Source organism: Staphylococcus caseorum, assembly GCF_049943195.1.
In the GTDB taxonomy this organism is placed as follows: Bacteria; Bacillota; Bacilli; order Staphylococcales; family Staphylococcaceae; genus Staphylococcus; species Staphylococcus equorum_A.
The window spans coordinates 1,326,447-1,787,819 of the sequence record NZ_JBNFUA010000001.1 but is presented as its reverse complement, the minus strand read 5'-3'; the positions used below and the strand labels follow the sequence as shown (position 1 = coordinate 1,787,819).

Here is a 461,373-nt window from a genome sequence, read left to right as displayed (position 1 = left end):
GAAAAGCAAAAATTGCTGAAAAGTATTAGACAATATGAAGGACTCATATTGGAGGTGGCAGAATGATAGAATCCCTTATTGATTTTTTCATTACAAGTGCACTGATTTTGTTTGGAATTGCATTATTATTAACTTTATTTAGATTGATTAAAGGACCAACGACTGCTGATAGGGTAGTTGCTTTTGATACCGCAAGTGCGATACTTATGTCTATGGTAGGTATGCTCAGCATCGTCTTTGGTACATTCTCATTCCTTGATTCAATTCTACTGATCGCTATCATTTCATTTGTAAGTACCGTTTCCATTTCTAGATTTATAGAAGGGGGGCACGTCTTCAATGCAAATAACAAGCGAAATCGTTAATTTAATAGCAGCATTTATGATGTTTTTAGGAAGTATTATCGCATTAATAAGTGCAATAGGTTTAATTAAATTTCAAGATGTATTTTTACGAAGTCATGCATCGACTAAAAGTTCTACACTTTCAGTATTACTGACGCTTGTAGGCGTTATTATTTATTTTATTTCTTCACAAGGTTATTTAAGCGTGCGACTTATTTTGGCATTGGTGTTTATTAATTTAACGTCACCAGTCGGAGGTCACTTAATATCACGTGCCGCCTATCGCACAGGGGCTTACATGTATCGTAAAAGTGATGCGCCAAGACAAACAAATATATTGTTGAGTTCTAAAGAAAATAATACATTTGATATGTTGAAAAAACGTGCAGAAAATCGTGAAGAACGTAGACGTAATGCGTATGAAAAAGACCAGGATTACTAAAATATATAAATGCTTAAAATGATAAGGGTGAGACATAAATAGCTCATTCTCAACTTTGAAACACCAATCTATTATTTTCTAATGGATTGGTGTTTTGTTTTTATAATCGGTATAAGCTGCTTTCATCATTTTTTTAATTATCTAGAGTACGTATGTATCATACTCATTTTATATATGCATTTTAGTGTCATTTTAAGATTAAATTATGTAACACTATTTAATCGCTTATTAGACTGTATATTAGAAGATAAAAAAGAAAATTTAACTTTTCAAGTGTAATACGTTTAAGCAAAGGGTAAAAAAATGATAAAATAATATATATTTGTAATTGTGTTAATTTAAAAAATATTAATCAAATAGGTGATAGGGATTATACTATTTGTTATTAGTGTGTAAGAGTTTGAGACACAGTATGTTCATTTAAAAAACGATATTATTTATTGTTTCAACCTCAACAATGATGAAAAATAATTAAATTGAAAAGAGGTGAAACCTTGCAAATATTTGAAACGATACTCATTTTTTTAGCACTGGTTATCGTTAGCTCACTTGTGCACATTTTTATACCGAAAGTGCCTTTAGCCTTCATTCAAATTATACTCGGTATGTTGGTGTATGTGATACCTGTACCTGTTGAACTTCATTTCGATTCAGAATTGTTTATGGTTGCATTAATTGCACCATTACTTTTTGTAGAAGGGGTTAAGGTTTCGCGTGTCCACTTAAGGCGCTATATTAAACCGGTGCTAATGATGGCATTAGGTTTAGTTATTACTACTGTGATTGTAGTAGGGCTTTTTGTTCATTGGATTTGGCCCGAATTACCAATGGCTGCAGCTTTTGCGCTTGCTGCTATATTATGTCCTACAGATGCCGTTGCAGTTCAAGCTATTACAAATGGAAAAGTGCTACCGAAAGGATCTATGACAATTTTAGAGGGTGAATCACTTTTAAATGATGCTGCGGGTATCATATCTTTTAAAATTGCTGTAGCAGCACTTGTGACAGGTGCGTTTTCAGTGACGCATGCTGTTGAACAATTTCTTATTTCTTCAATAGGTGGTTTTATTGTTGGACTTCTTATTGGGGTAGCTTTAGTAAGATTTAGAGTGGCGTTATCTAGACGTGGTATTGAAAATATTAATATGTTCACATTTATACAGCTTGTTACGCCGTTTGTGACATATATAGTGGCAGAAATGTTTCATTCATCAGGAATCATCGCTGCTGTAGTTGCAGGTTTAGTACATGGTTTTGAACGAGACCGTATTGCACAAGCACGTACGAGATTGCAAATGAGTTATAACCATACTTGGAATATATTAGGCTATGCATTAAATGGTTTTGTATTTTCTATTTTGGGATATTTAATACCTGAAGTAGTAGGAAGAATTATAGAAAATGAACCACATAATTTAATCTTCTTAATTGTCGTTACTTGTTTAATTGCACTTGCGATATATTTATTTAGATTTTTGTGGGTGTTCATACTATATCCTTACTTTTACTTACCAGTCAGTCCATTCCAAAAGATGATTTCTTATAATGAAGATAATAAGAAACCGACAGAAGCACCTCCAAAACGTGGCATGTATGCGTTTATTATGACGGTGTGCGGCGTTCATGGCACAATTTCGTTAGCAATCGCCTTAACTTTACCGTATGTGTTAGCGGATCATCATTCTTTTGTTTTTAGGGATGATTTACTTTTTATAGCATCTGGAATGGTAATTATTAGTTTGATTGTTGCGCAATTTATCTTACCATTAGTTACACCAAATGCTGAAAAACCGAAACAAAAAGGAATGAGTTTCAAGCAGGCACGTGTTTTAATATTAGAAAAAGTCATTGATAGTTTAAATCAAATGTCATCTGTAGAATCTAGTTTTCAATATGGTAATGTAATCAAGGATTATCATGAGAAATTAGCATTTTTAAAAACTGTGGAAAATGAAGATGAAAATACGAAAGAACTTCAAAGACTACAAAATATTGCATTTGCTGTTGAAAATAGTACGTTGAATAGTTTAGTAGAAAATGGAGATATAACTTCTAACGTTCTAGAAAACTATATGCGTTATTCCGAACGTACGCAAGTCTATAAGCAAGCTTCTTTACTTCAACGTATAAAGGTTGAATTTAGAGCTTTGATTTTAAAACGAAGAATTAAACGTAAAGTTAAAACCAATGCAGCTACTTCATTATCAATCATCGACAACTTGCGAGAAATCTCTAATGTTGTACGTACAGTACATTACCGTGTTGTAAGTCGTTTAGGTAAAGAAACAACTGAAGATAATAAGTTAGAAGTAGGAATGATTTGTGATAGTTATCTTATACGTATAGATAACTTAACACCATCTAATTTCTTTAATGCAAAAAACGAGAATTCAATAACAAAAATTAAATTAACGGCACTTAAAGAGCAACGCCGTGTGTTGAATCAACTTGTCGAAGACGAAGAGGTAAGTGAAGTTACTGCTTTGAAAATACGTGAAGCAATAAATTATGATGAAATGATTATTGTAGATAGTTTAACGGACTAATGAATGAATTTTAAATAGCAAAAAAGTGACAGAATATATATTCTGTCACTTTAGAGTGTCGACAAAGTCTAAGATTTTGTCGGCACTTTTTTGTGCATGAATTCCGCGGAATAGACTCAGCATGAAGTCTTCGGTTAGTGCTTTTCTCGCAGGAGTCGACCCAAATTAATGCCATTTTTAAACAGTAATAATATATGTAAATTAAATAGTGGAAGACCATCAATAGACCCTGTAATTCTAGTGAATATATTACTTATTCAAAGGTTATTTGGAATAAAGTCAATGAGATAAACGATTGAGTAATACATTTGTAAAGGGAACACATAAGCGAAACTAACTTCCTTTTAGAGGATTAAAGGAACGCCTGAGCTACAGCTCATGCATAAAAACACCTAAACACTAAAGTGTGAAGGTGTTTTAAAAAAGCTCCATCAATGGGGGAGGAATCTACCATTGATGGAGCTAAGGAGATGATTTTAAGGCTTGAATACCACCATGCCGTACGTTATAAGGAGGGTAACGAACGACATGGGGCTATTCACCTATAAAAGGTTAAATAGCCTATCGATTTATTCCATGCTGCCATGTACTGTTTCGATATTTTCTTTCATCATATTGTAATAAGAGTCACCTTTAGATCCTTTTTCACCAATTGAATCAGTAAATACTTCGCCAAAGATGTCTTTTTTCGTTTCTTCACTTAAACTTTGCATACTCTTCTTATCAACGCTCGTTTCAACAAGTAAATGTTTCAGATTATTATCTTTTACGAATTGAACAGCTTGTTTCATTTGCTCAGGTGTACCTTGCTTTTCAGTGTTAATTTCCCAAATATAGCCAGGTTTAATGTCATATTGTTTAGAGAAATATTTAAAAGCACCTTCACTTGTAATCATTGCGCGTTGCTCTTTAGGAATATCATTGAATTTATCATGACTTTCTTCATTAAGTTGTTCTAGTTCTCCAAGATACTTTTCACTTTGAGCTTTGATTTCGTCATTATGTTTTTTATCGTGTTTTAATATTGTATCTTTGATTGTTTCAACATATTTAATACCATTGTCTAAACTTAACCAAGCGTGTGGATCTTGTTTTGATTTGTCACCTTCGCCACCTTCTAAATACAGTGGTTTTACATTTTCAGAAGGTTTTACTACTGAATCATCTTTAGTTGATTTATTGGCTTGACTTAATGCTTTTTCAAACCAACCATTTCCTGTTTCTAAGTTTAAACCGTTATAAAAAATTATATCTGCATCAGTTAACGCTTTTATGTCTTTTGGCTTAACTTCATATTCATGAGGGTCTTGGCCAATTGGTACAATACTATGTATTTCAACATTATCACCGGCAGTGTTTTTGACCATATCGTATAATATTGAATTTGTCGTAACAATTTTTAATTTATCGTTTGAAGCTGAATCATTTTTCTCATTTTTTTCATTGCTCCCATTGCTACATGCACTTAAAAAAAGGATGAAAACAAGTGCAATTGCTATTATTTTTTTCATATAGTTTGTCCTCTCTTATTAAAAATTTGAAATTTACTTAATATAAAAGTAACGACGTAAATCAAGAATGCGCATAATACAATTGTTGCGCCACTTGGTAAATTATAAAGATAGCTAAAGTAGAGACCAACAATCGCACTGATTGTACTAAACAGACTTGATATAATCATCATTGTATGTAATTTTTTGGCAATTAAGAATGCTGCTGAGGCTGGCGTAATTAATAACGCGACAACTAAAATAATACCGACAGTTTGAATACTGGCTACAGTTACAAGAGACAGTAACAGCATTACAAAATAATGAGCTATTGTAGTGTTTAGACCACTCATTCGGCTAAATACAGGATCAAATGTTGAGACCATTAACGGTCTGTAAAATAGTATGATTAATATCATAACAAGCACACCAACAACAATTGTTGACCAAAATGTTGATTGAGTTACAGCGAGCAAGTTACCAAATAATATGTGGTATAAGTCAGTGGTACTGTTAATCAAACTGATTAAAATAATACCCATTGCTAAAAATGCTGTAAAACTGATACCGATTGCAGCGTCTGGTTTGGTTTTACTGTTTTTCGTAATAAATCCAATGAATATGCTGGCAATCATACCTGTAATGAGTGCCCCGATAAACATCGGTATACCGAATAAGAAAGATAGAGCTACACCAGGTAACACAGCATGGCTCATCGCGTCACCCATTAGCGAAAGCCCTCTAAGGACGATAAGACAGCCAACTGTACCACATACAATTCCAACTACGCTTGAAATAATTAAGGCATTGCTTAAGAATTTATAATCGAGTAAATGTTGAATGAATTCCATAATAAATTTATCTCCTTTCTGTTGTTTTAAGTCGCTTCATTTTTTGTGGTTGAATTTAAAAATGTATTATTTAAATTCTCCGGTAGCATTGCAGTACTACTGTCACCAAAATAACGAATTGTTTTGTTTAGAAGTATGACACGATCAAAATACTCTTCAGTTTTTGATAAATCGTGATGGACAATTAAGAGTAATTTACCTTCACTTTTCAATTTTTGTAGTTGTGTCATAATGATTTGTTCACTATGGAAATCAATACCAACAAAGGGCTCATCTAACAAATAAAGCGTACTTTCCGTCATTAGCGCACGTGCGACAAGTACACGTTGTAACTGGCCACCACTTAATTGTGAAATTTGACGATGACGTAAATTTTCTAATTCCAAGGTTTCCATCAATTGATTTAACCGTTTTTTAGTTTCTGACGTCACCCATTTAATCCAACCAATATCTTTGTATGCACCTGATATAACAACATGTTCGACATCAATTGGAAAATCTAAGTCAATATGTGCTTTTTGTGGAATATAGGTGATAGATTTTAATGAATTATGTACATCATCATCGTTTAAGCGTGCAGTCCCAGTAGATTTAAACTCCCCAATAAAAGATTTGAGTAAAGATGATTTCCCAGCACCATTTGGCCCCATTATGCCAATAATCTCGCCTTTTATAGGTATGTTTAAATCAATGTCTTCTAAGACATGTTTATTCCCTAAAGTTAGATTTAGATTTTCTACCTTTAACATATTAGACCTCCTTAATAATATTTTTAGGCTAACCTAATTTATTTTATAATATACCATGAAGATTTAGCGTGTCAAGTCGATTCGTGATACAATGAAGTGAATGAGTTGAGAGGTGAGATAATGCTAACTGAAGAAAAAGAAGACTATTTAAAGGCGATTTTAACGCACAATGGTGATCATTTTTTTGTTTCAAATAAGACACTATCCCAATATTTAAACATCAAACCACCTTCAGTCAGTGAAATGGTTCACCGTTTAGAAAAAACTGGGTATGTTGAAACAAAACCATACAAAGGTGTGCAGCTTTCAGATAAAGGTTTAACATACACGCTGGATATTATTAAGCGTCATCGTTTAATTGAATTGTTTTTAATAAAAATATTGAAATATAATTGGGAAGAAGTACATCAAGAAGCAGAAGTTTTAGAGCACAAAGTATCCAATTTGTTTGTAGAACGATTGGATAAATTATTAGATTATCCAATCACTTGTCCTCACGGCGGCGTGATACCACGTGATAGTAAGTACAAAGAACTTTATACCACGAATTTACTTACATTTGAGGCTGATGATAAGGTAACGATTAAACGTGTTCGTGATCGTACTGAATTACTGATATATTTATCGAGCAAAGATATATTAATTGATGAGGAAATTAAAATCATTAATAAAGATGATACAAATAAAGTGATTATTGTCCAAAAAGACGAAAACGTGACAATTTTAAGCTATGATAATGCAGCGCATATTTACGCTGAAAAATAAATAATATTTCTGGAGTGGATTGCTTTTAGCAACCACTTTTTTTGTTTTTTTAAAGCTTGAAATAAGCGCATTTTCAATTCAGTCAGCCCCTGCTAATATAAAAATAAGACTGAGACATGTGATATGTCCCAGTCTCAAGCTAAGTTATTAAGTAAAAAAGTACCCATGAAATAATTGATAAATGGTGAAGATATTAATCGCTATCCATATTAAGCTGTAAATAAAAGTAGGGACATGTGTTAATTCTTTTAAAGTACTACCATCCCAAGACACAGGTTGTTGTGAGAAGGTCAGTTTAAAAATAGTGACTGAAGATTGCAAGACTTCGCCTAATAAGACACCTAATATAAAGTGAGATGTAAGACTTACAATGTAAAACATCATCAATTGATTATCACTTTGGAACAAAAAATAGAGTAATGCAATAAGTAAAATAACCATGAAGATTGGCAGTATCTTTCTTGAAGTCAGTATTAAAAAATAAATAAATATAATTAAGTACGCACTTATAAATAAACTGGGGTATTGAAATTCAATAGCTAAAAAACCTAAAAATAACATGAGTGGTGGCATGATATAACCACCGAATGTAGTGATAGATTGACCGAAGCGACTTTTTGATTGTGTCACAGCGAATCCTTGTTGCGACGTAGCAACACGTTCAGTAGGAGATGCAACGATAACTAAATCTTTGGCTTTCCCACCACTTATTTTATTGAATAAAATGTGTCCAAATTCATGTGTTAATACAGGGATGTAATTTAAATATATATCTAAAATTCGGTTTATCGGTTTATTACGATAATTATGAATAATTATATAAAGCAGAGCTATAATCATAACCCAATATAAATTGAGTTGAATAGCTGAACTGAAAAATTCATGTATTTTTGTCATATGATTACCTCGATTTAATATTTCAACAACCTCATATTTATTAAAGAAGTAAGGTTGTCATAGCATAATCTATAGTATAAAGTAATTTAGACAAGAAAGCATTTAGACTTTTGATGTATATTATAAGAATGAAAGTAAGAACAGTTTTAAAATTTCTGTAAATCGCGTAATGTGTTAATATTACAATAATAATTAAACGTTAAATTACATTTGATGTATTTTGAGTTAGGAGATCACCAACCATGACGGAAAGCAACAAATTAAATAAAGTAAACGTCTTATCAGTATATTTTGATAATGTTACTTTAGAGGACATGCAAGAGAATGTTAAGCAGTTTTTCTTATCCAATAGTCCAGAAAATTTATTTATTGTTACTGCAAATCCAGAAATAGTGGATTACGCTACGGACAATGTTACATACCGTAATTTAATTAATAGTGCGAATTATGTCATCCCGGACGGCACAGGCGTTGTAAAAGCTTCTAAGTTACTTAGAACCCCCTTGAAAGAACGAGTGCCTGGCATTGAACTAATGGAAGAATGCTTGAAAATCGCTAATGCCAATCATCAAAAAGTGTTTTTACTAGGTGCAAAGAATGAAATTGTTATCAAAGCACAACAAAATTTAGCGCAAAAGTATTCAAACATTCACTTTGACTTTCATCATGGTTTTTTTGATTTAACAGATGAAATGGTATTAAGACAAATCACCTCATTTAATCCTGATTATGTTTTTGTGGGAATGGGATATCCTAGACAAGAACACTGGATTGAACGACACATGAATACATTTACTCAAACAGTATTGATGGGCGTAGGTGGCTCGATAGAAGTGTTTAGTGGCACGAAGAAAAGAGCGCCCGAATTATTTAGACGCTTGAATTTAGAGTGGGTTTACCGTGTGATTATAGATTGGAAACGCTTAGGAAGAATGAAATCAATACCTCGATTTATATTTAAAGTAATTAAAGAAACGCGCAAGAAGTAAAAAAGCGTAAACTGCAGTTTAAATTCACTGCAATTTACGCTTTCATTATTTACATGAAACCAGTAGTAATTCTAGTGTTATTTAACTACAAACCTAGAATTATCTAAATCACTTCTGAATTTCTTTTGATCTGCTTTAGAACGTTTTTTAAAATCATTCAAGAATTTTTCATATTCAGGTAATACATCGTCTAATTCGCCGAATTCTTTAAGTTTGCCTGCTTCAATCCAAGCAATCTTAGTGCAGAAATCACGGACTTGTTTCATATTATGACTTACAAAGAAAATAGTTTTGCCTTGTTTTTTATATTCGAATATTTTATCTAAACATTTTTGAGCGAACGTTTGGTCACCAACAGATAACGCTTCATCGATGACTAAAATATCTGGATTAGTAGTGATATTGATAGAAAAGCCTAATTTTGCACGCATACCACTCGAATATTTTTTAACTGGTTGATAAATAAATTCTCCAAGTTCACTGAATTCAATGATTTCAGGTGTCAATGCTTTGATTTCTTTTCTAGTAAAGCCCATGCATAGCATTTTGAATTCGATGTTTTCGACACCAGAGAGTTGGCCATTTAACCCTGCGTTAATAGCAATCACACTTACATCGCCTTCACGTTTGATACCGCCACTTGTAGGAGATAATGATCCACCAATCATATTACTTAGTGTAGATTTTCCAGAACCATTGATACCAACAAGACCAATGACATCACCTTCGTGTGCCGTTATAGACAAGTCATTTAAAGCATAAAAAGTTTTATTTTCATGAAAAGGAAGAAGGACATCCTTTAAGCGTTCTTTGTTATTACGATAAATACGATATTCTTTAGTCACATTTTTAATATCAACCGATACATTCATAATTTTACCTTCCTTATTTACAGTTACTCTTATTATATTATATATTATATTAGTTGTTAAATTTATAAACCTATTGTAAAGTAAGTGAGTACAATTTAACGAAGTGAAGTTTTATACAGTTGTTAAATTTTACTGAACTTACGTTATAAAATCAACTATAAAGATAAATTAATGAAAAATATAAAGTTACGATAGCTTATATCTCATTTTTTCATTAACGTTGTTTCATCACTTAGTATACAAAAATATATCATTTATAGCACTTTTTAGCTATTCTGATTTACGATAGTAAATGAAAGTTGTTAAGATAGACAATAAAGCGTATATTAAATTTAAGTGTAACATCGCAAATGGAATGTGATAAGGTAAATCGATTGAAAGTGTGGTTTATTAAAATGAATGCAGTGTGGGTAGTTTTTAGAGAACATTTTAAAAATTTCTATCTTATTCAGAGATTGGCTCAGTTCCAAATGAAAATCACTAATACAAACAACTATTTAGGCACAGCCTGGGAACTGATTAATCCAGCAATGCAAATTATGGTTTATTGGTTTGTGTTTGGTTTAGGAATTCGAGATAACGGCCCGGTAGATGGCGTGCCATTTATTTATTGGTTGCTCGTAGGTATTAGCATGTGGTTCTTTGTTAACCAAGGTATATTAGAAGGTACAAAATCAATAGCGACTAAATATAATCAAGTGGCAAAAATGAATTTTCCACTGTCGATTATCCCATCGTATATTGTAATGAGTAGATTCTATGGACATCTTGCGTTACTTGTTGTAGTTATTTTACTTTGTATGTTAGCAGGTTATTATCCTACGATTTATACGTTGCAGCTGTTTTTATACGTGCCATTTGCACTAATTCTTACAACAGCAATTGCATTATTTACTTCAACGCTTGGTGTACTTGTGAAAGATACTCAACAAGCGATTCAAGCATTGATGAGAATGGTGTTCTTTGCATCTTCTATTTTGATTGTGCCACCAGAAGGCATTGTAAAAGATGTAATGAAATTAAATCCTATATATTATCTTGCAGAAGCATATCGTTCTGCAGTGCTACATAAAGAATGGTACTTTATTACGCATTGGGAATTGACGCTTTATAACATGTTTATTATTATCTTCTTATTTGTAGTAGGTTCTATTATGCATATGCGTTATAGAGATCAATTCGCAGACTTTATGTAAGTTGAAATTTAAAATACTAACTCATATTATTTGAGTAGCCATGAATCCTTTAATGACTGAAATAGTTGTTAAAGGATTTTTCTATAATTTTTAGTGTAAGACAGATATAATGTAAACAATAGTAGTCGAAATTTAAATTGGCGGTGGAACTTTTGAGACAGATAATCAAAAAGCTTTATATGTTTATCATTAACTTGTTAAATTTGATTTATAGTAAGAAAAAGCTAAAAAATAATCATATCGTGGTCATGATGACATTTGCAGAAGATGTATTGCCCATTGTAGAAGCGCTAAATAGAAAATTATATAAAATTACAGTAATAGGTAAAGAAGAAAATAGAAAATATATGCAACAATTTGAAAATGTGACATTTCTAACTGCAGGTAATAAACAAGTATTACAACATATTAAAGCATTAAGCACAGCCAAGGTGATTATAATAGATACGTATTATTTAATGTTTGGTGGTTTCAAGAAGAAAAAGAATCAGACTATAATCCAAACATGGCACGCTGCTGGTGCACTGAAAAATTTTGGACTCCAAGACCACCAAGTAGACTTATCGAATAAACTTATGGTCAATCAGTATCAAAAGGTTTATCAAGCTACAGATAAGTATTTAGTAGGCGGAGAACCTATGGTCACTTGTTTTAAAGACGCATTTGAAGCGGCGGATGAGCAGTTTTTAAAAACAGGCTTGCCAAGATTAGTGCCTTATACATTATTAAATGTTGAAAAAAGACAGCAAGAGCTTAAGAAACAATATGGTATAGAAGGAAAAGTAGCGGTATATGTGCCGACATATAGAGAGCATAAGCAATCTAACCGTAATATTGATAAAGTGAATTTTGAAAGTGCTTTGCCGAACTATACTTTATTAAGTAAACTACATCCCTCTATAGCAAGCGATAATCAAACAACGATTAACTTGCAATCTCTGATGATTATGGCAGATGTGATTATAAGTGATTATAGTTCATTAGCAATTGAAGCAAGTATTTTAGATAAACCTACATTATTTTATGTATACGATGAGCAACAATATGAAAAGGAACGCGGTTTGAATTCATTTTATTATGACATACCTGTTCAATATAAAGCTTATAGTGAAGATGAGTTAGTGCGTAAACTACAACAAAATAGTATAGAATGGTCACCATTATTTGAAACGTGGCATGAGTACAATACTAAAGATAGTTTAACGCAAGTCATTCACTATATTGAGGAAATGGTGAAACTATGAAAATATCAATAATTATTCCTGTATATAATGCAGCAAGTACAATTCGTAGAGCGGTTGCATCGGTAGATACGAAACAAAATTATGAAATTATCTGTATCAATGATGGCTCTACTGATGAGAGTAAAACAGTTCTAGAGCAATTACAAAAAGAATACCCAAATATAACGCTAATTAACCAGGAGAATAAAGGTGCAGCCGCAAGTAGAAATAAAGGACTTGCGCATATGACTGGTGACGTATTTATGTTTTTAGATGCTGATGATGAATTTTTAACGAGTAGAATTGATTTTATGGCAGATTTTTATCAAAAAGCAGAAGATGTAGATATCGTTTTAGGTCAAATAGCTAAAGGCAAACATGGTGAGTGGCAACCAATATATACGCATCAAGAGATTCAAAAGCTGGAAAAGGTAGATTTAGCACACTGTCCTGATATCATGCAGTCAATTGGTCCAGGTGGGAAGATGTTTAGTGCACAATTTGCTGATTTACGATTTGATGAAGATGTTGTGTTTTGCGAAGAACATCGTTTTATTATAACAGCGTATAAAAAGGCGAGAAAAATTCAATTATTGCCCAACATTGTATATGGATATAATGAAGTAGAAGGATCCGTTACAAATCAGCGTGCAGAACAGTTTGAATCATACATGTTAGATGCTTTAAAAGTGAGAACGCGTGTAATGGATATGCTGTTATCCAAGGATGAAAGAACATATTATAGTTATCGTATGGATGAGTTAATAGTAAGTTATCTACTCCAAGCATATATCGAAAAAAATAATGTGATCACTAAAAAATTATTAGATACTGTAACAACATATATCAAAACGATGCAAAAAACAGATTACTCTGGTAAGGCTATGTTTAGAATTATTAAAGTAGTTGAACAAGGCGGTAAAAAATGGAATAAAGTGCTCTATCAACAATGGAGAGAAACACTTTTAAGCGTTGGAATTGGCAGACCTAATTATTATCGTTTTAAAGTTGAAGTACTGCCAAAGCGTGTAAAATCAAGAGGAAAGATGAAATTAAAACATTATTTGAAACGCTAAAAAATGACGGAATTCGTAAACTTTTGAGCAATATGCTATAATTTTTAAAAATGTAAATTTTAAATTAATATTCTGTAAAGGGAGCATATACTTATGAAACGTGTTATTACTTATGGTACGTATGATTTATTACATTACGGACATATAGAATTATTGAGAAGAGCCAGAGAAATGGGCGATTATTTAGTTGTAGCATTATCAACAGATGAGTTCAATCGCGTGAAAAATAAAAAATCATATTACAATTACGAACAACGTAAGATGATGTTAGAATCAATTCGTTACGTTGACCTAGTTATTCCAGAAGGCGGTTGGGGTCAAAAAGAAATTGATGTTGACCGTTATGAAATAGATACATTCGTTATGGGTCACGATTGGGAAGGTGAATTTGATTTCTTGAAAGAGAAATGTGAAGTCATTTACTTAAATCGTACAGAAGGTATCTCAACAACTAAAATTAAAAAAGAACTTTATGGTGATACAGAAAAATAAAGTGAGTTTGACATTGAATTTATGTCGAAATAATCATTTTAAAACTGAATATTAAAGTTAACAAACCCAAGTCGTCTCAATTTTGTGTTTACACAAAATTGAGACGACTTGGGTTTTTATTATGAAAAAAACCACTGCCATATCAATTCGTTTTGAATCGAATTTAATGGCAGTGGTTTTAAGATAAATATATTGAATAGGAGCAGTGCTATTCAACGGTTAAGACTTAATTATTTACGCTTTGATTTTTTTCTAAATCGATCTAAAATGAGATAAACAATAATTGCAAGTGCAGCAATGATTAAGACTGTGCCCAATAATGTTAGTATTGGATGGTCATCCCATGAAGATTTTACAACTGTAGTTGTTTTATGAACGAGTGGTTTTTTCACACTTACTGTTGGTGGACCGTATTTATCAGAAATAAATTGTCGATCATAATCAACGTGGATTTTGCCATCTTCTACCACGAGTTTGTAATCATTTTTATCAAACTCTTTTGGTAACACATCATAAAGGTCTTCTTCTACATAATACGTATCGCCATTAATTTCTTGTTCTCCTTTAGATAATATCTTTTCACGTTTATATTGATCAAAGGACATATTCATTATGGCGTTCCCAATCTTATTGCGTTCTTTCTCTCCACCGAGTGACTTATAATTGCCAGCTCCCATGATAGCCTGATTAATTCTAAAACCATCACGTTCGGTTGTAATCGTGTGGTTGTAATCTGCGATGTCGCTTGAACCGGTTTTCAAACCGTCAGTACCTTCTAAACTCATATCAGCACCTTCAAGTGAATGATTGAAAGTGTAATAAGTAACGCTGTGTTGTGTAGGTGCAAGCTGTTTTGTAAAGTGTAAGATTTTTGGTGTGTCTTGAACTGCACGTTGTGATAAAATAGCAAAATCTTTTGCTGTTGATGTAGAACTCTCTTGATCTTTATATTTCTCTGGCGCAAAATCCTTTAACAGAGTATTTTCTGCACCTGTTGGGTTAACGAAATGAGTGTTTTTCATACCTAGAGATTTTGCTTTTTCATTCATTGCGTCTGTAAAATCTGAAGTATTACCAGAAACTTCTTTTGCTAAAATGAGTGCAGCAGCATTACTAGAGTTTGAGACTGTTATTTGAAGTAATTCTTTGATAGTGTATGTCTCACCTGGGTATAGTTTTGTGTTGCTAATTTTTGGTAAAGTGGACATTCGATAATGATCTTCTGTAATTTTCACAGTATCATCTAAAGATAACTTTCCCTTATTGACTGCATCAAGTGTGAGGTACATTGTCATCAACTTGGTCATTGAAGCAGGATACCAATCTTTATTCATCTGATACTGATAAAGAATTTGACCTGTTTGAGCAACATTAACTGCACCTTCTGGGTGGTAGTCTTCGGAAACACTTTGACCGTATTGGTTTGCCGCTTGAGTAGGTGTTACTGTTTCTGCATCGGCAAAAGGTGTTATAATTGTACCAACGAAGAGTACAGTTACGATTGTCAGAATTAACTTTCTCATAATTACATTCCCTCTTAATATATTCAGTTTTAGTGCAATAGAAATATCTTAGCACATTTAGGTCAATAATAAAATGTTATAACAATGGTTTTTAGCCTTGTTGTGCTATAGAGAAATGATTGTATGAAACCTTGTTGTGTGGAGTTGTATATGTAACATCTGTATTACTATTATGGTGAACTGCTCACTTTCATCAAATAGTAACTGAATTTCAAAATAATTTTAGAAGAGGTAATAAACATGAAGCAAGAGAATCCATTGTTCTACTTATTTAAAAAATTATCTTGGCCAGTGGGGCTGATTGTGATTGCTGTAACAATTTCTTCATTAGGTAGTATCACAGGACTAGCCGTACCTTTTTTCACTGGTAAACTTGTTGATGAATTTTCTTTTGAAGATATTAACTGGATGTTCATTGCCGCATTTATAGGTATATTTATCATAAATGCGTTACTGAGTGGTTTAGGTTTATATTTATTAAGTAAGATTGGTGAAAAGATTATTTATGCCATTCGCTCAGTTTTATGGCGACACATTATTCATTTGAAAATGCCGTTCTTTGACCAAAACGAAAGTGGTCAATTAATGAGTCGTTTAACAGATGATACAAAAGTAATAAATGAATTTATCTCGCGTAAATTGCCAAATTTATTACCTTCCTTATTAACAATTATAGGTTCGTTAATTATGCTTTTTATAATGGATTGGAAAATGACATTATTAACTTTTATCACAATCCCATTATTTATTCTTATCATGATACCTTTAGGTAAGGTTATGCAAAATATATCTAAAAAAACGCAATCAGAAATTGCTAACTTTAGTGGTTTGCTTGGCCGCGTATTAACAGAAATGCGTTTAGTTAAAATATCAAGTACTGAAAAGCTTGAATTGGATAATGCGCATAAAAATTTAAAAGAAATTTATTTTTTAGGTTTAAAACAAGCAAAAATTACAGCTATCATACAACCTATAACTGGAATGATTATGTTACTTACGATAGCTATTATTTTAGGCTTTGGTGCGATTAGAATTTCTACTGGTGCGATTACGGCCGGAACATTAATTGCAATGATCTTCTATGTTATTCAACTTTCTGCGCCACTCGTTAATTTATCTACTTTAGTGACAGATTATAAAAGAGCAGTAGGTGCTAGTAGTCGTATTTATGAAATTATGGAAGAACCTACTGAACCCTTGGAGTCGAAGCAAGGAAGCGAAATCATTGATGGTAGCCTAACATTTGCGAATGTTGATTTTAAATATGGCGTTAAACCAATACTTTCAAATGTCTCTTTTGATATACCACCGAGCAAAGTAACAGCGTTCGTTGGGCCATCGGGGTCAGGTAAAAGTACAATCTTTAATATTATAGAACGTATGTATGAAATTGAAGATGGTTACATTACATATGGTGGTAAATCTATTTATGATATCTCGCTAGGAGATTGGCGTGAGAAAATTGGTTACGTTATGCAATCTAACGCATTAATGAACGGTACAATCAAAGATAATATTTTGTATGGTATTAACCGTGAAGTGACAGAGGATGAGTTAATCCATTATGCACACTTAGCTAATTGTCATGAATTTATTGAACAATTTGATGATGGCTACGATACGATAGTAGGCGAACGTGGCTTGAAATTATCTGGTGGACAGCGTCAACGTATAGATATTGCACGAAGCTTTGTTAAAAATCCAGACATTTTATTACTGGATGAAGCTACTGCCAATTTAGATAGTGAAAGTGAACGTAAAATTCAGGATGCCTTAGAAGAATTAATGGAAAATCGTACAACAGTTGTTATTGCGCATAGACTTTCTACGATTAAAAAAGCAGAACAAATTATATTTATTGATGGTGGCGAAGTTACAGGTAAAGGAAGTCATCAAGAATTAATGGCAAATCACGAAAAGTATCAACAATTTGTACGCACACAAAATTTGTCAAAATAATAAAAAGCGAAAAACACGTTCGAAAACCATGTTGATGTATTCGCTTTCATAAGAAAACACGGACATTTCTCTTTGGGATTTATGTTTTTAGTAACGATAATCGAACTATAAAATTGTTATTTTATATAAAGTCCATACATGCTATAATTATTGTGCATTATTAAGAAACAATGACTTGAAAAGTATATATTTAAATTTATAAATAAGTGAATTAACTAAACAGGGATATGTAGTATAAAAGCAAACACATTAGAGATTGGTATAAATGTGCAATTATCTAGTTTGGCAACCATATAATGTGTTTGTTTTAATTATTCCGATACATAGCAACAAGTTACTTTTAGAAGTTCATTGTTATCATTGATTTAAAAGGAATGGTGGGTGTATTATGTTTTTAGTGATCAACATAATTGGATTACTTGTTTTCTTAGGACTTGCTGTACTATTTTCTAGAAACAAAAAAAATATCCAATGGAAGTCGATTGGGATATTAGTCGTTTTAAACTTATTCTTAGCTTGGTTCTTTATGTCTTTTACTTGGGGAAAAACAGCAGTACAAGGTTTAGCAAACGGAATTTCTTGGGTAATTGATTCTGCGCACGCAGGGACTGGCTTCGCTTTTGCGAGTTGGGTAGAACCTGGAGCAATGGATATGGCAGTAAGTGCGTTATTTCCTATATTATTAGTTGTTCCTTTATTTGATATTTTGATGTATTTCAATATATTACCAAAAGTGATTGGTGCAATTGGCTGGGTCTTAGCTAAAATTACGCGCCAACCTAAATTCGAATCATTCTTTGGGATTGAAATGATGTTTTTAGGTAACACTGAAGCACTTGCAGTATCTAATGAACAATTAAAACGAATGAAAGAAACACGTGTACTAACGATTGCAATGATGTCAATGAGTTCGATATCAGGTGCGATTGTAGGCGCATATGTGACTATGGTGCCCGGCGATTTAGTATTGACGGCAATTCCATTAAATATTATTAATGCGATTATTGTGTCTTCAATTTTAAATCCTGTATCTGTAGAGGAAAAAGAAGATATTATTTACAGTATTCGCAATGATGAAATTGAGCGTCAACCCTTTTTCTCATTCTTGGGAGATTCAGTATTAAATGCAGGTAAATTAATTTTAATTATCGTTGCATTCGTCATCAGTTTTGTAGCACTTTCTGATTTAATCGATCGCTTTATCAACTTGCTTACAGGTATTATAGGTGGTTGGGCAGGTCTTAAAGGAAGCTTTGGCTTAGATCAAATATTAGGTGCATTCATGTATCCATTCGCACTACTGCTTGGTTTACCGTGGGATGAAGCATGGATTGTAGCGCAACAAATGGCGAAGAAAATTGTAACGAATGAGTTTGTAGTAATGGGGCAAATTAAAGATGTAATAGATTCTTATTCGCCTCATAGACGTGCTGTTATTACGACATTCTTGATATCATTCGCGAACTTCTCAACAATTGGTATGATTATAGGTACTTTAAAAGGTATTGTTGATAAAAAAACATCAGACTTCGTATCTCAATACGTGCCAATGTTATTACTTGCAGGTGTTCTAGTGTCATTAATGACTGCAGGATTTGTAGGATTGTTTGCTTGGTAAGAAGTTGTAGTTAAAAAATAGTTTTAGAATGCCAACAAAGTCTCCAACTTTGTTGGCATTTTTTATGCACGCTTTTCGTGAGCACAGACTTAGACTGTAGTTTGTGGCTAGCACTTTCCCCGCAGAAGTCAGCCCAAAGCACTGATATTTTTAAATAATAAAATGAATGACTCGATACTACGCATAAAAATAAAGCCAAGTAAATGAAGTGAGGAGACACATTCATCATTACTTGGCTTTTACGGGAAATGAATTAATTATATACTAATAGTAAGGACTAGGTACCATTAATATACTCGAGCAAAAATTGTTTTGTTTGTTACTATAAACAACACAAAGGAGATGGCTTCTTATTGGCTATCAATAAGAAGATAGATTTTATTATAGCAAAGGAATGCGCTAAAGTAAACCGAAAATTCAGAATTTTTAAAAATCGAAGAAATTTCAATTTATAATTCTCATTATAATTGCGTTTTGAATATAATTTTTATGTGTTTTTATGCTGGTGGATGTTGTGGTATTGGTCATTTTTTGCTAACATTCAATTGATTGAAGCAAATACAAGGGGGTCGTGTAGGTGAATAAAACAGTACGTGATTTAATATTAGTCCTATTTGGATCATTTGCATTCTCGGCAGGGGTAAATACATTTATTATATCTGCTGATTTAGGTGAAGGAGGAGTGACCGGTTTAGCAATCGTACTATACTATGCCTTTCATATCTCTCCTGGTATTACCAATTTTGTATTTAATGCTGTGCTTATTGCAATTGGTTATAAATTTTTAAGTAAAAGAAGTATGTATTTAACGATTGTAGCTACAATATTAATATCAATATTTTTAGAATTAACATCAAGTTGGCAAATTGAAACTGGAAATATACTAGTTAATGCGGTATTTGGTGGCCTATGCGTTGGTTTGGGTATCGGTGTTATTGTACTTGCTGGTGGTACAACAGCTGGAACAACGATTTTAGCAAGAATTGCTAATAAATATTTGGATATAAGTACACCATATGCATTGCTATTCTTTGATTTAATTGTAGTAGCAATATCACTAACAGTAATTCCAATTTCTAGCGCGCTAGTAACAGTTATTTCATTATATATTGGTACTAAAGTAATGGAATATGTAATAGAAGGTTTAAATACGAAGAAAGCAATGACTATCATTTCAAGTAATCCTGACGAAATAGCAAAAGTCATTGATGAACAAGTTGGGCGTGGACTGACTATTCTAAATGGTAGAGGTTATTTCACTAAACAAGATAAAGATATACTTTATGTTGTAATTACTAAAACGCAAGTTACCAAGGCGAAGCGTTTGATAAGAAATATAGACGAGGAAGCCTTTTTAGTTATTCATGATGTGCGTGATGTTTATGGTAATGGTTTCTTGATTGATGAACATTAACTTATTTTAAAATATAAGTGCTTGAAATATAAGCAAAGATTTTTTACCACCATGAAGTCTCTTGACTTCATGGTGGTTTTTTTATGCACGCTTTCTGAGGGCACAGCCTCAACCTGTAATTGCTGTTTTTTTAGATTATCTAGATAGTTGTCTGGTGAATATTGAAATTATTATATTACGGTATATAGGATTACGAAAGGGATATTGTCTCTTTTTAATGTATGTTAAATTCATCGAAAAGTGGGTTGAAAAGGATGAGATTTAATAGTCATAATATATAAAAAATGATATAATGTCATCTGTGATAATGATTATCATTTATTAAATTGAACTAATGATATATACGATGAATTGAGACAAATTAAATGTAAAAAAATATATAGTGCATTATGCTTATTTATATAGGAAGAAGGGAATTTATGAGTCGCTTAGAAGGAGAACAAGTTACTATTGGTTATGGGGAGAACGTAATTGTTGAAAACTTAGATATCCATATACCTGACGGTAAAATCACATCAATTATAGGGCCGAATGGTTGTGGCAAATCCACATTATTGAAAGCGTTATCGAGATTATTACCTATTAAAAGTGGCGTAATCAAATTAGATGGTGAGAACTTACACGCACAAGCAACCAAAGATATTGCTAAAAAAATTGCGATTTTACCACAATCTCCTGAAGTTGCGGATGGCCTTACAGTGGGAGAATTAGTATCCTATGGACGTTTCCCTCATCAAAAAGGATTTGGACGTCTTTCAGCAGAAGATAAAAAAGAAATCGATTGGGCGTTGTCAGTTACAGGCACATATGAATTTAGGCTACGTCCTATTAATGATTTAAGCGGAGGTCAACGTCAAAGAGTATGGATAGCTATGGCATTGGCGCAACGTACAGATATTATCTTTTTAGACGAACCAACGACATTTTTAGATATTTCACATCAATTAGAAATTTTAGATTTAATCACGCAATTAAATAAAGAACAAGGTTGTACTATTGTTATGGTTTTACATGATATTAACCAAGCTGTGCGATTTTCAGACCATTTAATCACTATGAAAAATGGAAATATTGTTGCTAATGGTGAGACTGAAGAGGTATTAACTAAAGAAATTTTAGAAAAAGTATTCAATATAGATGTTGAAATTAGCACAGATCCAAGAACAGGGAAACCTATGCTAGTGACGTACGATTTATGTAGAAAAAGTTATTCGGAAGTTTAGAGGCTAATTATGACCACAAAGAAAAAGGGCAAGTTGAATTTTACAACTACATTTATAATAGTGTTTATATTATTAGTAGTTGCTTTAATTGTGTCGATTCTATATGGGGATGCAAAAATCCATATATCTACTATATTCGAGGCAGTGTTCAATTATAATCCTAAAAACCAACAACATAATATTATAAGTGAAATACGTATTCCAAGGGATCTCGGAGCAATCTTAGTAGGGGTTGCCTTAGCAACTTCAGGCGCTGTAATTCAAGGGGTTACTAAAAATGGTCTAGCGGATCCAAGTTTAATTGGACTAAATGCTGGTGCTTCATTTATGCTGGCACTGACCTTCGCATTTTATCCGTCAGCACCATTCATCATATTGATGTTAGCAGGCTTTATTGGTGCGCTCATAGGTGGCTTTTTCGTCTTAATGATAGGAAGATCAAGAAGCGATGGTTTTAACCCGATGCGAATTATATTGGCCGGAGCAGCAGTTAGTGCGTTACTAACAGCCTTAAGTCAAGGCGTAGCGCTATTATTTAGATTGAACCAAAGTTTAACATTTTGGAGTGCTGGCGGTGTATCTGGAACAACTTGGAATCAGTTGATGTGGGCAGCACCTTTTATTTTGGTGGCGCTTATCATTATGGTGAGTATGAGTAAACAATTAACGATTTTAAATTTAGGTGAAACATTGGCTAAAGGCTTAGGGCAAAATGTGGCGTTTACACGTGCTATCACTTTAATTTTATCTATGGTAATGGCTGGTGTAGCTGTTGCTATGGTAGGACAAATTGCATTTGTTGGCTTGATGGTACCACATATTGTGAGATATATAGTCGGTACAGACTACGCCCGCGTTATTCCACTCACAGCATTAGTTGGTGGTTTGTTGATGCTTGTAGCTGATACGGTTGCCCGTATGTTAGGTGAAGCGCCAGTTGGAGCCATTATTTCCTTTATAGGTGTACCTTACTTCTTGTATTTAGTTAAAAGAGGAGGTCGCTTCTCATGATAGATCCGAAACTGAGATATAAACAATGGTTAACAATGGTGATTCTGATTATACTTGTGCTTCTCGCTTGTGCGTGGAGTATGACTTCAGGTGAGTATAAGATGTCGGTAGGTACGTTCTTTAAGACCTTATTTGGTCAAGGCGCATATACCGATACATTGATATTAATGGAATTTAGAATGCCACGGATGATTATTACGATTTTAGCTGGAGCGGCATTAGCTATGAGTGGCGCGATTATCCAGAGTGTTACCAAGAATCCGTTAGCTGAGCCAGGTATATTAGGCATTAACGCAGGTAGTGGTTTTGCTATAGCGCTGTTTATGGTTATAGGGAATGTAGATGCTGGAAACTTTGTCTATGTTCTACCAATCATAAGCATGATTGGTGGCATCTTAACAGCACTTATTATCTTCTCGTTTAGTTATAATAAAGGTGAAGGTATTACCCCTTCAAGCATGGTACTTGTAGGGGTAGGCATGGCTACTGCATTAAGTGGTGGTTCAATGACTTTGATGTCCACATTTGATGAAGATCAATCAGAGTTTATTGCATCTTGGCTCGCGGGTAATATTTGGGGTGATGAATGGGCATTTGTAATTGCGTTTTTACCATGGGTTCTCATATTAATTCCATTTTTATTATTTAAGTCTAATGTTTTAAATTTATTAAATACACATCAACACATAGCTCAAGGTGTAGGCGTAAAAATTGGAAGAGAACGTATTGTATTATTACTCGTTGCAGTTATATTATCTTCTACTGCTGTTTCAGTAGCGGGTTCAATTGGCTTTATTGGCTTGTTAGGACCACATATCGCTAAATCGATTGTTGGTCCAAGACACCAACTCTTTCTACCTATTTCAATATTAATAGGTGCATTTTTACTCGTGTTAGCAGATACGGTGGGGCAAGTGATATTACAACCTTCAGGTATCCCAGCTGGTATCGTCGTCGCAATCATTGGTGCACCTTATTTCTTATATTTAATGTATAAATCAAAATCAATATAAATATTAAAAAAAGGAGTTTGGACAAAAGTACATGTCCAAGCTTCTTTTTTAATATTTTTGGTAATAATTACAAAAGAAATCATTATCAATTTTCATATGTTAGCGTTTGCATTCATGTGTAGGGTATACTATAAATGAACATTCAAATTAGGAGGTCATCTCTATGAAAAAACTAATTAAAGATAAAACACAATTTTTAACAGATATGTTGGACGGACTTTCGATAACGAATAATGAAATTGAAGTCATTGCAGATACTGTTGTTGTAAGAAAAGAGAAGAAAAAGCAAGGTGTTGCTCTAGTTTCTGGTGGTGGAAGTGGTCACGAACCTGCACATGCTGGTTATGTAGCAGAAGGGATGCTCGACGCTGCTGTCTGTGGTGAAGTATTCACATCACCAACACCTGATAAAATTCTAAGTGCGATTAAAGCAGTTGATAATGGAGATGGTGTATTACTTGTAGTAAAAAACTATGCTGGTGATGTTATGAATTTTGAAATGGCACAAGAAATGGCAGAGATGGAAGACATACAAGTAGCAACAGTTATTGTTAAGGATGATATTGCAGTAAGCGATGATGATAAAAGAAGAGGCGTTGCTGGTACAGTATTAGCACATAAATATGCTGGATATTTAGCAGACCAGGGAGAGTCATTAACTAACATTAAAGAAAAAGTAGACCAATTTTTACCAAGTGTAAAAACATTAGGTATGGCTTTAACTGCGCCAATGGTACCGACAACTGGACAATATGGATTTGATATTGAAAGTGATGAAATGGAAATCGGTGTAGGCATCCATGGAGAAAAAGGATTATCTAGAGAAAAAGTGGAAGCTGTAGATCAAATTGTCGAGCGATTAATTAAAGCTTTAATGGAAGAAGTAAGCTCAGAAAAACTTATCGTTATGGTGAATGGTATGGGTGCAACACCATTATCTGAACTTAATATAGCAGCAAAATATGTAGCAGAAAATTTCCAAGAAAAGCATATTGATGTTGTACATTGGTTTGTGGGAGATTATATGACTGCATTAGATATGCAAGGCTTATCTTTAACATTAGTCCCATATACAGAAGAAGTGTTAACAGCTTTAACTGAGTCTACAGCAAGTCCTTACTTTAATTAATAAGTCATAGATACGATAAGGAGTGGAACATAAATGAATGTAAGTGAATTAAAGGAAAGATTACTTAATTTAGTAGAAGTGTTTGAAGAAAAAGAAGCGCTATTAACAGAATTAGATCGAGCTATAGGCGATGGTGACCATGGAGTGAACATGGTTAGAGGATTTAAAGCATTACCAGAGAAAATAGATGATAGTTCCATGCAAAATTTATTGAAGTCTACAGGTATGACATTGATGTCTAATATCGGTGGTGCTTCAGGCCCACTGTATGGTTTTAGTTTTGTGAAAATGTCTCAAGTTGTTGGCGATGAGTTAGATGCTACAAACTTAAAAGAAGTATTGAATTCATTTTCTGAAGCAATTAAGCAAAGAGGTAAAGTTGAATTAAATGAGAAAACAATGTATGACGTCATAGAACGCGCAAACGAAGCGGTACAACAAGGAGAAACTTTAAATGCAGATGTGCTACAAACATACGCAGACGAAACAAAAGATATCGTTGCTACAAAAGGCAGAGCATCGTATTTTAAAGAAGAATCAAAAGGTCACATTGACCCTGGTGCACAGAGTAGTGTTTATATATTAAACGCATTGATTGGAGATGAATAATTATGACGAAAATTGTAATTGTGAGTCATAGTGAAGATATTGCAAACGGTACAAAAGCATTATTGGAACAAATGGCAGGAGATGTTCCAATATTAATACAGGGTGGCGTTGAAGGTAAAATTGGAACATCTTACGATCATATACAAGAAATGATTAATGATTTAGACGATGATGCACTTTGTTTCTATGATATTGGTTCTGCAGAAATGAACTTAGATTTAGCTATTGAAATGTATGAAGGTAAGTATCAAGTAGAAAAAGTCGATGCACCGATTGTTGAAGGTAGTTTTACAGCTGCTGTTAAATTATCAGTAGGCGGTTCTATCGAAGAAATTGTTGATGATTTGAAACGCAATTTCGGATAAGTAATTTACTTATTGATGTTGATAGACTATTGGTAAAGGTTAGGTAATTAATATATTATAAGGACTTCAATTAATATGGCAAAAAGATTCATTTTTATATGAATATATAAATAGTCTGTGGTAGAATAGAACCTAACTGTTATAGAAATCTGGATACCTAGGAGGACATTGCCATGAAAGATTTAATACAAAAGCATGTCTTAAACGGCGAATTCGAGTCAGTAAAACGTTTAATGTCCCAGACAGATTTTATGGAATTTGAAGAGGCGTACATTTCAAGTGCACATGAAGTAGAAAGTGTCATGTTTTACACATGTATTTTAGATATGATGAAAGTAGAAGAAACTGCAGAAATGCATGATTTAGCTTTTCTATTATTAGTTTATCCATTAAGTGAATTACAAGGTGCATTGGACTCAGCTTATTATCATGCAGAATCATCCATAAAACTTACGGACAGTAAAGAAGTAAAAAGTCTGTTACAAATGTTATTGTTACATGCAGTTCCTGAACCAGTCATTTCTGATAAAAAAGCATTTGATGTGTCTCGACAAATACTAAAATTAGATCCGTCTAATAGTGTTGCGCGTAATGTGCTTAAAGAAACGGCTAAACGTATGGATAATGTTGTTGTAGACTTTAATGAACTAAATCGCTATAAAAATGCACATTAATTAACATGCTTAGCAATAAAAACATATTCAACCGAAAATCTCTTTTTTAAATTGAGGTTTTCGGTTTTTAATTTTATTTTTTCTAAAAAGCATTGTTAGGTTGCATATACATAATAAAATTTCACTAAAATTATAGAAATACAGTGACAATTTAAATATTGTGATATATGGTTAACTTGAAAGCAATAAAAAATTTAAAAAATTTATAGTTTTTAAGTAGAGATAACAAGTGCATAATAAATGTATAAAATTACAGAGAATAAAAGCCTCAACCTGTTGTGAGCTTGATAATACAGAGTTTTTATTTATATTTAAAAATAAAAATGAATTTTTAAATGTATGTAAATTCACTAGATGATTAGTGTAAAAATTAATTAATAGTGTGAATTTGAAATTTGTCGTGTTGCAAAATAATGACAGTGCTTTATAATAACTCAATGTGTTAACTTAAGAGGAGGTTATAAATCACATGGGCTTGAATAAAGAAGCTATAAAAATTGGTTTCGCTTATGTTGGTATCGTAGTAGGTGCTGGCTTTTCAACGGGACAAGAAGTAATGCAATTCTTTACTCCTTATGGGCTTTGGTCGTATCTAGGAGTTATTATATCAGGATTGATATTAGGATTTGCAGGTCGACAAGTTGCTAAGATTGGTACTGCATTCGATGCGCAAAATCATGAATCCACTTTAGATTATTTATTCGGTGGTGTATTTAGTAAGATAATTGACTATTTACTTATCTTCTTCTTATTTGGTATCTCAGTCACAATGATTGCAGGTGCAGGATCAACGTTTGAAGAAAGTTTTGGCATACCAACGTGGTTAGGTGCATTAATTATGGTGATTGTTATCTACATTACATTATTAATGGACTTTAACAAAATCGTACGTGCGTTAGGTATGGTAACGCCATTCTTAATTATTTTAGTTGTTATCATTGCAGTATTTTACTTATTTAATGGAAATATTTCCTTTGCAGAAGTGAACCAAACAGTTCCAGAGGCGAGTATTTGGAAAGGTATCTTTTACGGTATTATTTATGGTGGGTTAGCATTCGCAGTTGGTTTTAGTACAATTGTTGCGATTGGTGGAGACGCGTCCAAACGTAAAATATCTGGTGCAGGTGCATTATTTGGTGGTGTTGTATATACAATATTACTAGCGCTAATTAACTTTGCATTACAATCAGAGTATACGACAATTAAAGATGCTTCTATTCCAACACTAACGTTAGCAAATGAAATTCATCCTTGGATTGGTTTAGTATTATCTATTATTGTGTTAGCAGTTATGTACAATACAATTCTTGGTTTAATGTATTCGTTTGCTGCAAGATTTACAGAACCATATAGTAAAAATTATCATGTGTTTATAGTTGCAATGGTGCTCGTAGCTTATGCATTAAGTTTCGTAGGTTTCGCAGACTTAATTAACTTCTTATATCCAATCATGGGTGTAATTGGCTTAGTTGTAGTTATTGCAGTACTTATTAAATACTATTCAAGAAAAAATCAAAATAAAGATCACATAGCGTAACCGTGATGAAATAAAGTATAAATAAAATTAGGACATAAATCCTAGATTTAATAAATGGCTGTTAGAATCCTATTGGATATCTAGCAGCCATTTATTGTTTTGAAATATGATATGAACCTATATAGAGATGAATTTATAATTATAAACGTTAGTTGCTCAATTTGATTTTTAAAATAAAGAAGAAGGCAGTTTAGTCTATTATAATCGTTCAAATAAATACTACTACGTAATTATTAATTATGATACAATGCATGCGAAAGGGAAGGTCGAGCATGAAGAAAAAACATAAATGGACAATTATCGCTATTGTTGTTTTTGTTGTCGTTGCAATTGTGATTGCAATATTACTTAAGCAACAATATGACCGACAAAATGCGCAAGAATTTAAAGAAAAAGTACAAATTAATAATGAAAATGTAAATGCATTTACTAATATAACTTATAGCAGTGGGATACCCAATAGTCGCTTAGATATTTTAACGCCTACTGAATTAGATCAAGATAATAAATTGCCTGTCATTTTTTGGTTACATGGTGGAGGATTTATCGCAGGAGATAAACAATATAAAAATCCGTTATTATCAAAATTTGCTGAACAAGGTTATATCGTAGTGAATATTAATTACGCACTTGCACCTGACTATAAATACCCAACACAGTTAAAACAAATTGATCGTGCAGTTCAGTTTATCAAACAGAATAAACATGAGTTGCCTATAGATTTTGATCAAGTTGTTTTCGGTGGTGACTCAGCAGGCGCCCAATTATCCAGTCAATTTACAGCTATCCAAACAAATGAATCATTACGAGAAGATATGGAGTTTAACCAACAGTTTGAACCGGAACAAATAAAAGCAGCAATCTTTTTTGGTGGCTTTTATGATATGAAAACGGTGAAAGAAACAGAGTTTCCTAGAATCCAGCTCTTTATGGAAAGTTACACTGGCAAGAGAGATTGGGAACAACAATTTAAATATATCAGTGAAATGTCTACGATAAACCAAGTGACAAAAGATTATCCACCGACATTTTTATCAGTAGGGGATGCAGATCCATTTTATAGTCAAAACATTGATTTTTATAAAAAACTAAAAGAAAAAGATGTTCCAGTTGATAAACTATTTTATGATGGATCACATAATTTGAGACATCAATACCAATTTCATATGCAATTACCGGAGTCACAGCAAAATATGAAAGATACATTGAGTTTCTTAAGTAGAAATACAAGCGCTTCTGGTGTAGAGAGAGAATTGAAGCCCGAATCAAAAAATCCTGAGGGTGTTCAATTGAATCCTTACTAATGAGTAAACAGTAAAATCAACTAGACGTAATAAAGTTATATAAAAGATTTCAAAAAAACAGCTTATAGATCTCCTGTAATGGAAACTATAAGCTGTTTTTAGTTCTAGTCGTGGGCTCATACAACGAAATGTTATGAGCAAAATTGGATTGCTGTTCCATTCCCATTTATTAATTTATACTTAAACAAGAATAGTGAAACGTTTAATATATAAACATTGAGGTAGACTAAAGTAATAACTTAGACATTATATATTTATTGAAATAACGCCCATCGATATAAAGTTTATCTCGAAGTTCGCCGTCAATTTGATATCCAGCAGCTTTAAATAAAGCTACCGCTGTTTCGTTTTCAGGGACTACAGAAACTTCAATGCGGCGAATGTTATGGTTTAAACACCATGCTTCAATAGAATTAATAAGTGATTGGCCAAGCCCTTTTTCGCGATAGTGTCTAATAACACCCATTGAAAAATGTGCTTCATGACGTGTACGTTCAAACTTTTCAGTTGTTACGATTGAAAAACCAACAAGTTCTCCGTTATTTTCGGCAACATATATCGCATTGGACGGTGATGTTATATAATGTTCCAAGTTTGAAACGGCATCACTGTTAGATGGCGCATATTCACCAGGATTATATATTAAATATTCAGATTCATCATAGATAGTAGTTAATAATTTTACAAATGGATCTATATCATTGATACCGATTTCACGAATTTGATGAACCATATGTGTCCACTCCTCATTTCTATTTTGCTGTTACTCAGTTATAGTATAACTTAACATCATTAGCATGATTTTACTAGGAGATATTTAAATAGAGACAAATTAAAATAAAGGAAGTATAACTATGAAACCTAATATTTTATTAGCAGGTGTAACAGGCTATATAGGGAAAAACTTAATACAATCTATTAAAGATGAGGCGACGCTTTTTACGATGTCGAAATATCCTAAAGAAGATGAGTTTCAAGAAGTGACATGGTTAAAAAAAGATATTTATAATTATAATGATGTCCTTGAGTCAATGGAAGGTATGGATATGGCCATCTATTATTTAGATCCAACCAAGCATTCAGCAAAGCTGACCAAAGCAACAGCTAGAGATATGAATTTAATTGCTGCTGATAATTTTGGACGTGCGACAGCTAAAAAAGGAATTAAAAAAATCATTTATATTAGTGGGAGTCGCTTTGATAATGAGTCAATAGAGCGATTGTCGGCGTATGGAACGCCTGTCGAAAAAACAGAAGTAAAAGTTTCACGAACTCATGTTGCAGTCGAGTTACAAGTTTCAAAGTATGATGATGTACGAAGTGCACTTAATGTACAATTGCCAATGAACTGGACCTTAAATCAAATGGTGGAATATTATTTTGATTGGTTAAATAAAACTAAAGGAACGATGTTACATACTTATAATGAAGGCGATAATTTTGTTGTTTATATCAAAGATAAACGCAATCCAATACTTGTACTTCATAAAACGATAACAGAAAGCGATATGATTACATTAAATTTAGTAGGTGGATCGATAGTAAAACCGAATCTAACGAAACAAGGAAAGTTAGAATTCCGAAAGCTGGAAGGAACACAAACTGTAATCGTCCATTTATATGATTATATTCCTAAACTCATCTGGCCAGCGTATTACTTGTTCCAATCGCCATTTCAAGATTTGATGATGAGAGGATTTGAAATAGATTGTCGTATAAAACATTTCAATGGTCGTATACAATCAGGTGAAGAAATAAAATATACTAAATAATTGAAAAGGTGATCATGTGGACATTTTATTAGTAGAAGATGATATGACATTATTTAAAGAACTGAGTGAAGAATTAGAACAATGGGACTTTCAAGTGCATGGCATCAGTGATTTTAATGATGTTATGTCAAAATTTGAAGAAGTGAATGCTGCAATTGTAATTATGGATGTTAAATTGCCTAAGTATGATGGTTTCTATTGGACTCGAAAAATTAGAGAGGTCTCCAATACACCTATTCTATTCTTATCTTCACGGGATAACCCAATGGACCAAGTTATGAGTATGGAATTAGGCGCAGATGATTATGTCCAAAAACCATTTAATACGAGTGTACTTATTGCAAAACTACAAGCTATATATAGACGCGTCTATCAATTCAGTATTGATGAGAAGCGTGTACTGTCTTGGCAGGAAACGGCTTTAGATTTATCTAAAGATAGCATTAGTAAAGGTGATGCTCAAATCTATTTATCTAAGACTGAAATGATTATCTTAGAAATGCTAGTGAAAAAGCAAAATCAAATCGTTACTAGAGATACTTTGATTACAGCATTGTGGGATGATGAAGCATTTGTAAGTGATAACACGTTAACTGTTAATGTGAATCGTTTAAGAAAAAAGTTAGCTGATATTGATATGAATGATGCGATTGAAACTAAAATAGGCAAAGGGTATATGGCGCATGGCTAACATTCAATGGTTATTTATCTTTCTACGCTCACGATTAAATTGGATACTTTGGCTCATATTATTACATTTCATTTTTCTATTTATTGCATATTTAGATTACGATATCAGTGTAAGTAGTATTTTTTATATTATTATTTTGAATTTAGGGATCTCAGTTACTTTTTTGTTATATACATATATAAAGGAAGTAAAATTTTTCAAACATTTGTACAATAACATCGAGCCTGAAGAACTAAAGCATAAATCTCTTGCTGATACACCATTTCAACAAGAGATGGTCAATTATTTGTATAATCAAATTACAAGTCAGAAAATGTTAGTTACAACTCAGAAAAAACAAATTCAAACAACTGAAGCGTCATTAACTGATTTCGTGCATGATATTAAGACACCAGTAACAGCAATGAAGCTATTGATCGAAAAAGAGCAAGATGTAGAGCGAAAGTACGCCTTGCTTTTTGAGTGGTCGAGAATTAATGGAATGTTAGACAGACAATTATTTTTAACGAGATTAGAGTTTCAAAATAATGATTTATATTTTGAACATGTAGCATTAAAACGTCTTATTATAGAAGAAATACAAATCACAAGGTATATTAGTCAATCTAAAGGCATTGATTACGATCTTGATTTTGAAGCGGACTATGATGTCTATACAGATACAAAATGGTGTCGGATGATGATAAGACAAATTTTATCTAATGCTATTAAATATAGTGAAGATAGTACAATTCACATTAAAGCTCATATAGTTAATAAACATGTAACACTTGAAATTATAGATGAAGGTAGAGGAATTAGTAAGAAAGATTTGCCGAGAATTTACGATAAAGGATTTACTTCCACTGCTTATCGTAATGAGACCACTTCATCGGGCATTGGTCTATATTTAGTAGGTAACGTTAAAGACAAATTAGGAATCCGAGTGGATATCACTTCAGAAGAACAAATTGGAACCAAGGCTTCATTTATGTTTCCTAATCAAAATGAACTTGTTGCAAGATTATCTGAAAAGCAATGAAATCTGTTATGATTTCATTGCTTTTTAATTATGAAATTCGCAAATTTAAAATGTGAACTATAATAAATTTTAGAAAAATATATTTCGGACAAAATTTTTGCTCCTACAAATTTTAAATGTTAAGAGATTGTAAATTTAATTGTGGAATTGTAAATTTTGTGCTATTTTCATATAAGGACAAATCAACATTTGTGAGATTTTTTAACCGGTATAGAAGCAAAGACTCATTTCCATGAACGTAAGGACACATTAAGTGATGATGAGTGAATTGTTAATCTTGCCAATTTTAATTTGTCTTAAAAGAGTTTTGATTTTTTAAATTTATTGAAGCTGATTGGAAACAGTCGCTGTAAATGGAGGATTTTTTGGATGTTTAACAAGAAAAAAGATAAGTTCATGGTGCAACTTGAAGAAATGGTCTTTAACTTAGATCGAGCGGCAATTGAGTTTGGGAAAATGGATTTTAATACGCACTTAGATCTGAAAGCTTATTCAGACAATATTAAAAAATATGAATCACACGGTGACGAATTAATGCATCAAGTGATTTCCGATTTAAACCAAACCTTCATCACACCAATTGAACGTGAGGATATCCTTTCATTATGTAATGCAATTGATGATGTTTTAGATGCAATAGAAGAAACGTCAGCGATGTTTGAAATGTATTCAATTGAATATACAGATGAATACATGGCTGAATTTGTTGATAATATCCAAAAAGCTATTGCAGAAATGAAATTAGCTGTTGGGTTACTTGTTGATAAAAAATTATCGCATATGCGTATTCATTCTATTAATATTAAAGAATTTGAAACAAATTGTGATGGCATTTTACGTCAATCAATCAAACATATTTTTAACAGTGAAACAGATCCAATAACGCTTATTAAAATAAAAGAAATTTATGAAAGCATGGAAGAAATTGCAGATAAATGTCAAGCTGTAGCGAATAACTTTGAAACTATAATTATGAAAAATAGCTAAGGAGTCCTAACTAATGGAATATATTTTAATCATCACAGTAGCTATCGTTATTTTTTCACTTATCTTTGACTTTATCAATGGTTTTCATGATACAGCCAATGCTGTCGCTACTGCTGTTTCAACCCGTGCATTAACGCCTAGAACTGCTATTATATTAGCATCAGTTATGAACTTTATTGGTGCATTGGCTTTTACTGGAGTTGCAGGTACAATAACTAAAGATATTGTAGACCCATTTAAATTAGAAAATGGGCTTGTTGTGGTGCTATCAGCGATCATTGCAGCAATTTTTTGGAACTTGCTTACTTGGTTTTATGGTATACCGAGTTCATCTTCTCATGCGTTAATTGGTTCCATTGCAGGTGCAGCTATCGCATCGCAAGGGTCGTTTGCCGTATTACACTATGAAGGTTTTACAAAAATCATTGCTGTATTACTGATATCACCAGTAATTGCTTTTTGTGTAGGTTTCATTATGTATTCAATTGTTAAAGTCGTATTTAAAAATGCAAACTTAACAAAATCAAATAGAAACTTTAGATTCTTCCAAATTTTCACAGCGTCGTTACAATCATTTTCACATGGTACCAACGATGCTCAAAAATCAATGGGTATTATTACATTAGCTTTAATCGTAGCTAACTTACAACCAGGTGGTTCTGTTGAACCACAATTGTGGGTTAAAATTGCCTGTGCCACTGCTATGGGGTTAGGAACAGCTGTTGGTGGTTGGAAAATCATTAAAACAGTTGGTGGTAATATAATGAAAATTCGTCCGGCTAATGGTGCTGCGGCAGATTTATCATCAGCTTTAACAATCTTTGTAGCATCTTCATTACATTTTCCGTTATCAACGACGCATGTTGTTTCTTCATCTATTCTAGGTGTAGGCTCATCTAATCGTATTAAAGGCGTGAAATGGAATACTGCGCAACGTATGATTGTTACATGGGTTATCACAATGCCGATTTCTGCAATTGTTGCTGCCCTTGTTTATTTCGTTATGAATATCTTCCTATAATTAGGTATGTTATAGCGTGATTAGCGTTTGAAGTATAAAAGAGTTTGGGCGTGATTGTCTATTCTCAAAATAAGACCGAGGCTGAGCATGTATTTTATGTCCCAGCCTCGGTCTTTTATTTATAGACATCAGTGACTTTGTTATAAGCATTTAATAAGATATGTTAGTAAGTAGGCAGTAAAAGCTATTTACAAGCTCATAAGACGACTGAGTGAGCTTATGAGTGATGTTGTATGTGATCTTGTTTAAAATAGTTCAAATAAAAAAGCAGTTAGCATTCTAAATAGAAGTCTAACTGCTTTTTTATTCAATATGAAATTCATACATTAATGAATATAATTATAGCTTGAAGCTTGTGAAGCTGGGATTGTACGATAATCTACTGTCCCTGGTGCAGTATTATAATTCATTTCTGAAATTAAAATACTACCATCTGGATTAACTTGTTCTACATAAGCTACGTGACCAATAGGGCCTTCGTAATTTTGCATAATTGAGCCAACGCTTGGTGTATTATTTACAGTATAACCATCTGCTGCTGCATTGTTTGCCCAGTGATCAGCATTCCACCAATATGTGCAAATTGGTTTACCAGTCTCAGCTCTACGATTAAATACGTGCCATGTACATTGACCCCAATCGTATAGATTAGCATCACTTGCTGATGAACTACCTGTATTTTGGTTTGGTGTTGTTGTACCACCAGAACCGCCAGAACCACCAGTTGCCCCTGGAATTGTTAATGTTTGATTCGGATAGATTATGTATCCACTCAAATTGTTTGCTGATATAAGCTCATCTACTGAAACACCATAATTGTTTGCAATTGTGTTTAATGACTCACCAGATTCTACAGTATGCGTTGAGCCGCCAGATGATTGTGAAGAAGAGTTTGAACTTGAGCCTTGCTCTTGTGAACCACTTCCACCAATTTCAATAACTTGTCCCGGAAATACAATATTGTTATTGATATCATTACTTTGTTTGATTTCATCTACTGAAACACCGTATTGTTGTGAAATTGTCCAAAGTGACTCACCAGATTTCACTGTGTGTTGTGTTGATGCATCGGCTTCATGATTAGAAATAACCGCTGCAGCGCCTGAAGCAGCTGTTACTGCAAATGCTAACTTTTTCAAAAGAACTCCTCCTTCAATTCCTATATACCCTAAAAGCAGATATGTATTAAATATATGTGATAGTTTCTTTAATCTGAATTCACGTTCCATACTATCAAAAATCAGATGTTTTGTGTGTGTTGTTATAAAGATGTAATATTATTAATATTTGAGTGCAAAAAGGGTTAAGTCCCTCAAGACGCTTATTATGCGATTTATAAGACTTTATAAAGAGAGAATGGTATTTAGTTTTTTCGTATTTGTAACAATTAAGTTGCTTGTAGTTAGAAATAGATAGGATTAGCTCAATACACTTGGAAAATTATAAGAATCATGTTTGGTATGGTTTGAAATAGTGAAAGTTAAAGTATTACGTTTATTGAAGGTTATTGATGTTATTATAATATTCAAGTATTTAAATATTATTTTATAGTTAAGGAGTGAATCAATTGGCTGAAACGGCACAACATATAAATAAGCATAAACAACAGTCTAAAGATAAATCTAAGTCTCATGCTTATGGAAAAGTATGGCTCTTTTTTGTCTATTACTGGATTATTTTTGGCATTGGTTGTTACTTCGGACAATACTTGCCATTGGAATGGAGAAGACCTTTATCATTCGTATTACTTGGTTTAGTTCTTATCACTGTTATTTTTAACAGAGCGCGTAAATATGGTTTAGTCATTTCTCACATATATGCAATTGTAGTAGGATTGCTATCATTCGCAACATTTACGACATATATGCAAAATTTAGGACCTGAAGTATTCTATAAAAATGTAATTCTTGCCATTGCAGGATTTATGGTGTTCGGCATTATAGGCTTTTTTGTAATTGGTAATGCCGCAAGTATGGGTAAATATTTATTTGTAACATTAATAGCGCTAATTGTTGCAAGTTTGATTGGTATGTTTATTCAAAATTCATTGTTCCATACGATTATTACTGTGGTAGGTCTATTATTGTTCCTTCTTTACACATTATACGATTTTAATCGTATGAAACGGGGGCAATACTCACCAAGAGAAATGGGCTTTAATTTATTCATCAATTTATTACACATTATAAAATATGTTTTAAGACTAGCGAATAAATTTAGAAAATAAAGAAGCAACTATCGATAAAGTATTTGCTTTTTGATAATTAAGTAATTAACATGAGTACACCCTTAAAGTTGATTTTAGTATTTAACTTTAAGGGTGTATTTTTATATTCAGCGAATATTTAGTGATGAGACGATTTTAAAAAAGTGACCTAATTAGTGTTTATTATAATTTAGTTAAATTAATAAAAAAGTGTTGACAAATTTAATTATTTTATTCAAAATTACGTAAAGATAAAAGTATATTGATTCAAATAAAAAAATACAAAAATAAAACAGTGTTACTTCGCAAGGTGTTAGATACATTCATCATAATTTCAATTGGAGGTGTGATAGCAATGAATGAAGAGAAAAAGGCGCAATTTTTAAATGTTTATAAAAAATATAAAAGTTTAACGCATTACATAGAACAAAAATATAAACTGACAATCAATGATGTAGCAGTTTTAGAACTCATTCAGCAAAATTGTAGTGAAAAGCATATGTTGATGCAGCCATTTTTAAAAATTGCTACTGCGGAATTGGATTTGAGTAGAACTAAAGTGCTTGCTTCCATTCGTCGTTTGATTGATCAAGATAGAGTAAGTAAGATACGTTCAACAGAAGATGAACGTAAAGTATACTTATTAATGAACGAAAAAAACGCAGCACATTACAAGGCATTATTAGATGAAATTGAATCATATACTGAATAAAAAATGTGGATCAAGTAATGAGATGTCCTTTATTGATTCATATTTTGAGATGATTTAAAAGACTAGTGATACACATGAAATTCTGTTGCGTATGACTAGTCTTATTTATTATGTAATATATAAGGTGTGGTTATTTGTCATTTATATACGTAGTTCTATGTAATAGAGCTAAATTATTGTATAATATATCATGTTAATAAAAATATTTTTCGAGAAAGTGTGATGAAAGTATGGGACGTAAGTGGAATAATATTAAAGAGAAAAAAGCTCAAAAGGACAAAAATACAAGTCGAATTTACGCTAAATTCGGTAAAGAAATTTATGTAGCGGCTAAATCAGGTGAACCAGATCCGGAATCAAACCAGGCGCTAAGATTAACTTTAGAAAGAGCTAAGACTTATTCTGTACCGAATCATATTATTGATCGAGCGATAGAAAAAGCTAAGGGCGCAAGTGAAGAAAACTACGATGAATTAAGATATGAAGGCTTTGGACCAAATGGGTCAATGATTATAGTAGACGCATTAACAGAAAATGTGAATAGAACTGCTTCTGATGTACGTGCAGCTTTTGGTAAAAATGGCGGTAATATGGGTGTTTCTGGGTCAGTTGCGTATATGTTTGATCATACGGCTGTGTTTGGTATTGAAGGCAAATCAGCAGATGATACCTTAGAGGCATTGATGGAAAAAGATATCGATGTGAGAGACATTATTGAAGAAAATGGGTTAACTATTATTTACGCTGAGCCAGATCAATTTGCTCAAGTTCAAGATGCTCTACGTAAAACAGGTGTTGAAGAATTTAAGGTCGCTGAATTTGAGATGTTGCCACAATCAGATATAGAATTATCTGAAGAAGATCAAGAAGCGTTTGAAACCTTAGTTGATGCTTTAGAAGATTTAGAAGACGTTCAAAATGTTTTCCATAATGTGGATTTGAAGTAATATGGATGGAAATATTCAGTATTGGCTTAACCAATTAGATTTACAGCCACATCCAGAAGGTGGCTATTATAAAGAGGTTATCAAAGCTAATTCAAATTATCTAAATGAAAGAGCAGCATATTCAAGTATTTATTTCTTGTTAACACATGACAATATATCGCATTTTCATCGTATTGATGCAGATGAAATATGGTATTATCACGCTGGGGATTCTCTAACAGTGCATATGATTGATCCGGATGGACATTATCAAAGTGTGACAATTGGTAAAGACCTTGAAGCAGGTGATGTTCTACAATACGTGGTTCCAAAAGGGACGATTTTTGCGTCTTCGATTGAAGGTCAAAATGGTTATGCACTTGTTGGTTGCATGTGCCAACCTGCATTTGAATTTGAACATTTTGAAGTACTTAGTAAAGAATGGTTAAATAATCAATTTCCAAGTTTAAAAGATGTTCATGAACGTTATGCCTTATCCGAAAGTGATATAGCTCGAAATTAGTTAATTTCTAATTTAAAACATCTGTATATGAATAAAGGCCTATCAGATTTTTAGAATCTGATAGGCCTCTCATTTTTAATATTAATACTTCGTACTGGTTAGTGAAGTAAGTTTATTTTGCTGTTCCAAAGACTTCATTTGCAATTTCTACAACGTAAGCTAGTTTGTTCCATTGCTCATCTTCAGTCAATTTATTGCCTTCTTCTGTTGAAGCAAAGCCACATTGTGGACTCAAACAAATTTGATCTAAATCAACATATTGTTGTGCTTCTTTAATACGTGCTAGGATGGCAGATTTATCTTCTAAGTCACCAGTTTTTGAAGTGAAAAGACCTAATACAGCTGCTGAATTTTCTTTAGGGAAGAAGCGTAATGGCTCAAAATCACCAGAACGATCATCATCATATTCTAAGAAAAAACCACCTAAATTTTCTTTGAATAAATAAGGTGCGACTGGCTCGTAACCACCTGAAATTGCCCAAGTAGATTGATAATTACCACGACAAATATGTGTAGTAATAAGTAGGTCTTCTGGTAAATCTTGGACTGCTTCATTTACAACACGATATGCAAGTTGACGTGCTGCTTCTTTGTCTGCTTCAGTACGATCACGTCCACGTGTTTTCTGAGAACCAGAAGTTAGGTTAGCCCAATAAACATCATCTAATTGAATGTAACGCGCGCCTAATTCATAAAATTTGAGTAAACTTTCACGGTAAGCCTGAGCCACATCATGTGCATAAGCTTCGATATCTGGATAAATGTCTTCATTTAATATATTTGGATGGAACAATTGGTTTGGACTTGGGATAGATACTTTTGCTGTTGCACGTCCGTTAACTTTGTCATATAAAAATTTAAAGTGTTCAAAATGTGGATGATTTGGGTTAAAAGCGACTTTACTTTCAACTTTAACATTATGATTTCTTGTCTCAACACCTTCAAATGCTAAACCACGATCAGATGTATAGCCTTTGACGCCACCTAAATTTTCTAAGAAATCGAAATGCCACCAGCTTCTGCGGAATTCGCCATCAGTGATGCTATGTAAACCTACTTCTAGTTGTTTCTCTATGATGTGCTCAATTTCTTCGTCCTCGATATCTCGTAATGCTTGTGCATCGATGACTTCATTTTGATAATCTTTACGTGCATCTTTTAGGCGTTGTGGTCTTAATAAACTACCGACATGATCGGCTCTAAAAGGTCTTTGAATGACTGCCATGTTACTAGCTCCTTTATTTATAGAATTTTCAGAAAAATATAGATAAAATCTATCAAACTTTATTATAATTGTCAATTTCGCTTTTACACTATGAAATATAGTACAATAATAATAATTAAATTCGTGATACAAAATTGGAAGACGTTCAGTATAATCCATAAGATGACATAAAGTAAACAGTTTTATATAATAATGACAAGGAGTTGGTGACAGTGAAAGTAAAATATATTGATAAGCGTCACTGGCGTCGTATCATTGACAAAGAGTATACAGAAGTCAAAGTAAACAACAACAAGTTCAAGGGTATTATTGGTTTGGTGACGATGAAAAAAGTACGAGAACCATTAGAGATCACAGTGGTGGGTCAAAATATTATTGTTGCGGATGATAACTATCAATGGCTACAAATCTTGCCCGAAAAAAAACGATATAGCATTACAGTGATGCTAGATGACAAGGGCAACCCATTAGAATATTACTTTGATATAAATATTAAGAATGTTACACAAAAAGGAAATGCACGTACAATAGATTTATGTTTAGATGTACTTGTATTGCCAAATGGGGAATATGAACTTGTAGATGAAGATGATTTACAACGTGCTTTAGACCAAGGACAAATTACTAAAAAACAATATCACGAAGCTTATATTATTGCGCATCAATTAATGATAAAAATTGAAGCTGATTTTTCAACTATGAAAGATAAAATTATGTATTGTTATTACAAGATTAAACAAAAATCAAAAAACCACAACCACCCATTACATGGTAAAACCAAACATAATGAGCATAAACATAAACCATATAAACATAAACCACACAAGCCACACGATCATAAACATCCAAACAAGCATATTAAAAATGAAAACCACAATCAGCAAAGTCACAATTACAACCAAAATCATCCAACGCATCGCAACTCAGAGCCAGAACATTAAGCTTATATGCACTTATATAATTGGATGATCTATGCATGGTGAATCGGTGTATGAGTATGATGTGAATCATGTTATAGTGACACTGCTAGATGATAAAGAATAAAGAACAGACATCATTTAAAGATTGAAATGATACTATGAAATGTTTTGAGAAAATGAATAACAATCAATAAATGAAGTGATTAAAAGTGCTTTTTAAAATATAGGGGGATAATATGAAGATTGACGATTATCGCTTGTTAACCACTTTAGATGAAACAAGAACACTAAGGAAAGCAGCAGAAATATTATATATTTCACAACCTGCAGTAACACAACGTTTAAAATCAATTGAAAATGCTTTTGGTGTAAATGTTTTTATACGTACTAAGAAACAATTGATTACCACAACAGAAGGTTCGATGATTATAGAGCATGCAAGAGATATGCTAAATAAAGAGCGTTTGTTTTTAGATAAAATGCAAGCGCACATTGGTGAAGTCAATGGTACGATTTCAATCGGTTGTTCTTCATTAATAGGACAAACTTTATTACCGCAAGTATTAAACTTATTTACACGCCAATTTCCTAATGTAGAAATTCAAGTTCAAGTAGGTTCGAGTGAACAAATTAAAGCAAACCATAGAGATTACCATGTGATGATTATACGTGGGAATAAAATTATGAACTTAAGTAACACACACTTATTTAATGATGAGCATTATTTTATTAATCCTAAAAATCGATATGAGGATGTTGATAAAATGCCATTTATTGAATTTCAAGCAGATCCCATTTATATTAACCAAATTAAAGAATGGTATGGGAGTGAAATTGGTCAAGATTATCATGCTATGATTACTGTTGATCAAGTGGCTACATGTAAAGAAATGTTGTTGAATGGTGTCGGTGTAACAATTTTACCTGAAATCATGATGAAGCATCTAGACCGTGATCAGTTTGAATTCAGACGTGTAAATATAGATGAAAAACCATTGATTCGTTCTACATTTTTAAGTTACGATTCTAGCATGTTACAATTGCCTCAAGTAGAATCATTTATCAATTTAATGATGGAATATGTTGAATAACATCAATGAGAGCTAATACATAAGCATTGATACATTGCGTATTTAAGTAATATACAAGAATTGACACCTAATTTATTAGAATAGAGGTTTGTTATATGTTTAGTGCTTTATTACATATTAAGAATTACAAACTATTTGTAGTCAATATGATGCTTTTAGGTATGGGAATCTCAATCACTGTACCTTATCTTATTTTATTTGCGACCAATGATTTGGGTATGACTTCTACACAATATGGTCTGCTATTAGCATTAGCAGCAATCAGTCAATTTATAATGAACACGATTGTTGCACGCTTTTCTGATACACACAATATAAATAGGAAAGTCATAATTATTACAGCACTGTTAATGGGTGCTGTCAGTTTTTCTATTTACTTCTATATTCATGAAATATGGATATTTATTGTTATGTATGCTGTTTTTCAAGGATTTTTCGCGCCTGCAATGCCTCAAATGTACGCTTCAGCTAGAGAGTCTATCAATGTTTCTGCTTCAAGAGATAGAGCGAAGTTTGCGAATGCCGTATTGCGTTCCATGTTTTCATTTGGATTCCTGTTTGGTCCGTTAATCGGCGCTTTATTATTAGGTGTAAATGGTTATGCAGGGTTATTTACTGGAACTGTTACCATTATTTTATTTACACTGATGTTACAGGTATTCTTTTTTAAAGATATCAAAACTAAACAAACAACAACTGATGTGAATCAAGTTGAGGCGGAAGCCCCTAACATGTTACATGACAAGGCATTATTAGTTCCATTTTTAGCCTTTATTTTATTACATATTGGCCAATGGATGTATACATTGAATATGCCGTTGTTTGTCACTAAATATTTGAATGAAGCTGAAGGATATGTAGGCGGGTTAGCCAGTCTATGTGCCGGTTTAGAAGTTCCATTTATGGTCGTGTTAGGTATTTTATCAGCTAAGCTCACGACACGTGTTTTACTGATGTTAGGTGGACTATTTGGTGGGCTATTTTACTTTAGTATTGGCGTATTTGAAAGTCTAGTGATGATGTTTGTGGGACAAGTATTTTTAGCTATTTTCTTAGCAATATTACTTGGTTTAGGCATCAGTTATTTCCAAGATATTTTACCGGATTTTCCAGGATATGCATCTACACTTTTTGCTAACGCGATGGTGATAGGTCAGTTATGTGGGAACTTATTAGGTGGAATTATGAGTCACTGGGTAGGTTTAGGTAATGTATTCTTTGTATCAGCGACAGCTATCTTTTTAGGTATGATATTAATATACTTTACGAAAGATCAAAAATTCACAGAAGAAAGTATGGAGTAGATAAAAATGACAGTAATTTTATGGCTATTAATTATCGCATCATTCGTCTTAGCATTTGTAGGTTTAATTAAACCTATTATTCCATCAGTGCTTGTATTATGGGTAGGGTTTTTAATTTATCAATTCGCATTTCATAATGGTAATTTATCATGGATATTCTATGTATCAATGATTTTATTCACTGTGTTTATTCTGGTAGCAGATTTCGTCATGAATAAATATTTTGTGAATAAATTTGGTGGTTCTAAGCTCAGCGAGTATGCGGCACTTATTGGTGTAATCGTAGGTTGCTTTGTATTTCCACCATTTGGAATTATTATTATTCCATTTATTGCGGTACTCGTTGTTGAAATGATACAAGAACCTAACTTTTCAAAGGCTTTAAAAGCAAGTTTTGGATCCATCGTAGCATTTTTAGCGAGTGCTGTTGCGCAAGGGATTATCATGTTTATCATGGTCGTGTGGTTCTTTATTGACGCATTACTAATTAATTAAAATTAGCGAGTTAGCTATTGTCATAAGAAGGGTAATTAAGTGTTCTAAGCGCTTTTAACTTTCATTTGATGATTGCTAACTTTTTTTGTGTTCTTAGTAGTATGATGATGTAATGCAATTTATTAAATGGATACAGCTAAAATTAAATGTAAGCGAATTATTTATAAAAATGGAAAGAAATCAAGCAATACCCTTGTTTTTGGCAACTGAATTTTAGTATAATCACAAAATGTGTGAAAAAATAAGAGTTTTGAAGGGAGTTAAAATGAAATATCCAATTGCTATATGGATGCTTGCAATCGGTGCGTTTGCAATAGGTATGACAGAATTTGTAATTATGGGGTTATTACCTAATATTGCACGATATTTTGACGTAACTGTAAGTCAGGCAGGACAACTTATAACTGGCTATGCATTAGGTGTTGCAATCGGTGGGCCTATCATAGTTATGTTAACGATTAAATGGAATAGAAAATATTTATTACTCGCATTAATGGGTATTTTTATATTAGGGAATTTTGCTGCTTCATTTAGTACGAGTTATGGCTTTATGATGACGAGTCGTATTATTACATCGTTGGCTCATGGTTCATTCTTTGGTATAGGTTCTATTTTAGCTGCGAATATGGTGCGGCCAGAGAAACGTGCAAGTGCGATGGCACTAATGTTTATGGGATTAAGTTTAAGTAATATTTTAGGTGTACCATTCGGGACATTAATAGGTCAAAACTTTGGGTGGCCGATGACGTTTATCATTATTTCTATTATAGGGACATTAGCACTTATAGGTATTATTATTTTTGTGCCTATGCAACGTGACACGATAAAATCATCAATGAAAAAAGAATTACAAATTTTAAAAGAAAAACGTTTATGGTTAACATTAGCAGTGACATTATTTGGTTTCAGTAGTGTGTTTGCATACTTCACTTATATTTCTACAGTATTGACTGATGTATCAAATGTACAAGAAAACTTGATCTCTTATCTGTTAATTATTTTTGGAGTAGGTGTGACATTAGGTAACGTCGTAGGTGGTAAACTTGCGGATTGGAATTTAAATAAAGCATTACAAATTATTTTTTCTATCTTTATCGTTTACTTCCTATTATTATACTTTATACAAATGAATGGTTTCTTTATGGTAGCAGGCATATTCTTCTTTGGTTTAATCGGCTTTAGTATGAGTCCATCATTACAATTTAAAAGTACGATTATTTCTAAAGATGCGCCTACGCTTGCAAGTACATTAAACCAATCTGCATTTAATTTAGGTAATGCGCTAGGTGCCTTTATTGGTGGCGTTGTCGTGACGAATTTACCGATAGCATCATTAAGTTTAATTGCACCAATCCTAACTGCAATCGGTCTGGTATTCTTGTTTATTAGTATCGCTGTGGAGAGAAAAGAAGGCATGGCGCCTTAATAGCAACGCATATCACGTAACAATATGAATAAGAGAACTGGGACATAAATATCTCATTCTCAAATGAAAAGCACTAATCTATTAGTTTATAATAGATTAGTGCTTTTCTATTTAAAATATGTCGCTTTTGAAGGTGGACGCTAGGTGCACGTAGAAAATCAGGTGGTAGTAAGTACAGTACTTTATTAAAAGTCTAGGCATTATAACGAAATAGCCGCTGTTATTCAAAGAACAAAATTATAAAGATGTATTCGCATCTTTATTTGTATAATGATGATCAATAAATAAAGCGATAGGTATAACGACAAATGAGATTATAATAAAAGACCAATTACTAATTAATATATAAGGCCCAAATGCTAAAAATGATTGAGGAATGAAAAATACATAAAATATTGCATATAATAGTAATAAAATGACGATATACGTTAATATCCATGTCCAATGAGACTTTGTAAAACATTGCATTTGCACAGTTCGGAATATCATCCATATAAATAGAAAAATGATAAAAATGCCCACTAACACGACAAGAGGAAATGAATATAAATATAATCGTTTCGCACCAATGAAAAAGCCAATAAATCCTTTAAGAAAACAAAATATCCCAAATAACAAGAAAATATGCTGAATAATGTATTTGAAAATATTTAAAACTGTTTCGTTTGGTAATTTTTTGAGTTCCTTTTTGGCATGTGACTTAGGATCATGTTCAAAGAAATCCATGGCGAGTATGCCTTCTTTTTCAGCTTCTAATAATTGATTTAAAATACGATTTAACATTTTTTCAGAATCGTGAGGGTTAACACTTAAATCCGCTCGGACGTATGTCATGTAATTTTCGAATGCATCTCTATCTGTATTATTTAATCGTAAAGCTTTTACATTATTTTCTCGCATTAATTTGTCAGTAGATTTCATTTGAATTTCGCAGTCCTTTTTATAGAATGTAATGATAAGGCTTATTATGACGAATATAACATTATAAATCAACATTACTTTTTAAAGGAGAAAATATGGAGAAACTTACACTTAAACAAAAACAATATATTACTAAAATCGCAGACATACATGAAAGTGAGCTTGCAAAACAAAATGAAGATTATCGGAAAAGTCGTTTATCTGTTGGACTACGTGAAGAAATGATAAATCATGGATTGAAATATAATACAGATATAGTATGGCTTGAAACACAGAAAGAACAACTTATAGGTTTTATTTGGGCACGCTATTTAAATGATTATAATAAAGTGATCATAGAAATGCTTCATGTTAATGAAGCATTTCGTAAACAGGGGATTGCTACGCGTTTTAAAAATGAAGTCGAAGCATGGGCACGAGCACAAGGCGCTCAAAAAATTGAAAGCACAGTGGCCAACCACAATATTCAGATGCAACAATTAAATCTAAATATGGATTATCATGTTAGTAAAGTCATAATGACTAAAAATTTAAGGGTAAATAATGAAGATAATACAGAAAAATGATAAAATTAATTTATTATAATAGCATGAAAAAGGAGTATTTATATGAAAAAGTGTTTAGCACTCATATTAGCATCGACGATTGCATTAACCGCTTGTGGGAAAGATGATGAAAAAGCTTCTTTAGAAAAAGATATTGATAAATTAGAGAAGAAGAATAAAGATTTGAAAAAAGAAAAAGAAAAACTGGAAAAAGAACAAGATAAACTACAAGACCAGTCGAAAAATTTAGAGAAAGAAATCAATGCTGAAACATAAAGCATACGATGTTAAGGCGTTATTCATTACTATTCTTATGTGTAATCTATAGTAAAAATGATTGGCTTTGTTACAAAATTGACGAACGAATTTCCGGAAAAATAAAATATTATTTGTATAACATATAGAAATCACATTTAATGCTATTTTAGATGATATTTCTTTATTTCCTAGGAAATCATTGTATTATGGTTTTAGTAATTGGTATAATGGGTATCATTAAACATAATAAAGATTAATATAAAACATACAAAATAAATTTTTAAAATATGAATTTTGGAATATAGGTCGATTATTATTCAGTAATATTCACTTCATAGGACAAATGTAAGAATGAAGTAGATTAATAAGTCGTCTATATAGAAAGAGGGGTAAGCATTATGCATGAACAAGATTTTAATTTATTAGAAGGTCGTTCAATTACTTTACCTGAATTAGGTAGAGAATTAGAAAGTATTACAGGTAGAGAAATAAAAGATTCAACAGGTGAAATCAAACGCGTGATTGCGCATTTACCTAACTTTGAATCTGATACAGATACGTTTGTTGCTACTTATAAATTAAACCATAAAAATGATTTTATTGATGCAACATTTACTGCACCCAAAAGTGAACGTAATCGCTTAAAAGAAGTAGCTGTTAATCTTGAATTAATTAGCTATATTACAAGAGCATAATCAAATTATAAATAATATTATGGTAGCGCGATATGAAAAGATTCATAACGCGTTACTTTTGTATAGAAAATTATATTTCCAGTATAGAGGTGTAACATATGACAGTTTATATTGAAACTGAACGTTTAAGGTTACGAGACTGGCAAGAGGAAGACTTATTATCATTCCAACAAATGAATGCGAATCAACAAGTTCGTAGATATTTCCCGAGTTTATTAAGTTATCAACGTTCAGAACACGATATGAATAAAATGAATGAAATGATATTAGATGATGGCATTGGTTTATTTGCTGTAGAACTTAAAGAAACCAATGGGTGGTTAGGTTTTATAGGTTTGAATTATGTGACAGAAGAGAGTAAATTTCCATTTGAAGAGTTACCATTTTATGAAATTGGTTGGCGGCTCATTCCAGAAGTTTGGGGCAATGGCTTAGCTACTGAAGGTGCAGAAGCGGTATTGAAGTATGCGAAGGAACAAGGTTTAAATGAGGTATATGCTTTTACTGCGGAAAGTAACGAACCTTCACTCAAAGTGATGGAAAAAATAGGGATGGAAATTTATGATTATTTTGAACATCCAGAATTAAGTAAACATCATCCACTTCATAGACATGTAAGATATTATAAAAACTTAGCTATGTTAGGTGATGAAGGCTTAAGATAAGGTGTTTAATACGATGTGAAGTAAGCAGTTTATCTGAATATGTTAGTGGATTCAATGAGAAAAATTGTGAATATACATGAATTCAGGGTATACATCAACTTTTTTAAAATAATAGATCTCATCATTAGTATTGAACCTAGTGATGAGATTTTCTTTTTTTAATATTACTTAATTTAAAGCAGTGGGTGTTTGAAATTGAATCAATTCACTTAATGATTTTAATGCTTTATCTATATCGTTAACATCTATATATGAATAAGAAAAGCGTATATAATCTTTGGATTTTGTATCATATATTTCTCCGGGATTGATTAAAATTTTGTGTTTTATAGCTTCGTCAAACAATATTTTCATATCAATAGGTACATTTAATTTAAACCATATATAAAAGGAACCTTTTGGTGTTTTCCAAGTGCCTAAAGCACTTAAGTGCGTGTTCAATGAATGTAAAAATACATCTCTTTTCTTTAAAAGTGCGTGCTTCAATTTGATTAAATGTCTTTCATGATAAGAAGGTGTATTGAGGCATTCAGTAGCAACGAATTGTGAAAGTGAACTTGCTCCATAATCATTTTGCATTTTTAAGTCGGCTAAATGTTGTACTACTGAAGGTTTTCCTATAATCCAACCAATTCTCAGGCCAGGACTCACAGTTTTCGACAAACTATTGAGATATAATATATTATCATTATCCTCAAAAGACTTTAATGGAAGTGGACGTTCATCACCAAAATATAAATCGCCATATACATCATCTTCTACAATTGGTATTCCAGCTTTTTTACATTGAATGATTAATTTTTGTTTTTCGTCTATTGTATATGAATGCGTGGTTGGATTATGTAATGTAGGAATACAATAAAAAATACTATTATTGTATGCTGATGTTGCATTAAAAATATTATTAATATTTCTTTTTATTTCAAAAATAGGTATATGTTTAATATCAGCTCTAATATTATGCCAAGTACGTATAGAATTAATGTATGATGGCGTTTCTATAATGATTTTCGATTGTGGGACGAGTAAGCCATCAGCAATTAACTTCAGGCCTTGCAAAGCACCGGAAGTGATACAAATATTCTCCTCATTACATATTATGCCTGATTTTTTTACATGGTTTGATATCGCTTGTCTTAATTTTAAACTACCTTGTGGGTGCTCATAGTTTGTATTAAGTAAGTCTTTTTCGCTTGTAGAAAGAATTGCTTTGAATTTTTCATTTGGAATTAAATCTGGACTAAGTTCTCCAGTGCTTAAGCGAGTTAAATTAGATTCAAACTCTAATTTGTTAATCATTTGTATAAAGTATTGATTGTTTTTTGAACTACTATTACTAATATATTTTTGCCAATTTGTATTGTTATTTATGTAAGTGTTCCACTTGTTGTCTGAAAGATAAAGTCCACTTCTTTCTTTTCCTTCTATAACACCATAACTTTGAAGAATATCTAAAGCTTGTATAATAGTTGAACGGTTTACATCGTAGTAGTTTGCCATTTCTCGTTGCGATGGCAATTTCATACCACGTTTAAATGTCTCATTATTTATTTTTGAAATGATATCATCGACGATTTTTTGTATTTGGGTTTGAACATATATACGCTCCTATATAAAATCTGGTTGGTATTTTAATTAGCTTCTGGTTGGTCCGATTTCCTTGGATTTATTATAGTATAGTACTTATAGACCTTATATTCATATATTTTTAATAGAAAAAGATTTTGAAACTGGTCTGGTTTAATTTTGTAAATTTAAAATTGAGAAATGAGGAATAAACATGTTTCAACCATTAGCTCACGGCTTTTTACTAGCGTTGGGGTTGATTTTACCATTGGGTGCGCAAAATGTATTTGTATTTAATCAAGGTGCCAATCATAAGCGTATATATAAGTCGTTACCCGTAATTATTACAGCAGGTCTGTGTGATACATTTCTTATTGTGTTGGCAGTGTTGGGTGTGTCGGTTATTTTACTCTCATTTCCCATATTGCAAGTTACTATTTATTGTATAGGTTTCTTTTTTTATTATATATGGTTTGGTCGTTATGGAAAGTAAGGCCAGATGAAGTGAAGCGTTATCGACCAATGACAGCGAAGAAGCAAGTTGGTTTTGCGATTTCTGTATCGTTACTGAACCCACATGCAATTATGGACACGATTGGGGTCATTGGAACGAATGGGGCTATTTATGATGGTTTGGATAAAGTCGTGTTTACTATTTCAACTATAGTTATATCATGGGTTTGGTTTTTCTTTTTAGCAATTTCTGGAAAAATGATAGGTAACGTTGATAAAACAGGTAAATACATTCTGATATTAAATAAAGCGTCTGCTATTATCATTTTAATTGTTGCGGCTATGATTCTAAAACAATTAATAACGCTTTTACTATAGGAAGATGTAGTGAAATGAATGTGCGAACTTTTTTGTTAGAAAGCGCATAATAACATAAAAGGAGATAAGATTTGAGAAATCTTATCTCCTTTTTATTGAAGTTTAGGATTTATATCCCAACGTTATATTTTTATACGATATATTTAATCATAAGTTCTAATGCCAAGTGGTTTATAATTGTTTATCGCTTCGAATAGTGATTCTTTCGTATTGCACAAAGGAGCAAGGTTTTTGTATTTAGAATCTATGAAACCTTCTTGAATCATGTGATCTAAAAGTGCTTGTAAGGGCTCGAAAAAACCATTGATATTGAACACGGCAATAGGTTTCTCGTGAATACCGATTTGAGACCAACTATACATTTCGAAAAATTCTTCTAATGAACCTGCGCCACCTGGAGCCATTACAAAAGCATCAGCTAATTCAGCCATTTTATTTTTTCTTTCATGCATAGAATCTACTAGTATCAACTCGCTTAATTTTCCACTTGTGATTTCTTTTTCATTTAACATATTTGGCATGATGCCTACAGCACGACCGCCATGATCTAATACGCCGTCTTGAATAGCGCCCATGATACCTACAGAACCAGCACCAAATATTAATTCATAACCTTGTTCAGCCATATACTTACCTAACTGATAAGCTTCAGTAATATAGGTTTCATCGTTTCCTTTACTGGCACCACAATACACCGCAATACTTTTCATTTTTATTCCTCCTTGTTCGACATCTGATTTGCTATGATAGACGAAAAGATAGCTTCAAATTCAGCTACATCTTGATCAGTAAAAGCTGAGGGGCCTTTTGTACGTCCGCCGCTTCGTCTAAATTGAGCACTCGCATGACGTTGCTCTAATAATGTATCAATATTTTGTTGCGTGTAGATGTAACCTTTATGATGCATAACTATTTTCGTCTTGTTTAAAAGTAAGCTGGCTAAGCCATAGTCTTGTGTGATCACAATGTCACTAGGGCGTACCAGTTTTACAATTCTAAAATCAACAGCGTCTGGTCCATCGTCTACATAGATAATATTCACGTGGTCTGGTTGTACTACTGTAGAAAAGTGACTGAAGCTACGAACAACGGTAACAAAAATGCCTGTCCCTTCAGTCAATTCAATTACTGAATTGGTTACAGGACAAGCATCTCCATCAATAATGACTTGTGTCATTAGGCTTATTTACCATTTTCTTCTTTGTTTTGTTTAACAACACTTTTGGCCACGTAGTCTTTATATTTTTTGAATTCAGATAAGCGTGCTTTTTTGTTTTTCTCTTGCACTTTTTCTTCTTCTTTATGACGTTTGTCTATATTCTTTTGCAGTAATTTATCAAGCTTGCTTACTTCTTTGCGATTTTCTTTTTCTAGTTTTTCGCCTTTTTTCTCTGTTTCATCATCAAGTTTACCTGGAGTTAATCCAACTTTTTCCATGTGTTTATTTGATTTTTTCATGTCTTTGATACGTTGTTTCTTATTATCTTGACGTGCTTTTTCTTCTTCTTTATGACGTTTGTCTATATTTTTTTGCAGAAGTTTGTTCATTTTATCTGCTTCTTTGCGATTTTCTTTTTCTAATTTTTCGCCTTTTTTCTCAATATAGGCTGGATCATGTTCTTTCGCGATACGTTTAAGTTCACGTTTTTGATCCATGTCATGTTTTTTATCTGCAACGTAGTCTTTTGCGTGAGAAGATTTTTCTACAACGTTATCTTTAACGCGTACAGATTTATCTGCAACTGTTTTAGAAGCACTAACTGTTGCGTCACTTGCTTTTTTCACATCAGGATGATCCTTAATACGTTTGCGTTCAACGATTAGCGGTACTAAAAACACAGGTGCTACTGTGATGATTGTTTTGATTAATTGCTTTTTGTCCATACTCGTTGCCTCCATTTACTTTTATACTATCTACACATTACCCTATAATACACGAAAATAAACGCTAAATACAGTCTGTACAGAAAGATATACGTCATTTATGATAGCGATAATAAACAGAAGAGGCTAAGACAAATTTGTGTCTTAGCCTCGATTATTATTTTGGTAGTAGCTAACTTAACTAAAAAGCACTTGCATTCTTTTGCTAGTCAGCTTTATTAATCTGAGTTTATACAACGAAACTTTATTAGAAAAAATTAGATTTCTGTTTCACTGTTTCAAAACATTGAGTTATATTGATGCATAAGCACATAGAGTCCATTGAAATATTATTCGCCTGTAATACCTTGTCCAATACCGAAACCGAAATAAAGGATAGCGATAATAATAACTAAAACAATTCTATATATAGCAAAAGGAATTAATTTAACTTTACTAATTAAGTACAAGAATGTCTTAATTGCAATTAAACCTACAACGAAGGCAGCAATAAAGCCTAATGCATAAAAACCAATATGGTCTAAATGAATATATTCAAAGTTTTTAACAAGTGATAAACCACTAGCTGCTAGCATTACAGGAACAGCCATAATGAAAGTGAAGTCTGATGCTGATTTGTGATCCATCTTCATTAATACACCCGTAGATATTGTAGAACCAGATCTACTGAAACCAGGCCACATTGCAACTGCTTGTGATAGTCCAATTATAAATGCTTGAACATAATTGATTTGGTCAACTGATTGTGGGTTTGTAACTTTTTTACTATAAATATCGGCTATGATCATATAAATAGCGCCAATAAATAATCCAATCATTACAGTTGGTACACTGAATAAGTATTTTTGAATAACGTCATCAAATAATAACCCAAGGATACCTGCAGGAATCATACCGACAATAATATGTAGTAAGTTTAAGCGATTCGGTTTTTGACCAACGCCATCGATAGAAGATGCTCTGTACTTACCAATATGAAGCATTTCGAAATAACGTTCACGGAATACCCATGCACCCGCAAAAACAGAACCAAGTTGTATTACAATTTTAAAGGTAAAAGCTGATTCTGATCCTAAAAATTCACTTGATTTTAACCACATGTCATCGATAAGGATCATGTGACCTGTTGAAGAAACAGGTGCAAACTCTGTTAACCCCTCAACAATACCTAGAATAAGTCCTTTAATCAATTCAAGTATTAACATAATTTACCTACTTTCATATTACTAATTAAATTTCATAGATTTTCATTTTATAATGATAGCACAATAAAAATGTAACGCGCCACATATAAATGTAATTTTAGACTAAAGACTGAGATTAATATAATAAAAGGAATTCAAGCATTGAAAAAGAGAAATTTCTAATTATGTCTGAAATATGAAATTAACATAAAAAAGTACTAATAATAATGAGCGAATTCATTTAATTTTCAATGAATCAGTTTATAATATGTGGCAGGTGATAATTGTGAAAAGATTAACAAATTTAGCATTTAAATATAAAATATACCCAATGTTCATGTTTGTAATCAGTACATTATTAGCTATTACCGTGGTCGTTCAGAATATTTCTATTGCAGAAATTTTAAATGCAATGTTATTAGAAACGAACCAAAATTTGTTAATACTATTACTGTTTACATTATTTATTTTAATCGCACGTGCAACATTTAATACAATAAATCAAATGATAGGTAATCGCATGTCTACAAAAGTGAAATATGATTTGCGACGCCAACTTATTTTAAAACAGTCAAAAGAGCCAATTGGGGTTCAAATGAATACCTTGACTGAAAGTATTGATGGAATTGTTCCATTTTTTAATAGTTATTTCCCACAAGTATTTAAATCAATGATGATTCCATTGTTTATCATTGTTGCTATGTGTTTTATTCATTTAAATACGGCTTTAATTATGATAGTCACTGCACCATTTATTCCTCTTTTTTATATTATTTTTGGATTAAAAACACGTGATGAATCTAAAGATAAAATGACCTATTTAAACCAATTCAGTCAGCAATTTTTAAACAAAGTTAAAGGACTTATCACTTTAAAACTTTTTAATAGAACAGCTCAGACAGAACAAGAATTATATGAAGAAAGTACGACATTCAGGGATTTAACTATGCGTATTTTAAAAAGTGCTTTTCTATCTGGGCTCATGCTTGAATTTATCAGTATGCTAGGGATTGGTCTTGTAGCTTTAGAAGCTGGATTAGGATTAATTTTATTCAATAGTATTGATTTTAAAACAGCTGCGATTGCAATCATATTAGCGCCTGAATTTTATAATGCTATTAAAGATTTGGGACAATCGTTCCACACTGGAAAGCAAAGTGAAGGATCGAGCGATGTGGTTTTCGAATTATTAGATAAACAAGAAAAAGCATTGAAACCTGAAGTGCGTGTTAATGCACAACAATATGCATTAATTAAATTGGCGAATGTTAGCTTTAAATACGATGATGCACAACAAAATGCTTTAAATAATATTAATTTGAATATTTCTAGAGGAGAGCAAATTGCGCTCGTCGGGAAAAGTGGTGCCGGTAAATCTACACTAGCACAGGTTATTGTACAACGTTTCGATGCTCAGTCAGGTGAAGTGACTTATCAAAATGCTAACTTAAAATTAGGCTTTTTAAGTCAAATGCCCTATATCTTTAATGCTTCTATACGCGATAATATTACTATGTTTCAATCTATAGATGAAAACAAAATATTAAAAGTATTAGAAGATGTTGATTTAAAAGAAAAAGTACTATCTTTAAAGGATGGATTAGATACATGGATTGGAGAGGGCGGTGAGATGCTCTCAGGCGGTCAAATGAGGCGTGTAGAACTATCTCGAGTACTAATGATTCAACCAGACGTACTTATCTTTGATGAGCCTGCTACTGGCTTAGATGTGAAAACAGAAAATATTATACAAGATATAATTGCACAACAATTTGTAGATACAACTGTAATTACGATTGCACATAGAGAAAATACTATTAAAAATGCTGATAGACGTATATATATTGAAAATGGCTATTTGACATCGATAGATACACGAGAGAGAAGAAACAATGATAAAGGTGGTGACGTAACATGAAGCCACATATTCAATTTAAAATAGATAGAGATTTGATACTTTCGATTATTGTGGGTGTTCTAGGAAGTTTAGTAGCACTTAGCATGTTCTTTTTAAGTGGTTATATGGTAACGCAAAGTGCGCTGGGTGCTCCGTTATTTGCATTAATGGTTCTGATAGCTTCAGTAAAATTATTTGGATTTATAAGAGCAATTGCCAGATATATTGAAAGATTGTTATCACATAGAGCGACTTTTACAATGCTTAGAAACGTTAGGGTTCAATTTTTTAAACATTTAATTCCGGTGGTTCCCGACGTATATCGAAAATTTAATTCCAGTGATTTAATCGCACGAATGATTGGCAGAGTTGAAGCACTGCAAAATATATACTTGCGTGTTTATTATCCACCTGTAGTAATCGGCGTTACAGCAATCATTTCTACAATCGTAATGATTTACTTCTCATATGTACATGCAATTATCATATGTATTAGTATGATTGCTACCTTAGTAGTAATACCATGGTTAAGTGCTAAGCGTGCACGTATATTGAAAAGACAAGTTAACGACGTTCAAGGTGATTTTTTAAACCGATTTTATGATTATAAAGAAGGTTATGAAGAGTTGGATCGTTTTGGTCGAACAGAATTTTACAAAAAACAAGTGCTTAATCAATTGAATGACTATGAAGCAGCTCAAGCAAAAGAGCAACGATTTTTATCGTTATACGAATATAGTCTAAATATTGTTTCGATGATTGCATTATTTTTCACACTGTATTTAGGTGTGGTTCAAGTACAAAATCAAGAATTAGACGTTGTTTATTTAACAAGTATTGTATTAATGATGTTAACACTTTTTGAACAGGCCATACCTATGAGCAATGTAGCTTACTTTAAAGCGGATACTGACGAAGCTTTCCATGATATTAATGAAGTGATTGCTCATCCTATGAAGCAGGGCGAGGAAGCAATGCATTTAGAAGTTTTACCTACCGAGCCGTTGTACGAGGTTCGAGACCTCAACTTCAAATATTGGAACCAAGCAAGTTATGTATTACAAGATATCCAATTATCCATTGATAAAGGCGAACATGTTGCTATTATTGGGCCTTCAGGATCCGGTAAAAGTTCGTTATTGCAACTCATGTTAGGTTTGTATCAAAGTGATAAAGGGGAGATATTATTAAATCATCAAGATATTACAAATATCGTAGATGAAGAAAAATATAGTCAAATCAATGCCCTATTACAAACACAACAGTTATTTGATGGCACAGTGAGAGAGAACTTGTTTACTGAAAAAGATGATGCTGAGCTACGCAACATTTTAGTTGATTTAGGTTTGGGTCATATCGATTTAGATAGAGAGATTACCATATCTGGTAATACATTATCAGGTGGTGAAATACAAAGACTTGGAATTGCAAGATTATTATTAAGAGATGCACCAATTTGGATTATGGATGAACCTACTACAGCACTCGACATATATCATACAGATAGCGTAATGGATAGCATTCATGCCAAAGCTCAAACCTTAGTTGTTGCAACTCATGATTTAAGGTTGCTACCGTATTTTGATAAAATTGTAGTTATGAGTGAAGGGGAAATCGTAGAAACTGGTAGTTATCCATCTCTAATTAAAGCAAGAGGCTATTTATATCAAATGGTTGAGATGAATGTTTCATAAACGAAAAGTTACATTATTTTGCTTATAAGTAAAAAAAATGGAGCTCAAACACAAATGTGTTTAAGCTCTCATCATAAATCAAGTATATTTAATGAATAAATTTTGATAGAAGAACTATCTAATATTTACCATTGCCATTGAAAAATTATTTTGCTTTTTCTTCTGTGAAGGCAGTGATTACTTTTGAAAGTAATCGATTTAGTTCTTTAGATTCATCTGAGCTTAATGAAGATGCTACTGCAACGTCTTGACAAGCTGTATCTAATTCAGGGCGAATTGCTTCGCTCTTATCAGTTAAATGAATGAATACTTCACGTTGATCGATTTCAGAACGCTCGCGTTTGATTAGGTCAACTTGTTCCATTCTTTTAAGTAATGGAGATACAGTACCAGTATCAAGTGCCAATTCAGTAACGACTTTCTTAACATTGACAGGTGAATCAGCCCATAAGATTGTTAAAACTAAAAACTGTGGATAAGTCAGTTTGTATTTCTTAAAGACATTATTTGAGTAATAGCGATTTACTTGTCTTTGAGCATTATACAAACTGAAACAAAGTTGTTCTTTTAAATTAAGTGGTTCAGACATAAAGTTCTCCTCCAGACATTCTATCCGTTTTCTTCTGTATCGGACCTGAATCCGTCTTATGATGTGTGTGTGACACTTCCTCAAAACACTTTTGCACTGTGCCATGCTAAAATGTAGTGTACGTATAAAGTTTAGAAGAAATCTAAAGTTTTATCAAGTAAAAGTTTAATTATACGAATAATTGTACTTTTATGCAGACATTTGTATTAAGAAATGAGTGGTTATATGAAAAAAATTAAAAATCCAAAAACGTCAATTACAATCATAACAGGTTTTTTAGGTAGTGGAAAAACTACTTTTCTCAGTAATTATGTAAAATATTTACTAAGTAATGATGAAAACCCGAGTATCATCGTAAATGAATACGGCAATTTAGATGTAGATAGCCGTGCAATCGGCGATGATATTGAGGTTGCGTCAATATTAAATGGTTGCGTATGTTGTGACTTGCAACAAGATTTAATAAAACAATTAAAACATTTTCTAAACAAAAGTGCAATGCACCACATTATTATTGAAGCGACAGGTATAGCACATCCAATCGAAATTATTGCGGCATGTCAAGATCCTGAAATCATTGCAAACGTTAATCCACCAGTCGTTATTGGCTTAGTTGACGCTCCAAGATTTTTGACCAGAGCCCAATATAGTCATAGTACAACACAATTGATGGAAGAACAATTATCTGCGAGCCATACAGTTGTAGTCAATAAAATGGATTTGATTGATGAAGTAGAGCGGGAACGTATAAATGAAACTTTTGAAATTAATCCATATGCGCCGATCTTCTATACGAGTTATGCAAATTTAGATATGGAACAATTAATTTCAGTTACAAAAAATGAAGGACAAAATATGAAACAACATACACATTATCATGGGATTAATAGTATGCAATATCAGTTTACTGGACCAATAGATAGGCAACTATTCTATCAATTTATTTTACGGTTGCCAGATAATGTTTTAAGATTAAAGGGATACGTTAAGTTTCGTGATATGCCAAATGATACATATGAATTTCAATATGCGTTTGGTTTGCCAGACTATCAAGTTATCGATGCATCCATGCCTTTAACCATTGTGCTTATTGGCGAACAAATAGATGTTAATCGCATACGCAACCAATTAGACATGCTACAATTCACTTAATTTTTTAAATACTAAAAGGGGTGTTGGTAATATGGATAAAGTAAAGATTAATCAGCATGTTTCATTTTCAAAGGTAATACAAGGTTTCTGGAGAGCAAAAGATTGGCAGTGGACGCCACAACAATTAAATCGTTATCTCAATGAATTAGTAGAACGTGGTATTACTACTATGGATCATGCTGATATATATGGTGGATACTCATGTGAAGGCCTATTTGGAGAGGCACTGAAATTATCTCCTCAATTACGTGAACAAATGGAGATTGTTACTAAATGTGGCATTGTGTTGCCTTCAGAACGTATACATGGAGCAAACGGTCACCGTTATGATCATAGTAAGCATCATATTCGAACGTCTGTAGATCGTTCTCTGCAAGAGTTGCAAGTAGATCATCTGGATTCACTACTTATTCACAGACCGTCACCATTAATGGATCCTCAAGAAGTGACTGAAGCAATCACTGCGTTGGTTAATGAAGGGAAAGTGAAATCATTTGGTGTTTCTAATTTTAATAAATCAGAATATGATTTATTGAGCAAACATCTTGTTTCTGATAAGTTGCATATTACATTAAACCAATTAGAAATTTCGCCATATACTATAGATGTACTTGAAAATGGTTTGATGAATCATATGTATAAAGATAATGTTAAAATGATGTCATGGAGTCCTATGGCAGGCGGTAAATTGTTCGATTTAGAAGATGAAAAATCTGTTCGAATTATGGCCGTAATTTCACCCTTGGCACAAAAATATCATTCTAGTGTGAATGGCATTGTCATGGCATGGTTAAATAAACACCCAGCAACAATCATGCCTGTATTAGGTACTCATAAAATAGAACGTATTGACGAAGCAATCGAAGGTTTAGAAGTAACAATTACAGATCAAGAATGGTTTGATATTTATACAGCTTCCCTAGGCCACGATATCCCTTAAAGTACATGTTGAAGGAGCGAAACTCATGAATACACAGAACGAACAACATCAAAGAAATCAACTTAAATTTCAACGTAATTTTATTAATTTCCCCTTTTTAGGATTTGCACTTGTCATCGCAATTTTAAATTTAGCATTCCCTGATATAACTTTAATGATGACGCTATTTGGGCTGTTTTTCTTTTATAACGCGGGTATATTATTTGTAGCATTTATAAAACATTACAAGCGTACTGCATTATTATCATTAATATTAACGGTTTTATCTATGGCATTATTCGCTGCATCACTTTATTTATATGCAGCGGCAAATAATTTATTTTAATTTATGAACGTCCAAAGTAATAAATATCATGTATTATCGAACAAAATAGGAGGAAGTAAATGGAACAGTGGATTACACAATTTATGGAGCAATATGGATATTGGGGCATAGGCCTACTTATCTTTTTAGAAAATATATTTCCACCAATTCCATCTGAAATCATTTTAACATTCGGTGGTTTTATGACTACCCAATCTGGCTTAGGCTATACTGGCGTTTTAATTACCTCGACAATTGGTTCTGTAGTCGGAGCAATTGTGTTATATGGTATAGGCGCTTGGATTGGTGAACGTAATTTGTACCGTATTGTAGATAAATATGGAAAGATTTTGCGTTTAAAGACGAAAGATTTAGATAAGACAATTCAATGGTTTGAAAAATATGGTTATTGGACAGTCTTTTTCTGTCGCTTTATTCCTTTATTGAGAAGTTTAATTTCAATACCTGCTGGTTTAACGCGTATGAATATCCCCTTATTCATACTATTTACTACGGTAGGTACTATTATTTGGAACGCAGTATTAATTTATTTAGGCCAAGCTGTAGGTGGTAATTGGCACACAATTGTTTATTATATGGATATATATTCTCGTATTATTTATATTATTTTAGCTATTTTAATTATTTTTGTTATTTGGAAATGGTTCAAACGACAAAGAAAGCAAAAATAAGATTGATATTACCCCTAAATTAAATTTAAGGTTCTTATGATTTAAATAGCGCGATACATAATTTGGATGTTATAATAAACATACAATATGTATTGACGATATAGGGGGATTGCATTATGACAAAGCAAAAAGTTTCGATTATAGGTGCTGGAAATACTGGCGCAACATTAGCTTTTATTGTGGCCCAACAAGAACTCGCAGATGTCGTACTCATAGACCGTCCGGAGAGTGAAGGCCTTGTGAAAGGAAAAGCACTAGATATATTGGAAAGTAGTCCGATATACGGTTTCGACGTTAGTGTAACAGGATCTATTGATTATGCTGATTCAGCCAACTCTGATGTAGTTGTCATCACTGCCGGTGTGGCACGCAAACCTGGTATGAGTCGTGATGACTTAGTTCAAATCAACGAAGCTGTGATGCATGATGTAACAAAAGAAATTGTAAAACATTCACCTGGATGTAAAATAATCGTGCTTACAAATCCTGTAGATGCCATGACTTATTCTGTATTACAAGCCTCTGGATTTCCAAAGGAACGTGTAATCGGACAGTCGGGGGTCTTAGATACAGCTAGATACCAAACATTTATTGCAGAAGCACTCAATGTATCGGTTAAAGATATCAGAGGATTGGTATTGGGTGGCCATGGAGATACGATGTTACCTTTAATAGCATCAACAAATGTAAACGGCGTGCCTCTGAAGAAACTTTTGAACGATTCGCAAATTACACAAATTGTAGAACGTACGCGAAAAGGTGGCGCAGAAATCGTAGAATTACTTGGAAATGGTTCAGCGTATTATGCACCTGCATCCGCAGTCTATAGTATGGTTGAAGCAATTTTAAAAGATCAGAAACGTTTATTACCAAGTATTGCACTATTAGAGGGAGAATACAGTTTCTCTGATATATGTTTAGGTGTACCAACGATTTTAGGATCTAAAGGTATAGAGCGTATCGTAGAATTACAATTATCTGAAGATGAACAAGCACAATTACAAGTTTCTGCAAACGCAGTTACAGAAGTAAAACAATCACTCAAACAATAAACAATATTGGAATAAACTAGGAAAGATGATTAGAATTATGAGGCTGAGACAAAATACATGTTTCAGTCTCAATTATTAAATTGGCAGTGGCTGACTCAATTGAAAATACGTTTATGCAAGAGCTTCAGCGATTTCGCTCTTGTATTCTTTTTCTAGGCAGACTTGTGGTCGAGTAGTTAAGGTCAAATTACAACTTTTGATTTATGTATTAATGTTCCATTTTATTTCAATACAAAAAGAGGGCTGTTAAGTTTCCGTTATGGAAACTTAACAGCCCTTTATTCAACTTAAAGTTATATTCTAGATTTACTTATATTTATAATCAAAATTCAAATTAATTACAATCTAAAAATACAGATGTATAAAGCAACATATTCAAAGAACGTTAGTATATACATGTATTTTAGCCTTAATCTTATTTTTTTAGGTACGTTCCAATTAGGAAAGTGGCGTTCATAATAAAATAATTGTAGATAAAATAATCCAATACCTAAAGGCAGACACATGAGTATGATACTGCGTGTATATGAAAATCCTATATCATGCAATAGATGCCCAATAATTAATTGGAATACGATAAGCACAATAAGCAAAATTATAATGTTAAATGTCATCTTGCACTTCGTACTCCTTTCGCAAATAAAATTAGTAAGCCTTGTAATACTACAAGCAACAGCACAAAGCCTATTACTTCAAGATTTAAATTTGACCATACTTCATTGATAATGCGAAGCGGTTCATTAATAAGATAGACTGAATGTAAACGCAAGAAACGTCCAATATAAATGCCTAAACCGTTTAAAAACATCATTGCAATGATTATTGTTCTATTTAACCAGAGGTGAGGCGTGAATTTTTCCATTTCTAAAAACATTAAAATTAATAGATACAGTGCAAGTAACACTGCTGATACTAGAAAAGTGAAATATGCCCATTCTACTAATATTAAACCTTGATAGAAATTGAATGTAAATTGATTTAAGTGAATTAAATCTGTAACCATATAAAGTGTGTTAGGTACCATAAATAAGAAAATAAGGGCAAAAATAATAAATAGTGGCCATTCGTATTTATGTACAGGTTTAAATAGATTTAAGAGTAAGCATAGTTCAAATGGCACATATGCTAGAAATAAATTTAAAGTCATAAATTGATAATACTCATTAAAGAAAATAGAAATGATCATTAATATTAGAAATACCGTTCTAGCGATATAACGAGCCTTCATAAATACACCTACTTTCTTTCTGAATAAAGCATTTAAATATATTGTGAAAATTACTAAGGATAGTAATTTTATTGAAAAATAAAAAATGCCGATAAAAATCCCAACTTTTAATATTAAAAAGCTAAGGGGAAAATTAACTCGTATTTTTGAATATGAGATTATATAATACATTTTTTAAATGTAAATATCAATGATAATGATGAATTGTTAATAACTAAATGATTTACAGTTGAATAAAATAGAGAATGATTGTAGCTGTTACATATTTTAAAAGAATGATTAAATGAAAGGTTAAATAATTTAAGCTAGGAAAGAAGTAAAGACTGGTGAATCACGTATATGTGGAAACTTTTCATCAGTCTTTAATGAGTGGATAGTGCAACGGGTCTGCGTGCTATCCACTGGTCAGTATACAGTTATAAGTTTAATAAATTAAGGCCAATTGCTTCATCATGTTTACGGTTAATATCTAAGTCGGTCATAGTGATTACAATTTCGGCTGTAGCTGAAACGACCGCTTTCGTTAAATGGCCGCTAAGTGTTGCATAAGTATTAGTCCCAAAGGTTGCATGTAAATGCGCAAATGGTTTGTCATCGATGTGAGAAATATTACCTAAAAGACTAATTAATTCTAATGGTTCTTTAAAGGATTTTTTCTCATAAGTTTTCGTGTCTATGTTATAAAAATTAAGTTCTACATCGTCACAAGCACCGATGCCACTTACTGTACCGAATTTACCGCCTTGCTCTTTAGCTATATCTGTCACTGATTCTACAATGTCTTCGCCTCGCTCTAAAACAAGCACAATTGTCTTTCCGTCAACTTGATATACCATGTGAAACCTCCATTCTTAAAATTGATTACAACTATAGTATACAAGTTCTTTTTTATAGTTTATATAAAAGTGTTTAGATGAACAAAATTTTCTATTGTCTTTTGATGTATTAATGTTATAAAATACTCTAATATTATATATATATATTAAAAGAACATATCATGATATGAATGGTATAAACGAATGGAGTGAGAAACGTGAATAAGCAATTTGTAATTTTATATTTTAATATTTTCTTGGTCTTTTTAGGTATTGGTTTAGTTGTTCCAGTTCTTCCTGTCTATTTGAAAGATTTAGGATTAAAAGGTAGCGATTTAGGGGTTCTTGTTGCCGTCTTTGCATTGGCCCAAATGGTTATCTCGCCATTTGGTGGGACGTTAGCAGATAAATTAGGTAAAAAATTAATTATTTGTATTGGGTTAGGGCTCTTTGCTATATCAGAATTCTTGTTTGCCGCTAGTCATACTTTCTCACTCTTAATTGTGTCCAGAATTCTTGGTGGATTCAGTGCTGGTATGGTTATGCCTGGTGTTACTGGGATGATTGCAGATATTTCAATAGGTAAAGATAAAGCTAAGAATTTTGGTTATATGTCAGCAATTATTAATTCAGGCTTTATTTTAGGACCGGGTCTAGGAGGATTTCTTGCTGAATTTTCTCATAGGCTACCATTTTATGTAGCAGGCTTCAGTGGCTGTTTAGCATTAGTACTTTCTATTATCTTGCTTAAAAATCCTAAAAACGAAACACAAGATGGTTTTACAGTGTATCAACCTGAATTACTTACTAAAATTGATTGGAAAGTCTTTCTTACACCAATTACCTTAACCCTTGTGCTTGCTTTTGGCTTATCAGCATTTGAAACATTGTTCCCGCTATATACAGCAGATAAAGCACATTATTCACCTTTAGATATTTCATTTGCAATTACTGGTGGAGGTATACTAGGTGCTGTATTCCAAGTCTTCTTCTTTGATAAATTTATGAAACATTTTAAAGAACTCACATTTATCAATTATTCGTTGATATATTCAGCAATTGTATTACTCGCTTTGACATTTGTGGATAGTTATTGGTCTATCATGTTAATCAGCTTCATTGTGTTTATTGGTTTTGATATGATTAGACCTGCAATCACGAATTATTTTTCTAACATTGCAGGAGATCGACAAGGTTTTGCAGGCGGTTTAAATTCCACCTTTACGAGTATGGGGAATTTTATAGGACCATTAGTGGCCGGGACGTTATATGATGTTAACTTTGAATATCCTTTATATATGGCAGTTGTAGTAATGATACTTGGTATGTTTGTTATTCTAGTTGAAAAAATGATAAGAACGAGCCTTAGAAGATCATAACTTAAAAAATGATAAATAAAGTAGAACGTACGTAGGCTTATACACGTACGTTCTTTTTAATATATATAATTTGTGCGATATAACACTCGTAATATGACATTAAGATTAAATAAAGTCATATTGCGTAATATTAATGTTACAGAGATTACGATTGGTTTAAATTGTGGTCTATATAAGTTTTGAGTTAATAAAATATGCTAATATGTAGGAAATATTAAAAAGTAATGTAAGTAAGGGGATGAACTTGAAAAATTTAATTTTATCAATCATGGCATTCCTTCTTGCTTGTTGTTTATGTTTTCTTTTATTCATAGCTACAAATCAGCAAGCACTAGCAAAAGTTCATGAAACAATTTCTAGTTGTTCAGACAATGATAAACGAACTGAAACTAAAAGTAACGACCATCACAACAGTGATAATACTATTAGTACAGCAGTGAGAGATGTTGAACAAGAAGAACCTTATAATGCCGAAGCATATGTACCAATAGCTGAAAAAACGACACACAATCTAAAAAACAAGGAAATTGGAAATGATAATTTACCAAAGTTTTCCGATGCACAAAAAGAAGCACAAACACTTGTGAATAAAGATAATAATGCTGCTAATGCATATAATGATTATGGTATTGATCGTACATGCCAAGGGGCTTATTATTATATTTTTACTTTTGAAAATAAAGAACAACCCAATACTTTTTATAGGGTTACAGTAGATAAAAATAATAAAGCGCACATTTTTGATAAGTCATATCGTGTGAAAGACCAACAAACTTCTAATGCACCTAGTATTTCACCTCAAGAATCCAAAGTAATTGCTGAAAAGTATGCTAAAGATGAGCTCGGTGAGAATGCAGTGCTCAAAAAAGTTAAAACGTCTAAAGAAGGTATGTTTTATACTTTTTATGAGTCTAAGTTAGGAAAAGAGTATAAGGTTGTAGTAAACAAAGCGGGCGACGTAATCCGTCAACCATCGTTAAATTAAAAGTAGAATAAAAGTCGCGTAAACTGATGTTAAATTGAAGTTGCGCGGCTTTTTTATATTATGAAATCAGTATAAAGCAATAAGTATCAATGTTATGATAATATTATCAATTGAAATGAGTGAGTTCTATATAAACCAGAGTTAAAATATTTTAATGAAAAGGATGAGCATTTTTGAAAAAGATAAAAAAAGCAATCATACCTGCAGCTGGCTTAGGAACAAGGTTTTTACCAGCTACGAAGGCTATGCCAAAAGAAATGTTGCCTATATTAGACAAACCTACAATCCAATACATAGTCGAAGAAGCAGCACGTGCAGGCATCGAAGATATCATTATAGTTACTGGTAAACATAAACGTGCAATTGAAGACCATTTTGATAATCAAAAAGAATTAGAAATGATCTTACAAGACAAAGGAAAAACGGACTTACTAGAAAAAGTTAAATATTCTACAGAACTTGCCAATATATTTTATGTAAGACAAAAAGAGCAAAAAGGCTTAGGTCATGCTATTTATTCCGCACGTCAATTTATAGGTGATGAGCCATTTGCTGTGCTTTTAGGTGATGATATTGTTGAATCTGATAATCCAGCGATTAAACAATTGATAGAAGCTTATGAAGAAACTGGAAAGTCTGTCATCGGAGTACAAGAAGTAGAAAAAAACCAAACGCATCGCTATGGTATCATCGATCCATTAGAAAAATTAGGTAGAAAATATGAAGTGAATCAATTCGTTGAAAAACCAAAACAAGGCACTGCACCGTCTAATTTGGCAATTATGGGTCGCTATGTGCTTACAGCTGATATTTTCGATTATTTAAAAACTCAAAGCAAAGGTGCAGGTGGAGAAATTCAACTTACGGATGCAATTGAAAGATTAAATAAACACGATCAAGTTTATGCTTACGACTTTGAAGGCGATCGATTTGATGTAGGTGAAAAATTAGGTTTTGTGAAAACTACGATTGAATTTGCTTTGAAAGATGAATCTATGCATGAAGAATTAACTCGTTTTATAAAAAACTTAGACTTAGATAAATAAATATTAGATTTTAGATAAAAGTATGATTGATATCAGTTATAACTTAGTGAACTATTACCAACATATGATATGAGGTGTTGTAATGAAGGAAGTTAAAACAAATGCAATGCGTATGCTCGATCGATTGAAAATTGAGTATTGCGTCAATACTTACGAGGTATCAGAAAGTCATATGGATGGAAAGACTGTAGCTGAAAAAGTCGGTGTAGATGTAGCACAAGTGTATAAAACACTCGTGTTAGAAAATGCTAAGCATGCGCACTTTGTATTTATTATTCCTGTAAATGCCTCTCTTGATATGAAGTTAGCAGCGCAAGCAGTTAATGAAAAGAAATTACATTTAATGCCACTTGATGATTTAAAAAAAGTGACTGGCTACGTCCGTGGCGGCTGTTCTCCGATTGGTATGAAACGGCAATTCCTAACAATTATTGATACACAAGTTGAAGAGTTGGAGGCTATCTATGTCAGTGGTGGAGCACGTGGTACACAAATTAAAATAAATGTAGCGCATTTAATTAAAACAACACGAGCAAAAGTTAAAAAAGTGACGCATGATGAACATAATTAAATATCATTAAGCTAATGACCATAAAGTAACGGATTATTTCCTGCTTTATGGTTTTTTTGTTTTATGAAATAAATGAAAACTGATTTTATTTTTAAAGCAGATAGCTAAATGAAGAGATTTTGAAAAGAATGTGTCATATTTTTGATTGTTTTTGGTTGTTTTTGGTAAATAATGATTGAAAAATGAAAACGGAAACATTATAATAGTGTTGAGATGAGGTGAAGCGATGATCACGGAAAAACGCCACGAGTTAATATTGGCTGAATTGTCACAAAAAGACTTTTTAACACTACAAGAACTGATTGATCGAACAGGTAGTAGTGCCTCAACAGTTCGTCGCGATTTATCAAAATTGCAACAAATGGGAAAGTTAAAAAGAATACATGGCGGCGCAAAGCTAAATCAATCATCTTTATTAGAACCTAATTTGGCTGATAAAAGAAGTACCAATCTAAGAGAAAAACAAGAAATTGGGAGATTAGCAGCGAGCCAAATAGATGATGACGATTGTGTGTTTTTAGATGCGGGTTCAACAACTTTAGAAATGATCCCATATATTAATGCAAATGACATTATTGTAGTAACAAATGGTTTAACGCACGTAGAAGAATTACTAAAACGAGGTATTAGAACACTCATTCTTGGTGGAGAAGTTAAAGCAACAACATTTGCGACAGTAGGTGCGAGTGCATTGAAGACGCTGAATCGTTATCGTTTTGATAAAGTGTTTCTCGGTATGAACGGCATTGACATGAAATATGGACTGACTACACCAGATGAACAAGAAGCAATCATAAAGCATCATGCTATGGAATTAGGAACGCAAGTTTATGTATTAGTAGACCATGCTAAATATGAAAAAGTATACTTCGCACATGTGCCTTTACTAGAGAATGTGGCCTTAGTCACTTCTGCAAAAGCGATGCAAGGCGTGACTTTTCAATATTATGCTGAAAAATATAATTTTATTGGAGGAACATTATGATTTATACAGTAACTTTTAACCCTTCTATTGATTACATTATGTTTTCAAATGAATTTGAGATTAATGGGTTAAACAGAGCAACTGAAACAAATAAATTTGCAGGTGGTAAGGGCATAAACGTTTCAAGGGTCTTGAAAACATTAGGTGTCCAATCTACAGCGTTAGGTTTTACAGGTGGATTTCCAGGTAGATTTATTGAAGAAACATTAAAACAAGCAGAAATTGATACAGATTTTGTACATGTCGATGAAGATACACGTATTAATGTCAAATTGAAAACAGGTAATGAAACCGAAATTAATGCACCAGGACCTAATATCACTAAGGTGCAATTTGAATCCTTATTAACACAAATCAGAGATACTTCAGAACACGACACAGTTATTGTTGCGGGTAGTATTCCTAAAAGTGTACCTGCTAACGCATACGAACAAATTGCGGAAATTACGCAAGATACAGGCGCGAAACTAGTCGTTGATGCTGAAAAAGAACTCGTTGAATCCGTTTTAAAATATCACCCATTATTTATCAAACCAAATAAAGATGAATTAGAAGTGATGTTCGATACGACCATCACTTCAGATAAAGAGGTAATGAGCTATGGGCGTGAAATTTTGAAAATGGGTGCCACTTCAGTCATTATCTCTCTTGGTGGAGATGGAGCTGTATATGTAGATGAGCAACGAAGTTATAAAGCACTTGTACCAAATGGACAAGTAGTAAATACAGTGGGATCAGGTGATAGTACTGTAGCGGGGATGGTTGCAGGGCTGAATTCTGGTTTATCTATTAAAGAAGCATTTAAACAAGCTGTATCGGCTGGGACGGCAACAGCATTTAACGATGACTTAGCAACGAGAGCGTCTATTGAAAATATTAAGTCACAAGTGATGATTACAACATTAGGTGGGAGTGAATTAGATGAGAATAACTGAGTTATTAACAAAAGATACAATTGCAATGGACCTTTCTTCAACAGAGAAAAACGGTGTTATTGATGAGTTAGTGAAGCAGCTTGATAAAGCTGGCAAACTCAATGATGTAACAACTTTTAAAGAAGCGATTCATAACCGTGAATCTCAAAGTACTACAGGTATTGGTGAAGGCATCGCGATACCTCATGCAAAAGTAGCGGCAGTAGACACACCGGCGATTGCGTTTGGTAAATCCAAAACAGGTGTTGATTATCAAAGTTTGGATATGCAACCTGCACATTTATTCTTTATGATTGCAGCGCCAGAAGGTGGAGCACAAACACATTTAGATGCATTAGCTAAGCTATCAGGTATTTTAATGGATGAAAAAGTGCGTGAAGATTTACTTCATGCAAATTCTCCACAAGAAGTGCTTCAAATTATAGATAAAGCAGATGATGAAGCAACTGAAGAAGAGGAAGCAGAAGTAGCTGCGACAACGACAGCAACAGATTCAGATGACCCCTATATCTTAGCTGTTACAGCATGTCCGACAGGCATCGCACATACTTACATGGCTCGTGATGCTTTGAAAAAGCAAGCTGAAAAAATGAACGTAAAAATAAAAGTTGAAACGAATGGTTCAGGCGGCATTAAAAATCACATTACTGATGAAGATATTCGTCGCGCAACTGGTGTTATTGTTGCAGCAGATGTAAATGTGGAAACAGACCGTTTTGATGGTAAAAATGTTGTGGAAGTACCAGTTGCAGATGGTATTAAACGCCCTGAAGAACTGATCAATATAGCACAAGACACTTCTCGTAAACCATTTGTAGCCAAAGGCAATCATAAAGCGTCAAATCAGTCTGGAAGTAATGAAAAACAAGGCTTTGGTAAAACAATTTATAAACACTTAATGAATGGTGTTTCCAATATGTTACCGCTTGTTATTGCCGGTGGTATTTTAATGGCAATCGCCTACTTATTTGGACCAAACTCGTATGATCCAAATAGTTCTGAGCATAATGCATTTGCTGAACAATTATGGAATATTGGTAATCAGAGTGCCTTTGCGTTAATTATCCCAATTCTCGCAGGTTATATCGCGCGTAGTATTGCAGATAAACCAGGTTTTGCAGCTGGTTTAGTTGGTGGTATGTTAGCCATTTCAGGTGATGCAGGGTTTATCGGAGGTATTCTTGCAGGTTTCTTAGCAGGTTATTTAACACAAGGTATTAAGAAACTTTCAAGCGGTTTACCTCAATCATTAGAAGGTTTGAAACCTACATTAATTTTCCCAGTATTATCAGTAACAATCACAGGTTTAGTAATGGTTTATGTATTAAACCCTCCAGCGTCGTGGTTGAATAATTTACTACTTAATGGTTTAGAAGGTTTATCAGGAACGAATATTATGCTCTTAGGATTAGTCATTGGTGCAATGATGGCTATCGATATGGGTGGACCATTTAATAAAGCGGCATACGTATTTGCGACTGCAGCGTTAACAGAAGGCAATGCTGCACCAATTACAGCAGCGATGATTGGTGGTATGGTACCTCCAATCGCAATTGCAACAGCGATGTTAATTTTCCGCAAGAAATTCACTAAAGAACAAAAAGGCTCTATCGCACCAAACTATGTAATGGGGTTATCTTTCATTACAGAAGGTGCAATTCCATTTGCGGCAGCTGATCCACTAAGAGTCATTCCATCAATGATGGTAGGTTCAGGGGTTGCAGGTGCAATCGCGTTAGGACTAGGTTCTTCAATTCAAGCACCACATGGCGGCATCTTTGTTATAGTAGGTACTGATTTCAGCCACGTGATACAATCACTCATTGCGATTATTATAGGATCTATCGTAGGAGCAATCATTTATGGTTTGTTAAAACCAAAAGTGACAGAAGAAGAAATACAAAGTTCTTAAGTTATAGCTAACTAAAGCATCAAGCTTTATAAATTGAATAAATATAGAAAAACCAGTAGAAGCTCACAAGTTAATGAGTATTTCTGCTGGTTTTTATTTATATGTGATATTGAAATTCAAAAACTTTTGAATATAATAAAGGACTTAAGTTTGGTAAAATGGAAACGAAATGCTGAAATAGACACATAGCGTAAAACAAAGAAAAGAAGGTAGAGAAAATGGCTGAATATGTGATTGAAAATGGGAGAATTTATACTGAAGCAGAACTAATAGAGCAAGGATATATTATTGTTAAGGACGATAAAATTACTGATATAGGCAAGGGGGATTATGAAGGTGCGTTAACAACTTATGATGCTCAAGGTCAGCATGTTTTACCAGGTTTTATAGATGTCCATATGCATGGTGGTTATGGAGAAGACGCAATGGATGCATCATATGAAGGGTTGAAACATTTAGCAGAATCACTATTATCTGAAGGAACGACAAGTTACTTAGCAACAACAATGACACAGTCGGATGATAATATTACAAAAGCATTAGAAAACATCATTGAATATCAGAAACAACAAGACGTTCTAAAAGCAGCTGACATCGTAGGTATACATTTGGAAGGACCATTTATTTCTGAACATAAAGTAGGAGCGCAAAATCCAGCCTATGTACAAAGACCGTCTATAGAGAAAGTACAACAATTTCAAAAAACAGCGAACAACCAAATTAAAGTGATTACATTTGCACCTGAGGTTGAAGGTGCTCATGAAACATTAGAAGCGTTACATAATCAAATACGTTTCTCTATTGGGCATACGGTTGCAACTTTTGATGAGACAAATGAAGCGGTAGCACGTGGGGCTAAACATGTGACACATTTATATAATGCTGGAACACCATTCGAGCATAGAGAACCAGGCGTTTTTGGTGCGGCGTGGACAAATGATAGCTTAAGTACTGAACTTATCGTGGACGGTATTCATTCACACCCTACAGCGATACAAATTGCTTATAAACAAAAGGGAAACACACGCTTTTTCTTAATTACTGATGCAATGAGAGCGAAAGGTATGCCAGATGGTGAATATGATTTAGGTGGCCAAAATGTTATTGTAAAAGGTTCTGAAGCTCGGTTAGCATCTGGCGCACTTGCGGGTAGCATACTGAAAATGAATGAAGGGCTGAAAAATCTAATACAATACACAGGTGATACACTAAATAATTTATGGCGTGTAACAAGTTTAAATCAAGCAATTGCATTAAATATCGAATCGCAAAAAGGAAGTTTGAAGGTTGGGAAAGACGCAGACATCGTTATTGTAGATGATGAAATTACAGTTCAAACTACTATAAAAGCAGGCGCAATACACAAATTTTCTTAATAACAAACTGGAATTCAACTCATTTTAAAACGTGTTATGTAAAGTGTAAATTGAATCAAAAAGTTGACGCGACTTAAAATTTGCGTTTAAATGTTAAGTTAGAGAAATAAAATTTCATACGTACAAATTACATGATGACTTAACATTATGATAAAATAGAAGAAATGCGTATTTTTCGGGAGGTGTCACCAATGGGAAGGATTTAGTATATAACATGAAAATGCAACATAGCAATAAATCTTATGTACGGTCATCTATTGTGACACGATATTTGGAGGTGAATCCCTAGAAATAGGGAACTAATTGGAAACTGTGACCATAATAAATTTAGTAATATTTGCTTTTTTAATAGCATTAACAACGGTATTCGTAGGATCGGAATTTGCATTAGTGAAGGTCCGAGCGACAAGAATTGAACAACTTGTTGCAGAAGGTAATAGTAGTGCACGTATAGTAAAAAAAATGATTAAAAACTTGGACTACTATTTATCAGCATGTCAACTAGGTATTACGGTGACATCTTTAGGATTAGGTTGGTTAGGTGAACCGACATTTAGTAAATTACTGCATCCACTATTTGAAGCAATTAATTTACCTGAAGCGTTAACGACGACAGTTTCATTTATTGTCGCATTTATCATTGTGACATATTTACATGTAGTACTCGGCGAATTGGCTCCAAAAACTTTGGCCATTCAACATACAGAGAAAATGGCATTAATATACGCTAGACCATTGTATTATTTTGGGGCTATTATGAAACTGTTGATATGGTTGATGAATGGTTCTGCAAGAATGATTATACGTATGTTCGGTGTAGATCCTGATGCAAATAACGATGCAATGTCAGAAGAAGAAATAAAAATTATAATAAACAATAGTTATAACGGTGGAGAAATAAACCAAACAGAATTGGCTTATATGCAAAATATCTTCTCATTTGATGAGAGACAAGCCAAAGATATCATGGTGCCACGTACACAAATGGCTACATTGAATGAACCGTTTAATGTAAATGAACTGTTAGACACGATTAAAGAACATCAATTCACACGTTACCCGATTACAGAAGATGGGGACAAAGATCATGTGAAAGGTTTTCTTAATGTAAAAGAGTTTTTAACAGAATACGCTTCAGGTAAACCTATTAAAGTAGGTAATTACGTTCATGATTTACCAATGATTTCTGAAACGACACGTATAAGTGATGCGTTAGTACGTATGCAACGTGAACATGTTCATATCAGTTTGATTATTGATGAATATGGTGGTACGGCAGGTATCTTAACGATGGAAGACATCTTAGAAGAAATCGTTGGTGAAATTCGTGATGAATTTGATGACGATGAAGTAAACGATGTTGTAAAAGTAACGGACAGCAGATATCAAATTAGTGGTCGTGTATTATTAGACGATTTAAATGATGAGCTCGGCATTGAATTTGCTGATTCTGAAGACATTGATACAATCGGTGGTTGGTTGCAAGCACATAATACAAACTTACAACAAAACGATTATGTCGATACGGAATATGATCGTTGGATCATGTCTGAAGTCGATAACCATCAAATCATTACTGTTTTATTAGAAGTTGAATACAATGCAACACGTCCAACGCCTGAAAATAAGGAAGACGATGAAGATAACGATTAATCATTGTCATATATATTTAAAGCTATCGATAAAGTCTCTGAATTTGTCGATAGCTTTTTTGTATCTTTTTTCACATAAATCGGCTCAAATCACTGTCATTATATGAACATAATAGTGATGTGTTGATATTGAAATAAATATGCGTGATTCATGTATTACGTATTGCTATAATGAGCAGAGTATAACGATATATCTTTAAAATAATTTCAACTTAGTTGAAGGGGGATTAAATCATGTTAGAAGACGTGTATTATTTAAATAATGGTTATCCAATGCCGAGAGTGGGTCTTGGAGTATATAAAATTACAGATGAAGAAATGGAACCTGCAGTAACAGCTGCCATAGAAGCGGGCTATCGTGCATTTGATACCGCTTATTTTTATAAAAATGAAATAGCATTAGGTAATGCATTAAAACAATCTGAGATACCGCGTGAAGATTTATTTCTTACATCAAAAATTTGGAATGATTATCAAGGTTATGACAATACAATCAATTTTTTCACAAAATCAATAGAAAACTTAGGTACTGATTATTTAGATTTATTTTTAATACACTGGCCATGTGAAGCGGATGGTTTATTTGTTGAAACTTATAAAGCCATGGAAAAACTATATGAAGAGGGCAAAGTTCGTGCAATAGGTGTTTGTAACTTTAATGCGCACCATTTAGAAAAATTAATGTCGCAAACTGACATTGTACCTGCTGTGAATCAAATAGAGGTGCATCCATATTTCAATCAACATGAACTACAAACTTTTTGTGATAAGCATGATATCGCTGTGACAGCATGGATGCCACTGATGAGAAATAGAGGTTTATTAGAACATGAATTGATCACAGAGATGGCAAGCCGTTATGGTAAAACGCCAGCCCAAATTGTATTACGTTGGCATTTGTCACATGATCGCTTAATTATTCCAAAATCAAAAACACCAGCACGCATTAAAGAAAACTATGATATTTTCGACTTTAATTTGGAATTGACAGACATCGCTGAGATAGATCGTTTGAATTGTGATGACCGTCAAGGAAATGATCCAGATAAAGTACGTATAGGTAGTTTAAAATAAGAATTGATAACACAACCTAGGACGTAAATCTTACAAGCTTAAATAGAAAGCATCAATCTATTAGTTTTGAACTGCACCCAGTCAAGTAGACAAGTAAATAATTAAATTTTAGGTTGATCTCGTATTAAGCGAGATCAGCCATTTTTAATGTGATGCGCTCATTATTAAAAAAATGAATATAATCATCTATAATAATTTTAGCTCTTTCTATATTCTCAAATAAATAATGTTTATTTCCTCTATAAATCTCACTTTTAATAATCCCCCAAACACTTTCCATTGGTCCATTATCTATACATCTACTAACACGCGACATACTTTGAATTACGCCAAAGCGATTTAATTTATCTCTAAATCGCCTAGATGTGTATTGGTACCCTCGGTCACTATGCAAAAGAATACCTTCGGTAGAGTCCATATTACATACTGCTTTATCAAAAGTGTTAAATACGAGTTGATTATTATTTGAAGCACTTGTTTCATAACTAACTATTTTATTTGTACCTAAATCATAAATAGCACTTAAATATACTTTGTTTCCAGCTTTAAGTCGAAACTCAGTTACATCAGTTAACCATTTAACGTTAGGTTTATCTTCTTGAAATTCACGATTCAATATATTTTCAGCTGTGATTTGAGGCGTTGAACGTTTATATGGTGCTCTCTTACGACGTATGACAGCAGTTAGTCTCAGTTTTTTCATTAATCGATAAATACGCTTCTGATTCACTTTTTTACCTAATTTAATGCGAATATAAATGTAAATACGTCTGTAACCATAAATGCCTTTATATTTATCATATATTTCTTGTATGTCTTCCATTAAAGATTCGTTTTCTACATCTCTTTGTGTAGGTACGCGATGAATCCATTTATAATAACTGGATCTTGAAATTCCAAGCGTTTGGCATAGTTGTTGAACAGGATATTCTTCTTTTAGCGTTTGGATCGTTTCGTATGCCGTGATTTGTTTGATTTTTGATTCATCATCTCTCTTTCTATTTCTTGATATTTTTTTAAAACTTTATTTTCCATTTCTAAAATTTTATTACGTTCTTTTAATGCTTTAATTTCAGCTTCATTAACTTCTTCAGAAGTTAATATTGATTGAGGTTTACCTTTACCTCGACCATCGATTAGACCGTCGCTGCCATGCTCTTTATATTTTTGTATCCATTGGTACACTTGACCGTAAGTAACATTAAATCTTTGAGCTATTTCTTTGTAACTTAATTCATTATCCAGATAAAATTTAACGATGTTTAATTTTTCTTCATAAGTCGTTTTTTTCGCTTTCATTGTATACACCTCAGATATTGAAGAATAATTTTGATTCTCTTTATCCTCAGTATAACGTTTTGTCCAATTAATTATAGTCTTATGTGATGGCACGTTGTATTTAATCGCTAAATCTCGATAAGATAACTCACTATGAAAATATTCATCAACAACGTTCATTTTAAATTCTTTTGAATAACTATTGTTATTTGATTTTGGAATCAACGATTCCATACCTTTATCTAAATATTGATAGTATTTATCTCTTAATATACCTGTATGAATATCTAGGTTTAATTCATCTACAATATTCGCAAAACTCATGCCTTCTTCATATTTGTCAAAGGCAATAAGAAGTGAATTTAAATCTACTTTAAGTTTTTGAGACACAAAAAAACTCCCTTCAAAGTTTTTACTTTTTAAGTGTCTACTTTGAAGGGAGCATATTAGTTTTTTTAATAGATTGGTGCTTTTAATTTAAGCTTTTTAAATTTTTTTAAGTGCATGTTTGTCTAATTTTTTATAATAAGGCTCGAACTTGTAGTCTCTGGCCCTTACTATGCATTAGTTATCAGCACTTAAAACAAACGATATGTTTATAAATGTATAAAAACAAGAGGGTTTCAAATAGTTCTAGTAGCGATAATAAAGGGTTTTGTTTCCAAATTCATCAAATAGTTGATAGACTAAAGTTACAAATTATAACTTTTAATAATTTTAATACCGAACAATATTAGTAACCACATTTAAATTTCAAGGTTTTATCTTATTTTGTAACGCTTAAATCATTTTGCTCTGTTTTTTTAAGATGTATTTAACCTAAATAACTAGATATTTTTAAAAAACAAGTTGACTAAGTTAAGTTTGAGCAATGAATATTAAGGCTATATAAAGATTGTGTAAATCTAATTGGTTAGTATAGCAATATAGTGATAAAAATTGATAAAGTGAAATTGAAGTAATTGAAATGAAGGTGTTTAATATGCAAATAAGAGTTATAGTACCCTGTTATAATGAAGGTGAAGTAGTATTAAAGACTTATCAACGTTTGACTGAAATATTATCAAAAGATAGTCAATATCATCAATATGACTACGATTTACTATTTGTAGATGATGGTAGTAAAGATCAAACAATAAAATTTATTCAAGATGTAGCGACTAAAGATGACCATGTGAAATTTATTTCGTTTAGTCGTAATTTTGGAAAAGAATCTGCAATGATTGCAGGTTTCCAAAATAGTAAAGACTGTGACGCAGCAATTATGATAGACGCTGATTTACAACACCCGCCTGAATTAATACCCCAAATGATTGCTGGCTATATGGACGGTTATGATCAAGTTGTTGCGAAGCGTGACAGAAAGAACGAAAAACCAGCTAGAAAATTTATGACAAAATTGTATTACAAAATGATTAATCATTTTGTAGAGGATATTAAATTGGAAGATGGTGTTGGCGATTTCAGATTACTGAGTCAACGTGCAGTGCATTCATTGACTGAATTAGATGAATACAACCGCTTTTCAAAAGGGCTATATGAATGGATTGGATATAACACCAAAGTGTTTACTTACGAAAACGTAGAAAGAGAAGACGGAGAATCTAAATGGTCATTCGGTAAATTATTAAATTACGGTATAGATGGCTTGATATCCTTTAACAACAAACCCTTACGTGCAATGATTTATCTTGGTTTTATTGTGTTCTTTATCAGTTTGTTGTATATCGGTTATAGTTTTGCAGGCATTGTGTTTAATGGCATTGAAACACCAGGTTATTTCTCCACTATTGCTGCGATATTACTACTAGGTGGTATACAAATGATTTCAATTGGAATCGTTGGAGAATATATTGGACGTATTTATTACGAGGTCAAACAACGCCCGAAATATATTGTACAGGCATCGAACTTAAATTGCTCGAGTCAAAAAGTAGAGCGTAGCTTTGAAGAAGATATGAATGAGCGTTTCAAACAACATAATCAAAATTATGAAAGTAAGGTTAAAGAAGACGAAGAAGAGAAAAAACTTGTTAAAAGCAGATAAAATTTAGGTTGTTATAGAGTGTCAACAAAGTTTCTGACTTTGTTGGCATTTTTTTGTATGCGCTTTTCTGAGAGCACAGCTTTAGCCTTTAGACTTCGGCTAGTACTTTATTAATTCGTCAGGAGTTGATTCAAATCAATGCCATTTTCAATAGGAATTAAATAATAAAATTGAGGAACAAAGATTGACTCAAGGTGTTGCATAACTAAAAAAATAAACCAAATGCTACAAAGGCATTTGGTTTATTTCCTTGATTTAAATTATTAATGTTTTAGATTAGTAATTTTACTTTTTGCTTTTATTTTTTACGTAACTTACCGAAAATAAATGAAACAATTGCTACTAGAATGATTGTCCCGATAAGTGCTGGGAATATCGCGATGCCACCTAAATGCCAACCCCAATCACCAAGTAACCAAGAGCCTAGCGCTGAACCTACAATACCAGCGATAATATTACCTAAAATACCACCTGGTATATCTTTACCTACGATAGCACCAGCTATCCAACCGATTAAACCACCGACTATTAACATAAGTATAAAGCCCATATTGATTTGCCTCCTTTATTATTCGTTCGACTTCTAATCTATACCACAAAATATAAAAGGTTAATCATTTATGTGAAGAAAATATATTCTGCCATAATAAGAATGATATAAACAATAAATGAATAATTACAAAAGCATACCAATAAGGCGTTAATAGCGTCATTACTGACGACGATGCAATAATTAATATTTGACCGATAAAGATAGGGCGTCGAATACGATTCATAAATTTAAGTTGTTCTTTTTCCTTTGGTTGAAATGTGCTATAAAAAAGCATGATAGCGCCTATGATAAAAATGGCTGGGGCTAAATAAGGAATAGACATATAAAATGAATCATGACTTGTACTATAAGTAAGTATTAAGGATGTGCTCATTATAATAGTAAGAACAACCGCAATGAATTTTTGGTCTGTTATAACGTATACAGTTACTTTTCTATTTATATACAATTGTAATATGGTCCAAATGATGAGTTGCGCACTTGTATAAAATGCGATGTAGTCATATTCACCGACGAGAAATAAATTGATGAGACCATTTACAGATAAAGCAATGAGTATAGAGCTAAACTTAAGTTGTTTGAAATTCTGACGATATAAACCAATTCCGAGAATAATTAATACCGCAGCTATATTTATAATTATATTTATTAGCATGTTGCTCTCCTAACCTAGATACTTCACTGCAACATTATACCAATTAATATTACGTTAATCATTTAATAACAATTAATTATTTAAATTTACATAAAAATATTAGGTTAAATAGAAACAAATTTTTTTCCTTTTATATATTAGCAGTGATAGTTATCCTAACGATTTAAAGTCACTAAAAATAGAGACACCGTTATACGGATAAGAAGCATTATACAACGTATCGGACGAAATACTCAATTTAAACACCTTTTTTGTTACTCCATAGTAATGTATGTAGCTGTGGTAAGACATAAACATTATTCATATCACTACTTGTCATGACACGGTCGACGAGTGTTTCATATAATGATAATAACTTTTCGGTATGTGATTCGACGTAATCACCATCTAGGTAGGGATTACCTACTTGTAAATAAAAAGGAATCGTAGGGTATCTATGGTGTATCATTTTAGCAAAATCGTAATCCTGGTCATCAAATACTACAACTTTTAAATTTAAAGAAGCAGGTATACAATTTTTGATAACTTCATCTAATATTGGTAGATTAGGTTTCATTTTTGAACTTGGGGGTTTCGGACTAATAGTTAAGTCATCAATTTGTGTCATCCAAGGTTGGAATTTACTCCCCTGTGTTTCTAATGCGCTATAAATGTTTTTAGTTTCAAAAAGATCGACTAAATCCTGAATGCCTTTAATCAGAGCAGGGTTACCTCCAGAAATTGTGACGTGATTAAATGATTCACCAGCAATTTCATAAAGTGAGTCGTATATTTCTTCAGCGGTCATCATGCGTATATCTTCTTTGGCACTACCATCCCAAGTGAAGCTAGAATCACACCAACTACAACGATAATCGCAACCAGCTGTGCGAACAAACATCGTTTTTCGTCCAATCACACGGCCTTCACCTTGAATTGTTGGACCGAAGATTTCTAAAACAGGAATTTTACTCATATTTGGACTCCTTTGGTCTATAGACAACATAACTCGTAGGTGTTTCTCTAACATAAACTTGTAGACATTTAGGCTGGTTGTCTCGTTCATTTAATGAAGCTTGCACCATTTCATAAACTGTCTGTGCAACGATTTCGGTTGATGGACTTTTACCTTTGAATTGAGGTAAATCATTGAGTAAATGGTGGTCGAATTGGTCATGAACTAATTTTTTTAGGTCACTAAAATTCACTAAAAAACCATTATGATCTAATGTATCGCCACCAATTGTTAAATTTACGAAGTAGGTATGACCATGTGTACGCATACATTTTCCAGCATCTTCACTAGGAATATAATGGGCTGCAGAAAAGTTGAAGTCTTTATTAAGCTCAAAGCTGTAAGGATGTTGAACGCTAGGGTAATTTTGTTGGAACATGTTATTCAGCTCCTTTTTCTTTTAGATAAGCGTCTAAACCTCGTGCTCTTAATTCACAAGCAGGACATTCTCCACAACCTTCACCGACAATGCCATTGTAGCAAGTGAGCGTATTGTATCTAATATAGTCTAGTACGCCAAGTTCATCACTTAGTGCCCAAGTTTCTTTTTTATCTAACCACATTAATGGTGTGTGTATAACGAAATCTTTATCCATAGATAGCGATAAAGTAACATTCATTGATTTAATAAAACTATCTCTACAGTCAGGGTATCCAGAGAAATCAGTTTCACAAACGCCAGTAATAATATGTTTCGCATTTGTTTGATATGCGAGCGCACCTGCAAATGATAAGAATAAAAGATTTCTGGCCGGTACAAACGTATTTGGCACGCCGTCTTCGCCAACTTCAATATCCATATCATGCTGTGTTAATGCGTTTGGTGTAAGTTGAGAAAGTAAAGACATATCTAATATGTGATGTTTTACATTTTGTGCTTCAGCAATTTGCTTAGCTACTTTAATTTCTGTATCGTGTCTTTGACCATATTCAAATGTTACTAATTCGACATCGTCATAATGTTGCTTTGCCCAAAATAGGCAAGTTGTGCTATCTTGTCCTCCACTGAAAACGACGATGGCTTTATTACTGTTTAAAGATTGTTGCGTCATATATCTTGCACTCCTTAATAATGTCATACTAGCTTTTACTCAATTTCGCTATGACACCATAAAAAAACGCCTATCCTTATAAAAAAGATAGACGTTGTTTACGTGTCTAGTTTTTTATAGAGGGTGTCAGCTAGGAACCTCTTTATATTCATTTATACGGTGATAAGAATAATACATTTAAACTGTAAAATCAAGTTGAGATTTGGGATAATGAGTATAATAGATAGTGAAAGATACATAAAGAGGTGATGAAATGATACTAATCATTGATAATAAAGATTCATTTACATACAATATTGTAGACTATATTAAGCAAAGTTTCAGTGGATCAGTTAATGTGGTAGATGTTGAAGAAGTTTCTATGGAGAAGATTACGCAAATTTCTCCTGATGCTATCGTTATTTCTCCAGGACCAGGATCACCTGATGATTATCCTATATTAAATGAGGTTATAAAAGTTTTTTTAGAACAAATTCCAATTCTAGGTGTATGTCTAGGATTTCAACAATTAGTGACTTATTTTGGTGGAGATATTATAAAAGGTTATAAACCGATTCATGGTCACACAACTCAAATTCAACATGATAATAGTGGTATTTTTAAAGGTTTAGCCGATACATTTTATGTTATGCGATATCATTCTTTGATTGCTGATACTGAGACATTTCCAAAAACATTAAAAATCACAGCAACGAATCAAGAAGGTATCATTATGGCATGTGCACACCAAACATTACCTGTTTATGGTGTACAGTACCATCCTGAATCTATCCTGAGTGAATGTGGCATTGAACAAATAAAATTATTTATAGAAATCGTGGAGGGTGCTCATGCAAATACAATTTAATTATCGCTATTTATTAGACGAATCAGAATATGAAACCCACGAATATCAATTTACGCAGTGTAAAGATAAATTAATCGCATATCACTTAGACGAAGTAGGAAGTGTTATACAATTTGCAGAAATGCATCAATGCCAAGGTGGTTATGTAGCATTGTATTTACCCTATGAAGCGGCGCCTTTTTTCAATGAACAGATGGCTACGGTACAAATAAAGGATGAATATGTTTTTGCAGCTGCTTATGTTTTCGACAAAAAGGAAGATATAACATTAACTGACAAAAAAGAACGATACATACCAAAATGTGATTTTAAATTTCAATTAAATAAATCACAATTAATCACCCATATTAAAGCAGTTCAATCTGCAATCATTGAAGGTAATACATATCAAGTGAATTATACGACACGTTTGACTGATGATATACATTATCCGATTGCTACATTATATGAAGTGTTACAGCGTCAAAATCATGGCTTTTATTCTGCTTTAATAGATACAGATGAAGTACAGTTAGCTTCACTTTCACCAGAATTATTTTTCCAACGTGGACCGTTTGAAAATCGGAAAGATGTATTATTAAGTAAACCCATGAAAGGCACTATAGCTAGAGGGCATTCTGAAACGCAAGACCAGCAAAATTTACATACGTTAATGTATTCAGCTAAAGATAAAGCGGAAAATGTCATGATCGTGGACTTGTTACGAAATGATATTAGTCGTATCGCAGAGACAGGAACTGTAAAAGTCTATAAACCATTTCATATAGAACGCTACAGCACTGTATTTCAAATGACGTCGATGGTCACAGGGACTTTACCTCAAGAGACTAAACTCATACACATTTTAAAAGCATTATTTCCGTGCGGTTCTATTACAGGAGCACCAAAAATCAATACCATGAAATATATTAAAAAGTTAGAGCAAACTCCGAGAAATGGTTATTGTGGTACAGTTGCCTTGCTGTTGCCAGACGGAAAGTCTATTTTCAATGTGCCTATTCGAACGATTCAATATATAGATGACCAAGCTATATATGGTGTAGGCGCAGGTATTACCATAGACTCTAATCCTGAAGATGAAGTACAAGAATTTAAGGATAAAACAAAAATACTGGAGAGATTATAATGCAGTTATTTGAAACAATGCGTTTGGAAGAAGGTAAGTTTCCGCGCTTGCCTTATCACAAAAAACGAATAAAACAGTCTGCTGAGCAACTTAAATTTGACTTGGATGAAGCGAAATGGAATCAGTTAATCGAAATGTTAATGAATGACTATCCTACAGGTGTGTATCGTATAAAAATATTATTAGACCAAGATGGTTCACTAGATTATGTTGTTGCAGCATTATCTGATAAAAATAAATTTACCGCAAAATTAGTACCTTTAGCAGATAATGTAAATAAACCCGAATTAATAAATAAAACAACCGTTAGAAAACATTTATCACATAATCATCAGACTGACCTAGTGCTGTTATATGATTCTAATGGGAAATTATTAGAATTCGATATTGGAAATCTCATGATAAAAGAAGGTGGATGCTATTATACACCTCTATATAATGAAGATTTCTTACGTGGCTGTATGAGACAATCACTTATAGATGATGAGAAATTATCGCAAAAAAATTACAATATAAACGATTTTAAAGATAAAATATTGAAAAATCAGATACAGGTTTTTCTTATAAATAGTTTGCGAGAGGTTGCCGAGGTTGAAATTTATCTATAGAATATAGAAAGTATAAACATTGGGTTTGCCATGAATTCAGAGATGGTGACCATTATAGAAAACGGCAACGTGAAAATATGAGAGTTGTGACAAATTAGCCTTTGATTTGCATACGCGTGATAAGGCGTATCATAGTATTAAATCCAGTGATACACAAGTAATCCTAATAGACTATAGACAAGGGTGCACTTAAATAATTACGTAATAAATTATAAACAGCGAGTGAGGCATAACGATGATATTGGTTTGGATACTGACAATGATTTTAATAACCTTGCTTTCAAAATGGTATGTAAACCGTTTGCTGAAAAAACAACAGATTTATATTGCAAGATTCGTAATTACAATCTCTTGCATGATTCAATTTGTAGTAGTCTATTTTCTAGTGAAAGCACTTGTGGGTTATTTGGTACAAGGATTAAATGTGTTTTATCGTTAGTAAGAATATAAGAGGTGAAACTATGAAAATATATAGCCAGGGAGACCAAGCAATTGTAGTTTCTATTGAAAAAGAAGTCTCTAAGGATTTAACAGAAGATTTATTAGCATTAAAAACGTATTTATTAGAAAAAGACTATCCTTTTATAACCGAAATTGTACCTACTGAATCAGATATGATGATTTGTTATGATGCGCGAGATATGATTAAACACTACAATATTAAATCACCATTTTTATATATGAATGCATTAATGCAAACCGTGCAATTAGAGATTAAACACGAAGCGCAAGAGATTGAGCCAATGGAAATTCCAGTTATTTATGGGGGGAGAATTTGGTCCTGATTTAGCAGCTTTATTAACGCATTACAAATTAGATTTTGAAAAATTTGTGAAGCTACATACTAAACATACGTATTTTGTCTCAATGATGGGTTTTACACCTGGATTTCCTTATCTTACCGGAATGGATAAGCGCCTGTTTGTTAATCACACAGGTGGCAAAAAAACGTTTATTCCAGCAGGCTCTGTCGTTATAGAAGGGAAAAAGACAGGTATTACTACAATAGATACCTATGGCGATTGGTTAGTCATTGGCTACACACCCATTCGCTTATTTGACCCAGAAGAAACTGATTTTACTAAGCTAAAATTAGGCGATAACGTTACATTTAACGCAATAACAGAAGAAACGCTGGATTTAGGAGGCTTTGAACCATGTCAATCATAATAGAAGGTGAAGGATTATTCTCAAGTTTCCAAGATTTTGGGCGTAAAGGCTATGAGCACAACGGCGTTATTCCTGGCGGCGCACTAGATCCGTTATCCCATGAAATAGCGAACAGACTCGTTGCAAATGATAAACGTGAAGCTACGTTAGAGATGACAAATAGAATGTCGAGCATTCGCTTTACTGAATCAACATTGATTGCATTAAGTGGTGGTAGTTTTAAAGCTAAAACAGAACATATGAAAGTATTACCAAATAAGTTGTACTTAATGGAAAAAGGTGACGTACTTGTATTTACAGAGACAAATCGCACATCTAGAGTATATTTAGCAATCGGTGGTGGTTTGGAATTAGATGAGTGGTTAGGTTCAACCTCAACTGACTTTAAAGTGAAAATTGGCGGTTTTCATGGACGTAAATTGCAAAAAGGTGACGAAATTAATATGAAACGTGACTACACTGAACGCCACCTTAAATTGTTTGAAAATCTAGAAGAAAAACATCAAACAGACTGGGGCATTGATGGTTACGCACTTTCCTTTAATTATATGTCAGATGTTTTTCATGTCATTAAAAATAAAGGGACAGAAGACTTTGAACAAGAAGCATTAAGTCACTTTACGCTTGGGGAATATAAAGTCACGAGTAAAGCGAATAGAGTCGGGATGTATGTAGAAGGACAACCCGTGAAGGCTTTTTATGAAGATATGCCAGCGCATCAATCTGTACAAATAGGCACGATACAAGTTAAAAGAGATGGCACACCGATTATTTTACTCAATGACCACTACACAATAGGTAGTTACCCACAAATTGGGACAATTGCGAGTTATCATTTAACTAAGCTAGGGCAAAAGCATCAAGGTACAAAATTAAAATTCCAGTTTATAGATATTGAAACTGCAGAAAAGAATTTAATTAAATATACAAATTGGTTAAACCAATTGTTTCATGGTATTGAATATAGAATGCAGTTAGAGATGTTGAAATAAAAAATAGAAGGTCTATGTATATTACTAATTGAAGGATAATATAATGGTTACTGATAAGCTGTAACGCCTCAAGATAATTGTGTGAGGGTTACGGCTTTTTTTTAATAGTGCGTATAGAGGTATAACTTTTAAAATTTTTGTAACATATTTTTATAGAACGGTATTATTATTTCATAAAATATTAAAATAAAAATTCATTTCATATACGACTCTAGTCTGATTAATATAAAAATCAAACAGCGTATAATTAAAAAGCATATTATTTCTTAATGATATATTCACAGCCCATTAATAAGCCTTTAACAAAACAAGAGCAAAACGTTAAATTACGTTTGAAAGTGTGTTTTTACTTGAAATTTGACCAGAATTGCTTTATATTTATACATTGAACTATATGCGTTTTGTTACGGAAACATTACAAAACGATAAAAATTGTGAAGATGACGTTAATCGATAAACGAAAACGTTTACGCAATTTACACTATATAGACAAATGAAAAGTTTCTAATTAGAATATAAAACTTAAAATTTTAAAACTATAACTTTAGTTCACAATTGAACAAGCTAATAAAATTCTAGTGTATAGAAATTTAAATTACATACACAGCTGTTTAGGATTTTAAAGAACATAACCTAAAGAAGATAACTTTTGCCAATAACGACCTTTGTATAGTTAGGGATACTAATATCGCTAACAACATATGATCACAGTAACTTTGCCATTTTTTTACTAGGTATGGATTATTTTCCAACCTATATTAATCTATATCGGGGGAAACAAACATGAGTCTACACAAAAAGAAATTAACTCTTTTTGCGTTTTTTATTCTGACCGTGCTCACTGTCGCATTTAAAACGTATTTTTCATATTATGTTGATTTTTCTTTAGGTGTTAAAGGGTTAGTACAAAACCTAATCCTATTAATGAATCCATACAGTTTAATCGCTTTAGTATTAAGTATTTTCTTATTCTTTAAAGGAAAGAAAGCATTCTGGTTTATCTTTATTGGTGGCTTTATTTTAACTTTCCTATTATACGCGAACGTTGTTTACTTCAGGTTCTTCTCTGATTTCATAACGTTTAGTACATTGAACCAAGTTGGAAATGTTGAATCAATGGGCGGCGCAGTGACAGCTTCATTCAAATGGTATGACTTTGTATACTTTATTGATACAATCATTTACCTTTTTATCTTGATATTTAAACAAAAATGGTTAGATAAACGTGTATTCAGTAAAAAGTTTGTGCCAGTAGTTATGGCAGCTGCAATTGCGTTATTCTTCCTGAATCTAGCTTTTGCAGAATCAGATCGTCCTGAATTATTAACACGTACATTTGATCACAAATATTTAGTTAAATATTTAGGACCATATAATTTCACTGTCTATGATGGTGTGAAAACAATTCAAAACAATCAGCAAAAAGCTTTAGCAAATGAAGATGATTTAACTAAAGTGTTAAATTATTCGAAGCAAAAACGAGTTGAACCAAATCAAGAGTATTTTGGTGCAGGTAAAAAGAAAAATGTTATTAAAATACACTTAGAAAGTTTCCAAACTTTCTTAATTGATAAAAAAGTAAATGGCGAAGAAGTAACACCATTCTTAAATAAATTATCATCAGGGAATGCAGGTTATAGATATTATCCAAACTTCTTCCATCAAACGGGTCAAGGTAAAACATCAGACTCAGAGTTTACAATGGATAATAGTTTATTCGGTTTACCACAAGGTTCAGCCTTTTCATTGAAAGGTGATAACACTTACCAATCATTGCCAGCAATTCTTGATCAAAAACAAGGTTATACATCTAATGTAATGCATGGTGATTACAAAACATTCTGGAACCGTGATCAAGTTTATAGACACTTTGGTATAGATAAATTCTATGATGCGACATATTATGATATGTCTGAAGAAAATCTTGAGAATCTAGGTCTTAAAGATAAAGAATTCTTTGAAGAATCAGCAGATTACTTAGCTAAAGAAAAAGAACCATTCTACAGTCATTTAATTACATTAACAAACCATTATCCATTCACTGTATCACCAGAGGATGCAACAATAGAATCACCAAATACTGGGGATTCAACGGTAGATGGCTATGTTCAAACAGCTAGATATTTAGATGAATCACTAGAAGAATTTGTTAATGAATTGAAGAAAAAAGGTATTTATGATGATTCTGTTATAATGATTTACGGTGACCACTATGGTATTTCTGAAAACCATAATAAAGCTATGGAAAAATTATTAGGTGAAGAAATTACACCAGCTAAATTTACTGACTTAAACCGTACTGGTTTCTGGTTGAAAATACCAGGCAAAGAAGGCACAGTAGATGAAACTTACGCTGGTCAAGCAGACGTTATGCCTACACTGCTTCATTTAATGGGTATTGATACTAAGAATTACCTAATGATGGGGACAGACATGTTATCGAAAGATCATAACGACACAGTACCATTCAGAAATGGTGACTTTATAACGAAAGATTATAAATATGTTAATGGTAGAATTTATAATAATAAAAACAATGAACCAGTAACAAAAAAACCTGAAGATTTCGAGAAACGTAAACAACAGGCTGAAAAAGATCTACAAATGAGTGATGATTTGATTAATGGTGACTTATTGAGATTCTATGACAACCCAGATTTCGAAAAAGTGAAACCTTCTGAGTACGAATATAAGCCTGGTCCAAAATCAAAAGAGCAAAAAGAATAGATAAATTACAGAGCCAACATACCTAATCTAGGTGTGTTGGCTCTTTTTTAAAATTCACTTTAGATGAATTCGCGTATATATGTATATAAAATAAAGACATAAAAATAGCTATGAGGCTTTTTCAAACGTCCATAGCTATTGTTTACTTATTTGGTTTATGTCTAAACCATTTTTAATACTAAATTTAAGTCCTTATCCAAGTGCGACATCAAGTATCATCATGATTGTGAATCCTAACATTAGACTTAACGTTGCAAGGTCTGTATTGTTACTTGCCTGAGAATCTGGTATAAGTTCTTCAACCACAACGAATATCATCGCACCTGCAGCAAATGCTAAAGCATATGGCAACATAGGAGTGATCATTATCACGGCAGCAGCGCCGACTACAGCAAATATAGGCTCGACGATGGCTGATGCTTGTCCATAATTAAAAGCTTTCCATCTTGATGCACCTGCAGCGCGTATTGGCATTGATAGCGCTGCACCTTCAGGAATATTTTGTATTCCGATACCGATGGCTAATCCAACAGCGCCTAAAAATGTTGCTTGACCATTACCAGAAACAATACCACCAAAAGCTACACCTATAGAAAGGCCTTCGGGAATATTGTGTCACGTAATTGCCAATACAAGTAATGTATTTTTGTTGAGTTTTTTAGTACCCACACCTTCATGAAATTGTTTGGTGTCTTTGGTATTTGGATGTATATGAGGAATAACTAAATCTAATCCCCGAATAAATAATCCACCCAATAAAAAACCAATAGCAGCTGGCAACCATGGGAATGCTGTGCCTTCACCATAAGCAATGGCTGGCTGTAATAATGACCAAAAACTTGCAGCGATCATAATACCCGCAGCAAAACCTTGCATTGAGTTTAATAACTTATCGTTAACTCTTTTGAAAATAAATACCGATGCTGCTCCTAATGCAGTAAGTAGCCATGTGATAAGACCAGCTATTAATGCTTGGATGTAAGGAGGTAAGTTTTGGAAAAATTCCGACATAAGCTTTGCTCCTTTGTATCATTTGAGTTCAAAAAGGTGTATAATATATAGAACTGAAATTAAGTTTAACAGATATAATTACTATTTTCGATATTTAAAAATTTCGATATTAAAAAGGATGTAGAATGATGGAAGCATACAAAATTGAACATTTAAATAAGTCATATGCCGATAAGACTATTTTCGATGATTTACATCTCTCTATTTCTGAAGGAGAAAAAATAGGACTCGTTGGTATAAATGGGACTGGCAAGAGTACTTTGTTAAAAGTAATGGCAGGACTAGACGAAGATTACGATGCGGAAATATCGCATCCCAATGCATATCGCGTCCGTTATTCTTCTCAAAAACAAGATTTTGATCGAAACATGTCTGTTTTTGAAGCAGTATTGACCTCAGAAACTAAAACACTTCAAGTTATACGTGCATATGAGTCTGCACTGAATCAATATAGTACGACCCAGAGTGAGTCAGATTTACAAAAAATGATGCAAGCACAAGATGCGATGGATGCGAATCAAGCATGGGACTATAGTGCAGAAATCAAGACGATACTTTCTAAATTAGGTATTCATGATACAACAAAAGAAGTAAGTGAACTTTCAGGCGGTCAACAAAAAAGAGTGGGTCTTGCGAAGACACTTATTGAACAACCTGACTTATTACTTCTAGATGAGCCTACCAACCACTTAGATTTTGAATCTATCAATTGGTTAATCAATTATGTGAAACAATATCCACACACTGTATTATTTGTAACGCATGATCGCTATTTCTTAAATGAAGTATCCTCACGAATTATCGAATTAGATCGTGGAAAATTACGCACTTATTCTGGTAATTATGAAGCTTATATTGCACAACGTGCGGAAAATGAAATCATCGAACAAAAACAACAATCGAAGCAACAGTCATTATATAAAAAAGAACTTGCTTGGATGCGTGCGGGTGTAAAAGCACGAACTACAAAACAACAAGCGCGTAAAAATAGATTTAGCGATTTAGAACAAGATGTCAAAAATCAACATCAACAAGATAAAGCATCTTTAAATCTTGCTTATTCAAGATTGGGTAAACAAGTTTTTGAATTCGATGCTTTAACTAAACGCATCAATGGGAAAACGCTGTTCGAAGATATCACTCAAATTATTCAAAGTGGTCAGCAAATTGGTATTGTTGGTCCTAATGGTGCTGGTAAAACAACATTGTTAAATATATTGAGTGGAGAAGATCAAGCTTTCGAAGGTAATCTGAAAATTGGGCAGACTGTAAAAGTTGCTTACTTTAAACAAAGTGAAGAGCGATTAGATCGTGATGTCAGAATGATTGATTATTTAAGAGAAGAAAGTGAAGTAGCAAAAGAAAAAGATGGTACGTCAGTTTCAATTACACAACTACTTGAACGCTTCTTATTTCCAAGTTCCACACATGGTAAAAAAATATATAAATTATCAGGTGGCGAACAAAAAAGATTATATCTGTTGAGATTATTGGTCCATCAGCCGAATGTCTTATTATTAGATGAGCCAACAAACGACTTAGATACTGAAACGCTAACAATACTTGAAGATTATATTGAGACATTTGGTGGTGCGGTAATTACAGTAAGTCATGATAGATACTTCTTAAATAAAGTAGCCCAAGAATATTGGTATATTCACGATGGAAAAATGGAACGTATCATAGGAACATTTGAAGATTATGAAGCATATAAAAAAGAACAAGATAAAGCTCAAGCACAACAAAAGCAACAGAAACAACAAGCGCATGTAAAACAAAATGCGAACAAGAAAAAAGGGCTCTCTTTTAAAGAAAAGCAAGAATATGAAACGATTATTGAACGTATTGAAACTACTGAGCAAAGATTAGAAACCATCGATGAAGAAATGGTTGCAGCAAGTTCAGATTATGCTAAAATCAAAGAATTAAATGAAGAACAACGACGTCTTAATCAGACGTACGAAGATGATATGGCAAGATGGAGCGAACTAGAAGAACTAAAAGAACAATGAGGGATTGTTAAACATGGAATCAACATTATCGCATTATTTTGGCTACGATACATTTCGTCCAGGTCAAAAAGAAATTATAACAAAAGTAATGAATCATCAAAATGCGCTAGGTGTATTACCTACTGGCGGGGGAAAATCAATTTGTTATCAAGTGCCGGGATTAATGTTGGGCGGTACGACGATTGTTATCAGTCCATTAATTTCGCTAATGAAAGACCAAGTTGATCAATTAAAGGCCATGGGTATACGCGCGGCGTACTTAAACAGTAGTTTAACTCAGAAACAACAAAAAGAAATAGAGGCACAACTTAGAAAAGGTGAAATTCAATTTCTATATGTGGCACCTGAACGTTTCGATAATGCTTATTTTGTTCAAATGGTGCAACAATTAAATATACCGCTAGTTGCTTTTGATGAAGCACACTGTATTTCTAAATGGGGCCACGATTTTAGACCGAGTTATCGAGATGTGATTCATAAGGTATTTGCATTACCACAAGATTTTACAATTGTGGCGCTTACTGCAACGGCCACAATTGAAGTTCAAAAAGACATTATGGATCGCTTGAACATTAATAAAAACGACGAGATTAAAACAAGTACAAAACGTCGAAATCTAATCTTTCAGGTCAATCCTACATATCAACGACAAAAATTTGTGTTGGAATATGTTAAAAAATATCAAAAAGAATCCGGCATTATTTATTGTTCAACACGAAAACAAGTTGAAGAATTACAAGAAGCATTAGCGATTAATGATATTAAGAGTACAACCTATCATGGTGGACTATCGAACAAAGAGCGTGAAGCTGCCCAAAATGATTTTGTTTACGATCGAGTACGCGTAGTTGTAGCTACGAATGCTTTTGGTATGGGTATCGATAAGTCCAATGTGAGATTTGTTATTCATTATAATATGCCTGGCGATTTAGAATCGTACTATCAAGAAGCAGGTCGCGCAGGTCGTGATGGTTTAAATAGTGATTGTATTTTATTATTTAGTGAACGTGATATCGGCTTACATCAGTATTTTATATCTTCGTCGAAAGCAGATGATGATTATAAAGATAAGATGGGCGAAAAATTAAATAAGATGATACTTTATACAAAAACTAAAAAGTGTTTAGAAGCAACGCTCGTACATTATTTTGAGCCGAATGAAAAGCTTGAAGAATGTGAACAGTGTAGTAATTGTGTAAGAGAAAATAAAACGTATGATATGACTAATGAAGCAAAAATGATAGTGAGTTGTATCGCACGTATGAAACAAAAAGAAAGCTATAGCGTCATTATACAAGTATTAAGAGGCGAAGAATCTGATTATATTCGCTACTGTGATTATAATGAATTGTCCACACATGGTATTATGAAAAACTATACTACATCAGATTTAAGTCATCTTATTGATGAATTGAGATTTAAAGGCTTTTTAAATGAGTATGATGAAATATTAACTTGTGATAACTCCGTGAAAAGTTTATTGAGTGATCAGGTCGCTATATTTACGACACCATTTAAACGCAAAACTACAGAAAAAGTTAATATCAATACCGTAGAAGGTGTGGATCGTGCATTATTTGATGAACTTATAGCTGTACGTAAACAGCTAAGTGAGGACTTGAGCATTCCACCAGTAAGTATATTCTCTGATTTTACACTAGAAGAATTTGCTAAAAGAAAGCCAGAATCAAAACAAGATATGATTTTAATTGATGGCGTAGGTAGTTACAAATTAAAACATTACTGTCCAATGTTTTTAGAAACCATTCAATCATATAAAGCAAAGATATAATTAACTTAAGTTTTGTATCTCCACATAACTTTCTGCTTTAAATAAATATGACCATAACTGCGAAGTTAAATTTCAAATTTTAATATACTATGTAACAAAAAGATCATAGGTTTATTTTTGATTTGAGTTAACTTCGCTTTTTTGTAATAACAAGATTTTATTGAAGTAAAACAAAACTTTTGAAAATTGCTTGATAAATACATGAATTATATGAAAATAGGGAATAATTGTGGTAAATGTGAATTTAAGCTAATTTTAAAAATAGAGGACAGTAAAGTGAAGGTGACAAAGTGATAGAATTTAAAAATGTAGTAAAAAAATATGGAGATAAAACTGCAGTCGATGACATCAGTTTTAATATAAAAAAAGGCGAATTTTTTGTGTTAATTGGGCCTTCAGGTTGTGGCAAAACAACGACCTTAAAAATGATCAATCGCTTAATTTCTTTATCTGAAGGGTATATTTATTTTAATGATAAACCAATTAGTGATTATTCTATTTATGAAATGCGTTGGGATATTGGTTATGTATTGCAACAAATCGCACTTTTCCCACATATGACAATCAAAGAGAATATTGCACAAGTGCCACAAATGAAAAAATGGAAAGAAAAAGATATTAACCAACGTGTGGATGAATTATTGGATATGGTCGGTTTAGAACCTGAATTATATAAAAATCGTAAACCAGATGAGTTGTCAGGGGGACAGCAGCAACGTGTAGGCGTGGTGCGTGCATTAGCCGCCGATCCACCAGTGATATTAATGGATGAGCCATACAGTGCGCTAGATCCGATTAGTCGTGAAAAGTTACAAGATGATTTGATAGAATTACAACAAAAAATTAAAAAGACGATTATTTTTGTAACGCATGATATTCAAGAAGCAATGAAACTTGGTGATCGTATATGTTTATTAAATGAGGGACGAGTTGAACAAATTGATACACCAGAAGGTTTTATTAAAAATCCTAAAAACGACTTTGTGAAGCAGTTTATGGGAGATAAAGTAAAACGCACGGTTAATGATATGAAATTATCTGAACTGGTTAGTAATTTACCGGACAATAAATTAGAGACGCCTCATGAAAGTTATCCTGTCCTTCAAAGTGATTATTTTGTACGTGATATTTATGAGCATTTAATTGACCATGAAGGCATTATTGTCGATGATGAAGCAGCTTCTACACAACATGTACTAAAACGAGAAGATATATTTAAAGTTTTGTCAGAAGGCAAAGGAGGTCATAATGGATGAATGAATTCATTAACACTCTTGTAGAGCGCAAAGGTCAATTATTAACAACCATTTTCGAACATATGCAAATATCTTTTATTGCTTTATTAATAGCGACATTAATTGGCGTTCCCTTAGGCATTCTACTTACAAAAACACGTAAACTTTCTGAAGTAGTGATGAATATTGCCGCAATACTTCAAACGATACCATCACTTGCATTACTCGGTTTGATGATACCACTATTTGGTATAGGTAAGGTACCTGCAGTGATTGCTTTAGTGGTCTATGCATTATTACCTATTTTAAGAAATACATACACGGGTATTAACGAAGTTGATGCTTCGTTAATAGAAGCAGCAAAAGGTATAGGTATGAAACCAGGACGCCGTTTGAGTAAAGTAGAATTGCCAATTGCGATGCCGGTAATTATGGCGGGTATTCGCACAGCTATGGTATTAATCATTGGTACGGCAACATTGGCAGCTTTAATTGGTGCAGGTGGTTTAGGTGACCTTATATTATTAGGTATCGATAGAAATGATACGTCATTAATACTTATTGGTGCCATTCCAGCGGCCTTGCTCGCAATTTTATTTGATTTAGCCTTACGCTTTATGCAAAAAATGTCATACAAAAAGTTACTGATTGCATTAGGTGCCATCGTACTGATCTTATTATTGTTTATAGTCGGCCCGATGTTAGCACAAAAAGGAGATAAAGTGACCTTAGCAGGTAAGCTTGGTTCAGAGCCTTCAGTGATTACCAATATGTATAAGATTTTAATTGAAGAAGAAACGGATCATACTGTTGAAGTTGAAGATGGATTGGGTAAAACAGCTTTCTTATTTAACGCCCTAAAATCAGATGATATAGATGGTTATCTCGAGTTTACAGGGACAGTGCTCGGTGAATTAACGAAAGAAGATTTAAAGTCTAAGCAAGAAGACAAAGTATATGAGCAAGCTAAATCGAGTTTAGAAAATAAATTTGATATGACGATGTTAAAACCAATGGAATACAATAATACGTATGCCTTAGCAGTGAAAAGAGACTTTGCAGAAGAGTATGATATTAAAACAATTGGTGATTTAAATAAAGTCAGTGGTAAAATCAAGCCTGGCTTTACATTAGAATTTAATGATCGTGAAGATGGCTATCCAGCTGTGAAAAAAGCATATGACCTTGATTTGGGGGATGTTAAAACGATGGAACCTAAATTACGTTATCAAGCAATTGAAAGTGGCGATATCAATTTAATAGATGCATATTCAACAGATGCAGAATTAAAACAATATGATATGGTCGTTCTAGAGGATGATAAAGATGTCTTTCCGCCATATCAAGGTGCGCCTATGTTTAAAGCATCTTATTTAGAAGAACATCCTGAAATTAAAGCACCGTTAAATAAATTAGCAGGTAAAATTTCAGATGAAGAAATGCAACAAATGAACTACGATGTGACTGTGAAGAAAGAAGACCCATATGAAGTTGCAAAAGCATATCTAGAAAAGCATCATTTAATAGATTAAACATTATCTCTTTTATTACGGGTTCGGATGATGAGCGATAGGAATAACACGCGCTTAATTTATCTGAACTCGTTTTTTTACTGTTTACAAATCAAACTGTTTGATGAGGACACATTGATTTTAAGCTATTATTGGGTTTATAATAGTTATTAAGTTTTGAAATTTCTGTAAATTTAAGGAGGCCCGAAGCAACAATGAAAAAGCAAATTGAACAATTATCAGCATATGAACCAGGTTTATCGCCTAGAGCATTGAAAGAAAGTTACGGGATTGAAGGTGAATTATATAAATTAGCTTCAAATGAAAATTTATATGGTCCATCACCAAAAGTTAACGAGGCGATTCAAGCACATTTAGATGAATTGCAATTTTATCCTGAGACCGGTTCTCCATTAATCAAAGAAGCAATCAGTAAGCACTTAAATGTTGATGCATCACGCATTTTATTCGGGGCAGGCCTAGACGAAGTCATTTTAATGATATCACGTGCGGTACTCACTCCTGGAGATAAAATAGTAACAAGCGAAATGACATTTGGACAATATTATCATAATGCAACCGTAGAAGCTGCAAATGTAGCTCAAGTACCTATGCAAGATGGATGTTTTGATTTAGAAGGTATTTTAGCAGAGATTGACGATGATACGAAACTCGTATGGTTATGTAATCCAAATAATCCCACAGGCACTTATTTTACGCATGAAGAATTACAACACTTCTTAACACGAGTTCCAAGTCATGTTCCAGTAATTATAGATGAAGCCTATGTGGAATTTGTAACGGCGGAAGATTTCCCTGATACATTAGCTTTACAAGAACAATTTACAAATGCGTTTTTATTACGTACATTCTCTAAAGCCTATGGTTTAGCAGGTATGCGTATTGGTTATGTAGTTGCAGCTAAAGAAGCGATTGAAAAATGGAATATTATACGTCCACCTTTTAATGTAGGACGTTTATCTGAATATGCAGCGTTGGCAGCATTAGAAGACCAAGCATACTTAGCATCTATTCGCGAACGTAACGCGCAAGAGAGAGCCAAATTCTTTGAATTAGCTGTAAGTGATAAATTTTATCCAAGCCAAACAAACTTTGTCTATATCAATACAGACAAACCACATGATTTATATGAAGCATTTTTAAATGTTGGCTGTATTACAAGAGCATTTCCTAAAGGTATTCGAGTGACAATAGGCTTTCCAGAGCAAAATGATAAAATGATCGAAGTACTTAAAAGTTTTGACTTTTAATCATAATGAATGATGTTGACGTTCAACGATACTAAAATGTGTATGGAATTTTAAATATAATAACACGATTCATTAAGGTGCTGTGAAGTATGATGTAGATAGGATTAAACATGATTTGAATTATATTTATAAGTACAATTTTGGTTTAGTTGAACGTTATTTGCTATACTTAGAAGTGAAAATAGGAGTTATATGTAGTCACTTGTCACATAGAACTTTGCCTATATATAATAAAGATGGAAGCTATTGAAAAGGGAGTAGAGTAGTAGATGACGAGAAAATCGATTGCTATTGATATGGATGAGGTACTTGCTGATACAGTAGGTGCATTGCTTGAAGACGTGAATAAACGTACGGATTTAGGAATTACATATGAAATGTTAGATGGAATAAAGTTGAGACATGCAATGCCTGAGCATGATGGTCTACTAACAGAAATTTTAAGGGAACCTGGCTTTTTCAGAAGATTACAAGTTATGGATGATGCACAAGATGTCGTTAAAAAACTAACTGAACATTATGATGTATATATTGCAACTGCGGCAATGGATGTACCGACTTCATTCCATGATAAATATGATTGGTTAAGACACTTCTTCCCATTTTTAGACCCTCAGCATTTTGTATTTTGTGGTCGAAAAGACATTGTTAAAGCGGATTATTTAATCGATGATAACCCTAGACAGTTAAGCATCTTTACTGGTACGCCGATTATGTATACTGCAACGCACAATATCAACGATGACAGATTTGATCGTGTGAATAATTGGAAAGATGTTGAGAATTATTTCCTAGGAGATAGTGAGTACAATATTTAATCTTTCAAGTGTTTGAGATATGAGTTTGAGATACAAATATATAGCAACAATACGCTTGTTTAAAAAGAAGGGAGTGGGGCAGAAATATCCCATTCTCAAATTAAAAGCATCAATCTATTATAAACTAATAGATTGATGCTTTTCTATTTAAAATATAACGATTTTTGGAACTACGTGATTGTTTATAATTTAAATCATCGTGTTAAAGCTTAATTACTCTGATTCAGTATCGTTCACTTGTTTATGTTCTGGAAGTGTCAGTATTTGAATAGCATTTGGCACAACTTCGATTTGAAGCGGCGTTTTTAAGTCAACTTCACCATCAATGTCAACTTTCATCTGTGGGTCCGTAGCGATGGTGATTTTCTTCGCTAATACATGTTTAATACCATCCGTCATATTATTCCAATTCATGCTGTCACGTTGTTTAAACACATCGTTTAAGACACTTGTTCTTTCTTCTGTGAAGATAAACGTATTTAAATAACCATCATTAGGAGATAAGTCGGTTAAAGGTATACGACTACCACCTATGAAGGGTCCATTCGCTACTACAAGCATTGTGGTATTACCTTCAATTTCCTTCTCATCGACAGTTAGTTTATAGTCAAAGTGTTCTGGGTTAAGTAAAGTTTTTACTGTAGAACCAACGTAACTTAATTTACCAAAGACATCTTTGTTACCTTCTTGTACGTTCTCGGCATTTTGTACAATAAGCCCCATGCCTACAAAGTTTAAAGCATATTCATCATTTACTTTCATAACATCATAAGATCTTAGTTCTGCTTCCTTAAGTTGTTCACTTGCTACTTTATGACGTGGGTGTAAATTTAATGTTTTTACAAAATCATTAAAAGTCCCGCCAGGTATAATACCGATTGGAATATCTAACTGACTTTGCATCATGCCATTAACGAGTTCATTTACCGTGCCGTCCCCACCTAAAATAAAGATAATATCTACATCATCACTATAACTTTGTTCTTTTATTTTTTTACAATAAGTAATAATGTCTCCTTCATTTTCACTTAATTGGATAGAGAGATGCTTACAAAATGTTGTAAGTGATGAGGCAACGTCTCCGAGACCTCTATAAATATCTTTTATACCTGAGTGTTCATGGTAAAATAATACGCCGTGTTTAAATTTTGATTGAGTCAATTTATTCACCATATTTCTTAGAATTTTGATTTACTTATTAAGTTTACCCGATTTTCAAAAAAAATAAATAAAAAAGAGAACGGGAGAGAAATCAAAATTTGAAATTTGATTTCGTATTCCCGCTCTCATAGGGTTGACTAGATATGAGACAGCTACTGTGCATGCTTTTATATCATTAAACTATTATTTAATACCACGCATACCCTTGACGATTTTTGGTACAAAGGCAAGGATGATTAGGCTGACTACAATTGCAATTACTCCTAAGAATAGGAAATAATTTTTATAGCCAAGTGGTTCGATAAGTTTGACTAAAGTACCGTTAATGGCTTGAGCACAGGCGTTTGTTAGTAACCATAAACTCATCATTTGCGTGTTGAAGGCTTTAGGTGCAAGTTTTACTGCTGCACTATTACCAGTAGGTGATAAACATAATTCACCAATAACGCAAATAACATATGACAAGATAATCCAGTTTACACTTATCATTGCACCACCGGATGAAATGCCAATTAAGCCAATCATTATGTAAGAAGCACCTGCTAAAAATGCACCTAAGACAAATTTCGTAGCTAAACTTGGCTGACGTCTTGCCATTTTAGCCCAGATAATTGAAATTACTGGTGCAAGTAATACGATGAATAGAGGGTTAATAGATTGGAACCAGGTTGGTCCAAAATCTGTTGTCCATCCAAATATATTTAATGACATATCACTACTTTCAAGCGCAAAAATGTTTAGCACATTTGCACCTTGTTCTTGAATTGACCAGAAAACTACACCTAAAATAAATAGGGGAATAAAGGCAATAACACGTGAACGTTCATCGGATGTAACTTCTTTACTGCGAATCATAATTGTAAAGTAAATGATAGGTAACGCAACCCCAAGTATCAATACAGTAGTACTTACAATGTTAAATGAAAGTGTTCCAGTTAATCCAGTGATGATTAATACTGCTGCAATAACTACGGCTGCAGCTGCAAATATTAGACCGTATTTCTTTTTCTCACTTTGATTTAAAGGATTCGTAGGTTTCGTTCCTACATCGCCAATATTTTTCTTATTGAAGATCATATACCAAATTAAACCTAATGCCATACCTACTGCAGCTATTAAAAAGCCAGCATGGAAATCGCCTGATTTAACGAATTGATCTAATATTAATGGTGAAAGTAGTCCACCTAAATTTACAGACATATAGAAAATAACGAATCCAGCATCCATACGTGTATCATTTTCAGGATATAGTCTACCTACAATATTAGAAATACTTGGTTTCATTAAACCTGAACCCACGATAATAAAGAACATGGATATGAATAAACCGACAATATCTAATGGTAAACTTAAGAATACATGACCAATGATGATTAGAACGCCACCGTAAAATGTGGCTGAACGCGTACCAGTGATTCTATCAGATATCCAACCTCCAAGTACTGAAGTCATATAGATTAAAGCACCATAAACAGCCATGACTGACTGTGCAGTACCCTTGTCCATACCGAGGCCGCCGTCTTTGATCGCGAAATACATATAAAAGATAAGTAACGCGCGCATCCCGTAATAACTAAACCTCTCACAAAATTCAACGAAAAATAAAACCCCTAGACCTTTAGGATGTCCAAAAAATCCTTTTTGTGGAATGGATTGGATGGCTTGGTCTTGGGTTTTGTCCTGATTTTGCATAAAAAATTCCCGTCCTTTCTTGCTCCCAATAAAAAAATGTATAAAATAGATTTTACTCCTAATAAAACTAAATTTCAATAATATTCTCACAATAACAATATTCGGAAAATTCAGTTATTTTTTGCAAGTTATTTTGTTTTGTTTTAATTTTAAAATATTAACATTTAGTTAAAGTGATTCATGGTGAATATGTACGCAAAAAAGTAGTGACACAGTGAAGTGACACTACTTTTTAGATTGCATTTAGTTTTAATTGTTTAGTAAACGCCTTTCATAGCACGTCTTACTTTTGGTGAAATAATCAGTAATAGAATACCAATTATTACAGCGATAAGGCCTGAGTACATAAAGTAATCACTTTGATTGATCTTTGTATAGACAACAACAAGTTGAGCATTAAGCCCTTGTGCAGTTGCATTACTTAGCATCCATAGGCTCATCATACGTGCAGTGAACGTCACTGGTGCAAGTTTAGTAGTCGTAGATAAACCAACTGGTGAGATACAAAGTTCACCAATCGTAATCAGTAAGAAACTCAGTACAAGCCATAATGGGTTAATTAACTCGTTACCAGTAGCTAATGGAATAATCATGATTAAATAAGAGAAGCCCCCGATAATGGCCCCGATAGCAAATTTATGTACGGTAGGCGGGTTGTATTTCCCTAATTTCATCCAAAGTGTTGCAAAAATTGGTGCTAAGAGCACAATGAAAATTGGATTTAATGACTGCGCCCATGCTGCAGGTATTGAAAAATCAATTAAACCATTTGTTAATTCAGACATTTCTAATTGTGTTTTTTTATCTGCAAATGTTGCAAGTATCGTTGAACCTTGTTCTTGAATCATCCAGAAAGCCACGGAAGTGATATATAAAGGTACGTAACTATAAACACGTGAACGTTCATCTTTTGTTATATTTTTACTTAATATCATATTAAGTAATATGTATACCGGTAATACAATACCTAACAATGTAATTAAGAAACTAAAGTTACCTAATGTTAGAGCATTGTTTAAATGTAAGATCCATAAATATATTAAGAATAAAGCGATAACGCCAACAGTAATAAGTACGAATTTTTTGATTTCTGGTTTTGTTAACGGTATTGGTACATTGCGACCAGCTAGCCCTAAATTCTTTTTACGTTTGATTGCAAAAACGATTAGACCAAAAAACATTCCAATTGCTGCTGCTAAGAAACCAGCGTGGAAACCAATTTTAGTTTGTAATTGCCCAGTAATTAAAGGTGAAAGCAAAGCCCCTAAATTAATCCCCATATAAAATAACGTAAATGCTGCGTCACGTCTTGGGTCATTGCCTTCGTATAATTCACCAACGGTAGTAGAGATATTTGGTTTTAATAACCCTGTACCTGCGATAATTAGAAGTAAAGCTATCATTGCTGCTGTTAAATTACCCGGAATGGATAATAGGATATGTCCAAACATGATGAGGAACCCACCATAGAAGACGGCATCTTGCGTTCCAGTAATCCGGTCTGCAATCCACCCTCCGATAAGACCAGACATATAAATTAAAGTTCCGTAAATAGCAACAATTTGCATAGCAACTGCTTGGCTAAGGCCGAACCCACCATCAGCAACACTATAATATAAGTAGTAAATTAATATGGCTTTCATACCATAATAACTGAATCTCTCCCAAAACTCAGTCAAGAATAGTGTGCTTAGTCCTTTTGGATGTCCGAAGAAACCTTTGTTTGGAATACTTTTCATGATTTCTTCGTGACTATGATTTACTTTTTTCATAATTTCCCTCCCCTTAAATGGTTGGATTTATTCTATACTGTTTTCATAAAAAAAACAAGTGTGTCCCTGAATTATTCAAATGTAAGTAAATTTTACACTATACATTTAAAAAGTATGAAAATAGGGTGAGAATATCATATTAAAATTTAATGATTTATCCCCGTGAAAGCATACAAAAAACCATCGACTAAATCATGTGACTTAGTCGATGGTTTAATGATGTAGACATATATTGATGTCCCAAAAATTTAATCATTGTAGGTGAGGTGAAGATAAAGAATCGTAATTTATTATCTATTATCTATTTTCTCTGGATAAAGGTCATGATTCATTAAACGATGTTCTGCCATTTTTTCATATTTAGAATCAGGACGGCCATAGTTTGTATATGGATCTATTGAAATACCTCCACGCGGCGTGAATTTGCCCCAAACTTCAATATAATGTGGGTCCATTAGATCAATCAGATCATTCATTATAATGTTCATACAGTCTTCATGGAAGTCGCCATGGTTTCTAAAACTAAATAAATAAAGCTTTAACGATTTAGATTCTACCATTTTAATATTAGGAATATAAGAAATATAAATCGTTGCGAAATCAGGTTGGCCAGTAATAGGGCATAATGATGTGAATTCTGGACAATTGAATTTCACAAAATAATCACGACCTGGGTGTTTGTTATCAAATGATTCTAAAACATCAGGTCTATAATCAAAATCATATTTATTGTTTTGATTACCTAATAATGTAATATTTTCTAATTCTTCTTTATTGCGTCCTTCAGTCATTGCATATCGCTCCTTTAGCGTTTAGGTTTTTGTTCTTCCTTTTGAATTGTAAGTGGTTGTCGACGTGCTTTTTCAAACATATAGTAACTGGCACCTATAATAATGATATAGCCTAAGATAGCAAATGAATCTGGTGTTTCACCAAATAAGATAAAGCCAAACGCTGCAGTAAATATAATAGATGCATACGTAAATATTGAAATATCTTTAGCTGGCGCGTAACTATAGGCCAGTGTTATACCAATTTGTCCTGCAGCAGCAGCTAATCCTGCACCGATTAAATAAACAACTTGCATCATAGTCATGGGTTCAAATGTAAACACTGTAAAAGGTATCAATACTATTATGGAAAAGAATGAAAAATAAAAGACAATTGTATAAGGTGCTTCACGTGTACTTAATGCTCTGACACACGTATAAGCACTTGCTGCAAAAATACCAGAGAATAATCCGCCCAAAGCAGGAATCATAGTGGAGGAGAATTCGGGTTTAACAACAAATAACATACCAAAAATGGCCACAATCATAGCTACAAATTGGTAATTACGTACTTTTTCATTTAAGAAGATAATACTTAGTAGTATCGTCCAAAATGGATTAAGCTTCATTAATGTATCTGCATCACTTAAAAGCATATGATCGATAGCGTAGATATTAAGCAACACACCAATCAAACCTAATGTAGAACGAGAAATCAATAAAGGTTGGCTACTTAATTTACCAAATAAGGGTTGTTTATATTTTAAAATAAAATATAGCGGTATAAACATTGCTACTAAATTTCGAGCAAGAGACTTTTGAAATACAGGCAAGTCACCGGCTAATCGGAAGAAAACAGTCATAAAACTAAAGCCAACTGCTGAAACTAAGATAGCAATGATACCTTTAACTTTAGGATTCACATGTATCGCCTCAATTTTTAATTTTTAACGTATTCATATTAGCATATATGCTCTGAAGATGTATATATAGTTGAAAATTGAAGGGAAATATATTAAGATGTAAACACGAACAAATGTTCTGTTTATTAAGGGGATTTTTTTACTTATAAGAATGAAATATATGGTGCTTATACATTGTGTTTTGTACAATGTATAAAATGATTTTGTTTAAAAGACGACACATCAAGCGTTGTAAGATTTTTATGAAAAGCAAATAATCAAACCTTAAAATCACAAAAAAATATTTTTTAATTAGTGAACATCACTTTAAGGTTGAATTGGTGCCATTTCTATTGATTATTCAACATTTTGTCATAAATAAAAGCCTTTTAATAATCTTCTGAGTTATGTATAATGAAACACATAATATAGTATTGATGACCAAGACAAAACACAATATATAGTGTTTTAGTACGTGGTCAATTTATTTATAATAAATCAAAATTTATGTAAAATCACACTGTTTTAGGCACTTAAATATGACAAATTAAGCATTAATACTTAATTATTGAGTTTTTACATAACTACATATAGATATTGAAATTACTATATATTGTGGTTAGTTCGAGAAACTAAATTATTTTGATTTTTCAAAGTGCCTTTAAGCATTTAAATACAATACATGATTTTATCATAATAAGATAAATATATTTTAGAAAGTAGGTGATCCGATGAAGGTTGTATATTTTTCATTTTCTGGCAATGTGCGTAGATTCATAAAGCGAACTGAACTTACCAATGTAATGGAAATTACACAAAATAATTGTTCTGAAAGAATGGAAGAGCCTTTCATATTGGTCACTGGAACAATAGGGTTTGGCGAAGTACCGCCACCTGTTCAGTCATTTTTAGATATTAATCACGACTTATTACAAGCTGTTGCAGCTAGCGGAAACCGAAACTGGGGTCAAAATTTTGCAAAAGCTGGACGATCTATTTCGGAACGATATCATGTTCCATTATTAATGAAATTTGAATTACATGGCACAACGAACGATATAAGCGAATTTAAAGATAAGGTGGGACATTTCAATGAAGATTATGGACGAGAAGAAATACAATCATATTGAATTAAATAACGAAGTTACCAAACGTAAAGAGAATGGCTTTTTTGATTTGGAAAAAGACCAAGAAGCATTAACAGTCTATCTAGAAGAGATACAGGATAAGACGATTTATTTTGATACTGAACTTGAACGTCTTCACTATCTCGTTGATAATGATTTCTATTTTGATGTATTTGCAAAATATTCAGTAGAAGACCTAGAAGAAATTACTGAATATGCTAAAAGCATTCCATTTAGTTTTGCGAGTTACATGTCCGCAAGTAAATTTTACAAAGATTATGCATTAAAAACGAATGACAAAAGTCAATATTTAGAAGACTACAAGCAGCACGTAGCAATCGTTGCATTATATTTAGCAAATGGACACAAAGCCACAGCTAAACAGTTTATTTCTGCAATGGTTGAACAGCGTTATCAACCTGCAACACCAACATTCTTAAACGCTGGACGTGCGCGTCGTGGAGAACTTGTATCTTGTTTCTTACTTGAGGCAGACGATAGTTTAAACTCTATCAACTTTATAGATTCTACAGCCAAACAATTAAGTAAAATTGGTGGCGGTGTTGCGATTAACTTGTCTAAATTACGTGCGCGTGGTGAAGCAATCAAAGGTATCAAGGGTGTAGCAAAAGGTGTACTACCTGTTGCAAAATCACTAGAAGGTGGCTTTAGTTACGCAGACCAATTAGGTCAACGCCCAGGTGCTGGCGCAGTATATTTAAATATCTTCCACTATGACGTTGAAGAGTTTTTAGATACGAAAAAAGTAAACGCTGATGAAGATTTGCGTTTATCTACAATATCAACAGGTTTAATTGTGCCGTCTAAATTCTTTGATTTAGCAAAAGAAGGTAAAGATTTTCATATGTTTGCACCACATACAATTTATAAAGAGTATGGTGTGACATTAGATGATATTGATCTTGATGCATACTACGATGAACTTGTCGCAAATCCAAATATTGATAAAAAGAAAAAAGATGCACGTGACATGTTAAATACAATTGCTCAGACACAATTACAATCTGGTTATCCTTATTTAATGTTTAAAGATAACGCTAATAAAGTTCATGCAAACTCAAATATTGGCCAAATTAAAATGAGTAACTTATGTACTGAAATTTTCCAATTACAAGAAACTTCAATCATTAATGATTATGGTACAGAAGATGAAATTAACCGTGACATTTCTTGTAACTTAGGTTCATTAAATATTGTTAACGTAATGGAATCAGGTAAATTCAAGAATTCAGTACACACTGGGATGGATGCATTAACTGTTGTAAGTGATGAAGCTGATATTCAAAACGCGCCAGGTGTAAGAAAAGCAAATAGTGAACTACATTCAGTTGGTTTGGGTGTAATGAACTTACATGGTTATTTAGCGAAAAATAAAATTGGCTATGAGTCTGAAGAAGCAAAAGACTTTGCGAACATCTTCTTTATGATGATGAATTATTATTCTATTGAACGTTCAATGGAAATTGCTAAAGAGAGACAAGAAACCTACAAAGACTTTGATAAATCAGATTATGCCAATGGTAAATACTTTGAATTCTATACTTCACAAACATTCGAAGCGAAATTTGAAAAAGTACGCAAATTATTTGATGGTTTAGAGATACCATCTCCAGAAGATTGGAAAGCATTGCAAAAAGAAGTTGAAGCAAATGGTTTATTCCATGCATATCGTTTAGCGATTGCGCCGACACAAAGTATTTCTTATGTACAAAATGCGACAAGCTCTGTTATGCCAATCGTCGACCAAATTGAACGTCGTACTTATGGTAATGCTGAAACATTTTATCCTATGCCTTTCTTATCACCAGAAACAATGTGGTACTATAAATCAGCATTTAATACAGATCAAATGAAATTAATCGATTTAATCTCAACGATTCAAACACACGTGGACCAAGGTATTTCTACAATCCTTTATGTTAATTCAGAAATATCTACACGTGAACTGTCTCGACTATATGTTTATGCACATCACAAAGGATTAAAATCGTTATATTATACTAGAAATAAACTGTTAAGCGTTGAAGAATGTACAAGTTGTTCGATATAGGATTTTAAGTAACGGATAAGCAAAGTGGTTTTTACAAACAGCCTAGTCTTTTATATAGATTAGGCTGTAAATCACTGCTTAATTAAATTTTTACTGGATAGGGGAATTTATCTAAATGAAAGCAATCAATTGGAATACGCAAGAAGACATGACAAATATGTTTTGGCGACAAAATATTTCACAAATGTGGGTAGAAACAGAATTTAAAGTATCAAAAGACATTGCAAGTTGGAAGACTTTATCTGACGCAGAAAAGAACGCCTTCAAAAAAGCTTTAGCAGGTTTAACAGGATTGGATACACATCAAGCAGATGACGGTATGCCACTCATCATGTTACACACAACGGATTTACGTAAAAAAGCAGTCTACTCATTTATGGGTATGATGGAACAAGTCCATGCTAAAAGTTATTCACATATCTTTACAACGTTACTACCTTCCAGTGAAACGAACTATTTATTAGATAAATGGGTTTTAGAAGAACCGCATTTAAAATATAAATCAGATAAAATTGTAAATAATTACCACAAACTTTGGGGCAAAGATGCGTCTGTATATGATCAATATATGGCACGTGTATCAAGTGTATTTTTAGAAACATTCTTATTCTATTCTGGTTTCTATTATCCACTTTACCTTGCAGGACAAGGAAGAATGACAACATCAGGTGAGATTATACGTAAAATCTTATTAGATGAATCTATCCACGGTGTATTTACAGGTATGGATGCACAAAGTATGCGTAATGAACTGTCAGAAAGTGAAAAACAACAAGCAGATCAAGATATGTATAAGTTATTAGATGACTTGTATAAAAACGAAGTAGCGTACACACATTCACTATACGATGAAGTAGGTATAGCAGAAGATGTACTAAATTATGTTAGATATAATGGTAATAAAGCATTAGCTAACTTAGGCTTTGATTCATACTTTGAAGAAAAAGAATTTAACCCAATTATTGAAAATGCATTAGATACTTCAACGAAAAATCATGACTTTTTCTCAGTTAAAGGTGATGGTTATACATTAGCGTTGAATGTTGAAGCATTAAAAGATGAAGACTTTATATTTGAAGATTAAAAACAATTTGTTGCAGTTATGTAATTTGATTGAGTCTGTTTGAGACTGTATCAATTACATGATGCTACAAGATAATACTAGGAACAATGCTTCCTATTTTAAGTGCTGCTAGATTTTCCGAAGGGATAATCTAGTGGCTTTTTATTTGTTGAAAGTAATTTTAAGGGTCATTTTTCACTTAATTCACGAATACTTTCACTAAAATGGCCTATTGCTATTGAATTTACTGCCAAAAATGTTAAAATTTTAATATAACTATTGATAATGATTATCAAAACCAATAGTGTTTATGAATTCATTGTACATCGAAAGGATTAGGTTACCTCATTATGAAATTCTTACTTAATGGTATTGTCCTATTTATCATTTTATTATTATTAACTATCCTTTCTCTATTTATTGGTGTTAGTAATGTTTCAATTACAGACATATTCCACTTATCTAAAGAGCAAATAAACATTATTGTATCTAGTAGGATACCGAGAACGGTAAGTATATTAATTTCTGGAAGCACGTTGGCACTTGCAGGATTAATTATGCAACAAATGATGCAAAATAAATTTGTAAGTCCAACAACTGCAGGAACGATGGAGTGGGCTAAGTTAGGTATTTTAATATCGCTAATACTATTTCCAGAAGCGAATATCATTATTAAATTAGTATTTGCAGTCACGCTAAGCATTGGTGGTACATTCCTGTTTGTGAAATTAGTACAATATATTCGATTTACTGATGTTATTTTTATCCCACTCTTAGGGATTATGCTCGGTGGTATTGTTTCTAGTTTTGCTACATTTACTGCTTTAAGAACGGATGCGGTGCAAAGTATCGGAAACTGGATGAATGGGAATTTTGCCATTATTACAAGCGGAAGATATGAAATATTATACTTAAGCATTCCTTTATTAGTACTTACATATATATTTGCGAATCAATTTACGATTGCTGGAATGGGGAAAGACTTTAGTAATAATCTAGGTGTTAATTATGAAAGAATAATTAACGTCGGCTTATTTATTACTGCAACAATTACTGCTTTAGTAGTTGTAACAGTTGGAACACTTCCATTTTTAGGTTTAATTGTTCCAAATATCGTTTCTATATTCAGAGGAGATCATTTAAAAAACGCATTGCCACATACAGCAATGTTAGGTGCTATTTTTGTAATGTTTTCAGATATAATCGGCAGAATCATTGTATATCCATATGAAATCAATATCGGATTAACAATTGGTGTTTTTGGCACTATTATTTTTATAATCTTGCTGATGAAAGGACGACATAACTATGCAAACTAGCCCTAAAACAAAACTATCCATTTTATTTGCAGTAACAGTGGTAGCTGCAGGTCTTTACCTTGTGATAGGTATTGATTTTGATATTTTCCAATATCAATTTTCTAGCCGATTAAGAAAACTGATACTGATGATATTAGTCGGAGCCGCAATCGCAGCTTCAGTAGTGATATTCCAAGCGATTACAAGTAACCGGTTACTAACACCTTCAATTATGGGGCTTGACTCTGTATACATGTTTGTGAAGGTTCTAATCGTGTTTGCATTTGGCGTACAGTCTGTATTTGTTACTAATCTGTATCTCAGCTTTGCAATTTCATTAATAGTGATGATCGTATTTTCATTACTTTTATTCCAAGGTATCTTCAGAATTGGTGATGTTTCCGTTTATTTCATCCTACTCGTAGGGGTTATACTTGGCACCTTTTTCAAAAGTATTACCGGATTTTTAGAATTAATTATTAACCCAGAAGATTTCTTGGCTGTACAAAGTGCCATGTTCGCAAACTTTGATGCATCTAATAGTAAATTAGTCACACTGTGTGGTGTCATATTAGTTATTCTCATATTGATTACGATGCGGGCCATACCATATTTAGATGTACTTTTATTAGGAAAAGATCAGGCGATCAATTTAGGTATATCTTATAAAACGTTAACGAGATTATTGCTCATACTCGTTTCAATGCTTGTATCTATTTCGACAGCACTCGTTGGTCCAATTACATTTTTAGGATTATTAACTGTTAACTTAGCACATGAATTGATGAAGACATATGAACATAAATACATATTACCAGCAACGATTTTAATGAGTTGGTTAAGTCTATTCATAGCACAAGGTGTAGTAGAGAATTTATTCCAAGCAACGACGCAAGTAAGTATAATTATTGATTTAGTAGGTGGAAGTTACTTCATTTACTTATTAATAAAAAGGAGAAATGCGAATTGATACGTGTACAAGGGCTTAATAAAAATATTCAAGATAAAGAAATTTTAAAAGATATTAATGTTGATATAAATAAAGGACGTCTAACTTCTATGATTGGACCAAATGGCGCTGGAAAAAGTACATTGTTAGCCGTAATTACACGCCTAATGGACTTTGAAGATGGTTCTATAGAAATCGAAGGTAAAGCAATTAGTGATTATAAAAGTAATGAATTAGCTAAAAAATTATCGATTCTCAAACAATCTAATCATACCGAGCTCAATATTACAGTAGAGCAATTAGTCAATTTCGGACGATTTCCATATTCTAAAGGTCATCTCAAACAAGAAGATAAAGAACAAGTTGAATATGCGTTGGAGTTGTTGCATCTTAAAGAGATCAGAAATCGCTATATAAAAACATTATCTGGTGGGCAACGTCAACGTGCATATGTAGCCATGACAATTGCGCAAAATACAGATTATATCTTATTAGATGAACCACTGAACAATCTTGATATGAAACATTCAGTTCAAATTATGCGAACATTACGACAACTTGCAAAAGATTTAAATAAAACTGTAATCGTTGTGATTCATGATATTAACTTCGCTTCATGTTATTCAGACGATATTATCGCATTAAAAGATGGTGAAGTTGTCAAAGCAAGTACAAAAGATGAGGTTATTCAAACAGATACATTAAAATCGTTATACGATATGGATGTAAGAATTGAAGAAATCCGCGGTCAACGCATTTGTGTGTATTTTGATGAGCTAACAGCAACTCAAGATTTAGAGCTTGCATATTCAATGTAATTCCATTCGTAACATTTGAAGGGAGTGATGCAACTGTAACGTGGTTATACTTTTTAAGGGCATAAAAGGAATACATCATTAGGAAAATCAGGAGGATTAAGAAACATGAAAAAATTATCTTTATTATTAGTTGTAGGTTTAATGTTTTTATTAGTAGCATGTAGTAATGGTGGATCAGAGGATAAAAAATCATCTGATGCTAAATCAGAAAGCGAAGATTCAAATAAAACTGTAAAAATTGAAAATAATTATCAGGCTAGTGGAGAAAAACGTGATGGCAGTGATGCTAAAGAAGTTAAAGAAACGGTAGAAGTACCAACAAATCCTGAAAAAGCAGTTGTTTTTGATTATGGTACATTAGATACATTGAAAGAATTAGGACTTGAAGATAAAGTTAAAGCACTTCCAAAAGGTGAAGGTGCTAAGTCACTACCTGATTTCTTAAGCGATTTTAAAGATGAAAAATACCTAAACACAGGAAGCCTAAAAGAAGTTAATTTCGATAAAGTTGCAGAAGCTAAACCAGATGTAATTTACATTTCTGGTCGTACAGCAAATCAAAAAAATCTAGATGAATTCAAAAAAGCTGCACCAGATGCAAAAGTTGTATATGTTGGTGCTGACGACAAAGACGAAGTGAATTCATTGAAGAAAAATACTGAAACATTAGGTAAGATTTACCAAAAAGAAGACGAAGCAAAATCACTTACTAAAAAATTAGATGATAAAATTGCTGGCATTAAAGAAAAAACAAAAGACTTAAAAGATGAAAAAGCATTATTCTTATTAGTTAACGAAGGTGAATTATCAACATACGGCGCTGGAGAAAGATTCGGTGCAATGATTTTTGACACAATGGGCTTCACAGCTGCAGATGAAAACATTAAAAGCAGTAAGCATGGTCAAAACGTAACAAATGAATATATAGCAGAAAAAAATCCAGATATTATTTTCGCTATGGACCGCGGACAAGCGACTGGTGGTAAATCAACATCTAAACAAGCATTAGGTAATGACGTTATCAAAGATGTAAATGCTGTAAAAGAAGACAAAGTTTATGAATTAGATCCAAAACTTTGGTACTTCGCAAGTGGTTCGACTACTACTGCAATTAAACAAATTGAAGAAGTAGAAAAAGCACTTGAAAAATAATATTTAAAAGGATAACCGTGGGGGATATAGTTCCTTTCAGTAAGTCGACAAAGTCTTATGGCTTTGTCGACTTTTTTATGTCTCAAAAAGATAGTTTGTAGTGGCTTGGAACTTTAGTCCCAACATGTTCTTTGTTATGTTAAAGATAGATTGAGCAAGTAAGTAAAAATTCATTTTTAAAACTTGTATAATGAAATGAAATAAAGCAAAGGGGAGTGAAGTACATGATTTTAGATAATGTAAATCCAAGTGATTTATTTCCAACGGAGAAAAAGGGGCCAAGTGTATTAGGAACAATAGAATATTCAGTCCAAGGTTCTTCAGAATTTGAAGGTGCTTTTATTGCAACCAACGAACGTATTATTTTAAATGTTGATATGAATGGGGAGTTTTATTACAGAAGTATTGCTTATAAAGAAGTAGAACAAATTAGTTACGATGGTGAAAAAATAAATTTTACTTTTAATATTGGACCAATGCCCATGAAGCAAATACAAAAAGGTGATGCAAAAACCTTTGTACAATTTGTAGAAGAACAAATAAAATAGTATGAGAATTTTAAAATAAAGTACATAGTGCCAAGCTGCAAAGCTATTTCATATTCGTTTGCCTAGGCAAGCAAATACTTGAAAATCGGTACAAGTCTATTTTTAATATAAAAAAGGTACGCATCCATTAGATTAACGGATGCGTACCTTCTTCAATGCTTTATTAAGCATAAGCCATGAAGTTTATATAGAAAAATAAAGATGGTAATGATATTTACAACGATTATTAAAGTGGCCATCGCACTTAGGACAGGCTTCAATCATCATATATTCATTGATTGTCATTTCATGTCTACATACACCACATAAAATTGCTTTTTCATTAAATTCACTAGAATCCCATCTTTTTATTGCATGTGATTCATGTTCATTATGACATTTATAGCATGGATAGTATTTACCGCAACATTTAAATTTAATTGCGATGATGTCTAATGGTGTTGGATAATGCGTGCAACGTGCTTCATTGTCTACAGTAGAACCATATATGTTAATCATAATCAATTCTCCTAATTATCGTTTGGATATTCGCCAATAATTCTAACTTCTCGATGTAGCTCAACATCAAATTGCTCTTTTACTACTTTTTGAACATAGTGGATTAGATCTTCATAGTCTGTTGCGCTTCCGTTATCAACATTTACCATAAAACCAGCATGCTTCTTAGACACTTCGACGCCACCAATACGATGACCTTGTAATTCAGCATCTTGAATCAATTTACCGGCAAAGTGGCCCGGAGGACGTTGGAATACACTACCACATGATGGATATTCTAAAGGTTGCTTGGATTCTCTTCTTTCCGTTAAATCATCCATTTTTTCTTGGATAGCTTGTTTGTCACCAGGCATTAAAGTGAATGCTGCTTCAAGAACGACTAAATGTTCTTTTTGAACGATACTATTGCGATAATCTAACTCTAAATCCTTATTCGTTAATGTGATGAGTTCACCTTTATCATTTACACACAGTGCATAGTCTATACAATCTTTGACTTCGCCGCCATATGCACCAGCATTCATAAAAACAGCGCCACCGATTGATCCTGGAATACCACAAGCAAACTCTAAGCCAGTTAGCGCATAGTCTCTAGCAGTACGAGATACATCGATAATCGCTGCACCACTGCCAGAAATAATAGCATCATCTGAAACGTCTATATAATCTAGTGAGAGTAAGCTAATTACAATACCTCTAATACCACCTTCACGAATGATAATATTCGAGCCATTGCCTAAATAAGTGACTGGGATATCATTTGTATATGCATAGTGAACGATAGATTGGACGTGTTCATTTTGGGTAGGTGATAAATAGTAGTCAGCCTGACCACCAGTTTCAGTATATGTATAACGTTTTAATGGTTCGTCTATTTTAATAATTTCTTTTGGAACAATTGCTTCTAATTCTTTTAAGATGTCATCTTTATGCAAGTCTAGAACATCCTTTCCTGTTGAATTCATTTTGTTTATTATACCAATGATTACCCGTCTTTGCTAAATAGTATAGCAATTTATTAAAGGTTTTATAGTTTTATTCAAATTTTATGCTTTTGATTAAATTTTATAAGTCGTCATAGTTCATTTTAATAATGACTTATGGTCTTTTAGTTTTGTTAATTGTTGAAATAACATTTGTTTGTGATTTTCGTAATCACGAATTGTCACGTTATGACTTGCTAAGCACTGTTTTTTATTACTAAAATGCTTAGCAATCACACTGTTTGAAGCTAGGATATCATCCATTTCTAAATAATCAGTATAGAGTGGTGTGTCTTTTTGAATAATATGTAGTCGTGTCGTTTGTTTTAACTCAATAAGATTATTAAATTGAGCCATGACTACTTTTTTCTTATATGGATGGTGTAATCGATAAAAGCCTTCATAATTCAAACGTTTTTCGTCTAAAGAAGTCACGTCATGTAAATTATTTACCCCCACTAAAATATCTAATATAGGTTCAGTAGGGTACATGAAGTGTCTTGTACCTCCGATGTGATGCGTTGATTTAACAGGTGTATCCAATAAATTGAATAAAACATTTCTGAGATGATTATATCGCTGTGTGAAATGACCGTTATTATCTTCAGTTATAAATAATTGTATGCTTGAATACATATAGGTTGACAACTCCTTTAAATGTTATTATATAACTGTTAAACTGTAAATTCTGAAACAATATATCATATATCATTTTCAAGTTAAATAAGTTTCTGTATAATATGGAATGATAAGGAGTTCAGAAATGAAAAAAATACAATACATTGTTTTAGTAGTTTGTTTTTCTGTTTCACTTTCTGCCTGTAACAATGAAGGAGAAAATGAATTTAAAGATTTTGACAGTTCGTTAAATGACGTGAAAAATAAAGAAACCGAACTAAGAGATGTTATGGATGACATGCAATTAAAAAGTCTAGATAATTTGAGTAAGACAGATATGACAGATAAAAATAAGAAAGCATTTAATGATTTGCAAAATGAATTAAACAGCAAATTGATTCCTAAATTAGAAGAATACGAAACAGCAGCAAAAAATTTACCAACGGATTCAAATGAAACAAAAGAACTTAAATCTACTTATTTAGATTCAGTAAAAAAGAAAAAATCAGCAATCAATGAGTTGAAAACATTTGTTGATTTGTGTAATCAATCGATTAAAGCAAATGAAGATATCTTAGAATACACAAAACTATTTGAGAAAAATAGATCACAAGTTGAAGACAATATACAAAAAGCTAGTACTGTTGGTAATAGTACAGATGTTACTAATTTTAAAAATAAGTTAGAACAAAACAATAAAGACTTAAAAAACACTGCAGAAGCAGAGGCTGATTCTACAGATTCAAATGAAATAAAAAAATCTATTAAAGAACAAATTATGCCATTAATTACTAAGCAAATTAGAGACTTGAATAAAGCTGAAATAACAGATGGCTATGTGAATGACGCTCGAAAAAATGCTATTGAGATGTATTATAGCTTGCAAAATTATTATGAAACAAGAGAAGAAACTATTGAAATTAGTGATCAATTAGCGAAAATAGATCACAATAATTTACCTCAAAAAGGTGAAGAACTAGAACAGTACGAAGCTACTTTTAATAAGCAATATCAACAAGCGAATGATAACTATAATTAATAGATTTATAAGTTAAGTTATAAGAATTTGAATAAACTGTTAACAATAAAAAGAGAATTGTGTATAATTGGAAACAATGATATGAGAATATCGTGGAACTTTCACACTTGGTGAGACTTAGGGTGTGTTAAATATTTTTAGAGGTGAATAGAATGGCTATAAAGCTGAGTTCGATTGACCAGTTCAAGCAAATTATTAAAGAAAACAAATATGCATTTGTATTGAAACATAGTGAAACATGTCCGATTTCAGCAAATGCAATGGACCAATTCAACAAATTTTTATATGAAAGAGATATGGATGGTTACTACTTAATCGTACAACAAGAGAGAGATTTATCTAATTATATAGAAGAACAAACAGAAGTGAAACATGAATCGCCACAAGCATTTTATTTTGTTGAGGGACAAGCAATTTGGAATGCAAGTCATGATAAAATTAATGTCGCTTCATTAGCAAACGCTGAAGAATAAAAACAAATTTAATTACATTTAGAAACGCTTGTTAATCTTTTATCAACACCAAGAGGTTAGCAAGCGTTTCTTTTAATGTGAAAAAATTCCTAATGGCATGTATAATAAATAATTGAATGAGAAATATAGATTACGATTTGATAGTGAGCGAATTTATAGAGCTAAACTTTATAGTTTATAGCGTTAATTATGAGTTAGAACGCTGAATTTCAAAGTAAGCGTGTTTTAAATGCTCACATAGGGATATAAGTCTACGTGTATACTATAATAAATAAGTCTACAGAGGGAAGATGATTTTCTTTGAGTTGTGTATAATCATCATACAATAACAGTTATTAACAAAAAAATTTGAGGTGACAAATATGAAAGTTTTAGTAGCGATGGATGAATTTAATGGTATTATATCTAGCTATCAGGCCAATCGTTATGTAGAAGAAGCGGTAGCGAGCCAAATAGAAAAAGCAGATATTGTTCAAGTGCCATTATTTAATGGGCGTCATGAACTTATGGATTCTGTTTTTTTATGGCAGTCAGGTACGAAATATAAAGTGCCAGCACATGATGCAGATATGAATGAGGTAGAAGCGGTTTATGGCATTACTGATAACCATATGACGATTATTGAAGGCAACTTGTCTTTAAAAGGGGACAAGCCAATCATTGAGCGCACAAGTTATGGTTTAGGTGAAATTATGTTAGATGCATTAGATAATGATGCAGAACATATTATTATGTCTTTAGGTGGTATAGGTAGCTTTGACGGTGGTGCAGGTATGTTACAAGCACTTGGGGCTAAATTTTATGATGATGAGGCGCAAGAAGTGGATTTACGTCAAGGTAGTAAGATGTTGAAATATATACGTAAAATTGATATTTCTGACATTCATCCACAATTGAAAAATGTACGTTTTCAATTAATGTCTGATTTTGATAGTAAACTATATGGGAAAAATAGTGAAATTATGCAAACATATGAACTCTATGGAATGACACGTCAAGATGCTGCTGAAATAGACAATTTACTGTGGTATTTAAGTGAAATTTTCAAAAGTGAGTTAAAACTGACAATGGGTCCTGTTCAAAGAGGTGGCGCAGGCGGTGGTATTGCTGCAGCCTTAAATGTACTTTATGATGCCGAAATTATGACAAGCCATGAACTTGTGGATCAAATTACACATTTAGATAATTTGATACAACAAGCGGATTTAATTATATTCGGTGAAGGTGTAAATGAAGCAGACCAAATTTTAGAAACAACAACAGTGCGTCTTGCAGAGTTAGCAACGAAGCATAATAAACCATCTATTGCCATATGTGCGACAGATGACAAATTTGATTTGTTTGAATCAATGGGTGTCACTGCTACATTTAATACGTTTATAGAAATGCCGGAAAGTTTTACAGATTTCAAGATGGGTATTCAAATTAGACACTATACCGTACAAGCAATTAAATTATTGAAAACACAATTTGAAGTGTAAGTAGATAGGTGTTGAAAATTTTGAACGTAAGGTAAATAAATGACCGCAAGTTCACACTTAATGATTATAAATATATGAGAAATAGAAAAAGCGTAGATTCCTCAAAGTGAGGGTCTACGCTTTTTTATTGAGTTTGGATTTATAAATCCAACTTACAAACTTAATTTACTTTGTATAAGTGTTTACGACTTCTTGTGCGATGCCGACAATGACATCTACAGCTTTTTCCATAACATCAATGGATGCATATTCAAAAGGTCCATGGAAATTAGCACAACCTGTAAAGATATTAGGGGTTGGTAGGCCCATATATGAAAGTTGAGACCCGTCCGTTCCACCACGTATAGGTGCTGTATTAGCAGGGATTTCTAACTTTTCAAATACACGTTTTGGTATATCAATTACATGTGGGTTTGGTTCGATTTTTTCACCCATATTGTAGTATTGATCATTGATTTCTATTTCTATTGGTGCATCAGTATAATGCGTATTAATGTCATTTTTAATCTCAACAAGACGTTTCTTGCGTAATTCAAAATGATTTCTATCATGATCACGAATAATATAGTGTAATGTCGTTTTTTCAACATCACCGTTCATTTTCATTAAATGATAGAAACCTTCGTAATCTTCTGTTCTTTCAGGCACTTCATTTTGTGGTAATAATGAGTTGAATTGTTGCCCCAAGAGAATAGCGTTAATCATTGCATTTTTAGCAGAACCAGGATGTACATTGACACCGTGACACGTAACGATTGCTTCTGCAGCATTGAAGCTTTCATATTGTAATTCGCCAAATTCACTGCCATCCATAGTGTAGGCAAAATCAGCGTTAAAACGCTCAACATCAAAGGCATGAGGGCCTTTACCAATTTCTTCATCTGGCGTAAAAGCAATACGAATAGGTCCATGTTTGACTTCTGGATGTTCCGTTAAATATTTAATTGCTTCCATGATTTCAACGACACCAGCTTTGTCATCAGCACCTAATAGTGACGTGCCATCTGTGACCATTAACGTATGACCTTCTACGTATTTCATAGCAGGAAATACATCTTGGCTCAATATACGACTTGTTTCACCTAATTTGATTGGTTGGCCATCATAATTTTCTATGATTTGTGGATTTACATTTGATGCATTGAAATCAGGCGAAGTATCAACATGTGCCAAAAAGCCAACAGTAGGTAAAGCTTCGTCAACATTACTTTCTAATGTTGCGAATAAATAACCTTGTTCATCAATGTCAGTTTCTAAACCTAAATCCGTTAACTCGTCATTTAACAAATTTAGTAAATCCCATTGCTTCTCAGTGGAAGGCGTGGTATTAGACTCTGGATCAGATTGTGTATCTATTGTTACATATCTTGTTAATCTATCAATTATATCAGTTTTCAAAAAAAACACCCCTTAAGCTCTATTGTTCATATTGTAAGATTTTTTATATGTTTTACCATTCATTCTACCATAATGTTGTTTAATCCGTGTATTGAGATGATAGATGATTTCTGCACATAGAATACCAAAAGCAATCGCGCCTGAAATCAAAGTGACTTCAAGAAATGTATTTGTAGCGAGTGTATATTGATTACTAACTAAATAACGTGTCGCTTCATATGCTAAACCACCTGGTACTAATGGGATAATCCCTGGAACAATAAAGATAATAACAGGTCGTTTGTAACGTCTACTCATTACGTGACTCATAATTGCTAAAATAAAGCTTCCTAAAAATGAAGCCATTACTTTACCGAAATCTAAGTCCACAGTAAGTTTGAAGATGATCCAGCCCATTGCGCCAACGAAACCACAAGCTAAAAGGAGGCGACGTGGTGCATTAAAGATAATCGAAAAAAGCATTGTAGCTAAAAAGCTGACAATAAATTGTAAAACATAATATCCGATGAGCATATAAGCACTCCTTTTTTAAAATATTAATAAAACGATGGCAACGCCGGCACCAATTGCAAATGCTGTGAGAGCTGCTTCAACGCCACGAGACATACCGGCGATCAATTCTCCAGCCATTAGATCACGAATAGCATTCGTAATTAATATTCCTGGTACAAGAGGCATGACGCCAGCTATGGTTATAAAGTCTTGGTTTTCTGTCATACCTAATTTGGTGAATGTGGCGGCGACCGTTATAACAACTACAGCACTAAGAAATTCTGAAAAGAATTTAATTTGAATATAGCGTTGTACAAAATCAAAAGTTAAAAACGCACCAGCTCCAGCAATAATAGCGAAAAAGAAGTCGTTTATTCCGCCGCCAAACATGATGAGGAAGAATCCACATGCGATTGCTGCTGCGAAGAATTTAGTAATAGATGAAAATTGTAAGGATGCATGATGTAAATGTATGAGTTCTGACTTTGCCTCATCTATATCTAATTGATTGTTTGAAATTTTACGCGATAAACTATTGGTTAAGGCGATTTTTTCTAAATCAGTAGTTCTCTCACGAATGCGTACAAGTCGCGTGTTCGTACGATCATTAAGGGAGAAAATAATTGCTGTAGAAGTTACAAAGCTATATGTATCATCTAAGCCATAGTTGGCAGCGATTCGTGTCATTGTATCTTCCACACGATAGGTTTCAGCACCACTTTCTAGCAAAATTCTTCCCGCGATAAGTACGACATCAATCACTTTGTCTTCATCAATGATAGTGATTGTATCTGACATAGTTGGTCACCTCCTAGAATAATATTAGAACAATTGAAAGTTTACAGCGTACAACAGTAACTTTCAATAACAATTCATACTCTGTTATTAATTTTTAAACTCCCATTATATATTGTAACAAACATAATTTTGTAATTGTTGTTTTTAAGTTAAAAAATAAAATTGAAACATGCGCTTCAATCTAGATTTCAATTTTAACATATAGATTCTTTGAGTGTTGACTGTGTCTGGTTTTAGACGTAGTTATTTTTTGAAATGGAGAGGGGAGTTGCACAATTTGAAACGTGACTACAGAAAATGAGCATAAAAAGAAGAGAGCGGGAATATGAAAACAAAGTTAGAACTTTGTTTTTATACTTCCCACTCCCTGTTTAAGCAGTTTTAAATTTGAAGTGCTTTTTATAATTTAACAATTGGATTAAACATGACTTGATTACGGCCTTCATTTTTTGCCATGTGCAGCATGTCATCCGCAATTTTGAATACTTTACGTTGAGATTTGTAATCTTCTTGAGTTAAGTAACCTACACCAATAGATACAGATAACTTGATAACTTCTTTATTCGGTAAATGGAAAGTAGATTGTTCTACGCCTGCACGAATATTTTCACTGAGTTTTACACATTGATCTAAAGTATAATCGTATAAGACAATTGAAAATTCTTCGCCTCCATTCCGATAAATACTAAATTGTTGAGGCACATAATTTTTTAATAGTTGTGCGACTTGTCTAAGTACGGCATCGCCAGATTTATGTGAAAATTTATCATTTACATCTTTGAAACCATCTATATCAATGAGTAATAACCCTAAGCTTTCATTGTTTTCTTCAGCGATACGCGTCGTTTCATTTAAATGTCTATCAAATTCTTTAACATTACCCAAGCCAGTTAAATAGTCCAGTTTATCTTCATTTTCATAACGATTAACTAATGAGAAAAAATGCCAAATATCAACAAATGTGATAGAAGAAGTAATCGTTAAAATAAAGGATAGTGGTATTAAGAACAACACCTCTGTTAATTCATAATAAGGGCTGATAAGTGATAAGATAAGCAAAATAACTAATGTAATTGCATTAAGGATTTGTAATGAAACAATGTCGCTTTGTTTTAAAAATGGTCCAACTGCGCCGACCACGATGGCTATAACAATGAGAATCGTAGCAATAATAATTGTGAAGTCACCAATTAGTACATTGACTACAGATACTATAATCGCGGCTAGAACGGTATATACCATATTTGTATATCTACCTAAGAATAAAATAGGCACGAATGATAAATAGAGTGCGTATTCATTGAATAGGGGCACTGGATAGGCGGATAGTAAAAGTGCTACTATCGTCATTAAAATAGTGACGTATTCTTTTGAAAACACCATGTTTTTATTTTCTGAATACTGTAGGCGATGGAATAAGTAAATTCCTGCCACAATAACAGAGATATTGTAGATAATAGCTTCAAACATTTAACGTTACACTCCTTTGAATAAACACTTAGTTATTGTAAGTGAAAACTTACATTTTGTCATCACTATATAAATAGAAATTTATAACATTCACTTAATATTCATGTTAAAATATTTGTCTGAGTGATTATATATAAATCACTTAGTTTATAATTAAAAATCAAAACAAATTCGTTTATAGGATGTTAATTATCTCATTACTATTTGTATAAGTAAAAGCGTATGAGGTATTATGGTATTAAGTGCATAAATATTTAGATATGGCGGATGTGCAATTTGTTAGAGTTGCATCAACATCACAGACCATTTTATAGATAATATAAATTTGCAGTTTAAAGTTAAAATTATTTTCAATGTAACGACTTTGAAATTCGAAATAATCAAGAATTATATTAATGAAGGTGAACTGATGTATACATTATTATTAATCATTTTTTCAATGATTGTCAGTTTAATACTAACACCAATAATTATAAAGGTTTCTCATAAACTAGGCATTGTAGATAAGCCGAATTTTAGAAAAGTACATACAAAACCCGTTTCTGTATTAGGCGGAACTGTAATACTTTTTGCGTTTCTATTAGGAATATGGCTAGGACATCCGATAGAAACTGAAGTTAAACCGCTTGTTATTGGATCAGTATTAATCTATTTGGTGGGACTTGTAGATGATATCTATGATTTGAAACCAGTTATAAAATTAATTGGCCAAGTAATTGCAGCACTCGTCGTTGTATACTACGGAGTGACGATTGATTTTATCTCCTTACCAATTGGGCCTACGATACATTTTGGTGTATTTGGGATTCCTATCACTGTGATTTGGATTGTAGCCATCACTAATGCAATTAACTTAATCGATGGATTAGATGGATTAGCATCTGGTGTATCAATGATTGCCTTAATGACAATCGGCTTTATAGCAATATTACAAGCAAATATTTTTATTATGATGATTTGCAGTGTCTTAATAGGTGCGCTTTTAGGATTCTTATTCTTCAATTTCCATCCAGCTAAAATCTTTTTAGGTGATAGTGGTGCATTACTTGTAGGATTTATTGTAGGATTCCTATCATTACTAGGATTTAAGAATATAACTTTTATTTCACTATTCTTCCCAATTGTTATCTTAGCAGTGCCGTTTATCGATACGTTGTTTGCGATGATACGTCGTGTGAAGAAAGGTCAGCATATTATGCAGGCAGATAAATCGCATTTACATCATAAATTATTAGAATTAGGTTATTCACATCGCCAGACCGTAATACTTATATATTCTATAGCATTACTATTTAGTCTTGCTAGTATTATATTATATTTATCTCAACCATGGGGTGTACTCATGATGCTCATTCTTATTTTAGTTACGATTGAGCTTATTGTAGAATTTACTGGTCTCATTGATGATGATTACAGACCTTTAATGAAATTAATTGAAAACAAACAACGAAACAAAGACGACGAACATCAATAATAAAGAGGCTTCCATGATGGAAGTCTCTTTATTTTATACTCTGATACGTATAATTTGGATTTCAAAATTAAGAAGTAGAAATATCGAAAGGTAAGCGTACAACTTCATTTTCTATTAAATCATAATTTCCTGAAGTGTTACGATTTAAAAAATCTATAAATTGAGTGTAATCTGTTTTAACAACATCAATGTGATAACTTACTTTATCAGTATAATTTGTTTCACGTAATAAGTAAGGTGTGCTCGCAAGTTCATATTCAAACTTACCTGTTAAATCATAAGCAATGGTAACCGTTGTAGGTATAGCAGGACGCAAAGCAACTCTACCAATATCATAAATTACATCTCGTACTGCACCACTATATGCACGGATTAATCCGCCACCGCCTAATTTAATGCCACCAAAGTAGCGTGTGACCACTACGGCAGCATCATGTATCTCTAATTTTTTTAAAATATCGAGCATAGGAACTCCCGCTGTACCACTTGGCTCACCGTCATCATTTGCTTTTTGGATATTCATTTGGTCTCCAACTGTATATGCTGAACAATTATGTGTTGCTTCTCGGTGTTCAGATTTCACTGCCTCGATAAAAGCTTTAGCGGCATCTTCAGATTCCACAGGTTTAATATGCGCTATAAAACGTGATTTACTGATTATATTTTCAATTATATGTTCTTTTTTAATTGTGATTATTGCATCATCCATTTATCGTCACCTCATCTTTTTATAGTCAGACAATCATTTATGTATGTTTTTAAAATTCATTAATTACACATATTATACACTGTATTGTATTATAGATTAAATACAAAAATAAATTTTCTTTTTACTTAAAATAGGGTATCATAGTTGTGAGTATAATTGAGGAGGATTAAGATGAAGATTGCTGTCTTGACGGATTCAACGAGCTATCTATCTCAAACGCTAATAGAAAAATATAATATAAGAATTGCGCCGCTAAGCGTAACTTTCGATAATGGTGAAAATTTTGTAGAAAACGCAACAATATCAACGGATGCATTTTATAAAAGAATGGAAACTTCAAATACAATTCCCACGACGAGTCAACCTGCCATTGGAGAGTTTATAAAATATTTTAAAGAACTTCAAGAAGAAGGCTATACTGATGTCATATCTGTTTTTATTTCATCTGGTATTAGTGGCAGTTATCAAACAGCTACGCAAGCAGGGAAAATGGTAGAAGGTATCAATGTACATACATTTGATTCGAAATTAGCTGCAATGGTAGAAGGTGGTTACGTCTTACGTGCAGTTGAAATGATAGAACAAGAATATGAACCTCAAGATATTATTAAAGAGCTTGAAACTATGCGAGAAGTAACGGGTGCAATCTTAATGGTAGATGATTTGAAAAATCTACAGAAAAGTGGTCGTATCACTGGAGCTCAAGCATGGGTAGGTACAATGTTGAAAATGAAACCTGTGTTAACATTTGATGATGGCAAAATTGTACCAGAAGCAAAAGTCCGCACGAAAAAACGAGCACTCAATGAAATTATTAATAAAGTTACTGCTCAAGTGAAAGATTATGAAGAAGTAACTTTATATATTATTGAGGGTGATAAATCAGAAGATGCCGCATGGATGGAAAAAGAATTACAAGAAAAATATCCGCAATATCACCTTCACCGCTCTAAGTTAGGACCTGTTATTGCAGCGCACTTAGGTTCTGGTGGTATGGGACTAGGATTTACAGGGAGAAACATACGTATATCATAAATATTAACTTGTTTAAAGACATGTCATGCCAAGAAAATGGTATACATGTCTTTTTTTATTGGAGGTCATCTAAGATAAAACATTATGGAAAACTAATTACCGAAAAAGATATGTTAACTGATGAGAAAATCAGACACATTTCCACTGGTGTGATAAACAAACAAGGGCGTTGGTATTGTATACAATGTCATACACAAGAAAAACGTCATTTTTACAAATACTTTTCAACATTATTAGATAAAGAAGTAGTGTATTGCAGAAATTGTATCAATTTGAGCAGAATGGATAATATTAATGAAGTTTATATTACTGAAACAAATACGGCGATTTCCCAAGGGGTATATCACTTACCATTTGAATTATCAGAACAACAACGCTTTGCTTCAATTCAAATTTTAGAAGCGGTTAAAAATTTAACATCTATTTTATTATATGCTGTGACAGGCGCTGGTAAGACAGAAATGATTTTTGAAGGTATTAGCTTTGCGAGAAGCGCAGGCTATAATGTTGCAGTTGTATCGCCAAGAGTAGATGTTGTTATAGAAGTGAGTTTACGTATTAAAGCAGCTTTTCGAGATGAGGCAATAGATGTACTTTATCAAGGTCAGAGACAATGTCATAATGGCCACTTTGTGATTGCTACAGTGCATCAATTATATCGCTTTAAGCATCATTTTGACTTGATTATTGTAGATGAAGTGGATGCATTTCCGCTATCAATGGATCCAATACTCTTTGATGTCATCGCACATGCATCAAAAGAACATCATTGCCACATTTATATGACTGCGACGCCACCAACTGCATTACTTAGCAAAATGAAAGATGGTGGTATAGTAACATTGCCTGCCCGTTTTCATAGGCAACCTTTGCCAATTCCTCAGTTTAAATATTACAAAATAAAATTTCACAAAATACAACGATTTCTTATGAATCGATTGAAACAACAAATTGAAACAGGACGGTATACGCTCGTGTTTTTTAATCACATACATCTTATGAAACAAATGTACCATTGTTATAAAACAGAAATAACTTCATTGGCCTATGTACATAGCGAGGATGTACTTCGTTTTGAAAAAGTGAGCGATTTAAGAAAAGGTAAATATAAAGTGATGTTTACCACTACAATTTTAGAAAGAGGCTTTACTATGGCGAACTTAGACGTTATTGTGCTTAATAGTCATATGTTTGAAAGCAGTGCACTTGTGCAAATTGCTGGAAGAGTGGGACGTAAATTAGAAGCTCCGGCAGGATTAGTATTATATGTACACGAGGGGATTACCATGGACATGCTTAAAGCACGCAAGGACATTAAAAAAATGAACGCATTAGCGCACAGCAGGGGATGGTTAGATGGTTAGATGTATTCAATGTCATCACACGTTTTCTGAAGCGTTTAACGCCTTCACATTTTATAAAAAAGCATCTAAATTATGTGAATCATGCATAGAACATTGGAATGAGCTCAATATTAAACCACTCAATCGGTGTGTCAGATGTTTAAAGAACTTAGAAGAAAATGAAGAGGATTGCTTAGATTGTCTATTTTTAGCTACAAAATATAATTTAATGAATCAGTTATATTGCCAATACCAATATAAAGGTATGTTGAAGACTCTTATTCATCAATATAAATTTAAGAAAGATGTCGCAATCTGTGAAATATTAGCAACACAGCTTCATTTTCCTAAAATGTCGTATGATTATATTGTGCCCATACCATCTCCTATAGTTAGAGATAAAGAGCGCACATTTAATCCTGTGGCGACCGTGTTAGATAAAATGGGTGTGAATTATGAGCCAATACTACGTACGCGCATACGTCCAAAGCAATCACTTTTAGGAAAACAATTAAGGGCACAATCAAAAAATCCATTTGAAATCGCAAAAAGTATAGATTTAGAAAATAAAAACATTTTACTTGTAGATGACATTTATACTACAGGCTTAACAGTTCATAATGCTGCAGAATTACTTTTTGTTAGAAAAATCAGAAAATTCGATGTGTTTACGTTTGCACGGTAGGAGAAACGTGGTATTATAAGAGTAAGCAATATTACCAATATAGAGGTTTTAAAGGAGTCGATTATTATGATCAGATTTGAAATTCACGGGGAGAACCTCACTATTACTGATGCGATTCGCAACTATATTGAGGAGAAAATTGGTAAATTAGAAAGATATTTTAATGATGTGCCAAATGCAATCGCACATGTTAAAGTAAAAACGTATCAAAATTCAGCAGCAAAAATCGAAGTAACTATTCCATTGAAAAACGTTACTTTAAGAGCTGAAGAACGCCACGATGATTTATACGCAGGTATTGATTTGATTAACGGTAAACTTGAAAGACAAGTTAGAAAGTACAAAACGCGTGTAAATCGTAAAAATAGAAGTCGTGGAGAACAAGAAGCATTTGCATCATTGCCACAAGAAAGTGAAGCAGAAGAGATTCAAAATGATGACAATGAAAGTGATATCGAAATTATTCGTTCAAAAAATTTCAGTTTGAAACCTATGGATTCAGAAGAAGCAGTATTGCAAATGGATTTATTAGGACATGATTTCTTTATTTTCACAGATCGTGAAACTGATGGTACGAGTATTGTTTATAAAAGAAGAGATGGAAAATATGGTTTGATTGAAACAACTGAATAATTTGTTTTAATTAAGTCCAATATTAAACTAACCGTAGCGTTCATGATTGAGTTAAATCATGGACGCTCATTTTTTGTTGTGTTACTATGAAATAATTTGAAAGTTAGGTAAGATCTTGTGTATATTTTAAGTGAATAAGAAATAAAATAAAAAATGAAAACTACTAATAAATAAAAAATAGCATTAACAAGCGAAAAAACTGTTTAAATGGAAAGTTAATAAGTGTAAATTTAAGCTTATAAATGATATCATAAATTGTTGTAAGCGAAGAGTTAAAAAGCTAAAGGAGCGAACAAAATGGGTTTTTTATCAAAGATTGCAGATGGCAATAAAAAAGAAATAAAACGCCTTGGTAAATTAGCCGACAAAGTCCTTGCGTTAGAAGAGGATACGTCGATATTAACTGATGAAGAAATTAGAGAGAAAACAAAAGCATTTCAAAAACAATTACAAGCAGAAGAAGATATTAAAAAACAATATAAAATGCTCGATGATATTTTACCGGAAACCTTTGCGCTCGTAAGAGAAGGTTCAAAACGTGTGTTCAATATGATTCCATATAAAGTTCAGGTCATGGGTGGTATTGCAATTCATGGTGGCGACATTTCTGAAATGAGAACGGGTGAAGGTAAAACGTTAACTGCAACAATGCCAGTTTATTTAAACGCATTGTTAGGTCGCGGTGTGCATGTTATTACAGTAAACGAATATTTATCTAGTACACAAAGCGAAGAAATGGCAGAACTATATGAATTCCTAGGGTTATCAGTAGGATTAAACGTCAACAGTATGACAACAAATGAGAAGAGAGAAGCATACGCAAGTGATATTACGTATAGTACGAACAATGAGTTAGGCTTCGATTATTTACGTGATAATATGGTGAACTATGCAGAAGAACGTGTTATGAGACCATTGAACTTTGCTATTATTGATGAAGTTGACTCAATTTTAATTGATGAAGCGCGTACGCCACTAATTATTTCAGGTGAAGCTGAGAAATCGACTTCGCTTTATACACAAGCAAATGTCTTTGCTAAAATGTTGAAAAATGAAGACGACTATAACTACGATGAAAAAACAAAAGCTGTTCAATTAACAGAACAAGGTATTGATAAAGCAGAACGCATGTTTAAGATTGATAATCTATATGATGTGAATAATGTGGATATTATTAGCCATATTAATACTGCGTTACGTGCACATGTAACATTGCAACGAGATGTGGATTACATGGTGAATAATGGTGAAGTCTTAATTGTTGACCAATTTACTGGTCGTACAATGCCAGGACGTCGCTTTTCAGAAGGCTTACACCAAGCCATAGAAGCAAAAGAAGGCGTGAAGATTCAAAACGAATCTAAAACAATGGCTTCTATTACATTCCAAAACTATTTCAGAATGTACAACAAACTTTCTGGTATGACAGGTACAGCTAAAACTGAAGAAGAAGAGTTCAGAAACATTTATAATATGACTGTAACTCAAATACCTACTAACAAACCGATACAACGTGTGGATAAACCAGACTTAATATACATTAGTCAAAAAGGTAAATTTGATGCAGTTGTTGATGATGTTATTGAAAAACATAAACTTGGACAACCTGTACTATTGGGTACAGTTGCAGTTGAAACCAGTGAATATATTTCTAATTTATTGAAGAAACATGGCGTACGTCATGACATTTTAAATGCTAAAAATCACGAACGTGAAGCAGATATAGTTGCTAATGCAGGTCAACGTGGAGCGGTTACTATCGCTACTAACATGGCAGGTAGAGGTACAGATATTAAACTTGGCGCAGGTGTTGAAGAAATCGGCGGCCTTGCAGTAATTGGTACAGAGCGACATGAATCCCGTCGTATTGATGACCAATTACGTGGTCGTGCTGGACGACAAGGTGATAAAGGGGACAGTCGCTTCTACTTATCCCTACAGGATGATTTAATGGTACGTTTTGGTTCAGAACGTTTACAAAGTATGATGAATCGTTTAGGTATGGATGATTCTACACCAATAGAATCTAAAATGGTGTCCCGTGCCGTTGAATCTGCTCAAAAACGTGTAGAAGGTAATAACTTTGATGCACGTAAACGTGTACTTGAATATGACGATGTATTACGTAAACAACGTGAGATTATATATGGTGAACGTAACCGTATTATTGATAATGATGAAAGTGGAGATTTAGTAAATGAAATGCTCCATTCTACAATAGATAGAAGCGTTCATTATTATATAAATGAAGATGAAGAAGATTTAGATTATGAGCCATTCATCAACTATATTGATGATGTATTCTTAAATGAAGGTGACTTAAAACTAGAAGATATCAAAGGTAAGGACCAAGAGGATATCATTGATATTGTTTGGTCAAAAGTTGAAGTCGCGTTAAAAGATCAAAAAGAGAAAATTGGTACACAATTTGATGAATTCGAACGTATGATTTTACTTCGTTCAATCGATTTACATTGGACAGATCATATAGATACAATGGATCAATTACGTCAAGGTATCCATTTGCGTTCTTATGGCCAGCAAAATCCATTACGTGATTATCAAAACGAAGGTCACCAACTTTTCGATACAATGATGCAAAACATCGAAGAAGATGTCAGCAAATATATCTTGAAATCTGTAGTAACGGTTGAAGATGACTTAGAACGTGATAAAGCAACAGATTTCGGTAAAGCTGAACACGTATCTGCAGAAGATGGTAAAGAAAAAGCTAAAGCATCACCTTATGTTAAAGATGATCATATCGGTAGAAACGATCCTTGCCCTTGCGGTAGTGGAAAAAAATATAAAAACTGCCACGGTGCGTAATTTGAAAGTGATTTTAAATAAAACCGGGAGTCTTGATAAACATATATCAACTTCCGGTTTTTATTTATCAAAAATTAAAGTTAGCGTGTTTTAATAAATAAAAAACAGTGGCAGAGTTGTAATTAAGCCTCAAACTTTTGTAGAATAGATATATTGAATAAAATAACATAATTTAATAGTAGTATTTCAATCGTACGATAACAGGAGAGATGCATTGATGGAACTATCAGAAATTAAACGTAATATAGATTATTATAATGAAAAATTAGAGCAGCTTAGGGGGTCTCTTTGACTTAGAAGAAAAAGAGACAAATATTCAGGAATACGAAGAAATGATGACTGATCCTATTTTTTGGGATGATCAAGATAAAGCACAGGAAATTATCGATAAGAATAATGCTTTAAAAACGATCGTAAATGCATATCGAGGATTAGAATCTGAAATAGAAGAGATGGAAACAACAAGAGAACTATTATTAGACGATGATGATGAAGATATGAAGTCAGATTTAGAACAGAACGTATTAGATTTTAAAGAAAACTTAGATAATTTTGAACTACAATTATTACTTGATGGTCCATACGATGCGAACGATGCCATTATGGAACTACACCCTGGCGCAGGCGGTACGGAATCGCAAGATTGGACAAATATGCTTTTAAGAATGTATCAACGTTATTGTGAACACAAAGGGTTTAAAGTTGAAATTGCAGACTATCTACCTGGTGATGAAGCGGGCGTTAAAAGCGTTACATTAATCGTTAAAGGTCATAATGCCTATGGTTATTTGAAAGCTGAAAAAGGCGTGCATCGACTTGTCCGTATTTCACCGTTTGATTCGTCTGGACGTAGACATACTTCATTCGCTTCTTGTGATGTTATACCACAATTCAATAATACAGAAATTGAAATCGATATAAATCCAGATGATATTAATGTTGATACATTTAGAGCATCTGGCGCAGGTGGCCAACATATTAATAAAACAGAATCAGCAATTAGAATTACCCATCATCCTACAGGCATTGTAGTAAACAACCAAAATGAGCGTTCTCAAATTAAAAACAGAGAAGCTGCAATGAAGACATTGAAAGCCAAGTTATATCAATTGAAAATTGAAGAACAAGAGCAAGAAATGGCAGAAATTCGTGGTGAGCAAAAAGAAATTGGCTGGGGAAGTCAAATAAGATCTTATGTTTTCCATCCTTATGCAATGGTTAAAGATCATAGAACAAATGAAGAATCAGGTAAAGTAGATGCAGTTATGGACGGCGATATAAGTCCATTTATAGAAGCATACTTACGTAGTCAAATGGATCATTCAGAAAGTTAAGCAAATGATAATAAGAGATCTCGTCATTAGTATATAAACTAGTGACGAGATCTTTTTGAATTTAAAGAAAGAATAAAAAAATATGTAAAATGCAATTTAAAATATTACATGTTAGATTAAGCTGATGTATATAGAGACGCTTTAAAAGGTTGTAATATCAAGGTTTTAAACGCGCTTTAAGTTAATAGCGTTGACCCATATTTAGTCTCAATTGTCTATTGCATTACAGTATAATAACAATCACAAAAGAGGGGGAAATTTATGCTATATTATGATTGATTAAAATTCAAGACAGTAAAGGGTTGAACATGTAATGAAGAAAGGATTAACATTTTCTGTAACATCGGCAGCATTGTTTTTTGGTTTTAATGGTATTGCATCAGCAGACCAAATTCACACAGTAAAAGAAGATGCTAAATTATCTGATATAGCGCAAGCATTTGCCACAACAACAAATGAAATTCAGTCATTAAATCAATTGAATGACAAAGTAACTGTACAAGCAGGAGAGCAATTAGTTCTTCCAGACAAAGATATAGTAGAAATAAAGCAAGGAGATACGGTTTTAAATATTGCTGCTAAATATCAGCTTAATTTAGAACAACTTTATCAGTTAAACCCAAATCTAGGAGAAATTATTTATCCTGGACAATTAGTGGCAGTATCTGAAAAGGGTTCAGCACATTTAAACAACCAACTTCAAAGTGTTTTTAACGAACAGCAAGTACAGAATGAAACAAGGGAAGATAATGATGTTCCAGTAACATCAAACAACTTTGTACCGACAACACAGCATACTTGGGATTACGTAGAAAAAGAAGCAGCAAATAATCAAAATGAAAGTACACAAATGTATTCTAATCAATATAAACCAACACAGGTAGCTTCAAATGGTAGTAATTATTATGATTGGGGACAATGTACATACTATGCATTTGATCGTCGTCAACAATTAGGGAAATCAGTAGGTAACCTTTGGGGTAACGCAAATAATTGGGCTTCGGCAGCGAGTAATAGTGGCTACAAAGTTAACCGTACACCTGAAGTGGGTGCGATTTTCCAAAGTAATGCCGGTAACTATGGCCATGTAGGTGTTGTAGAACGTAAAAATCCAGATGGATCAATTGTAGTATCAGAAATGAATTGGCAAGGTGTAGGACAAAAATCTTATAGAACAATTCACAACACTGATCAATATAATTATATTCATTAGCAAATCATATAACTTCAATATCATCTGAATACATAAAGAAAAGATGCTTGGTAGTGAGCTTACATTAGAGGTGAGCTTTGCTTAATATAATAAATGGTACATCATAGAACCACTCCATCATGTTTTGGAGTGGTTCTATGTTTATAGTTCATTTTGGTTAAATAATGTCATGAATAAAATAATGCGACAGAAATATAATTTTTCTAATAAGATTTTGTAGTATATGCCTACCAACTACTGCCAAAATAATAACGGGACTGAAATATGAATTTATGTCCTAGGCGCCTCATAAATTGAATTAGTTAAATTCAATTACATTGATAAGACATTTTGATTGTTGAATGATATTATAAAATTAAGTATAATCATTCATTAAACAAACTAGGAGGCGATGTCATGGGAGTACATCAATATTTTAAACGCTTGTCTGATTTAGAAAAATTAATTAGATTGCCGGGAAAATTTAAATACTTTGAGCATAATGTCGCTGCGCATTCATTTAAGGTGACAAAAATTGCACAATATTTGGCTACAGTAGAGGAATACCATGGTAATGAAGTAGATTGGAAGAGTTTATATGAAAAGTCGTTAAATCACGATTTTGCTGAAATTTTCACGGGTGATATCAAAACACCAGTTAAATATGCAAGTGGCGAATTAAAAAAACTCTTCTCACAAGTCGAGGAAGAAATGGTAGACCATTTTATAAATGAAGAAATTCCAGAAGCTTACCAAGATATATATAGAGAAAGACTTCAAGAAGGTAAAGATGACTCATTAGAAGGTCAGATACTTTCTGTAGCTGACAAGATAGATTTATTATATGAAACATTTGGAGAAATACAAAAGCGTAACCCTGAACAACTATTTTTTGAAATATATGAGATGTCCTTAGAAACAATTATGCAATTTGATCATCTAAGTTCGGTACAAGATTTTATAGATAATATTATTCCTGAAATGTTAACGGAGAAATTCATTCCAAGATCAGAATTACGTGAAACAACAATGGCTATTTTAAATAATAGGAATGGGTGAAGTGAATGATTTGGTATGTGCTCGCATCCTTCTTTCCATGTATTTTCGTGGTATTTTTCAGCGTGCTAACACGAAGTAAATGGGTAGGAACGATTTTAACATTAATTATAATTGGTGCATCCGTTCAAAAAGGCTTTTTTCATAATGAATGGATCATTTTTATAGATGTCGCCTCGTTGCTAGCTGGTTACCTTATTATCGATCAATTAGAATTTCATAAAAAAGAAGATGACTGAGTAATGAGTATTAAGCAACTTAATTGCTATAGTTAAATAAGCGTTTTATAATTGTATAAATTCAACAATATAGTTTATTTTAGGATAAACAAAGACAACTTAGGCAAACATGGTGACAGAACTATGTTTGTTTTTCTTTATATATAAGAAGATAAAAAGCGAACAAATGTTTGCTTTTTCATTTATAAATCTGTTAAAATATGTAACGAGAATATGAATCTGCAAACTTGATGCAGACACACAGCAACAGTGGTATATACATTTTAAACATAGACACATCAGGTATGTTCGTATCGTTAGAAATTATATAGGAGGCATGTGTCACTATGGAACACCATCAATTTGAATTACAATCTGATTTTACACCTCAAGGTGATCAACCAGAGGCGATAAAGAAAATCGTTAAAGGCGTTAATGAGGGCAAACGTCATCAAACTTTACTCGGTGCGACGGGTACAGGTAAGACCTTTACGATGAGTAATGTTATTAAACAAGTAGGGAAACCGACACTCATTATCGCGCATAATAAAACACTAGCAGGACAATTATATAGTGAGTTTAAAGAATTCTTTCCAGAAAATAGAGTAGAATACTTTGTCAGTTATTATGATTACTATCAACCAGAGGCTTATGTACCATCAACTGATACATTTATTGAAAAAGATGCTTCAATAAATGATGAAATTGACCAATTACGACATTCAGCGACAAGTTCACTTTTTGAAAGAGACGATGTCATTATTATTGCGAGTGTCAGTTGTATATATGGTTTAGGTAACCCCGAAGAATATCGAGATTTAGTAGTCAGTGTTCGAGCTGGTATGGAAATGGATAGAAGTGAACTTTTAAAAAAATTAGTAGACGTGCAATATTCGAGAAATGATATTGATTTTAGACGCGGCACATTTCGTGTAAGAGGAGATGTTGTTGAAATTTTCCCAGCTTCGAGAGAAGAGATGTGTATTCGTGTAGAATTTTTCGGTGACGAAATTGATCGTATCCGTGAAGTGAATTATTTAACGGGTGAAGTTTTAAGAGAGCGCGATCACTTTGTGATTTTCCCAGCTTCCCACTTCGTAACACGTGAAGAGAAAATGAAATCTGCGATACAAAGAATTGAAAATGAATTAGAAGAACGTTTAACAGAATTACGCTCAGAAAATAAATTATTAGAGGCACAACGACTAGAACAACGTACGAATTATGATTTAGAAATGATGCGTGAAATGGGCTTCTGTTCTGGTATTGAGAACTATTCTGTTCATTTAACGTTAAGACCAATGGGATCAACGCCGTATACGTTATTAGACTATTTTGGCGATGATTGGCTTGTGATGGTTGATGAATCACATGTGACATTACCTCAGATTAGGGGTATGTATAATGGAGACCGTGCACGTAAACAAGTACTTGTAGATCATGGTTTCCGTTTGCCTAGTGCTTTGGATAATAGACCTTTAAAATTTGAAGAATTCGAAGAAAAAACCAATCAACTCGTTTATGTATCTGCTACACCTGGTCCATTCGAGTTAGAACATACAGATGAAATGGTACAACAAATCATTCGTCCGACAGGTCTTTTAGATCCTGAGATTGAAGTGCGACCAACGGAAAATCAAATTGATGATTTAATAAGTGAAATTCATGAGCGCATTGAACGTAATGAACGTGTGCTAGTTACGACATTAACTAAAAAAATGAGTGAAGATTTAACGACTTATTTGAAGGAAGCTGGCATTAAGGTCAATTACCTACATTCAGAAATTAAAACGTTGGAACGTATAGAAATTATTCGTGATTTACGTATGGGAACATATGATGTCATTGTTGGAATTAACTTATTAAGAGAGGGTATCGATATACCAGAAGTGTCTCTTGTTGTTATTCTTGATGCGGATAAAGAAGGTTTCTTGCGTTCTCATAGATCGCTTGTTCAAACAAGTGGACGTGCAGCACGTAATAGTCGTGGTGAAGTTATTATGTATGGTGACAAGATTACCGATTCCATGCGTTATGCCATTGATGAGACAGAACGACGTCGTACAATTCAAAAAGCGTATAATGAAAAACATAATATCACGCCTACGACGATTAATAAGAAAATTCATGATGTTATTAGTGCCACAGTCGAGAATGATGAAACGAATGAACAACAACAAACTGAAGTACCTAAGAAAATGACGAAAAAAGAACGCGAAAAAACAATCGCAAATATAGAAAAAGAAATGAAACAAGCAGCCAAAGATTTAGATTTCGAAAAAGCAACAGAGCTTAGAGATATGTTGTTTGAATTAAAAGCAGAAGGGTGACACATATGAAACAACCATCCATTGTAGTAAAAGGGGCTCGCGCCCATAATTTAAAAGATGTAGATATTGAAATACCGAAAGATAAACTCATCGTAATGACGGGACTTTCTGGATCTGGAAAATCTTCACTTGCCTTCGATACAATTTACGCTGAGGGACAGCGTAGATATGTTGAGTCATTAAGTGCTTATGCAAGACAATTTTTAGGTCAAATGGACAAACCGGATGTTGATACAATTGAAGGTTTATCACCTGCGATATCAATTGACCAAAAGACGACAAGTAAGAACCCAAGATCAACTGTAGCGACGGTAACTGAAATATACGACTATATACGGTTACTCTACGCACGTATAGGTAAACCATTCTGTCCTAATCACGGTATTGAAATAGAATCGCAAACTGTACAACAAATGGTAGACCAAGTGATGCAACTTGAAGAGCGTTCTAAAATCCAATTATTGGCTCCTGTGGTTTCTCACAGAAAAGGTGCACAAGAAAAACTCATAGACGACATTAGTAAAAAAGGTTATGTACGTGTTCGTGTTGATGGCGAAATTATGGATGTAAACGAAGTGCCAAATTTAGATAAAAATAAAAACCATACCATCGAAGTGGTAATAGATCGCTTGGTAGTTAAAGCAGGTATTGAAGGACGTCTTGCTGATTCTATAGAAACTGCGATTAGACTTGCTGAAGGTACGTTAATCGTTGATATCATTGATGGAGAAGAATTAAAATTCTCAGAAAACCATGCTTGTCCGATATGTGGTTTTTCAATTGGTGAGTTAGAGCCACGTATGTTCAGTTTTAACAGCCCATTTGGTGCATGTCCAACATGTGATGGTTTAGGATTAAAATTAAAGGTAGATGTAGACTTAGTGGTTCCTGATACTAGCAAAACTTTAAATGAAGGTGCGATCATAGCTTGGGAATCTTCAAGTTCAGATTTTTATCCAACATTATTAAATCGTGTTTGTGAAGTATATAAAATTAATATGGATAAACCATTTAAAAGATTGACAGATAGACAACAAGATATCATTTTAAACGGTTCTAAAGGTAAAGAAATTGAGTTCACATTCAAGCAACGTAATGGTCAAACACGTAAACGAACAATGGAATTTGAAGGTGTGCTTAATAATATTAATCGTCGTTATCATGATTCACCATCCGAACTTGTTAGAGAGATGATGAGTAAATATATGACAGAGCTACCTTGTGAAACTTGTAATGGTAAACGTTTAAGTCGTGAAGCACTATCTGTATATGTTTCTGGTCAGAATATTGGAGAAGTTGTTGAACATTCAATTAAAGATGCATTGCATATGTACGAACATATCGAATTGTCAGAACAAGATAGAAAAATTGCAGATCAAATATTAAAAGAAATTAACTCGCGTTTAGAATTTTTATATAACGTCGGTTTAGAATATTTAACACTTAATCGTGCATCAGGATCGCTATCAGGTGGTGAAGCGCAACGAATTCGTCTTGCTACACAAATTGGTTCTAGACTGTCAGGTGTACTTTACGTGTTAGATGAGCCTTCTATCGGTCTTCACCAACGAGATAATGATCGACTCATAAGCACATTAAAAGAAATGCGTGACTTAGGTAATACTTTGATAGTCGTAGAACACGATGAAGATACAATGCGTGCGGCTGATTATTTGGTTGATGTAGGCCCAGGTGCAGGTGAACATGGTGGCGAAATTGTCGCGAGTGGAACACCTAAACAAGTAATGAATCAGAAAAAATCACTCACTGGTCAATATTTAAGTGGGAAAAAGCTGATAGAAGTACCTGAAGAACGCCGTGAAATAACTGACCGAAAAGTAAGCGTTAAAGGCGCAAGAAGTAATAACCTAAAAGATATTGACGTAGATTTTCCATTATCAACAATGACAGTAGTTACAGGTGTCTCAGGTTCAGGTAAGAGTACGTTAGTTAATGAAGTGCTGTATAAATCATTAGCAAAACACATTAATAAATCAAAAGTAAAACCAGGTGATTGTGACGAAATTCAAGGAATAGATCAACTTGAACGTATAATCGATATTGATCAATCACCTATTGGAAGAACACCGAGATCAAATCCAGCAACTTATACAGGCGTATTCGATAATATTAGGGATATCTTCGCTCAAACAAATGAATCTAAAGTAAGAGGTTATACGAAAGGCCGCTTTAGCTTTAATGTAAAAGGTGGTCGTTGTGAAGCTTGTAGAGGTGACGGTATTATAAAAATTGAAATGCATTTCTTACCAGATGTGTATGTGCCGTGTGAAATTTGTGGTGGTTCTAGATACAATAGAGAAACGCTAGAGGTCACGTATAAAGGTAAAAACATTGCAGATATTTTAGCAATGACAGCTGAAGAAGCGACTAATTTCTTTGAAAAAGTACCTAAAATTCATCGCAAATTGAAAACATTAGTTGATGTTGGACTAGGATACGTTACATTGGGTCAACAAGCGACGACACTTTCTGGTGGTGAAGCACAACGTGTTAAACTGGCTTCTGAATTGCATAAACGTTCTACGGGTCGATCCATCTATATACTAGATGAACCTACTACTGGTTTGCATGTTGATGATATTGGGCGATTATTAAAAGTACTCAATAAACTAGTAGAAAATGGTGATACTGTAGTTATTATTGAGCATAACTTAGATGTTATTAAAATGGCAGATTATATTATTGACTTAGGTCCAGAAGGTGGCGACGGAGGCGGTACGCTTGTAGCTACCGGCACGCCAGAACAAATTGCAGAAGTAAAAGAAAGTTACACAGGACAATACTTAAAACCTGTGCTAGAAAGAGATACAGTAAAATAAAAATATATGAAAATTACTAATGTAGCGCTATCCAAAAAGGTGGGTTACATAAAGTATGAATGCCTCTCTTTAAAGTAAGTACTTTAATGTGCAAACTTTGAAGGGGGTATTTTTGTATTTAAAAGCAACAACTATACAAAAAATGATTTATAGTAAATTAAATGAATAAATTGAAAATATAATCAGTCACTAGTGTCTGATATCGTTTATAATTGATATAATGATAGATATTATAGATATGTATTGAATTATCGATCTTCTACACTTTTTGATATGGATTATCATTTCTTTTTGATATGATAATATCATATTGCAAATGTAAGAGAAATATTGATAGAGGTGAACTATGTTAACTACAAAGAGTTTAGTAGACCGCTTTGAACTTGATCTCATTGTTGGAGAAGCAGGTTTAAACAAACAAATTAAAAATACAGATATTTCAAGACCAGGTTTGGAAATGGCAGGTTATTTTTCTCACTATGCATCTGACCGTATTCAATTATTAGGTACTACGGAATTATCTTTTTATAATTTATTACCAGATGAAGAACGTAAAGGACGTATGAGAAAGTTATGTCGTCCAGACACGCCGGCGATTATTGTAACGAGAGATTTAGAACCACCAGAGGAACTTATCGCTGCAGCAAAAGAACTCGACACACCATTAATTGCGTCGACGATTGCTACTACACAATTAATGAGTCGTTTAACTACGTTTTTAGAACATGAACTAGCTAGAACAACATCGCTACATGGGGTGCTTGTCGATGTTTATGGTGTAGGTGTACTGATTACTGGTGATTCTGGAATTGGTAAAAGTGAAACAGCATTAGAATTAATAAAACGTGGTCATAGATTAGTAGCAGACGATAATGTGGAAATTAGAGAAATCAGTAAAGACGAATTAATTGGGAGAGCACCTAAGTTAATAGAACATTTATTAGAAATTAGGGGCTTAGGTATCATTAATGTAATGACATTATTTGGTGCTGGTTCGATTTTAACTGAAAAAAGATTGCGTTTAAATATTCATTTAGAAAACTGGCATAAAGACAAATTATATGATCGAGTCGGCTTAAATGAAGAAAAATTACGTATCTTAGATACTGAAATTACGAAAAAAACAATTCCTGTACGACCTGGACGTAACGTAGCGGTTATTATTGAAGTTGCGGCAATGAATTACCGTCTGAATATTATGGGCATCAATACAGCAGAAGAGTTTAATGATCGCTTAAATGCTGAAATATTACGAAATGGTAGCAACAGTGAGGAGAAATAGGTAATGATGACATTAAATTATATCAATCCAATTGCGCTTGAGCTTGGACCTATTTCGGTACGTTGGTATGGCATTATTATCGCTGTGGGGATACTCTTGGGTTATTTTATTGCTCAAGAAGGTGTGAAACGTATTGGCTTTGATAAAGATACATTAGTTGATATCATTTTTTGGAGTGCAATATTTGGATTTATTGTGGCGAGACTTTATTTTGTTATTTTCCAGTGGCCATATTATATTCAAAACCCAATTGAAATTCCGATGATATGGCATGGTGGTATTGCAATACATGGTGGTTTAATAGGTGGATTTGTTACAGGGATTATCATCTGTAAACAAAAAAATATTAATCCCTTTCAAATTGGTGATGTCATTGCACCAAGTATGATTTTAGGTCAAGGTATTGGAAGATGGGGCAACTTTATGAATCATGAAGCGCATGGCGGTCCTGTTTCAAGAACATTCTTAGAAAACTTACATATTCCAGATTTTATTATTAATAATATGTATATTAACGGCAAATACTATCAACCAACATTTTTATATGAATCTATTTGGGACATTTTAGGCTTTGTTATACTGATCTTGCTTAGAAAACATTTACGTATAGGCGATACTTTCTGTCTATATTTGATATGGTATTCCATCGGCAGATTTTTCGTAGAAGGTATGCGTACAGATAGCTTGATGTTAACAAGTGATATTCGAGTAGCACAGTTAATGTCTATTATACTGATTATAGTAGGTATTGTGATTATGATTATCAGAAGAGTGAAATATAACGCACCAAGATACAAAGATGTTGGTCCGTTAACTTGGTCAAATCAAAAAGTGAAGTGATAAAATATCATGCGTAATTTAAAAAAAGTTAAAGTTAAAGGCAATAACCCACTTTGGCATATGTATCGTTATATAAAATACTTTAAAATATTTAAACAAACAATAATTATTGAAATTTGCAGGTACTTGCCTCATGTGAAAATGAAACGTTGGGTGTATTGTAATTTATTGAAAATGAGTATAGGTGAAAACACAGCATTTGCTTTTAAAGTGGTTCCCGATTTATTATACCCAGAGTATATTTCTATAGGGAAAAACTGTGTGATTGGCTATAATACTACAATTTTAACTCATGAATTTCTCGTTGATGAGTTTCGAACGGGACATGTCCAAATTGGTGATAATACTTTAATTGGTGCGAATGTTACAATATTACCAGGTGTAAGCATAGGTGCAAATGTTAAAGTCGGAGCGGGTACTGTTATTTCAAAAGACATACCGGATTCGGCATTAGCATATGGAAATCCCATGCAAATAAGAACTTAATGAATATTTAGGAGGTGATAATGGATGGCGCATAACGGCAAAGTAATACCAATGAAATTAGATAGTCAATTTTATAAAAAATTGGGAGACCAAAAATTTCTGCACCAAGATTATAAAAAGGCAGCAGAATATTATGGCAAAGTGCTGGAAATGTCACCTCAAGATTTTGATGTAAAAGTAAAATACGCGGAATGTCTTGTGAATTTAGGACTGAGTAGTGAAGCGGAGTATCTGTTTTATGAAAATATTGCACAACAAGAGTTAGTAGAAGAAAGTTATTTTCAGCTTAGTCAATTAAACATTACATTAAACGAAGCAAATAAAGCATTTTTATTTGGTATAAATTATGTCACGATGTCTAAAGATGAAGATTATAAAGAAGAACTTGAAGACATGTTTGAAGTTTCTTATAATTCAGCTGAAAAAATAGAGACAGAAAGCCAGCTATTTGCAGTACAACTTATTTTCCAATACTTATTTTCTCAGGGACGATTACCTGAAGCACGAACATTTATCTTAAATCAAAATGATGAAATTCAAGAACATCGCGTAGTGCGTAATTTACTTGCGATGTGTTATTTATACATGAATGAATATGACATTGCTAAAGACATGTTTGAGCGATTGCTTAGAGAAGATAATACGGATGTACATGCATTATGTCATTATACTCTATTACTTTATAATACGAATGATAAAGAAAAATACCAACGCTATTTAAAAATTTTAAGTAAAGTCATGCCGATGAATGATGATGAGTCATTTAAACTAGGTATCGTTTTATGTTACTTGAAACAATATGAAGCTTCGCAAAAAATATTACAACCACTTTATAGAAAAGGAAAATTCCTTTCCATCCAAATGTATAACGCGTTAAGTTATAACAGTTACCATTTAAATAATATTGATGAAAGTAAATATTTTTGGTCGAAATTGCAAGAAATGACTAAAGTCGATGTAGGTTATGCACCTTGGGTTATTGTTGAGAGTAAAATGTATTTCGATGAACAAGTATTACCATTGTTACTCCATGACGATAGCCATCACAGGCTATATGGTATTTTCTTATTAAATCAGTTAAAAGGGCGAGAAGTGCTTTTGACACAAGAAATTTGGGCAGTTTTAGAATCTATGGAAGATTACGAAAAGCTATATCTTACGTATATTATTCAAGATTTAAAGTTAAACAAATTAGATTTCATTCACAGAGGCTTATTGATGTTGTATGGTGTGAAATCATTGAAAAATAATGAAGAATTATTTATTGTATGGATTGATCAAGCAGAAGCGATTATATCTGAAAAAGTAGATTTAACAAATGTAAATGAATATATTGCAGCATTTGTGTATATGTATTATCGTAATGCTGATAGTAAAATAACAAAACAACAAGTAATGGAATGGTTTGATATATCTTCTTACCGTTTAAATAAAACGATAGATTATTTAGTGAGCATATAAGTTTAAGAAATGCAAGAAATCATATATACTGCGCATAATGAATTATTAAACAGGAGGCAATTTAAATGGCTGAACAAGTGGATTTTGATGTGGCAATTATAGGTGCCGGACCAGCAGGAATGACTGCTGCAGTTTATGCATCACGTGCTAATTTAAGCACAGTAATGATTGAACGTGGTATGCCAGGTGGACAAATGGCAAACACAGAAGAAGTTGAGAACTTCCCAGGGTTTGAAATGGTAACAGGTCCAGACTTATCAACGAAAATGTTTGAACATGCGAAAAAATTTGGTGCAAAATATCAATATGGCGATATCAAATCTATAGAAGATAAAGGTACGCATAAAGTGATTAACCTTGGTAATAGTGAAATTACTGCTCGTGCCGTAATCATATCAACAGGTGCAGAATACAAAAAAATTGGTGTACCAGGTGAACAAGAACTAGGTGGCCGTGGTGTAAGTTATTGTGCCGTATGTGATGGTGCATTCTTTAAAGGTAAAAAATTATTTGTTATTGGTGGCGGGGACTCAGCTGTAGAAGAAGGAACATTCCTTACGAAATTTGCTGATAGCGTAACAATCGTTCACCGTAGAGATGAATTACGTGCACAAAAAATCTTACAAGATCGTGCATTTAAAAACGATAAAATTGATTTTATTTGGAGTCACACTTTGAAAACAATTAATGATAAAGATGGTAAAGTAGGCTCAGTAACATTAGAATCAACGAAAGATGGCACAGAACAAACACTAGATGGTGATGGCGTATTTGTGTACATTGGTATGAAACCATTAACAATACCTTTCCAAGATTTAGGTATTACTAATGAAGTTGGCTACATTTTAACGAATGAAGACATGAGTACAAGTGTACCTGGTATATATGCAGCAGGCGACGTACGTGAAAAAGGTTTACGTCAAATTGTAACGGCAACTGGCGACGGAAGTATTGCTGCACAAAGTGCTATTGCATATATCGAACATTTAAACGATGCAATTGAAGCATAAATAAATTGAATCATTGATGAAGTAAAGTCATAATTTATAAAAGATTTTATAAAATATCATAGATAAATTCAGTCATAGCTAGAATGTCATACTTACGATCTATAAGTAAGTTATAACATTCTAGCTTTTTTACATAATGAAACAGCTATAGCTTTATAGTGTCGATAGATAAAACTACTACCTTAGTCGTTTTTCATGTAAAATATAATGTGATAATATTAACTCGTTAGACTTATATTGAGAAAAATGAAATATAATGTATAAATGCCAATATAAATAAACTATTAACAGCATAGAACTAATTTTGCGATTAAAATAATCAATGGATGGTGTAAAGAGATGCAGCGAGAAGAAAAAGAAATAGTAAAGAGTGAATTGTTGGTTGTAACTGGTTTGTCAGGCGCCGGAAAATCTATGGTCATCCAGAGTTTAGAAGACATTGGATATTTCTGTGTAGATAATTTACCACCGATTCTGTTACCAAAGTTTGTAGAATTGATGGGGCAAGGGAACCCTTCTTTACAAAAAGTAGCGATTGCTATTGATTTGAGAGGTAAGGAACTCTTTAAGTCTTTAATTAAAGAGATGGATCAAATTAAGAGTAACTCAGACGTTATTGTTGATTTAATGTTCTTGGAAGCTTCGAATGAAAAACTAATCTCTCGTTATAAAGAAACACGTCGTGCACATCCTTTAAATGAAAAAGGTCAACGTTCATTAATTGAATCTATTGAAGAAGAACGTGAGTTGTTGACTGAAATTCAGAGTTTAGCGAATTATACGATTGATACATCGCAAATGACACCGAAAGAATTACGCAAACGCGTGGGGGATTATTTTAATCAAAGTAACTACCAAACATTTAATATTAATGTCATTAGCTTCGGTTTTAAACATGGTATACAAATAGATGCGGACCTTGTATTTGATGTAAGGTTTTTACCAAATCCGCACTACGTTGATGAGTTGAGACCATTAACTGGTGAAGATGAAGCGGTATATAAATATGTAATGAAATGGAAAGAAACAAATATTTTTTATGAAAAATTAATGGATTTATTGAAATTTATGGTGCCAGGGTATAAAAAAGAAGGTAAATCTCAACTTGTTATTGCAATAGGGTGTACTGGTGGCCAACATCGTTCTGTCGCACTAGCCAAACGTATCGGAGCAGAACTCAGAGAGAGTTTTGACTATAATGTGTATGTGCAACATAGGGATGCACATGTCGAAAGTGGCGTGAAACAAAAAAATGAAAAGAATTAAACTTGTACTTATAGGTGGAGGTACGGGTTTATCCGTTTTAGCACGTGGTTTAAAGGGTTATCCGATTGATATTACGACGATTGTCACAGTAGCTGATGATGGTGGTAGTACGGGTAAAATACGAAGCGAAATGGATATACCTGCTCCAGGAGATATACGAAACGTTATTTCGGCATTAAGTGAAACTGAATCAACAATAGAGCAATTGTTTCAATATCGTTTTAAAGAAAACCAAGTCGAAGGTCATTCTTTAGGTAACTTACTCATCGCTGCATTAACCAACATCAATAACGATTTCGGCCATGCAGTGAAAGAACTAAGTAAAATTTTAAATATTAGAGGTCATGTTATTCCATCTACTAATGCGAGCGTACGTTTAAATGCAGTAATGGAAGATGGAGAAATTGTATATGGCGAATCTAATATTCCAAAAAAGAATAAAAAGATTAAACGTGTATTTTTGGAACCAGAAGATGTTGAGCCAATGGAAGAAGCAGTGGAAGCAATAGAAGAAGCAGATTTAATCGTGTTAGGCCCTGGCTCACTTTATACGAGTGTGATTTCTAACCTATGCGTGAAGGGTATTTCTAATGCACTGCTGGGTGGAGACGTTCCTAAATTATATGTTTCAAATGTTATGACACAGCCAGGTGAAACAAATAGTTATACTGCAGTCGACCATGTGAACGCAATACATGATCATGTTGGTCAGAACTTTATCAGTTACTCTATTTGTAGCACCCAATCATTTACTGAAGATGTGTTGAGGCGTTATAGGGAAGATGGGGCATCACCAGTGAAATGTAATATGAATCATATGGAAGAACAAAATATTAAAGTATTTACACACCCTAATTTAGTAGAAGTTTCTGAAGAATACTATGTGCGTCATAATACTGAAGTGTTATCTAAAATGATTTACGAAATAGCTATGCGAGAAACTGAAACGATTGAATTTACGCGAGATAAAGAAAATGATGAATAATAACTAAATGATATCATTTAGTTAAAGAAGGGACTGATTAATCTATGAGCTTTGCATCCGAGATGAAGAATGAACTAACTAGAATAGAAGTAGATGAAGAGAATGCAAAAGCAGAGCTCAGTGCGCTTATTCGTATGAATGGTGCACTCAGTCTTTCCAACCAACAATTTGTTATTAACGTACAAACTGAAAATGCTACTACGGCAAGACGTATATATTCGTTAATTAAAAAAGTTTTTAATGTTGAAGTGGAACTACTTGTGAGAAAGAAAATGAAATTAAAAAAGAACAATATTTATATCTGTCGTATTAAAGTACGTGCTAAAGAAATATTGGATGAATTAGGTATTTTAAAAAGCGGTGTCTTTACGCACGAAATTGATGAAGCATTGATTCATGATGATGAAATGAGAAGAAGTTATTTACGTGGTGCTTTTCTTGCTGGTGGCTCAGTAAACAATCCAGAAACATCATCTTATCATTTAGAAATATTTTCATTATATGAAGACCATTCTGAAGGTATAACGCAGTTAATGAATAAATATGATTTGAACGCCAAGCATCTCGAACGAAAAAAAGGTAGTATTGCTTATTTAAAAGAAGCGGAAAAAATTTCTGATTTCTTAAGTTTAATCGGTGGATATCAAGCACTATTGAAATTTGAAGATGTCCGTATTGTACGTGATATGAGAAACTCTGTTAACAGATTGGTGAATTGTGAAACTGCTAATTTGAACAAAACAGTAAGTGCCTCTATGAAACATGTAGAAAGCATTCGTTTAATTGACCAAGAAATTGGTCTAGATAATTTACCTGAAAGATTACGTGAAATTGCAAGACTAAGAGTAGAACATCAAGAAGTGTCACTTAAAGAATTAGGTGAAATGATGACTTCTGGCAATATATCTAAATCTGGTGTGAATCATCGATTAAGAAAGTTGAATGAAATGGCGGATAAGTTGAGAAGCGGCGAACCAATTGAACTGAAATAATATGCTTTACAGTTTTAAATTTCAGTTTGGACCCTTCAATACTGACTTTGAGAAATTTTAGGGCATTATTAAAAATAAATCTAGTCATACGTGAAATAGTTGTGCTAGAATTATTATAAAATAATTGTATAATTTCATTTTGACTATTAACGCCTCTATAAAGAGGTGTTTTTTTATATAATTAATACAATTTATGATGCGTAATAGCAATAGAACAATGCTTCAAACCTATTGTTCTTGGAGTCGAAGGAGTGAGTTTATGTCAAAACTGTTTAATAAGCATTCTAAAAATATTATCCTTTGTATAATAGGCACGTTTATTAATGCAATAGGTGTCAATTGTTTTTTACTTGGATCTAACTTAGGAGATGGGGGCACTGTTGGTATATCCCTAGCACTATTATATTCATTTGGATTGTCGCCTGCGTGGACTTCATTAATTATCAATACACTTGTTGTATTAATTGGTTGGAAATTTTTGAGTAAAACGACTGCAGTATATACAGTTATAGCAAATACGTCACTCTCACTTTTTTTTACATTTAACTGAAAATATAAATCTAGGTGTGGATAATTTTGTGATTAACGCTGTGTTTGGTGGGGCTATCATTGGTATTGGCGGAGGTTTAGTTATTGCGACAGGTAGCACACTCGGAGGCACCTCAGTCATAGCTAAGATAATTAATAAATATTCAGAAATTAAAACATCACAAGGCATCTTTGTATTGGATGCGCTTGTCGTGCTATCTTTTTTAATGGTACTCCCTTTACAAAATGTGTTATTTACAATCATTATGCTATTCGTAACCGAAAGAGCGACATCGTTTATCATAGAAGGGTTTAATCCTAAAAAAGCAGTTACTGTTATATCAAGTAAAAGCGAAACAATTAGCGATAAAATTAATGCTTTTACAGGTAGAGGTTCTACGATATTAACTGGTAAAGGTGGCTATGCTAAGAGTGAGACGCGTATGCTATACGTGGTAGTGCCACAATCTCAAGTAACAAGAGTGAAAAAGCTTGTTAACGAAGAAGATGAAAATGCCTTTTTAGTAATCCATGATGTGAGAGATGTTTTAGGTAGTAGTTTTATAAATGTAAAATAAATTTATAAAGTCTTGTTTTAATAATGAGAAACAATTGTCTTGCATAGATTTTTAGCATATTATAAACTACATAGATTACTAGATATATTGAAAAAGGGTATATAATAAAAGTGGTTAATGGTTTGAGTGTTTTTAAATATAAAAAACAAAACCCCGACATCATAGATATATAAATAACCTATGGTATCGGGTGATGTTTAGAAAATCTTATGAAAGTCCCCTCGAAGGGAATCGAACCCCCATTTTAAGAACCGGAATCTTACGTGTTATCCATTACACTACGAGGGGTTAAAAAACACGGTAATACAAGTGTACAAATCTTAGAAGTAACGGTCAATAAGAATAATGTAAGTTTCGTGAAATTTCGAGCTTAATTTTTGACCATATTTGACTTTTGAGTTAAAATAAATTTATCAATTAGAAATGAGGAGGCAATATTAATGAATTTAATACCTACAGTAATTGAAACAACAAACCGTGGGGAACGTGCATATGACATTTACTCACGTTTATTAAAAGACCGTATTATTATGTTAGGTTCACAAATCGATGATAATGTAGCAAACTCTATTGTTTCACAATTATTATTCCTACAAGCACAAGATGCTGAAAAAGATATTTATCTTTATATCAATTCACCGGGCGGAAGTGTGACGGCTGGATTTGCAATTTATGATACAATCCAACACATTAAACCAGATGTACAAACAATCTGTATTGGTATGGCTGCCTCAATGGGTTCATTCCTACTTGCAGCAGGAGCAAAAGGTAAACGTTTTGCTTTACCAAATGCTGAAGTAATGATTCACCAACCACTTGGTGGTGCGCAAGGTCAAGCAACAGAAATTGAAATTGCTGCGAATCATATTCTTAAAACACGTTCAAAATTAAACCAAATTTTAGCAGATCGTACTGGTCAGTCAATTGAAAAAATTGAAAAAGATACAGATCGTGATAATTTCTTATCAGCTGAAGAAGCTAAAGAATACGGTTTAGTTGACCAAGTTATGGTTCCTGAAGCATAATATTAAAAATAATATAAAAGCTTAAGTAAAAAAGACAAGCCGCATTATGTGGCTTGTCTTTTTTTATTCATTATTTTACTAAATCTTCTAAAGCTATTTTTAAATCTGGATATTTAAATTTAAAATCTATAGCCTGTAATTTATTTGGAATTACTTTTTGTGTGTCTAATACAACTGTAGACATTTGACCTAAAGCTAATCTTAAGGCTAATGCAGGCACCCAAGTGAAATGGGGGCGGTGTGTGACACGTGCCAGTGTATAGCCGAATAAATTTTGATGTTCAACAATAGGCGCTGTAAAGTTGAAAACGCCTTGCGCATTTCCGTGGTTAATTGTATAGAGAATTGCTCTTGTTAAATCATCTAAATGAATCCAAGAATACCATTGTCTACCTGAACCGAGTTTACCACCAAGGTAAAATTCATATGGTAGTTTCATTAAAGGTAAGGCGCCTCCATCTTCTGCAAGAATCATGCCAAATCTACCAATTACAACACGTGTGCCTAATGATTCAAACTGACGTGCTCGACGTTCCCATTGGTAAACTACTTCCGATAAGAAATCAAATGGGAGTGATTGATATAATTCTGTATAAGTTCGATCGTAATCTGGTTTGTAATAACCAACTGCACTCGCATTGAAGAATACTGAAGGTTTTTGTTTGCGATTTTTAAACAAGTCGAATAATGCTTGCGTAGACTGTATGCGACTCAACATAATTGCTTGTTTATGTTCTTTTGTCCACCGTTTCATTAAGCTTGCACCTGCAAGGTTAATAACAATGTCAATATCAGGAATTTGAGATTCCCAATTTGCTTTAGACCAATTAACGTATGTTATTTTGGGATGTGAAGTTGATTTGTCTTGTCTAGTAAGTATCGTTATATGCGCATCACTTTGCTTGATAGCTTCAACGAGTTGGCTACCAACCATACCTGTGCCGCCTGTTATTAAATAGTGTTTCATTATATCACCTCATAAAATAGTAATGCTTTAGACTGTAATGATTAAAAACGACTCAAGCTAATTGCTTTTCTGACATAATTCTTTCGAAAATTGTTCAAGAATATGTCATTTAGTCATCTTAAGAAGTATTTAAAATAATATTGGCTGCCGTTATAATAAGGGTACCTTCGATATTAATTAATCATCTCTTAATTATTTCGAGTATACCCCATAATATACTAACGAAGGTAAAATTTTGACTCCCTTTAGTAGTGGCCTATGCGATTATCGTATAGGCCTATATTTATATGCTAACGTAATTAAAGATTTATAACTATCTTTTTATTTAGATAGCGCTTATATAAATGTATCCTCAATAAGATTTTTACAGCTTTACTATTAGATGAAAAGAAAAATTAGACTGAAAATAACTAATAGAAGGAAAATTATAAAACTAAAGAAAAAATAGCACTTTTTTGAAGTGGGCTTTGGTTCATAGTTATCATTTTCAACCATCATTTGGCGAAGGCCTTTTTTGTTATGGTGATCCTGCTGCTCTAAATCATTTAATAAATCATGTTTATTCATATTTAGCTCACATCCTGTTATGATAATAGTGAAACATGTAAAGTATCATTTGAAATTAAATAAAAGTATTGTAAATATAGTTTGGTTTAGATTAATATTAAATTGAAACATAAAATATTAAGACATATTTGTATTTTACAATAGATATGACATCAAGATAACATCCATATTAAAAAAATAGTTAATCGGTTTGATTAGTATAAAAAATAGTGTAAAATATACATTTGTTAATGAAAGTACATTTAGAATAAATATAAAAGTTATGATATAAATTGAAGTGAGGGGAGCTTATGCCAAAGCATAATCAAAATAACAAGAAAATGAGCACTTTTGCAAAAATTGTGAGCGCGATTATTGTCTTGTTATTAGTAGGTGGATTAGTTTTTGCCATTTTTGCCTTTGTAGATCATTCGAAACAAGCCGATGAACGTTTAGCTGATCAAAAGCAAGAAGAAAAAGATAAGAAAAAAGAAAAGACTAAAGAAGAAAAAGATAAGAAAAAAGAGAAATCGACAGAAGAATCACAAGAAACTCAACAACAAACTCAGCAAGTTCCAACTACGCAACAAACACAAGAGACGCAACAAACTCAACAGCAAACTCAGCAACAAACACAACAACCTGCAACAGCTGAACGTACAACAGAAGAAGAAAAAGACTCTCCTGAAAAAACAAAAGAAGCAACAACTGAAGAACGCTCTACTGAAGAGCAAACTACAGAGGAACGTACTACTGAAGAACGTACTACCGAAGAGCGTACGACAGAGGAAAAAACACCTGAGCCATCAACAGAAGAAAGAACTTCAGAACCTTCAACTGAAGAGCAAACGCCTGAACCTTCAACAGAAGAAAGAAGTAGTCAAGCTGACACACAAGAAAAATCATCACAAAGCAGTGACTCAAATTCATCAGAAGAAGATTAATATTGTTAATAACTGTTTAGTAGATATAGGTGCATAATTTATTAAAAAGAAGCACTCGTGCAAACGAGTGCTTCTTTTTATATTATCGACAAAGACTACGACTTTGTTGGCATTTTTTATGCATGTGTCCCACATGAGTACAGCTTTAGACTTTAGTTGGTGCATCTCCTGTAGGAGTCGTAGCAAATTACTGTCATTTTTTTAAAATTAATCAATCATTTATCATTAGTAATTAGTCGAACTCATATAAAGGCCAATACAGACTTTATTTTTAAACTATATTTTAATTAACTTGAAGTGCAGGGCATTTATAATTTTAAATAAAGTAAAAGCTAATATGAATCAGATTGAATTAAAATAAGAAATTTAATAAGAAAGTAAGAATTGATGACAAGAGTATTAAAGTGATGCAACCACTCAAACAACCGAATGGCCCACAACCACAACCGACATTTTTCGTATAGTTATAGGACTGGTGTTGTTGTGTACCAGCGTATGGTTTTTGGCTATGCTTATTAAAATGATCTGGATTCTTATATCGTTGGTCATCCGGATCGATAACCTCTGGTTGATCTTTTTGTGACATAGTTTTTCCTCCAAAATAGTATTATTAAGCTATTTTAATGATAATAGGACAACCATTCAATCATTCACGCTTGTAAAAGCTCAAGAATGTGAATAATATGTGTTTATATTATTATATGTACTATTAAAAAATAATAAGTATGAATGATTAATTGATGTTTTTAACGGGTATTAAATTATTGTAGACAGTTACAAAAGTAACTAAAATTTTAATGGTCAATAGTCAATAATTAATAGATAGGTATTTCTCTTGCAATTTGAAAAATATAGTAGTAGTATTGCTGTTATAAGAGGTTATATTTTTTTGTCCCACCAGGGACGCAAAAAGTCAATCTATGGTTAGAACTTGACCCTTTAAATGGAAATGGAGGTGGATAGTAGTGAAGGACTTGATAAAAATTCAACAAAAGTTAGTTCCAGAAATTGTTGGAAAGATGTATCGTCGTTTTTCAATACTCACTACTATCTCCAAGCATCAACCCGTAGGTAGACGAAGTTTAAGTGAATACATGGATTTGACTGAACGTGTATTGCGTTCTGAAACAGATATATTGAAGAAACAAGAACTTATCAAAGTTAAACCGACAGGTATGGAAATAACTGAAGAAGGTGAAACAACGATTCGTCAATTGAATAGCTATTTCAATATTTATTCAGATGATCATCATCTTGCGCAAGTTATTAAAGAGCAGTACAACATCAAAGAAGTTTACGTCATACCTGGCGATTCAGATGCTGATAAAACAGTTAAGGTTGAGTTGTCACGTCAGGCGGGACAACTTGTAGAAGATATTCTTTACGAACATGCAATAGTTTCTGTGACTGGTGGTTCAACAATGGCATATGTTAGCGAAGCCATGCACAAGCAACCGTATAATGTATTATTCGTACCTGCGCGTGGAGGGCTTGGTGAAAATGTTGTATATCAAGCGAATACGATTGCTGCAAGTATGGCGCAGCAAACGAACGGTGATTATACCACATTGTATGTCCCAGATAATGTAAGTGAGACAACATATAACACGCTTATGTTAGAACCATCAGTCATCCATTCACTTGAGAAAATTAAAGAATCCAATATTACAATCCACGGCATTGGTGATGCGCTGAAGATGGCGCGAAGACGTCAATCACCTAGTGAAGTTATAGAGAAACTTCAACATCACAATGCCTCGGGAGAAGCATTTGGATATTATTTCGATGATCAGGGTGACATTGTCCATAAAGTGAAAACGATTGGACTACAGTTAGAAGATCTTGAGTCGAAGAAGTTTATCTTTGCCGTAGCTGGGGGTAGATCAAAAGGAGAAGCTATTAAAGCTTACCTTTCAATTGCACCCAATAACACTGTATTAATCACAGACGAAGCTGCGGCAAGAGTAATCGCAAAACAATAGTAATAAAAGGTGAAAAACACTTTTTAAATATCATTTTAAAGGAGGCCATTATAATGGCAGTTAAAGTAGCAATTAATGGTTTTGGTAGAATTGGACGTTTAGCATTTAGAAGAATTCAAGACGTAGAAGGTATTGACGTAGTAGCAGTTAACGATTTAACAGATGACGAAATGTTAGCTCATTTATTAAAATATGACACTACACAAGGTCGCTTCACAGGAGAAGTTGAAGTAGAAAAAGACGGATTCCGTGTAAATGGTCAAGAAGTTAAATCATTCTCAGAACCTGAACCAAGTAAATTACCTTGGAAAGACTTAGACATCGATGTTGTTTTAGAATGTACTGGTTTCTTCGCTGATAAAGAAAAAGCAGAAGCTCACATTGACGCTGGCGCTAAAAAAGTATTAATCTCTGCACCAGCAACAGGCGACTTAAAAACAATCGTTTATAACACTAACCACAGTGAATTAGATGGTTCAGAAACAGTTGTTTCAGGTGCTTCATGTACTACTAACTCATTAGCTCCAGTAGCTAAAGTTTTAAATGATGACTTCGGCTTAGTTGAAGGTTTCATGACTACTATTCACGCATATACTGGTGACCAAAGTACTCAAGATGCTCCACACAGAAAAGGCGACAAACGTCGTGCACGTGCAGCTGCTGAAAACATCATCCCTAACTCAACAGGTGCTGCTAAAGCAATTGGTTTAGTAATCCCTGAAATCGATGGTAAATTAGACGGTGGCGCTCAACGTGTTCCAGTTGCTACTGGTTCATTAACTGAACTTACAGTTGTATTAGAAAAAGACGTAAGCGTTGAAGACGTTAACGCAGCAATGAAAAATGCTTCAGACGAATCATTTGGTTACACTGAAGACGAAATCGTTTCTTCTGACGTAATCGGTATGACTTACGGTTCATTATTCGATGCAACACAAACACGTGTTATGACAGTTGGAGATCACCAATTAGTTAAAATAGCTGCTTGGTACGATAACGAAATGTCTTACACTTCACAATTAGTTCGTACTTTAGAATATTTAGCTGACCAATCTAAATAATTCGGATTAAAAAATTAATTTAACAAGCTTAGATGTTGTTAAATTTAAACAATAAGCTTAGGAGTAAGCGGGGAGCACATCGCTTCTCCGCTTATTTTACTTTATTGTTCCATTCAGAGGAGGAAGCTTATATGGCTAAAAAAATTGTAACTGACATAGAATTAAAAGGTAAAACTGTACTTGTACGTGCAGATTTTAACGTACCAATGAAAGACGGCGAAATCACTGATGATAACCGTATCGTTCAAGCTTTACCAACAATCAAGCATATTATTGAACAAGGTGGAAAAGTAGTATTATTCTCTCACCTAGGTAAAGTTAAAGAAGAAAGCGATAAAGCAGAATTAACTTTAAAACCAGTTGCTGAAGCATTAACAGAAAAATTAGGTAAAGATGTTGTGTTTGTACCTGAAACACGTGGCGAAAAGCTGGAACAATCTGTTAAAGCACTTAACGAAGGCGATGTACTTTTAGTTGAAAATACTCGTTTTGAAGACGTTGATGGTAAAAAAGAATCTAAAAATGATGCTGACTTAGGCAAATACTGGGCATCACTTGGCGATGTATTCGTAAATGATGCTTTCGGTACAGCTCACCGTGAGCACGCGTCTAACGTTGGTATCGCATCTAATTTAGAAACAGTTGCAGGATTCTTAATGGAAAAAGAAATTAAATATATCGGTGGCGTAGTTGAAAACCCTGATAAACCTGTAGTTGCAATTTTAGGTGGCGCTAAAGTTTCTGACAAAATTGGTGTCATCACGAACTTATTGAAAATTGCTGACAAAGTACTTATCGGTGGCGGAATGTCGTACACATTCTTCAAAGCGCAAGGTAAAGAAATTGGTTTATCGTTATTAGAAGAAGATAAAGTCGACTTTGCTAAAGAATTATTAGACCGTGCGAGCGATCAAATTGTTTTACCAGTAGATTGCAAAATTGCTAAAGAATTCTCAAATGACGCTGAAATCACAGAAGTATCTGTTGATGATATTCCAGCTGATCAAGAAGCAATGGATATTGGGCCGAAAACAGTAGAATTATTCAAAGAACAATTACAAGGTGCGCATACAGTTATATGGAACGGACCAATGGGTGTATTTGAATTAAGTAACTTTGCTAAAGGTACGATTGGTATTTGTGAAGCAATCGCTGAACTAAAAGATGCTAACACAATTATCGGTGGCGGCGATTCAGCTGCAGCAGCAATTTCATTAGGATATGCAGATGACTTCAGTCACATTTCAACTGGTGGCGGCGCTTCATTAGAATATCTTGAAGGTAAAGAGCTACCAGGCGTTATCGCAATTGCTAACAAATAATTGCACGACTAAACATACAAGACATGATTATAGCTTTTAAATATTAATCATAAATTACTAATAGGAGTGTTATATAATGAGAAAACCAATTATCGCAGGTAACTGGAAAATGAATAAAACAGTTCAAGAAGCTAAAGATTTCGTTAATGCATTACCAACATTACCAGACACTAAAGAAGTAGAATCTGTAATTTGTGCGCCAGCAATTCAATTAGACGCATTAGTTACTTTAGTAAATGATGGTAAAGCACAAGGATTACAAATCGGTGCTCAAAATGCTTACTTCGAAGATAATGGCGCATTTACTGGTGAAACTTCTCCAGCTGCTTTAGCAGACCTTGGTGTTAAATATGTTGTTATTGGACATTCAGAACGTCGTGAAATCTTCAAAGAAACAGACGAAGACATTAACAAAAAAGCACATGCTGTATTTAACCACGGTATGACACCAATCATTTGTGTTGGCGAAACTGATGAAGAACGCGAAAGTGGAAAAGCAAACGAAGTTGTTGGCAACCAAGTGAAAAAAGCAGTAGAAGGTTTATCTGAAGAGCAATTACAACAAGTAGTTATTGCTTATGAACCAATCTGGGCTATCGGTACTGGTAAATCATCAACTTCTGAAGATGCTAACGAAATGTGTGCGTTTGTAAGAGAAACAGTTGCTGAGTTATCTAGTCAAACAGTAGCAGATGCAACTCGTATTCAATATGGTGGTAGTGTTAAACCTAACAACATTAAAGAATACATGGCTCAATCAGACATCGATGGCGCATTAGTAGGCGGCGCATCACTAAAAGTGGATGATTTTGTACAATTGTTAGAAGGTGCAAAATAATATGGCGAAACAACCAACTGCATTAATTATTTTAGACGGTTTTGCAAACAGAGAAACAGAACATGGTAATGCTGTAAAACTAGCTAATAAGCCTAATTTCGACCGTTACTACAGTAAATATCCAACAACGCAAATCGAAGCAAGTGGTTTAGATGTTGGTCTTCCTGAAGGTCAAATGGGTAATTCAGAAGTTGGTCATATGAATATTGGTGCTGGACGTGTAGTTTATCAAAGTTTAACTCGTATCAATAAATCTATCGAAGACGGTGATTTCTTTGATAATGAAGTATTAAACAACGCAATTCAACACGTTAAAGACAATAATTCAGCGCTACATCTCTTTGGCTTATTATCTGATGGTGGTGTTCATAGTCATTATAAACACTTGTTCGCATTATTAGAATTAGCTAAAAAACAAGGTGTTGAGAAAGTCTATGTTCACGCATTCTTAGACGGACGTGACGTAGATCAAAAATCATCACTAAAATATATCGAAGAAACGCAAGCTAAATTCGATGAACTTGGCATTGGCCAATTTGCATCTATTTCAGGCCGTTATTACGCAATGGATCGTGATAAACGTTGGGATAGAGAAGAAAAAGCTTATAATGCAATCCGTAATTTTAAAGGTGAAACTTTTGAATCAGCTAAAGCTGGTGTTGAAGCTAACTACGAGAAAGATTTAACAGACGAGTTTGTTGAACCATTTATCGTAAAAGATCAAAATGACGGTGTGAATGATGGCGACGCAGTTATTTTTTATAACTTCCGTCCAGACAGAGCAGGGCAACTTTCTGAAATCTTTACAGACAAAGCTTTCGAAGGTTTCAATGTTGAACAAATTGACGATTTATTTTATGCAACGTTTACAAAATATAACGACAATGTGAAAGCAGAAATCGTTTTTGAAAAAGTTGATTTAACAAATACTATCGGTGAAGTTGTTCAAGACAATGGTTTGAAACAATTACGTATTGCGGAAACAGAAAAATTCCCGCATGTCACTTATTTCATGAGTGGTGGTCGTAATGCTGAATTTGAAGGTGAACGTCGTCGTCTAATCGACTCACCAAAAGTCGCAACTTACGATCTTAAACCAGAAATGAGTGCATACGAAGTTAAAGATGCATTAATTGAAGAATTAAATAAAGGTGACTTAGATTTAATCTTATTAAACTTTGCTAACCCTGATATGGTTGGACATAGTGGTATGCTTGAACCAACGATTAAAGCAATAGAAGCTGTAGACGAATGTCTAGGCGAAGTGGTTGATAAGATTACAGAAATGGGTGGTCACGCTATCGTTACTGCAGACCATGGTAACTCAGACATGGTATTAACAGATGACGATAAACCAATGACTACACATACGACGAATCCAGTTCCAGTTATCGTTACTAAAGAAGGCGTAACATTACGTGAAACAGGTCGTCTAGGTGACTTAGCACCAACATTATTAGATTTACTCAATGTAAACCAGCCAGAAGATATGACTGGTGAATCATTAATCAATCATTAATTTAATGAATTAAAATTTAGAGTGAAAATTGATGCTATAAATTTAGATAGAAGGGTTTCTTATTCTGATAATTTATAGCATCTATAAACAACACAAGAGAATTAAATTACTTTGTATTTATAGTATTTAAAGCTATAATGAAGATGAAATTTAATATTTCTAAACTACTTATTTATAAAGGAGATTATAAACATGCCAATTATTACAGATGTTTACGCTCGCGAAGTCTTAGACTCACGCGGTAACCCAACAGTTGAAGTAGAAGTATTAACTGAGAGTGGCGCTTTTGGTCGCGCATTAGTTCCATCAGGTGCCTCTACTGGTGAACACGAAGCAGTAGAATTACGTGATGGTGATAAAGACCGTTACTTAGGTAAAGGTGTTATTAAAGCAGTTGAAAATGTAAACGAAATTATTGCACCAGAATTAGTTGAAGGTGAATTTTCAGTATTAGAACAAGTATCTATCGACAAAATGATGATCCAATTAGATGGTACTGAAAACAAAGGTAAATTAGGTGCTAACGCTATTCTTGGTGTATCACTAGCAGTAGCTCGTGCAGCAGCTGATTTATTAGGCCAACCACTTTACAAATATTTAGGTGGATTCAACGGTACACAATTACCAGTTCCAATGATGAACATTGTTAATGGTGGTTCTCACTCTGATGCACCAATCGCATTCCAAGAGTTCATGGTATTACCAGTTGGAGCAGAAACATTTAAAGAATCATTACGTTGGGGTGCAGAAATTTTCCACAACTTAAAATCAATCCTTAAAAACCGTGGTTTAGAAACATCAGTTGGTGACGAAGGTGGATTCGCTCCTAAATTCGAAGGCACTGAAGACGCTGTAGAGACTATTTTAGAAGCGATTAAAGCAGTTGATTTAGTACCAGGTAAAGATGTATTCTTAGGCTTTGACTGCGCATCTTCTGAGTTCTTTGAAGATGGCGTTTATAACTACGCTAAATTCGAAGGCGAAAATGGTAAAAAACGTAATGCTGAAGAACAAGTTGATTTCTTAGAAGAACTAGTTAACAAATATCCAATCATCTCTATTGAAGACGGTATGGACGAAAACGACTGGGACGGTTGGAAAGTATTAACTGAACGTATCGGTGACCGTGTACAATTAGTAGGTGACGATTTATTCGTTACAAACACTGTTAAATTAGAAGAAGGTATCGAAAAAGGTATCGGTAACTCAATCTTAATTAAAGTTAACCAAATCGGTACTTTAACTGAAACATTTGAAGCTATTGAAATGGCTCAAAAAGCTGGTTACACAGCAGTTATTTCTCACCGTTCAGGTGAAACAGAAGATACTTCAATTTCTGATATCGCTGTTGCAACAAATGCTGGTCAAATCAAAACAGGTTCATTATCAAGAACAGACCGTATTGCTAAATACAACCAATTATTACGTATCGAAGATGAATTATACGAAACTGCTAAGTTTGACGGACTTAAATCTTTCTATAACTTATCTAAATAATACCGCTTAAAAATTAAAGAGTTCACGCGCTAACACGCAAGTCATTTATGGCTTGCGTGTTTTTTAAAGTCCTACTATCTCAATGAAATTGAGATTAGTAGGACTTATGCAATAGCTTTAGCTATTGTAATCCTCAAGAGGTCACTTGAGTGGTGCGCAGTTAATGAATACATCCGCTTAACTGGAGGTATGAAGGTATATGTAATCCTGACGCACAGAATTTGTAGTACTACCTTACTGTTCGGCTATATAAATTATGTCACATAATTTATATAGTAAGACTTGCTTAAATTGTTCATCTTTCACTATGAAACTGATATAATTAAAGATGTAAATCATAGAAGGAGCCTTAATTTATATGGATGTAAAACCTAAATCAAGAGAAAGAAAAACGGCCCATCTGATTGCTTATAGTTCATTAATCATCGCTATTCTTTATGCAGTACATTTATTTGTTGTTTTAGATGATAGTGTAATTAAACAATTACTTTTAAATAGTGAACAAAAGCCATCGGAAAATGCTGTTGGAACAATTAAAAATAGTTTTCAATTTACAGGCGTAATGTACATATTTGCTAACTTAGCAGGTATCATCGCCATCTGGAATAGACATACCTACTTGTGGTGGTTTATGTTTGCTGTATTCATCTCACAAATCTTGTATAATGTAGTTAATATCGGTCCAGTATATGGATCAATATTAGATGTTAAAGCTGGAATTAATTTAATTCCATTAACAGTTGTACTGATTATGTCATTTGTATTAGCGATTTATATGTTAGCTGTATCTATTAAACGTAAGAGTACGTTCAACAGATAGTAGTTTGCTAAAGAAGACGAACGTGTGGTATAATGCGATTCGTATATAATGAATGGAGGACAATTTTCATGCATACAGTAGTAATGATCATTTTAGTTTTAGTATGTATTGCATTAGTAACTGTTGTATTACTCCAAGAAGGTAAAAGTAATGGACTATCAGGTGCGATAAGTGGTGGCGCCGAACAGTTATTTGGTAAACAAAAGCAACGCGGTGTTGATTTATTCTTGCATAGATTAACAATTATATTGTCTGTCATTTTCTTCTTGTTAATGTTAGGCATAAGTTATTTTGGTTTATAAGGTCCGACAATGTTAAAGTCGGGCTTTTTTATTTATAATAGATATGTTGTATGCTAAAAAGAAATTTATAAAAATTAATTAACTCGAAATCAAAGCATAAGCGAAAGGGTTGAATCACGATGCAAATCAAACTTCCAGAGCCGTTCTTTTTTGAAGAAGGCAACCGAGCTGTGTTATTATTACATGGTTTCACTGGGAATTCATCAGATGTAAGACAATTAGGTCGATTCTTACAGAAAAAAGGGTACACATCTTATGCGCCTCATTATGAAGGACATGCTGCACCCCCTGAAGAAATATTAAAATCCAGTCCTTTTGTATGGTTTAAAGAAGCATTAGACGGTTATGACTTTTTAGTCGAAAAAGGATACGATGAAATTGTAGTCGCTGGTTTGTCCCTTGGTGGCTGCTATGCATTAAAATTAAGCTTAAACAGAGATGTAAAGGGTATTATAACTATGTGTTCACCTATGTACATTAAGACGGAAGGGTCTATGTTTGATGGTGTACTAGAATATGCCCGCAATTTTAAAAAGTATCAAGGTAAAGACGAAACCACAATTAATAAAGAAATGGACGTTTTTCAACCTACTGAAACTTTAAAAGAGCTTCAAGGACAAATCCAAGATGTAAGAGATCATGTGGACGAAGTAATGGATCCATTATTGGTCGTTCAAGCAGAACAAGACCAAATGATCAATACAGATTCTGCAAACATTATATACAATGAGAGCGAGTCTGATGAAAAAGATATTAAATGGTATGCGAATTCCGGACATGTCATTACAATTGATAAAGAAAAAGAATTAGTATTTGAAGATGTATACCAATTTTTAGAATCATTAGATTGGTCTGAATAAAAATTATAGAATTATTTAAAAAGAGAAAGGAGGGGCATAATGAATTTAAAACCATCCATTGAAGAAATTATTAAACAACCAGATTATGAACCCATGTCTGTATCTGATTTTCAAGATGCATTAGGTTTAAATAGTGCCGACTCATTTAGAGACTTAATTAAGGTGCTTGTTGAATTAGAACAAACAGGTTTAATTCAACGTACAAAAACAGATAGATATCAACGCAAGGAATCTAACAAATCCCAACAATCAAAATTGGTGAAGGGTAAACTAAGCCAGAATAAAAAAGGCTTTGCATTCTTACGTCCAGAAGAAGGTGAAATGGATGATATCTTTATTCCACCTACAAAAATTAATAGAGCCATGGACGGTGATACAGTACTAGTAGAAGTACAAAATTCAAAGGGTGAACACAAAGGTAAGCTAGAGGGCGAAGTGAAATCGATAGAAACGCATTCAGTCACACAAGTGGTTGGTACGTTTAGCGAAGCACGCCATTTTGGTTTTGTGTTACCAGATGATAAACGTATTATGCAAGACATCTTTATCGCTAAAGGACATAACTTAGGTGCTATAGACGGTCATAAAGTACTCGTACAGATCACTAAGTACGCAGATGGTACAAACAATCCCGAAGGACAAGTTTCGGCTATATTAGGCCATAAAAACGACCCAGGAGTAGATATATTATCAATCATTTATCAACATGGCATTGAAATTGAATTTCCAGACAATGTTTTAGCAGAAGCTGAAGCAGTGCCGGATGAAATTGAACCATCACAAACTGAAGGTCGTCACGATTTACGTGATGAGCTTACAATTACGATTGATGGCGCAGATGCTAAAGATTTAGATGATGCAATTGGAATTAAAAAGTTAAGTAACGGACATACACAATTAACAGTCAGTATCGCTGATGTTAGTTATTATGTCACTGAAGGATCAGCCTTAGATGAAGAAGCATATAGTCGTGCTACAAGTGTCTATTTAGTTGACCGTGTGATTCCTATGATTCCACACCGCTTAAGTAACGGTATTTGTTCTTTAAACCCAGATGTTGATCGCTTAACATTGAGCTGTCGCATGGAATTTAATGAACGTGGAGAAGTCGTTAAGCATGAGATTTTTGATAGTGTGATACATTCAAATTATCGTATGACATATGATGAAGTGAATGAAATCATTACAGATCAAAATGCAGACACACGTGAAAAATTCAGTGAAGTCACACCAATGCTAGACTTAGCACAAGATCTATCACAGCGTTTAGTTAACATGAGAAGACGTCGTGGTGAAATCGACTTCGATATTAGTGAAGCAAAAGTAATCGTTAATGAAGAAGGTATCCCAACAGATGTAGAATTGAGAAAACGTGGCGAAGGGGAACGCTTAATCGAGTCATTTATGCTTGCAGCAAATGAAACGATAGCAGAACACTTCGATCACTTAGAAGTACCATTCATATATCGCGTTCACGAACAACCAAAATCAGAACGTTTACGTAAATTCTTTGATTTTATTACGAATTTTGGACTAATGATTCAAGGTACAGGAGAAGAAATCCATCCTTCAACATTACAAAAGATTCAACAAGAAGTTGAAGGCCAACCAGAACAAATGGTTATCTCAACAATGATGTTACGTTCAATGCAACAAGCACGCTATGATGATGTGAATTTAGGACACTTTGGCTTATCAGCTGAATACTATACACATTTCACGTCACCAATACGTAGATATCCTGATTTAATCGTACATAGATTAATACGTAAATATATTGTAGAACAATCTATGAACAATAAAGAGAAGTCAAAATGGGAAGCACTGTTACCAGAAATTGCTGATCATACATCTCAAAGAGAACGTAGAGCGATTGAAGCAGAGCGTGATACAGATGAACTTAAAAAATCAGAATATATGGTACAACATGTTGGCGAAGAATTCGAAGGTATTATAAGTTCAGTTGCTAATTTTGGTATGTTCGTTGAATTACCAAATACGATTGAAGGCATGGTACACGTTTCGAATATGACAGACGATTTTTACCATTTTGATGAACGTCAAATGGCAATGATTGGTGAACGTCAGGCTAAAGTGTTCCGTATAGGCGACCCAGTTCAAATTAAAGTCATCAACGTAGACGTAGATGAGCGCATGATCGATTTCCAAATCGTTGGTATGCCATTACCTAAAAATGAACGTAGTCAAAGACCTTCACGTGGTAAGACAATCCAAGCGAATCCTCGTGGCAAATCATCAGATAAATCTAAAGATGATAGCAAGGATAAAACGAAACACAAACAACGTCGAGGTAAAAATCAACGTAACAACGATAAATCAAATAGTGGTAATACAAAACACAAACCATTTTATAAAGATAAAAATGTGAAGAATAAAGCACGTAAGAAGAAAAAATAACTCAACAAAGAGGTGAAACTCAATGCCAAAGAAAAAATCACCAGGAACACTAGCTGAAAATCGTAAAGCCAGACATGATTACGTCATTGAAGATACGATTGAAGCGGGCATTGTGTTACAAGGGACTGAGATTAAGTCAATTCGTCGTGGCAGTGCTAATCTTAAAGATAGTTATGCGCAAGTTAATCGCGGTGAAATGTATCTTAATAATATGCACATTGCCCCGTACGAAGAAGGCAATCGCTTTAACCATGATCCTCGCCGTTCACGTAAACTTTTATTGCACAAACGTCAAATTGAAAAATTAGGTGAGCGTACGAGAGAAGTGGGTTATTCGATTGTGCCATTGAAACTCTATTTAAAACATGGACACTGTAAAGTATTGTTGGGTGTTGCACGTGGTAAGAAAAATTACGATAAGCGACAAGCATTGAAAGATAAAGCAGTAAAACGTGACATGGACAGAGCAATGAAAGACCATTATTAAGCGGATATATTGCCAAAGACCCTGATCTTTGGTAATATAATATGTGCTTTCTAAAAAGCTGAGCGATAAGCGTGAAGTGGACAGGAAGTGCATTTTATACTATTTAGGGGGCGTTTTTGGATTCGACAGGGGTACCATGAGCAGGTTAAGCGTGTCGGAGGGTTGTCTCCGTCACTAACACACACAGTTATAATAACTGGCAAAGAAAACAATAATTTCGCAGTAGCTGCGTAATAGCAGTCTGCATCGCCTAACGGCATCTCCTATGTGCCGTTAACCGCGATTCAACCTTTAGTAGGATACGCTAGGCACTGCCGTTTGAAGTCTGCCTAGAAGAGATTAATCAAACTAGCATAATGATGGCCGTCTATCACTTACCATTATGCGAAACTCAATGATAGACTACACACGTAGAAAGATTTGTATCAGGACCTCTGGACGCGGGTTCGAATCCCGCCGTCTCCACTGTGTAGCCTTTAACCCTTGTGGTTAAGGGCTTTTTATTTTTGTTGCCCCAATATTGCCCCAGTTTAGCCCCAAGCAATAAAAAAACGCCGTGCAAATTTTGCACAACGTCATAAATATTTTATTATTTCTTTTTGAGTGCTAGGGTACAAATGCCCATAACGTGAGCTTACCTCGGAAATAGACGAATGTCCTAACCTTTGGGCTATTATCATTAGACTAGCGCCATGATTGACTAGCATTGAGGCATGGCTATGTCTTAGCTCGTGGATAACAATATGTGGGAAAGTTTCACCGTCAGACAATGTTTCATCAAGCTTTTTAAGTGTACCAGTAAACCATCTATCGACAGCACTTTCACTAAATGCTTTAAAAAATGTGCCAAATAGTACATAATTAGATTTATAAATATTATTATCTTTATACCAATTTAAATATTCTTGTAAGTCGTCCATCATGTGAGCAGGTAAATATATATCACGTATGGACGCTTTCGTTTTAGGGGCTGTCACGATACCGTGATAGTCCGTTTTATTTATATGGATATAATCATCGTCAAAGTTTACATCGTCCCATGTGAGCGCTCTAATCTCTCCCTTACGTGCGCCACTATAAAACAATAGCTTGAAAAATACTTTTTGTTGTATATTGGGTAGCATATTGTGAAATTGATTGAATTGTTCCAACGTCCAGTAATTTAAGCGTTTCTGTGTCTCAATTTCAAAATTACCTACTAATGATGCAACATTTTGTTTTAGATCATGATACTTCATAGCATGGTTAAGTATAGATACTAGAAACACGTGCATTTTTTTCAAATACTCTGCAGAACGTCCTTCTTTCATCTTCTTATTTTGAAACTTCATAATGTCTTGCGTTGTCATGTTGAATACGTCCATTGATTTAAAGAATGGTAATAAATGATTATTGGTATGTGTCTTAAGTGATTTTAAACTTGATGCTTTACGACGTGCAGAATACCACTCAACATACTCTTGCACCAATTCATCGAACGGTAATTGATTAATCTTACCAATACCCTCTAATTCGTCCATATAAGCGTTACATGCTTTCACAGCTTCTTTACGTTATTTATATCCAGTACGTTTAATTTCTTTGCGTTCTCCCGTTTTCTCGTAGTATTTGATACGGAAGTAATACGTATCACGTTTAGCATCTTTATAAATGTTGTGAGATAGCTTTAAGTTGTGTTGCAATTTTAATCACTCTTTTCAGGTTTTTCATATACAGCAATACCATAACGAGTTTGAAAAAGAACTTCAATTTGTTCTTTCATGTTTTCGATATCTTGAAGCAATGGTTCTTTATCTTCAGTGATGTAATAAATACGATTGTAATCATTATATTGTTTTAAAATTCCAGTTATTATGGCGAGGTCATTTCCTGTGGAGTTCCTTAGGAAATTTAACGCTGCTGATAAAAATATCTCTTCTGTATAACCTAATTCCATCGAGAGAATTTCCTTTAAATCGTTATCAATTTCTCCCCTGAATTTCTTTCTAGATTCTTTAAAACTATTCTGTGATTTTTCCCAACTCTTTTTGAGTTCATCCTCAGATAAATCAGTCAGTGTTTTCTTTCCTGTAGTTAAATATGTGTCGGAAACATCGAGACCATAAGTAATACTTTTCAAAAATTCACGGGAAGGTTTTTCTCTTTTTCCATTTTCAACTTGCGAAATGTAGCCAGCAGAAAAGCCAGTTTTCTTGCTCAATTCTTCTAAAGTTATCTTTTTTTCTTTCCTTATTTTTTTGATGTTTTGCCCTATATCCATTGTTACACCTCATTTTTCTTTATTTTAAGAGTACCATTAATTTTAACTGCAGTAAATTTTTATTTGACATTTTTTTAGCTATGGTTAAATTTAGCTATAGCAAATATTTGCTGCAGTTAAAAAAGGAGGTTTTAAGTATGAACAATATGAAAGAGTTGAGAATTAATAAAAATCTAAAGCAGAAAGAATTAGCTAGAATTACAGGTTTAAGTACAGCGGCAATTTCATTGTTTGAAAATAATAAAACAACACCATCAATGAATAGTGCTTATAAAATTGCGAAGGCTTTAGATGTTTCACTAGAAAATCTTTTTCCGCTAAAAGTAGAAATTTATTTAAAAAAGGAGGAAACAAAATGAAAAAACTAACATATCCAATACTCTACATCGCACGTAAGGAACACGGGCACACACAGAAAGCTATTGCGAAGAAACTTAGTATCTCACCACAACGCTACCAAATTAAGGAGAGTGGCAAAGGTGAATTCAGTTTGACTGAAGCAAAAATTTTATCTGAATTATATGGAATGCCTATCGACCAGCTTTTTAGTAATTCAATCACAGTAGGACAATAGGAGGGATTAAATGATTAAACAAATTTTCAATGACAAAGAAATTCGATTTATGGAAAAAGATGGTGAGTATTGGGCAGTAGCTGGTGATGTTGCAAAGGCATTAGGGTACAGAGATGCACCAAGTATGACACGTAATATTGATAAAGAAGATATTACTACACACATTATGCGTAGTAATAAGAAAGGTAATCCAAATATAACAATTATTTCTGAATATGGCATATATGAAGCGATTTGGAATAGCAGACGTGATGAAGCTGATGAGTTTAAGAAATGGGTTAAGCAAGTCATCAAAGAATTACGACATGCTACAGGTCTTAAAGGCTATGAAGCATTTCGTATGTTGGATAAACAAAAGCAAAAAGAAGCAATGGCGATTATCCAAAAAGCGCACAAATCAGATAAACCTATCAATTTTATCAAACCTAACACAATCGCAAATAAAGCAGTTTCTACAGCGTTTGGCTATAAAAAGATGATTGGTAAGTCTGGTATGACACCAGCAATGTTAGAAGTACGCCAAGTTATTTTAGATGATGTTGTGAAATTAACCGAAGCTAAACAACGATTTAATTTAGACATTAAAGTTAGTAAAAGTATCTATGATAAGTACGGGGTGAAATCATGAAATTATTTAGCAGTTTGATTACAGCAAGCTCATTGACTTCATTTGCAGTAGGTTATGTAACCGAGGATATATTCAATAGTTTGGCTTTATACACACCACTAGCGTTTACATCATGGGCTATAACAGAATGGTTTAACGATAGAAAAATTAAAAAACAATTAATGGAGGATTAGGAAAATGAATAATGATATTTTAAATGCTTTTGAAGAAATGGTGAGTGCTTCTAATAAAGTTTATTCCTTAAATGGAGAGATGAACAGACTTTCAGAGTTAGTAGGTGTATTAAGTGAAAAAGTAAAAGCCTATAGAGAAGAAGGAGATAATTTAGGAGCGAATGCAATAGCAAATATCGCATTAGATGATATTGAACCAGAAATTAATTGTTTGTATGAAGATTTTCATAAATCGCTAAAAGAATTCAAGCAGAAAGCGAAACGACTTAAAAATGTTTGTGCTTTTTACGGTATAAATGTTCAGTTAGGCAAAGATAATAAAATTATTAATTTTTATAAGGAGAGTAAATAATATGTTATACACAGAAAAATTACAAGAAAGTATTGAATTTGCAGATTTGAGAAATAAGGTACAAGCCGTATTAGATTATGTGAGTACAGAAACAACCGAGTTACAAGATGAAAGAGAGTATGCAGTCAAGAAGAATCAGCCTATATATCACCAAGCTATTAATAACAACATTAAGCAAAATTATATTGTGGAATCTACCTTATTAGCAATCCGACGTGACATTGAGAACATGCAAGAAGATATTCAAACTGATATTAAGCAAGAAAAAAACGCATTATCTGCTGGCGACCAAACCGAAGATAACGCGTAAGAATTAAATGTTAAAGAAACTTTATGTATTTCTTATTATAGCAAAAATAATGTTACGTATCTACAAATTTAGAGAAAAGGGGGCTTTATGTGGCTATAACAACATTAGATAAAATTATAGAAGTAAACGAAGAAGAAATACCAGAAGAATTGAAACAACTTGATAAATGGGTATTGTGGCGTGCTGAATGGATAGAAAAACAACAAGTATATAGTAAAGTCCCATATAGCACAGAAGGTCATAAAGCAAGCTCTACAAATGTTAGTACATGGCTCGAATTTCAAGATGTCGTTTCACTTTGTGATAGTGACGAACAATATAATGGCATAGGTTTTGTATTAAGCAATGATGATAATTACATCTGTTTGGATATAGATTATGCAGTCAATCCTGACACAGGCCAATTACAAACTGATCTAGCAATAGAAATGACTGAATTAACCTATTGTGAATTATCGCCTAGTGGAACAGGTCTACATTGTTTCTTTAAAGGTGTGTTGCCTGATAATCGTAAAAAGAAACGTAAAGATTTAGATATTGAATTATATGATTCAAGTAGATTTATGACAGTTACAGGTCATACCATCGGACAAAGTGAAATTTGTGATGAGCAAGAAACTATTAATAATATTGTTGAAAGATATTTTAAAATGGAAGAATCGCAAAATACAATCACATATAATCCTAATCATAAAAGTAATTTATCTGATGAAGAAGTGTTAAATATCATGTTGAAATCTAAAGCTAAAGATAAAATTAGTGATTTATTAAAAGGACATTATGAAAAACATTTTGAAAGTCCTAGTGAAGCAGTACAAAGTTTACTACACTATTTAGCATTTTATACAGGTAAAGATAAGCAACAGATGGAACGTATATTTGAAAGCTATAATAATCTTACTGATAAATGGGATAGTAAGCGTGGCAGTACAACGTGGGGACAATTAGAACTGGATAAAGCTATTAGTAATCAAAATGAGGTATATAAAAAATTAACAGATGATTTCAAAATAAATTTAGTTAAATCACGAGTAATAAAAAAGAAATCATGGTGGATTTATCCAGAAGGTGACACAAACAGAAAACCAACGTTCGCTCATACAGTAATGGCTGAATACGTGTTACAAGAATATAAATTTGTAAGATATCCAGACGCTGACGGTGAAATTTATATCTATAATCCTCAAAATGGTATTTATGAAATAGATAAAACTGGGCGTAAAACACGTGAGATTATCAGAAGTTTAGAAATATTAAAAGATAACGCAGTGAAGGAAGTACGTAACTATATTATTGATACTTGCAAAATTCAAACTGAAGTTAATTCTAATTATGTAGCTGCTAAAAATGGACTGATTCACTATAAAACGAAAGTGTTTAAAGAATTTACATCAGACATTTTCATTATCGACAAACTACCGACAGCATATAATCCAGATGCTTATGATGAATTTATAAATCAAACTATAAATAAAGTGTCGTGTGAGCATGAAGCAACCATCAAAAACATTCACGAAATGTTCGCACAGGTATTATATCCAGAATTGCTTATCGACCAAATACTGTATCTTCTAGGCACTGTGGCAGATAACGGGAAATCGACTGTACAACACATGATAAGTGCGACCTTTGATTCTGGAGGTCAAATATCATCGGTTAGCCCACAACGTCTAGCAAATAATAATTTTGCAGGCTCAAGTGTATATGGAAAAATGGCAAATATTGTTGATGATCTACCAAATATTGAAATTGAGGACAGTGGAAATATTAAATCTGCTGTCACTGGAGGATATCTCGAAATTGAGGAAAAGGGTAAAGGTAGCCGTTCTGTTCGAATGCAAACACCTTTTATAATTGCGAGTAATCACTATCCTAAATTTAAAGAAAGTGGCCAACAAATAAATAAACGTTTGCACATTATACCATTTGAACACAGTTTTAAAGATGAAGAAAGATTATCTGTTTCTGAAAGTACTAATAAAATTTATAGTGAAAGTGCTAAAGAGTACGTATTGAAATTAGCTATCGACACACTAGCCGAAATGTTACAACGTTCTGGATCACGTATCACTAAAAATGAGCGTTCAGATAGAACTATGGAAACGTTTAAAGATAATAACAATCCGTTGAGCGAGTACCTAGAAAATCGAGATTTAAACTACTTTTTAAACACACCAGACACAGACACATACACAGACTATAAAGCATGGTGTAGTAGTAATTATGTAAGAAACCCAATAGATAAATCTGATTTCAGAACATTAATCGAGAATGAGTTAGGCGTTGTTTGGAAAAAATCAGTTCGATATATCATTAGTGGTAAAGAAGTTGTTAGAGCTGGATTTAAGAAAAAATAATAAAATGTAGCGAAAAATGAAGGTAATTCTACAAAAACTACACATGCGCTACACGCTTGAAGTCAGTCACACCAACAGGTTAAAGGATTATTGTAGCTGTAGCGTAGTTTTTTATCAAATGAATATATTTATAGTAACAAAATATATATAAATATATTGAGCGAGTATAGAAATTTGTAGTTTCGCTACGAAAAACGCTGTAAACGTTGATGTGAAAGGGCTTAGAGATGTAGCGTGATTGTAGCTTTGTAGCGTTAAAATGCTACAAGATATAAAAAGGGAGATTTTAATATGACTATAACTGAAATTGAACATAATATCTTTGAACGTATGGTTAAAAATAATAATTTTAAAAACAATGTGGAGGTTAACCAAGAAACATTTAAATCTGGTTTATTACAAATATTAGTGAATAGTTCCAAAAAAATCGACTCTAATTTTATTTTAGAACTGTTAAAATTAGCAGATAATGATTTCTATATTTTGCCGCTTGGTAAAACCATACAACTATTTACAAAAGATTTTAAAGGGACTATAGCGTTTAATTTGCGTAGACCTAACGAGAATCACGCTGAATGTTTTAATGTTCCACTAATGATAGAAGTAGATGCTTTACATTCAAACAAAAAAGGTCATGGTAAGCAACTAATGAACAGTGTGATAAAAATTGCTGACACAATAAACGTTCCAGTTTGTTTATGGACTGAAACTCAAAAAAATACACGATATTTTAAAAAGTACACTTTCAAAACTTACGGAAAAAGAGGGGAAAGAAATGAAGAATTATTGATTAGAAAAAGAGTACCATTTAAATAAATAACACTAAATTTAATCACAAATAGTTCGATGTCGAACACTTTAAAGATATTCCAGATATTTTATATCTAAATAACGTATAAACCCTTGACAAACATGGAATTGTATACCCTGATGTGGTATAATATAGATGAATATAAGTATAAAAAGTATATCAAGTATAAAAAATAATAAAAGTAGGTGAGCAAGTGCCGAAATGGATAGATAAAATGCTAGGACTAGAACAATATAAGGAACAACAGACGAAGAATTTTGAAATGTTAAGTGGTGGTTTCCAATCACTATCAACGTTTACTGGTGATGCGTACAGCAATGATATATACCGTTCAGCAGTAGATGCGATCTCACGACACGTTGCTAAGCTATCAGGCAAGCATGTGATTGATAATTCTAAAAATGAAACGAAAAATTCTAAATTAAATAGATTATTACAAGATAGACCGAATCCATATATGAGTGGTTACGATTTCTTGTACAAGATTACAACACAATACTTTTTATACAATAACGCTTTTATATTAGTCCAAAAGGATAATCGAGGTAATTTATCAGGACTGTACCCACTTACACCAAATAGTGTTGAGTTTGTGGTAGATGGTGCAGGCGAAGTATATATCAAGTGTTTGTTCAAAGAAGGTAAGATTGTTCACTTCCATATATCAGAGGTGGCAATATTACGCCGACACTTTAACAGTAACGAGCTACTAGGCGATAGTAACGACGCTATCATGTCAGCCCTAGAATTGGCTCATACACAGAATGAGGGTATGCGTGAAGCAATTAAGAACTCGGCTCAAATACGAGGTATTGTGAAGTATACGCAGGCATTAAGTCCAAGTAAGTTAAAAGAAGCTAAAGAAGAATTTATGAATAACTACCTTACTATGGCAAATAACGGTGGCGTGATACCCGTTGATACTTCAATGGAATACCAACCGTTAAATGTATCAGATGTGCAAATAGACACGTCACAGGTAGATGCAGTTAAACAAAAGATATACGACTATCTCGGTATTAATGAATCAATTGTGACTGGTAACTATAACGAAGATCAGTGGCAAGCATTTTTTGAGTCTATCGTTGAACCTTTTGCGATACAAATATCATCAGAATTAACTGAAAAGATATTTAGTGAACGTGAGAAGGCGTTTGCGAATCGTATTGTATTTGAATCATCTAAATTACAGTATGCAAGTAATAAATCGAAAACGAATGTTATAAAAGAATTGTTACCATTGGGCGTACTCACGATTAACCAAGCGTTGGATTTACTCAACTTACCTAATGTGGAAGATGGGGACGAACGTATTCAGTCACTCAATTATATTGAAAAAACACTAGCGAAGAATTACCAAATGGGAGATAAGGGGGATAACACCGATGAAGGAAATTAGATCAGCAGAAATACAAACTGATTCTCAAAGTGGTGAAATGGTGCTTGAAGGTACACCAATCGTATTTGATAAACCAGCACTCATTAAAACGCCTACAGGCACATATACAGAAGTTGTTAAGCGTTCAGCATTAGATGGCTTAAAGCTCAATGATACGAGGTTATTAGTGTCACATGATATGAACCGTATACCGTTGGCAAAGTCACCTAAGACAATGGATTTATGGGTAGACGATGTAGGGCTTCATATGAGGGCAACCTTACCAGATACAGAAGAAGCACGCTCTTGCTTTCAGGCAGTTAGCAGGGGCGATATGACAGGTATGTCTTTCGGATTTACATGTAGTAATCAAGGTAATGATTATGATGTAAATACAAGAACTAGAACAATTAATAAGATTGATAAAGTATTAGAGTTTTCCATTGTGAATTATCCTGCTTATCAAGAGGCTAGCGTGGAAGCTCGAAATCAAATACAAGATGCAGAAATCAGACAGCAACAAATTAACCAAGCAAAAATCAACTTAAATAAGTTATTTACAAAGGAGATTAAATAATATGACTTTTAATACAGTACAAGAAGCATTTAACCATTATAGAAACTCAAGTTTAGAAGATATTGAAACACGTGCAGGCGAAATTAAAGGCACAATCGAGAATGACCCTGATGCAGATGTTACAAAATTAAATGTAGAAATCGAAGGCTTAAACCAAGCTAAAGCAAATATTCAAGATAAAGAAAATAATGAAGGTAAAGGAGATGGCAACGTGCAACAAAGATCATACAACCCAATTACAGGTGGACAAATTAGAGGACAACTAGAACTAAATAAAGATACTATTTTTGAATCTAACGAATATCGTTCAGCATTCTTTAAAACAATGCTAGGACAAGACTTATCTAATCTTGAACAAAGTGCATTTAATATAGCGCAAGAAGTTGAACAACGTGCCGAAGGTTTTGCATCTTCAAGTAATTCAAGTGCAGTATTACCAGAACAAACGTTAAACGAAGTAATTTCTAAAGCACGTACACAAGGTGGATTAATTTCACATGTACGTAATTTTAACATTCCGACTAAAGTTCGTATTCCGATTGGCACTCCTACCGCTAAAGGGCAATGGCATCAGGAAGGACAAGAAGTACAAGCAGAACACCCTGATACAGTTTCAATCCAATTTGAAGGCAATGAAATTATCAAAGTATTCTCAATCAGTGTGAAAGCTCAAACAATGAGCATCGCAGCATTTGAACAATACCTAGTACAAGAGTTAACTCAAGCAGTCGTGGAAACAATCGACTATGCACTTGTGAACGGTACAGGTACAGACCAAGGTCAAGGCATCTTAACTGGTATCACATGGGACACATCAAACACTGTAGAGCTTACAGGTGCATATACAGACTTCACAAAAGCATTAGCATTAATGCAACGTGGATACAATGCAGGTGCTAAGTTTGCAATGAGTAATGCAACATTATATAACACTGTTTACGGTGTGATAGACGCTAACCAACGCCCAATCTTTATACAAGATGCTCAAAATGAAAGTGTTGGCTATATCTTCGGTAAAGAGGTAATCCTAGATGACCATATCGAAGATGGCACGATTCTATTAGGTAACTTCCAATATGCAGGCTTTAACTTACCACAAGGCATTGCATTAGAGAAATCAACTGAATCATCATTCCGTAGTGGCTTGATTGACTTTAGAGCAATGGCTATTGCAGATTGTAAGCCGTTAGTAGATGAAGCATTCGTTAAGTTAGCAGCAGCTACACCAGAAGTCTAATATATAACAGTTAGGGCATCAGTAATAACTGGTGTCCTTTATTAATAGGGAGTGAGTATATGATTATAACTATTGAAGAAGGACGCAATGCTTTGCGTATAGATGGTGACTATAACGACGATATTATAACGCCATTGATAGAATCGATACCAGACTACTTATACTTAACGACTGGTAAAGATTGGGACGATGGAGAACATTCTAATCCATTAGCACAAACAACAGCTAAGTTTATATTGCAGTTATGGTTTGACCCACAGACACAGGACAGTGAAAGGCTTAAGCGTACGATAGATGGCTTATTGGTATCATTAACAGCGTTAGGGCGTTCATACAATGGCTAGGAGTATAAACGAATCCTTTTATAAGTCCAGTAAGTGGGAGAAGTGCAGATATGGTTATATGTCCTCACAGCATTATATTTGCGAACGATGTGGAGGACTTGCGACAATTTGCCATCATAAAGTTTGGTTGAATCAATCTAATGTGAGTGATCCAATGGTTACTTTAAATTGGGAGAATCTCGAAGCATTATGTCAAGACTGTCATAATAGAGAGCATTTCCAAGTGTCAGCAACTCGTGAAGATTTAAAGTTTGATAGTAATGGAAACTTAACAAAGAAATAATTTATAAAAATAAAAATTAATTTTATGAAAATATTTAGTCCCCCCACTTTTAATTTTTGAAAAAGGTAGCTCGGGGAACGAGGTGGGGAGTTAATTTCTCCTCCACACGATATTTAGAATATTTAGAGGTATAAAAAGTATACTAAAAGGAGAATTATATGAAAAAATTATATAAATCAATTAACTTAGAAGATTTTAAAGCACAGATTGACCAAGAAGAAAATATCAATAAACCAGTGGCTTATGATCTACTGGAAGAATTAACGTTCATGAAAGAAACAATGGACGAACTCAAGGCTACTGTACAGCTACACGGTGCAACGTATCTATTCAAGCAAGGTGAACAGGAGTATCTCAAAGAAAACCCTGCTATGAAGTCTTACAATGCCACTGTGACGAAGTACAACGCAACATTAAAGCAATTACTATCCTTACTACCTGAACAGTCTGATGAAATTGATAAACTTACGGACTTTGTAGGCAATGCCTAATTACATTGAACAGTATTACCAAGAAATAGAAAGTGGTAATATTACTGTTTCAAATAGAGTTAAGAAACAATATCAGAAACTCGTTCAGGATATGAAAGACCACCCGAAATATAAGTTTGATGAAGCTAAATCTAATCGAGCAATCCAATTTATAGAAATGTTTTGTAGGCACTCAAAAGGTGAGTTAGCTGGTAAGCCTTTAATATTAGACTTATTCCAGAAAGCCTACATTTCGGCTCTCTTTGGTTTTGTGGATAAAGAAACAGGCTACAGACGTTACACTGAATCATTTTTCTTTGTAGGTCGTAAGAATGGTAAGACAACCATGTTGAGCGCAATTGCATTGTACATGATGATTGCAGACGGTGAAAGTGGCGCAGAAGTGTATTCTGTGGCATCTAAGCGTGACCAAGCAAATATACTATTCGACCAAGCACACGAAATGATTAAGCAAAGTCCAGATTTAAATAAGAATATTCGTAAGCGTAAAGCAGATTTATATTTTCCCCATAACTTTAGTAAAATGCAATCACTAGGCAAAAACTCAAATTCACTTGATGGGCTTAATGCACATTTGGTTGTTATAGACGAATTGCACTCAATCCAAGATAGAAATTTATACGAGGTAATGAAACAGTCACAGTCAGCACGTACACAGCCTTTACTAATCATGATTACAACAGCAGGCACACATCGTGGCACAATATTTGATGACTTGTACGAGTACGCTTGTAATGTGGTAGATGGCAATTTTGAAGATGATAACTTCTTACCAATCATGTATGAACTAGATCATAAGGCAGAATATAAAATGCCCGACAGATGGCAAAAGTCCAATCCTGCATTAGGTATATCTAAAAAAGTTGATGATTTAGAGCGCAAGGTGGCACGTGCCAAGAATAATCCTAATGACTTAACGGGTATCTTAACCAAAGACTTCAATATACGTGAAGTAACCAATAGTGCATGGCTTACGTTTGAAGCTATCAATAATGAAGATACATTTAATATTAAAGACTTTGCTGGTACTTATGCGATTGGAGGGGCAGACCTTTCAATCACTACAGATTTAAGTTGTGCCACATTACTATTTGTAGACCCTGAAACTGAAATAAGATACGTCCATCAGATGTACTGGTTGCCTGAAGATAATTTGCGTAAGCGTGTAGACGAAGATAAGATACCGTACGACAAATGGCATGAACAAGGATTGTTAAGGCTATGTAGTGGCAATACAATTGACTACAGCGACATCACAGACTGGTTCCTAGAAATGTTAAATGACTTTGATATAACGCCATTGTGGATATATTACGATAACTACAGTGCTAGATATTGGGTAGATGAAATGGAAGCATACGGTTTTAAATTAGTTCGTACGCCACAAGGGGCTAAAACATTAAGTTTACCAATGCAGAATATGGGCGCAGATTTAGAGAAGCATAAAATCAATTATAATAATAATCCAATATTGAAGTGGTGCTTGACTAATACTGGTGTGGAAACTGATAGGAACGGAAACATTGTACCTATTAAGAATCAGTCACCTAAACGTCGTATAGATGGAACAGCGTCCATGTTAGATGCTTATGTAGGTTTGTTTGATAGTTATGAACAATTCTTGAGGGCGATGTAAACCAGATTGTCGATTTAGCAAGGGGGTATTAGAGAAACCACATTTGGATTTTCTAAAACTACATGGCTCAATTATGAGCTTTGCTTAAACAAAAAAGTCTAACCAATATGAAATGGTAGACGGACAAAAAAGTCCACTTGCTATTACTCAAAAAAGAGTAACAGTGACAGACATAAAAGTCCGTAACTAAATGTGAGGTGAAATAAATGGCATATCATTTTAATACTAGAATTAAGATTTATAAAGAAATAAGCAGTGGACCACTTCCCGGTGCTAGTGGTGAAGAAATTATAGGTCGTCCGTGGGCAGATATTAAGACGTTGAAAGGTTCTGAATACAATTACGAAGGCGTGACTGCTAGTGAGCAACCTACACGCTTTATTATTCGTTACCGTGAAGGCATAGACACCACACAACGTATCAAGTGGGGGAATAAAGATTACAATATTCATTCAGTAACTAACGACGATGGAAGAAATCAAACGCTAACTATATTTGCTAAAGCATTTTCGTAATATGATGTTTAATTTATAATAATAGTGGTAAAATCAAAATAGAGATTTTCAATCTTTCGCCAACCTCTACCTTAATTCAGGGTAGGGGTATTTTTTCCGTTCTGTGAGAGCGTCTGTATTGCATCGAGAAATGATAAAGTGGATATTGATACACAAAAAAACCACTAGGTGATAAGCCTAGTGGTGGGAACTAATCAAAGTCATTCTCCCCAAATAGATGAAATTCCACAAATCACATTATTATAGGAAGTATGCCAATTGAAATTCAAAGACAAGTTTATTATAACATATAACTATAGATAATGGTATTTTTTTACGTTGTGGTTCAGCTGAACTAAAACGAATACGTGTATGTTGCCCCAAAAATATGTTGTTTTTTCAATTTTAACATTTTACACTAATGTTATAAGACAATTTAAACATTGATATGACAATACTTATAGCGATATTTAAATGTATAGATGAACGGTATAATGAACTCCCGCCGTCTCCATATCAAAAGGCTTAGCCATTGTGGCTAAGCCTTTTTTGTATTTAAGTTGATACATATTTCAAATCTCAATGCTTTACGTAATTGATATCGTTTATTTTGATCCTAATTGTACTTGTTTTTTTAATCATAATTCAAGTTCCATCATGATTCCTTCGTTTGTTTTTATAAATCCATTTTTTGTATAAAATTTTGCTGCTGGTTCTCCACCTGTAATTAGAAAAATTTTATATATTCCACTAGGTTTGAGTGAATTAGAGACAGAATTTATTAAATTTCTACCTATACCATTGTTTTGGAATTCAGGGACGACATGAAATTCGTCTATGCAAAATTGGTTCATGTCACTAAAATAATAGTCTATTCTACCTATGCACTTGGCTATTATTTTGTCATTTTCTTCAATGACATAACCTCTAGAATTAAAGCCGCTCATTGTAGCTTCAATTCTAAGTAATGCTTCTTTTTCAGACCAATCATTATACCATGGGGGCCCCTCATAAGCTGAAACTAAGTTTTTAGCACAATTATTATAATCTTCACTTTGAATTTTTCTGAATTCCATACGTATCCACCTTTTTATTTTATTTTAATTATAAATATATAATATTAACGAATAATTTATATGGTCTTATTAGAATTTTTTAATAATACCAGTTAGTTCATACAAATTTTGAATACTATCAGTTACATTATGAATATCATTTTTTCCATTTAATCTGTATATACTATGCATTCCTGCTAACTTAGATGCTTCATAATCATTTTTAAAACTATCACCGATGAAAATACACTCACATAAATCTACTTCTAATTCCTTAGCTGCTTTTTCAAAAATAAGAGGATTAGGTTTTTTGATATTTTCCTTTTCCGAAACTAAAATGATATCCATGTAGTGTTCGATTTTTAATGCTTTAATATTATTATATTGGAAAGGATATTTTCCGTTAGTGATGATACCTATTTTGTAATTCTTTGAGACGAGTGTATCTAACAATTCTTTTAGATTTGGATACGGTAAACAATGTTTTCTGAAATTGTTGATATAGTCATCTAGTAAAATGTCAGCGGTTATATGATTAATATTAAAGATATCTATTAATTGTGTATAAACTTTATCCTTCCAAACATAACCATTTTGATCTAACTCAATAAATTTACTTTTGAAAGTATTTTTATCAATATGGTTTAGGTAATTAATGAATTTGTCATATTGATAATCCATAAACTTATTTAACGAAGAAGGTCTATCTAAAATTGTTCCATCTAAATCAAATAAAATTCCTTTTATCATAAATTTAATACGCCCTAACCTCTATTATTTGAATATTCAATCAATTGAAACAATGATATCATATAATTCAAAGTATTTATTAGGTTAAGGGGGGATTAAATATGAGTCTTTACATAGAAAACATGAATCAGCAAACTTTCAAAGTATTTTATGAGGAAAGTATAATTGAATATGCTGCAGAACATGTTAGAAGTGGTGGTTGGGAGGAAGATGGTTCAATTGAAAGAGCGCGTACAGAATTTGAAAATTTACTGCCTGATGGATTAAATACAAGCAATCAATATTTACTGTCTGTGATAAATAATAGTGTGGATATAGGATACCTATGGCTCCATATATTTGCTGTTAAAGAAAAAAAGAAATGTTTTATTTATGACATTAAAATTAAGGATACATATGGAGGACATGGTTTAGGTACAAAAACGATGGAATGTATAGAAAAATACTGCAAAAATAAAGAAGTAGTAAGCATTGGTTTGCATGTATTCGGACACAATAAGCGAGCTGTATCTTTATATAATAAAATGGGTTTCGAAACTACAAATTATCGTATGGAGAAAAAATTGAAGTGATTATATAATATGAAAGGAATTTTTTAATGATTCAATCTATAAACCACGTTACTTATTCAGTTTTGGATATTAAGACATCTATTGCTTTCTATAAAGATATATTAAAAGCTAAAATTTTAGTAGAGAGTGGCAAAACAGCGTATTTCATATTAGGTGGTCTGTGGCTAGCGCTTAATGAAGAAAAAGATATACCTAGAAATGAAATTCAATACTCATATACACATATGGCATTTACAATAGATGAGAGTGAATTTGACGACTGGTATCAATGGTTAAAGGATAACGATGTTAATATATTAGAAGGACGTAATAGAGACGTAAGAGATAAACAGTCAATATACTTCACTGATCCAGACGGCAACAAGTTAGAATTGCATACAGGTACGTTGCAAGATAGATTAGAATATTATAAAGAAGAAAAGCCACATATGAAATTTTATATATAAGTAGGTTATATTATGACAATAGAAACAAGATTATTTGAAGAAAAAGATTTTAATAAGATAAATGAATTATTAGTTTTATATGAAGAGTTAGGTTATCCAACAACGGCAGAGGACTTATTTAATCGTTTAAAAAAGATATACAGTCATGAAGATTATTATTTGTTACTTTTAATAAAAGATGATGTGATAATCGGTTTAAGTGGGATGTGCAAAATGATGTTCTATGAAAAGAATGGTGAGTATATGCGTTTACTAGCATTTGTTATTAATTCTAATTATAGAGAAAAAGGCTATGGAACACTTTTATTAAACGATTTAGAAATTTTAGCAATACAATTAGGATGCAAAACAATCACATTAAATAGTGGTAATAGAGAAGAAAGAGATAATGCTCACAGCTTTTATAAAAATAATGGTTTTGAGAACAAGTCATCTGGATTTTCGAAAAGTATAGATAATATAAAATAAAGCCAACTAAAAAATAGCTGACCTATTGTATATTAAATTTATTCTGAGAAGTCAATGTCATCGTAAGCTTTAGTCCAATGGTAGGGCTGTAAATCATTTGAAAATTTGTATTGTGGTTGCTTATTATCAGTTGTTACACCGACTTTAATTTTATTTCCCCAATATAATAGTCTTTCTTGACATGTACCACAAGGTGTAAGTATTTTAAAATCACTATATTCATCATCTCTTACAACGCAAATTGAATGCGTAATAATGTCTTGATATTTATGCGCTTCTAATATTGCCCCTGTTTCAATACATAAATGCGTTAATGAACTTCCGCCGTCTCCATATTAAAAGGCTTAGCCATTGTGGCTAAACCTTTTTTGTCTATGAGTATTAAGTATAAGTTGAATCAATTCATTGATAAATAAAAAGAGGCATTTGACAAATGTACCGTAATATTAATTCATTTCACTATTCATAATTGCAGATACTTGATCGTTGTAGTCTTTTTGTGGTAATCTTTCAAAATCTTTTTGTCTAGTTAATTCTTCTATTTGCATTTGAGCATCTTTGGACATGCCTTCAGTAGTGAAATCGCCACCTGGTAAGCTGTTTAAATCAATTTCTGTTCTTTGTTGTTCTTGTGTCGCTTGTTCATCAGCCACAGGTACTTGTTCTTGTGATTGAACAGGTGCTTGTTGTGTAGATTGTTGCTCTTGTGTATTTACTTGTTCTTGTGATTGAGCTTCTTCAGTACTTTCATCTTGTGTTGCTACTTCTTCAGATGATTTGTCGTCAGATTTTTGTTTTTCATCTGACTTATCTTTTTCTTCATCAGATTCTTTATCATCTTTTGTACTTTCTTTATCTTCAGATTTAGTTTCTTTTGTGTCGTCTAACTTACTTTCTTCTTCATTCCCACACGCAGCCAATACTAAAAAGGTTGCTAGTATTAAAAATAATATCTTTTTCATTTATATATCCCCCTAAAAAATAATTTAATAACTTAATTGTACTACACTTAAAATTTAATAGTGAAAATAAATTGTTAAGATTAAGTTAAGTATCTTTATAAGTGTAGTGGGGTAGTTTTAAATTCTGTTGTAATTAGGCACCCTTAATTACTGTGAAAATCATTAATTGTTATACGATTATATAACAATTAAATTGTATAATTAATAATAAAGTTTGATTATCAAGTAAAAAATTACATTTTGATGTATAATGAAGATAATGTTGAAAAGGAGATTTATAAAATGAATATAAATATAGTGACTGATTTATTGAAAGAAGAAAATGTTGTGAGTATAGATTTATTATTGGTAACAGGTAAATTAGAACGAGCTAAGGAAATTGATGTTGATAAATCATCCGAAAATTTATTGTTTGTGACAAAACCAAAAAACAAAGTAATTAATTTAAATCATGTTGTTAAAATAGAAACTGTACTTAAATTTGAAGGTAATGTCACTTTTTAATAGTTATCTAACACAAGTATGAAAATGATTTAATGAATACCCGCGCACGATATATTAAAAGGCTTAGCCAATGTGGCTTAGCCTTTTTTAGTTTGTGTTGATTTAATATTTTCGAATATATGTTTTTAAATGTACGATGGCGTCAGTAAAATAAACTAGCTGCTACATAAGTGAGGTGTTTTTAAATTTAGTGAAATAAAGTGTGACAATAATGTAAGTTGTATTAATACGCGCCTTTGTTAAAATTATCTTTGGCTTCATGAAGGTCAACTTTAAAAATAATTATTTAATTTAGGAGGATAATATGAACGATAGCGTAAAATACAATAGAATTTCAGAATTAGATTATATGAGAGGCTTTGCCTTACTAGGAATAATTCTTACTAATATAATTTCAATATTTGCTTTGCCAGTACCCAGTAACTATGATCAGGCTAGTTACTTAAAGTTCATTGATTTTTTTGTTGAAAGTAAATTTTTTACAATATTTTCATTTTTATTTGGTGTCGGATTTTATATATTTATTCGCAATGCTCAAGCAAAACAATTAAATAGTAATATCGTATTTATAAGAAGATTAGTAATTTTAGCGTGTTTTGGTTTATTACATCAATTGCTTCAACCAGGTGAAGCGTTATTATTATATTCAATCATTGGTTTAATCTTAATACCTTGTTTTTATTTCAAAAAATATATCAATTTAATCATTGGCTTAATATTGCTAGTTATTTGTATATATATAGGTAGTAAAACAATATTACCGATACCATATTTCATATTAGGACTTGCAGCAGGTCAATTTAATATTTTTGAGAACATTAAGACTAAAGTGTTAATTATAACAGCAAGTATTTCTGGAGTGATATCTGCATTAAGTTGGATTTTGCTAAAGAATTCATATGTATTTCCTACATATAAATTTTTAGAAGATACTTCGAACAATGAATTGATTAATAAATATATTCAAAATAAAGAAATGTATGAACATTTAATAATTATTACTAGTCCATTTATAGCATTATTTTATGTCTCACTATTATTATTAATTATAAAAGTACGAATCTTTGGTAAAATCTTAAGCCCATTACAATTATATGGAAGAATGGCGCTTACAAATTATGTAGGACAAACTTTATTAATTTGGTTGGTTATATTATGTGTGGATAGTGATCAAGTAGATTATATGGATACTTTATGGATTTGTATTGTGATCTATATTTTACAATTGTTATTCACAAGTATTTGGCTGAAATACTTTAAATATGGACCATTGGAATATATATGGAGAATGGGAACTTATTGGAAATGGTTTAGCGTGATAAAAAAATAGACTGGAGTTGAAAATCACACTAATGAGAGAGATGAATAAAATGAAAAACAAAAGAAAGAAAGCTTTACTTTTTGTATTGATCATTACGTTAATTATGGCATTAGCTATGTCAACAATGCATTATATTTTTGGGTATAATTATGAGAATTCTGAAATGGTTAAAGTATTGATTTACTTTGAAATTATTATGAGTGTGCTTTCCATATTTATGTATCAAAAGCTTTTCTCAAGACAAAAATTATTTAACATGCGGCTTTCTTTTTGGTTTTTACCTTTTATTATTTTGATCATCATTACATTGGTTGCATTTTTTATAACTGGAGATTTTACCGGCAAAATACCGATTGTTTCTTTAATATTAGTAACAACACTTTTAGTTGGTGTTAGTGAAGAAGTAGTATTTAGAGGTATAGTGTTGCAAACATTTTTACAAAAAGGTGGAATAGTAACAGCTATTTTAGTTAGTGCGATATTATTTTCCTTATTTCACGCAGTTAATATTTTTGGCGGAGCATCAATAAGTGAAGTGATAAACCAAATGATTGGGGTATTTTTAGGTGGAATAGTGTATGCTTGTCTCTCAATAAATTTAAAGAGCTTTATACCACTTATTATATATCACTGTTTATGGGATTTTCTAATATTAAGTAATGAAATAGTTAGTGCTAACATTGAAGTGCTCATTTTCGTTATAGGAACATTAGAATTTATTATTTTAATTCCAATATTTATATATACAGTCATTAAATTTAATAAAAGAAGTTGAATAAAGTTAATAGGGAATGAACATTATGCAAAAAGGCTGAGACAAAATACATGTCTCAGCCTCAATTATTTTACAGTCAGCTTAGCCCGGGCTTGGTTCATACGACGAAATCTTGTTAAAAAATAGATTTCTGTCCCACTCCCTAGTAAGTTGACCTGTGATTCTTTAATCAAATTCTATTTCGTATAATGATTCGTTTATTTGTTCGTACAGCTCATATTTTTCTAAATAATCAATCCATACATCATTCGGTTTCTTTTCTCTTTCTTCCACTAAAGATTTAATTTTTTCATAAATACCTTTCATCAAATCTTTATACATCGCATTTGCTGCTCTTTCTATTTTTGCCTCTGACCAACGTTTTTTCGGGGGGCGTCTTTTATCCTTTTCTAGTTGAAAGTTGATAGCTCTGTCGTAAAAGCTATCTAACGCTGGTAATTTATCTTCTATATGTGCTTGAAATTCGTTTAAATTCATAAATATTCTCCTCTTTTAAGAAACAACGTTCTACATAATTCTAACAATAATAGGGTAAATTAAATACCTGATGAATAATTCGCTTATTTTATAAGGAACTGAATTGTTATTAAGTAACTCAGTATCTGGGACTAATTGATTATTAGAATATTATTTGTCAGTTGATAGTGCTATCAACATTAAGTATACCAGTCTATCCATGCGCTTAAGTTATTTTTCTATAAGTTTCTATTTTTTCTTGGTCAATAGGTAGATTTTTAAATGTATGAATCTAAATATAGATGTCCGTTATTCCGACTGAACGTGTAGTATGTTTATTAAATGGATCTATTTTAATATTCTTTTCTTATGTATCAGTGGTAATGTTAAATTTAAATAGTTGAGCATTTTACATATGATTTAATCAATAAACCACATGACTAATACTGTAATGAATATGAGTAACGCGTAAGAATGAAAGCAATTAAATTATTGTATAGTGAATGAAACTCATTTAAATAGATTGGTGGTAAATATATGGAGAAAATAATGGTTATCGGATCTTCGGGTTCTGGAAAATCAACGTTATCAAGACAACTAGGACATGCTTTAGATATACCTGTTTTTCATTTAGACGTATTATTTTGGAAACCTAATTGGGTTATGACAAGTTCTAATGAACAAAAAGTAATTCAAAAAACATTATTGCAAAAAAAAGAAATGGATTATTGACGGAAGTTATACTGGTATCTTAGATGAAAGATTAAATGCTGCAAATACTGTGATACTTTTAGATTTGCCAAGAAAAATTTGTTTTTATAGAGTTTTTAAGAGATTGTTTAAAAATATTGGTAAGACTAGAATTGATATGGGCAAAGATTGCAAAGAAAGAATCAATCTCACATTTTTAAAATATATTTGGAATTTCCCTAAGCACAGAAAACCATATTTATTACAAAAAATTAAGGGAAATAAAAACGATAAAAAAGTATTTGTTTTAACCAGCATTAAAGAAATTGAACAATTTAGAATGAATGTGGAAAAGAACGACATTTTAATCTAAAAATTGCTATGGATTGTTTTTAAATTATTACAGAAATTGCAGTGGTTTGGTCTGATGCCTAACGAGTTGATGAAGTATTAGCCGCAGACTACAGGCAGTTTTTGTAATTGCTAAAAGCATACACAAAAAACGCTGACAAAGTCGGACACTCTGAGACGCCTTAATTAAGGGGTCTTTTTTTGACTATCGAGATAACTTCATAATGAAATTAATTTGAATATTACAGATTAACCAAAAAAATTAAAATGGAATTAATATTAGTGTAATCGGCAATTAAAAACGATATGATATATTATTCTAAGATTGAATTATTTTACACTTTAGCTTACAAGTCAATGACAATATTGCTTGCATAGTTTATTCAGTAAAATAACACTTAGAAGGGACGATTTATAATTAAACGTTACATACAAATTTTTACATTTTTTATTATAGGTGTTTTAAGCATATTAGGACTTACACATTTGAACACTGCTTCTGCTGCGACGACTGCAACTCAAGAGGAAGCTATAAGTCATATGAACACGTTAGAAGGTAAGGGATGGGATTATGATGATGAATATGGCTGGCAATGTTTTGATTTAGTGAATGAGCAATGGGATTATTTGTATGGTCATGGATTAGAAGGTGACTATGCAAAAGAAATTCCAACTAAAAATAACTTTGAGGGCGAGGCAACGGTTTATAAAAATTATGAGGGCTTCCAAGCACAAGCTGGCGATATCGTTGTATTCAATGATGAATTTGGTAGTGGTGCAGGCCACACAGCAATCGTAACGGAAGGTAATTATAATGGCGCTAGTGATAAATTTGAATCATTAGATCAAAATTGGGATGGCGGTGGCGCTGAAAAAACAGAAGTAGCTCACAGAGTAGTACATGATTATGAAACTGAAATGTGGTTTATAAGACCTCATTATACTCAATAAATTACTTCATGACTTATACGCTTGTTTACTATTGGAATGATAAATCAGAATTGTGGAAAAGAGGGTCTTGATATATAAATAGCTGCACATTGTGTTGCAACCATAACTGATTAGGTGGATAATAGAGTTAACGTATGAGAATCATAAAATATTAATTAGGGTGACCACACATGAGTGAAGTATATGTATTCATAATAGAATGTAGCGATGGCAATGTTTACCGTGAGTATGTAGAGAATATATGGAAAATTGATAAGGCATTAGCACTTAAAAGATTTGAAAAAGGCATTCATAAGCATAATTACTTTTATCTAAAAGATTGTGATAGTTATGTAAATGTAGACAAGATTACTTCTATAAGGATTGACGATGCATATAGCACTTAATCAATTACTCATGCTTATTTAATTAATAAAAAGTTAACAGATTATAATTTAAGGCGGGCGCAGCGTTGCGTTAGCCTTATTTTTATATCTAAAAAGTGTAAAAAGGTGGTTTACGATACTAAATATAAATAATAGAATGGTTTAGTATGGTATTTTGGGGATTTAGTGAGGTATTCTAAATGTTGGTATATGTTAAGGCTCTTGGGATGAGCACCTTGATTGGGATTTTAATCTTCTTATTAATGTTTATAGGCACAGGGGAAGATCAACTGCTTGGTAGTGTGATCATGTCACTATTAGGTTTTCTTGGAAGTTTCATTTCTTTCTTGTATGAAAAAAGACATAATAGGGAGACTAAATAGATTGATAAGAACATAAATAGAGCGTAATCCAGTGAGTTAAACAAATTTTACTTGGTTACATGTATCTACGTTTGAACTTGATACTCTATTTATGTTCTTGGGATCTAAGTGTGATAAGGGAGAAGTTAACTGTTGTAACAGTGGCTTCTTTTTTTGTTTACAAACAAGAACAAGTGTTCTATTATATCTTTGAGGTGATAAATATGGAGCCAAATTTAAATTGGAAAAAAGATTTTCAAGAATTCCAAGAAATACTAAATTCTGGCATTAATCCTGAATGGTTATATAGCGCTAAAGCGAACATGATACTGAACCCTGCATATACTGGAGAAGGTAGGCAATTCTTTTTTACAAAAGATATTATGAAAGCGAGTAAAACAATTCCATTCTTTTAATGTGGTTAATGCTATTAATATCTAAAAATGATTTAAATACATTGCTTTAAGCAATATTAATATAGTTATAAAGTTAAACGCTAGGTAGCCATAAATACCTAGTGTTTTTTCATTTTCTGATTTTCAGTTTTTATGGATGCATGATACGCTTATAAAAACTATTAAGTTATAGAAAAAGTGGAGGATTATAGATGAAATCGATAAAAGTGTATCACTATGATGCTTTTAGTAAAAAGCCCAATAAAGGTAATCCTGCTGGTGTTGTTATAAATGGAGACACCTTAACAGAAACGGAGATGCAAGACGTTGCTTTTAAAGTAGGCTTTAATGAAACAGCTTTTCCAATAGCATCTGATAAAGCAGACTTTAGAATACGCTATTTTTCACCAAAACAAGAGATGGAGCTTTGTGGACACGCAACAATGGCAACAATTTATGCGTTAAAGACAAACGGATGGTTAGAAAATAAAACAGAACTAACTATTGAAACAAATGTAGGGGTCTTATCGATACGTATTACAACGAATGATCAAAATGAAATACTTATAACAATGAAACAAGCATTACCACAATTTGAAAAATTTGAAGGATCCCGATATGATTTAGCAAAAGCAATAGGCATTGAAGAAGTAGATTTTGATGATGAGCTACCCATAATGTACGGTAGCACTGGGGCATGGACACTTTTAATACCTATAAAGTCACTTGATATTTTTAATAAAATGGAACCAAATAACAAGGTATTTTCTTCAATTTTAAATGAAATACCAAACGCATCTATACATCCATTTTGCCTAGAAAGTTATCATGAAGAAGCGGATATGCATGGCCGTCATTTTTCTTCAACTTTTTCAGGAACAATAGAAGATCCGGTGACTGGCACTGCTTCAGGTGTCATGGGGGCGTATTTTGCCAAGTATATAAAAAAAGAGGCTCATACTTCCATGAAACTTATTGTAGAGCAAGGACAAGAAATGAAGAAGGATGGCCAAATGATAGTGAATGTTGCAGAAAATAACGAAATCGAAATAACTGGCAATGCAGTTTATGTAGGAGAAATTGATATATCATTTTAGGGATTAAGCGTTGTTTTAAAAGTGTGCGCAGAAATTTATACTTTATAAAAATAGTGAATGGATACTTTTGTATTTGCTATATGGATATAGTAAAGTTAATTTAAATGAGATATGTAGAGAGGTTTGATAGCTATGGATTTAAATAATGTCATAAACGCCTATAAAGTAATACTCTCGAAAGCTTCCGCAACAAGTAATGGTGATAAACGAAGAAACAGCGTAGATAAAATAATTGCACTGTTTATTAAAAACCCTGAAACGAAAAGTGAAGGGCTAAATTTTCTAGAAAGTTTAGATACAGAATCATTCTATAATTTACTTAGTGCGTGGGATATAGGTCGAAGTGTCCTCACAGCACCAGATTGTTTGAATGATGATATTAGAATTAATGGGGGCAAGACAAATTTAATGAAAGAAAATGTTAAAACGTTAAAAAATAATTTGCCTATCCAATATGAAGCAGCCATCTATTTTAAAGATAAAGACTGTATTTTTGTAAAACAATGCCTCATAGCATTTCAGAAAGATTTTATATAATAATATAAACACCACTTAAAGGGCGAGGAATGACTCTTTTAAGTGGTGTTCTACTATAAGTAGTAAACTTTAGAAATATTTGTGTTTATAGCACATGTAGAGGTACAAAATAATTGTAGAAAAAATGACTACTAAAATGATGATAAATTGAAATATACCTATATCAATATTTCCGCCAGTAGCGTTATATATGTCTTTAATACCCATGAAAGATAGAAGCGTGGATAACTCGAAATTTAGTATAGTAATGAATCTTCTATTGAAATTTATAGCGTCTTTGGATATTGTTTTATTCTCAAAACTGGATCTAAAATTTTCGAATTTTACGTAATACTTAAATAAGAGATACATGAAAACCCATAAAGCTAAAATTATTATTGGAAGAATGAATATTTCTTTTTTGTATCCCCACGCATCTGGGTTACTATATAAATCAAAGTGCACAGGTACTCTCTCTGGCAAACTATTGTAATTAATAGAAGTATATAAAAAAAGTAAAATAATGAAAATTAAACCAGTGAAATTCAAGGTTTTATTGATCATGATGTGTCCTTTCAAAATTGGAATATTCGCTATTAACGTCGCATTATAAAGAAATTGCTCATAAAAAAGAACCAAATGCTTTTATAACAAATGGTGTGTTTATGTTCTAAAATAAATGCTTGGAATGTTTATTGTTAATTTATATTTTATAATAAAATTATAGAAAGTGCAAAAAACACGGCTGATAAAATAAATAAGATAGCACCAAAAAATACTAGTTTTCTAGATTGCTTTTGAATACCTAGCTCATGATTATTGTCTAAGTTTTTTTCGCTGATGACTTTGCGCTCATTATTAAATTCATAAAATGAAAATAAACTAATGATCAATAGAATTAAACTAATTATGAAAGTAATAGTGATTAATATGCCCATTTATGAGTTAGCTCCATCTACGTTACTTGATAAAATTTCTAAATAGCGATATATATTATTTGAAGTAGTATCTTTCGGTAAACTGTAAGTGAATACATGACCATTTTTAGTTTCAACAGTGTAAGTGACGTGGTCAAGATTGATATTATAATTAATAATTTGCATAAATTTCTCCTCGGAAATTGAATTTATATTTATTATACAATGAAGGCGTTCGTAATTTTTTGTGACTTTTTAATTGTTTTGAACGATGTATAACTAATTATATCTAATTGTACTACATATAAAGTTATTTTGTTGTAAAAAAGGTAATAAAAGCTAATTTAATTTTATATTTACAAAAACCTGATAGTTTAATTAAAATGTAGAAACACAAACTTTTATAGAAGAGGTTGACAAAGTGTTATATCCATAGTATATTTGTACTCAAGTAATTTTTAATTCGGAAATTTTAAAAGTAGTCTTATTCATTGAATTTTACTCCTTTGGATTTTTTAATAACAAGTTACAAATATATGTGCTAAAGCACACGGAGGTTTTCATATGAATAAAGGTACAGTAAAATGGTTCAATGCAGATAAAGGTTTCGGTTTCATCGAAGTAGAAAATAACGACGACGTATTCGTACATTTCTCAGCTATCAATTCTGAAGGTTACAAATCATTAGAAGAAGGCGAAACAGTTGAATTCGACATCGTTGATGGTGACCGTGGTAAACAAGCTGCTAACGTTAACAAAGCATAATTTAAAATATTAAATTATCTTTAACACTCACCCTACGGGGTGGGTGTTTTTTTGCGTTTAAAATTAAAAGTTAAAAGAATTAATAACAATAAATTATAATAAATATTTAGAAAAGTATAAGAGGATTATTTTGTAAGCGCTTAATTTAACTAGTATACTTAATATATAGTAAAAGGAGCGGATATTATGCAAAATTATAAAGGATTTGATAAAGATTTTAATATTACAGATAAAGTAGCTATTATTACTGGGGGTAACAGTGGTATAGGTAAAGCAATTTCCGATTTTTACATACAAAAAGGGGCTAAAGTTGCAGTATTAGATATAAAAGATAGTGTAAATGAATTGAAAGGTGATCACATTCTAGGTATTCAATGTGATATAACAAATGAACAAGATATAGATAATGCGATTGATTTAACAAAGCAGACTTTTGGTCGTATTGATATATTGGTAAATTCTGCAGGTGTTGCGCTTTTAGATAAAGCGGAAACAATGTCTAGCGAGATTTGGCAAAAACAAATTGATTTAAATTTAACTGCCTCATTCAAAATGGCTCAAAAAGTTGGAAATGTATTTATTGAACAAGGTGAAGGTGGAAAAATTATTAATATGGCAAGCCAAAATGCTTTAATAGCATTAGATAAACATACTGCTTATGGAGTAACAAAAGCTGGAATTGTTAATTTAACTAAGAGCTTGGCATTTGAGTGGGCAAAATTTAATATTAACGTTAACGCTATTGCGCCAACAATTGTTGCAACAGAATTGTCTGATAAAGCATGGGTAGGCAAGGCAAGAGAAGACGCTTTAGCTGGTATCCCTTTAGGAAGATTTGGTGAACCTGAGGAAGTAGCAGCAATCGCTTTATTTTTAGCAAGTGACGCGACCAATTTTATGACCGGAGAAACCATTGTATTAGATGGTGGTAATACGATTAAATAAGTGATGTTAATAAATATTTAGATGAAGATATTTTATAATTAATGAATAATAATAAGTAAATCCTATAAATTAATATTTATAGGATTTACTTATTTTGTGTATATAACTGGGATAGTAGCGATTTTATAAAGTGCTGACGCCTAGGGGAATAATATGAGCGAGAGACTACAGGCTCGAGCCATATCCCAGGCAAGCATGCACTTTAAAATCGTATTAATATGATTTACTAGCAATAATTATTACATGAAATTTATGTAAATAAAAAACACATCAGTAATTTGGGATGTGTTTAGTCATTAAGTATTTGTAAGATTTCATCGTATTTTTGTTCGCTCAACATACCTAATGGACTTTCTTCGAATTTAAATATTAAAAAATCATCGTTTGAATTAAAGGAATTTTTAATACTTTCGTATATTTCATTTCTATCTAGATCACTTTTTAAAAGCCATAATCCTCTATAAATATACAAAGCATTACCTAAGGCATTTAATTTAGCAGGTAATTTTTCATAACCATACGAAATAGAATTCAAATTATACGACAATATATATTTTGACATTAATATCAGCCTCCTGTATAAGCATATCATTAACTGTGAATTAAAAGTTGGACAAAGGTTGATATTAGACGAATTTAGAGCGATTATTTAAGAAAAATATACAAAGCATTTAATTTAGCATTTTATTTACTCAAGCTTAATTCATTTTAGAGGTAATTTAAATTGGGGAAAATAGCTCTCGTTTGCATATAAATATTTAAAAGTGAATACTGTATGTAGGGATTTAAAAAATGACTTTGTTAGAGGATTCATAATCTGTAAAAGTAAGGGAAGATGCATATGCAAATTTTCAGAATAAGCTCAGACCATAAGAAAAGTGCACGTTTTTTAGATAATAGAAGGCTATCAAAGCAAGTATTAGAATTATATCAAATTATTAGAGTATGTTTAGCAAAGTTAAACCTTGTTGATGTAAACAGCAATTATATTAAACATCCCATCGTTGCTCATGTTTATAACAATGGAGAACCGTACATTATAGATACTTTTAAGCTTTTAGAAAGTATGAACGAAGAGCATATTCGCCGTGGAGGAAAACGTTCTGTTGATTTTAATAATGATATAGAGCGTTTGAGTGAAATTGTTTATAAAGAAGAATATCAAAAATATTTTTCACATGAAATGCTACCTCCATTTTATGTTTTTGGTGATCGTAAAGTATACGGAGAAGATGCATTTGAGTTATATCAAATATTATTATTCAATAAATGGAAAGAAGATAAAATACCGGCAAGATGTGGTATTAAAAAAGGGACAGATAAACATGGCACAACGCTATCAAATTGAACAGTTATGGCGACAATATAAATATGAAGTGTTGTGGCACGATCAAAATAGTTACAATAATATTAGAGAAATAATGAAAGAAAATCCGACATATGGAGATATAGCATCTTTGATTTCATATGCTTTAACACTAAAGCCAACTGAAGGTTCTATCATCAATGCTTATGATCATATGTGGGGGTATTTTAAAAAAATACGTAGTTCATCAGAAAATGAATTCCAGAAAGATTTAAAATATCAATTTCAACAACATAATATAGATGAAACTTATCTTTTAGAATTTCTCAAAAGTATGGCTGATTTTTACAACGTTGAATATATAAAGCAATCTTCAATTATAAAAAATTTGAAATAGGAGAAATAATAATGGAAATGATAAAAATATTAACGAGAACATTATTACCTTTTGTGGGCGGCAATATTATAGGTAAAATTACTGCAAAAGAAGCGCCAAAAGATTATGGTAAATTTGAAAAACCACCGTATTCTCCACCACGATATGCGTTTCCTATTGTTTGGCCAATATTATATTTATGTATGGGCGTGGCTTATAATTTGGTTAAAGGTAACGGAACAAATACCAAAGCAGCAACTGTTACGCATTATACTCAGCTTAGTTTGAATTTTCTGTGGTCATTATTGTATTTTAAAAAGAAAGTAAGGGGCATCGCCTTGATTGAGAGTTTTATTTTATTAATAGCAGTAACGACTAACGTTGTTGTATTTTTTAAAAACAAACCTATTTCAGGTATCTTGCTTTTCCCTTATGTTCTTTGGTCTAGTTATGCCAGCTATTTAAATACTGGCAATTGGTTGCTAAATAAAGATAACCCAGAGTATTCAAATGGTCTCTGTAAATAAGATTTTAATTCAAAGTGTCAACAAAGTTTCTGACTTTGCTGGCATTTTTTATTCATATACTTTTATATACTATGGAAGATGAAATACCATGGTTGAGATTTAAATATATTTATCTTTATTAATATAAAATATATTAGAAAATTAGGGGTATAGATATAATATATTAATGCTCATACGGAAGTGAATAACCAAATAGTCATTTTGATATAGAGAGCCGTTAGAATAAAATTGTTGAGGCGAAATAATTTAAATGAAAAGGTGGATTTTATGAATTATATAAAATATTTAAATTCTCAAGATAGTACCCGAATTTATACGAAGATTAATGATGTTGAAAACGCACAAGCAAATATTATCGTAGTACATGGCTTAGGAGAACATTTAGATCGCTATGATGAATTAACAATGCATTTAAATTCAAATAGATTCAATGTCATCCGATATGATCAACGTGGGCATGGACGCTCGGAAGGTCCTCAAACGTATTATAATAATATGAATGAAATAGTGGAGGATCTATCAACAGTTATTAATTACGTGAAATCAAATTTTGAGGGCAAATTATATTTGGTTGGCCATAGTATGGGAGGATATACAGTGACATTATTTGGCACACAATATCCAAATGCAGTAGATGGGATAATCACTTCGGGAGCGTTAACACGTTATAATATTAAATTATTTGGTGAGCCAGATAGAAGTATGTCTCCACATGAATATATAGAAAATGCATTAGGTGATGGATTATGTTCTGACCAAACAGTTGTTGAAAAGTATAAATTAGATGATTTAATTGCTGAAAAAATATCCATGGGGCTCGTTTATACAATACTTGATGGTGTTGAGTATTTAAAAAATAACGCAAAGCAGTTCAAGGATAATATATTAATCTTACATGGTAAAGAAGACGGTTTAGTTAGCTATAAGGACTCAATTCAATTATATGATGAAATAGGCTCTGAGCATAAATCTATTCATATTTATGACGGGTTACAACACGAAATATTTAACGAATCTTCTTATAACAAAAGTATATTTAATGAAATTGTAGATTGGCTAAATTATGAACTAAAATAGTTTTAGAATTTTAAGTATACATCGATATTAGTGTTTCATGCTTTATTAACTATTATGAAATGTTTGTTTTGAACTATTGAACATTTTACAATAGATGGTAGAAGTCATGATTATGGAGGAAATTTATTTATGATGATAAAAACATTACACATGCAATATGAAGAGGGTTTTGAAGCTTTCGATGAACGTGTAAACGAATTCCTACAAGAAGTTAATGATAAGCAACATTGGGAGCTTGTGAGCGTTACACCATCTGTTACGAATAGGATGGAAGGCGTAGATTATTTTATTACGATTGTATTTAAAAAATAAAGTGGAAAACGATTGTCGTTTTCCACTTTATTATAACTAGGTCAGCTATATGAATTTCAGTCCCTTAATGCGTACTTAGTTTAATATCGTAGTATTATTATGCATTAAATGTTTGTTTAGAAACATTAAAATAATCTGCGAGAATAGCAACATCGTTTTCTGAAACACTACGGTATCCATTTTCCCAATCCCAAATCTGGCAAATTCTAAAATCTTTGTCATAGTTATTATTTAAATTGATAACTAATTTGGAGATACTTAAATTATATTTTTCGCGTAATTCATTTAGTACTTTCACAATTAATCACTCCCAAACGAGTTGTAATAAAATCCGTATATAATTGTAGTATACACACTACTTATTTTCAAATTAGTGAACTTATAAAGGCGTTATCATATACTGGTATTATGCAAATTAGCTTGCTAAATAAGAGAAGCATTAAAATGTATTAATAATATAAAATTCGAAAAAGAGAGATAAGGTGGATTCATATGAAAATTATTGCTATGAGTATTTTTGTTGATAATCAAGATAAAGCAAAACAATTTTACACAGAAAAATTAGGATTTAAACTGAAACATGATATTGAAATGGGCGGAGAATTTAAATGGTTGACCGTAAAAGAAAATAACTCTAATAATCCAGTTGAAATAGTGTTAGAACCTAATGTGAGTGAGATCGCTAAAAATTATCAAGAAGGTTTATATAGTGCTAGTATACCCGTAACTATGTTTGGGGTTGAAAATTTGGAAGCATCACATGAGCGTTTAGTTAATTTAGGTGTCGAATTTCATACTGAGCCTAAGGAAGTTGATGGCACCAAACTTGCGATTATAAATGATACTTGTGGTAATTTAATTCAGCTTATAGAACAATAATATACGTAGAAATAGACTGTAACCAACTACTGAACTATTATCGTTAATATGAATTCAGTTTATTTTCTAAGAATTGTAGGAGGTGTTTTATGGAATTAGTAGTTAAACGGACAAAAGATTTATCAAATATTGAACTATTACATATTTTAGAAGAAAGAATAAAAGTATTCGTAGTAGAGCAAAAATGTGCATACCAAGAAATAGATAAAGACGATGAAGAAGCGTTGCATATCATGTTGAAGGATGAAAACCACATTGCTGCATACACACGTATTGTAGATGGCCAGTCGCATATTAGCTTCGGAAGGGTGCTAGTGGCACAAAACTATAGAATGCGAGGCTATGGACGTAATATTGTGCAGAAAACAATAGATATTATAAATGAAAAATATAGTGGATCATTAATCAGCATTTCCGGACAAGCCTATTTAAAATCATTTTATGAATCATTTGGTTTTAAAGGCGTTTCTGATATTTATTTAGAAGACAATATTCCTCATATTACATTCGAAATGATAGCAAGATAATAAGTAGGTTTAATAAACGAAATACATTGGAACCGTTTAAAATTAAGACAAACCTGATTAGATAGATTTTAAAAAAGTAGCTTCCAAAATGGAAACTACTTTTTTAATTTAACTAGGATTTTACCCAGATGTAATTTAGTTCTATTTGAACTCATCGTCTTTACAATAAAATCATTTAGAAAACCGTTCTTTTCAAACAAATGTGATAGCCCCTTAATGTTTATGAGAACGTCTATAGTCGATACACACTAAATTAAGTGTATATTGTTAAGCTCCTGATTTATTGTTTTTTCATTTTATCAATATCTTGAGAAACTAACATTAACAATTCTTCAGTTTCAGAGTCCGTTAAATCATCAGAACCTTTAATTCTAATAACAGAACCTTTATCTGTTTTGACATGGTAGATAGGCTCGTTATCTTTATAAACTTTACGTAGTACTTCCATTTCATCACCCTTTTTTATCTGAAACAATTCTATGTAATTAGTAACACATAATGGTTAAAAATAAAGAATTGAGTTGTTATCATAACTTGCAATTATTTTTATAAAATAAATTGCTAGTTATTAATGCTTTAACTATAGGATAACTTTTTGTTGGATTCATTTCCAACAGTATGATTAATTTTATTTAAATTTATTAATATTTACATATATCGCTATATTCTTTATTGATAAATCAATTATAAGTTTAAATAAATAATTTGAGAACGATTTACAAAATTTAGTTATTTAGGTTTTTATTATATAAAAGCGGGTAAATATAACTAAGCACAAGAAGTCCTCCAAACTTTAGTGTGGAATATATTTTCGATTCGAGATTTCGAGGCTGGGACATATCACATGTCTTAGCCTCAGTTTTTTATATTGGCAGTGGCTGACTGAATTGAAAATGCGCTTATATCAAGCTTTTAAAGAACTACTACTTCATTTATGAAGACAAGTAGTTCTTATGCAAGCGCTGAAGCGCTTGTATTCCATTTTACAGTAGCTGTGCCGGTGCGGGACGACGAAATTTTATTAGAAAAATTAGATTTCTGTCCCACTCCCATTTCTTTTATAATGGCGATAAGTTATATTAATAGTATCATTTAAATTAAAAGGATGTAAAAGATGAAGTTACTCAATATACTATCATTGGTTTGTAGCATATTTATAGCATTGATAATTGTTTATGGTGTGATTATGATGGTTGGTGATGCCATGGGTATTACAACTTTTAATGGTCAATTACTGATTGTAGGGCTATCATTAGTCTTACTTAGTGGATTAGTAGGAAAGCAAAAACCTAGATTATCTATGCTTATATTATTTGTAGGTTTTATTATAGTTGTTATGAATTAATGTATATAAAGATACAGTCCAATAAGTTGAATTAAATTCAATTTATTGGACTGTATTTTATTTGAATAAATACGAGTGGTGTATAGCTTACCCATTATTCAATATTATTTTTTAATTTCTCATCCATATCTTTAGCAACGGCAGTTAATAAGTGAGTTATTTCCGTTTTATTCGATGTGTCATCAGTTTTGACTTTAATTAATAGACCTAAATTTGTCTTTATATGATAAATAGGTGCCTTATTTTCATATACTTTTCTTAAAATTTGCATCTTATCACCTCATCAAATAGAAATACGAAAGTGCAAGAAAGGGGAAACCAAAAACTTTCTAGTGTAAAATGTTACCTAATAGTTATATTAAAGCATTTTCGATTAAATAGGAAATAATTGGATTTTAAAAAGACTGAGCAATGTGTATATGAACTCAGCCTAGCTTTATCTATTTCTAAAATGATTTGATAGAATTGCAGTGTTAAACAATGATTAAAATTGATCGTTTGTTCTATCTTCTTCAACAATATATTCATCTGTTCCGTAATCAGTAGATGTACTTAATATAGATTTTACTAATAGTGCAAATGAAACAACACCTAATAAGACTAATGCAATTTTTTTCATAACATCAAGCTCCTCTTTGTTAGATAGTTTACCATACAGCAATCCGAACAAACGAATATATATGATTAATTTGAGAATATTATTAATAATTATACCAAAAAAATGAATTGCTCAATATATAAATGAGGGGATTTGAGATACAAATTTTCAATTTTAGCTGTTTATTTTATAATCTTTGGAAGAACTTTAATGTAAACAAGTTCACCGATGAGTTCGGTTAATGTTTGAGTAATAATGACCGTTGTAGTGATGGTTACCCAATGATCTGGTAAGGAAAGAGCGAGGGGTAACACCACCAATGCGTTTCTTGTACTAGAACTGAAAGCTAATGTTCTTATATTTGGAATATCTAAACGAAATAACTTTCCACAAAAAAAGCCTATTATAGGTGCAATAATCATAAAACAGATATAAATGGGTACAACACTTAATACAATATTTAAATCATTTGTGATTTTGTTTATTTGTGAACCTACGACTGAAAAAAGCACAAGTGACATGAAGAGTTCCGGTAACCATGCAGTAAGATTTAAGACGCGATTTATAGAGCTAGATTTTTTACTGAGCAGTTGTAATAATAATGCCAGTATTAATGGGATAATGATGAATGTGAAAAAAGCATTAATAAATGGTCCTATATCAATGATTGATAATATTTCATTATGTAAAAAAATAGTGAAATAAAGGGGCAGTAGAATAATTTGTAATACAAATAATATAGGTGTAGAAATAAGCATATACTGCGCATTTCCTTTGCCTAATGCAGTGAAGACGATAACGTAATCAATACACGGTGTTAACAGTACAAGATAAAGTCCAATTAATATTGGAGCAGAACTAACATCAAATAGTTGTATCAAGGCATAAACAAAGATAGGTATGATTATAAAGTTAGATAAAATTAAGGCAATTATATATTTCATGTTAAAAAGGTTTTGGCGAATATTGAAAAAAGGAATTTGTGAAAACATGCTAAACATTAAAATGCCAATAAAAATTGAGATCACAGACTCTAGAAAAACAGAAAATATTTGTGATGTTAAACCAGCTAACATACCCAGTATAAGTGCTACAAAATATATATAAATTTGATAATGTTCAATTTTACTTTTAAAGTGTTGCATAATGACCTCGCTTTTAGAAAATAAATACACATTAATTATAACTTAATGTGCTGCGCTATGAAATTTAATATACGCATTTGACGATATAATAAGTTTTTGATTGTATTGGCAACTTTTATTTTGATATAATAACCAAGGCATGTCTTAGGGCATGATAGAATTTAACGGAGATGGGTTTTCTACGTGTCCTTTGACATGTGAAGATTCATAACTCCCGTTATAGTCAAAAGCCCCTTTAATTAGGGGTTTTTTAAATGGTCAGCAAAGCCTTATGGGTTTTGTTGTTTTTTTAATTTTTAATCCTCAATTATTAAATTGGTAGTGGCTAACTGAATTGAAAAAGCGTTTCAGCTCTTGTATTTCATTTTAAAGTCAGCTTTGCCGGGCCAGGTTCATACGACGAAATCTTGTTAAAAAAAGATTTCTGTCCCATTCTCAAAATACTATTATGTTTTTAAAGTAAAAAGTTTAAATTTTAACATAAAAAAACTCATAATCGCTAAGCTAAATCAATAGCGATTATGAGTACAGTTAATTTACATATTAAGATTTTTGTTTATCTTGTATGCTAACTTTATTTTCGACCTTTTCGTCAGTTGAGTTGTCTACACTTAATAATAACGCTCGTACTATAAGTGCACCAGTTACTAGTAAAAGTAAATTTTTGAATAATTTCATAATTATCACTCACCCGTCTTTATTAAAACGACTTAAATATCACAACACATTTTTTATGCGTAAATATCTTATTTATATAATACCCTTTCTACAATATTGTAAATAAAATTTTATACAAATTGTAGAAAGGGCTTGGCCTAAAAATTAAATGTCGATGATTTTAAGTTGTGATTGTGTTTCATTAATTTCTATTTTTAGATTTTTACTATTATTCTCTACAGTAGTGCTAATCACTTCACCATTTTGTATAGAAAAATGAACTTGACTTAAGATACCCATTGCATAGTCATTGATTGGACTAACTAATGAAATAGAATTGGCATCTTCCTGTATTACAAATTGTTTCTGACTTTGATTAATAACCTCCCATTGAGGTAAGTATGTTAACTTCAAAATCAACCCTCCTAATTTTTATTTTTCAAAAGTTATTATTTAATTAACATTATAAACTATATTGCTGAAAATGGTATTAAACACAACTGAAAGTAAATGTGACTCATTTAGTTAAAATGTTAATTACAGGGAATAAGAATATTGAAGAAATTGTTTAATAGAGGTGATGTTATGAATATTTTGATAGCAATAATATTAAGTCTTGTATTCGCATTTTTAGGAACAATGCCATTTTTATTTATAAATACGAGGTTGCACGAAAATGTTAACCATTCAAGTGAAGAGGTTCGTCATGAGAAAAGGAGAGCGTATAAACGCTTTATATACTTTTTTATTTTAGGAATTGCTATGTTAACAATTTATCATTTTCTTACTGATTAATTACGATTACATCCGATTTATTTCAAAAATTTAGTTTTGTAATTGTACATGTAATTTAGGTTTACAATTTTATGAGAAATTAAAAAAGTCCTGACCACGACATAAAATAATCTTTAAAGGATTATTCGCGTTGTGATTAGGACTTAATTTGATTAACTGAATATAATTGAGCATAAAATACCAGCGACACCTAAAAGGATCAACATAAATGTTGCTCCAAGTAATGATTCTTTAGCTTGCTGAGACTTTTTGTTTTTGTAAGTGATGAGTAACACGATACCACAAACTAGAAAAACTAATGATAACCAGAATATAATCATGAAATGTAGACTCAAAGCACTAGACCTCCTTTAATATAAAAGTTAAATTGCCAATGATTTAAGACATAATATAATTGCTTTTTGTAATTTTAAATGTAGTAAATATAATTTTTTATTATAACATTATCAGTTTATCACTAAATACTTAACAGCAATAGTGTAAATATTGATATACAATATATTGAGTCACAATTAAATGGATGAACAACGTTTGATTAATTAAAAGTTTCAAAAGTTAAAATTAGGAAAGATAATACTATACAATTTAAATAATGATTTTCTGAAAGGGGTGGTTAGACATTGGAAAACATGAATGTGAACTTAGAAGAAACTAAAGAAGCAGTTAATAGTTTAAAGACCAAGAATTTCTCTGATAATAAACGACAATATGATGAAACTGAAGCCAAAATTATAAAACAAAAAGACTATATACGAAATAAGCTAATGCCTGATAACAAACAAGAAGATGAACGTATCAAAGAAATAGCGAGTAAACTTAGTTCGCATATACAAGTAGCCTTTGATGAATTTGACAATGTGGATAAAGTTATTGATTATTTAATGCCGACTTTTCAACGGGGCAAAGTTGATAAAGTATATGGTCGTGCATTATTACTTATGGAAGAAAATACAATGATTGAGCAAGTGAAAGCACACTTTGATGATTCTAAAATAAAAGCTAAATTGATGGACTATATTTTGACTGAATTAATAGAGTTAAGTAATGAAATTATGCCAAATGAATATAGTGAAATTTTGACAATTGAGCGGTCGTATTTTGAACTATTATATAACCATAATTAATATTATTTAATTAATTAAGTAGTTTGATGTATAATGAAATTAAATTAAATAAGCGAGGAGATTTAACTATGAATGAAGTAAATAAAGTGATTTACATTGTATTAGCAGTGTTTCTAGGTAGCTTTGGTATTCATAAATTCTACGCTAGAAAAACAGGCGTAGGGATTTTATACTTAATATTTTGTTGGACAGGTATTCCTCAAATATTAGCAATTATTGGTGCTATCCTTACGTTATTGAAACCAGCTGATCAGAACGGTAATGTTTTAGTATAGGTATTATAAATATAATAAATCTGAGACGTGTATTTATGTCCTAGACTTTTTAAATGGCTGTTAGAATTCTACGGAAATCTAACAGCCATTTTTTCGTTCGAAAATATATGAGTTTACTGGACGTAAAACAGTGTTAACTGTAAGTTACGGCATATCATAAAAAGTCGCTATTTATCGTTTAAATTAAAAAAACTTTATAAAGTTTACATTTTCGAATTAAATATAGCTATAACAACAATTCTTTTTAATTTTTTAAATAATAAAAAGAATCGTGGTAGACAAATATCTTATATTTGATATGATTAGACAAAAGTAAGATATGGTAAATCATGTAACGATTAAAAATATATAAAATCGAGGTAATGCTTATGACATTTTATGATTTTGTAATTAGTTTTATAGAAGACGATACACCACTTGGACAACTCGCTCACAAAATTAAAAGGGATAATAACTTCCCTAAAGATGCAACTGGCTATAATGAATTAAACTCGTATTTTTATAGTAATTATATAGATCATGAAATGTTAGCTTCTGCTAAACGGGCGCTGAGTTTATATCTTAATAATATAAGCATAGCCTAAATATATTTAGCAATCTATGTTTCGTAATACCAGTTTTGTTTGTTTAAGGCATCTTTAATATCTTTTGTTTTAAAATTAATTTCATTATTTCTAATAGAGAATGGTTCAAGTATACTTTGAGCCATCCATGAATTAATAAGCTCTCTAGGTAATCCATCTAATTCCATATCAGTCTTACTGACGACAAAGCATTCCCAATCAAGTGAAACTTTCGAAGGATTAATATAATTACACTCTTTGAGCTGATTCATAAATAACACTCCTTAATATTGTAAATCCGACATTAAGTTTTACCCATGTATGAGATGAGTGAAACGATAATTGTGAAATAAATGAAATTTAATCATATTTTGTAGCCATATAATTTTAAAGTTAATAAACAAGTAATTCAAATAAATAATGCTTGATGCCGTGTAACGCAATGGGTTATGCGTTTTCTTTTTATATACCCGCTTTTTAGTGTGTGTTAATCAAAAAATATAAATATTACTAAATAAAAAAACTGGAAGCACTCAAAAGAGTGTTTTCAGTCATAGCGTTGAAAAAATTTACGATTTTATGGGCAGCTTTTTGTGCATGCTTTCCGCGGGCACAGCCTCAGCCTGTAGTCTTCGACTAGTGCTTTCCCGCAGGAGTCAGCCCAAATCACTGCCATTTTTAAACAAAAACAAAACGATAGATTATTCATTGATTGAACTTATATAAAGGCCAATATAGATACTAATGAAGGTAAATGAATTAATTACAAAGATTATATCAACGAAAAAATATAAAAATAAACCAAATGCTTTGATAACAATTGGTTTATCTACATTTTAGGGTGGTAAGAGGATGTACCATTTAAGTGATTGAATTCGTAGAATTCTGTTTCTGGAATTGTTTTAATAATTTGATTAACTGCATGTGCGATATCATTGTTAGGGATTAAAGTTTCAGTTTCCATTGGTAGTGTTAGCTGAGTCATATTGTAATTTTTATACATAAGACACTTCGTTTTAAAGTTATGTTAGGTTAACTTTATTATACGAAAGCGTCTTATTATTTTGTATAAATTTATATAATTGTACCGATTTTGTAAAGAGCTGACGCCTAGGGGAATAGTATGAGTCTGTAAAACAAATAATATCTCAACTCTATTGCTATATTGGCAGTAGATGACTGAAGTGAAAACGCGCATAATCTTAAGCTTGTTTCACTTCTAGTCATCTTTGCCGGGGTGGGACGACGAAATCTTATTAGAAAAATTAGATTTCTGTCCCACTCCCATACCCCAGGCAAGCATGCGCTTTCAAAATCGGAAGATTTTAACATAGAAAAGCAGCAATCCACTAGAAACTAATAGATTGCTGCTTTTAATTTGAGAATGGGATATTTATGTCCCAAGCTCTTTTAATTTCAAACGTTGTTATACGCGTCCAAAAATAATTCTACCAAGGTATAATACCTAGAATACAAGCGACTAGAATCATAAATAAACTAGATCCTATTGCCCATTTGATAACAATACGTTGGTTTTGTCCATATTCAATATCTAGCATACCAACCAGTAAGTAACCGGCAGCATACAATGGACTTAATACGTGAAGCGGTTGTCCTAATACTGAAGCTCTGGCCATATCTACTTTAGATATACCAAATTGTTGTGCTGATTCAGCAAGGATTGGTAATACGCCATAATAGAATGGATCATTAGCCATAAAGTAAGTGAATGGCCCGCTAAGTAGGGCAGTAATTAAAGCAAAGTGATTTCCTAAAGCATCAGGAATAATTTGCACTAATGTATTTGCCATTTCATCAACCATGTGTGTCCCATCCATAACACCTGTAAAGATACCAGATGCAAAAACAAGGCTGATTACTGATAGTACATCACCAGCATGTTTTTTAATTACTGAATTTTGAATACTTAGGTTTGGATAATTGAGTACGATTGCAACACCGAACCAAAGCATGAACATAACCGGAATCGGCATCAGTCCAATAACAAGGCAAACAATTAATGAAATTGTTAAAATTGCGTTTGGTATAAGCATTTTAGGTCTTTTTAATAATGACTCTTCTTTCGTATCTGTAGGTCTTACATCATCTAAATCAATATTTGTATTAGAAGTAATGTATTTTTTTGCACGTTTACCTAATATGTATGCTACGGCAAAAGCAAAAACGATACCTGCAATCATTGCAGGAATAATAGGTATGAAAACTTCCTCAGTGGTAACCTGTAAAGATGAAATTGCTCGTGCTGTCGGGCCGCCCCAAGGTAACATGTTCATAACGCCAATTGATAGTAGTGCTAAGGTTGAAAGTGTATATAAGCTCATGCCAATTTTTTTATATAATGGCATCATTGCAGTTACAGTTATAATAAATGTAGTAGTGCCATCGCCATCTAACGCGACCATTGAAGCTAAGACAACAGTACCCATTGCAATTTTAACTGGATCCCCTTTAACTACTTTAATAATTCGATTAATGACAGGTTCGAATAACCCAGCATCGATAATAACTCCAAAATATAAAATGGCAAACGTGAGCATAATACCTGTTGGTGCAACTGTTTCAATGCCTTTGAGCATATATTCGCCAAGACCAGAGTAGAAACCGCCAATCAAAGCAAAAACAGTTGGTACAACAATTAATGCTGTTAATGCTGACATTTTACGTGACATGATTAATATCAAGAAAACGATAATCATAATGAAACCTAATAAAGCTAAATTCATATCTTTGAATCCCCCCTATCTGTCCAATTATAGCGCTTTCATTTGATTTGTAAAATGAAAAATAGAAACTTATATAAACTTTTTTAGAAAAGTTAATTTTAAAATAAAAGTGCATCTATTGATCAATTTAAATTAATCAATAGATGCACTTGATAGAAAAAAGATGAAGTTATGTATAAGAAGGAAGCTAACCTATAAAGCCCATTACATATGTTTTCCACATTGGATAACTCATTAGAATGAATGCGAAGATGGATACGAACATAGCAAAGATATTAGCTACACGATCGCCACGTATACAAGCGTATAAGTTAAATAAGAAAACACCTAATATAAATAAAGCGCCTGCTAATATTGCCATATCACCTTCGATCACTTTGTTAACAGCTAGTAAAGGTGTAGCTAAAGTAATTAATGATAAGAACAAAGATAGTAATGTAGTAGCATATTTCAATTTGCTCAGTCCTTTCTATAATTGGAAAGATAGTCTATTAATGTGCATATGTTGATTGTAAGTATAACTTATTAAAATAATATTTCTAAATGATTTTGATTGCAAGCCATTATAGGAAAACTTTTGAAAAATTGCCTTAATTCGATGGTTTTGTTACATAGAGCGAGCTATTGTGAATATGAAATAAATATAACATTATTTCATATACAGGTATCAACAATTTAATTGAATAATTCTAAATCATTGTCTTTAAAGTAATATATTAACCAATGTTCATCGACGTAATAGTTCTCATATTTTCTAGCATGTTCTTCTAAAAAGAGTGTATCAAAATTGAGGTTGCTGAAAAATACTTTTCCACTAATGTTATTTGAAATGAGTGAAGTTAATAAGATTTCTATTTCTTTGTCATGGCATATTTGGAAAATATGACGCATTAATAATTTAGAAATGTGATCTCTTGAATCATCGTCATGACCTTGGACACACATGTTTTCCATTATTGCTTTATGAGATAAGCTATATTTTTGTCTGTGAATTAAAGTAGCTGCACCAACTAATTCATCTTGTTCAAAGGCACCAAGCACTGCATAATCAGATGTTTGTGAAGAAAGTAATTTTTCTATATTTAATTCAATTAAGCATTTTTCATTTTGCAATTTCCATGCAAATACTTCAAGTTCTTTGTGGATGCCCTTTAATAAAAAAGCACGATAAATAGATGAATCTTCACTTGTTAAGTAACGTATATCTGTCATTGAATGCCTCCTAAACTGTACAAAGTGTATATAATAAAATAATTAATATTCTGACATTTTGTTTATAATACTATAGTAAAAGAAATGATTGGGCAACTTTTCCATTTACTTATGTCAAAAATATAATTAACTTAAAATTCCTATGATTAATAAATTCATCACTATAAATTTTCTCTGTAAATTAAATTTGAATTTTAATGAATTGAAATTGATTTGACCTATTATGATATAATATAGTGGTATATACTAAAGTGGAGGCAAGACTTTTGGAGGCATTAATTATAATTATTGTTTCTTTGACAGCACTTATCCTGGTTTCTTTTGCAATTTTAGTTGTTTATTTTTTCACTCAATTTAGTGATGATGACAATTAAATACCCAGACAGAGAATACTAAAGACATCAAGAAATAAGAGGGCAGAAACATCAAAGCACAAAATAACCCCCAGACTCGAGATAGAGTCTAGGGGTTAAATTTTATATATTAAATACTAGTCAACAACTTCTACGTTTAAATCAACGTCAATGTTGCCACGTGTAGCTTTTGAATATGGACAAAATTCGTGCGCGTCTTGTAAATATTTTTCAGCGTCTTCTTGAGATAATACGCTTTTAACTTTAGCATCAATTGAAACGCTTAGCTTAGGACTTTCAGCATCTGGATCATCTTCTAAACGCACAGTTAGAGTTACTTCTGGTTCAGCATCTCTCACTTTGTTTTGTTTTAAGATTAAATCGAATGCACCGTTAAAGCATGAAGCATAACCTGCTGCGAATAATTGCTCAGGATTTGTACCTTTTTCAGCGTCAGCTTGTGCTGGTGGAATAACCGCTACATCAATTGCTTTATCATCTGTTTGAACGTGTCCGTTACGGCCACCTGTATTTGTTGCTTTAGTTTCATAATTTACTGCCATTTTATTACCTCCTTAATGACTTACTATTACTGTATACCCGTAGAATAATTTTTAAATCATATAAAATTCACTCTTTGATTAATACTGTCATTTTATAAGTTAATGTATATTGATTGTTTTATTTTTGAAAATTGTTATACAATTATTTTAATCACAATAAATAAAGGAAGTATTAAAAATGACTGAAGTTGATATAGCTGTTACGATAGCGCCAGAAAAAGAACTTTCACAATCTACTATAGAAGACTTAATCAAATTTCAAGATTCAATAGAAATCATTGAATTTAGAATAGATCAGTGGGCGGATTTTGATGTGAACCAAGTGTCTAAAGTAGTAGACAATATCTATAATTTAAATTTAGGGAAAAAGATACTCGTCACTTATCGTACTTCTTCACAAGGTGGAGAGGGCACGTTACCATATGAAGCATATTTGAACGCCTTAGCTGAAATAATAAATTTAACACATGTTGATTTAGTTGATATTGAATTTGAACCTGGGAAATCAACACAACCTTTGATAGATTTAATTGCACAATCTAAAAGCAAACAAATCCAAGTAGTATTGTCTTATCATGACTTTAAAAAAACACCAGCACTGGAAGCTTTAAAGCATCTTTACTTTAAAATGCACCAACTTGGACCAGATTTCTTAAAAGTTGCAGTAATGCCTCTTGGTAAACAAGATGTGCTGAATTTATTAAGTGCGATGTCAGAAACGTCTGATTCAGTTCCTCAACAAGTGATTGGCATTGCAATGTCAAAATTAGGTCTAATATCTAGAACTGCACAGGGGTTATTTGGAGGCACTGTAACGTATGGCTGTCTTGATAGTCCTAAAGCGCCAGGTCAAATTCATGTTGAAGCGCTAAAACAACAATTAAAGTTATATGAGTAATTTGAAAATAATCGTGACCTATCTTATAATTGAAAATAATTATCAATAGTGAAAGGGCGATATTATATGGAACTGCAAGATGCAATAGCACAACGTCGTAGTATTAAAGTGTTCAAAAGAGATATGAAGATAGATGATACAGCTTTATATCAAGCTATTCGACAAGCTACTGATGCACCTAATCACGGTTTGAGAGAGCCATGGAGAGTTGTTCATATTGCTAAAGATAGATTAGGAGATATGAGTAAACAACTTACAGAAATTGCTTTTCCTAATCTGAAGAAAAAACAAGAAGATCATTATAATGTAGCTACAAATCTTGGTGGCATGCTAGCGCTAGTCTTAAAAGAAGATCCAAGACAAAAACAAAATTTAGAAAATTATATGGCATTTGGAGCTTTTACTCAAAATTTAATGCTTCTTTTACATGAAGTTGGTATTGGTACCTGTTGGAAAACGCCAGCATATATATTTCAACCTGAAATGCGTGCGTTATTTGGAGTGAAAGATGATGAGAGCTTAGTTGGCTTTTTGTATCTAACTGATTTAGAAGATGAAGTACCGCATAGAGAACGTCACGTTAATAATATAATTGATAAATTTTAACTATCATATAAAAATTGCAGTAAAGTAAGTAAGTAGTCATTTAAACGACTGTTGAGATAAATAAAGGCCGCATTGAAAATAGAATTCAATGCGGCCTTTATTTATCTTTGAAATGTATGTCTCAGATTATCATCTGCAACACTTTATGATTTATTTGAATGTTTCTGCTAAAAATGATTCAACTTGTTCTGGAGATTTTGCATTTGCTGAATGTAAATGAGCTAATTTTTCTCCATTTTTGAAAACTAACAAGCTTGGAATACCCATTACATCATTGTCAGACGCTACGTCTTCTAATTCATCACGGTTTACTGTGAACCATTGGTAATCATTATATTTTTCAGTGATTGGGTCGATCCACATATCCATAGCTTTACAGTCTGGACACCAGCCTGCTTCAAATTTAACGATCACAGGATTATCACTTTGTATTGTTTCTTTAAAATTGTCTGTAGTATTTATTGGTTGCATAGTATAACTCCTTTGTTTTAGATATTATTAGCCCTATTATAACTGACAATTAACCATTATTAAAAAAATCAGCCTGAAATTAAGAGCGTTTTACGTAGAAATTTGATATATTAGTGTTAACTAGACATAGGAGGTACAGCATAATGATAAAATTTTACCAGTATCCTAATTGTACAACTTGTAAGAAGGCCGCTAAGTTCTTACAGGAGTATGGTGTTAGTTTTGAACCTATTGATATCGTTCAACATACACCTACTAAAAACGAGTTTAAAGATATTATTGAAGCGACAGAAATTGATGTTAACAAACTCTTTAACACACATGGCGCAAAATATCGTGAGCTTGGATTGAAAGATAAGTTAAAAGATTTAACGTATGATGAAAAGTTAGATTTATTGGCTTCAAATGGTATGTTAGTTAAAAGACCACTAGCTATTTCAGGAAATAAAGTTACAGTTGGATTTAAAGAAGACCAATATAAGGAAACTTGGTTATAAAATAAATTTTAATTTCATAATTAAATAAGTGGTTACAATAGTGATTGTGTAAACGCTTCATCTATTGCTATGAAAAAGATTTGATTGAATTATGTTATCGAGAAATAGTTGCTTGAAAGCTTTTCATATGGCATCATTAATATGTAAAATCATTTAGGAGGGGATTCTTGTGGCAGTACCGAGTGAATTTAAATATTCTAAAGAACATGAATGGGTTAAAATTGAAGGCAATACAGTAACAATTGGTATAACTGAATATGCTCAAGGTGAATTAGGAGATATCGTATTCGTTGAATTACCAGAAGTCGACGATGACATTAACGAAGGTGAAACTTTTGGTAGTGTTGAATCGGTAAAAACAGTTTCAGAACTTTACGCACCTGTTACTGGGAAAGTTGTCGAGTCTAACGAAGAATTAGAAGACAGCCCAGAATTCGTAAATGAATCACCATACGATAAAGCATGGATGGTAAAAGTTGAATTAAGCGATCAAAGTCAATTAGATGAATTATTATCTGCTGAGCAATACTCAGAAATGATTGGTGAATAAAAAATAAAGTGCGAACTCCATGATATTGATTATCTTGGGGTTTTTTTAATAAGAACATCTATTTTATATGCTTTTTGTCAAAAATAAACATGTATAAAGTGAACTATAGTAGAGCAAAGCTTAGTAGAACTAAAGAACAGATATTATATAAGAAAAAGATCATCTGATTAGATGTCTTTAAATGACAAAAATCATTTTCAATAATAAGATAAGATTAGGAATATGTAAATTATGTTTATAGTCGCTAAGTATTGTGAAGAACTAAGTAGATTGAACAACTATCAACATTTAGAGGGTGGATGTCATGACGATACTAAACCAAGTGATCATTGTCGAAGGCAAGTCAGACAAGAAACGGGTAAAGCAAGTTATTGATCAGCCAATTGATATCATATGTACGAACGGTACTATGGGCATTGATAAAATCGATGAAATGGTTGAAACTTTATATGATAAACAAGTGTATATTCTTGTGGATTCAGATAAAGAAGGTGAAAAGATACGGAAATGGTTCAAACGATATCTCAGTGAAAGTAAACATATACGCATAGATAGACAATATTGTGAGGTTGCTAGATGCCCTAAACCATATTTATCCAGAGTACTGCGAAAACATGGTTTTTCTGTAAAAGATGCAGAAAAAGTAGCTAAAGCAAAATTAGATTATATAGCTGAAAGGGTAAGTTTATTAACATGAATGTAACAAGTGAACACCGTGCAGATGTGCACGAACATGAAGAAAAAGAAAAATATTTAATATTTGGTTATACACCAACGTGTGGAACTTGTAAAGTTTCAGAACGCATGTTAGATATAGCAAATGAAATTTTGAAGCTACCAATTACGAAAATAGATTTGAATTTTCATCCTGATTTTAGCCAAGCGCAAGAAATACAATCTGTACCTGTGCTCATGCTGATGTCTAAAGGTAAAGAACAGAAAAGAATTTACGCATTTCAATCTGTTCCTTATTTGTTAGAAAATTTAAAATAGTTATTGACGAAACATGAGTGCGATGATAGGATTAAAAATAATTAAATAAATGATACTCTTATCAAGAGTGGTGGAGGGATGTGCCCTTTGAAGCCCGGCAACCGTCTGAATCAGAAATGGTGCCAATTCACATGAAGTTATAATTAACTTTGGGAGATGAGAGAAGCGATTAATGCTTTCTCTTTTCTTCACTGAATAAAAGGGGAAGCATTTTTTAATTGATAGTGTAATACAAGGAGGCAAGTGTGATGATTGAATTAAATCAAATAGTCAAAAGGTACAAAACAAAAAAACACGACGTACTAGCTGTAGATCATGTTGATTTAAGCATTCAATCAGGCTCAATCTTTGGAGTGGTTGGTTTTTCAGGAGCGGGGAAAAGTACTTTAGTAAGACTCTTGAACAATCTCGAGCAACCTACTTCAGGTGACGTAATTATTGATGGAGATAAGATTGGTGATTTATCTAAATCAGATTTAAGAAAAAAACGTCAAAAAGTGAGCATGATTTTTCAACATTTTAATTTACTGTGGTCACGAAATGTATTAAATAATATTACATTCCCGCTAGAAATTGCTGGTGTTTCGCGTCGTGAAGCGAAGCAACGTGCTTTAGAATTAGTGGAATTGGTAGGACTAAAAGGAAGAGAAAATGCATATCCATCGGAATTGTCAGGTGGTCAAAAGCAACGTGTCGGTATTGCGCGTGCATTAGCTAATGAACCTACTGTATTGCTTTGTGATGAAGCAACAAGTGCGTTAGATCCTCAAACGACCGATGAAATTCTAGAATTATTATTAAAGATTAAAGAAGAACAAAATTTAACAATCGTAATCATTACACACGAAATGCATGTCATTCGACGTATCTGCGATGAAGTCGCTGTTATGGAAAGTGGCCGTGTAATTGAACAAGGCGAGGTTACAACTGTCTTTGAAAACCCACAACATGCAGTAACAAAACGCTTTGTGAAAGATGATTTAGACGATGATTTTGATGAATCTATCACAGATTTAATATCATTAAAGGAAAATGATTATGTAGTTCGCTTGAATTTTACAGGAAGCAATACTACGGAGCCGTTAGTATCATACATAACTAAGACGCATAATATTGATGTAAATATATTGGAAGCTAATATTAAACATACGAAAGATGGTTCAATCGGCTTTTTAGTAGTACATTTACCAACAGTAAATTCAGAAAAATTCGAAAAGTTCAAAAACGATTTAGAAGCGCAACACGTTTCAGTGGAGGTGTTAAAGCATGGGTAATTCGTTTGGTGACATACTCCGTGAGATGGTTACTATGCCAAATATCAGTTGGGACGAAGTTTGGTTAGCAACATATGAAACAATTTATATGACTGTAATAGCAACAGCATTTGCTTTTGTTTTAGGACTGATTTTAGGTGTTTTACTCTTCTTATCAGCTAAAAGTAAATCACCAGTTGCAAGAGTCTTTTATAGTGTAGTTTCATTTATCGTAAACTTATTCAGAGCGATACCATTCATTATTCTCATACTCTTGTTGATTCCATTCACAAGTTTAATATTAGGAACAATCAGTGGACCAACTGGAGCTTTACCAGCATTGATCATTAGTGCTGCACCGTTCTATGCAAGATTAGTAGAGATTGCATTTAAAGAAATCGACAAAGGCGTAATCGAAGCGGCTTGGTCAATGGGTGCAAATACATGGACAGTAGTAAAAAAAGTCCTTTTACCAGAAGCAATGCCAGCTTTAATATCTGGTATTACAGTTACTGCAATTGCTTTGGTTGGATCAACAGCAGTTGCGGGTGTAATTGGTGCAGGTGGTTTAGGTAACTTAGCGTATTTAACTGGCTTCACACGAAATCAAAATGACGTCATATTTGTATCAACAGTTTTAATACTAATTATTGTATTTATCATTCAATTTATTGGTGACTGGTCTACAAATAAAATAGATAAACGATAAATTTTTAAAAGGGGACTTTATTATATGAAAAAAATATTAAGTTTAGTTTCTGTAGCAGCTTTAGCACTTTTATTAGCAGCATGTGGCGGTGGCGGAGATGAAAAAGATAAGACAATTACAGTCGGAGCTTCGCCAGCACCGCACGCAGAAATATTAGAAAAAGCCGAACCATTGTTAGAAGATAAAGGTTATAAATTAAAAATCAAAACGATTAATGATTATACAACACCGAATAAATTATTAGATAAAGGTGAAATTGATGCGAACTTCTTCCAACATACACCATATTTAAAAACAGAGAAGGAAGACAAAGGCTATAAAGTGGAATCAGCAGGAAACGTTCACTTGGAGCCTATGGCAGTATACTCTAAAAAACATAAAAGTTTAAAAGATTTACCAAAAGGCGCAACAGTATACGTTTCGAATAATCCAGCTGAAGAAGGACGTTTCTTAAAATTCTTCGTAGATGAAGGACTTATTAAATTAAAAGATGGCGTTAAAACAGAAGACGCTATGTTTGATGATATTGTAGAAAATAAAAAAGATATCAAATTTAATAATAAACAATCTGCAGAGTATCTACCTAAAATTTATCAAAACGAAGATGCTGATGCTGTAATTATTAATTCAAACTTTGCAATTGATCAAGATTTAAGCCCTAAAGATGATTCGATTGTTCTAGAGAAAGCAAAAGACAATCCTTATGCGAATTTAATTGGCGTAAGAGAAGGTCATAAAGATGACGAGAAAATCAAAGCGCTAATTGATGTACTCCAATCTAAAGAAATTAAAGACTATATCAACAAAGAATACGATGGTGCGGTTGTACCAGCAAAATAACATCAAATTTCATGAAGAATCCTTTAACCACAACGGTTTGAGGGTTCTTTTTTATGGTTAACCTTTTTGACACTATGTTTATTTAATTCTGCAGTTACTTTTCTATAGCCATATGAATATTGTTTTCCAAATTGATGATGAAAGTTATTACTTTCATCATCTCTGTAATTGAGTCTTATTTTTAATATCTAAAGTTTCCCTAAGCGGTTATTTTTAGTACATAACTGTCTTGTAGTAAATTAAAAAGATAACATAAAATCATTTTGATTTTTACCCGTCAGCAGAAGTGTTGGTGGGTAGTTTTGCATTTATAAAATATATAAAGTTAATTAGCATTTTCATTAATATAGAATTTTTGTGCATATGTTTAATAACTTTTGGCAATTTTATACAAAATATTAATTACTAAACTAAAAATAATGTTTTAAAAATAGTTATCAAAAATATACTGTTTTGAAAAGCAGTTAGGCATTAAAATGTTACAGTTAGGAAATATAAACAACATAATATTTAAATTGCTATAAACTATATTTAAATATTATTAAGATGGGTGATATAATATAAGCTGAAAGGGAATATTAACTTAATATCAGTTGCTGGATAAAACATTATAAAGGGGAATGATAATGTATAAAACTTTATTTTTTAACAAGATTTCAGAATTGAAAGAAAATGGAAGTTATAGAGAGTTTACTGAAGTTAATAGATTATCAACAAAATATCCTTTGGCTAAAGGAGAAAGTGGTCAGGAATTAATCGTTTTTTGTAGCAATGATTATTTAGGCATGTCACAAAATGAAACTGTTATTAATAGTATGGAAGAGGCATTGAAAGAATTTGGAGCAGGGTCTGGAGGATCTCGAAATATTGGTGGAAGTCATAGATATTTTAAGCTGTTAGAAAAAGAAATATCAAATTGGCATCAAAAAGAAGAGGCCTTAATTTTCCCAACTGGATATTCATCAAATGATGCATCATTACAAGGATTATTAAGAACATTTCCAAATATGATAGTATTTTCAGACCAAAAAAACCATGCTTCAATAATAAATGCTTTGAGAAGTGTGAAAAATAAAATTGAAATTTTTGAACATAACAATGTTATGCATTTGAAAAATTTATTAAGTAGATATGGTCATGAGATTCCAAAAATAATTGTTTTTGAATCAATTTATTCAATGGATGGGGATGTTGCTCCAATAAATGAAATAGTAAACTTAGCAAAAGAACACAATTCATTAACCTTTTTAGATGAAGTTCATGCAATAGGAATGTATGGCGAGGAAGGAAGAGGATACTCTGATGTTCTTGGTGTGCAAAATGACATAGACGTTATTCAATCAACAATGGCTAAAGGTATTGGAATCATTGGTGGTTATATAACGGGAGAACGTTGGTTAATAGATGTTATTAGATCATATTCACCAGGTTTTATATTCACTACGGCGTTACCTCCAGTTATAGTAGCAGGGTGTTTGGAAAGTATAAAAATAGTTAGAAAAAATGATGAATTAAGAGAAAATTTACAAAGTAAAACTAGATATTTAAGGAATAAATTGAAAGAGAATGGTATAGAAGTTTTAGAACAGAGTACAACTCACATTCTGCCAGTTATAATAGGTGATTCTAAGCAATGTACTCAAGCAGCTAAATTATTATTTGATAATTTTAACATATATGTCCAAGCAATTAATTCACCTACTGTGGAGAGCGGGACTGAAAGATTCAGAATTAATGTAACGCCAAATCATACTGAAGAACAAATGGAGTTATTAGTATCCTCTATTGTATTTGTTTTTGATAAATTAAATATTAAGCGAAGTGTGTAATTATGAACTTTTTAATGTATTTTTTTTGTATGCTAGTATGGGGTTTAAATTTTATAGCTGTGAAAGTTCAAGGTGATAGCGTACCATTAGAAGTTGCACTATTATACAGATCGGTTATTGCCTTAATTTTGTTTTCAATACTACTCTCCTTTTTAATGAAAAAAGTAGACTTAAAAAGTGTGAATTGGTTAACTGTGATTGGGTTTGGTTTGTGTAATTTTACAATAAGTTATCTGTTGCTCTATTATGGTACATTTTATAGTACTGCAGCAATAGTGACTCTTATATTTTCCATGAAGGCGATATTAACACCGATATTTATAAGTCTAATCTTTAAAAAGAAAATACCTAATAGGATATATTGGGGTGGATTTATAGGCATATTAAGTGTTTTTATAATTTTATTCCCAGATTTAAATAATCTAACAAGTAAATTTATAATTGGTGTAATAATGGCTTTAGCTGGTACTATTATTACATCTATTGGAGATGTATTTTCATTATATAATAGTGATAACAATACTAATCCGGTTTTAGCTAATACAATAGGTATGTCATCTGCCGTACTATTTTTAATTATTTATACTAGTTTTAAAGGATACTCATATGCGTTACCACAAGAACCTAATTTCTGGTTTGGACTATTATATCTATCTATATTAGCTTCATTTTTAGCATGGTTATTTTATTTGAAATTAATTAGTAACATCGGTGCGTCTGAAAGTGGATATATGGTTGCGATGTTTCCAGCAATTGGAGGAGCGGCAAGCGTTCTTATGGGAGAATCGGTAGTTAGCATAAATCTTATAATGGGAACCCTTCTAGCTTGCTTTGGTGCTTATTTGGCATTGAAGAAAAAGAAAGCTTCTGGATAAAATTCAAGGGCAAAAAAAGCGTGTAATTTTGATAATAAGGGCAAGGGTATGAACAATAAATTAACTTGAATGAACTAAAAATTCCTATATATCAGTATTTTGATTATTCATAAACTTCCTTGATAAATTGCTCAACTATTCCAGCAAAATAATACCAAATTTCATGAAGAATCCTTTAACTACAACGGTTTGAGGGTTCTTTTTAATTTATAGTAAATAGTGAAAATGACAAATCTTTACGCCGACAACTATAGTAATAGTACAAGCTGAAGATACAGACTAAGGCTGCGATCGTAAAAGCATGCACAAAACTATCTACAAATTCGAATGTTTTGTCTTTAATCTGAGGGAGACCTGAGTTTGGATGTATTCTTCAAGTTTATTATGATAAGTGTGAGTAAATGCTTATGAAATTTCTAGGAACTTGTGTTGTGTAAAGAATTTATAAAGCGAATTGTAATAAAAAATTGAAACATGCGCTGCATACTTATCTCATATATTTGAAATAGTGATCTCAGGTGAGTAAAATAAAAGAATTGAAATAGATTGATTGAGAAAAAATCAGTTTCATTTTCAATGGGAGAACTAATAAATTAATGGTAAGCTTTCTATAATAAATGGAAGGTTTATGTATTGATTATATATAGAATCGCTAAAATATCACTTTCGCTGTTGATATTTTATTTAATAGCTCGGAGGTTATGGGATGCTTTTATATCATTAAATGATTTAAAAGTAATGGGACATATACTTTCGGGTTATTTTTTCGTCTTTTATCTTGATACTTACAAGACGTTTGATTAGATGGGACTAATATAGTGCTTGGATAATACTTCAATACAAAAGGCAGTAATCGTGTCTGAACTAAATGCTTCTGACATATAAAATAATAAGATTGTACTTAAAGAACTACAAAAAACCACCGACAAAGTTGCTTAACTTCGTAGGTGGTTTGTCTACGTTCGAAATACTGTTTTAATTAAAGTACATATTTAGACTAAATCGTGCTCATCTTTAATGTCGCCAACTATATTCTCTAAAATGTTTTCCATGGTAATCATACCAATAGGATTACGATTTTCATCTTCGACAAGTGCGATGTGGATTTGATGTGATTTCATCAGCTCTAGTACATGATGATATTTAGTATTAAGACTCACTTTTAGAATATCATTTGTAATATCTTCAAGAGCTGTTAAATCATCATTTAAAAAGTCCTTAGCATGTAGGTAACCAACAATTTGAGTTGGGTTATCTCTAAATACAGGGAATCTTGTGTAATTCGCATTATTTATATAAGATTTTGTTTCATCTACATCACTTTTAATATCAATAACTGAAACTTTATCGAGAGCAATATAACCATCTTTAATCGTCATTTCATCAAAAGCAAATGCACGATTGATATGCGTTAATTCATTTTCAGAGATTTCTCCGCCTTCATGACTTTCTTTAATCAATAATTTTAATTCTTCTTCGGAATGGTAGAGTTCACTTTCTTTAGCAGGTTGCATACCAAACATTTTTAAAATTAATCGCGCTGAACCATTAAGTATATATATAAATGGATAAAATAATTTGTAAAACATGATCATTGGCTTAGCTATGATTAATGTAATTTGTTCGGCTTTTTGAATCGCAACTGTCTTAGGTGCCATTTCGCCGACTACAACGTGTAAATAGGTTGCAATTACGAAAGCGCCAATTAAAGTGAAGACATGTATCATCGAATCTGATAAACCTAAACTACTGAAAAGCGGGTGTAACATAAACTCAAAAGTTGATTCGCCGACCATACCGATGCCTAGAGCGGTAATTGTTATACCTAATTGACAGGCAGCCAAGTATTCATCTAAGTGTGTTACTACCTTTTGTGCTGAAAGTGCATTTTTATTATTACCTGTTGCAAGCGAGTGGATTCTCGATGTTCGAACTTTGACTATTGCGAACTCTGAAGCGACAAAGAATGCAGTAAGTATTAATAAAATAATAAACGTGATTAAACTAATAAGGGTTCCCAAATATTAATTAATTCCTCCAATATTTTCTGATTCAATCTAAAAAAGATTGAAAGCTTATTATATAAAAAATGAGTGTAGTTATCCACTGTCAAGATTTACATATTTTAAAAAAACTAAATTTATTTTTTGTGCCGCCGGAAAATTTGTGGAAAACGGACTTTAAAAACGCCATCGAGCATTTTCGATGGCATTTAAAATTTATATATTTGATTTTAATCTTTTGTAGTGCGCCCTAATTTATAACTAATAATAAAACCACAAACCAACGTTATGATTGAAATAATCCATATTAAAATAGAATGTGGGAGGCCAGGAAATACCGCGTATAGTGAACCTACTACGAAACCAATAATTAATGCGTAGGTTAAGTAAGTATGGTAAGTCAGTAAGTGTTGGATAATTTTACTGGAAAATAAGAAACCGGCAATAACACCTAAACCAACTGAAATTAATACAGGAATGGCATTAAAGTTTAGCGAAATAAATTCTGAGAGTGCATACATTACTGTACCGTAAACTCCAAACACTAATAACATAAATGAACCTGATATACCTGGAAGCAACATAGCACTAGAGGCACACGCACCAGCAATAAAATACTTAATGAAAAGACCAGTTGAAAGCTCTAGTGTTTCGCCTGCATGCTTGTCGCCGTTATTTAATAAAGTAATGATAACAATTATAATGATGCCCAACACAAGAAGTGAATAGTGTTTAATATTAAAAGTTTGTTTAAAGCGAGAAGTATTTAATAAATATGGGATGATGCCTGCAATTAAACCAACAAAAAAGAACATCGTTGGTACTGTGTGTTCACTCAGTAAGTAATTGATAACTTTGCTTAATAAGCCTATAGCTAGGACCATTCCTAAACCAATTGGTATTAAAAATTTTAAACTTTCCCAAAAGCGTTTAGAAAAAAGACCGCTAATAGAACGAATAAAGTCGTCATAAATACCAAGTAAGAGGGCAATAGTGCCTCCGCTAACTCCTGGAACTAAATCAGTTGTTCCCATAGCAAACCCTTTACTAATATTTGACCATTTTATTTTTGACATGATAGTCTCCTTTGGATTGAAAATATATAAATGATAATAGCATAAAAGTGAGCATGAGAATATTAAAACCAATGCAGAAAAAATATTGTTTATCACATATAAACGAACATTGACTCTTAATTTAAAAGATTATAGGCATTGAGAACAACGATGATATTATTATCAGTTACGAAAACCTAAGAATCCCTATCGAAAATGATTGTGTTTTAATAACGATTTTAATTTAGCTCCTGAAAAGGTTTATATTCAAATATAACTACGTTATAATTAGAAGATGTAACAAAGGCTCAGTCTTTTGACTGTAGATTAAAATTATTATAAACTAGATAAGAAAAACATATCATATAATACGGAGGGAATATGTATGCCATCAACATTAGAAATTAAGGACCTACATGTGTCTATTGAAGATAAAGAAATTCTTAAAGGTGTTAACTTAACAATTAACACAGACGAAATACACGTTGTAATGGGACCAAATGGTACTGGTAAATCAACATTATCATCAGCAATCATGGGACACCCTAGCTACGAAGTAACGAAAGGTGAAGTTTTATTAGACGGCGTTAACATATTAGAACTAGAAGTTGACGAACGTGCAAAAGCAGGCCTTTTCTTAGCAATGCAATATCCATCAGAAATCACTGGTGTAACAACTGCAGATTTTCTACGTTCAGCAATTAATGTTAAACGTGGAGAAGGTAATGAAATTAATTTGATGCAATTCATCAAAAAATTAGATAAAGAAATGGATCGTTTAGATATCGATCAAGATATGGCACAACGTTATTTAAATGAAGGATTCTCTGGCGGCGAGAAAAAACGTAATGAAATTCTTCAATTAATGATGTTAGAACCAAAATTCGCAATTTTAGATGAAATTGACTCTGGTTTAGATATCGATGCTCTAAAAGTAGTATCTAAAGGTATCAACTTAATGCGTGGCGAAGAATTCGGTGCATTAATTATTACTCACTATCAACGTCTATTAAACTACATTACTCCAGACCATGTACATGTTATGTATGCGGGCAAAGTAGTTACTTCAGGTGGGCCTGAATTAGCAAAACGTTTAGAAGAAGAAGGCTATGAATGGGTTAAAGAAGAGTTCAACGCTCAATAATAAGTCTCAAATCATATGAAAACATTAATTTAGATGAAGATTTAAGGTTTTGATTTATACCAATGAATTAAATCATACAATCATCAAATGGGAGGAAAAAATAGTATGACGACTGAAACTTTGAACATTTCTGAAGCTCAACTTGTTGAATATTCACAAGCCCATAATGAACCTTCTTGGTTAACTGAATTACGTAGAGAAGCGTTGAAATTAACTGAAACTTTAGAAATGCCAAAACCAGATAAAACAAAAATTAACAAATGGGATTTTGATTCATTTAAACAACATGAAACAGTAGGTAATGTTTATGAATCAATAGAAGACCTACCTGCAGAAGTAAAAGAAATTATTGATGTAGAAAACACTGAGAACTTAGTAATACAACATAATAATACACTTGCTTTTACAAAGGTTTCTGATTCTGCAAAAAACGATGGCGTAATCATTGAAGGATTATCAGACGCGTTGAAGAATCATCCTGATTTAGTGAAAAAATATTTTATGAATGACACAGTAACTGTTGATGAACATAGATTAACAGCATTACACACAGCGCTTGTTAATGGTGGTATGTTTGTATATGTACCTAAAAACGTAGTGGTTGAACATCCAATTCAATACGTTGTTTTACATGACGATGCTAATGCAAGTTTCTATAATCACGTTATCATTACTACTGAAGAAAGTGCAGAAGTAACGTATGTTGAAAACTACTTGTCAAATGCAAGCGGTGAAGGTAACCAACTTAACATCGTTTCAGAAGTAAGTGCTGGTGCAAACTCGAAAATCACTTATGGTTCAGTAGATTATTTAGACAAAGGCTTTACTGGTCACATTATTCGTCGTGGTATGACAGAAACAGACGCAACAATTAACTGGGCATTAGGACTAATGAATGAAGGTAGTCAAATTATCGATAATACTACTAATTTAATTGGTGATCGCTCAGAAAGTGAATTAAAATCTGTTGTCGTTGGTACGGGTAGTCAAAAAATCAATTTAACGTCTAAAATCGTACAATACGGTAAAGAAACAAATGGTTATATTTTAAAACATGGCGTTATGTTAGAAAGTGCTTCAACAATATTTAATGGTATTGGTTACATTAAACATGGCGGTACTAAATCAAACGCGCAACAAGAATCACGTGTACTTATGCTTTCTGAAAATGCACGTGGGGATGCGAACCCAATTCTATTAATAGATGAAGATGACGTAGAAGCAGGACATGCAGCATCAGTAGGTCGTGTAGATCCAGAACAACTTTACTACTTGATGAGTCGTGGTATTTCACGTCGAGAAGCTGAACGTTTAGTTATTCACGGTTTCTTAGATCCAGTCGTTCGTGAACTACCGATTGAAGATGTAAAACGCAAATTACGTGAAGTAATTGAACTTAAAATTAATAAATAATTAACGAAATTAATTACGTTAAGGACAGTAGTAATTCAAGTGTTAGGAAAGCGAATGATTCTTATTAAGTACGTTTTAAATTTGAATTAAACGAGTCTTCCTAACTTTACTAAGGTCTGATTATAGATTTTTAATTAAGAAAGGTCTGTGGATAATTTGACCGAATCATTAAATGTTAGTGAAATTGTAAAAGATTTTCCAATTCTTGAGCAGCAAGTACATGGTAATAGACTAGCTTATCTAGACTCTACAGCAACAAGTCAAACGCCTATCCAAGTGATTGATGCGATTGATGATTACTACAAACGATATAACTCTAATGTACATCGTGGTGTTCATACACTCGGTTCATTAGCAACAGATGGCTATGAAAATGCACGTGAAACGGTAAGACGTTTTATAAATGCGAAATATTTTGAAGAAATTATCTTCACACGTGGCACGACAGCAGCGATTAATATTGTTGCACATAGCTATGGCGATGCGAATGTTTCTGAAGGTGATGAAATTGTTGTTACTGAAATGGAACATCATGCCAACATTGTACCTTGGCAGCAATTAGCGAAGCGTAAAAAAGCAGAATTGAAATTTATTCCGTTAACTGAAGATGGAGAATTAGCGATTGAGGACGTTAAAGCGACTATTAATGAAAAAACTAAAATAGTTGCGATTGCTCACGTTTCTAACGTATTGGGCACTATAAATGATATCAAAGCTATTACCGAAATTGCGCATGAACATGGTGCAATTATCAGTGTGGATGGTGCGCAAGCTGCCCCTCATATGGATATAGATATGCAAGACTTAGGTGCTGATTTTTATAGTTTTAGTGGTCATAAAATGCTTGGTCCAACGGGTATTGGTGTGTTATATGGTAAACGTACATTGCTAAATAACATGGAGCCAGTTGAATTTGGTGGAGATATGATAGATTTTGTTGATAAATATGAAGCGTCATGGGCAGATTTGCCAACAAAATTCGAAGCAGGTACACCACTTATTGCACAAGCGATTGGCTTTGCAGAGGCTATAAAATATTTACAAAATTTAGGATTCGAAGCAATTCATCAACATGAAGCGACATTAACACAGTATGCTTATGACAAAATGTCAGAGATAGAAGGTATCGAGATATATGGTCCGGCAAAAGATCGTCGTGCTGGTATCATTACTTTCAATATGACTGATGTTCATGCGCATGACGTTGCAACTGCAGTTGATACTGAAGGTGTAGCTGTTCGTGCGGGGCATCACTGTGCTCAACCACTAATGAAATGGTTAAAACAATCTTCTACAGCCCGTGCAAGTTTTTATATTTATAACACGACAGAAGATATTGACCAATTAGTTGAAGCCTTGAAACAAACGAAGGAGTTTTTCTCATATGAATTTTAATAATTTAAATCAGTTGTATCGTTCAGTAATTATGGATCATTACAAAAGCCCTAGAAATAAAGGTACTTTAGATAATGGCTCTATGACAGTAGACATGAACAATCCAACGTGTGGGGATCGTATTCATCTTACGTTTGATATAGAAGATGGTTTTATCAAAGATGCTAAATTTGATGGAGAAGGCTGTTCTATTTCAATGTCTAGCGCCTCAATGATGACCGAAGCGGTTAAAGGCAACTCTTTAGCTGATGCCATGAAAATGAGTCGAGAATTCTCGAAAATGATGCTTGGCGAAGAGTATGAAATCAGTGAAGACATGGGAGATATTGAAGCACTGCAAGGTGTTTCGCAATTTCCTGCAAGAATTAAATGTGCCACGTTAGCTTGGAAAGCCTTAGAAAAGGGTACAGTTGAAAAGGAAGGCAATGCAGAAGACTAATTCGAGTCGAAGCATTGACATTGTGTAAAATCCCATTCAAACTAGTATGAACAACATGAAATTTCATGAATGTATATAGATGAAATCATTATTCTTATAGCAGACAGTTAAAGAGAATAATACAATAAATGAACTTGCACGTAAGTCGTTTTTAATATATAAAAGGAGTGATTTAAATGGCTAAAAAAGCACCTGATGTTGGGAATTATCAATATGGTTTCCACGACGAAGATGTTTCCATTTTTAGATCAGAACGCGGTTTGACAGAAAATATTGTCCGCGAAATTTCGAATATGAAAAGTGAACCTGAATGGATGCTTAATTATAGATTAAAATCATTGAAACAATTCTACAAAATGCCTATGCCACAGTGGGGTGGGGATTTATCAGAATTAAACTTTGATGATATCACTTATTATGTTAAACCATCAGAAAATACAGAACGCTCATGGGATGAAGTGCCTGAAGAAATTAAACGTACGTTTGATAAATTAGGTATTCCTGAAGCTGAGCAAAAATATCTTGCTGGTGTTTCAGCACAATATGAATCAGAAGTTGTTTACCACAACATGGAGAAAGAACTTGAAGACCAAGGTATCATCTTTAAAGATACAGACAGTGCTTTAAGAGAAAACGAAGATTTATTCAGACAGTATTTCTCAACAGTAGTACCTGCTGCAGATAATAAATTCTCAGCGTTAAACTCAGCTGTTTGGTCAGGTGGATCATTTATTTATGTTCCAAAAAACATTAAACTAGATACACCTTTACAAGCTTATTTCCGTATTAACTCTGAAAACATGGGTCAATTTGAGCGTACTTTAATCATTGCTGATGAAGGCGCATCTGTGAACTATGTCGAAGGTTGTACGGCGCCAGTATACTCAACAAGCTCGTTACACTCAGCTGTTGTTGAAATCATTGTACACAAAGACGCACATGTGCGTTATACAACGATTCAAAACTGGGCGAACAACGTATATAACTTAGTTACAAAACGTACTTTAGTATATGAGAATGGTAATATGGAATGGGTTGATGGTAACTTAGGTTCTAAGTTAACTATGAAATATCCAAACTGTGTACTTTTAGGCGAAGGTGCTAAAGGTAGTACATTATCTATCGCATTTGCTGGTAAAGGACAAGTACAAGATGCTGGGGCGAAAATGATTCATAAAGCGCCAAACACATCTTCTACAATTGTTTCTAAATCTATTTCTAAAGATGGCGGTAAAGTTGTTTATCGTGGTATCGTGCACTTTGGCCGTAAAGCAAAAGGCGCACGTTCAAACATTGAATGTGATACGTTAATTTTAGATAACGAGTCTACTTCAGATACTATCCCATATAATGAAGTATTTAATGACAATATTTCGTTAGAACATGAAGCAAAAGTATCTAAAGTTTCAGAAGAACAATTATTCTATTTAATGAGTCGTGGTATTTCAGAAGAAGAAGCGACTGAAATGATTGTAATGGGCTTCATTGAACCATTTACAAAAGAACTTCCAATGGAATATGCTGTTGAAATGAACCGTTTAATCAAATTCGAAATGGAAGGATCAATTGGCTAATCATAGCTACTGATTCAACAATTTCTTATAAAATAAAAGCACGAGAGATACAAATTCAATACCATTTATTCTTTAAATGTTATCGAAGCATGCGTATCATCTCGTGCTTTTTTATGCATGATTTTAGAAAATTAAAACTTTCCATATTGGAAAAATGAAAATAAGTAGTGCTACCAATGTTAATAAACACAGTATGCTATTTACAACGCGATCACCATTAATAGCTGAAATAATATTAATCATAATTAATATTATGATGATAAAAAAGCCGCTATAAAAATATAAGTTGCCATTAAATACTTTGTTAAAAGATAATATAGGTATGAAATAGGCGACTAATGTAGCAAAGGCAGAAACTAATGTCATATAGTACTTAATAAAAAAACACCCCTTTAATGAAGAAACAACTTTATGGGCTATCAAAATTTCAATAAATACAAGGGAAGTTTATAGCATAGGTATACATCAAACATACTATTCGTGAAATATTTTCTTGAAAAAATAGAATGAAGTTAAGATATATTTCGAATATTTTACCATTAATAGAGTGATGGTTTGACGAATTTTAAGAAGGATAAGAAAATAAGTGCCCAGCCATATGAATTGGTCGGGCACTTATTTTTATGTATGGCTAGTGCCGTATTGGAGCGTACTGATATTTTCTCTTCTCAGGTCTGCACCTGTTCTGTACAAAACGATAATTGATAAGAGCAGTATCATTACTGTACAAATAATAATCCATTTTCCGAGTTTGCTAATATCAAATAGGATACTGAAAATTATTATTAAGAATAATATACAGAAAAAGGCAAAAGCCGTATACATCATTAAATTTCCCATAAATAAAACATTCCTTGTAGAGTTAGCTTAAAAAACTCACTAATAAAAGTGAGTTTGTGAAGAGTTTCCCAAATTTAGCGTACCTAAGTGTCACGCTTAGTTTAATTCTAGCATAGCTATAAAATTCATAATATATAAATGAAAAGAAATAGTACTAAAGGATGATATTTGCTAATTAACTTATTTAAAATTTAATTTAGTTAATGCTTCACAATTAGATGATTCAAAATACTAATCCTTTTGTAACGTTTATAAATTATGAAAGAAGGGAATTAAAGTATAACTTATAAATTTTTTTATTATAAATTTTACTAAAGGAGTAATGCATATATGATTATAGCGATAATCATACTTTTGTTTGCTTCATTTTTCTTTTCAGGCAGCGAAACCGCATTAACAGCTGCGAATAAGATGAAGATGCAAACGGAAGCACAACAGGGCGATAAAAAGTCCGGAAAGATATCGAAATTATTAACCAAACCAAGTCAATTTATTACCACCATTCTTATTGGTAATAATATAGCAAATATTGTTTTACCTACATTAATAACGATTTTAGCTGTAGATTTAGGCATAAGTGTTAGTATTGCAACAGCAGTGACAACAGTAACAATTATTGTAATATCTGAAGTCATCCCCAAATCGATTGCCGCAACGTACCCTGATAGGATCTCACGTTTAGTTTATACACCGATTTCATTCTTTATTATGATATTTAAACCAATAACGTTAGTTTTAAATGGTATGACTGACGCAATAAATAAGTTTCTTTCCAAAGGCAACGAAGACCAGCAACGATTTTCAAAAGAGGAAATCAGACAGATGGTTTCGATTGCCGGTAGTGAAGGTGCCTTTAATGAAATGGAACGTAACCGTATACAAGGAGTTATGGATTTTGAAAAATTAAAAATTAAAGATATTGATACAACACCTCGAATAAATGTCACAGCATTTTCATCAGATGTATCCTATAAAGAGGCATATGATACAGTTGTTTCAAACCCATATACCCGTTATCCTGTGTATGATGAAGATATAGATAATGTTATAGGTGTTTTCCATTCGAAATATTTATTAGCATGGAGCCGTGAGACTGATAACAATATGTCACAATATACTTCTGAAGCTTTATTTGTAAATGAGCATAATAGGGCTGAGTGGGTGTTAAGAAAAATGACTGTATCGCATAAACATTTGGCGATTGTATTAGATGAATACGGTGGCACAGATGGAATTGTATCCTATGAAGATCTTATTGAAGAAATGTTAGGTATGGAAATCGAAGATGAAATGGATGAAGAAGAAAATGAAAAAATCGAAGAACAAATGAAAGCATACAACAAGAAATAACATTTTATAATACTTTCATACTCATTTTGCAGTTAAACATAAGTGTTGAAAAGGGGCGTGCTAAATGAAATTATCATCTAGAATTACTGAGATTTTAGGTATTAGATTTCCTATTTTGCAAGCAGGCATGGCAGGTAACACAACGCCTGAATTAGTAGCAACTGTGAGTAATAGTGGAGGATTGGGAAGTATCGGTGCAGGTTATTTCACACCTGAAAGACTTGAAAAAGAAATTACCTATGTACAACAACTGACTGATTTACCGTATGCAGTTAATTTGTTTGTACCTAGTCAGAAATTATATATTCCAGATAAGGTAGAGCATATGAATGCTTGGTTAAAACCGTATCGGCGTGCGTTTAACCTTGAAGAGCCAGTATTGAATATGGATGAAACACATCAATTTAATCACGCGATTGATATTGTTATTGAAAAAGGCGTGCCGGTGGTTACTTTTACTTTCGGTATACCTGATCAAACAACGATTGCAAAATTAAAAGAAAGAGATATAACCATTATGGGTACTGCAACTTCTGTAGATGAAGCGATTGCTAATGAAAGTGCAGGGGTAGATGCTATTATTGCACAAGGTAGTGAAGCAGGGGGTCATCGAGGTTCGTTTACTGTGACTGGAAGTAATCAGACGCCATTAATTGGAACGATGTCACTTGTCCCTCAGATTGCTGATGCAATTGATATACCAATTATTGCATCTGGCGGTATTATGGATGGTCGTGGACTTGTTGCAAGTATCGTTTTAGGTGCAGAAGCAGTTCAAATGGGAACTGCATTTTTAACTACTGAAGAAAGTGGCGCATCATCACTATATAAAAATATGATACAACAAAGTAAAGAAACAGATACTGTAGTCACTAATGTATTCACTGGAAAGCCCGCTCGAGGTATTGATAATGATTTTATCCATAAAATGGATGAATATGACGATGACATACCAGATTATCCAATTCAAAACCAGTTAACGAGTGCGATTCGTAAAGAAGCAGCTCAAAAAGGCGACGCACAGTGGACACACTTATGGAGTGGTCAAAGCCCACGACTTGCTCAAAATGTTTCCGCTATGTTGTTAATTCAACGTATAATTAATGAATCAAAGGCACTATTGAATAGTTAAATTGTTATATCAATAATATAGATGCCTCACGCTATACGATTGCTCGTATCCTTACATTATGAGCAATCTTTTTTCTATAATATAGGAATGAGTAAAATAGGCTAAGTGAACTCTGTATTATATAGCAATTTCTTACTTTTTAAAGTTATAGTAAATTAAATTTAATCAAGTGAATCCAATAAAACATATATGGTATCATTACATTGGTGATACTATGATAAATATTGGATTAACAGGTTGGGGCGATCATGATTCATTATATGAAGACTTGCAACGAAAGACAGATAAACTAGTGACCTATGCAAGTCATTTCCCGATAGTAGAATTAGATGCTACTTATTATGCAATTCAACCTGAAAGAAATATACGAAAATGGATAAGAGAAACACCTGAACGTTTTGAATTTGTCGTAAAGATACATCAAGCATTAACTTTACATGCTGATTATCATGATTATGCAGAAACCAGACAAATATTATTTGATCAATTTAAAGCGATGTTACAACCATTAAAAGACGAAAATAAACTTGCTATGGTATTAGTGCAATTTCCACCATGGTTTGATTGTACAGTTCAAAATATTACATATATACGTTATATTCGTGAGCAACTCAAAGCATTTCCTATGTGTGTAGAATTTCGTAATCGATCATGGTTTAATGACGCGTATAAAGAAGAAACATTAGCTTTTTTAACGCAGCAACAAATAATTCATTCTGTGTGTGATGAACCGCAAGCAGGTCAAGGTTCGATTCCGTTAGTTAATCGCATTACGCATGAAACTGCATTTGTTAGGTATCATGGGAGAAATGTTCACGGCTGGACTAAAAAAGACATGACCGATGAAGCGTGGAGAGATGTAAGGTATTTATATGATTATAATGAACAAGAATTAAAAGATTTAGTAAATAAAGTGAAAGTATTAGAACACAAAGCTAAAAACATTTATGTTGTTTTTAATAATAATTCTGGTGGCCATGCTGCTCAAAATGCAAAAACTTATCAAAAAATATTAGGCATAGATTATCAAGGGTTAGCGCCGCAACAATTAAAATTATTCTAGGAGAGATTACATGTTTACAATTATATTATTGATTTTAATTGGAGGGTTATCAGCAGTTTTAGGCTCTATTGTGGGTATCGGTGGCGGTATCATTATCGTGCCAACATTGATATATCTTGGGGTAGAGAATAACCTATTAGAAGGTATTACGCCTCAAATCGCTATAGGAACATCTTCCGTTATTTTAATAGTTACGGGTTTAACTTCAACGTTAGGTTATTTAAAAACAAAGCAAGTAGATGTGAAGAACGGATCAATATTTTTATTTGGCTTATTGCCTGGTTCTTTAATTGGAGCACTACTAAGTCGCTATTTAACGTTAGAATCCTTTAATTTATATTTCGGTATATTCTTAATCATTGTAGCCATCTTACTTATTATAAGAAATAAGATTAAGCCATTTAAAATATTTGATAAACCCAAATATGAGCGCAGTTATGTCGATGGTAATGGTAAAAAATATCATTATAGTGTACCGCCGCTAGTAGCATTTATTGCGACGCTATTTATTGGTACTTTAACTGGATTATTCGGCATTGGTGGCGGTGCATTAATGACACCATTAATGCTTATTGTATTTAGGTTCCCGCCTCATGTGGCAGTCGGTACAAGTATGATGATGATATTTTTCACAAGTATAATGAGTTCAGCAGGACACATTGTACAAGGCCATGTAGCATGGTCGTATGCTATTGTTTTAATTATTGCAAGTTATTTTGGCGCTAAACTAGGCGTGAAAGTGAATCAATCCATAAAATCAGATACAGTAGTCTTTTTATTACGTACATTTATGTTAATTATGGGTATATACTTAATAATAAAATCATTCCTATAAAGTAAGAGGAGGGGAAATATAGATGAAACTAACGATTTATCATACAAATGATATACATAGTCATTTACATGAATATGCACGAATTTCAAAATATTTAGCCGAAGATAGACCGAAACTAAATCATCCCTCACTCTATTTAGATATTGGCGACCATGTTGATTTATCTGCGCCAGTTACTGAGGCGACGATGGGTATAAAAAATGTTGAATTGTTAAATAAGGCACAATGTGATATTGCCACGATTGGCAATAATGAAGGCATGACAATTTCACATGAAGCTTTAAATACACTTTATGATGATGCGAACTTCGAAGTGACTTGTGCAAATGTTTTTGATGAACAAGGACAATTACCGAATCATCTATCACCATCTTTAATTAAAGTGATAGATGGTGTACGCATTTTATTTATTGCAGCTACTGCACCATTCACACCTTTTTATAGAGCACTTGATTGGGTAGTAACTAATCCTTTAGAAGCCATTAAAGATGAAATTAGTGCAAATGAAGGCGAGTATGATTTATTAATTATTATGAGTCATGTTGGTGTTTTCTTCGATGAAAAGTTATGCCAAGAAATTCCTGGAATTGACCTTATTTTAGGTAGTCATACCCATCATTATTTTGAAAATGGTGAAATGAATAATGGTGTATTAATGGCAGCTGCAGGCAAATACGGTAATTTTTTAGGTGAAGTTACCCTTGAAATTGAAAACAAACAAGTCGTTAAAAAAGAAGCTACGATATATCCAGTAGAAACTTTGCCTGAAGTTGAGACAAATTTTGAAGCGGAAGGTAAGGCGCTTTTAAGTGATCCTATTATCGATCGACAAATAGAGCTACCACGTAGAACAGATGTTATTACACAAACATCGTATATGCTTGCTGAAAGTATATTTGAATTTACGAATGCTGACTGTACGATTATCAATGCTGGATTAATCGTTAAAGGTGTCATTGCTGATCAAGTCACTGAATATGATATTCATCAGATGCTACCTCATCCAATTAATGCAGTACGAGTTAAATTAAGTGGTCAAGAATTGAAAAACGTTATAATAAAAAGCCAAAAACAAGAGTATATTCATGAGCATGCACAAGGATTAGGCTTTAGAGGTAATATATTTGGTGGATATATATTATATAATTTAGGTTTTATTGAGTCTGAATCACGTTACTTTATTAACGGCGAAGAAATTGATGATGAAGCGACTTACATTCTAGGAACAGTTGATATGTATACATTCGGCCGTTATTTCCCAATGTTAAAAGATGAGGCTATAGATTACTTAATGCCTGAATTTTTAAGAGATATCTTCAAGGAAAAATTACTAGAATTTTAAAAACTAACAATATACGTTTAAATTTATTGAAAATTTCGTTATAATGATTACAGATTTCAAACTCAGGAGGATTGTGCGGATATGGCTACTAAAAACGAAGAAATTTTACGTAAACCAGATTGGCTGAAAATAAAGCTAAACACTAATGAGAACTACACTGGACTGAAGAAAATGATGCGCGAAAAGAATTTGCATACAGTTTGTGAGGAGGCAAAGTGTCCCAATATACATGAATGTTGGGGAGAACGTCGTACTGCTACATTTATGATTTTAGGTGCAGTATGTACACGTGCTTGTCGTTTCTGTGCAGTTAAGACAGGATTACCTAACGAGTTAGATTTAGATGAGCCAGAACGCGTGGCTGAATCTGTTGAATTAATGAACTTAAAACATGTTGTTATAACAGCAGTAGCACGCGATGATTTAAGAGACGCTGGTTCAAATGTTTATGCTGAGACGGTACGTAAGGTACGTGAACGTAATCCGTTTACTTCAATAGAAATCTTGCCATCAGATATGGGTGGAGATTTTGAAGCATTAGAAACATTAATGGCTTCAAAACCAGATATTTTAAATCACAATATCGAGACAGTCCGCCGATTAACGCCGACAGTTCGTGCAAGAGCAACGTATGATCGTACGTTAGAGTTCTTAAGACGCTCAAAAGAGTTGCAACCCGATATTCCGACTAAATCAAGTTTAATGGTAGGTTTAGGTGAAACACATGAAGAAATCTATGAAACAATGGATGACTTACGAGCAAATGATGTAGATATCTTAACAATAGGTCAATATTTGCAACCTTCACGTAAACATTTAAAAGTTGAAAAATACTATACACCATTAGAATTTGGTAAATTAAGAAAAATTGCGATGGATAAAGGTTTCAAACATTGCCAAGCTGGACCGCTTGTAAGAAGTTCATATCATGCAGATGAGCAAGTGAATGCAGCAGCAAAAGAAAGACATCGTATTGGTGAAGAAAAATTGGGTACTGATACAAAGATTTAATAGCGAAAAAGACTTAGTTCATTTGTTAAGTGTGCTTATTTTAGCTTCACTTTATGGACTAAGTCTTTATTAGAAATATAAAGTATATATACATCACATGAGACTGACTATAGCAGTTTGGTGTTCATTGAATGCATGGATAGTATACTTAGATTAGGTGAATGAAATGATAAAAGTGAATGAACACTACTTTGAAATCATAGAAGAGTATAGAGAATGTTTTGACGAGGAAACATTCGCAAATCGTTATTCTGACATATTAGATAAGTATGATTATATCGTAGGTGACTTTGGTTACGAACAATTAAGATTAAAAGGTTTTTATACTGATAAAAACAAAAAGGCAGAGTTGAGCAAACGTTTTTCGACAATACAGGATTATTTATTAGAATACTGTAATTTTGGTTGCCCATATTTTATCTTGAGACGTATTCCGGAACAGGAACTTAAAGCACATGTAGATGAAACTGAAGAGGCTGATCCTGATTTTGAAGAAAATAAATTGCAAGATGTAAAGATTAAGCCAAGTATTCAAGATACAGAAAAATAAATATTGATTAATAAAACGGGAGCAGAACCTAAAACTCCCAATTTAAAAAGAACTCATCCGTTAAAATTTACGGATGAGTTCTTTTGCTATATTAAAAAATGTTGATTGTTCATGTTCAGGAATACGGATTGGAACTGTAGTTCTTGCTCGCATTGTTTCCTCAGGCCTTTCGTATGAAAAAGTGATATAAAAAGAACGATGAACTTTTCCAACAGTTAATAACTATTGAATGACTTCATTTAAATATTCGGTGATTTCATTTCCTTCATCTTCATTAACACCAAGTATGTACGAGATGTAACCTTCTTCTTCTAAATCATCTGTGCCGATAATCCCAAATTTATTTGTTTGCATATTTAATACGATAGTTTTACCAAAATGGCGATTGGTTTGGACTAACATCAAATCGTAACGACTATGTTCGCCTACAAAACCGACAAATTGGACTTGAGCTGATTCGTCGTCGTCATATAGATACATATCAATCATTTTATTACACTCCTCGTAGCGTGTGACTTATAATATAATGCAGTAGTTAATATATTTTCTATGGTTAAAAAGTCTTAATTCACAGTATAACGATAAATGAATTCGACTGCAAAGGTATGGTATGATTAGAGTGATAGGGGTGACGATGATGTATTTTGTTAATAAAGAAAAATTGAATACAAAGTTAAATTATTTACAACAATTAATTACAGATTATCCTCAAAATAAAGATAATCACTATGCGTTTGAACGTATTGCACAAATGTTTATAGAGTCAGCTGTAGATATTGGAAATATGGTAATTGATGGCTTTATATTAAGAGACCCAGGTAACTATAAAGATGTTATCGATATTTTAGAATTAGAAAAAGTGATTTCTAAAGACACACAAGTTCACATCAATGAAACGGTCGATGTAAGAAAGCAGTTTGTCCACTATTATGATGAACTTGATACGGCCAGTCTTATACCACTTTTTGATGAGGCAGTGCCTTATTATCAACAATTTATTGAAGAAGTCATACATTTTTTAAAAAGTGAAGATGTGCCAGTTACAGCTTTTGGTAAAAAAGGAGAGTAAGTATTAATGAAAAATTACAAAGCTTATCTTATTGATTTAGATGGCACGATGTATAAAGGTAATGAAACGATTGATGGTGCAACGCAATTTATAGAATATCTAAACCAACAACAAATTCCACACTTATATGTAACGAACAATTCTACGAAAGAACCAGAAGAAGTAGCTTCTAAATTACATACAATGGGTATAGATGCAAAGGCTGATGAAGTAGTTACTTCAGCACTTGCAACTGCTGAATACATTTCAGAAGCATCACCAGGTGCTACTGTTTATATGTTAGGTGGTAGCGGCCTTGAAAAAGCACTCACTAGTCATGGATTAATATTGAAAGACGATGAGTTTGTTGATTACGTAGTAATTGGATTAGATGAAGCAGTGACTTATGAAAAATTAACCACTGCAACATTAGGCGTACGCAATGGTGCAAAATTTATATCAACGAATCAAGATGTATCGATACCTAAAGAACGAGGCTTTTTACCAGGTAACGGAGCTATTACAAGTGTTGTAACAGTATCTACAGGTGTTCAACCGACATTTATCGGTAAACCTGAACCTATTATTATGAAAAAAGCATTAGAAATTTTAGATTTAGAGCGCTCAGAAGTAGCAATGGTTGGAGATTTATATGATACGGATATTCTTTCAGGAATTAATGTGGGCATTGATACGATACATGTACAAACTGGCGTCACAACTAAGGAACAAATCGTACTAAAAGAAATACCGCCGACTTATACGTTTAAAGATTTGAATGAAGTGATCAAAGAACTCAAAATGTAGGGGTGATTGTATGAATAAAATAGTCGTTAGTAGAAAAATACCTAAGTCATTTATAGAACAATTAGAAACACTTGCGGATGTAGAAGTTTGGAACGAATCTTATACACCAATGCCAAGAGATAAATTTTTGGACTCTTTAAAGGATGCAACTGCTTGTCTTATAACTTTAAGTGAAAAAATTGACGAAGAAGTTATAGAAGCAGCGCCTCATTTGAAAGTGATTGCAAATATGGCAGTTGGTTTTGATAATATAGATGTGCAACTTGTACAAAGTAAAGGGATAGTTGTTACGAATACGCCTGGCGTGTTAACTGAGACAACAGCAGAACTGGGCTTCACTTTGATGTTGACCGTGGCAAGACGCATTGTTGAAGCGGAACAATACGTACAAAAGGGTGAATGGCAAAGTTGGGGACCATATCTTTTGGCAGGTAAAGATTTATATAATGCTAAGGTGGGTATCTACGGCATGGGTGATATCGGTAAAGCCTTTGCGAGACGCTTGAAAGGATTCAATGCAAATATTATGTATCACAATAGATCACGACATAAAGACGCTGAAGAAGCGTTAGGCGCTTTGTACGTGCCGTTTGATACATTGCTTGAGCATAGTGATTTTATTATTTGTACAGCACCACTTACTGAAGATACAAGAAATAAATTTGATACTGATGCATTTAAAAAGATGAAAAATGATGCAATATTCATTAACATTGGACGAGGTGCAGTTGTTGATGAGGAAGCACTTGTCAATGCTTTACAAGATGGAGAAATTGCTGCATGTGGCTTGGATGTCTTACGTCAAGAACCGATTGAAATGACGCATCCATTGTTATCAATGAAAAATGCAGTCATCTTACCGCATATTGGTAGTGCATCTGTAGTAACGAGAAATCGTATGATTCAACTTTGCGTCGATAATATACGCTTAGTGTTAAGTCATAAAAATGCTAAAACACCGATTTCATAAAATTAAATTACATGTTTTTCAGAACTGCTAACAAAGTCATTGACTTTGTTAGCAGTTTTTTTGCTCAAATTTGAATTGATTATAAAAATGAGGTAATAAATACTCATTTTTAATAAACGATGAACATTCGTAAGTTTAAATACATAAAATAACAGAACATTAATTTTTAATGTGGCTCATTTTGTTATATCAATATTTAATAAAAATTAATTCCTCTCTTTTTATGCGTCATTCAATATAACATTTTTGTTATATATAAATTTGTTTATTCAATTGTCAAGCGGTGGTAAAAAATGTATAATATATTAGTAAAATGTTAACGCAATGTAAATTGCTTAGGTTAATAAAATTTTATTTATTACATAATTTGATTATAGTATAGTCTGAATTGAAACAGAAGAGGTGAACAATGAGTAAAAAAATAGAACAAGATTCATTATTTCATAAGTTAAAACCCTGGCTCATAACGCTGCTTTATTTTGCTATTTTTATAGCGTTGTATCTCATATATGGTACTGGCGATACTCATAACAACTTTATTTATAATGAATTTTAATAGAGGAGAGAAGCATGAAAGATATTATACATTCACTAATTGAAAATGCCCAAAATCACCCTGATCATAAAGCAATTCAACATAATAATGAAAGTTTGACGTATCGTGAATTAAACCAATATTCAAATATACTCGCTGACATTATTAAAGATTCGAAGCGACCGCTCATTTTATATGGCCACATGTCTCCATTTATGATTGTCGGCATGATAGCAAGTATTAAAGCAGGTTGTGGTTATGTACCGCTCGATACATCTATCCCTAAAGATCGTATTCAGTCCATTATTGAAAAAATAGAAGGTCAATTTATATTCAATACAACTGACAATGATATAAATATAAAGAAAATTGATGTGATAGATCACAGTATGATAATAAGTACATTAAACATGAAACAATTTGATTCTAAAATGGTAGGTGAGGATATTGCTTATACGATATTCACATCTGGCTCAACAGGTGAGCCTAAAGGAGTTCAAATAAGCTACGAAAGTTTAAATGAATTCACTAAATGGATGGTTGACCTTAATGCATTAGGTTATAAGCAACAATGGTTGAATCAAGCACCATTTTCATTTGATTTATCAGTAATGGCAGTGTATCCATGTATCGCTACCGCAGGCACATTAAATTTAGTAGATAAAACGATGATTAATAAACCTAAACTATTAAATGAGATGCTGGAGCACTCAAACATAAATATATGGGTTTCAACGCCATCCTTTATGGAGATGTGTTTAATGCTACCTAATTTATCTGAGACAACATACACGAGTTTAAAAGAATTTTTCTTTTGTGGTGAAATTTTGACGCATAGAACTGCCGAAATGTTATTACAGCGTTTTCCATCTGCTTATATATACAACACATATGGTCCTACAGAAGCAACTGTAGCTGTTACAAGCATATTGATTACTGAAGCGGTAATTAAGCAATATAATCCTTTACCGGTAGGAGTGCCAAGACCAGGTACATTTTTGTCACTTTCAGATAAAGGCGAGCTTGTTATTTCTGGAAAGTGTGTAAGCAAAGGATACGTCAAAGATGAGGCGCGTTCTAATGAAGTTTTTAAAATAAACAATAATAAAAAACAATACTACACTGGTGACAAGGCAGAATTAAGAGATGACCAGTGGTTTATTAATGGTCGCATAGATTTTCAAATTAAATTAAATGGTTACAGAATGGAATTAGAAGAAATAGAATTTCAATTACGCCAAATAGCATGTATCAAGGAAGCTATAGTAGTGCCAATATATAAAGGTAATAAAGTCATACATTTAAATGCGGTAATCGTAGTAAATGAAGCGGACCGTGTTGAAAATGAACAAGAAGCAATTCATGGCATCAAATATGAATTAAAACAGCATATACCAGAATATATGATACCAAGGAAAGTTATATTCCAAGATAAATTGCCTCTAACAGTAAATGGTAAATTAGATCGTAAAAAGATTGCTGAGGATGTAATGTAATGATTCCATATGGCACATTTATGTTTTTTCTCATAGCAATTATAGTATTAATACCGGTCATTATTCTTGGTCTTATGGGTAAAAGAAGTCGTATATATAATGGTGTGAGTACTGCGATAATGATTGTACTTATTTTCTCATCTGAAAAGCACAATTTATTTGGACTGGATTATTTAAGTGTTCAGGTTATAAATTTTGTGCTTTATACGATTTGGCAAGTCGTAATTATTATGTATTATTGGAAATCTAGAGCTAAAAATAATACATTTAACAAATTTTTTATGGTAATCACATTATCTATATTACCGTTAATTATTGTGAAAGTGATGCAAAGTTCTTGGTTTGGAACTGCACAGCTGAAACTTCACGAAAATAAAGTAATAGAGTTCATAGGATTTTTAGGTATTTCATATGTAACTTTTAAAAGTGTTCAATTATTGATGGAAATACGTGACGGCTCAATTAAAGAAATAAAAAGTTGGAAAGTCATACAATTTATTTCATTCTTTCCAACCATTTCATCAGGGCCTATTGATCGATATAAACGATTTGTAAAAGATGATAATAAGGTACCTAATAGTGAGCGTTATCGTGAACTATTAGTTAAAGCAATTCATTTTATAATGCTAGGATTTTTGTATAAATATATTATTGCTTACTTAATCCAAATGTATGCAATCAATCCACTTATGTTAGATTTTACGAGATTTTCTGCAAAATGGTTGTATATGTATGCCTACAGTTTATATTTGTTTTTTGATTTTGCAGGCTATTCGTTGTTTGCAATTGCATTTAGTTATTTGTATGGCATACAAACGCCTCAAAACTTTAAGCAACCTTTTAAAGCTAAAAATATTAAGGATTTTTGGAATAGATGGCATATGTCTTTATCGTTTTGGTTTAGAGATTGTATATATATGAGGGCCTTATTCTTTATGTCAAAGAAAAAATTATTGAAAAGCCAATTTACGATGTCGAATATTGCGTTCTCACTTAACTTTTTAATCATGGGTGTGTGGCATGGTATTGAATTTCATTATATTTTATATGGTTTGTATCATGCGGCACTCTTTATTGGCTACGGTTATTATGAAAAGTGGCGGAAAAACCACCCACCACGATGGCAAAATCAATTTACCACAATGTTAAGTATCGTTATCACATTTCATTTTGTGACATTTGGTTTTCTGATATTTTCAGGAAAACTGTTTTAAAAAATAGGAGGAATTTTCATGGAATTTAGAGAGCAAGTTTTAGATTTATTAGAAGAAGTAGCTGAAAATAGTATTGTTAAAGAGAATCCAGATGTTGAGTTATTTGAAGAAGGCATAATAGACTCATTTCAAACAGTCGGGCTTTTACTAGAAATACAAAACAAATTAGATATTGAGGTTTCAATCATGGATTTTGATAGAGACGAATGGGAAACACCAAATAAAATTGTAGCGGTTTTAGAAGAATTAAGATGAAATTAAAGCCATTTATACCAATTATCGTAAGTCTTATATTGTTTGGGATTTTCTTAGCTATACCAGTGAATTGGTTTACAGGATTGGTCAATTCAAAAACGTTAGAAGCACAACGTATATCATTATCAGATCAAGTGTTAAAAGGAACGTTAATTCAAGATAAAATGTATGAATCTGATGCATATTATCCAATTTACGGTTCGAGTGAACTTGAAAAAGATGATCCTTTTAACCCAGCTATATTAATAAACAATGATAAAAATATTTCTGGCAAACCATTTTTAATTGGAACGGGTGGTTCAACAGATTTAGTTAACGCAGTAGAACTTGGTTCGCAATATGATAATCTTAAAGGTAAAAAAATGGCCTTTATTGTATCACCACAATGGTTTACTAATAATGGTTTAACCTCTGAAAATTTTAAAGCACGTATTTCTAAAGCGCAGTTAAATCAACTGTTTAAACAAAATAATTTAAGCCCTGAACTTAAACAACGATTTGCTAAAAGGTTGTTACAGTTTAAAGATGCTGAAAATAAGTCGTACTTGGAAAAAGTAGCGCAACAACCCCAAAATGTTAATGATGCTTATATTTCATCTTTCAAAGATAATCAATTTAAAAAAATTGAATTAATAAAAGCTATGTTTCCGTTAACTTCCTCTCCATTATCGCAAGTTAAACCTGTAACTCAAGAAGGCCAGTCATGGAAAGATATTCAACAGCAAGCAGAAAAATATGGAAAAGCACGAACAAAATCAAATGAGTTTGGTATTAGAGATGAATATTGGGATTTAATAAAAAGCCATAAACGTAAAATAAATAGAGATTATGAGTTCAATATTAACTCGCCTGAGTTTAATGATTTAGCATTGTTAGTAGATACACTAAACGAAGCTGGTGCTGATGTTGAATATATAATCTTACCATCTAATGGTAAGTGGTATGATTATATTGGTATTGATAAACACAGAAGACAAGGTATCTATAAAAAAATCAATCAAACAATTGTAGAACATGGCGGGGAAGTTTATGATATGTCAGATAAAGATTATGAACCATATGTTGTAAGTGATGCAGTACATATTGGCTGGAAAGGCTGGGTGTATATAAGCGAAAGAATTAATCAACACTTACAAGAATAATTTAGCGCTTTATTAACAAGTCTCCGACCAAATTGATAAATCAGTAGATTAGATGTCTAAACTGAGCATGTATTTATATTAAGTTTTTAAAAAAATACTTCTCCATTTATAAAGACAAATAGTTATTATGAGATAGGGAATGCGAATCAGAAATTGATTTCGTATTCCCTATACTATTTTTAGGATGCATTTATTAGAGAGTCACGGTGAAAAAAGTCCGTAATATTGTATAATCAGTCAGAAAATTGATATTATGACAAAGCATACATCTATATTAAAGCACTTGTAATTTTAGCAAAATAAAAAAGCTAAACGATGTTATTTGTTTAGCTTGTCTATGCTTTGAAACTATTCGCATTGCAAAAGTGAAATAGTTAATTAAAGTGCTCGAAAGAAACTTGATCTTTAGATGTTATCTATATATGAATATATCAATTAGAATACTTGTTCTACTTCGATTACTCCTGGTACTTCTTCATGCAAAGCACGTTCAATACCTGCTTTTAAAGTGATTGTTGAACTAGGGCATGTACCACAAGCGCCATGTAATTGTAGTTTAACAATACCATCTTCTACATCAACGAGTGAACAGTCACCGCCATCACGTAGTAAGAAGGGACGCAGTTTTTCAATTACTTCTGCTACTTGATCAAACATTGTTACGTTTTCAGTTGGCATGGAAATGCCTCCTTTCAAGTGAGTTATTTCATATTCTACTTATCTTTTTATTATAATAGAAATGTAAGGAAAAATCTATCAATCGATACAAAAGGGGAATGTTAAAATGAATAAAGCTAGTGTAATCGTTTATGGTGCAGATATTGTTTGTGCAAGTTGTGTTAATGCACCAACAGCACGCAATACTTATGATTGGTTACAACCATTGTTAAAAAGGAAGTATCCAGATATTCAGTTTGAATTCACATATATTGATATTGAAAAAGATACTGAGAACTTAACAGATCATGATCAACAGTACATTGAACGCATTCAAGAAGATGAATTATTCTATCCATTAGTTACTATAAATGAAGCATATGTATCAGATGGTTATGTTCAATTAAAAGATATCACGAAATTTATGGATTCGCATTAATCATTTACTGTTTAGTCTTTCATTTAATATTACGTTTTTAAAAAATATAAAGCGCTTGAGACATTTAATTATAATGTCTTAAGCGCTTTATTGTCCAAATTTATTTTTCTTAATAGTGAAATTGAGAAGAGAGGGCTATTTAACCGTTATGGTATTTATATAACCATAGTACGCCTGATTTTAAAATAGAAGCTAAGCGCCCGGTAACAGTACGGTCCATTATATAAGCAAAACCTTTTTTATCCCCAAGTGAGCCAAGGAAACCTTGAACTTTAATTTCAGGCATTTTTTCTGGAAGTGCTTTGCCTTGCCATTGTAATTTCATAACATCTGCAATTTGATCACCTTGTGCTTCAGCGAGCTGTGCACTTGGTGCATGTGGTAATTCTGCACAGTCACCTACCACATAGACGTTTTTATAGGTAGGCACTTGGTGATATTGATTTAAAATAACACGGCCACCTTTACTAATGTCTATTGGAAGGTTTCTTACTACTTCAACAGGTTGAATACCTGCTGTCCACACGATTAAATCTAATTCTTCAGGTACATCATTATTATAGATACGACCTGGTTCCACTCGGTTAATATCAGAGTTTGGTACTACAGTTACATCATTTTTCTTAAACCAATTTTCAATATATTGACTTAACTTTTCAGGAAAACGACGTAGAATACGTTCGCCTCTGTCATAGAGGTAGATTTTTAAATCTTCACGACTTTCACGTAATTCACTTGCTAATTCGATACCACTTAATCCAGCACCAACGATACCTACTTTGGCACCATTTGGTAATTCACTTAAATGGTGGAATGTCTCACGAGATTTAGATAGCGTTTGAATACTATGTGTGTATTCTTCAGCACCTGGAACATTGTGATACTTATCTTCACAGCCTAAACCAATTACTAATTCATCATAATCTACTTTCGTATTGCCAACGGAAATAATTTGATCTTCTAAATCAATATCATTAATTTCGCCAAAAACATTGTTGATGCGATCAGAATCAGGAAAATTCATACGAACATCCTTATCAGATTTAGTACCAGCAGCCAACTCATAAAACTCTGGCTTTAAACAGTGGTAAGGCATACGGTCAATTAATGTGACCGAATAATTTTCAGGAAGTGCAGATGGTAAAATATGTGACATAATACGCATATTTCCATAACCGCCACCTAATAATACTAAGTTTTTCATTTGTGATACCCCTCTAGTAAAAATTGTATTGAGCAATAAGATAAAATGAGATGTATTTTATATTAAACTCGTCAATGTAAGTTATTAAATATAATGTGGTTAAATCATATTTCGTCTTTCATCGATATACCAATTTTCTATAATCTGCTTACTTAGATATATTATAAGCCTTTTTGAATACTTCTACAAATAAAGTAGATACTTTATTATTTGTAATTACATTTAATTTGAAACAGAATTTATTATTTCATCAACTTAAGTAATAACGGCTTGTTTTGACGTGATCTATTTGATAAATAAATATGTTTAACAGAGTTATTATATATCTATAATCAACTGCTTATTCTGTTCGATAAGTCAGTTTAAAAGTGTAGATATTATAAGCTAGTATGTAGTCAAATATGTCCAGTATTTGTTATAATTGTTTAACTGATAATTTATGAGAGGGTGTATTATGAATCCAATAATTGAGTTCTGCATTTCGAATTTAGCGAAAGGCGGGGACTACGTATATAATCAACTTGAAAATGACCCTGAAGTAGACGTATTAGAATATGGATGTCTACAAAATTGTGGACTATGTTCAAGTGGGTTGTACGCACTAGTGAATGGTGATATCGTTGAAGGTGAATCGCCAGATGACTTATTACAAAAAATTTACGCACATATAGAAGAAACATGGATTTTTTAGGAGGTAATTATAATGGCAGTAGTTGAAATAACTGAAGCAGCAGCATATGAAGTAAAAGACATGTTACAACAAAATGATATGGCAGATGGTTATTTAAAAATTAAAATAAATGGTGGCGGTTGTACAGGCCTTACTTATGGCATGTCAGCTGAAGCAGAGCCAGGTGACAACGATGAAGTCTTGGAAGTCCACGGTTTGAAAATACTTGTAGAAAAATATGACAAACCTGTATTAGATGGTACTAGAATTGATTTCAAACAGTCACTTATGGGTGGCGGTTTCCAAATTGATAATCCAAACGCAGTTGCATCTTGCGGTTGTGGTAGTTCATTTAGAACAGCCAAAGTTGCTGGTTCTCCAGAAGATTGTTAATTTGATTTTTAAAATTTAAAGGCTATAGTTCGCATAATATCCAAGGTGAACTATAGTCTTTTATAAGTTTATGTGAAATAATAAACAATATGGGCATTAGCGCTTGAAAATAAGCTATAAAAACTATAAAATTAGTATTGGGTAAAAAATGTCTTTTTTGTGAATTACTAATTAAAATATAGGGTATAGCAAAAGACTATGGCAACAAAAAAATTATGAAAGCTTAGGTGAATGAAATGGCTCAAGATCGTAAAAAAGTATTAGTTTTAGGTGCGGGTTATGCAGGTTTACAAACTATTACAAAATTACAAAAGCAAATTTCAGCAGATGAAGCTGAAGTTACATTAATTAATAAAAATGATTACCATTATGAAGCTACTTGGTTACATGAAGCTTCAGCAGGTACGATTAGCTATGAAGATTTACTATATCCAGTTGAAAGTGTAGTAAACAAAGACAAAGTTAACTTTGTTAAAGCAGAAGTTACAAAAATCGACCGCAATGCTAAAAAAGTAGAAACTGACGCTGGTATCTTTGATTACGATATCTTAGTTGTATCATTAGGTTTCGAAACTGAAACATTTGGTATCAAAGGCATGAAAGACCATGCTTTCCAAATTGAAAACGTTTTAACTGCTCGTAAATTATCTCGTCATATCGAAGACAAATTTGCTAACTATGCATCTTCTAAACAAAAAGATGACAAGGATTTAGCTATTATTGTTGGTGGCGCAGGATTTACTGGTGTGGAATTCTTAGGTGAATTAACTGACCGCATCCCTGAATTATGTAATAAATATGGTGTAGAACAAGGCAAAGTTAAAATAACTTGTGTCGAAGCTGCTCCAAAAATGTTACCAATGTTCTCTGATGAATTAGTTAACCATGCTGTAAGTTACTTAGAAGATAGAGGCGTAGAATTCAAAATTGGTACTCCAATCGTTGCAGCTAACGAAAAAGGTTTCGTAGTAAAAGTTAACGATGAAGAGCAACAATTAGAAGCTAATACAGTTGTATGGGCTGCTGGTGTTCGTGGTAGCAAATTAATGGAAGAATCATTTGAAGGTGTTAAACGTGGACGCATCGTTACTAAACAAGATTTAACTATAGAAGGTTATGACGATGTCTTTGCAATTGGTGATGTTTCTGCATTTATCCCAGCTGGTGAAGAACGTCCATTACCAACAACTGCACAAATTGCTATGCAACAAGGTGAACAAACTGCTAAAAATATTAAAAATATTTTAGAAGGTCAACCAACTCAAGAATTTGAATATGTTGATCGTGGTACTGTATGTTCATTAGGTTCTAATGATGGTGTAGGCGTTGTTTACGGTAAAGATATCCAAGGTAAAAAAGCTGCATTCATGAAAAAAGTTATCGATACACGTGCAGTATACAAACTTGGCGGTGTCGGCTTAGCATTTAAAAAAGGTAAATTTTAATATATCAATTAAATAATACAGGCGCATGCACTATGTGATTCTGTACTTAAAAAGACCTGTCTAGTAAATAGATAGGTCTTTTTATTAAATGAAAAAGCATTAAGCCATATAAACTGTAGTATCTTTTTTAATAAAATAATTGTTAGACAATGACACATTAAAAATTTAATTTAAAAAGAGGGATGCGCAATGGAAGTAACAATGCAAAGCAATACTAATATTAACAATAAAACTTTAGTAGTTAGTGTGCCGGAACACTTGAATCAAATTAGCGAGTTAACTGTAGAAGATGAAAATATAATTGAAAAATTAGAAGAACTAAAACGTAATCAAATTATTAATACAAATGTTGGGACAATTTCTAGTACACTGTTTTCATTAAATGGTAAAAAATTAAAACTCATCACAGTTGGTTTAGGCAATTTAAAAACAACGAACTATAGTGATTTTTTAAAAGTATTTGGTAACTTATTCCAATATTTAAAAAAAGACAGAATTACTCAGGCTTCGCTCTTATTTGATACGTTTGGCTCTCAGGTAATCACGATAGATACGGTTGCAGAAATTTTAGGGCAGCAAAGTGAACAAGCAACGTATCAATTTGATGGTTATAAAACGAATAAAATGCCGCCTTATCAACTTGACTTAGATATACATACAGAAAGTTCAACAGTGCACACATTTGTTAAGCAAGGATTAATTATTGGTTCATCGATTAATTTAGCGCGCGATTATAGTAATATACCGCCTAATATATTAACACCAGGTTATTATGCTGAATGCATTCAAAACCACTTTAAAGATACAGACGTTGCTGTCGATATTAAAGATAGCGATACGGTACAACGTGAAGGATTTGGATTGATACATGCAGTTGGTAAGGGTTCAAAGCATGGCCCTAGAGTTATTACACTTACATATAATGGAGGCAATGCGGATGCTGAGCCTATCGCACTTGTAGGTAAAGGTATCACTTACGATTCTGGTGGCTATTCTATTAAACCTAAAATAGGTATGCAAACAATGAAGTATGATATGTGTGGTTCTGCGAATGTGATTGCAATGATTGAAGCGGCACGTCAATTAGAACTTAAAGTAAATATTGTAGGGGTTATTGCAGCCGCTGAAAATATGGTGAATGAAATAGCTATGAAACCTGACGATGTTTATACAGCGTTAAGCGGTGAATCTGTTGAAGTATTAAATACGGATGCTGAAGGACGCTTAGTATTAGGAGATGCGGTATTTTATGCAAAGCAATTTCAACCGCAAGTCATTCTTGATTTTGCAACTTTAACTGGCGCAGCTGTAGCCGCACTTGGTGAAGATAAAGCTGCAGTGTTTAAACATAATGCAGAACAACAACTTGAGGCTATATTGGCTAAAGCACAATTAGTAGACGAATATGTTTTTGAATTACCAATGACTGCTACAGAACAAAGTTTAATCCGTAAAAGTGAAGTCGCAGATTTAGTTAATCATACGAATGGTCATGGAAAAGCTTTGTTTGCTGCTACATTTATTAATCATTTTGCAGGTGAAACACCTCATTTACATTTTGACATTGCAGGCCCTGCAACAACTCATAGCAACACACATAAAGGACCAAAAGGACCGACAGGCTATTTAATACCAACCATTGTTCAATGGTTGCGTACATTAAAGTAATTTAAATATTTTTGTTATTATTAAAATGGAAAACTCATAAATCATTTTATAGGGTTTTCCATTTTTTTATTTATAATATGAAAAGAACATTCAACAATCATTTGACGACAGGTGATGAATGATAAATTTGTTGAAAAATATGAGAACGCTTTGGGTAAATGTCATTGACAATTGAAGTAGATATTGATATTATAAATCTCGCAATGCTTTAGTTCGATAACGTGGTAAAGGAGTTATGCTTTGTGATGAATGCAGTAGTTATAGCAGTCGTACTGATGATTGTCCTATGTTTATGTAGATTAAATGTAGTGATAAGTTTATTTATTGGTGCGCTCGTAGGTGGCTTAATTTCAGGAATGAATATCACTGAAATTGTGTCCGTCTTTGGTAAAAATATAGTAGATGGTGCTGAAGTAGCACTTAGTTATGCTTTGTTAGGTGGTTTTGCAGCACTTATTTCTTATAGTGGCATTACCGATTATTTAGTGAATAAAATTATAGATGCTATCCATGCTGAAAATAGTAAAATGTCACGAATAAAAGTGAAAATTATTATTATTGTTGCATTATTAGCGATAAGTATAATGAGTCAGAACTTAATTCCTGTACATATTGCATTTATTCCAATTGTTATACCACCACTCATTAGTTTGTTTAATGAACTTAATATCGATAGAAGACAAATAGCGATTATTATAGGCTTTGGTTTATGTTTTCCTTATGTACTTATGCCATTTGGTTTTGGTCAAATTTTCCATCAAATTATTCAAAGTGGTTTTTCAAAAGCAGGCCACCCAATTGAAATGGGTATGATATGGAAATCAATGCTCATCCCGTCGCTAGGGTATATTGTCGGCTTGATTGCAGGTATATACTATTATAGAAAACCTAGAAAATATATTCAGCGTGATGAAGTAAAAGATACAACTCAAACTGAAATTAAACCTTATATACTTATAGTTACAGTAGTTTCAATCATTGCAACATTCCTTGTACAATTGTTTACAGATTCAATGATCTTTGGTGCATTAGCAGGTGTCCTAGTATTCTTTATTTCTAGAGCATATAAATGGACTGAATTAGACAAAAAATTTGTAGATGGTATACAAATTATGTCCTTTATCGGTGTCGTTATTTTATCTGCAAATGGTTTTGCGGGTGTAATGAATGAAACAGGAGATATTGCTAAATTAGTGAACGGTATTAGTGGTGTGATAGGAGATAACAAACTTATAAGTATTATCGTAATGTATTTGATTGGATTAGTTGTCACGTTAGGCATTGGCTCCTCATTTGCTACGATACCTATTATAGCTACATTATTTGTTCCTTTAGGTGAATCATTAGGATTAAGCACGATGGCGCTTATAGCTTTAATTGGTACAGCAAGTGCATTAGGTGATTCTGGTTCGCCAGCAAGTGATTCAACATTAGGCCCAACTGCAGGTTTAGATGTTGATGGTCAGCATGATCATATTAGAGATACGTGTATTCCTAACTTTATGTTTTACAATATACCATTAATTATTTTCGGTACAATTGCTGCTATGGTACTATAAAGCTATTAAGTGAAAATGGAGTGACAGCAATGACTAATATGTTAGAAGCGTTAAACATGAAAATAGAAAAAGAAGCACAGGGTTTATTAATTATGTCAATGCCAGTAACTGATCAAGTTAAACAACCATTTGGCTATTTACATGGTGGCGCAAGTTTAGCATTAGGAGAGACAGCTTGTTCTATGGGTGCAGCATATTTAATCGATACGGATCAATATGTACCACTAGGATTAGAAATGAATGCAAATCATATTGGTTCTACCACAGAGGGCACAATTTACGCAACGGCATCTATCATACATGAAGGTAAGACAACACAGGTATGGAATATAGATATTAAAGACGATACAGATAGATTAATTTGTGTTATGCGCGGAACAATTGCTATAAAGCCTTTGAAACGTTAATAAAAATAAAAAGAGCGATATAAAGTTAAATAACTTTATATCGCTCTTTTTGTTTTACTTTTACTTTCAATTTCATCATAAGCTTCTGCAATTCGAAGTGCAGCTTCTCGTCCGCCCATAATATTACGCGCAAATGGACCAAGCATTAAATCAGCTAAACCGCCTGTGACAAACAGGTTAGGTAACCATTCTAAGGTTGATGAGATAAATGGCAAGCCACACGATGTTATAGGTGCTTGGAAGTGATCTGTGAGTTGCTTAATAATAGGCTGTTGCATGATTGATTCTTTAAATCCTGTAGCTAATAAAATGCGGTCATAGTGTAAGCAATCATTTTCAGTGCAAATGTGATGCTGTTGAATATTTGTAAGTTCATTGACATGTATACTCAATCTGTTTTGTTTGATGTACTTTTTAAGCCTTAATTCGAGTTCTTTAGGCATAGACCCTCTATGTCGCTCGCGTTTAATAATATCAAATCTTTGTTCAGAAGATTGAATCGCATTAAAAGACGTCATATTTTTAGGACCGAGCCATCCTGGGTCTGCATCAAAATCATGTACATCTATGGGTTTATTCGTCCACAAGTGAATTTTATTATTATTTTCTTTTAATAGTCTTAAACATAAATGTGCAGCTGATATACCACTACCAACGACATGTGAGGTTTCTGGATCATAAGATCCATCGTCATCGAACACATGGGATATATCGGGGTGTTGTGTAAATAGTTCAGGCGTGTATGTATCATGATTACAGCCAAAAGCAATAATTAAATTATCTGTATGTATCCATTCACTATTGCTTAATTGTATTAACCATTGCTTGTCGTCCTTTTCTATTTTATTGACATAACTTTGTATATGACTTTGGTTTAATTCAAAATAATGAATAAGCTCATGTGTATGATCCATAAACATGTCACGATTTGGTCGTTTGTATGGCCCATAGGCTGGGTTTGTATAGTGCATTTTCTTAGCATATTGTTTCAAATGAAATGGATTAGGATGGACATGATGTACGCATGGAGAACGTAAATAGGGCATGTCTATACGTTTAGTATAATTATTGAATTGTTCACAGAGATTATGATGAGGGTCTATGATTTTTAAATGATCACTTTTTAACCCCTTCGATCTTAATTTGATAGCTATTGTAGCTGCATGTAAACCACCGCCGATAATTGTCCAAGTTGTCATAAGCATTCAAACTCCTTTTAAAACGAAATGATTACGATTTAATATATCATTAAATTTAACTTATGACAAATAGAAATAAACATACTGGTCAAAATATCTTAGTCTCCGTCTATAAAGAATAAAAAACACTCAGCTATTTAATGATAGCTGAGTGTTTCATAATGTAGGAAAAGCAATTTATATTAGATTTTTGTATCTTTTAACTCATCTTTTAAATCGTTACGTTTTGTTCGTTTTGAAGCGGGTGTATCTAAATTATATGCAGCTTTAATAATAAGGTGACTTGATAGTGGACCGGTGATTAAGATAAATAATATACCGATAAGTAATTGCATACTTGCGTAACCCTCACGTCCAATAAAGAACAAGAATACGCCACTAATTAATAACATCGCTCCTAATGTTGCTGCTTTACCAGCAGCATGTGCTCTTGAATAGACATCGTCTAAACGTAAAAGGCCAATCGCTGCAAGTGCACTAATAAGTGAACCAAGGATAATTAAAATAAGTGCGATACTAATGACGATCGTCGTTATCATATTCAATCACCTTACCTTTATCCATATATTTCGCGAATACTGCTGTACCTAAGAAAGCTAAAATACCAATCATTAGAATAACGACCATCATATATTTAGTACCTAAGAACACACTAAATAATGCGACGATGGCCATAAGTTGAATACCAATTGCATCAAGTGCAACAACACGGTCAGCTAGAGAAGGGCCTATGATTACACGTACAAGCATACCTAGCATAGACAACGCTACGATGACTAATGCGATAATTAAAATTATATTATAGTTCATCATTTTTCGCCTACCTCTCTAACGACTTTTTCAAGGGAAGATTTAATACCTTCCACTTCTTCCTCTTTAGTACTAAAATCAATGCAGTGTATATAAATTTCAGTACGATCATCACTTATGCCTAACACGACTGTACCAGGTGTTAAGGTAATTAAGTTAGATAATAACGCAATTTCCCAGTCTGTTTTCAAATCTGTATTATAAGTGAAAAATGCTGGTTCGTTGTCTATCTTTGGCTTAACAATAATGCGTATCACATCGACGTTGGCTTTTATTAATTCTATGATGAAAACGAAGAAGAGTTTAACTATTTTATAAACTGTAATAATGTAAAATCTTCCAGGTAAAATACCACGCATTAGGTATACTAATAATAGGGCAAATAAGTAGCCTAGTATAAAGTTATTAAAAGTATAACTCCCTGTTACAAACAACCAAAAAACAGATAAAAGTAAATTCACTAATATTTGGACTGCCATATTATTTTCCCCCCAATACGCCATCAATATAAACACTAGGATTATAGAATGCCTCTGCAGCATCTTTTATAATTGGATGTAGAAAGTCAGCAGATAATCCGAAAACTACTGAAATTGCAACTGAGACCATAGCAATCGCCAGTATCCCTTTATATTGTAATTTAGGATTCACTTTATATCCTTTTGATTCGCCAAAGAATCCTTGTAAGAATATGCGAATGACTGAATAAAGTACAACAAGACTTGAAAGTAGTATGACAATACCACTCAAATAGAAACCTTTTTCGAAGGTAGCCTGTACAATATAAAATTTACCATAAAAACCACTGAGTGGCGGTATGCCAGCTAAGCTAAGTGCCGCAATAAAGAATGACCAACCTAAAACTGGATAGTCTTTAATGAGACCACTATATTTGCGTAAATCATGGGTTTTAGTAATTTTGTACATAACACCAATTAAGAAAAATAGTGCTGCTTTAATTAACATATCATGTAACGTGTAATAAATTGCGCCCATCATGCCAGTTTGGTTCATCATAGCTACACCGACTAAAATAACGCCGACAGCAATCATTATATTGTAGATAATAATTTTCTTAGTATCAAAATAACTGACTGCACCTACACAACCAAAGATAATGGTTAGTAGTGCTAAGAAAAGAATAATATAGAACGGAAAGCTTGATGTATCATGAATAAAAAGACTTGATGTTCTAGCAATTGCATAGACACCAACTTTTGTTAGTAATGCACCGAAAAAGGCAATGATTGCAATTGGTGGGGCGTAATAAGCACCTGGTAACCAAATATACATTGGAAAAACGCCGGCTTTCGTTGCAAATACAAAGATAAACATGATGAATATGATATTTACAATCCCAGTATCTGCAGCAGGTAGTTGTCCTAATTTTTCACCGATATCGGCTAAATTTAACGTACCAACTACAGAGTAGAGCATTGCTACCGCAATAACAAAGAATGCGGATGATGTAACATTTATAAGTACATATTTTATCGTTTCACTTAATTGTACTTTTGTACCACCGATAACTAATAGAATATAAGATGCCAGTAAGAATACTTCGAAGAATACGAATAAGTTGAAAATATCACCCGTGATAAATGAACCTATGACACCTGTCAGCATGAACATTACTGCGAAGTAGTAATAATACGTTTCACGTTCTATGCCCACTGATTGATAAGAATATAAAATAATCAGCATTGTTACGATTAAACTTGAAATCACGAGAAGGATACTAAATATATCGAGCACTAATACGATACTATATGGTGCTTCCCATGAACCAAGTTCTAAAGTTATAATCCCATGCTTTAATACGTTGTTTAAGTTAATAAATGCAAAAATTAATGTGACAGCTGTCCCACTTAGTGCAACGTATCGTTTAATAATAGGGCGCTTACCAATGAACACAAGTGCAATAATAGTCAACATTGGTATGACGAGTAGTGAAATAATGAGATTACTCTCGATCATCATCTAGCACTCCTTTCATACTTTCTACGTTGTCAGTTCCTAATTCTTTATAACTTCTAAAGGCTAGTACTAAGAAGAACGCTGTTACAGAAAATGAAATTACAATTGCTGTTAAAATTAACGCTTGTGGAATTGGATCAACATAGGAAGATATACCTTTTTCATAAATCGGTACTTCTCCTTTTTTTAATCCACCCATTGTAATTAAAAATAAATTGGCTGTATGTGTTTGCAAAGTAGTCCCAATAATGATGCGTATCAAACTCTTAGAAAGAATGAGATAGACGCTCATTGCTGTGAGAATACCACAAACAAAAATCATCACTATTTCCATTACTCATTCTCTCCAATCGATAAAATTATAGTCATTACTGTACCGATAACCGCAAACATTACGCCTAAGTCAAAGAACGTTGCCGTATGCATTTCCATCGGTTGTAAAATTCCTAAAGGTATTTCAAACGGTGTGTGCGTGAAGAAGTTTTTAGTATAAAACCAACTCGCCATAGGTGTTGCTATACAAAATAGCAAACCAACACCTATTAATAATTTGAAATCCCAAGGAAAGATTTTCCTCATAGTTTTAATATCAAAAGCTACAGCTATGATGACTAGGGCACTAGATAGTAATAGGCCACCTACGAAGCCACCACCTGGCGTGTAATGTCCTGCTAAAAATAATGAAAGTCCAAACATTACGATGAGGAAGAAGATAAGAACTGCTGAATATTGAAAGATGATATTATTCTTCTGTCTTTTCAACGTTTTTACCTCCTTCATCATTTGATTTATTATTTGTACGGAGTTTAATCATTGTATAAACTCCCAAACCTGCAATACCGAGGACAGAGGCTTCGAATAAAGTATCGGTACCACGGAAATCGACAAGTATGACGTTTACCATATTAGTGCCATGTGCTAAATCATATACATGTTCTTTATAGAATTCAGCGATAGAACCAAAGTGTCTATTACCATAAGTAATTAGTCCAAGCACAGTAACAACCACACCTGCACCAACTGAAACTAAAACATTTACAAGTTTGAATGAACGCGTCTCTTTATGTCTGTTTAAGTTTGGTAAGTGATAGAAACACAATAAGAATAACGCTGTAGAAATTGATTCAACTACAAATTGTGTAAGGGCTAAATCTGGTGCGCCAAAGAATATGAAGAAGATAGCGACAGAATAACCTACAGCACTTGCCATAATGATACTGAACAGTCTTGAACGTGCAAATATAATCATAGAAGCTGATGTAATTATAAGTACTACAATGATTAATTCAAATGGACGTACTTCACTCACGTCTTTAAAGTTAATACTAAATGGTGTTACTAATAATGTAGCTAAAGTAATTAAAATTAAAGAAATAAATATAATTACTAAGTTGTTACGCGTAAAACCAGTCACATAAGCATTTGTGAACTTACTTGAGTAACCTGGCGAATCGTTACCGAACTTATCATACCAGTAATTGATTGTAAGTTTTGTAGGATGTGCGCGTAATAAGCGAACCCAATAGCCAAACGATAAAATCAGTAATATACCAACAATATATATACCAATGGTAGAGAAAAATGCTGGTGTAAAACCATGGAACATATGGAATTCTGCATGCGTTCCAGTGCTTTGACTGATTGAATTAACAGCAGGCTCAATAATTGATCCCGTTAATATAGAAGGGAAGAACCCAAATACAATAACTAATATTGCTAAAATAGCTGGTGAAACCAACATTAGTATAGAAGCTTCATGTGCTTTTTTCGGTAAAGCATCTGATTTATGGCTACCTAAGAAGATTTGGCCTATAAATCTTATAGAATATACAAATGTAAATATACTACCAATAATTGCTACGATTGGAATTAATAAGCCAAGCGTATTTAAACTAAATAGGTTAACGTTTGTGACCTCAATCATACTTTCCAAGAACTTCTCTTTAGAAAGGAAACCGTTAAACGGTGGCACACCTGCCATACTGAGTGAGGTGATTATGGTAATTGTAAAAGAAATAGGCATTATTGTTAGCAATCCACCTAATTTTTTTACATCACGAGTACCTGTACTATGGTCAATGGCACCAGCAATCATAAATAACGCACCTTTAAATGTAGCGTGATTAATGAGATGGAACACAGCAGCGGTGAACGCAGCAACATAAAGTTGACTTTCAGCACCTTCAAAATGATAACTTACTGCACCTATACCTAACATAGACATAATCATACCAAGTTGTGAAACGGTAGAAAACGCTAATATACCTTTTAAATCCTGTTGTTTTGTAGCATTTAATGACGCCCAAAACAGAGTGATTAAACCGACAGCAGTTACTGTCCAAATCCAACCCTGTGAGAGTGCAAAGATGGGTGTCATACGTGCTACTAAGTAAAGACCCGCTTTAACCATCGTAGCTGAGTGTAAGTAGGCACTGACCGGCGTTGGCGCTTCCATTGCATCTGGTAACCAAACGTAAAATGGAACTTGAGCAGATTTTGTCATCGCTCCAATTAATACAAATATCATTGATAAAATGAAATACGGACTTGTTTGGATTTCAGATGCATTCCCAATAAGTTCTTGAATACTTGTAGAGCCACCTGCGAGTGATAGTAAAATAAGACCACCCAAAAGTGATAAGCCACCAAATACAGTGACAAGCATTGATTTTTGAGCACCGTAAATAGATGCTTGTTTGTCACGCCAAAATGAAATGAGTAGAAAACTAGAAAATGAAGTTAACTCCCAAAATAGATATAACATAATAATATTATCAGATAAAACAACACCTAACATTGCACCCATAAAGAGCAACAGATAACAATAAAAATTTCCTAACTGCTCTTGTCGACTTAAATAACTTATAGAATATAGTACAATTAAACTACCAATGCCAGTGATTAACAAACTGAATAGTAATCCTAGACCATCCGCGTATAAATCGAAATTCATACCAAAATGAGGCATCCAGTTTGCTCTCTGCATTACGGTATTTCCTGACATGGTTGTTGAAATATATGAGAGGAAATATATAAATAAGACGACGGGGATAGGTAACACAAACCATCCTAAATGTATTCGTTTATGAAACCGATATACAAATGGAATAATGAGTGCAAATATTAACGGTAGAAGAACCGCTATATGTAACAAACTCATTATTTTATCCTCCTTTAAAAATAGTATAAGGTTATTATACATGAATTAGACTATTCTGAAAAACATGGCTAACCCATGAAACACATGAATTAAATGTTTATTTAAATAAGAAGAAACGCAGTATTTTTATTCAAAATTTTGTTTATATTGAATTGCGTAATCCTTCTTAAGTTGCTGTAAATTGTCGAGTGATTTCTTTGCATGTAATGTATCTTGATCTTTTAATTTAATCTCCAATTTAGTGATTGCTTGTTGTAATGATTGCTCATAAGGCAATTCATCATCAGTAAATGGTTTAAGATGCGATTTAGTTGTATAGCGTTTTTCAAAATGACTTAACGCTTTACGCTCATGAAAAAATACATTTTCAGTTTCTCTTGGGCTATGTAAATCACCTTGTTTTGGGTGTTTGATTACTTGTTCCACTTGAACTAAGACTTGATTTTCATCTTCTTCCTTTATTATGACACCGTAGCTTCCAGTTTTATGTGCAAAACGATATAACATAGTTCAATACATCCCTTCATTTGTGTTAGAATACATATATCATCTTAACATGAAATGGAGAATAAAAATGACGAACTATCCTCAGTTAAATTCAGAAATAAACGGTAACGAAATTAAAATGGTATTACACACGAATAAAGGCGATATGACATTTAAATTGTTACCTGACGTGGCACCAAAAACAGTAGAAAACTTTGTAACACATGCTAAAAATGGTTATTACAATGGTGTGACTTTCCACCGTGTAATTAACGACTTCATGGTACAAGGTGGCGATCCAACAGCAACTGGTATGGGTGGCGAAAGTATTTATGGTGGTGCATTCGAAGATGAGTTCTCACTTGAAGCATTTAATTTATATGGTGCTTTATCAATGGCAAACTCTGGTCCAAATACAAATGGATCTCAATTCTTCATTGTACAAATGACAGAAGTACCTGAATCAATGCTTAGTCAATTAGCTGATGGTGGTTGGCCAGAACCGATTGTCAAAGCATATGGTGAAAATGGTGGTACACCTTGGTTAGATCAAAAACATACAGTTTTCGGTCAATTAATTGATGGTAAAGCAACATTAGAAGATATTGCAAATACAAAAGTAGGTCCTCAAGATAAACCAGTACATGATATTAAAATTGATTCAATTGATATCGAAGAAAAACAAAACTAAGCGAATATAAAATGGTAGTATTGCAATTATAAGTAGCATGTAAAATATAATATATGTAAGACAGGTTCAATCGAACACCCAATTTAGTGAATTTATGTTGAGTGTGCAGTTGAGCCTGTTTTTTTATTGAGACTAGCTTAAAAATTAACAATGTAATTAAATGTAGTGAAAATAGCTAGACCCATACTTATGTATAAAAATTGTTCTAGTCTAGTAATTTCAAGTGCGAAATGAGAGTTGAAACTTGCTATGTATATAAGATTAACATTTTTATTTTGTTAAATTATTGTATGAAATCTATAAAATGTGAAATTTTTCTATTAAATGTTAGTACCAAGTTATAATTTATGCTATTATAATAGTGTTAAGTAAAACGAAATAAGGGGTTATCACGTTGAATAATCACTATACAGTAGGTCAACATATCAAAGTTCGTGTGACTGGTATTCAACCGTATGGCGCTTTTGTAGAAACCCCGGACAATGCTGAGGGATTAATCCACATATCCGAAATTATGGATGATTACGTCCATAATTTGAAAAAGTTTTTATCAGAAGGACAAATTGTAAGAGCGAAAGTGATTTCAATTGATGATGAAGGTAAACTGAATCTTTCTTTAAAAGATAATGACTATTTTAAAAATTATGAACGTAAGAAGGAAAAGCAATCAGTGTTAGATGAAATTAAAGAAACCGAAAAATATGGGTTTCAAACAATTAAAGAACGCTTGCCGGTTTGGATTAAACAGTCCAAAAACGCGATTAAAGATGAAAAAACATCTTTAACAAGATACTGACATTTCGATAAGAAATGTCAGTATTTTTTTATTGTGAAGAGGAGATAATCAAAAATTACATGCGTGAGCATATTCATTTATCTTTATAGTTAAGATAGTTAGAATAAACAAGCACTTAAATAGTGTGGAAAAAGTGATAAGGTATTTTACTTAGGAGGATTATTGTAATGAATAAAAAATTTCAACCGTTATTCGAAAAGCTTACATTACCTAATAAAGTTGTATTAGATAATAGATTCGTTTTAGCACCGCTAACACATGTATCTTCAAATGATGATGGCTCGATTTCAAATGAGGAAGTAGTATATATGGAACAACGTTCAAAAGATGTGGGATTAGCTATTTCTGCTGCTAGTAATGTAACAGATTTAGGAAAAGCATTTCCTGGACAACCTTCTGTAGCACATGATTCAAACTTAGAAGGGTTGAAACGTTTAGCTGAGGCAATGAAGAAAAATGGGTCAAAAGCTATTGTTCAAATTCATCATGGTGGTGCCCAAGCATTACCTAATTTAACGCCTAATGGAGATGTTGTTGCACCTAGTCCCATTTCATTAAAAAGTTTTGGAGAACAGAAAGAACACCATGCACGCGAAATTACTGTTGAAGAAATAGAAGAAGCAATTAAAGCGTTTGGTGAAGCGACACGAAGAGTGATTGAAGCTGGCTTCGATGGCGTAGAAATTCACGGCGCTAACCACTATTTAATCCATCAATTTGTCTCACCTTATTACAACCGTCGTAATGATGAATGGGGCGAAGATCCTTATAAATTCGCGAATGCAGTTGTTGATGAAGTGACAGAAACAGTTAAACGTCACGGGAATAAAGATTTTATCGTTGGATATAGATTTTCCCCTGAAGAAGCAGAGTCACCAGGAATAAGCATGGAAATTACAGAAACGTTAGTAAACCATTTAAGTGAAAAACCATTAGACTATTTACACGTTTCATTGATGGATATTCATTCGAAAACACGTGAAGGACAATATAAAGGTCAAGAACGTATCAAATTATTACTACAATGGATTAATGGTCGTATGCCACTTGTTGGTATTGGTTCAATCTTTACAGCGGAACAAGCAATTGAAGCGATTGAATCAACAAATGTAGAACTTGTAGCTTTAGGCAGAGAAATCTTATTAGATCACAATTTTGTTAGTAAAATTAAAAATGGCGAAGAAGATCAAATTATTTCTCACTTTGATCCAAATAGAAAAGATAAGCATCATCTGCCACCAAAATTATGGGAACAGTTTAATAAAGGATTCTATCCACTTCCAAGAACAGATAATAAATAGCGTATAGTTTAACAAGTAGTGTATTATCACAATTATTTTAAAATATTGTGATAGTTATACTACTTTTTTTATTTACAAATAAAAACAAAAGAATAGCAGTTATTAGATGAAATAAAACGAAAAAAATCTAAAAAAAGTTATAGATTAATAATAATTATTATGGATTTGTTAGATTAGTAGATATTGTGCTAGGTATTATTCACTCGTAATTATATATAATTACGAGTAAATAACAGTGTATAATTATTAATTCATCCTTTGCTATAATGCATGAATTGATGATTGAATATACAATTTTATGTAAAAATAATAAAGGATATTTTATTTTTTAAATCAGACAAAATTATCTTGTATAAACGTAGTGAATTATGTCATTATATATGTAAGGGCTTACATAGAAATTGAGTTGTTTATAGATATGTTAAAGCTTGATTTATGTTGATGTATCGGCTTATAAGTAGCATCAAGGGAGCAGTTTTAGAAAATGGTTTCAGTTGAACTCTAAATACGTTATGCTATGAACAAGTATCGTTTTAGAGTTTAAAAAGACTCTTAAAATATTTCAAAGGGGAGATATCATGTCAAGATCAAAAGAAATCATAGAAGTAACAAATCATTACGGAGCACAAAACTATGTGCCACTTCCAATCGTCATATCGGAAGCAGAAGGTGTTTGGGTTAAAGATCCAGAAGGTAACAAATATATGGATATGCTATCTGCGTATTCAGCTGTAAACCAAGGTCACAGACATCCAAAGATTATTCAAGCATTGAAAGACCAGGCAGATAAAGTTACTTTAGTGTCTCGTGCATTCCATAGTGATAATCTAGGCGAATGGTATGAAAAAATTTGTAAACTTTCAGGTAAAGAAAAAGCATTGCCAATGAACACAGGAGCTGAAGCGGTTGAAACTGCATTAAAAGCTGCACGTCGTTGGGCTTACGATGTTAAAAATATAGAACCAGATAAAGCAGAAGTAATTGCATTCAATGGTAACTTCCATGGTCGTACTATGGCACCAGTATCATTATCATCAGAACCTGAATATCAACGTGGATATGGTCCATTATTAGAAGGATTTAATAAAGTTGATTTTGGAGATATTGAAGCTGTTAAAGGCGCTATCAATGAAAATACTGCTGCAATTTTAATTGAACCAATCCAAGGGGAAGCTGGAATCAATGTTCCACCAGAAGGTTACTTAAAAGCAATCAGAGAATTATGTGATGAACACAATGTCTTGTTTATTGCCGATGAAATTCAAGCTGGTTTAGGTCGCTCAGGTAAATTATTTGCAACAGACTGGGATGACGTTAAACCAGACGTATACATTTTAGGTAAAGCATTAGGCGGCGGCGTATTACCAATTTCAGTTGTATTAGCAGATGAAGAAGTATTAGGCGTGTTTACACCTGGATCTCACGGTTCTACATTTGGTGGTAATCCATTAGCTTGTGCAGTTTCAAATGCTGCATTAGATGTTATTATCGATGAAGATTTACCTGGTCGCTCATTAGAATTAGGGAATTATTTCAAATCTGAACTACAAAAAATAGATCATCCTGCAATTAAAGAGGTTCGTGGTCGTGGTTTATTTATCGGAATTGAATTAAATGAAGATGCGAGACCTTATTGTGAATCATTAAAAGAAAAAGGTTTATTATGTAAAGAAACACATGACACTGTGATCCGTTTTGCACCACCACTTATTATTTCAAAAGAAGAATTAGACTTTGCATTAGACAAAGTGAGAAGCGTTTTCGAGTAAATTTATAGTAAAAAAATATAAGTTTTGAAAACTCTTTAAAAAGCAAAATGTTATGTTACAATTATCATGAAAGCGAAATCATTAGTTACGAAAAAGAGGCGAAATGAATCATGACTGAGAATAATAATTTAGTTACTTCTACGCAACAAATTATTAAAGAAGCATTGCATAAACTGGGATTTGACGATGGTATGTATGATTTAGTAAAGGAACCTTTAAGATTCCTTGAAGTTCGAATTCCTGTCCGTATGGATGATGGTACTGTTAAAACATTTACTGGTTATCGTGCACAGCATAATGATGCTGTTGGACCAACAAAAGGTGGAGTTCGTTTCCATCCAGATGTTGATGAAGAAGAAGTTAAGGCCCTATCAATGTGGATGACATTGAAATGTGGCATAGTGGATTTACCGTACGGCGGAGGTAAAGGTGGAATCATTTGTGATCCAAGACAAATGAGCATTCATGAAGTAGAACGTCTATCTCGTGGGTATGTGCGCTCAATTTCTCAATTCGTTGGACCAACTAAAGATATTCCAGCACCAGACGTATTTACAAACTCTCAAATTATGGCATGGATGATGGATGAATATAGTTCATTAGACAAATTCAATTCACCAGGTTTCATTACTGGTAAACCAATTGTTTTAGGCGGTTCACAAGGCCGTGATCGTTCAACAGCTTTAGGTGTAGTAATTGCTATTGAACAAGCTGCACAAAGAAGAGGACTAGATTTAAAAGGTGCACGTATGGTAATTCAAGGTTTCGGTAACGCAGGTAGTTTCTTAGCGAAATTCTTGTACGACATGGGTGCGAAAATTGTTGGTATCTCAGACGCTTATGGTGCATTACATGATCCAGAAGGTTTAGATATTGACTATCTATTAGACAGAAGAGATAGTTTTGGAACAGTAACGAATTTATTTGAAGAAACAATTTCAAATAAAGAATTGTTCGAACTTGATTGTGATGTGCTGATTCCGGCAGCAATTACAAATCAAATTACTGAAGATAATGCAGCAGATATTAAAGCTGATATCGTGGTTGAGGCTGCTAATGGTCCAACTACACCAGCAGCAACACGTATCTTAACTGAACGTGGCATTCTACTTGTTCCTGACGTATTAGCAAGTGCTGGTGGCGTAACTGTTTCATACTTCGAATGGGTACAAAATAATCAAGGTTATTATTGGACAGAAGAAGAAGTAAACACTAAATTACGTGAAAAACTTATAACTGCTTTTGATACAATTTATGAATTATCACAAAATAGAAAAATTGATATGCGTTTAGCTGCGTTTATCGTTGGTATTAAACGTACTGCAGAGGCAGCACGTTACCGTGGTTGGGCATAAAACGTAGAATAGAGTATAAATGGTTTGAATAGTTATTGATTTAGATACAATAAAAAGTACCCACTATTAATTTTTAATAGTGGGTACTTTCTATTTATTACAAGTTATTTTTTAAGAGAAACTTCCTTTTGAAATGTCGACAGAGTCTTATGAGTTTGTCGACATTTTTTGGTTAGTATATATGATTTAATAATCTATTTCTTGATATTCGATTGCCCATTTTCTAAGGCTGTGAGTACTAGTAGAAACTTTACTCATCTTTCGGTTAATGAATAATCACTTATTGTACTTTATATTCTCTTCAAAGTAGACATTTAAAAAGTGAAAACCTTGAAGTTTTTTGTATGTTACACATGGAATATATATTAAGCTTATAGTTGTTATTAATATTGATTTAATTTATAGCGCTATGGTATTTATTTTCTGAATTATCAGACTTGTCTAACTTTTTTAGTTATGCTATTGTAAAAAAGAATATTAATCGCTAAATAATAAACTCCACCTTATAAACCATATAAAGAAAAGGATGACGAGCCGATGTAAGATTATCTTTAATTTAAAACAAAAATTAAATAATAAATTAATTCAAGGAGTAATATCTGATGAATAAATCATCGTTTCGTTTTTTATGGATTGGTCAATCTCTCGCAAATAGCGGAGACGTTTTTTATATGGTGGGTTTAATAGCAATAATATACGAATTAACAGGCTCTGTAACTTATATGGCTTTTGTACCTTTTTTTATAACGGCATCAAGGTTTGTAAGTGGCATCGTCGCTCCTTTAATTATTGAACGAGTCAGGTTGAAGGTACTTTTAGCTTATTCCCAATTGGGTAAAACAATAGCTACAATTATACTTATAGGTTATATAGAAGTTTTTTCTTCTTTTAACACATCTTTTTTAATTTTTTTCTTTGTAATTACCATTTCCTTTTTAGACGGATGGGCAAATCCAGCGAGAAATGCTTTTATTCCAATATTAGTCGAACAAAATGCTCTGGTGAAAGCTAATAGTTTTCTTGCTATTCTTGATCAAACAATTCGTTTAGGAGGATGGGCAGTTGGAGGAATGCTTGTTGCTATTATAGGGGGAGTAAACGTTCTTTGGTTTACATTTTTCTTGTTTGTAACATCAACTTTTATGATGTTTTTAATTCCTAGTATTGATAAAAATATAGTGAGCGATGAACAATCAATAAAACTATCAAATTGGGAAGTATTAAAAAAAGGATGGGTAACTATTTGGCAAACACCCACTTTACGTACTATTAGTATCGTAGAATTTTTTGAATCTATTGCAAATGTGGTATGGGTAGCTGCAATTATGTACGTGTATGTAGATCAAGCTCTGCAAACTGGAGAACAATGGTGGGGGTATATAAACGCGACTTTCTTCTCTGGATTAATGATAGGTGGATTTTTAAGTTTGAAATGGTCACATTTAGTAGATCGACTTTCCAGTAAAGTTATTTTAGTTGGAGCTTTCTTAGCTAGTTTAACAACTCTAATGTTTGGTTTAACGTCGACTCCGTGGATGGCATTAGTATTATCCTTATTATTTGGTTTGGTAAATCAAATTAAGGATGTTGCTCAAGAGACCTTGATACAGAAGAGTGTGGTTCATAGACTTTTACCTAATATTTACTCAGCAAAAGACGCTTTAATAACTGCAATTTTCGGGGTTTCCTCTCTGATTTTAGGTAATTTGACCGACTTATTTGGTGTGAGATTCACATTTATCTTAGCTGCAACACTACTATTTATATCTTCGATTATTCTGATTATAAATAGAAAGGATATTTGAGTAATCTATAATAAATGAAAAGGAAAATACATTTATTATTTGTTTTACACCTAAATAAAATATCAAAACATAAACACACTTATATGATTTTAAAAGGAGGGATTCTATGTTTAAAACAAAGATTAATGACAATTTAAGCCTTAAAATTTTAGAAGAAAGAGATACTCAAGCACTTTTTAATATAGTTGATAATTCAAGAGACTATCTAAATGAATGGCTTCCCTTTGTAAAATTCACGAAAACGAGTGAAGATACTAAGCAATTTATAAAATCTGGGTTAAATCAGTTTATAGAAAATGATGGGTTTCACTGTGGCATTTGGTACAACGAACAATTGATTGGTGTCATCGGATTACATTATATAAATTGGTTGAATGAAATAACATCTATAGGCTATTATATTGATCAAAATTACGAAAATTTAGGAATAATGACAAAATGCACAAAATTTTTAATTGATTACTGTTTCAATGAAATAAATTTGAACAGAATTGAAATACAAACAGCGACTAAAAATATTAAAAGTCAAAAAATTCCTCGGAAATTAGGGTTTAAACAAGAAGGCATTTTAAGAGAAGATGAAAAATTGAATGGAAAATTCGTTGATAGTTATGTATTTAGCTTGCTTAAATCTGAATATAACAATTAAAAACTAAATTTTTCAGAAGATTATAGTTACCGAAGCTCACAAATAAAAAACTTAGATTTTAAACTAATGTTTTAAAAAACAGACAAATCAATTGCTAGAAAAGCTTTTGATTTGTTTTTTTATAGATATTATATCCTCGAAACACTCTATATCTATGAAAATTATTACTTAATTCTTTTTGAAAATTCAGGGTATCTCTATTTGTTGATACAGTACATATATTAATTTATTTTCTTTTGAGAAAGGGCAGTTTATTGTACAGGTTCCTTACTCGTTAATAAAGCACTAGCCGAATACCACAGGTTGAGGATGTCCTACACAGGAAAAGCGTACACAAAAAAATGCCAACAAAGTCACAGGCTTCGTCGGCACACACTAAAAAGTTAATTTAAAAACTAACTTTTTAAGTAAATGATTTTAATAAATTCAATAGTTAAACCATATATCCAGTAATGGGATGGTTATTATATAATGATATTTTCTTCAACACTGATATTTTTACCAGCAAATTATTCTTTGTCATAAAAATTTGCTGGTAATGTTTTCACAAAAGTAAATAAAACTATCGTCTGCAACGTTACCATTATTAACAAACCCAATCTTATATAAGGGTGGTCTATCATGAAAATTGAAAAGCCGATAACTATATAAAGGCTCAACAAAAGTTTGAACTTATCCTTCAAAGTATAGCCTTTGTTTTCTTTAAAACTTTCAACATAATTCACATAAACTTTTGTTTGCACTAACCATTTTTCAAATTTATCAGAGCTTTTAGAAAAACAAAGTACTGCAACTAATAAAAATGGTGTAGTTGGTAATAATGGTAATAAAACGCCAGCAAAACCAATGACTGTAAATAACAAACCAATAATAATTAAAAAATATTTCAAAAAAACACTCCTATTGATAGCTATTATCAATAATAAACTAATTCATCACTATAGTAAATAACATAACATTTTACAGGATGGTTTTTATTATGGTTGTTAATATAGGCATTTGTTATTGTTAATAAAAAGTTTTATTTTACTTGTGCTTCATTTTCATTAATTACTTGCTTATATAAATCAGGATAATTTGTAAAGACGCCATGTACGCCATAATCATTTAGTCGTTGCATATCTGCTTTTTCATTAACAGTAAACGGATGCACTAAAAGACCTGCTTTTTTGAGGTTATGTACATTTTGTTTTGTTAAATCTGTATGTTCGGGACCTACACCAACTGCATACTGTTTGATCGCATTAAAGTCTTGTTGTGTCATACTAGGTAATTCACCCTTATCTAATAAACGTACAAGAGGGATATTAGGGTTTAGGTTTTGTAGCTTTAATAAGCTTTCTTGTGAAAAGGATTGAAGCATAACATGTCCATTTTCAAGGGATTCACTATTAAGTAAATTGTGTTTATTTAATGTGTCTAGAAGTTTTTCCTCCATGCCAGGGTAAACATCGGGCGATTTAGTTTCAATATAATAATTGGCATCTGAACCATAGCGTTGGAAAATCTCATCTAATGTCGGCACTTGGACACCTTCATAATTTGAATTTGCATATTGAGGATTTGCCGCATTAAATTTACTGCCTGCATCTAATTTTTTCAGTTCTTCAAGTGTATATTGATCGACTCTACCTGTACCATTTGTAGTTCTATCAACAGTTTCATCGTGCATTGCGACGAGGTGACCATCTTTAGTCATTTGTAAATCAATTTCTATATATGATGCGCCTATAGCATTATGGCTCTTATCATAAGCTGCTAGTGTATGCTCTGGTGCATAACCACTTGCGCCTCTGTGAGCGATTGTTGTGAATTTTTCAACTGTTAAATTATGTAATTCGTTCTGCTTATTATTTATACCGTTTGATTGAGGGCTTTGTTGTGAATGAGAAGCATTCTGGTTTTCCATCTGACTGCCTTTACCACTAGCTTGAATGTCTGGAGATGCACCAAGACTCAATAATGATGTTACCGCAATACTTGAAATGATAAATTTACTGACGTGTTTCATAATGTTGTCACTCCTTAATCTGAACTGTAATCTCATAGTACAAAATAAAATCAGAAATAAGAATAGGATTTACAACATATTTATTCAAACTAAATAATGTTTAACATATAATTACAATTTATAATAAAAAATTACAAAAAGAAGCATGTTACTGTACCTTGTAGAGCTTATAAAAGGTGTTTCTCAGAAGCGTTTCTGCTATTAGAATGTTATTAACTAGTAATACTGTCATTGCGTCATAGGGTACTATACGGGTGTTTATAACGACTTAAGAATATGTAATAAAAAAGAACTGGAAAACCGCTTATTTAAGCACGGTTTCCAGTTCTTTTTGTTAATGTTGTTGCTTTATTATATTGATTTGTTGTTTTACTGCTTCTTGTCCCGTTGAACCATAACTGATTCTACGACTTACACAGTTTTCAGGTTTTAAGTAATCATAAATATCCGCTTCGATACTGGCATGTGCGTTTTGATATTCTTCTAACGGAACGTCTAATAAATAAACGTTATGTTGTATAGACCAAAGCACAATTTTACCAACGATTTCATGTGCATTTCTAAAAGGCACACCTTTGTTGACTAAGTAATCTGCAAGTTCTGTTGCATTTGAGAAATCATTGTAGACAGTTTCTTGTAAGTGATCCACATTCACCGTCATTGTATCGATCATGCCTTCGAAGATACGTAGGGAACCTTTAAGTGTATGCACAGCATCAAAGAGTCCTTCTTTATCTTCTTGCATATCTTTATTGTATGCTAACGGTAAACCTTTAAGTGTCATAAGCATGCTCATAAGATTACCTGTCGTACGTCCAACTTTACCTCTAATTAATTCTGCCATATCAGGATTTTTCTTCTGCGGCATGATGGAAGAACCAGTTGAAAATGCGTCAGATAAAGTTATGAAATTTGCTTCTGCTGATGACCAAAAAATGATTTCTTCAGCAAAACGAGAAAGGTGAACCATAGTTAATGAAATGTTGTGTAACGTTTCAACAATGTAATCTCTATCACTTACAGCATCCATACTATTTTCATAAAGTGCGCTAAAGTTTAATAAAGCTTGCGTTTCATGACGATCAATAGGATAAGTCGTGCCACTTAATGCAGCTGCACCAAGAGGGGAGATATCGATACGCTTCAAGCTATCTTGGAAACGTGATTTATCTCTTTCTAACATCCAATAATACGTCAATATATGATGTGCAAACGATATTGGTTGTGCTCTTTGCAAATGCGTATAACCTGGCATGATGGTATCGACATGTGCTTCGGCAACTTTTACAATTGTTTGTTGGAAAGCAGTGATGGATTCAATTAAGTAGTTAACTTCTTCTTTTGTATATAAATGCATATCAGTAGCAACTTGATCATTTCTACTACGGCCAGTGTGTAATCTACCGCCTGCATCACCGATACGTTTAATTAATTCATGCTCGATATTTAAGTGAATATCTTCTAAAGAGACATCTAAGTTTAAATTACCTTGTTCATAATCAGCTAAAATAGCGTTTAAACCATCTATAATTTGTTCGCAGTCTGAATCAGAAATAATACCTTGTTTGGCTAACATCGTTGCGTGGGCAATACTACCTTGGACATCGTATTCAATTAATGCTTTGTCAAAGTGGATAGAAGCATTGAATTCATCGACCCATGCTTCTGGTTGTTCACTAAATCTCCCACCCCAAGCTTTACTGCTCATCGTTATATCCACCATGTAACATAGAATTTACTTTAGTAGGTAGGCCAAAGATATCGATGAAACCAACTGCTGATTCTTGATTAAACGCGTCTTCTTTTGTATAAGTAGCTAATTTTTCATTATATAGTGTATGTGGTGATTTTCTGCCATTAACGATTGCATTACCTTTGTATAATTTAATACGTACATCACCTGTAACATATTGTTGCGTACTATCGACAAATACTTTTAAGCTATCTGTTAATGGAGAGAACCATAAACCATTATAGATTTGTTCTGAGAATTGTTTTTCGATTACAGGTTTGAAATGTGCTACATCTTTTGTAAGGGTAATTGTTTCAAGTGCTTTGTGCGCTTTTACAATTACTTCTGCTGCAGGTGTTTCATAGACTTCTCTTGATTTAATACCTACAAGTCTATTTTCTACATGGTCAATTCTTCCGATACCGTGTTTACCAGCTAATTTATTTAAATATAAAATAAGTTCACTTAATTTATATGATTGACCGTCTAAAGCAGTAGGGATACCTTGCTCAAATGAAAGTACAATTTCATCTGAATCATCAGGTGTGTTTTCTAATGGGTTAGTTAAGTCATATGCATCTTCTGGTGGTGTAGCATATGGATCCTCGAGGATACCACATTCGTTACTTCTACCCCATAGGTTTTGGTCTATTGAATAAGGTGAATCATGTTGAATTGGTACTGGGATATTATGTTTAATTGCATAATCTATTTCTTCTTCACGACTCCAAGCCCATTCTCTAACTGGAGCAAATACTTTTAGTTCTGGATCTAAAGCTTTAATTGCTACTTCAAAACGAACTTGGTCATTCCCTTTACCAGTACAACCATGTGCAATACCAACTGAATTTGTTTTGCTAGCAATTTCTACTAATTTTTTTGAAATTAAAGGTCTTGATAATGCAGATACTAATGGATAAGTACCTTCATACATTAAATTCCCTTTAATTGCATATGATACGAAATCTTGACTGAATTCTTCAGTAGCATCAATAATGTGACATTCACTTGCACCCATATCTAGTGCTTTTTGATGAACGATGTCTAAATCCTTACCTTCACCTACGTCTAAACAACAAGCTACAACGTCGTAACCTTTATCTAATAACCATTTTACTGCAACACTTGTATCTAAACCGCCTGAATATGCTAATACTATTTTCTCTTTCATAATTTCCACCTCTAATTGATATTTTTAAAATTTGTTTTTTTATTTGATATTGAATAGTATAGCAGATGTTTAATGAAAATAAAACCACTTTTATACATAAATATGCAAAAACATTCAGAAGATGTTATTCGTGAAAGGAAGTATTTATGTTATGAATATTGGAAAAATATTGATTAAAGGATTTTATCAATATGTATATAATAATGAATAAAAAAACTGAAGCGCTAAAGATAATTAGCAAAATTGTCATAATTTATGACTGATTATAGGCTAGTTGTTTGAATAGTCAAAATAAACTTAGTAATATTATATTGAAACTAAAAACACTGGAGGCAATATCAAATGACTCATATTCAATTAGATTATGGTAAAACTTTAGAATTTTTTGGAGAACACGAACTACAACAACAAAAAGATATCGTTAAATCAATTCATAAAACAATTCATGAAGGAACAGGCGCTGGTAGTGATTTCTTAGGTTGGATAGACCTTCCTGTTGATTATGATAAAGAAGAGTTTTCACGTATTTTAGAAGCTTCTAAACGTGTTAAAGAGAATACAGATGTATTTGTAGTAATTGGCATCGGCGGTTCATATTTAGGTGCACGTGCAGCTATTGAAATGTTAACTTCTTCATTTAGAAATAGTGATGAGTATCCAGAAATCGTCTTTGTAGGTAATCATTTATCTTCAACATATACACAAGAGTTAATTGATTATTTAGATGGAAAAGATTTCTCAGTCAATGTAATTTCAAAATCTGGTACAACAACTGAACCAGCAGTTGCATTTAGATTGTTTAAACAATTACTTGAAAATAAATATGGCAAAGATGAAGCGAAAAAACGTATTTTTGCAACTACAGATAAAGAAAAAGGTGCATTAAAAGAATTAGCTACAAACGAAGGCTATGAAACATTTGTTGTGCCTGATGATATTGGTGGCCGTTATTCAGTATTAACTGCAGTGGGCTTATTACCAATTGCGGTTGCTGGAATTGATATTAAAGCAATGATGGAAGGTGCGGCTAAAGCACGTAAAGAATTGTCATCAGAAAACATAGAAGACAATATTGCTTATCAATATGCAACAATCCGTAACGTTTTATATGCAAAAGGTTATGACACTGAAATGTTAATCAACTACGACCCTTCAATGCAATATTTCAATGAATGGTGGAAACAATTATTTGGCGAATCAGAAGGTAAAGACTTCAAAGGTATTTACCCTTCAAGTGCAAACTATACAACGGATTTACATTCTCTTGGCCAATATGTTCAAGAAGGACGTCGTTTCTTATTTGAAACAGTAGTAAAAGTAAATAATCCAAAACAAAACATTACTATAGAAGAAGATAATGATAATTTAGATGGATTAAATTACTTAGCAGGTAAAACAATAGATGAAGTGAATACAAAAGCTTTTGAAGGTACACTATTAGCGCATACAGATGGTGGCGTTCCAAATATTGTTGTTGATATTCCTCGTTTAGATGAAGAAACATTTGGTTATATCGTATACTTCTTCGAATTGGCTTGTACAATGAGTGGTTACCAATTAGGCGTGAATCCATTCAATCAACCAGGCGTTGAAGCATACAAACAAAATATGTTTGCTTTATTAGGTAAACCTGGATTTGAAGATAAAAAAGCAGAATTAGAAAAACGTTTATAATACAATAAATTATTGCATTAAAACGATGCTTTAATGAAAGACCCATTCCAAAGATAAATTTGGAATGGGTCTTTTCTATATTTATAACGCTAAAATGTATAATAATTAGCTATAATTTTTCAAGCATATCATGGTCATCAATACTATAAGTCTCTGACATGATGCTTTTTTCGTTCTTGAGACTGATTTATATTAAATCTAGTACTTTATAGTTTTAAAAACAGGATGTTACACTTATAATTATAATCAATAGAAATGATGGAGATGGGTTAGATGACAGAAGAACAAGTACAATATTGGTTTGATTTATTCGGAAACTTAGGATATATTGTAGGTTTTTTACTGCCATTTATTGAAGCCTTTATTCCTATTTTGCCAATCATTGTATTTGTCATTGTTAACGTGAATGCTTACGGTTTTATCATCGGAACTTTATTGGCTTGGATAGGCACAGTAGCTGGTAGTTATATTGTGTTCCTATTTTTTAGAAGGCTTACGCATACACGTTATATGAAGAAAATACAACAACGTACATCTGTTCAGAGATTGATACATTTCATTGATAGAAAAGGTGTCCTTCCAATTTTTATTTTAATGTGTTTTCCATTTACACCAAGTGCACTAGTCAATATTGTCGCAAGTTTATCGCATATTAAAGCACATGCCTATTTGACCGTTCTTATAGCTTCAAAATTCGTTATGATTGGGCTTGTAGGTTGGTTGGGGAATGATATTACAACCTTATTCACAAGTCCTATAAGATTGATAACTATCATCATCGTCATTTTAATAGTATGGTTTGTAGGACGAAAAATAGAGAAACATTTTATGCATTCTTCAGAGGAGTGACAGCGTGCGATTTATATTAAAACATTTGATTTCCATAATATTTGCGATTATTATTGTACTATTGATACAAGCGTTTGTAATTACAGGTGCTGTCATAAAGGATGATAAGATGGCACCAAACCTTAAACAAGATGATCGAATTATTGTAAATAAGATTAAAACTACATTTAACTTATTAGATAATAATGATATTATAATGTATCGTGAAGGCGATGAAATTCAATTTAGTAGAATTATCGGCAAACCTGGGCAATCTATTGCGTATAAGAACGGGACGTTATATAGAGATGACAGGACAGTTGATGTGCCTTATGCGAGCAGTAGTATAAATGATTTATCACTTAGAAATATTAAGCAATCTGAAGGAGATATCATTCCCCCGAATGCTTATTTTGTACTCAATGATAATCGTGAAAATAAACAAGATTCTAGAACGACTGGATTTATACAGAAAGAAGATATTATTGGAAATGTGAGTTTGAGATATTTTCCATTTGGAAAATTCACAGTGAACTTTAATTAAATAGACGAGGTGTAAAAATTGAAAAAAGAGATATTGGAATGGATTGTGTCGATTGTCGTTGCAGTAGCGTTAGTATTACTAATTGTAAATTTTGTGGCAAAACCATATACTGTTAAAGGTGATTCCATGGATCCTACGCTAAAAGACGGCGAACGTGTCATGGTCAATTTGTTTGGTTATAAATTTGGCGATATAAAAAATGGTAACGTCATTGTCTTTCATGCAAATAAAGAAAGCGACTATGTTAAACGCGTTATCGGTACTTCAGGCGATAACGTTGAATATAAAAAAGATAAATTGTTTGTAAATGGTAAAGAAGTAGAAGAACCATATTTAGATTCAAACAAAAAAAATAAACAATATGAATATATTACAGGTAGCTTTGAAACAAAAGATTTAAACCAAGTAGATGGAAAAAATAAAATTCCTGAAGACAAGCTACTTGTGCTCGGTGATAATCGTGAAGTAAGTAAAGATAGCCGTTCATTTGGTTTAATAGATGAAGATCAAGTCGTTGGTAAAGTATCATTTAGTTTCTGGCCACTTAATGAAATGAAATTTGGTTTTGATCCTGATACAGATCAAAATAAATAATAACCGAATTTAAGGCATAGATACCTAATATAATAAAAAAGTGCTAATCTGTTAATTTAATGGATTAGCACTTTTTTTTTATAAAAATCTATCAAAATAAATAAGTTTCATTCATCGGTGTAGTGGTAATTTAAATCAGAGATGATTAGGGAATTTGAAAATACATATGAAGGTTCATTTTGTTTTTATAAACAACTGGTTCACATACTTAACAGAGTTGGAGAAATCAGGTTAAAGATTCACAATGTACAAGCTTTTCTATGTTAAAATGTGAATCAAAGGAGTGGAAGTTTGCCATGGAATTAAATGCTTATATTGGAAGAGCAGGAACAGGGAAGTCACATGAAATCATTGAAGAAATTAAAAGTAAAATGAAACAAGATCCACTAGGTGATCCCATTGTATTAATTGCTCCTACGCAAAATACTTTTCAACTCGAACAAGCATTTGTAAACGATCCTGAACTAAGTGGTAGTCTTAGAACAGAAGTGCTACACTTTGAACATTTGAGTTACCGCGTGTTTCAAGAAGTCGGTGGCTTGATGGAACAACAGTTATCAAAAGCAGGTACAGAGATGATGATTTATGATATCATCCAACAACATCAAACAGAGTTGAAACTTTATCGCTCTCAAGTTAAATACTATGGTTTTAGTGAAAAACTTTATGAACAAATACAAGATTTTAAAAAATATGCAGTTTCTCCAGAACAATTAGAGGAATATATAGCTGCAAATCACTTACAAACACGCACGAAACATAAATTGCAGGACATTGCGCTCATTTATAAACATTTAGAAGATAGAATAAATGGTGAATATGTATCAACTGAGGATTCTCTTCAACGCTTTATAACGATGATGGATCAATCTGAGTGGTTGAAGCGAGCTGAAATATATATCGATGGTTTTCATAACTTTTCGACGTTAGAATATCAAATTATTCGAAGCTTAGTAAGTTATGCGAAAAAGGTTACCGTGGTGTTAACTACAGATGGAGACAAAGATACGTTTAGTTTATTTAGAAAACCATCTGAATCTTTAACGCATATTGAAGACATCGCTAATGACTTAAATATTAAGGTGAATACTAAACATTTTAACGAAACAAAGCGTTTTAACAATAATGATTTAACACATTTAGAGCATAACTTTAATGCATTGCAATTCGAGCCAATCCCGGTACAAGGTAATATTGAAATTCTAGAGGCCTCTGTAATGCGTGAAGAAATTAATGAAGTAGCGCGTCGTATATTGAGAGAAAACCGCGAACAAGGTCGACGTTTTCAAGATATCGCAATTTTATATAGAGATGAATCTTATGCATATTTAATGGAATCGATTTTGCCGCAATACGATATTCCATACAATATAGACATTAAAGAATCTATGACGCATCACCCTATTATGGAAATGATACGCTCACTCATTGAAGTTATACAAACGAATTGGAATTTTGATCCACTCATGCGTCTATTTAAGACAAATATACTATCTAAAAAGTTTAAAGATAGTCATTATCTTATTGATATTTTAGAAAACTTTGTACTTGAACGGGGTATCTATGGCAAACGTTGGATTGATGAAAAATACTTCCATGTTGAACAATTTAGGAAAATGGGCTTAAAACGCCAACCATTAACTGATGAAGAACGTGAAACGTTTGAACGTGTAATTCAAATGAAAACAGATGTTATTGATAAAGTGATGATGTTTGAAGAAAAAATGAATACTGCTACAACTGCAATTAAATTTGCGACAGCTTTTTATGAAGCGATAGAAGCATTTGATTTACCAAGTCAATTGATGACAGAGCGAGACACATTAGATGTTGAGGGTGAACATAAAAAAGCAGAAGAAATTGACCAGATATGGAATGGTTTTATTCAAACATTGGACGATTTAGTTACTGTTTTTGGCGAACAGACTATGACTCAGACACGTTTTTTAGAATTGTTTGATATTGGATTAGAGCAATTAGAATTTGTGATGATACCACAAACGATTGATCAAGTGAGCATAGGGACAATGGATTTAGCTAAAGTTGATAACAAAGTGCATGTATACCTTGTCGGTGTAAATGATGGGGTCATGCCACAAACCGTTTCATCATCGAGTTTGATTACAGACGATGAAAAGAAATACTTCCAAGAACAGTCAACGATAGAATTGAGTCCAACGGCAGATATATTACAAATGGATGAAGCATTTGTGTGCTACATTGCTATGACAAGAAGCCGTGCAGCTGTAACATTTTCTTATTCTTTGATGAGCACAAGTGGAGATGAAAAAGAACCGAGCCCATTTTTAAATCAAATTCAACAGTTATACACAAATTTAGACATTGAAAATATTCATCATCAACACCAAGCTAACCCATTGTCATTAATGGAACATCCACATCAAACTAAAATTGCATTATTTGAATCATTAAAAGCATGGTTAGATGATGAAATTGTCGCTGACACATGGTTAGACACATATCAAGTGATGAGAGACGATGATAACTTAAACGATGGTTTGAGTTATTTATTGTCGGCATTAACGTATGATAATGAAACAGTACAATTAAGTGAATCATTGTCTACAGATTTATATGGTAAGACGATTAATGCAAGTGTATCCAGATTTGAAGGGTATCAGGCCTGTCCATTTAAACATTTCGCATCACATGGCTTACGACTTAACGAACGTACAAAATACAAACTTGAAAATTTTGAATTAGGCGATATTTTCCATCAAGTGTTGAAATTCATTTCAGAAAAAGTGAATGGTGATTTTAAAAACTTAAACACGAAGCAAATTCATAAATTAACAGTAGAGGCTTTATCTGAAATACTACCTGAAGTTCAATTTAACTTGTTGAATTCAACGGCTTACTACCGTTATTTATCACAACGTATCGGTGCTATAGTTGAGACAACATTGACTGCGCTCAAATATCAAGGCAGTCATACAAAATTCACGCCACAACGTTTTGAAGCAGGGTTTAGAAGAAAGCCACGTGATAATAGTGAATTGTTAGCTGAGCCATTGAAGACAACACAAGGTGTTCCAATCAACATTCGTGGACAAATTGACCGTATTGATACATATCAGCATGGTAATCAAAGTTTTGTGAATATTATTGATTATAAGTCTTCAAAATATGGTGGAACACTGGATTTAACTAAAGTTTATTATGGTATGCAAATGCAGATGATGACGTATATGGATATCGTGTTACAAAATAAATCACGTCTAGGTTTAACAGAGATGACTAAACCAGGAGGGCTTTTATATTTTCATGTACATGAACCGCGTATTAAATTGGCATGGAACCAATTAAACGAAGATAAACGAGATACAGAGTTTATAAATTCATTTAAATTAAGTGGGTTATTAAATAGTGATGACTCTGTATTAGACGCTTTTGATACAAGATTAGAACCAAGTTATAATTCTGATATTGTACCACTTGGATTGAAAAAAGACGGAGGAATTAAAAGTAACAGTAAAGTTGCTGATGAAGAAACAATTTATAAATTAATAAAGCATAATAAAAAGAACTTTATTGAAACTGCATCCAGTATTATGGATGGCCATACAGAAGTTGCACCGATGAAATATAATCAAACGTTGCCTTGTGAATTTTGTAATTATAAATCTGTATGTCATGTAGATGGTGCGATTGATAGCAAACGTTATCGTACTGTAGATGAGTCGATTAATCCGTTAGAAGCAGTGCAAAATGTCGAGTTAGAAAGCGAGGAAGATGAATTATGAGTCAAATCCCAGCAAAGCCAGCTGATACAAGATGGACTGATAACCAATGGAAAAGTATTTATGCCAAAGGACAAGATGTACTTGTAGCTGCGGCTGCAGGATCAGGAAAAACAGCTGTTTTAGTTGAGCGTATTATTCAGCGAATTATCAAAGATGAAATAGATGTTGATCGCTTACTTGTAGTGACTTTTACAAACGCAAGTGCACGTGAAATGAAATATCGTGTAGATCAACGTATTCAAGAAGCATCCATAGCATCACCTGATAATGCACATTTGAAAAATCAGCGTATCAAAATTCATCAAGCACAAATTTCTACACTCCATAGTTTTTGTTTGAAATTAATACAACATCATTACGATGTTTTGGATATTGATCCTAACTTTAGAACAAGCAGTGAGGCGGAAAATATTTTACTGCTTGAACAGACGATTGATGAAGTATTGGAAAGTCATTATGATGTGTTAGATCCAAGTTTCGTAGATTTAACAGAACAGTTATCATCTGATCGAAATGATGATCAACTACGAAATACGATTAAACAAATGTTTTATTTTAGCGTGGCGAATCCAAATCCTATAACTTGGTTGCAAAATTTAGCTACCCCTTATTATGATGCGGAGCAACAAGATGATTTACTACAATTACTGAATGATTTAGCAATGATTTTTATGAATTCAGCATTAGAAGCGTTGAATAAAAGTTATGATTTATTCATGATGCTAGAAGAAGTAGATAAACAAGTAGTTGTATTAGAGAAGGAACGACACTTTTTAAATCAAGCGATGGAAGGCGGTCAATTGAATACGCAAGTCATTGCTGAACACCAATTTGAAGCGCGTTTTCCAGCTAAGAACAAGAAGATTAAAGAAGCGAATGAGATGATGCTTGATGCATATGATGATGGTAAAAAACACTATGATCAATATAAAGCATTGGTCTCAAAAGTTCAGGAAGATTATTTTTCACGTGAAGCTGAAGAATTGAAACATGATATGCAACGCTTAGCACCGAGAGTATCATATCTAACACAAGTGACAGCAGATGTAATAAAGCAATTTAATTCGAAAAAAAGAAGTAGAAATCTCTTGGATTTTTCTGATTATGAACATTTTGCGTTGCGTGTATTAATGAATAATGACGGTACGCCTTCAGAAATTGCGGACATGTACCGCCAACAATTTGAAGAAATTCTTGTTGACGAATATCAAGATACGAACAGAGTTCAAGAGAAAATATTATCGTGTATTAAACGAGGTAATGAATCAGATGGCAACTTATTCATGGTCGGTGACGTGAAACAGTCTATCTATAAATTTAGACAGGCAGATCCAAGTTTATTTATAGGAAAATATAATCGTTTTTCATTAGATGGCTTAGAAAATGGTATGAGAATTGATTTATCACAAAACTTCCGTTCAAGAGAAGAAGTACTGACAACGACTAATTATTTATTCAAACATATGATGGATCAAGCAGTAGGGGAAATTGTATATGACGATGCGGCACAATTGTATTATGGCGCCCCTTACGATGATAAGCCTCATGATGTTCAGATGAATATGTTGGTAGAAGATGCTGAGTCTGATTTAAACGGTGCAGAACAAGAAGCTGAGTATATAATTCAGCAAGTTGAAAAAATAATGGCTAAACATGAAATATATGATATGAAATTAGAGCAATATCGTAAACCAAGCTATAAAGACATCGTGATACTTGAACGTTCATATGGCCAGGCGCGTAAGATTCAACAGGCGTTTAAAGACCACAATATACCGTTCCATGTGAATAGTAAGGAAGGGTATTTTGAACAAGTAGAAATACGGTTGATATTATCATTTTTAAGAACAGTTGATAATCCATTACAAGATATCTATTTAGTAGGATTAATGCGTTCAGTGATTTATCAATTCACTGAAGATGAATTATCAAATATCCGCGTATTTAGTCCTAATGATGATTATTTTTATCAATCAATTAAAAATTATATGGCAAATGATGTTGCAAATAAAAAATTGGTAAAAAAATTAGATGCGTTTCTAAAAGATATAGAGATGTATCAACATTATAGCCAAAGTCATCCAGTTTATCAGCTGATTGATAAGTTTTATAATGATCATTATGTGATTCAATATTTTAGTGGAATTATTGGAGGCAAAGGGCGTCGCGCCAATTTATATGGATTATTTAATAAAGCAGTAGAATTTGAGAATTCCAGTTTCCGTGGTTTATATCAATTTATACGTTTTATAGATGAATTAATAGAACGTGGCAAAGATTTTGGAGAAGAAAACGTTATTGGTCCAAATGATGATGTGGTTAGAATGATGACGATTCATAGTAGTAAAGGGTTAGAATTTCCATTTGTAATATATTCTGGGTTATCTCGTAAGTTCAGAAGAGATGATTTACATAGACCAGTGATCTTAAATCAAACTTATGGTTTAGGAATGACTTATTACGATGTGGAAAGTAACTTATCGTACCCTTCGCTATCATCCGTTACGTATAAAGCCATTGCAGAAAAAGAAATGGTCTCTGAAGAAATGAGACTCATATACGTTGCGCTCACACGTGCAAAAGAACAATTATTTTTAATTGGACGTGTTAAGGATGAGAAGGAATTAACTCAGTTTGAACAAGTTTCTGTGTCGGATACCCATTTGCCTGTAAGTTATCGACTAACTGCGCAAAGACCGATTGATATGATTTACCCAATATTGTCAAAACATCAGTCGTCTGCTTTACCGATTGAATTGCGTTTTGAACGCTCAATTGGTGACATCGATGCAACGATGAAACCCTATGTTCAATTGAATACAGATTTTTATCAAGATATTGCATCAGAAGCGGTAGTAGAAGAAAGTGAACGTCGCACGATAGAAGATATTGAGACAATGAATACGAATGATGAAGCAATTAAATCACAAATTCATCAACAGCTGAGCTATACGTATCCGTATCAAGATGCTATCGATAAACCTTCGAAGCAGTCCGTATCTGAATTAAAACGTCAATTAGACACGGAACAAGCAGATACAAATTATGATAGAGTGAGACAATATCGTATAGGAACATCGTCTTATGAAAGACCTGGCTTTTTAAGTCATAGCTCTAAAAGGAAAGCAAATGAAGTTGGTACACTGATGCATACAGTGATGCAACATCTACCATTTAAACGCGACGGCCTATCACAAAGTGAATTACATGCACATATTGATCACATGATTGAAAAACATATCATACCGGAAGATGCGAAAGACGATATTCGCTATGAGGATATCTACACTTTTATTGATAGTAAACTATATGCAACCATTGCATCCAGTGATGAAATATATCGTGAATTACCATTCGTTGTGAATCAATCCAATGTGGATCATTTAAAAACAGTTGACGAAGATGCTTCAATCATTCAAGGTATGATAGACCTTATATTTTTAAAAGATAATCAATATTATTTTGTAGATTATAAGACAGACGCATTTAATAGACGTCGAAATATGTCAGATGAAGAAATTGGTGCTCAATTAAGAGAGCGTTATAAGATACAGATGGAATATTACCGCACCACACTAGAAACAATATTAAAAACCGAAGTTAAAGGATATTTATATTTCTTTAAATTTGGTCAACTTACAATTGATACTTAAATTTCCAAAAGAGGTGCTATATTGTGTCACCGCAACGCAGATTATTTGAATTAGATGCATTACGTGGTTTTAGTTTGTTTGGCATCATATTAATGAATATTTTAGTTTTTAGTTTTCCTTATGAGGAAACATATCTACCTGGAGTATTGCACGGCGCCGATGAATGGCTATTCCGCGTTGTTACACTTTTCGTTATCAGTTCATTTTATCCAATATTTACAATGTTATTTGGATATGGATTAGCCATTATGTATGAAAATAGTAAACGTAGAGGGATGTCTTATTATCCTTTTATATATCGAAGATTAGTAGTTTTAATTATTTTTGGTGTACTACATGGCTATTTTTTATTTAATGGAGATATTTTATTTGGTTATGGTTTTACCGGTATGATTGCAGTGTTATTTATCAAATTGAAACCTAAGACTTTAATTAAATCAGCTGTTGGTTTATTTATAATGAAAATTGTCATATTGGTGATTCCAATTTCTTTAGCGTACTGGAATAAAGGACGACATGAAGCGAGTAATTATTCAGGTAAGTCACTCGCACAATTGGTTGATATCAAACAAAACGGTCATTACTTTGAATTCTTACAAGTTAATGGATTGGAAAGTAAATATAGTGTTATAGATATTGTTACAAGAGCTGCATATCTTGATCTTTTACCTTACATACTTATAGGTATTGCCGCACAAAAATTAAGTTTAATAACTAAGATTCAAAACAACCCACGCAGTGCCATGACTTGGGGCAGTACTTTATTTATTATCGGTTATTTTATTAAACTTCCATTTGCTTTAGATTATGCAAACAATACATTTTCAATCATAAGTTCAATGGTTGGCGGTCCGATTCTTGCGATGGGATACATTTTGATCTTTGTTCGTTTATGTCAATATGCCAAAACTGCGAAAGTACTAGACATTTTTAAATATCCTGGAAAACTCAGTTTATCAGTTTATATATCACAAAGTATCATTTTCACATTCATTTATTATGACGTAGGCTTAAGTTTATACAACAAGTTACCGCTCTATCAATCTTATATTATTGTAGTAGTGGTATATAGTTTGCAACTTTTAGCTTGTTATTATTATTTGAAATTCTTTAAATATGGACCCATCGAGTGGTTATGGCGAAAAATTACTTACTTAAAATAAGACACATTAGAGACAAAACAATAGAATTTTGAAAATTCTAGTTATTTATTTGTTATTTAGTAGTAAATATAGTTATAATATGTAATAAGATATAGATGAGGAGCTGATATTGAATGAAATTCCTATCATTCAGACATGAAGGACAGACATCATATGGTGTGAAAGTAAAACGTGAAGAAGCTGCGTGGGACTTACAAAAAGTTTTTGCAGATTTTTCTGAGGGCACATTCCATCCTAAAACGTTATTAGACGGCCTTCAACAAAACCAAGTCGTAGATTTTCAAGAAGAAGTTCGTAAAGCAGTTGTTGCTGCAGAGGATAGTGGTAAAGGCGAAGATTATAAAGTACAATTTGCTGACATTGAATTTTTACCACCAGTAACACCAACTAATAATGTCATTGCCTTTGGACGTAATTATCAAGATCATGCTAACGAATTAAATCACCAAGTTCAACGCTTGTACGTATTTACTAAAGCCGCTTCTTCATTAACTGGAGATAATAGTACAATTCCTAATCATAAAGATATTACAGATCAATTAGATTATGAAGGGGAATTAGGTATTGTTATTGGAAAATCTGGTGAAAAAATACCAAAAGGCTTAGCATTAGATTACATTTACGGTTATACAATTATTAATGATATTACAGACCGTAAAGCTCAAGATGCACAAGATCAAGCATTCTTATCTAAAAGTTTAACTGGCGGATGCCCAGTTGGACCTTACATCGTAACTAAAGATGAATTACCTACACCTGAAGACGTGAATATTGTTACAAAAGTAAACAATGATATTCGTCAAGATGGTAATACGAGTGCAATGATTCTTAAAATAGATGAATTAATTGAAGAAATTTCTAAATATGTTGCTTTACATCCAGGTGACATTATTGCAACTGGCACACCTGCTGGCGTAGGCGCAGGAATGAATCCTCCGCAATTTTTACAACCAGGTGATGAAGTTAAAGTTACAATTGATAACATTGGTACACTGACTAATTTTATCGCAGAAAAATAAACGATATATATTAACCGGGCTAACGTATGTGATGCCCGGTTTTAATATGCGAAAAATAGAATTAACATTGCAATAATGGGCATATTCAAATAAAATAAGTAGTGCAGAATTTCTTTTTTGAAAAATATACTTATTTTGAGTATGATTAAGAAAGGCACCTTTTATTTTACTAATTAAAAGGTGCAACATACTTCTGTTTTACATATTATTGAAGTAAAAATTGTGTGGGGGTTATATATTATGTTACACATGCATATTGCAAGTTGGGTGTTATTAATAATCTTGTTCTTTGCTGCTTATTTTAATTTTTCAGTAAAACAAGGCGCATCACCTTACTTTAAACCGATTCATATGCTCTTAAGAGTGTTTATGGTATTAGTTTTAATTTCAGGTTTTTGGACGTGGATTCAAGCATTTTCATCTGGTAACGCTGGTGGGCATATGTTACTTACATTGAAAATGATTGGTGGCGTAGCAGTAGTTGCACTCATGGAAGTGTCACTTGCAAAACGTAAAAAAGGTCAATCAAGTCATAGTTTATTGTGGACAACGATTATTGTTATTTTAATTACTATGCTTTTAGGTGTTATCTTGCCATGGGGACCAATTACGCAACTATTTGGTTTATAAAAAATTTAAAACATAAATCAAGTTCAACTAAAAAGGGATCTTCCAATTTTGGAAGATCCCTTTTTAGTTTGAATCATTAGTGCTATTTATTACGCGCTTTGTAACCAATCATATTAATGATATCTTTAGGTCTACTATAGGGCGGGGCATAAGCAACTTCAAATTCTGTTAGTTCGTCTATAGTTAATTTATGCATCATTGCCATAGAGAGCACATCTATACGTTTGTCTGCACCTTTCTTTCCAACAGCAGCCGCACGTAAAATACGTCGGTTCGTTTTGTCAAAATGAATGCGTAAATGTAACTTTGAATTACCTGGATAATAACCGGCATGTTCTCCTTGTTTGGCTTCAACAGTTCCATAGTCGAAGTTCGAAAGTTCTTGTGGAGATACACCGACACTTGCAAATGTATAATCGAAAAATTTCACAATATTTGAACCTAAATAGCCTTTAAATTGTATAGATGGGTCACCGGCTAATTGTTCTGCAATGATACTTGCACCACGATGAGCACCCCAAGCTAACGGGATATGTGCATTTAAATCTACATGGCGATAATGTGAAGTGATAATATCGCCTAAAGCATAGATGTTAGGAATGTTAGTTTGAAACTGATCATTCACTGGCACATAGCCTTTGTCATCAAGAATGACATTGGATGACTCAATAAATGCTGAATTTGGTTTGACTCCGATACCTTCTATTATAAGGTCGTAATCTTCGACTTTACCTGACTCAAAGTGTACTTCATTACCAATGACTTTGGACACTTGTTCATTTAAACGATAGTCTATATGTCTTTTCTCAATTTCATCGATAATTGGCTGATTCATGTCTTCGTCCATTAATTTATTGAGATGTGTTGAACGATGGACTAATGTAGGTGCGATACCTCTTTCATATAAATTATCTAGAATTTCTAAACCAATATAGCCAGCGCCGATTACGAGTGCTTTTTTTACTTGGTTTGCTTCTATAAAGGATTCAATTGCATCTGTATCTTCCATATTTCTTAAAGTAAATGTCATATCGCTGTTTAAGTTTAACGTATTAGCGCTACAACCAGGGCTTAGAATTAATGTGTCATATCGTTCTTCAAAGGTTTTATCTTGTACGTAATCGTAAACAGTTATGGTTTGTGAAGTATCATTGATTGAGGTTACTTCATGATAAGGTTTCACTACAATTTGTTTAGCATCGTAAAATGATTCTGGTGTTGCTTCTAATATTTGATCTCTTGATGCTACGACATTTCCTAAATAATAGGGCAATGCACAGTTCGCAAAACTCATATCACGATCTTTTTCGAAGACCACGATTTCACTTTCTTGATCCAATCTTCTTATTTGGCTGGCAACGGTCGCACCACCAGCAACAGCACCAACGACTACGATTTTATTCATAATAAATTGCCTCCTAGTGAGTAAATCTCATATTAAATATAAGATTTTACAGTTACTTCATACGGAATGTTTAATTGGAAGTAATCATTTAAGTAACGACCAATACCATCATTATTATTTGAATGCGTGATTTCATTTGCAATATGTTTTAACTCATCCAAGCCATTTTCCATTGCGATACCATGTTTTGCGTATTTAATCATTTCTAAATCATTATCTTCATCGCCGAATGCGATAATATGATTTCTATCAATGTCTAAATGTGTTTTAACATAATCAATACCGCGTGCTTTGCTGATACCTTGTTTTACAATTTCTATAACTGGGAAAGGTGAACCCCATCTACGGTGTTCAATATTTTCTGCATAGAATCGTGTAAGCATTTGTTTAACTCTAGGAATCATAAATTCTTCTGCTTCTACTAAAATTGAAGTCGGTGATTCATTTAAACAAGTAAGTAAATCGCCTGTTTCAATTTTTGGCGTACCCATGGAAAAACCATCGAATAATTTTTGATCATAGCTATTAAGAAATACATAATCTTTCACTTCTGCAATAATATTAGTAACGCCAAAATCATTTAAAGATTGAATAATATTTCGAGCTAAATCAAAATCTAATCTTTCATGCATTGTTTCAAATTGATCATCTTTTGGATGATGTACAAATGCGCCATTAAAGTTAACGACAGGTGTATTCATATTAAGTTCATGATAATAAATTTGGCTTGCTCTGTAAGGTCGACCAGTAGCAATCATTAATTTGTGACCTTGATTTTGTAAAGTTGTTAGTACTTCTTTGGTATATGGTGTGATCACTTTTTCATCGTTCAAAAGTGTTCCGTATAAATCTAGACAAATTAAATAAGGTTTCATGTAAATCTCCTTAATCTTTGATAATTGATGTATGAACATCATAGCATTTTATTGGCGTTTTGTAAGATATTTGATATATTGTTAATAAGATTAAATACGAAGAGGTGAAATTTATGGAGGAAGATTTAAAAGATAGCATATTAGGTGCTTTAGAAATGGTAATTGACCCTGAGTTAGGAATTGATATTGTGAACTTAGGCTTAATATATAATGTGAATGTTGATGATGAAGGCTTATGCACAGTAGATATGACACTGACTTCTATGGGTTGTCCAATGGGGCCGCAGATTATGAATCAAGTGAAAGAAGTATTAGCTGAAGTTCCGGAAGTTAAGGATACAGAGATTAATATCGTTTGGAGTCCACCATGGGGGAAAGATAAGATGTCTCGTTACGCTAAAATTGCTTTAGGCGTAAGCTAAGCTTTAATATTTAGAATGAAAACTAGTCTAGTAAGTACGTTTTTAAATGTACTTTCACTTAGGCTAGTTTTTTTGTTTGAAAACTTTGAGCAATTTAAGGTGTTTATTTTTATATTGTTCAATTCATTAAAAGTGTTGTGGTAATAGGTCGCTACGCAGAATTATCTTATGGTTATATTAAGACACCGTTTAGAAAGAATAGCTTCAAAACATTTACGTTAAATAAGCTTAATAAGGACAGATTTATTAGAACTGTAATATTGATTATTATTTTGATTCCAAGGCTATTCGTTTTTGTAGGGGCTTTTGATCATTGAGGTAAAGATACAGGTTCGAATAAAAAACTTTTAATACAGTAAAAATCGAGAAAAATTTAGTACATACCATACCATCTGAAGAACAATTAGATGAATTAATTGGTAAATTTAGTAGCGCTAAAGTTTATTTGAAAAACACGCGTGTACTAAGAAAGTATGAGAGACACGTTAATGTGTCGATGAATAATGCAGCTGAAAAGCATGATAATGTCACGCTCATCGATTGGTACAAACGTTTTGAGGGTCACTCTGAATACTTTGCACCAAATGGTATTCATTTAGAAAAGTCAGGTATTGAAGCTATGACTGATGAAATATTAAAACATATACTATCTAAAAAATTATGCATAATGTAGAAAGTAATATGTGAAAGTTTGTGATTAAAAGTATATAAAAACGCCCCCAATTTTTGAGGACGTTCAGAATATCAACAAATTCTTATGCTTTGTCGACATTTTTATGCATGTTTTCCAAGGCAATAGCTTCAAACTGTAGTCTTTGTCTATTGCTGTATTTACTAGTCAAGAGTGGTCGTAAAGTAGCAATATGATTAATTGCACCTTTATTCTTTAATATTTTTTATCTTCTTTATGAATAGGGTAGTCATTCGCACTCATATCACGTCTTGTCATGAGGCCATTGGCATTAAATTCCCAATGTTCATTACCATGTGTACGCATCCACTGATTTGTACTTGCATCTCGCCATTCGTATTCAAATCTAACAGATATACGATTGTCAGTATAGCACCACAATGCTTTCATTAATTTATAATCTAGTTCTTTATCCCATTTTCTATAAAGAAATGCTTTTATTTGCTCACGACCTTCGAAAAATTCACTACGATTTCTCCAAACTGAGTCTTCTGTATATGCTAAGCACACTTGTACTGGATTTCTAGTATTCCATGCAGTTTCTGCCATTTTCACTTTTTGTAAGGCGGTCTGCGCATTGAAAGGTGGCACAGGCGTTTTCATTTCTTCGGTCATTTTGGACACATCCTTTATTGTAAAGTTACAAGCAGTCTAGCAGAGTATATATTTTAATCCAATTTTTACAATGTCATTTAAAAGTATAAAAACAGTGTTTAAGCGTAGTAGAAAATGGGCAAAACACTGATATACACTGACTTATAAAAGAATAAAATAAATTTTAAAATGTAGACTAATTTGTTGATTATTTAAATGAAAAGGACTATAATTAAATTAAGGTCAAAGAAAGTCAAAGTCAAACTTGATTTGTTTTGATCAAACTCTTAATGGTGAGGTGAATCATTTTGGATATTAATCAAATGACCTATGCAGTTCAAGGTGCTTTACAAAAAGCAGTTGAATTGGCAAAAGAAAATGAGAATCAAAATATAGAAATTGAAGCTGTGCTTAAAGCAGCACTTGAAGAAAATGAAAGCTTATTTAAAAGTGTTCTAGAAAGAGCAAATATTGATACAGAACAACTTGTTAAAGCATATAATGAAAAATTAAAAAGTTATCCATCGGTTCAAGGAGAAAACATTCAATATGGGCAATACATCAGTCCTAAAGCAAATGAACTTATAAATAAAGCAGAAACTTATATGAAGTCCTATGAAGATGAATATATATCTATGGAACATCTTATACTTTCTGCCATGGAAATTGATGAAACAACAAAACAGTTTATCGGTAACAAAAAAGAGGTCATCGAAGAAATTATTAAAAAAATAAGAGGGGGTAATCACGTGACGTCACAAAATCCAGAATCAAATTATGAAGCATTAGAAAAATATGGTCGCGATTTAGTTGAAGAAGTACGTAAAGGTAATATGGACCCAGTCATTGGTCGTGACGAAGAAATTAGAAATACAGTCAGAATTTTAAGTAGAAAAACAAAAAACAACCCAGTATTGATTGGTGAACCTGGTGTTGGTAAAACAGCTATTGTTGAAGGTCTGGCCCAACGTATTGTACGTAAAGATGTGCCTGAATCTTTACTAGATAAAACGATTTTTGAATTAGATTTAAGTGCACTTGTAGCAGGTGCCAAATATCGTGGTGAATTTGAAGAACGTTTGAAAGCAGTATTAAAAGAAGTGAAAGATTCAGATGGCAGAATTTTATTATTTATTGATGAAATCCATATGCTTGTTGGTGCGGGTAAAACAGAAGGCGCTATGGACGCTGGTAATATGTTGAAACCTATGCTTGCACGCGGTGAATTACATTGTATTGGTGCAACAACGTTAAATGAATACAGAGAATATATTGAAAAAGATTCGGCTTTAGAACGTCGTTTCCAAAAAGTAAATGTATCTGAACCTGATGTAGAAGACACAATTTCAATTTTACGTGGACTAAAAGAGCGTTACGAAGTGTATCACGGTGTCCGTATACAAGACAAAGCAATCGTAGCAGCTGCAGAATTATCAGATCGCTATATCACAGATCGTTTCTTACCTGATAAAGCGATTGATTTAGTGGATCAAGCTTGTGCAACAATCCGTACTGAAATGGGTTCTAATCCTACTGAACTAGATCAAGTCAATAGACGCGTGATGCAATTAGAAATAGAAGAAAGTGCCTTAAAAAATGAATCTGACAATTTAAGTAAACAGCGTTTACAAGAATTGCAACAAGAATTATCTAATGAAAAAGAAAAACAAAATGCGATACAATCTCGTGTTGAAGAAGAAAAAAGTAAAATAGCAAAACTACAAGAAAAACGTACAGAGTTAGATGAAAGTAGAAAAGCGTTAGAAGATGCTGAAAACAATTATGATTTAGAAAAAGCAGCAGAATTACAACATGGTAAAATTCCAGAATTAGAAAAAGAATTACGTGAACTTGAAGATGCATTCCAAAACGAACAAAACGGTGATAATGATCGCATTATTCGTGAAATAGTAACAGATGAAGAAATTGGCGATATCGTTAGTTCTTGGACGGGTATACCAGTATCTAAACTTGTTGAAACTGAAAGAGAAAAATTATTAAATCTATCTGATATTTTACATGAACGTGTAGTAGGACAAGATAAAGCAGTAGATTTAGTTGCAGATGCTGTTGTAAGAGCACGTGCAGGTATTAAAGACCCAAATAGACCTATCGGTAGTTTCTTATTCTTAGGTCCAACAGGTGTCGGTAAAACAGAACTAGCTAAATCATTAGCATCAACGTTATTTGATTCTGAAAAACATATGATTCGTATTGATATGAGTGAATATATGGAAAAACATTCAGTTTCACGTTTAATTGGTGCACCTCCAGGCTATGTAGGTCATGATGAAGGTGGACAATTAACAGAAGCTGTTCGCCGTAATCCATATTCAGTGATATTGTTAGATGAAATTGAAAAAGCGCATTCAGATGTATTTAATGTGCTTTTACAAATATTAGAAGAAGGTCGTTTAACGGATTCTAAAGGGCGAGAAGTTGATTTTAAAAATACAATTATTATTATGACAAGTAATATAGGTTCTCAAGTGCTATTAGAAAACGTTAAGGATGCAGGTGTCATCACAGATGCAACTGAAAAAGCTGTGATGAATAGCTTAAACCAATACTTCAAACCTGAAATTATCAACCGTATGGATGATATTGTACTCTTTAAACCATTAACAATTGGAGATATGAGTTTAATTGTAGATAAAATATTAGCACAATTGAACATCAGACTTATGTCACAACGACTCTCAATTGATGTGTCTGATAAAGCAAAAGCATGGCTAGGTGAAGAAGCGTATGAACCACAATTTGGTGCTCGACCATTGAAACGTTTTGTTCAAAGACAAATTGAAACACCGTTGGCACGTAAAATGATTAAAGAAAACTTAACAGAAGGCACGAAAGTAAACATAGACTTATCGGATGATGGTTTGACATTTGAAGAAATTAAACCAGACACGGAATAAGTATAATTTTAATTAACAAGCTTCTGATAAGTAAAACATTTAAATAGAGCGTCACCTTAAAATAATAATACGAACCCAATAACAGGAATGGTGTAGCACGTAGATAAGAGTCTGAGACATAAATATCCCATTCTCAAATTAAAAGCAGCAATCTATTAGTTTCTAATGGATTGCTGCTTTTCTATGTTAAAATCGGTACAATTATATAAATTCATACAAAAAAATAAGCCACTTTCGTATAATAAAGTTACTCTAACATAACTTTAAAACGAGGTGTCTTATGTATAAGAAGTATAAAAATGTGATTGAAAAGTCGAAATCACTTTATGAAGAACTCATACAAACAGAGATTTTACCTAAGCTCAAATTAGAGATGAATGAAGAAATGAGCAATCAAGATTTAAAAGCTGACAGTGATTTGATGCGACTGCTGACTACAGGATGAGATTGTGCCCGTGGAAAGCGTGCACAAAAAATGCCAACAAAGTCTCTGACTTTGTTGGCATTTTATACGTGTCTAATTATAGACGCGCTCTAATGTTGTTCCTTTGTATCATCATTATTGCCTTTAATAACCATTTCAAATAAAACAATAATAATAGTGAAAAATATCGCGCCTACAATAGGTGTGATGAGGTTAAGCTCGCCACCACCTGCTAAACTATTAAGCACAAAGTTAATCATTTGCAATAAGACAATAGACCAAAATAAAGTTGCGAGGTATTTCATTATGTAATGCCTCCAATATAATATATATAAGTTCATTATAAATAAGAAAGCGCTATTTGTATAGTAGCAAAGTTAGATTCATAGTTTTACATTGTTATAATAGAAGGTTTAAATTATAATTAATCTGTAAAACATCTTATAAGTTAGCTGTTGTTCTTGTATTTGAAATGTGTATTATGTTAAATTAATACCTGGTATTAAAATTAAAATCAAAAATAAGAAGGTGTACAACCATGGACGTGGGTATTAAAGGTTTTGGTGCATACACACCTAAAAATGTTGTAGACAATACCTATTTTGAATCATTTTTAGAAACTTCAGATAAATGGATTTCACAAATGACTGGCATTAAAGAAAGAAGATGGGCAGATGAAGATGAAGAAACTTCAGATTTAGCTTATCATGCAAGTTTAAAAGCGATAGAAGATGCGAATATCGAAGCATCAGAAATTGATATGATTATCGTTGCAACATCAACTGGGGATTTCCCATTTCCTACAGTTGCTAACATATTACAAGAAAAATTAGGCGTTGGCAAAGTTGCATCAATGGATCAACTTGCAGCATGTAGTGGGTTTATGTATGCCATGATAAATGCTAAGCAATTTGTTCAGTCAGGAGACTATAAAAATATACTTGTTGTTGGTGCAGATAAATTATCTAAAATCACTGATTTTACAGACCGTTCAACTGCAATTTTATTTGGTGATGGTGCTGGCGCAGTTGTAATTGGAGAAGTATCTGAAGGACGTGGTATTTTAAGCTATGAATTGGGTTCAGATGGTTCAGGCGGTAAATATCTATATTTAAATCCTGAAAATGGAAAAATATCCATGAACGGACGCGAGGTATTTAAATTTGCTGTAAGAATTATGGGTGAAGCGTCTAACAATGCAGTAGCCAAAGCAAATTTAACCCCTGAAGACGTTGACATGTTTGTACCACATCAAGCAAATATAAGAATTATGGAATCAGCGCGAGAACGCTTAGGCATTCCAAAAGAAAAAATGAGTGTTTCAGTAGATAAATATGGGAATACTTCAGCGGCTTCAATACCGTTAAGCATTTCTCAAGAATTAGAAAATGGCAAGATTAAAGATGATGATGTTCTAGTATTAGTAGGATTTGGTGGCGGTCTTACATGGGGCGCTGTAACTTTAAGATGGGGAAAATAGGAGGATAAAATATGACCAAAGAACAACGTGTTGTAATTACAGGAGTTGGAGCATTATCACCTCTTGGTAATGATGCAAAAACATCATGGAATAATGCTCTAAACGGTGTAAGTGGTATTGATACGATTACACGTGTAGATACAACAGATTATAATGTTCATTTAGCGAGTGAGCTAAAAGATTTTAATATAGAAGACCATATGCCTAAAAAAGAAGCACGACGCATGGATCGCTTTACACAGTACGCAGTGGTTGCAGCTAGAGAAGCAGTACAAGATGCTAAATTAGTTATTAACGAAGATACTGCTAATAGAATAGGTGTATGGATTGGGTCTGGTATTGGCGGTATGGAAACATTTGAAATTTCACATAGCCAATTATTAAACCGTGGCCCTAGACGCGTGAGTCCTTTCTTTGTACCAATGCTTATTCCAGACATGGCAGCAGGACAAGTATCAATTGATTTAGGTGCTAAAGGACCTAATGGTGCGACAGTGACTGCATGTGCGACAGGTACGAATTCAATTGGTGAAGCATTTAAAGTTATACAACGTGGAGATGCAGACGCAATGATTTCAGGTGGAGCTGAAGCACCTATAACGCATATGGCGTTAGCAGGTTTCAGTGCAAGTCGTGCCTTATCTACAAATGATGATAAAGAAACAGCTTGTAGACCATTCCAAGAAGGTCGTGATGGTTTTATTATGGGCGAAGGTGCTGGTGTCGTAGTTCTTGAATCTCTAGAGTCAGCTCAAGCGCGTGGCGCAGAAATCTATGCTGAAGTTGTAGGTTATGGTTCAAGTGGCGACGCACATCATATTACTGCACCTTCACCAGAGGGCGAAGGTGGTTCACGTGCAATGCAAGCTGCTTTAGATGATGCCGGTATAGAAGCTAAGGAAGTGCAATATCTTAATGCACACGGTACAAGCACACCAGTAGGAGATCTAACAGAAATCCAAGCAATTAAAAATACGTTTGGACAAGCTGCTGCTTCACTAAAGATAAGTTCAACAAAATCTATGACAGGTCATTTACTTGGTGCGACAGGTGGATTAGAGGCGATATTCTCTGCACTTTCTATTAGAGATAGTCGCATTGCGCCAACAATTCATGCAGATTCTCCAGATCCAGAATGTGATCTTGATATTGTACCAAACAAAGCGGAAGACTTAGAAATTAATTACGCGATGAGTAATAGTTTAGGTTTCGGTGGACACAATGCCGTAATCGTATTGAAAAAGTTCGCTGATTAAATCTATAAACTTTCATTTTAAAAGAGTTAAATGAAATATGTCTAAGATATATAAATTGATGAAAACAGTCGGAATTTAAAATTCTGGCTGTTTTTTTAGGTTTATTTTTATTTTTTCAGTATCAATACGCTTCCGATAATTGCACTTAGAATACATATTTATCATTATTAACTTTATGATGAAAAAATGTTAATTTTGAAAATTGTATGTACACAACAAACAATTAATGTATAATAGGAATAATTTCGGAGTCAGGAGGGATGAGATTTGAAGAAATTTATGACGTTATCAACCACTTTGAAAACAAGACTAATAGCGGATTTCATCTTGAATGTAGCGAGTCAAGCGATTTTACCCTTCATGGCTTTATATCTAACGAGCAAAACAAATGCGGTTTTTGCCGGTGCCTTTTTAATCACAAATATTGTTGTTAGTTTTTTCGTGTCTTTTCTAGGTGGATACTTAGGAGATAATTATAATAGGAAGAGAGTCGTTAATTATATACATTTCTTATATGCTATATGCTTAATTATATTAAGTATAACTGTAACTATGGACGGTATCGGTTTAATTATTTTTTGTGCTATTGTATTTATTTTTGAAATTTTATTTGCGGCGAGTCAACCTATTTTTGAAGCGGCTATCATGGATGCGATATATGAAGAGGTAAGGGAATATGTATATCAAGTTAATTATTGGATGTTTAATATTAGTACGGCGATAGGAATGATGTTAGGTGCATTACTATACTTAGGTCACAAGCATTTATTATTTATTATGTTCTTCTTCGCTATGTTAGTGAGTTGGTATTTATTTGAAAAATATTATGATGTAGAACAAATTTATAATAAAAAAGAGCCACTGACCTCTCGCTTTAAACATTTTGTGAATAGTTATCATGTTGTGCTAAAAGATAAATACTATATGATTTTTAATTTAGGAATGATGCTGATTTTTATGGCAGAACTCAGTTTAAATTCATATGTCGTAGTAAGATTGAAAGATGAGTTTGAAGCCTTTCATTTTTTAGGAGTTTACATAGATGGCGTAAGGATGTTTACTGTCATTATGATTATCAATACGATTGTGGTAGCGACGTTAACTTTTACAGTGAATCGACTTATAGCGCAAACTTCTAAAAGAGTGGTCTTTATCATCGGTATAGTATTGTATACGGTTGGTTATAGTGTATTGACGTCAGCCAGTGCGTTTTGGATATTGTGTTTATTTGCAATCATTGCCACGTTAGGGGAATTAATTTATTCGCCAATTCAAAATGCGCAACGCTTTTTAATGATACCTGATGACAAGCGCAGTACGTATTCTACATTTGGTATGGTCTCATATTATGGTGCCAATGTATTATCTAGATTCGGATTAATTTTGGGTGCATTTTTACTGCCATGGATGATGTCAGTCTATGTTGCAGTAGTTGTATTAATCGGTTTTGTTTTACTTTACTATGCTTTATTCTTTAACCCCAATATAGAAACAAGATAATAAAAAGACTGTATTAGAGTATTGTGGAAAAATGAACAATATCTAATGCAGTCTTTTATATTGCAAAAGAAATACCAATAGAGAGTAATAAATAAAATAAATTACATACAAATGCAATTTTAACCCATGGCGTAACAAAATAATTTTCTTTTTTTGCTTGCGTCGGTTTGAAAAACTCATCATTTTCGAGTGTGTCTTTATGTTTTTTGTTAGTAAGTTGATATTTTAGTCTTCTAAAACCATAGCTTGTAGGATCTAAAATGCCTTCTTGAACAACGATAACGATAAAGAAGATGATAGCCAATGAAATGGAAATATAGAAAAAGGTATTAATATAAAGCACTAACGTATGTGAAGCAAATAACCAGACTAATAAAGAGAGTAAAGGTGTAAAAATAACCCAAATTAGTAAACTTTTTATGTATTTCAAATTAACTCCTCCAATTATACAATAAATTTATTGTAACTTAATAAACCTAAAAAATGAATATAAACTTCTATAAATTCAATTATATCAACACTTGTATAAGATTATAAAATAAATTGTTTAAAAAGTCTTTAATAATGTAAAGCAAAACAATATTGCTTTACGGGTAAAGGAAAAGTATAATGTTAATAAATATTCTGAATATTTTAAAGGGAATGTTTATTCTGAATTTAAAGGGGGATAAAATATGCTTAAGTATGTTTTAAAGCGTTTGGGATATATGATTTTATCATTATTCATAATCATTACGATTACATTTTTCTTAATGAAGCTTATGCCAGGTTCACCATTTAATGATGAAAAATTAAATGAAGAGCAGAAGCAAATTTTAAATGAAAAGTATGGTTTGAATGAACCTGTTCCAGTACAGTATGCAAGTTATTTAAAGAATGTCGTTACAGGGGATTTTGGTAACTCATTCCAATATGATAACCAACCTGTGTGGGACTTAATACAACCAAGATTATTACCATCGCTTGAAATGGGACTGACAGCTATGGTTATTGGTGTGATATTAGGGTTGATTTTAGGGGTTATAGCAGCAGTACGGCAAAACAGTTGGGTCGATTATACAGCCACCGTCATTTCGGTTATTGCAGTATCAGTACCATCATTTGTTTTAGCAGTATTGTTACAATACTTATTTGCAGTTAGATTACAGTGGTTACCAGTTGCAGGTTGGGAAGGCATATCGACCGCGATACTGCCATCATTAGCACTATCGGCAGCAGTACTAGCGACGGTGGCAAGATACATAAGAGCAGAGATGATAGAAGTTTTAAGTTCAGATTATATCTTGTTAGCACGTGCAAAAGGTAATTCAACAATGAGAGTACTATTTGGACATGCATTACGGAATGCATTGATACCGGTTATTACGATTATTGTACCGATGTTAGCAAGTATCTTAACTGGTACTTTGACAATTGAAAATATTTTCGGTGTGCCAGGGTTAGGGGACCAATTCGTGAGATCAATCACTACGAATGACTTCCCAGTTATCATGGCGACGACAATTTTATTCAGTACATTGTTTATTGTCTCCATTTTCATTGTAGATATTTTATACGGTTTAATTGATCCGCGTATCCGTGTACAAGGGGGTAAAAAATAATGGCTGATAAAAGAGATGAAAAATTAACAGATGATCATTCAAATGCAGTTATGACACATAATTCAGAAGGTATACCAGCTTCTGATTTTATTAGAAGCGAGAATGACATTGAAAAAGAACCGGAAATGCAAAGAGAAAGTAAAAACTTTTGGCAAGATGCATGGACGCAATTGAAACGAAATAAACTAGCGGTAGTTGGGATGATTGGTTTAATCCTTATCGTACTACTCGCATTAATTGGTCCTTTAATAAGTTCACACGATTTTGCTGAACAAGATGTAGATAGACGTAACTTACCAGCTAAAATACCTGTGCTAGATAAAATACCATTCTTGCCATTTGATGGTGAAGGCGCAAAAGGTGTCGATGCTTATAAAGAAGCAGGCGTTACAGAGAACTTTTGGTTTGGTACAGATCAGTTAGGTAGAGATTTATGGTCAAGAACTTGGCAAGGCGCGCAAGTATCCTTATTCATTGGTGTAGTAGCAGCTTTGCTCGATATATTTATAGGTGTTGTGTACGGGGCAATATCTGGATTCTTTGGCGGACGGATAGATAATGTCATGCAGCGTATTATAGAAGTGGTTGCTTCGATACCTACACTGATTGTGGTTATTTTATTCGTATTAATTTTCGAGCCATCTATTTGGACCATCATTTTAGCCATGGCACTTACCGGTTGGATTGGTATGAGTCGTGTGGTACGTGGTGAATTCTTAAAGTTAAAAACACAAGAATTTGTTTTAGCATCTACAACATTAGGTGCATCAAAACTAAAATTAATATTCAAACATATTTTACCTAATACACTTGGCGTTATCGTAGTAACTTCTATGTTTACAGTACCAAATGCCATTTTCTTCGAAGCGTTCTTAAGTTTCATTGGTATTGGTGTACCAGCACCTAAGACGTCATTAGGTTCGTTAGTAAATGAAGGTAGAGCGATGCTGTTAATTCACCCACATGAATTATTTATACCAGCAGTAGTATTAAGTTTATTAATTTTATTCTTCTACTTATTTAGTGATGGATTACGCGATGCATTTGATCCTAAAATGCGCAGATAATAAAAGGGGGCAACATTTATGTCAGAACGAGTATTAGAAGTGAATAATTTGCATGTTTCCTTTGATATCGATGCTGGGGAAGTGCAAGCGGTTAGAGGTGTTGATTTCTTTGTCGATAAAGGTGAAACGCTCGCAATTGTTGGTGAGTCTGGTTCAGGGAAATCAGTAACAACGAAAGCAATCACTAAATTATTTCAAGGTGATGCAGGCAGAATTAAAAAAGGTGAAATTAATTTCTTAGGTGAAGATTTAGCAAAGAAATCAGAACAAGAATTAATTAAACTTAGAGGTAAAGATATATCTATGATCTTCCAAGATCCAATGACTTCTTTAAACCCAACGATGAAGATTGGCAAACAAGTTATGGAACCATTGATGAAGCATAGAAATTATAATAAAACAGATGCGAAAAAACGTGCTTTAGAAATATTAAATTTAGTAGGTTTACCAAATGCAGAAAAACGTTTCTCTGCTTATCCGCACCAATTCTCAGGTGGACAACGACAAAGAATCGTTATTGCAACAGCACTTGCATGTGAACCTAAAGTATTAATTGCTGATGAACCAACAACTGCACTGGATGTAACAATGCAGGCACAAATTTTAGAGTTGATGAAAGAGCTTCAAGATAAAATTAGTACATCAATTATATTCATTACACATGACTTAGGTGTGGTTGCGAATATCGCAGATCGTGTCGCAGTAATGTATGGGGGGCAAATGGTAGAAACTGGAGATGTAGATGAAATATTCTATGATCCTAAACATCCATACACTTGGGGATTATTATCATCAATGCCAGATTTAACTACAGGTTCAGAAACAGAATTGTTAGCTATTCCAGGAACACCGCCAGATTTATTACATCCACCTAAAGGAGATGCTTTTGCAGAGCGTAGTCAATTTGCATTAGATATAGATTTTAAGACGCCACCTCCTTGGTTTCAAGTATCGCCTACACATTTTGTGAAATCATGGTTGTTGGACGAACGTTCCCCTCATGTCGAGCCACCAAAAATGGTGCAGAAACGTTTACGTAAAATGCCAAATAATTACGATAAACCTCAACAAGTAGAAAGGGTGTCGTTCGATGGAGAATAATAGAGATGTGCTATTACAAGTGAAAAACTTAAAACAATATTTTAATGAAGGTAAGCGAAATGAAGTTAGAGCCATCGAAAATATTTCTTTCGATGTATTTAAAGGGGAAACATTTGGTTTAGTAGGAGAATCAGGCTGTGGTAAATCAACTACAGGTAAAGCCATTATTAAACTGAATGATATTACAGATGGAGAAATTCTATATGAAGGCGTAGATATTCAAAAGATTAAAAATCGTAAAGACTCATTGAAATTTAATAAAAAAATACAAATGATCTTTCAAGATCCCTATGCATCATTAAATCCGCGTTTAAAAGTTATGGATATCGTAGCTGAAGGTATTGATATACATAAACTTGCTTCTGGTGTTAAAGATCGTAAGAAACGTGTTTATGATTTATTGGAAACAGTAGGTTTAAGTAAAGAGCATGCGAACCGTTACCCACATGAATTTTCTGGGGGACAACGCCAACGTATTGGTATTGCACGTGCATTAGCAGTGCAACCAGAGTTTATTATCGCTGATGAACCGATATCTGCATTAGACGTTTCTATCCAAGCGCAAGTTGTAAACTTGTTATTAAAATTACAGAAAGAGCGTGGCATTACATTCTTATTCATTGCCCATGACCTTTCAATGGTGAAATACATTTCTGACAGAATTGCAGTGATGCATTTCGGTAAAATCGTTGAGTTAGGTAGTGCTGATGAAATTTATCATCATCCTATGCATCCTTATACCAAATCTTTGCTTTCTGCTGTACCTCAGCCAGACCCTGAAAGTGAAAGAGTGAGAAAGAGAACAGTTTTTAAAGAAGACGCAGAAAACAATGACAAACGTTCATTGCATGAAGTACGACCAAACCATTATGTATTTACAACAGATGAAGAAGCGGAAGCACTGCAATCTGAAACACATGAAACGTCTATATACATTAGATAAAGATGATAAAGCACAACCAGGTGTGGCTAAAGCATTGCCTAAAGAAAGTAATGGCGGTAAAACGTTAACGATTAAATTGCGTAAAGATGCGAAATGGTCGAATGGGGATCCAGTTACTGCGCATGACTTCGAGTTTGCCTGGAAGCGCGTAGTGAATCCTGAAACAGCATCTGAGTATGCCTATATTATGTACGATTTGAAAAATGCGGAAGATATTAATATGGGTAAAAAAGACGTGGACGAATTAGGCGTTAAAGCACTAGATGACCATACATTAAAGGTGGAATTAAATAAACCAATTCCGTATATTAATGAAATGTTCGCGTTTGGTACATTTATGCCACAAAATGAAAAAGTTGTGAAAAAACATGGTCAGCAATATGGTACTACAGCTGATAAAACAGTGTTTAATGGACCTTTCAAGATAGATCAATGGAGGGTTGAAGATAAAATTCAACTTGTAAAAAACGAAGATTATTGGGATAAAGAAGCGGTTCATTTAGATCGCGTTAATTATAAAGTATTAAAAGACCAACAAGCAGGTGCGTCTTTATATGATACAGGCTCTGTTGATGATACTGTTATTACAGCAGATCAGGTTGATAAATATGAAGATAATGCAGGTTTGAAAAAACGTTTATTAGCAAGTACATTTTATATCAAATTAAATCAAAAAACTGTACCAGCATTTAAAAATAAAGATATGAGACTCGCAATTTCACAAGCAATTAATAAAGAAGGCTATGTAGATGCTGTTAAAAATGATGGTTCGGAAGCAACAGATGGTTTCACCTCTAAATTAACAGCAGAAACACCTGATGGTAAAGATTTTGCGGAAACGATTGATTCGCCATTATCATATAATCCAGAAGCTGCCAAAGCACATTATGAAAAAGCTAAAAAAGACTTGGGTATAAAAGATCTGACATTTACGATGAATACTGAAGATACACCAAGTTCAAAAATTTCAGCAGAATATATTAAAGCGCAAGTAGAAAAAACGTTGCCTGGTGTCACAATGAAAATTAAACAATTGCCATTTAAACAACGTTTGAATCAAGAGTCTTCTGAAACACACGAAGCCTCATTGTCTGGTTGGGGACCAGACTATCCAGACCCATTAACATTCTTAAACATTATGACAACAGGTGCTGCTCAGAATAATACTGGCTGGGGCAGTAAAGAGTATGATCAATTAATTGAAGATGCTAATGGCAAATTATTGAAAAAACCGGAAGAACGTAATGCTGCTATGAAGAAAGCAGAAGAAATGATGTTGAAAGACGCACCGGTCGCACCGATTTATCAAAAAGGGGAAGCGCATTTAACAAATCCACAAGTTAAAGGCATAATCTATCACCAAATTGGTGGAGATACATCTCTGAAAAATGTAAAAATAGATAAGAGTATTGATCGTGAAACTGGTGAAAAGAAAGAATAACTAGTATAGTTTTTGAAAAACAAAATAAAAATTACAAACAGCACATCAACATAAGGTTGGTGTGCTGTTTACTTTGTATATTAAACTGAATTTTACTAGTTATTACTATTTGAAATTGAGACAACATTTCTTGCTCAATTAGTTATACATGTATTTAAAGCACTGGCTGAAGACTTCAGAATGAGACAGTAATTATGGAAAGCTAACACAAAAAATGCCAACAAAGTTACTGACTTTGTTGGCATTTCAACATATTCTAATCAAATAGAATGTGCCCGTTATAATTATCTTTTACGACCTAAGCCCATAGCTTTTTCCATTTTCTTCAATGTTTTGAAAGAAACTTTTTGAGCTTTATCTCTACCATTATCTAAAATAGTATCTAATTCATCTGAATTAAAGTAATACTCATATTTTTCTTGAAAATCTGTTAAGAATGTTTTTACGATTTCTGCTAAATCTGATTTAAACACACCATAATTAGAGTCTTTATATTTACTTTGTAATGATTCTAGAGATTCATCCGTTAAACTAGAATAAATGGATAATAAATTAGAAATACCTGGTTTGTTCTCTCTATCAAATTTTATAATACCATCTGAATCAGTTACTGCACTTTTGATTTTTTTAGCTGCAGTATTTGGTTGGTCAAGTAAGGAAATGAAGTTCTTTTGATTATCATCACTTTTACTCATTTTTCTAGTCGGATCCTGTAAACTCATAACACGACCACCCACTTTTGGTATGCGTATTTCGGGTTTAATTAATATATCGTTAAAACGAGAATTAAATCTATCTACTAAATTTCTAGTTAATTCTATATGTTGCTTTTGATCGTCGCCCACAGGGACAATATTCGTGTTATAGATTATGATGTCTGCAGCCATTAACGGTGGATATGTAAGTAAACCTGCTGGAACGCCTTCAGTCTGTTTAGTAGCTTTATCTTTAAATTGTGTCATACGTTCCAATTCTCCAATAGAAGAGATCGAAGTGAGCATCCAACTCGCCTGTATATGCGCTGGTACTTCTGATTGTATGAATAATGTGGATTTCTCTGGGTCGATACCAGAAGCTAAATAAATTGCTGCAAGCTGTCTTGTTTGTTTACGTAATTTCAAACGATCTTGTGGAACAGTAATTGCGTGCTGATCCACGATGCAGAAGAAACAATTGTAATCGTCTTGGACTTCACCAAATTGTTTCAATGCACCAATGTAATTACCAAGTGTTGGAATACCACTGGGCTGGATACCTGAAAATAATGTTTCCATTTTTAGATGCCTACCTTCTAAAATTTAATTTAATACATATTACGTACATTATAACAGTATTTCAATCATTTGTAATTTATGTTAAACTATAGACATATCAATATTTCTATCCGAATTTATTGAGAATTGCTTTTATTTTAAATTTTTTGATAAAAATTAAAGAATTCTCATTTAATTTTAATGTTGAAAGGGTATACTTTGATTGTAAGGTTAAGGAAGACGAAGTTTACTTGAAAGTTTCTTAATCATATAAATATTGAAATCTAATGAATTTAAATTCATGAAAAATAGGAGAGTGAGATGTATGGTAACATTATTTACTTCACCAAGTTGCACATCTTGCCGTAAAGCGAAAGCATGGTTACAAGAACATGACATTCCGTATACGGAGCGTAACATTTTTTCAGAACACTTAACAATTGACGAAATCAAACAAATTTTAAAAATGACTGAAGACGGAACAGATGAAATTATATCTACACGTTCTAAGACTTACCAAAAGTTAAACGTTGATATAGACGCATTACCGCTTCAAGATTTATATTCAATTATTCAAGATAACCCTGGTTTATTACGTCGTCCAATTATTTTAGACGAAAAACGTTTACAAGTTGGTTATAACGAAGATGAAATCAGACGTTTCTTACCAAGAAAAGTACGTACGTTCCAATTACAAGAAGCGCAACGTATGGTTGACTAAAACAAATTATAATTTACAATATTGGCCATAAAGTAGCATATTTATGATGTTGCTTTATGGCTTTATTATATTTAGCATAACAAATAGACTCAGAGTGAAGTCAAATGAACCGATTATTTTATATTTCAAGACTTTTAAAAACAATGGGCCATTTGATTGAAGAATGATAAAAGCGAAACAGCACTTGGTAATTAGTGCTGTTTTTTTGGCTTATGTTAGGGTATGTGTTAATATAAGAGACCAATTAGGAAATAGTAAAAATTAATGAAACAAATCAATTGTAATTATTACTACGTTCTAATACAATAATGATTACTATTCATCGACTGTAAGGAGTGAGATGATATGAGAATAGAGCGTGTTGACGATACTACTGTTAAATTATTTATAACATATAGTGATATAGAGGCTAGAGGTTTTAAACGTGAGGATTTGTGGACAAATCGTAAGCGTGGTGAAGAGTTCTTTTGGAACATGATGGAAGAAGTCAACGAAGAAGAAGATTTTGTAGTTGAAGGCCCTTTATGGATACAAGTACATGCTTTTGAAAAAGGTGTTGAAGTAACAATATCTAAATCTAAAAATGAAGACCTTATTAATATGTCAGAGAATGGTGATAACGAACAACTTGATTATCAAGTGAACGATTTATTATCACAGAGGTTTGATCAAGATGATAGTTTAGAAGATTTATTTGAACAACGTCAACAACAAAAAGAAAGCAACCACGATCAAGAAAATAACGACCATAAACAACAAAGCACACGTACAGTAATTGTTAAATTTAACGATTTAGAAGAAGTTATTGATTATGCACATCACAACAATCAATCAGTAGATGACTTTGAAGATTTATTATACAGTTTTAATAATATATACTACTATGCTGTTCATTTTGATGAAACAGTGGATCAAGAATCAATTAATGATAGTTATAGTCAATTACTTGAATTCGCATATCCTACTGACAAATCAGAAGTATATTTAAACGACTATGCAAAAATTATTATGAGTCATAATGTTGCGTCGCAAGTACGTCGTTATTTCCCAAGTGCGACAGAATAATATAAATTTTTTTATTTAAAATTGAGACCTGTTGAAATTTAATTTTCAGCAGGTCTTTTTGTGTACCTTATTTTATTTATGTTCAATTATCAGTGGTATATAAATCATTTTCTATCATTACTATATTTTAAAAGTAATGATTCGTTTGTAACAGTGTAATAAAATGAGGTGGTAAAATTATGTTATGTGCAAGAAATGAAAGTAACCAAATCATATCAGCAATGATTGCTCAAAAAGGGCATCAATATACGTGTCCGCATTGTAATAATAAAGTTATATTTAAAAAAGGCCAATTCATTGCACCTCATTTTGCCCATGTAAGTAAAAGGGAGCTTACATGCAATAAAGGAGAAACTTATGAACACTATCGTCTTAAATACTATCTTGCTCAATGGTTTGAAAAATATAATTATGATGTTGCCATAGAACCTTATATAACAGGATGTTATCAATACCCTGATTTAATCATAAATCACAGTATAGCAATTGAAATACAATTTTCACGAATTACGATATCAAATATAAAAAAACGCAGTATATCCTTACAAAAATGTGGACTAGATGTTGTATGGATTATTAATAATCCAAGTTATGATAAGATAACAAAAATTTTAATGCTTACAACTTATGAACGAACTTATATTAATTTAAAAGACCGCCATTTAATTGCTTGGAATGATTACACACAAGAACTGTACAAATATAAGATATTACAATATCTTGGTGGCAAACGTTATGTTGCGAAAAGAGAGATTGTTGCAAATGATGCTTTGATACATAACTCGACTCATGTAGATATTCAATATAACAATTTAACTTTAAAGTTAAGTGAAACTGCAATCATTAAATACTTGAAGCATTGTCGTAATAGGCGTTCGGTACTTGAGCCGAGTCTTAGTGTTATGTACCAATTACAATTATCAGAGTCATGGGTAAGTAAACATCTTGGTATCATTTTCCCAGAACAATTATATGTGAAATCTCATCCAGTATATTGGCAATTACAACTTCTATTTATGTTAAAGCATGTACAATTTAAGTTAAGTGATTTTATAAAATTAATTGAGTATAATGAATTTTATACAGGGGATGTTAATAAGGAAGAAATTGCTAGGGAAATGGTTAGGAAATTTCAGAAATTGAATTATAGCATTGGACGTAATAACGTGCAAAAATGATTGTTACGTGAGAAAATTATAATAATGAACTTTATAGGAGGTTTACTTAATATTATGACTGAACAATTAACAAGAGAAGAACAAGAACGTAAATACCCTGAATATACATGGGACTTAACTACTATTTTCGAATCAGATGAGGCTTTTGAAGCAGCATTTAAAGAAGTGGAAAATAACATAGGACAAGAAGAACAATTTAGAGGTCATTTAGCTGATAGTGCAGAAACACTTTATAACGCATTAGCTTTAGAAGACGAACTGGGTTCTCAATTAGAAAAAGTATACGTATATGCTCATCTAAAACAAGATCAAGATACTGCAAATGATAAGTACACGGGATACGAGTCACGTGCACATCAACTTATTATTAAATTTAGTTCTGGATGGAGTTTCTTAGTTCCAGAAATTTTACAAATTGATGAAGTACAAATCCAAAATTTCATTGAATCTAATGATGATTTAAAACGTTATGCATTTGATTTGAAACTGATTAATGAAAAACGACCTCATGTTTTAAGTGCAGATAAAGAAAAATTACTTACTGAGGCACAAGATGCTTTAGCAACATCAGATAATGTATATGGTATGTTTAGTAACGCTGATTTAGAATTTGAAGATGCAATTGATAAAGATGGGAATCATCATTCATTAACGCAAGGTACGTTTATAAAATGTTTAGAATCAGATGATCGTATTTTACGTAAATCTGCATTTGAAAATTTATATAAAGCCTATGGCGCATTTAACAATACATTAAGCGCAACTTTAGCTGGCGAAGTGAAAAAGAATGTGTTTAATGCCAAAACACATAATTACGAAACTGCAAGAGCAGCAGCATTAAGTAATAATCATATACCAGAAGAAGTATATGATAATTTAGTTAAAACTGTGCATAACTACTTACCATTATTACATCGCTATACGAAATTACGTAAAGACTTATTAGGTTTAGAAGATATGAAGATGTACGATCTTTATACACCTTTAGTTAAAGATGTGAAATTTGAAATGCCGTATGAAGAAGCTAAAGATTGGATGGTAAAAGCTTTACAACCTATGGGCGAAGAATATATGAAAGTTGTTGAAGAAGGGTTAAATCATCGCTGGGTAGATGTATACGAAAATAAAGGTAAACGCTCAGGTGGTTATTCTTCAGGTGCGCATTTAACTAATCCCTTTATATTATTAAATTGGTCCAATACAGTGAGTGATTTATATACATTAGTGCATGAATTTGGTCACTCTGCACATAGTTATTTCAGTCGTCAAAACCAACCAGCCAATTCAAGTGGTTATACAATTTTTGTAGCAGAAGTAGCTTCTACATGTAATGAAGCATTATTAAGCGACTACATGGACAAACATTTAGATGATGAACGTAGACTATTATTACTTAATCAAGAACTTGAACGTTTCCGTGCAACATTATTTAGACAGACAATGTTTGCTGAATTTGAGCATAAGATTCATCAAATCGAAGAGGCAGGAGAACCACTTACAGCAAACCGTATGAATGAAGAATACGCAGAATTGAATAGACAATACTTTGGTGATTCTGTTGAAACAGATGAAGATATTAGTAAAGAATGGTCAAGAATTCCTCACTTCTATATGAATTATTATGTGTATCAATATGCAACTGGATATAGTGCGGCTCAAAGTTTAAGTCGTCAAATTTTGGCTGAAGGCCAACCAGCAGTGGACAGATATATTAATGAATTCTTGAAAAAAGGTAGCTCAGATTACCCAATCGAAATACTTAAAAACGCAGGTGTAGATATGACAACTCCTGAACCAATTGAACAAGCTTGCCAAGTATTCGAACAAAAATTAGACGCTTTTGAAAAGCTTATGAAAGCTTAGTGTGAATGTATTCGTTTTCAATATGACAAGTTTGTGACAAAGTGATTTTATTTAAACTAAATGGTTGAAAGACGCATTTTAGCGTGTTATATTATAAACATGAAATTAATCACATAACAAACATACCCCTTTGTTTGAAGTGAGAAAATTTCTCCCATCCCCTTTGTTTAGCGCCGTGTAATCAGACACGGCGTTTTTTTATATCCTTTTTTAATTAAATTCAAAAATATGAATAACTATTCGTTTGACTTTAAAAAATTAAAGTTATAGAATTAACTTGTACTTAAAATAAATACAAGGAAGAGGTTGTATATATGAAATTAGCAGTTGTAGCAGCAAATGGTAAAGCAGGGCAACTCATTACAAAAGAAGCTTATGATAGAGGGATAGACGTGACTGCCATTGTAAGAAGTTCAAATAAAACAGTAGCAGATCAAGTGATTCAAAAAGATTTATTCGATTTAACAACGGCTGACATTGCAGAATTTGATGTAGTTATCGATGCTTTTGGGCAACCTGATGAAAATAAATTAGATGAACATAGTAAATCAATGAAACATCTAGGCGATTTAGTAAGTAACAGCAACAAGCGTTTGTTAATTATTGGTGGGGCAGGTAGTTTATATGTAGATGAAGCACATACGCTGAAGTTGATAGACGCACCAGATTTTCCTGAACAATTTAAAAAGACTAGCCAAGCACAAATCAAAACACTAGAAGAAATACAAAAACGAAAAGATGTAAAATGGACATTTGTTTGTCCAGCACCAGATTTCCAATATGATGGTGAGAAAACAGGAGAATATAAATTGAGTGCAGACGAAGTTATTGGCTCAAATGTAAGTTATGCAGATTTTGCTCAAGCAATGATAGATGAAGCAGTAGATGCACAACATATCCAACAACGTTTTGCAGTATTTGCGAAATAAAATAATAATGAAAACTATAGTAAGATGAGGCTATGTCTCAGCTCCGAAATATAAATAGTGATGTGGACTGATACTTGGGGAAAAGCATGCATAAAAAATGCCAACAAAGCCTGCGACTTTGTTGGCATTCTGAGATAGCCCAAAAGGCTATCTTTTTATTTGTTAAAAAAGTGTGATTATCTGTTTATTGCACATTCAAATTTTAGATCTCCAAAATTTTCCATCTGGAGATTTAAGTTTTTCTATCTTTTGTTGCAGTGCTAATTTTTTAAGTTCTTTATTCATTAATTTTTCAGGCCATTCATAAATGGTAAGTAACTCTTCTTTAGTAACTAATTGCTGTTGTTGTATATAACCTTCGAGTGTAGGCGGTAATTTTTTTTCAATTGGTGTTCCAATTAGTTCATTTATGATATACGTATAGATGTGATAAGGATAGAGACCTTCAACTTTCAAACCTTCTTCGTGAACGTCTTCGTTAAAGAATACGAGTGAAGGTGCTTCTTCAATCTCCATTTCTCGTGCAATATGCAAGTCTACTTGTAAGCTTTCTTTTAAATAGCTACTATGCAAATCTTCTTTAAAGACTTCATAATCTAACCCTGCATTACTTATGCAATTATTGACCATTGATTCAGTGATTATATCTCTTTTTGGTATAATTTCATTTTGTACAAGGTGTATAAAACGTTCTGCACGTATGCGGCCTTGAAGTTCAGCAGCCTTATATGCGAGTGCAATATTATCTAAGTCCGATGTGCTCTGCGCTTGGCATTTTGTTAAGACACGTAAAGATGGATTTAATATATGTCTTATACTGATATATTGCTTATACTCTATACGTAATTTAGAGAGAATTGCTGATAATTTGAAGCAATCTTTACTGAATGGGTCGAAAAAAGAATAAATTTCTATCTTACTCACAGGTGAAAGATTCGCATCTTCACGACTATTAGCATGTATTAATTTTAATTCTTCAGTCATGTACATTTCACCTACAATTAGTTTTCGGTATTAACCATATGATTCGCTGTTAAACGTAATCTTTCATACAAATAATCGCCGACACCTGCTTGGAAATCTGCATGCTGAATAGCACTATACATATTTTCAAGCCATGCGTCGCGTTCGTTGTTTGTTATTATAAACTCCATATGACGTCTTTTTAACATTGGATGACCATGTTCTTCTGAATAAAGGCTTGATCCACCTAAAAATTGAGTCAAGAATTGTTTTTGTTTTCTACTTGTTTCTTGAAAATCTCCAGGAAACAAATGGTTAATTCTGTCATCTTTTTCCACTAAGAAATAGAAATGGTCAATCATCTTATATAATGCGTCATGTCCAATGATTTCGTAAGGTGTCTGTGTCATTTTATCACCATATTCTCTTAATATATAACTAATATAACACGAATATTTACATTTGGAAGTAATTCGACTTTTTAAACTTGTGCGCAATTAGTTGTTGTTCAAATTTGATTTGCGATTGAAAAATCTTTGTACTTTATTTTCGGGTGTTTCGTGTTTAATATCGAATGTTTCAAGAATCATTTCAAATTGAATTAAACCATCATCATAATCTTCAACTTCATATTCCAATTCATAATCTTGATAATTTAAATAGTCACTTCTATCTAAAACGAGTAAATTGCCATGGATTTCTTTTTCTAAACGTGAAGTAGTCAAAGCACCAAGAATAACAAGCTGATTAATGTCAACATTCATTTTAGTTAATTGTTCGGTGATTTCTAATGGTAAATCATTCTCGACTAATTTTTTATTTAATTCGGGTATAACATCTGTTTCAAAATTATATTCCATTAAGCCAACTTCGGCAGGTATCTTTAAGGTCATTTCATAGTATTCATCTTTTACGCGTATTCTTAGTGCAGACTTATGTGAGCGTAAATCAAATTGCTCAGTATCTATATAATAGTTTGTTTGACTGAAGGGTTGCATGTCTGGGAAATATTTATTATATATAGATTGGTACTGTGATTGAGATAATAATTGTTTGAATTCAATTTCATTGTTAGTTGCCACGAGAAACACTCCTTTAAAGCATATAATGATTTATTCTAAAACACTTACGACATAATTTAAATTGAACTGCATTTTAAATTTAAAAATACTTTAGGTATTATGCTAAATTGTTGTCGTAACATTAGCCTTGTAACGTGTTATGTGCGATAGAATTATGTTAAAATGATGAAGAATAAGGAGGAACAAGCATGCGTATTTATGTAAATGAAATTAAAGTAACAGAAGATAGTATCAATTGCTATACAGAAGCGTCTACAGAAGGTCTGGAAGAAGCAGGACAAATGCTTGTTGACAGTGATAATTATAGTTTTGCCTACATCTTGGATGATGGACAATCGTATTCATATTTAATTTTTGTTCAAGAAACTTGGTCTATGCTACATGAAAACAAAGGTAAGAAAATAATAATAAATGATAAATTAGAATTACAGCAGTTCGAAAGGGAATTTAATTACATATTGGATAACATACAAGGTAATTTAAATTATGGTAAAGCGTTTGTTTCCGTTGTAGAAGATACTTTCGAATTAGAGTGAAGCGGAGTGAGGCATTATGAATCAATGGGATCAATTTTTATCTCCATATAAACAAGCGGTGGACGAATTGAAAATTAAATTAAAAGGCCTTAGAAAACAATATGAAGTAGAAGACAATGCTTCGCCAATTGAATTCGTAACTGGCCGTGTCAAACCAATGACTAGCATTATTGATAAAGCAAATAAGCGTCAAATTTCTTTTGATCGATTACATGAAGAAATGTATGATATTGCAGGGTTACGCTTAATGTGTCAATTTGTTGATGACATTGAAGTTGTAGTTAATTTATTAAGACAACGTGAAGATTTTAAAGTTGTGGAAGAACGAGATTACATTAGTAATACCAAACAAAGTGGTTACCGTTCATTCCATGTTATTATTGAATATCCTATTGAAACACTAAAAGGAGAAAAGAAAATATTAGCAGAAATTCAAATCAGAACGCTAGCCATGAACTTTTGGGCCACTGTTGAACATACATTACGTTATAAATATGATGGAGATTACCCACCTGAGATTCAACATCGCCTTGAACGGGCAGCGGAAGCAGCGTTTTTACTTGATGAAGAAATGTCAGAAATTAAAGAAGAAATTCAAGAAGCACAAAAATATTATTCTAAAAAACGCTCTAAGAAACATAATAATGATTAGGGGGTGTAATCATGCGTTATACGATACTATCTAAAGGTGATTCGAAATCGAATGCACTGAAACATAAAATGATTAACCATATGAAGGATTTTCAAATGGTTGAAGACCCAGATAATCCAGAGATAGTTATATCAGTGGGCGGTGACGGGACATTGTTACAAGCTTTCCATCAATATAGCCACATGCTATCTCGTTGTGCGTTTGTAGGGGTACATACTGGTCATTTAGGATTTTATGCGGACTGGTTACCACATGAAGTAGAAAAGTTAATTATTGAAATTAATAATTCAGAATTCCAAGTCATAGAATATCCTTTGTTAGAAATTATTGTGCGTTATAACGATAATGGTTACGAAACAAGATATTTAGCTTTAAACGAAGCAACTATGAAAACAGAAAATGGTTCTACTTTAGTGGTCGATGTGAACATACGAGGTAATCAATTTGAACGATTTAGAGGTGATGGTTTATGTGTATCTACACCATCAGGTTCAACGGCGTATAACAAAGCCTTAGGTGGCGCGTTAATTCATCCATCTCTAGAAGCAATGCAAATTGCAGAAATTGCATCAATTAATAATAGAGTGTTTAGAACAGTAGGCTCGCCTTTAGTATTGCCTAAACACCATACCTGTTTGATAACACCTGTTAACCATGACACGATATTAACTACTATTGATCATGTAAGTATTAAACATAAAAATGTTAATGCTATACAATTTAGAGTAGCTAATGAAAAAGTAAGGTTTGCTAGATTTAGACCATTTCCTTTCTGGAAAAGAGTACATGATTCCTTTATCTCTAGTGGGGAAGATGAGTAATGAAATTCACATATGATATTGAATGTCCAGAAATGGTAAGAACATTTTTACAAAAAAACCATTATTCTAAGCGGACTATAAGCGCCATTAAACATAATGGCGCTTTAGTTGTTAACGGACAGCCAGTTACAGTTAGAAAACAGTTAGAAATTGGCGATGTGCTTCAAGTTCATTTAGGGGATGAAACGCCAAGTTCGAATTTGCTGCCTTTTACGGATAGATTGAATATCTTATATGAAGACGAATATTTACTTGTTGTATCGAAACCTGCACTTCAAAATTGTGCACCGTCGAGAGATCATAAACATTTGAGCTTAGTCGAGCAAGTATTAGGATATTTTAAACAATCATCCCTCTCAATTAACCCTCATATCGTAACTCGGATAGATCGGAATACATCTGGCATCGTTATTTTTACCAAACATGGATTTATCCATCATTTAATGTCTCAGACACAGGTTGATAAACGATATTTATGTATATGCCATGGGAGTTTGAAAGATGAAGGCTTGATTGATGCACCTATTGCAAGAGATCCAGCTAGTATTATTCAACGGCAAGTTAACGTGAAGGGTAAAGAAGCGAGAACACGTTTTAAATGCCTACAACGTTCTGAAGATTATAGTTTGAGTGAAGTACATTTATTAACTGGTAGGACACATCAAATACGTGTGCATTTTCAACATATAGGACATCCAATCGTGGGCGATGATTTATATGGAGAAAAGCATCCAATATATACACATCAATTATTACGCTGTGTACGCGTAACTTTTATTCATCCAATCACGTATAAAAAGATTGAGATTAATGATGAGTATAGCGCAATAGAATCTATATTTAATAGGATATGATTTTTAACATTCATGGAGGTGGGGCCATTGGCTAATGAAAAGGATTCAATCACTTTAGAGGACGAACAAGTATATGATCAAGCGTTGTTAGATAATTTGTTGCTTGAAAACCATATCGATGAATTTAGAAATGAATTTTTAGCGATGCATACATATGAACAAAGTGAATACTTTGAAGACAGCAATGAAGAAATTCGACAAAGAATATTTGAAGTATTATCACCAGAAGAAGTAGCTGATTTCTTTGAGCAATTAGAAATTGACGAAGATGAATATGAATCACTTTTTGACACTATGGATGCCGAATATGCGAGTAAAGTGCTAGAAGACATGTCTTATGATAATGCTGTAGATATAATGAATCAGTTATCTAAGCAAAAAATTGTTAGCTTACTCACATTAATGAAACGTGAAGATGCTAAAGAAATCAAAGCATTACTACACTACGAAGAAGATACTGCTGGTGGTATCATGACAACAGAGTATATTTCTTTAAAAGCGACAATGCCAGTTAAAGAAGCAATGATGCATGTAAAAGAACAAGCACCAGATGCCGAAACAATTTATGTTATTTTCACAGTGAATGATAATAAACAACTCGCAGGCGTACTTTCATTAAGAGATTTAATTGTGGCTGAAAATGATGCATATATTGAAGATATTATGAGTGAACGTGTAATCAGTGCAAATGCGGCAGATGATCAAGAAGATGTTGCTCAAAAAATGCGAGATTATGATTTTATTGCGATGCCTGTAGTAGATTATCAAGATCATTTACTTGGTATTATTACTATCGATGATATTTTAGATGTTATGGATGAAGAAGCTAGCGAGGACTACTCACGCTTAGCCGGTGTGTCAGATGTTGATGCGACGAATGATTCCATTATAAAAACAGCTAGAAAACGCTTGCCATGGTTAATCATATTAACATTTTTAGGTATGATTACTGCCACAATTTTAGGCTCTTTCGAAGATACTTTATCGCAAGTGGCATTATTAGCTGCCTTTATTCCAATTGTAAGTGGGATGTCAGGTAATTCTGGTACACAATCGCTTGCCGTTTCTGTGCGTAATATTTCAACTGGTGAAATTTACGAGCAAAGTAAATTCAAAGTAGCACTGAGAGAAACTGGAAGTGGTTTTTTAAGTGGTTTAATTTGCTCAATAGTGCTATTTTTAATTATACTGATACTTTATGGTCAACCCATATTAGCAGTGATTGTAGGCGCTAGTTTGACGATAGCAATGACAGTCGGTACATTAGTAGGCTCAATGATTCCGTTAGTTATGGATAAATTGAAAATCGACCCCGCAGTGGCGAGTGGCCCTTTTATTACAACAATTAATGATATCGTAAGTATGTTAATTTATTTTGGTTTAGCAACGTCATTTATGTCTTATTTAACGTAGGAGGGTTATATGGAATTTCTATCGCTTGTTGTCGTTGTATTAGCGGCATTTTTAACACCAATTTTAGTCAATAGACTACGTGTTAGTTTTTTACCTGTCGTAGTTGCTGAAATATTAATGGGTATCGTTATTGGTCACTCATTTTTAAATTTAGTAGAGCGCGATGCGATGCTTAATATTTTATCCACTTTAGGATTTATCTTTTTAATGTTTTTAAGTGGTTTAGAAATAGATTTTAAAGCATTTAAAAAAGATAAAAGTTCGACTACACAAGAAGAAAAATCTAAAAAACAAGAACCTGGGCATTTACAATTAGCAGTTATTGTATTTATGGCTATTATGATTATTTCAATTGTATTTGCTTATATGTTTAAATGGTTCGGATTAATAGATGATGTTTTACTTATGGTAATTATTATTTCCACAATTTCTTTAGGTGTAGTAGTACCAACTTTAAAAGAAATGAACATTATGCGCACTACAATAGGACAATTTATCCTACTTGTTGCTGTACTAGCAGATTTAGTGACAATGATACTACTTACAGGTTATGGTGCGATGCATGCTTCTGGCAACACATCACTTTGGTTAATTGGTAGTTTAGTTGTATTTACACTTATCTTTTATTTCTTAGGAGGTATCTTCAAGAAAGCGCAATTCCTGCAAATGTTGATGGATGGTACGACACAAATAGGAATACGTGCAGTCTTTGCATTGATCATTTTGTTAGTAGCATTAGCAGAAGGCGTAGGTGCTGAAAATATACTTGGGGCATTCTTAGCAGGTGTCGTTGTATCATTATTAGGTCCAGATGAAGATATGGTAGAGAAGTTAGATTCATTTGGTTATGGTTTCTTTATTCCTATATTCTTTATAATGGTAGGGGTAGATTTAAACATTCCAGAGTTAATTAAAGAACCATCGTTATTATTAATTATACCCTTTTTAATATTAGCATTTTTAATTTCGAAATTAGTTCCTGTGTTTTACATACGTAGATGGTTTGATATGAAAACAACGATTTCTTCGGCTTTTCTACTGACTTCAACACTATCTTTAGTAATCGCATCGGCGAAAATCGCTGAACAATTAGGTACTATTTCTAGTGAAATATCAGGTATTTTAATACTAAGTTCAGTTATTACATGTGTATTTGTACCTATTGTCTTTAAAAAGATGTTCCCAATGCCAGATGAAGCAACAAGACAAATTGAAGTTAGCTTAATCGGTAAAAACCAATTAACAATACCTATTGCTCAAAATTTAACTTCACAGCTTTATCAAGTTTCACTTTATTATAGAAATGATTTAAGTGATAAACGCAAGTTATCTGACGCCATTTCTATGATTGAAATTGCTGATTATGAAGAAGAGTTGTTGGAACGTTTAGGCTTATTTGAAAGAAACATTGTAGTCTGTTCAACTAATGATGATGATATTAACCGAAAAGTTGCTTTGATGGCTAAAGCACATGGCGTTAAACGTGTAATTTGTAGGTTAGAATCAAGCTCTAGTGATGTTGAACTACAAAAAGAAGGCATAGAAGTATTCAGTAGTTATTTGAGTAACAAAATATTACTGAAAGGTTTAATTGAAACGCCAAACATGCTTAATCTTTTAAGTAATGTTGAAACTTCATTATATGAAATCGCAATGTTAAACCATCAATATGACCAAATTCAATTACGTAATTTCCCATTCGATGGCGATATTATCTTTGTACGTATCATTAGAAATAATGAGTCTATCGTGCCTCATGGTGATACACAATTACGCTATAGAGATAGAGTGATTGTAACAGGCTCTAAAGAATATGTAGATGAATTGAAACGTGAATTAGAATTTTATTATTAGTAACGAGTATAGCGTTAAGTTAAAAAAGTAATTTTTATGTACCTCTGACGCCTTACTTTTATAATTAGGTTTAAAATAACTTTCATTTGATAGAAAGCGTAGATATTAATTAAATAGGTTATATATAGTAAAAAAACTGTTTAAACAATCAAACCAATGTTAAAATAAGGGATATTGGAATTGGAATCGAGTCAATGAGTCAAAGCTTTCTGATGATTTCTCGAACCGGTTTAAAATGAAAACTTTAATAAAGGAGTTATTCTCATGTTTAATTTAGAAAATAAGACGTTTGTCATTATGGGTATTGCTAATAAACGTAGTATCGGATTTGGTGTAGCTAAAGTATTAGATGAATTAGGTGCAAAATTAGTATTTACATATCGTAAAGATCGAAGTAAAAAAGAGTTAGAAAAATTAGTAGAACAATTGAATCAAGAAACACATCATATGTATCAAATTGATGTTCAAAAAGATGAAGATGTTGTCGACGGTTTTGCTAAAATTGGCGAAGAAGTTGGAAACATTAATGGTGTTTATCACTCAATCGCTTTTGCAAACATGGAAGATTTACGTGGTCGTTTCATAGATACTTCTCGCGATGGATTTTTATTAGCGCAAGACATAAGTTCATACTCATTAACAATCGTGTCACGTGAAGCTAAAAAATTGATGCCTGAAGGTGGTAGTATCGTAGCTACAACATACTTAGGTGGCGAATTTGCTGTTCAAAATTATAATGTTATGGGTGTTGCTAAAGCAAGTTTAGAAGCAAATGTCCGTTATTTAGCATTAGATTTAGGTGAAGAAAATATTCGTGTAAATGCAATCTCAGCAGGTCCAATACGTACTTTAAGTGCAAAAGGCGTAGGCGGATTCAATACGATTTTAAATGAGATAAAAGAACGCGCCCCATTAAAACGTAATGTTGATCAAGAAGAAGTAGGTAAAACTGCAGCATACTTATTAAGTGATTTCTCTAGTGGAGTAACTGGTGAAAACATTCATGTTGACAGTGGTTATCATATCGTTAAATAATAATCAAAACACCTCTAATGAGCAATGTGTAGTAATTATTGCACGTTAGAGGTGTTTTTTTAAAAACTATAAAAAGTGGCACTATGATGACAAACTAAAAAGCTGAAAGATCCTTATTAATGTAAAGGATCTTTCAGCTTTTTTAGTTAAATAACAATTTTTATAAACGAGCTAATCTTTGACGTCACTATTAGCTGCTTCAATAAGCTGTTGTCTATACCGGAATACATTACGGACGATAGATTTAATAACAGCATATAGTGGCACAGCAACAAGAATGAGTACAAAACCACCAAGGTTACCTGCTGCTAAAATCACAACAATGACTGTTAATGGATGTATGTTTAAAGATTTACCCATAACGTTTGGCGTAATGACATTTCCTTCTAGCTGTTGTGCAATCAGTGTAATGATACAGACCCAAATAAATACCGTTGGACTTTGTATAATGCCAATGATTCCAGCAGGTACAAATGCCATCCAAGGACCTAAGAATGGAATCATATTGGCCAGACAGGCAAACATAACAAGTAATAAAGTATAGTTAAGTCCTAGAATAGAATAACCAATATATAAAATGACACCTAAAATAATACTTACAGTTACTTGACCTTGAATATAAGATTTAACTGTTTCGTTTAAGTCTTTTAATAATTCAACTACGAACACTTTTCTATCCCCTTTAAATAATCTTGCAATAAAAGGAATAAATCTTTCGTGGTCTTTTAGCATATAAATTAGGAAGAATGGCACCATGATGAGTAGAAACATAGTAGAAATAAATGATGTCACGAATCCTAATGAATTAGATAATAAGCTAGTAGCGCCATCGCTCATTGATTTAATCATATTATTAATTCTGTCTGTTACATCTGCTGGTAATCTTTCCATTTGATCTAAAGCAAAATTAACAATGTGTTGAACTTCATTTTGTAGCGCTGGGATTTGTTTAATTAATCTTGAAATTTGTTCTATTATCAGCGGTGCAATATAACCTACAAAGCTGCTTATAATAATAACTAACGCAATCAAGATAATTGTTATACTACCCCAACGTGGGACTTTGTTTTTTTCAAGTATTTTTTGAAAAGGTAAACAGATATAGAATAAGAAGCCACTAAGTAACAGTGGTAACAACACTGATTGAATAATAACAATAAATGGTGTGAAGACACTATGGACTTCCATTACTAATTTGATTAGTAAAAACAGGATAAGTAAGGCAACACCTGTTCTAAACCAAACCTTATTAAGCATAGGACTTTTCCTCCTAAAAAATCGTATTTGAAGTACTATTTAGTATATCTCAAATAGCTACAGAACAAAAGATAAAAATTGATGTCAATTCGATGAATAATGAAATCGATTCAAATAACTTTATAGAATATTAACTAAAGTCACATAATGCATTAAATAGTGTAAAATTATTTCATTAGAGAATTTAAGTTATTAAAAATTTTTATTATTAATTCACAATTAAAAATATATAAATTGTGAAAAAGATAACTTATGAAATGCGTTGCGCGGAACATTTTATATGTGTATAATGATAAAAAATATCATTATACATAATGGTACAACAAGGGGGATACGTTATGTTAGAGAGTTTACTTACGTGGTTGTATGATATTGTATGGAGCAAGCCTTTAGTCTATGGTTTGTTACTTACAGGGGTATTATTTTCATTTATGATGCGCTTTTTCCAAGTTAGACATTTTAAAGAAATGATACGTCTAATGTTTCAAGGGGAGAAATCACCTACAGGTATATCCAGTTTCCAAGCGATTGCACTATCATTAGCAGGTCGTGTAGGTACTGGTAATATTGTAGGTGTGTCGACTGCTATATTCATTGGTGGTCCTGGTGCGATATTTTGGATGTGGGCATCAGCATTTTTAGGAGCTGGTAGTGCATTTATTGAATCTACACTCGGTCAGATTTATAAAAGGGAAGAAAAGGGGCAGTATCGAGGTGGACCAGCATTCTATATCGAATATGGTATCAAAGGTAAACTCGGTAAAATTTATGGTTTAATCTTTGCTGTAGTAACAGTAATTTCAGTAGGTTTATTATTACCAGGTGTTCAATCCAATGCAATTTCTAGTTCAATGAAAAATGCGTTTAGTTTTGAACCTTGGATAGTCGCAACATTTTTGGCAGTAATAATTGCTTTAATTATATTCGGTGGTATTAAATGGATTGCAAACGCTGCAACTGCAGTTGTTCCGTTTATGGCAATTTTATATATTTTAATGGCAGTTGTTATTATATTTATTAATATTGAACAAGTTCCAGCGCTATTTGCTTTAATATTCAAATCTGCATTTGGGTTTGAAGCAGCATTTGGTGGAATCGTTGGGGCAATGATTGAAATTGGTGTTAAAAGAGGTCTATATTCAAATGAAGCAGGTCAAGGGACGGGACCACATGCTGCGTCTGCAGCAGAAGTATCTCATCCAGCTAAACAAGGGCTAGTACAATCATTCTCAGTATATATTGATACACTCTTTGTGTGTACGGCAACAGGATTAATCATTTTACTTTCAGGTACATATAATGTCACTGGTAACGCTGACATGTCAGACGGTAAAGCCAGTTTGATTAAAGATAATGGTATTTTTGTAGAGATGTCGAATGGAGATAAAGATTATTCTGGTACAGCAATGTACGCGCAAGCTGGTATTGATAAAGCATTCCAAGGCAGTGGTTATCATTTCGATCCTGCATTCTCAGGAATAGGGTCATACTTCATTGCGATTGCACTATTCTTCTTTGCCTTTACAACAATATTGGCATATTACTATATTGCTGAAACCAATATTACGTATTTAACTAGAAAAAGTTCGAAAAAAATGACTTTTGTTTATATTAATATCACTAGAATTGTTCTCATTGCAGCTACAGTGTATGGTGCAGTGAAAACTGCTGATGTAGCGTGGATGATGGGTGATTTAGGTGTAGGTATGATGGCTTGGCTAAATATCATTGCAATTTGGATATTGCATAAGCCTGCAATTAACGCCTTGAAAGATTATGAGAAACAGAAGAAAGACCTTGGATCAGGTAAAAAAGCAATTTATAAACCAGATCCTAAGAAATTGCCTAATGCTGTCTTTTGGCATAAAGATTATCCTAAACGACTAAAAGAAGAAAAGTTTGAGGAATAACTCAGTATTCATTTTATAAAAAATTAAGTTGAAATATTTTAAAATAATGCGTCTCTTGGTACAATGTCATTAAGACTACTAGGGGGCGCATTATTTATGTATGATTTTCAACCAGGAAGAATTAATAAAATTAGTTTTCCTAGCGAATTATTAGAACGAGATGTCACACTATCTATTTATTTACCAAAAGATTTTTCTGAATTATTTAAGTATAAAGTTGTATTTTGTTTTGATGGTTTAGATTTTTTTAGTTTTGGAAGAATTCATAGAAGTTATGAAAGTCTACGTGAAGCGAATGAAATTGAAAAAGCAATCTTTGTTGGCTTTCATTATGAAGACGTTGATAAACGACGTGCAGAATTTCATCCACAAGGTGCGCGTACGCATTTAACAGTTAAAGCAGTAGCGAACGAAATTTTACCTTTTATTGATCGAACGTTTCCTACATATAAAGTAGGTAATGCGCGTATAGTACTTGGAGATAGTTTAGCTGGAAGCGTAGCTTTAATGACAGCTTTATCTTATCCAAGAATTTTTAGTCAAGTTGGTTTATTAAGTCCACAACATGATGAAGTGATTCAAACTTTAATTGAACGATGTCAATTTCAAGAACAGTTAACAATATGGCATGCGGTTGGTTTAGAAGAAGCAGACTTTGAGTTACCAACAAACGGTAAGCGTGCAGATTTTCTAACGCCTAACCGTGAACTGAAATCGATTATTGAAGCAAATAACTTCACGCATCATTACATAGAGTTTGAAGGCGGCCATAGATGGAAATCATGGAAGCATTTACTCGATGATTTGCTAAAGTATTTTTTGTCAGATAATATTTCATTTTAATAATCTGAATAAAATTTAGTTTAAAGTAACGAATTTTTCAGAAATTTGATATAATGTAATTATGTTAAACAAAGGAGGAATTTAAATGATTTTAGGATTAGCATTAATTCCGTCAAAAGCGTTTCAAGATGAAGTGAATGCATATCGTAAGCGTTATGATGCTCATTATGCGTCAATTATGCCGCATATCACGATTAAGGGGCAATTTAAAATAAACGATAGCGATTTAGAATCTGTCAAAGAGACAATTAAATCTAGACTTGAGGGTATACCAGCCGTTGATGTTCATGCAACAAAAGCATCGAACTTCGCGCCGATTACCAATGTCATTTATTTTAAAGTTGAAAAAACTGAAACTTTAGAAAAATTATTCTACAAATTTAACAATGGTGATTTCCATGGCGTGCCAGATCACTCATTTGTACCACATTTTACAATTGCGCAAGGACTAACAAGCCAAGAGTTCGAAGATATTTATGGACAATTGAAATTAGCGGGTATTGATTATAAAGAAACAATTGAACAACTTTCTTTAGTTTATTACGATGAGAAAGATGAAAAATGGAAAGTATTAGATAACTTTAACTTAGCTTAAATAATGCCCATTAGTAGCATCTATGATTGCTTACGATAAAAAATGGAATTAAAAGAGGAGTCACTAACAACTTGTTAGTGACTCCTTACAGAGTGTCGACAAAGTCTCCGACTTTGTTGGCACTTTTTTGTGCACGCTTTCCGCGGGCACAGCCTCAGCCTGTAGTCTTCGGCTAGTGCTTTTCCCGCAGGAGTCGGCACAAATTACTGCCATTTTTTAAACAAAAATAATATAATATATTTAAATTAAACAGTAGTGGTGTTTGTAATGTTGAATAAATCAATCGATAAAAGAGATCAATATGAAATGATTTCAATATCGGAATTAGTTCCTAGTAATCACTTATTACGTAGAGTAGATAATATATTGGATTTAAATTTCATTTATGAACTTGTCGAAGACAAATATTGTCTTGATAATGGAAGACCATCAATAAATATGGACTCATTATCAATGAGTTTTTGTTCTATAAGTTGGGTTCTAAAGTTAACAAATAGGGACTTTAATAATTTATCCATGATTGGATGTACTCTAAAACGATTGATTGTTCTATATGATGGTTTTTGATTTTGAGATAACCACATCGTACGAATACTATCTGAAAGTGCAGCTTCAATTCTTCGTCCAGAAAATATTGATTGTGTATAAGCATAAAGAATTATTTTCAACAACATTTTAGGGTGATAAGAGGATGCACCATTTAAGTGATTGAATTCGTAGAATTCTGTTTCTGGAATTGTTTCAACAATTTGATTAACTGCATGTGCGATATCATTGTTAGGAATCAAAATTTCAGTTTCCATTGGTAGTGTTAGCTGAGTCATATTATAATTTTTATACATAAGACACCTCGTTTTAAAATTATGTTAGAGTAACTTTATTATACGAAGTGGCTTATTTTTTTGTATAAATTTATATAATTGTTCCGATTTTAACATAGAAAAGCAGCAATCCATTAGAAACTAATAGATTGCTGTTTTAATTTGAGAATAGGATATTTATGTCCAAGCTCCTTATTTTGTGGCTATAATCTCATTGAAAATATTATGAGTTTAGATGATATTTTCTTTTTTTAATAAAATATAAACCATAGAATATAGCTAAGAATAAGAATAATAATGCTGAGAAATAAAATGTATTATTTACAGAAGCTGTGAATTGAGTGATTAAACCACCGACAAGTGGGCCAATCATTGAACCAAAACCTTGTACGCTGTTAAATACACCCCAAGTTTCTTCTTGCTCATCTATATGTATATGGCTTGCCATAAATGTGTTCCATGCAGGTAGTAATATACCATACATCAGACCAATAAAGATTGCCAATATCCATACAAGTGTAATATCTGTAATCAGTGATAAAGCAAATATCATTATCGTATATAGTAGAAAACCACCAAAAATGACGCTGTACATAAATAATATACCATGTCTATCAATGATTTTTGATAAGAAGAGCATCGAGATCGCACAACCAATACCCCCAAAGACAAGCGCCATAGTATATTCTACAGTAGATACTCCGACAACTTTCGTTGCATATGTAGGTAGGATAGGTACTAATGCCGTGATTGAAGCACCTTGTAACAAAATACCTGGGAATAAAATTAAATGACGTTTTGAAACATCTACGATTTGGCCTAATTGTTGCTTGACTGGTCGCGTATTATAATTCGTCAGTCTTATCTTCACGAAGTAATACAAAATCCAAGCAATAAGTACAACCAATGACATCATAAACGCAAATTTCGTCGGGTGGAACTTGAAGATAAGGTTCATGCCAACCATGCCGACAAGTAAACCGAGGAGCCATGAAAAATAAACATAACCCATTTGTTTGCCACGATTTTTTTCATCAACACTTGCAAGCATAATGACCCAAATAGGACTAACTGCTATACCAAGTAATACTGCACTGATAATTAGAACAATCGGAGAAGTCGGGAACCAAATGACTAAGAATAAGCTACCGAATGCAAGTAGAAAACCTAATGTGAGTACGAGTTTTGTGCCTAATCGTTTAAGTAAAAAACCAATCACGAAGTTGGTTGTTGCATCAGCTATAAAATGAGCAGAAATAGCGATAGATGTGACACCTACCGCAATTGAGGTTGCTGTTGGAAGTAATGCTAAGTAACTTAATATATACATACCTCGGGCAAATTCCATTAAGAACAAAATTACTAACAAGATTATAAAGTTTTTATTTGAATGATAATTATCTTTATTTAACGAAGAGCTTTGCATATAAAGGAACCTTTCCGTAAACTTCTTCATAGCGAGATGAATGATCTAGTAAATTTAACAAGTCATTACACAACTTGTAAGTTGAATATGGAATTCGAGATTCATTCATAGACTGAGTCATTTCTGCTATTTTTGATGGTGTATTTGTTAATGTTGCAACTTGCTGTATTGCTTCTTCAGGTGTGTCAGCAATCAAACCAAATCCTTTTTCTTCAAAGTAATTTGCATTCTCTAATTCTTGACCTGGAGCAGGATTCAAGAAAATCATTGGGGTCTGACGTGTCAAGGCTTCGGATATTGTGATGCCGCCTGGTTTAGTAATCATTAATTGGCTTGAAGCCATCCATTCATTCATATGCTTAGTGTAACCTACGATGAGCACGTTGTCGTAATTTTTAAATTGCGCAGATAACGTACGTTTCAATTCTTTATTTTTGCCACAAATCATTACGACTTGAGAGTGTGGACTTCGATTTAATATTTCTTGTATCATTTGATCAAAGCCTTTTGATACACCGAAGGCACCTGCAGACATAAGTATCGTTGGTTTGTCAGGGTTTAAGTGATTTTGACGAAGCCACGATGTTTTATCAATATCCGCTTCAAATTTATCTGCAATAGGGATTCCAGTAACTTTTAAATGCGATTTAGGAATACCTATGCTAGCAAACTCCTCTTTTAAATCTTCAGTAGCTAGATAATATCTTTGAGAATGGGGAGTTATCCAATTCTTTTGCATTCTATAATCTGTCATTACAGTTGCAATTGGAATGTTCATGTCAAATTGTTCTGTCAGAACAGACATTACTGGTGTTGGGAAAGTAAGCAAGATTAAATCAGGCTTTTCCTTTAACAGTAAATTTATTAATTTATTAAGTCCATAGTATTTATAGAAACATTTGTCTAATTGGTCGGGACGACTATAGTAAAATGCTTTGTACATATTTCTGAAATATTTAAAACTGTTAATGTACCACTTTTTACATATAGAAGTCAGTATTGGGTGAGCTTCTAAAAACAAATCATGTTCAATAACTGTTAAATTGTCTAGATTCATTTCGTTAAACTGGTTCACTACACTTTGAGTAACCTGTAAATGACCATTACCAAAGGATCCAGTAAGGATTAGTATTTTTTTGTTTTGAGTAACCATTTAAGCCACCCTCCAATAGTATAAATTTAGCTCATGCTAAGTTTAACGCATTTTCTTGACATGCGAAAGAAAAAACATAATTACAAAAGATTATATCATTTTACATACTGATATGAAATGATTCATACTGAATTCAGAAATCTGTATGCAAAAAATTAAGTCATTGTATATTAATACATTACCACGCTTAATATAATGTATGCTTGAAAAGCAAAAATTAAGCGAATATATAAAAAATATTAACAAACGGGTTACATAAAATTAACAAAGCAATTTAAAGCTAATTTAAACTCAAAAAAATCATGTAATTTTCATATTATAAAAACGCACATATAATAGGAAGAAATTATTAAAATCTAGATATTAGATTCTATAAAATCAAAGAAAAATGTGTATAATAGAAGTATTGGAAATAAAGGAGCGATAAATGTTGGATGCAAATTTGTTATTTGAAAAAATTAGAGTAAAACAGGTTGTCGGTACGTTAGAGAGAGATGTAACAGATATCACAACTGATTCTCGTACTGCACAACAAGGCAGCGTTTTTGTAGCATCAAAAGGTTATACCGTTGATAGTCACAAATTCTGTCAAGACGTAGTAAACCAAGGCTGCGAAATCGTCGTTGTAAGTCAAGTGCAAGAATTAGACGGTAACGTGACACAAATCATAGTACCTGATACTTTACGCGCAGCAAGTCTATTAGCAAATCAGTTATTTAATTATCCAAGCAAACAACTTGTAACTTATGGTGTCACGGGAACAAATGGCAAGACATCAATCGCTACAATGATACACCATATCTATAGAAAATTAGGTAAAGGCAGTGCTTACTTAGGCACAAATGGTTTTCAGATTAATGAAGATAAATCAAAAGGCTCTAATACTACACCAGAAACTGTAGCTTTAACTAAAAAAATCAATGAAGCTGTTGAAAAGAAAGCAGAGGCTATGACTTTAGAAGTTTCAAGCCATGGTTTGTCATTGGGGCGCTTAAGTGGCGTTAACTTCGATGTGGCAATTTTTTCAAATTTAACACAAGATCATTTGGATTTTCACGGTACAATGGAAGCATATGGCCATGCAAAATCACTATTATTTAGTCAACTTGGCCAAGATTTGTCTCAAGAAAAATTTGTTGTGTTAAATCAAGATGATGAATTTTCTGAATATCTTGCATCAGTATCACCATTTGAAGCGTTTACTTACGGCATTAACAATAAAGCACAATTTATGGCTGAAGATATAAATGAATCATTACAAGGTGTGACTTTTAATTTCGTAACGCCAGAGGGTGATTTTTATGTGAAATCACCTTATGTTGGACGCTTTAATGTTTCTAATATTATGGCCGCAATGATTGCTGTTTGGAGTAAGGGTGTTAAGTTAAGTGAAATTGTAAAAGCAGTTGAAAGCTTAGAACCAGTGGAAGGCAGACTTGAAGTATTAGACCCAGCGCTGCCAATTGATTTGATTATTGATTATGCACATACAGCAGATGGTATGGATAAATTAATCGATGCGGTTCAGCCCTTTACTTCACAAAAATTAATTTTCTTATGTGGTTTGGCAGGAGAAAGAGATATGGGCAAAGCGCCTGAAATGGGACGCATTGCATGCCGTGCAGATTATGTGATTTTCACACCAGATAATCCAGCTAACGATGATCCTAAAGTGTTAACACAAGCACTGGCACAAGGTGCGACACATCATAATTACATCGAATTTGAGGATCGTGCAGAAGGAATACGCCATGCGATTGATATCGCCGAGCCTGGAGATACCGTAGTGTTAGCTTCGAAAGGTAGGGAACCGTATCAAATTATGCCTGGCCATGTAAAAGTACCTCATAGAGATGATTTAATTGGTTTAGAAGCGGCATATAAAAAATTTGGTGGTGGGCCCGTTGAAGATTAGCAATATAAATTGTAATGATGTGCATTCAAATTTATATATTTATGAAGATACGAAAGCGGAAATTTATTTAATTGCGCTCCCAGAATTAAATTGGTCATTAGAAATAGATACAACATTAAATGAAGATGATATCAATGATGAACTTGTGATACACTTGTTTACGTTACTTGATGAGTCTACAGCAACTAAGATTGGTACAGACATTGTCAGATTGATACTTGAGGATTAAAGGAGATTAAAAATGAGTATAAAGGAAGAAGTAGAATCTAGAAAAACCTTTGCAATTATTTCTCATCCTGATGCTGGTAAAACCACATTAACTGAAAAGTTATTATTATTTGGTGGTGCGATTAGAGAAGCAGGAACTGTTAAAGGTAAAAAAAGTGGGAAGTTTGCAACAAGTGACTGGATGAAAGTTGAGCAAGAACGTGGTATTTCAGTTACAAGTTCAGTGATGCAGTTTGATTATGATCACTATAAAATCAACATTTTAGATACACCAGGACACGAAGATTTTTCAGAAGACACATATAGAACACTTTTAGCAGTAGATAGTGCTGTTATGGTAATTGACTGTGCAAAAGGAATTGAGCCACAAACACTAAAACTTTTCAAAGTGTGTAAAATGAGAGGTATTCCAATCTTTACCTTTATTAATAAACTTGACCGTGTTGGTAAAGAACCTTTTGAATTATTAGATGAAATTGAATCTACTTTAGAAATTGAAACATATCCAATGAATTGGCCGATAGGAATGGGACAAAATTTCTTTGGTATTATTGATCGCGATTCACATACAATTGAACCTTTTAGAGATGAAGAAAATACACTGCACTTAAATGATGATTTTGAATTAGAAGAAGATCACAAGATGAAAAATGATAGCGCGTTTTCTCAAGCTATTGAGGAATTGATGCTAGTAGAAGAAGCGGGAGAAGACTTTGATAATGAAGCATTATTAAATGGTGAATTAACGCCCGTATTTTTCGGTTCGGCATTAGCTAATTTTGGAGTTCAAAACTTCTTAAACGCTTATGTGGATCATGCACCAATGCCGCATAGTCGTCAAACAAAAGAGGAAGTTGAAGTAAAACCTTATGATTTAGATTTTTCAGGATTTATTTTCAAAATCCAAGCGAACATGGACCCTAAACATAGAGACCGTATTGCCTTTATGCGTGTAGTGAGTGGTGCATTTGAACGTGGCATGGACGTTACATTACAACGTACGAAGAAAAAACAAAAAATCACACGTTCAACATCATTTATGGCTGATGATAAAGAAACAGTAAACCATGCGGTAGCTGGAGATATCATTGGTTTGTATGATACTGGTAATTACCAAATTGGTGACACGTTAGTCGGCGGTAATCAAAAATTTAGTTTCCAAGAACTGCCACAATTTACACCAGAACTATTTATGAAAGTTTCAGCTAAAAACGTTATGAAACAAAAGCACTTCCATAAAGGTATTGAACAATTAGTTCAAGAAGGTGCGATTCAATATTATAAAGCACTACACACAAACCAAATTCTTATTGGGGCAGTAGGGCAGTTACAATTTGAAGTGTTCGAACATCGCTTGAAAAATGAATACAACGTCGATGTTGTCATGGAGGCAGTCGGTCCGAAAATTGCACGTTGGATAGAAAATGAAGAAGAAGTTAAAGATAAGATGAGTACATCGCGTTCAATTTTAGTTAAAGATATTTATGAAAATTATGTATTTTTATTTGATAATGAATTTGCAACAAGATGGTTTGAAGAGAAGTTTCCAGAAATTAAATTATATGGTTTGTTATAAAACTATAATTTGTGTATAATAACGATATTAATAGAATACCTATGACTTTGTAGTCAGAGGGGAGTAACTCAACTGTTATTAAAAAGATATATGAAGCATGCATTTATATGCTTAAGGAAAATACTTTATATATCTTTTTAACATAGTCATTTTATCGTCATTACGAAGCTTAATTGCTTCCGGTGAAATGGGCAGATACAAACTGTCGAGTGAGACCTTTGCTAATAGTGAATAACGCGATCGATTTGTTCTTTAGTGTAAAAAACTAAGTGAACTAAATTAAATAGCGGCAATACACTAACTTAGCTTAGGTCTCTATTTTTATGTTTAAAAAATTAAGGAGTTGTCCTATATGGATCCAAGTATGATTTTACCTTATTTATGGGTGCTCGTTGTTCTAGTATTTTTAGAAGGACTATTGGCTGCAGATAATGCCGTAGTTATGGCAGTTATGGTTAAACATTTACCGCCTGAGCAACGTAAAAAAGCTTTGTTTTATGGTTTGTTAGGTGCATTAGTATTCCGTTTTATTTCTTTATTCTTAATCAGTATTATCGCAAATCTTTGGTGGATACAAGCACTTGGTGCGCTATACCTACTATACATGTCCATTAGCAATTTAATATCCTTCTTTAAAAATAAAGACAAAGAAGAACAAGAAGCTGGAGATGACCACCACTTTGATGAAGATGGTGGAGAGATTCACGCAAGTCCTAAAGCGTTTTGGGGCACTGTATTAAAAGTTGAATTCGCAGATATCGCATTTGCTATTGATTCAATGCTTGCTGCTCTTGCAATTGCAGTGACATTACCTGCAGTTGGCATCCACTTCGGCGGCATGGACTTAGGTCAGTTTGCTGTTATGTTCATAGGTGGTATGTTGGGCGTTGTAATTATGCGTTTCGCTGCAACATGGTTTGTAAATTTATTAAACAAATACCCAGGTTTAGAAGGCGCTGCTTTTGCTATTGTTGGTTGGGTAGGAATTAAATTGGTGGTTATGGTGCTCGCACATGAAAAAATCGCTGTTTTACCTGAACACTTCCCACATAGTACGTTATGGCAATCTATTTTCTGGACTGTCATGATATTATTAGTAGTTATTGGTTGGTTAACTTCATTAAGAAATAACAAGAAAAAAGAAAAACAAAAGTAAATATTAATGTAACTGGAAAAGCTCATAGAGTTTTTCCAGTTTTTTTATGGAAAAATATGTGGAGACAATAAGGTATTATCTTGGAATTTTAATAGTATCGTTTACTAAAATTGAGCAAGGATATGTCAAAATATTTGATAATATCATTTAAAGTTAGAAATTTAGTAAGAAAGTGATTATAATCAGAATGTATCTATTTTTATAAAACAAAATAAATCTTCACACTCTATTATGATATGTCATAATAGAGTGTGAAGATTTATGTAAGATTAGGGGGAATTAAGGTGACTCAAAATAAAAAACACGTCATTCCTAAAGAAAAATACGGACGTAAACGACGTGAGTTTTTTCATAATGAAGAACGTGAACAACGTGTACATTTAGAGCATGAGGCCAGAGAACAGCGTGAAGAAAAAGCGCAAAAATTAGCCAAAAATAATGAGGAACGTGTGAAAGAAAATTTAAGAAAAGCACGTATCGAAAAGCTAACACAAGAAGAGATACAGCAACAACAGGCTTTGATGGCTAAACAAAGTGGTTCTAAAGAAGATATAGATACACCAAGTGATAAACAGGCATCAGATATCGAACAGTCTTCAAGCTACCCACAGAAGCAAAATGCTAATTATCATTCTCAAAGTAAATCTGAGCAAGATACTAATTATCGTCGAGACAATAAAGAAAATGATACTGTGGTTACTGACCAAAGCACACTATCAAACAATCAGTCGTCAAAAATTGATGGAGAAAATAATTTTTATTCAGAAGAAGCACAACAAACGCGAGTTGAGTCATACGTTGAAGATGAAGATCCAGATGCAAAAGAACAGGAAAAAGAGCAAACAACAGAACGTAATAAGCATGCAACTGAACAACAAGAACCAAGTCACGCCAATCAAAATGGACAATTAAGTGGCGTTGATAAAATTAAATATTTCTTTAAGGAGCATTGGCCGAAAGTACTTATTGTTATTGCAGTTATAGTATTATTAACTTTGATGAACGCAATATTTACTAATGTTGATCAAAACGGTAATGATAAGGATAGTATTTTCCAAAGTAATAATGGTAAAGAAAAGTCATATACAGCAACGATGAAGAGCGCAAATAGTGCTACAAAATCAGTAGTAACGGTTGAGAATGATACAAGCAACAAAGGTTCTTCTGCAGAGAAAGAGACACAAGAAGCAGGTAAAGAAAATGAGCTAGGATCAGGTGTCGTCTACAAAAAAGTAGGCGACTCTATTTTTATCATGACAAATGCGCATGTAGTAGGAGACAAGAAAGAACAGAAGATTACATATGGCAATGGAGACTACTCAATAGGAAAAGTTATTGGCACAGACAAATTCTCTGATATTGCAGTAGTTAAAGCCAAAGTTAAGTCTGGGAGCGACGTTAAACCAATCAAAATGGGTGATTCAAGCACTTTAGTATTAGGGGAACCTATTATCGTTGTAGGGAATCCATTAGGTGTTGATTTTAAAGGTAGCGTTTCAGAAGGTATCGTCTCAGGTCTTAACCGTCATATACCTGTAGATATTGATAAAGATGAACAATATGATGTATTAATGGATGCATTTCAAATCGATGCGCCGGTAAACCCTGGTAACTCAGGTGGCGGCGTGATTAATAGAGATGGTAAATTAATAGGTATTGCATCATTGAAGATCGATATGGATAATGTAGAAGGTATTGCATTTGCAATTCCAGTAAATCAAGCTGAATCAATAGCAAAAGAACTTGAAGCTAAAGGTGAAGTCAAATATCCTAATACAGGTATTCGTATCATGAATGTTGCCGATATCGATGATGAAACCCGTCAATCAATACAACTACCTGAAGATGTGAAATCAGGTGTATTAATTGGTGATGTTAAAGAAAACTCAACAGGTGAAAAATCTGGGTTGCAAAAAAATGATGTCATAGTAGAATTAGATGGTAAAGAATTGGAAGATAATCTAAGATATAGACAAATTATTTTTAATCATAAAGATGATTTGGATACATTACCAGCTAAAATATACAGAGACGGTAAGCTTAAGGATATCAAGATTAAATTGAAGTAGCGTTGAGGTGAATAAACGTTGTCCATTTTCAATCAATTGTTAAAAAAATCAAGCCCTCAACAAGGGATAGTGATGTATTATATTGTTGCAATTGTCGTAGCATTTTTATTGCTTAATTTACCATTTGTTCATAAATCTGGGGTTAATGTTGACCCGATTGATTCCTTGTTTGTAGCAGTTTCAGGCGTGAGTGTGACTGGTTTATCACCTGTTAATATCGTCGAGACGTATACTACATTTGGACAAATCATAATTATGATTATTCTAAATATCGGTGGTATTGGTGTCATGGCTATAGGTACGATGCTATGGGTGTTTTTAGGAAAACATATTGGTATGCGTGAACGTCAGCTTATTATGCTTGATAATAATAAAGATACTATGAGTGGTACAGTTAAACTGATTCTAGATATTGTGCGTACAATTTTAATTATAGAACTTGTTGGTGCCTCGTTATTAGCATTTTATTTTTATAGAGATAATCCAGATTTGCAATATGCAATTATGCAGGGCATGTTTGTAGCAGTATCTGCAACGACAAATGGCGGTTTAGACATTACAGGACAATCGTTAATACCTTATGCCAATGACTATTTTGTTCAAACTATAGTTATGTTTTTAATCATTTTAGGATCTATAGGCTTTCCAGTATTAATTGAAGTTAAAGCATATATTAAAAATAGAATTCCTAATTTTAGATTTTCATTATTTGCAAAAATTACAACAATGACTTACTTAGTATTGTTTGTATTTGGCGCTATAATTATTTTATTATTTGAACATAATCATGCTTTTCAAAATATGACATGGCATAAATCGTTATTTTATGCACTGTTCCAATCTGCAACAACGAGAAGTGCCGGGTTACAAACTATTGATGTAAGTGATTTTGGAGAAGGTACGAATGTAATTATGAGTATCTTAATGTTTATTGGTTCTTCTCCGAGTTCAGTAGGCGGTGGTATCAGAACGACTACTTTCGCAATCTTAATTTTATTCTTATTGAACTTTAGCAATAATAATGAAAAAACTTCGATTAAAGCATTTAATCGTGAAATTCATACGACAGATGTACAACGCTCATTTGCTGTTTTTACAATGGCAGGAATGCTTACATTTGCAGGTACGATTACGATACTTGTAGTTGAAAATGGCAAACTATCATTTCTACAAGCATTTTTCGAGGTGATGTCAGCGTTTGGAACATGTGGACTATCGTTAGGCGTTACTGATGATATAAGCGGGATGAGTAAGGTCGTATTGATGATACTGATGTTTATTGGTCGTGTAGGGCTTATCAGTTTCATTATTATGATTGGTGGCCGTAGAGAGCCAGACAAATACCATTATCCGAAAGAACGCATTCAAATTGGCTAAAACTCCATTTTGATAATTATATGATGATTAAATATAAAGTTAACCCCTTCTTGTAACGATAGTGCAAGAGAGGGGTTTTTAATGATTAAAATTCTTAGAATGTAATATTTCCTTTTGCTATCATGGGTATTTAAAAACATGTTAAACTTAGGTAAATGAGGGGAGAGGCATATGAAAAAAAGCGAGAGAATTACAATAGATGTTATCACAACTTCAGATATGCACAGTCATTTTCTAAACGGGGATCATGGTTCTAATATATATAGAGCAGGTACTTACGTTAAAACGAAACGAAAAGAAAATGAACATGTGATTTTGTTGGATAGTGGCGGTAGTTTGGCAGGCTCATTGGCTGCATTTTATTATGCTGTTGTTGCGCCGTATAAGCGTCATCCTATGATAAAGCTGATGAATGCTATGCAATATGATGCAAGTGGTATCAGTCCTAATGAATTTAAATTCGGTTTATCCTTCTTTTCAAGAGCAGTCTCTTTATCCAGGTTTCCATGGCTATCGGCGAATATTGAATATAAGCGTACACGAGAACCTTATTTTTCTACACCATATACGATAAAAGAGATAGAAGGGGTCAAGATAGCTATTGTTGGATTGACTTCAGACGGATTGATGAACCGCGAACACTTTGAAATGGAGAACGAGCTGCAAATTGATAAAACTTTAGTGGCTTCTAAAAGGTGGATTCGTTTTATTCATGAAACTGAAATGCCGGATTTTCTCATAGTCATATATCATGGTGGTATAAACCAACTTAATAAATCCGCAAATGAACGCGAGCAAAACGTAAATGAAGCGGAAAAAATTATGCAATCGCTAGGTGTGATTGATTTACTGATTACTGGTCATCAACATCAAACCTTTATTGGTAGAGATGATCAAACTTTGTATGTGCAAGCAGGTCAAAATGCGGAACAATTAGTTCATGTGAAAATTAACTTTAAGCAAAGAACTACCTCTTATGAGTTAGACGATGTGGAGTCACAAATCGTTGATTTAAATGAGTATAAGGAAGATGAGGATTTATTAAACTTAACATTTTATGATAGAAAAACTGTTGAACATTGGGGGAAAGAAGTTTTAAATGTTACACCTGTTTCTGCTCAAGTAAATGGTTTAGGAGATGTTATTACAAAACCTCATCCTTTCACACAACTTTTACACGACGGTATTCGCTCAGAGTTTGATTATGATATTTCATGTGTACATTTACCTACCAGTGGAGAAGAGGGCTTAGAGGCAACAGTAACCAATGAAGCATTATATAAAGCGTACCCACATCCTGACGTGCCAGTCGATTTAACTATAAAAGGACAGCAGATTAAAGATATTCTAGAATATGGTTATTCACATATAGAATTTAGCCAAGGTGAACTCAGTTTAACAATTATTGATGAAACATTATGTACGTTTTGGCAAGGCGTGGATTACACTATTGATATGACTGCTGCACCGTTTAACCGTGTCAATTTAAAAAACATTAGGCTGAATCATATGTATCGTGTAAGTATGACAGATTATTGTTATAGAAATTATAGACAGTATTTAGAAAATGCAGTTATTCATGAAACTGGCGAAATAACAATGGTAGAATTAATATCTAGAAATTTGAAAAATGAGCAGTATAAGATAAATCAAAAACAAAGCTTTAATGTAATAACATAGTTTGAAAGATTGTAATATAAATATGACTTCATACGCGTTTGTATAAGGCAGGCATCAGTTTCAGCCTGTAGTCTTCGGCTAGCGTTTGAATGGCTTAGTGTTGAAATTATTGAAAATGCTTACTCTGCTAATATATTTATTTTATATAGTACAAAAAAACTGGAAGATGACCATTATTTTAATGAGCATCTTCCAGTTTTAAATTTTTAATAGAACGTATAAAGCTCCACAATAAGTTAAGCATGGAATATTAATAGAATTACTACTGCAACGATTTGTGCTATTACAGTGGTAGCAATTCTACGCGTATAAAAGTAGCTTATTGAGAGTGCAATTTGTACGATAAAGATGAAGAAAACAATCCATAAATTATCTAGATAGTAGAATAATGAAGCCGAACAAAGCGCCGTAATTATAATACTAAGCCAACTTGGTATGTTTAATTTAATCAATTCTTTTTGTAAAACTGTTCTCATATAGAGTTCATGACAAGGTATAACAAAGACTAATGTTATTAACATTTGCCATTTAAAATATACGCCAGTTCGTGTTAATTCTTTAATTAATTCAAGATATTTTATATCCGAAGAAATTGCTGCAATAATCAGCTGAATAATAATTAATACGATACCAGTAATAATTCCAACACCTAGAGAAGTAAGTAATCTCTTAGATTCTATATCTCTTTGATAAAAGATATAACTAATACCAGCTATAAGCATGATGCCAGTATATAAATACCAATATTCTTGTTTTTCTCCCCACATAATGAAGAGGATGATGTGAAATACAATAAAGCTTAAAAGAAACCAGATTAAAGCCTTTGAAATTCTATGCATTTTTTACTATCCTTCTTGTTCAACGATTGTATATCGCTTATGATTAATAACAGTTTTTTCAGGCAAGTCTAAATCATTGAAATTCTCCATAATTGTTAAATCAACAATTACTGAATTATCATTAATTTTTTCTACACGTCCTTTTAAACCATCATAAAATTCTACTATATTTCCAACTTCTGCAACAGTCATTTTTAGTCCTCCCTAGAAATGCTAACTAGATAGTATTATACAAAAAAAATTAGGACAAATAAACAAATAACCATTAAATTGTGTGATATAAACCGATTTTGAAACTTTTTATCATATTTAAAGTAAATGATTGGCATTTTCAGAGCAAATATAGCATAAATAAGGTAAGGGTATATTTATAGGGAAAAGGAGTGCAATAGATGAAGTTTATTAATAATAATGATATTACAGATCCAACATTAAATTTAGCAATGGAAGAATATGTTTTAAAAAATATGCCGAAAGACGACAGCTATTTTCTATTTTATGTGAATAGACCGTCTATTATAATTGGTAAAAACCAAAATACGATTGAAGAAGTAAACAAACCATATATTGATGCACATAATATTGATGTTGTGAGACGTATCTCAGGTGGGGGTGCTGTTTACCATGATGAAGGTAATTTAAACTTCAGTTTCATAACAGATGATGATGGTAACAGTTTCCATAATTTCAAAAAATTCACTGAACCAATTGTTGAAGCATTAAAATCGTTGGGTGTTGATGCTGAAATGACTGGTAGAAATGATATTCAAGTAGGTAAAGCTAAAATTTCAGGTAATGCTATGGTAAAAGTGAAAGAGCGTATGTTTAGCCATGGTACATTAATGTTAAATAGTGAATTGAGCGAAGTTCAGAATGCATTAAAAGTAAATCCTGCAAAAATTAAATCTAAAGGAATTAAATCTGTACGTAGTAGAGTCGCAAATATTTCAGAATTTCTTGAAGAACCTATTGATATTGATGACTTTAAGGATATTATCTTAAAAACTATTTTTGGAGAAGCAAATCAAGTCGAAACATATCAACTTACAGATGAAGATTGGAAAAATATTGAAAAATTGAGTAACGAGAAATATCGTACTTGGGACTGGAATTATGGTAGAAATCCAAAATATAACTTTGAAAGAGAAGAGAAGTTTGAAAAAGGCTTCGTTCAAATTAAATTAGATGTTAAACAAGGTCGTATTGAGCATGCAAGAATTTTTGGAGATTTCTTTGGCGAAGGTGATATTACAGAACTTGAAAATGCATTAGAAGGTACGTTACACGAATTTGATAGTATTGAAGAAGCATTTTCAAACTACGATATTTATCATTATTTTGGCGATATCGACCGCCATGAACTCATTAGATTAATGTCATAAGTAAGTGTTATTAATAAGAATAAAACTCAAAAAGGTCTATTCTCTAACTTATTGGTGTAAGTAGGGAATAGACCTTATTTTAAATAACAATCTATTAAATTATCCAACGAGAAATTCCTCCAGGTTTCTGTATTCTTCAGTATAACGTTTGAAATCCTGCTCGTTTTTATTCTTAAGTGCGTGGTCAATGAGGTGTTCTAACTGCTGTTTACGGACATTTCTTAACGACTCATCAATGATTAACTCAATACCTAAATCATTAATCGTTGATACAAAAGATTCTAATGAATTGTATTTAACATTTGTATTGTTTTTCATTTTCAACACAGCCCCTCTATCTATATTTACATATAGTATACAGCCTTTTATTTTTGAAATCAATAAATAGTCAGACTTTTCCGAAAATATAAGTGTAATTTGCAACTTTTCAAAAAATAAGAAAATGCAAAAGTATAATAACTGAAAATCAATTGTAGAAAACTTATAAAATATTTTATTATATAAGTTGATTTTAAAATCTTTGTGTTATATTATTTGAGTATCACCATAAGTTTTAAGGAGGCGTCAGCTATGATTCAACAATACATTATTAAAAAAGGTGATATGGTTCTTCAACCATGTAATTTATCTATAGGACTAAATGAAGGTACTTGTGTATTAAAGTATAAAGAGGAGCGTGATATCGTAAAGGAACGGACACATAAAATTATAGATCGTTCATGTAGATTTTATGGTAGTAGTTATGTATTTAAAAAAGAAGACACAATGAGAATTACTGGCATTAATAGTAAACCCCCAATTTTATTCACTCCATTATTTCCTACTTACTTTTTTCCTACACATTCAGACCGAAAAGAAGAAAACACTTGGATCAATATTCATTATGTACAAACGATAAGAGCTTTAAAAGATAAAAAATGTAAAGTCACATTTGTCGATAACCAAACTATAGTTGTTAATATTTCAGCGCACAGTATGCATCATCAATACTTAAATGGCATATATTATTACTATATGATGGATAGAGCAGCTAGGGTGGCTACTTTTGATCCTGAATCTCCTATAGACTATACGAAACCACAATTAAATATTTATGAAGCATTAGCAAAATATTCTCTATTTGAAAATAAATAGCAAAACATTTCTAAAATATAAATGTAAAAATGTCATATGTGGAATATTATATTAATTTAGTGTAAATATTCCGCATATTTTTTTGCTAAAGGTACTTGAAAATTTCTCTGTAGTTGATATAATAGTATTTGTGCTTGATTGAGATATCAATTATTCCACAGTAGCTCAGTGGTAGAGCTATCGGCTGTTAACCGATCGGTCGTAGGTTCGAGTCCTACCTGTGGAGCCATTGGAAACGTACTCAAGTTGGCTGAAGAGGCGCCCCTGCTAAGGGTGTAGGTCGCGCAAGCGGCGCGAGAGTTCGAATCTCTCCGTTTCCGTTAATAAAACAAGATTTTTAATACCGAAGTCCTTAACAGGATTTCGGTATTTTTTTGTTCTAAAAAGAAAATGTAAAGGCCAATTTATTTTGAACTTTACATTTTCCAACAAAATACTATTTATCTAAATGACGATACAAAGTTGCTCTGCTTATATTCGTTTTCTCTTTAATTTCATTTAAAGTATATTTTTTACTCATATACATTTCTATAGCGTCTTTAAGATTCTTATCATCTCGCTTTGGTCTCCCCATATTTTTTCCTTCTTTGGTGTGGTTTTCTAACCCTATACGGGTTCTAAATTTAACGATATCACTCTGAAAATCAGTTATATTATGTAGTATTTCTAAGAATGATTCTTTAGTTGCTTTATTAATGTATTTTTTTAAATTTATCACGTATAGTGAAACGTCCATCTTTGAAAGTCTATCTAATATATCTACTAAATGTTTGGTAGAATCAGCAAGTATGCATAAATCAGTTATATATAACGTATCTCCTGTAGATAAGTTTTCATTTAAAAGTAATTCTAATTGAATTCTTTTTTTATTATGAGCGTGAGACTCCTCAAAAATATTCTTTGTATAATTTGCAATTTTCTTATTTTGTTCTATCATTGAATCATTTATTACGACTGGCCTTACGTAGCCTAAATGCATTGGAAAGCACCACCTATAGATTTTTTTGAAGTTAGTTTCATAAAGGGGTATACATATGAAACTATTCTGTTATACTTTATTTTATAATTTATTATAAAGGAGAGTAAATATGATTGAAACATTAAAACAGGAATGGTTAAATCAGCCTGGTAAAAATATACTTGCTGGTATAGTTGTTGCATTGGCATTAATTCCTGAAGCCATCGCATTTTCAATTATAGCAGGGGTTGATCCTATGGTGGGGTTATATGCAGCCTTTATAATAGCAACTGTAACTGCTATTGTAGGCGGAAGGCCTGCTATGATTTCAGGTGCGACGGGGGCTGTAGCACTATTAGTGGTCCCTTTAGTTAAAGAACATGGCGTAGAATACCTTTTAGCTGCCACTATACTTATGGGTGCGATACAACTGATTTTAGGTTTGCTGAAAATTGGCCGATTGATGAAATTTATACCCCGCTCAGTTATGATTGGTTTTGTTAATGCTTTAGGCATTATGATATTTATGTCCCAGATAGAACATATCTTTGGTATATCAATATCAACATATGTATATGTCATCATAACATTATTAATTGTTTATATTTTACCCCGTTTTTCAAAAGCAGTCCCTGCACCATTAATTGCTATTATCGTTTTAACTGCAATCTATATGTACACTGAAGCTGATGTGAGAACGGTAGGAGATTTAGGTACGATTAAGCAATCACTACCACATTTTTTAATTCCTAATGTGCCATTTACTTTTGAAACGTTGCAAATTATTTTTCCTTATTCATTATCAATGGCTGTTGTAGGTCTAGTAGAAAGTCTACTTACAGCTAAAATTGTCGATGATGCTACAGATACTTACAGTAGTAAAAATAGAGAATCACGTGGCCAAGGCATTGCTAATATCATTACTGGTTTCTTTGGTGGTATGGGAGGTTGCGCCATGATTGGTCAATCAGTCATTAATGTGAAATCAGGTGCAAATAGTAGATTGTCTACTTTTACTGCCGGCATTGTTCTGATATTTATGATTATAGTATTAGGTAACATTGTTGTACAAATTCCTATGCCTATCTTAGCAGGTATCATGGTTATGGTATCTGTAGGAACTGTAGATTGGAATTCTTTTAAATATATCCGAAAAGCACCTAAAACAGATGCTATCGTTATGATAATAACTGTCATTATCGTTTTAATGACACACAATTTGGCAATTGGTGTAATAATTGGAGTCGTTTTCAGCGCATTGTTTTTTGCTACTAAAATTTCAAAAATTGATGTTATTCTAGAAGAATACAGTAATGTGAATTATTTGTATTTCAAAGGTCAAATCTTTTTTGTATCTATTGATTCTATGATGGAACAAATTAATTTTAACGTTGAAAATAAAACAATAGAATTAAATTTTAATGATGCACATTTGTGGGATGACTCGGCAGTAGATGCAATAGATACTATAGTAAGAAAATTTGAAGAGAAGCATAATGTTGTCTATGTTGAAAAATTGAACTCAGATAGTCGGAAAATTGTGTCTGAGTTAAGCCAATTAAATGAAAATCACTTAAATTAAAGGAGTGCTATTTATGTATAAGTCAATTTTGTTAGCGGCGGATGGATCAGAAAACAGTTTGCGTTCAGCAAAAGAAGTTTTAAATTTTATAGATGAAAATACGATTGTTACGATACTTACAGTTGTTAATGTTGATGAATCGAAAACTGATGTATTACATGGTAATCAGGGTGAGGGTTTAAATAATAAAAGAGAAGATAAATTATCAAATATCACTGAATTTTTCACGAAACAGAGTGTCGAATATAAAGTTAAAATTGCACATGGCGTTCCTGCTGATACAGTAGTTAAAATTGCTAATGAGGGTGAGTATCAAGCTATAATTTTAGGAACCCGTGGCCTAAATAGCTTACAAGAAATGGTATTAGGTAGCGTGAGTCATAAAGTTGCAAAACGCGTGCAAATCCCTGTAATTATCGTAAAGTAAAACATTATTAAAATGATGTCGAGTTAAAATATAAGTAGTCGACTTTGAAATAAAGATACGTACACACAAAGGAATCTTCTGAATTTACGGAAGATTCCTTTGTGTGTACGTTTTTTAATTTTTAAAATTTGAGAAAACTAGCAACAATTTTTATTGTCTTCTTCTTTTTTTTCGTTATTTTCTTCTTTTTTATCCGTATGTTCTTCAATTTCTACTGAACAACATGATTGTTCTTGTGGTTTTAATTTTTTTAATGCATCTTTGATACCCAATTACTACACCTCCTTAAATAATTAAGTTAACAATTAGACCAGTAGCAATTGCTACGACTAAAATTGCTATAATAAAAAATATTACAAATTTCTTTTTAAATAATTTGGATAACAATATGACTTCAGGAATACTTGCGCCTGCACCACCTATAATTAACGCCACCACCGTACCTAATGACATGCCTTTAGATACTAATGCTTCAGCTATAGGCAACATTGTTTCTGGTCTGATATACATTGGAATACCAATAACAGAAGCAATAACAACTGAGATAATACCATCGCCACTTGCATATTGAGTTATAAATGCTTCAGGAATAAATCCATAAATAAATGCTCCTATAAATACACCAATAATTAAATAAGGCAACATTGGATATAGGAAAGCCCAAGCATCATTTAGCGCTTGCTTAACACGAGATCCTGATTTATTTGAGAAGAAACCATCCCCTTTAACAGTAACGCTTTTATAACTCTCTGCCAGATTCATTTTTGAAAATACAAGACCTGTTAAAATACTGAAAAATGCTAAGACAATAAAATAAACAACAGCAACTTTCCAACCTAATAGAATCCATAGCATAAATATCATGAGTGGATTCATGAGTGGGGAAGCGATTAAGAAACTCATAGCTGGACCAAATGGAACTTTTGAGTTTAATAATCCGGCAAGAATAGGAATAGTGGAACAAGAACAAAACGGTGTAATAGCTCCAAAAGTCATACCCAATACATAGTTTGTTGCTTTGTTAGGTTTGCTCAACAGTCTTCGTATTTTATCTTCCGAAACGAGTTGTTGAATTAAACTTACGATAAAACTTACAATTATAAATAGTACTAACAATTCAAAAAATAACATTAAAAATGTTTTGATGAATTCGATGATTGACTCTGTCATTGGTGAAGCTCCTCTAAATATATTAATCAACTTTTTTTGATATATTAATCGATAAAATTAATTAATTTAATGTTAAATAAGATGAAAACTACAATATGTTACAGCAAGTATCTTCAGTTAATACGACTTGGATGTGTGCTTCGTTGATTTTGTAGTAGTTCCATGTACCGTGCTTTTCAAGAATTAAAATCTGTGCATCGACTAATTTTTTTAAATGATAAGAAAGTTTAGATTGTTTTAAATCTAATAGCGCTTCTAAGTCACATACACATAGTGATTTATTAGGACTCTGACTAATTTGATTAAGTATTTTTAAGCGGTTTTTGTCAGCGAGTGCATTGAACATATTTTCATAATAGGTTAATTTGTCATCTTCATTTAAATGATTCACATTTTTTATAATGTTCATGAGTTACACCTTTCTAATTAATCAATTTTTTTTGATGTATCAATTATAATATATCATGACGATTATTTCAAATTTCAATTTATAACATTATTAATATCATATAGACAACCATCTATATAGATGGTATTCTATGTACTTGTGAGAGGGGAGATAAACGTGTCATATAAAGAAATATCGATCGTATTAAAAGTTTTATCTGACCCTAGTAGGTTAGAAATTTTGGATTTACTTTCTTGTGGTGAGTTATGTGCATGTGATGTATTTGAACATTTTCAATTTTCTCAGCCAACGTTAAGTCATCATATGAAATCGTTAGTAGAGTGTGAGTTAATTACTACACGAAAAGAGGGGAATAAGCGCATGTATCAGCTTAACCACGATGTATTTGAACAAATTAATCAAAGTTTAAATCTAATAAATACTACAAATGAATTATGTGTTTGTAAAGATATGAAGTCAGGTGAGTGTTAATGATGACGATATTAGCAATCACAATCTTTGTATTAACGTTAATTTTTGTTATTTGGCAGCCTAAAGGTTTAGATATTGGTATTACTGCATTAATAGGTGCTGTAGTTGCTATAATCACCGGCGTTGTGAGCTTTTCAGATGTACTGGAAGTTACTGGAATCGTTTGGAATGCGACTTTAACGTTTGTTGCTGTTATTCTAATTTCACTCATATTAGATGAAATTGGGTTCTTTGAGTGGTCTGCTATACATATGGTTAGAGCATCAAAGGGTAATGGCTTGAAGATGTTTATCTTTATCATGCTCTTGGGTTCAGTTGTAGCAGCCTTCTTCGCAAATGATGGTGCAGCTTTAATACTTACACCTATTGTATTAGCGATGGTACGTAATTTAGGCTTTGATAAAAAAGCAATATTTCCATTTATCATTGCTAGTGGTTTTATTGCAGATACAACTTCATTACCACTTATTGTTAGTAATTTAGTTAATATAGTTTCTGCGGATTATTTCGATATAGGTTTTATTGAATACTTAAGTAAAATGATTATACCTAATATATTCTCGTTGATTGCAAGCATTCTTGTTTTATGGTTGTATTTTAGAAAATCTATTCCTGGCAAATTTAACGAAGTAAATATCAGAGAACCAAGAGAAGCGATTAAAGATAAAAAACTTTTTAACATCTCTTGGATTGTACTTGCTTTCTTACTCGTTGGTTATTTAATAAGCGAGTTTATAAATATTCCAGTATCTATTATTGCTGGTATCATTGCTTTAATATTTGTATTATTAGCGCGTAAATCTAAAGCGGTACATACGAAACAAGTAATTAAAGGTGCGCCATGGAATATTGTTTTATTCTCCATTGGTATGTATCTCGTCGTCTTTGGTTTGAAGAATGTCGGCATTACGACTTTACTTGGAGATGTACTAACAAATATTTCAAGTTACGGCTTGTTTAGTAGTATCATGGGCATGGGCTTTATAGCTGCATTTCTTTCATCTATTATGAACAACATGCCAACTGTATTAATAGATGCAATAGCAATTGGTCAATCGAGTGCCACAGGATTATTAAAAGAAGGTATGATTTATGCCAACATTATTGGATCTGATTTAGGCCCTAAAATAACACCAATCGGCTCTTTAGCCACACTTCTTTGGTTACACGTGTTAACTCAAAAAGGAGTGAAAATATCCTGGGGCGTATATTTCAAAACGGGAATTATTATCACGATCCCTGTTTTATTTGTAACCCTATTAGGTTTATATTTAACACTAATTATTTTCTAAAAAGAGAGGTAGTAATAGATGAATAAAAAAACAATTTACTTTATATGTACTGGTAATTCTTGTCGTAGTCAAATGGCTGAAGGCTGGGGAAGAGAAATACTAGGCGAAGAATGGAATGTTTACTCAGCAGGTATCGAAACGCATGGCGTAAATCCCAAGGCGATAGAAGCGATGAAAGAAGTAAACATTGATATTTCAAATCATACATCCGACATGATTGATAGTAATATTTTAAAACAGTCGGACCTCGTTGTTACACTTTGTAGTGATGCTGATGATAATTGTCCAGTTATCCCACCTAATGTAAAAAAAGAACATTGGGGCTTTGATGATCCAGCAGGTAAAGCATGGTCAGAATTTCAACGTGTAAGAGATGAAATGGGCGATACAATTAAACGATTTAAAGAGCTATAAGCATTTAAATTTATTTGTTATTTTTAAATGATGAACTTAAAAATGAGTATGAATTAAATCAGAAAAATAATGAAAAACCTTCAAAGTAGACACTAAAAGTGAAAACTTTGAAGGTTTTTTATGTCAAAGTAGCGATGTATTAATAATTACAGTAGATAGGAATTTAAGTTTTAAATAATAGTAATGTTTTTTGAGAACTAACTAGGGAAAAAGTATATTATAAACAATAAGATTATAAAAATTAGATATGCTTAGATCTTTACCAATAATACGAGGTAATAAGTTTTTGATTTTAACTCAAGATATTGTAAGAAAAAATAAAATTATTTTTACAATGAATATTGTTTACGATGTTGTATATAAACAAAAAAAGTGGTAAGCTATGCAATGTGATAAAATAAGAAAATAGGAGAGATATATATGGGCTTTATTATTATGATTATAGTAGGCGGTTTAATTGGCTGGTTAGCCGGCGCAATTTTAGGTAAAGATATTCCAGGTGGAATTATTGGTAATATTATTGCAGGTTTAATCGGTTCAGCTATAGGTAGTAGATTATTAGGCACTTGGGGACCAGTTTTAGGTGGCGTTCCAATCTTACCAGCTTTAATCGGGGCAATCGTATTAATCCTAATTGTTTCACTTATTATGAAAGCAATTAGAAAATAGTATATAATCACTCACCACTTGGTGGGTGTTAGAACTTAGACAAACCATTTGCTATAAAGCATTTGGTTTTTTTAATAGATACTATTCCCTTGAGGGAATCTTTGTTCTTTCATTTCATTGTTTAATACTTACATGAAATGGAATGAATGTTTTTTCTAATTCAAGTATATATTTATTTTGTGTTTTTGCCTTTATATGAATGCAATCAATGAATAATTGTAATTGATGATATTGTTTTTGTTTTAAAAAACAGCAGTGATTTGGGCCGACTCCTGTGGGAAAAGCACTAGTCAAAGACTACAGGCTGAGACAGTGTCCGTGGAAAGCGTGCATAAAAAACTGCCAACAAAGTCATAGATTTTGTCGACACTCTGCTACTCACTATTTGGTGGGCGTTTTTTTAAATTTTAATAATATTGATAGGTCTGTATATAAATAAAAAAGCTAACCGTTTTTTTTAGAAACGATTAGCTTTTTTTATTCTTTTCGTAAACTTCAATGTATGTGAAATCTATTTTTTACTTATTAAGTTTTTGATTCCTTTTATAATAAAGCCTACTACTACAGATCTGAAAACACGTGATATAATATTTTTCATTATTAATCCTCCTAAGTTACAATTCAAATTTCCTTAATTTGCTGTATAGTTTCTTTACCCAATTTTCGATGGAATATTGGAGAAAATAGAAAAATTTTTAACTTTTAATAAAATAATGCTTATTTTCCAAAAGAAATAAGACCGTCTTCATCTGCTTTGTTAAAGAAAATCGTAATGATACCACTAATGATAGCGATAATGTATGGAATGCCTGTCCAAAAGAACACTAAATGTATAATACCTTGTAAAAGTTGATTTGAGTAAAATTTATGAATACCACACCAACCGAGTATAAATGCAAGTACAATGTAAATGACTTTATTTACTTTCATATGTCTAGTCCTTTCATTTTAAAATTGTTATCTTAATTATCTCTTATATTAAGTGATTCAACAATCGAAAACAATCAATGAAAAACAAATTATCGTAAAAAGCCAATTATTGTTTCGAACTTTTTATTTAATTCATATATAATATAGTTAAATAAACATAATAAGGAGCATACAAATGATTAGAAAAGCTAAACTTAACGATAAGCATGAAATTGCAAAATTATGTTATATCATTTGGAGTCAATTAGACATTGACTTAGTGGAATATACTGAAAAAGAGAGATTACTAAAAATTATGGAACAAAGTATGGTGGATGTACAATATAGAGGCCATTATAGTAACACTTGGATATACGAAATCGATGGTGAAATTGCAGGTTGCTTAATTGCATACCCTGGTGATAAAGAATTAGAGCTTGAAAAGGCTTGGTTAGATATGGAATTAGATGAAGACATTAGAGCTTATGGGACGCCGATGCCAATGAAAGAAGCTAATGATGATGAATGGTATATAGAAACAGTTGCTACCTTTCCAGAATTCAGAGGGCAAGGTGTCGCTACTAAATTAATTAAACATGTATTAGAGACGTATCCAGATGAAAAATGGAGCTTAAATTGTGATTTACTCAATGATGGGGCGTTACATGTTTATAAAAAATTAGGGTTCCAATCTACAAGTGAATTTGATTTATACGGTCATATGCATTATCACATGGTACATGTAAAAGACTGAGCTTTTATTCGTTTAAAAAGTAAAAAAAAATCGATCTTCATGAGTATGAAGATCGAAAAAGTAATACTTACTTTATTTGATTGCTTGGTTAAAGTTGTTTGTTGAGAAATATATTAAATACCACCAAGCAGAGCACTAATATAAATACCAAGTGCATAAAGTAGACCGAAGAATGTGTTCGTTTTTCCTGTTGCAGCCATTGCTGGCATCATAGTTGCTGGCGTGTCATTCTTTTTGAATCTACGTACAGCCTTGATAGGTAGCGGGAATGACAGTAAAGCAAGTAAAAAGAAAATTGAACCACCAGGTTGGAAGAACGTAATATAGATAACTAATGCATACGCGACAATGTACATTAATGCTAAGAAGCGTATAGAGTTATTTTTACCCAATAAAATAGGTAATGTCTTACGACCACTTTCTTTATCTTTAACACGGTCACGAATATTATTAGCCATATTGATTAAACCGATTGTTATAACAATTGGAAGACTGATCCAAACAACTAGACTTTGTAAATTACCTGTTTGAATGAAGAATGCAATTAAAATAATAATCATACCCATGAAAATTCCAGAGAATACTTCACCAAAAGGAGTCCAAGAAATAGGGAACGGTCCACCCGTATATAAATAGCCGATTGCCATACACACAAGTCCAATTGGTATGAGCCAGAACGAACTGTTGATGGCTATAAATAGTCCTAGTAAAGCAGCAATGACATAAAATGCAATGGCTATATTCATGACTAACTTAGGACTCATGCCATTTCGAACGATTGCACCACCGATTCCTACAGAAGTGTGGTCATCTAACCCTTTTTTGAAATCATAGTATTCATTAAACATGTTTGTTGCAGCTTGAATTAATAAACAAGCGATTAACATGGCTAAAAGCAAAGCAAGACTTAGATGATCTTCACTACCGAGTAGGAATATTTTTGCAGTAGCAGTACCAACAAGTACTGGTACCACAGCAGCGGTTAAAGTATGTGGTCTCATTAAGTGCCAGTATTTTCTGACAGTAGAATATTGTTGATATTGAGATGCCATAAAATTTTATACCTCGAATTCTTTTATATTAAAATATTTTTTATCAAATTTATTTTAATGGAAGAACTTGTAAAGGTCAAATAACGTGAAAATTATATAAATGAAATAGGCTAGATACCATACACATATTGTGAAAAGTGGTACAATATTATAATGAGTGCAAACTGATAAATGAAAGAAGTGAAATAGATGACTTTGGACGTCAAGGAAAGTGAAATTGTCGAAGCGGTATACGAAAGTAATCATACTTGGGTTTCTGTAGAAGCAAAATTAAATTATGAATTAGATCCTACTGTATTATTCCATGTTACGGAAGACAGTGCAGGAGACCGTTTTTATTTTAAAAAAAATGACAACAAAACTTCATTCTTTGGCTATCATGCTATTAAAAGATTTAAAAATGACTTTGAAAGTAAACAATCTATTTTCCGAGAATGGGAAAAATATAAAAGTGATATTGATTTAATTCATCCAAATTCAGAACGACATCATTTAAAAATATGTGGCGGATTCCAATTTTCAACACATAAATCTGGAGATGAGTGGCGTGAATTTGGTATTAATCATTTTATATTACCTGAAGTATTGGTAACTATGGAAGAAGGAAACACGTATATTACCTATACTGTAGAAGCAGATCAATTTGAAATCGACTCATTTTTAACGATTATAGATAAGTTAACTCAAGAAAATGTTAGCCCAGATTTTGAAAAAGGTGAAATTAAACGCATTGAGGATATTTATAAAGATGAGTGGCGTGATTTAGTTAAAGATACAATAGATATATTAGATGAAAACAAAAAAATTGTGCTTGCAAGAAAACGATTGATTATGTTTGATAAAAATATAAACATCCCTTATATCTTAAACCAAGCAACACAAGGTGAACATAATAGTTACTTATTTGTATTAGAATCACAAGACAGTGTATTCTTTTCACAAACACCTGAACAATTAATGGAAATTAATGATGAAATATTATCTACAAAAGCAGTTGCAGGTACGATTAAACGTACGCATCAAGATGATGTGGATAATGAAAATATAAATGCATTTTTAAATGATGAAAAAAACTTAAATGAACATCGCTTTGTAGTAGATAGCATATTGAATGACATTGATTTGTATGTAGAAGATATTACTTACAATGAAAAGCCACAAATTTTAACAAATGATCATTTGTATCACTTGTATACGAAAATCAAAGGACAATTGATTAGTGAATCTTACATTGGTTTATTAGATAATCTTCACCCGACGCCGGCACTTGGAGGTTACCCAAAAGAGGAAGCAATTGAATATATTGAACAAAATGAGTTTGGAACACGTGGGCTTTATGGCGCGCCAGTTGGCTATATTGACATGTATGATAATTGTGAATTTATCGTTGCAATTAGATCTATGTTGATTAAGAAAAATCAAGCAACATTATTTGCTGGTTGTGGAATTGTAAGTGATTCTGATGCGGATAGTGAAGTAGAAGAGACTGCTGTTAAATTTAGCCCAATGATGAAAGCATTAGGAGTCGAGAAATATGAATAACCATACAACTGCATTAACAAAACAGGTATTTACTTTTGTTTCAGAACTATATGCATACGGAATAAGAGAAATAGTGATAAGTCCAGGATCTCGTTCAACACCAATGGCAATTGCGATTGAAGCACACCCTAAAATGAAATCTTGGATTCATCCAGATGAACGTAGTGCCGCTTTCTTTGCGATGGGATTAATGAAAGGCAGTGAGCGACCAGTTGCGATTCTTTGTACATCTGGTAGCGCTGCTGCGAATTATACACCAGCCATTTCTGAAAGTAGCTTGAGTCATTTACCACTCGTGGTATTAACAAGTGATCGTCCACATGAACTCAGAGGTATTGGGGCACCACAAGCAATAGATCAAACAAATATGTTTGCAAATTATACACAATATCAATTTGATTTCCCAATTGCTGATAGTAATGATGACCAAGACTTTATGACGAATACAGTTAAATTCCAATTACAAAAAGCGAGTCAGTATTTATATGGCCCGCATCGAGGTCCAATTCATCTGAATTTACCATTTAGAGAGCCACTGACACCTGATTTAGAAAAAGTTGAATGGTTAACTTCAGATACGAAGATTATGCCACATTACCAAAAAACGACGAGTCTCAATGAAATAAATGTAATTGTTAAAAAACGCAAAGGTCTTATTATCGTTGGCGATATGCAGCATCAAGATGTAGATCAAATACTCACATTTGCGACGATACATGATATGCCTATACTTGCTGACCCATTAAGTCAATTACGTCGTGAGCATCATCCTAATGTAATAACAACCTATGATCTTTTATTTAGAGCAGGGTTGGAAGTGGATGTTGATTTTATAATTCGAGTAGGTAAACCAGTTATTTCCAAAAAAATAAACCAATGGTTAAAAGAGACGAAGGCATTTCAAATCTTAGTGCAGAATAACGATAGACCAGATGCATTTCCAATAACACCTCATGTTTCTTACGAGATGTCTGCAAATGATTTCTTTAGACAATTATCTGAGACGACGACAGTTGAACGTAAGCAATGGTTAGAAAAATGGCAATCATTAGAGAAACATGCCAAAGTTGAAATTAAAGATTATGTAAGAACTGCGACAGATGAAGCGGCTTACGTAGCAAATGTACTAGACAAACTAACAACAGCTGATGCATTATTTGTGAGTAATAGTATGCCAATTCGTGATGTAGATAATTTGTTTACTGACTGTGAAGCAGAGATTTATTCAAATCGTGGAGCTAACGGTATCGATGGTGTTACTTCAACAGCATTAGGCATGGCGGTGCACAAGAAAGTGACATTGTTGATTGGTGATTTAGCCTTTTATCATGATATGAATGGCTTACTCATATCTAAATTAAATGATATCAACTTGAATATAGTGTTATTAAATAATGATGGTGGGGGAATCTTTTCATATTTACCACAGAAAGATACAGCTGATGCATATTTTGAAAGATTATTTGGCACACCAACAGGATTGGATTTTGAACATACTGCGCTACTTTACGACTTTACATTTAAACGATTTGAATCTATTGAAGCATTTAAATACACTGAGTTATCCAAATTTGGCGCACATATTTATGAAATTATGACGCATAGAGAAGATAACCTACAACAACATCTTAAACTCTATAAAAAGTTGAGTGATATTATCAATGTTACATTATAAATTTCATCGATCGAATCAATCAACCAATCAATTATTAGTGATGCTACACGGATTTATTAGTGATCAGCACGCATTTGATAACCATATTCAAATGTTGAAAGAAAGCGTAAATATCGTAACAATTGACTTGCCTGGACATGGTGTAGATGAATCTCCATTTAATCGAGAATGGGACTTTCCTTTTATTAGCCAACAGTTAGATGAAACGCTAGAAGTGTTTAGTGCATATCAATTATTTTTACATGGGTATTCAATGGGTGGTAGAATAGCGTTGTATCATGCAATTCATGGCAACACTAAATTGACAGGTCTTGTTTTGGAAAGTACATCTCCAGGCATTGAAGATCAAACAGCACAGATAGAAAGACAACAAGTTGATTATGCACGTGCCCAAGTATTAGAAATTGCAGGATTAGAAGTTTTTGTTAATGATTGGGAAAAACTGCCACTATTTTATACACAACATGACTTAGATAAGATTACTAAATTAAGTATTCGTAACATGAGAATGCGCCAAGACGCATCAAGATTAGCAAAAGCGTTGAGAGATTACGGTACTGGCAACATGCCTAATTTATGGTCGGAATTGAATCAAATACAAATCCCGACATGTATTATTGTTGGAACTTTAGATGGTAAATTTTGTGAAATTGCTCAAAAAATAGTTTCAATTATACCGAAAACTGAACTTTTTGAAATAGCACAGAGTGGTCATACTGTTCATGTGGAAGAAATGGCAGAATTTGATAGAATAGTATTAGGTTTTATTCAAAAGGAGGAGCAAAATGACTAGACAGTGGGAAACAATTAAAGAATATAAAGAGATTAAGTATGAATATTACGATGGAATCGCTAAAGTAACAATTAACCGTCCTGAAGTGCGTAATGCTTTTACACCAAACACGGTACAAGAAATGATGGACGCATTTACTAAAGCACGTGATGATCAACGTGTTGCTGTTATTATTTTAACAGGTGAGGGAGATAAAGCATTTTGTTCTGGTGGAGACCAGTCAGTACGTGGCCACGGTGGCTATGTAGGTGAAGATCAAGTTCCTCGTTTAAACGTATTAGATTTACAAAGACTTATTCGTGTAATTCCAAAACCAGTTATCGCAATGGTAAGAGGTTATGCAGTAGGTGGCGGCAATGTATTAAACGTTGTATGTGACTTAACAATTGCTGCAGATAATGCTATCTTTGGTCAAACTGGACCAAAAGTAGGATCATTTGATGCTGGTTACGGTTCTGGTTATTTAGCTCGTATCGTAGGACATAAAAAAGCACGTGAAATTTGGTATTTATGTCGCCAATATAATGCACAAGAAGCATTAGATATGGGATTAGTTAATACAGTAGTACCTCTAGACGAAGTAGAAGATGAAACTGTTAGATGGTGTGAAGATATTAAGAAACATTCACCAACTGCTTTAAGATTCTTAAAAGCTGCTATGAACGCAGATACAGATGGTTTAGCTGGTCTTCAACAAATGGCTGGAGATGCAACATTACTTTACTATACAACGGATGAAGCAAAAGAAGGTAGAGACGCGTTTAAAGAAAAACGTGATCCTGATTTTGACCAATTCCCTAAATTCCCATAAGGAATTAATATATTAACCTTTATTGAAGGTTAAGTACATACTGTCGACAAAGTATCATACTTTGTCGGCAGTTTTTTTATGCGCTTTTTACAAGTGCAACTTCGACTTTACTATATATTTTCATATGTTATCACCTAGGACACGATTTTAGCATATTATTATGTATACTCATACTGCGTTTTTATTCATTGATTTTACTCCTAGAAAGAGAATAAACAAAAATGAATGAGGGGAATAATTAAAAGGAGTTTATTATTATGTAAAAATCAAATAGCGTATCAATGTATAGGTGTAAATTTATTATTTATAAAACTCTTTTAATAGTTCTAATATATTTGACTGTAATTTAAAAATATATTAATATTATAATGAAAAGAAATGAGGGAGAACAATGACATCAGACACTAACGACCAAATAAGAAAAGAAATGTGCTACTTATTTTATATAACGAGTAAAGAAGTTGTAAATCGTTTTAATCGCTACTTAAAACAGTATGATATAAGCTTTCCTAACTATATTGTACTGCTTTATATTGAAAACGATAAGAATGTTTATATTAAAACGTTATGTGATGAACTCTATTTAGATTCTGGTACTATAAGCCCTATAATTAAACGTTTAGAAAAAAAAGACCTTATTAATCGTATCAGAACAGAAGAAGATGAACGTAGAGTTAAAGTGAGATTAACAGAAAAAGGATTGAAACTTAAAGAAGAATTCAGCAAAATCTCCGAAGATGTTATTCAACAATTTGATATGGAAGGTGAAGAGTCGGTTACCTATTATCAAATTTTAAAAGCGTTTGCTGAAAAAAATGTTTTTAAAAAAGATGAAGATTTATAATATAAAGTACCCGCTAAACATTGAAGGTTATTCAATATTTAGCGGGTATTTTTGTGTTTATAAAAAATTATTATTGATAGTATTCGTTAAGAAATTCTTCTAGCCTTCTCATGCCTTCTTTCAAGGCATCAAGTTCATAAGCATAGGATATACGTACATGCCCTTTACCTAAATCAGTAAAGGATGAACCTGGTACCATTGCTACGTGTGCTTTTTCAAGTACATTAATACAAAATTCAAAATCATCATCAGTAAATTTTTTGATGCTAGGGAAGATATAAAAAGCACCTTCAGGCTTAGCATCAAGTTCAAATCCAAGTGACTCTAATTTATGAATTAAAAAATCACGACGTTCAATATAAGCTTTATTCATATATTGTGGCGCTTCCAAGCCTTCATTTAAAGCAGCAATACAAGCAATTTGTGCAGGTACATTTGCACAAATACAATTATAGGCATGCATAAATGTTAACTTTTCAATTAAGTACTCAGGTCCAATTAAAAATCCAATACGAATACCAGTTGCAGAATGTGATTTACTTAAACCACCTACGAGTAAAAGTTGATCACGGATTGCATTAAATTCTGCAAAAGAAGTATGTTTTCCACTAAATGTGTTTTCAGCATAAATTTCATCACTAATTATGAAAATTTCTTTGTCTTTCAATGTCTCAGTGATTGCTTGAACCTCATTATACGATAATATGACGCCAGTAGGGTTTGTTGGATAGTTGAGTAATATTGCTTTTGTATTGTTCGTAATATGAGCTTCTATGGCCTCAGGAGTGATTTTATACTCAGACTGAGTTGTATCTATGAAAATTGGAACGCCACCCAAGGTTTTAATCAAGGGAATATATCCTGCATAGATAGGGCCAGGAACAATAATTTCATCGCCTTGATTAATAATACTTCGTAATGCTGTATCTAATGCTTCACTAGCGCCATTAGTAATAATAATTTCTTCAGTACTATACTTAAAATGGTAGCGTTGCTCAAAATATTCACTTACAGCGTTTCTAGTTTCAATTAACCCTTTATTATGCGAATAAGTTGTTTGATCTTCATTTATCGCGTTAATATATGCAGATTTAACTACATCTGGCATAGGGAAATCTGGTTGACCAATCGTTAAATTGATACAGTTATCAATGTTTTTTATACGACTTGAAAATTGACGTATGCTTGGTGCACTTAAATATTTAGCATTATCGTTTAAAGAAAGTTTCATTGAATATTTCACCTCAAGATTAAAAATACCGAATTGTATTTTTTTATGTATGATTAATAGATATCATCAAAGTATTTCTATCATAACATATTTAAAATAAATACAATTCGGTAAAAACCTTTATTAACCTTTAAATTTAGAAGGTGACTGTAAATTGATAACTGGGTTTGTCCATTTTGATACAAAACGTGTTGATAAAACATAGACAATGATACAGGTTGCACTTAAAAGATAAATATAAGTTAAAATGGATATTTCATCTTTAAACGGATGAAGACCAAAACCACGAACTACTCCGATTACAAGACCATGTAATAAATAGATATGCATTGTTCTACGTCCTATATAAGTATAGAATTTTTCTTTTTCAGGTATTAAATTTAAGAAAGAAAACATAGTTACTAAAATAATAAAATAAAGGAGTAATCTTTTGAAGGGACTGTAAAGATCTTGTTTTCCTTCTAATGACATGTAAGGTGAATCACCTAACAACCAGTCTGAATTGATTGGATGAATGGTATAGATTACATAGAAACCAACTAAAACTATAATAGCAATAGGGACGAACTTTTTATTTCTTAAAATTTGTGTATGTTTACTTGTAAATAAATAACCTAAATAAAATATTGGAAAGAACATAATCGTTCTTGAAAAACTTAAATAATTATCAATATTGTCTGAATAACCAGCAAATAATGAAAAAATGATTGCTATTGGTAAGACAAAATAAGGTTTATAGTCTTTAACAATTACTAAAATTACGTGAAAGAAGAATAATGTAAGTAAAAACCAAAGTGCGAACACGGGATCGAAAGGATCGAACTGAACGCTATCTTCTTTACCAGTTAAATAATAATATAAAGAGAAAAAACCAAAGAAAATAATATAAGGTATTAATAGTTTTTTAGAGACTTTTTCTAAATAACCAGCTTCTCCTGCTTTTTTTGCAAAGTAACCAGAAATAAATAAAAATGCTGGCATATGGAAGCTGTAAATTGTTAAGTACAACGAAGATAGATATGTGCTTGCTTCATTGTATGGTTGTAATAAATGACCAAAGACCACAAGAAATATCAACACTGCTCTTGCATTGTCAAAAAAGTAATCTCTTTTTTTTAATTGTGCCATGCTTTTTCTCCTTTAAAAGTACCGGATGAATTTTATAATCACTGATACTAATTTATTATAAATCATATGAGAAATGCAACAAAATAGATCGATTTGTATTTTATTATTGTATATTATGTAGAATGACATTATAATATTAAGAAATATAATAGTGTCATTTGATTGGTGGTAACAAGTAAATTAACATAGTGGAGATGAAGCAACATGTACAAACAACTAGAACAATTAATTACACTGACAAGTAACGATTTGAACTTAGTAAGTAGAAGGTTTGGCCAACGTACAGATTTAACTTCAGAGCAATTAGAAATGTTAAGAATTTTATACAATTATGAAGTTTTATCTCAATATGACTTAACTATGAAAATTAATAAAGAACAATCAATTGTATCACGTTGGATAAAAAAACTTTGCCAAATGGGATACATAACTAGTAAACAATCTAATAAAGATTTAAGATGTAAAGATTTAATGGTAACGGATAAGACAAAGGAACTCGTACAACAAATTAATGAGGTGAGGGTAGCTTTAATTGAAGCGCGATGCCAAAATTTAACTTCACAAGATATAGAAGACTTAAACCATTTGCTGTATAAATTAAACGTCCATCAGGCTTATTTACGCTAGGTTATTGGGACCAAGTAATTTATATGAGAGCATCAGAATATAAAAATTTAAGAGTACATGTTTCACTCATAGAAAATCTCTATTGAGTGATCATGTACTCTTATTTTAATTATATAAAAGCAAGTATAATATTTTAGGTGTAAATTAAGCTTTATAAGTATTTACATCAAAATATTTACCTAATTTACCCATTGAATCATAGAAACCTTTAATACGTGTGGCATTGTGCTCTGCCCATCTTACGTCAGTTGCGTATTGATGTTCACCTGGATTTTCAGGGTTCCAACGCATTTTATAAAGTGTATTTTGGCCTTGGCTGATATATGAACTTGAGATGAATTTAGCACCACCAACGATTGCTTTTTTAACTGTATCCCAACCGTTAGATTTAGCAGTAGCGAAACCTTGTTTAACTGCATCGCTATCAACTGCTCCGATACCGAACATATTATAATATTTGTTTGGACCATCTGTTACGACTTTATCATCTACTACATCGCCGCCGTTAGCAAGTTCTGAAGTACCGTCACCTGTTTCTAATAGGGCATGTGAGATTAAATAAACCTCATTAATATTGTAAGCTTTAGCTGCTTCACTGAATGCTTCACCTTGACCTTCTAAAATACCTTTACCGACTAAAAGTTTATCTAAATCTGCTGAAGAGATATCTTGAGATTTATCTAAACGTAAGAATTGATATTTTTGAGTAGGGTCTTGTGCTAATTTGCCCGTATCCATAGCATTTTTTATCTCGATAGGTGTAGCATCTTCCCATTTACCTGGTGTGTGTTGAATTTGAGGTTTAGTTTTCAAACCTGCTTGAATTGCTACAGCCTCATCTAGCGTTAAACCAGATTGATAATATTTGATTAATTCTTTGCGTAAGTCTTCTTCTTTAATCCAAACCATTTGGCCATTAGATAATTTGCCGTGATACCAAGTCACACCATTGATAACTTGTTTCTCAAATACTGTAAAGATACTTTCATAGAAATCTTTTAACGAGCCTGCTGGTTGAGCAGAAGTTGGATCTAAGTAATAACTACCATCAGCATTATAAATTACATAATCAAATTTATAAGGTGTAACTGCCGATTTAGTTACGTCAGATGTTTGAGCTTCGGTTACAACTTTATTATTTTGATTTGTATTTGTATTTAAATCTTTAGCTGCAATCCATCCAGTCTTGTTATTAACATTACCGTATACGTATTCATCTTTATCAACTTGAACCGATTTAGAAGCATTAAATTGATTGTTTTTAACATTTTTTAACGAATCTAATTGTTGAGATTTTGTACCCCAAGGCACTGCATAAAGTCCATTATTCGTAGATTTAACTGTGAACTGACCATTTTTAGCAGATGTTTTACTTAAATCACGTGTATTGATGTCTTTTGTATTAACCCAACCTAATGGTGTATTTTGGTTAGCGTTTTGAATTAATACGTAAGTGTTATCGCCTTGTGTACGTTGTTTTGTAACATTAAATGTACGGCCTGATAATTTAGATGCATCTTTGGCTTTTGTATCATTAACTGTAGTCTTAATACCAGAATTTGTATTATTTAATTGACCAATTTTACTTACTGATTGAGTTTGATTTTGAGTTTTGTTTTGAGATTGAGTTTTGCTTTGAGTCTGATTTTGAGTATTGTTTGATACAGGTTTTGTCACAGGTTTCGCTGCAGGTTTCGCCTCAGGTTTCGTAGCAACTTCTGTGACTGTAATATCACCAGTTTGCATCCAACCCAAATTCGTATTTGTATCATTATCAGTTATTAAATAAAAACCATTATTACCTAGCATAGCTTTTTTACTTAATTTAAAAGTGTTGCCATTTACGTATGATTTTTGAACACCTTGTTTATCATAAACAGAAGTGTAAACACCATGGTTAGATTTAGATACAGTACCTTGTTTATTTGTAAGCTCAGTTATTGTTAATTGATTACTACTTGTCGAATCGTTGTTTGCCGTATTGTCGTTATCTTCTACAGATCCAGAACCATTACTCGGTTCGTTAGTATTTCCAGTGTTGTCTGGTTCTTCTGAGCCAGTATTATTATCTGGTGTATCTGTTTCAACATTTTCATTTGAATCGTCTGAACCACTTGTACTACCTGAAGATGATTCGCCCCAAGGTGCTACTTGACCAGTTTTAATTAAATATTTTTCATAGATCAAGTCATATAATTCATCATAACTGTAGTTAAATGAAGCTAAATAGCCGTGCGGATCTGTATGATTAGATCCCCCTAGGAAAGTACTAACAGCTTGGTGAGTCCATACTGTACCTTGTCCATCGTACTCAGCACTATCAGGTGACAGACCATAATAGAGTAAGTTTGTTGCTGCATAGTCAGCATAATTGTTAATTGAACGTGCAAATGAATCATAATCATGTGTATGAACTAACTCAACATGGATAAAACGATCGTTTGCAGCTGGACCAGCGCCCCAAGCAAGATAATCAGTATTTGCTGTTTCTATAATACGATCACCATCGATATAAGCATGTACGAAAGCACTATTGTAATTGTTCTTCATATAGTTAATTTCACCAGTAATAGTTGAATTATCATTTGCAGTTTCGTGTAAAACGATACCTTCTGGTTTACCATAACGATAACTATATTGTGGTAAAAAGCTTGCAATATCTTGTTCATAGGTTGGAGCTACAAAATTATTATTACGAATATAGTCATTAAGTGATGAATTCACTTGTGGAGTATATGCTGGCAGTGAACTTGTTGTACCTGCCTCTTTTGTTACTGCAGCTCGCGTTGAAAACGTATTATTTGTATCTGCAGAAGCTACTCTAAGTTTAGGAGTAGCTTCTGGACTTAATGTTGTCGCAGTAGCACTTGGCGCACTCGATTTAGGTGCGACAGCTGTCGCAGTTGATGTTGCATTACTGTCTTCTATAGTGTTTTGTGTGTTTACGTCAGAAGAAGTGTTGTCTTCTTTATTATCTTCAGAAGCTGTAGCATCCTCATCATCTTGAACGTCTTTATCAGAAGTATCTTCTTCAGATTGTTGAGCATCTTCAGAATCTTGTTCGTCTAAGTCAGAAGAAGTGTTGTCTTTTTTATTATCTTCAGAAGCTTGTTCATCTAAGTCAGAAGAAGTGTTGTCTTTTTTATTATCTTCAGAGGCTTTAGTATCCTCACCATCTTTAACGTCTTCATTAGAAGTATCTTCTTCAGATTGTTGAGCGTCTTCAGAATCTTGTTCATTCAAGTCAGAAGAAGTGCTGTCTTCTTTGTTATTTTCAGAAGGTTGAGTATTTTCATCATCTTGAACGTCTTTATCAGAATTATCTTCTTCAGATTGTTGAGCGTCTTCAGAATTTTGTTCGTTTAAGTCAGAAGAAGTGCTGTCTTCTTTGTTATTTTCAGAAGGTTGAGTATTTTCACCATATTGAACGTCTTTATCAGAATTATCTTCTTCAGATTGTTGAGCATCTTCTTCAGATTGTTGATCGCTTACATCAGAAGAAGCGTTGTCTTGAGCTGAATTTTGTTCGGTAGGTTGCGAATTTTCAACAACCTGAGTGTTATCAACTGGAGTAGTTGTATCATCAGTTGAATTATCTTCATTGTCTTGAACATTTTGAGCAGAAGTATCTTCTTCAATTTGTTGCTCGTTTACATCAGAAGAAGCGGTGTCTTGAGCTGAATTTTGTTCAATACTTTGAGCATTTTCAGAATCTTGATTGTTTTCAGTTACTTCATTAGCTTCTGATTGCGTGTTCGCTTGCTCTTCAGTTTGTTGATTGTATGTATCTTGACTTGGTGTTTGTTCAGAGTTCAACTCATCTAATTCTGCATCGTAAGTGTTAACTTCGTTTGCTAAAGTCTGTTGAACTTGTGTAGGGTCTTGATATGATTGTGTACCTGAAATATTAGCGGTAGGTTTACTAACTTCAGATTTGATTTGTTCACTTTGTTTAAGTGTATTCTTATCATCTAACACATTCCCATTTGTAGATTGATTTTGAGCATCATCTGCAGCTTGTGCTTGATGAGTTGTTAAAGCTGTACCTGCTAACGTTAGTGCTACCATCGACGGTACTTTATAAGTAAACTTTTTCTTAGTCATTAAACTGCCCCTTTAACTATATATATTTAATATCCATTATAATACGACTTTTGGTTGAGTGTCTTAATTTTACTGACTTGTAATATAAAATTAATCTAATTAAGTTTTGGAAAAGCTATAACATCTGATTTAAAGCGTTATAAAGCTTATTTTAAAAAATATTGTAATATTACACGTTGTGAAATATTACAAAGAATAGTTGCAATATAAATGTAAAAAAAATGAATTGTGTTAAATTGATTTTGCCATAGCAATATGTTCAATATTTTCTTCAATGAAAACTTCTCCAAAAGGATCATATTCTAGAGATTCATAAAATGTTTGAGCATGACATTGCGCATTTAGCATTAACGAATGATGGCCTTGGTTTTTAGCAACATCTTCTATAAAGCGCATAAGTAATTTGCCATATCCAGATTTTCTATGAGACGCAATAATAGCAACTCTTTCTATTTTAACGCCATTGTCATGAGGACGAAATCTACCAGTGGCAAAGGGGAGGTTGTTTTCATCATATCCAACGATATGTGTAGCAATAGCTTCATATTGATCTATTTCATTTTCTAGCGGTACACCTTGTTCAAGAACAAATACTTGTTTTCGAACACTGTATGCATCTTCCATCATGGAAGGCGTGGTAACAATTTTAAACATAACTATTCCTCATTTCATTTATTTTGGTTAAAAAAACACCCTATCAAAGTTTAATATGATAGGGCGTTCATTTATTGATTATTGTGCTTCTTTTCTAATTATCGCAGTATATTGCCAAAAAATTCGCATTTGAGCAATATTCCAATTATTCATACCCATAGTAAAACCAGACGGTCTGAATAAATTAACATCTGTAACCTCTAATGCAGCCGCAATAAGATATTGGATAGGTACGCTAATTTCTTTCATTGTTTCTGTTATACCATTTTGATTATAAACCCATGAAAACGGTAATTCTGATTCAAAAACATCAACTTTTTCGAATATTTCTGGAAGTCCAACAATATAACATGCACCATCGATGATAGGGTTATTATCACTATCTTTATAGTATATGCGTAAAGCTTCATAGTTTTCACGGTGTTCATGATTGACATAGAAAAATTCATTTCTAAAAAGCGCCATATCTTTGCTGTGTATCATTTGTTGTTCTAAAACATTAAACATTCCGTTTATATGAGCAAGTTTTTCGTATGTTTTGCGTGACATATAGTGAGCTCCTCTCCACAGTTAATATTGATTAGTTGGTACTTCTTGAGCATTTTGTTGTTGACTAGGATCTACCTGTTGTTGATTAGGATCAGTTTGTTGCCAGTCGTTATTCTGTTGTTGCTGATTATTATTGTTTTGTTGTTGGTTAGGGTCTACTTGTTGTTGATTAGGATCAGTCTGTTGCTGGTCGCTATTCTGTTGTTGTGAATTATCGTTGCTTTCAGTGTCATTTAATTCAGATGAATTGTCTTCATCTTCATCATTGGAAGTATCATTTTGATTTTTTCTAAGTAGGCTACTGTCTAACTCTGTTTGTGGTACGAGTGTACCATAAAAATCAGTGACACGTTGATTTAAGAATTCATTTGTATCTTCAATTTCAGGTAAATTTAAATCATCGCGTAATAAATTTGAAGTGTCTTGAATACTTTTAATATCTGGATTGTAATAATAGATTCCATTTAAGTAATCATCTTCACCTTTAAGTTGTTTACTTTTGATTTCAACATCATCTTTTAAATAAGATGTCGCAAGTGCTTTTACCTCGTCATAGCTTAAATTGTGTTTTGAATTATTCCCAACTATTTCAATAACATCATCTAGTTTACTAAAGGAATCAGCATTTTGTGCCTTAGCAAAGAGTTTTTTAATTAACTCCATTTGTCTTTGACCGCGTTTTAAATCAGAATCTTGATGTCGCGTTCTTGCGACTGCTAATGCTTCGTCTCCATTTAGTTTTTGAAGGCCTTTTTCAACTTTTATTTTGCCACTGTCATCTGTATTTGGTTCACTGATGTCATAAGGGACATCATATTCAATGCCACCAAGTTCATCAACAGCATCTACAAATGCGTCCATATTAATACGTACATAATAATCAACGGGTACATTTAAAGTAGCTTCTACAGAATCCATTGAAGCTGTAGGTCCACCATAAGCATGTGCATGCGTGATTTTATCATAATAACCTACTTTTGGAATATAGCTGATTGTATCACGTGGAATGCTTAGCATTCTTATTTGTTCTTTATCAGAACTAAATGTTGAAAGAATCATTGCATCGGTTCTTGATTGTTCAGTACTTTGCCCATTTTTTTCTCGCCCGCTATTTCCATCAATACCTAGAAATAAGATAGAAATAGGATCTTTTGAAGGATCGACTTTAGATTCACGAATGTTTGATTTCCTCGAGGAATCACCATCGTTAAAAGAATTCTCAAAAGCACCTTGAGATGATTTGAGTAGAATGATAGCAAATATAACCGGAACAACGACAAGAACTAAAGATAGAAATATTAAAAAATATTTAAAAAATTTATTCATGTTTGAAGCTCCCCATGTATATGATTTTGTACATGTTACTATATTATCGTTAAATGTTATAGCTCTTTTAACTATATTAAATATTTGTAAAGAAGAAAATGTACTATAACTTATAATTTTATTACTATAGCTAGTAAATATCAACTATGAATGCGTTATTTTCAAGTTTAAAGTAAAATTAAATGAGGGTATGTGAAGTATAAGGCTTTTACATTGGAGTTTATCAATAGAAACTAACAAAAATGTCATTTGCTTAGAAATGATTTATAGCGATACATGAGCTATAATATATAATAGAAATATCATCTTGTGAACAATAACTGTGTTGCAAGGAAATGACAAAAGAATTATAAATATAAGAAAAAAGAGCTTTGCTACGTTATAATTTAAGAACAATGCTTTCTATAAAATATTTTAAAAATTAATAATTGAAATGGATATATCTTTAGTGAAAGATATAAGGAGGAAATGTGAGTATGAAGCAAGAATGGTTAGATAAAATAGATGAGAGTTTAGTGAAAGATTTTTATGAAGTACAAACAGAAACAGAAAAAGAAGAAGGGTTCAAAGGAAGTTTAGCTTTTGGAACTGCAGGTATTCGAAGCACTTTTGGTTTAGGACCAGGAAGATTAAATGCATTTACGATTCGCAAAGTAGCTTTAGGCTTAGCTCAATATTTAAGTAATAAAAGTGATTCACCAACAGTAGTCATACACTTTGATACGAGGTTTTTATCTAAAGCATTTTCACAAGAAATGGCTAGTGTGCTTGCTAATAATAATGTTACACCTATTTTATCAGAAGATTATAAATCTACCCCAGAGTTATCATTTGCTGTGAGACATTTGAATGCAGATGCAGGTGTGATGATAACAGCTAGTCATAATCCTAAAAATTATAATGGTATAAAAATTTATGATGAAAAAGGCGGTCAATTACTACCTGATGAATCAGAACAACTTAGCAACTATATTAATACCATAGAATCCCCATTATCAATTGAAAAGGGCGATTTTAAAGTATTAAAAGAAAATGACAAAATTAAGTATATTACTAGTGAAGTAACCGACAAATATAAAAGTGAAGTTAAAGATTTAGTAGGTTCGATTGATGAAAAAGATGCAAAAGTAGTATTAACCAGTTTACATGGTACAAGTTTACCGTTGGTTTCAAATATATTAACAGAATTGGATTACCAAAATTTTGTGATAGAAGAAGAGCAATCTACACCGGACGGCAATTTCCCAACTGTAGAAATTGCTAACCCTGAAGATGAAACTGCTTTTAATTACGGCTTAGCACTTGCAGAAAAAACAGACGCACAACTTGTCATAGCTACAGATCCTGATGCAGATAGATTTGGTTTTATTGAGCGTTATGGAAAAAATGATTATCGATATTTTAATGGTAATGAAATTGGATTACTATTTATGAAATTGAGATTTCAAGACTTGGTTGAAGCTGGTGCACCGCTTTATATTATAAAATCTATCGTGACAAGTGAATTAGCAGAAAGATTAGCATTAGCATTAAATGTACAAGTTAACAATGTGCTAACTGGATTCAAATATATATCTGATTTACTTGAGCAAAAAAGTGCAGATAACGAGACGCAATTATTACTTGCATTTGAGGAAAGTCACGGTTATTTAGCGAAATCAATTTCTAGAGATAAAGATGCAATTCAAATGGTACCTTTATTAGTTAAATATAAGAATCTATTATCTAAAAATGGTTTGACATTTAAAGACACTATGGAAGATATTTATCAAAATATTGGTGCATTTAAAGATAGAACCCTCGCACCGTCATTTGAAGGGGCGGAAGGTGTAGAAAAGATTTCGAATATAATGAGTCAATTTAGAGATAAAGATATATTCTCAATTTGTGGTATGGATATAAAACAAATAGAAGATTATCATACGGGTGAAAATAGAAATGTTATAGAAGGTACAACAGAAGCATTAACATTACCAAAAACGAATCTAATTAGATTTATTTTTGAAGATGGGTTTATCGCTCTTAGACCATCTGGAACAGAGCCAAAAATTAAGCTCTATTTCTCTCTGAATGTAGAAGATATAGATGCAATTACAGATCAATTTGAAAAAGACTATATTCAAAATATAGATTAATTTATGTAGAGGCAGCAAGATGACAGCAAAAAAACTAAAACAACTTACAATTTTTTTAATTTTTATTCTAACAATCATCACTTTTACAATTGGATACAGATATTATCAAGATAATAAACAGGATACGAAATACCAAAGTGTTCATACGAATCATTTAAAAACAGTGATGGATAAAAACAACCCACAAATAAATGCGATTCATCAATATTTAGAACAAGTTAATTTTAATGGGACTGCAGCTGTTTTTGAACGGGGACAACTTAAATTAAATAAAGGCTATGGTTTCAAAAATTTTGAAACAGAGGAAAAGAATAGGGCAGATACATTATATTTAATTGGCTCATCTCAAAAATTCACTACAGGTTTAATGCTTAAGCAATTAGAAAATGAGCAAAAAATAAATATGAATAATACGGTTAATCAGTATTTACCATGGTTCAAAACTTCAAAACCTATTACATTAAATCAACTTATGCTTTATCAAAGCGGTTTATATAAATATAAAGCTTCAACCTCTTATAAAAATTTAGATAGTGCAGTACAGTCAATTCAACGCAGAGGGATTGAGCCTAAATTTTATAATAAAAATAGATATAATGATGCTAATTATTTAGTTTTATCTCGTGTGATAGAAGAAGTAACTGGTGAATCTTTTTCAAAGAATTTTGAAAAAAGATTATCAAAGCCATATGGATTAGAACATACAGCATTCTTTAATGATGAAACTTTCAAAAAAGATATGGCTGAAGGATATAAAAATGATGAAAATACAGGAAATCCGGTGAGACAGAAGCCTAATATTTTAAACCAATATTACGGCGCAGGTAATTTATATATGACGCCTCATGATATGGGTAAATTGATCTTAAGTATACAAAAGAATGAATTGTTCAAAGATAATATAACAACGCCTTTACTACATGAAAGCTTAACGCCACGTTACCCAATAGCGTATCGTTATGGTTTTTATTCACTTCCCACTAAAAATAGGATTAATGGTGGTTTTTTTGGACAAGTATTTACAGCATACTTCAATGACGATTATATTGTAGTGCTTGGGACAAATTATGAGCATAATGAAGTTAATAATGAGAAAAAGATAAAACATATTTTTAATGAATTACTAAAACAAGACAAGCCTTATAATAAAGTAGGGCAACGTTATTAGTTACTTGATTATTGTAATAACCTAAAATCATGAAATTTAAAACACTCCTAACTGCCAAGAACAAAGGTATAGCCTTTAACTTGATGACAGTATTAGGAGTGTTTTTTTCTTAGGTATAAGTAATAGTCATAATATGGTATAAATCATATTTATTTTATTTACAGTATTTTAGTGCATTGACGAACATGTCCTCAAACGTATCTGGATGAATGGACATGACCACTGAACAATTAGGGAAGCGAGATTTAAAATCTGTTACTGTGGCACCTTTTGTAAACGTGCCATTCGTTTCTATTTGAACATCGGCTTCCTGCACATTGAATTTTTCAGGATGAAGCAAATAAAGCACAGTATATGCATCGTATACATTAATCCCTTTTTCAAAATCATCGCCTTTGTAATGCTTGAAGATTTGATGCAACATATCACCAGTTTCATTTAGTGTTTGGAGTTTATTTACAAATGAATGGCTTAAGGTTGAACTTCTTGCTACATCAAGTCCTACCATAGTTAAAGGCAAACCAGAATTAAAAACGATTTGTGCAGCTTCAGGGTCACAATAAATATTGAATTCCGCTAAAGGAGTGACATTACCACGTCCTGCGCTTCCTCCCATTAACACAATTTCTTTAATATAATCTTTTACTTCTGGATAAGTAGAAAGTAATAAGGCAATATTCGTTAATGGACCTATAGGTATAAGTGTTATAGGAATTTCACTATTTAATAAAGCCTTTCGCATTGCTTCCACAGCATGTGTTGAAGCTAAATCTTTTTCATTTGCTTCAGGAAATGGATAACCATCCATACCTGACTCACCATGAACTTTGCTTGCATTTACAATTTCGGAAACTAATGGTTGAGAGGAGCCTCTATGAACGGGTACATCACTTGCAAAAAATTGCTTGAGTTTCAATGTATTCGCTGTTGTTTTTTCAATGCCAACATTACCATTTATTGTCGTAATCATTCGTAAATCAAAGTTAGGGTGATTCAGCGCAATGCTTATAGCAGCGGCATCATCAATACCAGGATCGGTATCTATAATGATTGGTTGTTTCATAATTGTTAAGTCCTCCTAAGTCATTTTATTATCGTATAAATCCATTTTACATTGTTTTCTGTTAAAAGTGTTGTATATAAAATGAATGTGAATTTAAATTGAACATAAAAGTAGGGGAACATCATAAAATCAATAGAAATTAACTTCTATAATTTAATAAATAATAAAGAAAAGACTTCTCTAAAAGAGAAGTCTTTTCTTGGATTATAAGTGAGCTGAGTGTCCACCTTGCATTACCCAATAAGTACCAATAACAGTAATTAAGGTAATGATAATCGCAAATACTACTTTAAATGCTTGTAAGTTTCCGTCTCTACCTTCAGTTAAGTGCATGAACATTAATAATTGAACTGCAGCTTGTATAAAAGCAAAACCAAAAATGATGGTAATCTTAACGTTAAGTTCCATAGATGTGTATAAAGTTACAAACACTGCTAATATTGTCAGAACGATTGAGGCAATAAAACCTACTGTGTGTTTTACTATTGTATTCATCCGCTAAACACCATCCCTATCATATATACGGCAGTGAAGATGAAGATCCATACAACATCTAAAAAGTGCCAATATAAACTTACTATAAATAATTTAGGAGCATTGTCTTTATTTAATCCTCGCATGGCTACTTGAATTAATAAGCAGATAATCCAGACGATACCTAACGATACGTGGGCACCATGTGTTCCTAATAGTATAAAGAAACTAGACCAATAAGAACCAATAGAAAGATTAACACCCTCATGTACATAGTGCGTGAATTCATAGATTTCAAAACCTACGAAGACGATACCTAATAATACAGTGATAATCATCCAAATCATCATTAATTTTTCTTTTTCTTTTCTCATGTAGTAAATTGCAATACCACATGTATAAGAACTAATTAATAAAGCAAATGTCATTATCAAAATGAGCGGTAATTCAAATAACTCGGTAGTCATTTTACCAGCATAATCGCCACCGTGTTGCAGTGTTAGTAATGCTGCAAATAACGTCCCGAATAATGAGAATTCAGCTGTAAGGAAAATCCAAAAGCCAAGCTTATTTAATTCACCTTCATGCGAACGTTGATCAATTGTGTTTGCATCATGACTCATGACTTACAGCCTCCTTTTCTTTTATACGTGCTTCACGTAAACGTTTTTCAGTCTCAGCTACTTCAGAAACTGGTATATGATAACCGTGATCTACTTGGAAACTACGATAAATCATAGTGCCAAAGATACCAATTAAGCAAAGAATAGCCGGTAGCATTGTTTCAAATACTAGGAAGAAACCACCAATAGTGAAGAATATTCCCATGAACACACCAACTGGCGTATTATTCGGCATGTGGATATCTGTGTAATTATGGTTATCTAAATAATGACGACCATGTTCTTTCATATCAACAAATGTATCATAGTCGTTCCAGTCTGGCGTGATAGCAAAGTTGTATTTAGGTGGCATTGCTCCTGCAGTTGACCATTCTAATGTACGACCTAAGCCATCCCAGTTATCACCAGTTGCTTCACGTGGTGCTTTGAAGAAGCTGTATACAATACTTGCGACTAAGAACATAAAGCCTAATGCCATTAATAGGGCACCGAAAGTTGAGATTACGTTTAGTAACCACCAACCATCTTCTGGCATGTAAGTGTATAAACGACGTGGCATACCATCAAGACCTAGTATGAATTGAGGTATGAAACAAATGTTGAAACCGATCATAAAGAACCAGAAACACCATTTATTTAATTTCTCGTTCAACTTAAATCCAGTCATCTTAGGCCACCAGAATATTAAAGCTCCTAGACAGGCAAATACAACCCCCGCTACTAATGTGTAGTGGAAATGGGCTACTAAGAAGTACGTGTTGTGGTATTGGTAATCTGCTGCTGCCATAGAAAGCATAATACCAGTTACCCCACCAATTAAGAAGTTAGGTATGAATCCTAATGCAAATAGCATTGGTGATTCAAAGGTAATACGACCTTGGTAAAGCGTGAACAACCAGTTAAATATTTTAACACCGGTTGGTATACCAATAAGCATTGTTGAAATCGAGAAGAATGAGTTAATTAATGCACCATTACCCATTGTGAAGAAATGGTGAACCCAAACTAAGAAACTTAAGAATGCGATACCTGCAGTCGCCCAAACCATACTTTGGTGACCAAATAGGCGTTTACGCGCAAACGTTGGAATGATTTCAGAGTATATACCGAATGCCGGAAGAATAACGATGTATACTTCGGGGTGCCCCCATACCCAGAAGAAGTTAGCCCAAAGCATTGGCATACCGCCATTAGCAACTGTAAAGAACGCTGTACCGAATATATTATCAGTTGTAAATAGTGCTAATGCTACTGTTAGTACTGGGAAAGCCAAGATAACGATTAAAGCTGTAATGAAAGCAGTCACCGTAAACATTGGCATTTCCATAAATTTCATCGTAGGTGTTTTACATCTAAGTATAGTTACGAAGAAGTTAATACCCGTCATCAGTGTACCGATACCAGAAATTTGAATTGCAATTAAGTAATAGTTGACTCCGGGTCCGGGACTGAATTCTCCTGCCATCGGTGCATAATTTGTCCAGCCAGCCGCAGGTGCGCCTCCGATTATAAATGACATGTTGAATAAAACCATACCTGAGAAGAATAACCAAAAACTTACGTTATTTAATACAGGGAATGCAACATCACGAGCGCCAATTTGTAAAGGTACAATGACATTCCATAAACCAAAAATGAATGGCATTACCATAAAGATAATCATAATAACGCCGTGCGTGCTAAAGACTTCATTATAGTGGTTTGCTTCTAAGAATGTATTGTTTGGTATAGCCAATTGTGTACGCATCATTAATGCGTCAATACCACCACGAACGAACATTAATACAGCACAGATTAAGTACATTGCCCCGATTTTCTTATGGTCGACAGATGTGAACCATTCTCTGTATAAATATTTCCATAATTTAAAATAAGTAATTACTGCGATTAGTCCAATGATTCCAAATGGGGCACCGATTTGTGCCATTGTAATCATCCAAGAACCTTCAACAAGTAATTGATCCCATGGAAAATTCATTAATGTCCACCTCCAGATTCATGCTCTTTTTTCTCTATTTCAGATACTTTTTCGTCTTTAGCACCTTTAGAGATTTTGTCCATTTCCTCGACGTTATGTGTTTCCTCGTCTTTGAATTCACTGTTGTATGGTTCATCGTTGCCAAGAATCATGGCTTTCATACCATGTCTCTCATAGTTCGCATTTGTGATTTGCGGTTTACGTGCAGGTTGATCGGGTTCATCTAACACATCTTCAGTTAATTCTTCTTCAGTGTTAAAGTTCGGATCTTTTTGTACGTAGTTGTAGCGATCATAAGCGTGGAAAATATACTCAGGATCTGCTGCAGGATCAACAAATGCTAGATGGGTACCACTGAAAGTTAACTCTTCATTTTCAGTAGTTGGTAAAAGTTGCTTATCAAATGTATCTTGATCTAACTCTTTTTTACTTTGAGCATCTTTGACCCAATCATTAAATTCACTTTGACTTACTGAGTTAACATCGAAAGTTTGACGAGAAAAACCTTCACCATTGAAGTTTGAGTTACGTCCACGGAACGTACCTTCTTCACTGGATGTTAATGTCCAGTCCATCGTCATACCTGTCATCGCGTATTTCTGACCACCAAGTTGTGGAATCCAGAAACTTGTCATCGTATCCATTGATTGGAGTTTGAAAACAACCGGACGATCTTTCGGTATTGTTAAGTGATTAACAGTTTCAATTTTTTCTTCAGGATAACTAAAGAACCACTTGAAACCAGCGCTTGTAGCATAAACTACAATAGGATCATCCTCTTTGTCTGGTGTTTCCTCATACATGTAAAGTGATTTAACCGTTGGAATGGCTATAGCAATTACAATGATTATTGGAATAATGAACCAGATCGATTCAAGTAAAAAACTATGGTGCATCTTTCCTGTTTCCTCTGTCTTGCCCATTCTATATTTGTATAGAAAGACTGTGAACAAGAGAATTACAGCGACAACTATAGCAAGCATGAAGATGATTGAATAGATAATCAAGAACTTCGTATCACTTGCCATTGGCCCTTTTGGGTTTAAAACTTCTACATTCTCACAACCACTAAGTAAAATTAGCGAGCCAAAGAGTAGAAGCAAAGACTTAAATTTTGACACTTTTTTGACCTCCTAATACTACAATTGTAGGGCTTAACATCAATTTTAAGATATTACGCAATTATTACAAGTGTTTGTGCGAAAAAAATTATTGTAAAATTAAAAGAAACCCAACAGAACCAATGTCTGACGGGCTTTTAAAGATTTGTTAAAATTATGTGTACATTTTGTGAAAAGTGTCATAATTAAGTCGAAAGAGTAATTTTGTCTTAAAAACTGTGATAATCGTTATCATTTACGATTTCTTGAGACTATGTATGAAATCTATGTGTTACTTAACTTCAACATAACGTATTGATTTTTTTATAGCGCCATTTGAATCTTCAACTTTATATTCAACTTTGTACTTTCCAGTTTTATTTGTATTTATATCTCCATCAACGGTAATTTTATGAGTTAAATCGCCATCTTCTTTATCAAAGGCACTTACACCATTAAGTAAATTGTAATCGTCACCTTTTTCGATGATTGTATCATTAGTACCTTTTAGTTCTGGTGTTGAATTATCAGTAGCTTCTGCACTTAAGTTAGGTGACACAAGTGTAGCAGATACGCCTAAGGCTGATAATGACTGTATTAGTTTGTTCATAACGTTAACCTCCGTATGACCGTCATTTGTTTTATTCAACTATACTATACTTTAAATGAGTTTAGAATACATCGTACTATAGTCCTAATATAACTTATGACTTTGAATCTAGCTGTAATTTTCAGTTAATATTTAGTAAATTGAACGTTCTGTGAATTTTGACATAACAAACTTCAAATGATATTAAATTTTATACGAAAGTAGCGTAGGGGGTTTAATTGAAATTTAAAAGATATCGTCGGAAAATCTCAGTCAATTTTTTATCGAAGTGATCGAAGCGATATATTATTGTAGAAAGTGGAAAATTGGAATGCCATGTAAAAGACACTATTTAATAGTAGGAGATGACTTAAATCACTTACTTATACTGTCAAAAGAGATGATAATAGAGATTATGAATGTGAAGTTTCTTCAATAATATATGATGGGCTTAATGAAAATGACTTTATTCATTTATCTACACCATAATAAATGAATAGTAAGTTAGAAAGCATAGCAACAGCGGAAAAAAGGTTGAATATATTATTCATAACAAAACTGCACAAGGTTATATAGCAAAATTTTAACTGGAACAGTTTTTTTAAAGATATTTAGAAATATATGGATATGGAGGAAGCTTTTTCTTGAAATCTATTATCACAACTTTACGATAAATAGGCGTCGATGAATTGAAAATACATGTTGAATTATTTATACCTAAAATAATTGTTGCTGTGTAAGTATTATTTAGATGAAGCATTTGAATCTTGAATATTATATAAAAGAGAGGTTAGATATCACAAAGTGGAATCTAACCTCTCTTTATTCATATATTAATAGTAACAATACGCACTAATCATTCTCGAACGACTATTCAATGCCTCTACGCATTTTTTCCGCCATAAGTGTATTATTTAAAACCATAGTAATAGTCATTGGGCCAACGCCACCAGGAACTGGAGTAATTGCACCTGCAACTTCTTTTACTTCATCGTAAGCAATATCACCTTTTAATTTACCATTTTCGTCTGGCGTGTTACCAACATCAATCACAACTGCGCCTTCTTTGACATCTTCTTTTGTAACTAATCCTGGACGACCGACAGCACTAACGATGACATCAGCATTTTTTAAATGACTGTGCATATCCTTAGTTCTTGAATGAAGAATCGTAACAGAAGCATTTTTTTGTAATAATAATTTAGATACAGGTTGTCCTACGATATGACTACGTCCGATAACAACTGCATCTTTTCCTTCTAAATCAATGTCAGCATGATTCAATAATTCCATAATACCTAATGGTGTACATGGAACGAAAGTTTGTTGGTCTATATAAAGTTTACCAATATTTTCAGGGTGGAAGCCATCCACATCTTTTGCTGGATCTATAGATTCTATAACTTTTTGTTCGCTTACTTGTTTTGGTAAAGGTACTTGTACTAATATACCGCTCACAGTATCATCTTCATTTAAACGTTTAAGTTCGTTTAGAACGTCTTCTTCAGATGTTGATTCATCTAAATGTACGATTTCAGAAATCATACCAATTTTTTCTGCTGCTTTCTTTTTAGAATTTACATAACTTTGACTTGCACCATCGTTACCTACAAGTATTACAGATAATTTAGGTGTGTAACCCTTAGATTGCAATGCTTCAACTTGATCTTTAAGACCTTGTCTGTAATCTTTTGCAATTTGTTTTCCGTCTAAAATTTTAGCGACCATGAAAAAATCCTCCTCCAATGTGTGTACTTTACTTAACTTTAACATAAAAAACTTGATGAATAACAACCAAAAGACGTAGATTGAATCATTTTTTTGATTTAAAGTTCGATTTTTGATTGAAAAACCATCGTTTAGTTGTTATGCTATATCTGTAATATACATCTAATAGTAGTAACATTTCAAATTTCTGAAAGGGTGTTCATTGTGAAAGTGGTAGTTATAATGGGGAGTTCTTCTGATTGGGAGACAATGAAAGAAAGTTGCCTTATGCTAGATCAATTAGAAATTCCTTACGATAAAAAAGTAGTTTCAGCGCATCGTACGCCACAATTAATGTTTGAATTTTCTAAAGAAGCAAGAGACAAAGGATACGACGTCATTATTGCTGGAGCAGGTGGTGCAGCACATTTACCAGGTATGGTAGCATCAATGACAACATTACCTGTGATTGGGGTGCCAATCGAGTCAAAAAGTTTAAAAGGATTAGATTCTCTATTATCTATCGTTCAAATGCCTGGAGGTATACCAGTAGCAACAACTGCAATAGGCAAAGCTGGTGCCAAGAATGCAGGCGTGTTAGCGGCTAGGATTTTAAGCATTGGCAATAAAAAAGTCCAAAAGAATTTGGAAAATTTCGAAAAATCATTAGTTGAGAAAGTGAGTGAAATGCAACATGAGCTTCAGTAAATTAAAATTCGGTTCCACTATTGGCATTATTGGCGGAGGTCAGCTGGGTAAAATGATGGCACAATCTGCACAAAAAATGGGGTTTAAAGTTATTGTACTCGATCCTGATCAAGCGTGCCCATGTCAATATGTTGCCCATGAATTTATTAATGCCGCTTATGATAATCAAGAAGCTTTAAATCAACTTGGTGAATCATCGGACGTCATTACTTACGAATTTGAAAACATTTCAGCTAGTCAACTGCAAACACTAGTCTCAAAATACAATATTCCTCAAGGCTACCAAGCAATTCAGTTGCTACAAGACCGATTGACTGAAAAACAAACATTGCAAGCAGCACAAACTCAAATTGCACCATTCGTTCAATTATCTGAACCAAGTGATTTGAATCAAGCAATTGAAACCATTGGTTATCCATTTATCGTAAAAACACGTTTCGGTGGTTATGATGGGAAAGGCCAAGTTTTGGTTAAAGACTCAACTCATATTGATGAAGCAAAGTTGCTTGTTGATGAACAAGAATGTGTAGCCGAACAATTTCTAGACTTAAAAAAAGAAGTTTCACTTACAGTGACGATTGGCAATGATAACCAAATCACGTACTTTCCACTCCAAGAAAATGAACATCAAAATCAAATACTATTTAAAACAATTGTACCAGCCCGTACAGATATCGAAAAAGAACAGGCAGCACAAAATGAAGTTAAAAAAATTATTGACCACATCCATTTTGTAGGCACATTTACAGTGGAATTCTTTATCGATGCACACAATCATTTATATGTTAATGAAATTGCACCGAGACCACATAATTCGGGACATTATTCTATAGAAGCATGTGATTACTCTCAATTTGACACACATATATTAGCGATTACAGGACAAAAATTACCGCAATCTATTGAATTGCTAAAACCTGCAGTAATGATGAATTTATTAGGTAGAGATTTAGATCTTTTAGAAGATCAATTTGCTGATCATCCAGACTGGCATGTGCATATATATGGTAAAAACACTCGTAAAGCAGATAGAAAAATGGGTCATTTAACTGTTTTAACTGATGATGTGACTCGTTCTGAAGAAACATTGTTAAACACATTTGAAGGGAGATACAACTAATGTCTTTGTTATATGAAGGGAAAGCGAAAAGAATTTTTTCAACTGGAGAACCTGAAATACTACGCGTTGAATATAAAGATGAAGTGACAGCTGGAAATGGGGCTAAAAAAGATTTCATAGAAGGTAAAGGACGATTAAACAATCAAATTACTTCTAGAATTTTTAATTTTATAAAAGCTCAAGGCGTGAATAGTCACTTTATTGAACAAACTTCTGAAACTGAACAACTTGTGAAATCGGTAGATATTATTCCTTTGGAAGTAGTAGTAAGAAATATTGCAGCTGGTTCTATAACAAAGAGATTAGGTTTTGAAAAAGGCCATGAATTTGATGCTCCACTCGTAGAGTTTTTCTATAAAAATGATGATTTAAATGATCCATTGATTACTGAAGATCATATTAAATTATTACACATAGCAACAGATGATGAAATTGCTATTTTAAAAGAAGCGGCTAAAGAAATAAACGCGATACTTGTTCAGTTAATGGATAAAATGGATTTAAGGTTAGTAGACTTTAAAATTGAATTTGGGCGTACGACAGATGGTCAAATAATATTAGCTGACGAAATTTCACCAGACACTTGTCGCATATGGGATAAACATAGCGATACAAATTTTGATAAAGATGTATATCGTGAGGACACGGGATCAATTATTGAAACATATCAAACTTTCTTAAATAAATTGGAGGCATTATAAAAATGAAAACAATCGAATTACACATCACTTTACAACCGCAAGTACTGGATACACAAGGACAAGCGTTAAACCGCGCAGTACATGATTTAGGATATAAACAAGTAAACGATATTCGTGTAGGTAAAGTTTTATATATGACAATTGATGAAGCAACTGACGAAGCTGTACACAATGTCATTACAACACTAAGTGAAAAATTATTTGCTAATACTGTAATTGAAGAATATAGTTACAAAGTTTTGGATGAAGGAGAGAAAGCTTAATGAAATTTGCAGTGTTGAAATTTCCAGGATCAAACTGTGACCGAGATATGTATAACGCGGCAGTGAAAGCTGGTGTCCAAGCAGAATTTGTAGATTATAGAAATACTTCTTTAGAAGGGTTTGATGGTGTACTTATACCTGGCGGCTTCTCATTCGGGGACTATTTACGCTCAGGTGCGATGGCGAGTGTTGCACCGATTACAGAAGAAGTTAAACGTTTTGCAAATGAAGGAAAACCGGTTTTAGGTGTATGTAATGGTTTTCAAATTTTGACTGAAATTGGATTGTTACCAGGTGCATTATTGCATAACGACTCTCATTTATTTGTTAGTCGTAATGAAACTTTAAAAGTTGTAAATAATAAAACGATGTATACCAATTTATATGAAGCGAATGAAGAAGTAATTTATCCAGTTGCACATGGTGAAGGTCACTATTATTGTACGCCAGAAATGTATGAAGCATTAGAAGCCAACAATCAAATTATTTTAAAATATCTGGACAATCCGAATGGTTCGTATAATGACATAGCCGGAATTATTAACGAAAAAGGAAATGTGTGCGGTATGATGCCACATCCAGAACGCGCAATTGAGTCAATTTTAGGCACTGATAGTGGAGTGAAATTATTTGAAGCAATGGTAAATAGTTGGAGGGAACAAAATGTCTAAATTTTTAGAGCCAAGTTCAGAGGAAATTAAATTAGAGCGCTTATATAAAGATATGGGTTTAACTGATAAAGAATACGATAAAGTTTGTGAAATCTTAGGACGTGAACCTAATTTTACTGAAATAGGTATTTTTTCTGTAATGTGGAGTGAACATTGTTCATACAAACATTCAAAACCATTTTTAACACAATTTCCAACTTCTGGTAAACATGTATTGATGGGACCAGGTGAAGGCGCTGGTGTTGTAGATATTGGCGATGATCAAGCAGTAGTATTCAAGGTTGAATCACATAATCATCCTTCAGCAGTAGAACCCTACCAAGGCGCAGCTACAGGTGTTGGCGGTATCATTAGAGATATTGTTTCTATGGGTGCAAGACCTATCAATTTATTAAATAGTTTACGTTTCGGTGAATTAACAGAGAAACAAAATCGTCGTTTATTACGTGGTGTTGTCGCTGGTATTGGCGGTTATGGTAACTGTATTGGTATCCCGACTACTGCAGGCGAAATTGAATTCGATAGTAGATATGATGGTAACCCCTTAGTTAATGCTATGTGTGTGGGTGTTATTGACCACGATATGATTCAAAAAGGAACTGCTAAAGGTGAAGGCAACCCAGTCATCTATGTTGGATTAAAAACCGGCCGTGATGGTATTCATGGTGCTACATTCGCTTCTGAAGAACTAAGTGAAGATAGTGAAAGTAAACGACCATCTGTTCAAATTGGTGATCCATTTGTTGGTAAAAAATTAATGGAAGCAACGCTCGAAGCAATTACATTTGATGAACTTGTAGGTATACAAGATATGGGTGCAGCCGGACTTACGTCCTCATCTTCAGAGATGGCAGCAAAAGGTGGCAATGGCTTACATCTTAAACTTGAAAATGTACCGACTAGAGAAGAAGGCATTTCACCATATGAAATGATGCTCTCTGAAACACAAGAACGTATGCTACTTGTTGTTGAAAAAGGTACAGAAAATAAATTTTTAGAATTATTCGACAAACATGAACTAGATAGCGCAGTAATTGGTGAGGTAACAGATACAGATCGCTTTGTTCTTACTTATGAAGGCGAAGTATATGCTGACATACCAGTACAACCGTTATCAGACGAAGCACCTGTATACACTCTAGAAGGTGAAGCGCCAGAATATAATACAGCAAAAAATGATTATAGCAATATTGATGTAGAAAATGTGTTTGACCAATTACTACAACATCCTACGATTGCATCAAAACGTTATTTATACGAACAATACGACCAACAAGTCGGTGCAAATACTATTGTTAAACCAGGTTTACAATCATCTGTAGTACGTGTTGAAGGTACAAATAAAGCTATCGCATCAACAATCGATGGCGAAGCACGTTACGTCTTTAATAATCCATATGAAGGAGGGAAAATGGTCGTTGCTGAAGCATATCGCAATTTAATATCTGTAGGTGCTACACCATTAGCTATGACAGATTGTTTGAATTATGGTTCTCCAGAAAATAAAGAAATCTATCAACAACTTGCAGACTCAACAAAAGGTATGGCAGAAGCTTGTGAAGTTTTAAGCACCCCTGTCGTGTCTGGTAACGTGTCATTATATAACGAAAATAGAGAAGCATCTATTTTCCCAACACCGGTTGTAGGTATGGTTGGATTAATTGAAGATATTCAATATCTAAATGAATTTACGCCGCATGCAGGAGATACTTTATACATTGTTGGTGAAACAAAAGATGATTTTGGCGGAAGTCAAATTGAGAAACTACTTTACAAAGAGGTCAATCATGAGTTTGAAGCGATTGATTTATCAGATGAAGTACGTAAAGGCGAAGCTATTAAACAAACAATTCGTAATGGTGTTGCGTCACATGTACAAACAGTTGGTAAGGGTGGGTTATTAGTGACATTGGCACGAATAAGTGCATATCATCAATTAGGCATGAACGTTAATTTAGATATTACAAACGAACAACTTTTCAGTGAAACACAAGGACGTTATGTTGTTGCAGTTAAAGAAGGTCAATCGTTCGATGTAGAAAACGCAGTAGAAATTGGTAAGTTAACTCAAGACGGCCAATTCTTCGTATCAAACAAGGAAGTTCAAGTAACGCGAGAAGTTAAAAATCTGAATGAATTATGGGAAGGGGCTATTCCTAAATGTATGACTACAGTGGATTAAATGAAGAGTGTGGTGTATTTGGAATTTGGGATCATCCAGAAGCTGCACAGTTAACATATATGGGGTTACACAGTTTACAACACCGCGGCCAAGAAGGCGCTGGTATCGTGTGTTCGGATGGCGAATCACTTGTTGGGCAACGTGGTATGGGTTTACTTACTGAAGCAATTTCAGATACCCAACTTGAATCTTTTAAATCCTATAAACATGCAATCGGTCATGTACGTTATGCCACTTCTGGTAATAAAGGAATAGAAAATATGCAACCATTTTTATATCATTTTTATGATATGAGTGCCGCCGTTTGTCATAACGGTAATCTAATTAATGCACAAAGTTTAAAAAGATCATTAGAACATCAGGGGTCTATTTTCCATTCTTCATCAGATACAGAAGTAATTATGCATTTAATACGTAGAAGTAAGGCGCCAACCTTTGAAGATGCGCTTCAAGAAAGCTTGAGAAAAATCAAAGGTGGCTTTACTTTCGCATTATTAACAAAAGATGCGTTGTATGGTGCAGTTGACCCTAATGCAATTCGCCCGTTAGTTGTAGGCAAAATGAAGACTGGTGCATATATCATTGCTAGTGAAACATGTGCGATTGATGTACTAGGCGCAGAATTTGTGCAAGATATTCATGCAGGTGAATATGTTGTGATTAATGACGAGGGTATTAGAGTAGAGTCTTATACAAGACATACGACAACTGCAATTTCAGCAATGGAATATATTTATTTCGCAAGACCTGATTCTACGATTGCTGGTAAAAATGTTCATGCAATTAGAAAACAATCAGGTAAACAGCTTGCCCAAGAAAGTCCAGCTGACAATGCGGATATGGTCATTGGTGTGCCTAATTCTTCTCTATCTGCGGCTTCAGGTTACGCAGAGGAAAGCGGATTACCTTATGAGATGGGACTTGTTAAAAATCAATACGTAGCGCGTACATTTATTCAACCTACACAAGAATTACGAGAGCAGGGCGTACGAGTTAAGCTGTCTGCAGTTAAAGATATCGTTCATAATAAAAATATTGTACTTGTAGATGATTCCATTGTAAGAGGTACGACAAGTAGACGCATTGTACAAATGCTAAAAGACGCAGGCGCTAATGAAGTGCACGTTCGTATTGCTTCGCCAGAGTTTATGTTTCCAAGTTTTTATGGCATAGACGTCTCGACAACAGCTGAACTGATTTCTGCGAATAAATCGCCTCAAGAAATTAGTGACCATATTGGATCAGATTCTTTAGCATACTTAACTGTCAATGGGCTTATTCAATCTATTGGTCTGAATGAAGATGCACCTTACAGTGGTTTATGTGTGGAAAGTTTTACAGGAGATTACCCAGCTGGACTTTATGACTATGAGTCAGACTATCTAGAGCATTTAAGTGAACGTCAAAAAGAATATTTAGCAAATCATACACAATACTTTGATAAAGAGGGGAATTTAAATGTCTAAAGCATACCAACAAGCAGGTGTCGACATTAACGCAGGTTATGAAGCGGTAGAACGTATGTCGAGTCATGTTAAAAGAACGATGCGTAAGGAAGTACTTGGTGGACTTGGCGGTTTCGGTGCAACATTTGATTTGTCGCAATTGAATATGAAAGCGCCCTTACTTGTCTCAGGAACTGATGGTGTTGGAACAAAGTTGAAATTAGCTATAGATAACAATAAGCACGATACGATAGGTGTCGATGCCGTTGCAATGTGTGTGAATGATATTTTAACGACCGGTGCAGAGCCACTTTATTTCTTAGATTATATTGCAACACATAAAGTAATTCCAGAAGTCGTTGAACAGATTGTCAAAGGGGTAAGCGATGGCTGTGAAGAAACAAACACTGCACTTATTGGTGGAGAAACAGCTGAAATGGGAGAAATGTATCACGAAGGAGAATATGATTTAGCAGGTTTTGCTGTAGGCGCTGTAGAAAAAGATGAATATATCGATGGCACTTCAGTTGTACCAGGACAAGTTATTATAGGTCTTGAATCTAGTGGTATTCATTCAAATGGTTATAGTTTAGTTAGAAATTTAATTAATAAATCAGGAATTAATTTAAATGATAAGTTTGATGAACAACGCACATTCTTAAATGTCTTTTTAGAACCTACACGTTTATATGTTAAACCAGTGCTTGCTGTAAAAGATGCAGTGAAAATCCATGCAATGACGCATATTACTGGTGGTGGTTTCTATGAAAATATTCCTAGAGCATTACCTGAAGGAGTTACAGCAAAAATTAATGTGTCAAAATTTCCAACACCGCAAATATTTGACTGGTTACAAACACAAGGGGAAATCTCAACTGAAGAAATGTATAATGTTTTTAACATGGGCATTGGTTTTACATTAATTGTAGACAAAGAAAATGAAGCAGCAGTGTTAAATATATTGGAACAACAACAAGTAAAGGCATACCAAATTGGTGAAATCGTTAAAGGTGATCAACCAATTCAATTATTGGGGGTATAACTGTGACTAAAATAGCTATTTTTGCGTCAGGATCAGGTAGTAACTTTGAAAGCATCATGACTCAAATCGAAGAAGGTAATTTACCTCATATAGAAGTCACTGCCTTATACACAGACCAAGTAAGTGCTTATTGTATTGAACGTGCTAGAAAATATAATTTAGATGTTCACATCAATGAACTTAAAAATTTTCCTTCTAAAGCAGATTATGAGCGTAAAATTATCGAATGGCTTACTTCAGAGCAAGTAGAATGGATTGTTCTAGCAGGTTATATGAAGCTGATTGGTGAAAATATATTAAAAGCATACAATAGACGTATTATTAATATACACCCTTCACTGTTACCTAAATATAAAGGTAAAGACGCAGTAGGCCAAGCTCTGGAGAGCGGTGATACGATTACAGGTACAACAGTGCATTATGTGGACAGTGGGATGGACACAGGAGAAATTATCGAACAATGGACATGTGATATATACCCGGACGATACGAAAGAACAACTAGAAGAAAGAATTAAAGTGATGGAACATGAATTATATCCGAAAGTGATATCCAAAATCATTAAATAAGAGGTGCCAATACAAAATGAAAAAAGCAATTTTAAGTGTGTCTAATAAAAGTGGTGTTGTGGCATTTGCCCAATCCTTAAACGAATTAGGGTATGAGTTATATTCTACAGGTGGCACGATGCAAGCTTTAGTCGAAGCGAATGTTCCAGTAAAATCAATTTCAGAATTAACACAATTTGAAGAAATTATGGATGGAAGAGTTAAAACATTACATCCATCTGTTCATGGAGGTATACTAGCTGATCGAGATAAGCCAGAACATTTGCAACAATTAAAAGCGCAGCATATTGATCTTATAGATATGGTGGTAGTTAATCTATATCCATTTAAAGAAACTGTAGCGAATCCTGATGTTACAGAAAGCGATGCAATCGAAAACATCGATATCGGTGGACCAACTATGTTACGTGCTGCAGCTAAAAACTTTAAACATGTCACGACAGTCGTACATCCAGCAGATTATAATGAAGTTATTGAAAAACTGAAAAATGACGATTTGGATGAAGCATACCGTAAGTCACTGATGATCAAAGTGTTTGATCACACAAATCAATATGATGCAGCAATTGTTGAATTCTTTAAAGATAATAAAGAAAGTCTACGCTATGGTGAAAACCCACAACAATCAGCACAGTTTGTTCGTACATCTACTGCAGCGCACACACTTGGAGGCGCCAAACAGTTACATGGTAAACAATTAAGCTATAACAATATTAAAGATGCAGATGCAGCTTTATCACTTGTTAAGCAATTTGAACAACCAGCGGCAGTAGCAGTAAAACATATGAATCCTTGTGGTGTAGGTGTTGGAGAATCAATTAATGATGCTTATCAATATGCCTTTGAAGCGGATAGTCAATCTATTTTTGGTGGAATTGTCGCTTTAAATAGATCTGTAGATAGCACGTTGGCAGAAACTTTACATGAAATATTCTTAGAAGTTATTATTGCTCCAAAATTCACACAAGAAGCATTAGACATTTTAAGTAAAAAGAAAAATATACGACTTTTAGAAATTGATATGACGATTGATAACAGTGAACAAGAAGTCGTGTCTGTTTCAGGTGGCTATTTAATACAAGATAAAGATAATGTGAAATTAACACGTGACGATATGAAAGTAGTCACAGAAGTTGAACCTACCGAAGCGCAATGGGATGCAATGTTATTAGGATGGAAAGTGGTTGCATCTGTGAAAAGTAACGCAATCATTCTCAGTAATGCGAAACAAACAGTCGGAATTGGCGCAGGACAAATGAACCGTGTTGGGTCAGCAGAAATCGCCATAGAACGTGCGATAGAAATGAATGATCAGGTTGCAATGGTATCAGATGGTTTCTTCCCAATGGATGATACAGTTGAATTAGCAGCTAAGTCAGGTATCAAAGCGATTATTCAGCCAGGCGGTTCAATTAAAGATCAAGCATCTATTGATATGGCAAATAAATATGGTATTGCAATGGTAACTACAGGCGTTCGACACTTTAAACATTAAGGGAATTGGAGGCAATAAACTTTATGAAAGTACTCGTAATTGGTGCAGGTGGCAGAGAGCACGTTATAGCGCACAAATTGAAGCAATCACCACTTGTTAATGAAATATTTGCAATCCCAGGTAATGACGCAATGTCGAATGTTGCACAGGTACATAGTGAAATAGCAGAAACAGAACATGAACAAATTGTAGCATTTGCACAACAACATGATATTACATGGGCAATCATTGGCCCTGAGCAACCTTTAACAGATGGATTAGCTGACAAATTAGAAGCTGCACAAATAAAAGTATTTGGACCTAATCGAGCAGCTGCACAAATCGAAGGTTCAAAATTATTTGCTAAAGAATTAATGAAAAAATATGGTATTCCAACTGCTGAATATACAGAAATTACAAATAAGCAAGATGCATTAGCTTATATTCAATCATGTGAGTATCCAGTTGTATTGAAAAAAGATGGGTTAGCAGCAGGTAAAGGGGTTATCATTGCGGAAAGCTATGAGGAAGCATTATCAGGTGTAGAAGAACTTTACCCGGAAGAAGAAGGCATTGTGGTTTTTGAACAATTTCTTGAGGGTGAAGAATTCTCGTTAATGACTTTCGTAAATAATGACTATGCTGTGCCATTTGATTGTATAGCGCAAGACCATAAACGGGCATTTGATGGTGACTTAGGTCCGAACACCGGAGGTATGGGTGCGTATTGTCCAGTGCCTCACATTGAGGATGCTATTATCAAACAAACAAATGAAGAAATTGCACAGCCTATTGCCAAAGCATTGGTTAGTGAAGGCTATTCATTTTTTGGTGTACTATACATTGGAGCAATTATTACTGATGAAGGACCAAAAGTAATTGAGTTTAATGCCCGTTTTGGTGATCCTGAAGCTCAAGTACTTTTAACACGTATGGAAAGTGATTTAATGCAGCATATTTTAGATTTAGAAGCTAAAAAACCAATTCATTTTCAATGGAAAGCCGATTCTGTAGTAGGCGTTATGCTTGCATCTAAAGGTTATCCAGCAAAATATGAAAAGGGTAAAACTGTTTCAGGTTTCGATTTAGATGGTCAATACTTTGTGAGTGGATTAAAAAAAGAACAAGATATATATGTGACATCTGGTGGGCGTGTTATTCTGGCCTTAGGTGAAGGCAAAGATGTTGCAAGTGCTAAAGCTAAAGCATATGAAGCGGTCGATAAAATCAAAAGCAATGCATTGTTTTATCGAAAGGACATTAGTGATAAAGCACTTAAATAACAATTAAAGTAATTTATATATAGATATTTTGAATTATATAAATTGAATAAGTTATCACAAAAGCGTTAAGACAAAGTGGTTTAAGTTTTGTCTTAACGCTTTTGTGTTTAAATTACATGGACAGTAATGTAATTTAGTAAATACTTGAAATACGCACATCATTAATTCCTGTGATTGGAACATATTGTGCTAGGAAATATGCAACAATTAAAATAGAACTTACAACTACGATTAATAAAAGATCTTTATACGAGAAAGGTGCATAATAATAGTATGTTCTAGGTCCGTCTTTAAATCCTTTCTTCTCCATAGCAACTGATAATTGATGCGCTTTTCTAATGTTTTGACTTAGTAGTGGTATTACAAGATGTTTTAAACGTTTAAAGCCTCTGTAATTACGTGAATCAATCATTTGATAGCGCATTTTCAATGATTTTCTGAGTTGAAATAATGAAGTGAACATTAAAGGAACCATTCTAATTGCTGCCATAAATGCATATGCTATTTTAGGTTTAACTTTGAGATGTTGCATAAGACTATAAAAAATCATGACGATTTGTGATGTGAAGGCAATTAAAATTCCAAAAAGAGAAATGGTTGTCGTACGCATTGCTAAGTGCAAACCACGATATAAACTTTCGGTAGTAATTTGAATAAAGCCTAATTTAAATATTGTATGTGTGCCATTACCATAGAAAATCATGAATAAAGCAGATATCAAACTAAAAATGATAGTAAAGAGTATGAAAATAAAAGTGATTTTGGATTGCAATCCATTAAATAAAAGTAGAAATATCAACATTAATAACATTATATAGAGCATGTAATCAAATTGATGTACAAAGATAACAAAGAAAAACAAAATGACTGCCATTGCTAATTTAGTAATAATGTTGACGTCGTCAACAAATGAATAGTGTTTTTTCCATATCTCAAACATAAGTATCACCCTTTAGTTCAGTTAATTGATGTTGATCGACATGAAGTCTTCGGGTTGGATACCGTGCAATAATTTCTGAATCATGCGTTACCATAACAATCGTTTGTCCATTTTGTACACGTGTTTGGAATAATTTAATAAGGTTGAATGTATTATGACTATCGAGACCAAAGGTAGGTTCATCAAGTAAAATAAAGTCAGAAGATGAACTTAGTGCAATTGCAACGCTTAGACGTCTTTTTTGACCCATAGACAGTTCATATGGATGTTGTGATTTAACTGCTTGTAAATTAAGTATTTCAAGCATATTCTGTGTTTCTCGCTCAGCTTCAACAGTTGAACGTGTTTTATTCTTATATTGAATGTAAATTTCATCATATACAGAATGAGTAATAAATTGTAATTCGGGATTTTGATAAACTAAATACATATGCTTTGCGGCAGTTTTAATTTTTGATAATGCATGATTGTTAAAATACATTTTCCCATCATATTTAATGAGTTGCATCATCGATTCTAATAAGGAAGTTTTGCCGCTACCATTCGAGCCGGTGATGGTAATCCATTCACCAGCACAAATGTTTAATTCTGATATGTTAATCAGTTGCTGTTTACCTCGTTTAATCAAGCCGTTTTTAAATTTAAAGGTATCATCTGATTGTTGCGTAGTTGAAACATGTTGTGTTTTTAATGATGGTGGGGCGGATTGCCAAGCATTAGGATGCCACACACCATATTCCGTTAATAGATGCTCATAGTCATGCAATATCTTATTAGGAGGTGCATCGGCTATTATGGCACCATCATAATTTAATAGAATGACACGATCAACATGTTGCCAAATATGTTCTACTTTGTGCTCTACAATTAATACAGTTTGGTCATGCCACAATGCTTTTATTTTTTGCCATAAATCCGCAGTTGCATCCACATCTAGCATTGCTGTTGGTTCATCTAAGAATAGGGTGTTTGCTTGTTGTAACAAAGTTTCTGCAATTGCTAATTTTTGTTTCATTCCACCGCTTAATTGATTAATATGTTGATTTTCATCGACATTTAAATCTACTGCTGCTAAGGCAGATTGAATACGGCTTTCCATTTCATCGCGTGGTACACGCAAGTTTTCTAAAACAAAAGCGAGTTCCTCATATACTTTAGGCATACAAAATTGAGTGTCTGGATCTTGAAAAATAAAGCCACAATCCTCATCAATTTGTAATTCATCATATTTCATAGGTAAATCTATAAGATTAGGAACGATACCACTTAAAACGTTTAATAACGTACTTTTACCTGAACCAGAAGGACCTAAGAGCAATACTTTTTCTTTGTCTTTTATATGAAGGGTTAAATTATCAAATATTTTATTATGACCGTTAGGGTATTTTAAACGTAAATTTTTTGTGACTATCAAGTTTATTGCTCCTTATAAATTGTCGTAATCGCTCTGAGTTGCAGGTCTGAATAATTTAGTGACACCAGTTTGATCTAAGGCTTTCACAATATAGTAAGATAAAAGGCCTGCTACGACAATTCCACTTATAAGTCTAAATACTATATATAATGTAAGGTTCCAACCAGCTATTTCACCGAGATAACCATAAGCAAAATCTAATGGCAATGTTGATACTGAAGCCAAGAAACCGGCTAACATTGCAACCATTGCTGAGCGAGATTTATATCTGAAAAGCGCAAAGATGAGTTCACATGCTAATCCTTGTATTAAAGCATAAACCATTGTAGCAATATCAAAACGGCCCATGACAATCGTTTCACCAGCACCTGCAGCAAATTCGGCTAAAATAGCGATACCTGCTTTAGGAATAATAAGATAAGCTACAATAGCTGCCATAAACCAGGCACCGTAAGTTAGTTCTTCAAAATGAAGCCCTGTAACTTGTAGTGCTTTATAGACAAAATTCCAAATGTTATAAATGACAGCGAAAACTACTGCTATTAATACAGTTACTAGTATCTCAGAAAGTTTTAATCCTTTTGACATATATACTCCTCCTATATAAAAAAACGCACAACCTTCTAGAAAGGTGCGCGTTAAATACAGGCATACGGATACCATCTTTTAATAAGTATCGCAGTACACTTTCCTACGCTAGTTTAATCTAGATCAGGTTCAAAGGGTTTGAGGGTATACCTCATCTCAGTCACTAAACACCCCTAGTGCGAATGATTATTTAATTTAACTCTAATGTATGATTTTTAATCATTTCTGTCAAGGTTGTAAATGAAGTTAATCAAAAATATTATGTATTTCAAGATATATTTAGCCTTCTACTATATTAAAATAGCTATATGTTTCATGTTAGGCGGAAAGTGAGGGAATATGGCAGAAAACTAAAAAAAGAGCGAAACAGCAATCAAAAATTTGATTCTGCATTTTCGCTCCCACAAAGTAGAATAGCTATCAAATAGCTACTACTAGTATAATAATTAAGCCAGACACAGGTATTTATGTCTAAGTGATACTTTTATCAATCAAAAGTATCTTGAATATTTTTTTGCGTTTCTTCGCTATTTTTTTCAGATGAATTTTTTTCATCTTTTAATTTATCTTCAGTTTCTTTAGCTTTTTCAGCTGCTTTTTTATTTAATTCTTCTTTGCTCATAAACAAAACACTCCTTCATGTTTAATCATCTATACAACCTAAATACCACGAAGAGCAAAGGGCTAAACAAAAGTACTTAAAAAATGGAGGAGAAAACTGTAAAATTAAAAGTAATATTAAATAAATTGTTTAGAGTAAAGGTATATGTGGAAATTTGACTATACAACTAATTTATATCATACTATAGACTTATTTATTGAGATTATTAAAGACAAGAGCTAAATGTTAATATATAATAACTTTGAGGTGAATGGTATGTCTTTTATGAAGAAACACGCTGAGATATTATATAGTTATATTATAGGCATCGTTTCGCTTTTCACAGGTCTCATCATTTTAATTAATTTACCAATGATTCATAAATTAAATGGCAAAGGTAAAATTGATTTACACATTCATAATGTATGGGATTTTATAAACGCATTTTTTGCTGAAATAATTAGGGTAATGAGCAATTACATAGGGAATTTTCCAGTAGTTAGCGCCATTTTAATAATTATATTTGGCATTGGATTAATTATGCTAGGAATTACTTTATTTAGAACAACACGATATGACTACGATATTTCAATATTCTTTTTAGTTATTGGTATTCTCTTCTTTATCATAACGCTAATCTTGATGACCCAAGTTTATAGTTTTTTCGCTATTATTTTCGTAATACCATTTGTGATTCACATTGGTTATATCGTTTATAAAGATGAGTTAAATAAAGAACATAGAAAATATCATTATTTATGGATTATTTTCAGTTATGGGTTTAGTTATTTGATAACACAATTGGTGTTATATGGAAGAATTGAGAGTGATGAAATTATACCAATTGACATCTTAAGCGTTAACACATTTTTCATAATTATGTGGTTACTGGGACAAATGTCAATTTGGAATTTCTTATTCTTAAGAAGATCATTACCATTAACAAAACAGGAATTAGGCGAAGAAGAACCAGAATTATCTAGAACGAGTAAAGACACTGTAACGAACCAAACGATGGAACGTTGGAAAACTTTACAAGACAAAACGACAGAATTTACGCGTAAGACTCGTAGAAGTGTAGATATTCAGAAAGCAAGAGATAAGAAAGATAAATTTATTGAAAAATGGAAGAATATTATTGATATACAAGAAGATGATGTTCCAAATTGGATGAAGAAACCAAAATGGATTAAACCTAGTTATGTAGAATTATTTTGTGGCGCGGTTTTATTATTCTTCACATTAATTGAATTTAATAATAGAAATTCATTATTTGTTTCTGGTAATTGGGAGATTGGCCAAACGCAATATGTCATTGAATGGATAACGTTGTTCATCTTAATGATTATCATCATTATTTATATTTTAACGACATTGACGAATTATTTGAAAGGTCGATTTTATTATCTACAATTATTTATGGTAAGTTTATTATTCTTTAAATTATTTACTGAATTTATGAATATTATGGTTCACGGATTATTACTTTCAATATTCATTACACCGATTTTAGTTATGATGTTAATTGCAGTTGTAGTAGCGTTTATAATTAAATTACGAGAACCTTCTAGAGATTAAAAACTTAATAATGTTGTTTAACGAACCTATCTTCCAATCGGTTGGAAGATAGGTTTTTTTATTAAGAAAGTTTAAGAATGACAAATACTTAGTCAAAACGTTTGAGTTAAATGAATATTAATGATGTTACGATGTACTTGAAATGATAAAATAGGTAAGCGAGAGATAAATATAAAAAAATAGTAGAAAGGCTGACATAATTTTATGAAAACTGCCACATTAAATAGAGGTAAAGAAACAAAATATTTAAATGAATATCCATTGGTAAGTGAAGATGATATTTACGCACATGATCACTTACATGAAGGAGATTTATTTCAGCTACTAAATGATAAAGACCAGTATATTGCAACTGCGTACGTTGGACGTCAACATAAAGGCATCGGTTGGGTATTGAGTTACTCACGTGATGAAGTGGTTAATACACAATTTTTTGAAAAATTATTTAATACTGCGAAAAAAGAACGTGAATATTTTTATAATGTAGAGGGCACAAATGCATTTAGAGTATTTAACGGCGAAGGTGATGGTGTTGGTGGTCTCACAATCGACAACTACAATGGTCATTACTTAGTTCAATGGTATTCTAAAGGAATCTATAAGTTCCGTTATAATATTTTGAGTGCACTGAAAGCAATATTCGGTTATACGTCAATTTTTGAAAAATTACGTTTTAAAGATGCCGCTGTAGAAGGTGGCTTCGTTGACGGAGATGCACCAGAATTTCCAATTGTCATCGAAGAAAACTTCACATTTTACAATGTACATTTAAACGATGGACCTATGACAGGTATCTTTTTAGATCAAAGAGAAGTAAGAAAGAAATTAAAAGAGCAATACGCGCAAGATAAAAATTTACTGAATTTATTCAGTTATACAGGGGCATTCTCAGTTGTAGCTGCAGATAATGCAGAGATGACAACAAGTGTTGATTTAGCTAACCGCTCTCGTGCGCTTACTGAAAGTAATTTCGGTTTAAATTCTATAGACCCGGCGTCACAATATATTTATGTTATGGATACTTTTAATTTCTATAATTATGCACGTCGTCATGATTTCTTCTACGATACAATTGTGATTGATCCACCAAGTTTTGCGAGAAACAAGAAAAAAACATTTTCTGTCTTAAAAGACTACGATAAATTAATCGTTGGTGCACTGGATATACTAGGTCCTGAAGGTACATTACTATTATGTACAAACAACAGTACATTTTCATTAAAAGCATTTAAAAATGTAGTTACGGAAACGTTAACTAAAGAAGAAGTGGACTTTGAAATCATTGATGTCATGGGCTTACCAAAAGATTTTAAAACGCATGCACACTACAAACCTTCAAAATATTTAAAAGCGATTTTTGTAAAAATACAGTAAAGTGTGAAAAAACGGGTATTATTCTTAGTGTATAGAAATTACTAAGGAGTGAATATAATGAGTTTTAAAAATAAAATCACAAATAACGTTACACAAAAAGTAGGAAACAAAGTTTTAAATATAGAAGATATAAAAAATAAAGGTAGTATACCAACAACATATAACGAAATTGAAGAGCGTCGCCAACGTGCAGAGGCTTTAGTGAGAAAAAAATCAATGTTATCATCTGGCGTAAGTGTAGTACCTATTCCAGGTTTAGGCTTCAGTGTAGATATTAAACTTATGAAAGATGTTATTGAGGACGTAAATAAAATTTATGGTCTTGATCATAAACAAGTTAATACAATGGGAGACGACATGAAAGAACGTGTGCTTACTACGGCGGCAATTCAAGGTAGCCAATTTATTGGTAAAAAAGTATCAAGTGCTATCCTCAAAGTAGTTATTCGTGATGTAGCGAAACGTACTGCAGCAAAACAAACGAAATGGTTCCCAGTAGTAGGTCAAGCAATCACTGCTTCTATAAGTTATTATTTCATGAAAAAAATAGGCAATGATCATATCCAAAAATGTGAAAAAGTTGTTAAATCACTCGTGTAAAACTACAGCGTTTTCACAAATTGTTAAATAATCGCTGAATATTGTCATGACATGGGTGCAAGGAATTGAATTTATATATATAATTTGGTAATCTTATTATATAAAATTATGTTAGGTTTTATAATAAACTAACGATTCTAACTATACGAAGGAGAAATAAATTATGGAACAAAAATCATATGTAATTATCGATGAAACAGGTATTCACGCTCGTCCAGCGACAATGCTTGTTCAAACTGCCTCAAAATTTGATTCAGATATTCAATTAGAATATAACGGTAAAAAAGTTAACTTGAAATCAATCATGGGTGTTATGAGTTTAGGTGTAGGTAAAGATGCTGAAATCACTATCTACGCTGATGGTAGCGATGAAAAAGACGCAATCGAAGCAATCACTGAGATTTTATCTAAAGAAGGATTAACTAAATAATATGTCTAACTATATAAATGGTATTGCTGCATCTGATGGTGTAGCGATTGCCAAAGCATATTTATTAGTTGAACCAGATCTTTCATATAATAGTGAAAAGATTACAGATATCGACGCTGAAATTGCTAAGTTCAATGATGCCATCGAAACATCTAAAGTTGAATTAACAAAAATAAGAAATAACGCTGAAAAAAATCTAGGTGCTGATAAAGCAGCAATTTTTGATGCTCATTTATTAGTTTTAGATGATCCAGAGTTAATTCAACCGATTGAAGACAAGATTAAAAATGACCAAGTTAACGCACCAACTGCATTATCTGAAGTAACTGGACAATTCATTACTATATTTGAAAATATGGATAATGAATACATGAAAGAACGTGCTGCTGATATCCGTGACGTTTCTAAACGTGTGTTAGCACATATTTTAGGTGTAGAGTTACCAAACCCAAGTATCATTGATGAAAGCGTTGTTATAATCGGAAACGATTTAACACCTTCAGATACTGCTCAGTTAAATAAAGAATTCGTGCAAGGCTTTGTAACAAATATTGGTGGAAGAACATCACACTCAGCAATTATGAGCCGTTCTTTAGAGATTCCTGCAGTTGTAGGTACAAAATCTATTACTAAAGACGTTAAACAAGGCGATATAATTATCGTTGATGGATTAACTGGTGAAGTAATTATTGATCCTACAGATGATGAAGTGATCGCTTATGAAAATAAACGTGAACGTTTCTTCGAAGATAAAAAAGAATTACAAAAATTGCGCAATGAAGAAACAAAAACAATTGACGGTAAACATGCTGAATTAGCTGCAAACATCGGTACACCTAATGATTTAAAAGGTGTTATTGAAAATGGTGCAGAAGGTATTGGTTTATATCGTACGGAATTTTTATATATGGGTAGAGATGAAATGCCTACTGAAGATGAACAATTCGAAGCCTATAAAAAAGTTTTAGAAACGATGGAAGATAAACGTGTTGTTGTACGTACATTAGATATCGGTGGCGATAAAGAGTTACCATATTTGAATCTACCTGAAGAAATGAATCCATTCTTAGGTTATCGTGCGATTCGTTTATGTTTAGACCAACCTGATATTTTCAGACCGCAACTTCGTGCATTATTACGTGCATCTGTTTACGGTAAATTAAATATCATGTTCCCAATGGTTGCAACAATCAATGAGTTCCGTGATGCTAAAGCATTATTACTTGAAGAAAAAGAAAACTTAAAACAAGAAGGTACAGAAGTTTCTGATGATATTGAATTAGGTATCATGGTTGAAATTCCTTCAACTGCTGCATTAGCAGATGTCTTCGCAAAAGAAGTTGACTTCTTCAGTATTGGAACGAATGATTTAATTCAATATACAATGGCGGCTGACCGCATGTCTGAACGCGTTTCATACTTGTATCAACCATACAATCCTTCAATTTTACGTTTAGTAAAACAAGTGATCGAAGCATCACATAAAGAAGGTAAATGGACTGGTATGTGTGGCGAAATGGCAGGCGACGAAATCGCTATTCCATTACTATTAGGCTTAGGATTAGATGAATTCTCAATGAGTGCTACATCAGTACTTAAAGCGCGTCGTCAAATCAAAGGTTTAAGCCAAAATGAAATGGAAGAATTGTCACAAAGAGCAATTAATTGTGCAACTTCTGAAGAAGTACAAGAACTAGTTGAGCAATATGCTAAATAATAAATAATAATTGAACATTTGAGTTCGAAAAAAGCTGATAGACCACTTATAGTGGCGCTATCAGCTTTTTTATTTTGCTATGAATTAAAAAAATTAAGAATTAATGTAGTAAGTCATTGCATGTTGTTAAACAGTAACTTTGTAATAACACTAAAAATCATATAGTTTAGAAAGTGAAAGATTTACTCATTCAAATGTAGGATAGCTACATTGTTTGATGATTATTCTATATTTAAAGTACGGTTGATTTTATCAATATCAATTTGGTACATCGGCTCATTATTCAACAAGATAAAAGGTGTGGCGAAAGCATCATAGTCTATCATTTCATTTCTATATTTGGAATTTGAGATGTTTTTTTCGCTATATGACACGCCTTTATCTGACAAATAGTTTTTAATAAAAGTACAAGGTGGGCATTCATTTTGCGTATAAATAATTATTTGATCCATTAAAACTCATCCTTCCTATTTTAAATTCGATATACTTTAATATAAGAAACTTTTTAAATTATTACAAATCTTTGACTTACATGCAAGTGGTCATTAATTTGTCACTATATTTTGAACGCAACTTATTTCAATACAACGTAAAGTAGTTTATAATGAATAAACGTTGTGATTTTTGTCACAAATAAATAAAAAAGGTGATATTATGGATTCAGTTGAATTAGCCCGTTTTTTAACTGCGATGACACTCGCGGTTCATATCATATTCGCAACGATTGGTGTGGGCGTGCCATTAATGTTTGCTGTTGCTGAATTTTTAGGTATAAAAAGAAATGATCCAAAATATATAACATTAGCCAAAAGATGGTCTAAAGGATATACCATTACGGTAGCTGTTGGTGTTGTGACAGGTACAATTATTGGACTGCAATTATCACTATTATGGCCAACATTTATGCAAATGGGTGGTCACGTTATTGCATTACCATTATTTATGGAAACATTTGCTTTCTTCTTTGAAGCAATTTTCTTAAGTATTTATTTATATACATGGGATAGATTTAAGAGTAAATGGACCCATTTCCTTATTAGTATTCCCGTCATTATAGGTGGTACATTCTCAGCATTTTTCATTACAGCGGTCAATTCATTTATGAATACACCAGCTGGCTTCGATATGAAAGATGGAAAAATGGTTAACGTCCAACCTTGGGCAGCAATGTTTAACGAATCGTTCTTAATTAGATCGTTCCACGTTGTTGCTACAGCACTTATGACGATGGCATTTGTACTTGCTGCAATTGCTGCATTTAAATTATTGAAAAACAAATTCAAGAAAGATACAGAATATCATAAAAAAGCATTGAAACTAACAATGATTCTTGGCGTAGTATTTACTTTAGGTTCTATGTTAGCTGGAGATTTATCAGCTAAGTTTCTACATCAAGAGCAACCAGAAAAACTTGCTGCTTATGAATGGCACTTTGAAACAGAGTCCAATGCAGATTTAATATTCTTTGGTAGTTTAGATGAAGAAACACAAGAAGTATCAGGTGCCATAAAAATACCTGGTATACTCAGTTTCTTGGCTGACAATAATACAAATACTGAAGTAAAAGGATTAAATGAGTTTCCAGAAGAACTGCATCCACCGATGATTGTACACTATTACTTTGATATTATGGTTTCTATGGGTGTTTTCTGCTTAATCGTATCAGGCGCGTTTATATTAACGCTTATATTTAAGAAATTACGCAAATTCACTTATTCAAAACCAATATTGTATGGTGCATTATTAACTGGACCAGCAGCAATGATTGCAATTGAAGCTGGTTGGTTCTTAACTGAACAAGGTCGTCAACCATGGTTGGTTCGTGGTTACCTTAAAGTAGCTGATGCTGCAACTCAAGCAGGTGGTTTAACACTCGTGACAATATTATTCGGTATCTTATATATGATTTTAATCGTGACTACCGCATATGTATTAATTCGTATGTTCAGAAATAAACCAGCATATAAAGATGTAGAAGAAAATACACCAGAAAGAGGTGATGAGTAATGATATTTGCTTATATAGGTATTACAGTACTTGGAATATTTTTATTCTCTTATATTATTATCGCCTCTATTGATTTTGGCGCTGGGTTCTTTACACTTCACGCAAAAGTAACTAAACAAGATAAACAAATTAACCATTTAATAGGTCGTTATTTAAATCCTGTGTGGGAAGTAACAAACGTTTTCTTTGTATTCTTTTTCGTTGGCATCGTAGGATTTTTCCCTGATGCGGCAAAATATTTTGGTACGGTACTACTCGTACCGGCTTCAATAGCATTAATATTACTAACAATTAGAGGTAGCTTTTACGCATTTGAAAATTATGGACCTGATTCAAAACTCATTTGGTTAGCAATGTACGGCCTGTCAGGATTGTTTATTCCAGCAGCGCTTGCTACAACGTTAACAATATCAGAAGGGGGCTTTATTACAGGTTCAGGTGATAATATAGATTTGGACTGGATTGAATTAGCCTTGAGTCCTTATTCATGGTCTGTCGTATTCTTAGCTGTTATATCAGTGCTATACATTTCTTCAGGCTTCCTTACGTACTATGCTTCAAAAGCTAAAGATAAACCAGCATATGATTTATTAAGATATTGGTTCTTGTTCTGGGGACCACCGATGATTGCAATTTCATTATTCGTATTTGTATCGTTAAGACTACAAAACGAAGCGCATTTCTTAAGCGCAGTAACTGATTATTGGTGGATGTTCCTACTAAGCTTTATAAGCTTTATAGGTGTTATGGTACTTACGTTAATGAAAAAATGGCACGGATTTGCATTTATCCTTGTTATACTACAAATGGGATTTGCATTTTTCGGATATGGTGCCAGCAAAATGCCATACATTCTATACCCATATGTTCGTATAGATGAAGGCGTTGTTAATAGTAGCATGGCCATTGCTTTAATTATTGCATTTGTTTTAGGTTTACTTTTACTCATTCCATCGTTAATATTATTATTAAGATTATTTGTTTTCGACAAAGATTATGTTGAAGGAAAAAAATAAATTAATTTTTTAAAATGAGGTATTGATAGTTATTCACTAGTTCGTCTTGACTGATGAATAGCTATCTTATCCGTGATTTTTTAAATTGGAGGACGCATATGGACAAAGAGTATGTGGTTATCGGCTTAGGTCGATTCGGTGGCAGTATAGTAAGAGAACTTAACGCATTAGATATGGATGTTATGGCAATTGATATGAATGAAGCACGTGTAAACGAATATAGTGATATTGCGACACATGCTGTCATTGCTGACACAACAGATGAAGCTGTTATGAAAAGTTTAGGTATCAGAAATTTTGATCATGTCATCGTAGCTATAGGTGAGAATATACAATCAAGCACGTTAACAACCTTAATTTTAAAAGAGTTAGGTGTAAAAAAAGTAACAGCTAAAGCGCAAAATGATTATCACGCAAAAATTTTAAATAAAATTGGCGCGGATACGGTTGTTCACCCTGAAAGAGATATGGGAAGAAGAATTGCTCACAATGTCGCAAGTGCAAGTGTGTTAGATTATTTAGAACTTGCAGATGAACATTCAATTGTAGAGATTAAAGCGAGCGAAAAAATGGCTGGCCAAACCATTATAGAATTAGGTATTCGAGCACAATTCGGGATAAGTATTATTGCTATAAAAAGAGGTAAAGAAATATTAGTTTCTCCTGACCCTAATATTAGTATTGAAATCGGTGATATATTAATTATGATAGGGCATGATAATGACTTAAATCGTTTTGAGAAAAAAGTGGTTCGATAAATGAGTAATATTGAAGAAGTCTCCAAAACAGGAGGCTTCTTTTTTATATCCAATTCAGTTGCAGAATCATTAAAATACTATTAATTAAACGAGGTATGTTAATCAATGGTAAAAGACTTAAAATACCATCTTAAGCAGTAGAAATTATAGAATTCCTTTTACATTGCAAAATAATCAATTTATATAAAATAGATTAGTCATAGCAAAACAGCCCACACAATGTTTTGACAATGTGTGGACTGTTTTATAATACCTATGATTCAGATGATTGATTTGTTTCATCTTTTTTAGGTTTAGGTTTTGGATTGTTGTTATTATTGTTTTTTTTTCTTGTCTTGATTGTTAGGTTTTGGATTTTTTGTTGGTGCTTTCGTGTTGTTGTTTTTAGGTTTATCATTTTTAGGGCTAGGTTTCTTAGCAAATGATTGATTGTTATCTTCATTTACTTTCATAATGACTGGTAAGATCATTGGTTTACGTGCAGTCTTTTCAAATAGATAAGGCTGTAACGTTTCAATGATTGATGATTTAATTTGATGCCATTGAATCTCTGGATTTTGATTTAATTTTGAAATAACATCCGTTTTGATTCTACGTTGTGCATCATAAATCAATTGTCCAGATTCACGCATGTATACGAAACCACGTGAGATAATATCAGGTCCAGAAAGTAGTTTATTTGTTTTGAAGTCTATACTTACAACGACAATCACTAAACCTTCTTCTGATAATAGTTTACGATCACGAATGACTACATTACCGATATCGCCAATACCACTACCATCAACTAATACATTACCTGATGGAATTCTACCAGCTTTTCTAGCAGAGTCATGTGTCAATGCTAAGACATCACCAATATCAAAGATAAACACATTGTCTGGTTCAACGCCACACTCAATACCTGATTGACCGTGTGCTTTTAGCATACGATATTCACCATGGATTGGTAAAAAGAACTTAGGACGTAACAGACGTAACATTAATTGTTGATCACCTTTAGAACCATGACCAGAAGTGTGAATATTAGATACTTTATTATGAATAACTTCAGCACCAGCGCGATAAAGTGAATTTATTGTGCGGTTAATACTTTTCGTATTACCTGGAATAGGTGAAGAACTAAATACAACTGTATCTTCAGGGATGATTTTAATTTGTTTATGTGTACCGTTGGCAATTCTAGATAATGCTGCCATTGGTTCACCTTGAGAACCTGTACATAGAATCAATAATTCATGCTTAGGCACGGTATTGATTTTATTTGGCTCAACAAACGTTTCTGGTGGTGCTTTGATATAGCCTAATTCCATACCAATCTTAATGTTGTTTTCCATTGAACGACCAAATGTAACAATTTTACGATTGTGTTTAATTGCAGCTTCAACTGCTTGTTGCACACGGTAAATGTTTGATGCAAATGTAGCAAATATGATTCGACCTTTACAATCATGGAATATCTTTTCAACATTTTGACCAACTTCACGTTCACTTAGCGTAAAGTCTGGTACAAGTGAATTAGTAGAGTCAGAAAGCAAACAAAGTACGCCTTCTTCACCTAATTTTGCCATTTTAGCTATATTTGCAGGTTCACCAACTGGTGTGAAATCAAATTTGAAGTCACCCGTATGCACAATATTTCCTTCTGGCGTGTTAACGATAACACCATATGCTTCTGGAATACTATGTGTAGTTAGATAGAATGAAACTTCAAAATGCTTAGATTTTATGACACTGCTTTCATCAATTTCAATAAGTTCTGCAGTTCTTAATAAATGATGTTCTTCTAATTTATTTCTGATTAAACCTAAAGCTAATGGTCCACCATATATAGGCACATTAATTTGCTTTAATAGGTAGGGCACACCACCTATATGGTCCTCATGTCCGTGAGTGATAAACAGACCAACAATTTTATCTTGGTTCTGTTCTAAATAAGTAATATCAGGAATGACATAGTCGATACCTAATAAATTATCATCAGGGAATTTGATACCTGCATCGATAATAACGATTTCGTCCTGATACTCAACGGCATAAGTATTTTTACCAATTTCGCCTAAGCCACCAAGCGCATAAACCGCAACTTCATTTTTGTGAATTTGTTTCATTATTCAGCTTGCTCCACATTGAAGTGATCTGATTGTTTTTCGTATTCTAAATGTGCGCCCTCTAATTTAGTAATAAATTCAATGTTAAAGTTACGATCCTTTAAATATCTTCTTACTTGTTCTTCTGTTTGTCCTTCAACGTAAATTGTTTGTGTGTGTTCACGTACTATTACTTCTTCTTTTGTTTTTTGAAAAAAAACTTTAAATACTGCCATTTTATATATTTCCTCCTAAAATCATGTTTGATTTTTAATTTTGTATAGTAAAACCCTAGTAATATAAAAGTGTTAAGTATCCATTGGTTATTTGAAATTAACTGCACTTCTAATTATGCATGGACACTGATACTGTATATAAATAGAACATACTAGTTTTTTTGCCCAGTATGTTTCTAGGGAGATCTTCAGTTCGTTCGTTTAGAAAACTACAAACACTATGTTTCATATGTTTTCAGTTATTTCTCATTTTACATGATGTAGTAGAATAAATAAAGCAGTTTTATCTTTAGTGCCTCTTTTAATAAGTACAAATAATTTCATTTTTATTATAATTAATATTTAATCCGCAAATTCAAATCTTTAGTTATGTAAAATACTGCAATAAATCATCATAAAACTTGAGTGTGCGTTGAAAGTTAATTATGATGAAAGAGAGTTATTATTTAATATTGCACAGAGTAATATATTAAATATAGAAACGATAGATGGGTAAGGGTGATAGAAATGGATCGAGTGAAAAGAATTATAGAAGATGTTAAAAAAGAAAAAAATCGAAACGATAAAATATTTCAAGATATCACTTTTGAAATCCGTACAGAACAAGTAATCATGTTTTTTAATTATAATGAAATAATTGATACTGTAAATGGTGATCAAAATTACGTTAAACATAATCATGACCCAGAATTTATAGACATTAAAGAATTAAACGACTTAAAGACAGAACTCAAAAAATTAGATATACCATTTACTGAACGAAGAGATGACTTTATGTAAAAAATGCCGTTAGCTTTGAGAAATCCTCAATGTGCTAACGGCATATTATTTTTAATAGCTTAAACTTCTACTGCATCTTCATGTGGCGTAAGTGGGTTGTTTGGATCAATATGATCATAAAACATTACGCCATTTATATGGTCTATCTCATGTTGAGCGACAACAGCTGGGTAACCTTTTAAACGTAATTTCACGTCATTACCATCTATATCTGTAGCTTTTACCGTGATTCGATATTTACGGTGGACGAGTCCTGGAATATTTTCATCTACGCTTAAACAACCTTCGCCAGTTGGTAAATAAGCTTCTTGAACGCTGTGGCTCATGATTTTAGGGTTAACTAATGCTAAATCATAACTTTTGCCATCACCATCATCTGGTAAATAAACTGCTATCATTTTTTTGGCAATATTAATTTGTGGAGCAGCAAGTCCAACTCCTGAGCGAAGTCCATACTTATTAGCTGTTTCCTCATCCTGGCTATTAATTAAAAATTCGCGCATAGCTTTTAAAGTTTCACGATCTTCGTCAGAAAGCGGTATTGTTACATCTTTTGCTTTTTCACGAAGTGTGGGGTGACCATCTCGGATAATATCTTTCATTGTTATCATTTTGTTCATACACCTTCCTTAATATAAAATATACCAAAGTTTAACGCTTAAAATACAGTGATACATTTGATTTCTTATAAAATATTATATAATATAACACACAAATAAAGGAGGATTTCTCAAAAAATGAAATTAAAGTATAGCATCGGTGCGATACTCGCTTCTACAATGTTAGTAGCGGGGTGTACAACAGACAAAGGTGAAATAGAAGATTATAACGAAAAAGTACAAAAAGCATTTGATGAAGAGAAACCTGTATCTTCAGTAGGGAAGAAATTAAATAGTCTTGAACAAGACAAGCAAAAATTAGTTGAGCAAATTAATGGTAAGGACCAAGCAGAAGTGAAAGATACTTCGAAAAAAGTCGTGGACAATGTTGAAGAAAGAGAAAAAACATTTAAAAAAGAAGAGGAAGCTTTAGATAACTCAGAAAAAGCATTTAAAAAAGCTGAAAAGCATGTTGATAATATAAGCGATGAAGATAAGAAAAAAGAAGTGACACAATTGAACCAAGCGCTTAAAGATAAATACAAAGCACATGATGAATACGCCAAAGCATATAAAAATATTTTGAATAAGGAAAAAGATATGTTTGGTTATACTTCGGGTGACGAAGTGAGTCAAGAGCAAATAGACAATAAAGCAGAAGCGGTTTCGAAATCATATAAAAATATGAATAAATCATTTGAAAAATACTCAGATGCAATGAATAAAGTGAACAAAGAAAAAGAAGATGTAGACAATCTTTCTTAAATTTAAAAGCGATAAATTTGAATTTTAAAAAGCTACGTTATAGCATATGATATGAGGGCGCTTACAATTTTAAGGGAATTACTTTATAGTGACTCGGTTTTGGAGTAGTACAGCGCTATGAAAAACAGTGGTACAGATTAAAAACTGTACTTGTCTTAAGTATTACAGAACTTTTTCAAATTATTTAACAGTGTAACAGTTTTGTGGTACAATATTGAAGGATAAAATAAGTTTCTATTATACGGGAAAGGTATGGTGAATTGAATGGCTCCGAAATTGAAAGCCCAATTCGATGCAGAGAAAGTATTGAAAGATACTGAATCTCAATTTGAAATGATCCAAATCTTGGATGAAGATGGTAACATCGTTAATGAAGATCTAGTACCAGATTTATCAGACGAGCAATTAGTTGAATTAATGGAGAGAATGGTTTGGACACGTATTCTTGACCAACGTTCTATTTCATTAAACAGACAAGGGAGATTAGGTTTCTATGCTCCTACAGCAGGACAAGAAGCTTCGCAATTAGCTTCACAATACGCTTTAGAACAAGAAGATTTTATATTACCAGGTTACCGTGATGTTCCACAATTAATCTGGCAAGGCTTACCTTTAACTGAAGCCTTCTTATTCTCAAGAGGACACTTTAAAGGTAATCAAATGCCTGAAGGCGTTAACGCATTAAGCCCACAAATTATTATCGGTGCACAGTATGTTCAAACTGCTGGTGTAGCGCTTGGTATTAAAAAACGTGGTAAAAGTGCTGTAGCAATTACTTATACTGGTGATGGTGGTTCGTCACAAGGTGATTTCTACGAAGGTATTAACTTTGCTTCTGCATATAAAGCACCTGCAATTTTCGTTATACAAAATAACAACTATGCGATTTCAACGCCACGTAGCAAGCAAACTGCTGCTACTACATTAGCTCAAAAAGCTATTGCAGTTGGTATCCCAGGTATTCAAGTTGATGGTATGGATGCTTTAGCAGTATACCAAGCAACTAAAGAAGCGCGTGATCGAGCTGTTAATGGTGAAGGTCCAACTTTAATTGAAACAATCACTTATCGTTATGGTCCACATACTATGGCTGGAGATGACCCAACGAAATACAGAACATCTGATGAAGATTCTGAATGGGAGAAAAAGGATCCATTAGTTCGTTTCAGAAAATATCTTGAAAATAAAGGTTTATGGACTGGCGATAAAGAAAATGAAGTTATCGAACGTGCAAAATCTGAAATTAAAGTTGCTATTAAAGAGGCAGATAATACTGAAAAACAAAAAGTTACTGACTTGATGGAAAACATGTATGAAGAAATGCCTCCACATTTAGCAGAGCAATATGAAATCTATAAAGAGAAGGAGTCGAAGTAACCGATGGCACAAATGACAATGGTTCAAGCGATTAACAACGCGCTTAAAACCGAATTACAAAACGATGAAAATGTTTTACTTTTCGGTGAAGACGTCGGTGTTAACGGTGGTGTTTTCCGTGTAACTGAAGGTTTACAAAAAGAATTCGGTGAAGACCGTGTATTTGATACACCTTTAGCTGAATCTGGTATTGGTGGTCTAGCTTTAGGCTTATCTACTCAAGGATACCGTCCAGTAATGGAAGTACAATTCTTAGGATTTGTATTTGAAGTATTCGACTCTATAGCAGGACAAATTGCGCGTACGCGTTTCCGTTCTGGTAACTCTAAACAATCACCTGTTACTGTTCGTGCACCATTTGGTGGTGGCGTTCATACACCAGAATTGCATGCTGACAACTTAGAAGGTCTTTTAGCTCAATCACCAGGTTTACACGTTGTAATTCCGTCTAATCCGTATGATGCTAAAGGATTATTAATCTCAGCAATCAGAAGTAATGACCCAGTTGTATATTTAGAACATATGAAATTATACCGCTCTTTCCGTGATGAAGTACCTGAAGAAGAGTACACAATTGAAATTGGTAAAGCAAGCGTGAAACAAGAAGGTAATGACATTACGCTTATTGCATATGGTGCAATGGTACAAGAGTCATTAAAAGCAGCAGAAGAGTTAGAAAAAGATGGTTATTCAGTCGAAGTTATTGACTTACGTACAGTTCAACCAATCGATATCGAAACACTTGTTGCTTCAGTAGAAAAAACAGGACGTGCTGTAGTAATACAAGAAGCGCAACGTCAAGCTGGTGTTGGAGCACAAGTTGTTTCTGAATTAGCAGAACGCTCTATTCTTTCATTAGAAGCGCCAATCGCTCGTGTTGCAGCGGCAGATACAGTTTATCCGTTTACACAAGCTGAAAATGTTTGGTTACCAAACAAAAACGACATCATTGAAAAAGCGAAAGAAACTTTAGAATTTTAATATATATTTAATGAAGTAGGATGATATCAGTTTAGTTGATACACCTACTTCATCTAAATTTATATTTATAGCATGAGATAGTGACTTAATTGTTCATCGCTCAATTTCTAATTTTTGACTTAATATGAATTTTTAGGAGGATAATAACGTGGCATTTGAATTTAAATTACCCGACATTGGTGAAGGTATCCACGAAGGTGAAATTGTAAAATGGTTTATTAAATCTGGAGATACAATTGAAGAGGACGATATTTTAGCTGAGGTACAAAACGATAAATCAGTTGTTGAAATCCCATCACCTGTTTCAGGTACTATTGAAGAAGTACTAGTAGATGAAGGTACTGTAGCAGTTGTTGGTGACACAATCGTAAAAATCGATTCACCAGATGCAGAAGAAATGCAATTCAAAGGTAGTGAAAGTGACGATTCAGCAAGTGAAGAAACAGAAGCACCTGCAGAAGAAAGCACTAAAGAAGAAGCACCTGCACAAGCTTCTAAAGACGAAGAAATAGATGAAAGCAAACGCGTTAAAGCAATGCCTTCAGTTCGTAAATATGCTCGTGATAATGGCGTTAACATTAAAGCTGTTTCAGGTTCAGGTAAAAATGGCCGTACAACTAAAGAAGATGTGGACGCTTACTTAAATGGTGGCGGAGAAGCAGCTTCAAATGAAAGTGCAGCTACAACAACTGAAGAAACTTCAAGTGCAGCACAATCAGCACCAGTTTCTACAGAAGGCGAATTCCCAGAAACAACTGAGAAAATACCTGCAATGCGTAAAGCAATTGGTAAAGCAATGGTTAACTCAAAACACACTGCGCCTCACGTAACATTAATGGATGAAATTGATGTTCAAGAATTATGGGATCACCGTAAAAAATTCAAAGAAGTTGCAGCTGAACAAGGTACTAAATTAACTTTCTTACCTTATGTTGTTAAAGCACTTGTTTCTGCACTTAAAAAATATCCAGCGCTTAACACTTCATTTAACGAAGATGCTGGCGAGATTGTACACAAACATTACTGGAACATCGGTATTGCTGCAGACACTGACAGAGGATTATTAGTTCCTGTTGTTAAACATGCAGACCGTAAATCAATGTTCAGCATCTCAGACGAAATTAACGAACTTGCTGTTAAAGCACGTGACGGAAAATTAGCTGCAGATGAAATGAAACATGCTACATGTACGATTAGTAATATTGGTTCTGCTGGTGGACAATGGTTCACTCCAGTAATCAATCACCCAGAAGTAGCTATATTAGGCATTGGCCGTATTGCACAAAAACCAATTGTTAAAGATGGAGAAATAATAGCTGCACCAGTATTATCATTATCATTAAGCTTTGACCACAGACAAATTGATGGTGCTACTGGCCAAAATGCTATGAATCATATCAAACGTTTATTGAATAATCCAGAATTATTATTAATGGAGGGGTAAAATATGGTAGTTGGAGATTTCCCAATTGAAACAGACACTATTGTAATCGGAGCAGGACCAGGAGGCTATGTTGCAGCAATTCGTGCAGCACAGTTAGGTCAAAAAGTAACAATCGTTGAAAAAGGCACATTAGGTGGCGTATGTCTTAATGTTGGATGTATTCCTTCTAAAGCATTGTTACACGCTTCACACCGTTATGATGAAACTAAGAACTCAGAAAATTTAGGTGTTATTGCTGAAAGTGTTTCACTTAATTTTAATAAAGTTCAAGAATTCAAACAATCAGTAGTTGAAAAATTAACTGGTGGCGTTGAAGGATTGTTAAAAGGTAATAAAGTAGAAATCGTTAAAGGCGAAGCTTACTTTGTTGATAACAATAGCTTACGTGTTATGGATGAGAAAAGTGCTCAAACATATAACTTTAAAAACGCGATTATTGCAACTGGTTCAAGACCAATTGAAATCCCTAACTTCGAGTTTGGAAATCGTGTAATTGATTCATCTGGCGCTCTAAATTTACAAGAAGTTCCTGGTAAATTAGTAGTTGTTGGTGGCGGTTATATTGGTTCTGAACTTGGAACTGCTTTTGCAAACTTTGGTTCAGAAGTTACTATTTTAGAAGGCGCTAAAGATATCTTAGGCGGTTTTGAAAAACAAATGACGCAACCTGTTAAAAAAGGTATGAAAGAAAAAGGCGTTGACATTGTAACTGAAGCTATGGCTAAATCTGCTGAAGAAACTGAAAACGGCGTTAAAGTAACTTACGAAGTAAACGGCGAAGAACAAACAATCGATGCTGATTATGTATTAGTTACTGTAGGTCGTCGTCCTAACACTGATGAATTAGGCTTAGAAGAATTAGGTCTTAAATTTGCAGAACGTGGATTAATCGAAGTAGACAAACAGAGCCGTACTTCAATTGAAAACATTTTTGCAATTGGTGATATCGTTCCTGGTTTACCACTTGCGCATAAAGCAAGCTATGAAGCTAAAGTAGCAGCTGAAGTAATCTCTGGTGAAGCATCAGAAGTAGATTACATCGGTATGCCTGCTGTATGTTTCACTGAGCCAGAACTTGCTCAAGTAGGTTATACAGAAGCTCAAGCTAAAGAAGAAGGATTAAAAATTACTGCTTCTAAATTCCCTTATGCAGCTAACGGCCGTGCGTTATCATTAGATGACACTACTGGTTTTGTTAAACTTATTACGCTTAAAGAAGATAATACATTAGTAGGTGCTCAAGTAGTTGGTACTGGCGCTTCTGATATTATTTCTGAGTTAGGTTTAGCAATCGAAGCTGGAATGAATGCTGAAGATTTAGCATTAACTGTACATGCTCACCCAACATTAGGTGAAATGTCTATGGAAGCTGCTGAAAAAGCTATAGGTTTACCAGTACACACAATGTAATTTCATTGTTGTAACAGATATAACGATAGCCTTGTGGGGGCGGGAATACGAAATCAAATTTTGATTTCTGTCCCGCTCCCTTTTTTATTTTAAAATGTAACATCTAAAAGAAACTAAAATATTTGATAAAAAAGTAGGAGGGATACTTATATGGAGTATCAATATCCGATAGATCTTGAGTGGTCAAATGATGAAATGATGCAAGTTGTATCATTTTTCAATGCTGTAGAATCTTTTTATGAATCAGAAGTAGAAGGTAAATTATTATTAGATCGCTACAGACAATTCAAAACAATTGTTCCTGGAAAAGCAGAAGAAAAACAGATTTTTAAAGAATTCGAAAAAAGTAGTGGATATAATAGTTACCAAGCAGTAAAAACAGTTCAAACTGACAACAGTCAAAAGTTTTTTAGTGCAACTAAAAAATAACTATTGTTATATAAGCTATATTCTGATATTTTTATTAAGCATTAAATAAAACGTTTGATAAAAGTAAACAGTATATAGCTTTTTTATTTTTGCGAAATTTTAGTGTAGTGCACATCATAAAATGCCGTATAATCCTAAAAAGTTAATTTATATAAAGAATGTCATGATGAATATAGGTAAGAAGATTAAAACACTAAGACAAATAAAAAATCTCACTCAAGGAGAGTTAGCTGAACGCACAGATTTATCAAAAGGCTATATTACTCAAATTGAGAATCAATATACTTCATTGGCCAATTTCGCAATCTAATGAGTTTGAAATGGAACCACTTATAATTACTCTAAATGGAAATGCTGCATATAAAAATTTTGAACCTTCAAATTCGGATACATTTATATATTGTTTAGCAGGTGGAGTTACATTAATGTTAGGTGGTAACGTGTTTCATGCTGAAATGGGAGATGCGCTTTATTTTAAAGCAAAGCAAGAACATAAATTAATTAATTCTACATCAAATGAAGCTCGAGTTATGATTGTTGCAACTGCATCATATTTATAGGAGGAAGCACAAATGAGTCCGTTATTATCTTTTAATGCTGTAAGTAAAGCTTATGATGATACACCCATATTAGATAAAATTAATATAGATATTGAGTCAGGTCATTTTTATACATTACTTGGACCTTCTGGTTGTGGTAAAACAACAATTTTAAAACTTATTGCAGGATTTGAACAAGCCGATGAAGGCGATATTATATATCAAAATCAGTCAATTAATCATATACCAGCAAACAAACGCAAGGTGAATACAGTATTTCAAGACTATGCATTATTTCCGCATTTAAATGTTTATGATAATGTTGCTTTTGGATTAAAATTAAAGAAAATGAACAAAAGCGCCATTAATAAAAAAGTGCAAGAAGCATTAAATCTTGTTAAACTCACTGGCTATGAAGATAGAACAATTGAAGGTATGAGTGGGGGGCAAAAACAGCGTATTGCAATTGCACGTGCGATCGTGAATGAGCCAGAAATATTATTATTAGATGAGTCTTTATCAGCACTTGATTTAAAATTAAGAACGCAAATGCAGTATGAATTAAGAGAAATACAGTCTAGATTAGGTATAACATTTATTTTTGTTACACATGATCAAGAAGAAGCGTTAGCGCTTAGTGATTATATATTTGTAATGAAAAATGGTAAAATACAACAATCTGGCACGCCAACTGACATATATGACGAACCAGTAAATCGTTTCGTTGCCGATTTCATAGGAGAATCAAATATTATTGTAGGCACAATGATAAAGGACTATGTGGTGAACATTTACGGCCAAGATTTAGTATGTGTAGACATGGGTATACCACCACAACAGCATGTAGAAGTAGTGATTAGGCCAGAAGATATATCCTTGATTCAACTGGAGCAAGGTTTATTCGAAGTGACAGTTGCTTCTATGCTTTTCAGAGGTGTACATTATGAAATCAATTGCATTGATAGTAAAGGTTACGAATGGCTGATTCACTCTACTAAAAAAGCAGAAGTTAATAGTAAAGTTGGTTTATACTTTGAACCAGAAGCAATTCATATTATGGTACCAGGTGAAAGTGAAGCTGAATTTGATAAGCGTATTGAAAGTTACGAGGAAATCGATTATGCGCAAGATTAATACATTTTTATTTATACCCTATATAATGTGGATGGTTTTATTTATCGTTGTTCCTGTGATGCTTCTTGTTTATTTCTCGTTTATTGATATGCAAGGGCATTTTGGTTTGGAAAATTATAAACAGATGATTTCATTGAAATATTTCACGATGATTTGGGACTCGGTATGTTTTGCTGCAGCAATTACGTGTATGACGCTACTTATAAGCTATCCAGCTGCATATTTTATAAGTTCATCTAAACATCAAAATATATGGTTACTTATACTCATCGTACCAACTTGGATTAATTTACTACTGAAGACCTATGCATTTATAGGCATTTTCAGTCATGATGGTATTATCAATCAAATAATGAATTTTTTACATTTGCCTAAAATGGAATTGTTATTTACTGTTCCTGCTTTTTTAATAGTAGCAAGTTATATTTATATTCCATTTATGGTTTTACCTATTTTTAATAGTATGAAGGATATTCCTGAAAATATTTTGCAAGCTTCAAGTGATTTAGGTGCGAATAAGCTAACAACATTTAGAAAAATCATCCTACCACTTACGAAGCAAGGTGTATTGACAGGAATTAAAGTCACGTTTATACCAGCATTGTCACTTTTTATGATTACGAGACTTATTGCAGGTAATAAAGTGATTAATATTGGGACAGCCATAGAAGAACAATTTCTAGTGATACAAAACTATGGAATGGGTTCAACGATTGCGTTGTTTTTAATCGTATTTATGGCGTTCATCTTAATTATTACGAATACTAATGTTACGAATAGGAAAAGGTGAATCATATGAGATGGTATGGCAAATTATATGTCGGTATATTAATCACTATTTTATATGCTCCAATATTATTTTTAATGGTTTATTCGTTTAATGCTGCTGGTAATATGATTCATTTTGATGGCTTTACTTTGGAACATTATCAATCGTTATTCAGTAATGACCGATTAATGTCTGTCATTTTTAATACGATTGGTGTAGCATTATTAGCCGCTGGATGTGCTACTGTAATAGGAACATTAGGTGCAATTGGCTTATATCATTTAAAAAACAAGAAATTAAAAGTTTCATTACTTACATTAAATAATGTTTTAATGGTATCTTCTGATGTTGTTATTGGCGCTTCATTTTTAATTATGTTTACTGCTATAGGACATTTTACTGGTATAGGTCTTGGGTTGATTACGGTACTTATTTCACACATTGCTTTTTGTGTTCCTATTGTGGTAATCATTGTGTTACCTAAATTATATGAAATGAATAATCATACATTAAACGCGGCTCGTGATTTAGGTGCAACGGAGTTTCAAGTATTGAATAAGGTAATGTTGCCTCATTTAATGCCAGCAATTATCGGGGGCTTTTTTATGGCGTTGACCTATTCATTAGATGATTTCACTGTCAGTTTCTTTGTTACTGGTAATGGATTTAGTGTGCTTTCCGTAGAAGTTTATGCAATGGCAAGAAAAGGTATTAGCATGGAAATTAATGCAATATCTACCATTTTATTTGTTGGTATTATGTTAAGTATACTAGGGTATTATTTTATTAAAAAAATACTTAAGCATAAAAAACAAGTGAAACGGGGTATATTATAATGAAACGTTTTTTACAGTTAATTATAATTTCTATTGTCGTTGGTTTGATATGTTTATTTATCAGCCAAAGATTCACTTCAAAGCAGCACTCTGAGACTGGTGAAAAAATTTATGTTTATAATTGGGGAGAATATATTGATCCTAGTTTATTAAAACAATTCCAAAAAGAAACAGGAATAGAAGTCGTTTATGAAACATTTGATTCAAATGAAGCGATGGAAGCCAAAATTAAAAATGGTGGCACTCATTATGATGTTGCTTTTCCGAGTGACTATACAGTTCAAAAATTGAAAAGACAACAATTGTTATTACCTCTAAATCATGAGAAACTACCTAATATGAAAAATCTTGATGCAGATTATCTTGATATGCCATTTGATGAAGATAATACGTATTCAATACCTTATTTTTTTGGTACTGTAGGTATTATTTACAATAAAAATATATACCCAAATGATAACTTTGAGTCGTGGGATCAGCTTTATAAAGCAAAATATAAAAATGATATATTATTAGTAGATGGTGCGAGAGAAATGATAGGTGTAGCTTTAAATAAATTAGGTTATAGTATAAATGAGACACATTCATCATATTTAGCAGAAGCTGAGGAAGACTTAACGCGTTTAGGACCTAATGTTAAAGGCGTGGTAGGTGATGAAATTTCAATGATGTTAGAACAGCATGAAGCAAATATTGCAGTGGTATGGAGCGGTGTTGCAGCTCCTATCGTACAACAAAATGAAGAATTTGATTATGTAGTACCTAAAGAAGGTTCAAATCTGTGGTTTGATAATATGGTTATACCTAAGACCACACAAAATAAAGCAGGTGCCTATAAGTTTATGAACTTTTTATTAGATGCTGAACATAGTAAACAAAATACAGAATGGGTGGGCTATGCGACACCTAATAAGGCAGCAAGAACTCAATTGCCTGAAAGCATAAAAAATGATGAACGGTTTTATCCAACAAAGGAAGAACAAGCCAATTTAGAAGTTTATAAAGATTTAGGTAAAGAGGCGTTAAGTGAATATAATGAAAGATTTTTAAATTTTAAAATGTCATTAAAATAAGTCATAGTTAGTAGTTATTTGATCGTTAATTCGATATAATAGTTTGACAAGCAATATAAGGAGTTGTAAAGACATGTCAGGAGAGCAATATACTCAAGTTAGACGTCCGGTGAGTCGACTAGCAGAAAAAGTATTAGGTTGGTTGAGTTGGATATTCTTATTATTACTAACCATTATTACGATGTTTATTGCACTAGTATCTTTTAGTAGTGAAGCATCAATACAAAATTTGGAGACTTCATTGAATGGCAATGATTTTGTTCAACAAATATTAGCGAATAATGGGTTAAACACAATCCAATTTGTAATATGGCTACAAAATGGCGTGTGGGCGATTATAGTATATTTCATTGTCTGCTTGCTTTTATCATTTTTAGCCTTAATTTCAATGAATATAAGAATTTTATCAGGATTCTTATTCTTAATCGCAACGATAGTGACGTTGCCATTAGTGTTGTTATTTGTACCACTAATTATTCCTATTCTATTTTTAATCGTGGCAATCATGATGTTTGCACGAAAAGAAAAAGTAGAAACAGTGCCTGCATATTATGCAGAAGGGTACAAAGGGCGTTATTCAAATTATGAGCAACAATCAGAACCAAACTCACCTCAATATATTGAAAAGCAACAAACTTCTGACGTAGAACAACAAAGTAATGATAATCAATTAAGAAGAGGTGGTTATAGCTCTGAAGTTGCAGAAAAAGTAAACTCTGAAAATAATGCATCTGATGAAGAACCACAAGTACTTTCTAGACAAGCAAAATATAACTATAAGCAAAGAAAATACAATAATGTTGATGATGACAGTCAAAGTACTGAAGATGATTTCGGTCAAGTTAGCAATGTATATAATGAAGATGGTGAAGCAGTTGTCAACGAAGATCAAAGTAGCAAAGATGCAGTAACAAATGAGCAACAAGAACAACAAGCTAAAGAAACAGAATTAGAAAATCAACGTATAGCAGAAGAAGAACAACGCCGTAAACAAGAAGCGTATGAAGCGCAACAAAGAAAACAAGCTGAGCAAGAAGAAGAACAACGTCGTAAACAAGAAGAGGCTGAAGAAGCTGCTAGATTGAAGCAAGAAAAAGCTGAAGAAAAAGCACGTATTAAACAAGAGAAAAAAGAACGCAGAAAACGTGAAAAAGAAAAACGTAAACAACAACCGAGTGCAGCAAATCAGCGTAGAAAGAATTTCGAAGAACGTAAGAAAATGACTTCACAAGATGTTGAAGAAACACAAGATACAACATCTGAAGAACAAAATGATTCTGAAACAAAAGACAAATCATAATAAAAGTTGTGTTGTTTTATAATAATTCAATTTGGTATTCAACTACTAGACTCGATTGTTCACATAATGTGAGGCAATCGGGTTTTTATTTATATCGCTCTAACATAATATCATTTAGCGATAGGTCGTGGTTATTTTTAATTATTCATAAATTTGCTATGATATAATTAATGAATTTATAGGAGGAAGCATATGAGTAGGAAAGCAGAACGTACCCTAGCATGGATAGCAATTAGTCTTAGTTTAATATACTTATTATTTATGGTTATTGCATATAATTTCATCAACGTACCAGAATTTAAAGAAGTATTTAATGAAATGAACCAACAACAAGGGACAGAAATTACCCCTGGAGCCTTTAAAGCTTCTATCGTACTACAAGGTGTCTTTACACTTATTTCAACGATTTTAGCTATTATTGCGGTCTTTACAATTAAAGGTAATCGCATACTAGCAGGATGTTTATTTATTGTTTCGGCTATTATTGGTATATCTGGTGGAAACTTTATCGCAATGATTTTATGGTTAATTGTAGGTATTATGTTATTTGCGAAAAAAGATAACACGAAACAAGGTAATCAAATTAATCAGATGCCAAATTATAATATTTATAATAACGAAAAAGAAAAACAAAAGCCCCAGCAGCAAGACATGGATCCTGAGGCAGAAATGAAACGAAAAAAAGATGATGACCCGTACATTTATTAAATGTTCCTGGTAATCATTTATAAAGATAAATAAGTAATAATAGAAAAAGCACGCGACTTAAAATGAATTTAAGTCGCGTGCTTTTTAGATATTTCAGATGAATTATTTATAAAATTTGAGTAATTGTTCGAAGGTTTCTTCGAGGAAGTTTAAAAAGACTTTGTCGCTTTCTAATTGTTCGGCATTTGGTGACAATGTACGAGCTACAAAGAACTCACCTTTTTTAACTTCTTTAACACGATTGAGCGCTTTTGTTAGGTCTTCATCTGACATTTCATGAATGTAAATTTTTTCTTGGCTCATATGATCAGGACTAATGCTGTAGTCATTTGGTAAATTTTTAAGTGTTTCAAATTGGTCCTCGAAAGCTTTTATTTGTTGTGCTTTGTCTTTTGTTTCATGCATGATACCATACATGACAAATAATTGATTTTCAAACAGACCTATTTGAAAATGTGGTTGCATTTTATAACCGCGTTTATTTGTAGCGAATGCGACCCATGTATCTTTTGGTGGGTTAACTTTTCGACGCGCATGTTTAGCTACGTGTGGATAAAATTTTTCACCGGTTACTGTTTCTAGATATTGTGAAAAATAATCACCTAATTCATTCAGCTGTGGTCGGATACGTTCATTTAACGCTTCCATTCTTGCATCAAGACCATCAACTGTGAATGCTTTGAAATCTCTAGGTTTAAATATGTACTTAGTCATTGGGGCCTCCTGTAAACATTATATACGTCTGTATTGTAGCATAATATAATTGGATTAACATTGTCTTTGCCCATTATGCGCACCTAAAATATAACTTTATAGTGCGCGTGTATAAAAGATAAAATAGGGTATACATGTAAGAAACCATAAAATATTCAAAATATATTTTTATACATATTATTATTAGAAAATAGAAAAGTTGCGCATTAACTTTTTGAGTATTAATTACTGTATAATGAGAAGTGAATAAGGAGCTGATACAATGACTGTTTACGAGTTTGCTAAAGGTCTCATATTAGAGGCAGGGAATAATGTAAAAAAAATAATGAAAGAAGATATAGAAATAGAAACGAAATCAAATCCTAATGATTTAGTGACAAATGTAGATAAAGCTACAGAAAACTATATTTTTGAAAATATTTTACAGACATACCCTAACCACCACGTTATTGGTGAGGAAGGTCATGGCCATGACCTGAATAATGTGTCAGGTGTTGTATGGGTAGTAGATCCAATTGATGGCACATTGAATTTTGTTCATCAAAAAGAAAATTTCGCAATTTCCATTGGTATTTATAATGATGGACAACCTTATGCAGGATTTGTATATGATGTAATGAACGATGCACTATATCATGCTAAGACTGGGGAAGGAGCATTCGAAAATGAAAATCGACTTCCTGAAATAAAATCGACGCCTTTAAGTACAAGTATTATCGGTATCAATCCTAACTGGCTAACCAAACCACGTTTAGGAGAACTATTTAAACCTATAGTAGAAGAATCCAGGAGTGCCAGAGCTTATGGATCAGCTGCTTTAGAAATTATTCATGTCGCAACTGGAAAATTAGCTGGATATATTACACCTAGATTACAACCTTGGGATTTTGCAGGTGGACTCATTGTCTTAAATGAAGTAGGTGGAAAAGGTACAGATTTAATGGGAGACGCATTATCAATTTATGAACCTAGTTCGATTGTAATGGCGAATAAACAATTGCATGCTGAACTCATTGATCAACATTTTCAAAAAAATAATGAAATCATTGGATTATTGCAACAACGTTTAAAAAACAAATAATAAAAGAGCATTTTAGAAGAAAAAACAACCTATGAAAAGCGCCTCAATCCTATTTGTTAGAATTGAGACGCTTTTATAGATTGTATATAAAATTTGACTCGATTATAGCCAATCGTTTTCGCGATATTTCTTTTTTAAAGTGAAACCGTAACCAAATGTTGCAATGAATAATATAAGTGTTAAAATCATCAATGGAACATTTGTTGCAGCTAAACTAAAGCTAAATAAAAGCAAGAATACTACAGCTACTACAGCAAGTACCCAGAATATTGCTTTCGATTTTTTTTGTTGCATACTACCACACCTTTATAGTTTTCTTTAACCAATTATATGATATAATAAAAAAGTTGCAAAGAAAAGTGGGAATTTACTCGAGAAAGGAATTTGTATAAATGACTAATAGAAGAGAAGACGTTCGTAATATAGCTATCATCGCTCACGTTGACCATGGTAAAACAACACTAGTAGATGAGTTATTAAAACAATCAGGAATATTCCGTGAAAATGAACAAGTAGATGAAAGAGCAATGGATTCTAACGATATTGAGAGAGAACGCGGTATCACAATCCTTGCTAAAAATACAGCAGTGAATTATAAAGACAATCGAATTAATATTTTAGATACACCAGGACATGCTGACTTCGGTGGAGAAGTAGAGCGTATCATGAAAATGGTTGATGGTGTTGTACTTGTAGTAGATGCTTATGAAGGAACGATGCCACAAACACGTTTCGTATTGAAAAAAGCATTAGAGCAAAACTTAAAACCAGTTGTAGTTGTAAATAAAATTGATAAACCAGAAGCACGTCCAGAAGGCGTAGTAGATGAAGTATTAGATCTATTTATCGAGTTAGAAGCTTCTGACGAACAATTAGATTTCCCAGTCGTTTATGCGTCAGCTGTTAATGGTACTGCAAGTTTAGATGCAGAAGCACAAGATGAAAATATGCAATCTCTATATGAAACAATTATCGATTATGTACCAGCACCAGTTGATAACAGAGACGAACCATTACAATTCCAGATCGCGCTATTAGACTATAGTGATTATCTAGGACGTATTGGTGTAGGACGTGTGTTCCGAGGAACGATGCGTGTAGGTGACAGTGTATCTTTAATTAAATTAGACGGAACTGTTAAAAACTTCCGCGTAACAAAAATCTTCGGTTTCTTCGGTTTAAAACGTGAAGAAGTTAACGAAGCATATGCTGGCGATTTAATTGCCGTATCAGGAATGGAAGATATTAACGTTGGTGAAACAGTAACGCCAAGTGATCACCAAGATGCACTTCCTGTATTAAGAATTGATGAACCAACACTTGAAATGACATTTAGAGTTAACAATTCGCCATTTGCAGGCCGTGAAGGTGATTATGTAACGTCTCGTCAAATTCAAGAACGTCTTGATCAACAATTAGAAACAGACGTTTCATTAAAAGTTACGCCTACTGAAACTCCAGATAAATGGATTGTTGCAGGTCGTGGTGAATTACATTTATCAGTCTTAATAGAAAACATGAGACGTGAAGGCTTTGAATTACAAGTATCTAAACCTCAAGTTATTTTAAAAGAGATTGATGGTGCGAAATGTGAACCGTTTGAACGTGTACAATGTGAAGTGCCGCAAGAGTATACAGGTCCTGTAATCGAGTCATTAGGCCAACGTAAAGGTGAAATGCTTGATATGGTTACAACAGATAATGGCTTAACACGCATTCTCTTTATGGTTCCTGCTCGTGGTTTAATTGGTTATACTACAGAATTTATGTCTCAAACTCGTGGTTACGGTATCATTAACCATACATTTGAAGAATTCAGACCACGTGTTAAAGGTCGTATCGGTGGCAGAAGAAACGGTGCACTTGTATCTCTTGATCAAGGTAAAGCTAGTGCTTATGCAATTATGGGCTTAGAAGACCGTGGTACAAACTTCATGGAACCTGGTACTGAAGTATATGAAGGTATGGTTGTTGGTGAACATAACCGTGATAATGACTTAACAGTTAACGTTACAAAAGAAAAAAACCAAACAAACGTACGTTCTGCTAATAAAGACCAAACTGTAAGTATGAAACGCCCAAGAATTTTAACTTTAGAAGAAGCATTACAATTTATCAATGACGATGAACTTGTAGAAGTTACACCAGAAAATATCCGTATTAGAAAAACAGTTCTAGAAAAATCAGCACGTGAAAAAGAATCTAAACGTGTCAAACAAATGATGCAAGATAATGAATAATTAAATAAGATTTAATATGAGAACCGAACTAGATAATAATTTCTAGTTTGGTTCTTTTATTTTAGAATTGGCATCTAAGTTAACGCGGTTAAGTAAATTAAATATATATTGTTACTAACAACATATGTACATGATGTTTTATAACATAAAAAAAATAGCTAATCATTTAACAATTTGAGCTGCATTTTTGTTACGGCTCATAATTATTGAATAATTAGCTATTATAATTATAAAGTTAGTTTATTAAATTGATGTGATATAAAACTATGTGTTAAAGATGATTATAAGTCGTTACTTGATTGCGTTGTTTAGGTGTATCAAGTCTACTTTTACACTCATCACACATAAATGTGTGCATCGGATCATTTCTAAGTCTTTTCGCTTCTAATGTATTTTGATCGATAAATACTTCCATATCACAAATAATACATTGAACTTTTTTCATACTTAGATCACCTCAATATGAGTAACATATGCAAATTGGTAAGAATAACCTTCATTTGGAATGTAAACAAAGCTATCTACGCTATAGTCATCATATAATCTTTTACCATCTTTAGCGAATTGGAAAAAGAGGTAAGGTAATAAGTCAATCGGAACCTCGATAGCATCATTTTCATTATATAAACGGATTGCTTTTGCAGAATCATGTGGTTCAGCATTTTTGAAAAAAGGTGTCATATTGATAACGAATGATTGTTCCAATACTGCACGTCTTTTATATTTTATTTCAGAATTTAAAGTTGGTGGATTAGTTTGACCTTCTAAAATTGCACGATTCCATTCACGGTTATCGTCAAAATTGATTGGTTTTGTACCGTCAAATACACCTTTTTCTAAATCTTCAATTAGTACTTTTCTATCATCAAAAATCCAAGTTGTACTATCTAATGATATTGGAAATTTAACTGCGCCCTTAATTTGAATCATAGTCCCACTCCTATTTGTATATCTTATCTATCTTTATAACAAAAATATGTAAAAATGAATTTTTTGTGAATGTTTTCCGCTTGTAAGTGAACATTTCATATACGCATTGTACTATAAAATTCGTGTTGAAATAAAACGTTTACACTACAGATGCCAGCATGCTGACGATTCCATAAATAAATATATTTGAGATAAAGATTTCTTTAATATCAATATTATCACAAATAACACGGTTTAGTATATTAAGGAATTCACTTGCTTTTTATGAATCAGTAAGATACACTTCTACATATAAAGTTACAATTGATAGGGGGAGTATGTCATGGTAAAGAATCAAAAAATGAACAGTGCGGCATATGACCAGTTGAATAAAGATGCTGATAGGATTCTCCAACTTATAAAAGTACAAATGGATAATCTGACGTTACCTCAATGCCCGTTATATGAAGAAGTACTCGATACTCAAATGTTTGGATTGCAAAAAGAAGTAGATTTTGCTGTTCAACTCGGTTTAGTCGATATAGAAGTGGGCAAAGATTTAATGCTACGATTAGAAAAAGAACTTTCTAAATTGCATGACGCATTTACTAATGTTTAATATGGTTAAATAAATAGAGTTTTTAGCTGGAAAGAGTTTGACCAGCTTTAAAATTACACACAACTTGTATAAGTAGTATCTTCAAAACTACATAACATATTTCAGAGTGGCTGGGACATCAATATATTGTTGATTGCATCGCAGCCATTTTCTTTTGTTTAAAATAGACAAATGACGAAATTAATGGTTAAAATAATAGTATTTAGTGTTATATTTGTTCGAAATATTAGAGTGATGTTTGATATAATGTTAAAAGTGTAATTTATTTTTTATGAAACAGACCCAATATCTTAAGACGATTTACAACAATAAATATCGTTTTAAAGTTACGAATTTGAGCTGGTAATGATAAATGATATTAATAATTAGAATTGGATGATATGTCAAATGAATAACATAAAACAATTTTTTCGATATATTGGTAGAAATGCCAAATTTATTGATTATCCGTTAGTAATTACATATATTTTATTATGTCTAATAGGCTTAGTAATGGTATATAGCGCAAGTATGGTTGCAGCTACAAAAGGTTCATTGACAGGTGGCGTTCCAGTGACTGGGACTTACTTTTATACAAGACAATTAATGTATGTAATCATGAGTTTAATTCTTGTCTTTTTCATGGCATTCTTTATGAATGTCAAATTCCTTGAATCCATCAGATTTCAGAAATGGATGATGATGATAATGGTTGGTTTACTCTTAGCCACGTTACTTGTAGGAAGTAATATTAATGGTTCGAAAAGTTGGCTCAATTTAGGTTTTATGAACCTACAAGCTTCGGAACTATTGAAAATTGCAATCATTGTATATATACCTTATATGATAGAAAAGAAACGACCGAAAGTTTTTAAAGAACCAAAACTATTAGCTTCACCGATTATTTTGGCTTCAATTTGTATAGCACTTGTACTTTTACAAAGAGATGTAGGACAAACGCTATTAATTTTAATTATTTTCTTTTCAATCATATTTTATGCAGGCATTGGTGTTCAAAAATCACTCAAATATGGTTTGATGATTTTGTTCGGTGTAGTTATTATAGGGTCACTGTTCTTACTATTAGGATTAGTTCCAGATTACTTGACTGCCCGTTTTAGTACATTAACAAATCCATTTAGTAATGAAGAAGGTACTGGGTATCATATCTCTAACTCCTTGATTGCAATCGGAAATGGTGGACTGTTTGGACGAGGGTTAGGTAATAGTATTATGAAATTAGGATACTTACCAGAGCCACATACTGATTTTATCTTTTCGATTATTGCTGAAGAGTTAGGCTTGGTAGGCTGCGTCGTCGTGATATGCTTACTATTCTTTATAGTTTACAGAGCATTTGAACTAGCAAATAAAACTAACTCTTACTTTTACAAGTTGGTTTGTGTAGGTATTGCAAGTTATATCGGCAGTCAAACATTTGTTAACTTAGGTGGTATTTCAGGTACAATTCCGTTAACAGGTGTACCATTACCATTCATAAGCTTTGGTGGTTCTTCAATGATCAGTTTAAGTATCGCCATGGGTCTACTGCTAATTACAGCGAAACAAATTAAAATCGAAGAATTAAGAAAGAAAAAAGCAAATAAAATTAACAATAATCCAGGGATCTCCAGAAAATCATAAGTTAGTTTATTATGGTAGTTATGATATAAAAAATGTAATTTGTAAAAGCAAACGTTACAACAGTAAAATGTTGAAAACGTTTGCTTATTTTTATAATCAGACATCTTAATTTTGAAAAACTTAGTGTTTTTAAAGTTAATGATAATAAAAAGTTATTGATTTTAATAATTTTTTATTATAGTTAAGCTATGATAAAATTCCATAGAAATGCGCGTATACTACAGTGTTTAGAGACTATCACAGACGGATGAAATTTTATCTATCAGTGATCACAATTCAACCGTTTAAGTAGTTATTCGAGAATATACGAACAAACTTTTATTTGTATACATTGTTCGCATTTTGCTATAATGGTTTCTATATCAAACTTTTTAGAAAATTCAAATTTTAAGGGGGACCATGTTGTGAAAAAAATAAATAAACTTATGGTAGCCAATCGTGGAGAAATAGCAATAAGAATTTTTAGAGCAGCAACTGAGTTAAATGTACAAACAGTTGCGATTTATTCAAATGAAGATAAAGGGTCTTTACATAGATATAAAGCGGATGAATCATACTTAGTAGGCGAAGATTTAGGTCCTGCAGAATCATATTTAGATATTGAACGCATTTTAGAAGTGGCGAAACGTGCCGATGTAGATGCAATTCATCCTGGTTATGGTTTTTTAAGTGAAAATGAAACATTCGCACGCAGATGTCAGGAAGAAGGCATCAAATTTATTGGTCCTCGTGTGGAGCATTTAGATATGTTTGGGGACAAAGTTAAAGCAAGATCAACAGCAATTAAAGCAGATTTAAGAGTTATCCCAGGTACTGATGGACCGATTGATAATCAAAAAGATGCTATAGCTTTTGCAAATGAAGCAGGCTATCCACTTATGATTAAAGCAACAAGTGGTGGCGGTGGTAAAGGCATGCGTATCGTCCATGCAGAAGATGAATTAGAGGACGCATTCCACCGAGCTAAGTCTGAAGCTGAAAAATCATTCGGTAATAGTGAAGTATATATTGAAAAATACATTGATAATCCAAAACATATAGAAGTTCAAATTATCGGTGATGAACATGGCAATATCGTACACTTATATGAACGTGATTGCTCTGTGCAACGACGTCATCAAAAAGTAGTGGAAGTAGCGCCTTCTGTTGCATTGTCTGATGATTTAAGAGAACAAATTTCTGATGCTGCGATCCAACTTATGGAAAATATAAAATATGTTAACGCAGGTACTGTAGAATTCTTAGTATCAGGAGATGAGTTCTATTTCATAGAAGTGAACCCACGTGTTCAAGTTGAACATACAATTACTGAAATGGTTACAGGCGTAGATATTGTTAAAACTCAAATACTTGTAGCAGACGGCGAAGTATTATTTGATGATGAAATTAGTATGCCAAAACAAAAAGATATTCAAACGTTAGGATACGCTATACAATGTCGTATTACTACTGAAGATCCTACAAATGATTTCATGCCTGATACGGGTAGAATTATAGCTTATCGTTCAAGTGGTGGCTTTGGGGTTAGATTAGACGCTGGTGATGGTTTCCAAGGTGCAGAAATTTCACCATATTATGATTCATTACTTGTGAAACTATCTACGCATGCGATGTCATTTAAACAAGCAAACGAAAAAATGGATCGTTCGTTACAAGAAATGAGAATACGTGGCGTTAAAACAAATGTGCCATTCTTGATTAATGTGATGAGACATGAACAATTTAAAACTGGCGATTATACAACGAAATTTATCGAGAAAACGCCAGAACTTTTTGATATAGCACCAACACTCGACCGTGGTACAAAAACACTAGAATATATAGGTAATGTTTCAATTAATGGTTTCCCTAATGTCGAAAAACGACCAAAACCAATTTATGAAGCATCTCCAATTCCGAAGATTGCTAAAAAAGAAGTTGATCAATTAGAAGGTACTAAGCAACTATTAGACACACAAGGACCTAAAGCAGTTGCAGATTGGTTAAAACAACAAGAAGACGTATTAATTACAGACACAACATTTAGAGATGCACATCAATCATTACTTGCTACTCGTGTACGTACGAAAGATATGATGAACATCGCTTCTAAAACTGCGGATGTAATGAAAGATAGCTTTTCATTAGAGATGTGGGGCGGTGCAACATTCGATGTCGCATTTAACTTCTTAAAAGAAAACCCGTGGGAAAGATTGGAAAGATTGAGAAAAGCTGTTCCAAATGTACTATTCCAAATGTTACTACGTGCTTCTAATGCAGTTGGTTATAAAAACTACCCTGACAACGTAATTAAAAAGTTTGTCAAAGAGAGTGCAGACGCTGGAATTGATGTATTCCGAATATTTGATTCATTAAACTGGGTAGATCAAATGAAAATAGCAAACGAAGCAGTACAAGAAGCAGGTAAAATTTCGGAAGGTGCAATTTGTTATACAGGCGATATTTTGAATCCGAATCGTTCTGACCTGTACACGTTAGAATATTATGTGAATATGGCGAAAGAACTTGAGAGAGAAGGATTCCATATTTTAGCGATTAAAGATATGGCCGGCTTATTGAAACCTAAAGCTGCGAACGAGTTAATTGGAGAATTAAAAGCTGCAGTAGATTTACCTATCCATCTGCATACACATGATACAAGTGGCAATGGCATACTTGTTTACAAACAAGCGATAGATGCTGGCGTAGATGTCATTGATACTGCTGTAGCGTCAATGAGTGGCTTAACAAGTCAACCAAGTTCTAATTCGTTATATTATGCATTAAACGGTTTTGGTAGAAATGTGCGTGCAGATATTGATGGCATGGAAGAATTATCTCATTATTGGGGTACAGTGCGTCAGTATTATAGTGATTTTGAAAGTGATATTAAATCACCTAATACTGAAATTTACCAGCACGAAATGCCAGGTGGACAATATTCAAACTTAAGTCAACAAGCTAAAAGTTTAGGGCTGGGCAATAGATTTAATGAAGTGAAAGAAATGTACAAACGTGTCAACTTCTTATTTGGCGATATTGTAAAAGTAACACCTTCTTCTAAAGTAGTAGGTGATATGGCTCTATACATGGTACAAAATGATTTAGATGAACAAACTATCATCGATGATGGTTATAAATTAGATTTCCCTGAATCTGTTGTATCGTTCTTTAAAGGGGAAATTGGCCAACCAGTAAGTGGCTTTAATAAACAATTGCAAAAAGTCATCTTAAAAGGTCAAACAGCTTTAACAGATAGACCAGGTGAATACCTAGAGCCTGTTGATTTTGAAGCGGTTAGAAAAGAATTAGAAGAGAAACAAGAAAGAGAAGTTACAGAACAAGATATAATCAGTTATGTGTTATATCCAAAAGTTTATGAACAGTTTATCTCAACGCGAGAACAATTTGGTAATGTATCATTATTAGATACGCCAACGTTCTTCTTTGGTATGAGATCTAACGAGACAGTAGAAATTGAAATTGATACAGGCAAGAGACTCATCATCACACTTAAGACGATTACAGAGCCAGATGAAAAAGGTATTCGTACAATTTTCTATGATATGAATGGTCAAGCACGTCGTATCTTCATTCAAGATGAAAACGTCAAGGCAAGTGAAAGTGTGAAACCAAAAGCGGATAAATTAAATCCAAATCATATCGGAGCTCAGATGCCAGGTTCAGTTACTGAAGTTAAAATTTCAGAAGGCGAATCTGTTACGAGCGGCCAAGCTTTATTAATTACAGAAGCAATGAAAATGGAAACAACAATCCAATCACCATTTGATGGTGTGGTTAAGAAGGTTACAGTTCAAAGTGGAGAAGCAATCCAAACAGGTGACTTATTGATTGAAATTGAAAAAGAACCAGTAGATTAAATGTATTATTGTACAATTAAACAGCCGTCAGGTTCCTCTAAATAGGAATCTGACGGCTGTTTTATGTTGGGATTTTTAAAATGTAAGCACAAATGAAAATGAATATATGTAACACAATCAATGAAAAATGCTATTTCAAGAAGGAATAGATATTGATATCAATACAGCAAGGTGATCTTAATGAATAATATCTATAAAAAAACCAAATGCCGTTTCAGCATTTGGTTTGTCTAAGTACTTTTTTGTTTATTAACCAATAAAAATTATTTATCCGCCACTTCGAATTGTTCGAAGCATTAGTACTATAAAGTATGCGATTAAGCCAAATAATATAGTAATAAATAGCGCATGTAACAAAGCAATGAATAGATTAACATTTGTCATCATAGATAAAGCACCTGTAATAACTTGTAAAACGACTAAGACAAAGGCAGATGTATAACCAAAACGTATTGTACGATTATGGCTATAATTTTTTACTGCATGGATAAATGTAAGTAATATCCAAATGAAAGCAATTAAAGCCATACCTCTATGCGTAAAGTTTACCCAGTCTTGTACATTATGCGGTATGATATCGTCAAATGGCAGTGGCCATTTACCATATGCTAAGCTGGCTTCTTTGTGTCTTACTAGTGCTCCCGTGTATATAGTTAAATATACAACAATTGCCATAATCCATGTATAAATTCTTAATGGTTTTCTGATAAATAGTTCATCAGCTTCATATTTTCGATCAATTTCAAAAATAATTAAAGTTAAGACAAACACTGATGAGAATGAAATCAATGAAATACCAAAGTGTAAAGCCAATGTGTATGAATTTTGTTGCCACATTACTGCTGCTGCACCAACAAGCGCTTGGATGACTAAGAATCCAACACTTATAATACTTAACGGTTTTACTTCTTTAATATGACCAATATGTTTCCAAGCAACTATCGCTAACCATAAGACAACAAGCATGGATATGCCTGAAACTGCACGGTGACTTAATTCAATCAATGTTTGAATTGGTAAATTTTGAGGTAAAAATGCACCATGACATAAAGGCCAGTCAGATCCACATCCATCCTCAGAACCAGTCTTGGTAACTAAGGCACCACCCAATTGAACAAAAGCCATAATGAGCGTTGCTAAAACAGATAACCATTTTAGGTTTTTTTTGCTAAACAAGAATTAACCCCCCACTTATATGTAAAACTCTTGAGACACTAAATTACATTTAGTTGTAACATCATTTGTCGTAATTATTGTAATTATTAATCTCGAAAAGACATACTTATAAAATTTAAATAAATCTTAACTAACATTATAACAAGAAATATAGATTAAATTGTGTCACAAAAATGACTATTTGTGAAAGTCGTTAAAGTGTCACAAATAACTTTACATAAATGTAGTCAATAACACAAATTTAATATATCATTGTATTATATGAAAAAAATAGGAGGGAAATTATGAACAAAGAACAAACTTTGTCACATAATTCTAGTCGTGTAACTTTTAAAGAGTTACAGCAAATCATCAAAATGGGGCTTGTACAAGGAAACTTACTACCCGCATTTGCTGGTTCATGGCTTGCAATTGTGTTGGCGAATCATTCCTTCCTCTCGTCAATACCACAAATCTTAATGATGTTGGTGGGCTCTACGTTAATTATGGGGGGCGCATGTGCTTTAAATAATTACTATGATCAAGATATTGACAGTATCATGCCAAGTAAACAACAGAGACCAACTGTTAATGAGAGAATCTCAGAAAGAAATTTATTGATTCTCAGTTTTGGAATGATGCTTATAGGGGAGGCATTACTATTTGCGTTAAACATACCTTCGGGAGTAATTGGCTTGATAGGCATCGTTGGGTATGTTTCATTTTATTCTATTTGGTCTAAACGTCATACAGTTTGGAATACAGTCATTGGTAGTTTTCCAGGTGCAGTGCCACCATTAATTGGTTGGACTGCAATCGAAGGAAACCTCAGTTTGGTAGCAGTAGCACTATTCTTAGTAGTATTCTGTTGGCAACCAGTTCATTTTTATGCGTTAGCAATTAAACGTAAAGATGAATATTCATTAGCAAATATACCAATGCTACCATCTGTTAAAGGGTTTAGCCGTACGAGAGTGAGCATGTTTATATGGCTTGTATTCTTACTACCACTACCATTTTTACTTAGCACATTAGGCACAACGTTTATTGTGATAGCAACACTGCTAAATTTAGGTTGGGTATATATGTGGTTAACAAGCTTTAAGAAAGATTTAGATCAAACGAAATGGGCAACAAAAATGTTCGTTTATTCATTGAATTATTTAGTAGTATTCTTTGTGCTCGTTGTCGTCGTGTCATTAATTCAAATGTTCTAATAATTAATAATGAGGATGTAATATATGAATTTACCAATTTTACCTACTTTAAGTACAAGTTTTATAGTTATTAGTGCTATCTTAGTTGCAATAGGTTGGCGCAAAATTTGGAAAAGAGAAATCGAAAGTCATAAAAAAGTAATGCTAAGTGCGGCATTTTTTGCACTCGCGTTCTTTATCATTTATGCTTCGAGAACGATTTTCGTTGGTAACACTGCTTTCGGCGGTCCTGATTCAATGAAGATTTATTACACTATGTTCTTAGTATTCCATATCAACTTAGCAACAATTGGCGGAATTTTAGGTTTATCACAAATTATCACGGCCTTTAAAGAGAAATTTAAAGTGCATAGATTTGTCGGTCCAATTGCATCAATTGTATGGTTCTTCACTGCAATCACTGGTTTAGCAGTATACGCATTACTTTATGTAATCTATCCTGGTGGAGAAACAACATCGCTAATCAAAGCAACGTTTGGATTATAACTAATGTTTAAATGACTGTTAGTCATTTTACGGAAAGATTTTTTTAGTTACAGTGATATAGTTAATAAACAATAATGCTAGAGATTCAGTCTAATTATTCAAGTATCGTATTAAGTGTTTAGCAGTTACAGAATTTTTAGTATCTAATAATCCTTTTGGTTGTCCTTCATATAGTAATTGTCCGCCTTGGCCACCAGCATAAGGACCTATATCAATAATCCAGTCCGCATGCGTCATCATGGTTAAGTTATGTTCTATAACTACTACTGTGTTGTTGTCATCAATGAGTTGATTAAAACAGTCTAATAATATAGGTATGTCATCTTCATGTAATCCTGTTGTAGGTTCATCGAAGACAAAAGTGTGGTGATTTACAGTACGTGTTAAATATTTACTTAGTTTCACACGTTGAACTTCGCCACCTGACAATGTATTTAACGTTTGACCTAATGTCATATAATTAAGACCTGTGGATTTTAAAGCATTCAAAGGTGTTGAGATATTGTGTTTTGAATGGAAAAATTCAATTGCTTCATCTACAGTTAGCGCAAGAATATCTGCGATGGAATAACCTGCTACTTTAGCGTCAAGCACTTCTGGTTTATATCTTAGTCCGTTACAAACATCACACGTTTGAGTGAAATCTGGCATAAATGCAAGTTCGGTTTTTAAAATACCTTTACCATGGCACTCTGGACAAGCGCCTTCTGAATTATAACTAAACATAGATTTTTTTAATCCTGTTTCTTCACTGAAATAGCTTCGAACTTCATCAAATATATTTAAATAAGTGAGTAAGTTAGAACGACTTGAAGCATGCACAGGTTTTTGATCAATAAAAATGGTGTCTTGTAACTGCTCTAATCCTTCATGAATTAAAGAACTTTTGCCGGAACCTGCGACACCAGTCACTACAGTCATAGCCTCTTCTGGTATTTGAGTTGAAACATTTTTTAAATTATTACGAGATATATTAGAAAGCTTAATAAAACGTTGACGCTCTCTAGGTTGTGATTTAAGCTTATGCATTCTTCGTAAGGCAACGCCTGTACTGGTAGTTGATTTTAATAAAGCATTATAAGACCCAGTAAATGTAATCTCGCCACCATTTTTTCCAGCAAGCGGGCCTAAATCTATAACATGGTCAGCAATACGTATAACATCAGGGTCATGTTCAACGACCAACACAGTATTACCTTTGTCTTTTAAAGATTGTATGATTTCATTTATACGTTGTATGTCATCAGGATGCAAACCAACACTAGGCTCATCTATAATGTACACCAAATCACTTAAAGGGCTATTAAGGTGTCTTATTAATTTAATGCGCTGTGATTCACCACCTGAAAGCGTGGTAGTTTCTCTAGATAAAGTTAAGTAATTAAGCCCAATATAACTTAAAGATTGTAACTGTTGTTGTAGTGGTTCAATGATGACACGCGCTTTATCTGAATGAATGTTTTTAATGAAATCTAATGCATCATCAATGGATAATTGAGTGAAATCTGCGATGTCAAAACCATTAATTTTACATTTTAAAATATCTGGATGTAATCTTTTTCCATGACATTTCGGGCATTCTTTTGAAGTCACGACACGATCTATGGCTTCTCTAAATTTATTTTTTTCAAAATTATCATTGAGTAAAAAAGAACGTCTGAAGCGATGAATTAAACCTTCGAATTTGGCTGTTTTAGGCCAATTATCAGGCGGGTTTTTCAGTTTAGTAGGCTTTGTGTACAACAACGTATCAAGTTCTGTTTGTGTATAATCTTTTAATTTTTTATCATTATCAAATAAACCTGTATATAAATAACGCTTTCCTCTCCAACTATCTGGTCTAAAAGAGGGGAATCGTATCGCATCTTCATTTAAAGATTTATTAAAATCTAACAGCTCATTTAAATCTATGTCCTCCACGTATCCTAGACCTGAGCATGTATCGCACATTCCTTTAGGATTGTTAAATGAGAATATGTCAGAGTAACCCACAAAAGGTTCTCCGATTCGAGACCATAATAATCTCACTGAAGCGTATATATCAGATATTGTTCCTACTGTTGAACGTGAATTGCCACCTAGTCGTTTTTGGTTGATAATCATAGCAACTGGTAGGTGTTCAATCAAATCTACTTTTGGTTTTGAATATTGAGTTAATTGATGTTGTATATATGTAGAATATGTCTCGTTTAAAAGACGTTCTGACTCGGCAGCAATTGTATTAAATACTAATGAAGATTTTCCTGAACCTGAGCGACCTGTAAAAACCGTTATTTGATGCTTTGGTATATCGACAGAAATATCTTTTAAATTGTTTTGCTTTGCGCCGTGAATACGAATTGTTGTCATGACTTTCACCTCTCAATTATAACTATACCCGAAAAAAGATGATGTATCACTTGTATCGCTGAATCGTAAAAATGTGTATTTTGAATGACCTGTGCTAATCTTAACAAAGAATTTACAACGACATACCTTGCTTGTGACATAATGAAACATGTACAATAAATGAAAGTAATATATAGGTGGGTGAGCGATGAAAAAACTAATAATTAAAATTATTGGTGTATTATTATTAATTTGTTTTTTAATTTATCTATTTTACTCACCGCGTTTAAAGTTTGACGTACTCGAAAATCCTAATAAAGATTCAACTAAAACGACACAAAATAAGGATGCTCAAAAAACTGAGACAAACGCTGAAAACCCGAAACCTAAAAAGGGTGTGAGTACGTGGGTTGGTCAAAGCTTAGATGAATTAACTGATAAATATGGTCAAGCTGATCGAGTTTATCCATATAAAAATAATTTTAAAAACTATGTGTTTAAGCAAAAAGATAAATATTATTTGATTACTACTAAAAAAGGTATCGTTAAATCTGTTTATGCAACAGGTAAAGATGCTAATGTAAATCCAATAAAAATACAGGACGATGCGTCACACGTTTTTGAAAAATATAGTATTAATCCCGAACCAACGATTTCTGTTAATGGTAAGCAATATGAATTAGAGCTATCTGATTCAGATATGAAAACACAAGCATTAATTAAATTTGAAGATATGTATGCGCAAGTTTACATAGATCAACAATCTAATGAGGTTGTAGCAGTTAGATATTTAGATAGTGAAGCTCTAGCAGCATTTAAACCCTATCAAATGTTATCTACCAAAGAAGATAAAGAGGTTAAAAGTAAATATAGTAATATTACTTATGAGCAAAACTCAAATCAGCTGACGACACTTTATGAAATTACAAATGAAATGAGAAAGTTAAAAGATGCCAAGCCATTAAAAGTTAATAATCATTTAACGCATATTGCCTCATTTAACTTGTATGAAGCAATTGGTACTGATAGTGTTGAATTTACTGAAGATGCTTTAAAACAACAGCTCAATGAGCAAGAGGTGCCATTTGTATCTGCTAGTCAAAATGTTGGCTATGACTTCAACGAAGTGCCAACGTTAATACATAGTTGGCTCAACTCAGATATTCATAGATCAAGGATGTTAAACTCTAAATATAATGAAATGGGTGGCGAAGTAACAAATGGTTACTACACAATTATTTTTGTTGAAGATAAATAGAAAGGAGATTTGTAACGATGATCACTGAAGAAACATTAACAGTGCTTGATGAAATTGAAGCACTTAGTGATAAAATACTTGAATCAAGATTATATAAAGAATATAAAGAGGCTGAACAACAGTTAGCGGATAATGATGAAGCACATTTACTATACCAAGCATTTTTGAAATCAAAAGATAAGTATGATGAAATTATGCGTTTTGGTAAATACCACCCTGATTACCAAACGGTGATGCTAGATACACGTAAACGTAAACGTGCTTATGAAATGCTACCAGTTGTAATGGATTTTAAACAAAAAGAAGTCTTATTACAGGATTTAATAGATGAGGTGATTGTTAAAATTGCATACGCTGTTTCTGAAAATGTAAAAATTGAAACAGGCAATCCATTTTTCCAAAAAGATGCAAGTGGCTGTGCTACAGGTGGATCATGTAGCTGTTCACTTTAAGTTGAATTTTTAGAGTCATTAATAATAAATATTGAAAAAGCTGGGACGCCTCATTGAGGTTTCCCAGCTTTATTGTGACGCATGCGTTGTTAGTGATAAGTATGTTTAAATCGTTCTGCTAAATCGGGTCTGTCAGTAACAAGTGTATGCGCACCATTAAAAATCAAATCATTCATTAAGTCGAGATTATTCACTCCATAATAACCTGGGATGATATCACGCGTGTTAAGCCACTGAATGAATTTTGGTGAAGTTAGTTTAATACCTTTGAACGAAACAGGCATTTGGAAGGTGTGCGCACGTGGCTGAAAGGTATCGCCTAGACCTAAATAGAACTTTAAGAAGCCTTCTGCCACTTCATTTTGGCCTGCGCCAATAGCTACAGTGCCATTACTTATTATATTAAAACGTTCAATTTGTTTACTGTGGAAACTTGTTACTAATACGCGATCTTGAGCATTATTAGCAACAATATCCTCAAATATAATTTCTGGTACAAGATGGCCATGTTCACTTTCAGGGTTGTCTTTTAAATCAACATTAATCAATTGATTTGGATATAATTTAAGTAATTCATCAAAAGATAAAATATAAGCATCTTTGTGACCTCGATAAGGTTTATGACCGTTTATATCTACAAAATGATATCCTGAATCTAACTGTTTTATCTCTGCTAAAGTATGTTCTGATACTTTACCTGAACCGTTAGTCGTACGATCCACGTCTACATCATGGAAAACGATGAGTTTTCGATCTTTTGTAAGTCTCACATCTGTTTCAAATCCATCAATCCCGTGTGCTGCTGCATTATCAAAAGCAAGTTTAGTTTGCTCTGGTCTTACAGCCATACCACCACGATGGGCAAATATATATGGTGCAGGTTTAGAAAAGAAAGATGGTATACTTTGATTATTCGGATTAGCTTTATATTTAGTAATTAATAACACGCTACCGACTAAACCTAGCGTACTTAAAAATCCGCCCTTAATTAATTTATTAATTTTTGTCACGAGCAATCCTCCTCAGTTTTGAGTATATAAAGTAATATAGCAAATGTTTGTGATACATCAAAATAATTGTTATTTATAAAAAGAAAAAGACATGATATTATATAATGGCTAATAATTGGAGTGAAAAAAATGAACACTATAGCTAGAACAAGTTTGATAATTTATTTAAAACATATGAAACACGAAAGACAAGTAAGAAAATTTGGTCATATCGTAAGTGTAAATAGACAACAACGCTATGTCGTAATGTATATAAATGAAGAAGAAGCAGATCAAATTGTTGAGAAATTAATGAAGCTCAAATATGTGAAAAATATTGAAGGTTCGCCTTATAAATATTTAAAAAAGGTTTATGAAAAAGAACAGCATGAAATATCTTGATTCAAAAGTTTTAAAAGCTTTATTTTTGTATCTAACCCATAGCAATCTAGCTAATGACTTAATATAGGGCAGTTAAACAAGCCACAATAGTACAATCATAGTCTACAGTGGCTTGTTTTATTCAATTATTGCAATGGTGGAATCCATCGTTGCAGTCTTAAAACGCTGATTAAGTAATTAAAATATAAATCGATGTCGTGGAAGGTGTCACTCGGTTGTACATCTACCTCTTTGATATCTATATTGTATAGTCTTGCTTGCTCATTGATTAATTCAAACTTTTTGTTTGAATTAGGATAGGGATAATTTAAAGCATTAACCATGATATACATAGCTTGGAAGTGATTTTCACTTGTAGGATGCATAACGATTGCTACTGAAGAAGGTTTTTTTTTAAAAGTAGCAGTGTGGAAATACACAATATGGTCGATACGTTTGAAATTATATGCTATTAAAGTGTTAAATTCGAATAAGTCTGTGAGGCCTTCGCCTAATTTTATAAATGATTGTTTCAATATTGTAACCTCCTTAACATGCAATATGCATTATATAAAATTTGATTTAAGAATGGAAGTGTTAATAATATGAGAGTGATTTCAGGAATATATAAAAGTAAAGCGCTAGAGAGTTTAGAAGGGCGCAATACAAGACCTACGATGGATAAAGTGAAAGAGGGTATTTTTAATAGTCTTCATGAAGTTTCAGGAATAGGTTTAGATTTATATGCAGGTAGTGGGTCTTTAGGTATCGAAGCTTTGTCTCGTGGTATTGATAAAATGATCTTTGTAGATCAAAATTTTAAAGCCGTTAAAGTGATTAAAGCAAATTTAAAAAATTTAAATATAGAATCGCAAACTGAAGTATATAAAAACAATGCAGACCGTGCGTTGAAAGCACTTTCGAAACGTGATATTCAATTTGATGTAATTTTTTTGGACCCGCCATATGAAAAAGGACTTATAGATGAAGCGTTGGAAGAAATCGCAAAGTTTAATTTATTAAAAGAAAGTGGTATTATCGTTTGTGAGTTCAATCATCACGAAAAAATTAATACTGATCCTTTCCATGTGATAAAGCGTTATCATTATGGACTGACAGACACTTTGTTATTAGAAAAAGGAGATTAAAATGTCTACAACTAAAGCAGTTATTCCCGGAAGTTTTGATCCAATTACATATGGGCATATAGATATTATAGATAGAAGTGCTGATCGCTTTGATGAGCTTCACATTTGTGTCTTAAAAAACAGTAGTAAAGCAGGAACATTTTCAATTGAAGAACGCATAGAATTGATTAAAGAATCAGTGAAACATTTGAATAACGTTACAGTTCATCACTTTAATGGTTTACTTGTTGATTTTTGTGACGATATTGGCGCACAGACAATAATTAGAGGTTTGAGAGCTGTAAGTGACTTTGAATATGAATTGAGACTGACTTCAATGAATAAGAAGCTAAATAGTGATGTAGAAACAATGTATATGATGACAAGTACAAATTACTCGTTTATTAGTTCAAGCGTAGTTAAAGAAGTTGCTGCATATAAGGCAAATGTTTCAGACTTCGTCCCAGTACATGTGGAAAAAGCATTGAACAAAAAATTTAGAAAATAACTATAAAGAACCGATACTTAACAAATTGAATAGTGGTTCTAGACTGTATACAAAATCGCTGAACTGTATCTAGTCAAATAGGTAAAGGGATAATTAAAATTAGTTTAAGGCTGACATCATACTTTTAGGTATGCGGTCAGCCCTTTTTAATTTATGGTTAATATATACTGTCTTAAACACGTATCACAGGTGTATTGAAGTCGGTAGCGGTGCTATTAGAAAGAAAATTATAAATCTGAGTGGCGTGTATTTCATTCGTAAAATAATGTGCGTTTTGTTTATTGACTTGAGTTATATAATTACGTTCTGGAAAAGCGTTTTTTAAATATTTTAAATACTGCTGTCCTTTTTGTGTCATGCCCAATACTCTAACGGCTTCAATTGTTGAAGGTTTATCTTGTTGTTTGAAATTCAGTAAAATGTTCATAAGTAAACGTTGGATATGCGTATATGTATAACGCTTCGTTTTAATTAATTTCATTAAATGTTCAAAAGAAGTCGCTTCATTGATTAAATGTATTAAACGATGTTCTAAGCCTTCACTCATTAAGTGGATTTGTTCTAAAGCTTGCACGTCTTGGCTTAAAATCGCGTATTTTATATAAGTGAAGGTGTCTTCAATTGAGACGTGAGGCGCTCCATAAAGTGTTTGAGTTGATTCAGGAACAACCTTTTTCCATTGTTCATCACCTGTTTGAATCGATTTACGAATCGAAGTACCACTCGCAAAAGCAAAGTTTGAAATTAAATCATCATGATGAGCGCTTTGTTCTCGAGGTATCGTCCAAGGTTGGATGCTTGGTGCCCATTTTTGAATCGCACGCACATATGATATCCCTAAAGTGTTATTAGGTGATGAAAGTAACGAATGATCAGAGATAAGTTCACTAATTATTCGTGGGTAGCTTTTACCTTCTTTAGATTTCTCAGAAAATTGTGGGGAATCTTCTACTTTATTCATTTCTTGAGCAAGTGATAGAAATGCATTTATATCACCAGATTCACTACCAAATGATAAATGATTAATATTTAAATAATCTGCTACTTGAACTGCAGTTTCTGCAAAATACTGTCCTGCAGATATAGCAGAGTAGGCAGGTAATTCAATAACTAAGTCGACAGCGGTTAACGCCATTTGTGTTCGAGTGAATTTATTATAAATTGCTGGTTGGCCTCTCATTACAAAGTTTCCACTCATAATTGCGACAGAAACTTCGGCTTCGGTAATTGACTTTGATTTCTGGGCATGGTATAAGTGACCATTGTGGAAAGGATTATATTCTGTGACTAGTGCAACGCTTTTCATTTGCAATTCTTCCTTTCAGAATTCATTATATATATTGTAACAGATGTAAATGTGTTAAGAAAAAATCTTGACAACTTATGTCTATAAAGTTAAAATAAATTTTGTGCTTGTTAGAGGTGAAGCCCTATGAAATGGTCAATAACACAATTAAGAAAATTCCAAGATAAACCATTTGAATTTCATCAAACGGTTAATTTTGATCATTTAGTAAAATCATTAGATTTAATAGATCTATCTGATATTGATGTTGAAGGTGAATTAACCGTCAGATCAAATGAAGTCATTGCAGATATGCATATAACCGGAACGTATACGATGCCATGTGCACGTACGTTAGTTCCTGTAGAAACTCCTATAGATATTAAATCTCAAGAGATTTTTGATTTAGAAGGATATGATGAGTATAGTAATGGCGAAGATAAAGATGAACATTACCATGATGCAACAAACGGTATGATAAATCTAAAAGATATTACTGAAGAACTAGTTATCATTGGAAAGCCAATGCGTGTTTTTTCAAGCGAAAGCGATCAGATGTTAAGTGAAGGCAATGGTTGGGAAGTTATTGACGAAGAAGAAGCGGTTGAGCTTGCAAAAGATAAGGAAGAATCTGAATCTAAGCAAATTGATCCTAGGCTTCAAAAACTACAACAATTATATGACGAAGAGTAATAGCGGATTTTAATAATCTATAGTATAATGGATTATTGAATCTGAAAATTTCTATTTAGTGTTTGAATATAAGGAGGATATATCATGGCAGTACCAAAAAGAAGAACGTCAAAAACAAGAAAAAATAAACGTCGTACGCATTTCAAAATTTCAGTACCTGGTATGACAGAGTGCCCAAGTTGTGGAGAATATAAATTATCTCACCGCGTTTGTAAGAACTGTGGTTCATACAATGGCGAAGACGTTGTATCAAAATAATTTCATTTAATTAAATGGCTTAATAATAGCCTATTCTAATCGTTCACTAATTATTCACTTGATAATTTTTGAGCGATTTTTTATGTTAGAGATAGATAGTATTTATATTCAACTGATAGGTTGTGTAAAATTATGGAAACAATGAATGCACAAATAATTATAGATAAAATAGAAAATAGTGATGCGATTTGGCTTTATGAGCATTTTAGTGATTATTTTCAAGACGTTTCTTCTTATAAAGAATTCAAAAAATTGTTGAGTGCATATAATGGTATTAGAGGAACAAACAGGTTGTATAAACATTTACATATAAATCGTCAAGATGAGTACATTTGGTTTGACAGTAATATGGAATCAGGTGCAAGTGTCATTTTAAATAAATATCAAAAAATTATTGGAATGGCGCTAATTCCGATCAAACAATCACATTTGATTAAGTTCTCTAAATGTAGCTATACCATCCCTTTACAAGAAGATTGGCTTGTTCATACTGGTGGCTCAAATGAATTATTAAATCATCACTATCGATATAAAAACCAACGCAATGCTTTTGATTTTGTAAAAGTAATTGAAGGTTTTACATATAATGGTGATTCTACGCTGTGTGAGAATTATTTTAGTTATAATGCGCCTATTTTAGCTCCAGCAAATGGAGTAGTAGAAGAAATCGTAGACGGGATTCCTGATTGCACACCTGGTGAATATAATACAATGCATCCTGAAGGTAATTATATAATTATTAAACACAGACGTAATGAATATAGTATGATAGCACATATCAAACCGGATTCATTTAAAATTAACAAAGGAGATACGTTGTTGCGTGGACAACATATCGCAAATGTAGGTAATTCAGGAAATGCTGCTGAACCACATGTACATTTTCAAGTGATGAATCATAAAAACATACAAACAACTCAGACGTTGAAAGTTAGATTTCTCAATAACGCTTCACCAGTCAAAGGTGATATAGTAACATATACAGGAGATAATATTTTAGTGGAAAGTGAAAGTCAATTTTCTACATTTTTTAAAAAAATTAGTACAAATATTAAACATAAATTTAAAAGTTAAAAAATACTAAAATAAAGAGGCTATGCTATGGAAATGATTACTTCGGCTCAAAATAGTAAAGTTAAAAATGCAATTAAATTAAAAAAGAAACGTGAAAGAGATAAAACAGGACGTGCACTTATCGAGGGCTATCATTTGATTGAAGAGGCATACAAGAGCAATTTAAAAATTGAACAATTGTATGTCGTTGATATTGAAAGACTCGATGATGGTATGATTAATTATGCTGAAGAAGTATTTGAAATCAATTTAAAAGTTGCTGAAGCATTATCAGGTACAGTTACGCCACAAGGCTTCTTTGCAGTGATTGAAAAACCTGTTCATGAAACACGGAAAGCCCAACAAGTGCTATTAATAGACTGTATTCAAGACCCAGGTAATTTAGGAACACTAATCCGTACCGCTGATGCTGCAGGATTAGATTTAATTGTTCTTGAAAAAGGCACAGCAGACCCTTATCAAGATAAAGTTATGCGTGCGAGTCAAGGCAGTGTCTTTCATATTCCAATTGTGTCACAAGATTTAAGTGAATTTATTGATGAATTTGAAGGTGAAGTGTATGGTACTGCGTTGGATAATGCAGTAGCCTATAATCAAATACAAAGCCAAGAAAAGTTCGCGTTACTTTTAGGTAATGAAGGTGAAGGTGTAAACCCTGAATTGTTGAGTAAAACGACTCAAAATTTAACAATACCTATATATGGCAAGGCTGAAAGCTTAAATGTAGCAATAGCTGGTAGTATCGTGATGTATCACTTGAAAGGTTGACCCTTTAATCAATTATCGTATATAATATAGTTAATGATATTACAAAATAAATATTAACCTTTAAAAAGACGTAGACTATTTTCATACAGTTGCTTAAGGGAGATTATCCTAAGACTGCAAGATAATCCACTGTATTTAGTTTTTTTCACCTTTTTGGTTACTTAAAGAAATTTAAGTCGGACTTCATTTCCGTTATCAATGACAACAAGTGTATGCTTAGGCATAAATTTGGGTGGTACCACGGAAGGCTTTCGTCCCAGTTTCAAGGGATGAAAGTCTTTTTTTGCGTTTTTACAAACAATCATTATACATTTAGATTTTAATATAGGAGGACTATGTATGGCACAAACAGAAGCGATGACTGAGATTAAGCAGCAAGCATTAGTTGATATTAATGAAGCTCAAAATGAAAAAGAATTACAAGACGTAAAAGTTAAATATTTAGGTAAAAAAGGTTCAGTTACTGGTTTAATGAAACATATGAAAGATTTATCAAACGAAGAAAAACCAGCCTATGGTCAACAAGTGAATGAAGTGAGACAAGCCATTGAAGGTGAAATTGAATCACGTCAAGAACTTTTAGCTCATGAACAATTAGAACAACAATTAAAAGAAGAACAAATTGATGTCACATTACCTGGCCGTAAAATTTCAATAGGCTCTAAACATCCTTTAACAAGAACGATTGAAGAGATTGAAGATTTATTCTTAGGTTTAGGTTACGAAATTGTTGATGGTTTTGAAGTAGAAAAAGATTACTATAACTTTGAAGCATTAAACTTACCTAAATCACATCCAGCAAGAGATATGCAAGATAGCTTTTATATTACAGATGAAATATTAATGCGTACACACACTTCTCCTGTGCAAGCGAGAACGATGGAAGAACGCAATGGTCAAGGTCCTGTAAAAATCTTATGCCCCGGTAAAGTTTATCGACGCGATTCTGATGATGCAACGCATAGTCATCAATTTACTCAAATTGAAGGTTTAGTTGTAGATGAAAATATTAAAATGAGCGATTTAAAAGGTACGTTAGAATTATTAGCTAAACAATTGTTTGGCGAAGATAGAGAAATTAGATTACGTCCAAGTTACTTCCCATTTACTGAACCTTCAGTAGAAGTAGATGTGTCATGTTTCAAATGTGAAGGTGCAGGCTGTAATGTTTGTAAGCAAACAGGTTGGATAGAAATTCTAGGCGCTGGTATGGTACATCCTAATGTATTAGAAATGGCAGGTTTCGATTCAAATAAATATACTGGCTTTGCATTTGGTATGGGGCCTGATCGAATTGCAATGTTGAAATATGGTATTGAGGATATACGTCATTTCTATACAAATGATGTACGTTTCTTAGATCAATTTAAAGCTGTAGAAGATAGAGGTGAAAAGTAATGTTTATTTCAAAAGAATGGTTAGAAAGTTACGTAGATATTAATGAACCAGTAAATGCACTTGCAGAAAGAATTACACGTACTGGGATTGAAGTAGATGATGTTGTAGATTATACAAAAGAAACTAAAAATTTAGTTGTCGGTTACGTACAATCTAAAGCGCCTCATCCAGATGCTGACAAGTTAAATATATGTTTAGTAGACATTGGTGAAGCAGAACCGGTACAAATCGTGTGTGGTGCGCCTAATGTTGATGCTGGTCAGACAGTCATTGTTGCAACAGTAGGTGGTAGATTACCTGGCGGCATAAAAATTAAGCGTGCTAAATTACGTGGAGAACGTTCAGAGGGTATGATTTGTTCGCTTCAAGAAATTGGTGTGCCAAGCAATCTTGTCCCTAAAAAATTTGAAGATGGTATTTATGTCTTTTCATCAGAAGTGACGCCAGGTACAGATGCTATGACTGCGTTATATTTAAATGACCAAGTGATGGAATTTGATTTAACACCAAACAGAGCTGATGCACTAAGTATGATTGGTACAGCTTATGAAACAGCAGCATTATACAATGTGTCGATGAAGAAACCAGAAACAAATAGTAAAGAGGTTTCTGGACAAGCATCAGATGAAATCAGCCTGAACATTCAAAATAAAGATAAAGTTGCATATTATAGTGCAAGAGTAGTGAATGGTTTAACAATAGCGCCATCTTCAGAGTGGATGCAAATGCGTTTAATCAAAGCAGGTATTCGTCCAATCAATAACGTCGTAGATATATCAAACTATGTACTTTTAGAATACGGACAACCGCTACACATGTTTGATAAAGATCAAATAGGTTCAAGTCAAATAGAAGTACGTCAAGCTCATGCTGATGAAAAAATGACTACACTAGATGATCAAGAAAGAACATTGAAAGACAGTGATATCGTTATTACAAACGGTACAAATCCAATAGCAATTGCTGGTGTAATGGGTGGCGATTTCTCAGAAGTGACTGAATCAACAACGAATGTTGTGATTGAAGGCGCAATTTTTGACCCTGTTTCTATTAGACATACTTCAAGAAGATTAAACTTAAGAAGTGAAGCTTCTAGTCGTTTCGAAAAAGGCATTGCTACAGAATTTGTAGATGAAGCGGTGGATAGAGCGTGTTATTTACTTCAAACTTATGCGGGCGGTTCAGTAACACAAGGTCGTGTAGCAGAAGGTGATTTAGGTCAATTTGTTACTCCAATTGAAATTTCTATAGATAAAGTAAATAAAACAGTAGGTTTTGAACTATCAGCGGAAGAAATTGAAGCGATTTTTGTACAATTAGGCTTTGAAACAACTAGAAATAAAGATATCTTAACTGTTATGGTACCTTCTCGTCGTAAAGATATTACAATAAAAGAAGACTTAATTGAAGAAATTGCACGTATTTATGGTTACGACGAAATCCCATCAACATTACCTGTGTTTGAGGAAGTCACACATGGTGCTTTAACTGATAGACAAGGTAAGTCTCGTGTCGTGAAAGCAACACTAGAAGGCGCTGGATTAAGCCAAGCAATTAACTATTCATTGGTAGACAAACAAAGAGCACAAGATTTCGCGCTACAAGAACGCGCTACAATTGATTTATTAATGCCGATGAGTGAAGCGCATGCTACTTTACGACAAAGTTTGGTACCTCATTTAATTGATGCAGTTTCTTATAACGTCGCACGTAAAAATAATAATGTGCGCTTGTATGAACTAGGTCGCGTATTCTTTGGTAATGGTGAAGGTGAATTACCAGATGAAGTTGAATATTTAAGCGGTATCTTAACAGGTGATTACACAGTTAATGCTTGGCAAGGTAAGAAAGAAGAAATTGATTTCTTTGTTGTCAAAGGAATCGTAGATCGCATTGCTGAAAAATTAGATATCCAATTTGACTATGAATCTGGAGAAATTGATGGCTTACATCCTGGTAGAACAGCTATGGTTAAACTAAACGATGAAATCATTGGCTTTGTGGGTGAATTGCATCCTCAAGTTGAAAAAGAGCATGACTTAAAACGCACATACGTTTTTGAATTAAATTATGAGAAATTGATGGCTGTCGCAGTTGGATATATTAATTATCAACCTATCCCTAGATTCCCAGGTGTATCAAGAGACATTGCTTTAGTTATTAACCGTACAATACCATCAGCAAAATTAGTGAAAGTCATTGAAAATCATGGTGGAGATATTTTACAAAATGCCGAAGTATTTGATGTTTATGAGGGTGAACATATTGCTGAAGATGAGAAATCAATTGCAATTCGTTTAGCTTATTTAGATACAGAGCAAACACTTACAGATGACAAAGTAAATGCAGTACATGAAGACATCTTAGCTGCTTTACAAGCAGAAGGTGCAACAATTAGATAAAATAGTGTAATTAAAAACCTTGGTAGACCATTATTATGGACTGCCAAGGTTTTTAGATTGTCGATAAAGTCTATGTGTTGGTAGTTTTTTGTGCACGCTTTCCATGAGCATAGCCTCAGCCTGTAGTCTTCGGCTAGCGATTTTACCGTAAGAGTAGGACAAACCACTGACTTTATTTAAACAATAATAATTTCATTATTGAACAAAGATTGTCTCAATGATAAATACTTATAAAAAAATAAACCAAATGCTTTTATGGCAATTGGTTTATCTCGTTATGAAATTTTGGTAGACCATCGCAAATGGACTATCAAGATTTTTATAATAAGTATTTAGTGTTAATAGTGAAATTCATTTAAAATCTAGTAAAGGTTTTATTTGCTAACGATGTTTCTTTTGTACTAATTTTTCTGCTTTGGCACGGTTAGCAAAATGCTTTTTAGTGATAGAGTCTAGGTAATCAATGCCTTTGCGTTCAATGATTTTAGCTGCTGCAAGGTCGACTTTATTACTAGCACCTTTAGGAATCTCTGTTTTAGCAGCACGGGAGAGGCTATCCATATTTTTAACAAAGGCATAACGTGAAATAATACTGGCTGCCGCAATTGCTATAGATTTAGATTCACCTTTTGTTTCGAATTTTGTTTTAGTGCTGAAGGGTAAATCGGTTAGCGCATAGCGTTTATATACACCAGCCTCAGCAAATTGATCAATGACAATATAGTCTAATTCATCAGTATCTATCTTTTGCGTCACATTTTTGATTGCTTCGTTATGTAATACTGCTTTCATTTTAACTTGTGACCAGCCAGATTTTTGTTTTTCGTTGTATTTTTCATTGTGCATAGTTAACAAAGAATGAGGGATAAAAGTCACAAGCTGTTCAGCCAATTCGATGATTTTTGCATCAGTCAATTTTTTAGAATCATCGACGCCAAGCGTTTTTAATATTTGAATATTTTTCTTAGAAACATACGCAGCACACACAGTAAGTGGTCCGAAATAGTCACCACTGCCTGCTTCATCACTACCAATACATTGATAATTGTTATATCGAATAGTTTGTTTAGTGCTCGAAGTTTTTTTGGGTGAATTCGTTGTAGATGTTGCAGGTTTAGCTGTATTAGGTAAGAGTTGGGATGCTATATTGTCTGCATCTTTACCTTGAAACATGACTTTATTTGAATTATAAATTGAAATTGAAGTGCTTTTATATTTAGTTTTGCCTTTCATTCCCTGAGAAACATTCGATGTATCAAATTGAATTTTAGACATTAATTGCTGGATTTCTTGATTTGTTAATTTAAGTACAACATTTGTCATGTTTTTTTTGGCCTCACTTTATATGGATTGCTAATATTTATATTTCGACACTGAACATCATATCACAAGTATAAATAACCGAGCTACCTGTGAAAGTACCATCTATTAAAAGTTTATGTAGAGGCATTTTCGTTTACATTGTCAAAAATATTATGAATAACAAATATTTCAAATATTACAAATCACACCTCTTACAAAATAATATTTTGTCGTGTATAATGGTTCGTAATAAATAGTATAAATTACTAAATTAAACACTTAAAAGAATCAATCAGAGAATGAATTCGGAAATATAAACAAAAGTCAGGAGTTATTATATGGGAGAGTTTAAAAATCGGATTAACGTCACTATAAATGATCAGCGCTATACAATTGTCGGAGAGGACAATCCTGAGCATATCCGTTATGTAGCACATCTCGTCGATGAAAGGATTAAGGAATTGGGCAGTAAAAGTGCAGGTCTAGACACGACAAGAAAAGCAATATTAACAGCGGTAAATATCATGCATGAAAAAGTACAATTAGAAGAGGAAAATCATCGTCTACAACAAGAAATAAAACAACTGAAAAACAGTGATGAATAATGATTTTTGATATACTAATAGTAATTGTTTTTATATACATAGGAATGATTGGGTTTAGAAGAGGTGTATGGTTAAGTGCATTGCATCTAGGTGCTACGCTGTTTTCATTATGGGTAGCACAACGATTTTATTTGCAAATATCTCAACGATTGGAATTATTTATACCTTTTCCTAAAACACAGGCTTACGATTTGAATTATGCTTTTCAATTTGATAATCTACAACAGCGATTCGACCACATTATTGCATTTTTAATCGTAGCGACAATTACCAAAATGCTTTGCTATGGGGTTATTGTAGTCTTTGATAAAGTGATTCAATACCAAGGGCTCAATTTAATAAGTCGATTTATTGGTATGCTAATGGGAATAATATCTTCAATTATTATTTGCGCAACATTATTGTATAGTGCAGCACTTTATCCATTAGAATTCATCCAACAGCAACTCTCAAGCTCGATGATTGCCGAATATATGTTATTACATATTCCTTATGTATCGACATTCGTATTAAACATATAGTTAGCATAATTTTCGTAAAATATATAGATTTTTAAAATACAGGAGGTCAGGGCATAACCAATTTACTGATGAACGCATAACAGTAATCTGTCTTGACCTTTTTTTATGGAGTGAAAGTAATGACAAAAAAAGATATTATTCAATTATTAGAAAAAATAGCTACTTATATGGAATTAAAAGGTGAAAACACATTTAAAGTTTCAGCGTATAGAAAAGCAGCACAAAGCCTTGAAATAGATGAACGTCCGCTTGATCAAATTGAGGATGTTACAGAATTAAAAGGCATTGGTAAAGGTGTAGGAGACGTAATTAAAGAATATCGTCAAGAGGGGAAATCTTCGACTTTAGCGTCATTACAAGAGGAAGTGCCAGAAGGGTTAATTCCTTTATTGAAAATACAAGGATTAGGCAGTAAGAAAATAGCTAAACTTTATAAAGAATTAAATATAGATGGCAAAGAAGCATTACAAAAAGCTTGTGAAGCAGGTGAAGTGAGTGAATTAAGCGGCTTTGCTAAAAAAACCGAGCAAAATATCTTAGAGGCAGTTAAAGCGCTTGGTGCGAAAAAAGATAAATACCCGATTGACCAAATGAGAGGCTTAAACATTGAAATTAACGAACATTTAGCCTCAATTGCAGATATTGAACAATACGAAGTAGCGGGTAGTTACAGAAGATTTAAAGAAATGAGTAAAGATTTAGACTATATTATAAGTACAAATGAACCGACAAAGGTACAACAAGCATTACTTGATATTCCTAATAAAGTTAAAGAAGTAGCTGTTGGTCAAACAAAAGTATCATTAGAAGTAACTTATGATGATGAAACAATAGGTGTAGATTTCAGGTTAATCGAACCTTCAGCTTTCTATCACACACTACAGCATTTCACTGGTTCTAAAGATCACAATATTCGTATTCGTCAGTTAGCTAAAGAAAATGATGAAAAAGTGAGTGAATATGGTATCGAACAAGCAAATGGCGAATTGCTTCAATATCAAAGTGAAAAAGAAATTTATGAACATTTCGGTGTGAATTGGATTGACCCAGCAATGCGTGAAGATGGAAGTGAGTTCGATAAAGATCTGTCAGATATTATAAAATTAGATGACATTAATGGAGATATTCATATGCATACGACGTATAGCGATGGTGCATTCAGTATTGAAGAAATGATAGAAGCAAACATTGCTAAAGGTCATCAATTTATGGTGATTACAGATCACTCTCAAAGCTTAAAAGTTGCTAATGGTTTGTCAGTTGAGCGCCTATTACGCCAAAATGAAGAAATCAAAGCTTTGAATAACAAATATGAAGAAATTGATATTTACTCAGGTATTGAAATGGACATACTTCCTGATGGTCGTTTAGACTATGATGACGAAGTGTTGGCGCAATTAGATTATGTCATTGCAGCAATACACCAAAGTTTTAACCAATCGCAGGAAGACATTATGAAACGCTTAGAAAACGCATGTCGCAATCCATATGTCAGACATATTGCACATCCAACAGGTCGTATTATTGGCAAACGTCCAGGTTATGAACCAGATATTGATAGATTATGTAAAATTGCTGAAGAGACAAACACGATTTTAGAAATTAATGCAAACCCTAAACGGTTAGATTTAAATGCCGAAACAGTTAAAAAACATCCGAATGTTAAATTAACTATTAATACGGATGCCCATCATGTAGATCATCTTGAATTCATGAAGTACGGTGTGGCGACTGCACAAAAAGGGTTCGTTAAAAAAGACAGAGTAATCAATACGATGTCACGAGAGGCGTTTAAATCGCTTATAGAAAATAATATTAAATTGAAGAAATAGAGGGATTATATGAGGCAGAAATCATTAAATGTCCTGGAATTCGACAAAATAAAGGCACTTGTAGAGAATGAAGCAATAAGTGATTTAGGTAAAGAAAAAGTTGTAGCGATGACTCCAGCAACTGATTTCAATACTGTCGAATTTCAAATGAATGAAACAGATGAAATAGCTCAAATCTATAATAAGCATCGCATGCCAAGTTTAAGTGGTTTAGCAAAAATATCTTCATTTATTCATAGAGCGACAATTGGTGGCGTACTCAATGTTAGCGAATTAAATGTAATTAAACGCTTAATACAAATACAAAATCAATATAAAACATTTTATAATAGTTTGTTGAACGAAGAAGAAGAAGAAATTAATTACCCAATTCTAAACGATAGAATGGAGCAACTACCTGTTTTATCAGACTTGTATCAAAATATACATCAAAAATGTGATGCCTATGATTTATTTGATGATGCTAGTTACGAATTACAAGGTATTAGAAGTAAGATTTCTAAAACAACGCAACGCATAAAACAAAATTTAGATAAAATTGTAAAGCATCAAGGCAATCAAAAAAAGCTATCTGATGCCATTGTGACAGTGCGTAACGATCGTAATGTTATACCAGTGAAAGCAGAGTATCGTCAAGATTTCAATGGGATTGTGCACGACCAATCTGCATCTGGTCAAACATTGTATATTGAACCTTCCTCAATAGTAGAAATGAGTAATCAAATTAGTAGTTTCCGTAATGATGAAGCTGTAGAGCGTGAACGTATATTGACTGAACTAACTGTACAGGTTGCTGAAGAAGCAGACGCTTGTTTGATTTCAGAATCTATTATGGGTCAAATTGATTTTTTAACAGCTAAAGCACGTTATGCACGTTCAATTAAAGGCACGAAACCAAAATTTACTACGGATAGAACTGTTTATTTACCGAAAGCATTTCATCCGTTGCTAGATAGAACTTCTGTTGTTGCGAATACGATTGAATTTGCTCAAGATATAGAAACTGTGATTATAACAGGGCCAAATACGGGTGGTAAAACGGTGACCCTCAAGACACTGGGGTTAATTATAGCTATGGCTCAATCAGGCATGCTAATTCCTACACTTGATGGCAGTAAATTAAGTATTTTTGAAAATGTGTATTGTGACATCGGGGACGAACAATCCATTGAACAGTCATTATCAACGTTTTCTTCACATATGAAAACTATTGTTGAAATACTTCAAAATGCGACTAAAAATAGTTTAATCTTATTTGATGAATTGGGCGCCGGAACAGATCCAAGTGAAGGTGCCGCCTTAGCAATGAGCATATTAGATCATGTACATGAAATTGGTTCACTTGTAATGGCTACGACACACTATCCTGAATTAAAAGCATACAGCTATAATAGGGAAGGCGTAATGAATGCCAGTGTGGAATTTGATGTAAATACATTAAGTCCGACTTATAAATTATTAATGGGCGTTCCTGGACGGTCAAACGCGTTTGATATTTCTAAAAAATTAGGACTTAATATGCAAGTGATTCAAAAAGCCAAATCTATGATTGGACAAGATGAACAAGAAATTAATGAAATGATTGCATCATTAGAAAATAATTCTAAACGAGTTGACGAACAGCGTATCGAATTAGATCAATTAGTAAGAGAAGCACAAGAATCGCGTGACGCACTTGCTAAACAGTACGCACAATATCAGAATTATGAAAAACAACTTTTAAGCGAAGCCAAAGAGAAAGCAAATCAACGTGTGAAATCAGCTACGAAAGAAGCAGATGACATTCTTAAAGAGCTACGTGAACTTAGAGATAAAAAAGGAGCCGATGTTAAAGAGCATGAATTAATCGATAAGAAGAAACAGCTTGAAGATCAGTACGAAGCTAAGTCACTGAAACAAAATGTCCAAAAGCAAAAATGGGACGATATTAAGGCTGGAGACGAAGTGAAAGTCCTGACATATGGCCAAAAAGGTGAAGTGTTAGAACTTATTGGTGATAAAGAAGCTGTAGTACAGATGGGTATCATAAAAATGAAATTACCCTTAGAAGATTTAGAAAAAACGAAGAAAACCAAAGAAGCTCCTGCCAAGATGATTAAGCGAGAAAATCGACAAAGTATTAAAATGGAACTCGATTTACGTGGTTATCGATATGATGAAGCAATGGTGGCTGTGGATCAATATTTAGACCAAGCTGTGTTGAGTAATTATGAACAAGTTTATATTATTCATGGTAAAGGAACAGGTGCTTTGCAAAAAGGTGTGCAAAAACATTTAAAACGACATAAAAGTGTGTCATCATATAGAAACGGAATGCCAAGCGAAGGTGGATTTGGCGTTACCGTGGCAGAATTAAAATAAACGTGAGCAAGAGATATGCAGAATGTTATAAAGTCTGTTATAATTTCTTCATCATTTGAAATTTAAGGAGGATTGGCAGTTATGGCAATCGTAAAAGCAACAGATTCAAACTTTGATGAAAACATCAAATCAGGTGTAAATTTAGTAGATTTTTGGGCAACATGGTGTGGCCCTTGTAAGATGATTGCTCCAGTATTAGAAGAATTAGCTGGTGACTATGACGGCAAAGCTAATATTTTAAAACTTGATGTAGATGAAAATCCATCAACAGCTGCTAAATTTGAAGTTATGAGTATCCCAACTTTAATCGTATTTAAAGATGGCGAACCAGTAGATAAAGTAGTAGGTTTCCAACCTAAAGAAAACTTAGCAGAAGTAATCGAGAAACATTTATAGTAAAGCATTAGCAAAGCTGGGACATTAATTTATTTAATGTCCCAGTTTTCAATTTATTAGCGTTTCAATAGATTGTTTAATGCGCTGGTACTATTTATAATAGATTGTAGGTAATATTTAAAACTCAAACAATGAGATGTATATATGATTAAAAATTATTAACTGAAACATGATGTATATTTACTTTCATGTCGTTATATTATATAGATTTAAAGGAAATATGAAGTGAAAGGAGGAGACATTAACGTGGAGACGTATCAAGAACAAATCAAACAGAAACTTACAGTTGTGCCAACTGAACCAGGTTGTTATTTGATGAAAGATCGTAATGACCAAATTATTTATGTCGGTAAAGCGAAGAAATTAAGAAACAGATTAAGGTCTTATTTTACTGGTGCTCACGATGCAAAGACAACACGTTTAGTTGGAGAGATTCGAAATTTCGAATTTATTGTCACGTCTAGTGAGACAGAATCACTGTTATTGGAACTTAACCTTATCAAACAATACCAACCAAGATATAATATTTTATTAAAAGATGATAAAAGTTATCCATTTATTAAAATTACTAAAGAAAAATACCCACGATTAATTGTTACAAGAACAGTTAAAAAAGGCACTGGTAAGTATTTTGGACCATATCCTAATGCGTATTCTGCACAAGAGACTAAAAAATTACTTGATCGCATTTATCCTTTTAGAAAATGTGATAAAATGCCTGACAAATTATGTTTATATTATCACATTGGTCAATGTTTAGGGCCGTGTGTCTATCCAGTTGAATTAGAAAAGTATGCAGAAATGACTAAAGAGGTTTCAGATTTCTTAAATGGTGAAGATAAAACGATTTTGCGTAATTTAGAACAAAATATGAAAGATGCTAGTGAAACATTGGATTTTGAAAGAGCAAAAGAATATAGAGATTTAATACAACATATTAATAATTTAACTAAAAAACAAAAAATCACAACATCGGATTATACAATTAGAGATGTTTTTGGCTATAGCGTATCTAAAGGTTGGATGTGTATACAAGTGTTTTTCGTTCGCCAAGGTAATATGATTAAACGTGATGCGACGATGATACCAATACAACAAACAGAAGAAGAAGAATTCTATACTTTTATCGGGCAATTTTATGATTTGAATCAACATTTGTTACCTAAAGAAGTGCACATTCCACAACATCTAGATAAAGCTATGGTTGGTTCGGTTGTAGATACAAAAATTGTGCAACCTATAAAAGGTAAAAAGAAAGAATTGGTAGATTTAGCTAATCATAATGCTGAAGTGACGCTTGAAAATAAATTCGAGTTAATCGCAAAAGACGAGTCCCGAACAGTTAAAGCAATCGAAGAGCTTGGTGACCGCATGGGTATTCAAACACCAATTAGAATTGAAGCGTTCGATAATTCTAATATACAAGGTGTGAATCCAGTTTCTGCTATGGTCTCGTTTATTGATGGTAAACCAAATAAAAAAGGCTATCGGAAATATAAAATTCAAACAGTAGATGGACCAGATGATTATAAATCGATGCGTGAAGTGGTACGTAGACGTTATACACGTGTCCTAAATGAAGGCACACCATTGCCAGATTTAATTATTGTAGATGGTGGTAAAGGCCATATGAGTGGTGTAATAGATGTACTCGAGAATGAATTAGGATTAGATATCCCTGTTTCAGGTCTTCGTAAAAATGATAAGCATCAAACGTCAGAGATATTATATGGAGAAAGTGCTGAAATCGTTCCGCTCAAAAAAAATAGCCAAGCATTTTATCTGTTACAAAGGATACAAGATGAAGTGCATAGATTTGCTATTACTTTCCATAGACAAACACGCCAAAAAACAGGTTTGCAATCAGTATTAGATACAGTAGATGGTATCGGTGCTAAGCGTAAAACGAAATTATTGCGAACGTTTGGTTCAATAAAGAAAATGAAAGAAGCAAGTATTGATGATTTGAAAACATCAGGCTTACCACAAAATGTAGCCCAAAATTTACATCAAGCCTTACACAATAAAAAATAAAATGTTTATGGCATGAGAATCATTCTCATGCCCAAATTGTTTTTAATTAGTGTTACAATAGCAAATAAGAGGAATTCTTTTTTTAAAAGTATGTGGAAGCGTTTTCTAATTGAGAAAAATTATCATTTGAAATCAAACCTTTTAAACAATAAGTAATATTCAATTAAGGATTCACTTAAATGTTTAGAATTATACGGCATAATATTGTATTGCAACAAATATATAATATTATAATTTAGTGTTGTACGTTTGTTTTTGAAAGAAATTATGTAATCGCTTTATATATTTCTAAG

The 461,373-nt window shown here is 32.8% G+C and carries 444 protein-coding genes, 3 tRNA genes, 1 other RNA gene, 15 pseudogenes and 2 riboswitches (1 of these 465 cut by a window edge); of the genes and pseudogenes, 325 read left to right on the top strand and 138 right to left on the bottom strand.

Features of this window, described 5'->3' with window-relative positions; translation table 11 throughout:
• The 5 genes and pseudogenes from mnhE2 to ACP3TL_RS09215 form a co-directional block, all read left to right on the top strand.
• Nucleotides 1-66: the end of a Na+/H+ antiporter Mnh2 subunit E gene (gene mnhE2 / locus ACP3TL_RS09235; RefSeq protein ID WP_069815169.1), read on the top strand. The gene continues 417 nt to the left of window position 1, outside the view; the window shows 66 of its 483 coding nt (coding positions 418-483); its start codon lies off the left edge, out of view; it ends in the stop codon at nucleotides 64-66.
• Complete coding sequence (gene mnhF2, locus ACP3TL_RS09230) at nucleotides 63-365, top strand: Na+/H+ antiporter Mnh2 subunit F (RefSeq protein ID WP_021339612.1); 303 nt, start codon at nucleotides 63-65, stop codon at nucleotides 363-365. Before mnhE2 ends, mnhF2 begins: the two co-directional genes overlap by 4 nt.
• Nucleotides 340-786: a Na+/H+ antiporter subunit G gene (locus ACP3TL_RS09225; protein ID WP_069815171.1), complete on the top strand. Its 447-nt coding sequence runs from the start codon at nucleotides 340-342 to the stop codon at nucleotides 784-786. Before mnhF2 ends, ACP3TL_RS09225 begins: the two co-directional genes overlap by 26 nt.
• Before the next feature lie 494 nt (nucleotides 787-1,280).
• Entirely contained in the window at nucleotides 1,281-3,332 is a 2,052-nt protein-coding gene (locus ACP3TL_RS09220) for a cation:proton antiporter (RefSeq protein WP_069815173.1), read from the top strand.
• Nucleotides 3,333-3,542: 210 nt separating this feature from the next.
• A pseudogene (locus tag ACP3TL_RS09215) lies at nucleotides 3,543-3,620 on the top strand (transposase); the annotation flags it as partial.
• A 281-nt stretch (nucleotides 3,621-3,901) separates the two neighbouring features.
• Here ACP3TL_RS09215 and mntC read toward each other — a convergent pair.
• From mntC to ACP3TL_RS09200, 3 genes are read right to left on the bottom strand one after another with little or no spacing between them, the layout of a single operon-like run.
• Nucleotides 3,902-4,843 carry a manganese ABC transporter substrate-binding lipoprotein MntC gene (gene mntC, locus ACP3TL_RS09210; protein ID WP_069832634.1) on the bottom strand — a complete coding sequence of 314 codons (942 nt, stop codon included), beginning with the start codon at nucleotides 4,841-4,843 and terminating at the stop codon, nucleotides 3,902-3,904.
• Nucleotides 4,840-5,676 (bottom strand): metal ABC transporter permease, encoded by an 837-nt coding sequence (locus ACP3TL_RS09205; RefSeq protein WP_285326275.1) that lies wholly within the window; start codon nucleotides 5,674-5,676, stop codon nucleotides 4,840-4,842. Before ACP3TL_RS09205 ends, mntC begins: the two co-directional genes overlap by 4 nt.
• A 23-nt stretch (nucleotides 5,677-5,699) precedes the next feature.
• Nucleotides 5,700-6,422, bottom strand: a complete 723-nt coding sequence (locus ACP3TL_RS09200; protein WP_069832636.1) for a metal ABC transporter ATP-binding protein — start codon at nucleotides 6,420-6,422, stop codon at nucleotides 5,700-5,702.
• Nucleotides 6,423-6,542: 120 nt separating this feature from the next.
• On the opposite strand from ACP3TL_RS09200, the gene ACP3TL_RS09195 reads away from it, so the two are divergent.
• Complete coding sequence (locus ACP3TL_RS09195; protein WP_069815181.1) at nucleotides 6,543-7,187, top strand: metal-dependent transcriptional regulator; 645 nt, start codon at nucleotides 6,543-6,545, stop codon at nucleotides 7,185-7,187.
• Between the two features lie 147 nt (nucleotides 7,188-7,334).
• On the opposite strand, the gene ACP3TL_RS09190 is transcribed toward ACP3TL_RS09195, so the two are convergent.
• Nucleotides 7,335-8,084 carry a M50 family metallopeptidase gene (locus tag ACP3TL_RS09190; RefSeq protein WP_277575867.1) on the bottom strand — a complete coding sequence of 250 codons (750 nt, stop codon included), beginning with the start codon at nucleotides 8,082-8,084 and terminating at the stop codon, nucleotides 7,335-7,337.
• Nucleotides 8,085-8,326: 242 nt separating this feature from the next.
• Between ACP3TL_RS09190 and tarA the strand changes: the two genes are divergently transcribed.
• A complete protein-coding gene (tarA, locus tag ACP3TL_RS09185) occupies nucleotides 8,327-9,073 on the top strand; it encodes an N-acetylglucosaminyldiphosphoundecaprenol N-acetyl-beta-D-mannosaminyltransferase TarA (RefSeq protein ID WP_069832638.1) in 747 nt (248 codons plus the stop codon).
• 77 nt (nucleotides 9,074-9,150) lie between these two features.
• Here tarA and tagH read toward each other — a convergent pair whose 3' ends face one another.
• A complete protein-coding gene (tagH, locus tag ACP3TL_RS09180; RefSeq protein ID WP_069832639.1) occupies nucleotides 9,151-9,945 on the bottom strand; it encodes a teichoic acids export ABC transporter ATP-binding subunit TagH in 795 nt (264 codons plus the stop codon).
• Between the two features lie 395 nt (nucleotides 9,946-10,340).
• On the opposite strand from tagH, the gene ACP3TL_RS09175 reads away from it, so the two are divergent.
• From ACP3TL_RS09175 to tagD, 4 genes are all read left to right on the top strand, one after another.
• On the top strand, nucleotides 10,341-11,141 hold the full coding sequence (locus ACP3TL_RS09175) for an ABC transporter permease (RefSeq protein WP_069832640.1): 801 nt from the start codon (nucleotides 10,341-10,343) through the stop codon (nucleotides 11,139-11,141).
• A 152-nt stretch (nucleotides 11,142-11,293) separates the two neighbouring features.
• Nucleotides 11,294-12,385, top strand: coding sequence for a teichoic acid glycerol-phosphate primase TarB (tarB, locus tag ACP3TL_RS09170; protein ID WP_069832641.1), 1,092 nt, complete (start codon nucleotides 11,294-11,296; stop codon nucleotides 12,383-12,385).
• Entirely contained in the window at nucleotides 12,382-13,440 is a 1,059-nt protein-coding gene (locus ACP3TL_RS09165; protein ID WP_277575866.1) for a glycosyltransferase family 2 protein, read from the top strand. Before tarB ends, ACP3TL_RS09165 begins: the two co-directional genes overlap by 4 nt.
• A 93-nt stretch (nucleotides 13,441-13,533) precedes the next feature.
• A complete protein-coding gene (tagD, locus tag ACP3TL_RS09160; protein ID WP_069815195.1) occupies nucleotides 13,534-13,932 on the top strand; it encodes a glycerol-3-phosphate cytidylyltransferase in 399 nt (132 codons plus the stop codon).
• Nucleotides 13,933-14,162: 230 nt separating this feature from the next.
• Here the strand turns inward: tagD and pbp4 are convergent, their stop codons facing one another.
• Complete coding sequence (pbp4, locus tag ACP3TL_RS09155) at nucleotides 14,163-15,455, bottom strand: penicillin-binding protein PBP4 (RefSeq protein ID WP_285326065.1); 1,293 nt, start codon at nucleotides 15,453-15,455, stop codon at nucleotides 14,163-14,165.
• A 240-nt stretch (nucleotides 15,456-15,695) separates the two neighbouring features.
• On the opposite strand from pbp4, the gene ACP3TL_RS09150 reads away from it, so the two are divergent.
• The 12 genes from ACP3TL_RS09150 (at nucleotide 15,696) to ACP3TL_RS09095 (ending at nucleotide 29,311) form a co-directional block, all read left to right on the top strand.
• Entirely contained in the window at nucleotides 15,696-17,414 is a 1,719-nt protein-coding gene (locus ACP3TL_RS09150) for an ABC transporter ATP-binding protein (protein WP_069832644.1), read from the top strand.
• A 388-nt stretch (nucleotides 17,415-17,802) separates the two neighbouring features.
• Nucleotides 17,803-19,032 carry a NupC/NupG family nucleoside CNT transporter gene (locus ACP3TL_RS09145; RefSeq protein WP_069815201.1) on the top strand — a complete coding sequence of 410 codons (1,230 nt, stop codon included), beginning with the start codon at nucleotides 17,803-17,805 and terminating at the stop codon, nucleotides 19,030-19,032.
• A 577-nt stretch (nucleotides 19,033-19,609) separates the two neighbouring features.
• On the top strand, nucleotides 19,610-20,446 hold the full coding sequence (locus ACP3TL_RS09140) for a YitT family protein (protein ID WP_069815203.1): 837 nt from the start codon (nucleotides 19,610-19,612) through the stop codon (nucleotides 20,444-20,446).
• A 419-nt stretch (nucleotides 20,447-20,865) separates the two neighbouring features.
• Complete coding sequence (locus tag ACP3TL_RS09135; protein WP_285326068.1) at nucleotides 20,866-21,669, top strand: ABC transporter ATP-binding protein; 804 nt, start codon at nucleotides 20,866-20,868, stop codon at nucleotides 21,667-21,669.
• A gap of 9 nt (nucleotides 21,670-21,678) precedes the next feature.
• Nucleotides 21,679-22,680, top strand: coding sequence for a FecCD family ABC transporter permease (locus tag ACP3TL_RS09130; protein WP_069832647.1), 1,002 nt, complete (start codon nucleotides 21,679-21,681; stop codon nucleotides 22,678-22,680).
• Nucleotides 22,677-23,693, top strand: coding sequence for a FecCD family ABC transporter permease (locus tag ACP3TL_RS09125; protein WP_277575864.1), 1,017 nt, complete (start codon nucleotides 22,677-22,679; stop codon nucleotides 23,691-23,693). Before ACP3TL_RS09130 ends, ACP3TL_RS09125 begins: the two co-directional genes overlap by 4 nt.
• A gap of 163 nt (nucleotides 23,694-23,856) precedes the next feature.
• Nucleotides 23,857-24,822, top strand: coding sequence for a dihydroxyacetone kinase subunit DhaK (gene dhaK, locus ACP3TL_RS09120; RefSeq protein ID WP_069832649.1), 966 nt, complete (start codon nucleotides 23,857-23,859; stop codon nucleotides 24,820-24,822).
• 33 nt (nucleotides 24,823-24,855) lie between these two features.
• The gene (gene dhaL / locus ACP3TL_RS09115; RefSeq protein ID WP_069832650.1) at nucleotides 24,856-25,431 is read left to right on the top strand and encodes a dihydroxyacetone kinase subunit DhaL; all 576 of its coding nucleotides are present in this window, start codon (nucleotides 24,856-24,858) and stop codon (nucleotides 25,429-25,431) included.
• A gap of 2 nt (nucleotides 25,432-25,433) precedes the next feature.
• Entirely contained in the window at nucleotides 25,434-25,796 is a 363-nt protein-coding gene (dhaM, locus tag ACP3TL_RS09110; RefSeq protein ID WP_069832651.1) for a dihydroxyacetone kinase phosphoryl donor subunit DhaM, read from the top strand.
• A 173-nt stretch (nucleotides 25,797-25,969) separates the two neighbouring features.
• Nucleotides 25,970-26,470, top strand: coding sequence for a hypothetical protein (locus ACP3TL_RS09105; RefSeq protein WP_002508377.1), 501 nt, complete (start codon nucleotides 25,970-25,972; stop codon nucleotides 26,468-26,470).
• 469 nt (nucleotides 26,471-26,939) lie between these two features.
• Nucleotides 26,940-28,007: a YkvI family membrane protein gene (locus ACP3TL_RS09100; protein ID WP_285326071.1), complete on the top strand. Its 1,068-nt coding sequence runs from the start codon at nucleotides 26,940-26,942 to the stop codon at nucleotides 28,005-28,007.
• A 272-nt stretch (nucleotides 28,008-28,279) separates the two neighbouring features.
• The gene (locus ACP3TL_RS09095; RefSeq protein ID WP_069815218.1) at nucleotides 28,280-29,311 is read left to right on the top strand and encodes an alpha/beta hydrolase; all 1,032 of its coding nucleotides are present in this window, start codon (nucleotides 28,280-28,282) and stop codon (nucleotides 29,309-29,311) included.
• 226 nt (nucleotides 29,312-29,537) lie between these two features.
• On the opposite strand, the gene ACP3TL_RS09090 is transcribed toward ACP3TL_RS09095, so the two are convergent.
• Nucleotides 29,538-30,044 (bottom strand): GNAT family N-acetyltransferase, encoded by a 507-nt coding sequence (locus tag ACP3TL_RS09090; protein ID WP_069815220.1) that lies wholly within the window; start codon nucleotides 30,042-30,044, stop codon nucleotides 29,538-29,540.
• 121 nt (nucleotides 30,045-30,165) lie between these two features.
• Here ACP3TL_RS09090 and ACP3TL_RS09085 point away from each other — a divergent pair, with 121 nt between their 5' ends.
• The 5 genes from ACP3TL_RS09085 (at nucleotide 30,166) to ACP3TL_RS09065 (ending at nucleotide 34,803) form a co-directional block, all read left to right on the top strand.
• On the top strand, nucleotides 30,166-31,083 hold the full coding sequence (locus tag ACP3TL_RS09085) for an NAD-dependent epimerase/dehydratase family protein (protein ID WP_069832652.1): 918 nt from the start codon (nucleotides 30,166-30,168) through the stop codon (nucleotides 31,081-31,083).
• Between the two features lie 16 nt (nucleotides 31,084-31,099).
• Nucleotides 31,100-31,774, top strand: coding sequence for a response regulator transcription factor (locus ACP3TL_RS09080; protein WP_069832653.1), 675 nt, complete (start codon nucleotides 31,100-31,102; stop codon nucleotides 31,772-31,774).
• A complete protein-coding gene (locus ACP3TL_RS09075; protein WP_069832654.1) occupies nucleotides 31,767-32,795 on the top strand; it encodes a sensor histidine kinase in 1,029 nt (342 codons plus the stop codon). Before ACP3TL_RS09080 ends, ACP3TL_RS09075 begins: the two co-directional genes overlap by 8 nt.
• A gap of 369 nt (nucleotides 32,796-33,164) precedes the next feature.
• The gene (locus tag ACP3TL_RS09070) at nucleotides 33,165-33,782 is read left to right on the top strand and encodes a DUF47 domain-containing protein (RefSeq protein WP_002508370.1); all 618 of its coding nucleotides are present in this window, start codon (nucleotides 33,165-33,167) and stop codon (nucleotides 33,780-33,782) included.
• 13 nt (nucleotides 33,783-33,795) lie between these two features.
• Nucleotides 33,796-34,803, top strand: coding sequence for an inorganic phosphate transporter (locus ACP3TL_RS09065; protein WP_069815228.1), 1,008 nt, complete (start codon nucleotides 33,796-33,798; stop codon nucleotides 34,801-34,803).
• 326 nt (nucleotides 34,804-35,129) lie between these two features.
• Here ACP3TL_RS09065 and ACP3TL_RS09060 read toward each other — a convergent pair whose 3' ends face one another.
• Nucleotides 35,130-35,942 (bottom strand): LysM peptidoglycan-binding domain-containing protein, encoded by an 813-nt coding sequence (locus tag ACP3TL_RS09060; protein ID WP_069832655.1) that lies wholly within the window; start codon nucleotides 35,940-35,942, stop codon nucleotides 35,130-35,132.
• Between the two features lie 428 nt (nucleotides 35,943-36,370).
• Between ACP3TL_RS09060 and ACP3TL_RS09055 the strand changes: the two genes are divergently transcribed.
• From ACP3TL_RS09055 to ACP3TL_RS09040, 4 genes are all read left to right on the top strand, one after another.
• Nucleotides 36,371-37,030, top strand: a complete 660-nt coding sequence (locus ACP3TL_RS09055; RefSeq protein ID WP_069815232.1) for a Bax inhibitor-1/YccA family protein — start codon at nucleotides 36,371-36,373, stop codon at nucleotides 37,028-37,030.
• Between the two features lie 334 nt (nucleotides 37,031-37,364).
• Complete coding sequence (locus ACP3TL_RS09050) at nucleotides 37,365-37,721, top strand: transcriptional regulator, SarA/Rot family (protein ID WP_069826303.1); 357 nt, start codon at nucleotides 37,365-37,367, stop codon at nucleotides 37,719-37,721.
• 230 nt (nucleotides 37,722-37,951) lie between these two features.
• Nucleotides 37,952-38,668, top strand: a complete 717-nt coding sequence (locus ACP3TL_RS09045) for a YebC/PmpR family DNA-binding transcriptional regulator (RefSeq protein WP_285326076.1) — start codon at nucleotides 37,952-37,954, stop codon at nucleotides 38,666-38,668.
• Nucleotide 38,669: 1 nt separating this feature from the next.
• Nucleotides 38,670-39,170: a cupin domain-containing protein gene (locus tag ACP3TL_RS09040; protein WP_277575862.1), complete on the top strand. Its 501-nt coding sequence runs from the start codon at nucleotides 38,670-38,672 to the stop codon at nucleotides 39,168-39,170.
• A gap of 112 nt (nucleotides 39,171-39,282) precedes the next feature.
• On the opposite strand, the gene ACP3TL_RS09035 is transcribed toward ACP3TL_RS09040, so the two are convergent.
• The gene (locus ACP3TL_RS09035) at nucleotides 39,283-40,395 is read right to left on the bottom strand and encodes a 5-methyltetrahydropteroyltriglutamate--homocysteine S-methyltransferase (RefSeq protein WP_069815238.1); all 1,113 of its coding nucleotides are present in this window, start codon (nucleotides 40,393-40,395) and stop codon (nucleotides 39,283-39,285) included.
• A gap of 212 nt (nucleotides 40,396-40,607) precedes the next feature.
• Here ACP3TL_RS09035 and ACP3TL_RS09030 point away from each other — a divergent pair, with 212 nt between their 5' ends.
• The 5 genes from ACP3TL_RS09030 (at nucleotide 40,608) to ACP3TL_RS09010 (ending at nucleotide 45,631) form a co-directional block, all read left to right on the top strand.
• Entirely contained in the window at nucleotides 40,608-41,336 is a 729-nt protein-coding gene (locus ACP3TL_RS09030) for a ribonuclease FAU-1 family protein (protein WP_069832657.1), read from the top strand.
• Nucleotides 41,337-41,551: 215 nt separating this feature from the next.
• Complete coding sequence (locus ACP3TL_RS09025; protein WP_285326079.1) at nucleotides 41,552-42,406, top strand: LysR family transcriptional regulator; 855 nt, start codon at nucleotides 41,552-41,554, stop codon at nucleotides 42,404-42,406.
• 95 nt (nucleotides 42,407-42,501) lie between these two features.
• The gene (locus ACP3TL_RS09020) at nucleotides 42,502-43,710 is read left to right on the top strand and encodes a sugar efflux transporter (RefSeq protein WP_069832658.1); all 1,209 of its coding nucleotides are present in this window, start codon (nucleotides 42,502-42,504) and stop codon (nucleotides 43,708-43,710) included.
• 6 nt (nucleotides 43,711-43,716) lie between these two features.
• Nucleotides 43,717-44,205 carry a DUF456 domain-containing protein gene (locus tag ACP3TL_RS09015; RefSeq protein ID WP_069815247.1) on the top strand — a complete coding sequence of 163 codons (489 nt, stop codon included), beginning with the start codon at nucleotides 43,717-43,719 and terminating at the stop codon, nucleotides 44,203-44,205.
• Nucleotides 44,206-44,470: 265 nt separating this feature from the next.
• Nucleotides 44,471-45,631 carry an MFS transporter gene (locus ACP3TL_RS09010; RefSeq protein WP_285336748.1) on the top strand — a complete coding sequence of 387 codons (1,161 nt, stop codon included), beginning with the start codon at nucleotides 44,471-44,473 and terminating at the stop codon, nucleotides 45,629-45,631.
• Between the two features lie 237 nt (nucleotides 45,632-45,868).
• On the opposite strand, the gene ACP3TL_RS09005 is transcribed toward ACP3TL_RS09010, so the two are convergent.
• Nucleotides 45,869-46,552 (bottom strand): DUF1129 family protein, encoded by a 684-nt coding sequence (locus ACP3TL_RS09005; protein WP_069832660.1) that lies wholly within the window; start codon nucleotides 46,550-46,552, stop codon nucleotides 45,869-45,871.
• 95 nt (nucleotides 46,553-46,647) lie between these two features.
• On the opposite strand from ACP3TL_RS09005, the gene ACP3TL_RS09000 reads away from it, so the two are divergent.
• From ACP3TL_RS09000 to ACP3TL_RS08985, 4 genes are all read left to right on the top strand, one after another.
• Nucleotides 46,648-47,118 (top strand): GNAT family N-acetyltransferase, encoded by a 471-nt coding sequence (locus ACP3TL_RS09000; protein ID WP_069832661.1) that lies wholly within the window; start codon nucleotides 46,648-46,650, stop codon nucleotides 47,116-47,118.
• A 42-nt stretch (nucleotides 47,119-47,160) separates the two neighbouring features.
• On the top strand, nucleotides 47,161-47,373 hold the full coding sequence (locus ACP3TL_RS08995; RefSeq protein ID WP_069815252.1) for an SA0632 family lipoprotein: 213 nt from the start codon (nucleotides 47,161-47,163) through the stop codon (nucleotides 47,371-47,373).
• Between the two features lie 380 nt (nucleotides 47,374-47,753).
• On the top strand, nucleotides 47,754-48,050 hold the full coding sequence (locus tag ACP3TL_RS08990) for a hypothetical protein (protein ID WP_069832662.1): 297 nt from the start codon (nucleotides 47,754-47,756) through the stop codon (nucleotides 48,048-48,050).
• A 98-nt stretch (nucleotides 48,051-48,148) separates the two neighbouring features.
• Nucleotides 48,149-48,715, top strand: a complete 567-nt coding sequence (locus tag ACP3TL_RS08985; protein WP_069832663.1) for a GNAT family N-acetyltransferase — start codon at nucleotides 48,149-48,151, stop codon at nucleotides 48,713-48,715.
• Between the two features lie 168 nt (nucleotides 48,716-48,883).
• Here ACP3TL_RS08985 and ACP3TL_RS08980 read toward each other — a convergent pair whose 3' ends face one another.
• Nucleotides 48,884-50,317 carry an aminotransferase-like domain-containing protein gene (locus ACP3TL_RS08980; protein ID WP_069832664.1) on the bottom strand — a complete coding sequence of 478 codons (1,434 nt, stop codon included), beginning with the start codon at nucleotides 50,315-50,317 and terminating at the stop codon, nucleotides 48,884-48,886.
• Between the two features lie 178 nt (nucleotides 50,318-50,495).
• Between ACP3TL_RS08980 and ACP3TL_RS08975 the strand changes: the two are divergent.
• Nucleotides 50,496-51,112 (top strand): annotated as a pseudogene (locus tag ACP3TL_RS08975) (LysE/ArgO family amino acid transporter).
• 143 nt (nucleotides 51,113-51,255) lie between these two features.
• Here ACP3TL_RS08975 and ACP3TL_RS08970 read toward each other — a convergent pair.
• The 4 genes from ACP3TL_RS08970 to ACP3TL_RS08955 all read right to left on the bottom strand — a co-directional run bounded on the left by ACP3TL_RS08970 (nucleotide 51,256) and on the right by ACP3TL_RS08955 (nucleotide 54,201).
• Nucleotides 51,256-51,822: an LOG family protein gene (locus ACP3TL_RS08970; RefSeq protein WP_002508350.1), complete on the bottom strand. Its 567-nt coding sequence runs from the start codon at nucleotides 51,820-51,822 to the stop codon at nucleotides 51,256-51,258.
• 2 nt (nucleotides 51,823-51,824) lie between these two features.
• Nucleotides 51,825-52,289, bottom strand: coding sequence for a YaiI/YqxD family protein (locus ACP3TL_RS08965; protein ID WP_069815257.1), 465 nt, complete (start codon nucleotides 52,287-52,289; stop codon nucleotides 51,825-51,827).
• Between the two features lie 5 nt (nucleotides 52,290-52,294).
• Nucleotides 52,295-52,996, bottom strand: a complete 702-nt coding sequence (locus ACP3TL_RS08960) for a hypothetical protein (RefSeq protein WP_021339403.1) — start codon at nucleotides 52,994-52,996, stop codon at nucleotides 52,295-52,297.
• Nucleotides 52,997-53,325: 329 nt separating this feature from the next.
• Entirely contained in the window at nucleotides 53,326-54,201 is an 876-nt protein-coding gene (locus ACP3TL_RS08955) for an undecaprenyl-diphosphate phosphatase (RefSeq protein WP_069815260.1), read from the bottom strand.
• Between the two features lie 265 nt (nucleotides 54,202-54,466).
• Here ACP3TL_RS08955 and ACP3TL_RS08950 point away from each other — a divergent pair, with 265 nt between their 5' ends.
• Together ACP3TL_RS08950 and cydC are read left to right on the top strand one after the other, a co-directional pair.
• Nucleotides 54,467-56,098 (top strand): ABC transporter ATP-binding protein/permease, encoded by a 1,632-nt coding sequence (locus tag ACP3TL_RS08950; RefSeq protein WP_069832666.1) that lies wholly within the window; start codon nucleotides 54,467-54,469, stop codon nucleotides 56,096-56,098.
• Nucleotides 56,095-57,771, top strand: a complete 1,677-nt coding sequence (gene cydC / locus ACP3TL_RS08945; RefSeq protein ID WP_069832667.1) for a thiol reductant ABC exporter subunit CydC — start codon at nucleotides 56,095-56,097, stop codon at nucleotides 57,769-57,771. Before ACP3TL_RS08950 ends, cydC begins: the two co-directional genes overlap by 4 nt.
• Nucleotides 57,772-57,916: 145 nt before the next feature.
• Here the strand turns inward: cydC and mgrA are convergent, their stop codons facing one another.
• Nucleotides 57,917-58,360: a global transcriptional regulator MgrA gene (gene mgrA, locus ACP3TL_RS08940; RefSeq protein ID WP_069815266.1), complete on the bottom strand. Its 444-nt coding sequence runs from the start codon at nucleotides 58,358-58,360 to the stop codon at nucleotides 57,917-57,919.
• Nucleotides 58,361-58,585: 225 nt separating this feature from the next.
• Here mgrA and ACP3TL_RS08935 point away from each other — a divergent pair, with 225 nt between their 5' ends.
• From ACP3TL_RS08935 to mdh, 5 genes are all read left to right on the top strand, one after another.
• Nucleotides 58,586-59,512: a CobW family GTP-binding protein gene (locus ACP3TL_RS08935; protein WP_069832668.1), complete on the top strand. Its 927-nt coding sequence runs from the start codon at nucleotides 58,586-58,588 to the stop codon at nucleotides 59,510-59,512.
• 31 nt (nucleotides 59,513-59,543) lie between these two features.
• Nucleotides 59,544-60,452, top strand: a complete 909-nt coding sequence (locus ACP3TL_RS08930; RefSeq protein WP_069832669.1) for an aldo/keto reductase — start codon at nucleotides 59,544-59,546, stop codon at nucleotides 60,450-60,452.
• A gap of 25 nt (nucleotides 60,453-60,477) precedes the next feature.
• A complete protein-coding gene (locus ACP3TL_RS08925; RefSeq protein ID WP_069815272.1) occupies nucleotides 60,478-60,777 on the top strand; it encodes a hypothetical protein in 300 nt (99 codons plus the stop codon).
• A gap of 59 nt (nucleotides 60,778-60,836) precedes the next feature.
• Nucleotides 60,837-61,448, top strand: coding sequence for a DedA family protein (locus tag ACP3TL_RS08920; RefSeq protein WP_069832670.1), 612 nt, complete (start codon nucleotides 60,837-60,839; stop codon nucleotides 61,446-61,448).
• Nucleotides 61,449-61,564: 116 nt separating this feature from the next.
• A complete protein-coding gene (gene mdh / locus ACP3TL_RS08915) occupies nucleotides 61,565-62,500 on the top strand; it encodes a malate dehydrogenase (RefSeq protein ID WP_069832671.1) in 936 nt (311 codons plus the stop codon).
• A gap of 338 nt (nucleotides 62,501-62,838) precedes the next feature.
• On the opposite strand, the gene ACP3TL_RS08910 is transcribed toward mdh, so the two are convergent.
• The 3 genes from ACP3TL_RS08910 to ACP3TL_RS08900 form a co-directional block, all read right to left on the bottom strand.
• Nucleotides 62,839-63,114, bottom strand: coding sequence for a hypothetical protein (locus ACP3TL_RS08910; protein WP_081325302.1), 276 nt, complete (start codon nucleotides 63,112-63,114; stop codon nucleotides 62,839-62,841).
• Nucleotides 63,111-63,728 carry a DUF1361 domain-containing protein gene (locus ACP3TL_RS08905; RefSeq protein WP_069832672.1) on the bottom strand — a complete coding sequence of 206 codons (618 nt, stop codon included), beginning with the start codon at nucleotides 63,726-63,728 and terminating at the stop codon, nucleotides 63,111-63,113. The genes ACP3TL_RS08910 and ACP3TL_RS08905 overlap by 4 nt, the downstream gene beginning before the upstream one ends.
• 416 nt (nucleotides 63,729-64,144) lie before the next feature.
• Nucleotides 64,145-64,564 carry a PPC domain-containing DNA-binding protein gene (locus ACP3TL_RS08900; RefSeq protein ID WP_069832673.1) on the bottom strand — a complete coding sequence of 140 codons (420 nt, stop codon included), beginning with the start codon at nucleotides 64,562-64,564 and terminating at the stop codon, nucleotides 64,145-64,147.
• 197 nt (nucleotides 64,565-64,761) lie between these two features.
• On the opposite strand from ACP3TL_RS08900, the gene norA reads away from it, so the two are divergent.
• From norA to ACP3TL_RS08850, 10 genes are all read left to right on the top strand, one after another.
• Entirely contained in the window at nucleotides 64,762-65,922 is a 1,161-nt protein-coding gene (gene norA, locus ACP3TL_RS08895; protein ID WP_069832674.1) for a multidrug efflux MFS transporter NorA, read from the top strand.
• A gap of 244 nt (nucleotides 65,923-66,166) precedes the next feature.
• Complete coding sequence (locus tag ACP3TL_RS08890; protein WP_285326091.1) at nucleotides 66,167-66,907, top strand: hypothetical protein; 741 nt, start codon at nucleotides 66,167-66,169, stop codon at nucleotides 66,905-66,907.
• 173 nt (nucleotides 66,908-67,080) lie between these two features.
• The gene (galU, locus tag ACP3TL_RS08885) at nucleotides 67,081-67,953 is read left to right on the top strand and encodes a UTP--glucose-1-phosphate uridylyltransferase GalU (RefSeq protein WP_069832676.1); all 873 of its coding nucleotides are present in this window, start codon (nucleotides 67,081-67,083) and stop codon (nucleotides 67,951-67,953) included.
• 82 nt (nucleotides 67,954-68,035) lie between these two features.
• On the top strand, nucleotides 68,036-68,524 hold the full coding sequence (gene ybaK, locus ACP3TL_RS08880; protein WP_069832677.1) for a Cys-tRNA(Pro) deacylase: 489 nt from the start codon (nucleotides 68,036-68,038) through the stop codon (nucleotides 68,522-68,524).
• Between the two features lie 226 nt (nucleotides 68,525-68,750).
• Nucleotides 68,751-69,509, top strand: coding sequence for a DeoR/GlpR family DNA-binding transcription regulator (locus ACP3TL_RS08875; RefSeq protein ID WP_002508332.1), 759 nt, complete (start codon nucleotides 68,751-68,753; stop codon nucleotides 69,507-69,509).
• Nucleotides 69,506-70,444, top strand: coding sequence for a 1-phosphofructokinase (gene pfkB / locus ACP3TL_RS08870; protein WP_285326095.1), 939 nt, complete (start codon nucleotides 69,506-69,508; stop codon nucleotides 70,442-70,444). The genes ACP3TL_RS08875 and pfkB overlap by 4 nt, the downstream gene beginning before the upstream one ends.
• Nucleotides 70,431-72,356 (top strand): PTS fructose transporter subunit IIABC, encoded by a 1,926-nt coding sequence (locus ACP3TL_RS08865; RefSeq protein WP_069832679.1) that lies wholly within the window; start codon nucleotides 70,431-70,433, stop codon nucleotides 72,354-72,356. Before pfkB ends, ACP3TL_RS08865 begins: the two co-directional genes overlap by 14 nt.
• Before the next feature lie 218 nt (nucleotides 72,357-72,574).
• On the top strand, nucleotides 72,575-73,732 hold the full coding sequence (gene nagA / locus ACP3TL_RS08860) for an N-acetylglucosamine-6-phosphate deacetylase (RefSeq protein WP_285326098.1): 1,158 nt from the start codon (nucleotides 72,575-72,577) through the stop codon (nucleotides 73,730-73,732).
• 303 nt (nucleotides 73,733-74,035) lie between these two features.
• The gene (locus ACP3TL_RS08855) at nucleotides 74,036-75,385 is read left to right on the top strand and encodes a hemolysin family protein (protein WP_285326099.1); all 1,350 of its coding nucleotides are present in this window, start codon (nucleotides 74,036-74,038) and stop codon (nucleotides 75,383-75,385) included.
• A 233-nt stretch (nucleotides 75,386-75,618) separates the two neighbouring features.
• Complete coding sequence (locus ACP3TL_RS08850) at nucleotides 75,619-76,458, top strand: aldo/keto reductase (protein ID WP_069832681.1); 840 nt, start codon at nucleotides 75,619-75,621, stop codon at nucleotides 76,456-76,458.
• 124 nt (nucleotides 76,459-76,582) lie between these two features.
• On the opposite strand, the pseudogene ACP3TL_RS08845 reads toward ACP3TL_RS08850, so the two are convergent.
• Nucleotides 76,583-78,183 (bottom strand): annotated as a pseudogene (locus ACP3TL_RS08845) (IS3 family transposase).
• A 535-nt stretch (nucleotides 78,184-78,718) separates the two neighbouring features.
• Here ACP3TL_RS08845 and ACP3TL_RS08840 point away from each other — a divergent pair.
• Nucleotides 78,719-79,783 carry a glycosyltransferase family 2 protein gene (locus ACP3TL_RS08840; RefSeq protein WP_069833300.1) on the top strand — a complete coding sequence of 355 codons (1,065 nt, stop codon included), beginning with the start codon at nucleotides 78,719-78,721 and terminating at the stop codon, nucleotides 79,781-79,783.
• A 298-nt stretch (nucleotides 79,784-80,081) separates the two neighbouring features.
• On the opposite strand, the gene ACP3TL_RS08835 is transcribed toward ACP3TL_RS08840, so the two are convergent.
• The 5 genes from ACP3TL_RS08835 to queC all read right to left on the bottom strand — a co-directional run bounded on the left by ACP3TL_RS08835 (nucleotide 80,082) and on the right by queC (nucleotide 83,037).
• Nucleotides 80,082-80,333: a GlsB/YeaQ/YmgE family stress response membrane protein gene (locus ACP3TL_RS08835; protein WP_069833301.1), complete on the bottom strand. Its 252-nt coding sequence runs from the start codon at nucleotides 80,331-80,333 to the stop codon at nucleotides 80,082-80,084.
• A gap of 64 nt (nucleotides 80,334-80,397) precedes the next feature.
• A complete protein-coding gene (locus ACP3TL_RS08830; RefSeq protein ID WP_069833302.1) occupies nucleotides 80,398-80,991 on the bottom strand; it encodes a hypothetical protein in 594 nt (197 codons plus the stop codon).
• A gap of 238 nt (nucleotides 80,992-81,229) precedes the next feature.
• The gene (gene queE, locus ACP3TL_RS08825) at nucleotides 81,230-81,946 is read right to left on the bottom strand and encodes a 7-carboxy-7-deazaguanine synthase QueE (RefSeq protein ID WP_069833303.1); all 717 of its coding nucleotides are present in this window, start codon (nucleotides 81,944-81,946) and stop codon (nucleotides 81,230-81,232) included.
• Nucleotides 81,939-82,364: a 6-carboxytetrahydropterin synthase QueD gene (gene queD / locus ACP3TL_RS08820; RefSeq protein ID WP_069815303.1), complete on the bottom strand. Its 426-nt coding sequence runs from the start codon at nucleotides 82,362-82,364 to the stop codon at nucleotides 81,939-81,941. The genes queE and queD overlap by 8 nt, the downstream gene beginning before the upstream one ends.
• A gap of 1 nt (nucleotide 82,365) precedes the next feature.
• Complete coding sequence (gene queC / locus ACP3TL_RS08815; RefSeq protein ID WP_069833304.1) at nucleotides 82,366-83,037, bottom strand: 7-cyano-7-deazaguanine synthase QueC; 672 nt, start codon at nucleotides 83,035-83,037, stop codon at nucleotides 82,366-82,368.
• A 253-nt stretch (nucleotides 83,038-83,290) separates the two neighbouring features.
• Between queC and ACP3TL_RS08810 the strand changes: the two genes are divergently transcribed.
• From ACP3TL_RS08810 to ltaS, 7 genes and pseudogenes are all read left to right on the top strand, one after another.
• Nucleotides 83,291-83,884, top strand: coding sequence for an anthranilate synthase component II (locus ACP3TL_RS08810; RefSeq protein WP_069833305.1), 594 nt, complete (start codon nucleotides 83,291-83,293; stop codon nucleotides 83,882-83,884).
• Nucleotides 83,868-85,010 carry a chorismate-binding protein gene (locus ACP3TL_RS08805; RefSeq protein ID WP_069833306.1) on the top strand — a complete coding sequence of 381 codons (1,143 nt, stop codon included), beginning with the start codon at nucleotides 83,868-83,870 and terminating at the stop codon, nucleotides 85,008-85,010. The genes ACP3TL_RS08810 and ACP3TL_RS08805 overlap by 17 nt, the downstream gene beginning before the upstream one ends.
• Nucleotides 85,010-85,618 carry an aminotransferase class IV gene (locus tag ACP3TL_RS08800; RefSeq protein ID WP_069833307.1) on the top strand — a complete coding sequence of 203 codons (609 nt, stop codon included), beginning with the start codon at nucleotides 85,010-85,012 and terminating at the stop codon, nucleotides 85,616-85,618. Before ACP3TL_RS08805 ends, ACP3TL_RS08800 begins: the two co-directional genes overlap by 1 nt.
• Nucleotides 85,619-85,853: 235 nt before the next feature.
• Nucleotides 85,854-86,057, top strand: a complete 204-nt coding sequence (locus ACP3TL_RS08795; protein ID WP_069815314.1) for a hypothetical protein — start codon at nucleotides 85,854-85,856, stop codon at nucleotides 86,055-86,057.
• A 22-nt stretch (nucleotides 86,058-86,079) separates the two neighbouring features.
• A pseudogene (gene pxpB / locus ACP3TL_RS08790) lies at nucleotides 86,080-86,788 on the top strand (5-oxoprolinase subunit PxpB).
• On the top strand, nucleotides 86,776-87,780 hold the full coding sequence (locus ACP3TL_RS08785) for a 5-oxoprolinase subunit C family protein (protein WP_069815316.1): 1,005 nt from the start codon (nucleotides 86,776-86,778) through the stop codon (nucleotides 87,778-87,780). The pseudogene pxpB and the gene ACP3TL_RS08785 overlap by 13 nt, the downstream one beginning before the upstream one ends.
• A 783-nt stretch (nucleotides 87,781-88,563) precedes the next feature.
• Entirely contained in the window at nucleotides 88,564-90,507 is a 1,944-nt protein-coding gene (gene ltaS / locus ACP3TL_RS08780) for a polyglycerol-phosphate lipoteichoic acid synthase LtaS (RefSeq protein ID WP_069833308.1), read from the top strand.
• Between the two features lie 192 nt (nucleotides 90,508-90,699).
• On the opposite strand, the pseudogene ACP3TL_RS08775 reads toward ltaS, so the two are convergent.
• Nucleotides 90,700-91,518, bottom strand: a pseudogene (locus tag ACP3TL_RS08775) (ZIP family metal transporter).
• Between the two features lie 128 nt (nucleotides 91,519-91,646).
• On the opposite strand from ACP3TL_RS08775, the gene ACP3TL_RS08770 reads away from it, so the two are divergent.
• From ACP3TL_RS08770 to ACP3TL_RS08745, 6 genes are all read left to right on the top strand, one after another.
• A complete protein-coding gene (locus tag ACP3TL_RS08770; protein WP_069833310.1) occupies nucleotides 91,647-93,530 on the top strand; it encodes an ABC-F family ATP-binding cassette domain-containing protein in 1,884 nt (627 codons plus the stop codon).
• A 13-nt stretch (nucleotides 93,531-93,543) separates the two neighbouring features.
• Complete coding sequence (gene recQ, locus ACP3TL_RS08765) at nucleotides 93,544-95,322, top strand: DNA helicase RecQ (protein WP_069833311.1); 1,779 nt, start codon at nucleotides 93,544-93,546, stop codon at nucleotides 95,320-95,322.
• A gap of 290 nt (nucleotides 95,323-95,612) precedes the next feature.
• Nucleotides 95,613-96,578, top strand: a complete 966-nt coding sequence (locus ACP3TL_RS08760; RefSeq protein WP_069833312.1) for an ABC transporter ATP-binding protein — start codon at nucleotides 95,613-95,615, stop codon at nucleotides 96,576-96,578.
• Complete coding sequence (locus ACP3TL_RS08755; RefSeq protein WP_069833313.1) at nucleotides 96,575-98,089, top strand: ABC transporter permease/substrate-binding protein; 1,515 nt, start codon at nucleotides 96,575-96,577, stop codon at nucleotides 98,087-98,089. The genes ACP3TL_RS08760 and ACP3TL_RS08755 overlap by 4 nt, the downstream gene beginning before the upstream one ends.
• 194 nt (nucleotides 98,090-98,283) lie before the next feature.
• A complete protein-coding gene (hisC, locus tag ACP3TL_RS08750; RefSeq protein ID WP_069833314.1) occupies nucleotides 98,284-99,339 on the top strand; it encodes a histidinol-phosphate transaminase in 1,056 nt (351 codons plus the stop codon).
• A gap of 269 nt (nucleotides 99,340-99,608) precedes the next feature.
• On the top strand, nucleotides 99,609-100,157 hold the full coding sequence (locus tag ACP3TL_RS08745) for a 5' nucleotidase, NT5C type (protein ID WP_069833315.1): 549 nt from the start codon (nucleotides 99,609-99,611) through the stop codon (nucleotides 100,155-100,157).
• 213 nt (nucleotides 100,158-100,370) lie between these two features.
• On the opposite strand, the gene ACP3TL_RS08740 is transcribed toward ACP3TL_RS08745, so the two are convergent.
• The 5 genes from ACP3TL_RS08740 to ACP3TL_RS08720 form a co-directional block, all read right to left on the bottom strand.
• Nucleotides 100,371-101,330, bottom strand: a complete 960-nt coding sequence (locus ACP3TL_RS08740; protein ID WP_069833316.1) for a diacylglycerol/lipid kinase family protein — start codon at nucleotides 101,328-101,330, stop codon at nucleotides 100,371-100,373.
• 171 nt (nucleotides 101,331-101,501) lie between these two features.
• Nucleotides 101,502-103,010, bottom strand: coding sequence for a peptide MFS transporter (locus ACP3TL_RS08735; RefSeq protein WP_285336747.1), 1,509 nt, complete (start codon nucleotides 103,008-103,010; stop codon nucleotides 101,502-101,504).
• Nucleotides 103,011-103,267: 257 nt separating this feature from the next.
• Nucleotides 103,268-104,782: a peptide MFS transporter gene (locus tag ACP3TL_RS08730; RefSeq protein ID WP_285326112.1), complete on the bottom strand. Its 1,515-nt coding sequence runs from the start codon at nucleotides 104,780-104,782 to the stop codon at nucleotides 103,268-103,270.
• A 290-nt stretch (nucleotides 104,783-105,072) separates the two neighbouring features.
• Nucleotides 105,073-105,573, bottom strand: coding sequence for a preQ(1) synthase (queF, locus tag ACP3TL_RS08725; RefSeq protein ID WP_069833319.1), 501 nt, complete (start codon nucleotides 105,571-105,573; stop codon nucleotides 105,073-105,075).
• 14 nt (nucleotides 105,574-105,587) lie between these two features.
• Complete coding sequence (locus tag ACP3TL_RS08720) at nucleotides 105,588-106,475, bottom strand: DMT family transporter (protein ID WP_069833320.1); 888 nt, start codon at nucleotides 106,473-106,475, stop codon at nucleotides 105,588-105,590.
• Between the two features lie 710 nt (nucleotides 106,476-107,185).
• Here ACP3TL_RS08720 and nrdI point away from each other — a divergent pair.
• The 8 genes from nrdI (at nucleotide 107,186) to ACP3TL_RS08680 (ending at nucleotide 115,480) form a co-directional block, all read left to right on the top strand.
• The gene (gene nrdI / locus ACP3TL_RS08715; RefSeq protein ID WP_069817878.1) at nucleotides 107,186-107,584 is read left to right on the top strand and encodes a class Ib ribonucleoside-diphosphate reductase assembly flavoprotein NrdI; all 399 of its coding nucleotides are present in this window, start codon (nucleotides 107,186-107,188) and stop codon (nucleotides 107,582-107,584) included.
• Nucleotides 107,547-109,652 carry a class 1b ribonucleoside-diphosphate reductase subunit alpha gene (gene nrdE / locus ACP3TL_RS08710; protein ID WP_069833321.1) on the top strand — a complete coding sequence of 702 codons (2,106 nt, stop codon included), beginning with the start codon at nucleotides 107,547-107,549 and terminating at the stop codon, nucleotides 109,650-109,652. Before nrdI ends, nrdE begins: the two co-directional genes overlap by 38 nt.
• A gap of 115 nt (nucleotides 109,653-109,767) precedes the next feature.
• Nucleotides 109,768-110,736 (top strand): class 1b ribonucleoside-diphosphate reductase subunit beta, encoded by a 969-nt coding sequence (gene nrdF, locus ACP3TL_RS08705; protein WP_285336746.1) that lies wholly within the window; start codon nucleotides 109,768-109,770, stop codon nucleotides 110,734-110,736.
• Nucleotides 110,737-111,065: 329 nt separating this feature from the next.
• The gene (locus ACP3TL_RS08700; protein WP_069833322.1) at nucleotides 111,066-112,034 is read left to right on the top strand and encodes an ABC transporter permease; all 969 of its coding nucleotides are present in this window, start codon (nucleotides 111,066-111,068) and stop codon (nucleotides 112,032-112,034) included.
• Nucleotides 112,024-112,983 carry an iron chelate uptake ABC transporter family permease subunit gene (locus ACP3TL_RS08695; protein ID WP_285326115.1) on the top strand — a complete coding sequence of 320 codons (960 nt, stop codon included), beginning with the start codon at nucleotides 112,024-112,026 and terminating at the stop codon, nucleotides 112,981-112,983. The genes ACP3TL_RS08700 and ACP3TL_RS08695 overlap by 11 nt, the downstream gene beginning before the upstream one ends.
• Nucleotides 112,980-113,780, top strand: a complete 801-nt coding sequence (locus tag ACP3TL_RS08690; protein WP_285326117.1) for an iron ABC transporter ATP-binding protein — start codon at nucleotides 112,980-112,982, stop codon at nucleotides 113,778-113,780. The genes ACP3TL_RS08695 and ACP3TL_RS08690 overlap by 4 nt, the downstream gene beginning before the upstream one ends.
• 105 nt (nucleotides 113,781-113,885) lie before the next feature.
• A complete protein-coding gene (locus ACP3TL_RS08685; RefSeq protein ID WP_069817884.1) occupies nucleotides 113,886-114,932 on the top strand; it encodes a ferrated catecholamine ABC transporter substrate-binding lipoprotein SstD in 1,047 nt (348 codons plus the stop codon).
• Nucleotides 114,933-115,156: 224 nt separating this feature from the next.
• Nucleotides 115,157-115,480: a PH domain-containing protein gene (locus ACP3TL_RS08680; RefSeq protein ID WP_069833324.1), complete on the top strand. Its 324-nt coding sequence runs from the start codon at nucleotides 115,157-115,159 to the stop codon at nucleotides 115,478-115,480.
• A gap of 183 nt (nucleotides 115,481-115,663) precedes the next feature.
• Here the strand turns inward: ACP3TL_RS08680 and ACP3TL_RS08675 are convergent, their stop codons facing one another.
• From ACP3TL_RS08675 to ACP3TL_RS08665, 3 genes are all read right to left on the bottom strand, one after another.
• Entirely contained in the window at nucleotides 115,664-115,978 is a 315-nt protein-coding gene (locus ACP3TL_RS08675; protein WP_069817886.1) for a CHY zinc finger protein, read from the bottom strand.
• A gap of 11 nt (nucleotides 115,979-115,989) precedes the next feature.
• Nucleotides 115,990-116,943 (bottom strand): UDP-N-acetylmuramate dehydrogenase, encoded by a 954-nt coding sequence (gene murB, locus ACP3TL_RS08670; protein WP_069833325.1) that lies wholly within the window; start codon nucleotides 116,941-116,943, stop codon nucleotides 115,990-115,992.
• A gap of 117 nt (nucleotides 116,944-117,060) precedes the next feature.
• Nucleotides 117,061-117,597, bottom strand: coding sequence for a GrpB family protein (locus tag ACP3TL_RS08665; RefSeq protein ID WP_069833326.1), 537 nt, complete (start codon nucleotides 117,595-117,597; stop codon nucleotides 117,061-117,063).
• A gap of 127 nt (nucleotides 117,598-117,724) precedes the next feature.
• Here ACP3TL_RS08665 and ACP3TL_RS08660 point away from each other — a divergent pair, with 127 nt between their 5' ends.
• The 3 genes from ACP3TL_RS08660 to ACP3TL_RS08650 all read left to right on the top strand — a co-directional run bounded on the left by ACP3TL_RS08660 (nucleotide 117,725) and on the right by ACP3TL_RS08650 (nucleotide 120,572).
• On the top strand, nucleotides 117,725-118,618 hold the full coding sequence (locus tag ACP3TL_RS08660) for an EMYY motif lipoprotein (protein WP_069833327.1): 894 nt from the start codon (nucleotides 117,725-117,727) through the stop codon (nucleotides 118,616-118,618).
• A 152-nt stretch (nucleotides 118,619-118,770) separates the two neighbouring features.
• The gene (gene ytxJ / locus ACP3TL_RS08655) at nucleotides 118,771-119,091 is read left to right on the top strand and encodes a bacillithiol system redox-active protein YtxJ (protein ID WP_069817890.1); all 321 of its coding nucleotides are present in this window, start codon (nucleotides 118,771-118,773) and stop codon (nucleotides 119,089-119,091) included.
• Nucleotides 119,092-119,453: 362 nt separating this feature from the next.
• Complete coding sequence (locus ACP3TL_RS08650) at nucleotides 119,454-120,572, top strand: glycerate kinase (RefSeq protein ID WP_285326123.1); 1,119 nt, start codon at nucleotides 119,454-119,456, stop codon at nucleotides 120,570-120,572.
• A gap of 165 nt (nucleotides 120,573-120,737) precedes the next feature.
• Here ACP3TL_RS08650 and pepT read toward each other — a convergent pair whose 3' ends face one another.
• From pepT to gdpS, 4 genes are all read right to left on the bottom strand, one after another.
• Nucleotides 120,738-121,970 carry a peptidase T gene (gene pepT / locus ACP3TL_RS08645; RefSeq protein ID WP_069833329.1) on the bottom strand — a complete coding sequence of 411 codons (1,233 nt, stop codon included), beginning with the start codon at nucleotides 121,968-121,970 and terminating at the stop codon, nucleotides 120,738-120,740.
• A 12-nt stretch (nucleotides 121,971-121,982) separates the two neighbouring features.
• Entirely contained in the window at nucleotides 121,983-122,483 is a 501-nt protein-coding gene (locus ACP3TL_RS08640; protein WP_002508286.1) for a threonine/serine exporter family protein, read from the bottom strand.
• A 15-nt stretch (nucleotides 122,484-122,498) separates the two neighbouring features.
• Nucleotides 122,499-123,260 (bottom strand): threonine/serine exporter family protein, encoded by a 762-nt coding sequence (locus ACP3TL_RS08635; RefSeq protein ID WP_069817893.1) that lies wholly within the window; start codon nucleotides 123,258-123,260, stop codon nucleotides 122,499-122,501.
• A gap of 399 nt (nucleotides 123,261-123,659) precedes the next feature.
• A complete protein-coding gene (gene gdpS, locus ACP3TL_RS08630) occupies nucleotides 123,660-124,730 on the bottom strand; it encodes a GGDEF domain-containing protein GdpS (protein ID WP_069833330.1) in 1,071 nt (356 codons plus the stop codon).
• A 409-nt stretch (nucleotides 124,731-125,139) separates the two neighbouring features.
• Here gdpS and ACP3TL_RS08625 point away from each other — a divergent pair, with 409 nt between their 5' ends.
• Nucleotides 125,140-126,204, top strand: coding sequence for a glycosyltransferase family 4 protein (locus tag ACP3TL_RS08625; protein ID WP_069817895.1), 1,065 nt, complete (start codon nucleotides 125,140-125,142; stop codon nucleotides 126,202-126,204).
• 67 nt (nucleotides 126,205-126,271) lie between these two features.
• Here the strand turns inward: ACP3TL_RS08625 and ACP3TL_RS08620 are convergent, their stop codons facing one another.
• The gene (locus ACP3TL_RS08620) at nucleotides 126,272-126,913 is read right to left on the bottom strand and encodes a YigZ family protein (RefSeq protein WP_069833331.1); all 642 of its coding nucleotides are present in this window, start codon (nucleotides 126,911-126,913) and stop codon (nucleotides 126,272-126,274) included.
• Between the two features lie 171 nt (nucleotides 126,914-127,084).
• Here ACP3TL_RS08620 and fakB1 point away from each other — a divergent pair, with 171 nt between their 5' ends.
• The 20 genes and pseudogenes from fakB1 to ACP3TL_RS08520 all read left to right on the top strand — a co-directional run bounded on the left by fakB1 (nucleotide 127,085) and on the right by ACP3TL_RS08520 (nucleotide 151,836).
• Nucleotides 127,085-127,948, top strand: a complete 864-nt coding sequence (fakB1, locus tag ACP3TL_RS08615; protein ID WP_069833332.1) for a fatty acid kinase binding subunit FakB1 — start codon at nucleotides 127,085-127,087, stop codon at nucleotides 127,946-127,948.
• Between the two features lie 20 nt (nucleotides 127,949-127,968).
• On the top strand, nucleotides 127,969-129,312 hold the full coding sequence (locus tag ACP3TL_RS08610) for a DEAD/DEAH box helicase family protein (protein ID WP_256092676.1): 1,344 nt from the start codon (nucleotides 127,969-127,971) through the stop codon (nucleotides 129,310-129,312).
• Nucleotides 129,305-129,976 (top strand): ComF family protein, encoded by a 672-nt coding sequence (locus ACP3TL_RS08605; protein WP_285336745.1) that lies wholly within the window; start codon nucleotides 129,305-129,307, stop codon nucleotides 129,974-129,976. The genes ACP3TL_RS08610 and ACP3TL_RS08605 overlap by 8 nt, the downstream gene beginning before the upstream one ends.
• Before the next feature lie 66 nt (nucleotides 129,977-130,042).
• The gene (gene hpf / locus ACP3TL_RS08600) at nucleotides 130,043-130,609 is read left to right on the top strand and encodes a ribosome hibernation-promoting factor, HPF/YfiA family (protein WP_069817900.1); all 567 of its coding nucleotides are present in this window, start codon (nucleotides 130,043-130,045) and stop codon (nucleotides 130,607-130,609) included.
• Between the two features lie 297 nt (nucleotides 130,610-130,906).
• Nucleotides 130,907-133,438 carry a preprotein translocase subunit SecA gene (gene secA / locus ACP3TL_RS08595; RefSeq protein WP_277575780.1) on the top strand — a complete coding sequence of 844 codons (2,532 nt, stop codon included), beginning with the start codon at nucleotides 130,907-130,909 and terminating at the stop codon, nucleotides 133,436-133,438.
• A gap of 217 nt (nucleotides 133,439-133,655) precedes the next feature.
• A protein-coding gene (gene prfB, locus ACP3TL_RS08590; protein WP_141714450.1) for a peptide chain release factor 2 occupies nucleotides 133,656-134,772 on the top strand; the annotation gives its coding sequence in 2 pieces (ribosomal slippage) (nucleotides 133,656-133,727 and nucleotides 133,729-134,772; 1,116 coding nt in all).
• 313 nt (nucleotides 134,773-135,085) lie between these two features.
• Nucleotides 135,086-135,985, top strand: coding sequence for a COG3942 and LysM peptidoglycan-binding domain-containing protein (locus ACP3TL_RS08585; protein ID WP_069833335.1), 900 nt, complete (start codon nucleotides 135,086-135,088; stop codon nucleotides 135,983-135,985).
• Between the two features lie 396 nt (nucleotides 135,986-136,381).
• Nucleotides 136,382-137,023: a YfbR-like 5'-deoxynucleotidase gene (locus tag ACP3TL_RS08580; protein ID WP_069817903.1), complete on the top strand. Its 642-nt coding sequence runs from the start codon at nucleotides 136,382-136,384 to the stop codon at nucleotides 137,021-137,023.
• Nucleotides 137,024-137,028: 5 nt separating this feature from the next.
• Nucleotides 137,029-137,259, top strand: coding sequence for a CsbA family protein (locus ACP3TL_RS08575; RefSeq protein ID WP_002508273.1), 231 nt, complete (start codon nucleotides 137,029-137,031; stop codon nucleotides 137,257-137,259).
• 326 nt (nucleotides 137,260-137,585) lie between these two features.
• Nucleotides 137,586-139,568 (top strand): excinuclease ABC subunit UvrB, encoded by a 1,983-nt coding sequence (gene uvrB / locus ACP3TL_RS08570; protein ID WP_069833336.1) that lies wholly within the window; start codon nucleotides 137,586-137,588, stop codon nucleotides 139,566-139,568.
• Between the two features lie 5 nt (nucleotides 139,569-139,573).
• Nucleotides 139,574-142,408, top strand: a complete 2,835-nt coding sequence (gene uvrA, locus ACP3TL_RS08565) for an excinuclease ABC subunit UvrA (protein ID WP_285336744.1) — start codon at nucleotides 139,574-139,576, stop codon at nucleotides 142,406-142,408.
• 346 nt (nucleotides 142,409-142,754) lie between these two features.
• Nucleotides 142,755-143,690, top strand: coding sequence for an HPr(Ser) kinase/phosphatase (hprK, locus tag ACP3TL_RS08560; protein ID WP_002508270.1), 936 nt, complete (start codon nucleotides 142,755-142,757; stop codon nucleotides 143,688-143,690).
• 3 nt (nucleotides 143,691-143,693) lie between these two features.
• Nucleotides 143,694-144,530 carry a prolipoprotein diacylglyceryl transferase gene (gene lgt / locus ACP3TL_RS08555; RefSeq protein WP_069833338.1) on the top strand — a complete coding sequence of 279 codons (837 nt, stop codon included), beginning with the start codon at nucleotides 143,694-143,696 and terminating at the stop codon, nucleotides 144,528-144,530.
• Nucleotides 144,531-144,539: 9 nt separating this feature from the next.
• The gene (locus ACP3TL_RS08550) at nucleotides 144,540-145,016 is read left to right on the top strand and encodes an acyltransferase (protein ID WP_069833339.1); all 477 of its coding nucleotides are present in this window, start codon (nucleotides 144,540-144,542) and stop codon (nucleotides 145,014-145,016) included.
• A 24-nt stretch (nucleotides 145,017-145,040) separates the two neighbouring features.
• Entirely contained in the window at nucleotides 145,041-146,477 is a 1,437-nt protein-coding gene (locus tag ACP3TL_RS08545) for a tetratricopeptide repeat protein (protein WP_285326132.1), read from the top strand.
• Nucleotides 146,478-146,542: 65 nt separating this feature from the next.
• Nucleotides 146,543-147,487 (top strand): thioredoxin-disulfide reductase, encoded by a 945-nt coding sequence (gene trxB / locus ACP3TL_RS08540; protein WP_069817909.1) that lies wholly within the window; start codon nucleotides 146,543-146,545, stop codon nucleotides 147,485-147,487.
• A 339-nt stretch (nucleotides 147,488-147,826) separates the two neighbouring features.
• The gene (gene rapZ / locus ACP3TL_RS08535; protein WP_069817910.1) at nucleotides 147,827-148,753 is read left to right on the top strand and encodes an RNase adapter RapZ; all 927 of its coding nucleotides are present in this window, start codon (nucleotides 147,827-147,829) and stop codon (nucleotides 148,751-148,753) included.
• Nucleotides 148,740-149,738, top strand: coding sequence for a gluconeogenesis factor YvcK family protein (locus ACP3TL_RS08530; RefSeq protein WP_069833341.1), 999 nt, complete (start codon nucleotides 148,740-148,742; stop codon nucleotides 149,736-149,738). Before rapZ ends, ACP3TL_RS08530 begins: the two co-directional genes overlap by 14 nt.
• Before the next feature lie 44 nt (nucleotides 149,739-149,782).
• Nucleotides 149,783-150,730 (top strand): DNA-binding protein WhiA, encoded by a 948-nt coding sequence (gene whiA / locus ACP3TL_RS08525; protein ID WP_069833342.1) that lies wholly within the window; start codon nucleotides 149,783-149,785, stop codon nucleotides 150,728-150,730.
• Nucleotides 150,731-150,989: 259 nt separating this feature from the next.
• Nucleotides 150,990-151,836: pseudogene (locus ACP3TL_RS08520) on the top strand (YitT family protein).
• Nucleotides 151,837-152,052: 216 nt separating this feature from the next.
• On the opposite strand, the gene ACP3TL_RS08515 reads toward ACP3TL_RS08520, so the two are convergent.
• Nucleotides 152,053-152,124 (bottom strand) — tRNA-Arg (locus ACP3TL_RS08515).
• 152 nt (nucleotides 152,125-152,276) lie between these two features.
• Here ACP3TL_RS08515 and clpP point away from each other — a divergent pair.
• Nucleotides 152,277-152,861, top strand: coding sequence for an ATP-dependent Clp endopeptidase proteolytic subunit ClpP (gene clpP / locus ACP3TL_RS08510; RefSeq protein WP_069817914.1), 585 nt, complete (start codon nucleotides 152,277-152,279; stop codon nucleotides 152,859-152,861).
• A gap of 70 nt (nucleotides 152,862-152,931) precedes the next feature.
• On the opposite strand, the gene ACP3TL_RS08505 is transcribed toward clpP, so the two are convergent.
• Nucleotides 152,932-153,828, bottom strand: a complete 897-nt coding sequence (locus tag ACP3TL_RS08505; protein WP_069833343.1) for a TIGR01777 family oxidoreductase — start codon at nucleotides 153,826-153,828, stop codon at nucleotides 152,932-152,934.
• An 857-nt stretch (nucleotides 153,829-154,685) separates the two neighbouring features.
• Here ACP3TL_RS08505 and ACP3TL_RS08500 point away from each other — a divergent pair.
• Nucleotides 154,686-155,318 (top strand): DUF4887 domain-containing protein, encoded by a 633-nt coding sequence (locus ACP3TL_RS08500; RefSeq protein WP_069833344.1) that lies wholly within the window; start codon nucleotides 154,686-154,688, stop codon nucleotides 155,316-155,318.
• A 352-nt stretch (nucleotides 155,319-155,670) separates the two neighbouring features.
• Here the strand turns inward: ACP3TL_RS08500 and ACP3TL_RS08495 are convergent, their stop codons facing one another.
• Nucleotides 155,671-155,904 (bottom strand): hypothetical protein, encoded by a 234-nt coding sequence (locus ACP3TL_RS08495; RefSeq protein ID WP_069833345.1) that lies wholly within the window; start codon nucleotides 155,902-155,904, stop codon nucleotides 155,671-155,673.
• A 379-nt stretch (nucleotides 155,905-156,283) separates the two neighbouring features.
• On the opposite strand from ACP3TL_RS08495, the gene ACP3TL_RS08490 reads away from it, so the two are divergent.
• From ACP3TL_RS08490 to ssrA, 12 genes are all read left to right on the top strand, one after another.
• A complete protein-coding gene (locus tag ACP3TL_RS08490; RefSeq protein ID WP_285326139.1) occupies nucleotides 156,284-157,300 on the top strand; it encodes a sugar-binding transcriptional regulator in 1,017 nt (338 codons plus the stop codon).
• Nucleotides 157,301-157,353: 53 nt separating this feature from the next.
• Nucleotides 157,354-158,361 carry a type I glyceraldehyde-3-phosphate dehydrogenase gene (gene gap / locus ACP3TL_RS08485; RefSeq protein ID WP_002508255.1) on the top strand — a complete coding sequence of 336 codons (1,008 nt, stop codon included), beginning with the start codon at nucleotides 157,354-157,356 and terminating at the stop codon, nucleotides 158,359-158,361.
• A 131-nt stretch (nucleotides 158,362-158,492) separates the two neighbouring features.
• Nucleotides 158,493-159,683 carry a phosphoglycerate kinase gene (locus tag ACP3TL_RS08480; protein WP_069817920.1) on the top strand — a complete coding sequence of 397 codons (1,191 nt, stop codon included), beginning with the start codon at nucleotides 158,493-158,495 and terminating at the stop codon, nucleotides 159,681-159,683.
• Nucleotides 159,684-159,759: 76 nt separating this feature from the next.
• Nucleotides 159,760-160,521: a triose-phosphate isomerase gene (gene tpiA / locus ACP3TL_RS08475; protein ID WP_002508253.1), complete on the top strand. Its 762-nt coding sequence runs from the start codon at nucleotides 159,760-159,762 to the stop codon at nucleotides 160,519-160,521.
• Nucleotide 160,522: 1 nt separating this feature from the next.
• Nucleotides 160,523-162,040: a 2,3-bisphosphoglycerate-independent phosphoglycerate mutase gene (gpmI, locus tag ACP3TL_RS08470; protein WP_069817921.1), complete on the top strand. Its 1,518-nt coding sequence runs from the start codon at nucleotides 160,523-160,525 to the stop codon at nucleotides 162,038-162,040.
• Nucleotides 162,041-162,232: 192 nt separating this feature from the next.
• Entirely contained in the window at nucleotides 162,233-163,537 is a 1,305-nt protein-coding gene (eno, locus tag ACP3TL_RS08465) for a surface-displayed alpha-enolase (RefSeq protein WP_069833347.1), read from the top strand.
• 358 nt (nucleotides 163,538-163,895) lie between these two features.
• Nucleotides 163,896-164,357, top strand: a complete 462-nt coding sequence (locus ACP3TL_RS08460) for a hypothetical protein (protein WP_069833348.1) — start codon at nucleotides 163,896-163,898, stop codon at nucleotides 164,355-164,357.
• 68 nt (nucleotides 164,358-164,425) lie between these two features.
• Nucleotides 164,426-164,659 (top strand): preprotein translocase subunit SecG, encoded by a 234-nt coding sequence (secG, locus tag ACP3TL_RS08455; protein ID WP_002508249.1) that lies wholly within the window; start codon nucleotides 164,426-164,428, stop codon nucleotides 164,657-164,659.
• A 119-nt stretch (nucleotides 164,660-164,778) separates the two neighbouring features.
• Nucleotides 164,779-165,519 carry an alpha/beta hydrolase gene (locus ACP3TL_RS08450; protein WP_069817923.1) on the top strand — a complete coding sequence of 247 codons (741 nt, stop codon included), beginning with the start codon at nucleotides 164,779-164,781 and terminating at the stop codon, nucleotides 165,517-165,519.
• A gap of 39 nt (nucleotides 165,520-165,558) precedes the next feature.
• Nucleotides 165,559-167,937: a ribonuclease R gene (rnr, locus tag ACP3TL_RS08445; RefSeq protein ID WP_069833349.1), complete on the top strand. Its 2,379-nt coding sequence runs from the start codon at nucleotides 165,559-165,561 to the stop codon at nucleotides 167,935-167,937.
• A 22-nt stretch (nucleotides 167,938-167,959) separates the two neighbouring features.
• Complete coding sequence (gene smpB, locus ACP3TL_RS08440) at nucleotides 167,960-168,424, top strand: SsrA-binding protein SmpB (protein WP_285326144.1); 465 nt, start codon at nucleotides 167,960-167,962, stop codon at nucleotides 168,422-168,424.
• A gap of 106 nt (nucleotides 168,425-168,530) precedes the next feature.
• Nucleotides 168,531-168,892: a transfer-messenger RNA gene (gene ssrA, locus ACP3TL_RS08435) on the top strand.
• Nucleotides 168,893-168,999: 107 nt separating this feature from the next.
• Here the strand turns inward: ssrA and ACP3TL_RS08430 are convergent.
• Both ACP3TL_RS08430 and ACP3TL_RS08425 read right to left on the bottom strand, forming a co-directional pair.
• Nucleotides 169,000-170,106, bottom strand: a pseudogene (locus ACP3TL_RS08430) (site-specific integrase).
• A gap of 2 nt (nucleotides 170,107-170,108) precedes the next feature.
• A complete protein-coding gene (locus ACP3TL_RS08425; protein WP_002512180.1) occupies nucleotides 170,109-170,684 on the bottom strand; it encodes a helix-turn-helix domain-containing protein in 576 nt (191 codons plus the stop codon).
• A 137-nt stretch (nucleotides 170,685-170,821) separates the two neighbouring features.
• Here ACP3TL_RS08425 and ACP3TL_RS08420 point away from each other — a divergent pair, with 137 nt between their 5' ends.
• From ACP3TL_RS08420 to ACP3TL_RS08345, 16 genes are all read left to right on the top strand, one after another.
• Complete coding sequence (locus ACP3TL_RS08420) at nucleotides 170,822-171,043, top strand: helix-turn-helix transcriptional regulator (RefSeq protein ID WP_285326147.1); 222 nt, start codon at nucleotides 170,822-170,824, stop codon at nucleotides 171,041-171,043.
• Nucleotides 171,040-171,258 carry a helix-turn-helix transcriptional regulator gene (locus tag ACP3TL_RS08415; protein WP_285326149.1) on the top strand — a complete coding sequence of 73 codons (219 nt, stop codon included), beginning with the start codon at nucleotides 171,040-171,042 and terminating at the stop codon, nucleotides 171,256-171,258. Before ACP3TL_RS08420 ends, ACP3TL_RS08415 begins: the two co-directional genes overlap by 4 nt.
• Before the next feature lie 10 nt (nucleotides 171,259-171,268).
• Complete coding sequence (locus tag ACP3TL_RS08410; RefSeq protein WP_285326151.1) at nucleotides 171,269-171,886, top strand: BRO-N domain-containing protein; 618 nt, start codon at nucleotides 171,269-171,271, stop codon at nucleotides 171,884-171,886.
• Nucleotides 171,883-172,059 carry a hypothetical protein gene (locus tag ACP3TL_RS08405; protein WP_285326153.1) on the top strand — a complete coding sequence of 59 codons (177 nt, stop codon included), beginning with the start codon at nucleotides 171,883-171,885 and terminating at the stop codon, nucleotides 172,057-172,059. Before ACP3TL_RS08410 ends, ACP3TL_RS08405 begins: the two co-directional genes overlap by 4 nt.
• A gap of 4 nt (nucleotides 172,060-172,063) precedes the next feature.
• On the top strand, nucleotides 172,064-172,411 hold the full coding sequence (locus ACP3TL_RS08400; RefSeq protein ID WP_002511384.1) for a hypothetical protein: 348 nt from the start codon (nucleotides 172,064-172,066) through the stop codon (nucleotides 172,409-172,411).
• 1 nt (nucleotide 172,412) lies between these two features.
• Entirely contained in the window at nucleotides 172,413-172,721 is a 309-nt protein-coding gene (locus ACP3TL_RS08395) for a hypothetical protein (protein WP_285326156.1), read from the top strand.
• Between the two features lie 89 nt (nucleotides 172,722-172,810).
• Entirely contained in the window at nucleotides 172,811-175,078 is a 2,268-nt protein-coding gene (locus tag ACP3TL_RS08390; RefSeq protein WP_285326158.1) for a phage/plasmid primase, P4 family, read from the top strand.
• A 291-nt stretch (nucleotides 175,079-175,369) separates the two neighbouring features.
• On the top strand, nucleotides 175,370-175,894 hold the full coding sequence (locus ACP3TL_RS08385; protein ID WP_261701497.1) for a hypothetical protein: 525 nt from the start codon (nucleotides 175,370-175,372) through the stop codon (nucleotides 175,892-175,894).
• A gap of 188 nt (nucleotides 175,895-176,082) precedes the next feature.
• Nucleotides 176,083-177,288 carry a phage portal protein gene (locus tag ACP3TL_RS08380; RefSeq protein WP_285326161.1) on the top strand — a complete coding sequence of 402 codons (1,206 nt, stop codon included), beginning with the start codon at nucleotides 176,083-176,085 and terminating at the stop codon, nucleotides 177,286-177,288.
• Complete coding sequence (locus tag ACP3TL_RS08375; RefSeq protein WP_285336743.1) at nucleotides 177,275-177,844, top strand: HK97 family phage prohead protease; 570 nt, start codon at nucleotides 177,275-177,277, stop codon at nucleotides 177,842-177,844. Before ACP3TL_RS08380 ends, ACP3TL_RS08375 begins: the two co-directional genes overlap by 14 nt.
• Before the next feature lies 1 nt (nucleotide 177,845).
• The gene (locus ACP3TL_RS08370; RefSeq protein ID WP_285326163.1) at nucleotides 177,846-179,081 is read left to right on the top strand and encodes a phage major capsid protein; all 1,236 of its coding nucleotides are present in this window, start codon (nucleotides 177,846-177,848) and stop codon (nucleotides 179,079-179,081) included.
• A gap of 59 nt (nucleotides 179,082-179,140) precedes the next feature.
• Nucleotides 179,141-179,425 carry a head-tail connector protein gene (locus ACP3TL_RS08365; protein ID WP_285326165.1) on the top strand — a complete coding sequence of 95 codons (285 nt, stop codon included), beginning with the start codon at nucleotides 179,141-179,143 and terminating at the stop codon, nucleotides 179,423-179,425.
• Nucleotides 179,418-179,708, top strand: coding sequence for an HNH endonuclease (locus ACP3TL_RS08360; protein ID WP_285326168.1), 291 nt, complete (start codon nucleotides 179,418-179,420; stop codon nucleotides 179,706-179,708). The genes ACP3TL_RS08365 and ACP3TL_RS08360 overlap by 8 nt, the downstream gene beginning before the upstream one ends.
• 158 nt (nucleotides 179,709-179,866) lie before the next feature.
• Nucleotides 179,867-180,199 (top strand): hypothetical protein, encoded by a 333-nt coding sequence (locus ACP3TL_RS08355; protein ID WP_285326170.1) that lies wholly within the window; start codon nucleotides 179,867-179,869, stop codon nucleotides 180,197-180,199.
• Nucleotides 180,192-181,835, top strand: coding sequence for a terminase large subunit (locus tag ACP3TL_RS08350; RefSeq protein WP_285326173.1), 1,644 nt, complete (start codon nucleotides 180,192-180,194; stop codon nucleotides 181,833-181,835). Before ACP3TL_RS08355 ends, ACP3TL_RS08350 begins: the two co-directional genes overlap by 8 nt.
• A gap of 206 nt (nucleotides 181,836-182,041) precedes the next feature.
• The gene (locus ACP3TL_RS08345; protein ID WP_285326175.1) at nucleotides 182,042-182,350 is read left to right on the top strand and encodes a phage head closure protein; all 309 of its coding nucleotides are present in this window, start codon (nucleotides 182,042-182,044) and stop codon (nucleotides 182,348-182,350) included.
• 617 nt (nucleotides 182,351-182,967) lie between these two features.
• Here ACP3TL_RS08345 and ACP3TL_RS08340 read toward each other — a convergent pair.
• Nucleotides 182,968-183,405, bottom strand: a complete 438-nt coding sequence (locus tag ACP3TL_RS08340) for a GNAT family N-acetyltransferase (protein WP_069833350.1) — start codon at nucleotides 183,403-183,405, stop codon at nucleotides 182,968-182,970.
• A 69-nt stretch (nucleotides 183,406-183,474) separates the two neighbouring features.
• Complete coding sequence (locus ACP3TL_RS08335; RefSeq protein ID WP_069833351.1) at nucleotides 183,475-184,134, bottom strand: HAD family hydrolase; 660 nt, start codon at nucleotides 184,132-184,134, stop codon at nucleotides 183,475-183,477.
• A 101-nt stretch (nucleotides 184,135-184,235) separates the two neighbouring features.
• Between ACP3TL_RS08335 and ACP3TL_RS08330 the strand changes: the two genes are divergently transcribed.
• Genes ACP3TL_RS08330 through ACP3TL_RS08320 form a run of 3 tightly spaced genes read left to right on the top strand, consistent with a single transcriptional unit; the run spans nucleotide 184,236 to nucleotide 185,620 of the window.
• The gene (locus ACP3TL_RS08330) at nucleotides 184,236-184,706 is read left to right on the top strand and encodes a GNAT family N-acetyltransferase (RefSeq protein WP_285326178.1); all 471 of its coding nucleotides are present in this window, start codon (nucleotides 184,236-184,238) and stop codon (nucleotides 184,704-184,706) included.
• A gap of 26 nt (nucleotides 184,707-184,732) precedes the next feature.
• Nucleotides 184,733-185,152 (top strand): FosB/FosD family fosfomycin resistance bacillithiol transferase, encoded by a 420-nt coding sequence (fosB, locus tag ACP3TL_RS08325; protein WP_069833353.1) that lies wholly within the window; start codon nucleotides 184,733-184,735, stop codon nucleotides 185,150-185,152.
• A 12-nt stretch (nucleotides 185,153-185,164) separates the two neighbouring features.
• Entirely contained in the window at nucleotides 185,165-185,620 is a 456-nt protein-coding gene (locus ACP3TL_RS08320; protein WP_069833354.1) for a GNAT family N-acetyltransferase, read from the top strand.
• Between the two features lie 38 nt (nucleotides 185,621-185,658).
• Here ACP3TL_RS08320 and ACP3TL_RS08315 read toward each other — a convergent pair.
• Nucleotides 185,659-185,931, bottom strand: a pseudogene (locus ACP3TL_RS08315) (cytidine/deoxycytidylate deaminase family protein); the annotation flags it as partial.
• A gap of 135 nt (nucleotides 185,932-186,066) precedes the next feature.
• The gene (locus tag ACP3TL_RS08310; protein ID WP_069833355.1) at nucleotides 186,067-186,582 is read right to left on the bottom strand and encodes a hypothetical protein; all 516 of its coding nucleotides are present in this window, start codon (nucleotides 186,580-186,582) and stop codon (nucleotides 186,067-186,069) included.
• 282 nt (nucleotides 186,583-186,864) lie between these two features.
• Here ACP3TL_RS08310 and ACP3TL_RS08305 point away from each other — a divergent pair, with 282 nt between their 5' ends.
• The 3 genes from ACP3TL_RS08305 (at nucleotide 186,865) to ACP3TL_RS08295 (ending at nucleotide 189,182) form a co-directional block, all read left to right on the top strand.
• Nucleotides 186,865-187,086, top strand: coding sequence for a hypothetical protein (locus tag ACP3TL_RS08305; RefSeq protein ID WP_021339885.1), 222 nt, complete (start codon nucleotides 186,865-186,867; stop codon nucleotides 187,084-187,086).
• 304 nt (nucleotides 187,087-187,390) lie between these two features.
• Complete coding sequence (locus tag ACP3TL_RS08300) at nucleotides 187,391-188,416, top strand: DUF418 domain-containing protein (RefSeq protein ID WP_069833356.1); 1,026 nt, start codon at nucleotides 187,391-187,393, stop codon at nucleotides 188,414-188,416.
• Nucleotides 188,417-188,456: 40 nt separating this feature from the next.
• The gene (locus ACP3TL_RS08295; protein WP_069833357.1) at nucleotides 188,457-189,182 is read left to right on the top strand and encodes a CPBP family intramembrane glutamic endopeptidase; all 726 of its coding nucleotides are present in this window, start codon (nucleotides 188,457-188,459) and stop codon (nucleotides 189,180-189,182) included.
• Nucleotides 189,183-189,347: 165 nt separating this feature from the next.
• Here the strand turns inward: ACP3TL_RS08295 and ACP3TL_RS08290 are convergent, their stop codons facing one another.
• Entirely contained in the window at nucleotides 189,348-189,659 is a 312-nt protein-coding gene (locus ACP3TL_RS08290) for a hypothetical protein (protein ID WP_069817933.1), read from the bottom strand.
• Nucleotides 189,660-190,175: 516 nt separating this feature from the next.
• Here ACP3TL_RS08290 and ACP3TL_RS08285 point away from each other — a divergent pair.
• The 6 genes and pseudogenes from ACP3TL_RS08285 (at nucleotide 190,176) to ACP3TL_RS08260 (ending at nucleotide 194,386) form a co-directional block, all read left to right on the top strand.
• Nucleotides 190,176-190,701: pseudogene (locus ACP3TL_RS08285) on the top strand (DNA topology modulation protein).
• Between the two features lie 464 nt (nucleotides 190,702-191,165).
• Entirely contained in the window at nucleotides 191,166-191,630 is a 465-nt protein-coding gene (locus tag ACP3TL_RS08280; RefSeq protein WP_256092677.1) for a CHAP domain-containing protein, read from the top strand.
• A 170-nt stretch (nucleotides 191,631-191,800) separates the two neighbouring features.
• Nucleotides 191,801-192,016 (top strand): hypothetical protein, encoded by a 216-nt coding sequence (locus ACP3TL_RS08275; protein ID WP_069833360.1) that lies wholly within the window; start codon nucleotides 191,801-191,803, stop codon nucleotides 192,014-192,016.
• A 565-nt stretch (nucleotides 192,017-192,581) separates the two neighbouring features.
• The gene (locus tag ACP3TL_RS08270; RefSeq protein WP_031266130.1) at nucleotides 192,582-192,773 is read left to right on the top strand and encodes a hypothetical protein; all 192 of its coding nucleotides are present in this window, start codon (nucleotides 192,582-192,584) and stop codon (nucleotides 192,771-192,773) included.
• Nucleotides 192,774-192,964: 191 nt separating this feature from the next.
• Nucleotides 192,965-193,849 (top strand): PhzF family phenazine biosynthesis protein, encoded by an 885-nt coding sequence (locus tag ACP3TL_RS08265; protein ID WP_285326182.1) that lies wholly within the window; start codon nucleotides 192,965-192,967, stop codon nucleotides 193,847-193,849.
• A gap of 132 nt (nucleotides 193,850-193,981) precedes the next feature.
• A complete protein-coding gene (locus tag ACP3TL_RS08260) occupies nucleotides 193,982-194,386 on the top strand; it encodes a hypothetical protein (RefSeq protein WP_277575786.1) in 405 nt (134 codons plus the stop codon).
• A gap of 69 nt (nucleotides 194,387-194,455) precedes the next feature.
• Here ACP3TL_RS08260 and ACP3TL_RS08255 read toward each other — a convergent pair whose 3' ends face one another.
• Complete coding sequence (locus tag ACP3TL_RS08255) at nucleotides 194,456-194,929, bottom strand: DUF1648 domain-containing protein (protein WP_410529806.1); 474 nt, start codon at nucleotides 194,927-194,929, stop codon at nucleotides 194,456-194,458.
• Nucleotides 194,930-195,303: 374 nt separating this feature from the next.
• Entirely contained in the window at nucleotides 195,304-195,468 is a 165-nt protein-coding gene (locus tag ACP3TL_RS08250) for a hypothetical protein (protein WP_176723007.1), read from the bottom strand.
• Nucleotides 195,469-195,846: 378 nt separating this feature from the next.
• Here ACP3TL_RS08250 and ACP3TL_RS08245 point away from each other — a divergent pair, with 378 nt between their 5' ends.
• Complete coding sequence (locus ACP3TL_RS08245) at nucleotides 195,847-196,047, top strand: cold-shock protein (protein WP_002508223.1); 201 nt, start codon at nucleotides 195,847-195,849, stop codon at nucleotides 196,045-196,047.
• Between the two features lie 186 nt (nucleotides 196,048-196,233).
• Nucleotides 196,234-196,992, top strand: a complete 759-nt coding sequence (locus ACP3TL_RS08240) for a GolD/DthD family dehydrogenase (protein ID WP_069833366.1) — start codon at nucleotides 196,234-196,236, stop codon at nucleotides 196,990-196,992.
• 289 nt (nucleotides 196,993-197,281) lie between these two features.
• Here ACP3TL_RS08240 and ACP3TL_RS08235 read toward each other — a convergent pair whose 3' ends face one another.
• Nucleotides 197,282-197,554 carry a hypothetical protein gene (locus ACP3TL_RS08235; RefSeq protein ID WP_057512797.1) on the bottom strand — a complete coding sequence of 91 codons (273 nt, stop codon included), beginning with the start codon at nucleotides 197,552-197,554 and terminating at the stop codon, nucleotides 197,282-197,284.
• 279 nt (nucleotides 197,555-197,833) lie between these two features.
• Between ACP3TL_RS08235 and ACP3TL_RS08230 the strand changes: the two genes are divergently transcribed.
• From ACP3TL_RS08230 to ACP3TL_RS08210, 5 genes are all read left to right on the top strand, one after another.
• Nucleotides 197,834-198,340, top strand: a complete 507-nt coding sequence (locus ACP3TL_RS08230) for a pyrimidine dimer DNA glycosylase/endonuclease V (RefSeq protein WP_069833367.1) — start codon at nucleotides 197,834-197,836, stop codon at nucleotides 198,338-198,340.
• Entirely contained in the window at nucleotides 198,318-198,695 is a 378-nt protein-coding gene (locus ACP3TL_RS08225; RefSeq protein ID WP_069833368.1) for a DUF1722 domain-containing protein, read from the top strand. The genes ACP3TL_RS08230 and ACP3TL_RS08225 overlap by 23 nt, the downstream gene beginning before the upstream one ends.
• An 11-nt stretch (nucleotides 198,696-198,706) precedes the next feature.
• On the top strand, nucleotides 198,707-199,201 hold the full coding sequence (locus ACP3TL_RS08220) for a TspO/MBR family protein (protein WP_069817945.1): 495 nt from the start codon (nucleotides 198,707-198,709) through the stop codon (nucleotides 199,199-199,201).
• 267 nt (nucleotides 199,202-199,468) lie between these two features.
• Nucleotides 199,469-200,278: an alpha/beta hydrolase gene (locus tag ACP3TL_RS08215; protein ID WP_069833369.1), complete on the top strand. Its 810-nt coding sequence runs from the start codon at nucleotides 199,469-199,471 to the stop codon at nucleotides 200,276-200,278.
• A 129-nt stretch (nucleotides 200,279-200,407) separates the two neighbouring features.
• A complete protein-coding gene (locus ACP3TL_RS08210; RefSeq protein WP_069833370.1) occupies nucleotides 200,408-200,590 on the top strand; it encodes a hypothetical protein in 183 nt (60 codons plus the stop codon).
• A 97-nt stretch (nucleotides 200,591-200,687) separates the two neighbouring features.
• On the opposite strand, the gene ACP3TL_RS08205 is transcribed toward ACP3TL_RS08210, so the two are convergent.
• A complete protein-coding gene (locus ACP3TL_RS08205) occupies nucleotides 200,688-200,888 on the bottom strand; it encodes a helix-turn-helix domain-containing protein (protein WP_069833371.1) in 201 nt (66 codons plus the stop codon).
• A 194-nt stretch (nucleotides 200,889-201,082) separates the two neighbouring features.
• On the opposite strand from ACP3TL_RS08205, the gene ACP3TL_RS08200 reads away from it, so the two are divergent.
• The gene (locus ACP3TL_RS08200) at nucleotides 201,083-201,469 is read left to right on the top strand and encodes a VOC family protein (protein ID WP_069833372.1); all 387 of its coding nucleotides are present in this window, start codon (nucleotides 201,083-201,085) and stop codon (nucleotides 201,467-201,469) included.
• A gap of 89 nt (nucleotides 201,470-201,558) precedes the next feature.
• Entirely contained in the window at nucleotides 201,559-201,996 is a 438-nt protein-coding gene (locus tag ACP3TL_RS08195; protein ID WP_285326190.1) for a GNAT family N-acetyltransferase, read from the top strand.
• Between the two features lie 280 nt (nucleotides 201,997-202,276).
• Here the strand turns inward: ACP3TL_RS08195 and vraX (ACP3TL_RS08190) are convergent, their stop codons facing one another.
• Complete coding sequence (vraX, locus tag ACP3TL_RS08190) at nucleotides 202,277-202,444, bottom strand: C1q-binding complement inhibitor VraX (protein ID WP_176723008.1); 168 nt, start codon at nucleotides 202,442-202,444, stop codon at nucleotides 202,277-202,279.
• 666 nt (nucleotides 202,445-203,110) lie between these two features.
• Between vraX (ACP3TL_RS08190) and ACP3TL_RS08185 the strand changes: the two genes are divergently transcribed.
• Nucleotides 203,111-203,341 (top strand): hypothetical protein, encoded by a 231-nt coding sequence (locus tag ACP3TL_RS08185; protein ID WP_021339902.1) that lies wholly within the window; start codon nucleotides 203,111-203,113, stop codon nucleotides 203,339-203,341.
• 94 nt (nucleotides 203,342-203,435) lie between these two features.
• Here the strand turns inward: ACP3TL_RS08185 and vraX (ACP3TL_RS08180) are convergent, their stop codons facing one another.
• The 6 genes from vraX (ACP3TL_RS08180) to tsaT form a co-directional block, all read right to left on the bottom strand.
• Nucleotides 203,436-203,612, bottom strand: a complete 177-nt coding sequence (gene vraX, locus ACP3TL_RS08180) for a C1q-binding complement inhibitor VraX (protein WP_176721528.1) — start codon at nucleotides 203,610-203,612, stop codon at nucleotides 203,436-203,438.
• A 213-nt stretch (nucleotides 203,613-203,825) separates the two neighbouring features.
• A complete protein-coding gene (locus tag ACP3TL_RS08175; RefSeq protein WP_256092403.1) occupies nucleotides 203,826-203,960 on the bottom strand; it encodes a hypothetical protein in 135 nt (44 codons plus the stop codon).
• Between the two features lie 161 nt (nucleotides 203,961-204,121).
• Nucleotides 204,122-205,084 carry an arsenic resistance protein gene (locus ACP3TL_RS08170; RefSeq protein WP_069832999.1) on the bottom strand — a complete coding sequence of 321 codons (963 nt, stop codon included), beginning with the start codon at nucleotides 205,082-205,084 and terminating at the stop codon, nucleotides 204,122-204,124.
• Nucleotides 205,085-205,627: 543 nt separating this feature from the next.
• Entirely contained in the window at nucleotides 205,628-205,762 is a 135-nt protein-coding gene (locus ACP3TL_RS08165) for a hypothetical protein (protein WP_256092404.1), read from the bottom strand.
• 144 nt (nucleotides 205,763-205,906) lie between these two features.
• Nucleotides 205,907-206,155: a hypothetical protein gene (locus ACP3TL_RS08160; RefSeq protein WP_057512786.1), complete on the bottom strand. Its 249-nt coding sequence runs from the start codon at nucleotides 206,153-206,155 to the stop codon at nucleotides 205,907-205,909.
• A gap of 533 nt (nucleotides 206,156-206,688) precedes the next feature.
• Nucleotides 206,689-206,871, bottom strand: a complete 183-nt coding sequence (gene tsaT, locus ACP3TL_RS08155) for a type II toxin-antitoxin system toxin TsaT (RefSeq protein ID WP_057512784.1) — start codon at nucleotides 206,869-206,871, stop codon at nucleotides 206,689-206,691.
• A 294-nt stretch (nucleotides 206,872-207,165) separates the two neighbouring features.
• Here tsaT and ACP3TL_RS08150 point away from each other — a divergent pair, with 294 nt between their 5' ends.
• The 3 genes from ACP3TL_RS08150 (at nucleotide 207,166) to ACP3TL_RS08140 (ending at nucleotide 208,519) form a co-directional block, all read left to right on the top strand.
• Nucleotides 207,166-207,660, top strand: a complete 495-nt coding sequence (locus ACP3TL_RS08150; protein WP_256092671.1) for a hypothetical protein — start codon at nucleotides 207,166-207,168, stop codon at nucleotides 207,658-207,660.
• A gap of 68 nt (nucleotides 207,661-207,728) precedes the next feature.
• On the top strand, nucleotides 207,729-207,935 hold the full coding sequence (locus ACP3TL_RS08145) for a TM2 domain-containing protein (protein WP_069817954.1): 207 nt from the start codon (nucleotides 207,729-207,731) through the stop codon (nucleotides 207,933-207,935).
• Nucleotides 207,936-208,303: 368 nt separating this feature from the next.
• Nucleotides 208,304-208,519, top strand: coding sequence for a sterile alpha motif-like domain-containing protein (locus ACP3TL_RS08140; RefSeq protein WP_069817955.1), 216 nt, complete (start codon nucleotides 208,304-208,306; stop codon nucleotides 208,517-208,519).
• Between the two features lie 14 nt (nucleotides 208,520-208,533).
• On the opposite strand, the gene ACP3TL_RS08135 is transcribed toward ACP3TL_RS08140, so the two are convergent.
• From ACP3TL_RS08135 to ACP3TL_RS08110, 6 genes and pseudogenes are all read right to left on the bottom strand, one after another.
• Entirely contained in the window at nucleotides 208,534-208,770 is a 237-nt protein-coding gene (locus ACP3TL_RS08135; RefSeq protein ID WP_002508200.1) for a hypothetical protein, read from the bottom strand.
• 560 nt (nucleotides 208,771-209,330) lie between these two features.
• Nucleotides 209,331-209,501 (bottom strand): annotated as a pseudogene (locus ACP3TL_RS08130) (IS5/IS1182 family transposase); the annotation flags it as partial.
• Between the two features lie 445 nt (nucleotides 209,502-209,946).
• A complete protein-coding gene (locus ACP3TL_RS08125; protein ID WP_285336742.1) occupies nucleotides 209,947-211,242 on the bottom strand; it encodes a CitMHS family transporter in 1,296 nt (431 codons plus the stop codon).
• Nucleotides 211,243-211,429: 187 nt separating this feature from the next.
• Nucleotides 211,430-211,696, bottom strand: coding sequence for a hypothetical protein (locus ACP3TL_RS08120; protein WP_069817957.1), 267 nt, complete (start codon nucleotides 211,694-211,696; stop codon nucleotides 211,430-211,432).
• Nucleotides 211,697-211,917: 221 nt separating this feature from the next.
• Nucleotides 211,918-212,454, bottom strand: coding sequence for a GNAT family N-acetyltransferase (locus ACP3TL_RS08115; RefSeq protein WP_069833002.1), 537 nt, complete (start codon nucleotides 212,452-212,454; stop codon nucleotides 211,918-211,920).
• A 490-nt stretch (nucleotides 212,455-212,944) separates the two neighbouring features.
• The gene (locus ACP3TL_RS08110) at nucleotides 212,945-213,370 is read right to left on the bottom strand and encodes an organic hydroperoxide resistance protein (RefSeq protein WP_002508195.1); all 426 of its coding nucleotides are present in this window, start codon (nucleotides 213,368-213,370) and stop codon (nucleotides 212,945-212,947) included.
• A 178-nt stretch (nucleotides 213,371-213,548) separates the two neighbouring features.
• Between ACP3TL_RS08110 and aroD the strand changes: the two genes are divergently transcribed.
• Nucleotides 213,549-214,268 carry a type I 3-dehydroquinate dehydratase gene (gene aroD, locus ACP3TL_RS08105; protein WP_069833003.1) on the top strand — a complete coding sequence of 240 codons (720 nt, stop codon included), beginning with the start codon at nucleotides 213,549-213,551 and terminating at the stop codon, nucleotides 214,266-214,268.
• A gap of 66 nt (nucleotides 214,269-214,334) precedes the next feature.
• Nucleotides 214,335-214,874, top strand: a complete 540-nt coding sequence (locus tag ACP3TL_RS08100) for a nitroreductase family protein (RefSeq protein WP_069817960.1) — start codon at nucleotides 214,335-214,337, stop codon at nucleotides 214,872-214,874.
• A gap of 150 nt (nucleotides 214,875-215,024) precedes the next feature.
• Here the strand turns inward: ACP3TL_RS08100 and ACP3TL_RS08095 are convergent, their stop codons facing one another.
• The gene (locus tag ACP3TL_RS08095) at nucleotides 215,025-215,345 is read right to left on the bottom strand and encodes a thioredoxin family protein (protein WP_069833004.1); all 321 of its coding nucleotides are present in this window, start codon (nucleotides 215,343-215,345) and stop codon (nucleotides 215,025-215,027) included.
• Between the two features lie 143 nt (nucleotides 215,346-215,488).
• On the opposite strand from ACP3TL_RS08095, the gene ACP3TL_RS08090 reads away from it, so the two are divergent.
• From ACP3TL_RS08090 to ACP3TL_RS08050, 9 genes are all read left to right on the top strand, one after another.
• Nucleotides 215,489-215,842, top strand: coding sequence for an arsenate reductase family protein (locus ACP3TL_RS08090; RefSeq protein WP_069817961.1), 354 nt, complete (start codon nucleotides 215,489-215,491; stop codon nucleotides 215,840-215,842).
• 169 nt (nucleotides 215,843-216,011) lie between these two features.
• Entirely contained in the window at nucleotides 216,012-216,392 is a 381-nt protein-coding gene (gcvH, locus tag ACP3TL_RS08085) for a glycine cleavage system protein GcvH (RefSeq protein WP_069833005.1), read from the top strand.
• 304 nt (nucleotides 216,393-216,696) lie between these two features.
• The gene (locus tag ACP3TL_RS08080; protein ID WP_056935399.1) at nucleotides 216,697-217,089 is read left to right on the top strand and encodes a toprim domain-containing protein; all 393 of its coding nucleotides are present in this window, start codon (nucleotides 216,697-216,699) and stop codon (nucleotides 217,087-217,089) included.
• Nucleotides 217,086-217,385 carry a thioredoxin family protein gene (locus ACP3TL_RS08075; protein WP_021339857.1) on the top strand — a complete coding sequence of 100 codons (300 nt, stop codon included), beginning with the start codon at nucleotides 217,086-217,088 and terminating at the stop codon, nucleotides 217,383-217,385. The genes ACP3TL_RS08080 and ACP3TL_RS08075 overlap by 4 nt, the downstream gene beginning before the upstream one ends.
• A gap of 55 nt (nucleotides 217,386-217,440) precedes the next feature.
• Nucleotides 217,441-217,548: riboswitch (SAM riboswitch) on the top strand.
• 85 nt (nucleotides 217,549-217,633) lie between these two features.
• Nucleotides 217,634-218,659: a methionine ABC transporter ATP-binding protein gene (locus tag ACP3TL_RS08070; protein ID WP_285326199.1), complete on the top strand. Its 1,026-nt coding sequence runs from the start codon at nucleotides 217,634-217,636 to the stop codon at nucleotides 218,657-218,659.
• Nucleotides 218,652-219,347: a methionine ABC transporter permease gene (locus ACP3TL_RS08065; protein ID WP_002508186.1), complete on the top strand. Its 696-nt coding sequence runs from the start codon at nucleotides 218,652-218,654 to the stop codon at nucleotides 219,345-219,347. Before ACP3TL_RS08070 ends, ACP3TL_RS08065 begins: the two co-directional genes overlap by 8 nt.
• Before the next feature lie 24 nt (nucleotides 219,348-219,371).
• Complete coding sequence (locus tag ACP3TL_RS08060; protein WP_069833007.1) at nucleotides 219,372-220,187, top strand: MetQ/NlpA family ABC transporter substrate-binding protein; 816 nt, start codon at nucleotides 219,372-219,374, stop codon at nucleotides 220,185-220,187.
• A 626-nt stretch (nucleotides 220,188-220,813) separates the two neighbouring features.
• On the top strand, nucleotides 220,814-222,016 hold the full coding sequence (hemA, locus tag ACP3TL_RS08055; protein ID WP_069833008.1) for a 5-aminolevulinate synthase: 1,203 nt from the start codon (nucleotides 220,814-220,816) through the stop codon (nucleotides 222,014-222,016).
• A 2-nt stretch (nucleotides 222,017-222,018) separates the two neighbouring features.
• Nucleotides 222,019-222,891 (top strand): DMT family transporter, encoded by an 873-nt coding sequence (locus ACP3TL_RS08050; protein ID WP_069833009.1) that lies wholly within the window; start codon nucleotides 222,019-222,021, stop codon nucleotides 222,889-222,891.
• A 992-nt stretch (nucleotides 222,892-223,883) separates the two neighbouring features.
• Here the strand turns inward: ACP3TL_RS08050 and ACP3TL_RS08045 are convergent.
• Both ACP3TL_RS08045 and popT read right to left on the bottom strand, forming a co-directional pair.
• Entirely contained in the window at nucleotides 223,884-224,912 is a 1,029-nt protein-coding gene (locus tag ACP3TL_RS08045; protein ID WP_069833010.1) for a hemolysin family protein, read from the bottom strand.
• A gap of 212 nt (nucleotides 224,913-225,124) precedes the next feature.
• Nucleotides 225,125-225,970, bottom strand: coding sequence for a polyprenyl-phosphate transporter PopT (gene popT / locus ACP3TL_RS08040; protein ID WP_069833011.1), 846 nt, complete (start codon nucleotides 225,968-225,970; stop codon nucleotides 225,125-225,127).
• A gap of 364 nt (nucleotides 225,971-226,334) precedes the next feature.
• Here popT and sufC point away from each other — a divergent pair, with 364 nt between their 5' ends.
• The 12 genes from sufC (at nucleotide 226,335) to ACP3TL_RS07980 (ending at nucleotide 240,037) form a co-directional block, all read left to right on the top strand.
• Nucleotides 226,335-227,093 (top strand): Fe-S cluster assembly ATPase SufC, encoded by a 759-nt coding sequence (gene sufC, locus ACP3TL_RS08035; RefSeq protein ID WP_069817969.1) that lies wholly within the window; start codon nucleotides 226,335-226,337, stop codon nucleotides 227,091-227,093.
• Between the two features lie 105 nt (nucleotides 227,094-227,198).
• Nucleotides 227,199-228,506, top strand: a complete 1,308-nt coding sequence (sufD, locus tag ACP3TL_RS08030; RefSeq protein WP_069833012.1) for a Fe-S cluster assembly protein SufD — start codon at nucleotides 227,199-227,201, stop codon at nucleotides 228,504-228,506.
• A 156-nt stretch (nucleotides 228,507-228,662) separates the two neighbouring features.
• Nucleotides 228,663-229,901: a cysteine desulfurase gene (locus tag ACP3TL_RS08025; RefSeq protein WP_069818051.1), complete on the top strand. Its 1,239-nt coding sequence runs from the start codon at nucleotides 228,663-228,665 to the stop codon at nucleotides 229,899-229,901.
• On the top strand, nucleotides 229,891-230,340 hold the full coding sequence (sufU, locus tag ACP3TL_RS08020) for a Fe-S cluster assembly sulfur transfer protein SufU (protein ID WP_069833013.1): 450 nt from the start codon (nucleotides 229,891-229,893) through the stop codon (nucleotides 230,338-230,340). The genes ACP3TL_RS08025 and sufU overlap by 11 nt, the downstream gene beginning before the upstream one ends.
• Nucleotides 230,341-230,516: 176 nt before the next feature.
• On the top strand, nucleotides 230,517-231,914 hold the full coding sequence (gene sufB / locus ACP3TL_RS08015) for a Fe-S cluster assembly protein SufB (RefSeq protein WP_069817972.1): 1,398 nt from the start codon (nucleotides 230,517-230,519) through the stop codon (nucleotides 231,912-231,914).
• Between the two features lie 1,170 nt (nucleotides 231,915-233,084).
• A complete protein-coding gene (locus ACP3TL_RS08010; RefSeq protein WP_069833016.1) occupies nucleotides 233,085-234,104 on the top strand; it encodes a hemolysin family protein in 1,020 nt (339 codons plus the stop codon).
• Between the two features lie 64 nt (nucleotides 234,105-234,168).
• On the top strand, nucleotides 234,169-235,236 hold the full coding sequence (locus ACP3TL_RS08005) for an NAD(P)H-dependent flavin oxidoreductase (RefSeq protein ID WP_069833017.1): 1,068 nt from the start codon (nucleotides 234,169-234,171) through the stop codon (nucleotides 235,234-235,236).
• A gap of 214 nt (nucleotides 235,237-235,450) precedes the next feature.
• Nucleotides 235,451-236,299, top strand: coding sequence for a DUF72 domain-containing protein (locus ACP3TL_RS08000; protein ID WP_069833018.1), 849 nt, complete (start codon nucleotides 235,451-235,453; stop codon nucleotides 236,297-236,299).
• Nucleotides 236,300-236,309: 10 nt separating this feature from the next.
• Nucleotides 236,310-237,134 (top strand): sulfite exporter TauE/SafE family protein, encoded by an 825-nt coding sequence (locus ACP3TL_RS07995; RefSeq protein ID WP_069833019.1) that lies wholly within the window; start codon nucleotides 236,310-236,312, stop codon nucleotides 237,132-237,134.
• A gap of 22 nt (nucleotides 237,135-237,156) precedes the next feature.
• Nucleotides 237,157-238,476: a bifunctional metallophosphatase/5'-nucleotidase gene (locus ACP3TL_RS07990; protein WP_285336741.1), complete on the top strand. Its 1,320-nt coding sequence runs from the start codon at nucleotides 237,157-237,159 to the stop codon at nucleotides 238,474-238,476.
• A gap of 81 nt (nucleotides 238,477-238,557) precedes the next feature.
• Nucleotides 238,558-239,487, top strand: a complete 930-nt coding sequence (gene lipA / locus ACP3TL_RS07985) for a lipoyl synthase (protein ID WP_069833021.1) — start codon at nucleotides 238,558-238,560, stop codon at nucleotides 239,485-239,487.
• 166 nt (nucleotides 239,488-239,653) lie between these two features.
• Nucleotides 239,654-240,037, top strand: a complete 384-nt coding sequence (locus tag ACP3TL_RS07980; RefSeq protein ID WP_069833022.1) for a YutD family protein — start codon at nucleotides 239,654-239,656, stop codon at nucleotides 240,035-240,037.
• A 222-nt stretch (nucleotides 240,038-240,259) separates the two neighbouring features.
• On the opposite strand, the gene ACP3TL_RS07975 is transcribed toward ACP3TL_RS07980, so the two are convergent.
• Nucleotides 240,260-240,526, bottom strand: coding sequence for a DUF3055 domain-containing protein (locus tag ACP3TL_RS07975; RefSeq protein ID WP_002508165.1), 267 nt, complete (start codon nucleotides 240,524-240,526; stop codon nucleotides 240,260-240,262).
• A 148-nt stretch (nucleotides 240,527-240,674) separates the two neighbouring features.
• Here ACP3TL_RS07975 and ACP3TL_RS07970 point away from each other — a divergent pair, with 148 nt between their 5' ends.
• From ACP3TL_RS07970 to dltD, 8 genes are all read left to right on the top strand, one after another.
• Nucleotides 240,675-241,106 (top strand): DUF86 domain-containing protein, encoded by a 432-nt coding sequence (locus ACP3TL_RS07970; protein WP_069833023.1) that lies wholly within the window; start codon nucleotides 240,675-240,677, stop codon nucleotides 241,104-241,106.
• Between the two features lie 6 nt (nucleotides 241,107-241,112).
• Nucleotides 241,113-241,892 carry a TIGR01457 family HAD-type hydrolase gene (locus ACP3TL_RS07965; protein WP_069833024.1) on the top strand — a complete coding sequence of 260 codons (780 nt, stop codon included), beginning with the start codon at nucleotides 241,113-241,115 and terminating at the stop codon, nucleotides 241,890-241,892.
• 10 nt (nucleotides 241,893-241,902) lie between these two features.
• Complete coding sequence (locus tag ACP3TL_RS07960) at nucleotides 241,903-242,862, top strand: 2-hydroxyacid dehydrogenase (protein ID WP_069833025.1); 960 nt, start codon at nucleotides 241,903-241,905, stop codon at nucleotides 242,860-242,862.
• 409 nt (nucleotides 242,863-243,271) lie between these two features.
• Nucleotides 243,272-243,418 (top strand): teichoic acid D-Ala incorporation-associated protein DltX, encoded by a 147-nt coding sequence (locus ACP3TL_RS07955; RefSeq protein ID WP_069833026.1) that lies wholly within the window; start codon nucleotides 243,272-243,274, stop codon nucleotides 243,416-243,418.
• A gap of 14 nt (nucleotides 243,419-243,432) precedes the next feature.
• Nucleotides 243,433-244,893, top strand: a complete 1,461-nt coding sequence (dltA, locus tag ACP3TL_RS07950) for a D-alanine--poly(phosphoribitol) ligase subunit DltA (RefSeq protein WP_069833027.1) — start codon at nucleotides 243,433-243,435, stop codon at nucleotides 244,891-244,893.
• Nucleotides 244,893-246,107, top strand: coding sequence for a D-alanyl-lipoteichoic acid biosynthesis protein DltB (gene dltB, locus ACP3TL_RS07945; RefSeq protein ID WP_069833028.1), 1,215 nt, complete (start codon nucleotides 244,893-244,895; stop codon nucleotides 246,105-246,107). The genes dltA and dltB overlap by 1 nt, the downstream gene beginning before the upstream one ends.
• A gap of 18 nt (nucleotides 246,108-246,125) precedes the next feature.
• A complete protein-coding gene (dltC, locus tag ACP3TL_RS07940) occupies nucleotides 246,126-246,362 on the top strand; it encodes a D-alanine--poly(phosphoribitol) ligase subunit 2 (RefSeq protein WP_057512747.1) in 237 nt (78 codons plus the stop codon).
• A complete protein-coding gene (gene dltD / locus ACP3TL_RS07935; RefSeq protein WP_285326201.1) occupies nucleotides 246,359-247,504 on the top strand; it encodes a D-alanyl-lipoteichoic acid biosynthesis protein DltD in 1,146 nt (381 codons plus the stop codon). The genes dltC and dltD overlap by 4 nt, the downstream gene beginning before the upstream one ends.
• A 435-nt stretch (nucleotides 247,505-247,939) precedes the next feature.
• Here dltD and ACP3TL_RS07930 read toward each other — a convergent pair whose 3' ends face one another.
• Nucleotides 247,940-248,182, bottom strand: a complete 243-nt coding sequence (locus ACP3TL_RS07930; RefSeq protein WP_002483816.1) for a NifU family protein — start codon at nucleotides 248,180-248,182, stop codon at nucleotides 247,940-247,942.
• A 106-nt stretch (nucleotides 248,183-248,288) separates the two neighbouring features.
• On the opposite strand from ACP3TL_RS07930, the gene ACP3TL_RS07925 reads away from it, so the two are divergent.
• Nucleotides 248,289-248,600 carry a YuzD family protein gene (locus ACP3TL_RS07925; protein WP_069817988.1) on the top strand — a complete coding sequence of 104 codons (312 nt, stop codon included), beginning with the start codon at nucleotides 248,289-248,291 and terminating at the stop codon, nucleotides 248,598-248,600.
• 139 nt (nucleotides 248,601-248,739) lie between these two features.
• On the opposite strand, the gene ACP3TL_RS07920 is transcribed toward ACP3TL_RS07925, so the two are convergent.
• Nucleotides 248,740-249,804 (bottom strand): NAD(P)/FAD-dependent oxidoreductase, encoded by a 1,065-nt coding sequence (locus ACP3TL_RS07920; RefSeq protein WP_069817989.1) that lies wholly within the window; start codon nucleotides 249,802-249,804, stop codon nucleotides 248,740-248,742.
• A gap of 454 nt (nucleotides 249,805-250,258) precedes the next feature.
• Between ACP3TL_RS07920 and ACP3TL_RS07915 the strand changes: the two genes are divergently transcribed.
• From ACP3TL_RS07915 to ACP3TL_RS07890, 6 genes are all read left to right on the top strand, one after another.
• A complete protein-coding gene (locus ACP3TL_RS07915) occupies nucleotides 250,259-250,495 on the top strand; it encodes a YuzB family protein (RefSeq protein WP_002512218.1) in 237 nt (78 codons plus the stop codon).
• Between the two features lie 12 nt (nucleotides 250,496-250,507).
• Nucleotides 250,508-250,867, top strand: coding sequence for a HesB/IscA family protein (locus ACP3TL_RS07910; RefSeq protein ID WP_069817990.1), 360 nt, complete (start codon nucleotides 250,508-250,510; stop codon nucleotides 250,865-250,867).
• Between the two features lie 236 nt (nucleotides 250,868-251,103).
• Nucleotides 251,104-252,312: an NAD(P)/FAD-dependent oxidoreductase gene (locus ACP3TL_RS07905; protein ID WP_069833030.1), complete on the top strand. Its 1,209-nt coding sequence runs from the start codon at nucleotides 251,104-251,106 to the stop codon at nucleotides 252,310-252,312.
• A gap of 189 nt (nucleotides 252,313-252,501) precedes the next feature.
• Nucleotides 252,502-253,980: a M17 family metallopeptidase gene (locus ACP3TL_RS07900; protein ID WP_069833031.1), complete on the top strand. Its 1,479-nt coding sequence runs from the start codon at nucleotides 252,502-252,504 to the stop codon at nucleotides 253,978-253,980.
• Nucleotides 253,981-254,222: 242 nt separating this feature from the next.
• Nucleotides 254,223-255,539 (top strand): Na+/H+ antiporter family protein, encoded by a 1,317-nt coding sequence (locus tag ACP3TL_RS07895; RefSeq protein WP_069833032.1) that lies wholly within the window; start codon nucleotides 254,223-254,225, stop codon nucleotides 255,537-255,539.
• A 29-nt stretch (nucleotides 255,540-255,568) separates the two neighbouring features.
• Nucleotides 255,569-255,946 carry a hotdog fold thioesterase gene (locus ACP3TL_RS07890; protein ID WP_065339144.1) on the top strand — a complete coding sequence of 126 codons (378 nt, stop codon included), beginning with the start codon at nucleotides 255,569-255,571 and terminating at the stop codon, nucleotides 255,944-255,946.
• A gap of 35 nt (nucleotides 255,947-255,981) precedes the next feature.
• Here the strand turns inward: ACP3TL_RS07890 and ACP3TL_RS07885 are convergent, their stop codons facing one another.
• The 9 genes from ACP3TL_RS07885 to kapB form a co-directional block, all read right to left on the bottom strand.
• Complete coding sequence (locus ACP3TL_RS07885) at nucleotides 255,982-257,145, bottom strand: NAD(P)-binding domain-containing protein (RefSeq protein WP_069833033.1); 1,164 nt, start codon at nucleotides 257,143-257,145, stop codon at nucleotides 255,982-255,984.
• A gap of 182 nt (nucleotides 257,146-257,327) precedes the next feature.
• Nucleotides 257,328-257,684, bottom strand: a complete 357-nt coding sequence (locus tag ACP3TL_RS07880; protein WP_069817995.1) for a Na+/H+ antiporter subunit G1 — start codon at nucleotides 257,682-257,684, stop codon at nucleotides 257,328-257,330.
• Nucleotides 257,662-257,955, bottom strand: coding sequence for a Na(+)/H(+) antiporter subunit F1 (locus ACP3TL_RS07875; RefSeq protein ID WP_069818052.1), 294 nt, complete (start codon nucleotides 257,953-257,955; stop codon nucleotides 257,662-257,664). The genes ACP3TL_RS07880 and ACP3TL_RS07875 overlap by 23 nt, the downstream gene beginning before the upstream one ends.
• Entirely contained in the window at nucleotides 257,955-258,434 is a 480-nt protein-coding gene (locus tag ACP3TL_RS07870; RefSeq protein ID WP_069817996.1) for a Na+/H+ antiporter subunit E, read from the bottom strand. The genes ACP3TL_RS07875 and ACP3TL_RS07870 overlap by 1 nt, the downstream gene beginning before the upstream one ends.
• Before the next feature lies 1 nt (nucleotide 258,435).
• The gene (locus tag ACP3TL_RS07865; RefSeq protein WP_069817997.1) at nucleotides 258,436-259,932 is read right to left on the bottom strand and encodes a Na+/H+ antiporter subunit D; all 1,497 of its coding nucleotides are present in this window, start codon (nucleotides 259,930-259,932) and stop codon (nucleotides 258,436-258,438) included.
• Complete coding sequence (mnhC1, locus tag ACP3TL_RS07860; RefSeq protein WP_057512733.1) at nucleotides 259,919-260,266, bottom strand: Na+/H+ antiporter Mnh1 subunit C; 348 nt, start codon at nucleotides 260,264-260,266, stop codon at nucleotides 259,919-259,921. The genes ACP3TL_RS07865 and mnhC1 overlap by 14 nt, the downstream gene beginning before the upstream one ends.
• The gene (locus tag ACP3TL_RS07855) at nucleotides 260,266-260,694 is read right to left on the bottom strand and encodes a Na(+)/H(+) antiporter subunit B (RefSeq protein WP_141714378.1); all 429 of its coding nucleotides are present in this window, start codon (nucleotides 260,692-260,694) and stop codon (nucleotides 260,266-260,268) included. Before ACP3TL_RS07855 ends, mnhC1 begins: the two co-directional genes overlap by 1 nt.
• The gene (locus ACP3TL_RS07850) at nucleotides 260,675-263,092 is read right to left on the bottom strand and encodes a Na+/H+ antiporter subunit A (RefSeq protein WP_277575791.1); all 2,418 of its coding nucleotides are present in this window, start codon (nucleotides 263,090-263,092) and stop codon (nucleotides 260,675-260,677) included. The genes ACP3TL_RS07855 and ACP3TL_RS07850 overlap by 20 nt, the downstream gene beginning before the upstream one ends.
• A gap of 126 nt (nucleotides 263,093-263,218) precedes the next feature.
• Entirely contained in the window at nucleotides 263,219-263,599 is a 381-nt protein-coding gene (gene kapB, locus ACP3TL_RS07845) for a sporulation phosphorelay system protein KapB (RefSeq protein ID WP_069833035.1), read from the bottom strand.
• 67 nt (nucleotides 263,600-263,666) lie between these two features.
• Between kapB and ACP3TL_RS07840 the strand changes: the two genes are divergently transcribed.
• From ACP3TL_RS07840 to ACP3TL_RS07810, 7 genes are all read left to right on the top strand, one after another.
• Nucleotides 263,667-264,269: a peptidylprolyl isomerase gene (locus ACP3TL_RS07840; protein WP_069833036.1), complete on the top strand. Its 603-nt coding sequence runs from the start codon at nucleotides 263,667-263,669 to the stop codon at nucleotides 264,267-264,269.
• Nucleotides 264,270-264,663: 394 nt separating this feature from the next.
• Nucleotides 264,664-265,065: a S1 domain-containing post-transcriptional regulator Ygs gene (gene ygs, locus ACP3TL_RS07835; RefSeq protein WP_002508137.1), complete on the top strand. Its 402-nt coding sequence runs from the start codon at nucleotides 264,664-264,666 to the stop codon at nucleotides 265,063-265,065.
• 167 nt (nucleotides 265,066-265,232) lie between these two features.
• A complete protein-coding gene (locus tag ACP3TL_RS07830; protein WP_285326202.1) occupies nucleotides 265,233-266,366 on the top strand; it encodes an NADH-dependent flavin oxidoreductase in 1,134 nt (377 codons plus the stop codon).
• 578 nt (nucleotides 266,367-266,944) lie between these two features.
• Nucleotides 266,945-268,135, top strand: a complete 1,191-nt coding sequence (locus ACP3TL_RS07825) for an ornithine--oxo-acid transaminase (RefSeq protein WP_069833038.1) — start codon at nucleotides 266,945-266,947, stop codon at nucleotides 268,133-268,135.
• Nucleotides 268,136-268,245: 110 nt separating this feature from the next.
• The gene (locus ACP3TL_RS07820) at nucleotides 268,246-269,490 is read left to right on the top strand and encodes a Glu/Leu/Phe/Val family dehydrogenase (protein ID WP_069833039.1); all 1,245 of its coding nucleotides are present in this window, start codon (nucleotides 268,246-268,248) and stop codon (nucleotides 269,488-269,490) included.
• Nucleotides 269,491-270,092: 602 nt separating this feature from the next.
• A complete protein-coding gene (locus ACP3TL_RS07815) occupies nucleotides 270,093-271,295 on the top strand; it encodes an MFS transporter (protein WP_069833040.1) in 1,203 nt (400 codons plus the stop codon).
• A gap of 106 nt (nucleotides 271,296-271,401) precedes the next feature.
• On the top strand, nucleotides 271,402-271,944 hold the full coding sequence (locus ACP3TL_RS07810) for a GNAT family N-acetyltransferase (protein ID WP_069833041.1): 543 nt from the start codon (nucleotides 271,402-271,404) through the stop codon (nucleotides 271,942-271,944).
• 509 nt (nucleotides 271,945-272,453) lie between these two features.
• Here ACP3TL_RS07810 and ACP3TL_RS07805 read toward each other — a convergent pair.
• The 4 genes from ACP3TL_RS07805 to ACP3TL_RS07790 form a co-directional block, all read right to left on the bottom strand.
• Nucleotides 272,454-272,834, bottom strand: coding sequence for a YbaN family protein (locus tag ACP3TL_RS07805; protein WP_285326204.1), 381 nt, complete (start codon nucleotides 272,832-272,834; stop codon nucleotides 272,454-272,456).
• A 131-nt stretch (nucleotides 272,835-272,965) separates the two neighbouring features.
• A complete protein-coding gene (locus tag ACP3TL_RS07800; RefSeq protein WP_277575793.1) occupies nucleotides 272,966-273,955 on the bottom strand; it encodes a glycerophosphodiester phosphodiesterase in 990 nt (329 codons plus the stop codon).
• Between the two features lie 334 nt (nucleotides 273,956-274,289).
• On the bottom strand, nucleotides 274,290-275,663 hold the full coding sequence (argH, locus tag ACP3TL_RS07795) for an argininosuccinate lyase (RefSeq protein WP_069833043.1): 1,374 nt from the start codon (nucleotides 275,661-275,663) through the stop codon (nucleotides 274,290-274,292).
• Nucleotides 275,653-276,858, bottom strand: a complete 1,206-nt coding sequence (locus ACP3TL_RS07790; protein WP_069833044.1) for an argininosuccinate synthase — start codon at nucleotides 276,856-276,858, stop codon at nucleotides 275,653-275,655. The genes argH and ACP3TL_RS07790 overlap by 11 nt, the downstream gene beginning before the upstream one ends.
• Before the next feature lie 342 nt (nucleotides 276,859-277,200).
• Here ACP3TL_RS07790 and ACP3TL_RS07785 point away from each other — a divergent pair, with 342 nt between their 5' ends.
• From ACP3TL_RS07785 to ACP3TL_RS07745, 9 genes are all read left to right on the top strand, one after another.
• A complete protein-coding gene (locus ACP3TL_RS07785; protein ID WP_069833045.1) occupies nucleotides 277,201-278,532 on the top strand; it encodes a glucose-6-phosphate isomerase in 1,332 nt (443 codons plus the stop codon).
• Between the two features lie 273 nt (nucleotides 278,533-278,805).
• Nucleotides 278,806-279,381, top strand: coding sequence for a TVP38/TMEM64 family protein (locus tag ACP3TL_RS07780; protein ID WP_069818012.1), 576 nt, complete (start codon nucleotides 278,806-278,808; stop codon nucleotides 279,379-279,381).
• A gap of 4 nt (nucleotides 279,382-279,385) precedes the next feature.
• Nucleotides 279,386-279,904, top strand: coding sequence for a signal peptidase I (gene lepB, locus ACP3TL_RS07775; RefSeq protein WP_069833046.1), 519 nt, complete (start codon nucleotides 279,386-279,388; stop codon nucleotides 279,902-279,904).
• 18 nt (nucleotides 279,905-279,922) lie between these two features.
• A complete protein-coding gene (gene lepB, locus ACP3TL_RS07770; RefSeq protein ID WP_069818014.1) occupies nucleotides 279,923-280,498 on the top strand; it encodes a signal peptidase I in 576 nt (191 codons plus the stop codon).
• Between the two features lie 296 nt (nucleotides 280,499-280,794).
• Complete coding sequence (addB, locus tag ACP3TL_RS07765) at nucleotides 280,795-284,262, top strand: helicase-exonuclease AddAB subunit AddB (RefSeq protein WP_285326205.1); 3,468 nt, start codon at nucleotides 280,795-280,797, stop codon at nucleotides 284,260-284,262.
• Nucleotides 284,256-287,915, top strand: coding sequence for a helicase-exonuclease AddAB subunit AddA (gene addA, locus ACP3TL_RS07760; RefSeq protein WP_285326280.1), 3,660 nt, complete (start codon nucleotides 284,256-284,258; stop codon nucleotides 287,913-287,915). The genes addB and addA overlap by 7 nt, the downstream gene beginning before the upstream one ends.
• A 23-nt stretch (nucleotides 287,916-287,938) precedes the next feature.
• Nucleotides 287,939-289,078: a DUF418 domain-containing protein gene (locus tag ACP3TL_RS07755; RefSeq protein ID WP_069833049.1), complete on the top strand. Its 1,140-nt coding sequence runs from the start codon at nucleotides 287,939-287,941 to the stop codon at nucleotides 289,076-289,078.
• A gap of 113 nt (nucleotides 289,079-289,191) precedes the next feature.
• Complete coding sequence (locus ACP3TL_RS07750) at nucleotides 289,192-290,097, top strand: fumarylacetoacetate hydrolase family protein (protein WP_069833050.1); 906 nt, start codon at nucleotides 289,192-289,194, stop codon at nucleotides 290,095-290,097.
• A 240-nt stretch (nucleotides 290,098-290,337) separates the two neighbouring features.
• On the top strand, nucleotides 290,338-290,727 hold the full coding sequence (locus tag ACP3TL_RS07745) for a YisL family protein (RefSeq protein ID WP_069833051.1): 390 nt from the start codon (nucleotides 290,338-290,340) through the stop codon (nucleotides 290,725-290,727).
• 82 nt (nucleotides 290,728-290,809) lie between these two features.
• Here ACP3TL_RS07745 and ACP3TL_RS07740 read toward each other — a convergent pair whose 3' ends face one another.
• Nucleotides 290,810-292,132 carry a CoA-disulfide reductase gene (locus tag ACP3TL_RS07740; protein ID WP_069833052.1) on the bottom strand — a complete coding sequence of 441 codons (1,323 nt, stop codon included), beginning with the start codon at nucleotides 292,130-292,132 and terminating at the stop codon, nucleotides 290,810-290,812.
• A 32-nt stretch (nucleotides 292,133-292,164) separates the two neighbouring features.
• Nucleotides 292,165-293,007 carry a Cof-type HAD-IIB family hydrolase gene (locus tag ACP3TL_RS07735; RefSeq protein WP_285326206.1) on the bottom strand — a complete coding sequence of 281 codons (843 nt, stop codon included), beginning with the start codon at nucleotides 293,005-293,007 and terminating at the stop codon, nucleotides 292,165-292,167.
• Nucleotides 293,008-293,120: 113 nt separating this feature from the next.
• Here ACP3TL_RS07735 and ACP3TL_RS07730 point away from each other — a divergent pair, with 113 nt between their 5' ends.
• The gene (locus ACP3TL_RS07730; RefSeq protein WP_002508116.1) at nucleotides 293,121-293,429 is read left to right on the top strand and encodes a metal-sulfur cluster assembly factor; all 309 of its coding nucleotides are present in this window, start codon (nucleotides 293,121-293,123) and stop codon (nucleotides 293,427-293,429) included.
• A 394-nt stretch (nucleotides 293,430-293,823) separates the two neighbouring features.
• Nucleotides 293,824-294,102 (top strand): annotated as a pseudogene (locus tag ACP3TL_RS07725) (SGNH/GDSL hydrolase family protein); the annotation flags it as partial.
• Between the two features lie 213 nt (nucleotides 294,103-294,315).
• Here the strand turns inward: ACP3TL_RS07725 and ACP3TL_RS07720 are convergent.
• Nucleotides 294,316-294,735 carry a nuclear transport factor 2 family protein gene (locus ACP3TL_RS07720; protein WP_069833054.1) on the bottom strand — a complete coding sequence of 140 codons (420 nt, stop codon included), beginning with the start codon at nucleotides 294,733-294,735 and terminating at the stop codon, nucleotides 294,316-294,318.
• 287 nt (nucleotides 294,736-295,022) lie between these two features.
• On the opposite strand from ACP3TL_RS07720, the gene clpB reads away from it, so the two are divergent.
• Both clpB and ACP3TL_RS07710 read left to right on the top strand, forming a co-directional pair.
• On the top strand, nucleotides 295,023-297,632 hold the full coding sequence (gene clpB / locus ACP3TL_RS07715; protein ID WP_277575797.1) for an ATP-dependent chaperone ClpB: 2,610 nt from the start codon (nucleotides 295,023-295,025) through the stop codon (nucleotides 297,630-297,632).
• A 280-nt stretch (nucleotides 297,633-297,912) separates the two neighbouring features.
• On the top strand, nucleotides 297,913-298,077 hold the full coding sequence (locus tag ACP3TL_RS07710) for a hypothetical protein (RefSeq protein WP_176721526.1): 165 nt from the start codon (nucleotides 297,913-297,915) through the stop codon (nucleotides 298,075-298,077).
• 89 nt (nucleotides 298,078-298,166) lie between these two features.
• Here the strand turns inward: ACP3TL_RS07710 and ACP3TL_RS07705 are convergent, their stop codons facing one another.
• Nucleotides 298,167-298,361, bottom strand: a complete 195-nt coding sequence (locus tag ACP3TL_RS07705; protein WP_002508112.1) for a DUF2929 family protein — start codon at nucleotides 298,359-298,361, stop codon at nucleotides 298,167-298,169.
• A gap of 233 nt (nucleotides 298,362-298,594) precedes the next feature.
• Between ACP3TL_RS07705 and ACP3TL_RS07700 the strand changes: the two genes are divergently transcribed.
• The 3 genes from ACP3TL_RS07700 to ACP3TL_RS07690 all read left to right on the top strand — a co-directional run bounded on the left by ACP3TL_RS07700 (nucleotide 298,595) and on the right by ACP3TL_RS07690 (nucleotide 302,292).
• The gene (locus tag ACP3TL_RS07700) at nucleotides 298,595-299,536 is read left to right on the top strand and encodes a beta-ketoacyl-ACP synthase III (protein ID WP_069818025.1); all 942 of its coding nucleotides are present in this window, start codon (nucleotides 298,595-298,597) and stop codon (nucleotides 299,534-299,536) included.
• 11 nt (nucleotides 299,537-299,547) lie between these two features.
• The gene (gene fabF / locus ACP3TL_RS07695) at nucleotides 299,548-300,792 is read left to right on the top strand and encodes a beta-ketoacyl-ACP synthase II (protein ID WP_069833056.1); all 1,245 of its coding nucleotides are present in this window, start codon (nucleotides 299,548-299,550) and stop codon (nucleotides 300,790-300,792) included.
• A 267-nt stretch (nucleotides 300,793-301,059) separates the two neighbouring features.
• A complete protein-coding gene (locus ACP3TL_RS07690) occupies nucleotides 301,060-302,292 on the top strand; it encodes an MFS transporter (protein WP_069833057.1) in 1,233 nt (410 codons plus the stop codon).
• A gap of 55 nt (nucleotides 302,293-302,347) precedes the next feature.
• Here the strand turns inward: ACP3TL_RS07690 and ACP3TL_RS07685 are convergent, their stop codons facing one another.
• Nucleotides 302,348-302,722, bottom strand: a complete 375-nt coding sequence (locus tag ACP3TL_RS07685) for a DUF3899 domain-containing protein (protein ID WP_069818028.1) — start codon at nucleotides 302,720-302,722, stop codon at nucleotides 302,348-302,350.
• Nucleotides 302,723-302,966: 244 nt separating this feature from the next.
• On the opposite strand from ACP3TL_RS07685, the gene opp3b reads away from it, so the two are divergent.
• The 5 genes and pseudogenes from opp3b to ACP3TL_RS07660 all read left to right on the top strand — a co-directional run.
• Nucleotides 302,967-303,893 carry an oligopeptide ABC transporter permease gene (gene opp3b / locus ACP3TL_RS07680; protein ID WP_069818029.1) on the top strand — a complete coding sequence of 309 codons (927 nt, stop codon included), beginning with the start codon at nucleotides 302,967-302,969 and terminating at the stop codon, nucleotides 303,891-303,893.
• The gene (gene opp3C, locus ACP3TL_RS07675; RefSeq protein WP_410529805.1) at nucleotides 303,893-304,960 is read left to right on the top strand and encodes an oligopeptide ABC transporter permease; all 1,068 of its coding nucleotides are present in this window, start codon (nucleotides 303,893-303,895) and stop codon (nucleotides 304,958-304,960) included. The genes opp3b and opp3C overlap by 1 nt, the downstream gene beginning before the upstream one ends.
• Nucleotides 304,961-304,978: 18 nt before the next feature.
• Nucleotides 304,979-306,061, top strand: a complete 1,083-nt coding sequence (locus ACP3TL_RS07670; RefSeq protein ID WP_069833060.1) for an ABC transporter ATP-binding protein — start codon at nucleotides 304,979-304,981, stop codon at nucleotides 306,059-306,061.
• Complete coding sequence (locus tag ACP3TL_RS07665) at nucleotides 306,051-307,004, top strand: ABC transporter ATP-binding protein (protein ID WP_285336740.1); 954 nt, start codon at nucleotides 306,051-306,053, stop codon at nucleotides 307,002-307,004. The genes ACP3TL_RS07670 and ACP3TL_RS07665 overlap by 11 nt, the downstream gene beginning before the upstream one ends.
• A pseudogene (locus ACP3TL_RS07660) lies at nucleotides 306,988-308,445 on the top strand (peptide ABC transporter substrate-binding protein); the annotation flags it as partial. The gene ACP3TL_RS07665 and the pseudogene ACP3TL_RS07660, both read left to right, overlap by 17 nt.
• 284 nt (nucleotides 308,446-308,729) lie before the next feature.
• Here ACP3TL_RS07660 and trpS read toward each other — a convergent pair.
• A complete protein-coding gene (gene trpS / locus ACP3TL_RS07655) occupies nucleotides 308,730-309,719 on the bottom strand; it encodes a tryptophan--tRNA ligase (protein ID WP_069833063.1) in 990 nt (329 codons plus the stop codon).
• A 304-nt stretch (nucleotides 309,720-310,023) separates the two neighbouring features.
• Here trpS and spxA point away from each other — a divergent pair, with 304 nt between their 5' ends.
• The 5 genes from spxA to ACP3TL_RS07630 all read left to right on the top strand — a co-directional run bounded on the left by spxA (nucleotide 310,024) and on the right by ACP3TL_RS07630 (nucleotide 315,454).
• Nucleotides 310,024-310,419 (top strand): transcriptional regulator SpxA, encoded by a 396-nt coding sequence (spxA, locus tag ACP3TL_RS07650; RefSeq protein ID WP_002483765.1) that lies wholly within the window; start codon nucleotides 310,024-310,026, stop codon nucleotides 310,417-310,419.
• 345 nt (nucleotides 310,420-310,764) lie between these two features.
• Entirely contained in the window at nucleotides 310,765-311,484 is a 720-nt protein-coding gene (mecA, locus tag ACP3TL_RS07645) for an adaptor protein MecA (RefSeq protein WP_069833064.1), read from the top strand.
• Nucleotides 311,485-311,663: 179 nt separating this feature from the next.
• Nucleotides 311,664-312,662, top strand: coding sequence for a competence protein CoiA (locus ACP3TL_RS07640; RefSeq protein ID WP_277575798.1), 999 nt, complete (start codon nucleotides 311,664-311,666; stop codon nucleotides 312,660-312,662).
• A 54-nt stretch (nucleotides 312,663-312,716) separates the two neighbouring features.
• Nucleotides 312,717-314,525: an oligoendopeptidase F gene (gene pepF, locus ACP3TL_RS07635; RefSeq protein ID WP_285336738.1), complete on the top strand. Its 1,809-nt coding sequence runs from the start codon at nucleotides 312,717-312,719 to the stop codon at nucleotides 314,523-314,525.
• Nucleotides 314,526-314,839: 314 nt separating this feature from the next.
• Nucleotides 314,840-315,454, top strand: a complete 615-nt coding sequence (locus tag ACP3TL_RS07630; protein ID WP_069833066.1) for an NAD(P)-dependent oxidoreductase — start codon at nucleotides 314,840-314,842, stop codon at nucleotides 315,452-315,454.
• Nucleotides 315,455-315,649: 195 nt separating this feature from the next.
• Here the strand turns inward: ACP3TL_RS07630 and yjbH are convergent, their stop codons facing one another.
• The 3 genes from yjbH to ACP3TL_RS07615 all read right to left on the bottom strand — a co-directional run bounded on the left by yjbH (nucleotide 315,650) and on the right by ACP3TL_RS07615 (nucleotide 317,499).
• Nucleotides 315,650-316,438, bottom strand: a complete 789-nt coding sequence (gene yjbH, locus ACP3TL_RS07625; protein ID WP_069833067.1) for a protease adaptor protein YjbH — start codon at nucleotides 316,436-316,438, stop codon at nucleotides 315,650-315,652.
• 17 nt (nucleotides 316,439-316,455) lie between these two features.
• A complete protein-coding gene (locus tag ACP3TL_RS07620) occupies nucleotides 316,456-316,827 on the bottom strand; it encodes a truncated hemoglobin YjbI (RefSeq protein WP_285326214.1) in 372 nt (123 codons plus the stop codon).
• An 87-nt stretch (nucleotides 316,828-316,914) separates the two neighbouring features.
• Complete coding sequence (locus ACP3TL_RS07615) at nucleotides 316,915-317,499, bottom strand: CYTH domain-containing protein (protein WP_069833068.1); 585 nt, start codon at nucleotides 317,497-317,499, stop codon at nucleotides 316,915-316,917.
• Nucleotides 317,500-317,687: 188 nt separating this feature from the next.
• Between ACP3TL_RS07615 and ACP3TL_RS07610 the strand changes: the two genes are divergently transcribed.
• The 7 genes from ACP3TL_RS07610 to fabI all read left to right on the top strand — a co-directional run bounded on the left by ACP3TL_RS07610 (nucleotide 317,688) and on the right by fabI (nucleotide 324,664).
• Nucleotides 317,688-318,035: a UPF0738 family protein gene (locus ACP3TL_RS07610; RefSeq protein ID WP_069818041.1), complete on the top strand. Its 348-nt coding sequence runs from the start codon at nucleotides 317,688-317,690 to the stop codon at nucleotides 318,033-318,035.
• Between the two features lie 16 nt (nucleotides 318,036-318,051).
• Nucleotides 318,052-318,687, top strand: a complete 636-nt coding sequence (gene yjbM, locus ACP3TL_RS07605; protein ID WP_002508093.1) for a GTP diphosphokinase — start codon at nucleotides 318,052-318,054, stop codon at nucleotides 318,685-318,687.
• 11 nt (nucleotides 318,688-318,698) lie between these two features.
• Entirely contained in the window at nucleotides 318,699-319,508 is an 810-nt protein-coding gene (locus tag ACP3TL_RS07600; protein ID WP_069818042.1) for an NAD kinase, read from the top strand.
• Entirely contained in the window at nucleotides 319,508-320,362 is an 855-nt protein-coding gene (locus tag ACP3TL_RS07595; protein WP_277575800.1) for an RluA family pseudouridine synthase, read from the top strand. Before ACP3TL_RS07600 ends, ACP3TL_RS07595 begins: the two co-directional genes overlap by 1 nt.
• Before the next feature lie 27 nt (nucleotides 320,363-320,389).
• Entirely contained in the window at nucleotides 320,390-321,775 is a 1,386-nt protein-coding gene (mgtE, locus tag ACP3TL_RS07590; RefSeq protein WP_285336737.1) for a magnesium transporter, read from the top strand.
• A 9-nt stretch (nucleotides 321,776-321,784) separates the two neighbouring features.
• Entirely contained in the window at nucleotides 321,785-323,629 is a 1,845-nt protein-coding gene (locus tag ACP3TL_RS07585; RefSeq protein ID WP_069833070.1) for a monovalent cation:proton antiporter family protein, read from the top strand.
• Nucleotides 323,630-323,893: 264 nt separating this feature from the next.
• Nucleotides 323,894-324,664 carry an enoyl-ACP reductase FabI gene (gene fabI, locus ACP3TL_RS07580; RefSeq protein WP_069833071.1) on the top strand — a complete coding sequence of 257 codons (771 nt, stop codon included), beginning with the start codon at nucleotides 323,894-323,896 and terminating at the stop codon, nucleotides 324,662-324,664.
• Between the two features lie 171 nt (nucleotides 324,665-324,835).
• Here fabI and cozEa read toward each other — a convergent pair whose 3' ends face one another.
• Nucleotides 324,836-325,921 (bottom strand): lipoteichoic acid biosynthesis protein CozEa, encoded by a 1,086-nt coding sequence (cozEa, locus tag ACP3TL_RS07575; RefSeq protein WP_069826306.1) that lies wholly within the window; start codon nucleotides 325,919-325,921, stop codon nucleotides 324,836-324,838.
• Between the two features lie 338 nt (nucleotides 325,922-326,259).
• On the opposite strand from cozEa, the gene ACP3TL_RS07570 reads away from it, so the two are divergent.
• The 4 genes and pseudogenes from ACP3TL_RS07570 to ACP3TL_RS07555 form a co-directional block, all read left to right on the top strand.
• Nucleotides 326,260-327,831, top strand: coding sequence for an alanine/glycine:cation symporter family protein (locus tag ACP3TL_RS07570; protein ID WP_069833072.1), 1,572 nt, complete (start codon nucleotides 326,260-326,262; stop codon nucleotides 327,829-327,831).
• Between the two features lie 96 nt (nucleotides 327,832-327,927).
• Nucleotides 327,928-328,674, top strand: a complete 747-nt coding sequence (locus ACP3TL_RS07565; RefSeq protein WP_069818049.1) for an esterase family protein — start codon at nucleotides 327,928-327,930, stop codon at nucleotides 328,672-328,674.
• An 85-nt stretch (nucleotides 328,675-328,759) separates the two neighbouring features.
• The gene (locus ACP3TL_RS07560; RefSeq protein WP_002508084.1) at nucleotides 328,760-329,269 is read left to right on the top strand and encodes a YjcG family protein; all 510 of its coding nucleotides are present in this window, start codon (nucleotides 328,760-328,762) and stop codon (nucleotides 329,267-329,269) included.
• 267 nt (nucleotides 329,270-329,536) lie between these two features.
• Nucleotides 329,537-329,707, top strand: a pseudogene (locus ACP3TL_RS07555) (transposase); the annotation flags it as partial.
• On the opposite strand, the pseudogene ACP3TL_RS07550 reads toward ACP3TL_RS07555, so the two are convergent.
• From ACP3TL_RS07550 to ACP3TL_RS07540, 3 genes and pseudogenes are all read right to left on the bottom strand, one after another.
• Nucleotides 329,695-330,111 (bottom strand): annotated as a pseudogene (locus ACP3TL_RS07550) (transposase); the annotation flags it as partial. The pseudogenes ACP3TL_RS07555 and ACP3TL_RS07550 overlap by 13 nt on opposite strands.
• 202 nt (nucleotides 330,112-330,313) lie before the next feature.
• Nucleotides 330,314-331,516 carry a lipoteichoic acid biosynthesis MFS flippase LtaA gene (ltaA, locus tag ACP3TL_RS07545; protein WP_069832160.1) on the bottom strand — a complete coding sequence of 401 codons (1,203 nt, stop codon included), beginning with the start codon at nucleotides 331,514-331,516 and terminating at the stop codon, nucleotides 330,314-330,316.
• Nucleotides 331,494-332,669, bottom strand: coding sequence for a diglucosyl diacylglycerol synthase (locus ACP3TL_RS07540; protein ID WP_069832161.1), 1,176 nt, complete (start codon nucleotides 332,667-332,669; stop codon nucleotides 331,494-331,496). The genes ltaA and ACP3TL_RS07540 overlap by 23 nt, the downstream gene beginning before the upstream one ends.
• A gap of 430 nt (nucleotides 332,670-333,099) precedes the next feature.
• Between ACP3TL_RS07540 and ACP3TL_RS07535 the strand changes: the two genes are divergently transcribed.
• The 7 genes from ACP3TL_RS07535 to ACP3TL_RS07505 all read left to right on the top strand — a co-directional run bounded on the left by ACP3TL_RS07535 (nucleotide 333,100) and on the right by ACP3TL_RS07505 (nucleotide 342,670).
• A complete protein-coding gene (locus tag ACP3TL_RS07535) occupies nucleotides 333,100-334,584 on the top strand; it encodes a UDP-N-acetylmuramoyl-L-alanyl-D-glutamate--L-lysine ligase (protein ID WP_069818234.1) in 1,485 nt (494 codons plus the stop codon).
• Nucleotides 334,574-334,813 (top strand): YueH family protein, encoded by a 240-nt coding sequence (locus ACP3TL_RS07530; RefSeq protein ID WP_069818205.1) that lies wholly within the window; start codon nucleotides 334,574-334,576, stop codon nucleotides 334,811-334,813. The genes ACP3TL_RS07535 and ACP3TL_RS07530 overlap by 11 nt, the downstream gene beginning before the upstream one ends.
• A gap of 12 nt (nucleotides 334,814-334,825) precedes the next feature.
• Nucleotides 334,826-336,388, top strand: a complete 1,563-nt coding sequence (locus ACP3TL_RS07525; RefSeq protein WP_069818206.1) for a peptide chain release factor 3 — start codon at nucleotides 334,826-334,828, stop codon at nucleotides 336,386-336,388.
• Nucleotides 336,389-336,740: 352 nt separating this feature from the next.
• Nucleotides 336,741-337,544: a TerC family protein gene (locus tag ACP3TL_RS07520; protein ID WP_069832162.1), complete on the top strand. Its 804-nt coding sequence runs from the start codon at nucleotides 336,741-336,743 to the stop codon at nucleotides 337,542-337,544.
• 284 nt (nucleotides 337,545-337,828) lie between these two features.
• The gene (locus ACP3TL_RS07515; RefSeq protein WP_069832163.1) at nucleotides 337,829-339,613 is read left to right on the top strand and encodes a S1C family serine protease; all 1,785 of its coding nucleotides are present in this window, start codon (nucleotides 337,829-337,831) and stop codon (nucleotides 339,611-339,613) included.
• An 18-nt stretch (nucleotides 339,614-339,631) separates the two neighbouring features.
• Nucleotides 339,632-340,990: a TrkH family potassium uptake protein gene (locus ACP3TL_RS07510; protein WP_069818209.1), complete on the top strand. Its 1,359-nt coding sequence runs from the start codon at nucleotides 339,632-339,634 to the stop codon at nucleotides 340,988-340,990.
• A 171-nt stretch (nucleotides 340,991-341,161) separates the two neighbouring features.
• Entirely contained in the window at nucleotides 341,162-342,670 is a 1,509-nt protein-coding gene (locus ACP3TL_RS07505) for a bifunctional metallophosphatase/5'-nucleotidase (protein ID WP_069832164.1), read from the top strand.
• Nucleotides 342,671-342,906: 236 nt separating this feature from the next.
• Here ACP3TL_RS07505 and ACP3TL_RS07500 read toward each other — a convergent pair whose 3' ends face one another.
• Together ACP3TL_RS07500 and ACP3TL_RS07495 are read right to left on the bottom strand one after the other, a co-directional pair.
• Nucleotides 342,907-343,509 carry a CPBP family glutamic-type intramembrane protease gene (locus tag ACP3TL_RS07500; RefSeq protein ID WP_065337672.1) on the bottom strand — a complete coding sequence of 201 codons (603 nt, stop codon included), beginning with the start codon at nucleotides 343,507-343,509 and terminating at the stop codon, nucleotides 342,907-342,909.
• 6 nt (nucleotides 343,510-343,515) lie between these two features.
• Nucleotides 343,516-343,701: a YkvS family protein gene (locus ACP3TL_RS07495; RefSeq protein ID WP_002508073.1), complete on the bottom strand. Its 186-nt coding sequence runs from the start codon at nucleotides 343,699-343,701 to the stop codon at nucleotides 343,516-343,518.
• Nucleotides 343,702-343,901: 200 nt separating this feature from the next.
• Here ACP3TL_RS07495 and lplA point away from each other — a divergent pair, with 200 nt between their 5' ends.
• On the top strand, nucleotides 343,902-344,891 hold the full coding sequence (gene lplA / locus ACP3TL_RS07490; RefSeq protein ID WP_069818211.1) for a lipoate--protein ligase: 990 nt from the start codon (nucleotides 343,902-343,904) through the stop codon (nucleotides 344,889-344,891).
• Nucleotides 344,892-344,990: 99 nt separating this feature from the next.
• Here the strand turns inward: lplA and ACP3TL_RS07485 are convergent, their stop codons facing one another.
• Nucleotides 344,991-345,209 (bottom strand): IDEAL domain-containing protein, encoded by a 219-nt coding sequence (locus ACP3TL_RS07485; protein WP_069818212.1) that lies wholly within the window; start codon nucleotides 345,207-345,209, stop codon nucleotides 344,991-344,993.
• A 252-nt stretch (nucleotides 345,210-345,461) separates the two neighbouring features.
• Here ACP3TL_RS07485 and ACP3TL_RS07480 point away from each other — a divergent pair, with 252 nt between their 5' ends.
• The 3 genes from ACP3TL_RS07480 (at nucleotide 345,462) to ACP3TL_RS07470 (ending at nucleotide 346,345) form a co-directional block, all read left to right on the top strand.
• On the top strand, nucleotides 345,462-346,025 hold the full coding sequence (locus ACP3TL_RS07480) for a competence protein ComK (protein ID WP_069818213.1): 564 nt from the start codon (nucleotides 345,462-345,464) through the stop codon (nucleotides 346,023-346,025).
• A gap of 154 nt (nucleotides 346,026-346,179) precedes the next feature.
• A tRNA-Asn gene (locus ACP3TL_RS07475) sits at nucleotides 346,180-346,254 on the top strand.
• 2 nt (nucleotides 346,255-346,256) lie between these two features.
• Nucleotides 346,257-346,345 (top strand) — tRNA-Ser (locus ACP3TL_RS07470).
• Between the two features lie 116 nt (nucleotides 346,346-346,461).
• Here ACP3TL_RS07470 and ACP3TL_RS07465 read toward each other — a convergent pair.
• Nucleotides 346,462-347,004: a recombinase family protein gene (locus ACP3TL_RS07465; RefSeq protein ID WP_069832165.1), complete on the bottom strand. Its 543-nt coding sequence runs from the start codon at nucleotides 347,002-347,004 to the stop codon at nucleotides 346,462-346,464.
• Nucleotides 347,005-347,113: 109 nt separating this feature from the next.
• On the opposite strand from ACP3TL_RS07465, the gene ACP3TL_RS07460 reads away from it, so the two are divergent.
• On the top strand, nucleotides 347,114-348,565 hold the full coding sequence (locus ACP3TL_RS07460; RefSeq protein WP_069832166.1) for a SulP family inorganic anion transporter: 1,452 nt from the start codon (nucleotides 347,114-347,116) through the stop codon (nucleotides 348,563-348,565).
• A 13-nt stretch (nucleotides 348,566-348,578) separates the two neighbouring features.
• Nucleotides 348,579-348,992 (top strand): universal stress protein, encoded by a 414-nt coding sequence (locus ACP3TL_RS07455; protein ID WP_069832167.1) that lies wholly within the window; start codon nucleotides 348,579-348,581, stop codon nucleotides 348,990-348,992.
• A gap of 137 nt (nucleotides 348,993-349,129) precedes the next feature.
• Here the strand turns inward: ACP3TL_RS07455 and ACP3TL_RS07450 are convergent, their stop codons facing one another.
• From ACP3TL_RS07450 to ACP3TL_RS07440, 3 genes are all read right to left on the bottom strand, one after another.
• On the bottom strand, nucleotides 349,130-349,264 hold the full coding sequence (locus ACP3TL_RS07450; RefSeq protein WP_069832168.1) for an alcohol dehydrogenase: 135 nt from the start codon (nucleotides 349,262-349,264) through the stop codon (nucleotides 349,130-349,132).
• Between the two features lie 13 nt (nucleotides 349,265-349,277).
• Nucleotides 349,278-350,162, bottom strand: a complete 885-nt coding sequence (locus ACP3TL_RS07445) for a permease (protein WP_277575803.1) — start codon at nucleotides 350,160-350,162, stop codon at nucleotides 349,278-349,280.
• A gap of 88 nt (nucleotides 350,163-350,250) precedes the next feature.
• Nucleotides 350,251-350,571, bottom strand: a complete 321-nt coding sequence (locus ACP3TL_RS07440) for an ArsR/SmtB family transcription factor (RefSeq protein WP_069832170.1) — start codon at nucleotides 350,569-350,571, stop codon at nucleotides 350,251-350,253.
• Between the two features lie 156 nt (nucleotides 350,572-350,727).
• On the opposite strand from ACP3TL_RS07440, the gene ACP3TL_RS07435 reads away from it, so the two are divergent.
• The 4 genes from ACP3TL_RS07435 (at nucleotide 350,728) to ACP3TL_RS07420 (ending at nucleotide 353,417) form a co-directional block, all read left to right on the top strand.
• Nucleotides 350,728-351,042, top strand: a complete 315-nt coding sequence (locus ACP3TL_RS07435; RefSeq protein WP_285336736.1) for an ArsR/SmtB family transcription factor — start codon at nucleotides 350,728-350,730, stop codon at nucleotides 351,040-351,042.
• Nucleotides 351,042-352,334, top strand: coding sequence for an arsenite efflux transporter membrane subunit ArsB (gene arsB / locus ACP3TL_RS07430; RefSeq protein WP_081325270.1), 1,293 nt, complete (start codon nucleotides 351,042-351,044; stop codon nucleotides 352,332-352,334). Before ACP3TL_RS07435 ends, arsB begins: the two co-directional genes overlap by 1 nt.
• A gap of 18 nt (nucleotides 352,335-352,352) precedes the next feature.
• Nucleotides 352,353-352,748 (top strand): arsenate reductase (thioredoxin), encoded by a 396-nt coding sequence (arsC, locus tag ACP3TL_RS07425; protein WP_285326245.1) that lies wholly within the window; start codon nucleotides 352,353-352,355, stop codon nucleotides 352,746-352,748.
• Nucleotides 352,749-353,168: 420 nt separating this feature from the next.
• Complete coding sequence (locus ACP3TL_RS07420) at nucleotides 353,169-353,417, top strand: GlsB/YeaQ/YmgE family stress response membrane protein (RefSeq protein WP_069818224.1); 249 nt, start codon at nucleotides 353,169-353,171, stop codon at nucleotides 353,415-353,417.
• 717 nt (nucleotides 353,418-354,134) lie between these two features.
• Here the strand turns inward: ACP3TL_RS07420 and ACP3TL_RS07415 are convergent.
• Nucleotides 354,135-354,347 (bottom strand): TM2 domain-containing protein, encoded by a 213-nt coding sequence (locus ACP3TL_RS07415; RefSeq protein ID WP_285326247.1) that lies wholly within the window; start codon nucleotides 354,345-354,347, stop codon nucleotides 354,135-354,137.
• Between the two features lie 175 nt (nucleotides 354,348-354,522).
• Here ACP3TL_RS07415 and ACP3TL_RS07410 point away from each other — a divergent pair, with 175 nt between their 5' ends.
• Entirely contained in the window at nucleotides 354,523-355,080 is a 558-nt protein-coding gene (locus ACP3TL_RS07410) for a GNAT family N-acetyltransferase (protein ID WP_069832174.1), read from the top strand.
• A gap of 113 nt (nucleotides 355,081-355,193) precedes the next feature.
• Here the strand turns inward: ACP3TL_RS07410 and ACP3TL_RS07405 are convergent, their stop codons facing one another.
• Nucleotides 355,194-356,132: a 1,4-dihydroxy-2-naphthoate polyprenyltransferase gene (locus tag ACP3TL_RS07405; RefSeq protein ID WP_065337683.1), complete on the bottom strand. Its 939-nt coding sequence runs from the start codon at nucleotides 356,130-356,132 to the stop codon at nucleotides 355,194-355,196.
• Between the two features lie 189 nt (nucleotides 356,133-356,321).
• On the opposite strand from ACP3TL_RS07405, the gene ACP3TL_RS07400 reads away from it, so the two are divergent.
• From ACP3TL_RS07400 to ACP3TL_RS07380, 5 genes are all read left to right on the top strand, one after another.
• Nucleotides 356,322-357,674 (top strand): isochorismate synthase, encoded by a 1,353-nt coding sequence (locus tag ACP3TL_RS07400; RefSeq protein ID WP_285326250.1) that lies wholly within the window; start codon nucleotides 356,322-356,324, stop codon nucleotides 357,672-357,674.
• Entirely contained in the window at nucleotides 357,667-359,349 is a 1,683-nt protein-coding gene (menD, locus tag ACP3TL_RS07395; protein WP_285326252.1) for a 2-succinyl-5-enolpyruvyl-6-hydroxy-3-cyclohexene-1-carboxylic-acid synthase, read from the top strand. Before ACP3TL_RS07400 ends, menD begins: the two co-directional genes overlap by 8 nt.
• Nucleotides 359,336-360,142: a 2-succinyl-6-hydroxy-2,4-cyclohexadiene-1-carboxylate synthase gene (gene menH / locus ACP3TL_RS07390; protein WP_277575805.1), complete on the top strand. Its 807-nt coding sequence runs from the start codon at nucleotides 359,336-359,338 to the stop codon at nucleotides 360,140-360,142. Before menD ends, menH begins: the two co-directional genes overlap by 14 nt.
• Nucleotides 360,135-360,953: a 1,4-dihydroxy-2-naphthoyl-CoA synthase gene (menB, locus tag ACP3TL_RS07385; protein WP_002508054.1), complete on the top strand. Its 819-nt coding sequence runs from the start codon at nucleotides 360,135-360,137 to the stop codon at nucleotides 360,951-360,953. The genes menH and menB overlap by 8 nt, the downstream gene beginning before the upstream one ends.
• Before the next feature lie 391 nt (nucleotides 360,954-361,344).
• Entirely contained in the window at nucleotides 361,345-361,797 is a 453-nt protein-coding gene (locus ACP3TL_RS07380) for a MarR family winged helix-turn-helix transcriptional regulator (RefSeq protein ID WP_069818230.1), read from the top strand.
• Nucleotides 361,798-361,867: 70 nt separating this feature from the next.
• Here ACP3TL_RS07380 and ACP3TL_RS07375 read toward each other — a convergent pair whose 3' ends face one another.
• The gene (locus tag ACP3TL_RS07375; protein ID WP_069832177.1) at nucleotides 361,868-363,028 is read right to left on the bottom strand and encodes an aminotransferase class I/II-fold pyridoxal phosphate-dependent enzyme; all 1,161 of its coding nucleotides are present in this window, start codon (nucleotides 363,026-363,028) and stop codon (nucleotides 361,868-361,870) included.
• 123 nt (nucleotides 363,029-363,151) lie between these two features.
• Complete coding sequence (locus ACP3TL_RS07370; RefSeq protein ID WP_069832178.1) at nucleotides 363,152-364,156, bottom strand: acyltransferase family protein; 1,005 nt, start codon at nucleotides 364,154-364,156, stop codon at nucleotides 363,152-363,154.
• A 204-nt stretch (nucleotides 364,157-364,360) separates the two neighbouring features.
• Here ACP3TL_RS07370 and ACP3TL_RS07365 point away from each other — a divergent pair, with 204 nt between their 5' ends.
• Nucleotides 364,361-364,783: a MarR family transcriptional regulator gene (locus ACP3TL_RS07365; protein ID WP_069832179.1), complete on the top strand. Its 423-nt coding sequence runs from the start codon at nucleotides 364,361-364,363 to the stop codon at nucleotides 364,781-364,783.
• Nucleotides 364,784-364,927: 144 nt separating this feature from the next.
• Here the strand turns inward: ACP3TL_RS07365 and ACP3TL_RS07360 are convergent, their stop codons facing one another.
• The 4 genes from ACP3TL_RS07360 to ACP3TL_RS07345 all read right to left on the bottom strand — a co-directional run bounded on the left by ACP3TL_RS07360 (nucleotide 364,928) and on the right by ACP3TL_RS07345 (nucleotide 371,416).
• On the bottom strand, nucleotides 364,928-368,887 hold the full coding sequence (locus ACP3TL_RS07360) for an N-acetylmuramoyl-L-alanine amidase (protein ID WP_285336735.1): 3,960 nt from the start codon (nucleotides 368,885-368,887) through the stop codon (nucleotides 364,928-364,930).
• 231 nt (nucleotides 368,888-369,118) lie between these two features.
• Nucleotides 369,119-369,541: a GNAT family N-acetyltransferase gene (locus ACP3TL_RS07355; protein WP_069816468.1), complete on the bottom strand. Its 423-nt coding sequence runs from the start codon at nucleotides 369,539-369,541 to the stop codon at nucleotides 369,119-369,121.
• Between the two features lie 78 nt (nucleotides 369,542-369,619).
• The gene (locus ACP3TL_RS07350) at nucleotides 369,620-370,090 is read right to left on the bottom strand and encodes a DUF2538 family protein (RefSeq protein WP_002508047.1); all 471 of its coding nucleotides are present in this window, start codon (nucleotides 370,088-370,090) and stop codon (nucleotides 369,620-369,622) included.
• 21 nt (nucleotides 370,091-370,111) lie between these two features.
• Complete coding sequence (locus ACP3TL_RS07345) at nucleotides 370,112-371,416, bottom strand: LCP family protein (protein WP_069832410.1); 1,305 nt, start codon at nucleotides 371,414-371,416, stop codon at nucleotides 370,112-370,114.
• A 476-nt stretch (nucleotides 371,417-371,892) separates the two neighbouring features.
• Here ACP3TL_RS07345 and ACP3TL_RS07340 point away from each other — a divergent pair, with 476 nt between their 5' ends.
• Complete coding sequence (locus ACP3TL_RS07340; protein ID WP_277575807.1) at nucleotides 371,893-373,551, top strand: phospho-sugar mutase; 1,659 nt, start codon at nucleotides 371,893-371,895, stop codon at nucleotides 373,549-373,551.
• 19 nt (nucleotides 373,552-373,570) lie between these two features.
• Nucleotides 373,571-374,719, top strand: a complete 1,149-nt coding sequence (locus ACP3TL_RS07335; protein ID WP_069832412.1) for a serine hydrolase domain-containing protein — start codon at nucleotides 373,571-373,573, stop codon at nucleotides 374,717-374,719.
• Nucleotides 374,720-374,873: 154 nt separating this feature from the next.
• Here ACP3TL_RS07335 and rihC read toward each other — a convergent pair whose 3' ends face one another.
• The 7 genes from rihC to folD all read right to left on the bottom strand — a co-directional run bounded on the left by rihC (nucleotide 374,874) and on the right by folD (nucleotide 382,274).
• Nucleotides 374,874-375,782 carry a ribonucleoside hydrolase RihC gene (gene rihC / locus ACP3TL_RS07330; RefSeq protein WP_069816463.1) on the bottom strand — a complete coding sequence of 303 codons (909 nt, stop codon included), beginning with the start codon at nucleotides 375,780-375,782 and terminating at the stop codon, nucleotides 374,874-374,876.
• Nucleotides 375,783-375,986: 204 nt separating this feature from the next.
• Entirely contained in the window at nucleotides 375,987-376,277 is a 291-nt protein-coding gene (gene qoxD / locus ACP3TL_RS07325; protein ID WP_065337698.1) for a cytochrome aa3 quinol oxidase subunit IV, read from the bottom strand.
• Complete coding sequence (gene qoxC, locus ACP3TL_RS07320; RefSeq protein ID WP_065337699.1) at nucleotides 376,274-376,879, bottom strand: cytochrome aa3 quinol oxidase subunit III; 606 nt, start codon at nucleotides 376,877-376,879, stop codon at nucleotides 376,274-376,276. Before qoxC ends, qoxD begins: the two co-directional genes overlap by 4 nt.
• The gene (gene qoxB / locus ACP3TL_RS07315) at nucleotides 376,869-378,857 is read right to left on the bottom strand and encodes a cytochrome aa3 quinol oxidase subunit I (RefSeq protein ID WP_285336734.1); all 1,989 of its coding nucleotides are present in this window, start codon (nucleotides 378,855-378,857) and stop codon (nucleotides 376,869-376,871) included. Before qoxB ends, qoxC begins: the two co-directional genes overlap by 11 nt.
• Nucleotides 378,857-379,978: a cytochrome aa3 quinol oxidase subunit II gene (gene qoxA / locus ACP3TL_RS07310; protein ID WP_069816461.1), complete on the bottom strand. Its 1,122-nt coding sequence runs from the start codon at nucleotides 379,976-379,978 to the stop codon at nucleotides 378,857-378,859. The genes qoxB and qoxA overlap by 1 nt, the downstream gene beginning before the upstream one ends.
• A 271-nt stretch (nucleotides 379,979-380,249) precedes the next feature.
• Entirely contained in the window at nucleotides 380,250-380,567 is a 318-nt protein-coding gene (locus ACP3TL_RS07305) for a DUF5011 domain-containing protein (RefSeq protein ID WP_069816460.1), read from the bottom strand.
• 849 nt (nucleotides 380,568-381,416) lie between these two features.
• Nucleotides 381,417-382,274 carry a bifunctional methylenetetrahydrofolate dehydrogenase/methenyltetrahydrofolate cyclohydrolase FolD gene (folD, locus tag ACP3TL_RS07300; RefSeq protein ID WP_069816458.1) on the bottom strand — a complete coding sequence of 286 codons (858 nt, stop codon included), beginning with the start codon at nucleotides 382,272-382,274 and terminating at the stop codon, nucleotides 381,417-381,419.
• A gap of 204 nt (nucleotides 382,275-382,478) precedes the next feature.
• Between folD and purE the strand changes: the two genes are divergently transcribed.
• From purE to purD, 11 genes are read left to right on the top strand one after another with little or no spacing between them, the layout of a single operon-like run.
• The gene (gene purE, locus ACP3TL_RS07295; RefSeq protein WP_069832413.1) at nucleotides 382,479-382,961 is read left to right on the top strand and encodes a 5-(carboxyamino)imidazole ribonucleotide mutase; all 483 of its coding nucleotides are present in this window, start codon (nucleotides 382,479-382,481) and stop codon (nucleotides 382,959-382,961) included.
• Nucleotides 382,948-384,081 carry a 5-(carboxyamino)imidazole ribonucleotide synthase gene (gene purK, locus ACP3TL_RS07290; protein ID WP_069832414.1) on the top strand — a complete coding sequence of 378 codons (1,134 nt, stop codon included), beginning with the start codon at nucleotides 382,948-382,950 and terminating at the stop codon, nucleotides 384,079-384,081. Before purE ends, purK begins: the two co-directional genes overlap by 14 nt.
• Nucleotides 384,081-384,782, top strand: a complete 702-nt coding sequence (gene purC / locus ACP3TL_RS07285) for a phosphoribosylaminoimidazolesuccinocarboxamide synthase (protein ID WP_069832415.1) — start codon at nucleotides 384,081-384,083, stop codon at nucleotides 384,780-384,782. The genes purK and purC overlap by 1 nt, the downstream gene beginning before the upstream one ends.
• Before the next feature lie 2 nt (nucleotides 384,783-384,784).
• A complete protein-coding gene (gene purS, locus ACP3TL_RS07280; protein ID WP_057511817.1) occupies nucleotides 384,785-385,045 on the top strand; it encodes a phosphoribosylformylglycinamidine synthase subunit PurS in 261 nt (86 codons plus the stop codon).
• Nucleotides 385,045-385,716, top strand: a complete 672-nt coding sequence (purQ, locus tag ACP3TL_RS07275) for a phosphoribosylformylglycinamidine synthase I (protein ID WP_069832416.1) — start codon at nucleotides 385,045-385,047, stop codon at nucleotides 385,714-385,716. Before purS ends, purQ begins: the two co-directional genes overlap by 1 nt.
• A complete protein-coding gene (gene purL / locus ACP3TL_RS07270; protein ID WP_285336733.1) occupies nucleotides 385,709-387,898 on the top strand; it encodes a phosphoribosylformylglycinamidine synthase subunit PurL in 2,190 nt (729 codons plus the stop codon). Before purQ ends, purL begins: the two co-directional genes overlap by 8 nt.
• The gene (gene purF / locus ACP3TL_RS07265) at nucleotides 387,877-389,364 is read left to right on the top strand and encodes an amidophosphoribosyltransferase (protein WP_069832418.1); all 1,488 of its coding nucleotides are present in this window, start codon (nucleotides 387,877-387,879) and stop codon (nucleotides 389,362-389,364) included. The genes purL and purF overlap by 22 nt, the downstream gene beginning before the upstream one ends.
• The gene (gene purM / locus ACP3TL_RS07260; RefSeq protein ID WP_069832419.1) at nucleotides 389,357-390,385 is read left to right on the top strand and encodes a phosphoribosylformylglycinamidine cyclo-ligase; all 1,029 of its coding nucleotides are present in this window, start codon (nucleotides 389,357-389,359) and stop codon (nucleotides 390,383-390,385) included. The genes purF and purM overlap by 8 nt, the downstream gene beginning before the upstream one ends.
• A 2-nt stretch (nucleotides 390,386-390,387) precedes the next feature.
• Nucleotides 390,388-390,954: a phosphoribosylglycinamide formyltransferase gene (gene purN, locus ACP3TL_RS07255; RefSeq protein ID WP_069816441.1), complete on the top strand. Its 567-nt coding sequence runs from the start codon at nucleotides 390,388-390,390 to the stop codon at nucleotides 390,952-390,954.
• Nucleotides 390,955-390,970: 16 nt separating this feature from the next.
• Nucleotides 390,971-392,449, top strand: coding sequence for a bifunctional phosphoribosylaminoimidazolecarboxamide formyltransferase/IMP cyclohydrolase (gene purH, locus ACP3TL_RS07250; RefSeq protein ID WP_069832420.1), 1,479 nt, complete (start codon nucleotides 390,971-390,973; stop codon nucleotides 392,447-392,449).
• 23 nt (nucleotides 392,450-392,472) lie between these two features.
• Nucleotides 392,473-393,711, top strand: a complete 1,239-nt coding sequence (gene purD, locus ACP3TL_RS07245) for a phosphoribosylamine--glycine ligase (protein ID WP_069832421.1) — start codon at nucleotides 392,473-392,475, stop codon at nucleotides 393,709-393,711.
• A 133-nt stretch (nucleotides 393,712-393,844) separates the two neighbouring features.
• Here purD and ACP3TL_RS07240 read toward each other — a convergent pair whose 3' ends face one another.
• The 4 genes from ACP3TL_RS07240 to graF form a co-directional block, all read right to left on the bottom strand.
• A complete protein-coding gene (locus tag ACP3TL_RS07240; RefSeq protein WP_069832422.1) occupies nucleotides 393,845-394,651 on the bottom strand; it encodes an energy-coupling factor transporter transmembrane component T family protein in 807 nt (268 codons plus the stop codon).
• Nucleotides 394,644-396,065, bottom strand: a complete 1,422-nt coding sequence (locus tag ACP3TL_RS07235; protein WP_069832423.1) for an ABC transporter ATP-binding protein — start codon at nucleotides 396,063-396,065, stop codon at nucleotides 394,644-394,646. The genes ACP3TL_RS07240 and ACP3TL_RS07235 overlap by 8 nt, the downstream gene beginning before the upstream one ends.
• 12 nt (nucleotides 396,066-396,077) lie before the next feature.
• Nucleotides 396,078-396,653, bottom strand: a complete 576-nt coding sequence (locus ACP3TL_RS07230) for an ECF transporter S component (protein WP_069832424.1) — start codon at nucleotides 396,651-396,653, stop codon at nucleotides 396,078-396,080.
• Between the two features lie 83 nt (nucleotides 396,654-396,736).
• Nucleotides 396,737-396,838, bottom strand: a riboswitch (TPP riboswitch).
• A 302-nt stretch (nucleotides 396,839-397,140) separates the two neighbouring features.
• Complete coding sequence (gene graF / locus ACP3TL_RS07225) at nucleotides 397,141-397,275, bottom strand: glycopeptide resistance-associated protein GraF (RefSeq protein WP_218086612.1); 135 nt, start codon at nucleotides 397,273-397,275, stop codon at nucleotides 397,141-397,143.
• 255 nt (nucleotides 397,276-397,530) lie between these two features.
• Here graF and auxA point away from each other — a divergent pair, with 255 nt between their 5' ends.
• The 5 genes from auxA to ptsP all read left to right on the top strand — a co-directional run bounded on the left by auxA (nucleotide 397,531) and on the right by ptsP (nucleotide 402,953).
• Nucleotides 397,531-398,832 (top strand): lipoteichoic acid stability factor AuxA, encoded by a 1,302-nt coding sequence (gene auxA, locus ACP3TL_RS07220; RefSeq protein WP_069832425.1) that lies wholly within the window; start codon nucleotides 397,531-397,533, stop codon nucleotides 398,830-398,832.
• 204 nt (nucleotides 398,833-399,036) lie between these two features.
• Nucleotides 399,037-400,206: a class I SAM-dependent rRNA methyltransferase gene (locus tag ACP3TL_RS07215; RefSeq protein WP_069832426.1), complete on the top strand. Its 1,170-nt coding sequence runs from the start codon at nucleotides 399,037-399,039 to the stop codon at nucleotides 400,204-400,206.
• Between the two features lie 57 nt (nucleotides 400,207-400,263).
• On the top strand, nucleotides 400,264-400,806 hold the full coding sequence (locus ACP3TL_RS07210) for a DUF697 domain-containing protein (protein WP_069832427.1): 543 nt from the start codon (nucleotides 400,264-400,266) through the stop codon (nucleotides 400,804-400,806).
• A 163-nt stretch (nucleotides 400,807-400,969) separates the two neighbouring features.
• Nucleotides 400,970-401,236, top strand: a complete 267-nt coding sequence (locus ACP3TL_RS07205; protein WP_069816423.1) for a phosphocarrier protein HPr — start codon at nucleotides 400,970-400,972, stop codon at nucleotides 401,234-401,236.
• 1 nt (nucleotide 401,237) lies between these two features.
• Nucleotides 401,238-402,953: a phosphoenolpyruvate--protein phosphotransferase gene (gene ptsP, locus ACP3TL_RS07200; RefSeq protein WP_069832428.1), complete on the top strand. Its 1,716-nt coding sequence runs from the start codon at nucleotides 401,238-401,240 to the stop codon at nucleotides 402,951-402,953.
• Nucleotides 402,954-403,174: 221 nt separating this feature from the next.
• On the opposite strand, the gene ACP3TL_RS07195 is transcribed toward ptsP, so the two are convergent.
• Nucleotides 403,175-403,405, bottom strand: coding sequence for a glutaredoxin family protein (locus ACP3TL_RS07195; protein ID WP_069832429.1), 231 nt, complete (start codon nucleotides 403,403-403,405; stop codon nucleotides 403,175-403,177).
• Nucleotides 403,406-403,607: 202 nt separating this feature from the next.
• On the opposite strand from ACP3TL_RS07195, the gene ACP3TL_RS07190 reads away from it, so the two are divergent.
• From ACP3TL_RS07190 to ACP3TL_RS07180, 3 genes are all read left to right on the top strand, one after another.
• Nucleotides 403,608-404,960: a cytochrome ubiquinol oxidase subunit I gene (locus ACP3TL_RS07190; protein WP_069816418.1), complete on the top strand. Its 1,353-nt coding sequence runs from the start codon at nucleotides 403,608-403,610 to the stop codon at nucleotides 404,958-404,960.
• Nucleotides 404,960-405,976, top strand: a complete 1,017-nt coding sequence (locus ACP3TL_RS07185) for a cytochrome d ubiquinol oxidase subunit II (protein WP_069832430.1) — start codon at nucleotides 404,960-404,962, stop codon at nucleotides 405,974-405,976. Before ACP3TL_RS07190 ends, ACP3TL_RS07185 begins: the two co-directional genes overlap by 1 nt.
• Before the next feature lie 98 nt (nucleotides 405,977-406,074).
• Nucleotides 406,075-406,734: a potassium channel family protein gene (locus tag ACP3TL_RS07180; protein ID WP_285336732.1), complete on the top strand. Its 660-nt coding sequence runs from the start codon at nucleotides 406,075-406,077 to the stop codon at nucleotides 406,732-406,734.
• 314 nt (nucleotides 406,735-407,048) lie between these two features.
• Here ACP3TL_RS07180 and rnjA read toward each other — a convergent pair whose 3' ends face one another.
• The gene (rnjA, locus tag ACP3TL_RS07175) at nucleotides 407,049-408,845 is read right to left on the bottom strand and encodes a ribonuclease J1 (protein WP_285325516.1); all 1,797 of its coding nucleotides are present in this window, start codon (nucleotides 408,843-408,845) and stop codon (nucleotides 407,049-407,051) included.
• The gene (locus ACP3TL_RS07170; protein ID WP_002508008.1) at nucleotides 408,845-409,060 is read right to left on the bottom strand and encodes a DNA-dependent RNA polymerase subunit epsilon; all 216 of its coding nucleotides are present in this window, start codon (nucleotides 409,058-409,060) and stop codon (nucleotides 408,845-408,847) included. The genes rnjA and ACP3TL_RS07170 overlap by 1 nt, the downstream gene beginning before the upstream one ends.
• A gap of 507 nt (nucleotides 409,061-409,567) precedes the next feature.
• On the opposite strand from ACP3TL_RS07170, the gene ACP3TL_RS07165 reads away from it, so the two are divergent.
• Complete coding sequence (locus tag ACP3TL_RS07165; protein WP_069816412.1) at nucleotides 409,568-409,840, top strand: hypothetical protein; 273 nt, start codon at nucleotides 409,568-409,570, stop codon at nucleotides 409,838-409,840.
• Nucleotides 409,841-409,899: 59 nt separating this feature from the next.
• Here the strand turns inward: ACP3TL_RS07165 and def are convergent, their stop codons facing one another.
• A complete protein-coding gene (gene def, locus ACP3TL_RS07160; protein WP_285336731.1) occupies nucleotides 409,900-410,451 on the bottom strand; it encodes a peptide deformylase in 552 nt (183 codons plus the stop codon).
• 126 nt (nucleotides 410,452-410,577) lie between these two features.
• Here def and ACP3TL_RS07155 point away from each other — a divergent pair, with 126 nt between their 5' ends.
• From ACP3TL_RS07155 to ACP3TL_RS07095, 13 genes and pseudogenes are all read left to right on the top strand, one after another.
• Nucleotides 410,578-411,204 (top strand): YkyA family protein, encoded by a 627-nt coding sequence (locus ACP3TL_RS07155; protein ID WP_069816410.1) that lies wholly within the window; start codon nucleotides 410,578-410,580, stop codon nucleotides 411,202-411,204.
• Nucleotides 411,205-411,468: 264 nt separating this feature from the next.
• Nucleotides 411,469-412,581, top strand: coding sequence for a pyruvate dehydrogenase (acetyl-transferring) E1 component subunit alpha (gene pdhA / locus ACP3TL_RS07150; protein ID WP_069816408.1), 1,113 nt, complete (start codon nucleotides 411,469-411,471; stop codon nucleotides 412,579-412,581).
• 3 nt (nucleotides 412,582-412,584) lie between these two features.
• Nucleotides 412,585-413,562: an alpha-ketoacid dehydrogenase subunit beta gene (locus tag ACP3TL_RS07145; protein ID WP_057511840.1), complete on the top strand. Its 978-nt coding sequence runs from the start codon at nucleotides 412,585-412,587 to the stop codon at nucleotides 413,560-413,562.
• Between the two features lie 148 nt (nucleotides 413,563-413,710).
• The gene (locus ACP3TL_RS07140) at nucleotides 413,711-415,006 is read left to right on the top strand and encodes a dihydrolipoamide acetyltransferase family protein (protein ID WP_069832432.1); all 1,296 of its coding nucleotides are present in this window, start codon (nucleotides 413,711-413,713) and stop codon (nucleotides 415,004-415,006) included.
• Nucleotides 415,007-415,009: 3 nt separating this feature from the next.
• Nucleotides 415,010-416,416: a dihydrolipoyl dehydrogenase gene (gene lpdA, locus ACP3TL_RS07135; protein WP_069816402.1), complete on the top strand. Its 1,407-nt coding sequence runs from the start codon at nucleotides 415,010-415,012 to the stop codon at nucleotides 416,414-416,416.
• A gap of 150 nt (nucleotides 416,417-416,566) precedes the next feature.
• Nucleotides 416,567-416,845 carry a UPF0223 family protein gene (locus ACP3TL_RS07130; RefSeq protein ID WP_069816400.1) on the top strand — a complete coding sequence of 93 codons (279 nt, stop codon included), beginning with the start codon at nucleotides 416,567-416,569 and terminating at the stop codon, nucleotides 416,843-416,845.
• A 166-nt stretch (nucleotides 416,846-417,011) separates the two neighbouring features.
• Nucleotides 417,012-417,405 (top strand): annotated as a pseudogene (locus ACP3TL_RS07125) (helix-turn-helix domain-containing protein).
• 12 nt (nucleotides 417,406-417,417) lie between these two features.
• Nucleotides 417,418-418,518 carry an ABC transporter ATP-binding protein gene (locus ACP3TL_RS07120; RefSeq protein WP_069832433.1) on the top strand — a complete coding sequence of 367 codons (1,101 nt, stop codon included), beginning with the start codon at nucleotides 417,418-417,420 and terminating at the stop codon, nucleotides 418,516-418,518.
• Nucleotides 418,505-419,308 carry an ABC transporter permease gene (locus ACP3TL_RS07115; protein WP_285336730.1) on the top strand — a complete coding sequence of 268 codons (804 nt, stop codon included), beginning with the start codon at nucleotides 418,505-418,507 and terminating at the stop codon, nucleotides 419,306-419,308. The genes ACP3TL_RS07120 and ACP3TL_RS07115 overlap by 14 nt, the downstream gene beginning before the upstream one ends.
• 5 nt (nucleotides 419,309-419,313) lie before the next feature.
• On the top strand, nucleotides 419,314-420,123 hold the full coding sequence (locus ACP3TL_RS07110) for an ABC transporter permease (RefSeq protein ID WP_069832435.1): 810 nt from the start codon (nucleotides 419,314-419,316) through the stop codon (nucleotides 420,121-420,123).
• A complete protein-coding gene (locus tag ACP3TL_RS07105) occupies nucleotides 420,123-421,196 on the top strand; it encodes an ABC transporter substrate-binding protein (RefSeq protein ID WP_069832436.1) in 1,074 nt (357 codons plus the stop codon). Before ACP3TL_RS07110 ends, ACP3TL_RS07105 begins: the two co-directional genes overlap by 1 nt.
• A gap of 73 nt (nucleotides 421,197-421,269) precedes the next feature.
• Complete coding sequence (gene auxB / locus ACP3TL_RS07100) at nucleotides 421,270-422,496, top strand: lipoteichoic acid stability factor AuxB (RefSeq protein WP_285336729.1); 1,227 nt, start codon at nucleotides 421,270-421,272, stop codon at nucleotides 422,494-422,496.
• 192 nt (nucleotides 422,497-422,688) lie between these two features.
• Entirely contained in the window at nucleotides 422,689-423,204 is a 516-nt protein-coding gene (locus tag ACP3TL_RS07095) for a DUF4064 domain-containing protein (RefSeq protein ID WP_069832438.1), read from the top strand.
• A 102-nt stretch (nucleotides 423,205-423,306) separates the two neighbouring features.
• On the opposite strand, the gene ACP3TL_RS07090 is transcribed toward ACP3TL_RS07095, so the two are convergent.
• A complete protein-coding gene (locus ACP3TL_RS07090; protein WP_069832439.1) occupies nucleotides 423,307-423,918 on the bottom strand; it encodes a YktB family protein in 612 nt (203 codons plus the stop codon).
• 262 nt (nucleotides 423,919-424,180) lie between these two features.
• Here ACP3TL_RS07090 and ACP3TL_RS07085 point away from each other — a divergent pair, with 262 nt between their 5' ends.
• The gene (locus tag ACP3TL_RS07085; protein WP_069832440.1) at nucleotides 424,181-424,999 is read left to right on the top strand and encodes an inositol monophosphatase family protein; all 819 of its coding nucleotides are present in this window, start codon (nucleotides 424,181-424,183) and stop codon (nucleotides 424,997-424,999) included.
• Between the two features lie 102 nt (nucleotides 425,000-425,101).
• Here the strand turns inward: ACP3TL_RS07085 and ACP3TL_RS07080 are convergent, their stop codons facing one another.
• On the bottom strand, nucleotides 425,102-425,293 hold the full coding sequence (locus ACP3TL_RS07080) for a DUF5325 family protein (RefSeq protein WP_002507991.1): 192 nt from the start codon (nucleotides 425,291-425,293) through the stop codon (nucleotides 425,102-425,104).
• Nucleotides 425,294-425,391: 98 nt separating this feature from the next.
• Here ACP3TL_RS07080 and typA point away from each other — a divergent pair, with 98 nt between their 5' ends.
• A complete protein-coding gene (gene typA, locus ACP3TL_RS07075; RefSeq protein ID WP_285325517.1) occupies nucleotides 425,392-427,239 on the top strand; it encodes a translational GTPase TypA in 1,848 nt (615 codons plus the stop codon).
• A 271-nt stretch (nucleotides 427,240-427,510) separates the two neighbouring features.
• Here the strand turns inward: typA and ACP3TL_RS07070 are convergent, their stop codons facing one another.
• On the bottom strand, nucleotides 427,511-427,684 hold the full coding sequence (locus ACP3TL_RS07070; protein WP_081325282.1) for a DUF2197 domain-containing protein: 174 nt from the start codon (nucleotides 427,682-427,684) through the stop codon (nucleotides 427,511-427,513).
• 2 nt (nucleotides 427,685-427,686) lie between these two features.
• Nucleotides 427,687-428,169 carry a hypothetical protein gene (locus tag ACP3TL_RS07065; protein WP_069816370.1) on the bottom strand — a complete coding sequence of 161 codons (483 nt, stop codon included), beginning with the start codon at nucleotides 428,167-428,169 and terminating at the stop codon, nucleotides 427,687-427,689.
• Between the two features lie 322 nt (nucleotides 428,170-428,491).
• On the opposite strand from ACP3TL_RS07065, the gene ACP3TL_RS07060 reads away from it, so the two are divergent.
• From ACP3TL_RS07060 to ACP3TL_RS07050, 3 genes are all read left to right on the top strand, one after another.
• Nucleotides 428,492-428,767, top strand: coding sequence for an Fpa/YlaN family protein (locus tag ACP3TL_RS07060; protein WP_069832442.1), 276 nt, complete (start codon nucleotides 428,492-428,494; stop codon nucleotides 428,765-428,767).
• Between the two features lie 387 nt (nucleotides 428,768-429,154).
• Nucleotides 429,155-430,390, top strand: a complete 1,236-nt coding sequence (ftsW, locus tag ACP3TL_RS07055) for a cell division peptidoglycan polymerase FtsW (RefSeq protein WP_069832443.1) — start codon at nucleotides 429,155-429,157, stop codon at nucleotides 430,388-430,390.
• Nucleotides 430,391-430,794: 404 nt separating this feature from the next.
• Entirely contained in the window at nucleotides 430,795-434,250 is a 3,456-nt protein-coding gene (locus ACP3TL_RS07050; protein ID WP_069816364.1) for a pyruvate carboxylase, read from the top strand.
• Nucleotides 434,251-434,517: 267 nt separating this feature from the next.
• Here ACP3TL_RS07050 and ACP3TL_RS07045 read toward each other — a convergent pair whose 3' ends face one another.
• Nucleotides 434,518-435,426, bottom strand: a complete 909-nt coding sequence (locus ACP3TL_RS07045; protein WP_069816362.1) for a COX15/CtaA family protein — start codon at nucleotides 435,424-435,426, stop codon at nucleotides 434,518-434,520.
• Nucleotides 435,427-435,710: 284 nt separating this feature from the next.
• On the opposite strand from ACP3TL_RS07045, the gene cyoE reads away from it, so the two are divergent.
• On the top strand, nucleotides 435,711-436,622 hold the full coding sequence (gene cyoE, locus ACP3TL_RS07040) for a heme o synthase (protein ID WP_069816361.1): 912 nt from the start codon (nucleotides 435,711-435,713) through the stop codon (nucleotides 436,620-436,622).
• A gap of 24 nt (nucleotides 436,623-436,646) precedes the next feature.
• Complete coding sequence (locus ACP3TL_RS07035) at nucleotides 436,647-437,108, top strand: DUF420 domain-containing protein (protein WP_069832444.1); 462 nt, start codon at nucleotides 436,647-436,649, stop codon at nucleotides 437,106-437,108.
• A gap of 90 nt (nucleotides 437,109-437,198) precedes the next feature.
• Here ACP3TL_RS07035 and ACP3TL_RS07030 read toward each other — a convergent pair whose 3' ends face one another.
• Nucleotides 437,199-439,457 carry an ATP-binding cassette domain-containing protein gene (locus tag ACP3TL_RS07030; protein WP_069832445.1) on the bottom strand — a complete coding sequence of 753 codons (2,259 nt, stop codon included), beginning with the start codon at nucleotides 439,455-439,457 and terminating at the stop codon, nucleotides 437,199-437,201.
• A gap of 187 nt (nucleotides 439,458-439,644) precedes the next feature.
• On the opposite strand from ACP3TL_RS07030, the gene ACP3TL_RS07025 reads away from it, so the two are divergent.
• Nucleotides 439,645-440,694: a CAP-associated domain-containing protein gene (locus tag ACP3TL_RS07025; RefSeq protein WP_069816355.1), complete on the top strand. Its 1,050-nt coding sequence runs from the start codon at nucleotides 439,645-439,647 to the stop codon at nucleotides 440,692-440,694.
• A gap of 17 nt (nucleotides 440,695-440,711) precedes the next feature.
• Complete coding sequence (locus ACP3TL_RS07020) at nucleotides 440,712-441,146, top strand: YlbF/YmcA family competence regulator (RefSeq protein ID WP_002507979.1); 435 nt, start codon at nucleotides 440,712-440,714, stop codon at nucleotides 441,144-441,146.
• 89 nt (nucleotides 441,147-441,235) lie between these two features.
• Here the strand turns inward: ACP3TL_RS07020 and ACP3TL_RS07015 are convergent, their stop codons facing one another.
• Complete coding sequence (locus ACP3TL_RS07015) at nucleotides 441,236-442,156, bottom strand: lysophosphatidylglycerol phospholipase D (RefSeq protein ID WP_069832447.1); 921 nt, start codon at nucleotides 442,154-442,156, stop codon at nucleotides 441,236-441,238.
• Between the two features lie 129 nt (nucleotides 442,157-442,285).
• Here ACP3TL_RS07015 and ACP3TL_RS07010 point away from each other — a divergent pair, with 129 nt between their 5' ends.
• Nucleotides 442,286-442,537, top strand: a complete 252-nt coding sequence (locus ACP3TL_RS07010) for a YlbG family protein (RefSeq protein WP_065337752.1) — start codon at nucleotides 442,286-442,288, stop codon at nucleotides 442,535-442,537.
• 125 nt (nucleotides 442,538-442,662) lie between these two features.
• Here the strand turns inward: ACP3TL_RS07010 and ACP3TL_RS07005 are convergent, their stop codons facing one another.
• A complete protein-coding gene (locus ACP3TL_RS07005; RefSeq protein ID WP_285336728.1) occupies nucleotides 442,663-443,052 on the bottom strand; it encodes a DUF7147 family protein in 390 nt (129 codons plus the stop codon).
• Between the two features lie 69 nt (nucleotides 443,053-443,121).
• Here ACP3TL_RS07005 and rsmD point away from each other — a divergent pair, with 69 nt between their 5' ends.
• Both rsmD and coaD read left to right on the top strand, forming a co-directional pair.
• Complete coding sequence (gene rsmD, locus ACP3TL_RS07000) at nucleotides 443,122-443,664, top strand: 16S rRNA (guanine(966)-N(2))-methyltransferase RsmD (RefSeq protein ID WP_069832448.1); 543 nt, start codon at nucleotides 443,122-443,124, stop codon at nucleotides 443,662-443,664.
• 1 nt (nucleotide 443,665) lies between these two features.
• Nucleotides 443,666-444,151: a pantetheine-phosphate adenylyltransferase gene (gene coaD, locus ACP3TL_RS06995; RefSeq protein ID WP_069832449.1), complete on the top strand. Its 486-nt coding sequence runs from the start codon at nucleotides 443,666-443,668 to the stop codon at nucleotides 444,149-444,151.
• Between the two features lie 172 nt (nucleotides 444,152-444,323).
• Here coaD and ACP3TL_RS06990 read toward each other — a convergent pair whose 3' ends face one another.
• A complete protein-coding gene (locus ACP3TL_RS06990) occupies nucleotides 444,324-445,457 on the bottom strand; it encodes a nucleotidyltransferase (RefSeq protein ID WP_069832450.1) in 1,134 nt (377 codons plus the stop codon).
• Between the two features lie 126 nt (nucleotides 445,458-445,583).
• On the opposite strand from ACP3TL_RS06990, the gene ACP3TL_RS06985 reads away from it, so the two are divergent.
• From ACP3TL_RS06985 to pheT, 6 genes are all read left to right on the top strand, one after another.
• Nucleotides 445,584-446,129, top strand: coding sequence for a YceD family protein (locus tag ACP3TL_RS06985; RefSeq protein ID WP_057511870.1), 546 nt, complete (start codon nucleotides 445,584-445,586; stop codon nucleotides 446,127-446,129).
• 84 nt (nucleotides 446,130-446,213) lie between these two features.
• On the top strand, nucleotides 446,214-446,387 hold the full coding sequence (gene rpmF, locus ACP3TL_RS06980) for a 50S ribosomal protein L32 (RefSeq protein ID WP_002507971.1): 174 nt from the start codon (nucleotides 446,214-446,216) through the stop codon (nucleotides 446,385-446,387).
• 132 nt (nucleotides 446,388-446,519) lie between these two features.
• On the top strand, nucleotides 446,520-447,461 hold the full coding sequence (locus ACP3TL_RS06975) for a M23 family metallopeptidase (protein ID WP_285325518.1): 942 nt from the start codon (nucleotides 446,520-446,522) through the stop codon (nucleotides 447,459-447,461).
• Nucleotides 447,462-447,488: 27 nt separating this feature from the next.
• Complete coding sequence (locus ACP3TL_RS06970; protein WP_069816341.1) at nucleotides 447,489-448,229, top strand: TrmH family RNA methyltransferase; 741 nt, start codon at nucleotides 447,489-447,491, stop codon at nucleotides 448,227-448,229.
• A gap of 339 nt (nucleotides 448,230-448,568) precedes the next feature.
• On the top strand, nucleotides 448,569-449,627 hold the full coding sequence (gene pheS, locus ACP3TL_RS06965) for a phenylalanine--tRNA ligase subunit alpha (RefSeq protein WP_069832452.1): 1,059 nt from the start codon (nucleotides 448,569-448,571) through the stop codon (nucleotides 449,625-449,627).
• On the top strand, nucleotides 449,627-452,029 hold the full coding sequence (gene pheT, locus ACP3TL_RS06960) for a phenylalanine--tRNA ligase subunit beta (protein ID WP_277575810.1): 2,403 nt from the start codon (nucleotides 449,627-449,629) through the stop codon (nucleotides 452,027-452,029). The genes pheS and pheT overlap by 1 nt, the downstream gene beginning before the upstream one ends.
• Nucleotides 452,030-452,410: 381 nt before the next feature.
• Here the strand turns inward: pheT and rnhC are convergent, their stop codons facing one another.
• Nucleotides 452,411-453,352 (bottom strand): ribonuclease HIII, encoded by a 942-nt coding sequence (gene rnhC / locus ACP3TL_RS06955; protein ID WP_069816335.1) that lies wholly within the window; start codon nucleotides 453,350-453,352, stop codon nucleotides 452,411-452,413.
• A gap of 317 nt (nucleotides 453,353-453,669) precedes the next feature.
• Here rnhC and zapA point away from each other — a divergent pair, with 317 nt between their 5' ends.
• The 6 genes from zapA (at nucleotide 453,670) to uvrC (ending at nucleotide 461,080) form a co-directional block, all read left to right on the top strand.
• Nucleotides 453,670-453,936 carry a cell division protein ZapA gene (gene zapA, locus ACP3TL_RS06950; protein WP_002507965.1) on the top strand — a complete coding sequence of 89 codons (267 nt, stop codon included), beginning with the start codon at nucleotides 453,670-453,672 and terminating at the stop codon, nucleotides 453,934-453,936.
• On the top strand, nucleotides 453,936-454,457 hold the full coding sequence (locus ACP3TL_RS06945; protein ID WP_069816333.1) for a CvpA family protein: 522 nt from the start codon (nucleotides 453,936-453,938) through the stop codon (nucleotides 454,455-454,457). Before zapA ends, ACP3TL_RS06945 begins: the two co-directional genes overlap by 1 nt.
• A 119-nt stretch (nucleotides 454,458-454,576) precedes the next feature.
• Nucleotides 454,577-456,289, top strand: coding sequence for a DNA polymerase/3'-5' exonuclease PolX (polX, locus tag ACP3TL_RS06940; protein WP_069816331.1), 1,713 nt, complete (start codon nucleotides 454,577-454,579; stop codon nucleotides 456,287-456,289).
• 9 nt (nucleotides 456,290-456,298) lie between these two features.
• Nucleotides 456,299-458,650 carry an endonuclease MutS2 gene (locus ACP3TL_RS06935; protein ID WP_069832455.1) on the top strand — a complete coding sequence of 784 codons (2,352 nt, stop codon included), beginning with the start codon at nucleotides 456,299-456,301 and terminating at the stop codon, nucleotides 458,648-458,650.
• Nucleotides 458,651-458,731: 81 nt separating this feature from the next.
• Nucleotides 458,732-459,046, top strand: coding sequence for a thioredoxin (trxA, locus tag ACP3TL_RS06930; protein ID WP_002507961.1), 315 nt, complete (start codon nucleotides 458,732-458,734; stop codon nucleotides 459,044-459,046).
• Nucleotides 459,047-459,292: 246 nt separating this feature from the next.
• Nucleotides 459,293-461,080: an excinuclease ABC subunit UvrC gene (gene uvrC / locus ACP3TL_RS06925; RefSeq protein WP_069832456.1), complete on the top strand. Its 1,788-nt coding sequence runs from the start codon at nucleotides 459,293-459,295 to the stop codon at nucleotides 461,078-461,080.
• Nucleotides 461,081-461,373 lie beyond the last annotated feature (293 nt).

Coding starts and splice junctions, on each gene's coding strand:
- mnhF2 (WP_021339612.1), top strand. CDS start 63: ATGATAGAATCCCTTATTGATTTTTTCATTACAAGTGCACTGATTTTG.
- ACP3TL_RS09225 (WP_069815171.1), top strand. CDS start 340: ATGCAAATAACAAGCGAAATCGTTAATTTAATAGCAGCATTTATGATG.
- mntC (WP_069832634.1), bottom strand. CDS start 4,843: ATGAAAAAAATAATAGCAATTGCACTTGTTTTCATCCTTTTTTTAAGT.
- ACP3TL_RS09200 (WP_069832636.1), bottom strand. CDS start 6,422: ATGTTAAAGGTAGAAAATCTAAATCTAACTTTAGGGAATAAACATGTC.
- ACP3TL_RS09195 (WP_069815181.1), top strand. CDS start 6,543: ATGCTAACTGAAGAAAAAGAAGACTATTTAAAGGCGATTTTAACGCAC.
- ACP3TL_RS09190 (WP_277575867.1), bottom strand. CDS start 8,084: ATGACAAAAATACATGAATTTTTCAGTTCAGCTATTCAACTCAATTTA.
- tarA (WP_069832638.1), top strand. CDS start 8,327: ATGACGGAAAGCAACAAATTAAATAAAGTAAACGTCTTATCAGTATAT.
- tagH (WP_069832639.1), bottom strand. CDS start 9,945: ATGAATGTATCGGTTGATATTAAAAATGTGACTAAAGAATATCGTATT.
- ACP3TL_RS09175 (WP_069832640.1), top strand. CDS start 10,341: ATGAATGCAGTGTGGGTAGTTTTTAGAGAACATTTTAAAAATTTCTAT.
- ACP3TL_RS09165 (WP_277575866.1), top strand. CDS start 12,382: ATGAAAATATCAATAATTATTCCTGTATATAATGCAGCAAGTACAATT.
- tagD (WP_069815195.1), top strand. CDS start 13,534: ATGAAACGTGTTATTACTTATGGTACGTATGATTTATTACATTACGGA.
- pbp4 (WP_285326065.1), bottom strand. CDS start 15,455: ATGAGAAAGTTAATTCTGACAATCGTAACTGTACTCTTCGTTGGTACA.
- ACP3TL_RS09150 (WP_069832644.1), top strand. CDS start 15,696: ATGAAGCAAGAGAATCCATTGTTCTACTTATTTAAAAAATTATCTTGG.
- ACP3TL_RS09145 (WP_069815201.1), top strand. CDS start 17,803: ATGTTTTTAGTGATCAACATAATTGGATTACTTGTTTTCTTAGGACTT.
- ACP3TL_RS09135 (WP_285326068.1), top strand. CDS start 20,866: ATGAGTCGCTTAGAAGGAGAACAAGTTACTATTGGTTATGGGGAGAAC.
- ACP3TL_RS09130 (WP_069832647.1), top strand. CDS start 21,679: ATGACCACAAAGAAAAAGGGCAAGTTGAATTTTACAACTACATTTATA.
- ACP3TL_RS09125 (WP_277575864.1), top strand. CDS start 22,677: ATGATAGATCCGAAACTGAGATATAAACAATGGTTAACAATGGTGATT.
- dhaK (WP_069832649.1), top strand. CDS start 23,857: ATGAAAAAACTAATTAAAGATAAAACACAATTTTTAACAGATATGTTG.
- dhaL (WP_069832650.1), top strand. CDS start 24,856: ATGAATGTAAGTGAATTAAAGGAAAGATTACTTAATTTAGTAGAAGTG.
- dhaM (WP_069832651.1), top strand. CDS start 25,434: ATGACGAAAATTGTAATTGTGAGTCATAGTGAAGATATTGCAAACGGT.
- ACP3TL_RS09105 (WP_002508377.1), top strand. CDS start 25,970: ATGAAAGATTTAATACAAAAGCATGTCTTAAACGGCGAATTCGAGTCA.
- ACP3TL_RS09100 (WP_285326071.1), top strand. CDS start 26,940: ATGGGCTTGAATAAAGAAGCTATAAAAATTGGTTTCGCTTATGTTGGT.
- ACP3TL_RS09095 (WP_069815218.1), top strand. CDS start 28,280: ATGAAGAAAAAACATAAATGGACAATTATCGCTATTGTTGTTTTTGTT.
- ACP3TL_RS09090 (WP_069815220.1), bottom strand. CDS start 30,044: ATGGTTCATCAAATTCGTGAAATCGGTATCAATGATATAGATCCATTT.
- ACP3TL_RS09085 (WP_069832652.1), top strand. CDS start 30,166: ATGAAACCTAATATTTTATTAGCAGGTGTAACAGGCTATATAGGGAAA.
- ACP3TL_RS09075 (WP_069832654.1), top strand. CDS start 31,767: ATGGCTAACATTCAATGGTTATTTATCTTTCTACGCTCACGATTAAAT.
- ACP3TL_RS09070 (WP_002508370.1), top strand. CDS start 33,165: ATGTTTAACAAGAAAAAAGATAAGTTCATGGTGCAACTTGAAGAAATG.
- ACP3TL_RS09065 (WP_069815228.1), top strand. CDS start 33,796: ATGGAATATATTTTAATCATCACAGTAGCTATCGTTATTTTTTCACTT.
- ACP3TL_RS09050 (WP_069826303.1), top strand. CDS start 37,365: ATGAATGAAGAGAAAAAGGCGCAATTTTTAAATGTTTATAAAAAATAT.
- ACP3TL_RS09045 (WP_285326076.1), top strand. CDS start 37,952: ATGGGACGTAAGTGGAATAATATTAAAGAGAAAAAAGCTCAAAAGGAC.
- ACP3TL_RS09040 (WP_277575862.1), top strand. CDS start 38,670: ATGGATGGAAATATTCAGTATTGGCTTAACCAATTAGATTTACAGCCA.
- ACP3TL_RS09035 (WP_069815238.1), bottom strand. CDS start 40,395: ATGGCAGTCATTCAAAGACCTTTTAGAGCCGATCATGTCGGTAGTTTA.
- ACP3TL_RS09025 (WP_285326079.1), top strand. CDS start 41,552: ATGAAGATTGACGATTATCGCTTGTTAACCACTTTAGATGAAACAAGA.
- ACP3TL_RS09020 (WP_069832658.1), top strand. CDS start 42,502: ATGTTTAGTGCTTTATTACATATTAAGAATTACAAACTATTTGTAGTC.
- ACP3TL_RS09015 (WP_069815247.1), top strand. CDS start 43,717: ATGACAGTAATTTTATGGCTATTAATTATCGCATCATTCGTCTTAGCA.
- ACP3TL_RS09010 (WP_285336748.1), top strand. CDS start 44,471: ATGAAATATCCAATTGCTATATGGATGCTTGCAATCGGTGCGTTTGCA.
- ACP3TL_RS09005 (WP_069832660.1), bottom strand. CDS start 46,552: ATGAAATCTACTGACAAATTAATGCGAGAAAATAATGTAAAAGCTTTA.
- ACP3TL_RS09000 (WP_069832661.1), top strand. CDS start 46,648: ATGGAGAAACTTACACTTAAACAAAAACAATATATTACTAAAATCGCA.
- ACP3TL_RS08995 (WP_069815252.1), top strand. CDS start 47,161: ATGAAAAAGTGTTTAGCACTCATATTAGCATCGACGATTGCATTAACC.
- ACP3TL_RS08990 (WP_069832662.1), top strand. CDS start 47,754: ATGCATGAACAAGATTTTAATTTATTAGAAGGTCGTTCAATTACTTTA.
- ACP3TL_RS08985 (WP_069832663.1), top strand. CDS start 48,149: ATGACAGTTTATATTGAAACTGAACGTTTAAGGTTACGAGACTGGCAA.
- ACP3TL_RS08970 (WP_002508350.1), bottom strand. CDS start 51,822: ATGAAAAGTATTGCGGTGTATTGTGGTGCCAGTAAAGGAAACGATGAA.
- ACP3TL_RS08965 (WP_069815257.1), bottom strand. CDS start 52,289: ATGACACAAGTCATTATTGATGGAGATGCTTGTCCTGTAACCAATTCA.
- ACP3TL_RS08960 (WP_021339403.1), bottom strand. CDS start 52,996: ATGGACAAAAAGCAATTAATCAAAACAATCATCACAGTAGCACCTGTG.
- ACP3TL_RS08955 (WP_069815260.1), bottom strand. CDS start 54,201: ATGTTAATACTTGAATTGATTAAAGGACTTATTCTAGGTATTGTTGAG.
- cydC (WP_069832667.1), top strand. CDS start 56,095: ATGAAGCCACATATTCAATTTAAAATAGATAGAGATTTGATACTTTCG.
- mgrA (WP_069815266.1), bottom strand. CDS start 58,360: ATGTCTGAACCACTTAATTTAAAAGAACAACTTTGTTTCAGTTTGTAT.
- ACP3TL_RS08935 (WP_069832668.1), top strand. CDS start 58,586: ATGAAAAAAATTAAAAATCCAAAAACGTCAATTACAATCATAACAGGT.
- ACP3TL_RS08930 (WP_069832669.1), top strand. CDS start 59,544: ATGGATAAAGTAAAGATTAATCAGCATGTTTCATTTTCAAAGGTAATA.
- ACP3TL_RS08925 (WP_069815272.1), top strand. CDS start 60,478: ATGAATACACAGAACGAACAACATCAAAGAAATCAACTTAAATTTCAA.
- ACP3TL_RS08920 (WP_069832670.1), top strand. CDS start 60,837: ATGGAACAGTGGATTACACAATTTATGGAGCAATATGGATATTGGGGC.
- mdh (WP_069832671.1), top strand. CDS start 61,565: ATGACAAAGCAAAAAGTTTCGATTATAGGTGCTGGAAATACTGGCGCA.
- ACP3TL_RS08910 (WP_081325302.1), bottom strand. CDS start 63,114: ATGACATTTAACATTATAATTTTGCTTATTGTGCTTATCGTATTCCAA.
- ACP3TL_RS08905 (WP_069832672.1), bottom strand. CDS start 63,728: ATGAAGGCTCGTTATATCGCTAGAACGGTATTTCTAATATTAATGATC.
- ACP3TL_RS08900 (WP_069832673.1), bottom strand. CDS start 64,564: ATGGTATATCAAGTTGACGGAAAGACAATTGTGCTTGTTTTAGAGCGA.
- ybaK (WP_069832677.1), top strand. CDS start 68,036: ATGAAGGAAGTTAAAACAAATGCAATGCGTATGCTCGATCGATTGAAA.
- ACP3TL_RS08875 (WP_002508332.1), top strand. CDS start 68,751: ATGATCACGGAAAAACGCCACGAGTTAATATTGGCTGAATTGTCACAA.
- pfkB (WP_285326095.1), top strand. CDS start 69,506: ATGATTTATACAGTAACTTTTAACCCTTCTATTGATTACATTATGTTT.
- ACP3TL_RS08865 (WP_069832679.1), top strand. CDS start 70,431: ATGAGAATAACTGAGTTATTAACAAAAGATACAATTGCAATGGACCTT.
- nagA (WP_285326098.1), top strand. CDS start 72,575: ATGGCTGAATATGTGATTGAAAATGGGAGAATTTATACTGAAGCAGAA.
- ACP3TL_RS08850 (WP_069832681.1), top strand. CDS start 75,619: ATGTTAGAAGACGTGTATTATTTAAATAATGGTTATCCAATGCCGAGA.
- ACP3TL_RS08840 (WP_069833300.1), top strand. CDS start 78,719: ATGCAAATAAGAGTTATAGTACCCTGTTATAATGAAGGTGAAGTAGTA.
- ACP3TL_RS08835 (WP_069833301.1), bottom strand. CDS start 80,333: ATGGGCTTTATACTTATGTTAATAGTCGGTGGTTTAATCGGTTGGATA.
- ACP3TL_RS08830 (WP_069833302.1), bottom strand. CDS start 80,991: ATGCTAATAAATATAATTATAAATATAGCTGCGGTATTAATTATTCTC.
- queE (WP_069833303.1), bottom strand. CDS start 81,946: ATGAGTAAAATTCCTGTTTTAGAAATCTTCGGTCCAACAATTCAAGGT.
- queD (WP_069815303.1), bottom strand. CDS start 82,364: ATGTTCCAACAAAATTACCCTAGCGTTCAACATCCTTACAGCTTTGAG.
- queC (WP_069833304.1), bottom strand. CDS start 83,037: ATGACGCAACAATCTTTAAACAGTAATAAAGCCATCGTCGTTTTCAGT.
- ACP3TL_RS08810 (WP_069833305.1), top strand. CDS start 83,291: ATGATACTAATCATTGATAATAAAGATTCATTTACATACAATATTGTA.
- ACP3TL_RS08805 (WP_069833306.1), top strand. CDS start 83,868: ATGCAAATACAATTTAATTATCGCTATTTATTAGACGAATCAGAATAT.
- ACP3TL_RS08800 (WP_069833307.1), top strand. CDS start 85,010: ATGCAGTTATTTGAAACAATGCGTTTGGAAGAAGGTAAGTTTCCGCGC.
- ACP3TL_RS08795 (WP_069815314.1), top strand. CDS start 85,854: ATGATATTGGTTTGGATACTGACAATGATTTTAATAACCTTGCTTTCA.
- ACP3TL_RS08785 (WP_069815316.1), top strand. CDS start 86,776: ATGTCAATCATAATAGAAGGTGAAGGATTATTCTCAAGTTTCCAAGAT.
- ltaS (WP_069833308.1), top strand. CDS start 88,564: ATGAGTCTACACAAAAAGAAATTAACTCTTTTTGCGTTTTTTATTCTG.
- ACP3TL_RS08770 (WP_069833310.1), top strand. CDS start 91,647: ATGGAAGCATACAAAATTGAACATTTAAATAAGTCATATGCCGATAAG.
- recQ (WP_069833311.1), top strand. CDS start 93,544: ATGGAATCAACATTATCGCATTATTTTGGCTACGATACATTTCGTCCA.
- ACP3TL_RS08755 (WP_069833313.1), top strand. CDS start 96,575: ATGAATGAATTCATTAACACTCTTGTAGAGCGCAAAGGTCAATTATTA.
- hisC (WP_069833314.1), top strand. CDS start 98,284: ATGAAAAAGCAAATTGAACAATTATCAGCATATGAACCAGGTTTATCG.
- ACP3TL_RS08745 (WP_069833315.1), top strand. CDS start 99,609: ATGACGAGAAAATCGATTGCTATTGATATGGATGAGGTACTTGCTGAT.
- ACP3TL_RS08740 (WP_069833316.1), bottom strand. CDS start 101,330: ATGGTGAATAAATTGACTCAATCAAAATTTAAACACGGCGTATTATTT.
- ACP3TL_RS08735 (WP_285336747.1), bottom strand. CDS start 103,010: ATGCAAAATCAGGACAAAACCCAAGACCAAGCCATCCAATCCATTCCA.
- ACP3TL_RS08730 (WP_285326112.1), bottom strand. CDS start 104,782: ATGAAAAAAGTAAATCATAGTCACGAAGAAATCATGAAAAGTATTCCA.
- queF (WP_069833319.1), bottom strand. CDS start 105,573: ATGACTGAAGGACGCAATAAAGAAGAATTAGAAAATATTACATTATTA.
- nrdI (WP_069817878.1), top strand. CDS start 107,186: ATGAAGGTTGTATATTTTTCATTTTCTGGCAATGTGCGTAGATTCATA.
- nrdE (WP_069833321.1), top strand. CDS start 107,547: ATGAAGATTATGGACGAGAAGAAATACAATCATATTGAATTAAATAAC.
- nrdF (WP_285336746.1), top strand. CDS start 109,768: ATGAAAGCAATCAATTGGAATACGCAAGAAGACATGACAAATATGTTT.
- ACP3TL_RS08700 (WP_069833322.1), top strand. CDS start 111,066: ATGAAATTCTTACTTAATGGTATTGTCCTATTTATCATTTTATTATTA.
- ACP3TL_RS08695 (WP_285326115.1), top strand. CDS start 112,024: ATGCAAACTAGCCCTAAAACAAAACTATCCATTTTATTTGCAGTAACA.
- ACP3TL_RS08685 (WP_069817884.1), top strand. CDS start 113,886: ATGAAAAAATTATCTTTATTATTAGTTGTAGGTTTAATGTTTTTATTA.
- ACP3TL_RS08680 (WP_069833324.1), top strand. CDS start 115,157: ATGATTTTAGATAATGTAAATCCAAGTGATTTATTTCCAACGGAGAAA.
- ACP3TL_RS08675 (WP_069817886.1), bottom strand. CDS start 115,978: ATGATTAACATATATGGTTCTACTGTAGACAATGAAGCACGTTGCACG.
- murB (WP_069833325.1), bottom strand. CDS start 116,943: ATGAATTCAACAGGAAAGGATGTTCTAGACTTGCATAAAGATGACATC.
- ACP3TL_RS08665 (WP_069833326.1), bottom strand. CDS start 117,597: ATGTATTCAAGCATACAATTATTTATAACTGAAGATAATAACGGTCAT.
- ACP3TL_RS08660 (WP_069833327.1), top strand. CDS start 117,725: ATGAAAAAAATACAATACATTGTTTTAGTAGTTTGTTTTTCTGTTTCA.
- ytxJ (WP_069817890.1), top strand. CDS start 118,771: ATGGCTATAAAGCTGAGTTCGATTGACCAGTTCAAGCAAATTATTAAA.
- ACP3TL_RS08650 (WP_285326123.1), top strand. CDS start 119,454: ATGAAAGTTTTAGTAGCGATGGATGAATTTAATGGTATTATATCTAGC.
- ACP3TL_RS08640 (WP_002508286.1), bottom strand. CDS start 122,483: ATGCTCATCGGATATTATGTTTTACAATTTATTGTCAGCTTTTTAGCT.
- ACP3TL_RS08635 (WP_069817893.1), bottom strand. CDS start 123,260: ATGTCAGATACAATCACTATCATTGATGAAGACAAAGTGATTGATGTC.
- gdpS (WP_069833330.1), bottom strand. CDS start 124,730: ATGTTTGAAGCTATTATCTACAATATCTCTGTTATTGTGGCAGGAATT.
- ACP3TL_RS08625 (WP_069817895.1), top strand. CDS start 125,140: ATGTATACATTATTATTAATCATTTTTTCAATGATTGTCAGTTTAATA.
- ACP3TL_RS08620 (WP_069833331.1), bottom strand. CDS start 126,913: ATGGATGATGCAATAATCACAATTAAAAAAGAACATATAATTGAAAAT.
- fakB1 (WP_069833332.1), top strand. CDS start 127,085: ATGAAGATTGCTGTCTTGACGGATTCAACGAGCTATCTATCTCAAACG.
- ACP3TL_RS08610 (WP_256092676.1), top strand. CDS start 127,969: ATGTCATGCCAAGAAAATGGTATACATGTCTTTTTTTATTGGAGGTCA.
- ACP3TL_RS08605 (WP_285336745.1), top strand. CDS start 129,305: ATGGTTAGATGTATTCAATGTCATCACACGTTTTCTGAAGCGTTTAAC.
- hpf (WP_069817900.1), top strand. CDS start 130,043: ATGATCAGATTTGAAATTCACGGGGAGAACCTCACTATTACTGATGCG.
- secA (WP_277575780.1), top strand. CDS start 130,907: ATGGGTTTTTTATCAAAGATTGCAGATGGCAATAAAAAAGAAATAAAA.
- ACP3TL_RS08585 (WP_069833335.1), top strand. CDS start 135,086: ATGAAGAAAGGATTAACATTTTCTGTAACATCGGCAGCATTGTTTTTT.
- ACP3TL_RS08580 (WP_069817903.1), top strand. CDS start 136,382: ATGGGAGTACATCAATATTTTAAACGCTTGTCTGATTTAGAAAAATTA.
- ACP3TL_RS08575 (WP_002508273.1), top strand. CDS start 137,029: ATGATTTGGTATGTGCTCGCATCCTTCTTTCCATGTATTTTCGTGGTA.
- uvrB (WP_069833336.1), top strand. CDS start 137,586: ATGGAACACCATCAATTTGAATTACAATCTGATTTTACACCTCAAGGT.
- uvrA (WP_285336744.1), top strand. CDS start 139,574: ATGAAACAACCATCCATTGTAGTAAAAGGGGCTCGCGCCCATAATTTA.
- hprK (WP_002508270.1), top strand. CDS start 142,755: ATGTTAACTACAAAGAGTTTAGTAGACCGCTTTGAACTTGATCTCATT.
- lgt (WP_069833338.1), top strand. CDS start 143,694: ATGATGACATTAAATTATATCAATCCAATTGCGCTTGAGCTTGGACCT.
- ACP3TL_RS08550 (WP_069833339.1), top strand. CDS start 144,540: ATGCGTAATTTAAAAAAAGTTAAAGTTAAAGGCAATAACCCACTTTGG.
- ACP3TL_RS08545 (WP_285326132.1), top strand. CDS start 145,041: ATGGCGCATAACGGCAAAGTAATACCAATGAAATTAGATAGTCAATTT.
- trxB (WP_069817909.1), top strand. CDS start 146,543: ATGGCTGAACAAGTGGATTTTGATGTGGCAATTATAGGTGCCGGACCA.
- rapZ (WP_069817910.1), top strand. CDS start 147,827: ATGCAGCGAGAAGAAAAAGAAATAGTAAAGAGTGAATTGTTGGTTGTA.
- ACP3TL_RS08530 (WP_069833341.1), top strand. CDS start 148,740: ATGAAAAGAATTAAACTTGTACTTATAGGTGGAGGTACGGGTTTATCC.
- whiA (WP_069833342.1), top strand. CDS start 149,783: ATGAGCTTTGCATCCGAGATGAAGAATGAACTAACTAGAATAGAAGTA.
- clpP (WP_069817914.1), top strand. CDS start 152,277: ATGAATTTAATACCTACAGTAATTGAAACAACAAACCGTGGGGAACGT.
- ACP3TL_RS08505 (WP_069833343.1), bottom strand. CDS start 153,828: ATGAAACACTATTTAATAACAGGCGGCACAGGTATGGTTGGTAGCCAA.
- ACP3TL_RS08500 (WP_069833344.1), top strand. CDS start 154,686: ATGCCAAAGCATAATCAAAATAACAAGAAAATGAGCACTTTTGCAAAA.
- ACP3TL_RS08495 (WP_069833345.1), bottom strand. CDS start 155,904: ATGTCACAAAAAGATCAACCAGAGGTTATCGATCCGGATGACCAACGA.
- gap (WP_002508255.1), top strand. CDS start 157,354: ATGGCAGTTAAAGTAGCAATTAATGGTTTTGGTAGAATTGGACGTTTA.
- ACP3TL_RS08480 (WP_069817920.1), top strand. CDS start 158,493: ATGGCTAAAAAAATTGTAACTGACATAGAATTAAAAGGTAAAACTGTA.
- tpiA (WP_002508253.1), top strand. CDS start 159,760: ATGAGAAAACCAATTATCGCAGGTAACTGGAAAATGAATAAAACAGTT.
- gpmI (WP_069817921.1), top strand. CDS start 160,523: ATGGCGAAACAACCAACTGCATTAATTATTTTAGACGGTTTTGCAAAC.
- eno (WP_069833347.1), top strand. CDS start 162,233: ATGCCAATTATTACAGATGTTTACGCTCGCGAAGTCTTAGACTCACGC.
- ACP3TL_RS08460 (WP_069833348.1), top strand. CDS start 163,896: ATGGATGTAAAACCTAAATCAAGAGAAAGAAAAACGGCCCATCTGATT.
- secG (WP_002508249.1), top strand. CDS start 164,426: ATGCATACAGTAGTAATGATCATTTTAGTTTTAGTATGTATTGCATTA.
- ACP3TL_RS08450 (WP_069817923.1), top strand. CDS start 164,779: ATGCAAATCAAACTTCCAGAGCCGTTCTTTTTTGAAGAAGGCAACCGA.
- rnr (WP_069833349.1), top strand. CDS start 165,559: ATGAATTTAAAACCATCCATTGAAGAAATTATTAAACAACCAGATTAT.
- smpB (WP_285326144.1), top strand. CDS start 167,960: ATGCCAAAGAAAAAATCACCAGGAACACTAGCTGAAAATCGTAAAGCC.
- ACP3TL_RS08425 (WP_002512180.1), bottom strand. CDS start 170,684: ATGGATATAGGGCAAAACATCAAAAAAATAAGGAAAGAAAAAAAGATA.
- ACP3TL_RS08420 (WP_285326147.1), top strand. CDS start 170,822: ATGAACAATATGAAAGAGTTGAGAATTAATAAAAATCTAAAGCAGAAA.
- ACP3TL_RS08415 (WP_285326149.1), top strand. CDS start 171,040: ATGAAAAAACTAACATATCCAATACTCTACATCGCACGTAAGGAACAC.
- ACP3TL_RS08410 (WP_285326151.1), top strand. CDS start 171,269: ATGATTAAACAAATTTTCAATGACAAAGAAATTCGATTTATGGAAAAA.
- ACP3TL_RS08405 (WP_285326153.1), top strand. CDS start 171,883: ATGAAATTATTTAGCAGTTTGATTACAGCAAGCTCATTGACTTCATTT.
- ACP3TL_RS08400 (WP_002511384.1), top strand. CDS start 172,064: ATGAATAATGATATTTTAAATGCTTTTGAAGAAATGGTGAGTGCTTCT.
- ACP3TL_RS08395 (WP_285326156.1), top strand. CDS start 172,413: ATGTTATACACAGAAAAATTACAAGAAAGTATTGAATTTGCAGATTTG.
- ACP3TL_RS08385 (WP_261701497.1), top strand. CDS start 175,370: ATGACTATAACTGAAATTGAACATAATATCTTTGAACGTATGGTTAAA.
- ACP3TL_RS08375 (WP_285336743.1), top strand. CDS start 177,275: ATGAAGGAAATTAGATCAGCAGAAATACAAACTGATTCTCAAAGTGGT.
- ACP3TL_RS08370 (WP_285326163.1), top strand. CDS start 177,846: ATGACTTTTAATACAGTACAAGAAGCATTTAACCATTATAGAAACTCA.
- ACP3TL_RS08365 (WP_285326165.1), top strand. CDS start 179,141: ATGATTATAACTATTGAAGAAGGACGCAATGCTTTGCGTATAGATGGT.
- ACP3TL_RS08360 (WP_285326168.1), top strand. CDS start 179,418: ATGGCTAGGAGTATAAACGAATCCTTTTATAAGTCCAGTAAGTGGGAG.
- ACP3TL_RS08355 (WP_285326170.1), top strand. CDS start 179,867: ATGAAAAAATTATATAAATCAATTAACTTAGAAGATTTTAAAGCACAG.
- ACP3TL_RS08350 (WP_285326173.1), top strand. CDS start 180,192: ATGCCTAATTACATTGAACAGTATTACCAAGAAATAGAAAGTGGTAAT.
- ACP3TL_RS08345 (WP_285326175.1), top strand. CDS start 182,042: ATGGCATATCATTTTAATACTAGAATTAAGATTTATAAAGAAATAAGC.
- ACP3TL_RS08340 (WP_069833350.1), bottom strand. CDS start 183,405: ATGGAATTCAGAAAAATTCAAAGTGAAGATTATAATAATTGTGCTAAA.
- ACP3TL_RS08335 (WP_069833351.1), bottom strand. CDS start 184,134: ATGATAAAAGGAATTTTATTTGATTTAGATGGAACAATTTTAGATAGA.
- ACP3TL_RS08330 (WP_285326178.1), top strand. CDS start 184,236: ATGAGTCTTTACATAGAAAACATGAATCAGCAAACTTTCAAAGTATTT.
- fosB (WP_069833353.1), top strand. CDS start 184,733: ATGATTCAATCTATAAACCACGTTACTTATTCAGTTTTGGATATTAAG.
- ACP3TL_RS08320 (WP_069833354.1), top strand. CDS start 185,165: ATGACAATAGAAACAAGATTATTTGAAGAAAAAGATTTTAATAAGATA.
- ACP3TL_RS08310 (WP_069833355.1), bottom strand. CDS start 186,582: ATGAAAAAGATATTATTTTTAATACTAGCAACCTTTTTAGTATTGGCT.
- ACP3TL_RS08305 (WP_021339885.1), top strand. CDS start 186,865: ATGAATATAAATATAGTGACTGATTTATTGAAAGAAGAAAATGTTGTG.
- ACP3TL_RS08300 (WP_069833356.1), top strand. CDS start 187,391: ATGAACGATAGCGTAAAATACAATAGAATTTCAGAATTAGATTATATG.
- ACP3TL_RS08295 (WP_069833357.1), top strand. CDS start 188,457: ATGAAAAACAAAAGAAAGAAAGCTTTACTTTTTGTATTGATCATTACG.
- ACP3TL_RS08290 (WP_069817933.1), bottom strand. CDS start 189,659: ATGAATTTAAACGAATTTCAAGCACATATAGAAGATAAATTACCAGCG.
- ACP3TL_RS08275 (WP_069833360.1), top strand. CDS start 191,801: ATGAGTGAAGTATATGTATTCATAATAGAATGTAGCGATGGCAATGTT.
- ACP3TL_RS08270 (WP_031266130.1), top strand. CDS start 192,582: ATGGAGCCAAATTTAAATTGGAAAAAAGATTTTCAAGAATTCCAAGAA.
- ACP3TL_RS08265 (WP_285326182.1), top strand. CDS start 192,965: ATGAAATCGATAAAAGTGTATCACTATGATGCTTTTAGTAAAAAGCCC.
- ACP3TL_RS08260 (WP_277575786.1), top strand. CDS start 193,982: ATGGATTTAAATAATGTCATAAACGCCTATAAAGTAATACTCTCGAAA.
- ACP3TL_RS08255 (WP_410529806.1), bottom strand. CDS start 194,929: ATGATCAATAAAACCTTGAATTTCACTGGTTTAATTTTCATTATTTTA.
- ACP3TL_RS08250 (WP_176723007.1), bottom strand. CDS start 195,468: ATGCAAATTATTAATTATAATATCAATCTTGACCACGTCACTTACACT.
- ACP3TL_RS08245 (WP_002508223.1), top strand. CDS start 195,847: ATGAATAAAGGTACAGTAAAATGGTTCAATGCAGATAAAGGTTTCGGT.
- ACP3TL_RS08240 (WP_069833366.1), top strand. CDS start 196,234: ATGCAAAATTATAAAGGATTTGATAAAGATTTTAATATTACAGATAAA.
- ACP3TL_RS08235 (WP_057512797.1), bottom strand. CDS start 197,554: ATGTCAAAATATATATTGTCGTATAATTTGAATTCTATTTCGTATGGT.
- ACP3TL_RS08230 (WP_069833367.1), top strand. CDS start 197,834: ATGCAAATTTTCAGAATAAGCTCAGACCATAAGAAAAGTGCACGTTTT.
- ACP3TL_RS08225 (WP_069833368.1), top strand. CDS start 198,318: ATGGCACAACGCTATCAAATTGAACAGTTATGGCGACAATATAAATAT.
- ACP3TL_RS08220 (WP_069817945.1), top strand. CDS start 198,707: ATGGAAATGATAAAAATATTAACGAGAACATTATTACCTTTTGTGGGC.
- ACP3TL_RS08215 (WP_069833369.1), top strand. CDS start 199,469: ATGAATTATATAAAATATTTAAATTCTCAAGATAGTACCCGAATTTAT.
- ACP3TL_RS08210 (WP_069833370.1), top strand. CDS start 200,408: ATGATGATAAAAACATTACACATGCAATATGAAGAGGGTTTTGAAGCT.
- ACP3TL_RS08200 (WP_069833372.1), top strand. CDS start 201,083: ATGAAAATTATTGCTATGAGTATTTTTGTTGATAATCAAGATAAAGCA.
- ACP3TL_RS08195 (WP_285326190.1), top strand. CDS start 201,559: ATGGAATTAGTAGTTAAACGGACAAAAGATTTATCAAATATTGAACTA.
- vraX (WP_176723008.1), bottom strand. CDS start 202,444: ATGGAAGTACTACGTAAAGTTTATAAAGATAACGAGCCTATCTACCAT.
- ACP3TL_RS08185 (WP_021339902.1), top strand. CDS start 203,111: ATGAAGTTACTCAATATACTATCATTGGTTTGTAGCATATTTATAGCA.
- vraX (WP_176721528.1), bottom strand. CDS start 203,612: ATGCAAATTTTAAGAAAAGTATATGAAAATAAGGCACCTATTTATCAT.
- ACP3TL_RS08175 (WP_256092403.1), bottom strand. CDS start 203,960: ATGAAAAAAATTGCATTAGTCTTATTAGGTGTTGTTTCATTTGCACTA.
- ACP3TL_RS08170 (WP_069832999.1), bottom strand. CDS start 205,084: ATGCAACACTTTAAAAGTAAAATTGAACATTATCAAATTTATATATAT.
- ACP3TL_RS08165 (WP_256092404.1), bottom strand. CDS start 205,762: ATGAAATTATTCAAAAATTTACTTTTACTAGTAACTGGTGCACTTATA.
- ACP3TL_RS08150 (WP_256092671.1), top strand. CDS start 207,166: ATGAATGTGAACTTAGAAGAAACTAAAGAAGCAGTTAATAGTTTAAAG.
- ACP3TL_RS08145 (WP_069817954.1), top strand. CDS start 207,729: ATGAATGAAGTAAATAAAGTGATTTACATTGTATTAGCAGTGTTTCTA.
- ACP3TL_RS08140 (WP_069817955.1), top strand. CDS start 208,304: ATGACATTTTATGATTTTGTAATTAGTTTTATAGAAGACGATACACCA.
- ACP3TL_RS08135 (WP_002508200.1), bottom strand. CDS start 208,770: ATGAATCAGCTCAAAGAGTGTAATTATATTAATCCTTCGAAAGTTTCA.
- ACP3TL_RS08125 (WP_285336742.1), bottom strand. CDS start 211,242: ATGAATTTAGCTTTATTAGGTTTCATTATGATTATCGTTTTCTTGATA.
- ACP3TL_RS08115 (WP_069833002.1), bottom strand. CDS start 212,454: ATGACAGATATACGTTACTTAACAAGTGAAGATTCATCTATTTATCGT.
- ACP3TL_RS08110 (WP_002508195.1), bottom strand. CDS start 213,370: ATGGCAGTAAATTATGAAACTAAAGCAACAAATACAGGTGGCCGTAAC.
- aroD (WP_069833003.1), top strand. CDS start 213,549: ATGACTGAAGTTGATATAGCTGTTACGATAGCGCCAGAAAAAGAACTT.
- ACP3TL_RS08100 (WP_069817960.1), top strand. CDS start 214,335: ATGGAACTGCAAGATGCAATAGCACAACGTCGTAGTATTAAAGTGTTC.
- ACP3TL_RS08095 (WP_069833004.1), bottom strand. CDS start 215,345: ATGCAACCAATAAATACTACAGACAATTTTAAAGAAACAATACAAAGT.
- ACP3TL_RS08090 (WP_069817961.1), top strand. CDS start 215,489: ATGATAAAATTTTACCAGTATCCTAATTGTACAACTTGTAAGAAGGCC.
- ACP3TL_RS08080 (WP_056935399.1), top strand. CDS start 216,697: ATGACGATACTAAACCAAGTGATCATTGTCGAAGGCAAGTCAGACAAG.
- ACP3TL_RS08075 (WP_021339857.1), top strand. CDS start 217,086: ATGAATGTAACAAGTGAACACCGTGCAGATGTGCACGAACATGAAGAA.
- ACP3TL_RS08070 (WP_285326199.1), top strand. CDS start 217,634: ATGATTGAATTAAATCAAATAGTCAAAAGGTACAAAACAAAAAAACAC.
- ACP3TL_RS08065 (WP_002508186.1), top strand. CDS start 218,652: ATGGGTAATTCGTTTGGTGACATACTCCGTGAGATGGTTACTATGCCA.
- ACP3TL_RS08060 (WP_069833007.1), top strand. CDS start 219,372: ATGAAAAAAATATTAAGTTTAGTTTCTGTAGCAGCTTTAGCACTTTTA.
- hemA (WP_069833008.1), top strand. CDS start 220,814: ATGTATAAAACTTTATTTTTTAACAAGATTTCAGAATTGAAAGAAAAT.
- ACP3TL_RS08050 (WP_069833009.1), top strand. CDS start 222,019: ATGAACTTTTTAATGTATTTTTTTTGTATGCTAGTATGGGGTTTAAAT.
- popT (WP_069833011.1), bottom strand. CDS start 225,970: ATGTCAAAAATAAAATGGTCAAATATTAGTAAAGGGTTTGCTATGGGA.
- sufC (WP_069817969.1), top strand. CDS start 226,335: ATGCCATCAACATTAGAAATTAAGGACCTACATGTGTCTATTGAAGAT.
- sufD (WP_069833012.1), top strand. CDS start 227,199: ATGACGACTGAAACTTTGAACATTTCTGAAGCTCAACTTGTTGAATAT.
- sufU (WP_069833013.1), top strand. CDS start 229,891: ATGAATTTTAATAATTTAAATCAGTTGTATCGTTCAGTAATTATGGAT.
- sufB (WP_069817972.1), top strand. CDS start 230,517: ATGGCTAAAAAAGCACCTGATGTTGGGAATTATCAATATGGTTTCCAC.
- ACP3TL_RS08010 (WP_069833016.1), top strand. CDS start 233,085: ATGATTATAGCGATAATCATACTTTTGTTTGCTTCATTTTTCTTTTCA.
- ACP3TL_RS08005 (WP_069833017.1), top strand. CDS start 234,169: ATGAAATTATCATCTAGAATTACTGAGATTTTAGGTATTAGATTTCCT.
- ACP3TL_RS08000 (WP_069833018.1), top strand. CDS start 235,451: ATGATAAATATTGGATTAACAGGTTGGGGCGATCATGATTCATTATAT.
- ACP3TL_RS07995 (WP_069833019.1), top strand. CDS start 236,310: ATGTTTACAATTATATTATTGATTTTAATTGGAGGGTTATCAGCAGTT.
- ACP3TL_RS07990 (WP_285336741.1), top strand. CDS start 237,157: ATGAAACTAACGATTTATCATACAAATGATATACATAGTCATTTACAT.
- lipA (WP_069833021.1), top strand. CDS start 238,558: ATGGCTACTAAAAACGAAGAAATTTTACGTAAACCAGATTGGCTGAAA.
- ACP3TL_RS07980 (WP_069833022.1), top strand. CDS start 239,654: ATGATAAAAGTGAATGAACACTACTTTGAAATCATAGAAGAGTATAGA.
- ACP3TL_RS07975 (WP_002508165.1), bottom strand. CDS start 240,526: ATGATTGATATGTATCTATATGACGACGACGAATCAGCTCAAGTCCAA.
- ACP3TL_RS07970 (WP_069833023.1), top strand. CDS start 240,675: ATGTATTTTGTTAATAAAGAAAAATTGAATACAAAGTTAAATTATTTA.
- ACP3TL_RS07965 (WP_069833024.1), top strand. CDS start 241,113: ATGAAAAATTACAAAGCTTATCTTATTGATTTAGATGGCACGATGTAT.
- ACP3TL_RS07960 (WP_069833025.1), top strand. CDS start 241,903: ATGAATAAAATAGTCGTTAGTAGAAAAATACCTAAGTCATTTATAGAA.
- ACP3TL_RS07955 (WP_069833026.1), top strand. CDS start 243,272: ATGAGTAAAAAAATAGAACAAGATTCATTATTTCATAAGTTAAAACCC.
- dltA (WP_069833027.1), top strand. CDS start 243,433: ATGAAAGATATTATACATTCACTAATTGAAAATGCCCAAAATCACCCT.
- dltB (WP_069833028.1), top strand. CDS start 244,893: ATGATTCCATATGGCACATTTATGTTTTTTCTCATAGCAATTATAGTA.
- dltC (WP_057512747.1), top strand. CDS start 246,126: ATGGAATTTAGAGAGCAAGTTTTAGATTTATTAGAAGAAGTAGCTGAA.
- dltD (WP_285326201.1), top strand. CDS start 246,359: ATGAAATTAAAGCCATTTATACCAATTATCGTAAGTCTTATATTGTTT.
- ACP3TL_RS07930 (WP_002483816.1), bottom strand. CDS start 248,182: ATGCCAACTGAAAACGTAACAATGTTTGATCAAGTAGCAGAAGTAATT.
- ACP3TL_RS07925 (WP_069817988.1), top strand. CDS start 248,289: ATGAATAAAGCTAGTGTAATCGTTTATGGTGCAGATATTGTTTGTGCA.
- ACP3TL_RS07920 (WP_069817989.1), bottom strand. CDS start 249,804: ATGAAAAACTTAGTATTATTAGGTGGCGGTTATGGAAATATGCGTATT.
- ACP3TL_RS07915 (WP_002512218.1), top strand. CDS start 250,259: ATGAATCCAATAATTGAGTTCTGCATTTCGAATTTAGCGAAAGGCGGG.
- ACP3TL_RS07910 (WP_069817990.1), top strand. CDS start 250,508: ATGGCAGTAGTTGAAATAACTGAAGCAGCAGCATATGAAGTAAAAGAC.
- ACP3TL_RS07905 (WP_069833030.1), top strand. CDS start 251,104: ATGGCTCAAGATCGTAAAAAAGTATTAGTTTTAGGTGCGGGTTATGCA.
- ACP3TL_RS07900 (WP_069833031.1), top strand. CDS start 252,502: ATGGAAGTAACAATGCAAAGCAATACTAATATTAACAATAAAACTTTA.
- ACP3TL_RS07890 (WP_065339144.1), top strand. CDS start 255,569: ATGACTAATATGTTAGAAGCGTTAAACATGAAAATAGAAAAAGAAGCA.
- ACP3TL_RS07885 (WP_069833033.1), bottom strand. CDS start 257,145: ATGACAACTTGGACAATTATCGGCGGTGGTTTACATGCAGCTACAATA.
- ACP3TL_RS07880 (WP_069817995.1), bottom strand. CDS start 257,684: ATGATAACGACGATCGTCATTAGTATCGCACTTATTTTAATTATCCTT.
- ACP3TL_RS07875 (WP_069818052.1), bottom strand. CDS start 257,955: ATGAACTATAATATAATTTTAATTATCGCATTAGTCATCGTAGCGTTG.
- ACP3TL_RS07870 (WP_069817996.1), bottom strand. CDS start 258,434: ATGGCAGTCCAAATATTAGTGAATTTACTTTTATCTGTTTTTTGGTTG.
- ACP3TL_RS07865 (WP_069817997.1), bottom strand. CDS start 259,932: ATGATCGAGAGTAATCTCATTATTTCACTACTCGTCATACCAATGTTG.
- mnhC1 (WP_057512733.1), bottom strand. CDS start 260,266: ATGGAAATAGTGATGATTTTTGTTTGTGGTATTCTCACAGCAATGAGC.
- ACP3TL_RS07850 (WP_277575791.1), bottom strand. CDS start 263,092: ATGAGTTTGTTACATATAGCGGTTCTTCTACCGTTAATATTTGCACTC.
- kapB (WP_069833035.1), bottom strand. CDS start 263,599: ATGTTATATCGTTTTGCACATAAAACTGGAAGCTACGGTGTCATAATA.
- ACP3TL_RS07840 (WP_069833036.1), top strand. CDS start 263,667: ATGACGAACTATCCTCAGTTAAATTCAGAAATAAACGGTAACGAAATT.
- ACP3TL_RS07830 (WP_285326202.1), top strand. CDS start 265,233: ATGAATAAAAAATTTCAACCGTTATTCGAAAAGCTTACATTACCTAAT.
- ACP3TL_RS07825 (WP_069833038.1), top strand. CDS start 266,945: ATGTCAAGATCAAAAGAAATCATAGAAGTAACAAATCATTACGGAGCA.
- ACP3TL_RS07820 (WP_069833039.1), top strand. CDS start 268,246: ATGACTGAGAATAATAATTTAGTTACTTCTACGCAACAAATTATTAAA.
- ACP3TL_RS07815 (WP_069833040.1), top strand. CDS start 270,093: ATGAATAAATCATCGTTTCGTTTTTTATGGATTGGTCAATCTCTCGCA.
- ACP3TL_RS07810 (WP_069833041.1), top strand. CDS start 271,402: ATGTTTAAAACAAAGATTAATGACAATTTAAGCCTTAAAATTTTAGAA.
- ACP3TL_RS07800 (WP_277575793.1), bottom strand. CDS start 273,955: ATGAAACACGTCAGTAAATTTATCATTTCAAGTATTGCGGTAACATCA.
- argH (WP_069833043.1), bottom strand. CDS start 275,663: ATGAGCAGTAAAGCTTGGGGTGGGAGATTTAGTGAACAACCAGAAGCA.
- ACP3TL_RS07790 (WP_069833044.1), bottom strand. CDS start 276,858: ATGAAAGAGAAAATAGTATTAGCATATTCAGGCGGTTTAGATACAAGT.
- ACP3TL_RS07785 (WP_069833045.1), top strand. CDS start 277,201: ATGACTCATATTCAATTAGATTATGGTAAAACTTTAGAATTTTTTGGA.
- ACP3TL_RS07780 (WP_069818012.1), top strand. CDS start 278,806: ATGACAGAAGAACAAGTACAATATTGGTTTGATTTATTCGGAAACTTA.
- addB (WP_285326205.1), top strand. CDS start 280,795: ATGGAATTAAATGCTTATATTGGAAGAGCAGGAACAGGGAAGTCACAT.
- ACP3TL_RS07750 (WP_069833050.1), top strand. CDS start 289,192: ATGAAATTCCTATCATTCAGACATGAAGGACAGACATCATATGGTGTG.
- ACP3TL_RS07745 (WP_069833051.1), top strand. CDS start 290,338: ATGTTACACATGCATATTGCAAGTTGGGTGTTATTAATAATCTTGTTC.
- ACP3TL_RS07740 (WP_069833052.1), bottom strand. CDS start 292,132: ATGAATAAAATCGTAGTCGTTGGTGCTGTTGCTGGTGGTGCGACCGTT.
- ACP3TL_RS07735 (WP_285326206.1), bottom strand. CDS start 293,007: ATGAAACCTTATTTAATTTGTCTAGATTTATACGGAACACTTTTGAAC.
- ACP3TL_RS07730 (WP_002508116.1), top strand. CDS start 293,121: ATGGAGGAAGATTTAAAAGATAGCATATTAGGTGCTTTAGAAATGGTA.
- ACP3TL_RS07720 (WP_069833054.1), bottom strand. CDS start 294,735: ATGACCGAAGAAATGAAAACGCCTGTGCCACCTTTCAATGCGCAGACC.
- ACP3TL_RS07710 (WP_176721526.1), top strand. CDS start 297,913: ATGTATAAGAAGTATAAAAATGTGATTGAAAAGTCGAAATCACTTTAT.
- ACP3TL_RS07705 (WP_002508112.1), bottom strand. CDS start 298,361: ATGAAATACCTCGCAACTTTATTTTGGTCTATTGTCTTATTGCAAATG.
- ACP3TL_RS07700 (WP_069818025.1), top strand. CDS start 298,595: ATGGACGTGGGTATTAAAGGTTTTGGTGCATACACACCTAAAAATGTT.
- fabF (WP_069833056.1), top strand. CDS start 299,548: ATGACCAAAGAACAACGTGTTGTAATTACAGGAGTTGGAGCATTATCA.
- opp3b (WP_069818029.1), top strand. CDS start 302,967: ATGCTTAAGTATGTTTTAAAGCGTTTGGGATATATGATTTTATCATTA.
- opp3C (WP_410529805.1), top strand. CDS start 303,893: ATGGCTGATAAAAGAGATGAAAAATTAACAGATGATCATTCAAATGCA.
- ACP3TL_RS07670 (WP_069833060.1), top strand. CDS start 304,979: ATGTCAGAACGAGTATTAGAAGTGAATAATTTGCATGTTTCCTTTGAT.
- ACP3TL_RS07665 (WP_285336740.1), top strand. CDS start 306,051: ATGGAGAATAATAGAGATGTGCTATTACAAGTGAAAAACTTAAAACAA.
- trpS (WP_069833063.1), bottom strand. CDS start 309,719: ATGGAAACATTATTTTCAGGTATCCAGCCCAGTGGTATTCCAACACTT.
- spxA (WP_002483765.1), top strand. CDS start 310,024: ATGGTAACATTATTTACTTCACCAAGTTGCACATCTTGCCGTAAAGCG.
- mecA (WP_069833064.1), top strand. CDS start 310,765: ATGAGAATAGAGCGTGTTGACGATACTACTGTTAAATTATTTATAACA.
- ACP3TL_RS07640 (WP_277575798.1), top strand. CDS start 311,664: ATGTTATGTGCAAGAAATGAAAGTAACCAAATCATATCAGCAATGATT.
- pepF (WP_285336738.1), top strand. CDS start 312,717: ATGACTGAACAATTAACAAGAGAAGAACAAGAACGTAAATACCCTGAA.
- ACP3TL_RS07630 (WP_069833066.1), top strand. CDS start 314,840: ATGAAATTAGCAGTTGTAGCAGCAAATGGTAAAGCAGGGCAACTCATT.
- yjbH (WP_069833067.1), bottom strand. CDS start 316,438: ATGACTGAAGAATTAAAATTAATACATGCTAATAGTCGTGAAGATGCG.
- ACP3TL_RS07620 (WP_285326214.1), bottom strand. CDS start 316,827: ATGACACAGACACCTTACGAAATCATTGGACATGACGCATTATATAAG.
- ACP3TL_RS07610 (WP_069818041.1), top strand. CDS start 317,688: ATGCGTATTTATGTAAATGAAATTAAAGTAACAGAAGATAGTATCAAT.
- yjbM (WP_002508093.1), top strand. CDS start 318,052: ATGAATCAATGGGATCAATTTTTATCTCCATATAAACAAGCGGTGGAC.
- ACP3TL_RS07600 (WP_069818042.1), top strand. CDS start 318,699: ATGCGTTATACGATACTATCTAAAGGTGATTCGAAATCGAATGCACTG.
- ACP3TL_RS07595 (WP_277575800.1), top strand. CDS start 319,508: ATGAAATTCACATATGATATTGAATGTCCAGAAATGGTAAGAACATTT.
- ACP3TL_RS07585 (WP_069833070.1), top strand. CDS start 321,785: ATGGAATTTCTATCGCTTGTTGTCGTTGTATTAGCGGCATTTTTAACA.
- fabI (WP_069833071.1), top strand. CDS start 323,894: ATGTTTAATTTAGAAAATAAGACGTTTGTCATTATGGGTATTGCTAAT.
- cozEa (WP_069826306.1), bottom strand. CDS start 325,921: ATGCTTAATAAGGTTTGGTTTAGAACAGGTGTTGCCTTACTTATCCTG.
- ACP3TL_RS07570 (WP_069833072.1), top strand. CDS start 326,260: ATGTTAGAGAGTTTACTTACGTGGTTGTATGATATTGTATGGAGCAAG.
- ACP3TL_RS07565 (WP_069818049.1), top strand. CDS start 327,928: ATGTATGATTTTCAACCAGGAAGAATTAATAAAATTAGTTTTCCTAGC.
- ACP3TL_RS07560 (WP_002508084.1), top strand. CDS start 328,760: ATGATTTTAGGATTAGCATTAATTCCGTCAAAAGCGTTTCAAGATGAA.
- ltaA (WP_069832160.1), bottom strand. CDS start 331,516: ATGCAAAGCTCTTCGTTAAATAAAGATAATTATCATTCAAATAAAAAC.
- ACP3TL_RS07540 (WP_069832161.1), bottom strand. CDS start 332,669: ATGGTTACTCAAAACAAAAAAATACTAATCCTTACTGGATCCTTTGGT.
- ACP3TL_RS07525 (WP_069818206.1), top strand. CDS start 334,826: ATGAGTATAAAGGAAGAAGTAGAATCTAGAAAAACCTTTGCAATTATT.
- ACP3TL_RS07520 (WP_069832162.1), top strand. CDS start 336,741: ATGGATCCAAGTATGATTTTACCTTATTTATGGGTGCTCGTTGTTCTA.
- ACP3TL_RS07505 (WP_069832164.1), top strand. CDS start 341,162: ATGAAAAAAAGCGAGAGAATTACAATAGATGTTATCACAACTTCAGAT.
- ACP3TL_RS07500 (WP_065337672.1), bottom strand. CDS start 343,509: ATGCATAGAATTTCAAAGGCTTTAATCTGGTTTCTTTTAAGCTTTATT.
- ACP3TL_RS07495 (WP_002508073.1), bottom strand. CDS start 343,701: ATGACTGTTGCAGAAGTTGGAAATATAGTAGAATTTTATGATGGTTTA.
- lplA (WP_069818211.1), top strand. CDS start 343,902: ATGAAGTTTATTAATAATAATGATATTACAGATCCAACATTAAATTTA.
- ACP3TL_RS07485 (WP_069818212.1), bottom strand. CDS start 345,209: ATGAAAAACAATACAAATGTTAAATACAATTCATTAGAATCTTTTGTA.
- ACP3TL_RS07480 (WP_069818213.1), top strand. CDS start 345,462: ATGATTCAACAATACATTATTAAAAAAGGTGATATGGTTCTTCAACCA.
- ACP3TL_RS07465 (WP_069832165.1), bottom strand. CDS start 347,004: ATGCATTTAGGCTACGTAAGGCCAGTCGTAATAAATGATTCAATGATA.
- ACP3TL_RS07460 (WP_069832166.1), top strand. CDS start 347,114: ATGATTGAAACATTAAAACAGGAATGGTTAAATCAGCCTGGTAAAAAT.
- ACP3TL_RS07455 (WP_069832167.1), top strand. CDS start 348,579: ATGTATAAGTCAATTTTGTTAGCGGCGGATGGATCAGAAAACAGTTTG.
- ACP3TL_RS07445 (WP_277575803.1), bottom strand. CDS start 350,162: ATGACAGAGTCAATCATCGAATTCATCAAAACATTTTTAATGTTATTT.
- ACP3TL_RS07440 (WP_069832170.1), bottom strand. CDS start 350,571: ATGAACATTATAAAAAATGTGAATCATTTAAATGAAGATGACAAATTA.
- arsB (WP_081325270.1), top strand. CDS start 351,042: ATGATGACGATATTAGCAATCACAATCTTTGTATTAACGTTAATTTTT.
- arsC (WP_285326245.1), top strand. CDS start 352,353: ATGAATAAAAAAACAATTTACTTTATATGTACTGGTAATTCTTGTCGT.
- ACP3TL_RS07420 (WP_069818224.1), top strand. CDS start 353,169: ATGGGCTTTATTATTATGATTATAGTAGGCGGTTTAATTGGCTGGTTA.
- ACP3TL_RS07415 (WP_285326247.1), bottom strand. CDS start 354,347: ATGAAAGTAAATAAAGTCATTTACATTGTACTTGCATTTATACTCGGT.
- ACP3TL_RS07410 (WP_069832174.1), top strand. CDS start 354,523: ATGATTAGAAAAGCTAAACTTAACGATAAGCATGAAATTGCAAAATTA.
- ACP3TL_RS07405 (WP_065337683.1), bottom strand. CDS start 356,132: ATGGCATCTCAATATCAACAATATTCTACTGTCAGAAAATACTGGCAC.
- ACP3TL_RS07400 (WP_285326250.1), top strand. CDS start 356,322: ATGACTTTGGACGTCAAGGAAAGTGAAATTGTCGAAGCGGTATACGAA.
- menD (WP_285326252.1), top strand. CDS start 357,667: ATGAATAACCATACAACTGCATTAACAAAACAGGTATTTACTTTTGTT.
- menH (WP_277575805.1), top strand. CDS start 359,336: ATGTTACATTATAAATTTCATCGATCGAATCAATCAACCAATCAATTA.
- menB (WP_002508054.1), top strand. CDS start 360,135: ATGACTAGACAGTGGGAAACAATTAAAGAATATAAAGAGATTAAGTAT.
- ACP3TL_RS07380 (WP_069818230.1), top strand. CDS start 361,345: ATGACATCAGACACTAACGACCAAATAAGAAAAGAAATGTGCTACTTA.
- ACP3TL_RS07375 (WP_069832177.1), bottom strand. CDS start 363,028: ATGAAACTTTCTTTAAACGATAATGCTAAATATTTAAGTGCACCAAGC.
- ACP3TL_RS07370 (WP_069832178.1), bottom strand. CDS start 364,156: ATGGCACAATTAAAAAAAAGAGATTACTTTTTTGACAATGCAAGAGCA.
- ACP3TL_RS07365 (WP_069832179.1), top strand. CDS start 364,361: ATGTACAAACAACTAGAACAATTAATTACACTGACAAGTAACGATTTG.
- ACP3TL_RS07360 (WP_285336735.1), bottom strand. CDS start 368,887: ATGACTAAGAAAAAGTTTACTTATAAAGTACCGTCGATGGTAGCACTA.
- ACP3TL_RS07355 (WP_069816468.1), bottom strand. CDS start 369,541: ATGTTTAAAATTGTTACCACGCCTTCCATGATGGAAGATGCATACAGT.
- ACP3TL_RS07350 (WP_002508047.1), bottom strand. CDS start 370,090: ATGTCACGCAAAACATACGAAAAACTTGCTCATATAAACGGAATGTTT.
- ACP3TL_RS07345 (WP_069832410.1), bottom strand. CDS start 371,416: ATGAATAAATTTTTTAAATATTTTTTAATATTTCTATCTTTAGTTCTT.
- ACP3TL_RS07340 (WP_277575807.1), top strand. CDS start 371,893: ATGAAGCAAGAATGGTTAGATAAAATAGATGAGAGTTTAGTGAAAGAT.
- ACP3TL_RS07335 (WP_069832412.1), top strand. CDS start 373,571: ATGACAGCAAAAAAACTAAAACAACTTACAATTTTTTTAATTTTTATT.
- rihC (WP_069816463.1), bottom strand. CDS start 375,782: ATGAAACAACCAATCATTATAGATACCGATCCTGGTATTGATGATGCC.
- qoxD (WP_065337698.1), bottom strand. CDS start 376,277: ATGAATACAATAGTAAAACACACAGTAGGTTTTATTGCCTCAATCGTT.
- qoxC (WP_065337699.1), bottom strand. CDS start 376,879: ATGAGTCATGATGCAAACACAATTGATCAACGTTCGCATGAAGGTGAA.
- qoxB (WP_285336734.1), bottom strand. CDS start 378,857: ATGAATTTTCCATGGGATCAATTACTTGTTGAAGGTTCTTGGATGATT.
- ACP3TL_RS07305 (WP_069816460.1), bottom strand. CDS start 380,567: ATGAACAAACTAATACAGTCATTATCAGCCTTAGGCGTATCTGCTACA.
- folD (WP_069816458.1), bottom strand. CDS start 382,274: ATGGTCGCTAAAATTTTAGACGGAAAACAAATTGCAAAAGATTACAGA.
- purK (WP_069832414.1), top strand. CDS start 382,948: ATGAGCTTCAGTAAATTAAAATTCGGTTCCACTATTGGCATTATTGGC.
- purC (WP_069832415.1), top strand. CDS start 384,081: ATGTCTTTGTTATATGAAGGGAAAGCGAAAAGAATTTTTTCAACTGGA.
- purS (WP_057511817.1), top strand. CDS start 384,785: ATGAAAACAATCGAATTACACATCACTTTACAACCGCAAGTACTGGAT.
- purQ (WP_069832416.1), top strand. CDS start 385,045: ATGAAATTTGCAGTGTTGAAATTTCCAGGATCAAACTGTGACCGAGAT.
- purL (WP_285336733.1), top strand. CDS start 385,709: ATGTCTAAATTTTTAGAGCCAAGTTCAGAGGAAATTAAATTAGAGCGC.
- purF (WP_069832418.1), top strand. CDS start 387,877: ATGTATGACTACAGTGGATTAAATGAAGAGTGTGGTGTATTTGGAATT.
- purM (WP_069832419.1), top strand. CDS start 389,357: ATGTCTAAAGCATACCAACAAGCAGGTGTCGACATTAACGCAGGTTAT.
- purH (WP_069832420.1), top strand. CDS start 390,971: ATGAAAAAAGCAATTTTAAGTGTGTCTAATAAAAGTGGTGTTGTGGCA.
- purD (WP_069832421.1), top strand. CDS start 392,473: ATGAAAGTACTCGTAATTGGTGCAGGTGGCAGAGAGCACGTTATAGCG.
- ACP3TL_RS07240 (WP_069832422.1), bottom strand. CDS start 394,651: ATGTTTGAGATATGGAAAAAACACTATTCATTTGTTGACGACGTCAAC.
- ACP3TL_RS07230 (WP_069832424.1), bottom strand. CDS start 396,653: ATGTCAAAAGGATTAAAACTTTCTGAGATACTAGTAACTGTATTAATA.
- graF (WP_218086612.1), bottom strand. CDS start 397,275: ATGAGCAAAGAAGAATTAAATAAAAAAGCAGCTGAAAAAGCTAAAGAA.
- auxA (WP_069832425.1), top strand. CDS start 397,531: ATGTCTTTTATGAAGAAACACGCTGAGATATTATATAGTTATATTATA.
- ACP3TL_RS07215 (WP_069832426.1), top strand. CDS start 399,037: ATGAAAACTGCCACATTAAATAGAGGTAAAGAAACAAAATATTTAAAT.
- ACP3TL_RS07210 (WP_069832427.1), top strand. CDS start 400,264: ATGAGTTTTAAAAATAAAATCACAAATAACGTTACACAAAAAGTAGGA.
- ACP3TL_RS07205 (WP_069816423.1), top strand. CDS start 400,970: ATGGAACAAAAATCATATGTAATTATCGATGAAACAGGTATTCACGCT.
- ptsP (WP_069832428.1), top strand. CDS start 401,238: ATGTCTAACTATATAAATGGTATTGCTGCATCTGATGGTGTAGCGATT.
- ACP3TL_RS07195 (WP_069832429.1), bottom strand. CDS start 403,405: ATGGATCAAATAATTATTTATACGCAAAATGAATGCCCACCTTGTACT.
- ACP3TL_RS07190 (WP_069816418.1), top strand. CDS start 403,608: ATGGATTCAGTTGAATTAGCCCGTTTTTTAACTGCGATGACACTCGCG.
- ACP3TL_RS07185 (WP_069832430.1), top strand. CDS start 404,960: ATGATATTTGCTTATATAGGTATTACAGTACTTGGAATATTTTTATTC.
- ACP3TL_RS07180 (WP_285336732.1), top strand. CDS start 406,075: ATGGACAAAGAGTATGTGGTTATCGGCTTAGGTCGATTCGGTGGCAGT.
- rnjA (WP_285325516.1), bottom strand. CDS start 408,845: ATGAAACAAATTCACAAAAATGAAGTTGCGGTTTATGCGCTTGGTGGC.
- ACP3TL_RS07170 (WP_002508008.1), bottom strand. CDS start 409,060: ATGGCAGTATTTAAAGTTTTTTTTCAAAAAACAAAAGAAGAAGTAATA.
- ACP3TL_RS07165 (WP_069816412.1), top strand. CDS start 409,568: ATGGATCGAGTGAAAAGAATTATAGAAGATGTTAAAAAAGAAAAAAAT.
- def (WP_285336731.1), bottom strand. CDS start 410,451: ATGATAACAATGAAAGATATTATCCGAGATGGTCACCCCACACTTCGT.
- ACP3TL_RS07155 (WP_069816410.1), top strand. CDS start 410,578: ATGAAATTAAAGTATAGCATCGGTGCGATACTCGCTTCTACAATGTTA.
- pdhA (WP_069816408.1), top strand. CDS start 411,469: ATGGCTCCGAAATTGAAAGCCCAATTCGATGCAGAGAAAGTATTGAAA.
- ACP3TL_RS07145 (WP_057511840.1), top strand. CDS start 412,585: ATGGCACAAATGACAATGGTTCAAGCGATTAACAACGCGCTTAAAACC.
- lpdA (WP_069816402.1), top strand. CDS start 415,010: ATGGTAGTTGGAGATTTCCCAATTGAAACAGACACTATTGTAATCGGA.
- ACP3TL_RS07130 (WP_069816400.1), top strand. CDS start 416,567: ATGGAGTATCAATATCCGATAGATCTTGAGTGGTCAAATGATGAAATG.
- ACP3TL_RS07120 (WP_069832433.1), top strand. CDS start 417,418: ATGAGTCCGTTATTATCTTTTAATGCTGTAAGTAAAGCTTATGATGAT.
- ACP3TL_RS07115 (WP_285336730.1), top strand. CDS start 418,505: ATGCGCAAGATTAATACATTTTTATTTATACCCTATATAATGTGGATG.
- ACP3TL_RS07110 (WP_069832435.1), top strand. CDS start 419,314: ATGAGATGGTATGGCAAATTATATGTCGGTATATTAATCACTATTTTA.
- ACP3TL_RS07105 (WP_069832436.1), top strand. CDS start 420,123: ATGAAACGTTTTTTACAGTTAATTATAATTTCTATTGTCGTTGGTTTG.
- auxB (WP_285336729.1), top strand. CDS start 421,270: ATGTCAGGAGAGCAATATACTCAAGTTAGACGTCCGGTGAGTCGACTA.
- ACP3TL_RS07095 (WP_069832438.1), top strand. CDS start 422,689: ATGAGTAGGAAAGCAGAACGTACCCTAGCATGGATAGCAATTAGTCTT.
- ACP3TL_RS07090 (WP_069832439.1), bottom strand. CDS start 423,918: ATGACTAAGTACATATTTAAACCTAGAGATTTCAAAGCATTCACAGTT.
- ACP3TL_RS07085 (WP_069832440.1), top strand. CDS start 424,181: ATGACTGTTTACGAGTTTGCTAAAGGTCTCATATTAGAGGCAGGGAAT.
- ACP3TL_RS07080 (WP_002507991.1), bottom strand. CDS start 425,293: ATGCAACAAAAAAAATCGAAAGCAATATTCTGGGTACTTGCTGTAGTA.
- typA (WP_285325517.1), top strand. CDS start 425,392: ATGACTAATAGAAGAGAAGACGTTCGTAATATAGCTATCATCGCTCAC.
- ACP3TL_RS07070 (WP_081325282.1), bottom strand. CDS start 427,684: ATGAAAAAAGTTCAATGTATTATTTGTGATATGGAAGTATTTATCGAT.
- ACP3TL_RS07065 (WP_069816370.1), bottom strand. CDS start 428,169: ATGATTCAAATTAAGGGCGCAGTTAAATTTCCAATATCATTAGATAGT.
- ACP3TL_RS07060 (WP_069832442.1), top strand. CDS start 428,492: ATGGTAAAGAATCAAAAAATGAACAGTGCGGCATATGACCAGTTGAAT.
- ftsW (WP_069832443.1), top strand. CDS start 429,155: ATGAATAACATAAAACAATTTTTTCGATATATTGGTAGAAATGCCAAA.
- cyoE (WP_069816361.1), top strand. CDS start 435,711: ATGAACAAAGAACAAACTTTGTCACATAATTCTAGTCGTGTAACTTTT.
- ACP3TL_RS07035 (WP_069832444.1), top strand. CDS start 436,647: ATGAATTTACCAATTTTACCTACTTTAAGTACAAGTTTTATAGTTATT.
- ACP3TL_RS07030 (WP_069832445.1), bottom strand. CDS start 439,457: ATGACAACAATTCGTATTCACGGCGCAAAGCAAAACAATTTAAAAGAT.
- ACP3TL_RS07025 (WP_069816355.1), top strand. CDS start 439,645: ATGAAAAAACTAATAATTAAAATTATTGGTGTATTATTATTAATTTGT.
- ACP3TL_RS07020 (WP_002507979.1), top strand. CDS start 440,712: ATGATCACTGAAGAAACATTAACAGTGCTTGATGAAATTGAAGCACTT.
- ACP3TL_RS07010 (WP_065337752.1), top strand. CDS start 442,286: ATGAACACTATAGCTAGAACAAGTTTGATAATTTATTTAAAACATATG.
- rsmD (WP_069832448.1), top strand. CDS start 443,122: ATGAGAGTGATTTCAGGAATATATAAAAGTAAAGCGCTAGAGAGTTTA.
- coaD (WP_069832449.1), top strand. CDS start 443,666: ATGTCTACAACTAAAGCAGTTATTCCCGGAAGTTTTGATCCAATTACA.
- ACP3TL_RS06990 (WP_069832450.1), bottom strand. CDS start 445,457: ATGAAAAGCGTTGCACTAGTCACAGAATATAATCCTTTCCACAATGGT.
- ACP3TL_RS06985 (WP_057511870.1), top strand. CDS start 445,584: ATGAAATGGTCAATAACACAATTAAGAAAATTCCAAGATAAACCATTT.
- rpmF (WP_002507971.1), top strand. CDS start 446,214: ATGGCAGTACCAAAAAGAAGAACGTCAAAAACAAGAAAAAATAAACGT.
- ACP3TL_RS06975 (WP_285325518.1), top strand. CDS start 446,520: ATGGAAACAATGAATGCACAAATAATTATAGATAAAATAGAAAATAGT.
- ACP3TL_RS06970 (WP_069816341.1), top strand. CDS start 447,489: ATGGAAATGATTACTTCGGCTCAAAATAGTAAAGTTAAAAATGCAATT.
- pheS (WP_069832452.1), top strand. CDS start 448,569: ATGGCACAAACAGAAGCGATGACTGAGATTAAGCAGCAAGCATTAGTT.
- pheT (WP_277575810.1), top strand. CDS start 449,627: ATGTTTATTTCAAAAGAATGGTTAGAAAGTTACGTAGATATTAATGAA.
- rnhC (WP_069816335.1), bottom strand. CDS start 453,352: ATGACAAATGTTGTACTTAAATTAACAAATCAAGAAATCCAGCAATTA.
- zapA (WP_002507965.1), top strand. CDS start 453,670: ATGGGAGAGTTTAAAAATCGGATTAACGTCACTATAAATGATCAGCGC.
- ACP3TL_RS06945 (WP_069816333.1), top strand. CDS start 453,936: ATGATTTTTGATATACTAATAGTAATTGTTTTTATATACATAGGAATG.
- polX (WP_069816331.1), top strand. CDS start 454,577: ATGACAAAAAAAGATATTATTCAATTATTAGAAAAAATAGCTACTTAT.
- ACP3TL_RS06935 (WP_069832455.1), top strand. CDS start 456,299: ATGAGGCAGAAATCATTAAATGTCCTGGAATTCGACAAAATAAAGGCA.
- trxA (WP_002507961.1), top strand. CDS start 458,732: ATGGCAATCGTAAAAGCAACAGATTCAAACTTTGATGAAAACATCAAA.